At 71.2% G+C, this 453,385-nt stretch carries 414 protein-coding genes, 6 tRNA genes and 3 pseudogenes; 182 read left to right on the top strand and 241 right to left on the bottom strand.

All coding sequences use genetic code 11. The features are described from left to right. Positions 1 to 376: 376 nt before the first annotated feature. On the bottom strand, positions 377 to 838 hold the full coding sequence (locus tag ACZ3II_RS00005; protein WP_465515395.1) for a pyridoxamine 5'-phosphate oxidase family protein: 462 nt from the start codon (positions 836 to 838) through the stop codon (positions 377 to 379). Positions 839 to 923: 85 nt separating this feature from the next. Here ACZ3II_RS00005 and ACZ3II_RS00010 point away from each other — a divergent pair, with 85 nt between their 5' ends. Together ACZ3II_RS00010 and ACZ3II_RS00015 are read left to right on the top strand one after the other, a co-directional pair. Then, positions 924 to 1,955 (top strand): tyrosine recombinase XerC, encoded by a 1,032-nt coding sequence (locus tag ACZ3II_RS00010; protein ID WP_465515396.1) that lies wholly within the window; start codon positions 924 to 926, stop codon positions 1,953 to 1,955. 18 nt (positions 1,956 to 1,973) lie between these two features. Beyond that, entirely contained in the window at positions 1,974 to 3,161 is a 1,188-nt protein-coding gene (locus ACZ3II_RS00015; protein ID WP_465515397.1) for an aminotransferase class V-fold PLP-dependent enzyme, read from the top strand. On the opposite strand, the gene ACZ3II_RS00020 is transcribed toward ACZ3II_RS00015, so the two are convergent. From ACZ3II_RS00020 to proS, 13 genes are all read right to left on the bottom strand, one after another. Continuing rightward, entirely contained in the window at positions 3,138 to 3,593 is a 456-nt protein-coding gene (locus tag ACZ3II_RS00020; RefSeq protein WP_465515398.1) for a M23 family metallopeptidase, read from the bottom strand. The two genes, ACZ3II_RS00015 and ACZ3II_RS00020, sit on opposite strands and share 24 nt — an antisense overlap. A 72-nt stretch (positions 3,594 to 3,665) precedes the next feature. Further along, on the bottom strand, positions 3,666 to 3,989 hold the full coding sequence (locus tag ACZ3II_RS00025; RefSeq protein WP_014447123.1) for a DUF2469 domain-containing protein: 324 nt from the start codon (positions 3,987 to 3,989) through the stop codon (positions 3,666 to 3,668). After that, positions 3,986 to 4,825 (bottom strand): ribonuclease HII, encoded by an 840-nt coding sequence (locus ACZ3II_RS00030; RefSeq protein WP_465515399.1) that lies wholly within the window; start codon positions 4,823 to 4,825, stop codon positions 3,986 to 3,988. Before ACZ3II_RS00030 ends, ACZ3II_RS00025 begins: the two co-directional genes overlap by 4 nt. Then, positions 4,825 to 5,301: an NUDIX hydrolase gene (locus ACZ3II_RS00035; protein ID WP_465515400.1), complete on the bottom strand. Its 477-nt coding sequence runs from the start codon at positions 5,299 to 5,301 to the stop codon at positions 4,825 to 4,827. The genes ACZ3II_RS00030 and ACZ3II_RS00035 overlap by 1 nt, the downstream gene beginning before the upstream one ends. A 24-nt stretch (positions 5,302 to 5,325) precedes the next feature. Next, positions 5,326 to 5,985 carry a signal peptidase I gene (lepB, locus tag ACZ3II_RS00040; protein WP_465515401.1) on the bottom strand — a complete coding sequence of 220 codons (660 nt, stop codon included), beginning with the start codon at positions 5,983 to 5,985 and terminating at the stop codon, positions 5,326 to 5,328. Next, positions 5,982 to 6,875: a signal peptidase I gene (gene lepB, locus ACZ3II_RS00045; protein ID WP_465515402.1), complete on the bottom strand. Its 894-nt coding sequence runs from the start codon at positions 6,873 to 6,875 to the stop codon at positions 5,982 to 5,984. Before lepB (ACZ3II_RS00045) ends, lepB (ACZ3II_RS00040) begins: the two co-directional genes overlap by 4 nt. Positions 6,876 to 7,032: 157 nt before the next feature. Next, the gene (gene rplS, locus ACZ3II_RS00050) at positions 7,033 to 7,389 is read right to left on the bottom strand and encodes a 50S ribosomal protein L19 (RefSeq protein ID WP_465515403.1); all 357 of its coding nucleotides are present in this window, start codon (positions 7,387 to 7,389) and stop codon (positions 7,033 to 7,035) included. A 122-nt stretch (positions 7,390 to 7,511) separates the two neighbouring features. Next, entirely contained in the window at positions 7,512 to 8,276 is a 765-nt protein-coding gene (gene trmD / locus ACZ3II_RS00055) for a tRNA (guanosine(37)-N1)-methyltransferase TrmD (protein ID WP_465515404.1), read from the bottom strand. A gap of 10 nt (positions 8,277 to 8,286) precedes the next feature. After that, on the bottom strand, positions 8,287 to 8,853 hold the full coding sequence (rimM, locus tag ACZ3II_RS00060; protein ID WP_465516566.1) for a ribosome maturation factor RimM: 567 nt from the start codon (positions 8,851 to 8,853) through the stop codon (positions 8,287 to 8,289). A gap of 6 nt (positions 8,854 to 8,859) precedes the next feature. Continuing rightward, positions 8,860 to 9,117 (bottom strand): RNA-binding protein, encoded by a 258-nt coding sequence (locus tag ACZ3II_RS00065; protein ID WP_023561857.1) that lies wholly within the window; start codon positions 9,115 to 9,117, stop codon positions 8,860 to 8,862. Then, positions 9,095 to 9,610 (bottom strand): 30S ribosomal protein S16, encoded by a 516-nt coding sequence (rpsP, locus tag ACZ3II_RS00070; RefSeq protein ID WP_465515405.1) that lies wholly within the window; start codon positions 9,608 to 9,610, stop codon positions 9,095 to 9,097. Before rpsP ends, ACZ3II_RS00065 begins: the two co-directional genes overlap by 23 nt. A 242-nt stretch (positions 9,611 to 9,852) precedes the next feature. Continuing rightward, positions 9,853 to 10,506, bottom strand: coding sequence for a DUF402 domain-containing protein (locus ACZ3II_RS00075; protein WP_465515406.1), 654 nt, complete (start codon positions 10,504 to 10,506; stop codon positions 9,853 to 9,855). A 2-nt stretch (positions 10,507 to 10,508) separates the two neighbouring features. After that, entirely contained in the window at positions 10,509 to 11,915 is a 1,407-nt protein-coding gene (proS, locus tag ACZ3II_RS00080) for a proline--tRNA ligase (RefSeq protein WP_465515407.1), read from the bottom strand. Positions 11,916 to 11,998: 83 nt separating this feature from the next. Here proS and ACZ3II_RS00085 point away from each other — a divergent pair, with 83 nt between their 5' ends. Then, positions 11,999 to 12,772 carry a sigma factor-like helix-turn-helix DNA-binding protein gene (locus ACZ3II_RS00085; protein ID WP_465515408.1) on the top strand — a complete coding sequence of 258 codons (774 nt, stop codon included), beginning with the start codon at positions 11,999 to 12,001 and terminating at the stop codon, positions 12,770 to 12,772. A 17-nt stretch (positions 12,773 to 12,789) separates the two neighbouring features. On the opposite strand, the gene ACZ3II_RS00090 is transcribed toward ACZ3II_RS00085, so the two are convergent. The 5 genes from ACZ3II_RS00090 to ACZ3II_RS00110 all read right to left on the bottom strand — a co-directional run bounded on the left by ACZ3II_RS00090 (position 12,790) and on the right by ACZ3II_RS00110 (position 17,013). Next, positions 12,790 to 13,866, bottom strand: coding sequence for an amidohydrolase family protein (locus ACZ3II_RS00090; RefSeq protein ID WP_465515409.1), 1,077 nt, complete (start codon positions 13,864 to 13,866; stop codon positions 12,790 to 12,792). Positions 13,867 to 13,890: 24 nt separating this feature from the next. Then, positions 13,891 to 14,499 (bottom strand): Uma2 family endonuclease, encoded by a 609-nt coding sequence (locus ACZ3II_RS00095; protein WP_465515410.1) that lies wholly within the window; start codon positions 14,497 to 14,499, stop codon positions 13,891 to 13,893. Positions 14,500 to 14,683: 184 nt separating this feature from the next. After that, the gene (locus tag ACZ3II_RS00100; RefSeq protein ID WP_465515411.1) at positions 14,684 to 15,073 is read right to left on the bottom strand and encodes a hypothetical protein; all 390 of its coding nucleotides are present in this window, start codon (positions 15,071 to 15,073) and stop codon (positions 14,684 to 14,686) included. A gap of 80 nt (positions 15,074 to 15,153) precedes the next feature. Then, a complete protein-coding gene (gene ffh, locus ACZ3II_RS00105) occupies positions 15,154 to 16,707 on the bottom strand; it encodes a signal recognition particle protein (protein WP_465515412.1) in 1,554 nt (517 codons plus the stop codon). Positions 16,708 to 16,782: 75 nt separating this feature from the next. Continuing rightward, positions 16,783 to 17,013 (bottom strand): hypothetical protein, encoded by a 231-nt coding sequence (locus ACZ3II_RS00110; RefSeq protein ID WP_465515413.1) that lies wholly within the window; start codon positions 17,011 to 17,013, stop codon positions 16,783 to 16,785. A 190-nt stretch (positions 17,014 to 17,203) separates the two neighbouring features. Between ACZ3II_RS00110 and ACZ3II_RS00115 the strand changes: the two genes are divergently transcribed. Continuing rightward, positions 17,204 to 18,865: a stealth family protein gene (locus ACZ3II_RS00115; RefSeq protein ID WP_465515414.1), complete on the top strand. Its 1,662-nt coding sequence runs from the start codon at positions 17,204 to 17,206 to the stop codon at positions 18,863 to 18,865. 31 nt (positions 18,866 to 18,896) lie between these two features. Continuing rightward, complete coding sequence (locus ACZ3II_RS00120; RefSeq protein ID WP_465515415.1) at positions 18,897 to 20,159, top strand: nucleotide sugar dehydrogenase; 1,263 nt, start codon at positions 18,897 to 18,899, stop codon at positions 20,157 to 20,159. Here the strand turns inward: ACZ3II_RS00120 and ACZ3II_RS00125 are convergent. The 3 genes from ACZ3II_RS00125 to ACZ3II_RS00135 all read right to left on the bottom strand — a co-directional run bounded on the left by ACZ3II_RS00125 (position 20,156) and on the right by ACZ3II_RS00135 (position 23,909). Continuing rightward, positions 20,156 to 21,178 carry a hypothetical protein gene (locus ACZ3II_RS00125; protein WP_465515416.1) on the bottom strand — a complete coding sequence of 341 codons (1,023 nt, stop codon included), beginning with the start codon at positions 21,176 to 21,178 and terminating at the stop codon, positions 20,156 to 20,158. The two genes, ACZ3II_RS00120 and ACZ3II_RS00125, sit on opposite strands and share 4 nt — an antisense overlap. A gap of 102 nt (positions 21,179 to 21,280) precedes the next feature. Further along, positions 21,281 to 21,862 (bottom strand): hypothetical protein, encoded by a 582-nt coding sequence (locus tag ACZ3II_RS00130; protein WP_465515417.1) that lies wholly within the window; start codon positions 21,860 to 21,862, stop codon positions 21,281 to 21,283. Next, positions 21,855 to 23,909, bottom strand: coding sequence for a glycosyltransferase family protein (locus ACZ3II_RS00135; protein ID WP_465515418.1), 2,055 nt, complete (start codon positions 23,907 to 23,909; stop codon positions 21,855 to 21,857). The genes ACZ3II_RS00130 and ACZ3II_RS00135 overlap by 8 nt, the downstream gene beginning before the upstream one ends. A 37-nt stretch (positions 23,910 to 23,946) precedes the next feature. Between ACZ3II_RS00135 and ACZ3II_RS00140 the strand changes: the two genes are divergently transcribed. Continuing rightward, the gene (locus ACZ3II_RS00140) at positions 23,947 to 26,337 is read left to right on the top strand and encodes a glycosyltransferase (RefSeq protein WP_465515419.1); all 2,391 of its coding nucleotides are present in this window, start codon (positions 23,947 to 23,949) and stop codon (positions 26,335 to 26,337) included. A gap of 484 nt (positions 26,338 to 26,821) precedes the next feature. Here the strand turns inward: ACZ3II_RS00140 and ACZ3II_RS00145 are convergent, their stop codons facing one another. From ACZ3II_RS00145 to ACZ3II_RS00165, 5 genes are all read right to left on the bottom strand, one after another. Next, positions 26,822 to 27,826: a class I SAM-dependent methyltransferase gene (locus ACZ3II_RS00145; RefSeq protein ID WP_465515420.1), complete on the bottom strand. Its 1,005-nt coding sequence runs from the start codon at positions 27,824 to 27,826 to the stop codon at positions 26,822 to 26,824. Between the two features lie 10 nt (positions 27,827 to 27,836). After that, positions 27,837 to 30,215: a glycosyltransferase gene (locus ACZ3II_RS00150; protein WP_465515421.1), complete on the bottom strand. Its 2,379-nt coding sequence runs from the start codon at positions 30,213 to 30,215 to the stop codon at positions 27,837 to 27,839. A gap of 147 nt (positions 30,216 to 30,362) precedes the next feature. Next, complete coding sequence (locus ACZ3II_RS00155) at positions 30,363 to 32,633, bottom strand: [protein-PII] uridylyltransferase (RefSeq protein ID WP_465515422.1); 2,271 nt, start codon at positions 32,631 to 32,633, stop codon at positions 30,363 to 30,365. A 3-nt stretch (positions 32,634 to 32,636) separates the two neighbouring features. Continuing rightward, entirely contained in the window at positions 32,637 to 32,975 is a 339-nt protein-coding gene (locus ACZ3II_RS00160) for a P-II family nitrogen regulator (protein WP_465515423.1), read from the bottom strand. A 36-nt stretch (positions 32,976 to 33,011) separates the two neighbouring features. Next, positions 33,012 to 34,397: an ammonium transporter gene (locus ACZ3II_RS00165; RefSeq protein WP_465515424.1), complete on the bottom strand. Its 1,386-nt coding sequence runs from the start codon at positions 34,395 to 34,397 to the stop codon at positions 33,012 to 33,014. 310 nt (positions 34,398 to 34,707) lie between these two features. On the opposite strand from ACZ3II_RS00165, the gene ACZ3II_RS00170 reads away from it, so the two are divergent. Beyond that, complete coding sequence (locus ACZ3II_RS00170; RefSeq protein WP_465515425.1) at positions 34,708 to 35,106, top strand: hypothetical protein; 399 nt, start codon at positions 34,708 to 34,710, stop codon at positions 35,104 to 35,106. Between the two features lie 166 nt (positions 35,107 to 35,272). On the opposite strand, the gene ACZ3II_RS00175 is transcribed toward ACZ3II_RS00170, so the two are convergent. Both ACZ3II_RS00175 and ftsY read right to left on the bottom strand, forming a co-directional pair. Further along, on the bottom strand, positions 35,273 to 36,070 hold the full coding sequence (locus ACZ3II_RS00175; RefSeq protein ID WP_465515426.1) for an aminoglycoside phosphotransferase family protein: 798 nt from the start codon (positions 36,068 to 36,070) through the stop codon (positions 35,273 to 35,275). Positions 36,071 to 36,109: 39 nt separating this feature from the next. Next, complete coding sequence (ftsY, locus tag ACZ3II_RS00180; protein ID WP_465515427.1) at positions 36,110 to 37,300, bottom strand: signal recognition particle-docking protein FtsY; 1,191 nt, start codon at positions 37,298 to 37,300, stop codon at positions 36,110 to 36,112. A 139-nt stretch (positions 37,301 to 37,439) separates the two neighbouring features. Between ftsY and ACZ3II_RS00185 the strand changes: the two genes are divergently transcribed. Next, positions 37,440 to 39,119: an alkaline phosphatase D family protein gene (locus tag ACZ3II_RS00185; RefSeq protein ID WP_465515428.1), complete on the top strand. Its 1,680-nt coding sequence runs from the start codon at positions 37,440 to 37,442 to the stop codon at positions 39,117 to 39,119. A gap of 58 nt (positions 39,120 to 39,177) precedes the next feature. Here the strand turns inward: ACZ3II_RS00185 and ACZ3II_RS00190 are convergent, their stop codons facing one another. From ACZ3II_RS00190 to ACZ3II_RS00200, 3 genes are all read right to left on the bottom strand, one after another. Next, positions 39,178 to 39,783 (bottom strand): HAD family hydrolase, encoded by a 606-nt coding sequence (locus tag ACZ3II_RS00190; protein ID WP_465515429.1) that lies wholly within the window; start codon positions 39,781 to 39,783, stop codon positions 39,178 to 39,180. A gap of 5 nt (positions 39,784 to 39,788) precedes the next feature. Then, positions 39,789 to 43,370, bottom strand: a complete 3,582-nt coding sequence (gene smc, locus ACZ3II_RS00195; RefSeq protein ID WP_465515430.1) for a chromosome segregation protein SMC — start codon at positions 43,368 to 43,370, stop codon at positions 39,789 to 39,791. A 285-nt stretch (positions 43,371 to 43,655) separates the two neighbouring features. Beyond that, positions 43,656 to 43,850, bottom strand: a complete 195-nt coding sequence (locus tag ACZ3II_RS00200) for a hypothetical protein (protein ID WP_043532705.1) — start codon at positions 43,848 to 43,850, stop codon at positions 43,656 to 43,658. 279 nt (positions 43,851 to 44,129) lie between these two features. Here ACZ3II_RS00200 and ACZ3II_RS00205 point away from each other — a divergent pair, with 279 nt between their 5' ends. The 4 genes from ACZ3II_RS00205 (at position 44,130) to ACZ3II_RS00220 (ending at position 49,191) form a co-directional block, all read left to right on the top strand. After that, complete coding sequence (locus tag ACZ3II_RS00205) at positions 44,130 to 44,417, top strand: hypothetical protein (protein ID WP_465515431.1); 288 nt, start codon at positions 44,130 to 44,132, stop codon at positions 44,415 to 44,417. 70 nt (positions 44,418 to 44,487) lie between these two features. Continuing rightward, a complete protein-coding gene (locus ACZ3II_RS00210) occupies positions 44,488 to 46,017 on the top strand; it encodes a DUF3492 domain-containing protein (protein ID WP_465515432.1) in 1,530 nt (509 codons plus the stop codon). Between the two features lie 346 nt (positions 46,018 to 46,363). Beyond that, entirely contained in the window at positions 46,364 to 48,649 is a 2,286-nt protein-coding gene (locus ACZ3II_RS00215) for a hypothetical protein (protein ID WP_465515433.1), read from the top strand. Further along, on the top strand, positions 48,646 to 49,191 hold the full coding sequence (locus ACZ3II_RS00220; protein WP_465515434.1) for a spherulation-specific family 4 protein: 546 nt from the start codon (positions 48,646 to 48,648) through the stop codon (positions 49,189 to 49,191). Before ACZ3II_RS00215 ends, ACZ3II_RS00220 begins: the two co-directional genes overlap by 4 nt. Here ACZ3II_RS00220 and mutM read toward each other — a convergent pair. From mutM to rsmD, 9 genes are all read right to left on the bottom strand, one after another. Beyond that, on the bottom strand, positions 49,184 to 50,035 hold the full coding sequence (mutM, locus tag ACZ3II_RS00225; protein ID WP_465515435.1) for a bifunctional DNA-formamidopyrimidine glycosylase/DNA-(apurinic or apyrimidinic site) lyase: 852 nt from the start codon (positions 50,033 to 50,035) through the stop codon (positions 49,184 to 49,186). The genes ACZ3II_RS00220 and mutM overlap by 8 nt on opposite strands. A gap of 14 nt (positions 50,036 to 50,049) precedes the next feature. Next, positions 50,050 to 51,210, bottom strand: coding sequence for a hypothetical protein (locus tag ACZ3II_RS00230; RefSeq protein WP_465515436.1), 1,161 nt, complete (start codon positions 51,208 to 51,210; stop codon positions 50,050 to 50,052). Continuing rightward, on the bottom strand, positions 51,207 to 51,932 hold the full coding sequence (gene rnc, locus ACZ3II_RS00235; RefSeq protein WP_465515437.1) for a ribonuclease III: 726 nt from the start codon (positions 51,930 to 51,932) through the stop codon (positions 51,207 to 51,209). The genes ACZ3II_RS00230 and rnc overlap by 4 nt, the downstream gene beginning before the upstream one ends. Continuing rightward, positions 51,925 to 52,893 carry a phosphate acyltransferase PlsX gene (locus tag ACZ3II_RS00240; RefSeq protein WP_465516567.1) on the bottom strand — a complete coding sequence of 323 codons (969 nt, stop codon included), beginning with the start codon at positions 52,891 to 52,893 and terminating at the stop codon, positions 51,925 to 51,927. The genes rnc and ACZ3II_RS00240 overlap by 8 nt, the downstream gene beginning before the upstream one ends. Positions 52,894 to 52,929: 36 nt before the next feature. Continuing rightward, positions 52,930 to 53,103, bottom strand: a complete 174-nt coding sequence (rpmF, locus tag ACZ3II_RS00245; RefSeq protein ID WP_043527495.1) for a 50S ribosomal protein L32 — start codon at positions 53,101 to 53,103, stop codon at positions 52,930 to 52,932. Between the two features lie 5 nt (positions 53,104 to 53,108). Then, a complete protein-coding gene (locus tag ACZ3II_RS00250) occupies positions 53,109 to 53,672 on the bottom strand; it encodes a YceD family protein (protein WP_465515438.1) in 564 nt (187 codons plus the stop codon). 75 nt (positions 53,673 to 53,747) lie between these two features. Beyond that, on the bottom strand, positions 53,748 to 54,245 hold the full coding sequence (locus ACZ3II_RS00255; RefSeq protein WP_043527491.1) for an SPFH domain-containing protein: 498 nt from the start codon (positions 54,243 to 54,245) through the stop codon (positions 53,748 to 53,750). Between the two features lie 20 nt (positions 54,246 to 54,265). After that, positions 54,266 to 54,745, bottom strand: a complete 480-nt coding sequence (gene coaD, locus ACZ3II_RS00260) for a pantetheine-phosphate adenylyltransferase (RefSeq protein WP_043527490.1) — start codon at positions 54,743 to 54,745, stop codon at positions 54,266 to 54,268. Beyond that, positions 54,742 to 55,305 carry a 16S rRNA (guanine(966)-N(2))-methyltransferase RsmD gene (gene rsmD, locus ACZ3II_RS00265; RefSeq protein ID WP_465515439.1) on the bottom strand — a complete coding sequence of 188 codons (564 nt, stop codon included), beginning with the start codon at positions 55,303 to 55,305 and terminating at the stop codon, positions 54,742 to 54,744. The genes coaD and rsmD overlap by 4 nt, the downstream gene beginning before the upstream one ends. A 314-nt stretch (positions 55,306 to 55,619) precedes the next feature. Here rsmD and ACZ3II_RS00270 point away from each other — a divergent pair, with 314 nt between their 5' ends. After that, positions 55,620 to 56,567 carry a hypothetical protein gene (locus ACZ3II_RS00270; protein WP_465515440.1) on the top strand — a complete coding sequence of 316 codons (948 nt, stop codon included), beginning with the start codon at positions 55,620 to 55,622 and terminating at the stop codon, positions 56,565 to 56,567. Positions 56,568 to 56,662: 95 nt separating this feature from the next. Beyond that, positions 56,663 to 57,985 (top strand): LPXTG cell wall anchor domain-containing protein, encoded by a 1,323-nt coding sequence (locus tag ACZ3II_RS00275; protein WP_465515441.1) that lies wholly within the window; start codon positions 56,663 to 56,665, stop codon positions 57,983 to 57,985. Positions 57,986 to 58,035: 50 nt separating this feature from the next. On the opposite strand, the gene recG is transcribed toward ACZ3II_RS00275, so the two are convergent. Then, positions 58,036 to 60,213: an ATP-dependent DNA helicase RecG gene (gene recG / locus ACZ3II_RS00280; RefSeq protein WP_465515442.1), complete on the bottom strand. Its 2,178-nt coding sequence runs from the start codon at positions 60,211 to 60,213 to the stop codon at positions 58,036 to 58,038. Beyond that, a complete protein-coding gene (locus ACZ3II_RS00285; RefSeq protein WP_465515443.1) occupies positions 60,210 to 62,102 on the bottom strand; it encodes a DAK2 domain-containing protein in 1,893 nt (630 codons plus the stop codon). Before ACZ3II_RS00285 ends, recG begins: the two co-directional genes overlap by 4 nt. 160 nt (positions 62,103 to 62,262) lie before the next feature. Here ACZ3II_RS00285 and rpmB point away from each other — a divergent pair, with 160 nt between their 5' ends. Continuing rightward, on the top strand, positions 62,263 to 62,454 hold the full coding sequence (rpmB, locus tag ACZ3II_RS00290; RefSeq protein ID WP_026207002.1) for a 50S ribosomal protein L28: 192 nt from the start codon (positions 62,263 to 62,265) through the stop codon (positions 62,452 to 62,454). Positions 62,455 to 62,527: 73 nt separating this feature from the next. On the opposite strand, the gene ACZ3II_RS00295 is transcribed toward rpmB, so the two are convergent. The 3 genes from ACZ3II_RS00295 to ACZ3II_RS00305 form a co-directional block, all read right to left on the bottom strand. Continuing rightward, complete coding sequence (locus tag ACZ3II_RS00295; RefSeq protein WP_465515444.1) at positions 62,528 to 63,334, bottom strand: DUF559 domain-containing protein; 807 nt, start codon at positions 63,332 to 63,334, stop codon at positions 62,528 to 62,530. Positions 63,335 to 63,694: 360 nt separating this feature from the next. Next, positions 63,695 to 64,153: a GNAT family N-acetyltransferase gene (locus ACZ3II_RS00300; protein ID WP_465515445.1), complete on the bottom strand. Its 459-nt coding sequence runs from the start codon at positions 64,151 to 64,153 to the stop codon at positions 63,695 to 63,697. A 55-nt stretch (positions 64,154 to 64,208) separates the two neighbouring features. After that, on the bottom strand, positions 64,209 to 65,147 hold the full coding sequence (locus tag ACZ3II_RS00305) for a thiamine-phosphate kinase (RefSeq protein WP_465515446.1): 939 nt from the start codon (positions 65,145 to 65,147) through the stop codon (positions 64,209 to 64,211). Between the two features lie 97 nt (positions 65,148 to 65,244). Between ACZ3II_RS00305 and ACZ3II_RS00310 the strand changes: the two genes are divergently transcribed. Both ACZ3II_RS00310 and ACZ3II_RS00315 read left to right on the top strand, forming a co-directional pair. Further along, positions 65,245 to 65,478, top strand: a complete 234-nt coding sequence (locus ACZ3II_RS00310; protein ID WP_067685920.1) for an Lrp/AsnC family transcriptional regulator — start codon at positions 65,245 to 65,247, stop codon at positions 65,476 to 65,478. Between the two features lies 1 nt (position 65,479). Continuing rightward, positions 65,480 to 66,091, top strand: a complete 612-nt coding sequence (locus ACZ3II_RS00315; RefSeq protein ID WP_465515447.1) for a DUF3515 domain-containing protein — start codon at positions 65,480 to 65,482, stop codon at positions 66,089 to 66,091. On the opposite strand, the gene ACZ3II_RS00320 is transcribed toward ACZ3II_RS00315, so the two are convergent. Then, complete coding sequence (locus ACZ3II_RS00320; protein WP_465515448.1) at positions 66,088 to 67,182, bottom strand: D-alanine--D-alanine ligase family protein; 1,095 nt, start codon at positions 67,180 to 67,182, stop codon at positions 66,088 to 66,090. The two genes, ACZ3II_RS00315 and ACZ3II_RS00320, sit on opposite strands and share 4 nt — an antisense overlap. A 120-nt stretch (positions 67,183 to 67,302) precedes the next feature. On the opposite strand from ACZ3II_RS00320, the gene ACZ3II_RS00325 reads away from it, so the two are divergent. Next, positions 67,303 to 67,749, top strand: a complete 447-nt coding sequence (locus tag ACZ3II_RS00325) for a hypothetical protein (RefSeq protein ID WP_465515449.1) — start codon at positions 67,303 to 67,305, stop codon at positions 67,747 to 67,749. 291 nt (positions 67,750 to 68,040) lie between these two features. Here the strand turns inward: ACZ3II_RS00325 and ACZ3II_RS00330 are convergent, their stop codons facing one another. From ACZ3II_RS00330 to ACZ3II_RS00345, 4 genes are read right to left on the bottom strand one after another with little or no spacing between them, the layout of a single operon-like run. Next, positions 68,041 to 68,409, bottom strand: a complete 369-nt coding sequence (locus ACZ3II_RS00330) for a hypothetical protein (protein ID WP_465515450.1) — start codon at positions 68,407 to 68,409, stop codon at positions 68,041 to 68,043. Next, on the bottom strand, positions 68,406 to 69,536 hold the full coding sequence (locus ACZ3II_RS00335; protein WP_465515451.1) for a cystathionine gamma-lyase: 1,131 nt from the start codon (positions 69,534 to 69,536) through the stop codon (positions 68,406 to 68,408). The genes ACZ3II_RS00330 and ACZ3II_RS00335 overlap by 4 nt, the downstream gene beginning before the upstream one ends. Continuing rightward, positions 69,533 to 70,525 (bottom strand): NAD(P)H-dependent glycerol-3-phosphate dehydrogenase, encoded by a 993-nt coding sequence (locus ACZ3II_RS00340; protein WP_465515452.1) that lies wholly within the window; start codon positions 70,523 to 70,525, stop codon positions 69,533 to 69,535. The genes ACZ3II_RS00335 and ACZ3II_RS00340 overlap by 4 nt, the downstream gene beginning before the upstream one ends. Beyond that, positions 70,522 to 71,247, bottom strand: coding sequence for a lysophospholipid acyltransferase family protein (locus ACZ3II_RS00345; RefSeq protein WP_465515453.1), 726 nt, complete (start codon positions 71,245 to 71,247; stop codon positions 70,522 to 70,524). The genes ACZ3II_RS00340 and ACZ3II_RS00345 overlap by 4 nt, the downstream gene beginning before the upstream one ends. A gap of 126 nt (positions 71,248 to 71,373) precedes the next feature. On the opposite strand from ACZ3II_RS00345, the gene cofC reads away from it, so the two are divergent. The 4 genes from cofC to ACZ3II_RS00365 are packed head-to-tail and all read left to right on the top strand — an operon-like array spanning position 71,374 to position 75,461. Beyond that, positions 71,374 to 72,015 carry a 2-phospho-L-lactate guanylyltransferase gene (gene cofC, locus ACZ3II_RS00350; RefSeq protein ID WP_465516568.1) on the top strand — a complete coding sequence of 214 codons (642 nt, stop codon included), beginning with the start codon at positions 71,374 to 71,376 and terminating at the stop codon, positions 72,013 to 72,015. A 20-nt stretch (positions 72,016 to 72,035) separates the two neighbouring features. Next, positions 72,036 to 72,233: a cold-shock protein gene (locus tag ACZ3II_RS00355; RefSeq protein ID WP_465515454.1), complete on the top strand. Its 198-nt coding sequence runs from the start codon at positions 72,036 to 72,038 to the stop codon at positions 72,231 to 72,233. 55 nt (positions 72,234 to 72,288) lie between these two features. After that, positions 72,289 to 74,574 carry an RNA degradosome polyphosphate kinase gene (locus ACZ3II_RS00360; RefSeq protein WP_465515455.1) on the top strand — a complete coding sequence of 762 codons (2,286 nt, stop codon included), beginning with the start codon at positions 72,289 to 72,291 and terminating at the stop codon, positions 74,572 to 74,574. An 8-nt stretch (positions 74,575 to 74,582) separates the two neighbouring features. Continuing rightward, the gene (locus ACZ3II_RS00365) at positions 74,583 to 75,461 is read left to right on the top strand and encodes an NUDIX hydrolase (protein WP_465515456.1); all 879 of its coding nucleotides are present in this window, start codon (positions 74,583 to 74,585) and stop codon (positions 75,459 to 75,461) included. Here ACZ3II_RS00365 and ACZ3II_RS00370 read toward each other — a convergent pair. The 4 genes from ACZ3II_RS00370 to leuC form a co-directional block, all read right to left on the bottom strand. Continuing rightward, positions 75,418 to 75,843, bottom strand: a complete 426-nt coding sequence (locus ACZ3II_RS00370) for a hypothetical protein (protein WP_465515457.1) — start codon at positions 75,841 to 75,843, stop codon at positions 75,418 to 75,420. The genes ACZ3II_RS00365 and ACZ3II_RS00370 overlap by 44 nt on opposite strands. A gap of 89 nt (positions 75,844 to 75,932) precedes the next feature. Then, entirely contained in the window at positions 75,933 to 76,652 is a 720-nt protein-coding gene (locus tag ACZ3II_RS00375) for an HU family DNA-binding protein (RefSeq protein WP_465515458.1), read from the bottom strand. A gap of 159 nt (positions 76,653 to 76,811) precedes the next feature. Next, positions 76,812 to 77,402 carry a 3-isopropylmalate dehydratase small subunit gene (gene leuD, locus ACZ3II_RS00380; protein ID WP_465515459.1) on the bottom strand — a complete coding sequence of 197 codons (591 nt, stop codon included), beginning with the start codon at positions 77,400 to 77,402 and terminating at the stop codon, positions 76,812 to 76,814. 15 nt (positions 77,403 to 77,417) lie between these two features. Then, positions 77,418 to 78,872, bottom strand: coding sequence for a 3-isopropylmalate dehydratase large subunit (gene leuC / locus ACZ3II_RS00385; RefSeq protein ID WP_465515460.1), 1,455 nt, complete (start codon positions 78,870 to 78,872; stop codon positions 77,418 to 77,420). Positions 78,873 to 78,921: 49 nt separating this feature from the next. Between leuC and ACZ3II_RS00390 the strand changes: the two genes are divergently transcribed. The 4 genes from ACZ3II_RS00390 (at position 78,922) to ACZ3II_RS00405 (ending at position 84,185) form a co-directional block, all read left to right on the top strand. After that, complete coding sequence (locus tag ACZ3II_RS00390) at positions 78,922 to 79,608, top strand: IclR family transcriptional regulator (protein WP_014447202.1); 687 nt, start codon at positions 78,922 to 78,924, stop codon at positions 79,606 to 79,608. A gap of 82 nt (positions 79,609 to 79,690) precedes the next feature. Further along, positions 79,691 to 82,432: an AAA family ATPase gene (locus ACZ3II_RS00395; protein WP_465515461.1), complete on the top strand. Its 2,742-nt coding sequence runs from the start codon at positions 79,691 to 79,693 to the stop codon at positions 82,430 to 82,432. A 109-nt stretch (positions 82,433 to 82,541) separates the two neighbouring features. Then, positions 82,542 to 83,330, top strand: coding sequence for an alpha/beta hydrolase (locus ACZ3II_RS00400; RefSeq protein WP_465515462.1), 789 nt, complete (start codon positions 82,542 to 82,544; stop codon positions 83,328 to 83,330). A gap of 105 nt (positions 83,331 to 83,435) precedes the next feature. After that, positions 83,436 to 84,185, top strand: coding sequence for an MBL fold metallo-hydrolase (locus ACZ3II_RS00405; protein WP_465515463.1), 750 nt, complete (start codon positions 83,436 to 83,438; stop codon positions 84,183 to 84,185). Between the two features lie 436 nt (positions 84,186 to 84,621). On the opposite strand, the gene ACZ3II_RS00410 is transcribed toward ACZ3II_RS00405, so the two are convergent. The 4 genes from ACZ3II_RS00410 to ACZ3II_RS00425 form a co-directional block, all read right to left on the bottom strand. After that, positions 84,622 to 84,697: transfer RNA gene (locus tag ACZ3II_RS00410), tRNA-Glu, on the bottom strand. Positions 84,698 to 85,670: 973 nt separating this feature from the next. Further along, positions 85,671 to 85,743: transfer RNA gene (locus ACZ3II_RS00415), tRNA-Glu, on the bottom strand. A gap of 52 nt (positions 85,744 to 85,795) precedes the next feature. Further along, positions 85,796 to 85,867 (bottom strand) — tRNA-Gln (locus ACZ3II_RS00420). A gap of 63 nt (positions 85,868 to 85,930) precedes the next feature. After that, entirely contained in the window at positions 85,931 to 86,728 is a 798-nt protein-coding gene (locus ACZ3II_RS00425; RefSeq protein ID WP_465515464.1) for an SDR family oxidoreductase, read from the bottom strand. A gap of 46 nt (positions 86,729 to 86,774) precedes the next feature. Between ACZ3II_RS00425 and ACZ3II_RS00430 the strand changes: the two genes are divergently transcribed. Next, positions 86,775 to 87,518, top strand: coding sequence for a TetR/AcrR family transcriptional regulator C-terminal domain-containing protein (locus ACZ3II_RS00430; protein ID WP_465515465.1), 744 nt, complete (start codon positions 86,775 to 86,777; stop codon positions 87,516 to 87,518). Here ACZ3II_RS00430 and ACZ3II_RS00435 read toward each other — a convergent pair. From ACZ3II_RS00435 to ACZ3II_RS00450, 4 genes are read right to left on the bottom strand one after another with little or no spacing between them, the layout of a single operon-like run. After that, positions 87,507 to 88,301 (bottom strand): fumarylacetoacetate hydrolase family protein, encoded by a 795-nt coding sequence (locus ACZ3II_RS00435; RefSeq protein WP_465515466.1) that lies wholly within the window; start codon positions 88,299 to 88,301, stop codon positions 87,507 to 87,509. The genes ACZ3II_RS00430 and ACZ3II_RS00435 overlap by 12 nt on opposite strands. A 40-nt stretch (positions 88,302 to 88,341) precedes the next feature. After that, the gene (locus ACZ3II_RS00440; RefSeq protein WP_465515467.1) at positions 88,342 to 88,584 is read right to left on the bottom strand and encodes a helix-turn-helix transcriptional regulator; all 243 of its coding nucleotides are present in this window, start codon (positions 88,582 to 88,584) and stop codon (positions 88,342 to 88,344) included. An 8-nt stretch (positions 88,585 to 88,592) separates the two neighbouring features. After that, entirely contained in the window at positions 88,593 to 89,408 is an 816-nt protein-coding gene (locus ACZ3II_RS00445; RefSeq protein ID WP_465515468.1) for an ABC transporter permease, read from the bottom strand. Further along, positions 89,405 to 90,334, bottom strand: coding sequence for an ABC transporter ATP-binding protein (locus ACZ3II_RS00450; RefSeq protein ID WP_465515469.1), 930 nt, complete (start codon positions 90,332 to 90,334; stop codon positions 89,405 to 89,407). Before ACZ3II_RS00450 ends, ACZ3II_RS00445 begins: the two co-directional genes overlap by 4 nt. Positions 90,335 to 90,467: 133 nt before the next feature. Here ACZ3II_RS00450 and ACZ3II_RS00455 point away from each other — a divergent pair, with 133 nt between their 5' ends. Beyond that, positions 90,468 to 91,409: a 3-methyladenine DNA glycosylase gene (locus ACZ3II_RS00455; protein ID WP_465515470.1), complete on the top strand. Its 942-nt coding sequence runs from the start codon at positions 90,468 to 90,470 to the stop codon at positions 91,407 to 91,409. A gap of 142 nt (positions 91,410 to 91,551) precedes the next feature. Here the strand turns inward: ACZ3II_RS00455 and arfB are convergent, their stop codons facing one another. Further along, a complete protein-coding gene (arfB, locus tag ACZ3II_RS00460; protein ID WP_465515471.1) occupies positions 91,552 to 91,977 on the bottom strand; it encodes an alternative ribosome rescue aminoacyl-tRNA hydrolase ArfB in 426 nt (141 codons plus the stop codon). 80 nt (positions 91,978 to 92,057) lie between these two features. Between arfB and ACZ3II_RS00465 the strand changes: the two genes are divergently transcribed. The 5 genes from ACZ3II_RS00465 (at position 92,058) to thrS (ending at position 97,831) form a co-directional block, all read left to right on the top strand. Beyond that, positions 92,058 to 93,371 carry a M16 family metallopeptidase gene (locus ACZ3II_RS00465; protein ID WP_465515472.1) on the top strand — a complete coding sequence of 438 codons (1,314 nt, stop codon included), beginning with the start codon at positions 92,058 to 92,060 and terminating at the stop codon, positions 93,369 to 93,371. Next, entirely contained in the window at positions 93,368 to 94,708 is a 1,341-nt protein-coding gene (locus ACZ3II_RS00470; RefSeq protein WP_465515473.1) for a M16 family metallopeptidase, read from the top strand. The genes ACZ3II_RS00465 and ACZ3II_RS00470 overlap by 4 nt, the downstream gene beginning before the upstream one ends. 389 nt (positions 94,709 to 95,097) lie before the next feature. After that, positions 95,098 to 95,385 (top strand): hypothetical protein, encoded by a 288-nt coding sequence (locus tag ACZ3II_RS00475; RefSeq protein WP_465515474.1) that lies wholly within the window; start codon positions 95,098 to 95,100, stop codon positions 95,383 to 95,385. An 80-nt stretch (positions 95,386 to 95,465) separates the two neighbouring features. After that, positions 95,466 to 96,464: an endonuclease/exonuclease/phosphatase family protein gene (locus ACZ3II_RS00480; RefSeq protein WP_465515475.1), complete on the top strand. Its 999-nt coding sequence runs from the start codon at positions 95,466 to 95,468 to the stop codon at positions 96,462 to 96,464. Positions 96,465 to 96,637: 173 nt separating this feature from the next. Continuing rightward, positions 96,638 to 97,831, top strand: a complete 1,194-nt coding sequence (thrS, locus tag ACZ3II_RS00485) for a threonine--tRNA ligase (RefSeq protein WP_465515476.1) — start codon at positions 96,638 to 96,640, stop codon at positions 97,829 to 97,831. Positions 97,832 to 97,859: 28 nt separating this feature from the next. On the opposite strand, the gene cimA is transcribed toward thrS, so the two are convergent. Then, the gene (cimA, locus tag ACZ3II_RS00490) at positions 97,860 to 99,446 is read right to left on the bottom strand and encodes a citramalate synthase (protein WP_465515477.1); all 1,587 of its coding nucleotides are present in this window, start codon (positions 99,444 to 99,446) and stop codon (positions 97,860 to 97,862) included. Positions 99,447 to 99,702: 256 nt separating this feature from the next. Between cimA and ACZ3II_RS00495 the strand changes: the two genes are divergently transcribed. Beyond that, entirely contained in the window at positions 99,703 to 100,455 is a 753-nt protein-coding gene (locus ACZ3II_RS00495; RefSeq protein ID WP_465515478.1) for a tyrosine-protein phosphatase, read from the top strand. Between the two features lie 246 nt (positions 100,456 to 100,701). Continuing rightward, positions 100,702 to 100,905, top strand: a complete 204-nt coding sequence (locus ACZ3II_RS00500; protein ID WP_465515479.1) for a hypothetical protein — start codon at positions 100,702 to 100,704, stop codon at positions 100,903 to 100,905. Positions 100,906 to 101,044: 139 nt separating this feature from the next. On the opposite strand, the gene ACZ3II_RS00505 is transcribed toward ACZ3II_RS00500, so the two are convergent. Both ACZ3II_RS00505 and ACZ3II_RS00510 read right to left on the bottom strand, forming a co-directional pair. Further along, entirely contained in the window at positions 101,045 to 102,142 is a 1,098-nt protein-coding gene (locus tag ACZ3II_RS00505) for a branched-chain amino acid aminotransferase (protein WP_465515480.1), read from the bottom strand. A 144-nt stretch (positions 102,143 to 102,286) separates the two neighbouring features. Then, positions 102,287 to 103,312 (bottom strand): 3-isopropylmalate dehydrogenase, encoded by a 1,026-nt coding sequence (locus ACZ3II_RS00510; protein WP_465516569.1) that lies wholly within the window; start codon positions 103,310 to 103,312, stop codon positions 102,287 to 102,289. A 390-nt stretch (positions 103,313 to 103,702) separates the two neighbouring features. On the opposite strand from ACZ3II_RS00510, the gene ACZ3II_RS00515 reads away from it, so the two are divergent. Further along, positions 103,703 to 104,053, top strand: coding sequence for a hypothetical protein (locus ACZ3II_RS00515; RefSeq protein WP_465515481.1), 351 nt, complete (start codon positions 103,703 to 103,705; stop codon positions 104,051 to 104,053). A gap of 58 nt (positions 104,054 to 104,111) precedes the next feature. Here ACZ3II_RS00515 and serA read toward each other — a convergent pair whose 3' ends face one another. The 5 genes from serA to ACZ3II_RS00540 form a co-directional block, all read right to left on the bottom strand. Next, positions 104,112 to 105,686, bottom strand: coding sequence for a phosphoglycerate dehydrogenase (gene serA, locus ACZ3II_RS00520; RefSeq protein ID WP_465515482.1), 1,575 nt, complete (start codon positions 105,684 to 105,686; stop codon positions 104,112 to 104,114). A 66-nt stretch (positions 105,687 to 105,752) separates the two neighbouring features. Continuing rightward, positions 105,753 to 106,766: a ketol-acid reductoisomerase gene (ilvC, locus tag ACZ3II_RS00525; protein ID WP_465515483.1), complete on the bottom strand. Its 1,014-nt coding sequence runs from the start codon at positions 106,764 to 106,766 to the stop codon at positions 105,753 to 105,755. Between the two features lie 27 nt (positions 106,767 to 106,793). Beyond that, positions 106,794 to 107,312, bottom strand: a complete 519-nt coding sequence (gene ilvN / locus ACZ3II_RS00530) for an acetolactate synthase small subunit (protein ID WP_183216670.1) — start codon at positions 107,310 to 107,312, stop codon at positions 106,794 to 106,796. Continuing rightward, positions 107,309 to 109,138, bottom strand: coding sequence for an acetolactate synthase large subunit (locus ACZ3II_RS00535; protein ID WP_465515484.1), 1,830 nt, complete (start codon positions 109,136 to 109,138; stop codon positions 107,309 to 107,311). Before ACZ3II_RS00535 ends, ilvN begins: the two co-directional genes overlap by 4 nt. 146 nt (positions 109,139 to 109,284) lie before the next feature. Continuing rightward, complete coding sequence (locus ACZ3II_RS00540; RefSeq protein WP_465515485.1) at positions 109,285 to 111,639, bottom strand: putative bifunctional diguanylate cyclase/phosphodiesterase; 2,355 nt, start codon at positions 111,637 to 111,639, stop codon at positions 109,285 to 109,287. Between the two features lie 102 nt (positions 111,640 to 111,741). On the opposite strand from ACZ3II_RS00540, the gene ilvD reads away from it, so the two are divergent. After that, positions 111,742 to 113,589 carry a dihydroxy-acid dehydratase gene (ilvD, locus tag ACZ3II_RS00545; RefSeq protein WP_465515486.1) on the top strand — a complete coding sequence of 616 codons (1,848 nt, stop codon included), beginning with the start codon at positions 111,742 to 111,744 and terminating at the stop codon, positions 113,587 to 113,589. A gap of 42 nt (positions 113,590 to 113,631) precedes the next feature. Here the strand turns inward: ilvD and ACZ3II_RS00550 are convergent, their stop codons facing one another. The 5 genes from ACZ3II_RS00550 to ACZ3II_RS00570 form a co-directional block, all read right to left on the bottom strand. Then, the gene (locus tag ACZ3II_RS00550; protein ID WP_465515487.1) at positions 113,632 to 116,265 is read right to left on the bottom strand and encodes a M4 family metallopeptidase; all 2,634 of its coding nucleotides are present in this window, start codon (positions 116,263 to 116,265) and stop codon (positions 113,632 to 113,634) included. A gap of 112 nt (positions 116,266 to 116,377) precedes the next feature. After that, complete coding sequence (locus tag ACZ3II_RS00555) at positions 116,378 to 117,286, bottom strand: hypothetical protein (protein WP_465515488.1); 909 nt, start codon at positions 117,284 to 117,286, stop codon at positions 116,378 to 116,380. Between the two features lie 652 nt (positions 117,287 to 117,938). Next, positions 117,939 to 123,482 carry a peroxidase family protein gene (locus ACZ3II_RS00560; RefSeq protein WP_465515489.1) on the bottom strand — a complete coding sequence of 1,848 codons (5,544 nt, stop codon included), beginning with the start codon at positions 123,480 to 123,482 and terminating at the stop codon, positions 117,939 to 117,941. 92 nt (positions 123,483 to 123,574) lie between these two features. Continuing rightward, positions 123,575 to 124,285, bottom strand: a complete 711-nt coding sequence (locus ACZ3II_RS00565) for a hypothetical protein (protein ID WP_465515490.1) — start codon at positions 124,283 to 124,285, stop codon at positions 123,575 to 123,577. Next, positions 124,285 to 125,955, bottom strand: coding sequence for a multicopper oxidase family protein (locus ACZ3II_RS00570; protein ID WP_465515491.1), 1,671 nt, complete (start codon positions 125,953 to 125,955; stop codon positions 124,285 to 124,287). Before ACZ3II_RS00570 ends, ACZ3II_RS00565 begins: the two co-directional genes overlap by 1 nt. 133 nt (positions 125,956 to 126,088) lie before the next feature. Here ACZ3II_RS00570 and ACZ3II_RS00575 point away from each other — a divergent pair, with 133 nt between their 5' ends. Then, a complete protein-coding gene (locus tag ACZ3II_RS00575) occupies positions 126,089 to 127,798 on the top strand; it encodes an AfsR/SARP family transcriptional regulator (RefSeq protein ID WP_465515492.1) in 1,710 nt (569 codons plus the stop codon). 364 nt (positions 127,799 to 128,162) lie between these two features. Here ACZ3II_RS00575 and ACZ3II_RS00580 read toward each other — a convergent pair whose 3' ends face one another. The 4 genes from ACZ3II_RS00580 to ACZ3II_RS00595 all read right to left on the bottom strand — a co-directional run bounded on the left by ACZ3II_RS00580 (position 128,163) and on the right by ACZ3II_RS00595 (position 133,729). Beyond that, a complete protein-coding gene (locus tag ACZ3II_RS00580; protein ID WP_465515493.1) occupies positions 128,163 to 130,283 on the bottom strand; it encodes a PKD domain-containing protein in 2,121 nt (706 codons plus the stop codon). 268 nt (positions 130,284 to 130,551) lie between these two features. Continuing rightward, positions 130,552 to 131,403, bottom strand: coding sequence for a carbohydrate ABC transporter permease (locus ACZ3II_RS00585; protein WP_465515494.1), 852 nt, complete (start codon positions 131,401 to 131,403; stop codon positions 130,552 to 130,554). After that, positions 131,400 to 132,383 carry a carbohydrate ABC transporter permease gene (locus ACZ3II_RS00590; RefSeq protein ID WP_465515495.1) on the bottom strand — a complete coding sequence of 328 codons (984 nt, stop codon included), beginning with the start codon at positions 132,381 to 132,383 and terminating at the stop codon, positions 131,400 to 131,402. The genes ACZ3II_RS00585 and ACZ3II_RS00590 overlap by 4 nt, the downstream gene beginning before the upstream one ends. A gap of 56 nt (positions 132,384 to 132,439) precedes the next feature. Beyond that, positions 132,440 to 133,729 (bottom strand): ABC transporter substrate-binding protein, encoded by a 1,290-nt coding sequence (locus ACZ3II_RS00595; RefSeq protein ID WP_465515496.1) that lies wholly within the window; start codon positions 133,727 to 133,729, stop codon positions 132,440 to 132,442. 273 nt (positions 133,730 to 134,002) lie between these two features. Between ACZ3II_RS00595 and ACZ3II_RS00600 the strand changes: the two genes are divergently transcribed. Then, positions 134,003 to 135,016, top strand: coding sequence for a LacI family DNA-binding transcriptional regulator (locus ACZ3II_RS00600; protein WP_465515497.1), 1,014 nt, complete (start codon positions 134,003 to 134,005; stop codon positions 135,014 to 135,016). Here ACZ3II_RS00600 and ACZ3II_RS00605 read toward each other — a convergent pair. Then, positions 135,013 to 137,490, bottom strand: a complete 2,478-nt coding sequence (locus ACZ3II_RS00605; RefSeq protein WP_465515498.1) for a putative bifunctional diguanylate cyclase/phosphodiesterase — start codon at positions 137,488 to 137,490, stop codon at positions 135,013 to 135,015. The two genes, ACZ3II_RS00600 and ACZ3II_RS00605, sit on opposite strands and share 4 nt — an antisense overlap. 755 nt (positions 137,491 to 138,245) lie before the next feature. Here ACZ3II_RS00605 and ACZ3II_RS00610 point away from each other — a divergent pair. The 3 genes from ACZ3II_RS00610 to ACZ3II_RS00620 all read left to right on the top strand — a co-directional run bounded on the left by ACZ3II_RS00610 (position 138,246) and on the right by ACZ3II_RS00620 (position 141,928). Then, the gene (locus ACZ3II_RS00610; RefSeq protein ID WP_465515499.1) at positions 138,246 to 138,959 is read left to right on the top strand and encodes a PH domain-containing protein; all 714 of its coding nucleotides are present in this window, start codon (positions 138,246 to 138,248) and stop codon (positions 138,957 to 138,959) included. A gap of 140 nt (positions 138,960 to 139,099) precedes the next feature. Further along, entirely contained in the window at positions 139,100 to 140,284 is a 1,185-nt protein-coding gene (locus ACZ3II_RS00615; RefSeq protein ID WP_465515500.1) for a PQQ-dependent sugar dehydrogenase, read from the top strand. A 48-nt stretch (positions 140,285 to 140,332) separates the two neighbouring features. Beyond that, positions 140,333 to 141,928, top strand: a complete 1,596-nt coding sequence (locus tag ACZ3II_RS00620) for a metallophosphoesterase family protein (protein WP_465515501.1) — start codon at positions 140,333 to 140,335, stop codon at positions 141,926 to 141,928. Between the two features lie 9 nt (positions 141,929 to 141,937). Here the strand turns inward: ACZ3II_RS00620 and ACZ3II_RS00625 are convergent, their stop codons facing one another. Then, a complete protein-coding gene (locus ACZ3II_RS00625; protein WP_465515502.1) occupies positions 141,938 to 142,948 on the bottom strand; it encodes a PPC domain-containing protein in 1,011 nt (336 codons plus the stop codon). A 127-nt stretch (positions 142,949 to 143,075) separates the two neighbouring features. Between ACZ3II_RS00625 and ACZ3II_RS00630 the strand changes: the two genes are divergently transcribed. After that, entirely contained in the window at positions 143,076 to 143,822 is a 747-nt protein-coding gene (locus tag ACZ3II_RS00630; protein ID WP_465515503.1) for a hypothetical protein, read from the top strand. A gap of 63 nt (positions 143,823 to 143,885) precedes the next feature. Here ACZ3II_RS00630 and gatB read toward each other — a convergent pair whose 3' ends face one another. Next, complete coding sequence (gene gatB / locus ACZ3II_RS00635; protein WP_465516570.1) at positions 143,886 to 145,385, bottom strand: Asp-tRNA(Asn)/Glu-tRNA(Gln) amidotransferase subunit GatB; 1,500 nt, start codon at positions 145,383 to 145,385, stop codon at positions 143,886 to 143,888. 174 nt (positions 145,386 to 145,559) lie between these two features. Between gatB and ACZ3II_RS00640 the strand changes: the two genes are divergently transcribed. Genes ACZ3II_RS00640 through ACZ3II_RS00660 form a run of 5 tightly spaced genes read left to right on the top strand, consistent with a single transcriptional unit; the run spans position 145,560 to position 151,499 of the window. Continuing rightward, positions 145,560 to 146,192 carry a Crp/Fnr family transcriptional regulator gene (locus tag ACZ3II_RS00640; protein WP_465515504.1) on the top strand — a complete coding sequence of 211 codons (633 nt, stop codon included), beginning with the start codon at positions 145,560 to 145,562 and terminating at the stop codon, positions 146,190 to 146,192. Further along, positions 146,182 to 147,168, top strand: coding sequence for a hypothetical protein (locus tag ACZ3II_RS00645; RefSeq protein ID WP_465515505.1), 987 nt, complete (start codon positions 146,182 to 146,184; stop codon positions 147,166 to 147,168). Before ACZ3II_RS00640 ends, ACZ3II_RS00645 begins: the two co-directional genes overlap by 11 nt. Then, complete coding sequence (locus tag ACZ3II_RS00650) at positions 147,165 to 149,234, top strand: hypothetical protein (protein WP_465515506.1); 2,070 nt, start codon at positions 147,165 to 147,167, stop codon at positions 149,232 to 149,234. The genes ACZ3II_RS00645 and ACZ3II_RS00650 overlap by 4 nt, the downstream gene beginning before the upstream one ends. 24 nt (positions 149,235 to 149,258) lie before the next feature. Beyond that, entirely contained in the window at positions 149,259 to 150,026 is a 768-nt protein-coding gene (locus tag ACZ3II_RS00655; RefSeq protein WP_465515507.1) for a hypothetical protein, read from the top strand. 27 nt (positions 150,027 to 150,053) lie between these two features. Further along, entirely contained in the window at positions 150,054 to 151,499 is a 1,446-nt protein-coding gene (locus tag ACZ3II_RS00660; RefSeq protein WP_465515508.1) for a M1 family metallopeptidase, read from the top strand. Between the two features lie 38 nt (positions 151,500 to 151,537). Here ACZ3II_RS00660 and gatA read toward each other — a convergent pair whose 3' ends face one another. The 9 genes from gatA to ACZ3II_RS00705 form a co-directional block, all read right to left on the bottom strand. After that, complete coding sequence (gene gatA, locus ACZ3II_RS00665; RefSeq protein ID WP_465515509.1) at positions 151,538 to 153,001, bottom strand: Asp-tRNA(Asn)/Glu-tRNA(Gln) amidotransferase subunit GatA; 1,464 nt, start codon at positions 152,999 to 153,001, stop codon at positions 151,538 to 151,540. Positions 153,002 to 153,003: 2 nt separating this feature from the next. After that, complete coding sequence (gene gatC, locus ACZ3II_RS00670) at positions 153,004 to 153,303, bottom strand: Asp-tRNA(Asn)/Glu-tRNA(Gln) amidotransferase subunit GatC (RefSeq protein ID WP_465515510.1); 300 nt, start codon at positions 153,301 to 153,303, stop codon at positions 153,004 to 153,006. Continuing rightward, positions 153,276 to 155,519, bottom strand: coding sequence for a putative bifunctional diguanylate cyclase/phosphodiesterase (locus tag ACZ3II_RS00675; RefSeq protein ID WP_465515511.1), 2,244 nt, complete (start codon positions 155,517 to 155,519; stop codon positions 153,276 to 153,278). Before ACZ3II_RS00675 ends, gatC begins: the two co-directional genes overlap by 28 nt. A gap of 160 nt (positions 155,520 to 155,679) precedes the next feature. Continuing rightward, complete coding sequence (ligA, locus tag ACZ3II_RS00680) at positions 155,680 to 158,040, bottom strand: NAD-dependent DNA ligase LigA (RefSeq protein ID WP_465515512.1); 2,361 nt, start codon at positions 158,038 to 158,040, stop codon at positions 155,680 to 155,682. Between the two features lie 53 nt (positions 158,041 to 158,093). Then, positions 158,094 to 159,089, bottom strand: a complete 996-nt coding sequence (locus ACZ3II_RS00685; RefSeq protein ID WP_465515513.1) for a methionine synthase — start codon at positions 159,087 to 159,089, stop codon at positions 158,094 to 158,096. After that, positions 159,082 to 160,218, bottom strand: a complete 1,137-nt coding sequence (mnmA, locus tag ACZ3II_RS00690; protein WP_465515514.1) for a tRNA 2-thiouridine(34) synthase MnmA — start codon at positions 160,216 to 160,218, stop codon at positions 159,082 to 159,084. Before mnmA ends, ACZ3II_RS00685 begins: the two co-directional genes overlap by 8 nt. Before the next feature lie 9 nt (positions 160,219 to 160,227). Then, a complete protein-coding gene (locus ACZ3II_RS00695; RefSeq protein ID WP_465515515.1) occupies positions 160,228 to 161,403 on the bottom strand; it encodes a cysteine desulfurase family protein in 1,176 nt (391 codons plus the stop codon). 145 nt (positions 161,404 to 161,548) lie between these two features. Continuing rightward, entirely contained in the window at positions 161,549 to 162,481 is a 933-nt protein-coding gene (locus ACZ3II_RS00700) for an electron transfer flavoprotein subunit alpha/FixB family protein (RefSeq protein WP_465515516.1), read from the bottom strand. A 20-nt stretch (positions 162,482 to 162,501) separates the two neighbouring features. Continuing rightward, on the bottom strand, positions 162,502 to 163,278 hold the full coding sequence (locus ACZ3II_RS00705) for an electron transfer flavoprotein subunit beta/FixA family protein (RefSeq protein WP_465515517.1): 777 nt from the start codon (positions 163,276 to 163,278) through the stop codon (positions 162,502 to 162,504). Between the two features lie 411 nt (positions 163,279 to 163,689). On the opposite strand from ACZ3II_RS00705, the gene ACZ3II_RS00710 reads away from it, so the two are divergent. Genes ACZ3II_RS00710 through ACZ3II_RS00720 form a run of 3 tightly spaced genes read left to right on the top strand, consistent with a single transcriptional unit; the run spans position 163,690 to position 164,785 of the window. Then, the gene (locus tag ACZ3II_RS00710) at positions 163,690 to 164,064 is read left to right on the top strand and encodes a YidH family protein (protein WP_465515518.1); all 375 of its coding nucleotides are present in this window, start codon (positions 163,690 to 163,692) and stop codon (positions 164,062 to 164,064) included. Further along, complete coding sequence (locus ACZ3II_RS00715) at positions 164,064 to 164,417, top strand: DUF202 domain-containing protein (protein ID WP_465515519.1); 354 nt, start codon at positions 164,064 to 164,066, stop codon at positions 164,415 to 164,417. Before ACZ3II_RS00710 ends, ACZ3II_RS00715 begins: the two co-directional genes overlap by 1 nt. Continuing rightward, a complete protein-coding gene (locus ACZ3II_RS00720) occupies positions 164,399 to 164,785 on the top strand; it encodes a PLDc N-terminal domain-containing protein (RefSeq protein ID WP_465515520.1) in 387 nt (128 codons plus the stop codon). The genes ACZ3II_RS00715 and ACZ3II_RS00720 overlap by 19 nt, the downstream gene beginning before the upstream one ends. 193 nt (positions 164,786 to 164,978) lie before the next feature. On the opposite strand, the gene ACZ3II_RS00725 is transcribed toward ACZ3II_RS00720, so the two are convergent. Continuing rightward, positions 164,979 to 167,294: an Hsp70 family protein gene (locus ACZ3II_RS00725; protein WP_465515521.1), complete on the bottom strand. Its 2,316-nt coding sequence runs from the start codon at positions 167,292 to 167,294 to the stop codon at positions 164,979 to 164,981. 42 nt (positions 167,295 to 167,336) lie between these two features. Continuing rightward, positions 167,337 to 168,110: an enoyl-CoA hydratase/isomerase family protein gene (locus tag ACZ3II_RS00730; RefSeq protein ID WP_465515522.1), complete on the bottom strand. Its 774-nt coding sequence runs from the start codon at positions 168,108 to 168,110 to the stop codon at positions 167,337 to 167,339. 80 nt (positions 168,111 to 168,190) lie between these two features. Here ACZ3II_RS00730 and ACZ3II_RS00735 point away from each other — a divergent pair, with 80 nt between their 5' ends. The 4 genes from ACZ3II_RS00735 to ACZ3II_RS00750 are packed head-to-tail and all read left to right on the top strand — an operon-like array spanning position 168,191 to position 170,516. Continuing rightward, the gene (locus ACZ3II_RS00735; protein WP_465515523.1) at positions 168,191 to 168,652 is read left to right on the top strand and encodes a DUF6232 family protein; all 462 of its coding nucleotides are present in this window, start codon (positions 168,191 to 168,193) and stop codon (positions 168,650 to 168,652) included. After that, on the top strand, positions 168,649 to 169,002 hold the full coding sequence (locus ACZ3II_RS00740) for a DoxX family protein (RefSeq protein WP_465515524.1): 354 nt from the start codon (positions 168,649 to 168,651) through the stop codon (positions 169,000 to 169,002). Before ACZ3II_RS00735 ends, ACZ3II_RS00740 begins: the two co-directional genes overlap by 4 nt. Before the next feature lie 15 nt (positions 169,003 to 169,017). Further along, positions 169,018 to 169,596, top strand: a complete 579-nt coding sequence (locus tag ACZ3II_RS00745) for a PAS domain-containing protein (RefSeq protein ID WP_465515525.1) — start codon at positions 169,018 to 169,020, stop codon at positions 169,594 to 169,596. Beyond that, positions 169,593 to 170,516: a methyl-accepting chemotaxis protein gene (locus ACZ3II_RS00750; RefSeq protein WP_465515526.1), complete on the top strand. Its 924-nt coding sequence runs from the start codon at positions 169,593 to 169,595 to the stop codon at positions 170,514 to 170,516. Before ACZ3II_RS00745 ends, ACZ3II_RS00750 begins: the two co-directional genes overlap by 4 nt. Positions 170,517 to 170,576: 60 nt before the next feature. Here ACZ3II_RS00750 and ACZ3II_RS00755 read toward each other — a convergent pair whose 3' ends face one another. The 3 genes from ACZ3II_RS00755 to ACZ3II_RS00765 are packed head-to-tail and all read right to left on the bottom strand — an operon-like array spanning position 170,577 to position 173,535. After that, entirely contained in the window at positions 170,577 to 171,470 is an 894-nt protein-coding gene (locus ACZ3II_RS00755) for a ribokinase (RefSeq protein ID WP_465515527.1), read from the bottom strand. Continuing rightward, positions 171,471 to 172,298 carry an ABC transporter ATP-binding protein gene (locus ACZ3II_RS00760; RefSeq protein ID WP_465515528.1) on the bottom strand — a complete coding sequence of 276 codons (828 nt, stop codon included), beginning with the start codon at positions 172,296 to 172,298 and terminating at the stop codon, positions 171,471 to 171,473. Between the two features lie 58 nt (positions 172,299 to 172,356). Then, positions 172,357 to 173,535, bottom strand: a complete 1,179-nt coding sequence (locus tag ACZ3II_RS00765) for an ROK family transcriptional regulator (RefSeq protein ID WP_465515529.1) — start codon at positions 173,533 to 173,535, stop codon at positions 172,357 to 172,359. 180 nt (positions 173,536 to 173,715) lie between these two features. Between ACZ3II_RS00765 and ACZ3II_RS00770 the strand changes: the two genes are divergently transcribed. Further along, complete coding sequence (locus ACZ3II_RS00770; RefSeq protein ID WP_465515530.1) at positions 173,716 to 175,170, top strand: glycoside hydrolase family 3 N-terminal domain-containing protein; 1,455 nt, start codon at positions 173,716 to 173,718, stop codon at positions 175,168 to 175,170. A 339-nt stretch (positions 175,171 to 175,509) separates the two neighbouring features. Here ACZ3II_RS00770 and ACZ3II_RS00775 read toward each other — a convergent pair whose 3' ends face one another. Next, entirely contained in the window at positions 175,510 to 180,378 is a 4,869-nt protein-coding gene (locus ACZ3II_RS00775; RefSeq protein ID WP_465515531.1) for an NAD-glutamate dehydrogenase, read from the bottom strand. A gap of 165 nt (positions 180,379 to 180,543) precedes the next feature. Between ACZ3II_RS00775 and ACZ3II_RS00780 the strand changes: the two genes are divergently transcribed. Continuing rightward, the gene (locus ACZ3II_RS00780) at positions 180,544 to 182,451 is read left to right on the top strand and encodes a penicillin-binding transpeptidase domain-containing protein (RefSeq protein WP_465515532.1); all 1,908 of its coding nucleotides are present in this window, start codon (positions 180,544 to 180,546) and stop codon (positions 182,449 to 182,451) included. 1,711 nt (positions 182,452 to 184,162) lie between these two features. On the opposite strand, the pseudogene ACZ3II_RS00785 reads toward ACZ3II_RS00780, so the two are convergent. From ACZ3II_RS00785 to ACZ3II_RS00800, 4 genes and pseudogenes are all read right to left on the bottom strand, one after another. Then, positions 184,163 to 185,066 (bottom strand): annotated as a pseudogene (locus ACZ3II_RS00785) (arginase family protein); the annotation flags it as partial. A gap of 17 nt (positions 185,067 to 185,083) precedes the next feature. Then, the gene (locus ACZ3II_RS00790) at positions 185,084 to 186,013 is read right to left on the bottom strand and encodes a tetratricopeptide repeat protein (protein ID WP_465515533.1); all 930 of its coding nucleotides are present in this window, start codon (positions 186,011 to 186,013) and stop codon (positions 185,084 to 185,086) included. A gap of 109 nt (positions 186,014 to 186,122) precedes the next feature. Next, positions 186,123 to 187,796, bottom strand: a complete 1,674-nt coding sequence (locus tag ACZ3II_RS00795; RefSeq protein ID WP_465515534.1) for an acyl-CoA mutase large subunit family protein — start codon at positions 187,794 to 187,796, stop codon at positions 186,123 to 186,125. Positions 187,797 to 187,827: 31 nt separating this feature from the next. Then, positions 187,828 to 189,021, bottom strand: coding sequence for an FAD-dependent oxidoreductase (locus ACZ3II_RS00800; RefSeq protein WP_465515535.1), 1,194 nt, complete (start codon positions 189,019 to 189,021; stop codon positions 187,828 to 187,830). Positions 189,022 to 189,077: 56 nt separating this feature from the next. Here ACZ3II_RS00800 and ACZ3II_RS00805 point away from each other — a divergent pair, with 56 nt between their 5' ends. Next, complete coding sequence (locus tag ACZ3II_RS00805) at positions 189,078 to 189,659, top strand: PadR family transcriptional regulator (protein WP_465515536.1); 582 nt, start codon at positions 189,078 to 189,080, stop codon at positions 189,657 to 189,659. Between the two features lie 60 nt (positions 189,660 to 189,719). Here the strand turns inward: ACZ3II_RS00805 and meaB are convergent, their stop codons facing one another. Next, complete coding sequence (meaB, locus tag ACZ3II_RS00810) at positions 189,720 to 190,685, bottom strand: methylmalonyl Co-A mutase-associated GTPase MeaB (RefSeq protein ID WP_465515537.1); 966 nt, start codon at positions 190,683 to 190,685, stop codon at positions 189,720 to 189,722. Beyond that, on the bottom strand, positions 190,682 to 191,866 hold the full coding sequence (locus ACZ3II_RS00815; protein ID WP_465515538.1) for an acetyl-CoA C-acetyltransferase: 1,185 nt from the start codon (positions 191,864 to 191,866) through the stop codon (positions 190,682 to 190,684). The genes meaB and ACZ3II_RS00815 overlap by 4 nt, the downstream gene beginning before the upstream one ends. A gap of 94 nt (positions 191,867 to 191,960) precedes the next feature. Here ACZ3II_RS00815 and mce point away from each other — a divergent pair, with 94 nt between their 5' ends. The 4 genes from mce to ACZ3II_RS00835 all read left to right on the top strand — a co-directional run bounded on the left by mce (position 191,961) and on the right by ACZ3II_RS00835 (position 196,912). Beyond that, positions 191,961 to 192,437 (top strand): methylmalonyl-CoA epimerase, encoded by a 477-nt coding sequence (gene mce, locus ACZ3II_RS00820; protein WP_465515539.1) that lies wholly within the window; start codon positions 191,961 to 191,963, stop codon positions 192,435 to 192,437. Positions 192,438 to 192,695: 258 nt separating this feature from the next. Then, a complete protein-coding gene (locus ACZ3II_RS00825; RefSeq protein WP_465515540.1) occupies positions 192,696 to 194,042 on the top strand; it encodes a cell division protein DivIVA in 1,347 nt (448 codons plus the stop codon). Between the two features lie 244 nt (positions 194,043 to 194,286). Next, positions 194,287 to 195,747 (top strand): coiled-coil domain-containing protein, encoded by a 1,461-nt coding sequence (locus tag ACZ3II_RS00830; protein WP_465515541.1) that lies wholly within the window; start codon positions 194,287 to 194,289, stop codon positions 195,745 to 195,747. A gap of 52 nt (positions 195,748 to 195,799) precedes the next feature. Next, positions 195,800 to 196,912, top strand: a complete 1,113-nt coding sequence (locus ACZ3II_RS00835; RefSeq protein WP_465515542.1) for an AI-2E family transporter — start codon at positions 195,800 to 195,802, stop codon at positions 196,910 to 196,912. 427 nt (positions 196,913 to 197,339) lie between these two features. Here ACZ3II_RS00835 and ACZ3II_RS00840 read toward each other — a convergent pair whose 3' ends face one another. After that, a complete protein-coding gene (locus tag ACZ3II_RS00840; RefSeq protein WP_465515543.1) occupies positions 197,340 to 198,122 on the bottom strand; it encodes an alpha/beta hydrolase in 783 nt (260 codons plus the stop codon). Positions 198,123 to 198,174: 52 nt separating this feature from the next. Further along, positions 198,175 to 198,504, bottom strand: a complete 330-nt coding sequence (locus ACZ3II_RS00845; protein ID WP_465515544.1) for a hypothetical protein — start codon at positions 198,502 to 198,504, stop codon at positions 198,175 to 198,177. A gap of 54 nt (positions 198,505 to 198,558) precedes the next feature. Here ACZ3II_RS00845 and ACZ3II_RS00850 point away from each other — a divergent pair, with 54 nt between their 5' ends. The 3 genes from ACZ3II_RS00850 (at position 198,559) to ACZ3II_RS00860 (ending at position 202,289) form a co-directional block, all read left to right on the top strand. Beyond that, positions 198,559 to 200,052 carry an aldehyde dehydrogenase family protein gene (locus ACZ3II_RS00850; RefSeq protein ID WP_465515545.1) on the top strand — a complete coding sequence of 498 codons (1,494 nt, stop codon included), beginning with the start codon at positions 198,559 to 198,561 and terminating at the stop codon, positions 200,050 to 200,052. Positions 200,053 to 200,178: 126 nt separating this feature from the next. After that, positions 200,179 to 200,805: an ABC transporter ATP-binding protein gene (locus tag ACZ3II_RS00855; protein ID WP_465516571.1), complete on the top strand. Its 627-nt coding sequence runs from the start codon at positions 200,179 to 200,181 to the stop codon at positions 200,803 to 200,805. Next, positions 200,802 to 202,289 (top strand): DUF6297 family protein, encoded by a 1,488-nt coding sequence (locus ACZ3II_RS00860; protein WP_465515546.1) that lies wholly within the window; start codon positions 200,802 to 200,804, stop codon positions 202,287 to 202,289. The genes ACZ3II_RS00855 and ACZ3II_RS00860 overlap by 4 nt, the downstream gene beginning before the upstream one ends. On the opposite strand, the gene nucS is transcribed toward ACZ3II_RS00860, so the two are convergent. Next, positions 202,276 to 202,935: an endonuclease NucS gene (gene nucS / locus ACZ3II_RS00865; RefSeq protein WP_465515547.1), complete on the bottom strand. Its 660-nt coding sequence runs from the start codon at positions 202,933 to 202,935 to the stop codon at positions 202,276 to 202,278. The two genes, ACZ3II_RS00860 and nucS, sit on opposite strands and share 14 nt — an antisense overlap. Positions 202,936 to 203,006: 71 nt before the next feature. Between nucS and ACZ3II_RS00870 the strand changes: the two genes are divergently transcribed. The 5 genes from ACZ3II_RS00870 to ACZ3II_RS00890 all read left to right on the top strand — a co-directional run bounded on the left by ACZ3II_RS00870 (position 203,007) and on the right by ACZ3II_RS00890 (position 210,142). Continuing rightward, the gene (locus ACZ3II_RS00870; protein WP_465515548.1) at positions 203,007 to 203,615 is read left to right on the top strand and encodes a DUF4126 domain-containing protein; all 609 of its coding nucleotides are present in this window, start codon (positions 203,007 to 203,009) and stop codon (positions 203,613 to 203,615) included. A gap of 8 nt (positions 203,616 to 203,623) precedes the next feature. Further along, positions 203,624 to 204,961, top strand: a complete 1,338-nt coding sequence (locus ACZ3II_RS00875) for a hypothetical protein (protein WP_465515549.1) — start codon at positions 203,624 to 203,626, stop codon at positions 204,959 to 204,961. A gap of 49 nt (positions 204,962 to 205,010) precedes the next feature. After that, on the top strand, positions 205,011 to 207,506 hold the full coding sequence (locus ACZ3II_RS00880; RefSeq protein WP_465515550.1) for an FtsK/SpoIIIE domain-containing protein: 2,496 nt from the start codon (positions 205,011 to 205,013) through the stop codon (positions 207,504 to 207,506). Between the two features lie 11 nt (positions 207,507 to 207,517). Next, complete coding sequence (locus ACZ3II_RS00885; RefSeq protein ID WP_465515551.1) at positions 207,518 to 208,273, top strand: hypothetical protein; 756 nt, start codon at positions 207,518 to 207,520, stop codon at positions 208,271 to 208,273. Between the two features lie 195 nt (positions 208,274 to 208,468). Further along, positions 208,469 to 210,142 (top strand): alpha/beta hydrolase, encoded by a 1,674-nt coding sequence (locus ACZ3II_RS00890; protein WP_465515552.1) that lies wholly within the window; start codon positions 208,469 to 208,471, stop codon positions 210,140 to 210,142. Between the two features lie 55 nt (positions 210,143 to 210,197). Here ACZ3II_RS00890 and ACZ3II_RS00895 read toward each other — a convergent pair whose 3' ends face one another. After that, the gene (locus tag ACZ3II_RS00895; RefSeq protein ID WP_465515553.1) at positions 210,198 to 211,046 is read right to left on the bottom strand and encodes a 3-hydroxyacyl-CoA dehydrogenase family protein; all 849 of its coding nucleotides are present in this window, start codon (positions 211,044 to 211,046) and stop codon (positions 210,198 to 210,200) included. A 122-nt stretch (positions 211,047 to 211,168) separates the two neighbouring features. Here ACZ3II_RS00895 and ACZ3II_RS00900 point away from each other — a divergent pair, with 122 nt between their 5' ends. Next, entirely contained in the window at positions 211,169 to 211,507 is a 339-nt protein-coding gene (locus ACZ3II_RS00900) for a hypothetical protein (protein ID WP_465515554.1), read from the top strand. 54 nt (positions 211,508 to 211,561) lie between these two features. Here the strand turns inward: ACZ3II_RS00900 and murA are convergent, their stop codons facing one another. Further along, positions 211,562 to 212,851 carry a UDP-N-acetylglucosamine 1-carboxyvinyltransferase gene (murA, locus tag ACZ3II_RS00905; protein WP_465515555.1) on the bottom strand — a complete coding sequence of 430 codons (1,290 nt, stop codon included), beginning with the start codon at positions 212,849 to 212,851 and terminating at the stop codon, positions 211,562 to 211,564. A gap of 42 nt (positions 212,852 to 212,893) precedes the next feature. Between murA and ACZ3II_RS00910 the strand changes: the two genes are divergently transcribed. Next, positions 212,894 to 213,466: a cob(I)yrinic acid a,c-diamide adenosyltransferase gene (locus tag ACZ3II_RS00910; RefSeq protein ID WP_465515556.1), complete on the top strand. Its 573-nt coding sequence runs from the start codon at positions 212,894 to 212,896 to the stop codon at positions 213,464 to 213,466. A gap of 61 nt (positions 213,467 to 213,527) precedes the next feature. Here the strand turns inward: ACZ3II_RS00910 and ACZ3II_RS00915 are convergent, their stop codons facing one another. The 14 genes from ACZ3II_RS00915 to ACZ3II_RS00980 form a co-directional block, all read right to left on the bottom strand. Then, the gene (locus ACZ3II_RS00915; protein WP_465515557.1) at positions 213,528 to 214,331 is read right to left on the bottom strand and encodes a PhzF family phenazine biosynthesis protein; all 804 of its coding nucleotides are present in this window, start codon (positions 214,329 to 214,331) and stop codon (positions 213,528 to 213,530) included. A 52-nt stretch (positions 214,332 to 214,383) separates the two neighbouring features. Continuing rightward, positions 214,384 to 214,851 (bottom strand): DUF2550 domain-containing protein, encoded by a 468-nt coding sequence (locus ACZ3II_RS00920; protein WP_465515558.1) that lies wholly within the window; start codon positions 214,849 to 214,851, stop codon positions 214,384 to 214,386. A gap of 8 nt (positions 214,852 to 214,859) precedes the next feature. Further along, positions 214,860 to 215,141: a F0F1 ATP synthase subunit epsilon gene (locus ACZ3II_RS00925; protein ID WP_043524744.1), complete on the bottom strand. Its 282-nt coding sequence runs from the start codon at positions 215,139 to 215,141 to the stop codon at positions 214,860 to 214,862. Between the two features lie 79 nt (positions 215,142 to 215,220). Beyond that, positions 215,221 to 216,348, bottom strand: coding sequence for an LCP family protein (locus ACZ3II_RS00930; RefSeq protein WP_465515559.1), 1,128 nt, complete (start codon positions 216,346 to 216,348; stop codon positions 215,221 to 215,223). A 132-nt stretch (positions 216,349 to 216,480) separates the two neighbouring features. Beyond that, a complete protein-coding gene (atpD, locus tag ACZ3II_RS00935; protein WP_465515560.1) occupies positions 216,481 to 217,923 on the bottom strand; it encodes a F0F1 ATP synthase subunit beta in 1,443 nt (480 codons plus the stop codon). Next, positions 217,923 to 218,852, bottom strand: a complete 930-nt coding sequence (locus ACZ3II_RS00940) for a F0F1 ATP synthase subunit gamma (RefSeq protein WP_465515561.1) — start codon at positions 218,850 to 218,852, stop codon at positions 217,923 to 217,925. Before ACZ3II_RS00940 ends, atpD begins: the two co-directional genes overlap by 1 nt. A gap of 2 nt (positions 218,853 to 218,854) precedes the next feature. After that, a complete protein-coding gene (atpA, locus tag ACZ3II_RS00945; RefSeq protein ID WP_465515562.1) occupies positions 218,855 to 220,420 on the bottom strand; it encodes a F0F1 ATP synthase subunit alpha in 1,566 nt (521 codons plus the stop codon). A gap of 77 nt (positions 220,421 to 220,497) precedes the next feature. Continuing rightward, positions 220,498 to 221,319: a F0F1 ATP synthase subunit delta gene (locus ACZ3II_RS00950; RefSeq protein WP_465515563.1), complete on the bottom strand. Its 822-nt coding sequence runs from the start codon at positions 221,317 to 221,319 to the stop codon at positions 220,498 to 220,500. Next, complete coding sequence (locus ACZ3II_RS00955; protein WP_465515564.1) at positions 221,319 to 221,858, bottom strand: F0F1 ATP synthase subunit B; 540 nt, start codon at positions 221,856 to 221,858, stop codon at positions 221,319 to 221,321. The genes ACZ3II_RS00950 and ACZ3II_RS00955 overlap by 1 nt, the downstream gene beginning before the upstream one ends. A gap of 30 nt (positions 221,859 to 221,888) precedes the next feature. Then, complete coding sequence (locus ACZ3II_RS00960) at positions 221,889 to 222,116, bottom strand: F0F1 ATP synthase subunit C (RefSeq protein WP_465515565.1); 228 nt, start codon at positions 222,114 to 222,116, stop codon at positions 221,889 to 221,891. Between the two features lie 76 nt (positions 222,117 to 222,192). After that, complete coding sequence (atpB, locus tag ACZ3II_RS00965; protein WP_465515566.1) at positions 222,193 to 222,984, bottom strand: F0F1 ATP synthase subunit A; 792 nt, start codon at positions 222,982 to 222,984, stop codon at positions 222,193 to 222,195. Positions 222,985 to 222,999: 15 nt separating this feature from the next. Continuing rightward, positions 223,000 to 223,236, bottom strand: a complete 237-nt coding sequence (locus tag ACZ3II_RS00970; protein ID WP_465515567.1) for an AtpZ/AtpI family protein — start codon at positions 223,234 to 223,236, stop codon at positions 223,000 to 223,002. 210 nt (positions 223,237 to 223,446) lie between these two features. Continuing rightward, complete coding sequence (locus ACZ3II_RS00975) at positions 223,447 to 223,881, bottom strand: hypothetical protein (RefSeq protein WP_465515568.1); 435 nt, start codon at positions 223,879 to 223,881, stop codon at positions 223,447 to 223,449. Positions 223,882 to 224,004: 123 nt separating this feature from the next. Continuing rightward, positions 224,005 to 225,315 (bottom strand): serine hydroxymethyltransferase, encoded by a 1,311-nt coding sequence (locus ACZ3II_RS00980; protein ID WP_465515569.1) that lies wholly within the window; start codon positions 225,313 to 225,315, stop codon positions 224,005 to 224,007. 82 nt (positions 225,316 to 225,397) lie between these two features. Between ACZ3II_RS00980 and ACZ3II_RS00985 the strand changes: the two genes are divergently transcribed. Continuing rightward, positions 225,398 to 226,852 carry an SDR family oxidoreductase gene (locus ACZ3II_RS00985; RefSeq protein WP_465515570.1) on the top strand — a complete coding sequence of 485 codons (1,455 nt, stop codon included), beginning with the start codon at positions 225,398 to 225,400 and terminating at the stop codon, positions 226,850 to 226,852. 172 nt (positions 226,853 to 227,024) lie between these two features. Here the strand turns inward: ACZ3II_RS00985 and ACZ3II_RS00990 are convergent, their stop codons facing one another. Genes ACZ3II_RS00990 through prmC form a run of 4 tightly spaced genes read right to left on the bottom strand, consistent with a single transcriptional unit; the run spans position 227,025 to position 230,264 of the window. Beyond that, positions 227,025 to 228,113, bottom strand: coding sequence for an L-threonylcarbamoyladenylate synthase (locus ACZ3II_RS00990; protein WP_465515571.1), 1,089 nt, complete (start codon positions 228,111 to 228,113; stop codon positions 227,025 to 227,027). Then, complete coding sequence (locus ACZ3II_RS00995) at positions 228,110 to 228,706, bottom strand: arsenate reductase/protein-tyrosine-phosphatase family protein (protein ID WP_465515572.1); 597 nt, start codon at positions 228,704 to 228,706, stop codon at positions 228,110 to 228,112. Before ACZ3II_RS00995 ends, ACZ3II_RS00990 begins: the two co-directional genes overlap by 4 nt. 1 nt (position 228,707) lies before the next feature. Next, positions 228,708 to 229,352, bottom strand: coding sequence for an L-threonylcarbamoyladenylate synthase (locus ACZ3II_RS01000; RefSeq protein WP_465516572.1), 645 nt, complete (start codon positions 229,350 to 229,352; stop codon positions 228,708 to 228,710). A 36-nt stretch (positions 229,353 to 229,388) separates the two neighbouring features. Then, on the bottom strand, positions 229,389 to 230,264 hold the full coding sequence (prmC, locus tag ACZ3II_RS01005) for a peptide chain release factor N(5)-glutamine methyltransferase (protein WP_465515573.1): 876 nt from the start codon (positions 230,262 to 230,264) through the stop codon (positions 229,389 to 229,391). Between the two features lie 76 nt (positions 230,265 to 230,340). Here prmC and ACZ3II_RS01010 point away from each other — a divergent pair, with 76 nt between their 5' ends. Further along, positions 230,341 to 231,840 carry a GGDEF domain-containing protein gene (locus ACZ3II_RS01010; protein WP_465515574.1) on the top strand — a complete coding sequence of 500 codons (1,500 nt, stop codon included), beginning with the start codon at positions 230,341 to 230,343 and terminating at the stop codon, positions 231,838 to 231,840. After that, positions 231,837 to 233,192 (top strand): outer membrane protein assembly factor BamB family protein, encoded by a 1,356-nt coding sequence (locus ACZ3II_RS01015; RefSeq protein WP_465515575.1) that lies wholly within the window; start codon positions 231,837 to 231,839, stop codon positions 233,190 to 233,192. Before ACZ3II_RS01010 ends, ACZ3II_RS01015 begins: the two co-directional genes overlap by 4 nt. Here the strand turns inward: ACZ3II_RS01015 and prfA are convergent. Then, the gene (gene prfA / locus ACZ3II_RS01020) at positions 233,179 to 234,267 is read right to left on the bottom strand and encodes a peptide chain release factor 1 (RefSeq protein ID WP_465515576.1); all 1,089 of its coding nucleotides are present in this window, start codon (positions 234,265 to 234,267) and stop codon (positions 233,179 to 233,181) included. The two genes, ACZ3II_RS01015 and prfA, sit on opposite strands and share 14 nt — an antisense overlap. A gap of 86 nt (positions 234,268 to 234,353) precedes the next feature. Next, a complete protein-coding gene (gene rpmE, locus ACZ3II_RS01025) occupies positions 234,354 to 234,578 on the bottom strand; it encodes a 50S ribosomal protein L31 (RefSeq protein ID WP_089291415.1) in 225 nt (74 codons plus the stop codon). A 193-nt stretch (positions 234,579 to 234,771) separates the two neighbouring features. On the opposite strand from rpmE, the gene ACZ3II_RS01030 reads away from it, so the two are divergent. The 3 genes from ACZ3II_RS01030 to ACZ3II_RS01040 are packed head-to-tail and all read left to right on the top strand — an operon-like array spanning position 234,772 to position 237,339. Continuing rightward, positions 234,772 to 235,827, top strand: a complete 1,056-nt coding sequence (locus ACZ3II_RS01030; protein WP_465515577.1) for an RNA ligase — start codon at positions 234,772 to 234,774, stop codon at positions 235,825 to 235,827. Then, on the top strand, positions 235,824 to 236,720 hold the full coding sequence (locus tag ACZ3II_RS01035) for a phosphatase domain-containing protein (protein WP_465515578.1): 897 nt from the start codon (positions 235,824 to 235,826) through the stop codon (positions 236,718 to 236,720). The genes ACZ3II_RS01030 and ACZ3II_RS01035 overlap by 4 nt, the downstream gene beginning before the upstream one ends. 1 nt (position 236,721) lies before the next feature. After that, positions 236,722 to 237,339 carry an RNA ligase family protein gene (locus ACZ3II_RS01040; RefSeq protein WP_465515579.1) on the top strand — a complete coding sequence of 206 codons (618 nt, stop codon included), beginning with the start codon at positions 236,722 to 236,724 and terminating at the stop codon, positions 237,337 to 237,339. Here ACZ3II_RS01040 and ACZ3II_RS01045 read toward each other — a convergent pair. From ACZ3II_RS01045 to ACZ3II_RS01065, 5 genes are all read right to left on the bottom strand, one after another. Next, positions 237,323 to 238,483 carry a nitric oxide synthase oxygenase gene (locus ACZ3II_RS01045; RefSeq protein WP_465515580.1) on the bottom strand — a complete coding sequence of 387 codons (1,161 nt, stop codon included), beginning with the start codon at positions 238,481 to 238,483 and terminating at the stop codon, positions 237,323 to 237,325. The genes ACZ3II_RS01040 and ACZ3II_RS01045 overlap by 17 nt on opposite strands. Before the next feature lie 133 nt (positions 238,484 to 238,616). Beyond that, positions 238,617 to 240,653, bottom strand: a complete 2,037-nt coding sequence (rho, locus tag ACZ3II_RS01050) for a transcription termination factor Rho (protein ID WP_465515581.1) — start codon at positions 240,651 to 240,653, stop codon at positions 238,617 to 238,619. Between the two features lie 311 nt (positions 240,654 to 240,964). Beyond that, positions 240,965 to 241,909: a homoserine kinase gene (gene thrB / locus ACZ3II_RS01055; RefSeq protein ID WP_465515582.1), complete on the bottom strand. Its 945-nt coding sequence runs from the start codon at positions 241,907 to 241,909 to the stop codon at positions 240,965 to 240,967. A 20-nt stretch (positions 241,910 to 241,929) separates the two neighbouring features. Continuing rightward, positions 241,930 to 243,186: an MFS transporter gene (locus tag ACZ3II_RS01060; RefSeq protein ID WP_465515583.1), complete on the bottom strand. Its 1,257-nt coding sequence runs from the start codon at positions 243,184 to 243,186 to the stop codon at positions 241,930 to 241,932. 65 nt (positions 243,187 to 243,251) lie between these two features. After that, on the bottom strand, positions 243,252 to 246,515 hold the full coding sequence (locus ACZ3II_RS01065; protein WP_465515584.1) for an efflux RND transporter permease subunit: 3,264 nt from the start codon (positions 246,513 to 246,515) through the stop codon (positions 243,252 to 243,254). A gap of 153 nt (positions 246,516 to 246,668) precedes the next feature. On the opposite strand from ACZ3II_RS01065, the gene ACZ3II_RS01070 reads away from it, so the two are divergent. Then, the gene (locus tag ACZ3II_RS01070; protein ID WP_465515585.1) at positions 246,669 to 247,130 is read left to right on the top strand and encodes a MarR family transcriptional regulator; all 462 of its coding nucleotides are present in this window, start codon (positions 246,669 to 246,671) and stop codon (positions 247,128 to 247,130) included. A 56-nt stretch (positions 247,131 to 247,186) separates the two neighbouring features. Here the strand turns inward: ACZ3II_RS01070 and thrC are convergent, their stop codons facing one another. The 4 genes from thrC to argS form a co-directional block, all read right to left on the bottom strand. Further along, entirely contained in the window at positions 247,187 to 248,236 is a 1,050-nt protein-coding gene (thrC, locus tag ACZ3II_RS01075) for a threonine synthase (protein ID WP_465515586.1), read from the bottom strand. Between the two features lie 145 nt (positions 248,237 to 248,381). After that, complete coding sequence (locus ACZ3II_RS01080; protein ID WP_465515587.1) at positions 248,382 to 249,680, bottom strand: homoserine dehydrogenase; 1,299 nt, start codon at positions 249,678 to 249,680, stop codon at positions 248,382 to 248,384. Continuing rightward, positions 249,677 to 251,062 (bottom strand): diaminopimelate decarboxylase, encoded by a 1,386-nt coding sequence (gene lysA / locus ACZ3II_RS01085; protein ID WP_465515588.1) that lies wholly within the window; start codon positions 251,060 to 251,062, stop codon positions 249,677 to 249,679. Before lysA ends, ACZ3II_RS01080 begins: the two co-directional genes overlap by 4 nt. Before the next feature lie 3 nt (positions 251,063 to 251,065). Beyond that, positions 251,066 to 252,727, bottom strand: coding sequence for an arginine--tRNA ligase (argS, locus tag ACZ3II_RS01090; protein ID WP_465515589.1), 1,662 nt, complete (start codon positions 252,725 to 252,727; stop codon positions 251,066 to 251,068). Between the two features lie 88 nt (positions 252,728 to 252,815). On the opposite strand from argS, the gene ACZ3II_RS01095 reads away from it, so the two are divergent. The 3 genes from ACZ3II_RS01095 to ACZ3II_RS01105 all read left to right on the top strand — a co-directional run bounded on the left by ACZ3II_RS01095 (position 252,816) and on the right by ACZ3II_RS01105 (position 254,423). After that, positions 252,816 to 253,604 (top strand): DUF3105 domain-containing protein, encoded by a 789-nt coding sequence (locus tag ACZ3II_RS01095; RefSeq protein WP_465515590.1) that lies wholly within the window; start codon positions 252,816 to 252,818, stop codon positions 253,602 to 253,604. Continuing rightward, a complete protein-coding gene (locus ACZ3II_RS01100) occupies positions 253,601 to 254,245 on the top strand; it encodes a DUF305 domain-containing protein (RefSeq protein WP_465516573.1) in 645 nt (214 codons plus the stop codon). Before ACZ3II_RS01095 ends, ACZ3II_RS01100 begins: the two co-directional genes overlap by 4 nt. 106 nt (positions 254,246 to 254,351) lie before the next feature. Further along, positions 254,352 to 254,423, top strand: a tRNA-Arg gene (locus ACZ3II_RS01105). Between the two features lie 333 nt (positions 254,424 to 254,756). Here the strand turns inward: ACZ3II_RS01105 and ACZ3II_RS01110 are convergent. Both ACZ3II_RS01110 and ACZ3II_RS01115 read right to left on the bottom strand, forming a co-directional pair. Next, positions 254,757 to 256,592 carry a capsular polysaccharide synthesis protein gene (locus ACZ3II_RS01110; RefSeq protein WP_465515591.1) on the bottom strand — a complete coding sequence of 612 codons (1,836 nt, stop codon included), beginning with the start codon at positions 256,590 to 256,592 and terminating at the stop codon, positions 254,757 to 254,759. Positions 256,593 to 256,678: 86 nt separating this feature from the next. Next, on the bottom strand, positions 256,679 to 258,205 hold the full coding sequence (locus tag ACZ3II_RS01115) for a serine/threonine-protein kinase (RefSeq protein WP_465515592.1): 1,527 nt from the start codon (positions 258,203 to 258,205) through the stop codon (positions 256,679 to 256,681). Positions 258,206 to 258,364: 159 nt separating this feature from the next. On the opposite strand from ACZ3II_RS01115, the gene ACZ3II_RS01120 reads away from it, so the two are divergent. Genes ACZ3II_RS01120 through ACZ3II_RS01130 form a run of 3 tightly spaced genes read left to right on the top strand, consistent with a single transcriptional unit; the run spans position 258,365 to position 261,008 of the window. After that, positions 258,365 to 258,823 carry a hypothetical protein gene (locus tag ACZ3II_RS01120; RefSeq protein WP_465515593.1) on the top strand — a complete coding sequence of 153 codons (459 nt, stop codon included), beginning with the start codon at positions 258,365 to 258,367 and terminating at the stop codon, positions 258,821 to 258,823. 41 nt (positions 258,824 to 258,864) lie between these two features. Beyond that, positions 258,865 to 259,455, top strand: a complete 591-nt coding sequence (locus ACZ3II_RS01125) for a TetR/AcrR family transcriptional regulator (RefSeq protein ID WP_465515594.1) — start codon at positions 258,865 to 258,867, stop codon at positions 259,453 to 259,455. After that, a complete protein-coding gene (locus ACZ3II_RS01130; protein WP_465515595.1) occupies positions 259,452 to 261,008 on the top strand; it encodes an MDR family MFS transporter in 1,557 nt (518 codons plus the stop codon). Before ACZ3II_RS01125 ends, ACZ3II_RS01130 begins: the two co-directional genes overlap by 4 nt. A gap of 65 nt (positions 261,009 to 261,073) precedes the next feature. On the opposite strand, the gene ACZ3II_RS01135 is transcribed toward ACZ3II_RS01130, so the two are convergent. Then, on the bottom strand, positions 261,074 to 261,430 hold the full coding sequence (locus ACZ3II_RS01135) for an STAS domain-containing protein (RefSeq protein WP_465515596.1): 357 nt from the start codon (positions 261,428 to 261,430) through the stop codon (positions 261,074 to 261,076). 289 nt (positions 261,431 to 261,719) lie between these two features. Between ACZ3II_RS01135 and ACZ3II_RS01140 the strand changes: the two genes are divergently transcribed. Beyond that, a complete protein-coding gene (locus ACZ3II_RS01140; RefSeq protein WP_465515597.1) occupies positions 261,720 to 262,679 on the top strand; it encodes a helix-turn-helix transcriptional regulator in 960 nt (319 codons plus the stop codon). 7 nt (positions 262,680 to 262,686) lie between these two features. Here ACZ3II_RS01140 and ACZ3II_RS01145 read toward each other — a convergent pair whose 3' ends face one another. Continuing rightward, a complete protein-coding gene (locus ACZ3II_RS01145) occupies positions 262,687 to 263,025 on the bottom strand; it encodes a hypothetical protein (protein ID WP_465515598.1) in 339 nt (112 codons plus the stop codon). Positions 263,026 to 263,380: 355 nt separating this feature from the next. Further along, positions 263,381 to 264,268, bottom strand: coding sequence for a Gfo/Idh/MocA family protein (locus tag ACZ3II_RS01150; protein WP_465515599.1), 888 nt, complete (start codon positions 264,266 to 264,268; stop codon positions 263,381 to 263,383). Between the two features lie 77 nt (positions 264,269 to 264,345). Between ACZ3II_RS01150 and ACZ3II_RS01155 the strand changes: the two genes are divergently transcribed. Together ACZ3II_RS01155 and ACZ3II_RS01160 are read left to right on the top strand one after the other, a co-directional pair. Continuing rightward, entirely contained in the window at positions 264,346 to 264,711 is a 366-nt protein-coding gene (locus ACZ3II_RS01155) for a hypothetical protein (RefSeq protein WP_465515600.1), read from the top strand. Further along, the gene (locus tag ACZ3II_RS01160; RefSeq protein ID WP_465515601.1) at positions 264,704 to 265,132 is read left to right on the top strand and encodes a hypothetical protein; all 429 of its coding nucleotides are present in this window, start codon (positions 264,704 to 264,706) and stop codon (positions 265,130 to 265,132) included. The genes ACZ3II_RS01155 and ACZ3II_RS01160 overlap by 8 nt, the downstream gene beginning before the upstream one ends. Positions 265,133 to 265,190: 58 nt before the next feature. Here ACZ3II_RS01160 and ACZ3II_RS01165 read toward each other — a convergent pair whose 3' ends face one another. Genes ACZ3II_RS01165 through ACZ3II_RS01195 form a run of 7 tightly spaced genes read right to left on the bottom strand, consistent with a single transcriptional unit; the run spans position 265,191 to position 271,882 of the window. Next, on the bottom strand, positions 265,191 to 266,654 hold the full coding sequence (locus ACZ3II_RS01165) for a glutathionylspermidine synthase family protein (protein WP_465515602.1): 1,464 nt from the start codon (positions 266,652 to 266,654) through the stop codon (positions 265,191 to 265,193). A 3-nt stretch (positions 266,655 to 266,657) separates the two neighbouring features. Next, on the bottom strand, positions 266,658 to 267,065 hold the full coding sequence (locus ACZ3II_RS01170) for a hypothetical protein (RefSeq protein WP_465515603.1): 408 nt from the start codon (positions 267,063 to 267,065) through the stop codon (positions 266,658 to 266,660). A gap of 47 nt (positions 267,066 to 267,112) precedes the next feature. Beyond that, complete coding sequence (gene fabG / locus ACZ3II_RS01175; protein ID WP_465515604.1) at positions 267,113 to 267,874, bottom strand: 3-oxoacyl-ACP reductase FabG; 762 nt, start codon at positions 267,872 to 267,874, stop codon at positions 267,113 to 267,115. 51 nt (positions 267,875 to 267,925) lie between these two features. Continuing rightward, positions 267,926 to 269,572: an alpha-amylase family protein gene (locus tag ACZ3II_RS01180; protein WP_465515605.1), complete on the bottom strand. Its 1,647-nt coding sequence runs from the start codon at positions 269,570 to 269,572 to the stop codon at positions 267,926 to 267,928. A 41-nt stretch (positions 269,573 to 269,613) separates the two neighbouring features. Continuing rightward, positions 269,614 to 270,579 carry a hypothetical protein gene (locus tag ACZ3II_RS01185; protein ID WP_465515606.1) on the bottom strand — a complete coding sequence of 322 codons (966 nt, stop codon included), beginning with the start codon at positions 270,577 to 270,579 and terminating at the stop codon, positions 269,614 to 269,616. Then, positions 270,576 to 271,538: a hypothetical protein gene (locus ACZ3II_RS01190; RefSeq protein WP_465515607.1), complete on the bottom strand. Its 963-nt coding sequence runs from the start codon at positions 271,536 to 271,538 to the stop codon at positions 270,576 to 270,578. Before ACZ3II_RS01190 ends, ACZ3II_RS01185 begins: the two co-directional genes overlap by 4 nt. Next, entirely contained in the window at positions 271,535 to 271,882 is a 348-nt protein-coding gene (locus ACZ3II_RS01195) for a PadR family transcriptional regulator (RefSeq protein WP_465515608.1), read from the bottom strand. Before ACZ3II_RS01195 ends, ACZ3II_RS01190 begins: the two co-directional genes overlap by 4 nt. 130 nt (positions 271,883 to 272,012) lie before the next feature. Between ACZ3II_RS01195 and ACZ3II_RS01200 the strand changes: the two genes are divergently transcribed. Next, entirely contained in the window at positions 272,013 to 272,663 is a 651-nt protein-coding gene (locus ACZ3II_RS01200) for a DedA family protein (protein ID WP_465515609.1), read from the top strand. Positions 272,664 to 272,665: 2 nt separating this feature from the next. Here ACZ3II_RS01200 and ACZ3II_RS01205 read toward each other — a convergent pair whose 3' ends face one another. Beyond that, a complete protein-coding gene (locus ACZ3II_RS01205; RefSeq protein WP_465515610.1) occupies positions 272,666 to 274,033 on the bottom strand; it encodes a carbohydrate-binding protein in 1,368 nt (455 codons plus the stop codon). Between the two features lie 127 nt (positions 274,034 to 274,160). Here ACZ3II_RS01205 and ACZ3II_RS01210 point away from each other — a divergent pair, with 127 nt between their 5' ends. Both ACZ3II_RS01210 and ACZ3II_RS01215 read left to right on the top strand, forming a co-directional pair. Further along, entirely contained in the window at positions 274,161 to 275,318 is a 1,158-nt protein-coding gene (locus ACZ3II_RS01210) for a carboxylate-amine ligase (RefSeq protein ID WP_465515611.1), read from the top strand. A gap of 237 nt (positions 275,319 to 275,555) precedes the next feature. Continuing rightward, entirely contained in the window at positions 275,556 to 276,749 is a 1,194-nt protein-coding gene (locus ACZ3II_RS01215) for a polysaccharide deacetylase family protein (protein WP_465515612.1), read from the top strand. Here the strand turns inward: ACZ3II_RS01215 and ACZ3II_RS01220 are convergent. Beyond that, positions 276,724 to 277,557: an Fpg/Nei family DNA glycosylase gene (locus tag ACZ3II_RS01220; protein WP_465515613.1), complete on the bottom strand. Its 834-nt coding sequence runs from the start codon at positions 277,555 to 277,557 to the stop codon at positions 276,724 to 276,726. The two genes, ACZ3II_RS01215 and ACZ3II_RS01220, sit on opposite strands and share 26 nt — an antisense overlap. A gap of 91 nt (positions 277,558 to 277,648) precedes the next feature. On the opposite strand from ACZ3II_RS01220, the gene ACZ3II_RS01225 reads away from it, so the two are divergent. The 4 genes from ACZ3II_RS01225 to rocD all read left to right on the top strand — a co-directional run bounded on the left by ACZ3II_RS01225 (position 277,649) and on the right by rocD (position 281,118). Then, on the top strand, positions 277,649 to 278,254 hold the full coding sequence (locus ACZ3II_RS01225; protein WP_465515614.1) for an ATP-dependent Clp protease proteolytic subunit: 606 nt from the start codon (positions 277,649 to 277,651) through the stop codon (positions 278,252 to 278,254). A gap of 85 nt (positions 278,255 to 278,339) precedes the next feature. Next, positions 278,340 to 278,843: a hypothetical protein gene (locus tag ACZ3II_RS01230; protein ID WP_465515615.1), complete on the top strand. Its 504-nt coding sequence runs from the start codon at positions 278,340 to 278,342 to the stop codon at positions 278,841 to 278,843. 266 nt (positions 278,844 to 279,109) lie between these two features. After that, a complete protein-coding gene (ddaH, locus tag ACZ3II_RS01235; protein WP_465515616.1) occupies positions 279,110 to 279,907 on the top strand; it encodes a dimethylargininase in 798 nt (265 codons plus the stop codon). Then, entirely contained in the window at positions 279,904 to 281,118 is a 1,215-nt protein-coding gene (rocD, locus tag ACZ3II_RS01240) for an ornithine--oxo-acid transaminase (RefSeq protein WP_465515617.1), read from the top strand. Before ddaH ends, rocD begins: the two co-directional genes overlap by 4 nt. A gap of 50 nt (positions 281,119 to 281,168) precedes the next feature. Here rocD and ACZ3II_RS01245 read toward each other — a convergent pair whose 3' ends face one another. The 3 genes from ACZ3II_RS01245 to ACZ3II_RS01255 form a co-directional block, all read right to left on the bottom strand. Continuing rightward, positions 281,169 to 282,317 (bottom strand): FHA domain-containing protein, encoded by a 1,149-nt coding sequence (locus ACZ3II_RS01245; protein WP_465515618.1) that lies wholly within the window; start codon positions 282,315 to 282,317, stop codon positions 281,169 to 281,171. Positions 282,318 to 282,468: 151 nt separating this feature from the next. Beyond that, entirely contained in the window at positions 282,469 to 283,506 is a 1,038-nt protein-coding gene (locus ACZ3II_RS01250) for a 1-acyl-sn-glycerol-3-phosphate acyltransferase (RefSeq protein ID WP_465515619.1), read from the bottom strand. Beyond that, positions 283,506 to 284,360, bottom strand: a complete 855-nt coding sequence (locus ACZ3II_RS01255; protein WP_465515620.1) for a patatin-like phospholipase family protein — start codon at positions 284,358 to 284,360, stop codon at positions 283,506 to 283,508. The genes ACZ3II_RS01250 and ACZ3II_RS01255 overlap by 1 nt, the downstream gene beginning before the upstream one ends. A 76-nt stretch (positions 284,361 to 284,436) precedes the next feature. Here ACZ3II_RS01255 and ACZ3II_RS01260 point away from each other — a divergent pair, with 76 nt between their 5' ends. Then, complete coding sequence (locus ACZ3II_RS01260) at positions 284,437 to 284,799, top strand: MerR family transcriptional regulator (protein WP_465515621.1); 363 nt, start codon at positions 284,437 to 284,439, stop codon at positions 284,797 to 284,799. Then, complete coding sequence (gene trxA, locus ACZ3II_RS01265; RefSeq protein WP_465515622.1) at positions 284,781 to 285,128, top strand: thioredoxin; 348 nt, start codon at positions 284,781 to 284,783, stop codon at positions 285,126 to 285,128. The genes ACZ3II_RS01260 and trxA overlap by 19 nt, the downstream gene beginning before the upstream one ends. Before the next feature lie 11 nt (positions 285,129 to 285,139). Here the strand turns inward: trxA and ACZ3II_RS01270 are convergent, their stop codons facing one another. The 7 genes from ACZ3II_RS01270 to ACZ3II_RS01300 all read right to left on the bottom strand — a co-directional run bounded on the left by ACZ3II_RS01270 (position 285,140) and on the right by ACZ3II_RS01300 (position 294,272). Beyond that, positions 285,140 to 285,355 (bottom strand): hypothetical protein, encoded by a 216-nt coding sequence (locus ACZ3II_RS01270; protein ID WP_043524790.1) that lies wholly within the window; start codon positions 285,353 to 285,355, stop codon positions 285,140 to 285,142. A gap of 43 nt (positions 285,356 to 285,398) precedes the next feature. After that, positions 285,399 to 288,590, bottom strand: a complete 3,192-nt coding sequence (locus ACZ3II_RS01275; protein WP_465515623.1) for a cyclic nucleotide-binding protein — start codon at positions 288,588 to 288,590, stop codon at positions 285,399 to 285,401. Positions 288,591 to 288,811: 221 nt separating this feature from the next. Continuing rightward, entirely contained in the window at positions 288,812 to 290,317 is a 1,506-nt protein-coding gene (locus tag ACZ3II_RS01280; RefSeq protein WP_465515624.1) for a S1C family serine protease, read from the bottom strand. 39 nt (positions 290,318 to 290,356) lie between these two features. Continuing rightward, the gene (locus ACZ3II_RS01285; RefSeq protein WP_465515625.1) at positions 290,357 to 291,925 is read right to left on the bottom strand and encodes a sensor histidine kinase; all 1,569 of its coding nucleotides are present in this window, start codon (positions 291,923 to 291,925) and stop codon (positions 290,357 to 290,359) included. Between the two features lie 26 nt (positions 291,926 to 291,951). Continuing rightward, positions 291,952 to 292,665, bottom strand: a complete 714-nt coding sequence (locus tag ACZ3II_RS01290; RefSeq protein ID WP_465515626.1) for a response regulator transcription factor — start codon at positions 292,663 to 292,665, stop codon at positions 291,952 to 291,954. A gap of 75 nt (positions 292,666 to 292,740) precedes the next feature. Beyond that, positions 292,741 to 293,514: a lysophospholipid acyltransferase family protein gene (locus ACZ3II_RS01295; RefSeq protein ID WP_465515627.1), complete on the bottom strand. Its 774-nt coding sequence runs from the start codon at positions 293,512 to 293,514 to the stop codon at positions 292,741 to 292,743. After that, a complete protein-coding gene (locus ACZ3II_RS01300) occupies positions 293,511 to 294,272 on the bottom strand; it encodes a GNAT family N-acetyltransferase (protein ID WP_465515628.1) in 762 nt (253 codons plus the stop codon). The genes ACZ3II_RS01295 and ACZ3II_RS01300 overlap by 4 nt, the downstream gene beginning before the upstream one ends. 93 nt (positions 294,273 to 294,365) lie before the next feature. On the opposite strand from ACZ3II_RS01300, the gene ACZ3II_RS01305 reads away from it, so the two are divergent. The 5 genes from ACZ3II_RS01305 (at position 294,366) to ACZ3II_RS01325 (ending at position 301,091) form a co-directional block, all read left to right on the top strand. Next, positions 294,366 to 295,031 carry a hypothetical protein gene (locus ACZ3II_RS01305; RefSeq protein ID WP_465515629.1) on the top strand — a complete coding sequence of 222 codons (666 nt, stop codon included), beginning with the start codon at positions 294,366 to 294,368 and terminating at the stop codon, positions 295,029 to 295,031. Positions 295,032 to 295,089: 58 nt separating this feature from the next. Then, on the top strand, positions 295,090 to 296,010 hold the full coding sequence (locus tag ACZ3II_RS01310; RefSeq protein WP_465515630.1) for an ABC transporter ATP-binding protein: 921 nt from the start codon (positions 295,090 to 295,092) through the stop codon (positions 296,008 to 296,010). Next, positions 296,007 to 296,813 (top strand): ABC transporter permease, encoded by an 807-nt coding sequence (locus ACZ3II_RS01315; protein WP_465515631.1) that lies wholly within the window; start codon positions 296,007 to 296,009, stop codon positions 296,811 to 296,813. Before ACZ3II_RS01310 ends, ACZ3II_RS01315 begins: the two co-directional genes overlap by 4 nt. A gap of 315 nt (positions 296,814 to 297,128) precedes the next feature. Beyond that, positions 297,129 to 300,848 carry a multifunctional oxoglutarate decarboxylase/oxoglutarate dehydrogenase thiamine pyrophosphate-binding subunit/dihydrolipoyllysine-residue succinyltransferase subunit gene (locus ACZ3II_RS01320; RefSeq protein ID WP_465516574.1) on the top strand — a complete coding sequence of 1,240 codons (3,720 nt, stop codon included), beginning with the start codon at positions 297,129 to 297,131 and terminating at the stop codon, positions 300,846 to 300,848. Positions 300,849 to 300,914: 66 nt separating this feature from the next. Then, on the top strand, positions 300,915 to 301,091 hold the full coding sequence (locus ACZ3II_RS01325) for a DUF6104 family protein (RefSeq protein ID WP_465515632.1): 177 nt from the start codon (positions 300,915 to 300,917) through the stop codon (positions 301,089 to 301,091). A gap of 4 nt (positions 301,092 to 301,095) precedes the next feature. Here the strand turns inward: ACZ3II_RS01325 and ACZ3II_RS01330 are convergent, their stop codons facing one another. Continuing rightward, entirely contained in the window at positions 301,096 to 301,623 is a 528-nt protein-coding gene (locus ACZ3II_RS01330; RefSeq protein ID WP_465515633.1) for a hypothetical protein, read from the bottom strand. A 158-nt stretch (positions 301,624 to 301,781) separates the two neighbouring features. Between ACZ3II_RS01330 and pta the strand changes: the two genes are divergently transcribed. Together pta and ACZ3II_RS01340 are read left to right on the top strand one after the other, a co-directional pair. After that, the gene (gene pta, locus ACZ3II_RS01335) at positions 301,782 to 303,854 is read left to right on the top strand and encodes a phosphate acetyltransferase (RefSeq protein ID WP_465515634.1); all 2,073 of its coding nucleotides are present in this window, start codon (positions 301,782 to 301,784) and stop codon (positions 303,852 to 303,854) included. Then, entirely contained in the window at positions 303,851 to 304,957 is a 1,107-nt protein-coding gene (locus ACZ3II_RS01340) for an acetate/propionate family kinase (protein WP_465515635.1), read from the top strand. Before pta ends, ACZ3II_RS01340 begins: the two co-directional genes overlap by 4 nt. 4 nt (positions 304,958 to 304,961) lie before the next feature. On the opposite strand, the gene ACZ3II_RS01345 is transcribed toward ACZ3II_RS01340, so the two are convergent. Continuing rightward, positions 304,962 to 305,123, bottom strand: coding sequence for a hypothetical protein (locus ACZ3II_RS01345; RefSeq protein WP_465515636.1), 162 nt, complete (start codon positions 305,121 to 305,123; stop codon positions 304,962 to 304,964). A gap of 126 nt (positions 305,124 to 305,249) precedes the next feature. Between ACZ3II_RS01345 and ACZ3II_RS01350 the strand changes: the two genes are divergently transcribed. Next, complete coding sequence (locus ACZ3II_RS01350; RefSeq protein WP_465515637.1) at positions 305,250 to 306,086, top strand: alpha/beta hydrolase family protein; 837 nt, start codon at positions 305,250 to 305,252, stop codon at positions 306,084 to 306,086. Positions 306,087 to 306,237: 151 nt separating this feature from the next. Here ACZ3II_RS01350 and ACZ3II_RS01355 read toward each other — a convergent pair whose 3' ends face one another. From ACZ3II_RS01355 to ACZ3II_RS01365, 3 genes are all read right to left on the bottom strand, one after another. Further along, positions 306,238 to 307,176 carry a zinc-binding dehydrogenase gene (locus tag ACZ3II_RS01355; RefSeq protein WP_465515638.1) on the bottom strand — a complete coding sequence of 313 codons (939 nt, stop codon included), beginning with the start codon at positions 307,174 to 307,176 and terminating at the stop codon, positions 306,238 to 306,240. 72 nt (positions 307,177 to 307,248) lie between these two features. Further along, entirely contained in the window at positions 307,249 to 308,544 is a 1,296-nt protein-coding gene (locus ACZ3II_RS01360) for an NAD(P)-dependent malic enzyme (RefSeq protein WP_465515639.1), read from the bottom strand. A 143-nt stretch (positions 308,545 to 308,687) separates the two neighbouring features. Next, positions 308,688 to 308,999, bottom strand: coding sequence for a S24/S26 family peptidase (locus ACZ3II_RS01365; protein ID WP_465515640.1), 312 nt, complete (start codon positions 308,997 to 308,999; stop codon positions 308,688 to 308,690). Between the two features lie 85 nt (positions 309,000 to 309,084). On the opposite strand from ACZ3II_RS01365, the gene sodN reads away from it, so the two are divergent. Then, entirely contained in the window at positions 309,085 to 309,489 is a 405-nt protein-coding gene (gene sodN / locus ACZ3II_RS01370; RefSeq protein ID WP_465515641.1) for a superoxide dismutase, Ni, read from the top strand. Positions 309,490 to 309,634: 145 nt separating this feature from the next. Continuing rightward, entirely contained in the window at positions 309,635 to 310,033 is a 399-nt protein-coding gene (locus ACZ3II_RS01375; RefSeq protein ID WP_043524657.1) for an ATP-binding protein, read from the top strand. On the opposite strand, the gene ACZ3II_RS01380 is transcribed toward ACZ3II_RS01375, so the two are convergent. Together ACZ3II_RS01380 and ACZ3II_RS01385 are read right to left on the bottom strand one after the other, a co-directional pair. Further along, a complete protein-coding gene (locus tag ACZ3II_RS01380; protein ID WP_465515642.1) occupies positions 310,030 to 310,722 on the bottom strand; it encodes a FadR/GntR family transcriptional regulator in 693 nt (230 codons plus the stop codon). The genes ACZ3II_RS01375 and ACZ3II_RS01380 overlap by 4 nt on opposite strands. Positions 310,723 to 310,760: 38 nt before the next feature. Next, positions 310,761 to 311,135: a hypothetical protein gene (locus ACZ3II_RS01385; RefSeq protein ID WP_465515643.1), complete on the bottom strand. Its 375-nt coding sequence runs from the start codon at positions 311,133 to 311,135 to the stop codon at positions 310,761 to 310,763. Between the two features lie 52 nt (positions 311,136 to 311,187). On the opposite strand from ACZ3II_RS01385, the gene ACZ3II_RS01390 reads away from it, so the two are divergent. Both ACZ3II_RS01390 and ACZ3II_RS01395 read left to right on the top strand, forming a co-directional pair. Further along, positions 311,188 to 312,138, top strand: coding sequence for a diacylglycerol/lipid kinase family protein (locus ACZ3II_RS01390; RefSeq protein WP_465515644.1), 951 nt, complete (start codon positions 311,188 to 311,190; stop codon positions 312,136 to 312,138). Positions 312,139 to 312,549: 411 nt separating this feature from the next. Then, positions 312,550 to 312,804, top strand: coding sequence for a WhiB family transcriptional regulator (locus tag ACZ3II_RS01395; RefSeq protein WP_043524653.1), 255 nt, complete (start codon positions 312,550 to 312,552; stop codon positions 312,802 to 312,804). A gap of 376 nt (positions 312,805 to 313,180) precedes the next feature. On the opposite strand, the gene ACZ3II_RS01400 is transcribed toward ACZ3II_RS01395, so the two are convergent. From ACZ3II_RS01400 to ACZ3II_RS01425, 6 genes are all read right to left on the bottom strand, one after another. Then, the gene (locus ACZ3II_RS01400; RefSeq protein ID WP_465515645.1) at positions 313,181 to 313,981 is read right to left on the bottom strand and encodes a sirohydrochlorin chelatase; all 801 of its coding nucleotides are present in this window, start codon (positions 313,979 to 313,981) and stop codon (positions 313,181 to 313,183) included. Then, on the bottom strand, positions 313,963 to 314,721 hold the full coding sequence (locus tag ACZ3II_RS01405) for a phosphoadenylyl-sulfate reductase (RefSeq protein ID WP_465515646.1): 759 nt from the start codon (positions 314,719 to 314,721) through the stop codon (positions 313,963 to 313,965). The genes ACZ3II_RS01400 and ACZ3II_RS01405 overlap by 19 nt, the downstream gene beginning before the upstream one ends. After that, positions 314,718 to 314,876, bottom strand: a complete 159-nt coding sequence (locus tag ACZ3II_RS01410) for a hypothetical protein (RefSeq protein ID WP_465515647.1) — start codon at positions 314,874 to 314,876, stop codon at positions 314,718 to 314,720. The genes ACZ3II_RS01405 and ACZ3II_RS01410 overlap by 4 nt, the downstream gene beginning before the upstream one ends. Then, complete coding sequence (locus tag ACZ3II_RS01415; protein WP_465515648.1) at positions 314,873 to 316,567, bottom strand: nitrite/sulfite reductase; 1,695 nt, start codon at positions 316,565 to 316,567, stop codon at positions 314,873 to 314,875. Before ACZ3II_RS01415 ends, ACZ3II_RS01410 begins: the two co-directional genes overlap by 4 nt. A gap of 336 nt (positions 316,568 to 316,903) precedes the next feature. Further along, positions 316,904 to 318,448 (bottom strand): sensor histidine kinase, encoded by a 1,545-nt coding sequence (locus ACZ3II_RS01420; RefSeq protein ID WP_465515649.1) that lies wholly within the window; start codon positions 318,446 to 318,448, stop codon positions 316,904 to 316,906. Between the two features lie 15 nt (positions 318,449 to 318,463). Further along, positions 318,464 to 319,495: an SIS domain-containing protein gene (locus ACZ3II_RS01425; protein WP_465516575.1), complete on the bottom strand. Its 1,032-nt coding sequence runs from the start codon at positions 319,493 to 319,495 to the stop codon at positions 318,464 to 318,466. Positions 319,496 to 319,657: 162 nt separating this feature from the next. On the opposite strand from ACZ3II_RS01425, the gene ACZ3II_RS01430 reads away from it, so the two are divergent. Further along, positions 319,658 to 321,196 (top strand): tetratricopeptide repeat protein, encoded by a 1,539-nt coding sequence (locus ACZ3II_RS01430; RefSeq protein ID WP_465515650.1) that lies wholly within the window; start codon positions 319,658 to 319,660, stop codon positions 321,194 to 321,196. On the opposite strand, the gene ACZ3II_RS01435 is transcribed toward ACZ3II_RS01430, so the two are convergent. Further along, a complete protein-coding gene (locus ACZ3II_RS01435; protein ID WP_465515651.1) occupies positions 321,197 to 321,412 on the bottom strand; it encodes a biotin/lipoyl-binding carrier protein in 216 nt (71 codons plus the stop codon). Positions 321,413 to 321,547: 135 nt separating this feature from the next. Here ACZ3II_RS01435 and ACZ3II_RS01440 point away from each other — a divergent pair, with 135 nt between their 5' ends. Then, positions 321,548 to 321,622: a 50S ribosomal protein bL37 gene (locus ACZ3II_RS01440; protein ID WP_369700219.1), complete on the top strand. Its 75-nt coding sequence runs from the start codon at positions 321,548 to 321,550 to the stop codon at positions 321,620 to 321,622. Positions 321,623 to 321,665: 43 nt separating this feature from the next. Here ACZ3II_RS01440 and rsrA read toward each other — a convergent pair whose 3' ends face one another. The 5 genes from rsrA to ACZ3II_RS01465 form a co-directional block, all read right to left on the bottom strand. Further along, on the bottom strand, positions 321,666 to 321,935 hold the full coding sequence (rsrA, locus tag ACZ3II_RS01445) for a mycothiol system anti-sigma-R factor (RefSeq protein ID WP_465515652.1): 270 nt from the start codon (positions 321,933 to 321,935) through the stop codon (positions 321,666 to 321,668). A gap of 4 nt (positions 321,936 to 321,939) precedes the next feature. Next, positions 321,940 to 322,719, bottom strand: coding sequence for a sigma-70 family RNA polymerase sigma factor (locus tag ACZ3II_RS01450; protein ID WP_465515653.1), 780 nt, complete (start codon positions 322,717 to 322,719; stop codon positions 321,940 to 321,942). An 85-nt stretch (positions 322,720 to 322,804) separates the two neighbouring features. Continuing rightward, the gene (locus ACZ3II_RS01455) at positions 322,805 to 323,413 is read right to left on the bottom strand and encodes an alpha/beta hydrolase family protein (RefSeq protein ID WP_465515654.1); all 609 of its coding nucleotides are present in this window, start codon (positions 323,411 to 323,413) and stop codon (positions 322,805 to 322,807) included. Between the two features lie 114 nt (positions 323,414 to 323,527). Continuing rightward, positions 323,528 to 323,923, bottom strand: coding sequence for a WhiB family transcriptional regulator (locus tag ACZ3II_RS01460; RefSeq protein ID WP_465515655.1), 396 nt, complete (start codon positions 323,921 to 323,923; stop codon positions 323,528 to 323,530). A gap of 191 nt (positions 323,924 to 324,114) precedes the next feature. Then, entirely contained in the window at positions 324,115 to 324,792 is a 678-nt protein-coding gene (locus tag ACZ3II_RS01465) for an SOS response-associated peptidase (RefSeq protein WP_465515656.1), read from the bottom strand. 349 nt (positions 324,793 to 325,141) lie between these two features. Between ACZ3II_RS01465 and aroA the strand changes: the two genes are divergently transcribed. The 6 genes from aroA (at position 325,142) to ACZ3II_RS01495 (ending at position 330,683) form a co-directional block, all read left to right on the top strand. Beyond that, the gene (gene aroA, locus ACZ3II_RS01470) at positions 325,142 to 326,434 is read left to right on the top strand and encodes a 3-phosphoshikimate 1-carboxyvinyltransferase (RefSeq protein ID WP_465516576.1); all 1,293 of its coding nucleotides are present in this window, start codon (positions 325,142 to 325,144) and stop codon (positions 326,432 to 326,434) included. A gap of 2 nt (positions 326,435 to 326,436) precedes the next feature. Beyond that, complete coding sequence (rsgA, locus tag ACZ3II_RS01475) at positions 326,437 to 327,507, top strand: ribosome small subunit-dependent GTPase A (RefSeq protein ID WP_465516577.1); 1,071 nt, start codon at positions 326,437 to 326,439, stop codon at positions 327,505 to 327,507. Positions 327,508 to 327,596: 89 nt separating this feature from the next. Continuing rightward, complete coding sequence (hisN, locus tag ACZ3II_RS01480; RefSeq protein ID WP_465515657.1) at positions 327,597 to 328,397, top strand: histidinol-phosphatase; 801 nt, start codon at positions 327,597 to 327,599, stop codon at positions 328,395 to 328,397. A 106-nt stretch (positions 328,398 to 328,503) separates the two neighbouring features. Then, positions 328,504 to 329,271, top strand: coding sequence for an ATP-binding protein (locus tag ACZ3II_RS01485; RefSeq protein ID WP_465515658.1), 768 nt, complete (start codon positions 328,504 to 328,506; stop codon positions 329,269 to 329,271). 10 nt (positions 329,272 to 329,281) lie between these two features. Further along, positions 329,282 to 329,836 carry a DUF5709 domain-containing protein gene (locus tag ACZ3II_RS01490; protein ID WP_465515659.1) on the top strand — a complete coding sequence of 185 codons (555 nt, stop codon included), beginning with the start codon at positions 329,282 to 329,284 and terminating at the stop codon, positions 329,834 to 329,836. 97 nt (positions 329,837 to 329,933) lie between these two features. Next, positions 329,934 to 330,683 (top strand): carbohydrate-binding protein, encoded by a 750-nt coding sequence (locus ACZ3II_RS01495; RefSeq protein ID WP_465515660.1) that lies wholly within the window; start codon positions 329,934 to 329,936, stop codon positions 330,681 to 330,683. Between the two features lie 70 nt (positions 330,684 to 330,753). On the opposite strand, the gene ACZ3II_RS01500 is transcribed toward ACZ3II_RS01495, so the two are convergent. Both ACZ3II_RS01500 and ACZ3II_RS01505 read right to left on the bottom strand, forming a co-directional pair. Further along, entirely contained in the window at positions 330,754 to 331,989 is a 1,236-nt protein-coding gene (locus tag ACZ3II_RS01500) for a chitosanase (RefSeq protein WP_465515661.1), read from the bottom strand. 24 nt (positions 331,990 to 332,013) lie between these two features. Further along, positions 332,014 to 332,250: a hypothetical protein gene (locus ACZ3II_RS01505; RefSeq protein WP_465515662.1), complete on the bottom strand. Its 237-nt coding sequence runs from the start codon at positions 332,248 to 332,250 to the stop codon at positions 332,014 to 332,016. Between the two features lie 64 nt (positions 332,251 to 332,314). Between ACZ3II_RS01505 and malQ the strand changes: the two genes are divergently transcribed. Beyond that, positions 332,315 to 334,258: a 4-alpha-glucanotransferase gene (gene malQ, locus ACZ3II_RS01510; protein ID WP_465515663.1), complete on the top strand. Its 1,944-nt coding sequence runs from the start codon at positions 332,315 to 332,317 to the stop codon at positions 334,256 to 334,258. Here malQ and ACZ3II_RS01515 read toward each other — a convergent pair. From ACZ3II_RS01515 to ACZ3II_RS01525, 3 genes are read right to left on the bottom strand one after another with little or no spacing between them, the layout of a single operon-like run. Then, positions 334,213 to 334,551, bottom strand: coding sequence for a hypothetical protein (locus tag ACZ3II_RS01515; protein WP_465515664.1), 339 nt, complete (start codon positions 334,549 to 334,551; stop codon positions 334,213 to 334,215). The genes malQ and ACZ3II_RS01515 overlap by 46 nt on opposite strands. Before the next feature lie 51 nt (positions 334,552 to 334,602). Continuing rightward, positions 334,603 to 335,823: a DUF1501 domain-containing protein gene (locus ACZ3II_RS01520; RefSeq protein ID WP_465515665.1), complete on the bottom strand. Its 1,221-nt coding sequence runs from the start codon at positions 335,821 to 335,823 to the stop codon at positions 334,603 to 334,605. Positions 335,824 to 335,861: 38 nt separating this feature from the next. After that, positions 335,862 to 337,412 (bottom strand): DUF1800 domain-containing protein, encoded by a 1,551-nt coding sequence (locus ACZ3II_RS01525; protein ID WP_465515666.1) that lies wholly within the window; start codon positions 337,410 to 337,412, stop codon positions 335,862 to 335,864. A gap of 83 nt (positions 337,413 to 337,495) precedes the next feature. Between ACZ3II_RS01525 and ACZ3II_RS01530 the strand changes: the two genes are divergently transcribed. Together ACZ3II_RS01530 and ACZ3II_RS01535 are read left to right on the top strand one after the other, a co-directional pair. Next, the gene (locus ACZ3II_RS01530; protein ID WP_465515667.1) at positions 337,496 to 338,347 is read left to right on the top strand and encodes a spermidine synthase; all 852 of its coding nucleotides are present in this window, start codon (positions 337,496 to 337,498) and stop codon (positions 338,345 to 338,347) included. A 159-nt stretch (positions 338,348 to 338,506) separates the two neighbouring features. Further along, positions 338,507 to 339,349 carry a translation initiation factor 2 gene (locus ACZ3II_RS01535; protein ID WP_465515668.1) on the top strand — a complete coding sequence of 281 codons (843 nt, stop codon included), beginning with the start codon at positions 338,507 to 338,509 and terminating at the stop codon, positions 339,347 to 339,349. A gap of 252 nt (positions 339,350 to 339,601) precedes the next feature. Here the strand turns inward: ACZ3II_RS01535 and ACZ3II_RS01540 are convergent. Continuing rightward, a pseudogene (locus ACZ3II_RS01540) lies at positions 339,602 to 340,588 on the bottom strand (TerC family protein); the annotation flags it as partial. A gap of 9 nt (positions 340,589 to 340,597) precedes the next feature. Further along, entirely contained in the window at positions 340,598 to 341,299 is a 702-nt protein-coding gene (locus ACZ3II_RS01545) for a pentapeptide repeat-containing protein (RefSeq protein WP_465515669.1), read from the bottom strand. 373 nt (positions 341,300 to 341,672) lie between these two features. Between ACZ3II_RS01545 and ACZ3II_RS01550 the strand changes: the two genes are divergently transcribed. After that, positions 341,673 to 342,956 (top strand): lamin tail domain-containing protein, encoded by a 1,284-nt coding sequence (locus ACZ3II_RS01550; RefSeq protein ID WP_465515670.1) that lies wholly within the window; start codon positions 341,673 to 341,675, stop codon positions 342,954 to 342,956. A 123-nt stretch (positions 342,957 to 343,079) separates the two neighbouring features. On the opposite strand, the gene ACZ3II_RS01555 is transcribed toward ACZ3II_RS01550, so the two are convergent. The 5 genes from ACZ3II_RS01555 to ACZ3II_RS01575 all read right to left on the bottom strand — a co-directional run bounded on the left by ACZ3II_RS01555 (position 343,080) and on the right by ACZ3II_RS01575 (position 348,920). After that, a tRNA-Met gene (locus tag ACZ3II_RS01555) sits at positions 343,080 to 343,153 on the bottom strand. Between the two features lie 94 nt (positions 343,154 to 343,247). Next, positions 343,248 to 344,477 carry a phospholipase D-like domain-containing protein gene (locus ACZ3II_RS01560; RefSeq protein WP_465515671.1) on the bottom strand — a complete coding sequence of 410 codons (1,230 nt, stop codon included), beginning with the start codon at positions 344,475 to 344,477 and terminating at the stop codon, positions 343,248 to 343,250. 176 nt (positions 344,478 to 344,653) lie between these two features. Beyond that, a tRNA-Met gene (locus ACZ3II_RS01565) sits at positions 344,654 to 344,730 on the bottom strand. Positions 344,731 to 344,793: 63 nt separating this feature from the next. Beyond that, positions 344,794 to 347,793 (bottom strand): UPF0182 family membrane protein, encoded by a 3,000-nt coding sequence (locus ACZ3II_RS01570; protein WP_465515672.1) that lies wholly within the window; start codon positions 347,791 to 347,793, stop codon positions 344,794 to 344,796. Positions 347,794 to 347,891: 98 nt separating this feature from the next. Beyond that, positions 347,892 to 348,920: a YlbL family protein gene (locus ACZ3II_RS01575; RefSeq protein ID WP_465515673.1), complete on the bottom strand. Its 1,029-nt coding sequence runs from the start codon at positions 348,918 to 348,920 to the stop codon at positions 347,892 to 347,894. A gap of 90 nt (positions 348,921 to 349,010) precedes the next feature. On the opposite strand from ACZ3II_RS01575, the gene ACZ3II_RS01580 reads away from it, so the two are divergent. After that, a complete protein-coding gene (locus ACZ3II_RS01580; protein WP_465515674.1) occupies positions 349,011 to 350,246 on the top strand; it encodes a zinc-dependent metalloprotease in 1,236 nt (411 codons plus the stop codon). 156 nt (positions 350,247 to 350,402) lie between these two features. Here the strand turns inward: ACZ3II_RS01580 and ACZ3II_RS01585 are convergent, their stop codons facing one another. Together ACZ3II_RS01585 and ACZ3II_RS01590 are read right to left on the bottom strand one after the other, a co-directional pair. Next, entirely contained in the window at positions 350,403 to 350,999 is a 597-nt protein-coding gene (locus ACZ3II_RS01585; RefSeq protein ID WP_465515675.1) for a hypothetical protein, read from the bottom strand. Positions 351,000 to 351,425: 426 nt separating this feature from the next. Continuing rightward, positions 351,426 to 351,956, bottom strand: a complete 531-nt coding sequence (locus ACZ3II_RS01590; RefSeq protein WP_465515676.1) for a M48 metallopeptidase family protein — start codon at positions 351,954 to 351,956, stop codon at positions 351,426 to 351,428. Between the two features lie 471 nt (positions 351,957 to 352,427). Between ACZ3II_RS01590 and ACZ3II_RS01595 the strand changes: the two genes are divergently transcribed. From ACZ3II_RS01595 to ACZ3II_RS01625, 7 genes are all read left to right on the top strand, one after another. After that, positions 352,428 to 352,589 (top strand): DUF5679 domain-containing protein, encoded by a 162-nt coding sequence (locus ACZ3II_RS01595; protein ID WP_170153756.1) that lies wholly within the window; start codon positions 352,428 to 352,430, stop codon positions 352,587 to 352,589. Positions 352,590 to 352,790: 201 nt separating this feature from the next. Next, complete coding sequence (locus ACZ3II_RS01600) at positions 352,791 to 353,915, top strand: hypothetical protein (protein ID WP_465515677.1); 1,125 nt, start codon at positions 352,791 to 352,793, stop codon at positions 353,913 to 353,915. Between the two features lie 27 nt (positions 353,916 to 353,942). Then, positions 353,943 to 355,289, top strand: a complete 1,347-nt coding sequence (locus ACZ3II_RS01605) for an ABC1 kinase family protein (RefSeq protein WP_465515678.1) — start codon at positions 353,943 to 353,945, stop codon at positions 355,287 to 355,289. An 88-nt stretch (positions 355,290 to 355,377) separates the two neighbouring features. Continuing rightward, a complete protein-coding gene (locus ACZ3II_RS01610) occupies positions 355,378 to 355,752 on the top strand; it encodes a hypothetical protein (protein ID WP_465515679.1) in 375 nt (124 codons plus the stop codon). Next, on the top strand, positions 355,749 to 356,711 hold the full coding sequence (locus tag ACZ3II_RS01615) for a hypothetical protein (protein ID WP_465515680.1): 963 nt from the start codon (positions 355,749 to 355,751) through the stop codon (positions 356,709 to 356,711). The genes ACZ3II_RS01610 and ACZ3II_RS01615 overlap by 4 nt, the downstream gene beginning before the upstream one ends. Then, positions 356,708 to 357,208 carry a hypothetical protein gene (locus ACZ3II_RS01620; RefSeq protein ID WP_465515681.1) on the top strand — a complete coding sequence of 167 codons (501 nt, stop codon included), beginning with the start codon at positions 356,708 to 356,710 and terminating at the stop codon, positions 357,206 to 357,208. Before ACZ3II_RS01615 ends, ACZ3II_RS01620 begins: the two co-directional genes overlap by 4 nt. Before the next feature lie 14 nt (positions 357,209 to 357,222). Further along, complete coding sequence (locus tag ACZ3II_RS01625) at positions 357,223 to 358,050, top strand: hypothetical protein (protein ID WP_465515682.1); 828 nt, start codon at positions 357,223 to 357,225, stop codon at positions 358,048 to 358,050. A 280-nt stretch (positions 358,051 to 358,330) separates the two neighbouring features. On the opposite strand, the gene ACZ3II_RS01630 is transcribed toward ACZ3II_RS01625, so the two are convergent. The 3 genes and pseudogenes from ACZ3II_RS01630 to ACZ3II_RS01640 form a co-directional block, all read right to left on the bottom strand. Then, entirely contained in the window at positions 358,331 to 358,693 is a 363-nt protein-coding gene (locus ACZ3II_RS01630; protein WP_465515683.1) for a WhiB family transcriptional regulator, read from the bottom strand. Positions 358,694 to 358,835: 142 nt separating this feature from the next. Further along, positions 358,836 to 359,174, bottom strand: coding sequence for a hypothetical protein (locus ACZ3II_RS01635; protein WP_465515684.1), 339 nt, complete (start codon positions 359,172 to 359,174; stop codon positions 358,836 to 358,838). Between the two features lie 79 nt (positions 359,175 to 359,253). Further along, positions 359,254 to 361,444 (bottom strand): annotated as a pseudogene (locus tag ACZ3II_RS01640) (ATP-dependent DNA helicase UvrD2). Between the two features lie 83 nt (positions 361,445 to 361,527). Here ACZ3II_RS01640 and ACZ3II_RS01645 point away from each other — a divergent pair. Next, positions 361,528 to 361,770: a mycoredoxin gene (locus ACZ3II_RS01645; RefSeq protein ID WP_043533484.1), complete on the top strand. Its 243-nt coding sequence runs from the start codon at positions 361,528 to 361,530 to the stop codon at positions 361,768 to 361,770. Positions 361,771 to 361,814: 44 nt separating this feature from the next. Here the strand turns inward: ACZ3II_RS01645 and ACZ3II_RS01650 are convergent, their stop codons facing one another. From ACZ3II_RS01650 to ACZ3II_RS01665, 4 genes are read right to left on the bottom strand one after another with little or no spacing between them, the layout of a single operon-like run. Continuing rightward, complete coding sequence (locus tag ACZ3II_RS01650; protein WP_465515685.1) at positions 361,815 to 362,696, bottom strand: phytanoyl-CoA dioxygenase family protein; 882 nt, start codon at positions 362,694 to 362,696, stop codon at positions 361,815 to 361,817. A gap of 58 nt (positions 362,697 to 362,754) precedes the next feature. Continuing rightward, positions 362,755 to 363,693, bottom strand: coding sequence for an NAD(+) diphosphatase (nudC, locus tag ACZ3II_RS01655; protein WP_465515686.1), 939 nt, complete (start codon positions 363,691 to 363,693; stop codon positions 362,755 to 362,757). Then, complete coding sequence (locus ACZ3II_RS01660; protein ID WP_465515687.1) at positions 363,690 to 365,006, bottom strand: M16 family metallopeptidase; 1,317 nt, start codon at positions 365,004 to 365,006, stop codon at positions 363,690 to 363,692. The genes nudC and ACZ3II_RS01660 overlap by 4 nt, the downstream gene beginning before the upstream one ends. 49 nt (positions 365,007 to 365,055) lie before the next feature. Next, positions 365,056 to 366,363 (bottom strand): M16 family metallopeptidase, encoded by a 1,308-nt coding sequence (locus ACZ3II_RS01665; RefSeq protein WP_465515688.1) that lies wholly within the window; start codon positions 366,361 to 366,363, stop codon positions 365,056 to 365,058. A 255-nt stretch (positions 366,364 to 366,618) separates the two neighbouring features. Here ACZ3II_RS01665 and ACZ3II_RS01670 point away from each other — a divergent pair, with 255 nt between their 5' ends. The 4 genes from ACZ3II_RS01670 to ACZ3II_RS01685 are packed head-to-tail and all read left to right on the top strand — an operon-like array spanning position 366,619 to position 369,758. Continuing rightward, positions 366,619 to 367,032 carry an RrF2 family transcriptional regulator gene (locus ACZ3II_RS01670; protein WP_465515689.1) on the top strand — a complete coding sequence of 138 codons (414 nt, stop codon included), beginning with the start codon at positions 366,619 to 366,621 and terminating at the stop codon, positions 367,030 to 367,032. Positions 367,033 to 367,040: 8 nt separating this feature from the next. Further along, positions 367,041 to 368,123 carry an ABC transporter substrate-binding protein gene (locus tag ACZ3II_RS01675; protein WP_465515690.1) on the top strand — a complete coding sequence of 361 codons (1,083 nt, stop codon included), beginning with the start codon at positions 367,041 to 367,043 and terminating at the stop codon, positions 368,121 to 368,123. A 29-nt stretch (positions 368,124 to 368,152) separates the two neighbouring features. Then, positions 368,153 to 368,899: an ABC transporter ATP-binding protein gene (locus ACZ3II_RS01680; protein WP_465515691.1), complete on the top strand. Its 747-nt coding sequence runs from the start codon at positions 368,153 to 368,155 to the stop codon at positions 368,897 to 368,899. After that, the gene (locus tag ACZ3II_RS01685) at positions 368,889 to 369,758 is read left to right on the top strand and encodes an ABC transporter permease (protein ID WP_465515692.1); all 870 of its coding nucleotides are present in this window, start codon (positions 368,889 to 368,891) and stop codon (positions 369,756 to 369,758) included. The genes ACZ3II_RS01680 and ACZ3II_RS01685 overlap by 11 nt, the downstream gene beginning before the upstream one ends. Before the next feature lie 58 nt (positions 369,759 to 369,816). On the opposite strand, the gene ACZ3II_RS01690 is transcribed toward ACZ3II_RS01685, so the two are convergent. Continuing rightward, a complete protein-coding gene (locus ACZ3II_RS01690) occupies positions 369,817 to 370,680 on the bottom strand; it encodes a hypothetical protein (protein WP_465515693.1) in 864 nt (287 codons plus the stop codon). A 105-nt stretch (positions 370,681 to 370,785) separates the two neighbouring features. Here ACZ3II_RS01690 and ACZ3II_RS01695 point away from each other — a divergent pair, with 105 nt between their 5' ends. Beyond that, positions 370,786 to 371,505, top strand: coding sequence for a lysophospholipid acyltransferase family protein (locus ACZ3II_RS01695; protein ID WP_465515694.1), 720 nt, complete (start codon positions 370,786 to 370,788; stop codon positions 371,503 to 371,505). A gap of 170 nt (positions 371,506 to 371,675) precedes the next feature. Here the strand turns inward: ACZ3II_RS01695 and cspE are convergent, their stop codons facing one another. After that, on the bottom strand, positions 371,676 to 371,879 hold the full coding sequence (gene cspE, locus ACZ3II_RS01700; protein WP_043533476.1) for a transcription antiterminator/RNA stability regulator CspE: 204 nt from the start codon (positions 371,877 to 371,879) through the stop codon (positions 371,676 to 371,678). A 223-nt stretch (positions 371,880 to 372,102) separates the two neighbouring features. On the opposite strand from cspE, the gene ACZ3II_RS01705 reads away from it, so the two are divergent. Continuing rightward, complete coding sequence (locus tag ACZ3II_RS01705; protein WP_465515695.1) at positions 372,103 to 372,507, top strand: pilus assembly protein CpaE; 405 nt, start codon at positions 372,103 to 372,105, stop codon at positions 372,505 to 372,507. Positions 372,508 to 372,581: 74 nt separating this feature from the next. On the opposite strand, the gene ACZ3II_RS01710 is transcribed toward ACZ3II_RS01705, so the two are convergent. From ACZ3II_RS01710 to ACZ3II_RS01725, 4 genes are all read right to left on the bottom strand, one after another. Further along, positions 372,582 to 376,283: an ATP-dependent helicase gene (locus ACZ3II_RS01710; protein ID WP_465515696.1), complete on the bottom strand. Its 3,702-nt coding sequence runs from the start codon at positions 376,281 to 376,283 to the stop codon at positions 372,582 to 372,584. Between the two features lie 136 nt (positions 376,284 to 376,419). Continuing rightward, positions 376,420 to 381,072, bottom strand: coding sequence for a PD-(D/E)XK nuclease family protein (locus ACZ3II_RS01715; protein ID WP_465515697.1), 4,653 nt, complete (start codon positions 381,070 to 381,072; stop codon positions 376,420 to 376,422). Between the two features lie 232 nt (positions 381,073 to 381,304). Next, the gene (locus ACZ3II_RS01720) at positions 381,305 to 381,898 is read right to left on the bottom strand and encodes an LOG family protein (RefSeq protein WP_465515698.1); all 594 of its coding nucleotides are present in this window, start codon (positions 381,896 to 381,898) and stop codon (positions 381,305 to 381,307) included. 1 nt (position 381,899) lies between these two features. Then, positions 381,900 to 382,667 (bottom strand): LOG family protein, encoded by a 768-nt coding sequence (locus tag ACZ3II_RS01725; RefSeq protein ID WP_465515699.1) that lies wholly within the window; start codon positions 382,665 to 382,667, stop codon positions 381,900 to 381,902. 174 nt (positions 382,668 to 382,841) lie between these two features. Here ACZ3II_RS01725 and ACZ3II_RS01730 point away from each other — a divergent pair, with 174 nt between their 5' ends. Next, on the top strand, positions 382,842 to 383,012 hold the full coding sequence (locus ACZ3II_RS01730; protein WP_173476749.1) for a hypothetical protein: 171 nt from the start codon (positions 382,842 to 382,844) through the stop codon (positions 383,010 to 383,012). Here the strand turns inward: ACZ3II_RS01730 and dapE are convergent. Further along, the gene (dapE, locus tag ACZ3II_RS01735) at positions 383,009 to 384,079 is read right to left on the bottom strand and encodes a succinyl-diaminopimelate desuccinylase (RefSeq protein WP_465515700.1); all 1,071 of its coding nucleotides are present in this window, start codon (positions 384,077 to 384,079) and stop codon (positions 383,009 to 383,011) included. The genes ACZ3II_RS01730 and dapE overlap by 4 nt on opposite strands. A 48-nt stretch (positions 384,080 to 384,127) precedes the next feature. Between dapE and dapD the strand changes: the two genes are divergently transcribed. After that, entirely contained in the window at positions 384,128 to 385,075 is a 948-nt protein-coding gene (gene dapD, locus ACZ3II_RS01740) for a 2,3,4,5-tetrahydropyridine-2,6-dicarboxylate N-succinyltransferase (RefSeq protein WP_465515701.1), read from the top strand. Position 385,076: 1 nt separating this feature from the next. On the opposite strand, the gene ACZ3II_RS01745 is transcribed toward dapD, so the two are convergent. Then, positions 385,077 to 385,889, bottom strand: coding sequence for a LysR family transcriptional regulator ArgP (locus tag ACZ3II_RS01745; protein ID WP_465515702.1), 813 nt, complete (start codon positions 385,887 to 385,889; stop codon positions 385,077 to 385,079). 70 nt (positions 385,890 to 385,959) lie between these two features. Here ACZ3II_RS01745 and ACZ3II_RS01750 point away from each other — a divergent pair, with 70 nt between their 5' ends. From ACZ3II_RS01750 to ACZ3II_RS01775, 6 genes are all read left to right on the top strand, one after another. Continuing rightward, positions 385,960 to 386,559, top strand: a complete 600-nt coding sequence (locus tag ACZ3II_RS01750; protein WP_465515703.1) for a LysE/ArgO family amino acid transporter — start codon at positions 385,960 to 385,962, stop codon at positions 386,557 to 386,559. A gap of 61 nt (positions 386,560 to 386,620) precedes the next feature. Beyond that, positions 386,621 to 387,658: a DNA polymerase III subunit beta family protein gene (locus ACZ3II_RS01755; RefSeq protein ID WP_465515704.1), complete on the top strand. Its 1,038-nt coding sequence runs from the start codon at positions 386,621 to 386,623 to the stop codon at positions 387,656 to 387,658. 93 nt (positions 387,659 to 387,751) lie between these two features. Beyond that, positions 387,752 to 388,501: a class I SAM-dependent methyltransferase gene (locus tag ACZ3II_RS01760; protein WP_465515705.1), complete on the top strand. Its 750-nt coding sequence runs from the start codon at positions 387,752 to 387,754 to the stop codon at positions 388,499 to 388,501. Positions 388,502 to 388,999: 498 nt separating this feature from the next. After that, on the top strand, positions 389,000 to 389,485 hold the full coding sequence (locus ACZ3II_RS01765; protein ID WP_465515706.1) for a hypothetical protein: 486 nt from the start codon (positions 389,000 to 389,002) through the stop codon (positions 389,483 to 389,485). Positions 389,486 to 389,535: 50 nt separating this feature from the next. Continuing rightward, on the top strand, positions 389,536 to 390,270 hold the full coding sequence (locus tag ACZ3II_RS01770) for a hypothetical protein (RefSeq protein ID WP_465515707.1): 735 nt from the start codon (positions 389,536 to 389,538) through the stop codon (positions 390,268 to 390,270). Positions 390,271 to 390,643: 373 nt separating this feature from the next. Beyond that, positions 390,644 to 391,279, top strand: coding sequence for a hypothetical protein (locus tag ACZ3II_RS01775; RefSeq protein ID WP_465515708.1), 636 nt, complete (start codon positions 390,644 to 390,646; stop codon positions 391,277 to 391,279). 6 nt (positions 391,280 to 391,285) lie between these two features. On the opposite strand, the gene ACZ3II_RS01780 is transcribed toward ACZ3II_RS01775, so the two are convergent. From ACZ3II_RS01780 to fdxA, 4 genes are read right to left on the bottom strand one after another with little or no spacing between them, the layout of a single operon-like run. Beyond that, complete coding sequence (locus tag ACZ3II_RS01780; RefSeq protein WP_465515709.1) at positions 391,286 to 392,533, bottom strand: DUF4407 domain-containing protein; 1,248 nt, start codon at positions 392,531 to 392,533, stop codon at positions 391,286 to 391,288. Positions 392,534 to 392,582: 49 nt separating this feature from the next. After that, positions 392,583 to 393,239, bottom strand: coding sequence for an SIMPL domain-containing protein (locus ACZ3II_RS01785; protein ID WP_465515710.1), 657 nt, complete (start codon positions 393,237 to 393,239; stop codon positions 392,583 to 392,585). 24 nt (positions 393,240 to 393,263) lie between these two features. Then, positions 393,264 to 394,361: a succinyldiaminopimelate transaminase gene (gene dapC / locus ACZ3II_RS01790; protein WP_465516578.1), complete on the bottom strand. Its 1,098-nt coding sequence runs from the start codon at positions 394,359 to 394,361 to the stop codon at positions 393,264 to 393,266. Beyond that, positions 394,358 to 394,684 carry a ferredoxin gene (gene fdxA / locus ACZ3II_RS01795; RefSeq protein WP_465515711.1) on the bottom strand — a complete coding sequence of 109 codons (327 nt, stop codon included), beginning with the start codon at positions 394,682 to 394,684 and terminating at the stop codon, positions 394,358 to 394,360. The genes dapC and fdxA overlap by 4 nt, the downstream gene beginning before the upstream one ends. Positions 394,685 to 394,767: 83 nt before the next feature. On the opposite strand from fdxA, the gene ACZ3II_RS01800 reads away from it, so the two are divergent. Continuing rightward, positions 394,768 to 395,727, top strand: a complete 960-nt coding sequence (locus tag ACZ3II_RS01800; RefSeq protein ID WP_465515712.1) for a GNAT family N-acetyltransferase — start codon at positions 394,768 to 394,770, stop codon at positions 395,725 to 395,727. Here the strand turns inward: ACZ3II_RS01800 and ACZ3II_RS01805 are convergent. The 3 genes from ACZ3II_RS01805 to mshB all read right to left on the bottom strand — a co-directional run bounded on the left by ACZ3II_RS01805 (position 395,724) and on the right by mshB (position 397,643). Beyond that, positions 395,724 to 396,209 carry a hypothetical protein gene (locus ACZ3II_RS01805; protein ID WP_465515713.1) on the bottom strand — a complete coding sequence of 162 codons (486 nt, stop codon included), beginning with the start codon at positions 396,207 to 396,209 and terminating at the stop codon, positions 395,724 to 395,726. The two genes, ACZ3II_RS01800 and ACZ3II_RS01805, sit on opposite strands and share 4 nt — an antisense overlap. Positions 396,210 to 396,279: 70 nt before the next feature. Continuing rightward, entirely contained in the window at positions 396,280 to 396,768 is a 489-nt protein-coding gene (locus ACZ3II_RS01810; RefSeq protein WP_465515714.1) for a hypothetical protein, read from the bottom strand. Continuing rightward, on the bottom strand, positions 396,765 to 397,643 hold the full coding sequence (mshB, locus tag ACZ3II_RS01815; protein ID WP_465515715.1) for an N-acetyl-1-D-myo-inositol-2-amino-2-deoxy-alpha-D-glucopyranoside deacetylase: 879 nt from the start codon (positions 397,641 to 397,643) through the stop codon (positions 396,765 to 396,767). Before mshB ends, ACZ3II_RS01810 begins: the two co-directional genes overlap by 4 nt. A gap of 93 nt (positions 397,644 to 397,736) precedes the next feature. Between mshB and ACZ3II_RS01820 the strand changes: the two genes are divergently transcribed. The 7 genes from ACZ3II_RS01820 (at position 397,737) to ACZ3II_RS01850 (ending at position 406,930) form a co-directional block, all read left to right on the top strand. Further along, positions 397,737 to 399,491 (top strand): S9 family peptidase, encoded by a 1,755-nt coding sequence (locus ACZ3II_RS01820; protein ID WP_465515716.1) that lies wholly within the window; start codon positions 397,737 to 397,739, stop codon positions 399,489 to 399,491. A gap of 68 nt (positions 399,492 to 399,559) precedes the next feature. Next, positions 399,560 to 400,111: a Uma2 family endonuclease gene (locus ACZ3II_RS01825; RefSeq protein WP_465515717.1), complete on the top strand. Its 552-nt coding sequence runs from the start codon at positions 399,560 to 399,562 to the stop codon at positions 400,109 to 400,111. A 31-nt stretch (positions 400,112 to 400,142) separates the two neighbouring features. Next, complete coding sequence (locus ACZ3II_RS01830; RefSeq protein WP_465515718.1) at positions 400,143 to 401,579, top strand: TldD/PmbA family protein; 1,437 nt, start codon at positions 400,143 to 400,145, stop codon at positions 401,577 to 401,579. After that, a complete protein-coding gene (locus ACZ3II_RS01835) occupies positions 401,576 to 403,033 on the top strand; it encodes a TldD/PmbA family protein (protein ID WP_465515719.1) in 1,458 nt (485 codons plus the stop codon). Before ACZ3II_RS01830 ends, ACZ3II_RS01835 begins: the two co-directional genes overlap by 4 nt. Positions 403,034 to 403,277: 244 nt before the next feature. Then, complete coding sequence (locus tag ACZ3II_RS01840) at positions 403,278 to 404,072, top strand: hypothetical protein (RefSeq protein WP_465515720.1); 795 nt, start codon at positions 403,278 to 403,280, stop codon at positions 404,070 to 404,072. 15 nt (positions 404,073 to 404,087) lie between these two features. Further along, positions 404,088 to 405,971, top strand: coding sequence for a fumarate reductase/succinate dehydrogenase flavoprotein subunit (locus tag ACZ3II_RS01845; RefSeq protein WP_465515721.1), 1,884 nt, complete (start codon positions 404,088 to 404,090; stop codon positions 405,969 to 405,971). Further along, positions 405,968 to 406,930 carry a succinate dehydrogenase/fumarate reductase iron-sulfur subunit gene (locus ACZ3II_RS01850; protein ID WP_465515722.1) on the top strand — a complete coding sequence of 321 codons (963 nt, stop codon included), beginning with the start codon at positions 405,968 to 405,970 and terminating at the stop codon, positions 406,928 to 406,930. Before ACZ3II_RS01845 ends, ACZ3II_RS01850 begins: the two co-directional genes overlap by 4 nt. Before the next feature lie 32 nt (positions 406,931 to 406,962). On the opposite strand, the gene ACZ3II_RS01855 is transcribed toward ACZ3II_RS01850, so the two are convergent. Beyond that, positions 406,963 to 407,490 carry a GNAT family N-acetyltransferase gene (locus ACZ3II_RS01855; RefSeq protein WP_465515723.1) on the bottom strand — a complete coding sequence of 176 codons (528 nt, stop codon included), beginning with the start codon at positions 407,488 to 407,490 and terminating at the stop codon, positions 406,963 to 406,965. Then, a complete protein-coding gene (locus ACZ3II_RS01860) occupies positions 407,487 to 408,215 on the bottom strand; it encodes a TetR/AcrR family transcriptional regulator (RefSeq protein WP_465515724.1) in 729 nt (242 codons plus the stop codon). The genes ACZ3II_RS01855 and ACZ3II_RS01860 overlap by 4 nt, the downstream gene beginning before the upstream one ends. Before the next feature lie 88 nt (positions 408,216 to 408,303). On the opposite strand from ACZ3II_RS01860, the gene ACZ3II_RS01865 reads away from it, so the two are divergent. The 12 genes from ACZ3II_RS01865 (at position 408,304) to ACZ3II_RS01920 (ending at position 419,914) form a co-directional block, all read left to right on the top strand. Then, positions 408,304 to 409,806 carry an MFS transporter gene (locus tag ACZ3II_RS01865; RefSeq protein ID WP_465515725.1) on the top strand — a complete coding sequence of 501 codons (1,503 nt, stop codon included), beginning with the start codon at positions 408,304 to 408,306 and terminating at the stop codon, positions 409,804 to 409,806. A gap of 141 nt (positions 409,807 to 409,947) precedes the next feature. After that, positions 409,948 to 410,583 carry an alpha-ketoglutarate-dependent dioxygenase AlkB gene (locus ACZ3II_RS01870; RefSeq protein WP_465515726.1) on the top strand — a complete coding sequence of 212 codons (636 nt, stop codon included), beginning with the start codon at positions 409,948 to 409,950 and terminating at the stop codon, positions 410,581 to 410,583. Between the two features lie 155 nt (positions 410,584 to 410,738). After that, a complete protein-coding gene (locus ACZ3II_RS01875) occupies positions 410,739 to 411,446 on the top strand; it encodes an ABC transporter ATP-binding protein (RefSeq protein WP_465515727.1) in 708 nt (235 codons plus the stop codon). Between the two features lie 237 nt (positions 411,447 to 411,683). After that, positions 411,684 to 412,403 (top strand): ABC transporter ATP-binding protein, encoded by a 720-nt coding sequence (locus ACZ3II_RS01880; protein WP_465515728.1) that lies wholly within the window; start codon positions 411,684 to 411,686, stop codon positions 412,401 to 412,403. Next, a complete protein-coding gene (locus ACZ3II_RS01885; RefSeq protein ID WP_465515729.1) occupies positions 412,403 to 413,281 on the top strand; it encodes a branched-chain amino acid ABC transporter permease in 879 nt (292 codons plus the stop codon). Before ACZ3II_RS01880 ends, ACZ3II_RS01885 begins: the two co-directional genes overlap by 1 nt. After that, positions 413,278 to 414,312: a branched-chain amino acid ABC transporter permease gene (locus tag ACZ3II_RS01890; RefSeq protein ID WP_465515730.1), complete on the top strand. Its 1,035-nt coding sequence runs from the start codon at positions 413,278 to 413,280 to the stop codon at positions 414,310 to 414,312. Before ACZ3II_RS01885 ends, ACZ3II_RS01890 begins: the two co-directional genes overlap by 4 nt. Beyond that, positions 414,309 to 415,574, top strand: coding sequence for an ABC transporter substrate-binding protein (locus ACZ3II_RS01895; protein WP_465515731.1), 1,266 nt, complete (start codon positions 414,309 to 414,311; stop codon positions 415,572 to 415,574). The genes ACZ3II_RS01890 and ACZ3II_RS01895 overlap by 4 nt, the downstream gene beginning before the upstream one ends. Before the next feature lie 45 nt (positions 415,575 to 415,619). Further along, positions 415,620 to 416,363 carry an SDR family oxidoreductase gene (locus tag ACZ3II_RS01900; RefSeq protein WP_465515732.1) on the top strand — a complete coding sequence of 248 codons (744 nt, stop codon included), beginning with the start codon at positions 415,620 to 415,622 and terminating at the stop codon, positions 416,361 to 416,363. Further along, positions 416,360 to 417,142, top strand: coding sequence for an SDR family oxidoreductase (locus ACZ3II_RS01905; RefSeq protein ID WP_465515733.1), 783 nt, complete (start codon positions 416,360 to 416,362; stop codon positions 417,140 to 417,142). The genes ACZ3II_RS01900 and ACZ3II_RS01905 overlap by 4 nt, the downstream gene beginning before the upstream one ends. Beyond that, positions 417,139 to 418,119, top strand: coding sequence for a phosphotransferase family protein (locus tag ACZ3II_RS01910; RefSeq protein ID WP_465515734.1), 981 nt, complete (start codon positions 417,139 to 417,141; stop codon positions 418,117 to 418,119). Before ACZ3II_RS01905 ends, ACZ3II_RS01910 begins: the two co-directional genes overlap by 4 nt. Beyond that, complete coding sequence (locus ACZ3II_RS01915) at positions 418,119 to 419,324, top strand: acyl-CoA dehydrogenase family protein (RefSeq protein WP_465515735.1); 1,206 nt, start codon at positions 418,119 to 418,121, stop codon at positions 419,322 to 419,324. The genes ACZ3II_RS01910 and ACZ3II_RS01915 overlap by 1 nt, the downstream gene beginning before the upstream one ends. Further along, complete coding sequence (locus ACZ3II_RS01920; protein ID WP_465515736.1) at positions 419,321 to 419,914, top strand: TetR/AcrR family transcriptional regulator; 594 nt, start codon at positions 419,321 to 419,323, stop codon at positions 419,912 to 419,914. Before ACZ3II_RS01915 ends, ACZ3II_RS01920 begins: the two co-directional genes overlap by 4 nt. Here ACZ3II_RS01920 and ACZ3II_RS01925 read toward each other — a convergent pair. Further along, positions 419,880 to 420,428, bottom strand: coding sequence for a DUF6886 family protein (locus ACZ3II_RS01925; RefSeq protein ID WP_465515737.1), 549 nt, complete (start codon positions 420,426 to 420,428; stop codon positions 419,880 to 419,882). The two genes, ACZ3II_RS01920 and ACZ3II_RS01925, sit on opposite strands and share 35 nt — an antisense overlap. Positions 420,429 to 420,492: 64 nt before the next feature. Between ACZ3II_RS01925 and ACZ3II_RS01930 the strand changes: the two genes are divergently transcribed. Together ACZ3II_RS01930 and ACZ3II_RS01935 are read left to right on the top strand one after the other, a co-directional pair. After that, complete coding sequence (locus tag ACZ3II_RS01930) at positions 420,493 to 420,867, top strand: type II toxin-antitoxin system RelE/ParE family toxin (protein ID WP_465515738.1); 375 nt, start codon at positions 420,493 to 420,495, stop codon at positions 420,865 to 420,867. Positions 420,868 to 420,872: 5 nt separating this feature from the next. After that, a complete protein-coding gene (locus tag ACZ3II_RS01935) occupies positions 420,873 to 421,223 on the top strand; it encodes a helix-turn-helix domain-containing protein (RefSeq protein WP_465515739.1) in 351 nt (116 codons plus the stop codon). A gap of 39 nt (positions 421,224 to 421,262) precedes the next feature. On the opposite strand, the gene ACZ3II_RS01940 is transcribed toward ACZ3II_RS01935, so the two are convergent. Genes ACZ3II_RS01940 through ACZ3II_RS01950 form a run of 3 tightly spaced genes read right to left on the bottom strand, consistent with a single transcriptional unit; the run spans position 421,263 to position 424,386 of the window. After that, positions 421,263 to 422,351 carry an alcohol dehydrogenase catalytic domain-containing protein gene (locus ACZ3II_RS01940; RefSeq protein ID WP_465515740.1) on the bottom strand — a complete coding sequence of 363 codons (1,089 nt, stop codon included), beginning with the start codon at positions 422,349 to 422,351 and terminating at the stop codon, positions 421,263 to 421,265. Next, positions 422,348 to 423,760, bottom strand: a complete 1,413-nt coding sequence (locus ACZ3II_RS01945) for an aldehyde dehydrogenase family protein (RefSeq protein ID WP_465515741.1) — start codon at positions 423,758 to 423,760, stop codon at positions 422,348 to 422,350. Before ACZ3II_RS01945 ends, ACZ3II_RS01940 begins: the two co-directional genes overlap by 4 nt. Next, positions 423,757 to 424,386 (bottom strand): TetR/AcrR family transcriptional regulator, encoded by a 630-nt coding sequence (locus ACZ3II_RS01950; protein ID WP_465515742.1) that lies wholly within the window; start codon positions 424,384 to 424,386, stop codon positions 423,757 to 423,759. The genes ACZ3II_RS01945 and ACZ3II_RS01950 overlap by 4 nt, the downstream gene beginning before the upstream one ends. A gap of 103 nt (positions 424,387 to 424,489) precedes the next feature. Here ACZ3II_RS01950 and ACZ3II_RS01955 point away from each other — a divergent pair, with 103 nt between their 5' ends. Continuing rightward, the gene (locus ACZ3II_RS01955; protein ID WP_465515743.1) at positions 424,490 to 426,025 is read left to right on the top strand and encodes a long-chain-fatty-acid--CoA ligase; all 1,536 of its coding nucleotides are present in this window, start codon (positions 424,490 to 424,492) and stop codon (positions 426,023 to 426,025) included. Here ACZ3II_RS01955 and ACZ3II_RS01960 read toward each other — a convergent pair. Next, positions 426,022 to 426,444, bottom strand: a complete 423-nt coding sequence (locus ACZ3II_RS01960; protein ID WP_465515744.1) for a (deoxy)nucleoside triphosphate pyrophosphohydrolase — start codon at positions 426,442 to 426,444, stop codon at positions 426,022 to 426,024. The genes ACZ3II_RS01955 and ACZ3II_RS01960 overlap by 4 nt on opposite strands. Before the next feature lie 183 nt (positions 426,445 to 426,627). On the opposite strand from ACZ3II_RS01960, the gene ACZ3II_RS01965 reads away from it, so the two are divergent. Next, on the top strand, positions 426,628 to 426,939 hold the full coding sequence (locus tag ACZ3II_RS01965; RefSeq protein ID WP_465516579.1) for a 4a-hydroxytetrahydrobiopterin dehydratase: 312 nt from the start codon (positions 426,628 to 426,630) through the stop codon (positions 426,937 to 426,939). A 21-nt stretch (positions 426,940 to 426,960) separates the two neighbouring features. Here the strand turns inward: ACZ3II_RS01965 and ACZ3II_RS01970 are convergent, their stop codons facing one another. Beyond that, the gene (locus tag ACZ3II_RS01970) at positions 426,961 to 427,848 is read right to left on the bottom strand and encodes a hypothetical protein (protein ID WP_465515745.1); all 888 of its coding nucleotides are present in this window, start codon (positions 427,846 to 427,848) and stop codon (positions 426,961 to 426,963) included. A gap of 245 nt (positions 427,849 to 428,093) precedes the next feature. Between ACZ3II_RS01970 and ACZ3II_RS01975 the strand changes: the two genes are divergently transcribed. Further along, positions 428,094 to 428,300: a hypothetical protein gene (locus tag ACZ3II_RS01975; RefSeq protein WP_465515746.1), complete on the top strand. Its 207-nt coding sequence runs from the start codon at positions 428,094 to 428,096 to the stop codon at positions 428,298 to 428,300. A 132-nt stretch (positions 428,301 to 428,432) separates the two neighbouring features. Here ACZ3II_RS01975 and ACZ3II_RS01980 read toward each other — a convergent pair whose 3' ends face one another. The 3 genes from ACZ3II_RS01980 to ACZ3II_RS01990 are packed head-to-tail and all read right to left on the bottom strand — an operon-like array spanning position 428,433 to position 430,898. Beyond that, the gene (locus ACZ3II_RS01980) at positions 428,433 to 429,167 is read right to left on the bottom strand and encodes a Type 1 glutamine amidotransferase-like domain-containing protein (protein ID WP_465515747.1); all 735 of its coding nucleotides are present in this window, start codon (positions 429,165 to 429,167) and stop codon (positions 428,433 to 428,435) included. Next, complete coding sequence (locus ACZ3II_RS01985) at positions 429,164 to 429,997, bottom strand: nucleotidyltransferase domain-containing protein (RefSeq protein ID WP_465515748.1); 834 nt, start codon at positions 429,995 to 429,997, stop codon at positions 429,164 to 429,166. The genes ACZ3II_RS01980 and ACZ3II_RS01985 overlap by 4 nt, the downstream gene beginning before the upstream one ends. A gap of 28 nt (positions 429,998 to 430,025) precedes the next feature. Continuing rightward, positions 430,026 to 430,898 carry a G5 domain-containing protein gene (locus tag ACZ3II_RS01990; RefSeq protein WP_465515749.1) on the bottom strand — a complete coding sequence of 291 codons (873 nt, stop codon included), beginning with the start codon at positions 430,896 to 430,898 and terminating at the stop codon, positions 430,026 to 430,028. A 199-nt stretch (positions 430,899 to 431,097) separates the two neighbouring features. Here ACZ3II_RS01990 and ACZ3II_RS01995 point away from each other — a divergent pair, with 199 nt between their 5' ends. Both ACZ3II_RS01995 and ACZ3II_RS02000 read left to right on the top strand, forming a co-directional pair. Continuing rightward, on the top strand, positions 431,098 to 431,550 hold the full coding sequence (locus ACZ3II_RS01995; RefSeq protein WP_465515750.1) for a MarR family winged helix-turn-helix transcriptional regulator: 453 nt from the start codon (positions 431,098 to 431,100) through the stop codon (positions 431,548 to 431,550). Between the two features lie 54 nt (positions 431,551 to 431,604). Continuing rightward, positions 431,605 to 432,231 carry a phosphatase PAP2 family protein gene (locus ACZ3II_RS02000; RefSeq protein ID WP_465515751.1) on the top strand — a complete coding sequence of 209 codons (627 nt, stop codon included), beginning with the start codon at positions 431,605 to 431,607 and terminating at the stop codon, positions 432,229 to 432,231. Between the two features lie 43 nt (positions 432,232 to 432,274). Here the strand turns inward: ACZ3II_RS02000 and ACZ3II_RS02005 are convergent, their stop codons facing one another. Further along, a complete protein-coding gene (locus tag ACZ3II_RS02005) occupies positions 432,275 to 432,877 on the bottom strand; it encodes a TetR/AcrR family transcriptional regulator (protein WP_465515752.1) in 603 nt (200 codons plus the stop codon). Between the two features lie 64 nt (positions 432,878 to 432,941). Here ACZ3II_RS02005 and ACZ3II_RS02010 point away from each other — a divergent pair, with 64 nt between their 5' ends. After that, positions 432,942 to 433,430, top strand: a complete 489-nt coding sequence (locus ACZ3II_RS02010; RefSeq protein ID WP_465515753.1) for a GNAT family N-acetyltransferase — start codon at positions 432,942 to 432,944, stop codon at positions 433,428 to 433,430. A gap of 129 nt (positions 433,431 to 433,559) precedes the next feature. Here ACZ3II_RS02010 and ACZ3II_RS02015 read toward each other — a convergent pair whose 3' ends face one another. From ACZ3II_RS02015 to ACZ3II_RS02030, 4 genes are all read right to left on the bottom strand, one after another. Beyond that, positions 433,560 to 433,886, bottom strand: coding sequence for a hypothetical protein (locus tag ACZ3II_RS02015; RefSeq protein WP_465515754.1), 327 nt, complete (start codon positions 433,884 to 433,886; stop codon positions 433,560 to 433,562). 65 nt (positions 433,887 to 433,951) lie between these two features. Beyond that, positions 433,952 to 434,191, bottom strand: coding sequence for a hypothetical protein (locus ACZ3II_RS02020; RefSeq protein ID WP_465515755.1), 240 nt, complete (start codon positions 434,189 to 434,191; stop codon positions 433,952 to 433,954). A gap of 81 nt (positions 434,192 to 434,272) precedes the next feature. After that, positions 434,273 to 435,358, bottom strand: coding sequence for a redox-regulated ATPase YchF (ychF, locus tag ACZ3II_RS02025; RefSeq protein WP_465515756.1), 1,086 nt, complete (start codon positions 435,356 to 435,358; stop codon positions 434,273 to 434,275). A gap of 22 nt (positions 435,359 to 435,380) precedes the next feature. Continuing rightward, positions 435,381 to 436,175, bottom strand: a complete 795-nt coding sequence (locus ACZ3II_RS02030) for an alpha/beta fold hydrolase (RefSeq protein WP_465515757.1) — start codon at positions 436,173 to 436,175, stop codon at positions 435,381 to 435,383. A 137-nt stretch (positions 436,176 to 436,312) separates the two neighbouring features. On the opposite strand from ACZ3II_RS02030, the gene ACZ3II_RS02035 reads away from it, so the two are divergent. The 4 genes from ACZ3II_RS02035 (at position 436,313) to ACZ3II_RS02050 (ending at position 441,592) form a co-directional block, all read left to right on the top strand. Continuing rightward, a complete protein-coding gene (locus tag ACZ3II_RS02035; protein WP_465516580.1) occupies positions 436,313 to 437,770 on the top strand; it encodes a DNA-3-methyladenine glycosylase 2 family protein in 1,458 nt (485 codons plus the stop codon). 123 nt (positions 437,771 to 437,893) lie between these two features. Then, positions 437,894 to 438,388, top strand: coding sequence for a methylated-DNA--[protein]-cysteine S-methyltransferase (locus ACZ3II_RS02040; RefSeq protein WP_465515758.1), 495 nt, complete (start codon positions 437,894 to 437,896; stop codon positions 438,386 to 438,388). A gap of 44 nt (positions 438,389 to 438,432) precedes the next feature. Beyond that, positions 438,433 to 440,970, top strand: a complete 2,538-nt coding sequence (gene valS, locus ACZ3II_RS02045) for a valine--tRNA ligase (protein ID WP_465515759.1) — start codon at positions 438,433 to 438,435, stop codon at positions 440,968 to 440,970. 70 nt (positions 440,971 to 441,040) lie between these two features. Then, positions 441,041 to 441,592 carry a hypothetical protein gene (locus tag ACZ3II_RS02050; protein WP_465515760.1) on the top strand — a complete coding sequence of 184 codons (552 nt, stop codon included), beginning with the start codon at positions 441,041 to 441,043 and terminating at the stop codon, positions 441,590 to 441,592. A 57-nt stretch (positions 441,593 to 441,649) separates the two neighbouring features. On the opposite strand, the gene ACZ3II_RS02055 is transcribed toward ACZ3II_RS02050, so the two are convergent. Further along, positions 441,650 to 442,384: a hypothetical protein gene (locus ACZ3II_RS02055; protein WP_465515761.1), complete on the bottom strand. Its 735-nt coding sequence runs from the start codon at positions 442,382 to 442,384 to the stop codon at positions 441,650 to 441,652. A 54-nt stretch (positions 442,385 to 442,438) separates the two neighbouring features. Here ACZ3II_RS02055 and rmuC point away from each other — a divergent pair, with 54 nt between their 5' ends. After that, a complete protein-coding gene (gene rmuC, locus ACZ3II_RS02060) occupies positions 442,439 to 443,572 on the top strand; it encodes a DNA recombination protein RmuC (protein ID WP_465515762.1) in 1,134 nt (377 codons plus the stop codon). Here the strand turns inward: rmuC and ACZ3II_RS02065 are convergent. Beyond that, the gene (locus ACZ3II_RS02065) at positions 443,565 to 444,587 is read right to left on the bottom strand and encodes a 4-hydroxy-3-methylbut-2-enyl diphosphate reductase (protein ID WP_465516581.1); all 1,023 of its coding nucleotides are present in this window, start codon (positions 444,585 to 444,587) and stop codon (positions 443,565 to 443,567) included. The genes rmuC and ACZ3II_RS02065 overlap by 8 nt on opposite strands. A gap of 80 nt (positions 444,588 to 444,667) precedes the next feature. Here ACZ3II_RS02065 and ACZ3II_RS02070 point away from each other — a divergent pair, with 80 nt between their 5' ends. The 3 genes from ACZ3II_RS02070 to ACZ3II_RS02080 are packed head-to-tail and all read left to right on the top strand — an operon-like array spanning position 444,668 to position 446,589. Beyond that, the gene (locus ACZ3II_RS02070; RefSeq protein ID WP_465515763.1) at positions 444,668 to 445,165 is read left to right on the top strand and encodes a hypothetical protein; all 498 of its coding nucleotides are present in this window, start codon (positions 444,668 to 444,670) and stop codon (positions 445,163 to 445,165) included. 9 nt (positions 445,166 to 445,174) lie between these two features. Beyond that, on the top strand, positions 445,175 to 446,386 hold the full coding sequence (gene xseA, locus ACZ3II_RS02075) for an exodeoxyribonuclease VII large subunit (protein ID WP_465515764.1): 1,212 nt from the start codon (positions 445,175 to 445,177) through the stop codon (positions 446,384 to 446,386). Further along, positions 446,386 to 446,589 carry an exodeoxyribonuclease VII small subunit gene (locus tag ACZ3II_RS02080; RefSeq protein WP_465515765.1) on the top strand — a complete coding sequence of 68 codons (204 nt, stop codon included), beginning with the start codon at positions 446,386 to 446,388 and terminating at the stop codon, positions 446,587 to 446,589. Before xseA ends, ACZ3II_RS02080 begins: the two co-directional genes overlap by 1 nt. Here the strand turns inward: ACZ3II_RS02080 and ACZ3II_RS02085 are convergent. Then, positions 446,586 to 447,155 carry a DUF4245 domain-containing protein gene (locus tag ACZ3II_RS02085; protein WP_465515766.1) on the bottom strand — a complete coding sequence of 190 codons (570 nt, stop codon included), beginning with the start codon at positions 447,153 to 447,155 and terminating at the stop codon, positions 446,586 to 446,588. The genes ACZ3II_RS02080 and ACZ3II_RS02085 overlap by 4 nt on opposite strands. A gap of 91 nt (positions 447,156 to 447,246) precedes the next feature. On the opposite strand from ACZ3II_RS02085, the gene glpX reads away from it, so the two are divergent. Next, complete coding sequence (glpX, locus tag ACZ3II_RS02090) at positions 447,247 to 448,284, top strand: class II fructose-bisphosphatase (RefSeq protein ID WP_465515767.1); 1,038 nt, start codon at positions 447,247 to 447,249, stop codon at positions 448,282 to 448,284. Between the two features lie 39 nt (positions 448,285 to 448,323). Here glpX and ACZ3II_RS02095 read toward each other — a convergent pair whose 3' ends face one another. The 4 genes from ACZ3II_RS02095 to ACZ3II_RS02110 all read right to left on the bottom strand — a co-directional run bounded on the left by ACZ3II_RS02095 (position 448,324) and on the right by ACZ3II_RS02110 (position 452,159). Further along, positions 448,324 to 448,947, bottom strand: coding sequence for a rhomboid family intramembrane serine protease (locus tag ACZ3II_RS02095; protein ID WP_465515768.1), 624 nt, complete (start codon positions 448,945 to 448,947; stop codon positions 448,324 to 448,326). A 55-nt stretch (positions 448,948 to 449,002) separates the two neighbouring features. Further along, a complete protein-coding gene (locus tag ACZ3II_RS02100) occupies positions 449,003 to 449,764 on the bottom strand; it encodes a serine protease (protein WP_465515769.1) in 762 nt (253 codons plus the stop codon). Between the two features lie 86 nt (positions 449,765 to 449,850). Further along, positions 449,851 to 450,549: an aggregation-promoting factor C-terminal-like domain-containing protein gene (locus tag ACZ3II_RS02105; RefSeq protein WP_465515770.1), complete on the bottom strand. Its 699-nt coding sequence runs from the start codon at positions 450,547 to 450,549 to the stop codon at positions 449,851 to 449,853. A gap of 197 nt (positions 450,550 to 450,746) precedes the next feature. Further along, complete coding sequence (locus ACZ3II_RS02110) at positions 450,747 to 452,159, bottom strand: PhoH family protein (protein WP_465515771.1); 1,413 nt, start codon at positions 452,157 to 452,159, stop codon at positions 450,747 to 450,749. 275 nt (positions 452,160 to 452,434) lie between these two features. Here ACZ3II_RS02110 and otsB point away from each other — a divergent pair, with 275 nt between their 5' ends. Beyond that, a complete protein-coding gene (otsB, locus tag ACZ3II_RS02115) occupies positions 452,435 to 453,241 on the top strand; it encodes a trehalose-phosphatase (RefSeq protein ID WP_465515772.1) in 807 nt (268 codons plus the stop codon). Positions 453,242 to 453,385 lie beyond the last annotated feature (144 nt).

The following is a 453,385-nucleotide window of genomic DNA, read 5'->3' on the forward strand; positions in this document are numbered from 1 at the left end:
CGTCGGCGAACGTCTTGACCAGGTCTTTCAGTACATCAGGGCTCGCCGATTCCAAATGCGCGCCCAGCAAACCGGCAAGGTCCAAACTCTGTGGTACGGCCATCGCAGGTCTCCCCTTCGTGATCTAGACAATCCGAAGGATCTGCGGTGGCCGCCTCTTTCGTCCTGGGAAGTCCAGTTCATACACCACTTCGGTGGACGTGACCACCTCAGCTGGCTCTCACGGCTGTCTCAACCGACTTGAGACAGCCGTGAGAGCCAGCCGCACAAGATCCGCCTTGGCCGGGCCATACCCTGCGGTGACGGCTTGGGAGCCAGTGAGGGTGCTGGTGACGGCGGAGAAGCCAGCAGCGACGAGGAAGCCAGAAGGGCCGGGTCAGGTGCGGGTGCGGCGGCGGTAGCCGTTCTTGTGGTCCCAGGACTCGATGACCAAGTGGTCGGCGGGAGTGCCGACGTAGGTCAGGGCGACCTCGGCGATGTCGATGCGGAAGAACCCGGCATCGACGTGCGGGGTGTCGGCCGGGAGTGGGATCGCGATCGCGCGGCCGGACAGCTTGGCGTCGCCCGGGCCGCTTGAGGGGTCGTCGGCGGGTGGCTCCAAGGTGGGGCTGTGCATCGCGATGCGCGGGTCGCGGCGCAGGTCACGGAGCTTCACCGAACCGGGCATCATGCCGAGGGTGAGGTCGCCGTCGACGAACTGGGCCTCGGATGCGCTGATCCGTGGTGAACCGTCGCTGCGCAACGTAGCGATGGTTTTGTTGGTGCCGGCCTCGAAGAGGGCCCGCACCCGTGCGGCGAATTCCGGGGCGTCTTTCTCGATCTCTTCCCAACGTGCCATGCCCGCGAGGCTAGACCGGGGGTATGACAGAAACGCCGGGCCGGAGACTTGACCAGGAGCCCGGGCCGGTGGACGGTCTGAGGCGATGCGGATCCGTGAATTGCACGAGCGGCTGCCCCCGGCGCTGCGTGAGGCGGTCGACGAGTTCGGCCGTCATCTCGCGGTGGTGGAGGGGCGGTCGGAGCACACCGTCCGGGCGTACGTCGGGGATGTGGTCTCCCTGCTCGACCATGCGGCGCACGAAGGGCGGACCACCCTCGCCGACTTGGACATCACCGTCCTCCGCGGGTGGCTCGCCGCCCGGATGGGAGCGGGTTCCGCGCGAGCCTCGCAGGCCCGGCGCGCGGCGGCGGTCCGGGTGTTCACCGGGTGGGCGCACCGCACCGGGCGCTCACCGGACGATGCGGGCGCCCAGCTGGCCAGCCCGCGCGCGCATCGCCCCCTGCCGACCGTGTTGCGCGCCGACCAGGCGGCGGCTCTGATGAGCCCGGCCGTCCCGGGCCAGGCGACATCCGGCAACGCCCCGGAGGCCGGCGAGGCGGAAGAAATCACAAAGCGGACCGACACAACGGCACCAAGCACGCAGAAAGGCGGTGCGGGAGGACCGGGGGACCCTGTCGCGATCAGGGATCGGGCGGTGCTGGAGATGTTGTACGCGACCGGCGTACGCGTCAGTGAGCTCTGCCAGCTCGACCGTGCCGACGTCGACCACGCCCGGCAGGTGATCCGGGTGTTCGGCAAGGGCGCCAAGGAACGTGCCGTCCCGTTCGGGCTGCCGGCGCGACGCGCCCTCGACGACTGGCTGCGCCTGGGCCGCCCGGCCATGCTCTCCCGGGCTAGCCGGGACGCCCTGTTCCTCGGCGTGAAGGGTGGCCGTCTCCAGCAGACGGTGGTCCGGCGGATCGTGGCGGACGCGGCCCGGGCGGCCGGCCTGCCGCACACCGGCCCGCACGATCTGCGGCACTCGGCCGCGACCCATCTGCTCGACGGCGGGGCGGATCTGCGGGCGGTGCAGGAGCTGCTGGGGCACAGTTCGCTGGCGAGCACCCAGATCTACACGCACGTGTCGACCGAGCGGCTGCGTGCGGCGTTCAAACAGGCGCATCCACGGGCCTGACATCGTACGATCCACACCATGACCGCCCCGGTGAAGCCGCAACCGATCCCGGGAGCCCGTCTCCTGTTCTCCCTCGACCCGGCCGTGTCCTATCTGAACCACGGCTCGTTCGGCGCCCTGCCGATCAGCGTGCAGCGCGCGCAGCAGCGGCTCCGGGACGAGGTCGAGGCGAATCCGCTGCGGTTCTACGGCACCGGGCTGATCGACCGGATCGTCCACACCCGACGGCATCTGGCCACCTTCCTGGGCGCGGACCCGGACGGCAGCGCCCTGGTGCCGAACACGACGTCGGCGGTGTCGCTGATCCTCCAGTCGGTGCGGCTCGGCCCGTCCGACGAGGTGCTGCTGACCGATCACGCCTACGGCGCGGTGACGATGGCGGTGCGCCGCCAGTGCCGGCGGACCGGGGCGACGGCGCGGACGGTGGCGATCCCGCTGGGGTTGCCGGCGGCGGAGGTGGTGGCCCGGGTCCGGGCGGCGTTGCGGCCGGGCCGGACCAGGCTGCTGGTCGTCGATCAGCTGTCGTCGGCGACGGCGTCGCTCTTTCCGGTACGGGAGATCGCCGCCGCCGCCCGGGAGCAGGACGTCCCGGTCCTGGTGGACGCCGCGCACGTGCCGGGGATGCTGCCGGTCGACGTGTCCGCGATCGGCGCCGACTTCTGGGTGGGGAATCTGCACAAGTGGGGCTGGGCGCCGCGCGGCACGGCACTGCTGCACGTGGCGGCTCCGTGGCGCCGCCGGATCGACCCGCTGGTGGTCTCCTGGGAGCAGGAGGAGGGTTACCCGCTGTCGGTGGAGTTCCAGGGGACCATCGACTACACGTCGTGGCTGGCCGCCCCGGCCGGGGTCTTCACGTTGCGGACGCTGGGCGCGGAGGCGGTCCGGGAGCACAACGCGACGCTGGCCGCGTACGGCCAGAGGGTTGTCGGTGAGGCCCTCGGCCTCGCGCCCCGGGACCTGCCGCAGCCCGGCGGGCCGGGGGTGGCGATGCGGGTGGTTCCGTTGCCGGCGGGTCTCGCGACGACCGGGCCCGAGGCGTACGACCTGCGGCTGCACATCGCCGACAAGCTGGCGACCGAGGTGGCGCTGAACGCGTGGGGCGGCCGGGGGCTGCTGCGGCTGAGCGCGCAGGTCTACAACCGGCCGGAGGAGTACGACAGGTTCGCGGAACGGCTGCCCGCACTACTGAACGCCTACCGGGGATAGCGGCAGGAGGCGGACCCGGCGTGGGCCGAGCAGCTGGAGCGGATCGAGGTAGACGTCGCCGCGCCGCAGCCCCCAGTGCAGGCAGGCCGCCACGGGACAGCCGGGGTGGCCGGCCTCGAGGGCGCCGATCGGGTCTCCGGCGACAACCGTGTCACCGGCCGCGACGGAGGCGGTGACCGGCTCGTAGGTGGTCCGCAGCCCACCGGCGTGCGTGACGCTGACCACGCCCCGCCCGGCGAGCCGTTGGGCGTAGACGACGACGCCCGTCCCGGCGGACCGCACGATCGTGCCGGGCGGCGCGCCCAGGTCGACCCCGCGGTGCCCGGACAGCCACGGCTGGGGTGGCGGCTGGAACGGCCGGGCCACGCTCGGGGGCTGCACGGGCCAGTGGTACAGCAGCAGCAAGGTCAGGAACGCGGTGGGGGCGGGCATGCCGGGAAGCGTGCCCGCCGGACGACCGGCCCGCGACCGGCCCTGTGGACGACGGCCGGCTGTGGAGAGCCGTTACCCGCCGAAGCCGGCGTCGTCCGGCAGCGAGATGTCGGGTTTCTCCAGCTCTTCGACGTTCACGTCCTTGAACGTCATCACCCGCACGTTCTTCACGAAGCGGGCCGGACGGTACATGTCCCAGACCCAGGCGTCGTGCATCTCGACCTCGAAATACACCTCGCCGTCGGAGTTGCGCACGTGCAGGTCGACCTGGTTGGCCAGGTAGAACCGGCGCTCGGTCTCCACCACGTAGGAGAACTGGCGGACGATGTCGCGGTACTCCCGGTAGAGCTGCAGCTCCATCTCGGTCTCGTACTTCTCGAGATCCTCTGCGCTCATCGTGTCTCGCCCTCCATGGCCTTATCTTCCCCCACCGACGGCGACGGCTGAGGCTGCTCGCCCGACGCCACGCCGACGGTACCCTCAGCGGTCCCCGGAATCAGCAGCGGCTCGGTAACGGATACATCGTCGAACAAAGACGGCGCCGCCGCGGAGACGGGACGCCGGGCCCGCGGCGGCCGGTTGCCCCGCCCGGAGGCGGCGGCCACGTTCACATACGAGAAGCGGTGCTCGGGGCACGGGCCGTGCGCGGCCAGCGCCGTGCTGTGCTCCTCGGTGATGTAACCCTTGTGCACGGCGAAACCGTAGTCCGGGAAACGGTCGTGCAACTCGATCATGAGACGGTCCCGGGTCACCTTCGCCAGGACGCTGGCGGCGGCGACGCAGGCGGAGACCCGGTCGCCCTTCCACACCGCGAGGCCGGGGACGCCCAGGCCGTCGACCGGGAAACCGTCGGTCAGCACGTAATCCGGGCGGACGGTGAGCGAGGCCAGCGCGCGGCGCATGGCCGCGAGATTGCACACGTGCAGACCGCGGGCGTCGACCTCGGCCGGCGGGATGATCATGACCGACCAGGCCAGGGCCCGCGCGACGACCTGCTCGTAGACCCGCTCCCGGGCGGCGGCGGTCAGCAGCTTGGAATCGGCCAGGCCGGGGATCTCGCCGCGCTTGCCCTCGGGCAGGATCGCGGCAGCCGCGACGAGCGGGCCGGCACAGGCGCCACGGCCGGCCTCGTCGGCCCCGGCCACATGCCGGAAGCCCCGGCGCTGGAGCGCCTGCTCCAGCGCGTAGAGCCCGGCCTCCCGCCGGACCACGGTGCGTGGTGGGGCGAGCATTACCGCGACCCCTCCGGGACGGCGTCGACGGTCACCTGCCGCAGCAGGACCGCCAGGTCACGGGGGAAGATCTCCTCGCGGCTCGCCTCGAGCTCGGCCGCCGACCACCATCGGTGCTCGGTGATGGTCAGCCGCTCCTGCTCGTCCATGCCTGCCGTGTCGACCTGCCAGTCGGCCACCCGGAGCAGGAAGAAATCCTGCTCCTGCCGATAGTCGCGCCCGTCGAAGGAGAACTCGGCGACCTCGTGCCGGACCGGCTCGCCCAGGTCGCCCGGCCGGACCTGCAGGCCGGTCTCCTCCAGCAGCTCGCGGGCGGCGGCGCCGGCCGGCGTCTCGCCCGGCTCCAGGCCGCCGCCAGGGGTGAACCACCAGCGCAGCCCGGGGCGCGCCGGGTCGCCACCGTGCAGCAGCAGCACACGCCCGGCCAGATCGACCAGGAGCACCCGGCCGGCCTGACGGTCAATCACCTCGGTCACGAGACCAAGCCTATTGCGCCGACGTCACTTGCCCGAGTCGGGGATCGCGTCGAACTCGTCCGGCACGGACAGCCAGGTGGCCCGGCCGGCCGGCCAGAAGATGGTGAACGCGCGCCCCACGACCGAGTCGATCGGGATGGTCGCCTCGGCGATCTTGCCGTCCTCGCCGGTGCCGGTGGTGTCGCCGTAGTGCTGCAGCGAGTCGCCGGACGCCTCCCGGTGGTCGCCCATCACCCAGAGCCGCCCCTCCGGGACGACGATGTCGAAGTTCTGGCTGGCGACCTGGTTGCGGGTGCCGTCGGCCTCGGTGTAGATGTACGGCTCGTCGAGCGGCACACCGTTGATCTTGAGGCGCTGCTGCTCGTCGCAGCACACCACGTTGTCACCGGGCTGGCCGATGATGCGCTTGATGAAGTCCTCGCCGTCCGCGCCGGAGGACCAGGACTGCGGGGCCTTGAAGACGATGATCTCGCCACGGCGCGGCTCACGGAAGTCGTAGACGAGCTTGTTGACCAGCACCCGGTCCCAGCGCTCCAGGGTGTGCTCCATGGACTGCGACGGGATGTAGAAGGTCTGCAGGACGAAGGCCCGGACCAGGACGGCGACGAGAATCGCCACGCCCAGGAGGATGGGTAGCTCGCGCCAGAAGGATCCCTTGCGCTTTTCGGTCTGCTCGTCAATCACGCTCGGAGCCTACGTCGTCGAGTCACGAACGACATGCCGGAACGCGCGGATAAAACCACACCGAGCAGCAAGGGGAAAATCTCCGCCGCGGAGGCCGGGCGTGGTTCCCGTGCCTTCACCGGATGCGACGCGGCCGCCGCGGGGTACTGCTCGGCGAACTGCCGCCACACGTCGGGCACGTCCAGACTGGTGAAATGCTCGCTCGGCCAGACCACCACGAAGGCGCGGCCGATGATGTTCTCGATCGGGACCGGACCCTGGCAGCGGGCGTCCTGCGACACGTTGCGGTGGTCGCCCATCACGAACATCTGCCCGTCCGGCACGGTCACCTCGGCGAACCGGCGGCTGCCGCACTGGCCGGCGGCCGGCTGCAGGTTGAGATCGGAGTTGAACCCCTCGGCGATGTACGGCTCGTCGATGCCGACCCCGTTGACGGTAATCCGACCCTGGGCGTCGCAGCAGGCGACCTTGTCACCCGGAAGGCCGATCACCCGTTTGATGAAGTCGCGCTCGCCGGGGCGGCTGACCCCGACCAGGTCGCCGACGGTCCGGCCGAGCTTGGCGAGGAAGGTGTTGCTGACCGCCTCGGTCGTCTCGGGCGCCCAGTTGTCGGTGCCGCGGAACACCACGATCTCGCCGCGCAACGGGTCGCGCATGTCGTAGACGACCTTGTTGACCAGCACCCGGTCCTTGATCTCCAAGGTGCTCTGCATCGACCCGGAGGGGATGTAGAAGGCCTGGACCAGGAAGGTCCGGATCAACACGGCCAGGCAGAACGCCACGATCAGCAACAACGGAAGCTCTTGCCAGAGCGGCATCTCCTTCCGCCGCATCACGGACCGCCGCCGTCTCGCCGGCCGATAGCCTTCCATCGGATCCACGCTTCGCATCTCCCGCCGCCGACCGGCCCCGGATACAGCACTACCGCCCGAGTTTCCCGGCTAGGGGAAGTTACGAGCGGTAGGGCTGGAAAGGTTCACCTACAGCGCGCCGGGTGGCAGGCGCAAGCGTAGTTCGCCCGCGCCTGTTTCCGGCACACCGCGTGGATCAGACGGTCTGCTTCTCCCGAAGCTCCTTGATCTTCGCCTTCTTGCCACGCAGCTCACGCAGGTAGTAGAGCTTGGCACGGCGCACGTCACCGCGGGTGATGACCTCGATCTTGTCGATCGCCGGGCTGTTGAACGGGTAGGTCCGCTCCACACCGACGCCGAAGCTGATCTTGCGGACCTTGAAGGTCTCGCGCAGGCCACTGCCCTGGCGGCCGATCACGACGCCCTGGAAGACCTGGACACGGGAACGGTTACCTTCGACGACCCGGGCGTGCACCTTGAGGGTGTCACCGGCGCGGAAGGCCGGAATGTCGGTGCGCACCGACTGGGCGTCAAGAGCGTCCAGCGTGTTCATCGCTGCATCCTCGTACTAGAGCGCACCGGGAGTTCGATGCGCGGGTGGGTGATCCTGACCCGCCGTGGATCCGGCGGGTCCTCGTCCCGGGTCTGCGGCGCAGGACCGAGACGGCAACCTCCCTACTCTGCCACACGCGGAGCGGGGAGCTGTAATCCGGCCTCGGCGAGCGCCTTCCGGTCCTTCTTGTCGAGGTTCTCGACCGGATACGCCGCGTACATGTCCGGGCGGCGCTCCGCCGTACGCATCAGGCTCTGGTCCCGGCGCCACCGCGCGATCCTGCCGTGGTCGCCGGAGCGCAGCACGTCCGGCACCTCCCGGCCGCGCCACGACTGCGGCTTGGTGTAGACCGGCGCCTCCAGCAGGCCGGCCGCGTGCGACTCCTCGGTCAGCGAGTCGGCGTTGCCGAGCACCCCGGGCAGCAGCCGGGTGACCGCCTCCATGATCACGATGACCGCGACCTCGCCGCCGAACAGCACGTAGTCACCGAGCGAGACCTCACGCACCGGCATCCGCGCCGCCGCGTCGTCGATCACCCGCTGGTCGATGCCCTCGTAACGGCCACAGGCGAAGATCAGGTGGTCCAGGTCGGCGAGAAGGTGCGCGTCGGCCTGGGTGAAAGGTTTCCCGACCGGTGAGGGTACGACCAGGGTCGCGCCCGGCGACGCCACCGCGTCCAGCGCCTGCCCCCAGGGCTCGGGCCGCATCACCATGCCGGGACCGCCGCCGTACGGGGTGTCGTCCACCGTCCGATGCACGTCGGATGTCCAGGTCCGTAGATCGTGCACGCTGAGATCGAGGGTCCCGGTGGTCCGCGCCTTGCCGATCAGTGACAGCTCGAGCGGCGCGAAGTAGTCCGGGAAGATCGAGATGATGTCGACCCTCACAGGAGAACCGTCACAGGTCGAGAAGGCCTTCCGGGAGGTCGACGACGATCCGGCCGCCACGCAGGTCCACGGTCGGGACGATCGCGGTGACGAACGGGATCAGGGCGGTGCCGCCGCCCTTCTTGTCCAGCACGATCAGGTCCGAGGCGGGCGCGTGCTCGATCCGTTGCACGGTGCCGTGCTCGGTGCCGTCGGCCGATTCCACCCGCAGCCCGACGAGCTGGTGGTCGTGGAACTCCTCGGGGTCCTCCGGCGGCGCCAGCCCGGCGCTGTCCACCTGGAGGAACACGCCCTTCAACGCCTCGGCGACGTTGCGGTCGTGGATGCCCTCGAACACGGCGATGCCGCGGCCCTGATGCCAGCGGATCGACTCGAGGACGAGTTGTTTCGGAACCTCGTAACGAGCACCGGAAGCGGGAGCGCCCGCCGGGCCGGCGCTCACCCGGCGGTCCCTGGGGACCTCCGTGATGAACACCGACCCGGCGGTGAAGCGATCCTCGGGCTCGTCGGTCCGCACGACCACCGAGACCTCGCCCCGGATGCCGTGCGGTTTACCGATCTGGCCGACGACGAGCAGCATCGTTCAGTACGCGTCGACGATGTCGACCCGGATGCCACGACCGCCGATCGACCCGATCACCTGACGCAGGGCCTTGGCCGTCCGCCCGCCACGCCCGATGACCGTTCCCAGGTCCTCGGGGTGCACGCGGACCTCGAGCCGCTTGCCGCGGCGCGAGTCGACCAGACGAACCCGGACGTCGTCCGGGTTGTCCACGATGCCCTTGACGAGGTGCTCCAGCGCGGGCCGGAGCGCCCCGTCAGTTCGCGTCGGCGCCGGCACCGGCCGGGTCCTGTGCAGTCTCGGCGACGGCTTCGCGGTTCGGCTCGGCCGGGTCGGCGGCCTTGGTCTCGGCCGGCTTGGCCTCGGCGGCCTCCGGAGCGGCAGCCTTCTTGCTCTGCTTGCTCTGGGTGGCCGGCTTGGTGTCGGCGAGACCGGCGGCAGCCTTGGCCTCGGCCTCGTACACCTCGGCCTTGTTCTGCTTGGCCGGAGCGACCAGCAGCGGCGCCGGAGCCGGCAGGCCCTTGAACTTCTGCCAGTCGCCGGTCTTCTCCAGGATGCGCTGCACCGGCTCGGACGGCTGGGCGCCGACGGAGAGCCAGTACTGAACGCGCTCGGACTTCACCTCGATGACCGAGGGGTGTTCCTTCGGCTGGTAGATGCCGATGTACTCGATGGCGCGGCCGTCACGCTTGGTGCGCGAGTCGGCGACGACGATGCGGTACTGCGGGTTGCGGATCTTGCCCATCCGCAGGAGCCGGATCTTAACGGCCACGGTGTATTCGCTCCTGATGACTGCGTGGTTGAGCCGACCGGAACCCACGTGGGGATTGCGGGACCGATGGTTCGTGGACTGGCGTTGCGATCAGGGGTTAGAGGGCGCCTGTCGCATGCCGGATACCAACAACTCATTCTGCCAGACGACCGGGCATGACCGGCAATCGGCCCCGGGGTGAGCCGTCGGTCACCCGAGTGTGTTGATTCCGGCCGCTATTCGCGCCCGAAATCAACACGCGGTCAGGGGCGGGCGACGACCGGCCGGTCCCAGCCCGGCGGGAGCTCGGTGGGCGCCGACCAGGACGGGTCCGGCCGAAAATCGGTCCAGGTGCCGTCGAAGGGGAACTCCCCCGCCTCGATCCTCTTGATCACGCGGCGGCCCTCGTCCCACACCGCCTGCTCGTCCGGCACCCAGTACAGCTCGGGGTGGGCCAGGCGCTCGGCGAACTCGTCCTCGTCCTTCCACTCCCAGCTGCCGTCGGCGCGGCCGACGATGTCGAGGTCCTGGTCGGTCACGTCGATCCCGGCGACGTCACCGTCGTCCCAGCGGACCGCCGACTCCTCCAGGTTGACGTAGTACTCCTTGAACGAGCCGTCGTCGTGGCGGAAGAACCAGACCGAATGGTTCTCACCGGGCGGGAAGAACCGCAGCACGCCCGGGCCACGCCACCGGATCATCCGCGGCTCCCGCTCGGCCGCCATCCACTCCGGGAACGCGAAATCCCGTGCGGAGCGCCCGTCGAGCGTCGCCTCGCTGGCGATCACCGAACCGCGGGCCACCCAGATGAGCAGCCCACGGTCGTCGTCGGAGACCACCCGGCCCGGATGCACGAAAGCGATCCGGCCGAGGTGGGTGTCCCGGTGCAGAATCAACCGGCCCGGCGCGAAAACCATGCTCAGTAGGAGCGGCCCAGGTAGGCGATCAGGTCGCTCTCCTCGTCCGACTCCGGCATCGAACCGTCCGGACGGGTGAGACAGCGGACCGTGACGGCCTTGCCGTTCGCCTCCTTCTCACCGGCCTCGCCGACCGCCGACCACGGCACCCGGGCCCAGCCGGTCTGCGACGCCTCGATCGCCTCGCCGAGGGTCTTCACGTCGACGGTGCGCTCCTCGCGGAACGCCAGCGCGTCGTCGTACATGCTCTGCTGGTCGGCCTTGAGCGCGGCGACCACCGCGTTCGCGACCTCGGCCAGGGCGATCGGCGACTTGGTGCCGTCGATCCGGCGGGCCACCACGGCGTTGCCGTTCGCCAGATCACGCGGGCCGACCTCGATCCGGATCGGGATGCCCTGCAGCTCCGCGTCCACCGCGCGACGGCCGAACGGGATGTCCGCGCGGTCGTCGAGCTTCACCCGTACACCGGAAGCCTTGAGATCGTCACGCAGCTTCGCCGCCGCCTCGGCGACGCCCTCGCCCGCCTTGACCACCATGATCTGGGCCTGCACCGGCGCCAGGCGCGGCGGAAGCCGCAGGCCGTTGTCGTCGCCGTGCACCATGATCAGGCCGCCGAGCATCCGGGTCGACGTGCCCCAGGACGTGGTCCAGGCGTGCTCGACGGTGCGCTCGGCCGACGAGTAGGTGATGTCGAAGGCCTTCGCGAAGTTCTGGCCCAGCTCGTGCGAGGTGCCCATCTGCAGCGCTTTGCCGTCGCGCATCATCGCCTCGACGGTCATCGTGTTGGTCGCGCCGGCGAACCGCTCACCCTTGGTCTTGCGGCCCGGCACCACCGGGATCGCCAGCATCTCCGTCATGAACGCCTCGTAGACGTTCTTGTGGATGTCGCGGGCGTGATCCCGGGCGTCCTGCTCGGTGGCGTGCGCGGTGTGACCCTCCTGCCAGAGGAACTCGGTGGTGCGCAGGAAGGTCCGCGGGCGCAGCTCCCACCGGACCACGTTGGCCCACTGGTTCAGCAGCAGGGGGAGATCACGGTACGAGTCGACCCACTTGGCCATGAACTCGCCGATCACCGTCTCGCTGGTGGGACGGACCACCAGCGGCTCGGCGAGCTCCTTGCCACCGGCGTGGGTGACCACGGCGAGCTCCGGCGAGAAGCCCTCCACGTGGTCGGCCTCGCGGCGCAGGTAGTTCTCCGGGATGAAGAGCGGGAAGTACGCGTTCTGAACGCCCTGCTCCTTGATCCGGGCGTCCATGTCGGCCTGCATGCGCTCCCAGATGGCGTAGCCGACCGGCCGGATCACCATCGTCCCGCGCACCGGGCCGTTGTCGGCGAGCTGCGCCTTGGCGATGAGGTCCTGGTACCAGCGGGGGAAGTCCTCCGCACGGGGAGTGAGCACGCGAGCCATGACCCAGCATCCTAGTCGCGGCTCCCGCGCGACCGGCCGGGTGGGCATCCCGTGTCCCTCAACGGAGAAGGACGGGGTGACGAATGGATTTCGATGGCTTCTACCGGGACACCTCCCGGCGGCTGCTCCGGTACGCGTACGGGCTGACCGGGGATCCCGCCGAACCACCGCTGCCGCCGGTCGGCGCCCCGTCCGAGGACGTCGTGCTGCTGGTCCGGGCCAGGCGTGACCTGCCGGTCAGCCACCGCCGGGCACTCGCCCTGCACTACCTGCTGGACCGGTCGGTCGCCGACATCGCCACCGAGACCGGAGTCGCGCCCGGCACCGTCAAATCGTGGCTGTCCCGCGGCCGGGCCGTACACGTCACGGATCTGGCCGGAAGCGGCTCCCGGCCGGCCCACACCGTCCGGGACGGCCGGGAGCCGGGCGACCTCCAACCGTGCGGCGCCCACCGGCTCTGCGTGGCCGAATTCGATCGGTGGGCGGGCGAGACGCACGTCGTCACCGTGGACACCGGCACCGGCGAGGTGCTCGAGGACACCGTGACAGCGACCCGCACCGCCGGGCGACTGCACGGCAGCGGCGGCCGGGTGATCGTCGGCGACTCCGGGACGACAGCGGTCCGGAACGAGGAGAGCCGGATCGTCCACAGCGGCGCGGGCGTGGGCCGCTGGATCGACGACCGTGACGTGCTGTGGCGGTCCGGTCCGGCGATCTCCGTCGTCTCGGCGGTGGACGGCACGCGGACCGAACTCGGCGTCCTGCCGGCGGAACCCACCGGCGACTGCACCTGGACCGCCGAACTCCTGGCCTGCTCGACCGGCTCGGCGCTACGACTCCGGCGCTTCACCCGCTGACCCGGGGTGCGCGACGGTCACCTGATGATGGCGCCACGGAGCACGATGCGGCGGGGCGCCTGGACCACCCGCAGGTCGGCCCGGGGGTCGGTCTCGTAGACCACCAGGTCGGCGAGGCCACCCTCGACCAGGCCGGGGAAACCGAGCCACTCGCGGGCCTTCCACGAGGCCGCGGCCAGCACGTCGACCGCGGGAATGCCGGCCTCGTGCAGGCAGAGCATCTCCTCGGCGGCCAGGCCGTGCCGGATGCCGCCGCCCGCGTCGGTGCCGACGTAGATCGGCACGCCGGCCTCGTGAGCGGCGAGGACGACGGACGGGAAACGGTCGCGCAGGGCGATCATGTGATCGGCGTAGCCGTCGAACTTGCCGCGGGCGCTGTCGGCGATCTTCCCGAAGGTCCGGATGTTGATCATTGTGGGGACCAGCGCGGTCCGCCGCCGGGCCATCTCGTCGATCAGGTCCACTGTCAGGCCGGTGCCGTGCTCGACCGAGTCGACGCCCGCCCTCACCATGATCTCCACGCCCTCCTCGGAGAACGTGTGCACGGCCGCCCGGGCCCCGGCGGCGTGCGCGGCCTCGACGGCGGCGGTCATCGTCGCGGCGTCCCAGCTCGGGGCGAGGTCGCCGACGCCACGGTCGATCCAGTCGCCGACCAGCTTCACCCAGCCGGTGCCGGCTTTCGCCTGCGCGGTGACGGTCGCCGCGACCTCCTCGGCGGCCACCTCCACACCGATGTCACGCAGATAGCGCCGCGGCGCGGCGACATGGCGGCCGGCGCGGGCGAGGCGGGGCACTCCGGGTTCGTCGTCCAATTCGGGGTACGGGTACGGCGAGCCGGCGTCACGCAAGGCCAGCACACCCGCGTCCCGGTCGATGACGGCCAGCTCACGGGCCTGGTCGACGCTCTCGATCGGCTTGGCCCCGAACGCGATGCCGAGGTGACAGTGCGCATCGACGAGCCCCGGCAGGATGAACCCGCCATCACTGATCGTCTCGGCATCGGCCACCGGCTCGAAGGTGACCCGATCCCCCACCAGCCACAGATCCCGGACCTCACCGTCCGGCAGAACCGTCCCACGCACATGAAACGCCATGGCTAAGTCCTACCGGATCGGCTCTCACGTCGTGCGCCGGCCTCGCCCGAGGCGATCACGTCGCTCGGTCAGGGTCGGCAGATCCAGCGTGATCTCCCAGGGCCGCGTCAACGTCACCAGCTCGTCGGTGCGCGCGCCCTTGTGATAGATCCCGCCAGAGCCGAGCACGTATTCGGTCAAGGTGACCTTCTCCGCGAGCGGATCGATGATCCAGTAGTGCGGGATCCCGGCTTCGGCATAGACCTTCAACTTGTCTTTCCCGTCGATGACTCGCGAGGACGGCGAAACGATCTCCGCGGCGAGGACCACATGAACCACCTCGATGGGCGAGACGTTGCCGCACTCCAGATGAGCCACCACGACATCGGGCCGCCGCTCGTTCCGGAAATCAATCATCACGGCCATATCGCCGACCGGCGCGATATCAAGTGGCGCGTTGACTCCGCACGCATTCACGACATCGGCCATCAACCACTGATGGAAGAGGAGGGGAGAGGGGGACAAAGTGAGCCTTCCGTCGACCAACTCGTAGCGGAGATCCTCGGGAAGGTGGGCCACGTCCTGGACGGTCAGGTCTCGGCGCTCGAGCAGGTCGGTCAGCTCGGGAACATCAAGCCTCGATGCAGCGGTCATCGGTTCCTCCTCGGTGGATCGATGCCCATGCTACTAGCTCCTTGTCTACCTGAACCATACCTACTTGCTCAGTGTCACCTGTTTGCGCGCCATCTGTGGAACAAACGAGAAAACGGGGCGGCAGCCTTCGCGGCCACCACCCCGTACCGGACGATCCGTCAGGCTTTCGATCATGCTTGTGCTTTCACGCGGTCGTACTTGTCGCGCAGCGCCGTGAACGCGGGAAGGTCGAGCTTGATCGGGAAGGGCCGTCGGTCTCGAACACCTCGCCGGTGCTCGTGACGATCTCGTAGTCGCCCTTCTCGCTGATCCGGGACTCGGTCAGCACCACACCGTGCTCGAAGGTGATCGGGTCGACAACCAGGTAGGAGCCGATGCCGGCGGCCGCGTAGACGCGCGCCTTGGCGTGCAGATCACGCCAGTGCGAACTGGCGGAGATGATCTGATGGAAACCGGTAGGGGACGGCAAGATCAGTCTGCCGTCGATCAACTCGTAGTTGAGATCCGGCGGAAGGCTGGCCAGGTCGTCGACGGTCCAATCCTGCTTGTCGGGCAGGTGAAGGGCAGCAGTCATGAGGTCCTCCTGGCGGGGATCGACGCTCACGCTACTAGCCCCTCACCTACTTGTCCAGTGCACCTGGCTCCGCGACTATGTCAGTTGTCGTCCTTTGGGGGCTTGCTCAGCTTGTTGAAGTCGAGCTTCGGCAGCTTGAAGCCGCCCGGCATGCCGCCGCCGCCCAGCGCGTTCGGGTCGAGGCCCGGGGGGAGCTGCGGCATCCCGCCCGGGAAACCGGCCGGCATGCCGCCGGGACGGCCGCCGACGCGGGGACGGTTGCCGCCCTTCGTGCCCTTGCGCTTGTTCTTCTGGCTCTTGGTGGCGCTGCGCCGGCCGCCCGGCAGGCCCATCATGCCGGTCATCTGCTTCATCATCTTCTGCGCTTCGGTGAAGCGGTTGAGAAGCTGGTTGACGTCCATCACGGTGACGCCGGAGCCGTTGGCGATGCGCAGCCGGCGGGAGCCGTTGATGATCTTCGGGTTGGTGCGCTCGCCGGGGGTCATCGAGCGGATGATCGCGGTGACCCGGTCGAAGTGGCTGTCGTCGAGGTCGTCGAGCTGGCCCTTGAGCTGGCCCATGCCCGGCATCATGCCGAGGATGTTGGCGATCGGGCCCATCCGGCGGACCGCGATCAGCTGGTCCAGGAAGTCCTCCAGCGTGAACTGCTCGCCACCGAGCAGCTTGCTGGCCATCTTCTCCTTCTGATCCTCGTCGAAGGCCTGCTCGGCCTGCTCGATGAGGGTCAGGAGGTCGCCCATGTCGAGGATCCGCCCGGCCATCCGGTCGGGGTGGAAGACGTCGAAGTCCTCCAGCTTCTCACCGGTGGAGGCGAACAGGATGGGCTGGCCGGTGACGTGCCGGACGGACAGCGCGGCGCCACCGCGGGCGTCACCGTCGAGCTTGGAGAGCACCACGCCGGTGATGCCGACGCCGTCACGGAACGCCTCGGCGGTGCGCACCGCGTCCTGGCCGACCATGGCGTCGATGACGAAGATGACCTCGTCGGGATCGACGGCGGCGCGGATGTCGGCGGCCTGCTGCATCATCTCGGCGTCGATGCCGAGACGGCCGGCGGTGTCGACGATGACGATGTCCTTCGCCGTCCGCTTGGCGTGCTCGATCGAGTCGCGGGCGACCTGGACCGGGTCGCCGACCCCGTTGCCGGGCTGCGGGGCGTAGACGTCGACGCCGGCCCGCTGGGCGAGGACCTGGAGCTGGTTGACCGCGTTGGGGCGCTGCAGGTCACAGGCGACCAGCAGCGGCTGGTGGCCCTGACCCTTGAGCCAGCGGGAGAGCTTGCCGGCGAGCGTCGTCTTGCCGGAGCCCTGCAGGCCGGCCAGCATGATCACGGTGGGCGGCTGCTTGGCGAACTGGAGCCGCCGGCCCTCGCCGCCGAGGATCTCGATGAGCTCCTCGTTGACGATCTTGATGATCTGCTGGGCGGGGTTGAGTGCCTGGGAGACCTCGGCGCCGCGCGCCCGCTCCTTCAGGCTGGCGATGAACGCCTTGACCACTGGAAGCGCGACATCGGCCTCCAGCAGCGCGAGACGGATCTCGCGCGCGGTGGCGTCGATGTCGGCATCAGTGAGCTTCCCCTTGCCGCGGAGCTTGCCGAAGATCCCGGAGAGGCGGTCACTCAAAGTGTCAAACACGGTGCGCGCGTCCTTAAATGGCCGTTGGTCGTAAGTGCTGGCGTCGACCGCAAGCCTAGCCGTAGCGGAGCGACCTCACCGGTTCCGCATGCGGTAGGTCCGGGCGGCGGCCTCGATGCGCCGCTGCGTGCGCGTGCCGGGAGCGATCGAACGCTTGACCCGCGAATAGACCCAGGCGCCGCCGCCGATCGCCAGCGCACCCACCAGCAGATAGAACAGGAACGGGCCGACCAGTGAGCTGACCACCCAGCCCACCACGACCACGCCCGCGATCAGTGCTGTCAGGTACGCGATTGCCTTGCCCATCTCCGGCCTCCCGCCGTCGTGGTGTCGACGCCCTCCACCATGCCTCCCGCGCGCAACACCCGCATCGGCGAAAACCCCTAGGGGCGGCGTGCCCCTAAAGTCGTATAACGGGCTTATCACGCATATTGACCGCAACTTCGATGTCGGCCGGGCGTTGGACGAACCGGATGTGCGGCGAAAGGACGACGGCGTGGCCCTGCGAGAGATCCTCCGGCTGACCCCCTGGTCGGCCCGGCGGCGGATCTTCGAGAGGATCGCGGCACAGGTCACGGCGGAGCGTCGGCTGCGGATCGCCGGTGCGCTCCTGCCGCTCGGTTCCGGCCGGGCCCACCGGGCGGACGGCGCGGTGCTGCGGGTACGCACCCCGTCCGGTGTCGTACGCGCCCGCGTCGACGCGCGGGCCACCCCCGCCGGGGTCCGCCGCCGCAACCTGGACCGGGTCGTCCGCGCTCTGGACGAGTCCGGCGCCGACTGGTTCCGGGTCCCCGCCGACGACCCGCTGCGGACCGCCGTGGCCGTCCGCGAGACCGACCGCGCCACCGTCCTGCCCCTTCTCCGCCGCCTGACCGCAAACGATCACGGCTCGCTACGAAGCCGCCCGCCCGCGACCGATCACGGCTCGCTACGAAGCCGCCCGCCCGCGACCGATCACGGCCCGCTACGAAGCCGCACACCCGCAACCGATCACGGCTGGTTGCGGAGGCTCGGTCACGGCTGGTTGCGGAGGCGGCGGGCGCCCGGGGCCGTGTCGGTGTGCTGGCCGGTCACCGATCCGGGCGGCGATCTGGTGCTCGGGCACGACCTCGCCTGCGAGGTGGAGTTCTGGCGGGAGCGGGACGGCCGGCTGGTCGAGCCGCACGGCGGCCCGCTCGCCGGGTCGATCCGCGCCGATGAGCCGTCCGCCGTCGCGGCCGAGCCGGCGTTCGGGCCGTTCTGCGCGCCCGACGACGCCATCGGCTACCGCACCCGGGCGATCTTCGCCACGGACCGCCCGGACCGGATCGGCTTCGACATCGACGTGGTCTGCACCGGCGCCACCGGCCTGCGGCACACGTTGCGCTCGCTGCACTGCTTCGCGCCCTGGGTACGCCACGTCTTCCTGATCACCGACACGCCGCCGGACTGGCTCGACCCGGCGTATCCGCGGCTCACCGTGACGAGCGGCGCCATCCGGCCGCACCTGATCCCCGGGCTGGCCGAGCATTTCCTGCACTTCGGCGACGGCATGCTGCTGGGACGGCCGGTCACCCCGGGCCTGTTCTTCACCCCGGACGGCCTGCCCCGCTTCTTCCCACCGGCGGACGGCCCGGCGGCGGGCATCGAGGCGGACGGCCGGAGGGCGGAAACCAGAGCGGACGGCCAGGGAGCGGACATCGCGGCCGGCGACCCGGCGGCGGGCGCAGGTGAGAGCGGCCCCACGACGGACGGCAGGGCGCGGAGCGCGACCGAGAACGACAGGCGGCTGATCGCCGAGGCGTTCGGCCGGGCACTGACCCGCGAACTCCCGCCCGTCCCGCGCCCGGCGCGGCGCAGCGTGCTGGCGGCGTTCGGTCGCCCGGACGGAGCCGGGGCGGCGCTTCACCCGTACCTCACCGGGAGAGCCGCAAGCGGGGACATCCGCCACCGGACCGCGAACCCGGACCCGCTGGGTCTCGCCCTGCTCCTGCGCCGTCGCGACGCCGACGCGCTGAACCTGGCCGAGAGCCGCCTGACCGGCGCGTTCCTGGCCGCCTACCTGCCGTTCGTCTCCCCCTTCGAGCTGCAGCACCGGAACACCCGGGCGATCGCCGCTCCCCGCCGGCCGGGCGACCGGCCGGTCCCGCCCGATGTGGCGCTGCCGCCCGTCGCCTGACCGGCGGATTCCTCGTGAGAAGGAGACTTCCTTGAGCTACGACGTGGTCATCCTCGGCCTCGGGTACGTCGGGCTGCCCCTGGCGCAGCAGGCGATCCGGACCGGCATGTCGGTCCTCGGCTTCGACATCGACGAGCGGGTGGTCCGCAGCCTGGCCGACGGCCGCTCGCACGTGGACGACCTGAGCGACGCGGACGTGGCGGAGATGCTGGCCGGCGGTTTCCAGCCGACCAGCGACGAGACGCTGATCGGGCAGGCCCGGACCGCGGTGATCTGCGTGCCGACGCCGCTGTCCGAGGGCGACGGGCCGGATCTGCGGGCGGTGCTCGGCGCGACCTCGGCGGTCGGCCGGAACCTGCGCCCGGGGATGCTGGTGGTGCTGGAGTCGACGACCTACCCGGGGACCACCGACGAGGAGGTCCGGCCACGCCTGGAGCAGCTGTCCGGGCTGACCGCGGGCATCGACTTCCACCTGGCGTTCTCGCCGGAGCGGATCGACCCGGGCAACGAGATGTACGGGGCGCACAACACCCCGAAGGTGGTCGGCGGGTACACGCCGGCGTGCACGGACACGGCGGAGGCGTTCTACGGCAGGTTCGTCGAGACGGTGGTGCGGACCCGGTCGACGCGGGAGGCGGAGACGGCGAAGCTGCTCGAGAACACGTACCGGCATGTGAACATCGCGCTGGTCAACGAGATGGCGCGGTTCTGCCACGAACTCGACATCGACCTCTGGGACGTGATCCACGCGGCGTCCACGAAGCCGTTCGGGTTCCAGGCGTTCTACCCCGGGCCGGGCGTCGGCGGGCACTGCATCCCGATCGACCCGAACTATCTCTCGCACAACGTGCGCAGCAAGCTCGGTTACCCGTTCCGGTTCGTGGAGCTGGCCCAGGAGATCAACACCACGATGCCGGCGTACGTGGCCCGCCGTGCCCAGAATCTGCTCAACGCCGACGGCCAGGCGGTCCGCGGGGCGACCGTGCTGCTGCTGGGTATCACGTACAAGGCCAACATCGCCGATCAGCGGGAGTCGCCGGCCGCGCCGCTGGCCCGGCACCTGTCCGCGCTGGGCGCCACTGTCGCGTACCACGACCCGCACGTGACGACCTGGGACCTGGACGGGGTGCCGGTCTCCCGCACCGACGACCTGGAGGGCGCGGCCGCCTCCGCCGACCTGGTGATCCTGGTGCAGAACCACCGCGAGTACGACGCCGACCACCTGGCCCGGATCGCCAAGCGGTTCTTCGACACCCGCGGCGCCACCACGATCCGCGAGGCGCACCGGCTCTAGGCGGTGATCCGGGCGGTGAAGCGGACCGGCTCGGCGAAATCGTCCGCCGAGCCGAGGTAGGCCTGGCGGCGTACCTCGGCGGGGGTCAGGGCGCGCATCGCGACGGTCGCCGTCACCAGGAGGTCGAGCCGGGTCACCGCGCCCGCCGTCACCGTGACGGTCCGCACGAACGGCTCCGCGTCGATCTCCGGCGCCGGCGCCGTCGTGTGCGGCGGCCGGGCGGTGACCACGATCTCGTGCTCGCCCGGCGGCAGCCGGTAGCACCAGGTGCGCCAGGAGAACGGCCGCGCCGTCCCGGCCACGGTCAGCTCCGGCGCCGGCACCCAGGCGCCGGCCTCACCGATCGGGTTGAGTACCTCGTGCCCGTTGAGGGTGAGCGTGCGTCGCAGCGTGCCGGTCAGCACCAGGACGCCGTGGTCGCCGGCCAGGCCGCCGGGCGGTGCGCCGTCGCCGAGGAACCAGCCGGGCGCGTCGTCGCGGCCCGCCTCGGCCGCCTCGGTGGACGCCGCGACGCGGTACCGCTCGTCGGCGGCGCGCTTCGACCGGGCCCACACCAGGTAGCCCAGCACGGGAACGGTGAGGGCGGCGAGCACGAACGGGGCGGCCGGGCCGGCGAACACCAGCATGAGCAGGGCGGTGGCCAGGAAGACGAAGGCGAGATGGTTGGGCGGGCCGGCCCCGATCCGGTGCGGCGCGGGGTCGGGCGCCAGCACGCCTGCGGCGTCGCCGAGAGTTGCGGGGGTACGGAACTCGAGCCGCGCCGTCTGCCCGTCGGCCACCCGCACCCGCCGCATCGAGGCGACGCCGAAGCGGTCCCGGATCTCGACCAGGTGCTCGCCGGGCTCGGTGAGCACGACCATCCGGCCGAGCCCGTGCCACATCGGCCGGTCGTCGACGCCGACCGCGTAGATCTTCGGCCATCGTGGCTGGTCGCTCGGGCCGGTGCGGATCCGGACCGCGATGCCCGCCGTCCCGGCCGGCAGGTCCGGGGCGGGCCCGCCGTCCGGCCAGGGCAGCACCGGCGCTCCCGGGTAGGCCCGTGCCCGCCTCGCATCGCCGTCGCCCAACCGTCCGCCTCCCGCGCCCGACGCCGTACCGTGACCGGCGTCGATCATAGGCCGTCAGGCCAGCAGGTCCGGCAGGGTCGGCGGGCTGTCCGGGTCGATGAAGAGGACGTGGGCCGCGCCGTGCTCGGCGTACAGGCGGGACAGCCGGCCGGCGAGCACCTCGTCCCAGCGGCGGTCCGGGCGGTGCCGCTGCCACGTCCGGCGGTCCGGCAGGTACTCCAGGATCAGCCCGTCGCCGCGCAGCGACGAGAACTCCGGGTGGTCGGTGAGCACCACGGCCCGGTGGTCGGGGTCGATCAGCACCCGGCGCCGGACGGTCCGGGCCAGCTCGGTCAGGCCGGGCAGGTCAAGACCGATCGCCACGTACAGGCGGGCCGGCAGCGGGCCGCCCGCCGGGCCGCGGCGGGGCAGCCGGCGGCGCCGGATCCGGTTCACCAGCCGGAGCGGGTCGCGGGCCAGCAGCACCAGGCCCCGGCCCAGCCGGTAGGAGCGGCTGCGGCGCAACCGGCGGACGGCGTCCCGGTGCCGGTCCCGCTCCCCGGCGAGGCCGGCGCACCGGTCGCGCCAGGCGTCCCGTTCCTGTTCGACCGTACGCAACCGGACCAGCAGGGACTGGGTCCCGTCGTCGTCAGACATGCGCCACACTCCTGTCCCACACGAGACCGGCCAGCCAGCCGGCGGCGTCCGCGGCGCCGTTGTCCAGGGCCACCTCGGCGCAGCGGCGGCGCAGCGCGTCCCGTACGTCCTGGCGCACCGCCTGCCGCAGCACCTCGTCCAGGTCGTCGCCGCCGGGGTCCTCGACGATCAGCGCGGCGCCGGCGGCCGCCGCGAACCGGGCCCGGCTCACCTGGTCGTCCAGGGTGGTCCGGGGATCCGGCACGAAGACCGTCGGCACCTCGAACCCGATCAGCTCGTGGAACGCGTCGTAGCCGGACCCGCTCACCACCAGGTCGAACCCGCGCAGGTAGCGGCTGAGCGGATAGTGCGGCACCTGGTGCGGGCCGGCCGGCACCACCTGGAACCCGGCGCCGCGCAGCTGCCGGGCGATCCGCGCGGCCGGCGCCGACACGTCGCCCGGATCCGGTTCGCCGAGCTGCAGCAGAGCGGCCGGGCGGCCCGGCGCCAGCCCGAGCGCGGCCCGGGCCTCCTCGGGGCCGGCCAGCTCGGCCCGGTCCAGGTAGGTGATCGGGCCGACCACCCGGACCCCGTCCCGGTCGGCCACCGTCGCGCCCTCGTCGGCGGCGGACGCGAACTCACCCGGCTCCAGGACGTGCCGGAACACCCGGCGCCGGTCCAGCCACTCCTGCCCGGCGCCGCGCCGCCACATCGACCGGCGTACCCACACCCAGGTGATCCCGGGCCGGGCCGTGGCGGCGGCGACGATGCCGTCGTGCGGGGCGCCGTCCACCGCCACCACGGCCGGGCGGTGCAGGTCGATCAGGTGCTCCAGGCGGCTGCGCAGCAGCTCCGACCAGGGCTCGCGGGGCAGGCCGAGCGCCCCCGGCGACGGGATGTACTCGGTCAGGAACCCCTCCCGGTGGGCGACCACCGCGCCGTGCGACTGGGTGGCGACCACCACCGGGGTGCCCTCCGGAAGCCGCCGGCCGATCGCCATCAGACGGGACAGCGAACTCGGGCCGGCGCCGTTGTCGCTGACCAGCAGCACACCCCGGTTCTCGGTGCGGCGCGGCGCCGGCAGGGCGGGCGAGCGCGGGGCGCCGGGGTGTACGCCGTGGTCGGCGAGTCGGGCCAGGTGGGCGGCGTGGCCGTACCGGAGCACGGTGAACTCCCGGCCGCGCAACGCGATCGACCGGTAGTGCTCCCGGTTGCCGTGCAGCCGGTGGACCAGCTCCGGCACGCCCGCCGGATCGCTGTAGAACGCGGCGTCGCCGAACATCGGCCGGAACCGCTCGTCGACGATCACCGGGACGCCGGCGGCCATCGCCTCCAGCACCGCCCGGCCGGACTCCCCCGGCTGCCCCGGGTCCGGGAAGTGCACGAAGTAGTCCAGGTCCGCCAGGAACCCGGCGGTGTCCGGGCCGTCGAGCACACGGACCCGGAGGTCCGGCGCGTCCGGGATCGGCGGGGCGGCCCCCGGGCGCCTGCCGATCACCGGAACGGCGCCCCGTGGCACCGGCTCCCCCGGCCGCGGCGGCCCGTCGACCACCTCGTGCCAGTCGGCCGGCGCCAGAACCGTCTCCGGATCGGCGCGCAGCAGCTCCGCCCGGATCAGCGGGCCGGCCGGCGCCCATGTGGCGCCGGCCCCGAACAGGCTCGCCACCCGCTGCCGGACCTCCGCGCCGGGCTCGGTGTCCAGCACCACCACCGTCCGGCCGGACCGGACCCGCGGCTCGGCGGCCGGGACTCCGGCCAGGATCCGCGGTGTCCGGACCACCAGCAGCCGGGCGGTGACCGGCTCCCCCTCGGCGGCCAGATCGGCCGAACCGTCCCGGATCAGCGCGGTGATCGCCGGATCGAACGGGTGATCACCGGCGAGCAGCGGCGACCGCACGTGCACGAGCGTGGTGCTGAGACCGGCCCGGGCCTGGGCACGGATCTCCGCGGCGACGCCGGCCGGGGCGTCGCCGGGAAGGCGGAAGTCCGAGAGGATCGCCACGTCGTGGACGGTCGCGGTCATGGTCAGGTCAACGAACCGCGTACGCCCGGCGTCACGCACGCCCACCCCGGCGCGTTGATCCTTCCGACCGGAGAGGGGGGCCATGCGCAGACAGCACACGACACCGGACGCGTACGGCACGGACCTGCTGGAACGTCTCTGGCGGGATCTGTCCGCGGTGGCGCCGGCCGGTCCCGCCACGGCTGCCCTGCACACCCGCTCGGCCGGGGCACGGACCCTGCTGGCGTACGCGGCCGCCCGCCGATCCGCCGACGAGCTGGTCGCCGCGGCCCGGGAGAGCCGGCTCTTCCCGGACGCCGACGCCTGGGCGTTCGGCGAGCTGGCCCGGGTGGTCTCGCTGCAGGACCTCTACCCCGGCGACCGGGCCGACGGGCTGGCCCTGTTCGAGTCGCTGCTGCGCACCTTCGGCCCGGCCGGGGTGGCGCCCGAGCATCAGGGGCTGCACGCGCAGATCGCGTTCGCCGCCGGGGACCCGGTCCGGGTCGCGAAACTGCTCGCCGACTACCCCGAGGTGCCCGAACCGGTCCGCGAGGCGCTGGTCGTCGACCTGGCCACCAAGGACGAGTGGCCGGGCCGGTTCACCGCGCTGCTGCCGGAGCCCGGCTTCACCCTGGACGGGGAGGCGGCGACCGGCTTCGACCGGATCCGCTCCACACCGGCGCCCCGGCACGGCTCGGCCCACCGGATCACCACCATCGTCACCACGTACCGGCCCGGACCGGAACTGATCACCACGGTCCGCTCCCTCGTCGCACAGAGCTGGACCAACCACGAGATCCTCGTCGTCGACGACGGGTCCGGGCCGGCCGCCGACGCGGTGCTGGCCCGGGCCGCCGGGCTCGATCCGCGGGTGCGGATCATCCGGATCCCGTCGAACGGCGGCGCCTACCGGGCCCGCAACGCCGGCCTGGACATGGCCACCGGCGCGTTCGTCACGTTCCAGAACTCCGGCGACTGGTCGCATCCGATGCGCCTGGAACGCCAGGCCGCGCCGCTGCTCGCTGATCCGGGCCCGGTCGCGACCACGTCACCGGCGATCCGGGTCACCGAGGACCTGGTGGTGACCCGGCCCGGGTTCACCGAGTTCCGGTCGGAGGACCTGTCCTCGCTGATGTTCCGCCGCGTCGCCGTCCTCGGCCGGCTCGGCTACTTCGACCCGGTCCGCAAGGGCGCCGGCGACGAGTACGCCGGGCGGGCCCACGCGGTCTTCGGGCCCGGCACGGTCCGGCCCCTCGGCGGCGATCCGCTCGCCCTGATCCGCCTGACCGCCCGATCCCTCGCCGGCAGCGACACCGGGCCCGGCTGGGCACATCCGGACCGGCACGCGTACCGCTCGGCCTTCCGGGCCTGGCACCGCCGCATCGCCGCCGGGATCGAACCGGCCGCGCGCCCGCGCTCGCCGCAGAGCCGGGTGTTCGCCGCGCCGCGCGGCCTGGCCGGAGACGCCGAGCTGCGCCGCGCCACCTACGACGTGATCCTGGCCGGCGACTGGAGCGGCCACGGCGACACCGCCTGGCCGATCGCCGAACGGGTCCGCGCCGTCCTGCGGCCCGGCCGCGCCACCGCGCTCCTGCACCTCGACTCCCTGGCCGGCGTCACCGGCCCGCAGCCTGCCGGCGACCTGGACCCCGCCATCCAGCAGATGATCAACGCCGGGACGGTGGACCAGGTGGTCCTCGCCGACGACGTGCACGCCCACCTGGTCCTGGTACACGGGCCGTCGGTGCTGGGCTTCGCCCCCGGCACGCCGTCCGCCGTCCGCGGCGCCCGCGTGGTGATCACCTCCGACCCGGCCTGGACGCCCGCCGCCGCGCACTGCGCCGCCGAGGCCCGCCGCCTCTTCGGCGTCGAGCCGCTGTGGGCGCCGACCGGGCCCGCCGCCCGCGCCGAACTCGCCGCCGGCCCGTTCGGCTCCCGCCTCACCCCGGTCGACGTGCCCGGCACCGTCGACCTCCGCCAGTGGCGCCTGCACCGCTCCGGCCCGCGCGCCGACCGCCCGGTGATCGGCCGGATCCACACCGGCCGGTTCGGCGAGTGGCAGCGGCTCACGGCGACGCTGGCCGGCGCAGGGAGCCTCGACATCCGCGTCCTGGACCTCGGCGACCGGGCCGCCCGGCGGGCGCCGGAGGGCTGGCTCACGTACCGCCCCGAGGACGTGGACACCCGCGGCTTCCTGCACCAGCTCGACTTCTACCTGCATCTGCAGTCCGACGAGCCCGCCGACGCCACCTGCCCGGAGGTGCTGATCGCCATGGCGGCCGGCTGCATCCCGGTCGTCGGCCACCAGCACCTGGCGGCCCTCGGGCCGGCCGCCGTCTACACCACCCCGGACGACCTGGCCGTCACCGTCGAACAGCTGCACGCCGACCCGGCGGCCCTGCTGGCACAGAGCGAGCGCGCTCTGGCGTTCGCCCAGGACCATCACCCGCACCACCGCTACGCCGCCGCGGTCACCGCCCTCCTCACACCCTGAGCAGCGGCAGGTCGTACCCGGGTCCTCTTCCGGGGTGCTGGTAAGCCCTTGTCCGGGCGATGCAGTCGCGATCATGACTTCGGCCTCCGGGGCGGGAGCCCGTAGCCAATCTGGTGAACCTGACGCCGGGAAGAAGCCGATGTTCCGAATCCGAGATCGCGGGCCGCGTCGATCTTGGGCAGGAAGGCCGGTACGCACAGCCCGAGATCGAGACGGGCCCGAGGCGGCATGCATATCCAGCAACGGTCTTCGCCGCTCGCTCGCTGCCAACCGGCCGGGAGGGTGGCAACGGAACGGTGACGAGGAGGCAACCGGAGGACATTCGAGTGAGGGCGGGCAGCGCCGATGAGAACGGTGCGCCCGGCGGCACCGCCGGGAACGACCCCGAAGACCGGGCCGGAACCCCCTCCCGGCCCGTCGCGGTGCCCCCGCACCGCGACGCGCGCCCCCGCCATCACCCCATGGCGGGGGCGCGCACTTGCTTTCAGGCCTGGACCGGCACCATCGCCGGGGTACGGGTGAACGACAGCACCGCGTGCCCGCCGCCCGGTTCGTCCTCGCGGGTCAGGCTCGACCAGGAGGCCGGGACGTCCGGGCCGGTGGCGACCACGGTGGCCCGGTCCGCCAGCCGGTTCTCGATCATGTGGAGGGCCGGGTGCCGGGTGTCCTCGCCGTCCGGGGCGGGCGGGCCGTCGATCAGCACGAAGTCGATGTCGTGCAGGTCGGCCAGGGCCTCCGGGTCGTACCACGGGTAGTCGTGCCCGTCGATGCCGACCGGGGTGAGCGGCGCGTCCCGTACCTCAGCGATCTTGTCCAGGCCGTGGGCGGTCAGCAGCGCGCGGGTGTGCCGGGCGAACCCGGCGTCGTGGTCCAGGGTGATCAGCCGGCCGCCGGTCTTCTCCAGCGCGTAGGCGATCCACACCGAGGAGACGCCGCTGCCGAGTTCCAGCACCAGGCGCGGCTTGCGGAGCCGGATCAGATGCAGCAGGCCGAGCAGGCCGGCCGGGTCGACGGTGTGCTCGCCGGGCGGCGGCATCGGCGCGCGCGGGGTGAAGCCCTGGAAGAGCTGAACGGTCGCCTCGAACGCGGCCGGCAGCGCGGCCACCCGGGCGGCGCTGGCCTGGCCGCCGGTGAGCTGCCGGAGCGCCGCGATGGCCTCGGCCAGTTCCAGGTGGCGGTCGCCGGCGGTGAGCCGTTCCCGTTCCACCGCCGCGACCAGGCGGCGCTGCATCTCCTCGACGGTGGTGCGCAGGTCGCGCTGAGCGATGACGCCGGCCCGCTGGGCCCGGGCCAGCCGGCGGAACAACAGCATCGACGTGGCCAGGCTGATGCAGCCGAGGACGGCGAGCAGGGCGACGGCGACCCCGGTGTGCCCGGTGAGCGCGGTCGCCGCGGCGGCGGCGCAGAGGACGCCGGCGACCGACATCACCGCGGTCTGTGGGCCGCTCAGGCGCGGCAGCCGGCGGTGGATTCGGCTGATTGTGCTCATCGGAACTCCCTTAGTACGACTCCCCGGAGGTAACGGGGCTGATCCCGGCGCCGTTACGCGTCCGCTGGGCGGGCGCCGGCGCACCGGAGCAGAGAAGACGGGCGGTGAAGTCCTCCGGACGGTGGTGGCGGGCGATGGCGGCGCGGGCCCGGGCGCTCTGTACGGCGTACCGCGCCGGGTCTTCCTGAAAGGCCCGCACCAGAGCCGGCGCCTCCTCGGCGGGGCACGGCACCGCGGTGTCGCCGAACGCCGCGGCCAGATGTTCCGGGACGAGCACGACGCAGCCGGTCGCGGCCGCCTCCAGGGCCGGCCGGGAGATCAGCTCGGCGGCCTGTTCCGGCGGGTAGTGCAGGTAGAAGTCGATCTGCGCGGTGAACGTGCGCGGGTCCACGTCGTGGGGCTCGTAGACCAGCCAGGAGGCGGGCAGGCCGGCCGGGCGCAGCGGGCTCTCCGGCAGGCGTAGCCGTACGTCAGCGGTCTCGCACCGCCGCAGCACCGCGAGCGTCTCGGCGAGATCGCCGGGCCAAACGCCCGCGTCGCACAGGTCGGCGCCGACGACGGCCGGCCCGCGCGGGTCGGGCAGGGGGCGGGCCACGTCGATCGGTTCAGCGACCATCGGAAGAGTGAACGCGTCGGGGAGAGCGTCGCGGACTGCCGTGTCCTGGGCGTACCAGACCGGCGGTGTGCCGAAGAGCCGGGTCGCGGCCGCGGTCACCGCCGTCTCGGTGTAGCGCCGGTCGCTGCCGTCCCGCCGGCCGGGCGCCCGGTCGGCGACGACCGCGACCCGGCGCGGGCGGATCCGGCAGCCGTCCTCGGCGGCGAACTGCAGCACCTCCGGCTGGCGGATCAGGACCATCCCGGCGTCGACGTCGTCGGTCTCCAGGACCTGGTCCAGCTCTCCCGCGTTGATCAGCCGCTGAACGGCGGGGCTCAGCGGCCGCCGATCCCGGTGCACCGACCGCAGCGACTCCAGGTGCAGGATCGCGACAGTGTGCCCGGCGTCGCGCAGCGCCCGGATCTCGGCGAGCGCGGATCGCTGGGCGCCGGTCAGGAACCGCCAGTCGGCGGCCACCACCACGTCGTACCGGCGGCCCGCGGCGGGGAACGGCTGCTCCGCGCGGTCCCGGTGCAGCGGCCGGGCGGTGGCGTGCCAGCAGCGGTACGCCGACCGGTACGCCACCCACGCCGGCGGGGTCCAGTGGGCCCGGCTCGCCGTCCGGGTCAGCGCCAGCACCTGATCGAGCCGGACCACCGCGCCCGGCCCGAACGCCGCCTCGATCCGCTCCAGGTATTCCGCCCCGGCGCCGGGGCGCCCCTCGTCGAACCAGCCGATCCGCCGGGTCACCGCCTCCCGCCGGAACAGCAGGGACGGCACGGCGGCCCGGCGGCGTACGCCCGGACGGGTCAGCACGAGCTGCTCGGTCACGCTGAGCCGGTCCGCGGCGCAGGCCACCGCCGCCCCGGTGAGCAACGGCTGCATCTGCAGCTCGATGCGGCGCGGATGGGACCAGTCGCCGGCGTTCTGCACGGTGACGAAGTCGCCGCGGGCCGCCGCCAGCCCGGCGTTGCGGGCGTCGCCGCCGGCCGGCCGGATCAGCCGGACCCGCGGGTCCAGGTCCTCGGCGGCGGCCAGGACCGCGTCGTGTTCCGGCGGCGACCCGCCGTCCACCACGATGATCTCCAGGTCCGGCCAGGACTGGGCGGCCACCGACCGGACCGCGGTGAGCAACTCCTCCCCCGGCCGGTACACCGGCACCACCACCGACACCCGCTCGCCTGCCGTTTCGGCGGGATGCCCGGCGGATCCGGTGAGCCGGTCGAACGGCGCGAGTTCCGCGGCGGCGACCAGGGCCGGGGCGGGCGCCGGGAACAGCGCGCCGAACCGGGCCAGCCACGTCTCCTCCTCGCCCTGGCCGCCCGCATGCGGGTTCGCCAGGTCGGTCTCGATCGCCTCGCGGGCGGCGGCCGGGATCCGCCGGTACGCCCCGAGCAACTGGCGGGCGTTCCCCGGCCCCTGCCAGGCGTACACCAGCTCGACGTGCCGGGCCTGGTGGGCGGCGGGCAGCGCGCGGGCGCCGCGGCCGGTGCGGATCAGCGCGTACAGGGCGAGCGCGTCGTCCCGGTCGGTGGGCAGCTCGTCCTGGCCGGCGATGGTCTGCGCGAGCGCGGCCAGCAGCCGCGGGTCGACCGGGCGGCGGATCCGGCGGGTGTCCCCGGCGCGGGCGGCGTCGAGGGCGTCCTCCAGGGTGATGCCGGCGGCCCGGGCGAGGACCCGGCGGGCGGCGATCGAGCGGTTGCGCAGGGCGGTGTACGGCAGCGACACCTCCGCGCCGGGCCCGGCCAGCCTGACGTGGTCGTCCAGCAGTTCGACCGGCTGCGCCTCGACCATCGACTCTCCGTCCGTACCCCGCCTGGCTCCTCTTCAAGGATCAACGCAGGCCGGGCAACTCCGGTGACGTGTCGATTTCGGCCGCACGATCCGCCCACCGGTTGTGTTGATTCAGGGCGCGCATAGCTGCCGAAATCAACACGCGGGTCAGACGGCGGCGAGCACCGCCGCCTGCACCCGGTCCCGTTCCGCCGCTGACGACCAGGCGCCGACCAGGTAGAACGCGTCGACCACGTCACCGCCGAGGGTGGAGATGCGGGCCGCCCTAATCTCCGCGCCGGCCTCGTCGAGCGCGTGGGTCACCCGGTACAGCAGGCCGGGCGAGTCGGCGGCGCGCAACTCCAGCACCACCGCGTCGGTCGCCACGTCCCGCTGCCACACCACCCGCGGCGAGGCGGTGCCGCCGCGGGCGCTCATCGCGCGGGCCCGGACCCGCTGGGTCACCGAGACGTCCCCGGCGGCGACCCGGCGCAGGTCGGCGGTGAGGGCGACCGGGTCGTACGGCGACCCGTACCGCGGGGAGGTGTAGAACTCGACGATGGCCCGCCCGTCCACCGTGATGGTGTTCGCCGCGACCACGTCGAGCCGGTGCATCGCCAGGCAGGCCGCCACCCCGGCGAGCAGGCCCCGCCGGTCGGCCGCCGCCACCGCCACCCGGTCGCCGTCCAGGTGCACCACCGGCAGGTCGCCGTCGAGCAGCTCCGGGGCGGGTTCGGGTGGCTCCGGCAGCGCCCCGGTGTCCAGCGCGGTGTGCACCTTGGCGACGAGTTCGGCGAGCAGCCGGCTCTTCCAGTCCGACCAGGCGGCCGGCCCGGTGGCCCGGGAGTCGGCGCGGGCCAGGGCGTGCAGCAGGTCCAGGGTGGCCGGGTCGCCGACCGCCTCGGCCACCGCGGAGATGGTCTTGGGGTCGCTGAGGTCGCGGCGGGCTGCCACGTCGGGCAGCAGCAGGTGCAGCCGGACCATCTTCTCGATGGTGGCGACGTCGGCGGGCGGCAGGCCGAGACGGGTGGCGATGTCGGCGGCGATGGGCGCGCCGACGGTGCTGTGGTCGCCGGGCAGGCCCTTGCCGACGTCGTGCAGGAACGCGCCGAGCAGCAGCAGGTCGGGGCGGTCCACCTCACGGGTGTGCGCGGTGGCCTCGTACGCGGTCTGCACCAGATGCCGGTCCAGGGTGTACCGGTGGATCGGGTGGTGCTGCGGCAGGCTGCGCATCCGGGCCCACTCGGGCAGCCAGGCGTCGATCAGGCCGTACCGGTCGCAGGTCTCCCAGGCCGGCAGCAGGCCGGGGCCGGAGCCGAGCAGCGAGACCAGCGCCGCGCGGGCGGCCGGCGGCCAGGGGGTGGGCAGCGGCGGGCAGAAGGCGGCGAGCCATTCGCTGGTGGCGCGGGCGATCGGCAGCTGCACGATGGCGGCCGCGGCGGCCACCCGCAGCGACAGGCTGGGGTCGGGCACCGGGCCGATCGCGGTGCGGGCCAGGACCAGTTCGCCGTCCTGTTCGACGACGTCGCGGGCGACCGGGCGGCGTGATGCCGGCAGGCCGGGCGGCCCGCCCCGGCGGCGGCCGCCGCGCAGCCGGTCGATGGCGCGCCAGGCGTCGTCGACGGCGTGGGCGACGGTACGGGCGTCGCCGGACACCCGCCGCAGCAGGTTGTCCGGGTCGTCGATGTCGAGCAGGTCGGCGACGGCCTTGCGCTCCTGGGCGACGAGCCGGTCCACCCGCCGGCCGACCGCCAGGTGCAGGGCGTCGCGGGTGTCGAGGAGGCGCAGGTAGGCGGCCCGGACCGCGGGCCGCATGTCGGCGATGCCGGCCCGCCCGGCGCCGCGCAGGACGGTGACGTCGCGCAGTCCGCCGGACGCCTCCTTGAGGTCCCCCTCGAGCAGGAAGGCGAGTTCGCCGTGCTGGGTCCACCGGGCGGCGGTGAGTTCGCGCAGCTGCGGCATGAGCCGGACGGCGGTGCGCCGCCACAGGTCGGAGGTGGCGGCGATCAGCTCGGCGGAGAGGGCCGCGTCGCCGGCCACGTGGCGGGCGTCGAGGAGGCCGAGGGCGACCTTCACGTCGTCGTGGGCGACGGAGAGGGCTTCCGGGAGGGTACGCACCGAGTGGTCCAGCCCGAGCCGGGCGTCCCAGATCGGGTACCACAGGGCGGAGGCGATCCGGTCGATCCCGGCGGTGCCGTTGTGCAGCAGCACCAGGTCGAGGTCGCTGTAGGGGGCGCAGTCGCGCCGGCCGAGCCCGCCGACCGCGATCAGGCTGACCCCGGGCAGGTGGCCCGGGAACAGTCGCCGCAGCCACGCATCGAGCGCCGCGGCCCGCTCGTCGCGGGCGGCGGCGCCGATGTGATCCTTCAGCTTGTCGAGCGAGCCACCGGCGGCCGGGCGCGCCGGAGGTGCCGGCGGCTCACTCAACGGATTCGTCATGGCTTACAGGGCGTCGAGGCCGCGCTCGCCGGTGCGGACCCGGACCACCTCATCGACCGAGGTGACCCAGACCTTCCCGTCGCCGATCTTGCCGGTCCGCGAGGCGCCGACGATGGCGTCGACGATCTTCTCGACGTCGATCTCGTCGGTCAGCACCTCGACCTTGATCTTCGGCAGGAACTCGACGGTGTACTCGGCGCCCCGGTACACCTCGGTGTGGCCCTTCTGACGGCCGTAACCCTGCACCTCGCTCACGGTGAGCCCGGCGACGCCCAGGGCGTGCAGAGCCTCCTTGACCGTGTCGAGCTGGTACGGCTTGATGACCGCGGTCACCAGCTTCATCCTCAGTCCTTCCAAGGGAGCAGTCATGGGGGGAATCTAACTGGAGACCTTCTGGCTGACGGAAGCCTTCCCGTCAGCGTCCACGGTTTCCTGCTTGCCGATGCCGGCCAGGGCGAACGCACCGCCCCCGCCCGCCCCGGCGGCCGGGGTGAAGTCGTATCCGCTCTCGCCGTGGGCGGTGATGTCGATGCCACCGACCTCGGTCTCCTCGCTGACGCGGAGGAGCTTGACGGCCTTCAAGATGAGGGCCAGCACCGCCGCGATGGCGAAGGAGTAGAGCGTTACCGTGATGCTGCCGAGGAACTGCCGGCCCAGCTGCTCCACGCCGCCGCCGTAGAAGAGGCCGTTGCTGGCGCCGAGGATCTTCTCGTCGGTGATCGCCGAGTTGACGGTGTCGGTGGCGAAGAGGCCGATCGCCAGGGAGCCGATCCAGCCGCCGACGAAGTGGACGCCGACCACGTCGAGCGAGTCGTCGTAGCCGAGCTTGTACTTCAGGCCGACCGCGAGGGCGCAGACCACACCGGCGACGACGCCGAGGATGGCGGCGGGGACGGGGGCGATGAAGCCACAGGCCGGGGTGATGGCGACCAGGCCGGCGACCGCGCCGGAGGAGGCGCCGACCAGGGTGGGCTTGCGGTCTCGGATCCACTCGACCGCGACCCAGCCGACGAGCGCGGCGGCGGTGGCGACCTGGGTGTTGATGAAGGCGATGACGGCGGTGCCGTCGACGGTCAGCTCGGAGCCGGCGTTGAAGCCGAACCAGCCGAACCACAGCAGGCCGGCGCCGAGGGCGACGAACGGCACGTTGTGCGGCCGCATGTTCTCCTTCGGCCAGCCGATCCGCTTGCCGAGGATGAGGACCAGCGCGAGGGCCGCGGCGCCGGCGTTGATGTGCACCGCGGTGCCACCGGCGAAGTCGAGAGCCTTGATCTGGGCGCCGATGAAGCCGCCGCCCCACACCCAGTGGGCGACCGGGACGTAGACGATGGTGAACCAGCCGAGGGCGAACAGCACCCAGCCGCCGAACTTCATGCGGTCCGAGACGGCGCCGCTGATCAGGGCGACCGTGATGATGGCGAACATCATCTGGAAGGCCAGGAAGGCGTACGTCGGGATGCCGGTGTTGGCGCCGAAGAACAGCCACTCCTCGGTGATCTTCGCGACCGGGGTGCCGAGGTAGTCGAAGTTGCCGATGAACTTGTTCGTACCCTCGCTGCTGTTGACGCCGAAGGCGAGCGAGAAGCCGTAGATGATCCACAGAACGCTGACGAGCCCGATGGCGCTGAAGCTCATCATCATCATGTTCAGAACGCCCTTGGACCGGTTGAGGCCACCGTAGAACAGCGCCAGACCCGGTGTCATGAGCAAAACGAGCGCAGACGACAGGAGCAACCAAGCGGTATTGCCGGTGTTGATCTCCACGCTGCCTCCTCTCGGAATAAGGTGTCCTCGCACACCGGACCTGGGGCAACGCCGCCTGTCGGCCGGTTCGGCGCGAAGCTTTCCGGCCCGCTGTTTCACGGAGGGGCCATGCGCGATTTCCGGCTGGTGACGGGTTGTTTCCTACGTGTGACGGAAACCTCACAGGGCCTTGCGAGGCACGGACACACGTGGTCCGCGTCGACCAGGACCTTGACTCCCGCCTATCAGGCAGGGCATCCGAACCGCATCATGAACTCGATCACCAATTCTTTCATGGAGATCGCACAATCACACATATAGCCTTCCACGCATGACACATTCCAAACTTGTCGATCAGAGTCCTCGGGAGACCTTCGGGAAACGGCTTCGCGCGATTTCCATTGCGAGTGCCGCTACGGTGGCCGGAGCAATGCTGCTCGGCCCGACGCCGGCGTCTGCCGCTGAATGCACAGCGGGGCTCTGTGGTTCGGTGACCAATCTGTCGACGTCCAACAGCCCGTTGAAGGTGACCTCGGACTGGGGCAGCAAGGCCTGGAAGTGGGTTTCGCCCGGCTACAGCTCGAAGACTTCCATCAAAGACGCTGACGGCTTCTACGTCGACCCGTCGTGCGGCGCCACATCGCGGCAGGGTCACGTCTGGAAGTCCTGGCCCAAGGGATGGAACAAGATCTCCAGCCACCAGGCCGTCGTCGTTCAGTACAAGTGCTGAGCTGACGAATTGAACACCGCGTGGTGGGCCAAGCCACTGCAATCGGCTCGGCCACTACGCGGTGATCGGTTGAACCATCATTTGGCTGAATTTAGCGCATGAGCAACAGCCCGATGTTCGGCTTCCTCAAGTTCATCGCCGAACGCCACATACCTCGTCGGCTTACTCAGCGCAGCGCATATTCAAGCGTGTGCCGCTCGTAGTCCAGGAGCCGCAGGTCGCGCATGGGCCGGCGCAGGTGGCCCTTGTGCACGATCCGGACGAACGCCGGGTCGCCGATCGCGGCCATCCGCCGGATGCCCTCGACGTGGTCCACGATGCGCTTCCGGATGGTCCGGACCAGGCGGTGCCGGTCCCGGGGGATGAGCCCGTACGCGTCGGCGAACAGCCGTAGCCGGCGCGGCCGGTTCGGCCGTTTCCACCCGAGCGTGTACGAGTCCCGGTCGCTGAACAGCGGCACCCACGTCCACGCCGCGTACGCCACGTCGTAGAGCCGTGAGCCCGGCGACGCCAGGTCGAAATCGATCAGGGCGAGGGTGCCGTCCGGCCGCCAGACCACGTTGTGCGGGGCGGCGTCGTGGTGGCAGATCACCTCGGTGTCCGGCGGCGGCGGGCCGAGCGCGCGCCAGACCGCCCCGGGCGGGGGGACGAAACCGTACTGCGCGTCGTGGAACATCCGCAGCATGGTCGCGACGGTGACCAGCGCCTCCTCGGTCACCCAGTGGGGGGCGAGGGGGTACTCCCCGCACTCGCCGTCCAGGTAGGAGAGGACCTCTCGGCCTTTCTCGTCCATCCCGAAGGCGTGCGGCGAGCCGGTGAACCCGACCCGTTCGAGGTGGTTGAGCAGGGCGTGCACGGCCGGCGTCCACGGCCCCGCGTTGCGCCGGACCGTGTCGCCGATCCGGGAGACCGTATTGACGTTGCCACCGTGCAGCGGAATCTCGCGCACCGGCTCATGCGTCACTCACGGCCTCCCAGAATCGGACTCCCCACACTCGGAAGACTACGCGTCCCCGCCAACGAGAGCCTCGACGAAGGCCCGCGGCTCGAACGGCGCCAGGTCGTCCGGCCCCTCGCCGAGACCGACGAGCTTGACCGGGATTCCCAGCTTGCGCTGCACCGCGATGACGATGCCGCCCTTGGCCGTGCCGTCCAGCTTGGTGAGCACCACACCCGTGACATCCACCACCTCGGTGAAGACCCGGGCCTGCTCCAGACCGTTCTGGCCGGTCGTGGCGTCGAGCACGAGCAGGGTCTCGTCGACCGGGCCGTGCTTCTCCACCACCCGCTTGACCTTGCCGAGCTCGTCCATCAGGCCGACCTTGTTCTGCAGCCGGCCCGCGGTGTCGATCAGCACGGTGCCCACGCCGGTCTCGATACCCCGCTTGACCGCGTCGAACGCCACGCTGGCCGGATCTCCCCCTTCCGGGCCACGGACGGTCTCGGCGCCGACCCGCTCGCCCCAGGTCTGGATCTGGTCGGCCGCGGCGGCCCGGAACGTGTCGGCGGCACCGAACAGCACGCTGCCGCCGTCGCCGATCAGCACCCGGCCGATCTTGCCGCAGGTGGTGGTCTTGCCCGCGCCGTTCACCCCGACGACCAGGACCACGGCGGGCCGGCCCTCGTGCGAGAGGGTCTTGAGGCTGCGGTCCATGTCCGGCTCGAGCGCCGCGACGAGCTCGTCGACGAGCTGCTCCCGGACCTCGGTGACGGTCTTGGTGCCGAGGACCCGGACCCGCTCCTTCAGCCGCTCGACGATCACCTGGGTGGCCTCGATCCCGACATCCGCCGTGATCAGGCTCTCCTCGATCTCCTCCCAGTCCTCCTCCTCCAGGTGGTCCCGGGAGAGGACGCTGAGCAGGCCGCGGCCGAGGGCGCTCTGCGAACGGGCCAGCCGGGCCCGCAGCCGGACCAGGCGCCCGGCGGACGGCTCGGGTTTCTCGACGACCGGCTTCTCCACCACCGGCGCCTCGGCGACCGGCGCCTCGGCAGGCGCGGGCGGCACGATGAGCGGCGGGATCTCCTCCTCGACCGGCGGCACCGTGGGCACGGCGGGCGGCCGCTCCAGGGTGGTGGTCGAGCCCGAAGCGGGCGGCGGCGGAAGGTCCCGGCGGCGCATCTTCGGCACCACCAGGCCGACCGCGCCCACGACCAGGACGACGAGCAGGATCACTGCGGCGACCACGTATTCCATGCCCGAATCCTGACAGATGAGCCGTCCGGCCGTGGCGGAGGTAGCGCACTGGCGATTCCGTACCGAATTGGCGGAGGATGGGACGCCCCTCGAAACAGCGTGGAGGAATCCCCATGCAGCACGATCCCGGTGACGTCCGGTGACCGCTCAACTTCTCATCGGACCGGTGCTGCGACGCGTCGACGGCGACCGGGCCACCCTGTGGATGGAGACCAGCGGGCCCGCGCAGGCGCGGGTCGAGGTGGACGGCGCCGGTTCCGGTTCGACCAGGACCTTTGCGGCGTACGGCCACCACTATGCGATCGTCACGATCGACGGCCTCGCTACCGGCTCGGCGAACCCGTACCGTCTGTTCCTCGACGACCGGCAGGTCTGGCCCGAGGCCGACTCGGCATACCCGCCCCCGGTGATCCGGACCCGGGCCGCCGACGACCACGACCAGCCGGTGAACCTGCTCTTCGGCTCCTGCCGCAAGGGCACACCGGAGGCCAGTGGCCGCTGGCTGCCGCCGGACGCGCTGGACGCGTACGCCCGCCGCCTGATGGCCGACCCGCAGGCCCGCCCCGATCTGCTGATGCTCCTCGGCGACCAGGTGTACGCCGACGAGACCTCGGCCCGGATCCGGCGGTTCCTGAAGCGCCGCCGCCGCAACGGCCACGACGGCCCGGAGACCCAGGTGGTCACGTTCGACGAGTACACCAAGCTGTACCTGGAGTCGTGGCGGGACCCGGAGGTGCGCTGGCTGTTCTCCACCGTGCCGAGCGTGATGATCTTCGACGATCACGAGCTGATCGACGACTGGAACACCTCGGCGTCCTGGCGGGCCGACATGGCGAAGCAGCCGTGGTGGCGGGAGCGGATCGCCAGCGGTCTCGCCTCCTACTGGATCTATCAGCACCTGGGCAACCTGAGCCCGGACGAGCTGGCGGCCGACCCGCTCTTTCAGAAGGTGACGTCCACCGACGACGCCACCGAGCTGATGCGCGAGTTCGGCCGCTCGGTCGACGAGCCCGAGTCGGCGGAGAACACCGACGTCCCGTACCAGTGGAGTTTCTCCCTGGATCTGGGCCGCACCCGCCTGGTGGTGCTGGACAACCGGTGCAACCGGGTCCTCACCCCCGGCGCCCGGGCGATGCTGCCGGCCGCCGAGTGGAACTGGTTCATGGACCGCGCCCACGGCGACTACGACCATCTGGTCATCGGGTCGTCGCTGCCGTGGCTGATGCCGCCCGCCATCCATTACCTGGAGGCGTGGAACGAGCGGATCGCCGAGTCCCCGCGGGCCCGGACGGCGGCCTTCGGCGAGAAACTGCGACGGACCTTCGACCTGGAGCACTGGGCGTCGTTCGGCAAGTCGTTCGCGGCGCTGGGCGAGCTGTTCCGGCGGCTCGGCGAGGGACACCAGCGGCAGGGCTCGGAACGGGTCGGCGCCGGCCAGGCGTACCCCGCGCCCGCCTCGATCAGCGTGCTCTCCGGTGATGTGCATCACTCGTACGTCGCACGGGCCGATTTCGGGCCGACCGTGACCACCCCGGTGTACCAGCTGACCTGCTCGCCGATCCACAACGAGGTGCCGCTGCCGCTGCGCCCGCTGATGCGGGTCGCCTGGTGGCCCGGCGTGGTGCAGAGCGCCCGCGCGCTGGCCCGGACCGCGCACGTGCACAAGCCGGCGCTGCGCTGGAAGAAGCTGGCCGGGCCGTACTTCGGCAACGCCATCAGCACCCTCGAGCTGAGCGGCCGGGTGGCCAGCGCCCGCATCGAGGGCACCACCAAGGACGGCGACCTCTTCGACGTGGCCGCCGTCGACTACCACCCCTGAAAACCCAGCGTGTTGATTTCGGGCGCTATGCGCGCCCGAAATCAACACGCTGATCGGTTCACGGCAGGTCGAGGACCTTCCGGAGGTACGGGACGTGCTCGGGCCCGGCCCAGCGGTAACCGCTGAGGCCGGCCGAGCGCGCTCCCCGGATCACCCGGTCGTCGTCGTCGACGAACAGCACGTGCTTGGGCAGCGCGCCGATCGCCAGGCAGGCCTTCTCGAAGAACTCCGGGGCCGGCTTGTGCACCTTCAGGTCCCACGAGTTGATCACCAGGTCGACCTCGCCGGTCAGCCCGAGCGCGTCCAGGTCGCTCGCGAGCAGGTCGGTGCCGTTGGTGGCGAGGCCGACCTTGCGGCCGCCGGCCCGCACCTCACGGACGAACGCGAGGACCTCCGGGTCGGGCTCGCCCCGGTACGCCTGCCACTCGGCGACCGCCGCGGCGGCCTCGTCGATCGGCAGCCGGTCGGCGACCAGCTTCATCCACTCCGCGTGGGTGATCTCCCCGGCCATCGCGGGCTGGTAGACGTCCCACGACATCGACGTCTCCAGCAGCGAGGCCGGCTTGAGGCCGTACTTCACCTCGACCGCGATCATCGGGGCCGGGTCCCAGCGGCGCAGCACGCCGTCCAGGTCGATCAACAGGGCCTGGGCGCGATCGCGCATCTCTGTTACTCCTCCGGGTCGCGGTTGAGACGCTGGCTGATCACCTGGGTGACGCCGGCGCGCATCGTGACGCCGTACAGGGCGTCCGCGACCTCCATCGTGCGTTTCTGGTGCGTGATGATGAGCAGCTGGCTCTTCTCACGAAGCTGTCGGAAGAGGGTAATCAACCGGCCCAGGTTGACGTCGTCGAGGGCCGCCTCCACCTCGTCCATGATGTAGAACGGCGACGGCCGGGCGCGGAAGATGGCGCACAACATCGCCACCGCGGTCAGCGACCGCTCACCACCGGAGAGCAGCGACAGACGCTTGATCTTCTTGCCGGGCGGCCGGGCCTCCACCTCGACGCCGGTGGTGAGCATGTCCTCCGGGTCGGTGAGGATGAGCCGGCCCTCACCGCCCGGGAACAGCACCTGGAAGACGGTCTGGAACTCGCGCGCGGTGTCCTCGAACGCCGACGTGAAGACCTCCAGGATCCGGTCGTCGACGTCCTTGACCACGGTGAGCAGGTCCTTGCGGGTGGCCTTGAGGTCCTCGAGCTGGTCGGAGAGGAACTTGTACCGCTCCTCCAGGGCCGCGAACTCCTCCAGGGCGAGCGGGTTGACCTTGCCGAGCAGGGTCAGGTCGCGTTCCGCCTTGTTGGCCCGTTTCTCCTGGATCGGCCGGTGGTACGGCACCGGGTCGGGGGCCGGCTTGCCGTCCTTCTCGGCCTGCGCCACGTCGGCCTGGGTCGGCGGCACCAGCTGGTCCGGGCCGTACTCGCTGATCAGCGTCTCCACGTCGAGCGAGAAGTCCTCGGCGGCCTTGGCCTCCAGCTGCTCGATGCGCATCCGCTGCTCGGCCCGGGCCATCTCGTCCCGGTGCACCTCGCTGGTGAGCCGTTCCAGCTCGGCCACCAGGCGCTTGGCGGTGGCGCGCACCTCCTGCAGCTCGGCCTCCCGCATGGTCCGCTCGCTGGCGATCTGGTCGCGGCGGTCGGCCGCGGCGGCCAGCGAGACGGCGACGTGTTCGAGGGCGGCGGCGGCGCCGTGCGCGACCGCGCGGGCGATCTCGGCGCCCCGGGCGCGGGCGGCCCGCCGGGCGGCGGCCCGTTCCCGGGCCTGTCGTTCCTGGTTGGCCTGGCGCATCAGCGAATCGGCACGGCCGGCGATGGAGGAGACCCGTTCCTCGGCGGTACGCACCGCCAGCCGGACCTCCATCTCGTTCTGCCGGGCCTGTGGCACGAGCGCGGCGAGCCGGTCCCGTTCCTCGGTCGACGGCTCCTCGTCGATCGGGGTGTCCTCGGCGAGCCGCAGCCGCTCCTCCAGCTCGGCCACCCGCATCAGGTCGGCCTCCCGGGCGGCCTCGGCCTTCTGCCGGGACGCGCCGAGCCGCTCGCTCTCCGCCTTCGCCGAGCGGGCGGCGGCGCCCAGCTCGGCCAGGCGGCGGGCGGCCGCGTTGCGCTCGCCCTCGGCGGCCCGCTTGGCCTGGGCCGCCACGGTCACCGCCTGCTTCAGCTCGGCGACCTCGGCCCGGGCCGCGCCGAGCTGCTCCTTGACCTCGGCGATGGTCTCCTCGGCGACGGCCCGCCGGGCCTTCGCCTCGTCGACCGCCGCCTGCACCTCGATGTAGCTGGTCGCCTTCGCCGAACCACCGGCCGCCGCGTAGGCGCCGAGCACGTCACCTTCCGGCGTGACCGCGCGCAGTTCGGCGTTGGCAGCGATCAGCGCGGCCGCCGCGGCCAGGTCGGGCACCAGCACCACGTCGCGCAGCGCCCGGTTGAGCGCGGGCCGGATCTGCTCCGGGCAGTCGACCACCTCGGGCGCCCAGACCGCGCCGTCCGGCAGCTCCGGGCGCAGGCTCTCCAGCGGGCCGCGCATCCCGGGCCCGGCGGATCCGGCGACCACCAGGTCCGCGCGCCCGGCGTCGGCGATCTTGAGGGTACGCATCGCCTCGATCGCCTCGTCCACGCCGGACAGGGCCACCGCATCGGCCAGCCCGCCCAGCGCCGCCGCCAGCGCCACCTCGTGACCGGGGCGCACGGTCAGCATCGACGCGAGGCTGCCCAGCAGGCCCGGCACCTGCCCGGCCTTCGCCAGCAGCGCGCCGGCGCCGTCCTTGCGCTTGAGGCCCATCGCGAGCGCTTCCTCGCGGGCCTTCCAGCTGGCGGCGTCCTTCTCCGCGGCACGCTCGGTGTCGTTGAGCTCCCGGACCACGGCGGCGGCCCGGTCGTGCGCGGCGACCGCCTCGTCGTGCCGGGCGTCCAGGTCGGCGTTGTCCCGGTCGGCCTCGGTCGACTCGGCCGCGACCAGGTCCACCTCGCCCTGCGCGGCTTCGGCCCGCATCAGCGCGTCCTCGTGCGCCACGGCGAGCCGCTCGATCTCCTCGGCCGCGCTGGTGGTCCGGGCACGGGCCGCGTTCACGTTGCCGACGAGCTTGGCCAGGCCCTCCCGCCGGTCGGCGATCGCCTTGGCCGCCGCCCGCAGCTCGCCCTCGGCCGCGGCCAGCTGACGCTCCAGGTCCTGCCGGTGCTCGACCGCCTCGGCCAGCCGCATCTGGTCCTCGGTGAGCGCCTCGCGCAGCTCCTCCTCCTGCTCGCGGACCCGCTCGGCCTCGGCCTCCAGCATCTCCGGGTCACGGCCGGGCCGCTCGTCGTCCGGAGTCGCCGCCAGGTGCCGCAGCCGCTCGGTGGCCAGCTGCTCGGTCGACCGGAACCGCTCCTGCAGGGTGGACAGCTTGTACCAGGCGTCCTGCGCGGCCTGCAGCAGCGGCGCGTCCTCGGCGTGCGCCAGCTCCAGGTCCGCGAGCATCCGCTGGACCTCGCGGTTCTCCGCCTCGACGTGGCCGCGCCGGTCCCGCATCGCCGACTCGTCGGCGATCTCCTTGTCCAGCGTGGTGCGCAGGGTGTGCAAGTCGTCGGCGAGCAGCCGGAGCCGGGCGTCGCGCAGGTCGGCCTGGATGCCGGCGGCCCGGCGGGCCACCTCGGCCTGCCGGCCCAGCGGTTTGAGCTGCCGCCGCAGCTCGGTCGTCAGGTCGCCGAGACGATTCAGGTTGACCTGCATGGCGTCCAGCTTGCGGATCGCCTTTTCCTTGCGTTTGCGATGTTTCAGTACGCCCGCCGCCTCCTCGATGAACGAGCGGCGGTCCTCGGGTTTCGCGTGCAGCATCGCGTCGAGCCGGCCCTGGCCGACGATGATGTGCATCTCCCGGCCGATGCCGGAGTCGCTGAGCAGCTCCTGGATGTCGAGCAGGCGGCAGGAGTTGCCGTTGATCTCGTACTCGCTGGCGCCGTCCCGGAACATCCGGCGGGTGATCGACACCTCGGTGTAGTCGATCGGCAGAGCGCCGTCGTTGTTGTCGATCGTGAGCGTCACCTCGGCGCGGCCCAGCGGCGCGCGGCCGGACGTGCCCGCGAAGATGACGTCCTCCATCTTGCCGCCGCGCAGCGCCTTGGCGCCCTGCTCGCCGAGAACCCAGGCGATGGCGTCGACGACGTTGGACTTGCCGGAGCCGTTCGGCCCCACCACGCAGGTGATGCCGGGTTCCAGCCGCAACGTGGTGGCGGAGGCGAAGGACTTGAAGCCCTTGACCGTCAGGCTCTTGAGGTGCACGGATCTCCGGGGGTCGGCGGGGACGCCCGCGGCCGCTTTTCACCCGCGGCCCGCGACTGCTGTGGCGTTCAACGGTTCGTCTGCTGGGTGGCAGGCTACCCGCCGAGGGTTTGCCACGGCGGTAATCACGTGGCCAAAAAGCTGCGCGCCGCCACGTGAGTGGAGGCGCGCTTTTTCTTTGGTGCGTCTTCGGTGCGTCTTTGGTGCTCTGTCGTTGCGTCCGAGGGGTGTGTGAACGCCGGCTGGTCTCCCCGCGTCAACTCACCGGCATCCGGGGGGCGGAGCTCAGGTCAGTGCGGGCTCGGTCAGCCGCGCGAACTCGTCTGCCTCCGCGGCCGCCGCCGCGAGACGATCATTCTCCGCCTGCAGGCGGGTGACCTCGAACTCCAGGGACTGGACCCTGGAACGCAGTCGGGTGACCTCGTCGAGGAGGCGCCGGTCGGGCGCCGCACCTACGTGGCCAAAGAGGGCCTTCGCCATCGTGACTCCTTGTGACGCGCTGCGTCTCGTATTGTGATGCGTTGCCGGATAAGCCGGCCAACGTGGCGCCCTTTACGCACCCCGCGGTCCAGTGCGCATGAAACTCGATGCGAACCGACGCACACACACTCACGGGCACGCGTGAGCGCAGAAACCCGCTAACGAATCAACGGGGCTCTGATGGTGCGAGAACTCAGGCCACCGATAAGAGGCATGAGTGGGCGCGACTGGCGACAACTCCATAGTCCGCTGATACCCACGCATCGTCAAGCTGAGGCCATGCCGGTTGTGCGCGCGAGTCAAGTGAATCACGCCACCAGGGCACCCGAGCAGGCCTTATCCATCTTTCGCGGGCATGTCGATCTCGTCAAGAGCAGCCCGTTTTTGCAAGATCTGATACGCGCGCCGGATTCGATCTCGGCGTGTGCCACGCCGCGCGCCACGGACGGAGATCGTCCACCTACCGGCCGTGGCGCGCAGGAGATCGACGACATTCAGCCCTACCGGGTCCGCACGTCGTGTCCTTTCGGGCAAAAACGGGCAAAGACGGCCGACAAATCGGCTTAAAAGGTACGTAATTGTGTCGCCTAGCCGACATGCTCCGGTAACTTCGGCAGGTTGTGTCGTTGCCTCCAGCGTGAATCCGACCCCGTCGCGCGAGCGCATCTGTCTCCTCACCGGCGGCGGGTACCCGTACCGGCGGGACGCCCTCGGTGGTTGGTGCCGGACCCTCGTCGAGGGACTACGCCGGTTCCGATTCGAGTTGCTGACCGTCACGGACCGTGAACTGCCGTCCGCCCCGGCGTACCCGCTCCCGTTCAATGTCGGCTCCGCGCGCGCCGTCGCGCTGGGCCGCGAGACCGCCCGCGCCGAACGCCGCCGCGCCGCCCTGCCCGACGGCGCCGCCGAGGCCGCGGCCCTGCTCTGCCGGGGCCTGCTCGGCGACGACACCCCTGCCGCCTCCCTCTTCGGCGACGGTCTGCGGCGCATCGCCGGGCTCCACCAGCCGGACGACGGCCACCCGGATCCGCTGGCCGCCCTGCCGCTCGCCGACGCGCTGCTGGAGGCCTGGCGGCAGCACACGCCCGGCGGCGCCGACCAGGCCGTGCTGCCCCGGCTCAGCGTGCGGGACGCGCGAACCGCCGCGACCCTGCTGCGGCACGCCATGCGGGCGCTCGCGGTGCCACTGCCCGAAGCCGAGCTCGTGCACTGCGTCGGTGGCACCACACCGCTGCTGGCCGCGCTGGCCGGGCGCTGGCGTACCGGAACCCCGCTCCTGCTCACCGAGGCCCGCGCGGCAGTGACCCGGCAGCGTCCCGCCGAGGACCGGCTCTCCGCAGCCGTACGCGCCGTGCTGCGCCGGTTCCGCACGTCGGTGGCCCGCACCGGGTACGCCGAGGCCGAACTGATCGCCCCGCTCAGCACCTACCACCACGGCTGGGCGCTGGACCACGGGGCACAACCCGCCCGGCTCGTCCCGGTGCCCGCCGGAGTCGACCCGCGGGAGTACCCGGGCGCCGCCGAACCGAGCGAGACACCGACCGTGGTGTGGGCCGGCAGCGGCGGGCCGGACAGCGGGCTGTCCAGCGTGCTCGAGGCGTTCACCGAGGTCGCGGCCGCCCTGCCGGGTGCGGTGCTGCACCTGGTCGGGGTCACCGCCGCCCACGAGGAACACTGCGCCGAACAGATCGAACGCACCGGGCTGGGCCGGGCCGTACGGCTGCACCCGCTGCCCGCCGACCCGCGCGACCGGTACACCGTCGGACAGGTCGTCGCCCACGTGCCGGGGCCGGCCGACCCGCCGTACCGGCTGGTCGAAGCCATGATGTCGGGCCGCGCCGTGGTCGGCGTCGACATCGGGCCGGCCGGGGAGACCCTCGGCGACACCGGCCTCCTGGTGCCTGCCGGCGACCCGTCCGAACTCGCCATCGCCATCGTCGGCCTGCTGAAAGCCCCCGGCCGGCGGCGCGCCCTCGGCGACGCCGCCCGGCAGCGCGCCCTCAACCACTTCACGGTCGACCGGGTGGTGCGGGTGTACGGGGCGCTCTACACCGACCTGGCGGCGCCACCGCCCCCGCGGGCGTTCGAGCTGGCGCTCACCGTCCCCGCCCCACGGATCACGCCACCGGCCACCCTGCGCTGGCTCACCCGGGAGACCACCTCATGACCACCACCGTCACCACCCGTCCCGGGCGACGGCCGGCTCCGCCAGCCGTCCCCCAACCAGGTCACCACACGCCGAAAACCGGCCCCTACGACGGCCCGCGCTCTGCCAGCCGCCGGGGCCAACCGCGAGCCGTCGCTCACCCAGGTCACCGCACCCCGAAAACCAGCCTCCACGACGGCCCGCGCTCCGCCAGCCGCCTAGGCCAACCGCGAGCCGTCGCCCAGCCAGGCCTCACCGCGGCGATGACCCGCCTCGGCGACGGCTCGCGCCCGGATGCTCGCCGGGGCCGGCTCGGCGGCCGTGCGCTCACTCTGCTCGGTGCGGGCGTGTCCACGAAGGAGTACCGATGACGATCACACCTCGTGGCACGGGTGGGTCCACCACACGTACCGCCCGGAACCGGAATCGGCGGCGGCAGAACACGGCGGGTGAACCCCGGCACGCGGCCGACCTGCAGTCCGAGCTGGCGCCGCCACGCCGGCGCAACGGGGGACGGCATGCCGCGCCCGACGAGCCGGGCCCGGTCAGCGGGCGGCCGCAGTCACTCGCCGGCCCGTACGGGCTCGGTGAAACGCCGGCCGGCGAGCAGGGGCTCGGCGACGTCGCGTTCCCGGCGCCGGCGTGGGACCCGTGGGCCACGAACGCCGGGCAGGACCTCCCGTACGCCAGCATCACCGACCCGTGCGAGGCGTCCGGGTTGATCGACGGCCGGGTCTTCGAGGCCCCGGACCGGCCGGGCCCCGGCGCCTGGCCGCTGAGCGGCGGCCACGACGACAGCGGGAACGTCCGGGCGGGCGGTACCGAACCCGGCTGGCTCTCAGGGCTGTCTCCCGCCCCCGGAAACAGCTCTGCGAGCCAGCCGGTCAAGATCGACGAGCTGGGTACGGCGTGGGCGGACGCCCCGGCCTCGACGGAAGCGGCTCCCTCGGCGTGGGCGGACGCGGCGGCTGCGAACACGGTTCCCGCAACGTGGGCGGGCGAATCGGCGAACGCGGCGCCCGCAGCATGGGCGGAAGACCCGGCGGCGGCGAACGCGACATGGGCGGAAGACCCGGCAGCGACGCCCGCGGCATGGGCGGAAGACCCGGCAGCGACGCCCGCGGCATGGACGGAAGACCCGGCAGCGACGCCCGCGGCATGGACGGAGGCCCCAGCGCCGGCGAACGCGACATGGGCGGAGGAACCGGCGGCGGCTGCCACGTGGGCGGAGGGGCCGGCCGTGGCGGACGCGGCTCCCTCGGTGTGGGCGGACGCGCCGGCGTGGGAGGGCGGAGCGGCGCTGGAGGAGGCTCCGCTGGGCTGGGTGGAACGGGAGGCCGGGCCGGAGGAGGAGGTGCAGCCGGGGGATGACGATGCCTCTTCCGGCGAGGGGGGCGCGCGTACGGCGTACCAGAGAGAGGGAAGTGAGAGGGACCACCGCGGAGAGGGACGTCGGCGCAGAGCCGGACGTGCGCATGCGCGGCGTGCTTTTCTGGGGGCGGCTGCCGTACGGTGCGGGCTCTACCTGGGGCCGCTGAGCGCCGCCGTCGCGGGCGCCGGGGCCCTCGGGCGGGTGGCGTGGCCGGTGCCGGCGGTGATGCTGCTGCTGGGCTGGACCGCGGCGCAGGGGCTGACCGGTCTCGGGGTGAGTGTGGCCGGCCGGAGTGGGCCGGCGGTCGCGGCCCGGCTGGTCGGTGCGGGGTTCGCGGGTGTGATCGGGCTGTGGTGTGCGCTGGTGTGGATCGCGCCGGACGCGCTGGTCGGCCCGGATCGGGCGCTGGCCCTGACCGTCGGTGTCGGCGGGCTGCTCACGCTGGGGAGTGTGACGGCGGCGCTGGTGACCCGGGCGGAACGTTCGGTCGCCGGGTGGTACGTGCCGTGCTGGCTGCTCGCCGCCGCGGTGATGGCCGAGGCCGGTGGGGTCGCGGAGGCCGCGCTGGTGCCGGTGGAGACGCTGCTGCCGGCGGCGATCGTGGCGACCGCGGTACGCGCGTTCCGTCCCGCCCTGCTGCCCGGCACCCTGACCGGGGCGTCCGGCCGGACGCCCCGGCTGACCGCCGCGGACCGCCGGCGGGGCGTCGCCTACCTGGTGATCGGCGCGGCGCAGGCGGTCTGTGTGGCGCTGTTGTGGCGGGGTGGCCCGGCCGTGATGCCGCTGCCCGCCGCGCTGCCGCTGCTGCTGGCCGTGCCGCTGCTGGAGGGCCTGATCGGCTGGCACACCGCCCGTCTGGACGCCGGGCTGGACTCGGCGGAGACGCCGGAGGAGTTCGACCGGCACGTCCGTAACGTCACCGCGATCACCCTGGCCGGGCTGCTGCCACCGCTCGCGGCGGGATGCGGCCTGTTGATCGCGGCCTACCGGCTGCCGTACGGGTTCTCGACCGTCCCGGGCGCCCGGGACGCGGTTCTCGCGCTGGCCGCCGGCACCCTGCTCGGCGGGGTGTTCGCGGTCACCTTCCTGCTGGCCGCCCGCTCCCGGCACGGGATCGCCGCGACTCTCGCCGCCATCCCGCCGGGCGCCGCAGCCGTGCTCGCCCTGTTCGCCACACCGGCCGGGCTGCTGCCCGCCGCGGTCGCCGTGCTCGCGGCCACCCATCTCGCCGGCCTGCTCATCGTCGCCCTGACCGCCGCTGATCTTCGGAGGACGCCGTGAAGACCCTGTTCCCCCCGTACGCCCACCCGTCGCCCGAACTGGAACTCGACTCCGAGACGTGGATCGTCCGGGAACGGCCCGGTGACCGCCGTACCCTGCACCAGTCGCTCGGCCGGATCGACCTGGACTGGGGCAGCCGGTCGCTGGCCGACGTGCTCGCCGATGTGGACTCGTGGCGGGCCGACGGGGTCGAGGGCCTGTTCCTGGACCGGGCGCCGGCCGGGTCCGGCGGGGTCGGGCCGGTGGCGCTGACCGTCCGGCTGGCGGCCCGGCGCGGGCTGCACCGGGTGGTGCTGAACCCGGGTGTGCCGACGCATCCGCTGTACCGGGATCTCGGGGTGCGGATCTGCACGTTCGAGGGGCCGTGGTCGGCGTATCAGAGCTGGGACGGTGACGGGGTGCGGCCCGGCGACGGGCACATCGTGTACGGGGTCCCGGCCCCGCTGCTGACCGCCGCGCGCCGGTTGATGGGGCGGCGGGGCGCCGGGTTCGGCCTGGCGACCGACGCCGCGCCCCGCATCACCGCGCACTCCGTCAGCTGACGCCCCGGGGCCGTGGCTGGCACTTGGGGCAGCTGAAACTCGACCGGTTCATGAACTGCTCGCGGCGGATGATCGCCCCGCACCGCCGGCAGGGCTCGTTCTCCCTGCCGTAGGCGTTCAGCGACCGGTCGAAGTAGCCGCTCTCCCCGTTCACGTTGACGTAGAGCTCGTCGAAGCTGGTGCCACCGGCCACGATGGCTTCGGCGAGCACGTCGCGCACGTGCCCGAGCAGCCGCTGCGCGGCCGGCCGGGTGAGCTGGTCGGTGGGCCGGGCGCCGTGCAGCCCCGCCCGCCACAGCGCCTCGTCGGCGTAGATGTTGCCGACCCCGGAGATCAGGGTCTGGTCCAGCAGGGCCCGTTTGACCTCGGTGTGCCGGCCCCGGATCCGGGCGATGAACGCCGTGTCGTCGAAGAGCGGGTCCATCGGGTCGCGGGCGATGTGCGAGATCTCGTCCGGCAGTTCGGCGCCGCCCTCGGAGACCGACAGGCCGCCGAAGGTGCGCTGGTCGACGAAACGCAGCTGCGGCCCGCCGTCGGTGAAGGTGAACCGGACCCGCAGGTGTTTCTCGTCGGGGACGTCGGCCGGCTGCATCAGCAACTGGCCGCTCATCCCCAGGTGGCCGATGATCGCGTCACCGGAGTCGAGCGGCAGCCAGAGGTATTTGCCGCGGCGGGAGACGTCCTGGACGGTACGGCCGGCGAGCACCGCGGAGAAGTGGCCGTCGCCGGGCAGGTGGCGGCGGATCGCACGGGGGTGCAGCACCTCGGCGGCGGCGATGGTGCGGCCGGTCACCCACTTCGCCAGGCCCATCCGGACGGTCTCGACCTCGGGGAGTTCAGGCACCTTCAAACGGTCCTTTACAGCGTGTATGGCCAGACGGTCACCAGGTAGGCGCCGTACCAGAGACCGAACAGCGCCCAGGCGGTGATCGACAGGACCGCGACCCGGGGGCGGGCGCGGGCCGCCGCCACGACGGCGGGCAGCAGCGTCAACAGTACGGGCAGCAGCAGCCGCGGCTTGGAGTGGTAGAAACCGGCCTGGCCGTAGACCAGGATCATCGCGACCACGCCGTACACGACCAGCGGCAGCCAGTGCTTCTGCGCCAGCGCCACCCCGGCCGCCGCCAGGGCCGCGAGCAGGATGAACGCCACGCTGAGCGGGATCCAGCCGTCCCCGGTGCGCAGGGTGTCCCAGAGGAACTCGGCGGTGCTGCTGCCGAAGTCGAACGAGGTGCCCCACCCGGCCGTCTGGATCTTGAACCAGGCGCTCAGGTCACCCACCCGGTAGGCGACCCAGCCCAGGTAGAGCGGGACCCCGGCGAGCGCGGCCGCCGCCGCGGCGAGCGGTTTGAGCTTGTTCTCCTCGTCGCGCAGCGCCATCAGCGCGGCGACCGTGAGGCCGATCGCGGCGGCGGCGCCGGTCGGCCGGCTCAGCGCGGTGGCCAGGCCGAGCAGGCCGGCCGCCCACCACGCCCGGCGATGCGCGGCCACGAACATGCCGGCGACCAGGGCGATGAAGAGGCTTTCCGAGTACGCCATCGACAGCACCACGGAAGCCGGGGCCGTGCAGCAGATCGCGACCAGGGCCCAGCCGGCCCGCTTGCCGTAGAGCGACGAGCCGAGCAGGTGCAGGGCGACACCGGCGCCGATCGAGGCGATCCAGGCGACGCCGATCGCGGCCGTCCCGGGCTCGATCCCGAGCGCCGCGCCGATCCGGATCAGGATCGGGTAGACCGGGAAGAAGGCGAGTTCGTTGCCTTCGAGCTTGCCCTGCGCGTCGTACGTGTAACCGTCCGGATAGCCATCCATGGCGACCCGCAGGAACCAGCCGCCGTCCCAGATCAGCAGCCGGTCCCACACGGTCTTGGGCGGTGCGGTGGCGGTGCCCAGCCAGGCGATCATGAGGAGCTGCACCGCTCGGGTGATCGCCAGGATGCCGACCGCGGTCAGGACACCGTCCCACCGGCCGGCTCTCTCCCACAGGCTCTCCTTGACGGGTGCCTCCACCGCCGTGGTCACTGTTCGTCGGCTTCGGACTGCTCGGTCAGGGTCCGCCAGGCGGCCGCCGCGGCCCGCTGCTCCGCCTGCTTCTTGCTGCGGCCCTCGGAGCCGCCGTACTTCTCCCCGGCCACCACCACCCAGGCGGTGAAGGTCTTCGCGTGGTCCGGGCCGGAGTCCTCGATCTCGTAGTCCGGCACGCCCAGCCCGAGCGCCGCGGTCAGCTCCTGCAGGCTGGTCTTCCAGTCCAGGGCCGCGCCCCGGCCGGCCGACTCGGCCATCAGCGGGTCGAACAGCCGGTGGATCACCTCGCTGGCGATCTCCAGGCCGTGCTCCAGGTAGATCGCGCCGAGCAGGGCCTCCAGTGTGTCGGCCAGGATGCTCGCCTTGTCCCGCCCGCCGGTGGTCTCCTCGCCCTTGCCGAGCAGCAGGTGCGGGCCGAGCCCGGCCGGGCCCAGGTCGCGGGCCACGTCGGCGAGCGCGTGCATGTTCACCACGCTGGCCCGCAGCTTGGCGAGCTGGCCCTCGGGCAGGTCCGGGTGATTGTGGAAGAGCGCCGAGGTGATGACCACGCCGAGCACCGAGTCGCCGAGGAACTCCAGGCGCTCGTTGGTCGGCAGGCCACCGTTCTCGTAGGCGTACGAGCGGTGGGTCAGCGCGCGTTCCAGCAGCTCCGGCTTGAACGGCACACCGAAGGCCTCCTCGAGCGGCTCGGTGGACGGACGGCGGCGCTTGTCAATCATGGGCGATACCTCGCTGGGCTCTCAGCAGATCGGCGATTGCCGCGACCGAGGCGCGGCGATGCAGGTCGGCCGCGAGCGCGATGCCCGCGGCGACATCCGGGCCGGTCGCCGCACCATGGCAGACGACGACCGTGCCGGAGACCCCGAGCAGCAGTGCGGCGCGGGGCGGCAGATCCTTTTCCGGGGTGGGCGGGCCGGTCAGCGCGTACGCCGTCTCCAAGCCCTTGAGCAGTACGTTTCCCGTGAAACCGTCGGTCACCACCACGTCGGCGGCACGGCCGAGCACGACGTCGCCGCCCTCGACCAGTCCGGCGTAGCGGGCGCCGCCGGGCAGCGGCAGGTCGTAGAGCAGCGCGGGCAGCGAGCGGCGCAGGCGATCGCCCTTGCCGGGCTCGGTGCCGATGGTGAGCAGGCCCACACGCGGGGCCGGGATGCGGTGCACGACCGAGGCGTAGGCGGCCCCCAGGCGAGCGTGCCAGGCCAGGGTCTCCGCGTCGGAGTCGACGGCCGAGCCCACGTCGAGCAGGATCACCCGGCCGGCGGCGGTCGGCAGCACGGCGGTGAGCGCGGGACGGCGGACACCGGGCCAGCGGCCCAGTTCGCGGGCGGCGGAGAGAACGGCCACCCGGGTGTCGCCGGCGGAGACGATCGCGTCGGCTCGCCCCTCGGCGACCAGGCGCATCGCGCCGGGCACGGTGCCGGTGGAGGTGATCTCCGTGGTGACCCGGCGACGTTCGGCCGGTTTCAGGGCGGCGACCACCGCGTCGGCGGCCTCGGCCGGGCCGACGAGAGTCAGATGGAGGGACGGATCCGCCCTGCAAGCGCGAAGAGCGCCGTCAACCACGACGGCGGGAGCCTGGTCCCCGCCGAGGAGGTCGACGGCGATCCTCGCGATGCCCGGCTCCCCGACAGATCTCTGTCCGGGAGCCGTGGCACCGGTGGTTCGCCACCGCTCGGGCACGACCCGCCCGAAGATCGGGCGCGTCACGCGGCGTCGTCAGACCTCGAGGACCTGACGGCCGTTGTAGGTGCCGCAGACACCACAGGCGGCGTGCGGCAGCTTCGGCGACTTGCACTGGGAGCAGGCCGCGGTAACCACCGCGGTCGCCTTCCAGTTGGCCCGGCGCGAGCGGGTGTTGCTGCGCGACATCTTGCGCTTGGGGACGGCCACGGTTCCTACTCCTCGTTTTGTGTCAGGTTGCGCAAAGCGGCCCAGCGAGCATCGATCTCCTCATGGCTGTGGTCAGCCGGGAGGTCGTCGAAGTGCACCCCACAATCGGGACACAGTCCTGGGCAGTCCGGGCGGCAGAGCGGGGTGGTCGGCAGCGTCAGCACGACCGCGTCCCGGACCGCCAGCTCCAGGTCTAGCAGGTCGCCCTGCATCCGCCCCACCTCGTCGTCGTCGGTGGTCTCCTCGGTGGTGCTGTCCTCGTACGCGAACAGCTCCGCCAGGGACACCTCGAACGACTTGTCGATCTCGTTGAGGCACCGTCCGCACTCGCCGTGGAGCGAGCCGCTGACGGTGCCGCTGATGTAGACCCCCTCGGACACCGACGTCATGCTCAGATCGAGCGTGAGGTCCGAGCCCTCGGGAACCGAGATCATTTCCAGACCGAGGTCCGCCGGGGCCGGCACCACCCGTTTCAGGGCACGCGTCGCACCAGGCTGCCGTGGGAGCTTCGTCGTGTCGACGACCAGCGGCTTCCTGGGGTCAAGGTGGCTCTGCGGTGACTTGGGCATCGTGATTCCTCAGCCATGGGTAGGCCGACCGAAAACATTACCTGAGCTTGTAGGACGTCGTCGAATCGGGCGTACTTAAAAAGGTAGGGGGCGTTCCGCGTCCTCACCCTGGAACGTGCCGATCTCGCGGAGCGCGTGCATCTTGTCACGCCCCCGCTCGATCGAGGCCAGCGCCCGGGTGAGGAACTGCTCGAAGTTGGCCAGGGCGGTGTCGACGTAGTCGTCGACCTCCTCCCGGAGCCGCTGCGCCTCGGTCCGCGCCTCGGCGATGATCCGTGCGCCCTCGTGCTCGGCCGAGACGGTGATCTCGTTGACCGAGACCAGCCGGGCGTGTTCACTCTCACCCTCGCTGACGATCCGGTCCGCCTCGCGACGGCCGGCCTCCACGATCCGGTCCCGCTCGTCCAGCACGGCGGCGGCCTTGCGCAGCTCGGAGGGAAGCTCGGCGCGCAACTCTTCCAGGCGCTCGACCATCTCGTGCCGGTCGAACATGAAGTTCGTCCGGGACATCGGCACCGAGCGTGCGTCCTGAACCAGCTCGATGAGCTCGTCTATACGGTCGAGCGGATCCACCGGCGCCTCACTCCCGTCGACTAATTCTGCTTCAGCCGGCCCACCAGCCGGGCCAGCACATTGTCCGGCAGGTACGCCGACGCGTCCCCGCCCCACTTCACGACGTCCTTCACGAGGCTGGACGACAGGAACGAGTAAAGCGGATTCGTCGGCATGAACAGGGTCTCCACACCGGAGAGCCCGATGTTCATCTGCGCCATCTGCAACTCGTAGTCGAAGTCGCTGACCGCCCGCAGGCCCTTGACCACCACGGCCGCGCCCTGGTCCCGGCAGAAGTCGACGAGCAGGCCGTGGAAGGAGGCGACGCGCACGTTCGGGTACTGGGCGGTCGCCTCGCCCAGCATCTCCAGGCGCTCCTCGATGGTGAACAGCCCGGACTTCGACTGGTTGATGAGGACTCCGATGATGACCTCGTCGAAGAGCCGGCTGGCCCGTCCCACGATGTCGAGATGCCCGTTGGTGACCGGGTCGAAGGAGCCTGGACACACCGCTCGTCTCATGATCGGCGACCGTACCAAAGAGTGGTCTCCCCATAACGCCGGGTACGGTCCCCAGCTAGACCGTCCACCCAGCTCACCGGCCCACTGCGCTTGGACCGCTCGAAAATCACCACGGCGTCCGGCGCCAGCCAGCCGTTGGCCACCAGCGCCTCCTGCACGGTGTCGATCTCGTCGTCGCCGAGCGCGTACGGCGGATCGGCGAACACCACGTCGTATGGCCCCCCGGCCGGCGGGTCGCTCAGCACCTGGACGACCTTGCCGGTCACCAGCCGGGCGGCCGCACCGACCTTCAGAGCGACGATGTTGTCCCGGATCACCCGGGCGGCCTTCGCGTCCGCCTCGACGAGCAGCGCGTGCTCGGCCCCCCGGGACAGCGCCTCGAGCCCGATCGCGCCGGATCCGGCATAGAGATCGGCGACCCGCGCCCCGGAGAGGTCGGTCATCGTTTCCAGTGCGCTGAAGAAGGCCTCGCGGACCCGGTCCGATGTGGGCCTGGTGTGCGCGCCGGCCGGAGCAGCGAGACGGCGCCCGCCGTGGGCGCCCGCGATAATCCTGGTCATCAGAGGCGACGCTACTTCACCACCCCGGTCCGCCCACCGACGCGTGAACTTTTACCCCGAGATGGGAACTACGCGCGACGATACGCTTCCGTTCCGTAGAGCGAAGATCACAGATCGGCCACAAGAGCATTAGCGGCTGCTGAGACGTTTCTTTGACCATCCGAAATGACTATCGTCGGGCGACGTTGCGGGTGCGTTCTATCGTCCGTTTCCCGCGGCCTACACCGGAAGGCGTCCGGCGGAGCCTCCGTCCACCACCGAGTCTCCGCGTCCTTTCCGTGCAGCCTGTTGATCCCCCTTACACAGGAGTTGGCGTGAACCTGTCCAAGTCCCCGCTCAGCCGCGCGACGGCCCTCGTTGCCGGTTCGCTGATCGGCATGGCCGGCGTCGTGGCCTTCGCCTCGCCCGCCTCGGCCCACCACAGCACGGTCGAAGGCGTCAGCAACTGCGACACCGTCACCGGCCAGTACGTCGTGGACTGGACCGTCAACGGCATCGGCAGCAAGGACCGGCCGAAGTTCCAGTTCAGCAAGGTCGAGCTGCTTCCGGCCGGCACCAAGTTCGAGGAGCCGGTGCTGATCGTCGCCGGCAAGGACCTGGAGAACGGCGTCTACACCGGCAAGCAGCTGGTGCCCGGTAACGCGGAGACCGCCACGCTCACGGTCAAGGCGACCTGGGGCCCGGGCGCCGGCGACGCGAGTGACGTCTCCAAGACGATCACCCTCGGCGGCAAGTGCGAGAAGCCCGCGCCGCCCGCGGACAACCCGAGCACCCCGGCCGACGAGCCGAGCACTCCCGCGGACGAGCCGAGCACCCCGACGGACGAGCCAAGCACCCCGGTGAGCATCCCCGAGGAAGTTCCGGCGGAGCCGATCTTCAACACCACGTGCGACACCATGGAGATCGGTGTCGACAACACCAAGAACACCACCCCGTTCAAGGTGGACTACGAGACCAGCAAGGGCGAGAAGCGCTCGCTGACCATCCCGGCCGGCAAGAAGGGCACCGAGACCTTCAGCGCCACCGAGGGCTTCTCCGTCAAGGTCACCTTCACGGTCGAGTACAAGGGCAAGACCTACACCGAGTCCGGCACCATCCCGTTCGAGAAGCCCGAAGAGGGCTGTGACGGCGGCAACGGCGGCGGCCTGCCCGTCACCGGTGCGGCCGCGGGTGGCGTCGCCGGCGGCGCCGCGGCCCTGCTCGCCATCGGTGCGGGCCTGTTCTTCGTCGCTCGCCGCCGCAAGGTGAAGTTCACCGCCTGACAGCGGTTCGGTAACACAGCACACCAGCACTGACCGGGGGCGCGTCGATCGAGGATCGGCGCGCCCCCGCCCATTCCCCTCATGTTGGAGCACGAATGAAGAAGTTCCCCCGCGCAGCGGCTGTGGTGGCCGCCGCGCTGGTCGGCCTGACCGGTCTCGTCGGCATGTCCTCGCCGGCAAGCGCCACCCCTTCGGCCGGCTGTACGCCCCTCCAGGAAGCCAAGTTCCAGCACACGTTCGACGGCAAGGGCGGCAAGGCCAGCATCGAGGTGCTCAACGGGCCGCTCTGCCAGGACCAGACCTTCTCGCTGGTGTCCTACACCGCCCCCTCGGCCGTGTTCTCCGTGCCGCAGTACGTTCTCGACGTCTCGACGGACAAGTTCGAGGCCCCGAAGGGCGGCGAGCTGACCCGCACCAAGCTGGACTTCGAGGTCGAGGTCCCGAAGTGCTTCACCCAGGTCGACTTCGTCTTCGGCGACAAGATCATCGACCCGCTGACCGACTCCAGCGACCGCTACGGCACCCGTAAGGTCGGTAGCGAGATCGGCAAGAAGATCTACAACTCCACGCCCGCCCCCGGCAATCCCCAGGACGCCTGGTGGAACGGGAACGGTGGCGCCGGCGCCTGTGTGGCCAAGCCGGACGTCGTGGCGCTGCCCGACTGCAAGGGCAACGTCACGCTGAACCTGGTCAACCGGCAGAGCACCCAGAGCGCCCGGTTCGACATCACCGCCGACGGCGGCTTCGCCAAGACCGTCACCCTCGCGGTCCGCGAAGAGCCCGAGACCGTCGTCGTGCCGGCCGCGAACGCCAAGAACATCGTGGTGAAGTCCGGCGGCACCGAGCTGTACCGCGGTGGCTGGACCAAGCCGGAGGACTGCCAGGTCCCCGAGGTCGGCAAGCCCGACGCCAAGGCGACCAGCACCTGTGACGCCCTGACCTTCACGGTGAAGAACCCGGAGAACGGCGAGGCCGTCACCGCCACCTTCACCCCGAACAAGGGCGAGGCCCAGACCATCACCGCGGCTCCGGGTGAGACCAAGACCGTCACCTTCCCGGCCTCCGAAGGCCTCAAGGTCGCCGTCTCCGGTGGCCTCGACGCCCTGAACGGCGAGGTCGTCTGGACCAAGCCGAAGGACTGCGCCACCACGCCGGCCACCACCCCGGCGACCACGCCGGCCACCACCCCGGCCACCGACGGCCCGTCGGAGAACCCGCCGGCGACCCCGACGGAGACCGCCACCACCAGCTCCGCCCCGATCGAGACCACCCCGGTCTCGGGCAACGACGACGACGGTGAGCTCCCGCTGACCGGCGCCGCCGCCGGTTCCATCGCGGGTGGCGCGGCTGTTCTGCTGCTCCTCGGTGTCGGCCTGTTCTTCCTGGCCCGCCGCCGCAAGCTGAACTTCAAGGCCTGATCGCCGTAACACCCAGGAAGGGCGCGCCGGCCGGCGCGCCCTTCCGCGTGTCAGCCCTTCTCCAGGTACTCCGCGCGATCCTCGTCGACCAGCGCCGCCACCGAGGCCGCCAGCGCGGGATGCCGGGACAGATCCGGGTCGTCCCCGATCAGCTCGGACGCCTCGGCCCGCGCCTCCTTGATCAGTTTCTCGTCGCGCAGCAGCGACAGCAGCCGCAGGTGCGAGTGCTTGCCGGACTGCGACGCGCCCAGCACGTCACCCTCCCGGCGCTGCTCCAGGTCGATCTCGGACAGCTTGAACCCGTCCGTGGTGGAGGCCACCGCGTCCAGCCGCTCCCGCGCCGCCGACCCCTCCGCGGACTCGGTGTGCAGCAGGCAGATGCCCGGCGCCGAGCCCCGGCCCACCCGGCCGCGCAGCTGGTGCAGCTGGGACACCCCGAACCGGTCGGCGTCCAGGATCAGCATCACCGTGGAGTTCGGCACGTCCACACCCACCTCGATGACCGTGGTCGCGACCAGCACGTCCACGTCACCGGCGGCGAACCGGCGCATCACCGCGTCCTTGTCCTCGGGCGGCATCTTGCCGTGCAGCATCTCGATGCGCAGGCCCTTGAGGTATTCGTCGCGCAGCAACGGCAGCACCTCGGTGACCGCCAGCGGTGGGCGGCGCTCCGACTCGGCGCCCTCCTTCGGCGGGGTTTCGTCGTCCTCACCGATCCGCGGGCACACGACATAAGCCTGGTGGCCCGCCTTGACCTCCTCCTTGATCCGCACCCAGGCGCGGTCCAGGTAGGCCGGTTTGTCCAGCGCCGGGATCACGTGCGAGGCGATCGGCGACCGGCCGCGCGGCAGCTGCGACAGCACCGACGTCTCCAGGTCGCCGTAGACGGTCATCGCCACCGTCCGCGGGATCGGCGTCGCCGTCATCACCAGCACGTGCGGCGGCCGGGCGGCCTTCGCCCGCAGCGCGTCCCGCTGCTCCACCCCGAACCGGTGCTGCTCGTCCACGACGACCAGCCCGAGGTCCTTGAAGTCGACACCCTCGTACAGCAAAGCGTGCGTGCCCACGACGATGCCGGCGGTCCCGTCGGCGACCTTGGCCAGCGCCGCACGCCGGGCCTTCGCCCCGAGCGACCCGGTCACCAGGGTCAGCTGGGTGCCCTCCGGGTCGCCGTCCAGCTCACCGGCCCGGCCCAGCGCGCCGAGCTGGGCGCTGATGCCCCGGAAGTGCTGGGTGGCGAGGACCTCGGTCGGCGCCAGCAGGGCGGCCTGCCCACCGGCGTCAACGACCTGCAGCATCGCCCGTACCGAAACCAATGTCTTCCCGGAGCCCACCTCGCCCTGCAGCAGCCGGTGCATGGGATGCGGCCGGGCCAGGTCCGCCGCGATCTCCTCGCCCACCTCGCGCTGCCCCTCGGTCAGCTCATAGGGCAGACCGGCGTCGAACTTCACGAGCAGCCCGGCGTCGGCGCGGGGACGGGCGGTGCCGGGCGCCGCTGCCGCTTTCGCCCGGCGTTGCACGAGCGTGAGCTGTACGGCGAAAGCCTCGTCCCATTTCAGCCGGTGCTTCGCCGAGTACAGCGCGGCGTCGGAGCTCGGCCGGTGGATCTCCCGCAGGGCCGTCCCGATGCCGACCAGGTTCCGTTTCGTCCGCACCTCCGCCGGCATCGGATCGGCCGGCGGCTCGAACGTGTCCAGCAGCGTCCGCACACACTTCGCGATCGTCCACGTCGGCACGGCCTGCGCCGCCGGGTAGACCGGGATCAGCGCGCCCGCGAACTCCTCGATCTCGGCGGCCGCGTCGTCCTTGGACGCGTCCGCGCTGAGCAGCTGATAGGCCGGGCCGTTGAGCTGGCGTTTGCCCCGGAACTCGGTCACCTTCCCGGCGAACAGCCCCCACACGCCCTTGCGCAGCTCCCGCTCCCGCCACGCCTGATTGAAGAACGTGCAGGTCAGCGTCGCGCCCGACCCGTCACCGATGGTGATCTCGAGCATGTTCCCGCGGCGCTGCCGCATCGGTTTCACGCTCATCCCCTGCACCTGGGCGAGCACCGTGACCTGCTCGTCCACCTCCAGGCTGCGCAGGTCGGTGTGCTCGCCGCGCTGGTCGTACCGCCGTGGGAAGTGATAAACCAGGTCACCGGCCGTGTGCAGGTCGAGGTGCTCGGCCAGGGCCTTGGCGGTCTTGGCGCCCAGCACCTTGGTCAACGGGGTGTCGGTCGTGGTCATTCGACTCCTGCCAGCAGGTGGTAATGGGGCTGTCCGCCCGCGAAGCACTGCAACTCGATGAACGGCCAGGTCCGGTGCACGTGACCGCGCAGTTCCTCCTCGAAACCCGGCGGGACGTCCGCGCCGAGCACACACGTCACCAGCTCACCGCCGCCGCCCAGCATCCGGTCCAGCAGGCGGCGGCTCACCTCGGCCAGGTCCGCGCCGATCACGTGCACCTCACCGTCGACCAGGCCCAGCAGGTCACCGGCACGGCACGGGCCGGCGACCGTCAGCGCGTCCCGCTGGGCGGTGCAGACCTCCCCGGAACGGCAGGCGCCGGCCGCCTCCGCCATCGCGATCACGTCGTCGGCGAACGGCCGCTGACCGTCGCGCACCGCCAGGGCGGCGAGGGCCTGCACCGGGGAGCGGGTGGGGACGACGCTCACCCGTACGCCCGTGGTCTCCGCCTCACGCGCCGCCGACACCGCCACCGCATGGGTGTTCGCGTCGTTCGGCAGCAGCACCACCGAGCCGGCACCGGTCGCCGCGACCGCGGCCAGCATCTCAGCGGTCGACGGGTTCCGGTCCACGACGACGGCGCCCTCGGCCTCGAACAGCGCCGTCAGCCCGTCGCCTGCGGCGACGACCACGGCGCCTCTGCGGTCACCTCCGGCACGGCTCTCCTCCAGAGGAGTGACATTGATCCGGTACGGCTTGCCGGCGGCGATGCCGGCCTCGATCGCGGGCCCGATCTCCGTGACGTGCACGTGTACGTTCCACGTCCCGTCCCCGGTTCCGACGACGACGAGCGAGTCACCCAGCTCGCCGAGCGTCCGCCGCAGCAGCCCCACGGCCGCGTCGTCGGCGTCGAGCAGGAACTGCACCTCATAACCGAACCCGGCACACGGCTGCGCCCCCGAACCGTCCCCCACAGCTTCCCCGCCACCATCCGCCCGACCGGGAACGCCACCCCCCGACGCCGCAGTGCTCGCCTCGGAAACCCGGTCCGCCGCAAGGCCACCGCTCGAGGCCACACGGCTCGCGGCAGCGCCCCCTGACGCGGCCTGCACACCGCCGACCTCACCAATCGGCGGGCCGCCGGATGCGACATCGCCGTCGTCCGGGCTCGCGCCCGTGGGCCGGCTCGCGCTGCTCGGCTCGCCAGGGTCGACCGCTTCCACCAAGGCGTCGAGCAGCAGGCAGAGGCCGCGCCCACCCGCGTCGACCACGCCGGCCTGGGCGAGAACGGGGAGTTGCTGCGGCGTCCGTGCCAGGGCCTCGGAGGCGGCCCTCGCAGCCGCCCGGGCCACGATGACCAGATTGTCGGACTTGATCCGGCCGGCCCCCTCGGCGGCGGCCGCCACGACCGAGAGCACTGTGCCCTCCACCGGCCGGGCCACCGCCGCATAGGCGGCGTCGGTGGCCGTGCGCAACGCCCGTGCCAGTTCGCCCCCGCGCACCGCGACCGCCCCGGCGAAGGTGTCCGCCATCCCGCGCAGGATCTGGGAGACGATGACGCCCGAGTTACCCCGCGCCCCGAGCAGCGCCCCACGGGCCATCCGCAGCATGAGCCCGGCCACCGCGTTCTTCTCAAGCGGCCCGGCGCCGTCTTCCTGCCCGGCACCCTCCTCCGCCGGCTCGGCACCCCCGCGCGGCGCAGCGCCCTTCTCCGCCAGCCCCGCGCCCCCGTGCGGCCCGGCGCCCCTCTCCGGCGGCCCGGCGGTCTCCTGTGCGGCGATCAGCGCCTCGTGCGCGGCGGTGAGGGTGAGAACCAGGTTGGTGCCGGTGTCCCCATCGGGAACCGGGTAGACGTTCAGGTCGTCGATCTCACGCTGATGTGCCCGGAGCGCCTCGAGCCCACCATCGCACCAGCGGCGTACCGCGGCGGCATCGAGGGTCTCCAGCACCCGAAAATCGTACTTGCGACCTCCGACAATCGCGGGCCACGCACCCTGACCGGGGGCGATTGGCTGTCTGCCTGGGGGATCGGGTAACCTTGCCGGGTTGCCTGGGCGAGGCTCTTTCCCTGGGCGCCTTCAGTTTTCGTTTCAAACCCAGGAGTATCCCGTGGCTAGCGTGTGCGACGTCTGTGGCAAGGGACCGGGCTTCGGCCACAACGTGTCCCACTCGCACCGGCGGACCAACCGCCGCTGGAACCCGAACATCCAGTCGGTGCGCACTCCGGCCGGTGGCGGGACGACCAAGAAGCTCAAGGTCTGCACCTCGTGCATCAAGGCCGGCAAGGTCGTCCGCGCCTGACCTGAGCCTCTTTCAACGGCTTTCCGAAAAGCCGCCGAACCTTCCAGGTCCGGCGGCTTTTCGCCGTACCCACCTAGGTCTTCGCAGTCCGTGCCTCCCGGATCCTTCGCCGTTCCGTCTCCTTACGGAGGCCTCCGGGACCGCGATGCCCGCCGGATGGTGACCAGCCCGCAGCCGTGAGGGCACGCCGCAGCTGACCGGCCACCTCCGCCGGTCGCGATCGGATGACCCAAGCGGGGAAGCGGAGAATCCGATCGCCCGCGATCCAGAGATCGTTCTGCCGCCGCATGTCGTCCCACCACTGCCGTGGGTCCAGATGGCCGGAACCGTCCACCTCGACGTGCACACCGTGATCGGCGAAGTAGGCATCCAGATGGCGTGCGCGGCTCGACCCGTCGCGCCGACGGACCTGGAGTAACGGCTCGGGCAGGCCGGCCGTCCGGCAGATCCGGAGGAACTCGATCTCGGGAAGCGAGTGCGCGCCCGCCGCAGCGTCCGCCACCGTGGCGATGATCAGCGCACGTCGTTTCGCCCGGGGCATCACCGTCAACGCCGAACTCATCTCCTCCGCCCTGACCAGTCCCTGCTGGAACCCCGCGGCGATGATCGCCTGCGCCCGCTGGTCACTGGCCGCCCACTGCGCGGCGTCGATCAGGGATCGGGCCGGCATGGTTCCGGGCGGATCGCCGAGCCGGTGTACGTCATCTCTCCGCAACCGGGAAGTCCGGTGGATCACGACTCCCGGGGGCGGAGAACGCGGTGTCGCCGCCGCGGGCACCAGAACGTGCACCGTCTCCTCCGTGAATCCCCGGAACCCCACGGTCTCCAGCGCGGACAGCCCCGCCAGCAGTGTCTGCCGTCCCGGCAGGGTTCCCAGCACCGCGATCCAGCGACGTTGCGGCTCAGTGAGAGGACCCGAGTGGGCGACGTACACCCCGCGATGTGGCCGTTGCCACCGTTTCGCCGCGATCTTCCGCTGGATCACCCCAGGGCAGCGAGGGCCGGGGTTCCGACCTCGATCGCACAACCTCGATGAGCGTGTGAATCTTGCGCATCATCGCCCGGCCAGCCCGCACAAGATCCAGCAGGAGCGGATCCTGTGCGAATCACCCCGGCGCCGCCTGCACAAGATCCCGGAGGAACAGACTCTCGTACGGCAGATTGCGGACCTGAGCGCACAAGATCCAAGCCAGCGAACGCGTAGGCCACGAAACCTGGCCGGGACCGAGCGAATCCGACCTCAGAGAGCCTTCGCGTAGGAGAGGACGCTGTCGTGCCCGGCGTAGTAACCGAAGTCCGGGATGCGCTGATATCCGGCCGACTCGTACAGAGCAACCGCCTCCGGCTGCTGGTCCCCGGTCTCCAGGATGACCCTCTTGCACCCGGCCGCCGCGGCGGACTCCTCGACGGCGGCCAGCATCCGGCGGGCGACGCCCCGGCCCCGGGCGGCCTTGGTGGTGAACATGCGCTTCAGTTCGGCGTCGTCACCGTGGCGGCGCCACCCGGCGCTGGCGATCAGTTCGCCGTCGAGGGAGGCGACCAGGAAGGCGCCGTTCGGTGGGGTGAAGTCGGCAGCGGTGATCGGGGTGTCGTCGCCGTTGCCGCCGTACCGCTCAGAGAGGTCACGTAGGTTCTCGGCGACGAGCGTCTGGACGGCGGGCTCGTCGAACCGCACCGACTTGATCTTGATGTCCTGCACGGGGCAAGCCTAGCCATCACCACGGCCGGCAGAGACGGACGGCCGGGGCGCCCGATCAGCGGAAGTGGTCCCAGCCCAGCCCACCGGTCCACGGCTTGCGGTCCACGGTCACCCCGGATCCGTCGTGGACCGAGCCGATCACCCGCCACTCCGGCGGCAGGTCCACCCCGGCCGGGAAGGTCGCCGCCAGCGGGTGGTCGTCGCCGCCGGCGAGGATCCACTGGTACGGGTCGATCCCGAGCGCCTTCGCCGTGTCCCGCATCTGGTCGGGCAGCTCGAACGCGTCGCTGCGCACGTCGATGCCGACCACGCTGGCTTCGGCGATGTGCCCGAGGTCCTGGAGCAACCCGTCGGACACGTCGATCATCGAGGTGGCGCCGAGGCGGGCCGCGGCGGGCCCGGCCGAGTACGGGACGGCGGGCCGCCGGTACGCCTCCACGAGCAGTTTGGGCGTACGAAAGCCTCTGGAGAGAACCGTGAGTCCCGCCGCCGCGTGACCGATCCGCCCGCAGAGAGCCAGGACGTCTCCGGGTTGTGCCCCGTCGCGGCGGACCGGTGCCGCGCCGCGCAGGTCGCCGAGGGCGGTGACCGCGATGGTGAGGGTCGGGCTGGAAGAGGTGTCGCCGCCGACGACGGTGGCGCCGACCTGGGCGGATTCGGCGGTGAGGCCGTCGGCGAGACCTTCGGCCCAGGCGATGTCGAGTCCGGTGGGCACGCAGAGGGCGACGAGCAGGGCGGTCGGTACGGCGCCCATGGCGGCGATGTCGGCGAGATTGGCGGCGGCGGCGCGGTGCCCGATGTCCTCGGGGCCGCACCAGTCGCGGCGGAAGTGCCGTCCTTCGACGAGGACGTCGGTGGAGGCGACGACCCGCCGGTCGGGGGCGCTGATGATGGCGGCGTCGTCGCCGGGGCCGAGCAGGGTGGCTTCTCCCGACCCGAGCCGAGAGATGATCCGGCCGATCAAGCCGAATTCACCGGCCTCTGCGATGCTCACGTCTAAATCCTTCGATGGTGGCGACCCGCTGCCGGATCGCTTCGTACGGTAGTTTCACCACCATCGGATCACCGGCGGTGGCGGATAGGAGTCGATCGTGGTCCAGGCATACATCCTGATTCAAACCGAGGTCGGTAAGGCCCGTGACGTGGCCGCCGCGATCGAGAAGATTCCCGGCGTGGTCCGGGTGGACGCGGTCACCGGGCCGTATGACGTGGTCGTGCTGACGGAGGCGCACACGGTGGACGAGCTCGGCAGCCTGATTGTGAGCAAAGTCCAGTACGTTCCGGGCATCACGCGGACGCTCACCTGCTCCGTGGTAAACCTCTGACATGGTGGACACCGACATCCCGAAGATCGATCAGACCAAGCGCGCAGCCGCCCTGTGGGCGACTGCCGTGGCCGTTCCCGTGACGATCCTCGTGGGCGTCATCGCCTTCTTCACCATTCAACCGGAAAAAACCGACAAAGCACCCCAAAAGCCGATCCCCAACACGCCAGTGGTGATGGACGCGCCGCAACTCGACGCGAAGGCGGCCCAGGCCTGCCTCGCCCTCACCTCCCAGCTGCCCGGCAAGGTCCGTGACCTGCCGGCCCGCCCGGTGAGCGCCGGCCCGGAGCAGAACGCCGCCTATGGCGAGCCGCCGATCACGGTGGCGTGCGGCGTCCCGCAGCCGGAGACCTGCAAGGTCCCCGGCGACACGACGCCCGGCTGCGTCCCGATGGACACCGAGTTGCTGGTGATGAACAAGGTCTGCTGGTACGCCGCGTCCGCCGACGGCACGGACACCTTCACCACGATGGACCGTGAGGTCCCGGTGCGGGTGTCCGTGCCGTCGTCGTTCGCGAGCTCCGCCCAGTGGGCCAACGAGTTCTCCGACACGGTGGTCGCGACGGTCACGTCGAAGGATCCGGCGACCACGCCGTACGGCTGCAACAACTAGTGCAGCCCGGTGCCGCGGTGCAGCGCGGTCCGGATCAGCCGGTCCACCACCTTCGGGTATTCCAGGCCGGTGGCCGCCCACATCTGCGGGAACATCGAGGTCGGCGTCATCCCCGGCATCGTGTTGATCTCGTTGAGGAAGATCTCGCCGTCGGCCGTGACGAAGAAGTCGACGCGGGCCAGGCCGGCGCAGTCGAGCGCGGTGAAGGTGCGCAGCGCGTACTCGCGGATCTGCCGGGCGAGCGGCTCGGAGACTCCGGCCGGGATCGTGTAACGGCTGCCGACCAGGTACTTCGTCTCGAAGTCGTACCAGTCCGCGTCGTCCACGTGGATCTCGGCGAGCATCGACGCCTCCGGCGCGCCCCCGGACTCGCCCTCGAGCACGCCGCACTCGATCTCCCGGCCCACGATGGCCGCCTCGACCAGCACCTTCGGGTCGATCCGCCGGGCGGTCGCGATCGCCGCGTCCAGGTCGGCCCAGTCGCTGACCTTGGTGATGCCGGTGGACGAGCCGGCCCGCGACGGCTTCACGAACACCGGCAGGCCGAGCCGCTCCTTGTCCGTCTCGGACAGCGACGTGCCAGCGCGGAGCACCGCGTACGGCCCGACCGGGATGCCCTCGGCGGCCGCCAGCTTCTTGGTGAACTCCTTGTCCATGGCCGCGGCCGAGGCGAACACGTTGGCCCCCACGTACGGGATCCCGGCCATCTCCAGCATCCCCTGGATCGTGCCGTCCTCGCCGTACGCCCCGTGCAGCACCGGGAACACCACGTCCACACCGGCGAGTTCGGAGACGCCCTCGGCAGGGTCACGGACGATCAGCTCGGACGCCGTCGGGTCGGCCGCGAGCACCAGAGCGTTACCGGAAGCGGCGGTGATCTCGGGCAGCTTCTTGTCGTTGATCGACAGCTGGGAGGCGTCACCCGAGGCGAGGACCCAGCGCCCCTCACGGGTGATTCCGACCGGGACCACCTCGTACTGATCGGGGTCCAGAGCACCCAGGATCGCACCGGCGCTGACGCAGGAAATGGCGTGCTCAGTGCTGCGACCGCCGAACACGATCGCGACGCGGGTCTTGCGGGGGGACGTCACTCTTCTCTGCGCCTTCCAGCTAGCGGGCATGCCGGGGGTGACCCTACTCTGCGTAAGCCAACTATGGGATTCCCGGCAGCGTCGATGAAGCATGTGCAAGGCAGGGGGGACGAAGCGTCCATGGCATCAGCACTCCACGTGATCGCCGGCCCGGGTCCGGGGCAGTTGGCGACGATGGCTCACCCGAAGGACGAGCCGTGGTCACCGCAGGAGCTCGGCGCGCTCGCCCGGGCCGGCGTACAGGTGCTGGTGTCCGTCTCCGATCCCGGCCCGGACACCGCCGGGATCGAGGTGGTGCCGTTCCCGGCGCACGCCGGGTCGCCGCGGGAGACGAGGCAGGAGGCGAACCAGGTGGTCTCGCTCGCCATCCGGTTGGCCCACGAGGTCCGCGCGGGCCGTTTCGTGGTCACCCAGTCCGCCGCCGACAACGGCAGGTCCACGCTGCTCGCCACGATGACCCTGGCCCTGCTCGGCATCCGCCCCGGCGAGGCCCTGCGCCGCACCGGTGATCCGACGCCTGCCGTCGCCCCCGACTGGCTGCACGAATTCGTCGCCACCCACGGCTGAAGATCAAACCCGTGCGGGGTACGCCGCACGCCGCCCCCGCCGATTCCCGCCCGTCCCGCCATCTCCGGGAGCGACGTAGGCGGCTCTCACCACCGAAACGCCCCTTCCGGGCGAAGCGGTAATCACCGCCACAGCCCACCAGCACAGCCCACCACCACAGCCCGCCACCACAGCCCGCCCTCCCAGGGGGAAGCCCCCGCTGGACAGCCTGGCAGAAAATCGTCGCTGTTCGCGGGCGGCCTGTGGACAGTCCGGCGCTGTGGACGAGCCGGACTGCCCACCGATGCCGGCTCAGCCCGCCGTGAACGTCTGGGGCAGCGCGCCCGCGTCCCACAGCGCGTCCAGGTGCGCCAGGAAGCCGCTGAGACTCCGCTCCAGCTCCCGCCGCTCGGCCGTGGACAGCGTCGCCAGCGGGTCGGAGAAGATCAGCCCCTCCGGATGCTTGGCGCGGGTGCCCACGAACTTGTCGCAGCCCCCGCACCACACATAGCTGACCAGCGTCGGCCGCTTGGCGTTCTCCGGAGCCGTGAAGTAGGCCCGCAGCCGCCGCTGCCCGCACGCCGGGCAGTCCCGCTCTCCCGGGTCGGCGAAGAAGCTCTCCCCCTGGGTGAGCGCCGCGACCTGGTCGGAGTCGAAGCTGCTCCAGGCGACGGCGGTCACGGGAGGAGGGAGGCGTCCAGGGCCGCCGTGATGTCGGCGAGCAGGTCGGCGGTGTCCTCGATGCCGCAGGAGAACCGCAGGAAGCCCGGTGACGTGTCGTCCCCCCACTGGGCCCGCCGGTCGGCAGTGGTGTGCACGCCGCCGAACGAGGTGGCCGCGAAGACCAGCTCGGCCGCCGTCAGGAACCGGCCCACCCGCTCGGCCGTGCCCAGGTCGAACGACACGATCCCGGGGATGCGGCGCATCTGGGCGGAGGCGACCGGGTACGACGGGTCGGACGGCAGGCCCGGCCACCGCACCCCGGTCACGTCGTCCCGGGCGAGCAGCAGCTCGGCGACGGCGGCGGCGTTCGTGGTCTGCTGCCGCAGGCGCAGGTCGAGGGTGGCGATGGACCGGTGCGCCAGCCACGCGTCGAACGCGCCGGGCACCGCCCCGGTCTGCTTGCGCCAGGTCTCGATCCGGGTCAGCAGCGCCGGGTCGGTGGCCGAGACGTAGCCGAGCAGCACGTCGGAGTGCCCGGTCAGCGCCTTGGTGCCGGACGCGACGACCAGGTCGGCGCCGAGGGCGAGCGGGTTCTGCCCGAGCGGCGTCGCCGTGGTGTTGTCGACGGCGACGAGCGCCCCGGCGGCGTGCGCCGCGGCGGACAGCGCCCGGATGTCACCGACGTCGAGTCCCGGGTTGGCCGGTGTCTCGAGCAGCACCAGCCGGACCCCGGCGAAGTCCGGGTAGGGGCCGGCCGTCGGCACCAGAACGGTCTTCACGCCGAGGTCGGCCAGGAAACCGTCGGCGAACGCCCGTACCGTGAAATAGCCGTCGGCGGGAACCGCGACGGTGTCGCCGGTCCGCAGCACCGCCAGCAGCAGCGCGGTGATCGCCGCCTGGCCGCTGGAGAAGACCAGCGTGGGCGCGCCTTCGAGGGCGCCGATCGCCTTTTCGAGGGCGAGCCGGGTCGGGTGTTCGGTCCGGGCGTACCCGTTCACTCCCGGCCCGGTGACCGGGTCGAGGTGGTAGGGCGCGGCGAACACCGGCCCGGGCAGGAACGGCTCGCCGACCTCGGGGGCGGGCAGGCCGGCGTGCACCGCGCGGGTGCCGTCGGAAAAAGCAGAGGAGAAAGCGGAGGAACTCATTCGGGTTTCATTTCTCGTGTCATCAGCAGCTTGACCGCGACCCGGGGGTCCACGCCTTCGTGGCACACCCGCTCGACCTGTTCGACGATCGGCATCTCGACGCCGTTCGCGCGGGCCAGGTCGCGGATGGACAGGCAGCTCTTGACGCCCTCGGCGGTCTGCCGGGTGGCGATCTGCGCCTGTTCCAGACTTTCGCCGCGGCCCAGGTGCTCACCGAACATCCGGTTGCGGGCCAGCGGCGACGAGCAGGAGGCGACCAGGTCGCCGAGGCCGGCCAGGCCGGCGAAGGTGAGCGGGTCGGCGCCGAGCGCGACCCCGAGGCGGGCGGTCTCGGCGAGCCCGCGGGTGATCAGCGAGGCCCGGGTGTTGTCGCCGAGGCCGAGCGCGACCGCCATCCCGTACGCCAGGGCGATCACGTTCTTGCAGGCCCCGCCGAGTTCGCAGCCGATCACGTCGTCGCTGGTGTAGGGCCGGAAGTAGGGCGTGGCGAGGGCGTGCTGCACCTGCCGGGCACGGCTCTCGTCGGAGCCCGCCACAACGGTGGTGGTGGGCTGCTCGGCGGCGATCTCGGGGGCCACGTTGGGTCCGGAGACGACCACGACGCGGTCGGCGGCCACCTTGGCGGTCTCGACGATCACCTCGCTCATCCGCTTGAGGGTGCCGAGTTCGATGCCCTTCATCAGCGAGACGATCGTCGCGTCGGCGGGGAACAGCCCGGCCCAGTCGGCGAGGTTGCCGCGCAGCGTCTGCGACGGCACGGCGATGGCGATGACCTCGGCGCCGCGGACGGCTTCGGCGAGGTCGGTGGTCGCGGTCACCGAGGGTGCGAGGCGTACGCCCGGGAGCGAGCCCTCGTTGCCGTTCTTGTCCCGGATCTCCGCCGCGACGGCTTCCCGGCGCGCCAGCATGGTCACCTCGGACCCGGCGTCGCCGAGCACCTTGGCGAACGCGGTGCCCCAGGATCCGGACCCGATGACGGCCGCTCTCATGACGCTTCCTCCGGGGTAGTGGCCCGCCGTGCGGGCCGGTCGTAGAGCGCCGGCGGTTCGCCGTCGCGGATCTCGCCGAGCAGGTCCCGGACGTCCAGCATGATCTTCTCGGTCATCGCCTCGAGCACCGCCCGGGTCGGCTCGGCGCCGGCCCACCGGCTGAGGTCGACCGGTTTCCCGGTGGTCACGGTGACCGTGGAGCGGCGCAGTTTCAGGCGGTTGGTCCGTGGGTCGAAGATCCGCTGGGCGCCCCAGTTGGCGATCGGGACCACCGGCGCGCCGGTGAGCAGCGCGAGCCGGGCCGCGCCGGTCTTGCCGCGCATCGGCCACAGGTCGGGGTGCCGGGTGGTGGTGCCCTCCGGGTAGACCACCACGGCGCCGCCCTCACGCAGTGCCTCGACGAGGTTGTCCAGCGACTTCACCGCTTCCACACTGCCGCGTTCGACCGGGATCTGCCGGGTCTTGACGAGCAGGTACCCGATGATCGGAACCTTCCAGACACTGGCCTTGCCGAGGAACCGCGGCCACCGGCCGGCCCGGAAGATGTAGTGCGCCACGACCAGCGGGTCGAAGTGCGAGACGTGATTGGGGACGAGGATCACCGGTCCGGTGGCCGGCATCTCACTCATCCGGAGCCAGTTCTTCCGGGTGAGGGCCGTCATCACCGGGACCACCAGCATCACCGCGACACGCTGCCAGAAGCCGAGCCTGAGCTGTGCCACGGCGTCCCCCGTCCCTCGATCGGCGGCGTCGCACGCCGCCTCACCTCGTTCACCTGCGACGAAATCATGCCCGCTGACGCCGGATGGGACCAGGCAGGGGTACGCCGAGATCGCTGGCAGGATGGGCTGGTGCGTATTTGGACGGCTGTCATCCCGGTGAAGCGGCTCGGGGCGGCGAAGACCCGGCTGCGCGGCGCCGTGCCCGCCGACCGTCATCCGGAGCTGGCTCTCGCCATGGTGCGGGACACCGCGGCCGCGGTCCTGGCCGCCGGGTCGGTCGGGGAGCTGCTGGTGGTCACCGACGATCCGCTGGCCCGGGCGGCGGCGCGGGAGCTGGGCGCGCGGGTGGCGCCGGACCCGGGCGGCGGGCTGAACGCGGCGATGCGGTTCGGCGCGGACGAGGCGGCAGGCCTGGCGGCGTCCCGGGTGGTGCTCACCGGCGACCTGCCGGCGCTGCGCCCGGAGCAGCTGGACGAGGCGCTGGGCCGGGTGGCCGGGCGGGCGTTCGTGCCGGACGCGGCCGGCACCGGGACGGTGCTGCTGGCGGCGCTGCCGGGCCGTCCGCTGGAACCGCGGTTCGGCGGCCTGTCCGCGGCGGCGCACGCCGGCTCCGGCGCGACGCTGCTCCGCGGCGACTGGCCGGGCCTGCGGCAGGACGTGGACACCGCGGCCGATCTGGGCGCGGTGCTGGCGCTCGGGGCGGGCGGATGGACCTGCGGCCTGCTGCACGACCTGGGCCTGGCGGCGGAGTGCGCGCCGGCGGCGTGAAACCGGTAGCGTTCGGTTTCATGCAGGGCACGATCGCGACTTTCGACACAGCGACCCGCAGCGGATCGCTGCTGCTCGACGACGGCACTCCCCTGACCTTCGCGGCGGACGCCTTCGACCGCTCCGGCCTGCGGATTCTCCGGCTCGGTCAGCGTGTGACGGTCGAGTCCGACGCGACCGGTGCGGTGCGGCGGGTGTCAATTCCGGGAATCGCCTGATGTGATCATCCGGTAGTTCGTTTCACGTTTCTCCGGAAACGGCAATGATGGACCCATGCAGACCTCGCCCCGGACCCCCGAGACCCGTCGGCGCGGCCCCAACGGCCGCTTCCTGCCCCGGCCGGAGCAGTCCGAGCGGATAGAACCGGAGGATCTGGAGGCTGCCGCCCTGCCCGCGATCGAGCGTCAGGTGACCGAGCTGGCCACCGCCACGATGGTCGCCGAGCTGGACGACGGGGACGAGGACGAGGACGAGAAGGACGAGCAGACCGGCTTCGTCCTGCCCGAGGACCGTTTCCTGAACCGGGAGCTGTCCTGGCTCGACTTCAACGCCCGGGTGCTGGCCCTGGCCGAGGATCCGGGCACCCCGCTGCTGGAGCGGGCGAAGTTCCTGGCCATCTTCGCGAGCAACCTGGACGAGTTCTACATGGTCCGGGTGGCCGGCCTGAAACGGCGGCTCAGCGCGGGCCTCCCGGTCCGCGGCGGCGACCGGTCGTCGCTGCGGCACCAGATCGAGATGATCAGCGAGCGGACCGCCGACCTGGTGACCCGGCACGCCGCCTGTTTCGCCGACGAGGTCCGGCCGAAGCTGGCGGCGGAGAGCATCGAGCTGGTGTCGTGGAAGGAGCTGGACGCGCCCGAGCAGGGCCGGCTCCGGACGTATTTCCGGGAGAAGGTGTTCCCGGTGCTCACCCCGCTGGCGGTGGACCCGGCGCACCCGTTCCCGTACATCTCCAGCCGTTCGCTGAACCTGGCGGTGGCGCTGCGCTATCCCGACGGCGACAACCCGGAGCTGTTCGCCCGGGTCAAGGTGCCGAACAACGTGCCCCGCTTCGTGACCGTGCAGAACGACCACCGTGGGGTGCGGTTCCTGCCGGTCGAGGAGCTGATCGCGAACCATCTGGACCAGCTGTTCCCGGGGATGCAGATCCTGGAGTGGCACCTGTTCCGGGTGACCCGCAACGCCGAACTGGAGGTCGACGAGGACCGCGACGAGGACCTGCTGCAGGCCCTGGAGCGGGAGCTGGCGCAGCGCCGGTTCGGCCCGCCGGTGCGCCTGGAGGTGGCCGCGTCGATCAGCGACCACGTGCTCGACCTGCTGGTCCGCGAGCTCGACATGGACAGTCAGGACGTGCTCCGGGTGCCCGGCATCCTCGACCTGTCGTCGCTGTGGCAGGTGTTCGGCGAGTGCGACCGCGACGATCTGAAGGACCGCCCGTTCGTCCCGGCGACCCACCCGCACCTGGCCGACGGGGAGGTGCCGCGCAGCGTGTTCAACCGGCTGCGCGAGTCCGACATCCTGGTGCACCACCCGTACCACTCGTTCTCCACCAGCGTGCAGCGGTTCATCGAGCAGGCCGCCGCCGACCCGAACGTGCTGGCCATCAAGCAGACGCTGTACCGCACCTCCGGCGACTCGCCGATCGTCGACGCGCTGGTCGACGCGGCGGCGGCGGGCAAGCAGGTGGTGGTGCTGGTCGAGGTGAAGGCCCGGTTCGACGAGGTCGCCAACATCGCCTGGGCGCGGACCCTGGAGCGGGCCGGCTGCCACGTGGTCTACGGCCTGGTCGGTCTGAAGACCCACTGCAAGACCTCTCTGGTGGTACGCCAGGAGGGCAACCAGATCCGCCGTTACTGCCACATCGGCACCGGCAACTACCACCCGAAGACGGCGCGGCTGTACGAGGACTTCGGCATGCTGACCGCCGACCCGGAGGTGGGCGCCGACGTCACCGACCTGTTCAACGTGCTCACCGGGTACAGCCGGCAGACCACCTACCGGCGTCTGCTGGTCGCCCCGCACGGCGTCCGCAAGGGGCTGCTGGAACGGGTCGAGGAGCAGGCCCGGATCGCCCGCGAGGGCGGCGAGGCGCTGGTGCAGTTCAAGGTGAACTCGCTGGTCGACGAGAAGACCATCGACGCGCTGTACCGGGCCTCCCGCGACGGGGTGAAGGTCGACCTGATCATCCGGGGCATGTGCGCGCTGCGGCCCGGCGTACCCGGCCTGTCGGAGAACATCCGGGTCCGCTCGATCGTCGGCCGGTTCCTGGAGCACTCGCGGGTGTTCCGGTTCGGGCCGGGCCCCGACGCCGAGTACTGGATGGGCTCCGCCGACCTGATGCACCGCAACCTGGACCGCCGGGTGGAGGCCCTGGTCAAGGTGGTGACGCCGTCGGCCCGCGAGGAGATCCGGCACGTCCTGGAACTCTCGATGAGCGACCACACCGAGGGGTGGGATCTGGACGGCGACGGCATCTGGCACCGTAACCAGGGGACACCGGGCCGCCCGCAGGTCCACCTGCAGGCGGCCATGCTCCGGCGGATCATCGGCAAGAAGTAAAGGCGCTCATGACGCAGGTGGAACGTGCGGCCGGCGGGGTTCTGTACCGCCGGGCCGGCGAACGGGTCGAGGTGTGCCTGGTGCACCGCCCGCGCTACGACGACTGGAGCCTGCCCAAGGGCAAGCTGCACGGCGGTGAGGAGCCGCTGGCGGCGGCGTTGCGGGAGGTCACCGAGGAGACCGGCGCGGCCGGGATCCCGCAGTTGCGGCTGTCCGGTGTCGACTACACGCTGCCCGGCGGACGGCCCAAGAACGTGGCGTTCTGGCTGATGGCGGCGGCCGATGAGGGGCCGGTGCGGGACACCGGCGAGGTGGACGAGCTGGTCTGGCTGCCGTTGCCGGAGGCGGCCGCGCGGTTGACGTACCCCGGCGAGAAAGCCGTCCTGGCGCAGGTCGCGGACCTGCCGGAAGTCACCGCGGTGATCGCGCTGGTCCGGCACGCCCGGGCCGGGGAACGCCGCAAGTGGGCCGGCCGCGACGAGCTGCGCCCGATCGATCCGGTCGGCGCGAAACAGGCCGACCGGATCGCCGCCCTGCTCACCTCGTTCCGGCCGCGCCGGCTGGTGGCGGCGGCGCCGTTGCGCTGTGTGCAGACATTGGAGCCGCTGGCGGCGGCGCTCGGCGATAAGCCGATCGTCTCGGACGCCGCGTTCGCGGAGGTGACCGACCCGGACCGGCTGCCGGGGCGGCTGGCCGAGGCCCGGGCCCGGCTGGCCGAGCTGCGCCGCGCCGGCCGGGTCGTGGTGTGCAGCCAGGGCAAGCTGATGCCGCATCTGCTGGCGTCCCTGCACGGCACCGGCGACCATCAGCGGTTCAAGACGCCGAAGGGCGAGGGCTGGCTGCTCACCTGGTCCGGCGAGCGGCTGCTGGGCGCCTCGCGGCTGTGACCGTACGGCGGGCCGGCGCGGCGGTCGTCCAGTAACCGATCCGCTCGCCGGTCAGCCAGCGGGCCTGCCACAGCTCGTCGCGGCGGGGATCCCAGTCCCGGTACGGCAACGACGCCAGCCGCCAGCTGAGGATCGCCGCGAGGTACCAGCCGTAGACCGGCACCGCCCCGAGCCAGCCGTCCACCCGCCGGTACGAGCACCACGGCGCGCACCAGGCCACCGCGATCCCGTTCCACCCGCAGGTGATCGCCCAGTCCAGCACCGGCCACCCGGTACGGTCCTCGGCCAGGTCGCCGAGTGTCCACCCGGGCAGGACCGCGGCCGCGAACAGCACCGCCGCGATGCCGGACCGGGTCGTCAGCCCTCGTGGCGCAGATCTCATGCCCGGACGGTAGGACGACCCGCCGTTCCGCGCCGGAACACCACGAAGGCGTCCACCGTACGGGTGGACGCCTTCGGCGGGTGTGCTGGTCAGCGGGCCTTTCGGGGGGTACGCGCCCGGGCGGGCACGGCCTCCGGGGCCGCCGTCTTCCGGGCGGTCCGCTTGGTGGCCGGAGCCGCCTTCGTGGTCGTCTTGGCCGCCGTCTTGGTGGCCGTCTTCTTCGCCGGCGCGGCCTTGGCGGTCGTCTTCTTCGACGCCGCCGCTGTCGTCCTGGTCGCCGGCGCGGTCTTGGTCGCCGCGGTCTTCTTCGCCGCCGCCGTGGTCTTGGTGGCCGCCGTCTTCTTGGCCGCGCCGGCCGCCGGCGCCGTCTTGGTGGCGGCGGTCTTCTTCGCGGCCGCCGCTGTCGTCCTGGTCGCGGCGGCCTTGGTCGCGGTCGCCTTCGTCGCGGTCGCCTTGGTGGCCGGAGCCGCCTTCGTCGCCGCGGCCGCCTTGGTGGCCGTCGTCTTCTTAGCCGCGCCGGCCGCCTTGGCCGGCTTTCCGCTCGCGACCAGATCCTTGAATGTGTTGCCGACCTTGAAGACCGCGACCGACGTCTTCTTCACCTTGACCGGTTCGCCGGTCCGCGGATTACGTGCGGTACGCGCATTGCGGGCCCGCTTCTCCCAGCTTCCGAATCCGGTGAGGGCAACCCGGTCACCCTTGGCGACGGCGTTCTGCACCTCGTTGATGAACGCGTCGAGCGCCAAGGTCGCGGTCTTCTTGTCTCCCAGCTTGACTGCGAGCGCCTCGATGAGCTCGGCCTTGTTCACGGTTTCCTCCCGGACGTGAGAACTGGCCCGTCGAAGGCCATTCTGCGCGCACGGTATGCCCTGTGACCTGGTTACAGAAACATTCGGGGGAAAAAACCGTTGTGTCCCAACGAATTCGCCCCTGCCGGGTGACCCGGCAGGGGCGAATTACACGCTGGATTAAAGGGTTACGACCGGTTTGAAAGCGGGGCGGCTCTTCTCGTACGCGGTAATCGTCTCCTCGTGCCGCAGCGTCAGTCCGATGTCGTCGAGGCCTTCCATCAGGCGCCAGCGGCTGAAGTCGTCGATCGGGAATCCGTAGGCGGCGTCGTCCACCCGGACCACACGGCCCCCCAGGTCGACCGTGATCTGCTTCTCCGGCTCGCTCTCGGCGAGGTCCCAGAGGCTCTCCACGATCTTCTGGTCGAGCTGGATCGGCAGCAGGCCCTCCTTGAGGGAGTTGCCGCGGAAGATGTCGCCGAAGCGGGAGGCGATGACCGCCTTGAAACCCCAGTCGCGCAGCGCCCAGACGGCGTGCTGCCGCGACGAGCCGGTACCGAAGTTGGGGCCGGCGACCAGGATGGTGGCGCCCGCGTGGGCCGGCTTGTTCAGGACGAACGAAGGGTCCTCACGCCAGGCGTTGAAGAGGCCGTCCTCGAAGCCGGTCCGGGTGACCCGCTTCAGGTACACCGCCGGGATGATCTGGTCGGTGTCCACGTCGGAACGGCGCAGCGGCATGACCTTGCCGCTGTGGGTGACGAACTTGTCCATGTCAGCTTCCCCTGATCAGAGGTCGGCGGGGGCGGCCAGCCTGCCCACCACGGCGGTGGCGGCGGCGACCTGCGGCGAGACCAGGTGGGTGCGCCCGCCCTTGCCCTGCCGGCCCTCGAAGTTGCGGTTGGAGGTGGACGCGGCGCGCTGGCCGGGGCTGAGCGTGTCCGGGTTCATGCCCAGGCACATCGAGCAGCCGGCGAACCGCCACTCGGCGCCGGCCTCGGTGAACACCTTGTCCAGGCCCTCGGCCTCGGCCTGCTCACGCACCAGGTAGGAGCCGGGCACGATCATCATGCGGACGCCGTCGGCGACCTTGCGGCCCCGGATCACGTCGGCGGCGGCACGCAGGTCCTCGAGCCTGCCGTTGGTGCAGGAGCCGACGAAGACCACGTCGACCGGGACCTCCCGGAACGGGGTGCCGGGGGTGAGGTCCATGTAGTCGAGGGCGCGCTGGGCGGCGCCGCGCTCGACCTCGTCGAGGAAGTCCTCGGGGCTGGGGACGACGCTGTTCAGCGCGGCGCCCTGGCCGGGGTTGGTGCCCCAGGTGATGAACGGGCTGATCGCCGCGGCGTCGAGGATGATCTCGGTGTCGTACTCGGCGTCCGCGTCGGTGGCGAGGGTCTTCCAGTACTCGACCGCGGCGTCCCACTGCTCGCCCTGCGGGGCGTGCGCACGGTCCTTGAGGTACGCGAAGGTGGTCTCGTCCGGCGCGATCATGCCGGCCTTGGCGCCCCACTCGATGCTCATGTTGCAGATGGTCATCCGGCCCTCCATGGAGAGCTTGCGGATGGCCTCCCCGCGGTACTCCACGATGTGGCCGTTGCCGCCGCCGGTGCCGGTCTGTGTGATCAGCGCGAGGATCAGGTCCTTCGCGGTGACGCCCTCGCCCAGCTCGCCGACGACCGTGACGGCCATCGTCTTCGGCTTGGACTGCGGCAGCGTCTGGGTGGCGAGCACGTGCTCGACCTCACTGGTGCCGATGCCGAAGGCCAGTGCGCCGAACGCGCCGTGGGTGGCGGTGTGCGAGTCGCCGCAGACGATCGTCATGCCGGGCTGGGTGAGACCCAGCTGCGGGCCGATCACGTGCACGATGCCCTGGTTCACGTCACCGAGCGGGCGGATCTCGACACCGAACTCGGCGCAGTTCTTCCGCAGCGTCTCGATCTGCGTGCGCGAGGTGGTGTCGGCGATCGTGAACAGCTCGCCGCGCTTGGTGTTGAACGCGGGGTCCGCGTACCCGGTCGGGGTGTTGTGGTCCTCCGTCGCGAGCGTGAGGTCGGTGCGGCGCACCGGCCGGCCGGCCATCCGCAGCCCGTCGAAGGCCTGCGGGCTGGTGACCTCGTGCAGCAGGTGCAGGTCGATGAAGAGCAGGTCGGGCTCACCCTCGGCCGTGCGCACCACGTGGTCATCCCAGACCTTCTCGGCCAGGGTCCTGGGTTTCCCGCTCTGGGGAGTGACTCCCACCATCTGGACATCCTAAATTCTGGAATGTATGTTTCGGCTTGTGGGACACAGTATGAGCGGTGTAGGCGTTCTCGACAAGGCGGTTGTCATCCTCGCCGCATGTGTCGACGGCGCCAGCCTTGCCGAGTTGGTCGAACGCACCAAGCTGCCGCGGGCGACCGCACATCGCCTGGCCCAGGCCCTGGAGATCCATCGGATGCTGGTGCGCGACACTCAAGGAAGATGGCGTCCGGGCCCGAGACTGGGCGAGTTGGCCAATGCCGCGCCGGACGTTCTGCTGACCGCCGCGGAGCCCCTGCTGTCCGCACTGCGGGACGCGACGGGAGAGAGTGCGCAGCTCTACTTGCGCCGCGCCGACGAGCGGATCTGCGTCGCCGCCGCCGAGCGCGCGAGTGGCCTCCGCGACACCGTGCCGGTCGGTTCGGTGCTGCCGATGGTCGCCGGTTCGGCCGCCCAGATCCTGCTCGCGTGGGAGCCCCCCGAGGCCGTGATGCCGCTCCTGCCGCGCTGCAAGTTCACCGGCCGCACCCTGGCCGAGGTGCGCCGCCGCGGCTGGGCGCAGAGCGTCGCCGAGCGCGAGCCGGGTGTGGCGAGCGTCTCTGCCCCGATCCGCGACCGGACGGGCCGGGTCATCGCGTCCATCTCGATAAGCGGTCCGATCGAGCGTCTCGGCCGCCGCCCCGGTGAGCGGCACGCCATGGCGGTCGTCCGCGCCGGCCAGCGCCTCTCCGGCCTCTGATCCCTCTTACCCCCATTTCCACCAGGCCGTCCCGCACCTCGCGGGGCGGCCTGACATCATGATCGATCGATAAACTCCCGCCGTGCGGCTATTCGGGCAGGGCGATCGGCTCTTCGGGCGCGACAGCGAGTGCGCCATCCTCGACGATCTCCTCACGGAGGCGCGATCAGGGCGCAGCGCGGCGCTGGTCCTGCGCGGCGAGGCAGGCGTCGGCAAGACCGCCCTGCTTCGGTACGCCCGGAGCACGGTCCCCCGGAGTCTCCTCATCAACGGCGTCGAGGCCGAGATCGAGTTCCCCTACGCCGGTCTGCACCGTCTCCTCGTACCCCTCCTGCCCGAACGCGACCGCCTCCCGGTCGCCCAGAGGACCGCCCTGGAGGTCGCCTGCGGTCTCGCCGACGGCCCGTCGGCCGACCTGTACCTGGTCAGCCTCGCCGCCCTGACCCTGCTGGCCGCCGAACCGCGGCTCTGCGTCGTCGACGACGCGCACTGGCTCGACCCGGAATCGGCCCGCGCCCTCGCCTTCGTCGCCCGGCGCCTGCACGCCGAGGGCGTCGTCCTGCTGTTCGGCCAGCGGGCCGTCCCCGATGAACCGGGCCTCCTCGCCGGGGTCGGCGTGCTGGAACTCACCGGGCTCGGCCGGGACGCCGCGATGGCGCTGCTCTCCGACGTGGTCTCCGGCGACCTGGACCTGAGCCTGGCCGAGCACATCGCCGAGACCATCGGCGGCAACCCGCTCGCCCTCACCGACCTGGGCCGTGAGCTCACCGCCGACCAGCTGCGCGGCGCCTCCCCGCTGCCCGACCCGGTGCCGATCGGCAGCCGGCTGGAGAGCCACTACTCGTCCCGGGTCCGCGGCTATCCGCAAGGCACCCGCGACTGGCTGGTGATCGCCGCCGCGGGCACCGGCGGCCGGACCGAACACCTGCTGGACGCCGCCAGGATCCTCGGCACCGGGCCGGAACAGGCGGCGCCCGCCGAATCCGACCGGCTGGTCACCGGCACCCCGCCGGTGGAGTTCCGGCATCCGCTGGTGCGCTCGGCGGTCTACGGTGACGCCGACCCGGTCCAGCGGCGGGCCGTGCACGCGGCATTGGCCGAGGCCACCACCGGCCCGGCCGACTCCGACCGGCGCGCCTGGCACCTGGCCGCCGCAGCCGTCGCCCCGGACGAATCCGTCGCCGCCGAACTGGAACGCAGCGCCGACCGGGCCGGCGCCCGCGGCGGCCACACCGCCCGGGCCGGCTTCCTGGCCCGGGCCGTCGAACTCACCCCGGACCCGGCGGCCCGGGCGCACCGGCAGGTCCAGGCCGCCGGCGCCGCGATGACGGCCGGGGCGCCGAGCCGGGCGCTGCTGCTGCTGGACAGCCTGGACGAGGGACTGCTCAGCGGAACGGACCCCGGCACCGTGCTGCTGACCCGGGCCAACGCCGCAGTCAACGCCGGAGTGCCCCACGGCCTGCGCGACGCCGCCGCGATGTGCCTGTCCGCCGCCGCGGCGTTCGGCGACGACCGGGCCAGCGCCCGGCTGGCGGTCGTCCAGGCCATCCAGCACGCGACCACGGCCGAGCACCTGGGCGCCACCTCCGAACCGGAGATCGCGGCCGCCGCCGCGCCGCTCGCCGGAGACGATCCGGCCGACCTGGACGGGCTGCTGCTCGCCGGTTATGCCGCGTTCATCACGAACGGCTTCGCGGGCGGGGTGCCGCCGCTGCGCCGGGCGATCGCCGCCATCGCCGACCCGGCACTGCCGGACGAGGTGGTCCTCACCCGGTTCATCCTGGGCATCAACTTCTGCAACATGGTCTGGGACGACACCACCAAGCAGTTCCTGATCGGGCGGGCGGAGGCGGCCGCACGGCGTACCGGCGCCCTGCACGCCCTGGACATCGTCCACTTCATCGGCGCGATGACCGACGCGTTCGCCGGCCGGCTCAACGACGCCGACCGGCACGACGCGGCCGGCCAGCGGGTCCGCCTGGCGATCGGCATCACCGTCGAACAGGAGCAGGTGTGGCGGCATCCGGAACTGGTGGCCTGGCGGGCGCCGGACGGGCTCCGGGAGACCCTGCCGCACGCGCTCGGCGTCTTCGAGATGCTGCACATGGGCGGCATGTACGCGAGCACCCGGCTCAGCCTGGCCATGCTCGACAACGCCACCGGCGACTACGCGGCCGCCCGCGACGGCCTGCTGACCCTCGTCGATCCGGGCCGGCCGCTGCGCTACGCGTGGGCGCTTCCCGAACTGGTGGAGGCGGCGGTCCGCTCCGGCGACCGGCCCACCGCCGAACAGGCCCTGACCGACCTCGACCTCGCCGCCCGGGCCAGCGACACGCCGCGGGCGCTCGGGCTGCTGCACCGCTCCCGGGCGCTGTTGTCCGAGCCGGGCGAGGCCGAGGAACACTACCGGGCGGCGATCGAACTGTTCGACGGCACGGTGTCCTACGGCGACCTGGCCCGGGCCCGGCTCGTCTACGGCGAATGGCTGCGCCGCAGGCGCCGCCGCCGGGACGCGCGGGAGCAGCTCACCACGGCGCTGGAGATGTACGAGGGGGTACGGGCGAACGCCTTCGCCGCCCGTGCCGGCCAGGAGCTGGCCGCGCTCGGCGACCACGTGCCCAGGCCCGCCCCCGAGGCCGGCCAGACCATCCTCACCCCGCAGGAGGCGGCCGTCGCGATCCTCGCTCGCACCGGCGAGACGAACGCGGAGATCGCCGCGCAGCTGTTCCTCAGCGCCAACACTGTCGACTACCACCTGCGGAAGGTCTTCCGGAAACTCGGCGTCACCTCCCGGCGACAGCTGCGGGACATTCTCCCGGACTGACCTGGTTTCGCCACCACGTGCACGGCCGACTACGTGCCGCACGTGATTCGACAGTGGACGTGCTCCCACGAGGATCCCCGTCAAGGCTCTCTGTCGAAGGAGTACCACCATGAGACCGATCGTTCTGGTGCACGGGTTCTGGGTGACGCCGCGTAGCTGGGAGAACTGGAAGGCCCACTACGAGGCCAAGGGCCACCACGTGATCGCACCCGGCTACCCCGGCTTCGACGTCGAGGTGGAGGCGCTCAACGCCGACCCTGCCCCGATCGTGAACGTGACCGTGCCGCAGATCATCGAGCACCTGGAGGAGCAGATCCGGGCGCTGCCCGAGCCGCCGATCATCATCGGTCACTCGGCCGGCGGCGCGTTCACCCAGATCCTGCTCGACCACGGTTTCGGGGCGGCCGGCGTCGCCCTGAACTCGGCGCCCACCGAAGGCGTCCGGGTGGTCCCGCTGTCGCAGGTCAAGTCCACGTTCCCAGTGTTGAAGAGCCCCGCGAACCGGCACAAGGCGGTGCCGCTGACGCTGGAGCAGTGGAAGTACGCCTTCACCAACACGTTCAGCGACGCCGAGGCCGAGGCGCTCTACCAGCGGTATCACATCCCGGCCAACGGCGGCATCCTGTGGGGCAGCGTGCTCGCCAACTTCCAGCCCGGCCATCAGGACACCTGGGTCGACTACCACAACGACGACCGGGCGCCGCTGCTGTTCGTCTCCGGTTCCGAGGACCACATCATGCCGCCGGAGATCCAGCGTTCCAACCACAAGCACTACAAATCCAGGACGATCACCGAGATTCGCGAGTACGAGGGGTACGCCCACCTGCTCCCCGCCCAGAAAGGCTGGGAACAGATCGCCGACGAGGTCCTGGCCTGGGCCCTCCAGCACGCCCGATGACCGGTTCCCTCCGCCCGATGATCCGTTCCCTCCGCCCGGCCGCACTCCCCACCGGCCCGGCCGCCACTTCCACCGGGCCGGCCGTTCGCATCGGGACGGCGCTTGATGAGTGAGCTTCGGATCACACATGTCGGTGGGCCGACCACCCTGATCGAGATCGCCGGGGTGCGGCTGCTCACCGACCCGACCTTCGACGCCCCGGGCCGGCGGTACTCCTTCGGCCTGGGCACGTCCTCCGTGAAGACCGCGGGGCCAGCCGTTCCGCCGGGCGACCTGGGCCGGATCGACGCCGTACTCCTCAGCCACGACCATCACAGCGACAACCTGGACGACGCCGGCCGGGCGCTGCTCCCCTCGGTCCCGACGGTGCTGACCACAGTCAGCGGGGCGAAACGCCTCGGCGGCAACGCCCACGGCCTCACTCCCTGGCAGGAGGCCGTGATCGGTGACGTGACGGTGACCGCGACCCCGGCCCGGCACGGCCCACCGTTGAGCCGCCCACTGGTCGGCGAGGCGATCGGCTTCGCGTTACGCCCACCCGGCTCGACCGGCGTGGTCTGGGTCACCGGCGACACCGTGTACTACAACGGCGTCCGCGAGGCCGCCTCCCGCCTGACCGTCGACACGATGATCGTCCACCTGGGCCAGGTGCAGTTCGGGCTGACCGGCCCCGTGAAGTACACGATGAACGGCCACGACGCCGCCCGCCTGATCGCCGAGACCCGCCCGAACCGCGTGATCCCGGTGCATTACGAGGGCTGGTCGCACTTCCAGGAGGGCCGCCTCGGCGCGGAGGCCGCCTTCCCACCCGGCACCCTGACCTGGCTCACTCCCGGCGAACCCACCTCCTTCTGACGCGCATGAAGCAGGCGCACGGGGTGACGATCCGAACAGTGAACCACCGGAACCTGCCACTACCCGCGATCTTGTGCGCCTCGATGCGATGCCGCACCCACAAGATCCATCCCGGACAGCCTTCCCGGTAGGAGCGTCAGGCTCCGACTTGTTCTCGTACGCCCGAGCATTCCGCCTCGTCGCCCGAACCAGGGCCGGCCCTCGGCAACCACGCAAAGGATCATGCGGGCATCCATCGTCCACGATTGAGGCGGGCGAGCCGGGCCGAGTCGATCCGCCGGGCACTCGACCTGACCGAACGAAAGCCTTCCGCCGATGGTCGATCGTTCGGACGAGAGGGCTTAACACCGGCACCGGGCGGGCCGAAACGTTACAGCCGGCCGGAGGCCTCAAAGCAGATCGGCCCGCACCGTTTCCGGTGCGGGCCGATCTTTTCTGGTAGTCCCGAAGGGATTCGAACCCTCGCTACCGCCTTGAGAGGGCGGCGTCCTAGGCCGCTAGACGACGGGACCAGAACTTCGTTTCACCACCCGTGTTCCGGCGGCGATCAGAACTCTAGCAGCCCCCACCCCGCAGCCGAAATCGGATATCCCTCCACCTCAACCCGGGTGACAAGGGCCACTGACCATCCCCACCCCCACCCCGTCAGCCGTAGCCCAGACAGCCAACTCCGCCCTCAAGACCCGCCTGACCGACGGCCGGCCGACCCACCACCAAACGCGCGCCTATGCCGTCACCCACCCAGGCCAGTCCTCCCCCGCCGGCCGCACCCGCGAACCCATCCCTAGAACCGTCCCTCGGAGATGTGTGAGCGACGGCCCGCAAACGCCCCACAATTCGAACCGACCTCAGCCGTCGCTCAGACAGGCAAAGCCGCACCCGAGGCCCGCAAGAGCGACGGCCGACAGACCAGCCACGGCAGACACCGGCCCCAGCCGTCGCCCAGCCAGGCCAACCCGCCGCTCAAAGGTGCCTGAGCGACGGCCGGCGATCCCACGACGGGCGGCGAACACGCAGTGGACGGGGTAGCGCGGAACTGAAAGTGGCTTGGGTGTTGCCGCAACAAACGCCAGCCCAGCCGTCGCGCAGCTAGGCCAACCGGCCCCATATAGCCGCCTGAGCGACGGCCGACGATCCACCACGACCAGCGATCCACCACGGCCGGCGAACCCACCACGGCCGGCGAACTCGTGACCGTAGGGCGGCGGAGCACGCGGCGTGGCGGAGTAGGCCCGGTGACGGACACGCGCAGTGCCGGAACAGGTGGAGTGGCGAAGCAGGCGGCGGTACTGAGCCGGTGGAGCAGTGTGGGGTTGCCGCGACTGGACGCTTCAGCGTGAGGCGCGTGTCGGTCGTCACCCCGCCTGCCTCGCGCAGTAGTGCCACGGGAGGTGTGGTTGCTTCTGGGGGCGGTTCACGGCGTACAAGATCGGGGTTGGAAAGCGAAACGGCCCGCATCCCGAAGATGCAGGCCGTTCGTGAATGTAGTCCCGAAGGGATTCGAACCCTCGCTACCGCCTTGAGAGGGCGGCGTCCTAGGCCGCTAGACGACGGGACCAGAACGTGCTGTGTTACTGCTACCAGCACTGTCCTCCCGGAGGAGGACTGCGCTGGGGTACCAGGACTCGAACCTAGACTAGCTGAACCAGAATCAGCCGGGCTGCCAATTACCCCATACCCCATTTGGCCCGGCTTGCCGCGCCGGAGAGAACTTTACCTGAGGCCCCCCGGGCCGCCAAATCGGGTTACCCAAATAGATCTGCGTGACGCCGCGCCCACTCGACGTAGCGCATGCCGGGCCGCCCGGTCAGCTCTTCGACGGTGGACACGGCGGCCTGCGGGTACGAGGCGAGCTGGGCGAGCCCGTCCAGGTACCAGTCGCCGTACTCGCCCATCCGCTCGGTGAAGTGTTCCCTCGCCGCGTCGCCGGTCAGCTCGATGTAGGTCAGGTTGCGGCCGAGGGCCTCACCGATGGCGGCGACCTTCTGCCGGCGGCTCAGCGCTTCGGGGCCGGTCAGCTCGTACGACCGGCCCCGGTGGTCGCCGTCGAGCAGGACGCGGGCGGCGACGGCGGCGATGTCCTCGAGCGCGATCGGGGCGTTGACCACGTCACCGTAGGCGTCGCGGATCTCGTCGCCGGCCCGGATCTGTGCCGCCCAGTCGACCGCGTTGCCCATGAACTCGCCCGGCTCGAGGTGGGTGAACGGCACCCCGGACGCCTCCACCCCGTCCTCGATCACCTGCCAGTGGTCGCCTTTGACGCCGGCCATGTCGACGATGTGCCGGACGCCCGCCTCACCAGCCATCCGGCAGACCTCGAAGACGGTGGCCGGGTGCGGGGCGAGGTAGAGCTTGTCGACGCCGGTCAGCGCCTCGGCGACGATGTCGAGCCGCTTGAAGGAGCCTTTCACCACCTCGACGCCGGGCGGGAGGGCGGCGCGGGCGGGGTCGACGGTGAGCGCGCGGATGTCGGCGGCGCCGAGCAGTTCATCGACGACGAGACGGCCGACGCTGCCGGTGGCTCCGGTGACCAGGATCCTCATTCTCGTACTCCCTACGGAAACTGTTTCCCGTAGGGTATACGGAATCATGGAGAACTACCCACTGCTCTGGCGCCGAACGAGGCCCGCGAAGAAATCCGTCGGCCGGCCGCCCCGGCTCAGCGTGGACGAGGTGGTGGCCGCCGCGATCCGGATCGCCGACGCGGACGGGCTGGACGCGGCCTCGATGGCCCGGGTCGCGGCGGCGCTGGGGACAGCGACGATGACGCTCTACACGTACGTGCCGTCGCGCGCCGACCTGATCGCCCTGATGGTCGACGACGTGCTGCTGACCAGGGACCTCAGCGCGCCGGGGAGAGGTTGGCGGGAGCGGGTGGCGCTGTTCAGCGAACGGACCCGGGAGATGTACGCGGCCCACCCCTGGCTGACCGAGGTGTCACTGGTCCGGCCGCCGCTGGGGCCGGGCACGATGGCCGAGCGGGAGTTCCTGATCGCCACGATGACCACGGCGGGCGTGCCGGTGGGGCAGATCAACCGGGCGGCGCTGACCGTCACCGCGTACGTCTACGCCTTCGCCCGGGAAGCCGGCGAGGACGCGCGCCTGAGCCGGGCCAGCGGCCAGTCCACCGAGTCGTGGTGGCACGAGCGCGGCGATTTCTGGGAGGAGTGGTTCGACGTCGAGGCGTACCCGGCGATGACGGCGTTGTGGAACGCGGGGGGATTCGAGGACCAGGCCGCGTACGAGTACGGCCTGGCCCTGATCCTGGACGGGATAGAACGTTCGTTCCGCAAAGACGACGGGACGGGCGGGGGAGAACGTTCAGTCCAGTGAGACGACCGGGTTCCGCAGCTCGCCGATGCCCTGGATGCTGACCGACACCGTGTCACCCGGCGTGATCTGGCTGACCCCGGCCGGCGTCCCGGTCAGGATGATGTCGCCGGGCAGCAGGGTCATGACGTGTGACACGTACGAGATGAGGCTGGGGATGTCGAAGACCATGTCCTTGGTCCGGCCGATCTGGCGGACCTCCAGGTTCTCCGGGTCGCGGCCGACCTCGCAGCGCACCTCGATGTCGCTGACGTCCAGGCCGGTGACGATCCACGGGCCGATCGGGCAGAACGAGTCGAAGCCCTTGGCGCGGGTCCACTGCGGGTCGCTGCGCTGCAGGTCACGGGCGGTCACGTCGTTGCCGCAGGTGTAGCCGAAGATCGCCTTCTCGGCGCCGGCCCGGTCGACCCGGCGGGCGCCGCTGGCGCCGATCACGACGGCGAGCTCGGCCTCCTCCTCGACCCGGTTGGTGACGCTCGGGATGCGGATCGCGTCGTTCGGGCCGATCACCGAGGTGGACGGCTTGATGAAGATCAGCGGCTCCTTGGGGACCTCGTTGCCCATCTCGGCGGCGTGGTCGGCGTAGTTGCGGCCGATCCCGATGACCTTGCTGGAGAAGATCGGGGCGAGCAGCCGGATGTCGGCCAGCGCCCAGCGCTGGCCGGTGAAGCGCACCTCGTTGAAGGGGATGCTGTCGATCTCGGCCACCGTCAGTCCCGACGTGCCGTCACCTTCCACGACGCCGAACGAGACTCCACCAGGGTGGACAAAGCGGGCGAAGCGCACGGGTAAATCCCATCTTTGAGTGGTGCGGGCCCCCCGAAATCTACGCCGGTCGGGTCTCCGCGCCGAGCCGCGGGAACGGCTCCAGGGAGAAGATCACCTCGACCGGGACCTCGAAGTAGGCGCAGATCCGCAATGCCAGGTGCAGGCTGGGGCTGAACTCGCCGCGCTCCAGGTAGCCCACCGTCTGGTAGTGCACCCCGAGAGCGTCCGCGAGCTGCCGGCGCGTGATGCCCCGCTCGGCACGGAGCATCGCGATCCGGTTGTACGTGATCTCGCTGGCCATCCGCTCCCTCAAACGATCCGGGACATGGCCCGCTGCCGGCGTTCGGCCACCAGCGAACCGGACTCCCGCCGTGCCATCCGCCGCAGGACGCCCGGGGCCAGCGCCAGTCCCAGCGCGGCCCACAGGGCCAGCACGCCGGCGGTCTGCAGGTGCTGAGCCGGCTCACCGGGCAGGAAACCGGCCCGCAGGCCCAACCCTAGCCAGTACATCGGGAACGCCTGTGCGACACCCTGGAGCCAGCCCGGCAGCATGGACAGCGGGTAGAAGATCCCGGACATCGCCGTCAGGCCGACCACCGGGATCATCAGCACCGCGGCGCCCCGCGTGGTCTGGAAGAGCGCGCCGAGGACCGCGCCGAGCGGCAGCAGTGCCAGCAGGGTCAGCGGCAGCAGCCAGAGCAGGATCAGGACGGTGCCGCCGTCGAACCGCAGCCCGTCGACCATGAGGGCGCCCGGGATCAGCGTCAGCACGCAGCTGATCACCATGACCCCGGACACCAGCACGATCTTGCCGATCAGGTAGCCGACCATGCCGTGCGGCGTCGCCTTGGCCCGCAGCAGCGTGCCGTCCTCGCGTTCCATCGTCAGGTATTGCGCGGTGGAACTCACCCCGCCCATCACCAGCAGCAACGCCATCGAGCTGACCAGCACGTACGCCTGGAGGCTCACCTCGGACCCGGGCGTGTCGGCGTCGCCGATCAGGCGGAGTGTCAACAGCAGCAGCCCGACCGGCAGGAGGTAGCCGACGAGGTCGACGACGTTGGTGACGGTCTGCCGCAGCTCGATCCAGCCGCGCTCCAGTCCCGCGACGACCACTCGTCTCATCGCCCCTCCTCCTCGGCCTCGCGGACCAGTCGCATGTAGGTGTCCTCCAGGCTGGCCCGGCGCACCTCCAGGTCGCCGATGCCCTCGCCGTGCTGCCGGAACAGCTCGCGGACGAAGCCGGTCGCGTCCTCCGCCGAGTGCACGAACCGCTGGCCGTCCCGCGTCCAGCGGATCTCGGACTCGCCGGCCACCCGCCGGGACAGCTCGTCGGCCGAACCGGAGGCGACGATCCGGCCGCCGTTGAGGATCAGGATGCGGTCGGCCAGTTTCTCCGCCTCGTCCAGGTCGTGCGTGGTCAGCAGGACGGTCGTCGCGTCCACATCGGTCAGCCGGTGGACCAGGTCGTGGAACTCGCGCCGCGCCTCCGGGTCGAAGCCGACCGTCGGCTCGTCGAGGAAGAGCAGGTCGGGCCGGCCGACGATGCCGATCGCCACGTCCAGCCGGCGGCGCTGCCCGCCGGAGAGCCGGGCGATCGTGGTGCCGGCCGCCGCGGTCAGGCCGACCACCTCGAGCAGGTCGTCGACCGCCCAGGGCCGGATCTTGTCATCGGTGGAATAGGCCGCGTAGTAGGAGCCGAGATGCCGCAACAACTCCCTTACCCGCCACTTGCTGTGGTCGCGCCACGACTGCAGGACCACGCCGAGCCGGGCCCGCCACCGCTCGTCACCGGCCGCCGGATCGACGCCGAGCACCCGCGCGTGGCCGCCGGACCGCATCCGGAAGCCCTCCAGGATCTCGATCGTGGTCGTCTTGCCCGCGCCGTTGGGCCCGAGCAGGACGACGACCTCGCCGGCCGCGGCCGTGAAGTCGACGCCGGTGAGCACTTCCTTGTCGCCGTACCGCATGCGGAGATCGCGGACCTCGATGACCGGGCCCGCCTCCGGCGTGTCGACCACGCTTCGCGCGGCCATTGTCGATCCCGTCATGTCGTTCACGTTATCAAGTATGTAGTAGATGTACTACACATCGGCGTACATCTTCAGTGCCACATCCCGTGGCGGAACTCATTCGCGCCAAACGGTGATCGTGTTGATCGCTCCGGCTAGATACATTGGTGCGATGGGGATCAAGCAGGTGAGGGCGCTCACCACCACCTTGCCCTCGGTCAGCTGGATTCCCCTCGCCCGGGCGCACTCGGAGCGCGCCGACCAGATGACCGCGGGCCACCGTGCCCGCCGTGCGGCGGGCGAGAAACACGCCATCGAGGACTTCCTCTACGACTACTACGGCACCCGCCCGGCGCTGCTGCGCCGCTGGCACCCGGGCGTCGGCACCGGCCTGTCACCTGCCCCCGGCGGGCTGGCCGAGCACGCCGGGTGGAAGTTCTACATGTCCTCTCCCGACGGTGTCGTCACCCTCGACCAGGACGCGTTCATGCACGCCCGCGCCGAGAGCGTGCGCTACATCCACGGCCTGCTCACCGCGACCGCGTCCCGCCCGGTCTTCTCCGGCTGCTTCGGCCTGCACGAGTGGGCCATGGTCTACCGGGACACCGAGCACCGCCACGAGCTGCCGCTGAGGCTGGGCCAGGCCGGCACCGACGAGGTGGTCGAGCAGCACAGCATCCGCTGCACCCACTTCGACGCGTTCCGGTTCTTCACCCCCGAGGCGGTCGGGCTCAACCGGCTGCAGCCGACCCGGGCCACCCAGGTCGACCTGGACCAGCCCGGCTGCCTGCACGCCGCGATGGACGTGCACAAGTGGGCGCAGAAACTCGGTCCCGCCGTCCCCGGCGCGCTGGCACTGGACTGCTTCGCCCTGGCCGGCGAGATCCGCCTGCTGGACATGCAGGCCAGCCCCTACGACCTGACGTCCTACGGCCATCCCCCGGTCAAGATCGAGACCCCGGAGGGCAAGGCGGAGTACGTGGCCCGGCAGCGTGAGCTGGCCCGCCGCGCCGCCGGGCTGCGCAGCCGCCTGATCCGGGTCTGCGAGGCCCTGCTCGGCCCGGACGCCGCCGCCCAGAACCGCGAGGCCGTCGCCCCTTTCAACCAGCGCTGACGCCGCCGGCTTCCGCCGGTCGCCGCACACCCTTGCGGGGTACGCCGTGCGCACTCCCCGCCGATCCCGTCCGGCTGGCTGTCATGGCTGTCTCCGCGCCGTCGAGACAGCCATGACAACCAGCCGAGGGGTGACCGCGTGGTCAGTCCACGTCGCCGCGGCGGTTGCGTTTGATCTGGGCGCGGCGCTTCTTCTCGCCGATGCGGCGTTCGACGGAGCCGCGGGTCGGTTTCGTGGCGCGGCGCTGGCGGGGCGGCGCGGCGATGGCCTCACCGACGCGCATGGCGAGCCGGGCCGCGGCGGCTTCCCGGTTGCGCAGCTGGGAGCGGTGTTCGGCGGCGGTGATGGTCAGCACACCGTCGACGAGGCGGGCGCCGAGACGCTCGACCGCCCGTTCCTTCAGCGCGGGTGGGAGCAGGTCGGAGCCGAGCAGGTCCCAGGAGAGCTCGACCCTCGAATCGGTGGTGTTGACGCCCTGGCCGCCGGGGCCGCTCGCGCGGGAGAAACGCCACGAGAGCTCGGCCGCCGGGATGGTCAGGCGGTCGTTCACCCGTACGTCCTCAAGCATGTGCCCCAGGATGGCACCCACCGTGATCATGCGCCACGGAGTAAAGCGGGAATCGGGCACGGCAGGGCAGAATTGCACGGGTGACGTCACCAACCGCACCGGTCGCCGCGACCGGGTATCCGTGGCCCATCGAAACCACGCAGCTTCCGAACGGATTGCGCGTCGTCGTCAGCGAGGATCGGACGGCCCCGGTCGTCTGCGTCAACCTCTGGTACGACGTCGGTTCCCGGCACGAGCCGCCGGGCCAGACCGGGTTCGCGCATCTCTTCGAGCATCTGATGTTCGAGGGGTCACAGCATGTGAAGAAGACCGAGCACATGAAGCTGGTGCAGGGCAACGGCGGTTCGCTGAACGCGACGACGAACCCGGACCGGACGAACTACTTCGAGACGATGCCGTCGGAGCATCTGGAGCTGGCGCTCTGGCTGGAGGCGGACCGGATGGGCGGGCTGGTGCCCGCGCTCACCCAGGAGACGCTGGACAACCAGCGCGAGGTGGTGAAGAACGAGCGGCGCCAGCGGTACGAGAACGTGCCGTACGGCGACGCCTGGCTCCGTCTGCTCCCCCTGCTGTACCCGGAAGGCCACCCGTACCACCACGCCACGATCGGGTCGATGGAAGACCTGAACGCTGCCGCCCTGCAGACGTTCCAGGCCTTCCACCAGCAGTACTACGCGCCGAACAACGCTGTCCTCACCGTCGTCGGGGACACCACGCCGGCCGAGGTGTTCCAGCTCGCCGAGAAGTACTTCGGAGCGATCGCCACGGTTCCGGACATCCCGCCGGCACCGGACGGCACGCTGCCGGGTCCGAGGAGCGAGGCGGTCCGGGAGACGGTCACCGCCAAGGTCCCGGCCGCCCGGATCTACCTGTCGCACCGCACCTACCCGTTCGGCACCGCGGGGTACGACGCGGTCACCGTCCTGGCCACGATCCTCGGCAACGGCCGCGGCAGCCGCCTCTACCAGCGGCTCGCCGACGGCTCCCGGATCGCCCAGCCGGACTACATCGGGTCGTACGGGGTGGATCTCGCGCACGCCCCCGCCCCGCTGATCATCACCGCCACCGCGAAGGACGGCGTCGCGATCGAGACCCTCGAGGCCGGGCTGGCCGAGGTCGTGCAGAGCCTGATCGACGAGCCGGTCACCGCCGAGGAACTCGATCGGGCGAAAGCGCTGCTGACCACCGCGTGGTGGCGGGGCGTCTCGACGGTCGGCGGCCGCGCCGACCTGCTCGGGCGGTACGCCACCCAGTTCGGCGACCCGGCCACCGCCGCCGACCGCCTGCCGAAGTGGCTGGCCGTCACCGCCGACGACGTCACCGAGGCCGCGAAGCACGTGCTGCGCCCCGAGTCCCGCGTCACCCTCACCTACCTTCCCGGGGAGCCCTCATGAGCCTCGTCACCACCCGGCCGGGCACCGGAGCGGCCCGGCCGTACGCGTTCCCGGCGATCCGGCGGGTCAGCGCCCACGGCGGCACCGTCGTCGCCGCACACCTGCCCGGTCAGCTTCTCGCCAACGCGGTGCTGCTGCTCGACGCGGGCGCGGCCCGGGAGACCGACGGCCGCGAGGGCACCGCCACGGTGCTGGCGAAGTCGCTGGAGGAGGGCACCCGCAAGCGGGACTCGGCGGCGTACGCGCTGGCGCTGGAGGGCCTCGGCGCCGAACTGGCCCCGTCGGTGGACTGGGACAACTTCCGGGTGGGGGTGTCGGCGCCGGTCCCGCTGCTGATCGACGCCGTCCGCCTGGCCGCCGAGGCGACCCGCACGCCGAAGCTGGACCCGGCGGACGTCGCCCGGGTCCGCGACGACGAGGTGACCGCCCTGCGGATGGACTGGGCGCAGCCCGGCCCGCGTGCCGACGCCGCGCTGCGCGCCGACCTGTTCGGCGCCGACGGGCGGTACCGCCGGCCCCTGCACGGCGACCCCACCTCGGTGGCCGCCGTGACCGTGGACGACGTGCTCGCCTTCCACGAGGCGTGGCTGCGGCGGCCGGGTGTGCTGCTGGTCGCCGGTGACCTGGACGCGCTGGATCTGAGCGCGCTGGCCGAGGCGGCGTTCGAGGGCACCGCCGGGGATCCGCTGGAGCCGGCCGGCCCGCTCGGGGTGGCTCTGCCGTCGGCCCGCCGGACGATCCTGGTGGACCGGCCGGACTCGGTGCAGTCGACGCTGCGGCTCGGGCACCGGGCGCCGGAGCGGGCCACCCCGGACTACGTGCCGATGACGCTGGCCGCGACGGTGCTCGGCGGGGCGTTCACGTCCCGGCTGAACCACCTGATCCGCGAGGTCAAGGGCTACACGTACGGAATCCGCGGCTCCTACGCGATGACCCGCCGGTCGGGCCGTTTCGAGGTGGCCGCCGGGGTGCAGACCGCGGTGACCGCCCCGGCGATCCGGGACACTCTCGGCGAGATCGAGCGCACCCAGGCCGAGGGGGTCACCGAGGCCGAGCTCGAGGTGGCGCGCTCGTGGCGGGCCGGTCAGCTGTCGGTGGAGATGCAGACGCCGGGCGCGATCGCCGGGGCGCTGTCGACGCTGGTGGTGCACGGCCTGCCGGACGACTACTACGAGACGCTGCGCCGCGACTACCTGGAGGCGACCGTCGAGCAGGTGTCGCGGGCCGCCGCCGAGCACCTGTCCGTGGAGAAGCTGACGGTGGTCGTCGAGGGCGACGGCACAGCGATCCGGGAGGAACTGGCCGAGTTCGGCGAGCTGACCGAGGCGGCCATCTGATGTGCCACCGGGTGTGCGGCTGCCCGGCCGCACACCCCCCGGTCAAGGGACTAGCGGATAAGGGACAACTAGCTATACGCTAATTGTCATGCCGACACTCCTGCATGAAGCGCTCATCAAGATGTTCCAGGATCGGCCGGTCATGGCAGCGGAACTTCTCGATGTGCCGCTCCATGGCGCCTTCCCTCGTTACGACGAAGCGTGACTCAGTTCGGCCGATCTGACCGAGGTCGCCCCCACCGAATACCGGGCCGACGCTGTGGTGACCTTCTGCGAGGCGGGGACACCCGTGATGGCGGTGGTGGTCGAGGTGCAGCTCCGGCCGGACGCCAAGAAGAAACTCAGCTGGGGCGTTGCCTACCGCGACCCGCAAACTGCTGGAGGAATCCATGAGCACCTCGACCGACCGCTTCCACAGCGAGTTCATGCGCCGGCTGGTCCGCCAGGGCCTAGCCGAAGGCAAGGCCAAAGGCATGGCTGAAGGCATGGCTGAAGGCAAGGCCAAAGGCATGGCCGAAGCGCTCGTCATCATTCTCGAGGCGCGCGGCGTGGCGATCCCGGACGAGGCGCGCGCGAAGATCAGCGGCTGCACCGACATCGATCAGCTCGACCTCTGGATCAAGCGGGCGGGTAACGCTGAGCGGCTGGAGGACCTGGGTGGTCCGCTCGGCGAGTAGCGGATGACGGCGAGGGTCGATGTTGTGAGCTGGGACGCGTTGGCCGGTGGTGGGTAGCGAGGGCCGGATAACGTCGCGCCATGACGATCACCGAGGTGGCACCGGCGGCTCAGCGGGCCAGGCGCCGCCGCCGCGTCGTTCTGACCGTTCTGCTCTGGCTGTCGCTGGTGCCCGCCGTCGTCTGGTTTCTGGCGCGGACGTTCGGGTGGCAGGCGGGGCTCTGGGTCCAATTCGTGGCGTTCACGCCGTACGTCGCAGTCTGGACCTTGATCCCGCTCCTCGTGGCCCTCGTCGCCCGGCGCTGGGCGGCTGCCGCCGTGGCCGCGCTGATCGCCTTCGGTTTCGGGATGGCGGTGGCGCCGCGGCTCACCGCGGACGCGGACCGGGGCCCGTCCGCCGGCGTCGAGCTGCGGGTGATGACGGCGAACCTGCTGTTCAGCGGGGCCGACCCGAGCGAGATCGTCCGCCTGGCGCGGGAGAACGACGTGGACGTGCTGGCGGTGCAGGAGTTCACTCCGCGTGGCGAGACGGCGCTGCGCGAGGCGGGACTGGAGAAGCTGCTGCCCTACAACCAGCCGGCCCCGGAATATGGCGCGAGCGGTTCCGGCCTCTACTCGCGGTACCCGTTCGCCGAGCAGGCGGCCAGGCGCAACGACGGCGGGTTCCAGCAGGCGCACGCGACGGTGCAGGTGCCGGGCGCGGCGACGGTGTTCGTCGAGTCGGTGCACCCGCTGGCCCCGGCGCACCCGGACATGGTGCCCGGCTGGGCGGCCGACCTGCGGGATCAGCAGCCGGCGGCGGGCGGGATCCCGAAGATCCTGATGGGCGACTTCAACGCGACGCTCGACCACAAGCCGCTGCGGGACCTGATCGCCACCGGCTACCGGGACGCCGCCGACACGGTCGGCAAGGGCTGGACCGGGACCTGGGGGCCGTACGACGGGGACCCGATCCCGCCGGTCACCATCGACCACGTGCTGGCCGACCGGCGGATCGGCGTGCGGGACGTGACGGTGCACGACGTCAGGGACTCCGACCACCGCGCGGTGATCGCCCACCTGACGCTGCCCGCGGCCTGAAAACCGGTCGACCACGCACGCCATCGGTTCCTACCATCGTGGGCATGATGATCCGCAGCTCGTACACGACCACGCCGGGAGCACCCGGCGTCCATCGGCACTGAGCTGACGGCCCCGGGCGACATGCCCGGGGCTGTGTCGTCCGGGGTCCCTTCCCGTCAAGGAGACCCACGATGTCCGTTGATCACCGCAGGCTCGGCCGCGAGCTGGACCTGTTCGACTCCGACCCGCTGATCGGCGCGGGCCTGCCGTTCTGGCTGCCGGGTGGCGCTGCCGCCCGCCACGCCGTCGAGTCCTACCTGTACGACCTGGAACGCCGGCACGGCTACCGCCATGTGAACTCGCCGGCCCTGGGCAGACGCCGGATGTACGAGCTGTCCGGGCACTGGGACAACTTCGCCGACGACATGTTCCCGCCGATGCGCGTCGGCGACGACGAGCTGGTGCTGCGGCCCAGCCTGTGCCCACATCACGCGCTGATCTTCCGGTCGCGCGGCCGGTCGTACCGTGACCTGCCGTTGCGGATCGCCGAACTGGGCCCGATGTACCGCGCGGAACGGTCCGGCGTGCTCGGCGGCCTCTCCCGGGTCCGGTCGATGCTGCTCAACGACGCGCACATCTTCTGCGCCGAGGAGCAGGCGGGCGACGAGGTGGCCGGGGTGCTGCGGCTGATGCGCGAGGTGCACGCGGCCCTCGGCATGGGCCCGGTCTCCTACCAGCTGTCGCTGCGTGGGCCGGGGAAGAAGTACGGCGGGGACGACGCGATGTGGCAGCGGGCCGAGGCGCTGCTGCGGGGCGCGCTGGCCGACGCGGCGGTTCCGTTCGTGGCGGTGGCCGGGGAGGCGGCGTTCTACGGCCCGAAGATCGACATTCAGGTCGCTGATCCGTCCGGCCGGGAGTGGACCCTCGCGACCGTGCAGATCGACTACCACCAGCCGGAGCGGTTCGAGCTGGAGTACGTGGCGGCGAGCGGCCGGAAAGCCCGGCCGGTGATGGTGCACCGCAGCCTGGCCGGGTCGATGGAGCGGCTGTTCGGGCATCTGATCGAGGTGCACGAGGGGGCGTTCCCACTCTGGTACGCGCCGGTCCAGCTTGCGGTCCTGCCGGTCGGCGAGGAGCAGGACGCGGCGGCCCGGCGGTTCGCCGCGGAGGCGTCCGGCCTGCGGGTGGAGGTGCTGCACGACGGCTCGGTCGGCGCCCGCATCCGGAAATGCCGGAGAGTCCCGTACATCGGGGTGATCGGCCCCCGGGAAGCCGCCGAGGATCTGGTGGCCCTCCGGCAGCGGGACGGCCACCAGCTCGATCCGATGCCCTGGGCCGCGGCGATCGCACTGCTCAACCAGCGTGTGGATTTCGGGCGCGTATGACGGCCGAAATCCACACGCTGAATATGGGTCAGGCGGGGGCGGAGGTACGGGCCAAGCCGTAGGTCAGAGCGTCCACCAGCGCCGTCCACGACGCCTCGACGATGTTCTCGTGCACGCCGACAGTGGTCCACTCACGGTTGTGGTCGCTGGTCTCCAGCAGCACCCGGGTGATCGCGTTGGTGCCGTGGCTGCCCTCCAGGATCCGCACCTTGAAGTCGGACAGCTCGAACGTCTTCAACTGCGGGTAGTGGTTCTGGAGGGCGCTGCGCAGCGCCTCGTCCAGGGCGTTGACCGGGCCGTTGCCCTCGGCCGTGGCGATCACCCGCTCGCCGCGCACCCGCACCTTCACGGTGCCCTCGCTGATCACCGTGCCGTCCTCGCGGTGCTCGACCAGCACCCGGTACGACTCGAGGGTGAACGGCTTCGCCAGGTCCGCGCCCGGCAGTTCGCTGCGGACGAGTAGCTCGAACGAGGCATCCGCGGCCTCGAACGAGTAGCCGGTGGCCTCCAGGTCCTTGACCTTCCGGGTCACCGCCGTCAGGGTGTCCGGATGGCCGGCCAGGTCCAGCCCGAGCTCACGGCTCTTGAGCTCGATGCTGGCCCGGCCGGCCATCTCGGTCACCAGGATCCGCATGTCGTTGCCGACAACCGACGGGTCGACGTGGTTGTACAGCAGCGGATCCACTTTGATCGCGCTCGCGTGCAGCCCCGCCTTGTGAGCGAATGCGGCAGCCCCGACGTAGGCCTGGTGGGTGTCGGGGGCGATGTTGGCGATCTCGGCGAGCGCGGCGGAGACCCGCGTCGCCTTCTCCAGGCATCCGTCCGGTAGGACCTTCAGCCCGAGCTTGAGTTGCAGATTGCTGACGACGGCGAACAGGTCGGCGTTGCCGGGGCGCTCGCCGTACCCGTTGGCGGTGCACTGGAAGTGCTTCACCCCGGCCTCGACCGCGGCGACCGTGTTCGCGACGGCGCAGGCGGTGTCGTTCTGGCAGTGGATGCCGAGCCGGTCCGCGGGCACCCCGGTCGACGCGACGACCTCCTGGATAGCCTTGGTGACCATCGACGGGAGCATGCCGCCGTTGGTGTCGCACATGACGACCCGTTCGGCGCCGGCCTCGATGGCCGCCTTGACGACACTGGCGGTGTACGCGGGGTCGTGGCGGAAGCCGTCGAAGAAGTGCTCGCAGTCGACGAACGCGCGGCGGCCGTTGGCGACCAGGTGACGGACGGTGTCCCGTACCATCGCAAGGTTTTCCTCGCCGGTGGTCCGCAGCGCCCGCTCCACGTGCCGGATGTCGGACTTCGCGACCACGCAGACCACCGGGGTGCCCGCGTCGATCAGGGCCTTGACCTGCGCGTCCGCGGCGACGTCCACACCGGCCTTGCGGGTCGAACCGAACGCGACCAGCACCGCGTTCCTGAGGTCCAACTCGGTCTTCGCCCGTTCGAAGAACTCGGTGTCCTTGGGCATGGCGCCCGGCCAGCCGCCCTCGATGAACCCCACCCCGAACTCGTCCAGCAGGCGCGCGACCGCGAGTTTGTCGGCGACCGTGTAGCTGATTCCCTCGCGCTGCCCGCCGTCGCGCAGCGTCGTGTCGAACACCTGGTAGTCCATCCGGGAGGTCCTTTCGGTCGGTCACCCACTAGCGACAACAAAAAGACCCCCCGCGGATGCGGGAGGTCTGCGCGTCGGCGAAGAAGTCAGCCGGCGCGCTAGGTGCGAATAATCAGCACGGAGTGGGTCACGTCCCGAAGCATGCCACGCGCTGCCGCCCGGGAAGCCGGAAATCCACCAGTTGAGACACAAGGCACCGGCAAGAGTGACGAATTCGACCGGCTGCGCCGATGTCCGCAGCGGTTAGGTTGGAGGCGTGGTGGCCGAATCCTATTCACGCAATGTCCCGTTCGCGAAGGCCTACAACTTCCGCGACGTCGGCGGTTACACCGGCCTCGACGGCCGGCTGGTGCGCTGGCGGCGGCTGTTCCGGGCCGACTCGCTGCACCGGCTCAACGCCGAGGACGCCGAGGCGTTCGCCGCGCTGGGCGTCCGCACGGTGATCGATCTCCGCCGCCCGCACGAGGTGGAGAAATTCGGCCGGGTCTCCGAGGAGCACGGCATCGCGTACCACAATCTGGTCGTCAAGCATGTCGACTGGGAAGAGGTCCCGCACCCGTCGGACGCGGTGCACGAGCGCTGGCTGGCCGACCGCTATCTCAACTTCGCCGAGGACGGCCACGAGGGCATCGCCGAGTCGCTGCGCCTGATCGCCAGCCCGGAGGCCGCCCCGGTCGTCGTGCACTGCATGGCCGGCAAGGACCGCACCGGCACGGTCTGCGCGCTCACGCTCTCGCTGCTCGGCGTCTCCGACGACGACATCGCCGCCGACTACGCCCTGACCACCGAGGCGATGCGCCCCCTCACCGAATATTTGCTGCGCACCGCACCCGAGCAGATCAACGGCAACGAGCACATGTTCGACTCCCCCGCCGAGGCCATGCACCTGTTCCTGAACGATCTGCGCGCCCTGCACGGCTCCGTCGAGTCCTACGTCAAGGACATCGGCCTCACCGACGGCGAGCTGGCCGGCTTGCGCTCTCATCTGCTCACCGACGAACCCGCTTGAGGGGTACGCCTTTACCCGTAAGAACTTGATGGGCGACTAGCGCGCACGGCGCACCTAGCGCTACGCTCAGCCCCTGCCCTCACAGCAACACGAGGTGCTCGTCGACATGTTCCGCGGCCGCCCTTCCCTGGCCGCGGAACTGCTCGACGGGCCACTCCACGACAACTCCCCGACTACGACGAGGTTCACCTCGCCTCCGCCGACCTGGCCGACGTCGCCCCCACGGAGTACCGTGCCGGCGCCGTCGTGACCCTGAGGGCACGACGGCAGTTCGCCGAGGGCCAGACCACGGCTCTCCTGACCGTCCTGGAAAGTCGCGGTCTGACCATCTCGGATGAGGCACGCGCGACGATCATCGGTTGCAGCGACCAAGACCAGCTCGATCGGTGGATGCACCAGGTGGCCACCGTCGAGCGGGTGGAGGATCTGGGCGGTCCGCTCGCTGCGTGACAGCGATACCGATTCACCGGTCGGCACGGTGACCGGTGGAGGAAAGGCGCTGAGGACAGCGGGGGTCGCAGCGCTCACGAGACGACGGAACGGGCGGGTGCGTTTGTGGACGCTCCCACCCGTACCGAATAAGGGTGTTCTAGAGGACGCGGTGGACCCAGCCGAAGGGGTCCTCGGCGCGGCCGCGCTGGATGTCGACCAGGTTCTTGCGGATGGACATGGTGGTGTCGCCGGGGCCACCGTCGCCCAGGGTGAAGTCGCCGGACTCGCTCTTGACCACGCCGATCGGAGTGATCACGGCGGCGGTGCCGCACGCGAAGGCCTCGCGGACCCGGCCGGAAGCGGCGCCCTCGCGCCACTCGTCCAGGCTGATCGGGCGTTCCTCGACCTTGCGGCCGGCGCGCTCGGCCAGCTTGATCACCGAGTCGCGGGTGATGCCGGGCAGGATCGTGCCGGTCAGCGGCGGGGTGACCAGGCTGCCGTCGTCGAGGACGAGGAAGACGTTCATGCCGCCGAGCTCGTCGATGTACTTGCGCTGCACCGCATCGAGGTAAACCACCTGGTCACAGCCGTGTTCGGCGGCCTCGGCCTGCGCCGACAGGCCGGCCGCGTAGTTGCCGCCGCACTTGGCCGCGCCGGTGCCGCCGGGGGCCGCGCGGGTGAACTCGGACGACACCCAGATGCTGACCGGCTTGACGCCACCGGCGAAGTACGGCCCGACGGGGGACGCGATGACCAGATAGAGGTATTCGGTGGCGGGGCGGACACCGAGGAAGACCTCGCTGGCGTACGCGAACGGGCGCAGGTAGAGGCTGCCCTCGGGGTCCTCGGGGATCCAGTCCCGGTCGATCTTGATGATCTCGTGGAGCGACTGGACGAACGTCTCGACCGGCAGCGACGGCATGGCCATCCGCTGGGCGGAGAGGTTGAACCGGGCCGCGTTCGCGTCCGGACGGAACATGGCGACACCGCCGTCGGGCAGCGTGTACGCCTTCAAACCCTCGAAGATCTCCTGGGCGTAGTGCAGGACGGCACTGGCCGGGTCCATCGGGATCGGGGCGCGCGCCTCGACGCGGGGCTCGTACCACCCTTTGCCGTCGGCGTACCGCACGGTGACCATGTGGTCGGTGAAGATGCGGCCGAAGCCGGGACTGGCCAGCAGAGCGGCGCGGTCCGCGTCGCTGACGGGTGCCGGGTTCGGACGGATCTCGAAATCGAGGATGTCACCACCACTCATGGCGGATTGACCTGCTTTCTGCAGAAGAACGTAAGCATGCGGGGGCACCCGTAGTGCCCCATGAATTTACCCCGAACGGTCGTTAAAACAATGACCGCACGGTGACGAAGCCCTGCCAGGGCTCAGGTGACGGGTGGGATCCGCTCAGAGGGCGGAGGCGACCCGGTCGCCGACCTCGGCGGTACGCAGCGGCGCGCCCGGGGCCCGGGACGCGACCTCGGCCGCGACCGCCTCGGTTACTCGCCGGGCCTCGTCGAGCTTGCCCAGGTGCTCCAGCAGCAGGGCGGCGGAGAGGATGGCCGCGGCCGGGTCGGCGATGCCCTTGCCGGCGATGTCGGGCGCGGAGCCGTGCACGGGCTCGAACGTCGACGGGTAGATCCGCTCCGGGTTGACGGAACCGCTGGCGGCCATGCCGATGCCACCGGTCACGGCAGCGGCGATGTCGGTGAGGATGTCACCGAAGAGGTTGTCGGTCACCACCACGTCGAAGCGCTGCGGGTTGCTCACCATGAACATGCTGGCGGCGTCGATGTGCTGGTATTCCGTGGTGACCTCGGGGAACTCCGCGGCGACGGCGGCGAAGGCGCGCGACCACAGGTTGCCGGCGTGGGTCAGCACGTTGGTCTTGTGCACCAGGGTGACGTGGCGGCGTTCGCGGCGCTGGGCGCGGGCGAACGCGTCGCGGATGACCCGCTCCACGCCGTGCCGGGTGTTCAGGCTCTCCTCGGTGGCGATCTCGGCGGGGGTGTTCTTGTGCAGGACGCCGCCGGCGCCGACGTAGAGGCCCTCGGTGCCCTCGCGGACCACGACCATGTCGATCTCGCCGGGCTTGACGCCGGCGAGCGGGCTGGACGTGCCGGGCCAGAGCTTGCTGGGGCGCAGATTCACGTACTGATCGAAGTCGAAGCGGAGCTTCAGCAGCAGGCCGCGCTCGAGGACGCCCGGCGGGACGCTCGGGTCGCCGATGGCGCCCAGCAGGATCGCGTCGTGACCGGCCAGCTCGTCCTGAACGGACTGCGGCAGGACCTCGCCGGTGCGGTGGTAGAGGCGGGCGCCGAGGTCGTACTCGTTGTAGTCGACTCCGGGGAGGACCGCGTCGATGACCTTGCGGGCCTGCGCGGTCACCTCAGTGCCGATGCCGTCGCCGCCGACAACCGCGATCCGCGCCACGCTCACGTCAACTCCCCCAACCGATCTGGTGAACCCCGGCCAGGCTACCCCCGCGTCCCGATCATCGGAACCGCGGTCCCAGCAATTGAACGGCTGGCTGGTTGTCAGGGCTGTCTCAGCGCGCTTGGGACAGCCCTGACAACCAGCCAGCCGACATGCGAACAGCCCCCGGGATCGCGGCAAACGATCACGGGGGCTGCGTCGACGAGAAATCCCGCCGGGATACGCACCGCTCGCCCGGAGACGGGCGACGTCACCCGAAGACGGGCCCGTTCGGAACGTGCGGCTGGGACAACGCTAGCGAGACGGACTTATGACGCGCAAGGCGCACCCCCGCGTGTCGGGCTTCCGGTTCCCCGTACGGGGCGACGGCAGTGGCACCATGCGCCGGTGAGTTTCGACCTAGTGGTGTGGGCCATGGACCAGTCCGCCGAGCCGGATTCCGTCCGGGCCGCCAATGCCCGCTGCGCCCGCGGGGAGCATCCGCAGCGCCCCGCCGATCCCCGCGTCGTCGCTTTCTACGACGCGCTGACCAGCAGTTACCCCGATCGCGGGCCGCATGCGGCGGCGCCTGGATCGCCGTGGGCGACGGTCCCGTTGCACGCCGAGTCCGACCACATCCACATGAAACTCGACGAGAACTGCGCCGACACGGTGCTGGAGACGATCGAGAAGTACGCCGCCCACTTCCGCCTGGACCTGCTCGACCTGCAGGACGGCTCGGTCTACCGCTCGTTCTGACGAGCCGGCGTGTGGATTTGCGGCGCGTAGGACGGCCGAACTCCACACGCTTTCGGGGTCAGTCGTTGCGCAGGTCGGCGACGGCGGTCCGGGAGGCGCCGATCACCTCGCCGATCCCGGCGAGCAGCTCCGGGGAAACAGTCGAGTCAATGGTCAGCGCCATCAGCGCCGTGCCACCGGCGGCACGCCGGGCCACCTGCATCGCGGCGATGTTGATCTCCGCCGCGCCGAACGCCGTCCCGATCGCGCCGACCACGCCGGGCCGGTCGGTGTAGGTGACGAAGACCAGCACCCCGTCCGGCGGCAGGTCCAGGTCGAAGCCGTCCACCTCGACGAGCCGCGCGCCGGCCCCGAGCGTCCCGGCGACACTGACCGGCCGGCCGTCCGGAAGCGCGCCGAGCACGCGAATCAGCTCGTTCGGCTCCTCGACCACCGTCATCTCCACCGTGAGCCCCCGCTCGGCCGCCAGCCGGGGCGCGTTCACATAGGTCACCTGCTCGCTCACCACCGGGGCGAACAGCCCTTTCAGCACGGCCAGCTCCAGCACCGAGACGTCGTGGCCGGCCGCCGCGCCGTGCACCTCGACGGTCACCCGTTCCGCGAGGTGCCCGGCCACCGCGGTGAGGACCCGGCCCAGTTTCTCGGCCAGCGGCAGCAGCGGGCGCACGTCCTCGTCGACCGGGCCGCCGGCGCGCACGTTCACCGCGTCCGGCACGAACTCGCCGCGCAGCGCCAGCCGTACGCTGCGGGCCACGGCCAGGCCCGCCTTGTCCTGCGCCTCCACCGTCGACGCGCCGAGGTGCGGGGTGACCACCACGTTGTCCAGGCCGAACAGCGGGGACGAGGTGAGTGGCTCGGTCTCGAAGACGTCCAGCCCGGCGCCGGCCACCCGGCCAGCGGCCAGCGCCTCGGCGAGCGCGCGTTCGTCGACCAGTCCGCCACGGGCGGCGTTGACGATCCGCACCCCGGGTTTGACCAGGTTCAGTTCCTTCTCCCCGATCAGGCCCAGGGTCTCGGGGGTACGGGGTAGATGCACCGAGATGAAGTCACTGTCCCGGAGCAGTTCCTCCAGGGTGACCAGGTGGACGCCGAGCTGGGCCGCGCGGGCCGGCTGGACGTACGGGTCGTAAGCGAGGAGGCGCACCCCGAAAGCAGCCATGCGCTGCGCGAACAGGACGCCGATCCGGCCCAGCCCGACCACCCCGACGGTCTTGCCCTGAATCTCCACGCCGGTGTAGGCGGAGCGCCGCCAGGCGCCTGCTTTGAGGGCCGCGCTCGCCGCCGCGGTGTGCCGGGCCACCGCGAGCAGCAGGGCGACCGCCTGTTCGGCGGCGGAGACGATGTTGCTGGTGGGGGCGTTCACAACGAGGACGCCACGGGCGGTGGCGGCGGGAATGTCGACGTTGTCCAGACCGACGCCGGCGCGGGCGACGACTCTCAGCCTCGGGGCCGCTTCCAAGGCCTCGGCATCGATCCGGGTGGCACTGCGGATGATCACCGCGTCGGCGGCGCCCAGCGCGGCCATGAGTGCTGCCCGATTTGTCCCATCGACCTCATTGACCTCGAAATCCTCCGCGAGAAGGTTGAGCGCGACAGCTGCCAGCTCCTCGGCGACGAGCACCACGGGACTCATGAACTTCGATGTTAGCCCAAACGAAAAGCCCGGCCTGCCCGGCCGGGCTTTTCGGATATGTCGGGATCAGGCGGTCTCGGTGATCGGCCGGTCGACCCAGCTCATCATGCCGCGCAGCTTCGCACCGGTGATCTCGATCGGGTGCTTGGCGGCCTCCTCGCGGAACTTCTTGAGCTCCGGCGCGCCGGCCTCGTCGTCCGCGATCAGGCGGCGGGTGAACTCGCCGGACTGGATGTCGGCGAGGATCTTCTTCATCTCCTCCTTGACCGACGCGTTGATCACGCGCGGGCCGGAGACGTAGTCACCGAACTCGGCGGTGTCCGAGACGCTGTAGCGCTGGCGGGCGATGCCGCCCTCGTACATCAGGTCGACGATCAGCTTGAGCTCGTGCAGGCACTCGAAGTAGGCGATCTCGGGCGCGTAGCCCGCCTCGATCAGCACCTCGAAGCCGGTCTGCACGAGCGCGGACGCGCCACCGCAGAGGACGGCCTGCTCGCCGAAGAGGTCGGTCTCGGTCTCCTCGGTGAAGGTGGTCTTGATGACGCCGGCCCGGGTGCCGCCGATCGCCTTCGCGTAGGAGAGCGCCAGCGCCAGGCCCTCGCCGGTCGGGTCCTGCTCGACGGCGACCAGCGCCGGGACGCCCTTGCCGTCGACGTACTGACGGCGGACCAGGTGACCCGGGCCCTTCGGCGCGACCATCGCGACGGTCACGTCGGCCGGGGGCTTGATCAGCTCGAAGCGGATGTTCAGGCCGTGGCCGAAGAACAGCGCCTTGCCCGCGGTCAGGCTCGGCTCGATCGACTCGGCGTAGATCTTGCGCTGCGCGGTGTCCGGCGCCAGCACCATGATCACGTCGGCCCAGGCGGCGGCCTCGGCCGGGGTCTTCACGGTCAGGCCCTGCTCCTCGGCCTTCGGGCGGCTCTTCGAGCCCTCCTGCAGGCCCACCACGACCTCGACACCCGAGTCGCGCAGCGACAGCGAGTGCGCGTGGCCCTGGCTGCCGTAGCCGATGACGGCGACCTTCTTGCCCTGGATGATCGACAGGTCGGCGTCGCCGTCGTAGAACACTTCCGCGGTCATGACTTCCTTCTTTTCGTGTGGGGAGAACTAGGCGGCGCGGAGCGCAGGGCCCGTGGTGATGGAGCGGGATCCGCGGCCGATGGCCACGAGGCCCGACTGGACCATCTCCTTGATGCCGTACGGCTCGAGGTCGCGCAGCAACGCATCCAGTTTGTCGGGGTTACCGGTGGCCTCGATCGTCAGGGTGTCCGGAGCGACGTCGATCACTCGCGCCCGGAACAGCTCGACGGTCTCGAGCACCTGGCTGCGCTGCGCCCGATCAGCACGCACCTTGACCAGCAGGAGCTCGCGCTGGACCGACTGGGCCGGGTCCAGCTCCACGATCTTCAGGACATTGACCAGCTTGTTGAGCTGTTTGGTGACCTGCTCCAGTGGCGACGACTCGGCGTCGACCACGATCGTGATGCGGCTGACGTCCGGGTTCTCCGTCTCGCCGACCGCCAGGGAGTCGATGTTGAAGCTGCGCCGGGAGAACAGCCCGCTGACCCGGGCCAGCACACCGGGCTTGTTCTCGACCAGCACGCTCAGCGTGTGTTTGTTGGTCACAGGTCGTCCTCTTCGAACGTCGGGCGCACGTCCCGGGCGAACATGATCTCGTCGTTGCTGGTGCCGGCGGCGACCATCGGCCACACCATGGCGTCCTTGCCGACCGTGAAGTCGATGACCACCGGGGCGTCGTTGATCTCCATGGCCTGCTTGATGACCTTGTCGACGTCGTCCTTCGACTCGCAGCGCAGGCCGACGCAGCCGAGCGCCTCGGCCAGCTTCACGAAGTCCGGGATGCGGTGCTTGTGCGTGCCCAGCTCGGTGTTGGAGTACCGGCCGTCGTAGAACAGGGTCTGCCACTGGCGGACCATCCCCAGGTTTCCGTTGTTGATCACGGCGACCTTGATCGGGATGCCCTCCAGGGCGCAGGTGGCCAGCTCCTGGTTGGTCATCTGGAAGCAGCCGTCGCCGTCGATCGCCCACACCGTGGTGTCCGGCGCGGCGACCTTGGCGCCCATCGCGGCCGGGACCGCGTAGCCCATGGTCCCGGCGCCGCCGGAGTTGAGCCAGGTGCCGGGCTTCTCGTACTTGATGAACTGGGACGCCCACATCTGGTGCTGGCCGACGCCGGCGCAGTAGATGGCGTCCGGGCCGACGATCTCGCCGAGCCGCTCGATCACGTACTGCGGGGCCAGGGTGCCGTCGGTCGGCTCCTCGTAGCCCAACGGGTAACGCTCCCGGATGTCGTTCAGCGTGGCCCACCAGGCGGCGTACTGCTCGGTGCCGCCGGCCGTGGACGAGACCGCGGCGATCAGCTCGTCGATCACGTGCCGGGCGTCGCCGACGATCGGCACGTCCGCGTGCCGGTTCTTGCCGATCTCGGCCGGGTCGATGTCCGCGTGCACGATCTTGGCGTCCGGCGCGAACGAGTCCAGCTTGCCGGTGACCCGGTCGTCGAACCGGGCACCGAGGGTGATCAGCAGGTCCGACTTCTGCATCGCGTAGACGGCCGGGACCGTACCGTGCATGCCGGGCATGCCCAGGTGCTGCGGGTGCGAGTCGGGGAACGCGCCGATGCCCATCAGCGTGGTGACCACCGGGATGCCGGTGAGCTCGGCGAGCTTGCGCAGCCCGTCGGTGGCGCCGGCCTTGTGCACGCCGCCGCCGACGTACAGCACCGGGCGCTTGGCCGCGGCGATCAGCCGGGCCGCCTCACGGATCTGCTTGCCGTGCGGGTGCAGCGTCGGGCGGTAGCCCGGCAGGTCCAGCGTCGGCGGCCACTGGAAGGTGGTCTGCGCCTGCAGCACGTCCTTCGGGATGTCGACCAGGACCGGGCCGGGGCGGCCGGTGATCGCCAGGTGGAACGCCTCGGCCAGGATCCGGGGCAGCTCCTCCGGGGTCTGGACCAGGAAGTTGTGCTTGGTGATCGGCAGGGTGATGCCCTGGATGTCGGCCTCCTGGAAGGCGTCCGTGCCGATGAACGACCGGCTCACCTGGCCGGTGATCGCGACGATCGGCACCGAGTCCATGTACGCGTCGGCGATCGGCGTGACCAGGTTCGTGGCGCCCGGGCCGCTGGTCGCGATGCAGACCCCGACCCGGCCGGTGGCCTGCGCGTACCCGGTGGCGGCGTGACCGGCGCCCTGCTCGTGACGAACCAGGATGTGCCGGACCTTGGAATCGAACAGCGGGTCGTACGCCGGGAGGATCGCCCCGCCCGGAATGCCGAACGCGACCTCGACCCCGAGCGCCTCGAGCGACCGGACGAGCGCGCCGGCACCGCTGGTGGCTACCGGGGCCACGGTGGCGGAGGTGGGGTTCACGGCCGCCGCGACGGTGGCCGGAGTGGCTCGATGGGCGAGGGATTCAGGAGTGGGTCTCGTCATGGCAGTTCAGACCTTTTCGGGTTGGCGGTCCCGGCACTTGAGCAACAAAAAAGGCCCACGTGCCGAAAGCACGGGACCTAGCGCACCCTCCCTCATGTGGGAGCGGCGCGCTTTAGATAAGTACTCGGGACGCGAAGCACATGCGGCTAACCTTGCCCCATCTCACGCCCTGAGTCAACTGATCCCACATTTTGATCACGCGCCGTGGCGGCGAAATCCGGGTCGCTCGGCAGCAGCGCCCTGACCTGCCGCATCCCCGGCCCGAGGCGGACCACCTGGCTGCGCGCGGGGGCGTCGTTCGGCGGCGCGGACCGCGGCGCCGGGAGCGGCCGCGGGCCCAGCGGCCGCAACGCGCGCAGGCGCGACTCGAAGTGCTCGGCCGGCACGCCCCAGCCGAACAGCGACCCCTGGCCGAGACGGCAGCCGGCCTCCTCGACCACGCCCCGCTGCGCCGGCGTGCCGATCCCCTCGGCCAGCACCTCCAGCCCGAGCCGGTGACCCAGCCGGACCACCACGTCGACCAGCGGGGCCGCCGTCCCGGTCCGGGACTCGGGCTCGGCCACCAGCGCGTGGTCGATCTTGAGGATGTCCACCGGGAGGGTGCGCAGCTGGGTCAGCGACGAATAGCCGGCCCCGAAGTCGTCCAGGGCGATCCGGACGCCGGTGGCGCGTACCTCCGCCAGCCGGCGGACCAGCTCGTCCATGTCGGTGGCGACCGCGTGCTCGGTGACTTCCAGGACCAGGCGCTGCGGGGGCACGTTGTACTCCGCGAGGACGTCGGCGACCCGGGCCGCGTAGTCGGCGTTGTGCAGCTCCTTGGGTGACAGGTTGACCGACAGCCAGACGTCGTGGCCCAGCTCCCGCCATCCAGCGAGCTGCCGGCACGCCGTCTCCAGCACCCAGGCGCCGATCCGGTTGATCAGGCCGGACTCCTCGGCCACCGGGATGAACTCCACCGGCGGCACCCGGCCCAGCTCCGGATGGGTCCAGCGGAGCAGCGCCTCGGCCCCCACCGGCCGCATCGACGGCAGCGCCACCACCGGCTGGAACACCAGGTGCAGCTGGCCGCGCTCGATGGCGTGCCGCAGCTCCCCGGTCAGCGTGCCGCGGCGGCGCAGCAGCTCGTCGTAACTGGCCTGGTAACTCTCCACCCGGTTCTTGCCGCGCTGTTTCGCGTACCGCAGCGCCAGGTCGGCGTCGTGCAGCAGCTCACCGGTGGCGGCCACGCCGACGCTGGCGGACAGGAAGATCTGACCCCCGTCCACGTCGTACGGCTCCCCGAGCACCGCGAGCAGCCGGTGCGCCGCCAGCACCGCCTCGTCGGCGTCCCCGCGCATCAGCACCGCGAACTCGTCGCCGCCCAGCCGGGCCGCCACGTCCCCGGCCAGCAGGTTGCGCCGCAGCCGGGCGCCCACCTCGGCCAGCACCGCGTCGCCCACGTCGTGTCCGCGCAGGTCGTTGACGGTCTTGAAGCCGTCCATGTCGATGCCGATCAGGGCGGTGTCCGTGTCCGACTCGCGCAGCGCCCGTTGCAGGCCGCGCCGGTTGGCCAGCCCGGTCAGCGGGTCGGTGTGCGCGAGCTCGCGGAAGTGCGCCTCGCTCTGCCGCAGCCGCAGCGTGTAGCCGCGGACGTCGTCGAGTGCGAGGTACTGCCGGGCGACCAGGGCCAGGCCCTCGATGCTGGCGCCGAGGTAGCCGAACACGTCCATGGTGCCGCCCCGGGCCAGGTGGTAGCCGAGGGCGCCGAGCATGGCGAGCATCGGGACCACCGCGTACGCCCCGCCGCGCTCCAGCACGTCCCCGGACTCCTCGACCGGCCGGTCGGCGGCCCGCACCGCCCAGGCCACGCATGTCAGCCCGCCGGTCAGCAGGGCGCCGCTGACCAGCGCGTACCCACTGTTGTCCCGGCAGATCCCGATGGCCAGCACGTTCGCCGCCATGGCCACCAGGCTGACCCCGGCGGCCACCCGGACGGTGTGCCGCCGCGGCCGGTGGGCGTGCAGCGCCAGCACCGCGGTCAGGCCCAGCCCGAGCACCACCAGAACCGCCGGCATCAGGATGGCCGGGCACTGGCTCGGCGTCACCTCGCCGAGGATCCGGGTCGGCTCGGTGAGCAGCACCCAGCCCACGAACCAGATGGAGGCCGCGATCACCAGGCCGTCCAGCACGTGCCGGACCGCGGCGGCGGGGTCGCGGGCCGCGCCGGGCAGCGCCACCGTGCCGGCCAGCAGGGTCAGCGTGCCGAGCCCCATCCCGACGGCGACCGCGGTGGCCAGCGCGCGGCTGTGCCCGGGTGTGTGGTGGTGGGCGGTGAGCAGGGCGGTGGCCAGGCCGGCCAGCGCCGCGGCGGTGGCGATCGCGCCACCGGCGGCCAGGAGCAGATGCGCCCGCCGGGCGGCGCCGGTGTGCCGGCGGCCGGACCGGCCCAGGTAGGCGACCGCCGGGACGGCGACGAGCAGGCCGGCGAGGGCCGCCAGTTCCATACCGGACGGTGAGTGCACGGACACACTGTGCCGGATCATCGGGATTTACGACACCCCATGCGTCCCGAGCTGTGGACGTCCGGCACGGTGGACGCCCTGCGCAGTGGCACTATGGGTGGCATGCCTGAGCTGCGCTCCCGGACCTCGACACACGGTCGCACGATGGCCGGCGCGCGCGCCCTTTGGCGCGCCACCGGCATGACCGACGACGATTTCGGCAAGCCGATCGTCGCCATCGCCAACAGCTTCACCCAGTTCGTACCGGGCCATGTGCACCTCAAGGACATGGGCGGCCTGGTCGCCGATTCGATCGCGGCGGCCGGCGGCGTGGGCCGCGAGTTCAACACCATCGCGGTCGACGACGGCATCGCCATGGGTCACGGCGGCATGCTCTACTCCCTGCCCAGCCGGGAGCTGATCGCCGACGCCGTGGAGTACATGGTGAACGCGCACTGCGCCGACGCCCTGGTCTGCATCTCGAACTGCGACAAGATCACTCCCGGCATGCTGATCGCCGCGCTGCGGCTCAACATCCCGACCGTCTTCGTCTCCGGCGGCCCGATGGAGGCCGGCAAGACGGTCGCCATCGAGGGCATCGTCCACGAGAAGCTGGACCTGGTCGACGCGATGAGCGCCGCCGCCAACGACAACGTCACCGACGCCCAGCTCGACACGATCGAGCGGTCCGCATGCCCGACCTGCGGCTCGTGCTCCGGCATGTTCACCGCCAACTCGATGAACTGCCTGACCGAGGCGATCGGCCTGTCGCTGCCCGGCAACGGCTCGACCCTGGCCACCCACGCCTCCCGCAAGGCCCTCTTCACCGAGGCCGGCCGGCTGATCGTCCAGATCGCCAAGGAGTACTACGAGAAGGACGACGAGTCGGTCCTGCCCCGCTCGATCGCCAACCGCGACGCCTTCGAGAACGCGGTCGCCCTGGACGTGGCGATGGGCGGCTCGACCAACACGATCCTGCACCTGCTGGCCGCGGCCCGCGAGGCGGAGCTCGACTTCAGCGTCTCCGACATCGACGCGATCTCCCGCCGGGTGCCCTGCCTGTCGAAGGTCGCGCCGAACAGCCCGAAGTACCACATGGAGGACGTGCACCGGGCCGGCGGCATCCCCGCCCTGCTCGGTGAGTTGCGGCGCGGCGGCGCCCTCAAGGAGAACGTCCGCGCGGTGCACTCCCCCGACCTGTCCACCTGGCTTTCCGAGTGGGACATCCGGGGCGGATCACCCTCCGAGAAGGCGCTGGAGCTGTTCCACGCCGCGCCCGGCGGGGTCCGCACCGTCGAGCCGTTCAGCACGCAGAACCGCTGGGCAAAACTGGACACCGACGCGGCCGAGGGGTGCATCCGGTCGGTCGAGCACGCGTACACGGTCGACGGCGGCCTGGCGATCCTCTTCGGCAACCTGGCGCCGGACGGCTGCGTGGTCAAGACCGCCGGCGTCGACGAGTCGATCTGGAAGTTCACCGGGCCGGCCCGGGTCTACGAGTCGCAGGACGACGCGGTCACCGGCATCCTCGGCAAGGAGGTCGTCGAGGGCGATGTCGTGATCATCCGCTACGAGGGCCCGCGCGGCGGGCCCGGCATGCAGGAGATGCTCTACCCGACGTCGTTCCTGAAGGGCCGCGGGCTCGGCAAGGCGTGCGCGCTGATCACCGACGGCCGGTTCTCCGGCGGCACGTCCGGTCTGTCCATCGGCCACGTCTCCCCGGAGGCGGCCGGCGGTGGGCTGATCGCCCTGGTCGAGACCGGCGACGAGATCACCATCGACATCCCGGGCCGCAGCATCACCCTCAACGTCCACGACGACGTGCTGGCCCAGCGCCGGCACGAGCAGGAGCGGCGGCCCAAGCCGTACACGCCGGTCGATCGTCAGCGGCCGGTCTCCGCGGCGCTGCGCGCCTACGCCTCGATGGCCACCGCGGCCAGCGACGGCGCCTACCGGCGCGTTCCCGAATAGAACTGCCCGGGGTACGGCTCACGCCGTACCCCGGAAAGCAGGTCAGGTCTTCGGCTTTTCCCGGCGGCGTACGGCCATCAGCGCCAGCCCGGCCCCGACGAACAGCACACCGATCCCGGCCAGGCTGATCACATTCGGACCGGTCTGCGGGAGCGAGCCACCCGACGCGGCAGGCGGCGTCGTGCTGACCCCGCCACCGCCACCCTGCCCGGTCGGTGTCGGCCGGGACGAGGCGGACCGGGTCGGCGTGGCGGAGCTGGTCGGCGTGGCGGAGCGGGTCGGCGCGGGACGCGGCGAGGCCGTGCCGGTGGCCGGGGGCTTCGTCGTCGGTGATCCGCTACCGCCGGACCCGGACGGGCTCGGCGAGCTGCTCGTCCCCGGCGTGGGCTCCTTCGGCGGGACGTCGTCCCACGACGCGTACACCTTCCACGTGAAGGTCACCGAGGCGCTCTGACCGACGGGATCGGCGATGGTGAAGACCACCTGCGAGGTTCCGGCCGTCGTCGGCTCTCCCCAGATGTAGGGCAGATTGTCGTCGAGGGTCAGCCCGGCAGGCAGGCCGGTCGCCTTGATGGTGGACCTGGACGACCGGTGCGAGGTGTCGAACTCCAGGTACGCCGGATAGCCGACGACGTCGGTCTGCGGTCCGGGGTCGGCCAGCGTCATCAGCGGGAAGACCTCCAGGATGAACCAGTCGGTCGCCGTGTTCCCGGCCGGGTCCTTGACCGTGACGTCGACGAAGTGGAAGTCCGCCTCGGTCGGCACGCCGGTGATCCGCCCGGTCACCGGGTCCAGCGTCAGCCCCTTCGGCAGGCCGGTGGCGGTGTAGGTGAGCGGGTCACCCTGCGGGTCCGCCGCGATGATCGACTGCGAGTACGGCCGGCCGATCAGGGCGTCCCCGTTCGCGGGAGGTACCAGGATCGGGTTGTTGATCGGGTCGTTCGCCACCGGGTCCGAACCGTCGACGGCGACCGCCTTCCACGCCGCGTCCACCGTCTTCTGCTCGGTGCTGTCGGCGCCGTACAGATCGGCGGCGGCCTTCAGGGTGGCTTCCCGGGCGGAGGAGTAGTTGCTGTACGAGACCAGGTAACGGGTCAGCGCCCGGTACCAGATCTGGCCCGCCTTGTCGTTGCCGATCCCGGTGACCGCCGGGGCGCCGCCACAGGTCGGGCTGTCGCCCCACTCGGACTTCCCGCTGCCCACGGCCAGGGTGTAGAAGAACTTGTTGCCGACACCGGAACTCAGGTGCACGTCCTTCGTCTTCACCGCCGGCGTCCAGCAGGACGACGACCAGCCGTCCTTGGAGGGCTCGTCCATGAACCGCAGCGGGGTCGTGGCGCCCATCTTCTGCTCGCCCACCAGGTAGTCCGGCGGGTCGGCCGGGTTCTTGGCGTAGAACTCGGTCAGCGCGCCGAAGATGTCACTGGTCGCCTCGTCGATGCCGCCGGACTCACCGGAATAGGTGAGGTTCGCGGTGGCGCCGGTGACCCCGTGCGCCATCTCGTGCGCCACGATGTCCAGCGAGGTCCAGCCGGCCTCCTCCGGGGTGCCGGCGTCGAACTGCATGCAGAAGCAGGAGTCGCTCCAGGACGCGTTGTCGTACTTGTCACGCAGGTACGCGACCGGGCCCTTGCCGTCGTCCCGGATCCCGTCCCGCCCGTGCACGTCCTTGAGGTAGTCCCGGAACGTCTGCGCGCCGTAGTGCACATCGACGGCCCCGGCCGCCTCATGCGTCGCCGTGTCGCCCCAGACGTTGTCGTCGTCGGTGTACGCGGTGCTCGTCTCCCGCGTCGGCCGCGTGCCGAGCGGCGTGCCGATCGCGTTGCGGGTCTCGACGCCGCCCCGCTCCGGGTCGATCAGCTCGAACGTGCCGTCGTCCCGGCGGGTGGTGCTCAGGTCCACCTTGCCGGAATGGCCACCGTGCCCGGTCCCCGCCTCGGTGCGGACGTTGTCGTAATCGCGGACCACGGCGCCGTTCCGCGCGTCGACCACCACGGTCGCCGACGCGCCGGCCGGGCCGTCCAGCACGACCCGCCACGCCAGCCGCGGCTGCCCGGCGGCAGCGTCGACGACCAGCGCCGGAGCGGTCCGCGACTGCTTGCCGGGATACTTCGCCGCCGCCGAACCGGCCGCTTTCGCCGCGCTCACCCCCGGCACGATCGACACACTGATCGGCATCGCCTGGGTCAGCGTGGTGTCCTCGAGCCGCCCGTCCGGGCCGGAGTGGACGATGAAGTCACCGCCGAGCACCTCCAGCCCGCGATAGAACCGGTCGAACCGCACGTGCCGGCTGCCGTCGGACTCCACCAGCGCGGTCCGCGACCGGTACTCCTCCTGCGGGACGCCACGAACCACGCTGCGGTGCGCGACGACAGTGGCCTCGGCCTGCTGGGCCGCGACCTTCGGGGTCGGCGGGTGCTTCTTCTCCGGCGCCGTCCGTCCGGGCTGTGGCCGTCCGGCGGCCGGCGACCCGGCAGGCCTCCGCGCCGCCGCGGTCGTCGCCTCCGTCCGGCCCGGCATCGGCGCCGACAGCGACACGTCGGCGACCGGCGCCGGGTTCTCGTGCGCCGGGATCTGCTGCGCGACCGGAGCGGACGGTGGCTGGCCGGCGATGACCAGGGCGACACCGGCGCCGGTCACGGCAGCGGCGGCGCCGGCCAGGGCTCTCCAAGACATCTATTCAGTTCCCCCGTGGTTCGATTCCCGCACATCGACGAACTCAAGTGCAGGCTGCACCCTGCCAGACCAGGTCGCCGCGATCAAGGTCGATAGGGTGACGTACGGGGACCTATCTGCCGACGGTGAACGGCTGACCCGGGCGCTTGCCCTGCAGATAGCGCAGGACCTCCCGGCAGTCCAGATTGGGCGAGCTGTACCGGCTGCCCTTCAGGTACTCCAGCAGCGGCTGGTCACCGGCCAGCTGATCGTCCTCGTTGTGACAGGTCAACCGGCTGTCCACAGCGGACTGCGGGATCCGCATGACGTAACGGGTGTCGACGTGCAGGACGGTCAGCCACTCCTCGCTCTCGGCGATGGGATAGCCGACGAACCGGCTCTCCGGGGTGACACTCAGCTTGTTCACGCCGTCCGTCAGGTCCTGGGTGGTGGTCACCGCCGTACCGTTGATCAAGAACGCCTGGGCGGACACCCACGGAGCGTCGAGGCTGTGCATGAACTGGTAGGCCAGGGCGGCGGCGCCCAGATAGACGACGGACAGACCCTGCCAGCCGGTCAGGGTCCGCGCGCGGGCGGTCAGTCGCTCGTCGGACGAGCGGACCCAGCGGTGCCGCAGATGCCGGACGATCATCTCCACGCAGAGCGCCGCGAGAACGACGAACAGACACTGCAGGAGATAACGGTACGGCGAGGCCAGCGCCGTCACCGCCGCGACGATCAGGATCAGCGGCCAGAGCGCGGGCTGGATCCGGGCCCGGTACCGCACCCCGAACCAGACCGTGCCCAGCGCGATCGCCGGGAGGATGTAGTACGCGTAGATCGTCGCCGTGCCGAGCGCCACCTGCACCGGCGTGGCGGCGAGCAGCGCGGTCGTGGTGGTCAGCGAATACCGCGCCACCCCGTAGATCTTGATCAGAAACAGCAGCAGCAACAGCGCTGACCCGATCGCGACCAGTTCCCGCGTGGTGATCTTCGGCGCCTCGTCCCGGCCGGTCCCACCGCCCGCGCCCGGGTCCCCCATTTGGACGGTGCCCGCTCCCGCACCGTCACCGCGATCCCGCCGGCTCCCCTCGCCGTCTCCCCGTTCCCGACGGTTTCCCTCGCCCTCTTCCTGATCCCGACGGTTTCCCTCGCCCCCTCCCTGATCCCGACGGTTTCCCTCGCCCCCTCCCTGATCCCGACGGTTTCCCTCGCCGTCCGTCCCGGGGCCGGGATCTGCGTCGGCCGCTTTTCGTCCCGCGTCACCGCTCGCGGCCCTGATCCGAGCCTCATCATCAGCTGCTGCGGCTCCCGGGCCGGCGGTTTTATCCCCGGCAGCCACGCCGGGGCGAGGGCGCGGCTGAACGGGAATCTGATGCCGGCTCGGATGGGGATGAGGACGGGAACGCTTCCGGGAATTGGCCATCGCCGATCCGCCCTTCCGTAGGCCGGTGTCCGCCGGGACCTCAGCGTAGGGACCGCCCACAATGGCGGGAAGAGACATCCGCACTCATATCCAACGTCCCGTCCCGGCCGTCCACGGATCAGCGAAGTCGCGAGTCGTGGCGGCGAAACCTCCGGCTGGCTGTCAGTGTCGTCTCGCTCGGTGGGAGACAGCACTCAGAACCAGCTGAGCAAGATCGCCCGCCGCCCCGGGGAGTTTGCAGGACGGCGGACATGAATGTCTTGCTGGATCAGCGGACTCGGGTGGCGGTCCGGCTTGCGGTTCCGTGGCCGGCGGCGTTGACGGCTTGGACGGTTACTCGAAAGCGAGTGTTCGCCGGGGTGCCCGTAGCAGCGGTGAAACCGGCGGATCGGGCCGCGGCCGGCGCGATCGTCACCATGGGGGACCCCTGGGCGGCTCCCCTGGCGTTCAGGCGCTGCCAGGTGAGGCGGTACCCGGTGATCTTGGAACCGCCGGTCTGTTCGGGTGCGGACCAGCGGACCGTTGCGGTGATCTTGCCGCCCTTGGCGCCTGGTTCGGCGGTCAGACCAAGGACCATTCCGGGTACGGTGCGCGGCGTCACCACCGCACTCGCCACCGACCAGGGGCCGGAGCCGAGCGCGTTCACGGCACGGACCCGGAAACGGTAGGCGGTTCCGTTCGCCAGGCCGGTCACCGTCTGCACGGACGCCGAGGCCGAGGCGGTCCGCAGTTTGCCGGACTGCTTACCGCCACCGGCCAGCACCTGCACCTCGTAACGCTGGATCGGACTGCCACCGTTGTCCGCCGGAGCGGTCCAGCGCACCACCGCGGCACCGGCTCCGGGCGCTGGAGACCCGATCCGTGCAGCACCGGGCACAGTTCGGGTATCCGGCGCTGAGCCGGGGCCTCCCGGGCCGGGATAGCCCGGCGTAGCTGAATCACCGGGCGTGGCACTACCGCCCGGAACGGGGGTCACCGTGCGGGTCGGTGCAGGCGTCACCGTGCGGGTCGGTGCAGGCGTCACCGTGCGCGTCGGCGTAGGGGCCGGGGTCCGTGACGGCCCAGAACCGGCTGTTCCGGTCGGCACCGGGTTACCCCCGCCAGGGTTGGCAGGACCCGGGCTACCGGCAGCCGGGCTGGTGGCACCCGGGCCAGTGGTCCCGGGGATCGCGGCACCCGGGCCAGAGGTACCGGGCATGGTGGTACCCGGGCTAGAGGTACCGGGATTGGGGACACCAGGGCCAGAGGTACCGGGGCTGGGAGCGCCAGGACCTGAGGAACCGGGGTCAGTGGTACCGGGGTCGGTTGTCGCGGTGGTGGGGACGACTGTGTTGGAGATGGCTGAGTACTCGCTGGCTCCGGCCGCGTTGACGGCGCGGATCCAGAAGGCGTAAGCCAGGCCGCCGGCCAGTCCGGTCATGGTGAGTTCGGTGGCTCCGGCTTCGGCCACGTCGACGCCGAGGACGATGCCGGTCTCCGGATCAAGGGCCTGGATCTCGTATCCGTAGATCGGGGTTCCGCCGTCGTAGGCCGGAACGGTCCAGCGAACGATGGCGCTCTCCTCCCCGGCGCCGGCCAGGCCGATGCCGGGAGCATCCGGGGCGACCGGCGTGATCGGCCGAGCCGGCTCCGGCTCGGCCGGCGGCATGACCACCGGCGCGGTAGTGGGCGTGACCGGGTTAGTAGTAGGCGTAATAGCCGGGTGAGTGGGCGTGACGACCGGGTCGGTAGTAGCGCTAGGAGCAACGGTCGCCCCAGGAGTCGGTGCGCCCACGGTCGGATGGGGGAACGGCGCAGGATTCTGACCGGTGCCGCGGCCAGTGCCGGGGCCGGCGTCGTCGGCTTCGGGGCTGAGGTCGTCGGTTTCGGGGTTGGGGTCGTCGGTTTCGGGGTTGGGGTCGTCCTCGGGGTTGGGGACGGCGGGGATTACGGGGCTGGAGGGAGCCGTGAAGACGCCGGGGCCGGTGGCGGTGTTCGCGCGGAGACGGAAGGTGTACGCCGTGCCGTTGAGCAGGCCGTCGACGATCAGGGTGCGGGTGTTCGGGGCCAGGGTGGTCAGGACGGTTCGGTCGCCGCCGGTGCGTTCCAAGGTCAGGGTGGTGATCGGGTCGCTGCCGGTGGCGTCGGGGACGGTGATCAGGACGGTGGCGTGGGAGTCGCCGGCGAAAGCGCTGACGCCGAGGAACGCGCCCCAACCGGTGATGGTCACGGTCTGGTCGTCGAAGCGCAGGTTCTCGACGTTGCGGACGATGTCGTTGCCGTCGGGACCGGAGACGAGGACGCCGCCGGGGATCGGGGTGACCGCGTACTCGGCGCGGGCTCCGGCGAAGACTGCCGTGTCGGAGTCGGTGGTCGGGGAGGTGTGGATCTGCCGTACCACCGCCAGGTCGCCGGGGTTGATCCTGCCGGAGAAGACGTCGGCCTGAAGGTCGGCGAGGGACGCGGCCGTGATCGGACCGGCGGTGAGGTGGACCGACAGGTAGCGGTCGCCGTCGATGATGTCGTTGCCGAGGCGGCCCTGGAGCAGGTCGGAGCCGGGGCCGCCGAGCAGGATGTTGCCTTCGCCCCAGACGTTTCCGGTCAGGTCGCAGGGGCGGCCGGTCCGGTTCGCGACGGCGCCGGCGGGGGTGGGCCGTTCGGTGACGACCTGGTCGAGGCCGGGGATGCGGGCGATCCCGGCGGCGTCGAGGGCGTCACAGCCGATCGCCCCGTCGGTGGCGGGCACCTTGTCGTCGCCGCGGAGCACGTCGTCGTACGCGCCGCCGGAGAGCGACTCGACCTCGTCGTAGCGGTCCCGCGTCTCGACCCGCAGACCGTCGAGCCCGGCCAGCGGCAGATCAAGATCCGCATCGATCCCGGAGGAAGCGGCGAGGGGGGAACCGGCGATGGACCAGTCCCAACCGGAGCCGCCGGCGTTCTTCTCCAGGCCGGGGCCCTGGACGCCGATGTCGTCGCCGCCCTCCATGTCGTAGTCGTCGTCGCCGCCCTGACCGAGCAGCACGTCGTGACCCGGCCGGTTGGCGTCATCGCGGAAGAACAGGTTGCCGCTGTCGCCCTGCAGCAGGTCCGGTGAGTCGCCGCCTTCGATCCAGTCGTCGCCGGCGTCGCCGAACGCGGTGTCCTCACCCTCCCCCGCCATGATCAGGTCGTCGCCCTCGCCGCCGAACGTGTCGTCGGCGTTGGCGCCGCCGCGGGTGAAGTCGTCGCCGTCGCCGCCGAGGACCAGGTCGAGGCCGGGCCCGCCGTCGACGGCGTCGTTGCCGGGGCCACCCTTGACGATGTCGGCGCCGCCGGAGTCGGTGACGATGTCGTCGCCTTCACCGCCTGCCGTGACGTCGTCGCCGGCGCCGCCGTCGAGGACGTCGTTCTCCTCGGCGCCCCAGAGGGTGTCGTCGTCGTTGCCGGCGCGGATCCGGTCCCGGTTCTCGGTGCCGACGTACACGGACTGCGCGTTCATGCCCGATGGGTCGACCGTGTTCCGGGCCCGGTAGGCGATGGTGCCGTCGGGGTGGCGCAGCAGCAGGGCACGTTCGTCGCATTGACTGGTGGGGTCGTCGTCGACGAGGTTGCCGGCGCCGCCGAGGTTCGCCAGCAGGAACCGGCAGTCGCTGGTGGCGAAGACGTCGGCGCGGAGGCTGCTCGCGGTGGTGGTGCGCCCGATGAGTTCGGCGAACGAGTTGCCTTCGAGCTGGCCGCGCAGGTTCATGCCGGGGGTACGCGCCAGGTAGTACAGCCGGTCGCCGTTCTGCAGCGCGGTCATCTGGGTCTCGAACACGTGGTCGAAGGTGCTGCCGAGCAGGCCGCCGTACGGTTCGGTGGTCTCGGCGAGCCCGCCGATCCACAGGTCGACGGCGTCGAGCCCGGAGTTGGTGGTGGTCCAGGTTCCGGTGGCGTTGAGGAAGTCCGCGCCGGCCGGGGTCTCGAGCAGGGCGGTGGCGGCGGCCCGCTTGGCGTCCACAGTGGTGGCGGTGAGGATCGACGGGTGTCTCCCGTACGCCGCAAGGAAGTTGATCATCGACTCCGGGTGCTTGAGGTGCTCGCCGAAGTCGATCCAGCTGACGTACGGCCGCAGCCGCCCGTCGTTGGTCGAGGTGTGCAGCGCCCGCCGCAGGTTGTTGAGCGTCGGGATGCCCTCGGACCGGCCCCGGGCGATGTTGATCGCGGCGAGGTCCATCGGGAGTCCGAGCAGGTTGTCGCGCAGCGTGCCGGTCATGAATTCGTCGAGGCCGTTGCCGGCCTGTTCGGTCATGCCGAGGACGATCTCGCCGGCCGCCTCCTCCGGGGAGAGGGTGCCGCCGTTGGTGAACGCGGGCGGGTTGAGGAACCCGTCGAGCAGGGACAGCCTGCCGGCGTTCGGCCGGTCGATGCTCTCGGTGAGCATCGAGTGCCCGAACCGGTAGACGGCGTGCGCGAACTCGGCGTAGACGGCGGGGTCGATCTCGGCCTGGGTGAACGCGGCCGGCTGGAACGGGTCGATGCCCGGCTGGATCCTGCGGGCGAACTCCTCGAAGACGAGGTGCTGGTATTCCATCTCGTTGATGAACTTGGCGGCCTGGAAGAGGCGCTCGCCGGTCCATTCCGGATCGCCGGCGGTGATCCTGGTGATGTCGGTGATCAGCCGGTTGTGCTCGGCGTGGAAGATCTGGTGCACCGCGGTGAGGCCGATGTTCTCGTTGGCCCGGCCGTCGCCGGCGATGTAGTGGGCGTCGAGCAGCCCGCTGTCGTAGGCGCCCTTGCCGGGGGTGGCGGCGTGGGCGATGTCGGTCAGGAACGGGGTGTCGAAACGCAGCACGCCGGTGGGCGCCGGGACCGGGTGCGCGGTGTCGCCTTCGACGAGGCCGGTCGCGGTGACGTACTGCGGCAGGCCGCGGGCCGGGCCGGGGACGAAGTTCCCGTACGCGTCGGCGAGCACCGTCGGCACGTCCAGTGCGTCCATGTCGGACAGTGCGAGGCCGAGCACGTCCCGGGCCTGCCGCTTGACGTCGGCCCAGGTGGGCAGTCCACCGACGGCGCCGGAGAGCAGGTTGCCGGTGGCGTGCGCGGTGGCGTCGTACTCGCGCAGGAACACCTGGTGAGCCGCGTGCGAGGTGTACGTCTGGGAGTTGTCGACGTACGGCGTGTCGGTGTTCTTCGACGGTGTCGCGGCCCGGGTCAGCATCATGAACCGCATGTTCGGCGGGATGTCGTGCGCCGCGATCAGCGGATCGTCGGCCCGTAACGGGATCACCACCACGTCGGCGCCCTTGACGGTCTGGTCGATGCCGTGGTCGAAGAACTGCCCGAAGAGCGTGAACCAGGAGTTGTACGGGGCGGACAGCCCGAAGTCGGTGGTGACGTCCGGGATGAAGAGGGTGGTCCCGTCGGTGCGGCCGCCGGAGACGGCGACGGCAGCCGGGTTGGCCACGCTCTGGTCAGCGATGATGTTGCTGATCTGGCGAGGCTGGGCGTCGACGACGTTCTTGCCCTGGTACGCCTCGCTCATCGCGGCCGGCGCGAGCCGCGGGAACTCCCGGTCGGCTGCCCCGTACCTCTCCTGCCCGGGTGTCAGGTGGTTGCAGACGCCGTCGACGGTGCGCAGCCCTTTCGCGACGAGCGGGCTGCCGAGCTGGTCGAGCAGCGCCCCGCAGGGCCCGGTCTCGCTGGTGGTCCCGGCGACGTGTGCCTCGGCGATCCGGATCTGCCGCAGGATGTATGCGAGGTCGGCTTCGGAGACCGTGAAGCCCTGGCCGATGGGCGCCGCCTGGGCGGGTACGGCCAGGACCGCGGTGGCGAGCAGAGCGCCGAGTGCGGCGGCGGACCAGACTCTACGCAAGGGAACCTCTTCCTATGCCCGATTTTTCCGGCGAATTCCGGCATATCGTCGAGCACCGTGGTGTGGTCTCCCTGTGGGCTTCCTGAAAGCGCTCAGTGCCCGTGCGGCATCTGCTCCTCCGGCATTCCCGGGCCGGTCTGATTGGCCGTGACGTGCACCCGCTCCGGCGGCGCGGAAGCCGCCCGGCCCATCGACTCGCGCACCGCCGCGATCTGCCGGTCGCTGAGCACCGCCCCGAGATAGCGGACCGTCACCCCGGCCGGCTGCACGTCGGTGGCGTAGCTGTTCAGCGCGTCGCTGAGCACACCCTCGGCGTCCTGCCGGTCCCGTACCGTCTCCGGGGTGATCCCGGCCGGCGGCACCACGCAGAACGTCACGTCGTGCACCTGCACCGGCTGGACCAGGTAGAACGCGACCGCAGACGGCCGGTGGTCCCGCATGAACGCCTCGGCGTCACGCACCGGGACGCCCTCGCCGAGCACGAACGTCATCTCCGGGACCAGGTACTCCAGCATCCGTTCGGAGAAGACCGCGAACGTGGCGTCGGCCAGCTCCCCGAGCTTCGCGCCGGCCGCCTGTTCCCGCAGCTCGCGGGCGATGGCGGCGCGGTCGGCCCCGGGCGCCGGGTGGATCGCGATCGCGGCCCGCCAGCGCACCATCGGGCCGTCGAAGCTGGTGGTCGCCATCCGGTCGCCCGCGTCGCCGACGACGACGCGGGCGACCGGTTCCGGCGCGGGCTCGGGACGGGCGAGCCAGGCCGTGCCTGCGGCGAGCACCAGGACGCCGGCCAGGATGCGGCGCATCAGGTGCCCAGCGGGTAGCTCGGGGCGTACGCGACCGGCTGCTCGCCGGAGGCGTCGTCGTAGGCCGGGTCCGCGCTGACCGGGTCGTTGGTGTGCAGGTCGCCGACCGCGAACTGGATCATCATGTCGCTGTCCTCGTGCACCAGGTTGTGGCAGTGCAGCATGTACCGGCCGCCGTCGTTGCCGTCACCGGTGACGAACTGCATGAGCACCGACGCGGTCTCGTTCTCGCCCAGGTAGAAGACGTCCTTCGGGCCGTTCTCCCAGGCGTACGGCTTGTTGCCCGGGGTGTTGTTGCGGGACATGAGCCGGCCGTCGATCAAATGGATGTGCACCGGGTGGAACCAGCCGCCCGACTCGTTGACCAGGTCCCAGATCTCCACGTCGTACGGCTTCGGATTGCCCAGCACCCGCGTGAAGCCACTGCGCTCCACGTCGTCCCAGGTCTCCCCGTTGACGGTCCACAGCCCGTGCTTGCGCTCGACCCGCACCCGGCGCCGGGCCGTGGCCATTCCCGGTTCGAGTCTCATCACGTCGATCGCGCCGCGGTTCGCCCACGGGACCGGCCCGGTGTCCAGCGTGGACGGGATCTCGTACGGATCCGCCGCCCCCGAGTCCGCGACCACCTCGAACTGCATCACCTTGTCGGTGTTCTTGAAGTCCTCGTTGTTCTTGTTGCTGGAGTTGCGCAGCTCGATCTTCTGGCCGGGCTTGTACTTCCGGAAGTCGATCAGCACCTCGTACCGTTCGGCCGGGCTGTGCCGGAACGAGTCGACAGCGGTCACCGTCGGCACCATCCCGCCGTCGGTGCCGACGATGTGGAACGGGTCGCCGGTGCTGAGCCGGAACCGGTAGGACCGGGAGATCGACGCCACCAGGATGCGGAACCGGTAGACCCGCGGCTTGACCCGCATCTTCGGCCACGGCACCCCGTTGACCAGGATCACGTCCCCCATGAAACCGGCGCTGTCGTCGTCGTCGAAGGCCACCGAGCCGTCCGCCCGGAACGCGATGTCGCTGATCACCAGCGGGACGTCGTACTGGCCCTGCGGCAGTTGCGCCGCCTCGTGCTCGTCGGTGAGGTGGTACATGCCGGCCAGCCCGGAGTACGCGTTCTGCGCGGTGGTCCGGTGGTTGTGGTCGTGGTACCAGAGCGTCCGGGCCGGCTGCCAGTTCGGGTACTTGTACGTCTTGCACTGCCCGGGATGGGTGTGGTCGTTGGCGTACCCGTCGTACTGCGGCAGCGACGCCGAGCCGTGCAGGTGGGTGACCGTGCTGAACGGCTTCCCGTTGAGCCGGTTCAGGGTCAGCGCGTTCTTGATCCGCACCTCGCTGCGGGTGCCCCGCGGCACCCGGATGGTCGGGCCCGGGAAGATCCCGTTGTACCCGGCGATCGTCGTGGTCAGCCCGGGCACGATGCTGGCCTGCCCGGCCTTCTGGGTGAGCCGGTACTTCTGGAACGGCCCGGCATCGTCGACGCCCTCGTCGTACGGCAGCAGCACCGGCGGCCGCCGGAACATGGTGGTGTACGGCGTCGGCGTGTTCTTCGACGCCAGATTGCTGGACGACGCCACCACCGCGCCGCCGGCGCCCGCGATGACCAGGCCACCACCGCCCAGGGCGAGCGCGCCCTTGAGCACGTCCCGCCGGCTCAGACTGCCCCGTGCCATCGAACCCTCCCCGCTTCGACATTGGTTCGGCCGTGGAAGCTAGGAGCAGGGCCTTTGGTAATCCTGTGGAAAGCCTCAACCGGCGGGCGTCCCGCGCCGAACCTGTCCCGGAGAGACCCACGAGGGAGGCCACATGCGCGTCAGCGTGCTCGGGCAGCTGACCGTCACCGGGGACGGCGACGTTCCGCTGCCGGCCGGCGAACTGCCCCGGCGGGCCCGGCAGGTGCTCGCCGTCCTGGCCGCCCGGCACGACCGGATCCAGTCCAAGGACGCGCTCGCCGACTCGGTGTGGGGCGACGACCTGCCCGGCAACCATGTGGCAGCGCTGGAGCACTACGTATCGGTGATCCGCCGGCGGCTGCAACCGGAGGGCTCCGCGGCGACCTGGTTCATCGTCACCCGCAGCGGCGGCTACCTCTTCGACACCGGGCGGGCCGGGCTGGACCTGGCCGACCTGCGCGCTCTGATCCGGCGGCTGGACGCGCTCACCCCGGGCGGCCCGGAGCGCCTGGCGGTGCACGCGGACATCCTCGCCCTGGCCCGGCAGTTGCCGTTCCCGGAGGACCCGTACGCCGAATGGGCCGAACCGGTGCGCACCGAAGTGCAGGTCGCCGCCGTGAACGCGCTGCTCAAGCATGCCGAGGCGGCCCTGCCCGGTGATCCGGCCCGGTCGCTGCGCCTGGCCCAGGAGGCGATCGACCTCAACCCGTTCCTGGAGTCGGCGCACCGGGCGGCGATGACCGCGGCGATCGCGATGGGCCGGCAGGACGACGCGCTGCGCATCTTCGAACGCTGCCGGCACGTCCTCGACGAGGAACTCGGGGTGGCGCCGTCGGCCGAACTGGTCCGGATGCAGCGCGAGGTGGTCGCGGTCCGGGCAGCGCCGGTCGATCCGCCGCCCGCGCCGCGCCCGGCGCCGAAACCCGCGCCGGTCCACGAACGGTTCCTGGGCCGGGTCACCGAACTGCGGGTGCTGCTGGAACCCGACCCGCTGCCGGTCGTGCACATCGTCGGCCCGTCCGGCTCGGGCAAGTCGGCGTTCCTGGCCGAACTGAGCCGGCACGCGCCCGGACGGGTCGGCATCGGGCACGGCTCGTCGTCGGTCGGGGTGCTGCGGCACGCCTGGCTGCGGGCCGCCCTCACCGATCTCGGCGCGCCCGCCGACGTGCTGGCCAGGCTGGACACGATCGGCCCCGACCAGCCGCTGCTGCGCTCCGACCTGGAGCTGATCGGCACCGCGCTGACCGGCCCGGAACCCGTCTTCCTGGCCGTCGACGACGCCGCCGACCTGGACGCGGCAAGCGTCGCCGAACTCTCCTGGCTCGGCCGGCACTGCCCGGACCTGCGGATCGTGCTCACCTACTGCTACCCGTCGGAGATCGCCGACCGGCCGCTGTCCGGGCTGGGCACCCCGGTCGTGCTCCGCCTCGAACCGCTCACCGCCACCGACCTGACCGGCATCGGCGACGACGACCTGGTGGAACGCACCGGCGGCATCCCCGCGCTGGTCGGCGCCGCGCTCCGGCCCACCGCGGTGACACACGCGGTGGCCATGCAGATCGCCCGGCAGCGCACCCGCTGGATGCCCGATCCGTCGTGGGAGATCCTGCGGCTGTGCGCGGTCCTCGGCCCCCTGAGCGTAGGCGACATATCCACTCTGACCGGTTATCCGCTGCCGGAGGTCCTCGCCTGCGTCGACCACCTCGTGCACGCGCACCTGCTCACCGAGGACGACGACGGCCGCGTACGGCATCGCAGCTCACTGACCGCCGCGGCGGTCTCCGGCCAGGTCTCCGCCGCCTCCGCCCGCTACCTGCGCCGCCGCCTCACCGCCGACGCGTGATGTCGGCTGTCTCGCGCCTCCGGAGACAGCCGTGACAACCAGCCAGAAAGATCAACACCATGCGGGGTACGGTCGTCGCGCCCCGCCGGCCCGAAAGAGGCGTCGTCGCGCGGCCGCTCATCACCCCGACAGCCCACGAGTCCCGAACAACCCGTGTGTTTGGTTCGGCCGTCATACGCACCCCAACCCAACACACCCGAAAGCCACCCGCTGCGTGTCGGGTTCGGCGGCAGTGCTGTCCGGCTGGTCGTCAGTGCTGTCTCGCGCACCGACACAGCACTGACGACCAGCGGGCGAACCCCGGCTGGCGCTCATGGCTGTCTCCGGGCGCGCGAGTCAGCCATGAGGACCAGCCGCACACAGGTCAGTTGGTGACGGTCACCGGGATGGCGAGCATCTGGGCGCCCGTGGACGTGACCAGGCTGATCGTGCGGACGGCGCCGGGGGTCGGGCCGGTGACGCGGATGCTGAACGCGCCCGTCCCGTCGACGGTTACCGGGGTGTTGATGACCCGGCCGGTGAGGGTCGAGCCCAGCACCGCGGTGACCCGCTGCCCGGCGAGCAGATCGCTGGCGCCGGAGATGCGCCACTCGTTGTTGCCGGTGCGGTACCGGACGGCCGGCCCGGTGAGCGCCTCCGCCTGCGGCCGGACCGTCACCTGGTCGGTGTGCGAGCCGGCCTGGTTGGTGGCGGTCAGCTCCAGGACCACCGGGTTGTTGCCGTACGTGTAGGCGGCGTTCGGCCCGGGCATCGCCGGCAGGGTCAGCGCCGGGAAGGTGAAGCTCGGTCTCGCCGCGGTGGTGCTGCTCAGGGAGACGGCGGGGCCGGACACCTGACGCCACGAGTACGTGTCGGCGCCGGTCGAGGCGGTCCCGTCCAGGGTGACCGCACGGCCGCGGATCACGGTCTGGTCCGGGCCGGCGTTCGCGGTGGCGGGGGCGGCCCCGGCGACCGGCACGGTGACCGTGACCGGCACGCCCGCGCCGCTCGGGCCGGCCACCAGCAGCTGGAACGTGTAGTCGCCGGCGGCCGGTGGGACGAACGTGGCGACCGCTGTGGACGCGCCGCCCAGGGCCACCGCCGGGCCACCGGTCTGGGTCCAGGTGTAGGAGTCGATCGCGCCGGTCGAGCCGGAACCCTCCAGCCGGACCGTCTGCCCGGCCACGGCGCCGGCCGTCGCGGTCGCCGACGCCACCGGCAGGTCCGGCAGGAACGCCGCGCCGGCGCCGGTCAGCGGGACGGTCGCCGAGCCACCGCCGGACGAGGTGACGGTGATCGTCGCGGGCGGGGCGGTGACTCCGGTGAACGGGCCGTCGATCGGCCCGAAACCGGTGACCGCGAGCCGCGGCGGGGTCGCGTCGGCGTCGCTGGACACGGCGGCGACGGTCAGGGTGCGGGCGTCGGCGTCGTAGCGGGCGTCGGTGACCCGTACGACGTCGGCCAGCTTGCGGGTCTTCCGCGCGACCGGCCGGTCCCCGGCGTTCACCACCTCGATGGTCGCGCCGCCGGCGGGCATCGGGCGGGTCACCGGGAACCTGCCGTAGTACCGGCCGCCGTCGCCGCGCAGCCGGGTGGCCCGGAATCCGAGCGCCTCGCTGCCGGTCACCTCGATCGACTGGCCGGGCTCGCTGTCGGCGAACACCTCGACGACGCCGGTGCCGTCCGCGCCGACGGTGTACGTGGCCTGGTGGATGTCGACGCCGGCGTTGGTGGCGTACCGGCCCTGCACACTGAACAGCTCGGTGTATCCGACCTGCCCGAGCACCGTGCCGCCCGGGTCGAGCCGCTCGATCCGGACGAAGTTGGTGCCGTACGGGCTGCCGACCACCTGGTGATCGACGCCCGGGTCACCGACGTAACCGGCGGGCGCGGCCGGGCCGACTGCCGGGTCCCACTTGAGGAACGGGCCGACCCGGCTGCTCAGCGCCTGCCCGAACGCGCCGGCCGTGGTGCCGATGTCCTCGGTCATCCGCACGCCCCGGTCGTCGGCGGTGAGGTCGTCCACGCCGTACGGGTGGGTGATCCGGTACCGCTCGCCGGCGGGCGCGTCGAACCGGATCCGGATCCGGCCGAACACCATCTGGTCGCCCTCGCGGACCTCCTCGGCGGCCCAGGCACCCTCCAGGTCCATGCCGATGGTGGCGGCGGCGCCGGTGCTCAGGGTCAGTTCGGCGCCGGCGAGCTGGTAGAAGAACTCGCCCGGGAAGTTGCCGGGGTACGAGATCGGCTCGTCCGGGTTCGGCACCTCGTCGGGCAGTGTGGAGCAGAGCGGGTCGTCGAGTGTCGTGCAGGCTTCCAGGCGCAGCCCGTTGCTGTCCCGGTACCACGCGGGGAAGCCGTGTTCGGCGAGCGGGCCGGCCTGGGTGAGGCTGCCTTTACGTTCGCCCGTGGTCACCACCACGGCGGCGGCGGTGCCGGCTATCGGCGCGATCACCGCCACGGTCACCCCCGCGGTGACCGCGAGACGCCCCAGTCTTCTCTTCATCGCCACTCCACGGTTCTCCGGCGAACCCCCGGCCGGCCGGGGGTTTCAGTCGGGGCACCCTGCCGGGGCGACCGTTGGTCCGCCTGAATCGACCTGGAACCAGGCTTAGTTTTCGCTGAGAAGGAGGTGTGAACTCGCGGGCGAAAGCCGCCGGAGGCGGGGTTCACGGCTGATGCGGTTGTGGGATAGGTGGCACGTACCTCCGCCGGGGTTGCCGAAGGCCCGCCCACCGCAAGCGATGAACGGGCCTCTCGTCAGGCGCGGGGCTCTACTTGAGCGCGCCCTCCATGATGCCGCGGACCAGCTGGCGCCCACCGAGGAGCAGCAGCAGGAGCAGCGGGACCGTGGCGACGAACGCGCCGGCCAGCACCCGGCGGAAGATCACGAAGTTGCCGCTGGCCAGGTCGGACAGGGCGACCATCGAGGTCGGGAACTCGGTGCCGCCGAGGGTGATCAGCGGCCACTGGAACTCGTTCCAGGTCGCCACGAAGGTGAGCAGGCCGAGGACCGCCAGGGCGGGGCGGACGGCGGGCAGGATGATGCTCCAGTACACGCGCATCGTCGAGGCGCCGTCGATCCGGGACGCCTCGACCAGCTCGCCGGGGACCGCGTGGTCGATGAACTGGCGCATGTAGAAGACACCGAACGCGGTGACCAGGCCGGGCGCGATGACCGCGAGCAGCGTCCCGTTCCAGCCGATCTTGCCCATCACGATGTACAGCGCCACCACGCCGAGCTGGTTGGGCACGGTCAGCGTCAGGATGACGATGAACATCAGGACGTTGTTGCCCTTGAACCGCAGCTTGGCGAAGGCGAACCCGGCCAGCGAGCAGAAGAACAGCGTCGAAGCGGTGACCACGATCGCCACGATGAGGCTGTTGATCAGCGAGGCGGCGAAGTACACGTTCTGAAGCGTGAACACCTCACGCAGGTTGACCATGAACTGGTCGCCGGGGATCAGCACCGGCGGGTAGGTCGCCAGAGCCGTGTCGTCGCTGGTCGCGATGACGAACATCCAGTACAGCGGGAAGGCCGAGACGAACAGCACCACGGCCAGGCCGAGGTAGGTCTTCCAGGAGCCACGGGTGTCCTGCGGCGCGCGGGACGTCAGGGTGCTCACCGGCCACCTCCGAAACGCTTGGTGAGCAGGGCGTTGAACGCTGCCACGACGAGGATGATGAGGAACAGCGCCCAGGACATCGCGGCCGCGTAGGCCAGGTTGCCGTTACGCCAGCCGACCTGATAGATGAGCTGCGCGATGGTCTGCCACTGCCCGTCCGAGCCACCGCTGGCCAGCGCCGGGTTCTCGTCGAAGAGCATCGGCTCGTTGAACAGCTGGAGACCACCGATGGTGGAGAGCACCACGGTGAAGAGGACCACCGGCTGGATCATCGGCACGGTGATCTGCCACAGCTGCCGCTGCGGGCCGGCGCCGTCGACCGCCGCGGCCTCGTAGACGTCCTTCGGGATGGCCTGCATCGCCGACAGGTAGAGCAGCGCGTTGTAGCCGATCCACTTCCAGTTCACCATCGTCGCGATGGCGATCCAGGAGCTCCACTTCTCGGCCCGCCAGTTCAGCGGCTCCTCGACCCCGAACCCGACCAGCGAGAGGAACCAGTTCGCCATACCGCTGTCGCGCTGGAAGAACATCGCGAAGAGCAGCGTGGAGGCGGCGACCGGGGTGACGTACGGCAGGAGGACGGCGACCCGCCAGAACGTGTTGCCCCGCAGCTTGTGGTTGAGCAGGTTGGCGATGATCAGCGCCAGCACGAGCTGCGGAACGGTGGAGAGGATGAAGATGCCGAACGTGTTCCCCAGCGCGTTCCAGAAGTCACTGTCGGAGAACAGCTTGGTGTAGTTCTCGAAGCCGGCCCAGCCCGTCTTGTCGGGCTCGTCCAGCCGCCAGTAGCGCAGCGACACCACGGCGTTGTAGATGAGCGGGAACAGCCCGAAGATCGCGAAGATGACGAAGAACGGCGCGATCAACAGGTACGGGACCGTCTTGGTGTCGAAGCGGTGCCACCACAACTTCGACTTACTGATCGACGCGGACCGCTGCTCCGGCGCGGGCGGCGCCGGGCGGATCTGAGTCAGGGACACGGGGAACTCCTCAGCCGAAGGCGGGGCGACTCACGTCGCCCCGCCTGCAAGACGAATCAGGACGACGCGGCCTTCTGGCCCGCCTCGACGGCCTTCGGCCAGGCCTCGCCCGGCTTGACCTTGCCCTCCTGCACCTGGGTGATGATCTTCTCGACCTCTTCACGGGTCTTGCCGTTCTTCGCGCCGAGGTACTGCGGCTTGAGGCTCTCGGCGGTCTTGGCGAAGATCTGCCCGGTCGGGGCCTCGCTCATGAACGGGTGCTTGAAGTCCAGCACCGCCTGGTCCTTGTAGAGGGCCGGCTGCGACGGCAGGTTGCCGACCGTCTTGAAGACCTCGATCTGCTGCTCCGGCGCGGTCGCGAACTCGATGAACTTGGCAGCGGCCTCGGCGTTCTTGCTCTGCTTCGGGATGCTCCACCACGAGCCGCCCCAGTTGCCGCCGCCACCGGGGATCGCGGCGATGTCCCACTTGCCCTTCTGAGCCGGAGCGGTCTTCTGGATGTGACCCAGCATCCACGCGGGGCAGGCGAGCACGGCGAACTTGTCAGCCGTGAAGCCCTGGTTCCAGTTCGGCTGGAAGCTGAGCAGGTTGGCGGAGATGCCCGCCTCGAGAGCCTTCATGCTGACGTCGAAGGCGACCTTCGGGCCACCCTCCATCTGCAGCTGGTCCTGCTCGTCGTAGAAGCCGACCGGCTGCTGGCCGAGCACCGGGTTGAACAGGTTGGTGCCGGAGTCGATGAACTTCTTGCCGGAGGCCTTGGTGTACTTCTGGCCGGTCGCGATGAACTGGTCCCACGTCGGCCACAGGGCCGAGACCTGGTCGCGCTCGGTCGGCAGGCCGGCCGCCTTGAAGAGGTCGGTGCGGTAGCACATGGCCAGGCCGCCGACGTCGGTGCCCATCCCGATCTGCTTGCCGTCCTTGGTCATCGAGTTCTTCCACTTCCACGGCAGGTAGCGGGACTCGGCGCTGCCCAGGTTGTGGTCGAGCAGGTTGACGAACTGGTCGCCCTGCGCCTTGAACTTGACCATGAAGCCTTCGTCGATCGCCACGACGTCCGGCGCGCCGCTGCCCGCGACCAGCTTCTTCTGCAGGTCCTCGTGGTGCGCGTTGTACTCGGCCGAGTTGATCGAGATCTTGATGTTCGGGTTGGCCTTCTCGAAGCGCTCCTTGAGCATCTTCTCGCCCATGTCACCGAAGATGTTGACCTTCAAGGTGATCTGGCCTTCGCCGCCGCCCGAGTTGCTGTCGTTGCCCGCCAGCTTCTCGCCGCTACATCCGGTTATCGCAAGGGCCGCGGCGAGGCCGGCGGCGGTCACGCCGAGGGCGCGGCGTCCAAAGGTCTGCATGTCATTTCCTCCGCAAGGAGATCCACATCACTGAACCGGGTAAGTTCTGGGAACGGTAAGCCCACCTTTCACGGCTGTCAATAGTTGGTTACGGGAACGCTCCCAGTGCGGGTTAAGCCGGATGAATCGGACTCGTAGACATCGATGGTTTACATCGGGTGCTCAGTCCCGTAACACTTAACCGTTCAAGTCGGGCGTTCAGTGCCTCAGGCGGTCCTCCTGCCTCGCCCAGCGACCGATAAGCTCACCAGCAGTGGGGACAGAGGAGATCGAGTGAAGCGGCCCACGATCGCCGACATCGCACGGCGAGCCGGCGTGTCCAAGGGCGCGGTGTCCTATGCCCTCAACGGGCAGCCGGGTGTCTCCGAGGCGACCCGCAAACGGATCCTCTCCATCGCCCAGGAGATCGGGTTCAACGCCAACAGCGCCGCCCGCGCGCTCTCCGGCGCCCGGGCCCGCGCCGTCGGCCTCACCCTGTCCCGGCCCGCCCGGATCCTCGGCATCGAGCCCTGGTTCATGGGCCTGATCAGCGGTTTCGAGGCCGAGCTCGGCGAGCGGTCGTACGCGCTGACACTCCAGGTGGTGACCTCCCCGGAAGCCGAGGTCGAGGTCTACCGGCGCTGGTGGGGCGAGCGCCGGATCGACGGCGTGATCGTCACCGACACCCGCGAGGACGACATCCGCATCCCGGTCCTCGAGGAGATCCAGCTCCCCGCGATCGTGATCGGCGGGCCCGGCGACACCGGATCCATCCCGCAGATCTGGTCCGACGACGCCGGCGCGATGACCGAAGCCGTGCGCTACCTGGTCGCCCTCGGCCACCACAAGATCGCCCGGGTCAGCGGTGTGCCCGGCCTGCTCCACTCGCAGAACCGGACGAAGGCCTTCGAGGCGGTCTGCGCCTCCCTCGGGCTGGACGACGCGGTCACCATCCCCGCCGACTACACCGGCGAGGAGGGCAGCCGGGCCACCCGGCGGCTGCTCATCGGCGGCGACCGGCCCACCGCGATCATCTACGACAACGACGTGATGGCCGTCGCCGGCCTGGCCGTGGCCCAGGAGATGGGGCTCTCCGTCCCCGGCGATCTGTCCATCGTGGCCTGGGACGACTCACCACTGTGCAGCCTCGTGCACCCGCCGCTCACCGCGCTCAGCCGGGACATCGCGGCCTACGGCGCCCAGGCCGCGCGGGAGCTGCTCAACGCCATCGACGGCAACAAGGTCGGCAACGCCGAGGCGGGCCGGGTGCACCTGACGCCCCGCGGGAGCACCGCGCCGCCCCGTTAACTTCGATGGCTTTCGAGGTACGCCTCGACGCGCTCCGCCGGGCCCGGATGTCCCAGCGCGAACCCCTGGCCGAACCGGCAGCCCGCCCTGCCCGCCGCCTCGATCTGCTCCGCCGTCTCCAGGCCCTTGGCCACCACGTCCAGGCCGAGCCGGCGACCGAGACTGACCACCACCTCGATCACCGACGGACTCGTCATCACCGCCGGGCTCAGCTTCAGCATGTCCACCGGCAGCCGGCGCAGATGCGACAGCGACGTCTGCCCGGCGCCGAAGTCGTCCAGCGCCGCCCGTACCCCCAGCTTCCGCAACCCCGCCAGCGCCGCCACGATCGCCGGCACGTCCTCAGCGATCCACGTCTCCGCCACCTCGACGACCAGCCGCTCCGGGGCCAGACCGTACCGGCGCAGGATCTCCGGCACCTTCTCCGGGAACCGGGCGGTGAGCAGCTCCCGCGGGCCCACGTTCACCGACAGCCAGAAGTCGTCGTCGAGCGTCCAGGACGCCAGGTGACGGCAGGCCCGGTCCAGCACCCACTCGTCGATCTCGGCGGTGATCCCCAGCGCGCCGGCGATCTGCAGCACCTCGGCCGGCGGGATCGTGCCCAGCTCCGGATGCCGCCAGCGCAGCAGCGCCTCCACCCCGGCCGGGCGGCCGTCCGGCAGCCGCGACACCGGCTGGAACGCCAGGTCCAGCTCACCGCGCTCGGCCGCGCCGAGAAGCTGCTGCTCCAGCTCCATCCGGCGATGCAACTGGATCTCCACGTCCGGGTCGTACCACTCGACCCGGTCCCGGCCCAGCTGCCGGGCCCGCTGCCGGGCCAGATCGGCGTGCCGCAGCACCTCGTCGGAATCGGCGCCACCGGCCAGCTCGGCCAGACCCACGCTGGTGTGCACCTCGACGATCAAACCGGGCAGCGGGCACGGCTCCCCCAGGGCCGTGACGATCCGGCTGGCCAGGGCGTATGCCGGAACCGCCGACTCGGCGCTCAGCACCGCGAACTCGTCACCGCCCAGCCGGGCCGCCACGTCGTCGCCGCCGACCAGCCCGCGCAGCCGCCGCGCCACCTCCACCAGCACCGCGTCGCCCACCTCCCGGCCGTGCCGGTCGTTGATCTCGGACAGCCCGTCCAGGTCGATCACCAGCAGGGTGCCGTGCTGACCCGGCCGCCGCCGCAGGTCCAGCAGGTCCCGCATCAGCGCCCGCCGGTTCGCCAGCCCGGTCAGCTGGTCCAGGTAGGAGAGCTGGTCCAGGGTGCGTTCCAGATGCCGCCGGTCCCCGACGTCCCGTACGTGCACCACCAGCGCCGCCACCTCCGGCACCGAACGCTGGTCGGAGATCGTCGACTCGGTCTCACGCCACAGCTCGGCGCCGTCCCGCAACCGGGCGCTGAGCAGCACCGGCGGCCCGCCCGACGGCTCACCCGCCAGCACCGCCCGGATCACCGCCTCCGCGTCGGTCACGTCGTCGGGATGGATCAGCGCACCGAATTCCCGGCCCAGCACCTGCTCGTCACGCAACCCGAAGAGCCGGGCCGCGGCCGGTGACTGCCAGCGCACCACCAGGCGCTCGTCCAGCACCAGGGTCAGGTCGGTGGCGCCGGCGACCAGGGAACGGAAGTGGGCCTCGGCGGTGCGCAGGCGGCCCGCGTACCGGCGGATGTCCCGGACCACCAACAGCTCCCGGACGACGAGCACACTCACCATCACAAGACCGAAAATGATCGCTTCGGTGCCGAACTCGTCGACGGTCAGCAGATGCCAGATCGCGGCGATCACCCCGACCGCGGCCGGGACCGCCAGCAACGGATAACTCGCCAGGTACTGGTCCGGGTGCCGCGGCTCCAGCGGCGGAGGCGGCAGATCCCGGCGCGAGCCGCCGACGGCCGTGGCCGCCAGGCCCGCCAGCACCCCCAGGGCGGCCGGCAGCATGTCCGCCCGCAACGCCAGCATCGTCAGGGACAGCATGGTCAGGACCGATCCGGCGCCACACCAGAGTGCGGGGTACGGCCGGGGCCGCGCCCGCAACACCATCACCGTCACGATCGCGATCCCGCCCGCGGCGATCAGCAACGCCGGCACCGCCGCCGGGCGGGCCGCCACCGCCGGGATCAGATAGATCGCGAAGCCGACGCTCACCCCGAGACCGACCCCGTCGTACGCCCGCCGCAGCCGCGCCGTCCAGTCACGGGCCGCACCCGGCAGCAACGACGTGCCGATCACGAAACAGATCGTGGCCACCGCCAGCCCCGCCGTCAGACCGGGCACCGGATCCGCCGGGAACAGCCACGGCACCAGGCCGGTCGCTCCCGTCGCCAGCGCGCCCAGGCCCACGAACCCGGCGCCCCTGCAGGCGGCGAACGTGCGCTCGGCGTGGTGGATGGCGAGGGCCGCACGGATCAGCAGCACGCCGGCGGCGAGGCCGGCCAGGCCGACCGCCCACGCCAGCGCCACCGGAGCGGGCAGCGCGGCGGTCATCGACGAGTCCTCCGGTTCCGGGGTCTCAGGCTCTGGGCACTCCGTCTTCGCCGGGTCAACGATGCTCCCCGTATCGGGTTACGGCACGGCGTGTCGCCATACACGATCTGTCACGCAGCGATGACGGTCAACTCATCCTGCTCATCGGGTGGCGGTCATCCCGCGTCGTCTTCACCATTCGCCCACTCCCCCTCCCTCCAGGCCGGTCGTGAGCCGTCGGCCCGGTGTCCTACGGCGCTCGGATGCCGGGCGTGAGCGACGGCCGACGCGGTCAGCCGTACGCCAGAACGGTCACCCGCGCCGCGTAACGGGGTTACACAACGGCTCACCCCGCCAGCCGTACCCCAAGGCGGTCACCCGCGCGGCATGACAGGGCTGCACGACGGCTCGCGCGCGCCAGCCGTACCCCAAGACGTTCATCTGCGCGGCATAGCAGGCCTGCACGACGGCTCACGCGCGCCGGCCGTACGCCGAAGCGGTCATTCGCACCGCATAGCAGGGCTGCACGACGGCTCGCGTGCGCCGGCCGTACGTCAAGACGGTCATTTGCGCGGCATGAGAGGGGTGCGCGACGGCTGGTGGGTTCGGTGTCGGGTGCGGCCGGGTGGGAGCGGCGCCTGCGCGGGGCCGCTCCCACCGGCTACGTCGCGCGCGGCGGACGGAATCGGCTCGGCGTACCGCGACGGTGACTTGCTATGCCGGGGAGCGGTTTGCCCGGGTGGGAAGGTGGTTCGGTCAGGTGGGAGGATGGGGTGGTGAGCAGTCGTCCCGTCATTCGCGTCCGTAAGTCCGGCGCTGTCCTGGTCGCCGCGTTGATCGCGTTCGTCGGCACGGTTCCGCTCGCCGGGTCCTCGTGGGCGCTGAGCCCGCTGTTGCTGATCCCGGTCGCCGTCCTGGTGTGGACGTGGCGGGCCGGCACCGACGTCTATCCCGACGAGTTGCGGGTGCGGGCCCTGTTCGGTGGGACCCGGGTGCCGTGGGACCGGATCACCGAGCTGGCCCCCGATGCCCGCGGCCGGGTCTCTGCGCTGCTCGACAACGGCAACATGATCCGGCTGACCGGGGTGAACCGGGACAATCTGCCCCTGGTGCTGCGGGCGAGCGGCCACCCGATCGGATCCGGCTCTGCTTCCGGCGTGGAAACGACTCCCCCGGTCGAGCAGCCGGATGTCGCGGCGTCGGATATCTCTGCCGATGAGCCGGTCGCCGCCGACATCCGGTCGGTTACGGGCGGGCCGATCGCCACGAACACGCCGTCGGACGCGAGCGAGCCTGTCGCCGTCGGCGCCACGTCGGCCGTCGGTGGACCAATCGCTACGGACACCCCGTCGGACGCGAGCGAGCCGGCCGCCGTCGGCGCCACGTCGGCCGTCGGTGACGCGACCGCCACGGATGCCCTGCCGGACGAGGAGGGACCCCACGCCGCCGGTGACCGGCCGGATGCGGGCCGGGCGCGCCGTTCAGCCTGAGGTCTCCGCTGGTGAGGGCCTCGCGAGGGCGGCGGAGGCGGGCGCCCCGGCCGGCCCGGGGTGTGCCGATGTTCCGGATGCAACCTTGCCCACCGGCTGCTGAGGCGTTCTTGTCAGACCACGCGGCTACCCTGGTCGGCATGATTGAAGGGGGTGGGTCGGCCGTGCGATTGCGCCGGAGCCGTGCCGTGGCCGCGTGTTCCGTGGCGGTGCTTGCGCTGACCGCGGGGTGCAGCTTCGGGCCACCCGGCCCGGACCAGGCCGGATCCCCGCCCAACCTGCCCCGTCCGTCGATCGCGCCCACCGCCGGCGGTGACGAGAGCGAGCGTCAGGCCGCCGTCACCGTGCTGGCGGGCAAGCTCGAGGTCCCGTGGGGCGTCGCCTTCCTGCCGGACGGCGGGGCGGTGGTCACCGAGCGCGACACCGCCCGCATCCTGAAGGTCGGCCCCGAGTCGACGTCCTCCGGGCTCAAGGTGACCGAGCTGAAGCGGCTCAACGAGGTGCGTGCCTCCGGTGACGGCGGCCTGCTGGGCATCGCCGTCTCGCCCGGTTACAAGACCGACCGCACGCTCTATGTCTACTACTCGACCGAGCAGGACAACCGGATCGGCAAGCTGGCCGGTGACGCCGCTCTGCAGCCCATTCTGACCGGCATCCCGCGGTCCGCCGAGCACAACGGCGGGGCGCTGGCGTTCGGGCCGGACGGTTTCCTTTACGCCGGCACCGGTGACGGCACTCCCGCCGGCGCGCAGGCGCAGAACGCGAAGAGTCTGGGCGGCAAGATCCTGCGGATCACCACGGCCGGCAAGCCGGCGCCGGGCAACCCGGTCGCGACGTCGCCGGTCTGGTCCTCCGGGCATCGCAACGTGCAGGGCATCACGTGGGACACGAGCAAGCGGATGTTCGCGACCGACCGCGGGCAGCCCCGCAACGCCGAGCTGAACGTGATTCAGAAGGGCAAGAACTACGGCTGGCCCAAGGTGGACGGCAACGGCGCCGATCCGAAGCTGACCGATCCGCTGGTGACCTGGCCGGCGGACGCCTCGTCGTGCGCCGGGGTCGGCGCTCTGGAGACGCTGGTCGCCACCGCGTGCGTGACCGGCAAGCGGCTCAAGCTGCTCAACGTCACCGGCAACGGCACGGTTCTCGGCAGCCCGCAGGAGTTGTTGACCGACGAGTTCGGCCGGTTGCGTGGCCTGGCCGCGGCGCCGGACGGCTCGTTCTGGGTGACCACCTCCAACCGGGAGGACGCGGGCACGCCCGCCCCCGAGGACGACCGCATCATCCGGCTGGTCTTCTCCGACGGCGGCGCCGGCCGGAGTTGACGGCGATGACTGTTTCGGCCGGACCGGGATCGGGCAGGTGAGGCCCCGATGAAGCGAGATCGCCCCTGGTGGCTGCGCACGATGGGTTCCGTCGCCGAGGTGGCCGGCCGGGTGTTCCGGCACCGGTGGACCCGCCGGATCCGGGTGGCCTCCGCGGTCGCGCTGGCCGGTGTCGCCGGCGCGGTGGTCGCGGTGATGTTGTTCGCCCGCGCCGACCTGAACGTCGGCCCGTTCAGCGCCGAGATGTCGGTGGTCCCGTCGGTGGAGGGCGGCACCGAGATCGACATCCCGCCGCTGGGTTCGCTGCACCTGGACAGTCATCGGGGCCCGGTCCATCTGCGGGTCGCGCTCGGCTCGCTGGATCAGAGCCGCACCGAGGCCTTGATCGACAACCCCTCCTCGATCAGTACGGCAGGCGACCGGGCCATCGACGAGGTGGTCTCCGGGGTGTCCCGGCTCGCGTTGCGCACCCTGGGCCTGGCCGTTCTCGGCGGGCTGATCCTCGGCGCGCTGGTCTTCCGGGACATGCGCCGGACGGCGGCGGCCGGAATGACCGCGCTGCTGGTGACCGGCGGTGGTTTCGGCCTGGCCGCGGCCACCTGGCGGCCCGACTCGATCAGTGAGCCGCGCTATGAGGGCCTGCTGGTCAACGCGCCGGCGGTGGTCGGTGACGCGCGGCGGATCGCCGACAATTACGGGCGTTACTCGGAGCAGTTGCAGGCCATCCTCGGCAACGTGAGCCGGGTCTATTCTACGATCTCGGCGCTGCCGGTCTACGAGCCGGCCGGCAACACGACCCGGCTGCTGCACGTCTCCGACCTGCATCTGAACCCGTCGTCGTGGGGCCTGATCCGGACCGTGGTGGAGACCTTCGACATCGACGCGGTGATCGACACCGGGGACATCGTCGACTGGGGCAGCAGCGCCGAGACGTCGTACCTGGCGTCCATCCCGTCGATCCAGGTGCCCTACATCTATGTGCGGGGCAACCACGACTCGCCCGCCATCCAGGCCGCGGTGGAAGCGCAGAGCAACGCGATCGTGCTGGACGACGGCCTGACCGAGATCGACGGCCTGACCATCGCGGGGATCGGCGACCCGCAGTTCACCCCGGACAAGAGCGAGGGCAACGTGGCGACGGGCGACGACGCCGGCCCGGAGCTGCTGACCGCTTCCGGCGAGCGGCTGGCCTCGACGATCCGGAACTCGGGCAAGAAGGTGGACATCGCGCTGGTGCACGACCCGGCGATGGCGCAGCCGCTCTCCGGGGTGGTGCCACTGGTGCTCTCCGGCCACCAGCATGCCCGCTCGGTGACGGTGCTGCCGGCGCCGGCACCGGTCACCCCCGACCCGTCGGCGTCGGCGACTCCGGCGCCCGCCCCGTCGGCGACCGCGACCACGCCGATCACGACCCGGATCATGGTGGAGGGTTCCACCGGCGGCGCCGGGCTGCGTGGCCTGGAGGACGAGGAGCCGACCCCGTTGAGCCTGTCGGTGCTGTATTTCGACGAGAAGAACGACTTGAAGGCGTACGACGACATCCGGCTCGGTGGCACCGGCGAGTCGAACGTGGAGATGCAGCGCAACGTGATCGGCCTGGAGCCGGACGCCACCCCGACCCCGAGCGTGCAGCCCTCCCAATGACGGGCGGTCTCAGGGCAGTTTTCGCAGCTCCAGCGTGAGGGTGCCGGTGTCCAGGCCGTCCGGGTCGATCTCGGCGGTGTAGGTGCCGGCCGACGAGCTGAAACCCAGCGTCACTGTGGCGGTCCCGCGGTCGAGGATGCCGTCGACGACGTCCAGGCCGCTCGGTGCCCGTACCCGCAACCGGGTTTGATCCGTCGTGGTGAGGGTGCCGCGGCGGGCGACGAGGTGGAACTGCTCGCCCTCGGCGGCCCGGAAGGTGACGTAGGCGCGTTCGCCGGGCCGGCCGATCGTGATCGGAACGGGCTTGCCGGGGGTGAGCGCGGCGCCGACCGTGCCGACGAGCTGGACCGTCAGGGTGCCGGTGTGGAGCGTGTCCGGGTTGATCTCGACGGTGTGGCGGCCGGTCGTCGTGACGTCGAAGTCGAGGGTGCGGTGGTCGCTGTCGTAGCCCACCGCGCCTGCCGTGGCCACGTCGCCGGCGGGGCCGCGTACCTCGAGGTGGGTGTATTCGTCCTTGGGCAGGGTGCCGCGCCGCGCGACCAGGGTGAGCCGCCTGCCGGCGGTCGCGGGGAAGGTCAGGAAGGCCCGTTCGCCCGGGCGCCCGATGGTGATCCGGTGGGACTGTCCGCCGACGGTCAGGTCGCCGGTGGTGGCCCCGGCCAGATGGAGCATCAGGGTGCCGCGGTCCTCGGCGCGGGGCGTGACCCGGACGGTGTAGCCGCCGGTTCTCGGGGCGGTGAAGTCGACGCTCACGTCGGACCAGGTGGTAATCAGGGTTCCCTCGGCGACTGCGGTGCCGTCGCGCTGGATCACCAGGTCGGTGTTGTCGGTGGCGGTCAGGGTGCGGCGTTCGGCCAGCACGGTGAGCCGCTGCCCGGCGGTGGCGTCGAAGCGTACGACCCCGGGGCCGCGGGTGAGATCGAGCAGCACGCCCGGCCCGCCGGTGGTGAGCGGGTTCCCGGGCGGGGGCGCGGCCAGGGTCGCAGCGGCGAGGACGGTCACCGCGAAGGTAGCTGCCATTGCGGCAGAATATGACAAATCAACCAGGGCGCTCGGGAGATCAGGCGGCTTGCCGGGAAAGCGGGGCGACGAGACGGTGCAAGATCAACTATGGTCGCGGGATCACATCGACTCACGAGGATGGTTCATGAGCGACCGAGGGCTGGTGCCCGCACGTCCACCGCGCGCCTGGGAACTGGGCACACTCGCACTACTGCTGGCCGCTGGTGGGACCGGCGCCCTGAGCACCCTGCTCTTCGCCGCCCAGATGGTGATCGCCTACCAGCTGATCACCGATGAGGCGGTGCTGGCCGGACCGGTGAGCTGGTACGTCGACTACGAGCTGCCCATCGCCGCCCTGAACCTGCTGTTCCTCCTCGGCTGCCTGATCGGTCTCGCGATCTGGCGCAGGCGCACCCGCGCGGTGACCGAGGGCTTCACCCCCGATCCGGCGAGCCTGGCCCAGCACTGGACGCTGACGGTGTGGAACGTGGCGTTCGCCGTCTCGTACCTGATCCGCTTCGTCCTGTCGCCCCGCACCGTCGACAGCATCGAGACGCTCCGGCGGGTCGTGGAGGTCAGCGCGATTCAGAACGCGATCCGCGTCGCCGGGATCGCGGTGCTCATCGCCGGCATCCTGATCATCAGAGGCCGGGTGCGGCAGGCGTACGCCGCGTCGGGTGTGTGGGAGTTGGGCCGGAGCAGCCGTTCGAGCGGCGGGTTATTCCAGCCGGTGGCGCCGGCCACGGTGCCGCTCCTGCCTGGTCCGCCCACCCGCGAGACGCCCGCTCGCACGGCCGGCGAGACACCCGCCCGCACGGCCGGCGAGACACCCGCTCGCACGGACGACGAGACACCCGCCGCCACGGACAGGGTGACGGAAGAGCAGAAGTGACGGCGAGCGCCCGGCCGGCCGGGGACGGCGGGACCGGGCGCTCACCCGTACGACCGAAAAGGGTCAGGAAGCGCCGAGGCGGGAGAGGATGAGCTCGCGGACGGTCTTGGCGTCCGCCTGGCCCCGCGTGGTCTTCATGACCGCGCCCACCAGGGCGCCGGCGGCAGCCACCTTGCCGTCGCGGATCTTCGCGGCGATGTCCGGGTTGGCGGCGATCGCCTCGTCGACGGCGGCGGTGAGCGCGCCCGTGTCGTTGACCACCTCGAGACCGCGGGCGGCCATCACCGCGGCCGGGTCGCCCTCGCCCGCGACGACACCCTCCAGCACGGTCCGGGCCAGCTTGTCGTTGAGCTTGCCCTCGTCGACCAGCTTCTGCAGGGCCGCGACCTGGGCCGGGGTCGCGCCGACCGCGGACAGCTCGATGTCCTGCTCGTTGGCGCGGCGGGCCAGCTCGCCCATCCACCACTTGCGGGCGCCGGCCGGGGACGCGCCCGCGGCGATGGTCTCCTCGATCAGCTCGACGGCGCCGGCGTTGGCCACCGACTGCATGTCGACGGCGGAGATGCCCCACTCCTCGCGGAGCCGGGCCCGCTTGATGCTCGGCTTCTCCGGAAGCGATTCACGAAGCGAAGCGACCCACGCCGGGTCCGGGGCGATCGGGACCAGGTCGGGCTCGGGGAAGTAGCGGTAGTCGGTGGCGGTCTCCTTGGAGCGGCCGGGCCGGGTGTCGCCGGTGGTCTCCTGGAAGTGCCGGGTCTCCTGGAAGATCTTGACGCCCTCGTCGAGCAGCCCGGCCTGCCGGATGATCTCGGAACGGACGGCGCGCTCGACGGACCGGAGCGAGTTCACGTTCTTCGTCTCGGTCCGGGTGCCCCACTCCTCGCCCGGCTTGTTCAGCGAGGTGTTCACGTCACAGCGCATCGAACCCTGCTCCATCCGCACGTCCGAGACGCCGAGGGAACGGATGATGTCGCGCAGCTCGGCGACGTAGGCCTTGGCGACCTCGGGGGCCAGGTCACCGAGGCCGGCGACCGGCTTGGTGACGATCTCCACGAGCGGGATGCCGGCCCGGTTGTAGTCGACGAGCGACTCGGTGGCGCCGTGGATGCGGCCGGTCGCGCCACCGACGTGCAGGGTCTTGCCGGTGTCCTCCTCGAGGTGCACCCGCTCGATCTCGACCCGGTACGTCCTGCCGCCGACCTCGACGTCGACGAAGCCGTCGACGCAGAGGGGCTCGTCGTACTGCGAGGTCTGGAAGTTCTTCGGCATGTCGGGGTAGAAGTAGTTCTTCCGGGCCATCCGGCACCACTCTGCGATGTCGCAGTTCAGCGCCAGGCCGATCCGGATGGTGGCCTCGATGCCGGCCCGGTTCGCCACCGGGAGGGCGCCGGGCAGGGCCAGGCAGACCGGGCAGACCTGCGTGTTCGGCTCGGCGCCGAAGTCGGTCTTGCAGCCGCAGAACATCTTGGTCTGGGTGCCCAGCTCGACGTGCGTCTCCAGGCCGATCACCGGCTCGTAACGGCTGGTGGCGTCTTCGTAGGACGGCAGCGCGATGGTCGTCATGTGGATGCGGCTCCGGCTCTGGGACGTCGTTACGGTCAACCGACAAGCCTAGTCGGCCACTATGGCGCGCCGTCGCCGGGTTTACGAGCGTTCCACCGTCAAATGATCACAGCCTCTTGTCGAGATGAGGAACATCGACAATGATGACTTAGCGTGCGCGATGAACCACATGCGGTGACTTCCTGGTCGCCATCGAGCTGGGCCGCGCTGGTCGGGAGCGGCGTCCGCCACACCTATCCGCCGGGCCGGCACATCCTGCGCCAGGGCGACGAGGGCAGCTGGGTGGTCGCGCTCGTCAAAGGACGCGCACGGGTGGTCTACCACGCCCCCTCCGGATCGGAGATCCTTCTGGCGATCCGCGGTCCCGGTGATCTGCTCGGCGAGTTCGGTCACGGAGACCGCGAGCCCCGGTCCGCTTCGGTGATCGCCCTGGAACCCTGCCTGGGCAGTCTCGTCACGGACAGTCGCTTCTCCGACTGGATCGCCACCCACCAGAATCACCGCCAACTTGACCGGTACGTCCTGGCCAAGACCCGGGAAGCCGCCCGGGTCACCTGGCAGCTGACCCGGTGCCGCCCCGCACAACGCCTCGCCGCCCTTCTCGTCGCCGTCGTCGGCGCGGACCGGCCTCAGCCGCCGGGGCCGCCGACCGTGCCCATGTCACAGGAGGAGATCGCACGTGGTCTCGGCCTGGCACGCAGCTCTATCACTCCGGTCCTCGCCGATTGGAAGCGCCGGGGCGTCGTGTCCATCACCCGATCGCAGATGACGGTCCTCGACCTCGAAGCGCTCCAGCGTGAGCTGTGACCGCCGCCGCTTTACCCGCGCCGCGTCCAAATCTGGACAATGCCCGCGCCCTCCGCCGCAAAGGATCGGACCTGTTCGATACAGCCCGCGTCACTGGGAGGATCCGATGCCGGAGTACAACCCCGAGGAAGCCGCCGATCTGCCCGACCTGACGGCGATCATGGTGGTCGACGTCGAGAAGTTCAGTCGCCACGACGATCTCCAGCAGGACCATCTGGCCCAGCTGATCCCCGAGGTGCTCGAGGACGCCTGTCAGCGATCCGGACTCGAGGAGCTGTGGGAACAGAGGATGTTCCCCGACAGCACCGGAGACGGCTTCATCATCGGGTTCGCGCCCCGATTCCTGCCGCACGTGATCGACAGGTACTTCGCCGCCCTGCAGGAGGAGCTGGCATCCAGGGCCGGCCGCCTGCGATCACGGGGCATGCGCTTCCGGATGCGCCTGAGCGTGAACCTCGGGCCCGCGCGAGTGCTGGCGAACGTCGACTCACCGGTCGGATCGGCCATGATCACCACGCATCGGGTGGTGGACGCGGGCGCGCTGCGGGCCCTGCTGGAACACTCCGACCCCGACGTGACGATGCTCGCGGTCGCGCTGTCGGAACGCGTCATGGCGGATGTCGTCGTACCCGGTCACAGCAGGCGGCTGAAAGCCTCACAGTTTGCCGCATGCCCGCTCCGGATCAGTGGCAAGGACTTCGAGGCGACAGCCTTCCTCCACGTGCCGGCGCCCTCCGGGGACCTCCTCCAGCGGGGACTGATCGGGGTGCTCCCCACGGAGCCGGTGGACGTTCCCCCTGCCCGCTCCGACAAGGGGAAGAAGCCGGTCGCGGGCGGCGCCACCCCGATACGGGTCAGCGGGCACGGCAACGTCACGGCAGGACGGGACGTCGATCAATCCACACACACCACCACCGTCCACGGCGATCAATACCAGGCGAACCGCAACATGACCGTCCGGAGGGAGGGCCGGTGATGGACACCGACACGGCGCCGTTGCCCGACGGCCCGCCCGACCTGGACGCGGACACCGATATCGGCACCTACCAGGAGGTGGGGACCTATTCGCCGGTGCATGCGGGCCGTGATGTGGATCAGAGCCGGCACTCCGTGCACGTGGGGCGCGACCAATACGTCGACAGCACCGTGATCATCCAGCAGGTGACCGCGACGGTCACCTCGATCCTGAAGAAGCGTCATACCACTGCCGAGACCCTCGCTGAACAGCTTCGCCGGTATCGAGCGCCGGACGGGTTGCACGACATGGCGTCGCGCCTGGCGACCGGCCGGGTGCTGGTGTTGCTCTGCCCGGCGGACGTACGCCGCTGCGGCCAACGCGCGGCAGCCGCCTACCTGGTACATCGCATCAACGAAAGCGTCCCGTCCGGTGAGGTCCTGGATTTCCAGGAGTTCGGAGACGAGGAGATGGAGTTGGAGGAGACCGCCCGCAGCGCCGCCGACGTCGCGCTCTACTTCGACTTCGCCGCCCAGGGCAGCAACTCGGCAACCGCCGACCGGCTACGGCAGCTGAGCGTGCTGGAGCCGGAACTCGCCGCAGCCGGTTGCATCGCGATCATGGCGATCTCGGACGATCACGCCGATGAAGCACACAAGCGTTTCCCGGGACGGGTTCACACACTGAGACGGACCCCGCCGGAGACGGTGTTCCGCGCTCATGCGAGCCGCCTGCCACCCGCCATGATCGATGACCTGGTCACCGATGAGCGGATCACGAGAAAGCTCGGCGATGCCTGGCCACCTGACGCCACTCGATTGGCGAAACTGGCGGTCCAAGCGCATGCCGGCGGCATCACCGACGTCGACGGCATCATCGGCCACATCGAAGGCGCATTGTCGAGTTGGCATGAACTGGCTCGGCAGCAGTTGCACAAGCACCTTCCCGGACCCACCCGGGCGCTCCTTCTGGCGACGGCACTGCTGGAGGGCTCCGAGCCGCTGACCATCGTGGCGGCACGTGACCTCCTGCTTCAGGCGAGCCGATATCCGGTCGACCGGGTCAACGTGCTCGAAAGCACCGATGTCGTCACCGAGTTGCAGTCGATCGGCGATCTCCTCGAGTCCGGCACCACTCGGTTCACGCGCGCGGGATTCGGGGCGGCTCTGCTGAAGCTGGCATGGCGCGAATATCCCGGGCTGCAGCCTGTACTGCTCAACTGGATCGATCGCCTTCCGCCGATCGTCATGGGGCAGTCCGCGAACGATCTCGACGGCTTGACCCGCAGTGTGGTCGCGCTGGCGGCACACGACGGCAGTGGGCAGATCGCGGTGCAGGTCGCCCAGCGATGGACCAGCGTCTCTCCTCGGTCCCATTCCGCCCGGCGCGGGGCCACGGTGCTGGTGCTGAGGGATGCCTGCCTACACCCGCGCATCGGTCACGACATGCGCCGCCGCATGTACGGGAAGTCCTATTACCGGAGTCAATCTCCGCGATTTCGTGCCGCATTGGCCGAGGCCATCGGCTGGTTCGACGTCTCCCATCAGGCCGCGGCGATGACGCGCCTCAAGCATCTCGCGCGGGGGCCCGAGGAGGAAGTGACGACAGCGGTGGAGCAGGCGGTGATCCGCCTGGCCGCAGAGATGGATCTCGCACAGCTTCTGCGGTATCTGACCGAGTGGTTCTCCGACGAGGATCCCCGCCGCGCCGAGGTGGCAGCGGGGGCCGCTGCTCGCGCGATGGCCACACCGGACGCGTTCCGAGCACGGTCCGGGTCCGCCGCCGACAGTGTCGCCTTCTGGCGGAAGTCGATGGACTGTCTGCCGTCGGAGACGGTGGCCGGCCTCGTCCGATCTCTGCTCCGGTTCGCCGGCGCCTGCCCGGATGAACGGGATACGGGTATCCAGATTCTGTGCGACGCGGCGGGGACGGATCTCCGCCGGATCGGTCAGCTCTTCTACGCCACCCGCCCGGCGGATCAGGAACCCGGTGTCGACGATCCGCTGAACGACCTGTTCCAGCGGGTTCGCATACGGCTCGACGAAATGCTGCCCACCACCGGGGACGGCGAAGAGGAGGACCACTGAATGATGCGCTGGTGGCAACGCGCAATGGATGACACCGCGGAGCGTCCGGGTGATCCGGTCGACGCCGTGCCGGTTGCGGCCCCGACACCCAATCTCGTCATCCGCCCGGCCAGCCGGGACGACCATTTCCCGTTCGAGGTTCATCTGGTGGTGCGCTATGGGATGGAGGACGGTGTCGCCGTACGCGATCCGTTCCTCATCGCCCAGGCCGGCATCGATCGCCGGGTCCGCCGGATAGCCCGTCAGTATCCGATCACCGAGGCCAAGCGGGTCCGCCGGGAGCTCGAGGTCGCCCTGAACACCGAGGACGAGGTCGAATCCACCGGAGTGGTCGCCTGGGCCGGTTGTCTCGGGGTCTACGCCGCCACCCAGCACATCGAGGTGATCCGGCGGTACGAGGAGCTTCGCCGGTCGGAGACCCTGCGGGTGTGGGAACGTGAGACGGAGGAGGCGGAGATCGCCTACCTGAGCCGGATGATCGACGATCCGGCGAAGGCCACGGCATGGTGGTTCCGGCAGAATCCGGAGGCGGTTCGTCAGCTTCCGGAGATCGCACGCACCTTCCAGGAACTGCGCGCGGATCTGACGGGCCACCGCCAGGAGGTGCGGGAGAGCAACGGCGACAGCTGGGACGAGATCTTCGCGGAGTTCGAGCGCCGGGCGGAACCGTCCGCCCGCTACCTTCTCGAGCATCAGCTTCACCGCATCTTCACCGAGCACAAGCTGGGGGATCTCGCCGATCGGGCCCGGCTGATCGACGGCAACGCGGCCCCGGACGGGAGGGGTCAATAAAGATCGATCTCGGTGTACGGTGCGCGAATGCGTCACACCCTCGCCGTCGCCGCGCTCGCCACGACGGTTCTCACCACCGCCTGCACGTCGTCTCCGCCGGCGCCCGCGCCGTCCGCCCCCACCGCGGCCCCCAGCACGCCCGGCACCGATGACGGCGTCTGGGCGGCCGGCCGGTCCACACCGGTCGCCGACCCGCTCTACCCGGAGAAGGGCAACGCCGGGCTGGACGTCCTGCACTACGGCCTGGAGCTGGACTGGAAACCGTCGGCCAAGGTGCTGACCGGGGTGGCGACACTGCGGATCCGGCCGGTCGTGGACGCGCCGCGGATCACGCTGGACTTCACCGGGCTCACCGTCGACAGGGTCACCGTCGACGGGAAGCCGGCCACCGGGACCGTCGAGAAGACGAAGCTGGTCGTGCCCGCCCCGGTCGTCGCGGAGCGGCCGGTGACCCTGACCGTGGCGTACCACGGCACGCCGAAGCAGGTGGCGATGCCGTCGCACCGCGGCGACGCGGGTGAGGGCATCGGCATGCGCTCGGACAAGGCCGGCGTGCTGTGGACGATGCAGGAGCCGTGGGGCGCCCTCACCTGGTACCCGGTGAACGAGCACCCGTCCGACGAGGCGCTGTACGACATGGCGGTGACCGTGCCGCCGGGCTGGATGGCGGCGGGGCACGGGACGCCCGGGAGGGTGGAGGGGAACACCTACCACTACAGCAGCGCCGATCCGGTCGCGGCGTACGTGAGCACGCTGGCCGTCGACAGGTACCGCAAGGTCGAGCAGACCGGGCCGCACGGGCTGAAGCTGACCTACTTCGTGCTGCCGAAGACCGACGACGTCTGGTTGCCGGCGCTGCGGAAGTCGCCGGCGATGATCACCTGGCTGGAGCAGCGGCTCGGGCGGTACCCGTACCCCACCGCCGGCGCCCTGATGAACGGCTCGGAATCGGCCATGGAGACCCAGCAGATGCTGAGCATGGGCCGCAGGGCGATCCCCGCGGACGAGATGGACTACTTCGAGCAGGTGCTCGTCCACGAGTACGCCCACCAGTGGTTCGGGAACACGGTCACGCCCCGGACCTGGACCGACCTGTGGCTCAGCGAGGGCTTCGCGACCTACGTCGAGTACCTCTACCAGCAGGACCGGGAGAAGTTCAGCGACGCCGACCTGGAGGAGTACCTGCGACAGGAGGACGCCGAGCTGCGGGCCGCGGTGGGACCGCCCGGCAAGCCGCAGGCGGGCGAGTTCGCCGAGAGCAACGTCTACCTCTGCCCGGCGGCGATGCTGAAGGAACTGCACGACGCGCTCGGCGACGCGAAGTTCTTCGCGCTGGCCACGGCGTGGGCGCAGGAGAACCGCAACACCAATCAGGACCGGGCGGCCTTCATCGCCTTCGTCAACAAGCAGACCGGCAAGGACTTCACCAAGCTGATCGACACCTGGCTGGACTCGCCGAAGACGCCCGCGTGACTCTCGTGGGTGCGGCCGTGGCCGCACCCACGAGGAACTCAGAGCGCCGGCGGGGTGAAGGTGCCGACCGCCGACTCGAGAGCGGCGGCCACCCGGTACATCCGGTCGTCGGCCATGGTCGGCGCCATGATCTGGAAACCGACCGGCAGGCCCTCGGAGAGACCGCACGGGACCGAGATGGCCGGGCCGCCGTACAGGTTCGTCGGGATGGTGAACAGGTCGGCGAGATACATCTGGTACGGGTCGCTGGTGCGCGAGCCGAACGGGAACGCCACGAACGGGGTGGTCGGCGAGATCAGCACGTCGACCCGCTCGAACGCGGCCTGGAAGTCGCGGGTGATCAGGGTGCGGACCTTCTGCGCCTGCCCGTAGTACGCGTCGTAGTAACCGCTCGACAGCGCGTACGTGCCGAGGATGATGCGCCGCTTGACCTCGGGGCCGAAGCCCTCGTCCCGGGTCAGCGACATGACCTCCTCGAGCGAACGGCTGCCGTCGTCGCCGGAGCGCAGGCCGTACCGCACGCCGTCGAAGCGGGCCAGGTTCGACGAGGCCTCGCTCGGGGCGATCAGGTAGTACGCGGGCAGCGCGTACTGGAAGTGCGGGCAGGACACCTCGACGACCTCGGCGCCCAGCTTGACCAGGGCCTCCACCGACTCCTTGAACGCGGCGGCGACACCGGGCTCGGAACCGTCGCCGGCGAACTCCTTGACCAGGCCCAGCTTGACGCCGGTCAGGTCACCGGTCGCGCCGAGACGGGCGGCGGCCACCACGTCCGGCACCGGCTGCGGGATCGAGGTGGAGTCGCGCGGGTCGTGCCCGGCGATCACCGCGTGCAGCAGGGCGGTGTCCTCGACGGTCCGGCCGCACGGGCCGGGGGTGTCCAGCGACGAGGAGAAGGCGATCAGGCCGTAACGGGAGGTGCCGCCGTACGTCGGCTTGGCGCCGACCGTGCCGGTGACCGCGCCCGGCTGCCGGATCGAGCCGCCGGTGTCGGTGCCGATCGCGAGCGGGGCCTCGTACGCCGCGAGCGCGGCCGCCGAGCCGCCACCCGAGCCACCCGGGATGCGGCCCAGGTCCCACGGGTTGTTGGTGGGGCCGTACGCGCTGTACTCCGTGGAGGAGCCCATCGCGAACTCGTCCATGTTGGTCTTGCCGAGGATCGGCATGCCGGCCTTCTTCAGCCGCTCGACGATCGTCGCGTCGTACGGCGGCTTCCAGCCCTCGAGGATCTTCGAGGCGGCGGTGGTCGGGACGCCCTTGGTGGTCACCACGTCCTTGACGGCGATCGGCACACCGGCCAGCGGCCCGGTGATCTCCCCCCGGTCCACGGCGGCAGCCGCTTCGAGCGCGCCCTCCCGGTCCACGTGCAGGAACGCGTGGACGCGGTCGTCGACAGCGGCGATCCGGTCCAGGTGGGCGGTGGCCACCTCGACGGCGGAGACCTCCTTCGCCGCGATCCTCCGGGCGAGGTCGGAGGCGGAGAGCCTGGTCAGGTCACTCATGGTCACTCTTCCTCGTCCAGGATGCGCGGCACCCGGAAACGGCCCTCGTACGCGTCCGGAGCACCGGAGAGCGCCTCGTCCTGCGTGAGGCTCGGCGTCGGCACGTCGTCGCGGTACACGTTGGTCAGCGGCACCGAGTGCGAGGTCGGCGGGATGTTCTCCGCGGCCACCTCACCGATCCGGGCGACCGACTGCAGGATCACGTCGAGCTGACCCGCGAATCGATCCAGCTCCTCTTCGGTCACGGCGAGCCGCGACAGGCGCGCCAGGTGCGCTACCTCTTCGCGGGAGATGGCGGCCATCCTGCCCCCTCGTTGTTCGGCGTTTTACGTGCGAAGCCTGAGTCTATTTCGCCGCGTTTCCCGGGTCGGACCGGGCGGTACCGTGCCAGCCACTTCCGCAGATCGGCCGCGGGCATCGGGCGGGCGTGGAACCAGCCCTGCGCGCTGTGACAACCGGCGGCCGCGAGCAGCCGCCAGGTGGCCTCGTCCTCCACCCCCTCGGCGACGGAGCGGAGACCGAGATCCCCGGCGAGACCGATCACCGAGCGTACGATCGCCGCGTCCCCCGGGTCCGTCGCCATGCCCAGCACGAACGACCGGTCGATCTTGACCTCGGACAGCGGCAGCCGCCGGAGATGCTGCAACGACGAGTAACCGGTGCCGAAGTCGTCGAGCGAGATCGCCACCCCCATCCGGCTCAGTCGCGTGGTGGTCTCCAGGACGCGGTGCGGATCGGCCATCAGCGCACTCTCGGTGATCTCCAACTGCAGGAGCTGCGGGGGTACGGCGTACCGCTCCAGAAGATCACCGACCCGGTCCGCGATGTCCCCCGCATGCAGGTCGCGGGCGCTGACGTTCACCGCGGCCCGCAGCGGGGCGCCACCGTCGCGCCACGCCGCCAGCTGGGCCACCACCTCCTCCAGTATCCGGGCGGTGAGCAGCCGCATCACCGGCGTCGGCTCGGCCGCCCGGAGCAGTTCCTCCGGCCCGACCGTGCCGCGCCGCGGGTGCCGCCAGCGCAGCAGCGCCTCCACCCCGGCCACCTCGCCGGTCGCGATCGCGATCTGCGGCTGGTAGTAGAGGACTATCCCGTCGTCCGGCGGCTCCCGGCGCAGCGCGGTCCGCAGGTCGGCGACCAGGGTGAGCCGGTCCGGGGTGAGCCCGGCCGCGTCCGGCCCGTGCACCGCGACCTGGTCGCCGCGCTGTTTCGCCTCGTACATCGCGGACTCGGCCTCGCGCAGCAGGGTGCTGCCGTCCCGGCGGCCGGACTGCAGCGCTATCCCGATCGACGCGCTCAGCTCGACCGGGGTGCCGTCCAGCGGGAACGGGCGGCTCAGCGCCTCGGTCAGGTGCTCGGCGATGCGCCGCGCCGACGCCGGGTCCTCCACCCGGGTGGCGAGCACCGCGAACTCGTCGCCGCCCAGCCGGACCACCATGTCGTGGGCCGGCACCACCGAGGTCAGCCGGTCGGCGACCCGGGTCAGCAGCCGGTCGCCGGCGCCGTGGCCGAGCGCGTCGTTGACCGTCCGGAACCGGTCCAGATCCAGCAGCAGCAACGCCCGCCGCCGGTCCGGCACCCGTTCCGACATCGCCGCCTGCAGGCTGCGCCGGTTCGGCAGACCGGTCAGCGCGTCGAAACGGGTGGCCCGCTCGGACTCTCCCGCCCAGCGGACCATGCGGTGTACGGCGTGCAACGCCAGCAGCGCCAGCGGCAGCAACGCCGGACTGACCCGCGCGGTGACCAGCACCACCGGCCCGAGCAGCAGCAACGCGGCCGTCGCCAGCAGATCGGCCCGGCTCCGCCGGCGTCGCCCGGGCAACCGCCCGTCGGTGGTCAGCCGCCGCACCAGGGCCGCCACGGCGTGCCGCCCCGCGATCCAGGCCAGCGCGGCGGCACAGATCACCACGGCGTCCCACCAGTCCGGCCCACCGCCGATCGCCCCGAGCAGCCCGCCGTCCCATCCGCCGCTCAACGCACCGTCACCCGGCCCGTCGCCCCATCCGCTGCCCGGCGCGCCACCGCCGTCGCCCGGCGCGCCATCCCATTCCCTGCCCGGCGCGCCGCCGCCCGGCCCGCCGTGGGTTCCGGCCTGGTTGTCGTCGAGGCTGCCGCCGAGGCGCGGGGATGCGAGGCCCGCGACGGTCGCCGCGGCGATCAGCGCCGCGGCGTGCTGCAGGGCGAGATGCAGGGTACGGCGGAGCGAGTGCCTCATCCGCACGCCCGCGACCGCCACCGCGACCAGCTGGACCGCGCAGGCCGGCGCCGCTCCCCAGGCCAGCGCGACCGCGAACGTGAAGCAGATCGACGGCAGGATCACCGCGCTGGCCCGGCGGCCCGGCACCAGATAGGGCCGGGCGTCGGCCACCACCGCGAGGACCGCCATCACCCAGAACGCGGGTGGCAGGGCGCCACCGGACCAGAGCAGGACGACGGCGGCGATCACCGCCGCGACGGTGGAGAGGACGGCTGTCCGGCGGTGACGCGAGACGGCCGTCCGCGGGCGAGCGGCATCCATGCGACCTCCACGATGGCCTCGATCACCGGTCGCATACACCATAGATCCATATGGCAGTTTTTGCCCTAAAGCACCTGAACGTTGCTAAACGCTCATATCCCCCTGAACGTGCGATCTGCCTCGTTTCACCCTTCCGGGTGACCACCGTGAGCGCTCCCGGTCAGCCTTCCGGAGCGATCTCCGCCACCGCCCGGGCCGCCTCCGGACCGTCGGCCAGCAGCACCCCGAACCCGGCCTCGTCCAGCACCGGCACCTTGAGCGCGATCGCCTTGTCGTACTTGCTGCCGGGGTTGTCCCCGACCACCACGAACCCGGTCTTCTTCGACACCGAGCCGCTCACCTTGCCGCCCCGGCCGGTGATCTCCGCAGCCGCCTTGTCCCGGGTGAACCCGGCGAGCGTGCCGGTGACCACCACGGTCAGCCCGTCCAGCGTGCGCGGCCCGGTCTCGACCCGCTCGTCGGCCATCCGCACCCCGGCCGCCCGCCACTTCCGGACGATCTCCTGGTGCCAGTCGACGGCGAACCACTCCCGCAGACTCTCCGCGATCGTGGGCCCGACCTTCTCCACCGCCGCCAGCGGATCGACCTCCTTGGCCTTCCGCTTGCCGGCCACCGCCTCACCCGGCAGCGCCCCGTCACCGCCGGTATCACCACTGACCGCCGCCGTGTCCGCCGCAAGCGGCTCAGCGGCCGGGCCCGCAGCAAGCGGCTCAGCGGCCGGGCCCGCGGCAACCGGCTCAGCGGCCGCAGCCCCTGCGAGCGACTCAGCGGCGGACGACTGAGGCGAAGACGTCTGGGCGATGACCGCCTCGATCGCCTCCATCGAGCCGAACTCCTGGGCCAGCGCCCCCGACGCGTCCGGGCCGACGTGCCGGATGGACAGCGCCCGCAGAATGCGTGCCAGTGGCCGCGTCCGTGCCTCCGCCAGGCTCTGCAGCATCTTGCCCGCGTTGGCGCCGAGCGTCCCGTCCTTCTTGACGAAGAACGGAACCCGCAGCAGATCCTCCTCGGTGAGCGCGAACAGATCACCCTCGTCGAAGATGACACCCGAGTCGATCAGCGCCCGCGCCGATTTCTCTCCGAGGCCGTCGATGTCGAGCACCTTGCGCTCGCCGATGTATTCCAGGCGCTCCCGGCGCTGGCCCACGCAATACCGTGAGTTGGGGCACCGGATGTCGATGTCGCCCTCTTTCGCCGGGGCTAGCGGCGTGCCGCAGTCGGGGCACTCGGTCGGCATCACGAACGGCCGCGCGTCGTCGGGACGCAGGTCGAGCACCGGGCCGAGGATCTCCGGGATGACGTCACCGGCCTTGCGCAGCACCACGGTGTCGCCGATCAACACACCCTTGCGCGCCACCTCCTGGGCGTTGTGCAGGGTCGCGAACTCGACCTCCGAACCGGCCACCTCCACCGGCTCCACCACCGCGTAGGGCGTGACCCGCCCGGTGCGGCCCACATTGACCTGGATGTCGAGGAGCTTGGTGGTGACCTCCTCGGGCGGATATTTGAAGGCGATCGCCCACCGCGGCGCCCGGCTGGTCGACCCGAGCCGGCCCTGGATGGCCACGTCGTCGACCTTCACCACCACGCCGTCGATGTCGTGCTCGACGTCGTGCCGGTGCTTGCCGTAGTAGTCGATGAACTCGCGCACCCCGGCCAGATCGTCGACCAGCCGCCACCGGTCGCTGACCGGCAGACCCCACGCCTTCATCGTCGCGTAGGCCTCGGCCTGGGACGCCGGGCTGAAACCCTCGCGAGCGCCGATCCCGTGCACCACCATGCCCAGCCCACGGGCCGCGGTGATCCGCGGATCCTTCTGCCGGAGGCTGCCGGAGGCGGCGTTGCGCGGATTCATGTACGTCGGTCTGCCCTGCTCGACCAGCATCGCGTTGAGCGCCGCGAATGCCTCGGCCGGGAAGTAGATCTCGCCCCGCACCTCGATCAGATCGGGCACGTCGTCGCCGGTGAGCCGCTCCGGGATGTCCCGGATGGTGCGGACGTTGGGCGTCACGTCGTCGCCCGCGTAGGTGGTCCCCCGGGTGGCGCCGCGGACCAGGATCCCCTTCTCGTACGTCAGGTTGATCGCCAGGCCGTCGATCTTGAGTTCGCAGACGAACCGGACCGGCCCGCCGGCGTCCCGCTCGGTCCGCTCCGCCCAGGCCACCAACTGGTCGTCGTTGAGCGCGTTGTCCAGCGACATCATCCGCTCGCGGTGCTCGACCAGGGGGAAGTCACCGGAGACCGTGCCGCCGACCCGCTGGGTCGGGGACTCGGGGGTGCGCAGCTCGGGGAACTGCTCCTCCAGCCCCTCCAGCTCGCGCAGCAGCCGGTCGAACTCGGCATCCGACACCGTCGGCGCCTCGAGCTCGTAATACCGGTGCTGATGCTCGCGGATCTCGTCGGCCAGCGCGGCATGCCGGGCGGCGGCGGACTGCGTGTCCAGCTCGGAAGTCGAATCGTCGGGCACCGGAACCTCCGTGTCAGTGAATCCAACTGGCACGTTAGTCCCACCCACCGACATTTCCCGCGGCCCGCCGTCAAGCCCTCCTCCGGAGGACAGCGGAACGTCAGGTGTCAGACCTCGGCGAGCCTACGGCCGGCCTCCGTGCACGCTGTGAGCAACGCGCGAACGTACCCGATCGGCGCGCCCGACAGCCCGCACGCGGGAGTGATCACCACCTGCTCCGGCAGCCGGGTGGCCGGGAAGCCGAGGCGCTGCCACACGGTGCGTACCCTCTCGGCGATCTTCTTCGAGTCGGGCCGTTCCCCCGCGGGCGGCCGGGTCGGCGCGGCGCCCATGAAGACGCCCAGCCCGGCCTCGATCGCCTCACCGAGCGGGTCCAGGTCCTTGAACAGGGAGAGGTCGAAGGCGACGGCGGTGGCCCGCGCGTCCCGGACCACCTGAAGCGGCACGTCCGGCGCGCAGCAGTGCACGATCACCGGGGCGTCAGCCGCTTCGATCACGGTCCGCAGCCGGGTGGCGGCGTCGGGGCCGTCGACCTTGCGGTACACGCTGAAGCCGCTCTCGGTCGGCACCCGGCCGGCCAGCACGGTGGGCAGGGACGGTTCGTCGAGCTGGAGCAGCACTGTCGCGCCGGGCACCCGTTTGCGCACCTCGGCGACGTGCCGGCGGAGGCCTTCGGCGAGCGAGTCGGTCAGGTCACGGACCGCCCCGTGGTCACGCAGCAGCCGGCCGCCGATCGGCAGGTCCAGGCTCGCGGCCAGGGTCCACGGACCGGCCGCCTGGATCTTGAGCGGGCCGGTGTATCCGGCGGCCTGCTCGGTGAGCTGGTCGAGGTCGCGTTCCAGCAGGTCAGCCGTACGCCGCAAATCTTTTCCGGACCGTGCCGCGATCTGCCACCGCCCGGCGTAGAGCTGCACCGGCAACTCGACCAGGAACCCGGCGGTCCGGCCGATCATGTCCGCGCCGGGACCGCGCTCGGGCAGCTCCGCCAGATGCGGCAGCACCGGGAGCTCGCCGATCACGATCCGCTGCGCCTCGGCGATGTCGATGCCGGGCATCGATCCGATCCCGGTGGCCGACCCCGCCGCCCAGGGGAAGTCAGGCATGCGACGCCGCCGGGAGGGAACGCGAGCCGGCCGTGATGGTGGCCGAGCCGAGGACGATGTCGCCGGCGGGATCCGGCCGGTAGGCGACGATGGCCTGACCCGCGGCCACTCCGCGGGCCGGTGTCCGGAGCGTGGCGACCAGCGAGTCGCCGGTCACCGTGACCGAGGCGCCGACCACTTCACCGTGCGCCCGCAGCTGGACCTCGCAGTCCGTGACGCCGAAAGAACGTTCCGTCTCCCCGGCACGGCCCGCACCACCGTCGAGCCCGTGCCAGATCGGCCGGTCCGCCGTCACCACGTCGACCTCGAGGTCCTCCCGCGGCCCCACGGTCACCGTGTTGTTCACCGGCGTGATCGACAGGACATAGCGAGGCCGGCCGTCCGCGGCGGGAACCCGCAGATCCAGGCCCTTGCGCTGGCCGATGGTGAACCCGTACGCCCCGTTGTGAGTCCCCAGCTTCTCGCCGGTCCGCCCGTCCACGATGTCGCCGGGCGCCGACCCCAACCTGCTCTCCAGGAAACCGCGGGTGTCGCCGTCGGAGATGAAGCAGATGTCGTGCGAGTCCGGCTTGTCGGCGACGGCCAGTCCGCGCGCCGACGCCTCGGCCCGGACCTGCTCCTTCGTCGAGTCGCCGAGCGGGAAGATCGCCCGGTCGAGCTGCTGGCGGGTCAGGACGGCCAGCACGTACGACTGGTCCTTGGCGATGTCGACGCTGCGGCGCAGCAGGCCGTCGGCCCCGAGCCGGGCATGGTGGCCGGTGACGACGGCGTCGAAGCCGAGAGCCACCGCCCGGTCCAGCACCGCCGCGAACTTGATCTTCTCGTTGCAGCGCAGGCACGGGTTCGGGGTGCGGCCGGCGGCGTACTCGTTCACGAAGTCGTCGACGACGCTGTCGTGGAACTCCTCGGCCATGTCCCACACGTAGAACGGGATGCCGATCACGTCGGCGGCCCGCCGCGCGTCGCGGGAGTCCTCCAGGGTGCAGCAGCCGCGCGCCCCGGTCCGGAACGTCTGTGGATTACGCGCCAGCGCCAGGTGCACACCGGTGACGTCGTGGCCGGCATCCCGGGCGCGGGCAGCCGCCACCGCGGAGTCGACACCACCCGACATGGCCGCAAGAACTCGCATGCCGCAAGCCTATCTGGGTGTCTTCCAGGCTCCTGCCCGGCGGGCGCGCTCGACCGCGCCCGGCAGTGCCGCGAGCAGCGCGTCCACATCCGCCGCGGTGCTGTCGTGACCGAGGCTGAACCGCAGCGACGATCGGGCCCGCGGGTCGTCGGCGCCCATCGCCAGCAGCACGTGGCTGGGCTGGGCCACCCCCGCCGAGCAGGCCGAACCGGTCGAGCAGTAGATCCCCTGCGCGTCCAGGAGCAGCAGCAGCGCGTCGCCCTCGCAGCCGGGGAAGGAGAAGTGCGCGTTGCCGGGCAGCCGGTGGTCCGGGTCACCGTTGAGGATCACGTCCGGGATCGCGGCCCGCACCCGGGCGACCAGTTCGTCACGGAGCGCGGTGATCCGCCCCACGTGCTCCTCGCGGCTGTTGACCGCGGCCTCGACGGCAGTGGCGAACGCCACCACCCCCGGCGTGTCCAGAGTGCCGGAACGGACGTCCCGCTCCTGGCCGCCACCGTGCAGCAACGGCGTACAGGAGATGTCCCGGCCCAGCAGGAGCGCGCCGACGCCGACCGGACCGCCGACCTTGTGCCCGGTGAGCGTCAGCGCCGCGGCGCCGCTCGCGGCGAAATCCACCGGAATCTGGCCGACCGCCTGCACCGCGTCGGTGTGGAACGGGATGCCCGCTCCGGCCGCGATCGCCGCCAGCTCGGCCACCGGCTGCACCGTGCCGACCTCATTGTTCGCCCACTGCACGCTGACCACGGCGATCTCGCCGGCGTGCGCGCGCACCAGCTCGGCGAACGCCTCCGGATCGACCCGCCCGAGCTCGTCCACCGGCTGCAGGGTGACCTCGGCGTCCTCGTGCCGGCCGAGCCACTCCACCCCGTCCAGCACGGCGTGGTGCTCGACCGCCGAGGCGACCACGCGCCGCAGCTTGGCGTCACCGTCACGGCGCGCCCAGAAGATGCCTTTGACGGCGAGGTTGTCCGCCTCGGTGCCACCGCCGGTGAAGACCACCTCGGAGGGCCGGGCGCCCAGGGCCGCAGCGATCCGCTCCCGGGACTCCTCCACCAGCCGGCGGGCCCCACGGCCGGCCGCATGCAGGGAGGACGGATTGCCGAGCGCGCGAGCCGCCGCGACGTAGGCGTCGAGCGCGGCGGGCAGCATCGGCGTGGTCGCCGCATGATCGAGGTAGGCCATCGTCCCCCAGCTTAGGCCGTCTCCCCGCCGGTTCCCCGCCCGGGAAGATCACACCCTTCTTCGGTACGCCGTGAGCCGCCCCGGCGTACCGAAGGAAACGAAACGGCCCGGCGGAAGACCGCCGGGCCGTGACGTCAGAGCGGTGTCACTTGCGCTTGCGGATCTCCTCGACGGCCTGCGGCACGACGTTCTCGATCTTGCCGACCACGCCGAAGTCGGCGAGTTCGAAGATCGGGGCGTCGGCTTCCTTGTTGACCGCGACGATGACCTTCGAGGTCTGCATGCCGGCCCGGTGCTGGATCGCGCCGGAGATGCCGAGTGCCAGGTAGAGCTGCGGCGACACGGTCTTACCGGTCTGGCCGACCTGGAACTGGTGCGGGTAGAAACCGGAGTCGACCGCCGCACGGGACGCGCCGACCGCGCCGCCGAGCAGGTCGGCGAGTTCCTCGACCAGCTTGAAGCCGTCCGCGCTGCCGACGCCGCGGCCACCGGAGACGACGATGCCGGCCTCGGTGAGCTCGGGGCGCGAGCCCTTCTGCTGGACGACCCGCTCGACGACCTTGGTCAGCTTGTCGGTGTCGGACACGGCCACGGTCAGCTGCTCGACCGCGGGGGACGCGGCGGACGGCTCCGGGGTGACCGAGTTCGGCCGGATCGTGACGATCGGCAGGCCCTTGGTGACCTTGGACTTGACGATCGCCGAGCCGGCGAAGATCGCCTGCGTGGCGGTGCCGTCGGCGTCCAGCGCGACCGCGTCGGTGAGCAGGCCGTTGTCCAGCTTGATCGCCAGGCGGGCGGCGATCTCCTTGCCCTCCTGGGTGGAGGCGAGCAGGACGGCGGCGGGCTGCACCCGCTTCACCAGCTCGGCGACCACGGTGGCCTTGGGGGCGACCAGGTAACCGTCGACGTCCTCACCGGACGCGGCGTAGATCTTCTCGGCGCCGAACTCGCCCAGCTTGGCGGTGTCGGCGTCACCGAACACGACAGCCGAGACCGACCCGAGGCCACGAGCGATCGTCAGCATCTCGAGGGTGACCTTCTTGACGCCGTTCTCGACGACGACCAGTACTTCAGCCATTGTTCTCTATCCCCTCGGACTCAGACGAACTTCTCGGTGGCGAGGTACGCGACGAGCTGCTCGCCACCGTTGCCCTCGTCGACGACCTTCGCACCGCCGGTGCGGGCCGGGCGCTTGGTGAACTCCAGCACCTGGCTGGTGGCGCCGGCGAAGCCGACCTCGTCGCCCGCGACGCCCAGGTCGCCCAGGGACAGCGCCTGGACCGGCTTCTTCTTGGCGGCCATGATGCCCTTGAAGGACGGGTACCGCGGCTCGTTGATGGTGTCCCAGACGCTGACGATGGCCGGCGTGGCCGCGGTGACGACCTCGTAGCCCTCGTCGGTCTGGCGCTCGACGGTCAGCTGCGAACCGTCCACGGTGAGCTTGCGGGCGCCGGTGAGGGCGGCCACGCCGAGCAGCTCGGCGAGCATGTGCGGAACGACCTGGACCCGGCCGTCGGTGGACTCCGCGCCACTGAGGATCAGGTCGGCGTTGAGCGTGCGCAGCGCGGCGGCGAGCACCTTGGAGGTGGCGACCGCGCAGGACCCGTGCAGGCTGTCGTCCTGAACGTGGACGGCCTTGTCGGGTCCCATGGAGAGGGCCTTGCGGATGGACTCGGTCGCGCCGGCCGGTCCCACGGTCAGGACGGTCACCTCGCCGCCGTGCGCTTCCTTGATCTTCAGCGCTTCCTCGATGGCGTACTCGTCCATCTCGTTGATGACGTTGCTCGACGACGCCCGGTCCACCGAGTAGTCAGCGCTCAGGGTGCGCTCGGCACCGGAGTCGGGTACCTGCTTCACCAGTACGACGATGTTCATCGCGTTCCTACGACCCTCCTGTATTGAACGCACCGTTGCGGTCGACCCTGTCCTGGCGCCGGAACGATGCCGGGGCGGCGGACATGTCAGCCAGGTTACCCGTCAGTAGCTTCACTGTTGCCGGCCACCCAGAGTGACACACCTCACCCGCGTGGCGATCTCGATCGCTACAGTGGGCGACGAGGAGGTGTCAGACATGTCCGGTCAAAACGTCTCGCTCGTGAGGGGCATGAGCCCATCTACGCCCCATAGTCCCTCACGTTCCGATCAGACGGGACCGCAGTCCCATGGTCGAGCGGGGCCCGACTCGCCCTGGTGCCGTTGTGGACGCCCCCGCGAAGCCTGCGTGAGTGACGAAGTCCGCAGTCTCTGGCACGACCTTCTTGACCCGGTAGGTCAATAATCGGCAACGTGTCCGGTGGCTTGAGGGAATGGTTCGACCCGTCGCAGTCCGGCAACACCCCCGACTACCGGTTCTCCCTCGCCAACGAACGCACCTTCCTGGCCTGGATCCGCACCGGCCTGGCCCTGATCGCCGGCGGCCTGGCCTGCGCGCAGTTCCTGCCCCCGCTGCCGGTCGCCCACCTGCGCGAGATCATCGCGATCCTGCTGCTGGTGCTCGGCGCGCTGGTGGCGCTGCGCGCGGTCGACCACTGGGTCCGCACCGAACGCGCCATGCGGCACGGCATCGACCTCCCCCGCTCCCGCTTCCCGGCCGTGCTGGCCGTGGCGGTCGCCCTCGGCGCCGTGGTGATCATCATCGCGGTCCTGACCCCGATCTTCTGATGCCCGGCCCGTGCGCTGAGCATCGGCGTGATCCCGGCGCCTGCGCGCGGGTCGCCCGCGATCCGGGCGCGTCGGCGGTGCGCACGCGGCTGGCCTGGCGCCGCACCGGGCTCTCCGCCGCCGCGGTCGCGCTGCTGCTTCTGCGGCCCGCGTTCGCGCCCGGCGCCGGGGCCGCCGAGTTCCTGGTGGCGGCCGCCGCGATGGCCGGCTGGGCGGCGATGGTGGGCCTCTCCTTCCACCGGGCCCGTGATCTGCGACGCCGTTTCCCGGAACCGTCACCCCGGACGATCCGCGCCTACGCGCTCGTCATCACCGCCCTGGCGATCCTCGGCGGATGGGTTGTCATGCTCTGATCGTCGCCGCCGGCGCTCCCGAGGAGCATCATTGCGGCATGGTCCGGGTGTTCATCTTCTTGGCCGCGATCGCGCTCGTGCTGCTGATCCTGGCACTCATCAGCAGCCTCTCGGCCGATCGCGTCCGCAACCTGCCCCGCGTGCTCTGGGTCCTGCTGATCCTGCTGATCCCGATCGCCGGCCCGATCGCCTACTTCGCCGCCGGCCGCCCCCTCACCACCCGGCGCCGCACCGGCCGCCGGCCCTCCTCCCCCGACGACGACGCCGACTTCCTGCGCTCCGTCGACAGTGAGCAGTCCCGCCGGGACCGTGAGCTGCTCGCCCGCCTGGAGCACGAGATGCGCCAGGACGACGAGCAACAACCTTAGGCAGTGGTACGGGGCCGAACAGGGTCCCGTGCCTCGCGGCGGCCACGGCAGGCGTTCCCTCACGACCGCAGCGCGGGTGCGGGCCATGCATTCCGTCACGGTCACCCCCGGCTGGTTCTCAGGGCTGTCTCGACGGCCCTGAGACAGCCCTGAGAACCAGCCGGACAAAGCGCTCACCGTGACGTCCGGCCGGTCAGAGGCCGAGCAGTTCCCGGATGTCCTCGAACACGTGGATGGCGTCCTGGTCGATCGGCTCCGCGTTGCCGTAGCCGTAGGCGAGCACCAGCGCCACCAACGGCACGGTCACCATCATCACGATGCTGAGCAGCACCTGCAGGGCACGTCCGACCCGGCTGCGGCGGCGGGGACGGCGGGCCGGGGCCGGTTCCGGGACGGGGTTGGCCGGAGCGGGCTTGGCCGGCGTGGCGGTGGCCCGAACCGGTGACGGCGGCCGGGCGGAACCCACCGCGGGCGAGACCGGCGTCGCCACCGGGGAGATCGGCCGGGCGTGCGCCACCACCGGGGGCTGCGGCCGGGACGGGCGCTGCGGTGGCCCGGGTTGCCGCGGCGGTACGGGCGTCCGGCTCTCGTGCTCCGGCGGGCTGGTGGCGACGGTCGCGTCCGGGTCCGGGCGCCACGCGTCCGCGGCATGCGGCCACGGGTCGACCGGCGGCCGCAGATGCGGCGGGGTGTCCACCCGGTTCTGCCGCGGCGGAGTCCCGGGCCGCGCGGGCCGGTCCCCCGGCCGGGAAGGCTGATCTCCGGGCCACGATGACCGATCCCCGGCCAGCGAAGGCCGATCCCCGGGGCGATCCGGCTGGTCACCGAGCTGACCGCCGGGATGGCCGGGCTCGTCGCCGGGTCGTGGGGGCAGGTCGCCGGAGCGAGGCCGGCGTCGCGGCAGGGCCCCCGCGCCGTTCGCCGCGTCCGGCTGGCCGTCCGCGCCCGGGCGGTCGCCGTCCGGCCCCTGCGCCGACGGAACCGCCTGCACAGGCGTGGTCGCCTTGCTCGCGACGACGGTCGCCCCGTCGGCAACGACGGGTTTCGGCGCGACGACCGTCGCCCGATCGTCCAGGCCGGGTTTCGGCGCGACGACGGTCGCCCCGTCGGCCGTGGCCGGATGCGGCGCGACGACGGTCGCCCCGTCGGCCGTGGCCGGGTACGGCGCGACAACGGTCGCGCCGTCGGCCGCGACCGGATGCGGTGCGACGACCGTCGCCCCGTCGTCCACGGTGAGGTTCGGCACAGCCACCGTCGCCCCGTTGCCGGCGGACGGGCTCGGCAGCACCACCGGTTTCGGTGTGACGACGGTCGCCAGGTCGCCGGCCGCCGGTCGCGGCGCGGGCGTCGTGGCCTGGTCGTCCCCGTCCCGGGCGGCCAGGTATCGCGAGGGCAGCCGCATCTCCTCGGTGGGGCCGGGCGCGGCCGGTTCGGTGGTCAGCAGGGCAGCCCCGGCGAGGATGCTGCCCTCCGCCACGACCAGCTCGGGCTGTTCGATCACCACCGGCGGGTCGCCGAGCGCGCGGTGCAGCAGCGTCGCCACGAGCGGGATCCGGCTGGCGCCGCCGACCAGGAAGACACCGGCCAGCCTGCCGTCCGGAAGATCGGCCCAGCGCAGCAGATTTTGCGTGATCTGAACAGTCTGCTCCAGCACCGGCCGGGCGACCGTCTCCAGTTCCTCCCGGGTGAGGTGCGCCTCCACGTCGAGCAGCGGCACCACGAAGTCGGCCGACTGGGCCCGCGACAGCCGCTCCTTGGCGATCCGCACGTCGTCCCAGAGCTGGCGGCGGGCCCGGCGTTCCTCGACGGTGGCCGGCTCCATCAGCCGGGCCCAGTCGTCGGTGCGCAGGTGCTCGACGACGGCCGCGTCCACGTCGAGGCCGCCGAGGTCGTCCCGGCCGTCGACGGCGAGCACCTCGAAACCGGAGGAGGTCCGGGCGACCACGCTGGTGTCGAAGGTGCCGGCCCCGAAGTCGTGCACCATCACGACCGAGCCGATCGGCACGTCCCGGCCGAGGACCTCGGCGAAGTAGGTGGCGGCGGCGACCGGCTCGGCGACCAGGCGGGCGCCTTCCAGCCCGGCCCGGGCGGCGGCGTCGGCGAGCAGCGTGCGGCGGGTGGCGCCCCAGGTGGCGGGGCAGGTGAGGGTGACGTCGGGACGGTACGGCCCGACGGCGCGGTGCCACTCCTCGGCGACGCGGAGGAGCACCGCGGCGATCAGGTCGACGACCTCGAACTCGCGTTCGCCGAGCAGCACCAGGCCGTCGTCGACCCGGCGTTTCGGGTTGGGCTCGAAACGGGCCGGGTCGAGGCGGGCGCTGTGCACGGCGTCCCGGCCGACGAGCAGGTCGCCCTCGGAGCCGGCGAAGACCGCGGACGGCAGCAACGGCGAGCCGTCGACCAGGATCGGCCGGGCACGGCCGTCCGGCCATCGCGCGACGGCGACGGTGTTGGAGGTGCCGAAGTCGACGCCGAGGGCGTACCGCGGACCACCCTGGTCGAGGGACATGCCCGCAGTCTAGGCAATCGCGGCACGTATCCGGGATATCGACTATGAGCCGCTGAACTTAGGCTGCCGCTTCTCGACGAAGGCGGTCGCCCCTTCGAGCCGATCGTCGGTGGCGAACAGGCCCGCGAACAGGTGCGACTCCAGGGCGAGACCGGACGCGAGGTCGAGGCTGAGACCACCGTCGACCGCCTGTTTCGCGGCGCGCAGCGCCAGGGCGGGACCGATGGTGTACTGCTTGACCAGCGCGACGGCGGACGCGTACACCTCGTCGGCGGGAACCACCCGGTCGGCCAGGCCGATCCGCAATGCCTCCGCACTGTCGACCATCCGACCGGAGAAGATCAGGTCCTTGGCCTTGGCCGGGCCGATCAGCCGGGCCAGCCGCTGGGTGCCGCCGGCGCCCGGGATGAGACCGAGCTTGATCTCCGGCTGGCCGAGCTTCGCGTCCTCGGCGATCACCCGCCAGTCGCAGGCCAGTGCCAGCTCGCAGCCGCCGCCGAGCGCGTACCCGCTGATCGCGGCGACCACCGGCTTGGGGATCCGGGCGATCGCGTCGAAGGCGCTGGACAGCGCGCCGGCCCGGGCGACCATCTGCTGGTACGTCACGGTGGTGAACTCGGTGATGTCGGCGCCCGCCGCGAAGTGCTTGCCGGCGCCGTGCACGACCACGGCGCGTACCGCGGAGTCGGTGGCCGCGGCCTGTGCCGCCTCCCGCAACTCCTCCTGAACCTGGGTGTTCAGCGCGTTGACCGGTGGCCGCTCCAATCGAATCGTGCCGATGCCGTCACTGACCTCGAGCCGCACGAACTCGCCCACAGGGCCTCCCTCGACCACGCCGTTTGGCAGCCAGCCTACGACGGGTACGGGATACCCTGGGGTCCTCTGGGGAGGAAGCGATGACCACGTACTACCGGGACCCGGAAGTGCTGATCACATCGTCCGGCGTCTGGATGAACGGGCGTGAGTTCCGCCTGTCCGAGCTCCTCCAGGTCTGGTACACGAAAGGCTCCCGTTCCTGGAGCATCATCGCCCGGCGCGGAGCCCTCGCCATGATCATCCTGCTGCCGCTGGTGGTCGGCGCGTTCGCCGTGCTGCTGGCCCTGGCGCTGGACCTGTCGCTCGGCAACACGATCGCCCTGACCGTCGGCGGCATCCTGGTCGGGGTGGCGGTGGTTCCGGTCGCCGACCTCCTTCTGGAGCGGATGGACGCGTCCTACGATCGGGGCAGCCGCAGCATCGAGATCTGGGGCCGGGTCCGGGAGGGTGACGTGCTGCTCATGTGCACCGACAACGCACAGCGGTTCGGCCGCGTCTACCGCGCCCTGCAGCGCGCGCTGGAGCCGGCGGTGCGCCCGTGAGGAGAGACGCCGCGGGGCTGGCGGCGCTGCTGGCGGGCACGGGTGTGCTGCATTTCGTGGCGCCGAAACCGTTCGACCGGATCGTGCCGCGGTCGCTGCCGGGCTCGCCGCGCACCTGGACCTATCTGAGCGGGGCCGCCGAGCTGGCGGTGGCCGCCGCGGTCGCGCACCCGCGCACGCGCCGGGCCGGTGGGCTGGCCGCGGCCGCGTTGTTCGCCGCGGTCTTCCCGGCGAACGTGAAGATGGCGGTGGACTGGCGGCATGCTCCGCCGGCCCGCCGGGCGATCGCTTTCGGACGCTTGCCGTTGCAGGCCCCGCTGATCGCCTGGGCGCTGCGGGTGGCCCGCTGATTCGCTGATTTCCCGGTGCGAAAGGCCCTGATTCGCGACGATCAGGGCATCATGAAAGCGACCGAGGTACGGCCCACCGGCGTCGAGCGGACCTTCGGGGAGAACGAGCTGATCGTCTCCAAGACCGATCCGCGCGGCGTCATCACGTACGTCAACGACGTCTTTCTCCGGGTTTCGGCCCTGCCCGAAGGGCAGGCGCTGGGGCAGCCGCACAACGTGATCCGGCACCCGGACATGCCCCGCGCCGTGTTCCAGCTGCTCTGGGACACCATCAAGGACCGGCGGGAGATCTTCGCGTACGTGCTGAACCTGGCCGCCGACGGCGCGCACTACTGGGTGTTCGCCCATGTCACGCCCTCGTTCGACGGGTCCGGCCGGCTGCTGGGCTATCACTCCAACCGGCGCAGCCCGTCGCCGTCGGCGGTCCGGACGATCCGGGACGTCTACGCCGGAATGCTGACGGCGGAACGCGCGCAGTCCCGCACCCCGGACGCGGTGGCCGCCGGGACCGCGGCCCTGGAGCGGATGCTCGCCGAACGCGGCTGCGGCTACGACGAGCTGGTGTGGGAGATCACCGACGGCAGCGCCCGATGAGGGCACGTCAGTCGCCCGGGGTGGACCTGACGGCGCTGGACGAGGCGGTCCGGATGGTCACCGAGGTCTGCGAGCGGGCCTCTGACGGTGACCTGGAGGCCCGGGTGCCGCCGATCGGCGAGTCGGAACGGGCCCGGCGGGTACGGGCGGCGATCAACGGGCTGCTCGACCACATCGACGCGTTCGTCCGGGAGGCGGGCGCGGCGTCGGCGTCCGCGGCGGAGGGGCGGTTCCACCGGCGGTTCCTCACGCAAGGGCTGGCCGGGGCGTACCGGGCGGCGGCCGCACAGATCGCCCACTCGAACCAGGTGATGAGCCGGACGGCGGCCCAGTTCGCGGACGCGGCGCGGGCCCGGCAGGCGCTCGCCGACGAGCTGGAGTCCGCGGTGCTGACGGTCTCCGAGCAGGTGGCCACGGCCGCGACCGAGATGGGCCGGTCGGCGAACAACCTGGCCGACTTCGCCCGGGAGGCGGTCACCGACGCCGAGCACGGGCTGGGCACCGTGTCGTCGCTGCGTACCTCGTCGGACGAGATCCGGCACGCGGTCGACCTGATCAACCAGGTGGCGGCGCAGACCCGGCTCCTGGCCCTGAACGCGACGATCGAGGCGGCCCGGGCGGGCGCGGCGGGCAAGGGCTTCGGCGTGGTCGCCAACGAGGTGAAGAACCTGGCGAACGAGACCAGCGCCTCCAGCTCCGAGATCATGAACCAGGTCAACACGGTGCAGCAGTCCGCGGCCGACGCGATCCGGGTGCTGGAGGCGGTCACCGACCGGATCCGGGAGATGAGCGGGCTGGTGGAGGGGATCGCGCTGGCGGTGGACGGCGGGCAGCGCGCCGACGACGGCGGCCTGTCGCAGCTCGCCGAGGTGCTGCGGGCCGAGGTCTCTCGCTTCGTCACCACGATCCGCGCCTCATGAAACCCCGGCTGGTGTGTCGAGTTCGGCCGCTATGCGCGCCCGAAACCAACACACCAGGGGTCAGCCGCGCTGGTAGAGGGCCTCAATGTCGGCGCGGGTGGGCAGCGCGTTGCTGGCGCCCACCCGGCGCACGCAGGCCGCGCCGGCCGCGTTCGCCCAGCGCACGGCGTCCGGCAGGTCCCGGCCCTCACCCCACGCGACGGCCAGCGCACCGGTGAACGCGTCACCGGCCGCGGTGGTGTCGGCCACCTCGACCTTGTACGCCGGCACGTGCACATCGGCGCCGTCCCGGTCGGCGTAGCGTGAGCCGTTGCCGCTGAGCGTGAGCACCACCCGCGGGACCAGCGCCAGCAGCGAGCCGACGTCCGGGTCGGCGCCGCCGGTGATGGCCCGTGCCTCGGTCTCGTTGACCACCAGCAGGTCCACCTGGTCGAGCAGGCCGGGCGGCAGCACCCGGGCGGGCGCGGCGTTCAGGATGGTCCGGGTGCCGGCGGCGCGGGCGGCCCGGAGCGCGGCCAGAACCGTGGCCATCGGGATCTCCTGCTGGCAGAGCAGCACGTCGGCGGCGGCGATCGCGGCGGACTCGTCGTCGGACAGGTCGACGAAGGTGCGGTTGGCGCCGGGGCTGACCAGGATCGAGTTCTCCCCGGCCCGGTCCACCATGATCACCGCGACGCCGGAGGAGCCGTAGCTGGTGCGTACCAGATCGACGCCCACCCCGGCCGCCGCCAACCGCGCGTGGAGGGTCACGCCGAAGGAGTCGGAGCCGATGGCGCCGAGGAACGCCGTGTCGGCGCCCGCGAGGGCGGCGGCGATGGCCTGGTTGGCCCCCTTGCCGCCGGGTGTCATCACGAAGTCGTCGCCGAGCACCGTCTCGCCCGGCCGGGGCAGGCTCGGCGCCAGCCCGACCAGGTCCATGTTCGCGCTGCCGGCGACGACGACCCGGGTCGGCATCTAGCCGGCCCGCGCGGTGTAACGGTCGCCGATCCGGTCCACGATCAGCGGCAGGCCGAACGTCTTCGTCAGGTTCTCCGCGGTCATCACCTCGCCGAGCAGGCCGGCCGCGACCACGGTGCCCTCGCGCAGCAGCAGCGCGTGGGTGAAGCCCGGCGGGATCTCCTCGACGTGGTGGGTGACCAGCACCATCGCGGGGGCGTCCGGGTCCAGCGCGAGTTCGGTCAGGTGCCCGATGAGCACCTCGCGGCCGCCCAGGTCGAGACCGGCGGTCGGCTCGTCGAGCAGCATCAGCTCGGGGTCGGTCATCAGCGCCCGGGCGATCTGGGTGCGCTTGCGCTCGCCCTCGGACAGGGTGCCGAACTCACGGTCGGCGAACCCGGCGATGCCGAGCTGGTCGAGCAGCTCGCGGGCGCGGGCCTCGTCCTGCGGGTCGTAGCTCTCCCGCCAGCGGCCGACCACCGACCACGCGGCGGTGACCACCACGTCGAGCACCTTCTCCGACGGCGGCACCTGGTCGGCGAACCGGCCGGTGGTGATGCCGACGCGGGTGCGCAGCTCGGTGACGTCGGTGCGCCCGAGTTTCTCGCCGAGCACGTACGCCGTGCCGCGGGTCGGGTGCATCCGGGCGGACGCGAGGTTGAGCAGGGTGGTCTTGCCGGCGCCGTTGGGGCCCAGCACCACCCACCGCTCGTCCAGCTCGACCTGCCAGGACAGGTCTCGGATCAGGAAGTTTCCGCTTCGCACCACGTTGACGCGGTCGAAGGCGATGACGGTGTCCTCGTCGGGCGGAATGGGTACGGCAGCCTCCAGCACGCGTCCATCCAACCACGTCCGCGCGCGGGAACCGGACGGCGTGCCGGTGACCCGCCCCCGCGGGGGAACCTCAGTCGGTCGTCGAGCCGAAGACCTCGTCACGGACCGCGTCCAGGGCCATCCGCAGCGCGCCGTGCAGCACCGGCTCGGAGGCCACCGCCGTCACCACCACCTTGGGCGAGACCAGTGTGATCGCTGCCACCTCGGATTCCACCCGCTCGGCGAGCGCGGGGCCACCGGCCCGGCTCACCTCGCCGGCCAGCACCACCAGCGGCGGGTCGAGGACGGCGCAGGTGGCGGCCACACCGAGGGCCAGCCGCCGGGCCAGCTCGTCGAGGACCGGCTCACCGGCGGGACCGGCGGCGACCGCCGCGCGCACCACGTCGGCGGCCTCGGCGCCGCGGAAGCCGAACTGCTTGCCGATCGCCTTGACCGCGTCGGCGCCGGCGATGGCCTGGAAGGCGCCCTTCACCCCGCGCCGGGACGCGTTGTGCGGCACCTCGGCGCCGCCGACCGGCAGGTAGCCGATCTCACCGGCGGCGCCGGTGGCGCCCTGGTGCAGCCGGCCGGCGATGACGTTGGCCAGGCCCACGCCGCGGCCGATCCAGATGAGCGCGAAGTCGGTGACGCCGGTGGCCGCGCCGGTGCCGGACTCGGCGACGGCGGCGAGGTTCACGTCGTTGCCGAAGAAGACCGGGATGTTCAGGTCGCGGCGCAGGTCGGCGAGCAGGCCGCGGTGCCAGCGGGGCAGGTCGTGGGCGAAGGAGATCTCGCCGGAGTGCGGGTCGACCAGGCCGGGGGTGCCGAGCACGACGCGGCGTACGGAGGTCATGTCGGCGCCGGCCTCCCCGGCGGCCTGGACCACGGCGTTGTGCACGACGCCGACCGGGTCGTCGGTGTCCTTGGTGCTCTGCTCGACCCGGCTGACCACGGTGCCGGTGATGTCCGCGCAGGCGGCGACCACGCAGTCCGGGCCGACCTCGACGCCGATCACGTGCGCGCTGGACGGGGTGACGGCGTAGAGCTGCGCGTTCGGCCCGCGGCCGCCGGCCTGCTCGCCGACCCGCCGGACCAGGCCGCGCTCCTCGAGCCGCTCGACCAGCTGGGAGGCGGTGACCTTGCTGAGGCCGGTCATCTCGCCGAGCTGCGCCCGGGTCAGCGGACCTCGCGTGAGCAGCAGGTCCAGTGCCGCGCGGTCGTTCAGGGCGCGCAGCAACCGGGGGGTGCCCGGGAGGCGGGTGGCGGCCATAGCATTGTCCCCTAATACTAAGGAATCTTTCCTGTTACTGTGTCGACCAGCGACACGCAGCCGCAGCGTAACGGTAGGCAATGAGGCCTAGCCGGAGGGTGGCTATCGACTCCGAGCGATCATGGCAGTTCCCGGGTAGTCCGACCAGTCCGGCCAGAGTCGCCGAACCGGAAGGACATCATGGCGAACGACCCCGCCCTCCGTCAGCTGGCGCTGCGCACCCTCCTCGCGGCGTTCCCCGGTCACACCGCGCCGCAGTGGGCCGGTGACCTGCTCGCCGGCGGGCTGGCCGGCCATACCCTGTTCGGCACCAACGTCGACAACCCTGAGCAGCTCGCCCGGCTGACCGCGGAGCTGCGATCGGCCCGCCCCGACGCGCTGATCGCCATCGACGAGGAGGGTGGCGACGTCACCCGGCTGGGGCATCGGACGGGGAGCCCGTACCCCGGGAACGCCGCTCTCGGCGCGGCCGACGACGAGGACCTCACCCGCCGGGTCCACGCGGCGATCGGCGCCGACCTGGCCGCCGCCGGGATCGACCTGGACCTGGCCCCGACCGTCGACGTGAACACCGCCGACGACAACCCGATCATCGGCACCCGCTCGTTCGGCGCGGACCCCGGGCTGGTCGCCCGGCACACCCGCGCGGCCGTCACCGGGCTGCAGTCGGCCGGTGTCGCCGCCTGCGCCAAGCACTTCCCCGGCCACGGCGCCACGGTGTCCGACTCGCACCTCGAGCTGCCGACCGTGGACGTGCCCCTGGCCCTGCTGCGCACCCGCGACCTGCCCCCGTTCGCCGCCGCGGTGGAGGCCGGGGTCAAGGCCGTGATGAGCGCCCACATCCGGGTGCCCGAACTGACCGGCGACGGGCCGGCCACCTTCAGCCGGGCCGCGCTGACCGGCCTGCTCCGCGACGAGCTGGGCTTCCGTGGCGCGATCGTCACCGACGCCCTGGAGATGCGCGGCGCCGCCGCCTCCGCCGGGAGCATCCCGCGCGCGGCCGTCGCCGCCCTGGCCGCCGGGGCCGATCTGCTCTGCATCGGTGCCGAGGTGGACCTGCCGCTGGTCGAGGCGGTGGCGGCGGAGATCGCGGCGGCGACCGGGGACGGGCGTCTCGCGCTGAGCCGGCTGGAGGAGGCGGCCGCCCGTACCGCCGCCCTGGCCGCCTGGACGACCACCGGAACCCCGGGCGCCTTCGCCCCGGACGTCGCGCTGGGCCTGGCCGCCGCGCGCCGGGCGATGACCGTCGAGGGGGACGTGACGGCGGTGCGGTCGCCGCTGGTGGTGCGGTTCGGCGCGGGCCACTCGATCGCCGAGGGCCGGGTGCCGTGGGGCCTCGCGCCGCACCTCGACGGCGTCGAGCACATCGAGGTGGCGGCCGCCGAGGCCACCCCGGAAGAGCTTGCGGGGTACGCCGGGGACCGCCCCGTGGTCCTGGTCGGCCGCCGCCTGCACAGCTCGCCGGCGGCCCGCACCCTGATCGAGAAGCTGGCCGCCGACCGGCCGGCCGCTGTCGTCGAGATGGGCTGGCCGTCCTCGTGGCGGCCGGCCGGCGTACGGGCCTTCGTGATCACGCACGGTGCCAGCCGGGCCAGTGGCCGGGTCGCCGCCGAGGCGCTCGGCCTCACCCGCTGATTCGAACATCAACAGCACGGAGCGTCACGAAAGACGTACCCGGTGTCGCTCATGTCGGGGAATGACCGGAACTTCTGCCCGAATCGGGCTAACCGAACGGACAATCCGCAACCGGCACCGTTCCCCCAGCGGGCACCCGTCACGTAGCGTCATGGCCAGAAGGTGGGTCTGGGGACGTCGCGAATCCAGCTCGGGACCAGCAGGACCGCGACGCGGACGGTGAGCCGGGCACGGCGTGACTTCGGGAGCAGCACGCCGCCGCCCGGCTCACCACCTGAAAGATCACGCGTGTGTATTTCGGCCGCTATACGCGCCCGAAATACACACGCTCCAGGACCGTCAGGCGGCCGAGGACGTCTTGACCAGGGTTCGGATCTGGCGCAGCAGCACCGACAGCGCCGCCAGGTCAGCCGGCGAGTCCTCCACGTTGCCCATCGCGTTGGACGCCCGCGCGATCGACGCCGCGTTCACCTGCTCCCACTCCGAGACCCGGTCCTCCGGCGCGGAAGTCGACGGCGTCGACTGCAGCACCTCGGCGGTCAGGGCGGCCAGCGCGGCGTACAGGTCGTAGCGCAGCGCCATCCGGGCGAGCGTCTGCCAGCGGTCGTTGCGCGGCAGCCGGGAGATGTGCGAGAGCAGCACGTCCACCCCGAAACGCTCGGAGAGCACGAAGTACACCGACGACACCTCGCCCGGGTCCCGCCCGATCGCCGCGGACGTCTCCAGGATGTCCAGCAGGCCGAACCCGTAGAACACCCGGCTGACCGTCTCGGCCAGATCCTGCGGGACGCCCTTGCCGACCAGCTCCTCGATCCGCTCGGTCAGGGCCCGGCGCTCGGACCCGACCATCACCTCCGGCAGCCGTGGCAGCAGCTCGGCGACCCCCGGCCGCAGCTTGGCGATCTCACCGGCCACGTCGATCGGCGACCGCCGGGTGCTGACCAGCCAGCGCACCGCCCGGTCGAGCAGCCGCCGGGTCTCCAGGAAGACCAAAGTCTGCGCGGGGGTCGGCACCTCGTTGTCGAGGGACTCGCCGGCCGCCCAGACCTCATCGAGACCGTAGACGTCGCGAATCACCACGTAGGCCCGGATCACGTCGGCCGCGGACGCGCCGCTCTCCTCCATGGCACGGTGCACGAACGACGTACCACCGCGGTTGACGACCTCGTTCACCAGCGACGTGGAGATGATCTCCCGCCGCAGCCGGTGCCCGGCCATCCGGCCGGCGAAGCGCTCGCGCAGCGGCGTCGGGAAGTAATCCGTCAGGACCGCGCTGGTCCAGGCCTCGTCGACGAGGACGTCGGCGAGCACCTCACGCTCCAGACTGATCTTGACGTACGCCAGGAGCACCGCGAACTCCGGCGCGGTCAGCCCCTCCCCGTTCTCGTAGCGAGCGGCCAGTTCCTTGTCCGACGGCAGGGCCTCCAGCTCCCGGTTCAGCTCGCCGCGCTCCTCCAGGGCCTTCAGCATGCGCCGGTGCACCGGGAGCAGCGAGTGCGCCTGGGACCGGGCGTTGCCGAGCGCCATCGCCTGCTCGTAGTTGTCGCGCAGCACCATGTCGCCGACCTCGTCGGTCATGGCGGCCAGCAACTCGTCGCGTTCCGGCAGGGTCATCTCCCCGTCGGCGACCGCGCCGCCGAGCAGGATCTTGATGTTGACCTCGTGGTCGGAGCAGTCGACCCCGGCCGAGTTGTCGATGAAGTCGGTGAACACCCGGCCACCAGCCCGGGCGAACTCGATCCGGCCGCGCTGGGTCAGGCCCAGGTTGCCGCCCTCGCCGACGACCCGGACCCGCAGGTCGGCGCCGTTGACCCGGATCGCGTCGTTGCCCTTGTCACCGACCTCGGCGTGCGACTCGGAGGCCGCCTTCACGTAGGTGCCGATACCGCCGTTGAAGAACAGGTCGACCGGGGCCCGCAGGATCGCGCGCATCAGGTCGCCGGGGCTGATCACCGCCGCCTCGCCGAGCCCGAGCCGTTCCCGGACCTCACGACTGACCGGGATCGACTTCGCCGACCGCGGATAGACGCCGCCACCGGAGCTGATCAGGGACTTGTCGTAGTCGTCCCAGGAGGAGCGGGGCAGCTCGAACAGGCGCCTGCGCTCGGCGTACGAGATCGCCGCGTCCGGGTCCGGGTCCAGGAAGATGTGCCGGTGGTCGAAGGCCGCCACCAGGCGGATGTGCTCCGACAGCAGCATGCCGTTGCCGAACACGTCACCGGACATGTCGCCGACGCCGACCACCGTGAAGTCCTCGGTCTGGGTGTCCAGGCCCAGGTCCCGGAAGTGCTTCTTGACCGACTCCCACGCGCCGCGGGCGGTGATGCCCATCTTCTTGTGGTCGTAGCCGGCCGACCCGCCGGAGGCGAACGCGTCGCCCATCCAGAAGTCCTTGCCGACCGAGATCTCGTTGGCGATGTCCGAGAACGTGGCGGTGCCCTTGTCCGCGGCCACCACCAGGTACGGGTCGTCGCCGTCGTGCCGGACCACGTCCTCCGGCGGCATGATCTTGCCGCTCTGGATGTTGTCGGTGACGTCCAGCAGCGCGGTGATGAACCGCCGGTAGCACTCCACCGCCTCGTCCCGGTCGCCCGGCTTCTGCTTCAGCACGAAGCCGCCCTTGGCGCCGACCGGCACGATCACCGAGTTCTTCACCATCTGCGCCTTGACCAGGCCGAGGATCTCGGTGCGGAAGTCCTCCCGCCGGTCCGACCAGCGCAGGCCACCGCGCGCGACGGCGCCGTACCGCAGGTGCACGCCCTCGAACCGGGGCGAGTAGACGAAGATCTCGAACTTCGGCCGGGGTTGCGGCAGGTCCGGGATCGCTTGCGGATCGAGCTTGAAGGCGACGTACGACTTCGGCCGCCCCTCCCTCCCCCGCTGGAAGAAACTGGTCCGCAGGGTCGCCTCGATCAGCATCAGGTACGACCGCAGGATCCGGTCCTGATCCAGGCTGTCCACCTGGTCCAGCAGCTCGGTGATCCGGTCCCGGACCTCGGTCGCCCGCCGGGCCCGCTCGGTCTCGCCGACCTGCAACGCCGGCGAGAACCGGGTCTCGAAGAGCTTCACCAGCAGGACCGCGATCTCCGGGTACGCCGTGAAGGTCGATTCCAGGTACCGCTGGGAGAAGACGTTCCCGGTCTGCCGCAGGTACTTCGCGTACGCCCGCAGCACCACCACCTGCCGCCAGGTGAGACCGGCCAGCAGCACCAGCTCGTTGAACCCGTCCACCTCGGCCTCGCCCCGCCAGGCGGCCGCGAACGCGTTCTCCACCTGCGGGCGCACCTCGGCCAGCTCACGATGGCCGGACGGCGGCAGCAGACCGAAGTCGTAGAGGTAGATGACGCCGTCGTCGCGGCGGATCTCGTACGGCCGCTCGTCGGTCACCCGGACACCCAGCGAGTGCAGCACCGGCAGCACCGCCGACAGCATCATCGGCTCGCCGTACCGGTAGACCTTGAAGCGGACGTCCCGCTCGTCCGGCTCCGGGTGGCCGTCCGGGCCGAGCCGGCGCCGCCGGAACAGGTGCATGGCGAGCTGCCCGGACTCGTCGAGCAACTCCAGCTTGGCGAGGTCCTGCATGCCCTCGTACGGCGTGTGGGTGTTCTTGTAGCTCTCCGGATAGGCCGACGAATACCGCAGGAACAGCCGCCGGGCCTGCTCGTCGCCGAGTTTGCGCTCCAGCACCAGGGAGAAGTCGTCGTCCCACATGCGGGTCGCGTCGGCCAGCTTCTCGGCCAGCTCGTTCGGCTCCAGGTGGCCGGGCGGCGCCGCCGGGTCGGTGCGCACGATGAAGTGCACCCGCGCCAGCATCCGCTCGGTCACCCGGGTGGTGTAGTCGACGCCGATCCCGTTCAGCTCGCGCAGCAGGATCTCCTGCATGCGCAGCCGGTTGCCGGTGGTGAACCGGTCCCGGGGCAGGTAGATCAGGCAGGAGATGAACCGGCCGTACCCGTCGCGCCGCAGGAACAGCCGCAACTGCCGGCGGCCCGCCATCCGGAGCACGCCGATGACCGCCTCGTACAGGTCGTCGGTCTTGATCTGGAAGAGCTCGTCGCGGGGGTACGTCTCCAGTATCTGCAGCAGGTCCTTGCCGGAGTGACCGCGCGGCGACAGCCCGGACCGGTCCAGCACCTCCTGCACCTTGCGCTTGACCACCGGCAGCTCCCGGACGCTGGTCCGGTACGCCGAGGAGGAGAAGAGACCCAGGAACCGGCGCTCGCCGACCACCTGACCGGCCTCGTCGAACGACTTCACACTGATGTAGTCGAGGTACGCCGAACGGTGCACGGTGGCCCGCGAGTTCGCCTTGGTGATCACCAGGAGGCGCGGCTCCATGGCCCGCTCGTACACCTCGGGGGCCATCTCGGTGGCGAGCCGGCGCGGTTTGCTGGCCCCACGCAGGATGCCCAGGCCGGTGCCCGGGACCGCGGTCAGGACCCCGTCGTCCAGCCGGTACTCCCGGTAGCCCAGGAACGTGAAGTGATCGTCGGCCAGCCACTTCAGCAGCTCGATCGAGTCGGTGACGTCCTTGTCGGGAACCGGAAGGCCCTGCTCGGACCCGCGCGCGGCGGCCAGCTCGTCGGAGATCACCACGGCCCGCTGCCGCATCCGCGGCCAGTCCTCCACCGCGTCCCGCACGTCGGTGAGCACCCGCCGCACCTCGTTGACCAGCTGCTCGCGGGCCTCCGGCCGGCGGACCGGGTCGATCTCGATCCGGATCCAGCTCTCCACCAGGTCGCCCTCGATGGCGTCGTCCGGCTCGACGTCGGACTCCAGCTGGGCGAGCGCGCCGAGCGGCTCCCGGCGCACCACGATCAGCGGGTGCACGGTCAGGTAGACCTGCAGATTGTGCGCGTTGAGCAGGGCGATCACCGAGTCCACCAGGAACGGCATGTCGTCGGTGACGATCCGCAGCACGCTGTGCGCCTGCGGGCCGGTCGGCTCGGTGATGGCCACCTTCAGCTCGCCGGGCAGCCGGTTGCGGGCCAGCTCGCGATGGTCGGCCGCGGCCGCGAACATCTCTCCGGGCGTGTAACCGACCAGTTCCTCGTCGGGTGCGAACCGCCAGAAGCGGCTCACCAGCGACGCTGTGGTGTGGTCGTCTCCCGCTTGCTCGACCGCCTGCGCCACCAGCCGTTCGGCGTTGGGCACATCGTCGAGAACGGTCTGATCAGAGTCGGTCACTGCCTCGTCGGCGACAGCCATGGTCCGGCGCTCCCCTCACCCACGGCACTGTGGGCTCGAACGTGTCGAGCACAGCCTAGAACTACCACCCCGGCACACCTCACACCCCCGGTGTGCCGATGCAGGACGCCGGAACGGGCACATCCCTACTACCGTTCGATCAGCTACCCCACGGAAGGGACACCCATGCGCCGTTCCCCCGCCGGCCTCGCCGCCCTGCTCCTGCTCACCGCGGGCGGGCTGGCAGGCTGCTCGGCCGACCCCGCCGAGGACACCGTCGAGGCGTTCCTGACCGGCTGGGCCGGCGGCAACCTGGACAAGGTCGGGTTCGTCACCGCAGCCGGTCAGAAGATCGGCGCGCCCGAGGTGCTGACCCAGATCCAGGCGCTGTACGGCGACCTCGCCGGCGCGCCGGTCAGTGTCACCAGATCCGGGGACACCGCCGAGACCGGTGACAACGCCACCACCCCGATCACCGTCAAGTGGACCCTGCCCGGCGGTGCCCAGTGGAGCTACGCCAGCGCCGTCCGCGCCACCAAGGCGAACCTGGACGGCTGGTCGGTCGTCTGGGAGCCGTCAGTGGTCCAGCCCGACCTGACCGGCGGCGAGAAACTGCGGCTGCGCCGGGTCGCCGCCGGGCGCGCCGCGATCGTCGACGCCGCCGGGAAACCGCTGGTGTCGCCGCAGAAGGTGGTCACCATCGGGGTCAGCCCGGAGAAGATCAAGGACCTCGCGGCCCTGCAGAAGGCGCTCGCCACCGCGTTCGCCAAGGTCGACGCGGACGTCGACATGAGCGGCCTGAAGGCCCGCGTCGACAAGGCCGACCCCGGCGCCTTCCTCGACCTGGTCACCCTCCGGCGGTCGGTCTACGACAAGATCCGGGCGGAGGTACGCCCCCTGCCCGGCACCGTCTTCCGCGAGGAGACCCGGCAGCTCGCGTCCACCCGCGAATTCGCCCGGGCGCTGCTCGGCACCGTCGACGCCGCCACCGAGGAGGACATCGGCAACTCCGACGGCGCCCTGGCCGTCGGCGACCAGACCGGGCACGGCGGGCTCCAGCAGAAGTACGAGACAGTGCTGCGCGGCACCCCCGGCGTCACCGTGGTGATCGCCAAGGAGGCCGCCGACGGCGACACCGAGGACGCCAAGCTCTTCACCGCGCCGCCGGTCGACGGCAAACCGATCAAGGTCACGCTGGACAGCCGGGTGCAGATCGCCGCCGACGCCGCGCTCACCGCCGAGAAGCAGCCCAGCTCGCTGGTCGCGGTCCGGGTCAGCGACGGCGCCGTGCTGGCCGCCGCCAACGGCCCCGAGCCAGGCGGGGTCAACACCGCCTTCACCGGCCAGGTCCCGCCGGGGTCGACGTTCAAGATGGTTTCGGCGTACGGGCTCCTCGCGCGCTCCGGAGTAACCGCCAACACCGTCGTCGACTGTCCAAAAACGGTCACCGTTGATGGCCGTGAGTTCAAGAACTCACACGACCAGGCGCTCGGCAAGGTCCCGTTCCACATCGACTTCGCCAAATCCTGCAACACCGCCTTCGCCAACCTCGCCCCGAAACTCGGCTCGGCCGGGCTCCAGGAGGCGTCCGCCGCGCTCGGGCTCGGCGGCAAATGGGACCTCGGCGTCGACGCGTACTCCGGCCAGGTCTCCGACGGCGGCACCGCCACCGAACTCGCCGCCGCCGTCTTCGGCCAGGGCAGCACCGTGGTCAGCCCGCTCGCCATGGCCGTCGCCACCGCCGCCGTCGCGAAAGGACAGCTCCAGCCGCCGAAACTGGTGCTCGACCCGGCGCCCGCCGGCGCCACCGCCGCCGGGGCGCCTCTCGACCCGAAAGCGGTCACCGCGCTCCGCGGGATGATGCGCGAGGTGGTCACCGCGGGTACCGGCACGGCGCTGCGCACGGTCAAGGGCCAGCCGGTGTACGGCAAGACCGGCACCGCCGAATTCCAGACCGGCTCCGCCGACACCCACTCCTGGTTCGTCGGCTACCAGGGCGACATCGCCTTCGCGGTGATGGTCCAGAAGGGCGGCGCCGGTTCCGAGGCCGCCGTCCCCGTCGTCGCCCGCTTCCTGACCACCCTCAACAAGTAACCCGACCGTCCCTGGCGGCCGTCTCCAAACGCCCTCGCCCCTGGCTGGCGCTCAGGGCCGTCTCAGCACCGCTGAGACAGCCCTGAGCGCCAGCCACACAAGATCCACCGCCTGGCCCGATCGCCCCACCAATCCCACGGCGCGCGCTCGCCCACCCGCAACCCCGGCTGGTTCTCATGGCTGTCTCAGCGGTGCCGAGACAGCCCTGAGAACCAGCCGGACAAGATCTACACCGTGAGCCGGGTGCTCTTCGCCGGCCAGGTGGCTCTCCGTGGTGACGGAGAACCGGGTCAGGCGACGCCGGGTGGGAGGTTGCCGAATCGGCCCGCACCGGCGGCCGGCGAACCGTAGCTCTCCGTGGCCGAAGGGTCGGCGGGCGGGCGAGGGCGGAGCATTCCGGGGCGGGTGGCGGGCAGTGGCTCCGAATCGAGCAGTGGAGCGGAACCGAGCGGCCGGGTCAGCAGGCGGATGTCGGGACGGGCCGGTCGGGGTTCCGGGTCGGCAGGGCGTTCCGCATCGGCTTCGGCTGACTCAGGGACGGTTTCCGAGTCGATCTGCGCGGTATCGGCGGGGTCCTCGGGCTCAGCCGACCGGTCTTCTGGCTGATCGTCTTCGGTCATCTGCACGACTCGCGCGTGGGCGCCATCCCGCTCGTCGCGCGGCGCGTCGTCATCCGGGCCGACGTGATCGATGACGTCATCCGGCTCGGCGCGTTCGATGGCGTCCAGGTCGGCGGGATCGACGGTGTCCGAGTCGGCACGGTTGACGGCATCGGGATCGGCGTGACCGACGGCATCCAGGTCGGGATGGCTGTCGGCATCCAGGTCAGCGCGCGGTGCGGTGTTCAGGTCGGCGTGACCGGCGGCATCCGGGTCGGCGTGACTAAGGGCGTCCAGGTCGGGGTGATCAATGGCGTCGGCGTGACTGGTGGTGTCCAGGGCGGCACGGTCGATGGCGTCATCAGGCTCGGCTTGCGAAATGGCGCCAGAAAGCTCGGCGTGTGAGAACGCGCCGCGACGATCCGCGTCCGAGGAAGCGCCACGATGGTTGCTGGCGGTATGAGCCGGATCGTGGCGGTCGGTGGCGGGATTTCCGGGGCGAAGTCCGTTCGCTGTCCTGCCGAGAGTCGCGGCCAGGACGAAGTCCGCGTCAGCCCACCGTGCGGAAGCCCTCGGCGACGCGGAGCCGACCGGCCGCGCCGTAGAAGCCGGCTGATCAACGGCGCCCGGCCTACCGGCAGCGGCCCGTCCCGCGGCATCCGCATCGTCTGCGCCGGCCTGACGGTCCAGGCCGCCGGACGGCTCGACGCCGGCCTGACGATCCAGGCCACCGGACGGCTCGGCGCTGACCGGTGAGCCGGCGGCTGCGGGCTCGTCCACGGCGGGCCGTGCGGCGGAGAACCGGCTGTCGTCGGCGCTAGAAGGCTCACTGAAGGCGTTCGGCTGACCAGAAACGGCCGACTGCACGTCCGCGGATGCCGCAGCCGACGGGTCGGCCACCGAGGCGGCACGCGAAAAGGCGATAGGCGAAGAGGCCGAGGGTGAAGAGGCCGCTGGTGAGGAGACGGCGGGCGAGGAGTCCGGTGAAGAGGCCGCAGGCGAGGAGACGGCAGGAGAAGAGGCCGCGGGCGAGGAGACGGCGGGCGAAGAGACGGGTGAAGAGGCCAGGTCGCGGCGGGCGGCGATCAGGTCCGGGCGGGCCGTCGTGGTGCGGACCGGTGACAGGCCGCTCACGACCGCGGAGGTGATCTCGGCCGCGTACCGCCCGTCGGGGTCGTAGTCGGGGTCGAAGACGGTGATCTCGACGCCGAGGCAGTGCGGCGACTCCACCAGGCCGGACAGCAGGATCTCCAGCTCGGGGAAGGCGATGCCGCCCGGGTCGGGCGCGTCCACGGCCGGCATCACCGCCGGGTCGAGCACGTCGACGTCCATGTGCACCCAGTATCCGGCGCAGTCGACGAGCTGGTCGCGGGCCCACTGCGCGCTGCGGGCCGCGCCTTCGGCACGCAGGGCGGGGACGGGCCGGGTGACGATGCCGGCGGCCTGGAGGTCGAGACGGTACTCGTCCTGGGCGCGGATGCCGAGGACGACCACGTCGATGTCGCGGAAGTACGGCCGGCGGGACTCGATGGCCGCCAGGTCGGCCTGGCCGCGGCCGGTGACCAGGGCCAGGTCCTCACCGGCGGCGGCGCCCACATAGGAGGCGTTGCCGGGGTGCCGGAAGTCGGAGTGGCCGTCCACGAAGACCAGCCCGATGCGGCCGCCGACGGCGTCGCCGAGGCGGTGCATGGCGATGCCGGAGCCGATCAGGATGGAGCAGTCGCCGCCGAGGACGACCGGGAACTCGCCGCCGTCGATGATGGCGCCGATCCGGTCGGCGAGCGCGCGGGAGTAGGCGGCGATCTCGGCCGCGTGGGCCACGCCGTCGCCGGGGCGCCAGTCGCCGGGGTCGTACCGCGGAGGGGTGAGACAGCCCGCGTCGCGGGCGCCGAGCCTGGTCAGCAGGCCCTGATCGCGGAGGGCGCCGGGCGCCTTGGCGCAGCCCGGCACCGACGTCGCGGTCGGCGGGCGCAGGCCGAGATTGGACGGTGCGTCCAGAACGGCGATGCGGCGCACGACGCCCTCCTTCGCTGTTAGAAGAGTGCGCTGGCCAGGGCGCGTCTGGCGCCGGCGACCGCGGGGTCGTCCGGGCCGGCCACGATGAACAGCGACAGCAGGTGCTTGCGTACGGCCTCCCGCTCGTCGCCGGCGGTCCGCCGGACCAGGGCGACGAGTCGCGCGTACGCCTGGTCGGCCTGCCCGCTGAGCACCTCGATGTCGGCGGCGAGCCGCTGGGCCTCGACGTCCTCCGGGTCGGCCGCGGCCTTGGCCAGCGCCGCCGACGGGTCGACGCCGCTGATCCGGCGGTAGAGCTCCACCTGGGCCAGGCCGGATTCGGCGGCCGCGTCGGCGGGCGACTCGGCGAGGATCTTCTTGTACGCCGCCTCGGCCGCGTCCAGGTCGCCGGTCATCAGGGCGTCGTCGGCGGCGTCGAGCCGCGGGTCCTCGGGGGTGGCCACGCTGACGCCGGCGGCCTTGAGGACGGCGTCGATGTACTGCCGGATCTGGGCCTCGGAGAGCACGCCGGTGAAGCCTTCGACGGGCTGCCCGCCGATCAGCGCGACGACCATCGGGATGCCCTGGACACGGAAGGCCTGAGCGAGCCGGGGGCTGGTGTCCACGTTCAGCTTGCCGAGAACCCACGCGCCCGCGTACTCCGCGGCGAGGCGCTCCAGCACCGGCGAGAGCTGCTTGCAGGGCTCGCACCAGTCGGCCCAGAAGTCCAGCAGGATCGGAGTGGTCAGGGACCGCTCCATGACGGACTGGAAGTTATCCTCGGTGACGTCGATGACGGTCTCCGGGGTGACGCCGGGGATGGAGCCCGGAGCAGCGCCGGGTGCACCGCCGGCCGGGGCGGCGGGTCGGCTCGGCGCGGCCGGTTTGGCCGGTGCCGAGGGGCGCAGCGCGCTGAGATCGACCGCGCCGCGGGTGAAGATCGACGGAGTGGTCCGTGGGTCGCTCATGGTTACCTAGTCTCGCACGCTGTCACGCCTGTTCGCGCCGCCACCAGCCCGCCGATATCGGACGTCACAGCGCCCGATCGGCGGGTGGCGGCGGCAGCCGGGAGAAGGCTCAGAAGCGGGGCGGCTCGCGGTAGATCCCCCACTCTGATTTCAGCACGCCGCAGATCTCGCCGAGGGTGGCTTCGGCGCGGGCGGCGTCGAGCATCGCGGGGATCATGTTCTCGCCGGTGCGGGCGACGGTGATGAGGTGTTCCAGGGCGGCTTTCACCCGTACCTCGTCGCGGTTGGCCTTGCGGGCCGCAAGCGAGCGCCGCTGCTCCTGCTCGACCTCGTGGGAGACGCGCAGGATCTCCAGTTCCTTGGCGACCGTGCCGGTGTGCGCGTTGACGCCGACCACCCGCTTGGCGCCTTTCTCGAGGGCTTGCTGGTACGCGAAGGCGGACTCGGCGATGTGCGCGGTGAACCAGCCGTCCTCGATGCCGCGCAGGATGCCGGCGGTGATGCTGCCGTCGTGGCCGAGTTCGCGGATCCGGGTGAAGATCTCCTCGGCCTCGGCCTCGATCCGGTCGGTGAGCGCCTCCACGTACCACGAGCCGCCGAGCGGGTCGGCCACATTGACCACACCGGTCTCCTCCATGATCACCTGCTGGGTGCGCAGGGCGATCTCGGCGGACTCGTCGGTGGGCAGCGCGAGCGTCTCGTCGAGGGCGTTGGTGTGCAGCGAGTTGGTGCCGCCGAGCACCGCGGCGAGGGCTTCGACAGCGGTGCGGACCACGTTGTTGACCGGCTGCTGGGCGGTCAGCGACACCCCGGCGGTCTGCGTGTGGAACTTCAGCCACAGTGCTTTCTCGCTGGTGGCGCCGTAGTCGTCGCGCAGGTGCCGGGCCCAGATCCGGCGGGCCGCCCGGAACTTGGCGATCTCCTCGAAGAAGTCGACGTGCGCGTCGAAGAAGAAGCTCAGGCCGGGCGCGAAGGTGTTCACGTCGAGGCCGCGGGACAGTCCCAGTTCGACGTACCCGAATCCGTCGGCGAGCGTGTACGCCAGCTCCTGCGCGGCGGTCGAGCCGGCCTCCCGGATGTGGTAGCCGCTGACCGACAGCGGTTTGTACTTGGGGATCTCCCGCGCGCAGTACTCCATCAGGTCGCCGATCAGGCGCAGGTGCGGCTCGGGCTCGAACAGCCACTCCTTCTGCGCGATGTACTCCTTGAAGATGTCGGTCTGCAGGGTGCCGTCGAGCTTCGACAGGTCGGCGCCCTGGCGTTCGGCGGCCACCAGGTACATCACGAAGACCGGGACGGCCGGGCCGGAGATGGTCATGCTGGTGGTGACGTCCTGCAGCGGGATGCCCTCGAACAGCACGTCCATGTCGGCGGCCGAGTCGATCGCCACCCCGCAGTGCCCGACCTCGCCGAGCGCTTCCGGCTCGTCGGAGTCGCGGCCCATCAGGGTCGGCATGTCGAAGGCGACGCTGAGCCCGCCACCGCCGGCGGCCAGGATCATCTTGTAGCGCTGGTTGGTCTGGCGGGCGTTGCCGAAGCCGGCGAACTGCCGGATCGTCCAGGTCCGCCCGCGGTATCCGGTGGGGTAGAGACCGCGGGTGTACGGGAATTCGCCCGGCCATCCGATCCGCTCGAACCCGGGGTGATCGGCGCCGTCGGGCGGCCCGTAGACCGGGTCGACGGTGTTGCCCGAGAGCGTGGTGAAGTCGGCGTCCCGCTTGCGGGCAGCGTCGTAGCGTCGTTGCCAGCGCTCCCGGCCGGCGTGGATCTCGGCAGCGTCCATCCCGCCATCGTAGTGCAGAACTGAACGATCCCTAAGACCCCGGAATCGCCGGTGTGCGGTGGTCGAGGATCCACGCCTGCGGATCCCCCTTGCGCATCAGGAACCGGAACAGCAGCGGCGTCATCGCGTCCCGGATCGCCGCGCCGACCGGGCCCTGCACCTTGCCGCTGTTGCCACGCCTGCCGTACGCCGCGACCCTCTCCACCCGGGGGCGGCGCTCCTTCTCGTACGCCGCCAGCCCGTCCTCGATCTCCCGGTGCGCACGCAGGCTGTGCCCGAGCACCACGGCGTCCTCGATCGCCTGCGACGCGCCCTGCCCCGAGGTCGGGGCCAGGGCGTGCGCCGCGTCGCCGACGAGGACCGCCCGGCCGGACCGCCAGACCGGCACCCGGCCCATGTCCTCGGTGTTCCACGGTCCGACGATCTCGTCGCTCGCCCGGATCAGGTCGGCGGCCGGCTCGCCGTCGAACAGCCCGAGCAGGTGCGCCCGCCAGGACTCCGGGGTGAACGATCCGGCGCCGGCCGGCCGCTTGCCCGGCGGGTTGGCGAACCACCAGACCGACCCGTCCGGCGCGGCCGCCCAGCCGAAGAACGCGCGCCTGCCGAACGACATCCGCATCACCCCGGGCGGCGGGGCGAGGTGCGCCGGAACCGGGCCGGCGGTGAAGCCGCCGGCGTTGAGCAAACCCAGGTAGTGCGGTTCGGGAGCGGCCGGATCGAGCGATTGCCGGGTACGCGACCGCAGCCCGTCCGCCCCGACGAGCAGGTCCGCGCGCACCCGTGTCCCGTCGGCGAATTCCGCCTCGGCGCCGTCCGGCCGGGACGCCGCCCGGACCAGGGCCGAACCGTGGAGGACGGGGATGCCCCGGGCCGCCGCCGCACCGCGCAGGGCCGCGTGGAGCCGGGACCGGCGGATGGTGGTGGTGACGACGCCATCCGCGTCGGGACCGCCCAGGGGCAACGTGACGAGGAACCGGCCGTCCCGCCCGTGCAGCGCCATGGAGTGCGTGGGGAAACCGTCGGCCAGCACCGTCGCAGGATCCAGGCCGAGCGAGCGGAGGGCGCGCAGCCCGTTGACCGCGACGGTGAGGAAGGCGCCCCGCTCGTCGGCGACGCCGTCCCCGGTCCGCTCGTGGACGACCGGGTCGAACCCGGCGCTCTGCAGGGCGATGGCCGCGGCGGTGCCGGCGACGCCACCACCGATCACGGCAGCTGTTTTAGTCATAACATGACTATCCATAAAATGACTATGCGGCGTCAAGGGACCGTAGGCTGCTTGGCATGAAGCGGTCCCCACTTGCGACGCTGCTGCTGGCACTGCTGGTGGAGAGCCCGATGCACCCGTACCGGATGCTGCAGGTGATCAAGGAACGCGGGCAGGACCAACTGGTCAACGTGGCCCAGCGCAACAGCGTCTACCAGGCGCTCGACCGCCTCGTCCGGGACGGACTGGCGCGCGCCGGGCAGACCGTGCGCGAGGGCGGGCGGCCGGAGCGGACCGTCTACGAGATCACCGAGGAGGGCGCGGCCACCCTGCGCCGCTGGCTGCTGGAGATGCTGCCGGAGCCGGCCCGCGAGTTCCCGGAGTTCCCGGTGGCCCTCGCCTTCCTCCCCACCCTCAGCCCGGCCGAGACCCGCGAACTGCTGCAACGGCGGGTGGAGCAGTTGACCGAGCGGGTGGCCGCCATCGCGGCACAGGCGCCGCCGGGGCTGCCGCGGCTCTTCCTGATCGAGGACGAATACCGGGCGGCCATGCTGCGCGCCGAGATCGACTGGCTGAACGCCCTCGTCACCGACCTCGGCGACGGCAGCCTGACCTGGGACCGCGCGCTGATCGACGCGACCTTGGCCCGGTTCGGCTGACAACCCCGACAGCGTGTGGATTTCGGCCGTCATGCGCGCCCGAACTCCACACGCGGAAAGTCAGCGACCCAGGGCTGTCAGGAGAGCGTCGGCTGCGGCGTACGGATCAAGCTCTCCCGTGGCGACGCGAGCCGCGAGATCCGGCAGTGCCGTACCCCCGCTGAGGTCCCCGATCCGGGCCCGCAAGGCGCCCAGCGCCAGGGCCGAGATCTCGGTGGCCGCCCGGTGCTCCCGGCGCTCCCGCAGCCCGTCCGTGCTCTCCAGCCAGTCGCGGTGCTTGCCGATCGCGGCCACCACGTCGTCGACGCCCTCGCCCTTGGCCGCGACCGACCGCACCACCTGCGGGCGCCACTCCCCCGGCCCCCGCTCGCCGAGCGCCAGCATGCCCTGGATGTCGCGATAGGTGGCGTCGGCGCCGGGCCGGTCCGCCTTGTTGATCACGAAGACGTCGGCGATCTCCAGGACGCCCGCCTTGACCGCCTGGATCGCGTCGCCCATCCCGGGCGCGAGCAGCACCAGCGTGGTGTCGGCGAGCGAGGCGATCTCCACCTCGGCCTGGCCCACCCCGACCGTCTCGACCAGGATCACGTCGCAGCCGGCGCCCTCCAGCACCCGGACCGCCTGCGGGGTCGCCGCGGACAGCCCGCCCAGCTGCCCCCGGCTGGACATCGACCGGATGTAGACGCCGGAGTCGGCGCTGTGGTCCTGCATGCGGATCCGGTCGCCGAGGATCGCCCCGCCGGTGAACGGGCTGGACGGGTCGACGGCCAGCACCCCGACCCGGTCGCCGCGCTCGCGCAGCGCCCGGACCAGCTCGTTGGTGGTGGTGGACTTGCCGACGCCGGGCGCCCCGGTGAGACCGACGACCTGGGCCCGGCCGGCGTACGGGGCCATCGCGGCGGCCACCTCGGGCAGCGCCGGATCCCCGTTCTCCACCAGGCTGATCAGCCGGGCCACGGAGCGCGCGTCACCCTCCCTGGCCTTCGCGACCAGAGAGGGCACGTCACGGCTCCGCCTGCTCGTCACTCGGCGGGAACCTTGATGATCAGCGCGTCGCCCTGGCCGCCGCCGCCGCAGAGGCCGGCCGCGCCGAGGCCGCCGCCGCGCCGCTTCAGCTCCAGAGCGAGCGTCAGCACCAGCCGGGCGCCGGACATCCCGATCGGGTGGCCGAGCGCGATGGCGCCACCGTTCACGTTGACGATCCCCTCGTCCACCTTGAGCTCGCGGGTGGACTGGATGACCACCTGGGCGAAGGCCTCGTTGATCTCGATCAGGTCGAGATCGTCCACCGACAGCCCGGCCTTGTCCAGCGCGTGCCGGATCGCGTTGGCGGGCTGCGACTGCAGCGAGCTGTCCGGGCCGGCCACGTTGCCGTGCGAGACGATCTCGGCGAGCCAGGTCAGGCCCAGCTCCTCGGCCTTCGCCCGGCTCATCACCAGTACCGCTGCCGCGCCGTCGGAGATCGGCGAGGAGCTGGCCGCGGTGATCGTGCCGTCCGGGGTGAAGGCCGGCCGGAGCCTGGCCAGCGACTCGGTGGTGGTCCCGGGGCGTACGCCCTCGTCGCCGTCGACCACCTGGCCCGGCTCGCGCCCGCCCGCCGGGACCGCGACGATCTCCTCGGCGAACCGGCCCTCGCGCTGCGCCGCGGCGGCCCGCTGGTGGCTGGCGGCGGCGAAGGCGTCCTGCTGCTCCCGGCTGATGCCCAGCGACACGCCGGAGGCCTCGGTGGACTCGCCCATCGAGATCCCGGCCCACGGGTCGATCAGGCCGTCCAACGCGGTGTGGTCACGCACCAGCACGTCCCCGAACTTACGGCCCTGGCGCTGGTCGGTCAGCAGATGCGGGGCATTGGTCATCGACTCCATGCCGCCGGCCACCACGATGTCGAACTCGCCGGCCCGGATCAGCTGGTCCGCCAGGGCGATCGCGTCGATGCCGGACAGGCACACCTTGTTGACGGTGAGGGCCGGGGTGGTCATCGGGATGCCGGCCGCGACCGCCGCCTGCCGGGCCGGGATCTGGCCGCAGCCGGCCTGGAGCACCTGGCCCATGATCACGTACTGCACGCGGGCGGGATCGACACCGGCCCGGCTCAGCGCGCCGGCGATGGCGTGGCCTCCGAGGGCGGTCGCCGGCAGGTGTTTGAGGTTGCCCAGCAGGCGCCCCATCGGGGTCCGGGCGCCGCTGACGATGACGGTGCTGGTCACAGTCCTGATCCGATCTGCGATGACCGGGCCGTTGGGGAAGCCCGGGGGAGGTGGGGCCTAGCCTTAACGATGGCTCAGGTCCGAGACTAACCGCATGACTGTCGACACACCGAGCGCGGGACCGGCCGAGAATGTCACATTCCCCGGCGTGCAACGCATCGACCACGTCGGAATCGCCGTCCCCGATCTGGACGAGGCGATCCGGTTCTACGCCGACACCTTCGGCTTCCACTGTGTCCACCAGGAGATCAACGAGGAGCAGGGCGTCCGGGAGGCCATGCTGGCGGTCGGCGACGGCCCCCGGCTGCAGTTGCTGGCGCCGTCCCGGCCGGACTCGGCGATCGCGAAGTTCATCGGCCGCAGCGGGCCCGGTCTGCAGCAGCTCGCCTACACGGTGCCCGACGTCGAGGCGGCCGCGGACGCGCTGCGGGCCCGCGGTCTCCGTCTGCTCTACGACGCCCCGAAACGTGGCACGGCCGGGTCCCGGATCAACTTCGTGCACCCCAAGGACGCCGGGGGCGTGCTGGTGGAGCTGGTGGAGCCGGCCGGCGGGGGTAACCCGGTCGGGTGATTCGACCTGACGTGGCCCCGGTCGCCTGGCAGGATCGGGGCCATTGAGCAGGGCCGACGACGGCCGCGACGATCAGCGGATCGGCCCGGGCCCCGAGCGGCAGGTGACAGCGGGACGACACCGGACCGGCCGCCGGGTCAGCAGCGTCACCCGAACGGTCCGGGGGCGGTCTACGGTCCAGGTCAAAGCTGATCTACGATGCGGTTCGGATGCCTCTCGGCTCTTGCATGTCCGCCCCCTTCTCGCCAGGATGGCGCAATGCCCCAGCAGCAGGATCAGAACCTGGCCTTCTTCGAGACCGCCAACTCGCAGCACGACTTCACGGTCGTTCTCCGCGGTTACGACCGGCACCAGGTCGACGGACACATCGGCCGGCTGCTCGCCGCGCTGAACCAGTCCGAGGCGGCCCGCGGCGAGGCCGAGCAGCGGATGAACGACGCGCAGCGTCGCCTGCGCCAGGCCGAGCAGCGCCTCAACGCGCTCGAGCAGAAACTGGCCGACAGCAACAAGCTGCTGGAGGAGAACAACCGGCCGACGCTCTCCGGGCTGGGCACCCGGGTCGAGCAGATCCTGCGGCTGGCCGAGGAACAGGCCAACGATCACCGGAACGAGGCGAAGCGGGAGTCTGAGGGCATTCTCTCCGCGGCCCGCCTCGAGGCCCGGGAGATCACCGACAAGGCGCGTGCCGAGGCCGCCGCGATGAAGGCGACCGCCGAGCGCGAGGCCGGGCAGCTGCGCACGCACGCCGAGCGCGAGGCCGCCGAGGCCCGGGTGCAGGCCCGGCGCGAGGCCGACACGCTGCGCTCGGACGCCGACCGCGAGACCAAGCAGCTGCGCACGGTCACCGCGCACGAGGTCGCCGAGCTGAAGTCGACGGTCGAGCGCGAGGTCGCGTCGCTGCGCGCCACCGCCGAGCGGGAGATCACCCAGCTGCGCGCCAAGGCGTCCCGCGAGGCCGAGGAGAAGCGCGCCGAGGCGACCAAGCTGCTCACCGACGCCCGTGACAAGCGCGACAAGGACCTGCAGGCGCTGGCCCTGGAGATCGCCGAGCGCCGGGAGAAGTCCGAGACCGAGGAGTCGCAGCGGCACGCCGCTCAGGTCGCCGCCACCCAGAAGATGGTGGCCGAGGCCGAGGAGCGGGCCCGCGCCGCCGAGGACCGTGCCAAGGAGATCGACCAGCGCGCCGAGACCCGCCGGGTCGAGTCGGAGCGGCACTCCGCCGAGACCGTGGAGAAGGCCCGCGCCCTGGCGGAGAAGACCGTCACCGAGGCCCGCGCCGAGTCCACCCGCCTGCTCAGCGAGGCCCGGCAGGAGGCCGAGCTGACCACCCAGGCGGCCCGCCGCGAGGTCGAGGACCTGACCCGCCAGAAGGACGCCGTCACCAACCAGCTCGGTCAGATGCTCTCCGGCCTCTCCGGCCTGGTGCCCGGCGTCGGCGGGGCGAACCCGGCGGCCGCCGTCGCCGCCGCGGCCGCACCGGCCCCGGCCAAGCCGGCCGAGACGCCCGTCCAGCGCGCGCCCGAGGCGGAGGAGCCGCCGGCCGACGAGGCCGAGGAAGCCGCCGAGGCCGGCGACGAGCCGGTGGCCGCCAAGTCGAACTCCTGACCGAGGCGCCCGTCTCCTCCGGTTGCGGAGCCGCCGCGATTGCGCGACGGTTGACCGGGCGGTCCGGGCGGTCGTAAACGAAATCAGGCCGTATCGGAGTTTCTCCGGTACGGCCCGACTCGTTTTCGCGCCTCCCGGGGTTTATCAAGCCGAGGTCAGACAAATCGCAACTAGCCGCATGGTCTCAGTCAAGCCGGTGTGTATCGACACGCCACGGGACGATGCGTATGTGAGGATGGAAAGCATGTCGCACGGCGGTGAAATTCTCGGTCTCGGCGGGGAGGCGTCCACCGAACCCAGCTTCGAGACCGCCCTTCGGGGCTACGAGAGGAAGCAGGTCGAGCGATACGTCACCCGGGCGGAGAACGAGATAGCCGCCCTCCTCACCGACCGTGAACAGGCGTATTCGCAGATCCAGGCGATGTCCGCGCAGATCAAGGGGCTGCAGGCGGAGCTGACCCAGGCCCGGAAGAACTCCGGGGTCAGCGGTGAGGTGTCGTTCCGTCACCTGGGCCCCCGGGTCGAGCAGATCCTCGTGCTCGCCGAGGAGCAGGCCGAGGCGATCAAGGCGTCGGCCACCGACGACATCGCGAGCCGGCTCGCCGAGGCGGAGCGGATCCGGGCCGAGGCCGAGGCGCACGCCCACAACGGCATCCGCGACTTCGAGATCGCCCTGGCCGCGCGCCGGGCCGAGGAGGAGAAGGCGGACGCCGCCAAGCGCGCCGCCTCCGACAAGGCGCTGGCCGCCGCCCGGCAGTCCGCCGACCAGATGCGCAGCGAGGCCGAGGCGGTGCTGGTCCGCGCCCGGAACGAGGGCAAGCACCTGGTGGAGAAGGCCGCCCAGGACGCCGCCCGGCAACGCGCCGAGGTGGACGGATACGTCCGGTCCACCCGGATGCAGGCCGAGCAGGAGCTCAAGGCGCTGCGGGAGAAGACCGCCCAGGAGATCGCCACCCAGCGTGCCGAGGCCGAGCGGGAGCAGGCCGATCTCAAGGCGTCGGTCGAGCACGAGCTGGCGCTGCGCCGGCACTCGGTGATCGAGGAGCTCGGCCAGATGCGGGCCGGTGTCGAGAAACAGTGCGCCGACCTGCGCAGCGAGGCCGACAAGTACGCCGAGGAGGTGCTCCGCCGCTCGGACGACCAGGCGACCGCCGTACGCAAGGAGATCGCCGCCCAGCAGGAGAAGATCGCCCAGGCCGGCCGCGAGCTGGAGGCCGCGACGGCCGAGGTGGCCGAGGCCGAGAAGCGGGTCGCCGCGGCGCGTGAGAAGGCGCAGGCCGGGGAGCAGGAGACCGAGCGGGTCCAGCAACGTCTCGCCGAGACGTCCCGGCAGCTGGAGGCCGAGCTGAAGCGGGTCGCCGAGGCGAAGCGTTCCGGCGAGGCCGCCGAGCGGCACGCCGCCGACGTTCGCCGGCAGGTGCAGAAAGAGGCGAAGCGGGTGGCCGAGCTGGCCGCCGCGGCGGTCCTGGCGGCGGCTGCCGAGCCCGAGGAGGACACCAGCCCCGCGGAGACGGCGGTGCTGGCCGCGCCGGTCGTCGCCGCGGCCTCCGCGCCGGTCGTTCCCGTCGCCCCAGCCGCCGCGGAGAAGCCGGTCGACGGCAAACCCGTGACCGAGAAAGCGGCCGTGCCGGCGAAGGTGACCGCCTCGGCGAAGGTGACGGTGCCCGCGCCGCAGTCCAGCCGGGTCTCCGCCGACGCCGAATAAGTCCGGGACAACCCCGGTGGCGGGGGTGGTTCGGCAGCGATAGCCTCCGATGGTGTCCGCAGCCGAGCCACCCGCCCCGGAGCCGGCCCCCGAGGCGCGGCCAGAGGTCGACGAGAAGCCGTTCGGGGATCCCGGCCCGCCGCTGAACAGGCGTAATCCGTTCCTGCTCGGGTTCCTGTTCGGACTCGGCGTGATCGTGGCGTACACATTGTTCCTCGGGGTCCGCAACGCCACCTCGATCCTGATCCTGATCTTCATCGCGCTGTTCCTGGCCATCGGGCTGAACCCGGCGGTGGTCCGGTTGCGCGGCTGGGGCCTGCCCCGGGGCGCGGCCGTGGCGATCGTCGCGCTCACCGTGGTCCTGCTACTGGTCGGCGGTCTCGTGGCGCTGATCCCACCACTGGTCTCGCAGACCACCGAGCTGATCAACAACGCGCCGGACGTGGTGGAGGGCCTCCGTCGCAGCGAGACGGTCAACGAGCTGGTGCAGCGCTACGACATCGCGACCAAGGTGCAGGGCGCGGTCAACGCCGGGACGATCACCAACGCCGTGGGCGGGGTGGTCGGCGGTGCCCGGATCCTCTTCGGCACGATCTTCAACGTCCTGACCGTGCTGGTCCTGACGATCTACTTCATGGTCGCCTTCGAGCGGCTCAAGTCCACCGGTTACCGTCTCGTCCCCGCCTCCCGCCGGGAGCGGGTCACCCTGCTCACCGACGAGATCCTGACGAAGGTCGGCGCGTACATGGTGGGCGCCCTGGCGATCGCGGTGCTGGCCGGGGTGAGCACCTTCGCCCTGGCCCTGATCCTCGGCCTGGCCTTCCCGTTCGCCCTGGCGGTGGCGGTCGCGGTCTGCGACCTGATCCCGCAGATCGGGGCGACCATCGGCGCGGTCATCGTCAGCCTGGTTGGGCTGGCGTCGTCGATCACCGACGGCCTGGTCTGCATCATCTTCTTCCTGGTGTACCAGCAGATCGAGAACTACCTCATCTATCCCCGGGTGATGCGCCGCTCGGTGCGGGTCAGCGACGTGGCGGCGCTGGTGGCGGCCCTGCTCGGAGTGGCCCTCTTCGGCGTCATCGGCGCCCTGGTCGCCATCCCGATGGTCGCCGCCATCCAGTTGATCATGCGCGAGGTGACGCTCCCCAGCCTCGAGGAGCGATGACTCCGGTACGGGCCACATCAGTCCCGTGACCCGCGGCGGCCACGGCAGGCGTCCCCTCCCGGCCGTCCCCCACTCCCGATCATGCATGCCCGTCCCGGTCACCCCGTCCGGCTGGTTGTCAGGGCTGTCTCAGCGGCGCTGAGACAGCCCTGACAACCAGCCGAAAAACCGGGCGGATCGCCAGCCGTCGCCAACGCCGCTTTCGCCGGTCGCCCGACCGGCCTGAGCGACGGCCGGCTGCCTCAGCCGCCGTCCAGACCGGCCAGTCGACGAGTTTGACCTGCGCGAGCGACGGCCGGCGCCCCCAGCCGTCGCCCAAACCGGCCAGGCGACAGGTTTGACCTGCCTGGGCGACGGCCCGCAACCCCAGCCGTCGCCCAAACCGGCCAGGCGACAGGTTTGACCTGTCTGGGCGACGGCTGGCGGGTCAGCTCTTGGGGGTGTCGAAGGCGGCGACCGTACGGTCGGCGTAAGCGGAGGCGTCGCCGGTCTCCATCGGACCGTCCCAAATGGCCGGCAGCGGGGTCGGCACGCCGGGGGCGACACGGCGGACGATCTCGTCGAGGACCTTCTCGGCGTCGCCGACCCAGAGGTGTTTCGCGCCGTCGACGCCGACGACCTCGGCCTGCGGGATGGCGGCGAACCGCTCGCGGGCCTCGGCGGGGCGCAGGTAGTCGTCGAACTCCGGGATCAGAGCGGTCAGTGGCTTGCCGTCGGCGGCCCAGGCGGCGAGGTGTTCGTCCTTGCTGAAGCGCAGCGGCGGAGAGAGCAGGACGGCGCCGGAGATCGCGGGGTCCAGGCCGTACATCAGGGTGAGGTCGGTGCCGAAGGACCATCCGACCAGCCAGATGTTCGGAAGGTCGGCGAATTCGGCGAACTCGATGGCGGCGGCCACGTCGTAGCGTTCGTCGACCGCGTTCGCGAACGAGCCGCCGCTGGTGCCGCGGACGCTGCTGGTGCCGCGGGTGTTGAAGCGCAGCACCGCGATGCCGGCCAGGGCGGGGAGCCGCCACGCCGCCTTGCGGTAGACGTGGCTGTCCATCATCCCGCCGTGGGTGGGCAGCGGATGCAGGCAGACGAGGGTGGCGACCGGCTCCCGGTCGAGCGGGCGGGCCAGCTCACCGACGAGGGTGACGCCGTCCGCGGTGTGCAGCTCGATGTCTTCCCGCTGCGCCGGGAGGATCGAGTTGGCCCGGATGTGGTTGCTCATGATGGAAGAGTTTTTCATCCCGTCCGACGAGGGGCGGGCGGGGCGGGCGGGGTCACCCGTAGCGCGGGGCGTTGCGGGATCGCTCCACGCCGGGGGTGCGGCGGTCGCGGGCGCGCCAGCAGCCGGTGTGCCAGTGGCGGCGGTCGGTCAGGTCGCCGCGCTCGTCGGCGGGCCATGCCACCACGTGGGCGACGCCGGGCCGGATGACCTGCACGCAGCCGGGGCACCGGTACGTCTTCACCGCCGTCCCGCCGAACACGTTGCGCACCATGTACTCGCCGTCCTGCCACTGCTGTACCCGGTCCTCGGTGAGGCCGGGGCGGTCGGGGCGCTCGGGACGGTCGTCATTACCAGGCCGGGGGCGATTGCGGCGGGGGCTCACGAGGTCAAGCGTACGTAGTGACTCATCGGTAACAATCACCCTAGACTCGCGGACATGACGGCGACTCACGTTCCCGGCCTGCCCGTGATCGAGGACGGTCAGCTGATATCGACGAACCCCGCTACCGGCGAGGAGGCCGGCCGTGTGCCGGTCGCCGACGAGAAGGCGGTGACCGCTGCTGTCGAGCGGGCCCGCGAGGCCGCCGCCTGGTGGCAGGGCCTCGGTTTCGACGGCCGCAAGACCCGGCTGCTGCGCTGGCGTTCCCTGATCGTGCAGCGGATCGAGGAGCTGGCCGCGCTCACCCACCGCGAGACCGGCAAGCCTCTCACCGACGGCCTGATCGAGGCCACCGCCGCCGTGGAGCACCTGGACTGGGCGGCCCGTAACGCCAAGCGGGTCCTCGGCCCGCGCCGGGTCCGCACCCGGCTGCTGGTGGCCGAGCACTCCGGTCACCTGGAGTACCAGCCGTTCGGTGTGGTCGGCGTGATCGGCCCGTGGAACTATCCGATCGTCACGCCGATCGGCCCGATCAGCGGCGCGCTGGCGGCCGGCAACGCGATCGTCTTCAAGCCGAGCGAGTACACCCCGGTCGTCGGGCAGTGGCTGGCCGACACGTTCGCCGAGGTGGTGCCGGAGCATCCGGTGCTGCAGGTGGTGCACGGGTTCGGGGATGTCGGCGGGGCGCTGTGCCGGTCCGGGGTGGGCAAGGTCGCCTTCACCGGTTCGACGGCCACCGCCAAGAAGGTGATGGCGGCCTGCGCGGAGAACCTGGTGCCGGTGGTGCTGGAGGCCGGCGGCAAGGACGCGCTGATCGTCGATGACGACGCCGACGTGAACCTGGCCGCCGAGGCCGCGGTGTGGGGCGCGATGACCAATGCCGGTCAGACCTGCATCGGTATCGAGCGGGTCTACGCGGTGGAGCCGGTGTACGACCGGTTCGTCGAGGCCGTGGTGGCGAAGGCGGGCAAGCTGCGCACCGGCGAGGAGATCGGCCCGATCACCATGCCGAAGCAGCTCGACATCATCCGTGACCACATCGAGGACGCGCTGGCCAAGGGCGGCCGGGCGGTGCTCGGCGGCGCGGACGCGGTGCAGGCGCCGTACGTCGCCCCGACCGTGCTGGTGGACGTCCCCGCGGATTCGTCGGAGATCCGTGAGGAGACGTTCGGGCCGACGCTGACGATCACCCGGGTGCGGGACGCGGACGAGGCGGTGGAGAAGGCCAACGACACCGCGTACGGCCTGGGTGGCTCGGTCTTCGGCAAGCGCAACGCCATCCGCATCGCCCGCCGCCTGCGTTCCGGCATGGTGGCCGTGAACGGCACGCTGACCTTCGTCGGCATGGGTAACCTGCCGTTCGGCGGGGTCGGGGAGTCCGGTTTCGGCCGCATCCACGGTGAGGACGGGCTGCGCGAGTTCGCCCGGGCCAAGGCGATCACGGTACGCCGTGGCCCGTCCCTGCTGCCCGCGATGACGTTCGAGCGCACCCCCGCCCAGGTCAAGCAGATCGTCAAGGCCCTGCGCCTGCTGTACGGCCGTAAGCCCTGAACCCGAAGGCGTGTGTAGTTCGGCCGGTATGAGCGCCCGAACTACACACGAGGGTTTCGCTAGGCTGAGCCGGTGGTCGATCATCCAGCGGTCGAGGTCAATGGTCTTCAGGTGAGTTACGGCTCGATGCCGGTGCTGGTGGATGTGGGACTGATCGTCCCGGCCGGCGCCGGTGTCTGCGTGACCGGCGAGAACGGGATCGGCAAGTCCACCCTGCTGCGCTGTGTGAGCAGCCTGCAGCAGCCGGACGCCGGGACGGTCCGGGTGTTCGGGGCCGAGCCGGGCGGCACCCCGGAGTTCTGGCGGGCGGTCGCGACCACTGTCGAGCCGCCCACGTGGTACCTCGGCCTGACCGCCCGGGAGCACGCCGAACTGGTGTGCCGGGCGCACGGCCAGGACCTGGAGGACGCCGGGATCGACGAGGCCCTGGAACGGTTCGGGCTGGCCGGGCACGCGGACGTCATCCCGCCGTCGCTGTCGTCGGGTCAGAAGCAGCGACTCACCCTGGCGCTGGCGCTGCTACGGCCGAGTTCGCTGCTGATCCTGGACGAGCCGGAGCAGCGTCTGGACCCGGACGGCCGGGCGATGGTCGCCGGGATGCTCGCCGACTATCTGTCCACCGGCGGCTCGCTGCTGCTGGCCAGTCACGACGACAAATTCGCGGTGGCCTCCGGCGCGGAGATCGTGACGATGGAGCAGCTGACCGGCCCGGGCGCGCGGGCGGCGGACACGGAGACGGACGGCGAGCCGTGAGCAGCGTCGTCGCGCTGCGGCCGGTGCGCCGCTGGATCCGCCGGGCACAGGCGTCGCACCGGGACACCACCGAGACGCTGACCACCGCGTACGTGACCGTCTTCTGTGTCGCGGTGGCCGCGGCGATGTTCCACGAGACCCTGTCGAACGTCTTCAGCCCGCTGACGCCCCGGCTCAGCGGCGTCGGGGCGCTCGCGGCGGCGCTGGTCTGCGCCGGTCTCCTCTTCACCGGGCTGCGCCGGCTGGGCCCGGTCACGGTCAGCCGTCCCGCGTCGTACTTCCTGCTCACGGCCCCGGTCAGCCGCCGCCTGCTGCTGGGTCCCGCGCTGCGCACGGCCGTCGCCGGCGCGGCGCTCGTGGGCGCGGCCGCCGCTCTCGGGGTTCTCGGGAACGCCGTGACGTCCGGCTCGTCGCTGCTGGTGGCCACGGGCGCGCTGGTCGGCGTACACCTCACGCTCCTGGCCTCGGCGGCGCAGTCGCGACCGCGGCTCGCCACGCTCACCGACGCCGTCGCCCGCCTCGCGCTGGTTCTCGGCCTGGCGGCCCTGGTCGCCGAGGCGACCGGCTGGACGCCGCCCTCCATCGCCTGGCCCGCGAGGTCCGTCCTGGTCACGGTCACCGGCGCGGTCGCGGTTCTCGCGGTGCCGGGCTTCCTTCTGGTGGTACGGGACCTCGCGCGCACCCCGAACGACGCGATCCTGGAGTCCGCCAAGACCGCCGGAACCCTGGCCGACTCGGTCTACAGCATGGAGCCGGCGTTCTTCGCCGAGATGCTGGAACGCCGCTACTGGGCCCGCCGCCGGTTGCGTTCCACCCGCCTGCCGCACCGCGTGCCACCGCTGACCGGCCAGGATCTGCTGCTGGCCCGGCGCCGGGTCGCGCGCCTGCTGTGGACCGTCGCGTCCACCGCCCTGCCGCTGCTGCTGGTGTCCGGCCCGCGCTGGGCCCTGGCGCTGGCCCTGGCCGTCGGCGCCGCCGTCGCCCCGCGCCTGACCACCGCCACCGTGAAGACCGACGCGGGCAACCCGGTGCTGCTGCGGATGCTCGGGCTGACCTCCCGCCAGGCGGTCCAGCAGCGGCTGGTGGTGCCCGTGGTGGTGTCGACGCTCTGGACCACGACCGCGCTGGCCCTGCTGCAGCTGGCCGACGGGCTTCCGCCCGGTCAGTGGTGGCCGCTGGGCCTGGCGCTCGGCCCGATCGGCGCGGTCGCGGCGGTCCGGGCGGCCCGTGCCGGTTTCGTGCGCAACGATTTGATCCCCATCGACACGCCGATGGGGTCGATCCCGACCGGGCCGTTGATCTACGCCTTCGCCGGTCTGGACGTGCTGGTGCTGGCGCTGCCGATGATCCTCACCCTGGCCCAGGACATGGCCACCACCTGGAGCATGATCACTTTCCAGGTGGCGCTGGCGCTGCTCGGCGTGCAGACCTATCTGACCTTCAGCACCAGCACGGACCGGGTGGAGCTGGCTAGAAGAGGGTGAGCTCGTCCTTCTTCATGCCGCGCAGCTTGTCGTAATCGACGACGACGCAGCGGATGCCCCGGTCGGTGGCCAGGACCCGGGCCTGCGGCTTGATCTCCTGGGCGGCGAAGACACCGGTGACCGGGGCGAGCAGCGGGTCCCGGTTCATCAGTTCGAGGTACCGGGTGAGCTGCTCGACGCCGTCGATCTCGCCGCGGCGCTTGACCTCGACCGCGACCGACGCGCCGGCGGGATCCTTGAGCAGCAGGTCGACCGGGCCGATCGCGGTCATGAACTCGCGGCGGACCAGGGTGAACCCCTCGCCGAACGTCTCCGGGTGCTTGGCCAGCAGCTCCTGCAGGTGCGCCTCGACGCCGTCCTTCTGCAGGCCGGGGTCGACGCCGAGATCGTACGAATAATCCTGGAAGACCTCCTCCAGGGTGATCCGCAGCTCCTCGCCGGCCTTGTTGATCACCTTCCAGACGCCCGGCGCCTCCTGCAGCCGGCAGGGCGGGCTCATCCAGTTGAGCGGCTTGTAGGCGCGGTCGTCGGCATGGATCGACACCGACCCGTCGGCCTTCACCATCAGCAGCCGCACCGCCGGGGGCAGGTGGGCGGAGAGTTTGCCGACATAGTCCACGGAGCACTTCGCGATGACCAGACGCACCCAGCGACGGTACCTGACGTCCGTCCATCGCCCGCCGGGCGGCACGTGCGTGGCGGTGCCATGCTGGGATCGTGCTCGAAGCATTGACCGGTACCGGTCTGGCCGCCTCCGCCGGGCTGAACGCCTACATCCCCCTGCTGACCATGGGAATCCTCGCCCGCTACACCGACGCCATCGATCTTCCCTCCTCCTCGTCCTGGCTGTCGAACGGGTGGACCCTCTCGATCCTGGGCCTGCTGCTGGTCATCGAGATGGTGGCGGACAAGGTCCCGGTGGTCGACCACGTCAACGACGTGGTGCAGACGTTCGTCCGGCCGACCGCGGGCGGTCTCGCGTTCGGGACCGGCTCCGCGTCGGAGACGGTGACCGTCACCGATCCGGGCGCGTTCTTCACGTCTCATCAGTGGGTCCCGGTCGTCGCGGGCGTGGTGATCGCGCTCGTCGTCCACGGTGTGAAATCCGCGTCCCGTCCCGTGGTCAACGTGTCGACCGCCGGGTTCGGCGCGCCGGTCGCCAGCACCGCCGAGGACATCGGCAGCGTGGTGATGTCGGTGCTGGCCATCGTGCTGCCGGTGCTGGTGCTGATCGGTCTCGGCGTGATGGTGTGGGCGGCGGTCTGGGTGGTCCGGCGGCGCCGGCGCCGGAGGCGGGCTGTGGAGACCCGTCACCTGTTTGGTTGACTTCTCGGATGCCCGCGATCGCCGTACCCGCCTTCGCCCTCAGCTGGTGGCTCGCCTGCTATCTGATCGGCCGGGATCCACGGCGCGCCGGCCTGCGCTGGTCCGCGCTGGCTCTGCTGGCGTACGCGCTCGGCACCGCCGCCTGGACCGTCGCGCCCACCTCCGCCGCCGCCGAGATCCTGCTCTGCGTCCCGGCCCTGTGCTGGGCCGGCGCGGTGGTGGCGCTGCTGCCGCTCACCCCGGCCGAACGACGGCCGATCGACCGGGGCGCGCTGGCCCTGGGCGCACTGTTCCTGATCATGGTGATCCTGTTGCCGCAACTGGGCCGCCTGGTGGTGCTGACCCCGCTGGCCGGCGCGCTGATCCTGCTCTGGCGTTCGCGCGCGCAGGTGTCACTGCGGACCCTGCCGGCCGCCCTCACCGTGATGGCCGCGCTCTACACCGCCGCGCTGGCGCTGCTGCTCGGCCCGGTCGGTGGCGCCGCGCCGGCGGTCGCCGCGATCGGCCTGGACCTGCTGGTCGCCGGTTACCTGATGGCGGTGGCGCACGCGGCCGAGACCGGGGAGCGGCTGCGGCCGGACCTGCGGCGGTCGCTGGCCGGCGGGCTCACCGCGCTGGTGCTGCTCGGTGTGCCGGCGGCGGTCACCATGATGCTGGCCGGCGGGCACGACGGGGTGACGGCCGCCCAGTTCGTCATCGTGGCGGTCGGCGCGACTGTCGCCGGGACCGGCAACCAGCTGCGCCGCCTGCTGGACCGGCTGGCCCTGGCCGACGACGGCCCGCTGCGGGCCGACCGGTCGGCGCTGTTCCTGAACGCGGACGCGCTGCTGCGGCGGCGCGAGCACCGGCGGCTCGGCGCCATCGGCGAGCCGGAGTTCCTGCGGCTGACCCGGCGGGCGCTGAACGACTTCGGTGACCTGAACCGGTTGTCGCGCAGCCCGCTCACCGATCTGCCGGCGGTGGGGCAGCGGCTCGCCGGGCGGGAGGACCAGCCGCGGGCGCGGGCCCGGGAGCTGCGGGCGGTGCTGCGCGAGTGCGTGTCCCAGCTGCGGCCGGCCGGGCCGTTCGGGACGACCGACGAATGGCGGTACTACAACGTTCTCCAGTTCTGCTGCGTGCTGGGGCTGAACCCGTACGCGCGGCGGCCGCGGACCGACGGCATGAGCCGGGAGGCGCGGCTGGCGGTCGACTGGTTCCGCCGTTACGTCCCGGAGGACGTGACCAAGCAGTGGCAGCGGGAGGCCGCCATGATCGTGGCGGAACGGTTGTGGACCGAGGTGCACGGGCGGCATCGGGCACTCCCCGCGCCGGTGGTTCGGACCGACACGCTCGGCAAAACCACCTAAAAACGGATTTAGTGGCTAATATCCCCGACCATGGACGCCGGGGTATCGCGTGGGTAGCCACCGCAACGCGCTGGTCGCCGCGATCCGGCAGGAGCTCGCCGAGGCACGCGGCACGGCCCGCGCGGTTCTCGCCGCCGCCGAGACGGCCCGCGGTGAGGCGCAGAGCCGGCGGCGGCTGGTCCGCGACGCCTACGCGACGTGCCTCAGCCAGCTGGCCGCCGCCCGGGACGCGGCCCGCCAGGACATCCAGAAGCGCTATCACGGCGAGGCCGCCCGCCTCGCCGGCCACCTCCGCGGCCTGGCCACGGTCAGCGCCGCCGGCGCGGCCGGAGCGCCGTGGCGGCTGTGGGCGCCCAGCGAGCCGGAGCCCGGCCACGCGCCCGGGCTGGTCCGCGTCGGCACCATCGGCTTCGGCGGCAGCACCCCGCTGCCCGGCCTGATCCCGCTGCTCGACGTGGCCCACCTGCACCTGACCGGGCCGGCCGCCACCCTCGACGAGGTGATCAGCGGGGTGCTGCTGCGGACGCTGGGCAGCACCCGGCCCGGCGAGGTGGAGCTGACCGTCTACGACCCGGAGCGGCTGGGCGAGACGCTCGGGGCGTTCGCGCCGCTCGGCGTCCGGTTCGTGCAGCCCGGCGGGTTCGGGGAGCTGATCGGCGAGCTGGCCGAGTACGAGCGCCCCGCCGAGGACGTGTGGCGGGTCGTGGTGCTGCTCGCCGACGAGGCCACCGCGCTGGGGATGACCCGGGCGCAGCGGGCCCAGCTCGACCGGATCACGCGCAACGGGGTGAGCCGTGGCGTGCATCTGGTGGTCCGGGGCCTGGAGTTGCCGGACCATCCGGCGGTGGAGCGGTTGACCGTACGCGAGAGGGTCGCGACCTGCTCCTCGCTGGGCACCCTCAGCATCCAGCTGGACCCGCCGCCGCCCACCGAGCAGATCGCCGCGTTCTGCCGGGACACCGCGTCGCGGCTGCGGCAGGGCCCGCCCCCGGCCCGCCTCGCCGACCTGGAGCCGGAACGGCAGTGGGCCGAGTCCGCCCGGTACGGCCTGATCGCCCCGATCGGCGACAGCACCGACGGCAGCCTGGTCGAGGTCCCGCTCGGCGACGAGCCCGGGCACGCCCTGATCGGCGGCCCGCCCGGCTCCGGCAAGACCAACCTGCTCTACACCTGGCTGACCACCCTGACCACCCGGTACGGCCCCGGGGAGCTGGCCCTGTACCTGCTCGACTTCAAGGACGGCGAGTCGTTCGCCCGGTACGCCCCCGGGCCCCGTGACCCGAGCTGGCTGCCGCAGGTCCGGCTGGCCGGCCTCGGCGTCAAGGACGACCGGGAGTTCGGCCTGGCCGTGCTCCGGCACCTCGGCGAGGAGTTGCGCACCCGCGCGGCCGGCCGGCAGGACCCCGGGGACCGGCCCCGGATCGTCGCCGTCCTGGACGAGTTCCAGGTGCTGCTGGACGGCCGGGACGGCATCGCCGACGAGGCGTTCACGCTGCTGGAGGATCTGGCCCGGCGCGGCTGCGGGCACGGCGTCCACCTGATCCTGGTCTCCGGCGATCAGGCCGGGATCCAGGCGCTGCAGGGCCGGCCCGCGCTGATCGGCCGGTTCACGCTGCGGATCGCGCTGCCCAACGCCCGCCGGGTGCTGGCCGGCGACAACCTGGCCGCCTCGGTCATCCCCCGGCACCACGCGGTCGTCAACGCCGAGTCGGGGCTGTCCGGGGCCAACCGGATCGTGCGGCTGCCGGACGCCGGGGACCGGACCGCGTGGGGCGCCACCCAGCGGCGGCTCTGGCGGGCCCGGCCGTCAGGCTGCGAGGAGCCGCGGGTGTTCGACGGCGGCGCGGTGCCGCGGCTGCCGTCGCAGTACCGGCCGTCCGGGCGGGTGCCGTCCGCCGACGCCCCGGTCGGATCGTCGCCGGGCGCGGTCCTCGGCGAGCGGATCGACGTCTCGGCCCGGCCGGCCCGGCTGCGGCTGGGCCGGATGCCCGGCCGCAATCTGGCGGTCCTGGGCGCCCGCGCGGACGAGGCGTGCGACGTGCTGGCCGCTGCCGCGCTCTCCCTGGCCGCGCAGGGACCGGCCCACTTCAGCATCATCTGCCTGGAGCCGTCCGCCGAGCGGGCCGCCGCCCGGCTGGTCGCCGAACTCCCGGCGGCTGACTGGTACGACGCCTCGGACGTCCACTTCGAGCCGCCGGCCTCGTCGATCCCGCACTACCTGATCGGTTACGGACTCGACGCGGCGGGCCCGCGGCACCGCCCGGCGCTGCGCACCCTGCTCGCCGACGGCCCCGAACAGCGCGTCCACGTGCTCGGCTGGTGGCGGTCGGTGGGCCGGCTCCGCGACGACCTGGGCGGCGCCCTGGACCCGATCGGCGCCTGGGTGGCCCTGGACGTGCACGGCGCCGAGCTGGCCCCGCTGTATCCCCAGCCGGGTGGCCCGCTCTGGCGTCCCCGCCCGCGCCGCGCCCTCTTCTTCGACCGCTCGGTCCACCGCACACCCGAGGTGATCATCCCCTACGAGGTGAACAGTGACCACACGTGAGAGGCCAACCGATGACCATGCGTGACCGCCAGCCGCTCGGCCGCGACTACCAGCTCATGGTGAGCGCCCTCGCCGACGTGACCCGCCGCCGCGACGCCGCGCTCGATGACGCCGAGCAGGCCTACCAGGACAGCGCCGCCCGGGCCGCCGGGGAGCTGGCCCGTGCGGAGAGCGACGCGCTCGCCGCCGACCGCTGGGCGGGCGCGGCCGCCGCCCAGGTCCTCGACGTGGACCGGGAGGCCGCCCGCCTGTGGGAACAGCTGCGCCGGGCCCGTGGCCTGCGCGTCCGCGCTCTCGGCGAGGTCCCCGAACCGGCGTCCGTGGAGGCCATGCCCCGGGTGGCCCTGCAGCGCCGCCCGGAGCCCGGCGAGGACGTCGTCGCCCCCGGCCGGCAGTCGCCGCGGGTGCTGCTGTCCCGCGCCGCCGACCGGATCGACGTCACGATCCACCCGGCCGGCAACGGGCGGCTGCCTCGCTGGGCCCTCCCGCTGCTGCCCCTGACCGGCGCTCTCACCGCCGCGCTGACCGGCCTGGTCGCCGCCGGTCTGGTCACTGTGGGTGACACCGCGCCGTGGTGCGGCGCCCTGCTCCGCGGCATCGGCTGGCTCACCTTCGTGGTGGCGCCGTCCGCGGGCGTCCCGGTCGCCGCCTACCTCACGCACCGCCGCCTGCATGCCCGGATGGAGATCGGCGGGATCGGCCTGACCCTGGTCGGCGGCATGCTCGCGGCGACGCTGCTCGCGCTCTCCTTCGCCGCGACCCGCTGACACACCGGAGGGCCGGTTCGCACATTTTCCAACATCACTTTCCCTTGCCCGAACGTATTGACAGGGAATGTGAATGTTGCGAATGTGCGTCCAGCATGTTTCCTGTTTGAGTCTGTGGACTCGGCCTTCCGGGAGCACTTCATGGCACTGAAAACCCGCGCCCTGCTGGGCACCATACTCCTCACGCTTGGATGTGTGAACGTTCCCACATCGGCGTCCGCCGCCCCTCCGCCGTCCTCCACCGCCTGCGCCACCACCGGGTCGGTCGACTTCGGGGTGGACCTGGCCGGCGACGGCTGGAAGTTCACCACCGGCGACGACGCGGCCTGGTCGGATCCGTCCTTCGCCGACACCGGCTGGCGGGACTGGACCGTGCCGGACAACTGGGGCGCGCACACCGACCTGGCCGCGTACGACGGCTTCGCCTGGTACCGCAAGACGTTCACCCTCCCGGCCCGGCCGGCCGGCGTCACCGACTCCGCCGTCGTCGCGGCCCTCGGCAAGATCGACGACGCGGACCAGGCGTTCCTCAACGGCCAGGAGATCGGCCGGACCGGTGGCTTCCCGCCCACCTTCGACTCCACGTGGGAGGTGCCGCGCGAGTACTACCCGGCGGACGGCCTGCTGCGCTGGGGCGCCACCAACGTCATCGCCGTACGGGTCTACGACGGCACCGGCGGCGGCGGCTTCTACCAGGGCCCGGTCGGGCTCTACTCGAAGGCACGGCTGCGCGCGCTGGCCGGGAACACCGGGACGGCTGCCACCCGTACCCAATTGGCTCATGCCTGTGCCGTGCTGGACCGGCAGCATCGCGCCGTCGCCGCCGGGGACGTCCGCGGCTATGCGGCGACGCTGGCCGACGGGTTCTTCCACCAGGGCGACACCGCCGCACGCCGGATCGCCGAGCTGCGTGACCTGCTCAAGGCCGGCAAGGTGACGCTGACCGACGCGCAGGCCGAGGTGTTCGTGGACACCCAGGGGCGGCTCGTCGTCGACACCATCCGCAGCTGGACCGGGCTGCCGCCGACCCGGGAGCTGCTCTACCTCGACCCGCGCAAGCCGGTCGAGCTGGGCGACCACGCCCGCTTCTTCCGCGACGACTACCAGTCCGCGGCGATGGGCCGGCGGGCGCAGTTCAACGTGTACCTGCCGCCGGGCTACACCCGGACCAGCGCCAAGCGGTTCCCGGTCGTCTACATGCTGAACGGGTTCAACGGCAGCAACATCGAGTGGGAGGCCCGGGACATCGACAGCGTCCTGGACCGGCTCGGCGTCGAGGCGATCGTGGTGTTCCCGGACGGCGGCAGCGGGTGGTACGTCGACACGTCCGCCGGTAAGTACAAGACGATGATCGTGAACGAGATCGTGCCGATGGTGGACCGGGTGTACCGGACCGTCCCGGACCGGGAGCACCGCGGGATCAGCGGCGTGTCGATGGGCGGGCAGGGGGCGTTCACGCTCGGGCTGACCCACCCCACGCTGTTCAGCTCGATCGCCAGCCACATGGGCGCGCTGAGCCTGCCCCCGCTCGTCGGGACGCCCGCCGAGCAGGCCGCCAACGCCGGGCTCCGGCCGCTCACGCTGGTCGCCGGGATGACGGCGGCCGACCTCAACCGGCACCGGTACTACTTCGACGGCGGGGACTCCGACGAGTACCGGTTCGGGGCAGCGGCGCAGCAGATGAGCACGGCACTGGCCGCGAAGGGTGTGCGGCACGACTACCAGCTGGGCGCGGGGCGGCACGACGACGCGTACTGGATGCCGAAGCTGGACCGGTCCTTCGGGCTGCACGCCGAGCAGTTCGCGGCGCACCCGGTGAAGCAGCCGCGCGAGCCGAAGCCGGTGCGGTCGCCGTACCTCTGGCCGTGAAAGACGCCGCCGGGCCGCACACCGCGGCCCGGCGGCCTTCCGCGCCAACTGCGGATCAGTACGAGTAGAAGCCCTTGCCGGTCTTGCGGCCGAGGTCGCCGGCCGTGACCATGCGCTGCAGCAGCTCCGGCGGGAAGAACTTCTCGTCGGCGGTGTCGCGGTAGATGTTGCTCGCCGCGTTGAGCATCACGTCGAGGCCGGTGAGGTCGACGGTGGCCAGCGGGCCCATCGCGTGACCGAAGCCCAGCTTCATGACCGTGTCCAGGTCGGCGGCGGAGACCACGCCGGACTCGACCAACTTGATCGCCTCGACCAGGATCGCCGAGAAGAGCCGGTTGGAGACGAAGCCGGCCACGTCGCGCTTGACCTCGACGCAGGTCTTGCCGACCTCCTCGGCGTAGTTGCGCGCCGCCGCGAGGGTCGCGTCCGAGGTCTGGTAGCCCCGGACCAGCTCGACCAGCTTCATCATCGGCACCGGCGAGAAGAAGTGGATGCCGACCACCGACTCGGGACGGCTGGTGACCGTGGCGATCTGGGTGATCGGGATGGCGGAGGTGTTGGTGCCGAGGACCGCGCCCGCCTTGCAGATCTTGTCGAGCGCCTTGAAGACCTCGTGCTTGGCCTCCACCTTCTCGTAGATCGCCTCGACCACCACGTCGGCGTCGGCGGCCGCGTCCAGATCGGTGGTGGTGGTGATCCGGGCCAGGGTGGCCTCGACGTCGGACTCGGCGATCCGGCCCTTGGCCGCGAACCGGCTCAGCGAGTCCCGGATCGCGGAGAGGCCGCGGTTGAGCGAGGCGTCGTCGACGTCCCGGATGGTGACCTGCCAGCCGGCCTGCGCCGAGACCTGGGCGATGCCGGAGCCCATCAGACCGGAACCGATGACCGCGAGGCGACCTGCCATGCTGCACTCCTTCGTCGGATGCTTTCCCACACCCTAACGGGGTACCTTAACGGAGATTCAGCACGGCTCCCGATCAGGGCGAATCCACAGAAAGCGCGGGCTCGCGGTGCCAGACTGTGCCCATGGCCACAAGCGACGGCTGGTACCTGATCGGACCACTGATCGCCGTCGGTCTGGTCGGCTTCCTCGGCGCGATCTTCTGGCGCATGGGCCTGCAACCCACCGCCCCGGACCGGGACCCGGCGCCCGACGGACTGGGGATCTTCGGCGAGCGTGACGACTACGGTCTGCTCTGGCCGGCCGCCGTCACCGACGAGCGCGGGGTGGCCGACGAGATCCGGCGGCTGCTCTCCGACGCGGGCATCCGTGCCACCACGGCGAACCGGCGCGACGGCCGGGTCACCGTGCTGGTCTTCTGCGAGCAGGTCGAAGAGGCACGCCGCCTCGTCGCGTCCTTCTGACCCACCGGTGTGTTGATCTCGGCCGTCCTACGCGCCCGAAATCAACACACGAGATCAGAAGTCGAACGTCGGCTCGGGGACGTCGGTGCGCTCCACCTCGACGCCCAGCTTCGTCAGGTCGGCGACGAAGTCGGGGTAGCCACGGTCGATGTGGTGCACCTCGCCCACCTCGGTCACCCCGTCCGCGCAGAGCCCGGCGATGACCAGGCCGGCGCCGGCCCGGATGTCGGTGGCCCGCACCGGCGCGCCGGACAGCCGCTCCCTGCCGTTGATCGCGGCATGGTGCCCGTCGGTCCGGATGTCGGCGCCCAGCCGCACCATCTCGTTCACGAACATGAACCGGCCGTCGAAGATGTTCTCGGTGATCAGCGAGGAGCCCTCGGCGACCGCCGCCAGCCCGAGCGCCATCGGCAGCAGGTCGGTGGCGAACCCGGGATAGGGCAGCGTCACGATGTCCACGCCGCGCGGCCGGTCCGCCATCCGCACCCGGAACCGGTTGTCCCCCGGCTCGACCGTCGCGCCCGCGGTGACCAGCTTGTCCAGCGCGATGTCCAGGAACTCCGGCCGCACGCCGTGCACGGTCACGTCGCCCCGGGTCATCGCCGACGCGAACGCCCAGGTGCCACCCACGATCCGGTCGCCCACGGTGGTGTGGCGGACCGGCTTCAGCGGGCCGTCCACCCCCTCGATGATCAGCGTCGACGTGCCGGCGCCCTCGATCCGGGCGCCCATCGCGTTGAGCATCTCGCAGATGTCGACGATCTCCGGCTCCCGGGCCGCGTTGTCGATCTCCGTGACGCCCTTGGCCAGGACCGCGGCCATCAGGATGTTCTCGGTGGCGCCGACGCTCGGGAAGTCCAGCCAGATCTTCGCGCCACGCAGCCCGGCGGGCGCCGACGCGATCACGAAGCCGTGCTCGCCGGAGATCTCCGCGCCCATCCGGGCCAGCCCGGACACGTGCATGTCCAGCCCACGGGAGCCGATCATGTCGCCGCCCGGCAGCGCCACCCGCACGTAACCCCGGCGGGCCAGCAGCGGGCCGAGCACGCAGATCGACGCGCGCAGCCGGCGGACCAGGTCGTAGTCGGCCTCGCTGCCCGGCTCGGCCGGCACGTCGATGACCGCCTCGGTGCCCTGGAGCGCCACGTCGCAGCCCAGCCTGCGGAGCACCTCGGCCATGATGGCTATGTCGGTGATCCGGGGCACGTTCGCCACCACGCTGCGCCCCTCGGCCAGCAGCGCGACGGCCATCAGCTTGAGCGCCGAGTTCTTCGCGCCGCCCACATGCACGTCGCCGGCGAGGCGGGCCCCGCCCTTCACCCTGATCACATCCACGCGGGCCATCGTATGAGCCGCCGCCCACCCGCGCCTCGTAGGGTGGGCGGCATGGCTGTGCATCTCACCCGTATCTACACCCGGGCCGGCGACGCCGGCCAGACGCGGCTGGTCAACAACGAGCTCGTGGCGAAGACCGCGGCGCGGATCGCCGCTTACGCGGACACCGACGAGTGCAACGCGGCGCTGGGCGTGGCGCTGGCGCTGGGCGAACTTCCCGAGGAGGTACGCACGGTGCTCGCCACCATCCAGAACGACCTCTTCGACGTCGGCGCCGACCTGGGCAACCCGGTGGACGACGACCCGCCGTACCCCCCGCTGCGGATCACCGAGGCCTACGTGACCCGGCTCGAGGGCTGGTGCGACGAGTTCAACGACCGGCTGGCCCCGCTGGACAGTTTCATCCTGCCGGGTGGCACCCCCGGCGCCGCCCTGCTGCACGTGGCCCGGACCGTCGCCCGGCGGGCCGAGCGGTCCGCCTGGGCCCTTCACGAGCAGGAGCCGGAGCGCACCGGCGAGCTGCCGCTGAAATACCTGAACCGGCTCTCCGACCTGCTCTTCATCCTGTCCCGGGTGGCCAACCCGGACGGCGACGTGAAATGGGTCCCCGGCGGCAGCCGTTAGGTGCATTTTCAGGGCTGTCTCAACGGCGTCGAGACAGCCCTGAGAACCAGCGGGGGTGCGGTCAGGCCAGCAGGTCGCCGTCGATGGTGGTGACGGCGTGGCCGGACAGGTGGGTACGGTCCCCGTGCAGCGCCACCCGGACCAGCCCGCCCCGCGCGGACGCCTGGAAGCCGGTCAGCTCGGTCCGGCCCAGCCGCTCCGCCCAGAACGGCGCCAGGGCGGTGTGGGCGCTGCCGGTCACCGGATCCTCGTCCACCCCCACGGCCGGGCCGAAGAAGCGGGAGACGAAGTCGTAGCCGGATCCCGGGGCATCCGCGGCGGCCGTCACGACGACCCCACGCCGGGTCAGGCCGGCCACTGCCCGCAGATCCGGGACGACACCGCGGACGGTCTTCTCGTCGGCCACCTCCACCAACAGGTCATCGGTGTGCGGCCCGGTGTGGTGGACGGAGCGGACCGCCACGCCCAAGGCCGCCACCAGATCGGGATCGATGGCCCGCGGGCTCAACGGGGCGGTAGGGAAGTCCAGGGTGATCAAACCGTCTGCGGCGGCTGAAGCCGTCAGGACGCCGCTGCGGGTCCGGAAGGTGACTTCGGGATCCGGGCACAGGACGTGGGCGACGGCGAGGGTCGCATGGCCGCACAGGTCCACCTCGACCGCCGGGGTGAACCAGCGCAGCGCCCAGTCGGCGCCCGATCCGGCGGGCAGCCGGTGCGCGAAGGCGGTCTCGGCGTGGTTGACCTCGCGGGCCACCCCGAGCATCCACTCGTCGGCGGGGAAGCCGTCCCCGGCCAGCAGGAGGACACCGGCGGGCGCCCCGGTGAAGGGCCTGTCGGTGAAGGCGTCGACGACTCTGATCCGCATGTGGTCGACTCTACGAACCCCGGCCCGGTGGCCGGCCCACGAGCAGCGGGCGTCAGCCCTCGGCGGGCCGGGGGCCGAAGATCTGCCGGCCCGGCAGGCTGCCCGGATCGCGCGGCGGGCCCGCCTCGAGCCAGGACAGGAACCCGGTCACCGTGGTCTCGGCCATCGCGATCTCGAGATCGGCGGACCCGGTCCGGCAGCGCAGGACCACCCAGTGTCCCGGCATGGTGAGCCGCTCGGGGCCGGACGGCAGGCGCCGCTCCGCCACCGTGAGGGACCGCCGGTCGAGGATCCGCTTGGGGCGGATGGCCAGGCTGAACATCTTGTGGAACCGGAGCTCGTCGCCGACGAACTGGCCGAGGCCGGGCGACCAGCCCCGGCCGGGCACGATCGTGTTGATGCGCACCTGGAGGCGAATGGTTCCGCCGCCGGCCATCAGCAGGCGGCGGCGGAAGAAGATCGCGAAGAGGAGCGCGAGCAGCGCGACGACGCAGATTCCGGCGACTTCCAGAACCCGCATCGCCGGCGTCAGTGGGACTCGGGGGTGGCGGGCGTGGCGCTCTCGGCGAGCACCGTGACCCCGTTGGCGTCGATCGAGAGGAAGCCGCCGGCCACGTCGTAGGTCAGCTGCTCACCCCCGGCGAGCTTGACGCGGACCTGGGACGGCTCCTTGAGCAGGCCGAGCAGCGGCGAGTGGCCCGGCAGCACACCGATCTCACCCTCGGTGGTGCGCGCGACGAGCATCTCGGCCTCGCCGGCCCAGACCTTCTCCTCGACGGCGACGACCTCGACGTGCAGCTGGTTGGCCACGCTGTCTCCCTTTGACGCTGCGAACCGAACGGGTGAAGTCTAATCGGCGGCGAACGCCGACGTGGTACGGGGTGGGGCCTCAGCCCTCCGCGGCCACGTAATCCGGATGGTCGAGCAGGAACGCGGCGACCCGGTCCTCGGCGACGGCCCGGAAGAACTCCTCCGCCGTCGGGTCGAGCCGCTCACCGAGGTATCGGCCGCCGTCGTAGAGCCCGCCGCCGGGCAGCCTGACCATCGTCATGTCGCCGGTGTCGATGCCCTGGAGCGCCAGGCCCCAGTCGATGATGCTGTTGCCGCCGCCGTCGAAGGTGAGCGAGTCACCGGCCGCGTCGAGCACGCTCAGCAGCTTCGCCGGGTCGGCGACCACGTCCCGGCTCATCGCCTGCTTCGCCATCGCCTTGATGAACTGCTGCTGGTGCCGCTGCCGGTCGTAGTCGCCGTTGGGCAGTCCGTAGCGCTGCCGGACGTAGTCGAGGGCCTCCCACGCCTGGAGGTGGCGGGTGCCCTTCTCGTACACCTTCTGCGGTCCCGTGTACGGGTGGTCACAGCCCCCGCCGAGACACTCCGGCCGCTTGGGCCGGCTCTTGCCGTTGGGCTGCAGATGCTCGGACCGGACGGTCTGGTCGATCGGCATGGTGACCCCGCCCATCGCCTCGACGATCCCCTTGAAGCCGCCGAAGTTGATGATCGCCCCGGCGTCGAAGTCGTCGATGCCGGTGAGGTCGCCGACCGTCTCGGCGAGCAACTGGAAGCCCTGTTCCACGTCGTGGGTGCCGTCGCCCGCGTCGCTGCCGAACGACATCGCGGAGTTGATCTTCGCGGTGGTGCCGCCGAACCCGGTCGGCGCGAAGGGCGGGATCTCCACGTACAGGTCCCGGGGGATCGAGAAGAGGAAGACCCGGTCCATCGTCGCGGGCACGTGCGCCACGATGATCGAGTCGGACCGGGGAGCCTGCGAGTCGTCGCGCGGGTCGATGCCGGCCAGCAGGATGTTGAGCGGGCCCCGGATGTCGGCGGCCCTCCGCGGCGCCCCGGCGGCCGGATCGCCGATCAGGCTGCCGCTGCCGGTCTGCACGGCGCCGGTGTACCGCGCGACGACGGCCTGCCCGGTGACCAGCACGGCGCCGCTGCCGACCATGAGCACGCAGCCGAGGACGGCGCTGAGCCGGGCCCACCTCGGCGGGCGGCGCTTGACGGGCCTGGCCACTGGGATCCCCACTGCCGGTTCGGATGAAGGCGCGACAAATCATACCCAAACGACCACCGAGCATGTCTCCCGGAAAGCAGAAGAGCCGCGCCGGTAAAACCGGCGCGGCTCTTCTGGAGTTACTGGCTGAGATCAGCCCTTCATCAGCTCGTGCGCGTTCTTCTCGAGGTCCTCGAGGCCACCGCACATGAAGAAGGCCTGCTCCGGGTAGTTGTCGTACTCACCCTCGGAGATCTTTTTGAACGCCTCGATGGTCTCCTTCAGGGGGACCGTCGAGCCGGGGACGCCGGTGAACTGCTCCGCCGCGTAGGTGTTCTGCGACAGGAACCGCTCGATGCGGCGAGCCCGCTGCACCGTGACCTTGTCCTCCTCGGACAGCTCGTCCATACCGAGGATGGCGATGATGTCCTGCAGGTCCTTGTACTTCTGGAGGATCCGCTGGACCTCACGGGCCACCGTGTAGTGCTCGACGCCGACGAACTCCGGCGCCAGGATCCGCGAGCTGGAGGCCAGCGGGTCCACGGCGGGGTAGATGCCCTTGTCGGAGATCGACCGCTCGAGGTTGGTGGTCGCGTCCAGGTGGGCGAACGTGGTCGCCGGCGCCGGGTCGGTGTAGTCGTCGGCGGGCACGTAGATCGCCTGCAGCGAGGTGATCGCCTTGCCCCGGACCGAGGTGATCCGCTCCTGCAGCTCGCCCATCTCGTCAGCCAGGGTGGGCTGGTAACCCACGGCGGACGGCATACGGCCGAGCAGGGTGGAGACCTCGGAGCCGGCCTGGGTGAACCGGAAGATGTTGTCGATGAAGAGCAGCACCTCCTGGTTCTGGACGTCACGGAAGTACTCCGCCATGGTCAGAGCGGTCAGGGCGACCCGCAGACGGGTGCCCGGCGGCTCGTCCATCTGGCCGAAGACCAGAGCGGTCTTGTCCAGGACGCCACCCTCGTCCATTTCCAGGATGAGGTCGTTGCCCTCACGGGTGCGCTCGCCGACGCCGGCGAACACGGAGGTGCCACCGAAGTTACGGGCGACCCGAATGATCATCTCCTGGATGAGCACCGTCTTGCCCACGCCGGCGCCGCCGAACAGGCCGATCTTGCCACCACGCACGTACGGCGCGAGCAGGTCGAGCACCTTGATGCCGGTCTCCAGCATCTCGGTCTTCGGCTCGAGGTCCGCGAACGCCGGGGGCTTGCGGTGGATCGACCAGCGCTCGGTGATGTCCAGCGTCGACGGGTCGACGTTGAGCACCTCGCCGAGGGCGTTGAACACGTGGCCCTTGGTCACGTCGCCGACGGGCACCGAGATCGGCGCGCCGGTGTCGGTGACCGCGGCGCCACGGACCATGCCGTCGGTCGGCTGCATCGAGATGGCGCGGAGCAGGTTGTCACCCAGGTGCTGGGCGACCTCCATGGTCAGCTTCTTGGTGCCCTCGGAGAGGGTGACCTCAACGTGCAGCGCGTTGAAGATCGCGGGCATGGCGTCACGGGGGAACTCGACGTCGACGACCGGGCCGATGACCCGGACGACACGGCCGACACCGGTCTCCGCCTTGGTGGGCTCAGCAACAGCAGTCATCACACATCACTTCCCGCCGCGGCCAGCGCGTTGGCGCCGCCGACGATCTCACTGATTTCCTGGGTGATCGCAGCCTGCCGCGCGGAGTTCATCTCGCGCGTGTACCGCTTGAGCAGGTCGTCCGCGTTGTCCGACGCGCTCTTCATCGCCCGGCGGCGCGAGGCCGACTCACTGGCCGCCGAGTCCAGCAACGCCGCGTACAGACGCGTGTTGAGGTACTTCGGGAGCAGCGCGTCGAGCAGCTCGTCCGCCTCCGGCTCGAACTCGTATGCGGGCTTGAGCTCGGAGGACTTCTCCTCCTCGGTCTCGACCTGCACCGGAGCCAGCGGCTTCGCGTTGGCGGACTGCGTCATCAGAGACTTGAACTCGGTGCTCACGATGTGCAGCTCGTCGACACCCTCGATGTTCTCGGGGCCGAACGTGCCCTCCGCGGCGGAGCCGGCGGCGAACGCCTCGATCAGGGCGTCCCCGATGCGCTTGGCGTCGTCGAACGACGGGCGCTCGGAGAATCCGGTCCAGCTCGCGGCCACCGGCCGGTTACGGAACCGGTAGTAACCGAGGCCCTTGCGGCCCACGATGTAGACCGCCACCTCCTTGCCCTCCGACTTCAGCTGAGTGATCAGCTGCTCGGCGGTCCGGATGGCGTTGGCGTTGTAGGCGCCGGCCAGGCCCCGGTCACTGGTGATCAGCAGGACACCCGCCCGCTGGACGCGCTCGCGCGCGACCAGCAGGGGGTTGTCGACCGAAGCGTTGGTCGCCAGGGCGCCCAGGACCTTGGTGATCGCCTCCGAGTACGGCCGGGAGGCGTTGACCCGCTCCTGAGCCTTGGCGATCCGGCTGGTGGCGACCAGCTCCTGCGCCTTGGCGATCTTCTTGGTCGACTTGACGGTTCGGATACGCCGCCGCAGCGCCTGTACCTGACCGGCCATGACTAGCTACCGCTCTCGGTCGAGCCGCTCTGGAAGACCTTCTTGAACTCGACGACACCGGCCTTCAGGCTCTCGATGTTGTCGTCGCTCAGCAGGTTCGTCGACTCGATCGCGGTGTAGACGTCACTGTTGTGCTGCTTGAACCACTGCAGGAACTCCTGCTCGAAGCGGCGCACGTCACCGACGGCGATGTCGTCGAGCTGCCCGGTGGTGCCGGCCCAGATCGCGATGACCTGGTCGACCGTCGCGTAGGGCGAGAACTGCGGCTGCTTCAGCAGCTCGACCAGGCGGACGCCCTTCTCGAGCTGAGCACGCGACGCCTTGTCCAGGTCGGAGGCGAAGGCCGAGAAGGCCTCCAGCTCACGGAACTGGGCCAGGTCGAGACGGAGGCGGCCGGAGACCGTCCGCATCGCCTTGACCTGCGCCGAACCACCCACGCGGGACACCGAGGTGCCGACGTTGATGGCGGGACGCACACCCGAGGCGAACAGGTCGGTCTCGAGGAAGATCTGACCGTCGGTGATCGAGATCACGTTGGTCGGGATGAAGGCCGAGATGTCGTTGGCCTTGGTCTCGATGATCGGCAGACCGGTCATCGAGCCGCCACCCAGCTCGTTGGAGAGCTTGGCGCAGCGCTCCAGCAGGCGGGAGTGCAGGTAGAAGACGTCACCCGGGTAGGCCTCACGGCCCGGCGGGCGGCGCAGCAGCAGCGACACGGCGCGGTAGGCCTCGGCCTGCTTCGTCAGGTCGTCGAAGACGATCAGGACGTGCTTGCCGTTGTACATCCAGTGCTGACCGATCGAGGAACCGGTGTACGGCGCGATGTACTTGAAGCCGGCCGGGTCGGAGGCCGGGGCGGCGACGATCGTCGTGTACTGCAGCGCGCCCTGCGCCTCCAGGGTGCCCCGGATGCTGGCGACGGTGGAGGCCTTCTGGCCGATCGCCACGTAGATGCAGCGGACCTGCTTCTCCGGGTCGCCGGAGTCCCAGTTCGCCTTCTGGTTGATGATCGTGTCGATCGCGACCGTGGTCTTACCGGTCTTGCGGTCACCGATGATCAGCTGGCGCTGGCCACGGCCGATCGGCGTCATGGCGTCGATCGCCTTGATGCCGGTCTGCAGCGGCTGCTTCACGGGCTGGCGGGCCATGACGTTCGGCGCCTGCAGCTCGAGCTCGCGGAAGCCTTCGTTCGCGATCTCGCCGAGACCGTCGATCGGCTTGCCCAGGGCGTCGACCACGCGGCCCAGGAAGGCGTCGCCCACCGGGACCGAGAGGACGCGGCCGGTGCGCTTGACCGGCTGGCCCTCCTCGATGTTCGCGTAGTCGCCCAGGATCACGGCGCCGATCTCGCGGGCGTCGAGGTTCGACGCGACGCCCAGCGTGCCGTCAGCGAACTCGAGCAGCTCGTTCGCCATCGTCGAGGGGAGGCCCTCGACGTGCGCGATGCCGTCGCCCGCGTCGGAGACGATGCCGACTTCCTCACGGGTGAGATCGGACGACGTGGCGGACGAGACGTAGCGCTCTAGCGCCCCCCGGATCTCGTCCGAGGAGATGGTCAGCTCGGCCATCCTCTGCCTTCTCTGTCTAGCTCGGGACGTCACCGCCGCCGAGGGGGCTTCTCGATAGAAGAATCGAGGGGAAAGGACTATTTAGCGAACGCCTGCTTGGCCTGGTTCAGCTTGCGCAGGACCGTGCCGTCGTAGAGGTCGGAGCCGACCCGGACGCTGACGCCGCCGAGAACCGACGGGTCGACGTCCACCTTCAGCGAGACCTCGCGGCCGTAGAGGGCGGACAACTTCGCGGCCAGGGACTGCTCGTCGGCCTCGGTGAGCGGCTTGGCCACCGTCACGTAAGCGACCTCGCGGTTCCGCTTGGCGGCGGTCGCCTCGACCAGCCGGGTCAGCGAGGCCTCGAAGCCCCGGCCACCGAAGCCGGTCAGCGCGACCTCGACCAGACGGCCGGTGGCCACGTGCACCTTGCCCTTGAGCAAGTCCTGCACCAGCTTAACGCGGCGCTCGAGTGGAGCGCTGATGTCACTGAGCGTGACTGCCAGCGTGGAGTCACCGGCGACGATCTGGCCGAACCGGAACAGCTCGTCCTCGACGTCGGCCAGCTTGCCCTCGCGCTCGGCGGAGGCCAGCAGGGCGTCGACGCCCAGCCGCTCGGCGGCGTCCAGCAGATCGGCCGGGCGGGAGAACCGCCCGGCGACCAGGGCCGCCACCGTGTTCACGGTGGTGTCCGAGACCTTGCCGGCAACCAGCGACTTCAGCAGCCCGGCACGGTCGGAACCGGGCCGGGACGGGTCGGTCAACGCGCGGCGCAGCCGGGGCTGGGCCCGCAGCAGGCCGGCCACCGACAGGATCTCGTCGGCGACGGTGGCCAGCTGCGGGGCCGTGGCCGCCGCGGTGTTGGCGGCGAGCTGTTCCGACGCCTCGCCGTAGGCCTCGCGGCTTACGCTCGACGTCATCAGCGCCGCCCGGCGGTGTCGAGGTCCGCGATGAAGCGCTCGACGGTGCCACGGGTACGGGCCTCGTCAGCGAGAGTCTCGCCGACGATCTTGCTGGCCAGGTCGACGGCGAGCGTGCCGACCTCGGAACGCAGCTCCCGGACGATGGACTCACGCTGGGCGGCCAGCTGCTCGTTGCCGGCCGCGATGATGCGGTCCGACTCCTCGCGGGCCTTGGCCAGCACGTCCTGCCGGATGCCCTCGGCGTCGGCCCGGGCCTCGTCGCGGATGCGAGCGGCTTCGGTCCGGGCCTCGGAGAGCTGCGCACGGTACTGCTCGAGCAGCTCGTTCGCCTCGGCCTGAGCGGCCTCGGCGCGCTTGATGCCGCCCTCGATCGCGTCCACCCGGGCCGCGAAGGTCTTCTCCATCATCGGGAAGACGAACTTCATCAGCACGAAGCAGAGCACCGCGAACGCCACCGTGCCAACGACCATCTCCTGCCAGACAGGGAAGATGGGGCTGTGCTCGGTGCCGCCTTCAGCAGCGAGATAGGTGAGCATGGAGACCTCCCAACGAGGTGGAAAGGACTATCAGCCGGCCCAGATGAAGCCGAACGCGATGCCCAGCAGGGCGAGCGCCTCGATGACGGCGAAGCCGATCCAGACGAACGGCAGGGTCAGGCGGGACGACTCGGGCTGACGGGCGGTCGCCTGGATGTAAGCCGAGAAGACCAGACCAACACCGATGCCGGGGCCGATAGCAGCGAGACCGTAACCGATGGCGGCGGTGCTGCCCTCAACGGCGGCGAGAACGTCCATTGCTAATTCCTCCTGGTATCTCGCGTGATTTTCACGCGGGACGACAACGGGGTGTTACTTGGAGCTTGGGTACTACTCAGTGCTCGTCGGCGAGCGAACCCTGGACGTAGCTCGCGGTCAGCACTGTGAAGACGTAGGCCTGGAGGCAGATCACCATGAACTCGAGGAAGGTGATCGCGATCGTGAGCACCCAGGAGAGCACCGAGACCGGCGCCAGCAGCGCGTTCGCGTTGATCATCGCGAAGCCGCCGAGGGTGAACACGAGCAGCAGCATGTGGCCCGCGAACATGTTGGCGAAGAGACGAACGGCCAGCGAGAACGGCCGGACGACGAAGTTCGAGAAGATCTCGATCGGCACCAGCAGCGGCAGGATGCCGAGCGGCGCGTTCGGGACGACCGCGTGCTTGAAGTACGCGATGCCGTGCTTCTTGATGCCGACCCAGATGAACATCACGTAGCTGAGCACCGCGAGCACGGCCGGGAAGGCGATGTGCGACATCGGCGAGATCTGGATCAGTGGCACGATGCCGAAGAAGTTGTTCACCAGGATGAACAAGAAGAGCGACGTCAGGTACGGCGCGAAGCGCACGCCCTGCGGCCCGATCATGTCGACCGCGATGTTGTTGCGCACGAAGCCGTAGAGGCTCTCGGCGATCCACTGCTTCTTGGTCGGGACCAGCTGCGGCTTCCGGTAGGACACCAGGAAGAAGATGATGATCGCCGCGACCGCCACCCAGACCAGCACAGTGATCTTGGTGAACCAGTAGCTGTCGTGAGCGCCCCACGGCAGGATGCTGGGCAGGTAGAAATCCTCGACGCTGGGCGGGAACGGTACATCCGCTGCGAGGACCGTCGACTGACCGATCACCTTGGCCCTTTCCTGTCAGGCGCCGAGCCGGCGCACGATGATGTAGACAGCACCGGCGACCCCGAGGACAGCGCCGAGGCCGGCGAAGATGCCCGTGGTTCCGACGAAGTAGTCGATCAGCCAGCCGATTCCACCCCAGACGAGAATGCCCGCGATGAGATACGACAGTGCGGTCATCCCAGCGCCCGTGTCGGGCGGCCGGTTTTGATTGTCGTCACCGCGAGATTCGTAGGGAGGTTTCTGGCCGGTCATGACGGCCCGAACGATATCAGCAGGAAACACGAAGCTAAGCGGGACCCCCCGCACAACCGTAGTTGTCCAGGCGTCAGGGGTCTCGCAACTGACTGGACACGGTACTCCTGTCGCGCCAAATCGGAACACGGCACGTGCGAACAGGTCACCGGATCGTGGCGGCTTGCCCGTTTTTCACTTCGCTGACCAGGTGCTTTGAGGTGCCCTAGATCACTTCCGCATGGTCCGGCGGTGCACCCACCAGGCCTGCACACCGGTCCACACGACGACGCCGGCCACGACGCCGTAGCCCAGCGGCTTCTTGCCGGCCCAGTCGCTGGACACCCCGAAGACCAGAATGATCCCGAACAAGGTGTATTTCACCACATAAGTGAGCAGCCCGAGGGGCATCAGCAAACCCGGTCGCACGGTGTCCGCCCAGGCGATCACCACCGTCGACATGGTGTAACTCGCCGTGACGATCAGGACGCCGAGGGCCGCGCCGACTGCCGCGTCCGTCCCGCCGGCCAGGAAACCGGCCGACGCCGCGCAGAGCAGCAGCGCCGTCGAGACCGCGGTGAGGAACGGCAGGTGCTCGATCCGCCAGCGCGGATCGGCGGGCGCCTCGCTCACCACAGAACCTCCCTCGCCGTCACGCCACCACATGCGCGACGGCGCGTCACGTTATCACCACGCCCGGATCACGCCGGAAACACGCCCACGTCCGGTTATGGAGCGTTAAGGCGCCGTACCCGGAAAACTATCCGGGAATTCGAAATCGGGCCCGATTCACCGTTGCACCGCGGAATCCGCGAGCAATTCCGTGTCGAGCGGATAGGGCGGGAAGGATCCCACGATGCCGGACACCTCGGCCGCCGTCTCCCGGAGCACCGCCTCCCCGGCCGGGGTGCCGGCGCCCTCCCGCACCACCCGGCCGATCAGCCGGGCGATCTGCCGCATCTCGCCCTCCCGCATGCCCTGGGAGGTGACGCTCGGCGTGCCGATCCGGACACCGGACGCCACGGCGGGACGCTCCGGGTCGTACGGCACCGGGTTCTTGTTGAGCGCGATGCCCGCCGACGCGCACCGCGCCTCCGCGTCCCGCCCGGTGACGCCGAGATCGCGCAGGTCGAGCACCGCCAGGTGGGTGTCGGTGCCGCCGGTCACCGGGCGCATGCCCTCGGCCGTCAGCCCCTCGGTCAGCACCCGGGCGTTGCGGACGGTCTGGTTGGCGTACCCCCGGAACTCCGGTGTCCCGGCCTCCCGGAAGGCGACCGCCTTCGCCGCCACCGCGTGCATCATCGGCCCGCCCTGGGCGAACGGGAAGACCGCCTTGTCGATGCGCCGGGCCAGCTCGCCCCGGCAGATGATCATGCCGCCGCGCGGGCCGCGCAGCGCCTTGTGGGTGGTCGCGGTGATCACGTCGGCGTACGGCACCGGCGACGGCACGGCCCGTCCCGCCACCAGGCCGATGAAGTGCGCGGCGTCGACCAGCAGGTACGCCCCCACCTCGTCGGCGATCGCACGGAACCGGGCGAAGTCGATCAGCCGCGGGTAGCAGGTCGCCCCACAGATGATCATCTTGGGCCGGTGCGCGAGCGCGAGATCCCGTACCTCGTCGTAGTCGATCTCCTCGGTGTCCGGCGCCACCCGGTACGCGATCGGATGGAACCACTTGCCGGAGAAGTTCGCCTTGCTCCCGTGGGTCAGATGCCCACCGTGCGGCAGGCCCATCGCCAGCACCACGTCGCCCGGCTCGGCCAGCGCCGCGTACGCCGCCAGGTTCGCCGACGCCCCGGAGTGCGGTTGCACGTTCACGTGCTCCGCCGCGAACAGATCCTTGGCGCGCTCGACCGCCAGCTGCTCGGCCCGGTCCACCGGCGCGCAGCCACCGTAGTAGCGCTCCCCCGGATAACCCTCGGCGTACTTGTTCGACAGCGTCGACCCGAGCGCCGCCAGCACCGCCGGCGACGTGAAACTCTCGCTCGCGATCAGCTGCAGGGTGTCCCGCTGGCGGCCCACCTCGTCGACGAGAACTGCGGCGATCTCCGGATCCTCGCGCTCCAGTGCCGCGAAGTCCGGCCCCCAGAAGGTGCCCACCCTGGCCTCCCGGAACTCGAGGAGCCTTCCGGTTTCGAGCATATGGCTTCACCGGGCCGTTTCGTGGGCACACTCTGCGGTTATGCGCTGCCTCGTCACCGGCGCCACCGGGTACATCGGTGGCCGCCTCGCCCCGCGACTCCTCGATTCCGGCCATCAGGTGCGATGTCTGGCACGCAGTCCCGGCCGGCTGCGCGACGTCCCCTGGGCCGGCCGCGCCGAGATCGTCCAGGGCGACCTCGCCGACCCGGCGACGCTGCCGGGCGCGTTCGAGGGCGTCGACGTCGCCTACTTCCTCATGCACTCGCTCGGCCGGCCGGACTTCGAGCGCCTCGACCGGGAGGCCGCCCGGAACTTCGCGGCGGCGGCGCGGGCGGCGGGCGTACGCCGCATCATCTATCTCGGCGGACCGGAGCCGCCCGCGCACGAGCGACCCTCCGCCCATCTGCGCTCCCGCGCCGAGGTCGCCCGCATCCTGCTGGACAGCGGCGTGCCCACGGCGGTCCTGCGCGCCCCGGTGATCATCGGCTCCGGGTCGGCGTCCTTCGAGATGCTGCGCTACCTCACCGAACGCCTGCCGGCCATGGTCACCCCGCGCTGGGTGCACAACCGGATCCAGCCGATCGCGGTCCGGGACGTGCTGCGCTACCTGATCGACGCCATCGCCCTCCCGCCCGAGGTCAACCGCGGGTTCGACGTCGGCGGCGCGGACGTGCTCACCTACGCCGAGATGATGCAGCGCTACGCCCGGGTGGCCGGTCTGCCGCGCCGGGTCATCCTGCCGGTCCGGGTGCTCAGCCCATGGCTCTCCGCGCACTGGGTCGGCCTGATCACCCCGGTCCCCAACGCCATCGCCCGGCCCCTGGTCGCCAGCCTGATCCACGAGGCCGTCGCGCACGAGAACGACCTGGCCGCCCTGCTTCCCGGCCCGCCGCCGCTCGGCTTCGACGAATCGGTGCGGCTGGCCCTCGGCAAGATCCGCGATGCCGACGTGGAGACCCGCTGGTCCACCGCCTCCGGCCTGGACGTCGCCGCCGAACCCCTGCCCAGCGACCCGGACTGGTCCGGCGGCAGCATCTACGTCGACGAACGCTCCCGCCCGGTCGCCGCGAGCCCGGACCGGCTGTGGCGGGTGATCGAGGGCGTCGGCGGCGAGAACGGCTGGTACTCATTCCCCCTCGCCTGGTCGGTGCGCGGCTGGCTGGACCGGATGGCCGGCGGCGTCGGCCTGCGCCGCGGCCGCCGCGATCAGCACCACCTGCGCGTCGGCGAGGCCTTGGACTGGTGGCGGGTCGAGGAGATCGAGCCCGGCGCGCTGCTGCGACTGCGCGCCGAGATGCGCGTGCCGGGCCGGGCCTGGCTGGAGATGCGCGCGGAGCCGGCCCCGGACGGCGGCAGCGTCTACCACCAGCGGGCGGTGTTCCTGCCGCGCGGCCTCGCCGGCCACCTCTACTGGGCGTCGGTGCTGCCGTTCCACGGCATCGTCTTCAACGGCATGGCCCGCAACATCACCCGCACCGCCGCCACCAGGACATAGACCCTTTTTCGGTACGGGCCACGCAGAGTCCCGTGCCTCGCGGCGGCCCCGGCAGGCGTTCCCTCCCGGCCGGCCCGCGGGTGCGGGCCATGCATGCACGTCGCGGTTACCCCTCGGCCGGCTCTGAGGGCTGTCTCAGCGGCGCTGAGACAGCCCTGACAACCGGCCGGATCTAAGCGGTGGCGCGGGACAGGCGGTCGTGGACGGCCAGCCAGTCCTCGGTCTGCGGCGGCTCCTGGATCAGGATCGTGGCGAAGCCGGCGTCGTCCAGGCGGTGCAGGGCCGCGTACAGGTCGGCGGCGTACTCCCGCGGGTCCGCGGAAAGGACCTCGGTGCCGCCGGACGCCCCGGTGCCGTCGCCGCCCTCGTAGGTCAGGGTGGCGATCGGCTCGGGCAGGCCGGAGCGGTCGGCGTCCCGCACGTCCTTGCAGAGGATCGCGCAGGCACGCGGCGCGTAGTGCCGGCGGCTCATCCCGGGCGACGGCCGGGCCGTCCCGTCCGCGGTCTCCGACTCCGGCAGCGCGATCCGGCCCACCGCCTCGCGCAGCACCCGCAGGCTGAGCGCGCCCGGCCGCAGCAGCCGCGGGATCTCCCCGGTCAGGTCGAGGACCGTCGACTCGATGCCCCAGGAGCACGGGCCGCCGTCGAGCACCAGCGGCACCTCGGGCAGGCTGCGGAGGACATGCTCGGCGGTGGTCGGGGAGATGCCTTCGGAGCGGTTCGCGCTGGGGGCGGCGAGCGGGAGGCCGACGGCTTCGAGCAGCCGCAGCGCCACCTCGTGCGCGGGCACCCGGACGGCGACCGTGTCGTTGGCCGCCCCGATGCCGGGCAGGTGCGCGGCCCGGCGTACGACCAGGGTCAGCGGCCCCGGCCAGAACCGCGCCGCGAGGTCGTCGGCGGCCGCCGGCCACTCGGCGGCCAGGGCGCGGGCCGCCGCCACGTCGGCGACGTGCACGATCAGCGGATTCCAGGAGGGCCGGTTCTTCAGGCGGTAGATCTCGCCGACCGCCTGCTCGGAGAAGGCGTCGGCGCCGAGCCCGTAGACGGTCTCGGTCGGGAACGCCACCACCGATCCGGCGCGCAGGATCTCGGCCGCCCGGCGCAGCCCGTCAGCGTCGGGCCGCGCGAGACGGTCGCCCCCGGGCTTGCCGCCAGCGGGGATCGCGGGGTTCCCGTCGGCGGAGAACGCGGGGTTGTCGCCGGCGCGGATCGCGAGGTTTCCGTCGGCGGGGAGCGCGGGGTTGTCGCCGGTGGAGGTCACGGGAGGAGCAACGCCGCGAGCGGCATCGTGGTGTCCTCGATCTCGTCGGCGACCCGGTGGAACGTCTGGTCGCCGCGGCCCCACGGGTCGTCCAGGTCGTCGCCGGCCTGCGGGGCGTCGGCGCCGCGCAGCCGGGCGGCCGCCTCGACGATCGCCACACCGCGGGCGTGGATCGCCTCCGGCTTCGGCTCGGACGGCGGCAGCGTGCCCCCGTCGACCCCGTTGAGCAGCCGGCCGAACTCGCCGAGCACGAAGGTGCGGTCGGCGGCGTCCGGGCGCAGCGCGACCACGTAGTCGTACTGGTCGGCGGTGGCCGTGAGGATCAGGTCGGCCTCGTCGATGAAGTCGCCGCGCAGCTTGCGGGCCAGGAAGTTCTCGTCGGAGCCGCGGCGTGCGCGGACCAGCCGGGCGGCCGGCGGGTTCATCTCCTCGCCCTCGTGCCAGCCACCGGTGCCGGCGCTGACGCTGCGCAGCAGCAGGCCGCCGTCGGCGTCACCGGCCCGGTCGCGGACGGCGCGGGCCAGCAGGCGCTCGGCCATCGGCGACCGGCAGATGTTGCCCATGCAGACGTGCAGAACGGTGAACGGTGCCAACTCAGTCCTGCCCATCGACGATGTCCGGAACCACGTCACGAAGCTTCTCGAGCGGGATCGCCCCGGCCCGCAGCACCCGGGGCCCGTCGCCGGTGACGTCGACGATCGTGCTCGGCGCGGGGTCGAGGGCGGGACCGGCCTCCAGGTAGACGCGGACCGCGTACTCCAGCTGGTCGCGGGCCTCCTCCGCGGTGAGCGGGGCGGGCGAGCCGAGCTTGTTGGCGGTGGTGACGGCCATCGGGCCGACCTCGCGCAGCACCTCCAGGGCGACCGGGTGCAGCGGCATGCGGACCGCCACGGCGCCTCCGGTGTCGCCGAGGTCCCAGGTGAGGCTGGGCGAGTGCTCCACGATGATGGTCAGCGCGCCGGGCCAGAACGCGTCGGCCAGCTCACGGGCCGCACGCGGCAGCGAGTAGGTCAGCCCGTCCAGGGTGTGCCGGGAGCCGACCAGCACCGGCGGCGGCGTCCGGCGGTCGGAGCCGCGGGCGTGGTGCAGCTGGGTGATCGCGTGGGTGGCGAACGCGTCGGCGCCCACCCCGTAGACCGTGTCGGTGGGGAGCACCACGAGCTCGCCGCTCTTGGCCGCCTCGACGGCGGCGGCGATGCCACGGTCCCGGTCCGCGACGGTGGCGCAGTCGTAGAGCATCACGGGATGCAGTCTGCCATGTGGCGCTGTGGTGTCCTACCGGCGGCGGGCGGTCGCGTAGCGGGGACGCCCGGTGAGATCCCGGTGGGCCGTCACCTCGATGAACCGGCCGTCGGCGCGGAGCAGGTCCGGCACCGCCTCGCCGTGCACGTCGTCGTGTTCGATTCCGACTGACCCGCCCGGTTTGAGCAGGGCGGCGGCGAGTGCGATCACCGGCCGGATCACCTCCAGCCCGTCGCCGCCGCCGAAGACGGCCTCGGCCGGATCGTGCCCGGACACCTCGGGTGGGACGGCGGTGCCGTCCGGCACGTACGGCGGGTTGCACAGCAGCACGTCCACCGATCCGCGCAGCCCGGACAGCAGCTCCGGGTCGGTGACGTCGCCCTCGACCACCTCGGCCACCGGGTAGCCGGCGATGTTGCGGCGCAGCCAGGGCAGCGCGGCCGCCGACCGTTCCACGGCGATCACCCGGCCGGCCTTCGTCTCGTCGGCGACCGCGGCGGCGATCGCCCCGCTGCCGCTGCACAGGTCGACCACGAGCGCGCCGGGTGTGACCCGTTCCACGCCCCAGCCTGCCAGCAGCTCGGTCTCCGGGCGCGGCACGAAGACGCCGTCGCCGACCGCGAGTTCCACATAGCGGAACGCGGCGGTGCCGAGCAGGTGCTGCAACGGGACCCGTGCGGCCCGCCGGGCGACGAACTCCCGGAACCGGGCCAGCTCGCCGGACCGGATCGTGTCGGTCAGCATCAGCCGCCCTCGGGAGACTCCGAGCACGTGGGCGGCCAGAAGCTCGGCGTCGACCCGCGGCGACGCCACCCCGGCCGCGCCGAGATCGACGGTGGCCGTTGCCAGCTCGGGTGCCAACCTGGCCCGATCCGTGCCTTCCAGGGGCTGTTCGTGTCGCGGTGTCACGGCATAATCATGGAACGTCGCGCACGCGAGGCCGTCGGCGGGACTGTTGGAGGCACACGATGGGGTGGCTGTTTCGGTGAGTTGGCTGGACCAGCTCGCGGAACACGTCGAGGACCTTCGGCGTGCCGGTCACCTGCAACAGAACGGCCAGTCCGCGGCGGCGCTGCCGATCCTGGACGACGTGCTCGCCACCGCCGCCGATCCCCAGACCCGGGCGTACGCGCTGGTCCAGCGTTTCGGCGCGCTGATCAACCTGGGCCGGGCCGCGGAGCTGGCGGCCGCGATGGCCGCCACCGCCGAGGCGGTCCGTGAGGTGCCCGACCCCTATCTGCGCGGCCAGATGCACGCGTTCGCCGCTCTGGCCGCCCATCTGCTGAGCAACCTGGATCGCGGCGTCACCCACCTGGTGCAGGCGGCCCGGGCCCTGGCCGCCGTGCCGGAGCGGGACTCGGAGACCGCGTGGGGCTGGCACGACCTCGCCATGGCGTACTCGTACCTGGGTTTTCACGGCCAGGCGCTGACCGCGATCGAGCAGGCCCGCGAGGTGGGCGCCTCGGCCGGGCTGGCGCCGGAGGTGTTCGCCGCTCCCGGCATCCGGCTGCGCAACGCGGTCGCGCTGGATCATCAGGGCGACACCGACGGCTGCCTGCGGGTGCTGCGGGACATCGACGCCGAGCTGTCCCGTTACGTCGCCACCGACCAGCTGCGGCCGGGCAGCCGCACGGTGTACGGATACGCCCTCGCCCGCCGCGCCGCCCTCGGTGAGCCCACCGGCCCGGACGCGGCCCGCTGGCTGACCGGCGGCGGCGACAGCGCCCGCACCCGTGACCTGCGGCATCTCGGTTCGGTGTGCCTGGCGATCGCGGCCGGCAGGCCGGGTCAGGCGCTGGCCATGCTGGAGGCGGTGCCGGTCTCCGCCGAGGTGCTGGGCGCCCCGGAGCCGGCCCGGCTGCGCAGCATCTGCCATGCCAGCGCGGGCGATCACGCCGCCGCCCACGCCGCCGACCGGTACGCGTTCCGCCTCGCCGCCCTCCGGATCGACCAGCTGCGGGACGGCTACCTGGACGGGGTGGCCGCCCGGCTGGACGCCCAGGAGAGCCACCGTGACCCGGGCCGCTACGGCGACGAGACCCTGACCGACCCGCTCACCGGCCTGCCCAACCGCCGCCAGCTGGAGCGGTACGTGGACTCGCTGCTGTCCCGTGGCGAGCGGGCCGCGGTCGGTGTGTGTGACGTGGTCGGGTTCACCACCGTCAACATGCGGCACGGCCGGCACTGCGGCGACCTGGTGCTGCAGCGGATCGCGGGGGTGCTGCACCGGGTGATGCGCCGTGGCGACTTCGTGGCCCGTTTCGCCGGCGACGAGTTCGTGCTGGTCCTGCCGGGCGCCGGCCCGCATCAGGCGGCCGAGGTGGCCCGCCGGATCGGCACCGCCGCCGGCACGGAGAACTGGCAGGCCCTGGTTCCGGGCACCCCGATCGGCCTGGCTTCCGGCTGGTCCGAGGTCGGGGCGAACGGTCGCGGCCTGAGCGCCGCCCTGGCCTCGGCCGCCGCCAACCGGAAACCGACGGTATGACGCTGCCGGTGATCGACCTGGGTGACGTCTCCGGTGTGCCCCCGGACCGGCCGGAGCGGCGCGGTCGTCTCCCGGTCGGCGAGTTCCGGCGGCTCCTGCTGGCCGTGCTGGCGGGCGTGTGCGCGCTGGCCCTCGGCGCCTCGGCCCGGCCGGTTCCGCCGCAGGTGCACGAGCTGTGGTCGACGGTGATGACCGAGTCGGACCAGATCGGGTTCGACGGCGAGACGCTCTACCTGCACCGGTTCAGCGGCTGGGAGAACGTGCTGAGCGCCGTCGACGCGGCGACCGGCACGGCCCGCTGGACCCGGTCGCTCACCAAGCGGGTCTTCCCGCTGGAGTCGGCCGCCACCGCGGGGGTGATCCTGATGCCCGGCGCGGAGCGGACCGCCCGGGCCACCAACACCGACGGCAGCACCAGCCTGCTGACGTTCTCGACCTCGGTGATCGCGATCGATCCGGCCACCGGCCGGGATCTGTGGGAACGGCCCGGCGGCTACGAGTACGCCGCCGGTCGCGGCTCCCTGCTCCTCACCGACCGCGGCGACGAGGGCCTGCTGACGAAGGCGCGTCTGGTCGATGCGCGGACCGGCACGGTCATCTGGGAGCGGGACCTGCACGCCGCCGAGGAGTACGTCCTCGAGTACCAGCGCCACACCCCGGTCCGGATGGCCGTCGTCACCCGCGACGGCGCCGTCACGGTGCTGAACTACGCCGACGGCGTCCCGCTGGTGACCGCCCGGATCCCCTGGGACGTCGGGGCCGCGGCCAATGTCGGGGGCAGTTCGATGGTGGCCGCGGCCGGGCTGCTCCTGGTCAACCGGACCACGGCCGGCGCCGGCTCGGTCACCGCCTACCGGATCGACACCCTGGAGCGACTCTGGTCCCGCAGCGGCAACGAGCGCACCTCCGCCCACGACTGCGGGCCGGTGGTCTGCCTCGTCGACGTGGCGTCCTTCGAGGCGCTGGACCCGCGGACCGGCGCGCTCCGCTGGACCGGCCCCGGTTTTCCGAGCGCCTTCTCCACCCGCAGCGGCGCGGTCCTGCTGACCAACGACGCCGGCTACGACCCCGAGACGGTGCTGCGCGACGCGACGACCGGGCAGCAGCGGGGTTCCGCGATCCGGGGCTGGGCGGTGTACCCCGAGCCCGGCGCCGGCCACATCCTCTACCTGCACAACGAGCCGCCGGACCCCCGGCCCGCCGCGGTGCGCCGGCTCGACCTGGCGACCGGCAAGATCACCCTGCTCGGCGAGATCCCGCTGGTCGGGGCCGGGCGGTGCTCGAACTCCGGCCGTTACCTGGCCTGTTACTCCGCCGGCCGGCTGGTGATCAGCACGATCACCGGCGGGTGAGCTCGGTGTCGCCGGCCAGCCGGGCCTCCCGGTCGGCCGCCGCCAGCGCGTCCAGGACCCCGTCGAGTTCGCCGCCGAGGACCAGATCCAGGTTGTACGCGGTGTAGCCGATCCGGTGGTCGGTGATCCGGTTCTGCGGGAAGTTGTAGGTGCGGACCCGCTCGGAGCGGTCGACCGTACGCACCTGGGCCTTGCGGGCGTCGCCGGCCGCCGCGTCAGCCGCTTCCTGGGCCTGGGCCAGCAGCCGGGAGCGCAGGATCCGCATCGCCGCCTCCTTGTTCTGGAGCTGGCTCTTCTCGTTCTGGCAGCTCGCCACGGTGCCGGTCGGCAGGTGGGTGATCCGGACCGCGGAGTCGGTGGTGTTGACCGACTGCCCGCCGGGGCCGGACGAGCGGTACACGTCGATCCGCAGGTCACCGGGTTGGATGTCGATGTCGACGTCCTCGGCCTCGGGCAGCACCAGCACGCCGGCGGCGGAGGTGTGGATCCGGCCCTGCGACTCGGTGACCGGCACCCGCTGCACCCGGTGCACGCCGCCTTCCCACTTCATCCGGGACCACACGCCGTGACCGCCCTCGGGCACGCCCTTGGTCTTGACCGCGACCGAGATGTCCTTGACGCCGCCGAGGTCCGACTCCTGTGAGTCGATCACCTCGACGGCCCAGCCGCGGCGTTCCGCGTACCGGGTGTACATCCGCAGCAGGTCACTGGCGAACAGCGCGGACTCCTGGCCGCCCTCGCCCGCCTTGATCTCGATGATCACGTCCTTGGCGTCGCTCGGGTCGCGCGGCATCAGCATCTCGCCGAGCTTCTCCTCCAGCGCCGGGAGGGCGGCCGCGACCGCTTCGACCTCGGACGCGAACGCCGGGTCCTCGGCGGCCAGCTCCTTGGCGGCGGCCAGGTCGGCGCGGGCCGCCTCCAGCTCCTGGTGGGCGGCGTAGAGCGGGGCCAGTTCGGCGAACCGGCGGCCGATCCGCCGGACCAGCGCCTGGTCGGCGTGGATGGACGGGTCCTCCATCCGCTTCTCCAGGTCCATGTACTCGTCGAGAAGCGCGGTCAGACGGTCGTTGCTCATCGGTCTCTCCCCGAGCCGGATGGAAAAGCGGACCACACATGCGAACGGCGCCCGCCCCGAGACCGGGACGGGCGCCGTTGAAGCAGTTACTTCTTCTTCGCGGCAGTCACCTTGGCGTACTTCGCCTGGAACTTCGCGACCCGGCCCGCGGTGTCGAGGACGCGCTGCTTGCCGGTGTAGAACGGGTGGCAGGCGCTGCAGGTCTCGACGCGGATCTCATCGCCCTTGGCGGTGCTGCGGGTGGTGAAGCTGCTGCCGCAGGAGCAGATGACCTCGGTGGTCGTGTACTCCGGGTGGATGCCGCTCTTCATGTCTTCTCGGTCCCTCTCGAAAGTTCGGGTCGCCGGGTCGCCGTCCTGATGGAGCGGCGTGAACCGGAACCCTTCTTGGCCGATGTACCAGTCTGCCATGCCTCCCGTACCGGCCGGAAATCAGGAGGCGCAACCGGATTCATGCTGGTTAACGTGAGCCTCCCTCCGAACATTCCCGGGAAGGCACACCCCCATGACGCTGCTGCACGACGTCCTCGATCCGGCCGAGCTGGCCGCCGCGATCGGCAACGGGCTCGTCCGCGTGCAGCGCCACCCCGCGCTGCCGCTGAGCATCTACAACTACACCGAGTCCTGCCAGTACAACAGCGCCTGGACGCCGGTGACGCTGGCCTGCCGGGGTCTGGTGGTGGACGCCGCCGGCCGGGTTCTGGCCCGGCCGTTCCCGAAGTTCTTCAACCACGACCAGAGCCAGGCGCCGGCGCTGGACGCGGGCGCGGCGGTGACGGTCACCGACAAGGCGGACGGCAGCCTCGGTGTGATCTATCACGACGGCTCCGGCCACGCCGTCGCCACGCGCGGGTCCTTCGCCTCCGACCAGGCACGGCACGCCACGGAACTGCTGCGTACGCGGTACGCGTCCTTCGTACCCCCGCAGGGGTTGACCGTGCTCGTCGAGATCGTCTACCCGGAGAACCGGATCGTCGTCGACTACCAGGGCCTGGACGACCTGATCCTGCTCGGCGCCGTGGAGATCGCGACCGGCCGCAGTCACGGGCCGGAGGCGGTGCCGGGCTGGCCGGGGCCGGTGGTGGAGACGTTCACGTACGCGAGTCTCGCCGAGGCGCTGGCCGCCCCGCCGCGGGCCGGCCGGGAGGGTCTGGTCGTGCACTTCACCGAGGCCGACCAGCGGGTGAAGATCAAGTACGCGGACTACGTACGCCTGCACCGGCTGGTGACCGGTCTCACACCCCGCACGGTGTGGGACATCCTCGCCAACGGCGGTGACCTGGCGGCGCTCACCGAGCCGCTCCCGGACGAGTTCCACGTCTGGGTCCAGGCTGTCGCCGAGGAGCTCACCACGGCGGTGGAGGAGCGGGCGGCGGCGGTCGAGGCGGCGTACGAGAAGATCGTCACCTCGTTGCCGGAGGGCTGGGGCCGTAAGGAGTTCGCGGCCGAGGCCGTGCGTACCGAGTTCCGCAGCGAGCTGTTCCTGCGGCTGGACGGCAAGGACTACCGTCCCGGCCTGTGGCAGCGGGTCCGGCCGGCGGTCGTCAAGGAGGATCAGTGACACGGCTTCTCATCACGCGGGGCCTGCCGGCCTCCGGCAAGACCACGTTCGCCCGCAAACTGCAGCCGGGCGTGGTCCGGGTCAACCGGGACGACCTGCGGTGGATGCTGCACGGCAGGCGGCTCTACACGCAGGTCGCCGAGGCCCAGGTGACCCGGGCGCAGCGGGCGGCGGTGGAGGCGCTCCTGCGGGCCCGGGGCAGCGTGATCGTCGACGACACGAACCTGCGCGCCAAGACGGTCCGGGAGTGGGGCGAGATGGCCGCCCGGTTCGGCGCGTCGTTCGAGGTGCACGACTTCACCGACGTGCCGGTGGACGAGTGCGTCCGGCGGGACGCGGACCGGCCCGAACAGGAGCGGGTCGGCGAGGGCCCGATCCGGCGGCTGCACGACCGCTACCTGGCCGGCAAGAACCTGCCGCTGCCGGTGCCGTTCGTCGACCGCGGCGGGCCGGGGGTGGTGTACCGGCCGGATCCGGAGCTGCCGGAGGCGGTGCTGGTCGACATCGACGGGACGGTCGCGCTGATGAACGGCAGGAGCCCGTACGACTGGGGCCGGGTCGGCGAGGACGAGCCGAACCCATCGGTGATCACGGCGGTCCGGGCGATGCACGCGGCCGGGCACGCGATTGTCTTCTGCTCCGGGCGGGACGCGGTGTGCCGGGCGGAGACCGAGGCGTGGCTGGAGCTGTTCGTCGGGGTGCCGTACGAGGGCCTGTTCATGCGCCCGGAAGGCGACAGCCGCAAGGACTCGATCGTCAAGCGGGAGATCTTCGACCAGGAGGTCCGGGACAGATGGCGGATCGTCGGAGTGTTCGACGACCGTCAGCAGGTGGTACGTATGTGGCGCGAGCTCGGCCTGACCGTGTTCCAGGTGGCGGAGGGAGATTTCTAGGGTGAAGTACCCGCGCACGTTCCACCTGCCCGGCTCACCGGGAGCGACCGCCGACGACCGGATCCAGCAGGACCTGACCTGGCTCGACGGCGAGCTCGTGGTGACCGAGAAGATGGACGGCGGGAACCTCACCTTCACCAGGGACTCGATGTACGCCCGGTCGCTGGACTCCGGCACCCAGCCCTGGGATCGGCCGGCGAAGGCGCTCTGGGCGATGACGGCGTACCGGATCCCGGACGACTGGCGGGTCTGCGGCGAGTCCATGTGGGCCCGCCGCAGCGTCGCCTACCGGGACCTGCCCGGCGTCTTCCTGGTGTTCGGCATCTGGGACGAGACGAACACGCTGCTCGGCTGGGACGACACGGTGGACTGGGCGCGCCGCCTGGAGCTGCCCACGGTCCCGGTGCTGTACCGCGGCGGCAGTCTCTCCGAGGCACGCGCCGCCTGGTCCGCCTGCCGCTCCCCCGACACCTCCGAGGGGTACGTGGTCCGCGTCGCCGGGCGCATCCCGGCCGCCGAGTTCGACCGCAAACTGCTCAAGTGGGTACGCGCCGACCATGTGCGCACCACCGCCGCCTGGCGTCACCGCGACGACTTCGCCGTCAACGAGTTCGCTTAGGGCAGCCCCGGGCCCGGTCCGCCGCCACCTCGTCGAGATAGAACGCCGGCCGCTCGTCGAACTCGTCGTAGTAGCGGTGGAAGACCGGGGTGATGCCGCCGGAGATCGGCGGGACGATCCACGTCCAGTCCGCCGGCACCCGGCGGCCCGCCTTCTCCTCGTTGCGCAGGTGGGTGAGGAACCGCTGCGACTCGGTGTGGTGGTCGCTCATCTTGACCCCGGCCCGCTCGAAACTGTGCAGGACGGCCCGGTTCAGCTCGACCAGCGCCCGGTCCCGCCACAGCGTCGACTCGCGGCTGGTGTCCAGGCCCATCCGGGCGGCGACCAGCGGCAGCAGGTTGTACCGGTCGGCGTCGGCGAGGTTGCGGGCGCCGATCTCGGAGCCCATGTACCAGCCGTTGAACGGGGCGAGCGGATAGTGCACGCCGCCGACGGTCAGGCGCATGTTGGCGATCGCCGGGACGGCGTGCCAGCGCAGGCCGAGCTCGGCGAACCAGCCGAACTCGGGATGGCTCAGCGGCACCTCGCGGATGGCCTGTTCGGGGAGCTCGTAGACCCGTACCCCCTCGCCCGGGGTTTCGATGACCAGCGGCAGCACGTCGAACGCCTCGCCCTTGCCCTGCCATCCGAAGCCGCGCACCGCCGCGGTGAAGTCGATCAGCCGGGGATCGCCGATGGTCTGCCCGTCCTCGGTGCGGTAACCGGCGTACCGGATCAGCTGCTCGTTCCACACCCGGGCGCAGGGCTGGCCGGGCTGGGCCGGGGCGAAGACGCTGATCACCGGCCGGATCTGCGTGGTCCCGGCGGTCTGCAGGTGCTGCACGAGCAGCGAGTAGATCTCGTCGGCGGTCCGGGCCCGGCGGCGGTCCAGCACCATCAGGCTGCGCCAGTAGAGCCGCCCGATGCACCGGCTGGCGTTGCGCCACGCCATCCTGGCGCCGTGGGTCAGCTCGTCGGTGGTGTGCACGTAGGTGCCGGTCGCGGCGATCTGCGCGCGGACGATGGCGAGACGGGGCTCGACCGGGCCGAGCCGGGGGTTCTCGAGGTAGCACCGGCGCAGGAAGTCCTCGGCCTCACCGGGGTCCACGGGCGAGTCCGGATCCCATGGCTCGGCCGGATGTTCCCGGTAACCAGGCACGATCATCGAGCGCCTCCGGATTATCGAGGGATGGGGATACCGGAGGTTCGCACGACCCTGGATGGGCCGAATCAGACAATCTGTGCGACAAAAACGACGAGACCCACCCGATTGGGTGGGCCTCGTCGTTTTTTACGGTTTATTCGCCAGGCGTCGACTTGGCGATCTGCATCAGGAACTCGATGTTGGTCCGGGTCTGCTTGAGCCGGTCCATCAACAGGTCCAGGGCGGCGCCGGACTCCAGCGAGCTGAGCACCTTGCGGAGCTTGTGGATGATCGCCAGCTCCTCCTTGCCCAGCAGGATCTCTTCCTTACGGGTGCTGGAGGCGGAGACGTCCACGGCCGGGAAGATCCGCTTGTCGGCGATCTTCCGGTCCAGCTTCAGCTCGGCGTTGCCGGTGCCCTTGAACTCCTCGAAGATCACCGTGTCCATCATCGACCCGGTCTCCACCAGCGCGGTCGCGAGGATGGTGAGCGAGCCACCGTTCTCGATGTTGCGCGCGGCGCCGAGGAAGCGCTTCGGCGGGTAGAGCGCGGTCGAATCGATACCACCCGACATGATCCGGCCGGAAGCCGGAGCGGCCAGGTTGTACGACCGGCCGAGCCGGGTCACCGAGTCGAGCAGCACGACCACGTCGTGGCCCAGCTCGACCAGCCGCTTGGCCCGCTCGATGGCGAGCTCGGCGACCGTGGTGTGGTCCTGCGGCGGACGGTCGAACGTGGCCGCGATGACCTCGCCCTTCACCGTGCGCTGCATGTCGGTGACCTCTTCGGGCCGCTCGTCCACGAGCACGACCATCAGGTGGCACTCGGGGTTGTTGCGGGTGATCGCGTTGGCCAGCGCCTGCAGGACCATCGTCTTACCGGCCTTCGGCGGGGAGACGATGAGCGCGCGCTGGCCCTTACCGATCGGCATCACCAGGTCGATGATGCGGGTGGTGAGGATGTGCGGCTCGGTCTCCAGCCGCAGGCGCTCCTGCGGGTAGAGCGGGGTGAGCTTGTAGAACTCGGGCCGGCGGCGGGCCTCGTCCGGCTCCATCCCGTTGATGGTGTCGAGGCGGACCAGCGGGTTGTACTTGTCCCGCCGCTGCCCGTCGTTGCCACCCTCCCGCGGAGCGGACCGGACCGCGCCGGTGACCGCGTCACCGCGTCGCAGGCCGTACTTCTTGACCTGCGACATCGAGACGTAGACGTCGTTCGGGCCGGAGAGGTAGCCGGTGGTGCGGACGAACGCGTAGTTGTCCAGCACGTCCAGGATGCCGGCCACCGGGACGAGCACCTCGTCCTCGTTGACGTGCGGCTCGCGGCCCTCACGCTGGCCACCGCGCTCGTCGCGCGGGTTGTCGTCCCGGTCCCGGCCGCGCCGGCGGTCGCGGAACCGGCTGCGCCGGCTCCGGCGGCCACCCTCGCCGTCGTCGTCGTTGTCGTCGTTGTGCCCCTGGCCGTCGCGCGGGCCGCGGTCGTCCCGCTGACCACGGTCGTCGCGCTGCTGGGTGTCGCGCTGGCCACGGTCCTCGCGCGGACCGCGGTCCTCCCGCTGGCCACGGTCCTCGCGCTGGCCACGGTCCTCGCGCTGACCGTCACGCTGGTTGCGCTGCCGGTCCCGGTTGCGCTCGCCGCGCTCGGGACGGTCGCCCCGCTCGGGGCGTTCGGTGGTCTCGGCGGCGGGCGCGGGGGCCTCGGCCACCGGGGCCGGAGCCGGGGCGGCCTCCACGGCCACCGTCTCCTGCGCAGCACGCGGCGCGGTCTCCCGGGGCTCCCGGGAGGCCCGCTCGCGGCGGCTCCGCGCGGGACGCTCGGCCGGCGGGGCCGTCTCGGCGGGGGCGGCTGCGGTCTGCGGCGCCTCGGCCGGAGCGGCCTGGGCGGGAGCGGCCTGAGCGGGGGCGGGAGCCGCGGCCACGGCGTCGGCGCCGTTGGTGCGCGGGCGCGGGGCCGGCTCGGCGGCAGCGGCGGGGGTGCCGCCGCTCTGGCGCTCGGTGATCGCGGCGATCAGCTCGCCCTTGCGCATCCGGGCGGTGCCGGAGATGCCGAGGGAGGCGGCGAGGCTCTGCAACTCGGGCAGCAGCATCGCGGACAGCCCGGTGCCGCCACGGCGGCGCTTCGTAGCGGTCGCGGTGGTGCCGGCGCCGTCAGCGACGTCAGAAACACCCGACGTCACGTCGGTGGTGTCGCTCAATGGATTCCTTCCGTCGGAAAAAGCCCGAAGTCACCCGGAACTGCAGCCTGGGCCGGGTGCCCTCGGAACCCGCTTCGCAACAGCGGCGCGGGAGTTGGTGCGGCACGGCAGCTCGACCGGTATCCCTCCCGTCAGGGCTTGACGGGTAGGTCTCGGGCGAGTGCAGCGATCTATCGACTGCTGCCCGGCGTGTGCCTTGAGAGAATGAAGAAAGGGCGGAGGCCCAGAAATCTCGGGGTGCGCCGGACCGCAGAGATCGCATGCTTCGCGGCTGTGCCAGGTCTTGAGCTGTGCTCAGATGAGCAGAATAGTCAACTCGTGCGACCTGCGGCAACAGGACCCCGCTCGGCGTGTTCCACCATACCCCCTTTCACAACTGCACCGGCGTCATCCACGCCCAGCACTTCGCCGTGCCAGTGCGCGCCCGGCCGGAAATCGGCCGGGACCTCGGTCAACGCCAGAACCGTCGGCCCCGCGCCGCTGACCACGGCGGCCACGCCGGCCGCGCGGAGCGCCGCCACGAGCTCGGCCGTCGCCGGCATCCCGCCGGCCCGGTAGTCCTGGTGCAGGCGGTCCTCGGTGGCCGGGAACAGCAGTGCCGGGTCGGCGGTCAGCGCGTGGGTGAGCAGCGCGGACCGCCCGGCGTTGAACGCCGCGTCGTGGTGCGGGACCGCGGACGGCAGCGCCGCGCGGGCGGAGGCCGTGTACCCCAGTTCGGAGGGGATGAAAACCGTCGGCCGGACGCCCTCCGCCGGCGCGAGGCGGACCGCCCGCGCGCCGTCCGCCTCGGTCCACGCGATGGTGAAACCGCCGAGCAGGCAGGGCGCGACGTTGTCGGGATGGCCCTCGATCCGGGCGGCGATCCGCAGCGCGGCCTCATCGCTGATCAGCTCCTGACCGTTGATGATCAGGCCACGGGCGAGCTGGACGCCGGCCACGATCGCCGCCGACGAGCTGCCCATGCCGCGGGCCTGCGGGATCCGGTTCACACACGTCAGGTGTACGCCCGGCGGGCGCTGCCCGGCCTCGTCGAAGGTGGTCAGCATCGCCTGGAACACCAGGTGGCTCTCGTCGGTGGGCAGCTCGCCCGCGCCCTCGCCGTGGATCTCCGCGTGGAACCCGCCGCCGGTCACCCGGGCGGTCAGGTCGTCGTACAGCGTCAGCGCCAGGCCCAGGGCGTCGAAGCCGGGGCCGAGATTCGCGCTGGTCGCCGGTGTGCTGACGGAGACCGGTTCGGTGCCGAAGGACAAACCCATCGCCACATGCTAGGGCTTGATCATCGGGGCGGAGCCTCCCCGTCCCGGTATTCGGTGACCGCCGGTTCGGCCGACGGTTTCAACCGCCGGGTGGCCAGCCCCCAGCCGACCGCGTAGGTGATGGTGATCGACGCGCATCCGGCGATGATCCAGCGCTGGTCGACATGGGCGATCATCGCGCCCACGGCGAGCTGGCTGACCGCGATGGCGAGCGTCGCCAGCATCATGTCGGTGGCGAAGACCCGGCCGCGCAGCGCGTCCGGCACCTCGCCCTGCAGCGCGTAGTTGGAGAGCACCCAGTTCGTCCCGCCGGCGAAGTGCGCCACGAAGACCAGCGCCGCGACCAGCGGGAACCACGGGACGAAAGCGACCCCGAGGTAGCCGACCCCGTACAGGCCCATGGAGAGGGCCAGGCCGGGCAGCAGCCAGGACGGCCGGTTCAGCACCGGGCGCATCACCAGCGGGCCGACCAGCGCGCCCAGGCCGCGCAGCGCGAACAGCAGGCCGGCGCCCAGCGCGCCCACCCCGTACGACGCCGCGATCAGCGGGAACACCGCCAGCACCCCGTTGCCCAGGCCGACCGCCGACTTGACGGTGACCAGCGCCCGCAGCCGGGGACGCCGGGCGATGTAGCGCAACGACTCGACGAGCGCGGCCAGCGCGCGGGGCGCCTCGGCCCCGGCCTCGCGCGGCGCCTGCAGCGGGCGCCGGATCAGGGCGGTCAGCACGCTTCCGGTGAGCAGCAGGACGGCGGTCACCCCGAAGCAGACGTACGGGTTGAAGACGCTGCTCACCACGCCGCCGAGGGACGCCCCGACCACGGTCATGGTGCCCCAGGCGGATCCGGCGACGGTGTTCGCCGCCGCCAGGTCCGCGGAGTCCACCACGTTCGGCAGGGCGGCGGACGCGGCCGGCGAGTAGAACGCCTTCGACACCGCGATCGCGCCGATCGCGACCAGCGCCAGCGGGGCGGTGGCCGCGGACCGGACGGCGAACAGCAGCAGCACCGAGAGGAAGGCGGCGGCGTTCGCCAGGATCAGGATCTTCCGCCGGTCCACCCGGTCGGCGATGGTGCCGGTGAACGGCAGCAGCAGGGCCAGGATCCCGGTGTCCACGGCCAGCACCAGCGCGCCCAGGGTGCCGCCGCCGGTCAGCTCCAGCAGCAGCGCCAGCAGCGGAACCATGACGAACCAGTCGGCGCCGAAGACCACCAGCTCGGCAGCGAACAGGCGACGGAAGTCGCGGTTGCGGGTAAGGACCGAGAACGTCGCTGGCACGTACCGAACCCTATCCACGGCGATGCCCGGCCCCGCACGGGACCGGGCATCGTCGTGACCTCCGCCTACTCGGCCGGGTTCACCGGCTTGCGGGGCATCTTCAGCACCTCGAACTGGTCGGTCAGACCGCGCAGCGCGGACTTCCCGCCCTCGGAGCGGGCCTCGTGCGCGCCGCCGCCGGACTCCGGCGCCGTCCCGGCCGGAACCAGGTCGTCGGCGGGCTCGTCGGCCGCGTGCCGCGGCCCCTCGCCCGTGCCCTTGCGCAGGCGCTTGGCCTGCCGCTTGGCCCGGCTCTTCTCCTTGCGGTTCTCCACCATGGTGTAGAGCGTCGGCACCAGCACCAGGGTCAGCAGCGTCGAGCTGATCAGACCGCCGATCACCACGATGGCCAGCGGCTGGGAGATGAAGCCGCCCTCGCCGGTGAGGCCGAGCGCCATCGGGATCAGCGCGAAGATGGTCGCGATCGCGGTCATCAGGATCGGCCGCAGCCGGTGCCGGCCACCCTCGATCACCGCCTCCTTCACCCCGTAGCCCTGGGCCCGGTAGTGGTTGATCAGGTCCATCAGCACGATCGCGTTGGTGACCACGATGCCGACCAGCATCAGCACACCGATCAGCGCGGGCACGCCCAGCGGGGTGCCGGTGAGCAGCAGCAGGCCGATCGCGCCGGTCGCCGCGAACGGGATCGACACCAGCAGGATCACCGGCTGCAGCAGGCTGCGGAAGGTGGCGACCATGATGATGAAGACGATCGCGATGGCGACCAGCACGGCCAGGCCGAGCTGCCCGAACGCCTCCTCCTGGTCGGCGGTGGCGCCGCCGATCACGACCTCCGCGCCGGGCGGCAGGTCGAGCGCGTCGATCTGCTTCTTCAGGTCGGCGTTGATCTGGCGGAGGTTGTCGCCGGCGACCACGCCGGTGACGGTGGCGGTACGGTTCCCGTCCACCCGCGTGACGGTCTCCGGTCCACCGACCTCCTTGACGTCGGCGACCTGGTCCAGCGGCACGAGGCGGGCCGGGGTGGCCAGCGGCACGGCCCGGAGCGCGGCCGGGTCGGCCGGTGCCTTGCCGAACGAGATCACCACGTCCTGGGTGGTGCCGTCGACGCTGATCTCACCGGCCGGGGCGCTGCGGAACAGACCCGCCACGGTCTGTCCGATCTGTGCCTCGGTCAGGCCGGCGGCCGCGGCGGCCTTGCGGTCCACCACCACCTCCAGCCGCGGGACGCTGGCGACCAGGCTGGTGTCCACCTCGGTGACCCCGTTGATGCCGGCCATCTGGGCGCGCACCTGCTCGGTGGCGGTGGCGAGCACCTCGTTGTCGGCGGCGGAGACCCGGACGGACAGCGAGCCGCCACCCAGGCCGGAGCTCTCCTGACCGATTTTGATCTCGCCGGCGTTCTCCAGCTGCTCGAACTGCCGCTTCAGCTCCTCGGAGAGCTGCTCGGCGTCGGCGTCCTCGGTGAGCGCCACGTTGTAGTTGGCGCTGGACGCCCCGCCGCCGCCGGCGAACGGGTTGCCCGAGCCGCCGCCCACGGTGACCTGGTAGGTCGCTATCTCGCCACGGGTGGCGAGCAGCGCCTCGACCTTCTTGGCCGCCGCGTCGGTGGCCGCCAGGCTGGTGCCGGCCGGCATCTCCTGGCTGATCTGGATGCTGTCCTGCCCCGACTCGTCGAGGAAGTTGGTCTCCAGGTTGCGGCTCAGCACGCCGGTGCCGAGCAGCACCAGCACACCGATCAGCACCGTGGTCCAGCGCTTGGTGGTGGCGAAGTTGATAATCGGCAGGTAGGCGCGCTGCAGCGGGTTGCGCAGCTCCTTCTCCTCGGCGGCCTTGCGGATCGCCTCGGTGTCGGCGCCGGGCGGCGGCGGCTTGAGGAACCAGTACGCCAGCACCGGCACGATGGTCAGCGACACGAACAGCGAGGCCAGCAGCGCCACCGTCACGGTGATCGCGAAGGACGAGAAGATCTGCCCGACCAGGCCACCGACCAGCGCGATCGGGGCGAAGACGGCGACCGTGGTGAGCGTCGAGGCGACGACCGCGCCGGCCACCTCACGGACCGCGCCGAGGATGGCGTGGACCTTCTCCTCGCCGTACTCCAGATGGCGTTTGATGTTCTCCAGGACGACGATCGAGTCGTCCACCACCCGGCCCACCGCGATGGTCAGCGCGCCGAGGGTGAGCAGGTTGAGGGTGTAGTCGCCGATCCACAGGGCGATCAGCGCGACCAGCACCGACAGCGGGATGGAGACCGCGGTGACCAGCGTCGAGCGGACGCTGAGCAGGAAGATCAGGATGACCACGACCGCCATCACCAGGCCGAGCAGGCCCTCGGTGGTCAGGCTCTCGATGGACCGCTCCACGTACGGCGCCTGGTCGGTGATGACCGTCAGGGTCGCGCCGGAGTCGCTCTGCAGCTTGTCGAGCAGGTCCCGCACCTGGTGCGAGATCTCCACCGGGTTGCCGTCCGGGCGGGCCGTGACGGCGATGCCGAGACTGTCCACCCCGTCGGTCCGGGTGTACGACTCGGCGGCCGGCAGCTTGCTCTCCACCGCGGCCACGTCACCGAGGCGCACCGGGCCCCGGGAGCCGGTCAGGTAGACGTTCTTCAGCTGGTCGACGGTGGTGATCGGGGTGCCCACCTGCACGGTCAGCGACTTGTCGCCCTCGACGACCGCGCCGGCCGGGATGGAGACGCCGTTGGCCTGCAGCACCGTGGTCAGCGACGCCGGGCTGATCCCGGCCGCACCGAACTTGGCCAGGTCGGGGGTGATCACGACCTGCTTGGCGCGGGCGCCGGTGACCTGGGTGTCGCGGACGCCCTCGATCGCGTTGAGCTCGGGCACCACCGTCTCGTTGAGCTTGGTGAGCAGCGCGGCCTCGTCACCGCCGGGGGCGGAGGCGGCCAGCACGATCGCCGGGATGTCGTCGGTGCCGCCGGCGAAGACCGTCGGGTCGACGTTCTCCGGGAGCTGGGACCGGATCCGGTTCACCGAGGTGGTGACCTGGTTCACGGCGGACTCGATGTCGGTGCCGTAGTCGAACATCACGACGACGCTCGACACGTTCTCCCGCGACGTCGATGTCACGGTGTCGATGCCGTCGATGCCCTTGACGGCGTCCTCGATCGGCTTGGTCACCTGCGTCTCGACCGCTTCGGGCGAGGCGCCGGGCAGCACCGCGCTGACGAAAGCGGCGGGCAGCTCGATCGACGGGAAGAGCTGCTGTTTGAGGGACGGGATCGCATAGATTCCGAAGCCGCTGATCACCAGGGCGATCAGGGCGACGAGACCTCGGTTGGCAAGGCTGAGCCGTGTCAGAGCTGACATGGGCGCTCCCCCGAGAAAAGTTCGGTCGATATTGATAGTTTGCATGACGCGAACAAATGGTTTTCCACCGGCCCCGGTTGATACCGTCGGGCCACACGCACGTGACAGAAGGAGCAGGCGCTGAGCCAGGAAGAAAAGCTGATCGCCGACATCATGGGCGCGTCGATCCAGCTGGAGCACCTGTTCGCCGACGACCGGTCGGACCCGCTCTTCTCGTCACACCTGACGATGTCCCAGCTGAAGATCATGCTGCTGCTGTCCCGGCACGGCACGCTCGCCGGCGGGGAACTGGCGCGGATGCTCGGGGTCGGCGCCGCCGCCCTCAGCGGCATGATCGACCGGCTGGTCGTGCAGGATCTGGTGACCCGCACAGAGGACGTCAACGACCGGCGGGTTCGCCGGATCGGACTCACGCGCGCGGGCACCGAGGTCATCGAGGGCATCATCACGGCAGGGGTGGCAAAACAGCGCCAACTCCTCAGCCGGCTCTCAGCGGAGGAGCTCACGATCGTGGCCAGAGCGATGGAGCTACTGGTCCGCGAGGCGGGAAGCCAGATAGCCGAAGAGGCCGCGGCCAGTCTTTCAGAACACGCCGCGGCCGATCCGGAGAACTGAGAACCCAGCGTGTTGATTTGCGCCGCTATGCGCGCCCGGAATCAACACGCTGGTTCTTACGCCAGGTCGAGGGCCTTCGCGGCGATCAGGGCGTCGTTGGGGATGACCGTCGGGGACGGAGCGGTGGAAATCGCCCACTCCGGGTCTTTCAGGCCGTGGCCGGTGACCGTGCAGACCACCCGCGAACCGGCCGGGATCCTCCCCGCCGCCGCCTGCTGCAGCAGGCCCGCCACGCTGGCCGCGCTGCCCAGTTCCACGAAGACGCCGACCTCACGGGCCAGCAGCCGGTACGCGTTGAGGATGTCCCGGTCGGTGACCGCCGAGATCAGGCCGCCCGAGGCGTCCCGGGCGTCGAGCGCCTTGGTCCAGCTCGCCGGGTTGCCGATCCGGATGGCGGTGGCGATCGTCGACGGCTGCTCGACGACCTTGCCGTTCACGATCGGGGCCGCCCCGGACGCCTGGAAGCCGTACATCTTCGGCAGCTTCGTCGAGTTCCCGGCCGCCTTGTCCTCCTGGTAGCCCATCCAGTAGGCGGAGATGTTGCCCGCGTTGCCGACCGGCAGGCAGTGGATGTCGGGCGCGTCACCGAGCGCCTCGACGATCTCGAAGGAGGCCGTCTTCTGCCCGTGCAGGCGGAAGATGTTCACCGAGTTGACCAGCGCGACCGGGTAGTCCTGGGACAGCTTGGAGGCGAGCGCCAGGCAGTCGTCGAAGTTGCCGTCCACCTGCAGCAGGCGGGCGCCGTGCACCAGCGCCTGGGCCAGCTTGCCGAGCGCGATCTTGCCCTGCGGCACGAGGACCGCGCAGGTGATGCCGGCCCGGGCCGCGTACGCCGCCGCGGAAGCGCTGGTGTTGCCGGTGGACGCGCAGATGATCGCCTTGGCGCCCTCCTCGACCGCCTTGGAGACCGCCATCGTCATGCCCCGGTCCTTGAAGGAGCCGGTCGGGTTGGCGCCCTCGACCTTGAGGTAGACGTCGGCGCCGACCCGCTGGGACAGCACCGGGGCCGGCACCAGCGGGGTGTTCCCCTCGTGCAGCGAGACCACCGGAGTGGCGTCGGTGACCGGCAGTCGGTCCCGGTACGCCTCGATCAAGCCCCGCCACATGGCCGTACTCCCTCACCTAAACGCTCGACAAACGAGCACAGCGTGCCCGAAGCATCCGGCCCATGGGACCGGACGCCCACTATTCAGGACAACCAGCGTGTGGATTCCGGCCGTCATACGCGCCCGAAATCAACACACCGGAATCTCAGCCTGCGCCACCCTCGACGCGCAGCACACTGGCGATCGACCGGACGATGTCCAGCCGCGACAACGCCTCGACGGTAGCCGCCAGTGCCGCGTCCGGGGCACTGTGCGTGACGATGACCAATTTCGCGTCATCTTCACGACCGGACTGCCGGACCGTCGCGATGGAGACCTCGTGCTGGGCGAAGACCCCGGCCACGGTGGCCAGGACGCCCGGCTTCTCGGCCACGTCGAGACTGATGTGGTACCGCGTCATCGACTCGCCGATCGGGCGGACCCGTAGCTGGGCGTAGTTGCTCTCGCTCGGCGCCCGCGTGCCGGTCAGCTTGTTGCGGGCCGCCGCCACGATGTCGCCCAGAACCGCGCTGGCGGTCGGCCGGCCACCCGCCCCCCGGCCGTAGAACATGAGCGGCCCGGCCGCCTCGGCCTCGACGAACACCGCGTTGAACGCGTCACCGACGCTCGCCAGCGGGTGGGTGAGCGGGATCATCGCCGGGTGCACCCGGACGGAGACGGAGTCGTCTCCGCGCTGCGCGATGCACAGCAGCTTGATGGTGCAGCCCATCTCCCGGGCGCTGGCCATGTCACCGGCGGTCACCCCGGTCATGCCCTCGCGGAACACGTCCGCGGCGGTGACCCGGGTGTGGAAGGCGAGCGAGGCGAGGATGGCGGCCTTCGCGGCGGCGTCGAAACCCTCAACGTCGGCGGTCGGGTCGGCTTCCGCGTACCCCAGCTCGGTCGCCTCCTCGAGGGCCTCGTTGAAGCCCGTGCCCGTCGACGCCATCGAGGAGAGGATGAAGTTGGTGGTGCCGTTCACGATGCCGGTCACCGCGGTCACCCGGTCGCCGTGCAGCGACTCGCGCAACGGGCGCAGCAGCGGGATCGCGCCGGCCACCGACGCCTCGTAGTACAGGTCGGCGCCGCCCTCGGCGGCGGCGTCGTGCAGCGCGCCACCGTCCTCGGCGAGCAGCGCCTTGTTCGCGGTGACCACGCTCTTGCCCGCCCGCAGCGCCTCGACCAGCCAGGTCCGGGCCGGCTCGATGCCACCGACGACCTCGATCACCACGTCCACGTCGTCCCGCTTGATCAGGCCGAGCGCGTCGGTGGTGAACAGCGAGGGATCCACCGGCAGGTCGCCGCGCTCCCGGCCGGGCCGCCGCACCGCGATGCCGACGATCTCGAGAGGGGCACCGATCCGGGCGGTCAGGTCCTCGGCCTGCTCGTGCAGCAGACGGACCACTTCAGTGCCGACGGTGCCGCAGCCGAGCAGGGCCAGCCGGACCGATTTCGCTGAGCTCATCCAACATCCAATGCAAGCAGGTCGTCCTCGGTCTCCCGGCGCACGATGACGCGGGCGGCGCCGTCGCGGACCGCCACCACGGGAGGCCGGGGAACGTGGTTGTAGTTGCTGGCCATGCTCCGGCAATAGGCCCCGGTGCCCGGCACAGCGATAAGATCTCCGGGCTGCACGTCGCTGGGCAGGAATTCATCCTTCACGACGATGTCCCCGGACTCACAATGTTTTCCCACAACGCGGGCGAGCATCGGCTCCGCGTCGCTGCGCCGGTTGGCCATCGTCGCCGAGTAGGACGCGTCGTACAGAGCGGTCCGGATGTTGTCGCTCATCCCGCCGTCGACGCTCACGTACGTCCGGATGCCCTCGCGGTCCTTGACCGTCCCCACCTCGTAGAGGGTGAAGACCGACGGCCCGACGATGGCCCGGCCCGGCTCGATCGACAGGTGCGGCTTGCGCAGCGACGCCATCTCGCACTCGGCCTCGACGATCTTGTTGATCCGCTTGGCCAGGTCGCCGGGGGTCGAGGGGTCGTCCTGGGTGGTGTACGCGATACCGAAGCCCCCGCCCAGGTCCAGCTCCGGCAGCTCCACCCCACGGGCGTCACGGATCTGCGCCTGCAGCTCCAGGATCCGCCGGGCGGACACCTCGAACCCGCTGGTGTCGAAGATCTGCGAGCCGATGTGCGAGTGCAGGCCGCGCAGGTCGAGCACGTCCTCGTCGAGGATCTGCGCGGCGGCCGCGAACGCGGAGCCACCGGCCAGCGAGAACCCGAACTTCTGATCCTCGTGGGCGGTCGCGATGAACTCATGGGTGTGAGCCTCGACACCCACCGTGACTCGGATCAGCACACCGGGCCGCTTGCCCAGCTCGGTGGCGAGCGCGCTCAGCCGGGCGATCTCGTGGAACGAGTCGACGACGATCCGCCCGACCCCGGCCTCCAGGGCCCGGCGCAGCTCGCTCTCCGACTTGTTGTTGCCGTGGAAGCCGATCCGCTCGGGCGGGAACCCGGCCGCCAGCGCCACCGCCAGCTCGCCGCCGGAGCAGACGTCGAGGAACAGCCCCTCCTCCTCGACGACCCGGACGACGGCCTTGCAGATGAACGACTTGCCGGCGTAGTAGACGTCGGCGCCGGAGAAGGCCGCCGCGAAGTCCCGGCAGCGGGCCCGCAGGTCGTCCTCGTCCAGCAGGTAGGCGGGAGTGCCGTAATCGGCCGCCAGGTCGGCGACGCTCACGCCGCCGATCTCCAGGGCTCCGGCGGCGTCGCGGGTCACGGTCCGCGGCCACAGTTGCGGTACGAGGGCGTTCACGTCCTCGGGGGTACGCAGCCAGGCCGGCCCTCGGCTGCCGAGGTCACCGTGCAGGGCCCCGGCCTCGTGTGCGCGCATGCCTTACATCCTCTCCGGAGCGGAGACCCCGAGGAGGTCCAAACCGTTGGCGAGCACCGTACGGGTGGCCTCGGCCAGCCACAGACGCGACGCGGCGAACTCGGAGACCGGCTCGTCGCCCTTGGGCAGCACCTGGCAGGCGTCGTAGAACCGGTGGTAGTCGGTGGCCACCCGCTCCTCCAGGTAGACCGCGATCCGGTGCGGCTCACGCAGCTCGGCGGCGGTCGCCACCACGCCGGGGAACTCACCGAGGGTCTTCAGCAGGTTCCGCTCCCGGTCGTGGGAGAACAGCGCCGGGTCGTACTCCGTACCGCGCTCGACCTTCTTCTCCGCGGCGTTGCGCAGCAGCGAGCAGATCCGGGCGTGCGCGTACTGCACATAGAAGACCGGGTTGTCGCTGGAGTTCTTGGTGATCTCCTCGATGTCCAGCGTCAGCGTGGAGTCGGTGGAGGACCGGGCCAGCGAGTACCGCGCGGCGTCCGCGCCGACCGCCTCGACCAGCTCGTCCAGCGTGATGATGTTGCCGGCCCGCTTCGACAGCCGCACCGGCTGCCCCGCCCGGACCAGGTTGACCAGCTGGCCGATCAGGATCTCGATGTTCTTCGCCGGGTCGTCGCCGGCACACGCCGCGATCGCCTTGAGCCGGCCGATGTAGCCGTGGTGGTCGGCGCCGAGCAGGTAGACGCACCGGTCGAAACCGCGCTCCCGCTTGTTGATGTAGTACGCCGCGTCGGCCGCGAAGTAGGTCTTCTCCCCGTTGGACCGGATCAGCACCCGGTCCTTGTCGTCGGTGAAGTCGGTGGTGCGCAGCCAGATCGCGCCACCGTCCTCGAAGATGTGCCCCTGCTTGCGCAGCTCCTCGATGGCGTGCTCGACAGCGCCGCCGTCGTGCAGCGTCCGCTCCGAGAACCAGACGTCGAAGTAGACCCCGAAACGCTCCAGGCTCGCCTTGATCTCGGTGAGCATCAGCTGGTAGCCGCGCTCCTCGAAGACCGGCAGCGCGACGTCGGCCGGCCGGCCGATCAGCGTGGGGTCGGCGTCGGTGATCGTCGTGGCGATCTCGGTGATGTAGTCGCCGACGTAGCCGCCCTCCGGGGTGGGCTCGCCGTTGGCCGCCGCGAACAGCGACTGGGCGAACCGCTCCATCTGGGCGCCCGCGTCGTTGACGTAGTACTCACTCGTGACCTCGGCGCCGGCGGCGGTGAGCACCCGGCGCAGCGAGTCGCCGACCGCGGCCCAGCGGGTGTGCCCCAGGTGGATCGGGCCGGTCGGGTTCGCCGAGACGAACTCGAGGTTGACCTTCTCCCCGGCGAGGGCGGTGTTCCGGCCGTACGCTGAACCGGTCTCCACCACCAGGCGCGCGATCGCGCCGAGCGACGCGTCGTCCAGCCGGATGTTCAGGAAGCCGGGGCCGGCGATCTCCACTGCGCTGATCCCGTCCCGGCGGCCCAGCTCCTCGGCGAGCGCCGCGGCCAGCTCACGCGGGGCGACACCGGCCTTCTTGCCCAGTTGCAGGGCCAGGTTCGACGCGTAGTCGCCGTGCTCGGGGTTGCGCGGACGCTCCACCGTCGTCGTGACGGGCAGCAGCGCGACATCGAGTCCGCGCGTCTCGAAAACGGCACGAGCGGCTGAGAGAACGGTGTCAGCAAGGTTGGCGGGAGTCACTCAGCCATGCTATCGGGGGTAGACTTCGGCGTTCGGCGGCCACCCGAGCCCCGCCCCTTCCCCTTATTCGAAGAATCGACGAGGCACGATGAGCATGAGCACGCCGGGGCCCGAACGGGTCCCGTCCACCGTCAAGGTCGGCAAGACCACCGGCCAGGGCAACCCCCCCTCGGGCAAGCCCGGCGCCGGCCGTCCCGGTGGCGCGAACCGTCCCGCCGGCAAGGGCAAAGGCAAGAAGGGCCGCAAGGTCACGCCGGTCAAGGCCGGTGGTGGCAACGCGGGCCCGATCGCGATCGCCGCCGTCGTCGTGCTGATCGCCGTCGGCATCATCGGCTGGGGTGTCTTCGCGTCGGTCAAGTCCGACAAGGAGAAGGAGACCCCCTGGGAGGACCGTGCCGCCGCCATCGCCGGCATCGTCAACTACCGGGAGAGCAACCCCGACATGATCAAGGGCGGCCAGCACAAGGACGGCAAGCTCAATTACGAGCAGAACCCGCCGGTCGCCGGTGAGCACAACGCCCGCTGGCAGAACTGCAACGGCATCGTCTACCCGGAGCCGATCGCCAACGAGCACGCGGTGCACAGCCTCGAGCACGGCGCGGTCTGGATCACCTACAAGCAGGGTCTGCCCGAGGACCAGGTGAAGACGCTCACCGCCAAGGTCGAGGGCCGCGAGAAGACCATGATCAGCCCGTACGCGAACCTCAGCAACACCGTCTCCCTGCAGGCCTGGGGCTACCAGCTGAAGGTCGACTCGGTCGACGACCCGCGGATCGACGAGTTCATCAAGGCGCTCCGGGTCAACGCCTCGATCGAGGGCCCGACCGCGCTCTGCGACAGCGGCGTCTCGGCCACCGGCGACGGACCGCAGGCCTGACCTTGTCCGACGAGGAGGAGGCGGGCTCCGGCACGGCGCCCGCACGGTTCAGCTACTGGATCCCGCTCGCCCTGGTGATCGGTCTGGTCCTGGGCGTCGCCATCGGGTTCCTGGTGCCGCGCGGCGAGAGCCTGCCCGGCGACGACTCCCCGGAGGCCGGCTTCGCCCGGGACATGACGACCCACCACACGCAGGCGGTGGAGATGGGCCTGATCGCGTACGTCCGGGCGCAGGACCAGGACGTCCGCCAGATGGCCGTCGACATCGCGCTCAACCAGCAGGGCCAGATCGGCATGATGCAGGCCTGGCTGCGCGAGTGGGGCCTGCAGCCGACCGGGTCCCAGCCGCCGATGGCGTGGATGCCCGGCGGCGAGGAGAGCGTGGTGAACGGCCTGATGCCCGGCATGGCCACCCAGGACCAGCTCAAGCAGCTGCGGGAGGCGACCGGCGTGGCCGAGGACAAGCTGTTCCTCGAGCTGATGGTCCAGCACCACCTGGGCGGCGTGCACATGGCCCAGGAGGTCCTGGAGCTCAGCGACGACGAGGAGATCGTCGAGGCCGCGCAGCTGACCATCAACAGTCAGCAGCGCGAGCTGACCGACATGCGCTCACTCCAGAAAAAGCTCGAAACCGCCTCCTGACCAGACACAACGGATGGGCCGCCGGTTCTTGATCGGCGGCCCATCCGTTTTCGGCGATACCGGTTGGCCCACCCCTCCGGCGGCCTGCTAGTGTTCTCCTCACTGAGCCCCCGTAGCTCAGGGGATAGAGCGTCGCCCTCCGGAGGCGAAAGCGCAGGTTCGAATCCTGCCGGGGGCACGAACTCTGCCGCCCCATGTCCGCTGAGAAGCGCGGACCTGGGGCTTTCGTCATTTCTGCCTGGGGCCGAGGCCCCCGACCCCGCGTTACGGGTGTGCGGTTTGCCGCTCGGCTTGCGGCTTGCGTCGGGTGGCCGCCCGTCCGCGGTACGTGGTTCGGCGGGCGGTGTGATGGTGGTCACACCGGCGACACCCAGGTCACCTTCCTCGCCCGTCATCGGGTTCCTGAGTACCGCCGCCCGCTACGCCCGGATCACCGCGCCGGTGCACCTGACCCGGTGGGAGAGGCCACGCGCCGTGGACCGGCAGCCGCGCCTAACCGGGCGGCGAGGGGTCACGCGCCGTACAGGTGATCGCCGCGGATGATGCGGGCCAGGTAGGACTCGCTGCTCATCGGCTCGGCCGGGATCCGCAGCTTGTGCACGAAAGCGCCTTCCATGATCGTCTGGAACATCTCCGGCTCGTACCGGCGCAGCATCACCGACTGCAGCGCGTGCGGCGGCGTCGCGTTGAGGCGCAGGCCGGCGTCCCACTCCGCGCGGAACCGGTCGTCGAGCCGGTGCAGCATCTCGAAGACGTGGTGGTGCAGCAGCGGGTCGAGGCCTTCGCCGCGTTTCTCCCACCACAGGAACGACGCGGCCCGCCACAGGTGCATGACGTAGCTGTCGCGGCGGCCGGCCAGGAACCAGTTCGACAGGTACGGCCCGGTGTAGTTGAACGCGAACACGCTGCTCTTCGCCAGCGCCCGGTCGACGTGCGGCCGCAGCGGCTCGGACACCAGGCAGGTCGCGTCCACCCAGATCCCGCCGAACTTCTCCAGCAGCGCCATCCGCAGCAGGCCGGAGAAGTGGACATGGTCGGCGGGCAGGTCCGCGGGCACGTCGACGTAGGCGCCGATGTTCGCCAGGCTGAGTTCGTGCACCGGCCCGTTGCTCCGGCGCAGCGCGGCCAGGCAGGCGCGGACCACCGGCGGCGCGGCCTCGAAGCCCTGCGCCCAGTAGACGAAGACCGGCTGGTCGAAGGTGCTGTCGACGGGCCGGGCGAGCCGCTGGGCGGCCTGGGTGCGGATCTGTGCCAGGTGCTCGGCGAGGAAGACGCCGACCTGCCGCCGTGCACCGAACGAGGTGACGTCGGAGTCGAGCAGGGCGGGGCCGTCGAACGGGAGCTTGGTGTCGTACGCCAACGCCGCGGCCGATGCCCGGCGGCTGTCGTCGCGCCGTTTCAGCTTGTCGTAGGCGTGCGCCAGGGCGTACCCCCGCTCGTACGCCTCCGGCTGTTTCGCCACCGCGCCGCGCAGCAGTTGCTCGGCCGCCGCCCAGCGCTGCTCGTCGAGGGCGATGCGGCCCAGCTCGTACGCGGCCTCGCCGTCCGGGTCACCGGCCTTGACCACCCGGCGCAGCGCGGCGACGGCGGCCTCCCGGTCGCCCTCGGCCAGCGCGATCCGGGCGATCACCGGCGGGTCGTCGCCGGCGGTGGCCCGCAGCGCCGCGGCCTCCTCGGGGGTGAGCACGGGCGGCACGACCGCCGGGGACGGCAGCAGCGTGCGGCGCGACGGTGAGGCGTCCGGCCGGCCGGTCCACTCGTAGGTGTACGACCCGTCGGAGGGGGTGGAGCCGTCGAAGTAGCCGACCGGCTCGGCGGTCGCGGTGACCACCAGGTCGTACCAGATCACCGGCCCGACGCCGGCCACCAGCCCGACCCGGACCTCCCGCGCCCCGGCCGGGACCGTGAAGGTCACGCTGATCCGGTGGTGCCCGTGCTCGTCACGGGCCGACGCCGACCGCACCGGCGCGCTGAACTCCGCGCCGTCCGACGTCCAGTCGGCCACCAGGCACGGGACGTCAGGGCCCAGCGGCGCGTCCTGGAACAGCGACACGCCCGCCGAGTAGACCGCGCCGGGCTCCGCGGGGAACACCGCGGCGAACCAGGTCTCCGCGCCGCTCACCCGCATGCCGGTGACGCCCGGGCGACCGGGCACGTCGACCTGCCCGGACTCCAGCGACTGGGGCAGCCGCATCCCGGCCGGGTCGCCCCGGAACCCCGGGTCGGGCGCCAGGTTCACGATCGACGGTGGGACCGGGACGGGCGCGGGCTGCGGCGGCGGGGTGCGGCGCAGCGCCTCCCGGAACCGGGTGATCATGCTCGGGCCAGTGGGTGCGGTCGCCGTCATCGATGTCCCTTCGCAGCGTGCCGCCGCAGTTTAGTCGGACATCCGGCGCTCCCCGGCAGGGAGCGGACAGCGCATCCCGGGGGCCGTCACAGCGGCAGCACCACGGCGGACGGGCGGTCACCCACACACGTCACGTTCATCCGGTGCCGGGACAGGTCACCGGCGAAGACCACCACGGCGGCGAACGCCGGGCCCGGGTCGGCGCGTTCCACGGTGAAGCCGGACGCCGGTTCCCAGGTCAGCAGCTCGGCGCCGGCGGGCACGCACCGCGCCAGCACCGAGCCGCCCGCCGACTCCAGGCGGGTGCCGGCCGGCGCCGGCGGATCGGACGGCCCGGGCACGCTCACGCTCGGTTGCGGTCCGGCCGGCGACGACGCCACCGGCGAGACCGGCACGACCGGGCGGCCGGGTACCACGGGGACGACGCTCGCGCTGGTCGCCGCCAGGCTCTCCGGGCGCTCGGCGGTGCGGGAGGGGCGGGTCTCCACCGGTTCACCGGGAGCGGACCTGCTCACCTTCGGTGACGACGCGGGCGGTGCTGCCACTCCGGGGACGCCGGGCGGATCACCGTCGCCCCCGGTCAGGGTCAGCAACAGCGGCACCGCGGCCAGCACGGTCAGCGTTCCGGCCACGGCGGGCAGCCGCGCCTTGCGCCACCCCTTGCGCGGTACGCCCACCGCGGCGTCCCCAGGGCTCCCGGCGGCCACGCGCGGCGGTGTCACCGGGCCGGTCCCGTGGACACCGGTCGGCTCCTCCCACGGATCCAGGGGGCCGTCGGGTGCCCGTACCCCCAAGGCTCTCGTGGTGTTGGCGGCCTCGGCCGCGTCGCCCAGCAGGCCCGCCACCTCCGCCGCGCCCGGCCGCAGATCCGGATCCTTCGCCAGGCACCGGGTGACCAGCCCGGCGATCTCCGCGGGCACCCCGGGCAGCTCGGGCAGCGGCAGTGGCTCCTGGTAGACGTGCGCGGTGAGCATCTGGGTGGTGGTCTCGACGGTCCACGGCGCGGTTCCGGCGAGCAGCCGGTAGAGCAGCACGCCGAGCGCGTACACGTCGGAGGCCGGCGCGATGGTGCCGCCGGTGAGACGCTCCGGGGCGAGGTAGGCGGGCGTGCCGAGCAGGGCGTCCTCGGGCGAGGCGGGCCCGGCGACGGCCGCGATGCCGAAGTCCACCACCTTGGCGCCGGAGTGCGCGAGCATGATGTTGGCCAGTTTGATGTCGCGGTGCACGAGCCCGTCCTCGTGTGCCACCGCCAGCGCGGTGGCCACTTCGCCGCAGATCCGGAAGACCGTCCGGGGCGGGATCCGGCCGCGGGCCACCCGCTGCTGCAGGGTCGGGCCGTTGATCAGTTCCATCACGACGTACGGGACGTCGCCGGATTCGCCGAAGTCGTAGATCTGCGCGATGTTCGGATGCGAGAGGGTGGCCGCCGCCCGCGCCTCGTGCAGGATCCGCCGGGCGAAGCGGGGATCGCCGGCATAGCGGCCGGCCAGCACCTTCACCGCCACCGGGCGGTTCAGCACCTCGTCCAGGGCGTGCCAGACCGCGGCCATGCCGCCGCGGCCCAGTTCGTTGATCAGCCGGTACCGCCCGCCGAGTCTGCTGTCCTCCTCCACTCGAGGCAGTCTGCCGGGCCACCCGCCGGATCGCATAGTCGAGCGTCATTCGCCTTCCGGCCACCGACAGGGTCCTGATCTGGTGATATCGGTCCTGACGGGCGCCCGGCGCCCCTCCGATTCGCCCTGACGGGTGACACCGGCCGTAGGGTCGCCTCCATGACCGAGAACTGGCGGCATCTGCCCGCACCGGCCCGTCCCATCGCCGCCGCGGCGACCGCCGCCGTCGAGGCGGTCCGGGCCGGCGACCACGCGGCTCTGGACGAGGCGACGGCCGATCTGGCGGCGCTCGACCCGGCCCCGACCGGCCTCGTCCTCGGTACGGCGGTCCGGCTGCTGCTGGAGGACGGCCATCCGGACGGTCTCGGCGCCGAGGAGGTGCGGGCGACGCTGGCGAGCGCGGTCCGCTCGTGGCCGGCGGCCGATCCGCAGGTGGTGCTCTGGCTGCTGGCCGGGTCGCTCGGGGTGCTGGAGGAGGACGGGTCGCCGGGCCCGAAGCCGGGCGCGCTGGCCCGGAACGCGGCGGTGCTCCTCGCCGACCTGCTGGCCGGGCGGCCGATCGGGCCCTGGTGGACGGCGGCGCTGGCGGAGATCGAGCGGGCTCAGCTCAACGACTAATAACTTTGCAGAAACTGCAAGTTTGGTTCTAAGGTCTCCGGGTGCCCCCGGAGACCCCACCCCCGCCCGGCCGCCGGGAGATCAAGCGCCGGCAGACCCGCGTCGCCCTGATCACCGCGGCGCTCCGCCTCGCCGACGAGCGCGGCGCCGACCGGGTGACGGTGGACGAGATCAGCGCGGCGGCCGATGTGTCGCCGCGCACGTTCTTCAACTACTTCGCCACCAAGGAGGACGCCCTCGTCGGCGACCCCCTGGAGGGCTGCGCCCCGCCGTCGATCGGGGACGGCCCGCCGCTGGACGCGCTGCTGGAGTCCCTCGTCCCGGCGCTGGAGCAGATCCAGCGGGACCGTGACCTCTGGCTGCTGCGGATGCGGGTGATCGCCGCCAACCCGCAACTGCTGCCGCTGCTCATCGCCGCGGCCGCCTCCGCCGAGCAGCGCCTCGCCGACGCCCTCGCCCAGCGCGGCGACCTCCCTGCGGATCACGCGTTCCCGCAGGTCGTCGCGTCGGTCGCGAACGCCGCGGTCCGGGTCGCGGTGATGCGCTGGGCGAACGACGGCGACGCCCGCCCGCTGATCCAGCACGTCCGTGAAGCCTTCGCCATCCTCGCCTCGATTGAAAGAAGCCGATGACAGCAGTACAGCCCGAAACCACCGCCGAGAAATCCGGCCGGATGTCTCAGCGGGAGGTGGTGCAGGCGCTCTCCGGCCTGATGCTCGGCATGTTCGTCAGCATCCTGGCCTCCACCATCGTCTCCAACGCGCTGCCGCGGATCATCGCCGATCTGAACGGCAGCCAGTCGGTCTACACCTGGATCGTCACCGCCGAGCTGCTCGCCATGACGGCCACCGTCCCGCTCTGGGGCAAGATGTCCGACCTCTACAGCAAGAAGCTGCTGATCCAGCTCTCGCTCGGCCTCTTCGTGGCCGGCTCACTGGTCGCCGGCCTCACCCCGAACGTCGAGGTGCTGCTGGTCAGCCGGGTGCTGCAGGGTGTCGGCGCGGGCGGCATGAGCGCGCTCGCGATCATCGTGATGGCCGCCATGATCCCGCCGCGCGAGATGGGCCGTTACTCCGGCATGTTCGGCGCCGTCTTCGGTGTCGCCACCATCGCCGGCCCGCTGATCGGCGGCGTCCTGGTGGACACCTCCTGGCTGGGCTGGCGCTGGTGCTTCCTGATCGGCGTGCCGTTCTCGCTGATCGCGATCGCCCTGCTGCAGAAGACCCTGCACCTGCCGGACGCCCGCAAGGCCAAGGTCAGCATCGACTGGCTGGGCGCTTTCCTGATCACCGCCGGTGTCAGCACCCTGCTCATCTGGTCCACGCTCGCCGGTGACAAGTTCGACTGGGGCTCCTGGCAGACCGTCGCGCTGGTCGCGGCCGGCCTGGCGCTGCTCGCCCTCGCCGTGCTCGTCGAGTCGAGGGCCAAGGACCCGATCATCCCGCTCACGATCTTCCGGCACCGCACGGTCACCCTGACGATCGTCGCGAGCGTGCTGGTCGGCGTGGCGATGTTCGGCGGCACCGTGTTCCTGTCGCAGTACTTCCAGGTCTCGCTCGGCAAGTCGCCGACCGTCGCCGGCCTGATGGGCCTGCCGATGGTCTTCGGCCTGCTGGTGTCCTCCACGGTGGCCGGCGGCCTGATCACCAAGTACGGCAAGTGGAAGATCTACCTGGTCGCCGGCTCGATCGTGATGACCGTCGGCATGCTGCTGCTCAGCACCATCGACGCGCACACCAGTGTGCCGGTCATCTCCGCCTACATGGCCGTTCTCGGCGTCGGCGTCGGCCTGCTCATGCAGAACCTGGTGCTGGCCGCGCAGAACGACGTGCCCGCCGCCGAACTCGGCGCCACCACCTCGGCGCTGACCTTCTTCCGCAGCATGGGCGGCTCGATCGGGGTCAGCGCGCTCGGCGCGGTGCTGACCCACCGGGTCACCTCGCTCTTCAGCGAGAAGTTCGGCGCCTCCGCCGCCGGCAGCGGCGAGGTGCCCGACCTGCAGACGCTGCCGCCCGAGGTGAAGGCCGTGGTCGGCGAGATCTACGGTACGGCCACCGCCGACCTGTTCCTGGTCGGCGCCCCGATCGCGTTCCTCGCGGTCCTCGCGGTCGTCTTCATCAAGGAGAAGCCGCTCTCCACCCTGTCCGGTGACGAACGGCTGAAGCAGGAGACCGCCCTGCACTGACCCCGCACGGGAGGGCCGGACCGGTCGTTATCGGTCGGCCGGTCCTCCCCGGACGGGTGAAAAAGTCAGGACGGGCGCAGGCCGACGGAGGTCCGCGGGCTCGGCGGCTCGGCACACCCGAGGAGTCCGACCAGGCCGGAGACCCAGAGCTGCCGGTAGACCGTGGCGCTGGGGTGACTCACCACCAGCTTCACCCCGCACGCGGCGGCGGTGTGGAAGCAGGCGACCAGAATGCCGATCCCGATGCTGTCGATCAGCATCACTCGTTGCAGGTCCAGACAGATCCGGCCCGGCGTCATCGTGGTGAGGACGTCGTTGACCGCGTCCCTCATGACGTGAGCGTTGTCCAGATCGATCTCTCCGCTGGGAGCGATCTCGACAGTGCCGTCGGCCAGCTGGCGGGTCGTGATCGGCAGATACACAGCTGCCCTCTTCCTGGCGTCCAGCCGGGGCTGACGCCGACTTGCCGCGGGACACGGTTGCGCCGCCCCGAGATGGGGGTCGTACGCGTGTGGCGCTTGCTGGGGCACCGACTCCGAACCCGCGCTCCTACAACAATCCGCTGGTCTGCAAGTTACGCCACGTAGGCGCGGAACGCCAGAGTAGTTCATATGGCCGGAATGTGCTGGAACGGTCAGCGTGTGGCGGCCACGTTGACGGTCCACCGAGTCGGACCGAATACTCACCGTATGTGTTGGAGCGCCGGGCGGCATGACTGACGCCTTACCGGGCGCCGCGCCGGCGCCGGGCATCGTCTACTTCGACGGGGTTGACCTCCTGAATCGTTTCTACCGCCCACGATCCGGGGCCGGCGCCGCCCCACCCGCCGCCGAGGTGATCCAACTCGGACCTCTGACTGTCGGTCACCTCACGTTCGCCCGCAGCGCGACCCTGGACGTCGCCGAGGTCGACGCCTACCACGTGACCCTGCCGACAGCGGGCCTGGTCCGGGCCCGTTACGCCGGGCAGGAACTGACCGCCACCCCCGCCACCGCCCTGGCGTTCCGGCCCGGCGACCGGATCCAGTTGCGACACGAGCCGAACACCACCGAGTTCGACGTACGGATCGAGAGCTGGGCCCTGGAGGCGGAACTCGCCGCGCTCCTCGGCCACGCCATCGACGGCCCGATCGACCTGCCGCCCGCCTTCGACCTCACCGCCGGGCCCGCACACAGCTGGAGCCGCCTCATCCGCCTTCTCGGCGACGAACTCGACCACCGGAGCAGCCTGGTCCACGAGCCGCTCATCGCCGAACAGCTCTGCGGCAGCGTGCTCAGCGGCCTGCTGCTCAGCGTGCCGCACCGGTACCACGAAGAGCTCGTCGCGCCGGCCGCCGCCGGGCCGCCCCGGGCCATCCGGCGGGTCCTGGAGGCGATCAGCGACGAACCCGAGCGCGCGTTCACCGTCAGCGAGATGGCGGCCATCGCCGGGATCAGCGTCCGGTCCCTGCAGTCCGGGTTCCGGCGGCACGTCGGGGACGCGCCGATGGCGTACCTGCAGCAGGTCCGGCTCGCCCGGGTGCACGAGACGCTGCGGCTCAGCGACCCGGCGGAGGCCACCGTCGCGACGGTGGCGCACCGCTGGGGGTTCACCCACCTCGGGCGGTTCGCGTCCGCCTATCGGAAGCGCTTCGGAGAGTCACCGTCGGAGACTCTCCGGCACACCACCTGAACGGGTGTCACTCGCCCGGGTCACAGCGGCGCGGCTGCGGCACACCGCCGGTGCGGCGGGAGGTGTCCGGCGTACCGAAGAAGTGTCCCGGGGCCGGTTCCCAGTCGCGCCAGGCGGACAGCCGCGGCGGCACCGTGGCCATCTCGCCGTCACCCGGCCGGCATCGCTCCCGGAGGTAGGCGACCACGCGCTCGGCGGCCGCCCCGCCGTTCTCCGCCATGCTCAGCAGCAGCCGGCGATCATCGTCCAGGCCGTCGGGCCCACCCGCCGTGAGCAGCGCAGCAAGGCCCGCCAAGGCCCGCGCCACCTCGGAGGCGTCCCGCTCGGCATCCCACAGGCCCGTCACTCCCGCGCTCCCCAGCGCGAGGCCGGCATCCCGTCTGACATGGCTGTGCGGTCGGTCATGCAGTGCATCCCCTCACCCGACACGCGCTCGGCGGCGGCCGGGACCGCCACCACCGGGCGATCCGGCCCCCGGTGCACGTGACAAGCCGAAAATGTATTCGGCTCGCTACTATGCGTCCATCCGTAACGCGCAGGTTCTGTCCAGTTAGCGCTCAGTTCGGCCAGCACCTGTTCGCCGGGCGATTACCAGGTGTAGAAGGTCGCTAAACGGGTACGGGCAACATTCTCAAGAATCCGGCTGGTTCTCCGGGCTGTCTCACGCGCCGGGAGACAGCCGTGAGAACCAGCCGGGGCGTTCAGAGCCGGATCGTGGCGCGGGCGTCGAGGGAGCGCTCGGCGGCGGCCAGGATCGCCGTCACGCCCGCCCCGAAGCGGATGTCACAGGCGGATGCCGGACCGCCGGACGCGGCCACGATCAACTGGTCGAGAGCCCGGCTGAACGCCTCGGACGGCGCCCACTCCCCGCGCGGCACCACCCGCACCCCCGCCTCCCCGCTGAAGACGGCCTCCTCGCGGGCCGCGGCGGGCGGCGCGTCGACCGCCAGGGTGAGCCGGCTCACCGCGCCGCTCTCGTGCTTGAGCAGCAGGAACGTGAGGTCCCGGTCGCCGGCCACCGCGGTCACCTCGGCGACCGGGCCGAGCACCGGAAGGACCAGGGCCAGCGCGTGCGGGCCGACGTCCCACAGGCCGCCGCGCTCCCGCCGCCACGGCGACGCACCGAACGGGTTCCCCGGCTGGAAGATCGATCCGAGATGGTCCACCCGGGCCTCGCTCCAGCCGCCTGACGCCGTCGCCTCGGTGAGGAAGGCGTCCAGCCCGGGCGTGAACCGGCGGGTGAAGAACACCACCGACGCGACGTCCGCGGCCGCCGCCACCAGGGCTTCGGCGTCTTCGGTACGGGTGGCGACCGGCTTGTCCAGCAGCAGGTGCCGGCCCGCGCGGGCGGCGCGGACCGCGAGCGGCGCCTGCACGTCCGGCGGCAGGGCGATCGCAACCGCGTCCACGTCACCGATCAGGGCGTCGGCATCGGCGTAGGCGCGCACGCCGTGCCGCCCGGCGAGTTCGGCCGTCTTCTCCGGGTCACGTCCCCAGACACCGGCGAACTCCACCCCGGGGTGGGCGGCCAGCGCCGTCGCGTGCGGATCGCGGGCCCACAGCCCCGTACCGAAAAGTCCGAACCGCACCGGATCGCCCGCCTTACTCGTCGATGATCGCCAGGCCGGAAGTTACCAGGCCGGAGGCACCTCAGTAACCTGGCCGGGTGAACGGTCCCCTGTCCACGGCGACGATCATCGCCGCGCTGCTGCTCGCCGCCTGGTACCTGCTGCGGGCTGCCCTCGACCGCGCCCCGAACCGGGCTGACCTGATCGCCGTCGCCGTCCTCGGCGCCCTGGTCACCGTCCTCGCCGGAGTCGCCGTCGCCGGCCTCTTCGACGGCAGCCGCCCCGCCGATACGGCAACGTTCGTGGGATACCTGTTCACCACGGTCGCCTTCGCCCCCGCCGCCGCCTGGCTCGCCAAGATGGAGCCGACCCGCTGGGGCAGCCTGATCCTCGGCATCGGCTGCCTCGTCCTGCCCGTCCTCGTGCTGCGCCTGCAGCAGATCGCGTCGGTGACCGGTGCCTGACAACGAACACGCCGCCGTCTCCACCCGCCCCCGGGACGCCGCCCTCGGCTCCGGGATCGGCCGGGTCCTGCTGCTGGTCTACGGCACGTTCGCGCTGTCGGCGAGCGCCCGCGCCCTGGTGCAGATCACCACGCACTTCCGCGAGGCGCCGCTGGCCTATCTGCTCTCCGCCTTCGCCGGCCTGGTCTACATCGCCGCGACCGTGGGCCTGGCCCGCGGCGGTCCGCGGGGCCGGATGATCGCCCTGGTCAGCTGCACCATCGAGCTGGTCGGGGTGCTGGTGATCGGCACCCTGAGCATCGCCGACAGCGTCGCCTTCCCGGACGCCACGGTCTGGTCCGACTTCGGCGCGGGGTACGGCTACGTGCCCCTGGTGCTGCCCTTCGTCGGCCTCTGGTGGATCTGGAAGCGGCGCGCCTAGAGCCGTGTGTGGAGTTCGGCCGTCATGCGCGCCTCAACTCCACACACCGGCGGGGACGTCAGCTCTCGCTCTCGATGACGTGCGGGATGAAGTTGCAGGTGTTCGTGGTCACCAGGCCGGCGGTGCCGAGGCCCTCACGGATGCCCATCCCGGCCGGCTCGCCGTCGATCAGCCAGGAGCCGATCACCGGGTGGACGGTGCCCTCCAGGCTCTCGAAGGACGGCAGCTCGCACAGCTCCTGGACGATGTAGCGGCCGTCGGAGCCGTACTCCGAGGAGACCGCGGTGATCGGCGCGCCGTCCCGGACCAGGGTGACCGAGCCGCCTTCCCGGCCCCAGACGGGCTTCTTGGCGTACGACTTCAGCGCCGCGGCCGCCGAGGACTCGGCGAAGTAGGCCGGCAGCAGATACTTCGACCGCTCCGGGTCGTCACCGAACAGCTTCCACAGGACCGGCAGCAGGGCCTTGTTGCCGAGCAGCGCGGCCTTGTAGGGCGGCTCCAGCCACACCGTGCCGCGTTTCTCCGGGTCCGCCATGTTGCGGAAGAAGGCCTTGCCGCCCTCCTCGTGCCAGAACCACTCCCACGGGTACAGCATGAAGATGATGTCGATCGGCTCGGCCCGGTGCTCCTGGCCGGGGGCGGGGACGAACAGCACCCGGTCGCCGGCCACGTCCCAGCCGATCTGGCTCATCGCGATGAGCTCCACCGGGTAACCGGCTTCCTCCGCGGTCGCCATCAGGTACGCGACGTTCATCCGGTCCTCGCCGGAACGTTCGCTCGTCTCGTACGCAAAGTAGATCTTGGGTTTCTCCGGCAGCCAGGGCCGGGCCTCCCGCAACTTGCCGATGTTGCGCCGCCAGGCTCCGGGCTCCCCCGGCTCACCCAGCTCGCCCGCCCAGCCGGTCAGGGCCTCGTGGATGGAGTTCCACTGGCGCCAAGGATGCTGGGTGACGCCGGTCTGGTCCATCCAGTGCCACTGGATGACCGCGGCCTCGACCAGTGACGTCGGCGTCTGCGCGTTGAACTCGAGCAGCTTGGGGACGCTGCCGGCGCCGTTGTACCAGAAGTCGAACCTGCCGTAGACGGTCGGCGAGTAGTCCGGCGTCTGCATCGGCAGGCGCCCGTCCGGGTCCTTGTCGCGGTGCGTCCAGGTCTCCGCGTCACCGTCGAGCCAGGTCCGGATGATCTGCTCGTGGGTGTACTCGGGGATCCCGATCCGGGTCAGGAAGCACGACTCTGCGGTGCAGACCGAGCTGAAGAAGCCCTGCCGGCGACCCTCGGCGGTGCGGCGCGGGCACTGCGCGACCATCCAGTCGCCCGCGTCCATGCACATCGTGTAGAGGGTCGAGGTGGCGGTCTCCAGCTCCTCGATCTCGGCGGCGGTGAAGTCGTAGTACGACCCCTCCTGCCAGTACGAGTACTCGGTGCCGTCGGGCAGGACGTCGTCGTTGTACGTCAGCCCGAGGCTGAAGTTGGTCAGCCGCCAGCCGTCGCGAACCGGCCCGGTCGAGATCCGCCGCACTGTTCAGCTCCCCGAGGACTTTCCGCTGCCACTGCCGCTGCCGCCCTTGCCGACGACGCTGGTCTTGACCGTACCGTTCGAGATCTTGCCGGAGGACGGGAGACCGAAACGGGACCGCGAGGCCGCGTCGTTGTACGCGAAGCGGCTGCCACCGGCCGGCAGCTTCGACCCGACCGGGTAACCCGACCGGTAGCCCGAGGAGTGCCAGATGAAGAAACCGCCACCACCACCGCCGCCACCGTCGTTGTCGTCGTCGCAGTAGTCCTCGTCGACGATCACGCCGTTCTCGTCGGCGCAGTAGAAACCCTCGTCCACATATTCGTCGTTGTCGCACGCCGCAGTACCACCCGCGGCCAGCAGGAGGAAGGTGCTGGTCAACGACACGGTCCGGGAACTGATGCGTCGATTCATGATTTCTTTGTAACTCTTCTCAGCAAGTTGCCAGTAACCATGAGTCCTCAGTCCTGCGGTCCGCCGGCCACGTACACCACCTGGCCGGAGACGAACCCGGCCCCCTCGCTCACCAGGAACGACACCGTGTTCGCCACGTCCTCGGGGCGGCCGGCACGGGCGACCGGGATCTGGCTGACGGTCGCCTTCTCGAAGTCGGCGAAGTCTACGCCGATCCGGGCCGCCGTGGCCTTCGTCATATCGGTCACGATGAAGCCGGGCGCGACCGCGTTCGCCGTGATGCCGAACTTGCCGAGCTCGATCGCGAGGGTCTTGGTGAACCCCTGCAGACCGGCCTTGGCGGCGGCGTAGTTGGCCTGGCCCCGGTTGCCGAGAGCGGACGTGCTGGACAGGCTGACGATCCGGCCGAAGCCCGCGTCCACCATGTGCTTCTGGACGGCCTTGGTGAACAGGAAGGCGCCCCGCAGGTGCACGGCCATCACCGTGTCCCAGTCGTCCTCGCTCATCTTGAAGAGCAGGTTGTCGCGCAGCACACCGGCGTTGTTGACCAGCACGGTCGGCGCGCCCAGCTCGGCCACGGTCCGCTCGACGGCCGCCGCGACCTGATCCTTGTCGGCCACGTCCGCGCCGATCGCGATCGCCTTGCCACCGGCTGCCACGATGGCGGCGACCGTCTCGGCGCCGGACTTCTCGTCCAGGTCGACGACGGCGACGGCCAGACCGTCGGCGGCGAGCTTGCGGGCGACCGCGGCGCCGATGCCGCGTGCGGCTCCGGTGACGACAGCGACACGGGGTACGGACTGCGACATTGCGGCCTCCAGCAGTGATCGCGAGCTACTGGAGGCCGATGCTAGACCGGGTCAGGCGGTTCTGCGCATCCGGATCCACCGGTATCCGTATCCGCTGACCTTGATCTTGTCGAATCCGTCCGGCTCCGGGTACTCCTGGTCGGCCAGGATGTCGTTGGCGAAGTCCGCTTCCTCCGCCAAACTGCTCAGATCGACGGTCGCGTCCTCGGTGCTCAGATTGTGCACGAAAAGCATGGTGCCGGTCGCGGCGTCGGCACGGTGCACCAGGATGCCGCGGGGCGCCGTCACATCCACGTGGGTGCAGGTGCCGCTGCCGATCTCGGGCGCCTCCCGCAGCGTACGGATCATCCGCTCGAACCAGGACAGCAGCGACGCCGGATCGTGCCGCTGCAACGTCACGTTGACCTTCTCGAACCCGAAGTCGCCACCGGAGATCACCGGCCGGACCAGGTCCTTCGGGTCGGCGGCCGAGAACCCGCCGTTCGGCAGCAGGGACCACTGCATCGGGGTACGGATGGCGTTGCGCCCGTCCAGCGCGAGATCGTCACCCATGCCGATCTCCTCGCCGTACCGCAGCACCGGCGTGCCGCGCAGGCTGAACTGGAGCGAGTACGCGAGTTCGAGCCGCCGCCTGTCGTTGCCCAGCATCGGCGCCAGCCGGCGGCGGATGCCCCGGCCGTAGAGCTGCATGTTCTCGTCCGGGCCGAACTGCTCGAACACCTCACGGCGCTGCTCGGCGGTGAGCCGGGACAGGTCGATCTCGTCGTGGTTGCGCAGGAAGGTGGCCCACTGCCCGCCGTCCGGCAGCCGCGGCGAGTCCCGCAGCGCGTCGATGATCGACTCCGGGTCCTGGCGGGCCAGCGCGAGCACCAGCTTGGCGTTGAGCATGAAGTCGAACAGCATGTGGATCCGGTTGCTGGAGCCGCCCTCGTCACCGAAGAACGTGACCAGCCTGTCGGGCTCCACATTGGCCTCCGCCAGCAGCACCGCGTCGCCGCGCCGCCACTGGACGTGCTGCCGCAGCTCGGAGAGGAACCCGAAGTCCATCGGCGCGGTCGGATTGCCGGGCTCGGTCTCCTCGATGATGAACGGCACCGCGTCCATCCGGAACCCGGCCACCCCGAGCTGCAGCCAGAACGCGCAGATCTTCTTGATCTCCTCGCGGACCTCGGGGTTCTTGAAGTTCAGGTCCGGCTGGAAGTCGTAGAACCGGTGGTAGAACCACAGTTTCGCCTTGCGGTCGTAGGTCCACGTCTCCTTCTGCTCACCGGGGAAGACCATGCCCTGGTTGCGGTCGGACGGAGCGCTCTCGCTCCAGACATACCAGTCCCGGTACGGCGAGTCGGGCGACGACCGGGCCGACTGGAACCACGGGTGCTGGTCCGACGTGTGGTTGACCACCAGGTCGATGATGACCTTGATACCCCGGTTGGCCGCCTGGTGCAGCAGTTCGGCGAAGTCGCCGAGGTTCCCGAAGCGAGGGTCCACATTGTAGAAGTCGGACACGTCGTAGCCGTCGTCCCGGCCCGGGGACGGATGGATCGGGTTGAGCCACAGGCACGTGACCCCGAGCCGGGCGAGGTAGTCGAGCCGCCCGATCAGGCCGCGGATGTCCCCGCAGCCGTCACCGTCGGAATCGGCGAAGGAGTCGATGTCGAGGCAGTAGACGACGGCCCTGGAATACCACCGGTCACTCATGGCCGTTTACCTATCCTCAGCGCCCCGACTCGAAACCGCGCTCACCCGCGGTCCGCCTCCCAGCGCCGGGTGATCTCCGCTGTCACCGCGAAGGTCGCCGCGGGGATCAGCACCATCGCGGCCCACTGCACCGGGCCGAGCAGCCGCTCCGCGCCGGGATTCCGCATGTTGAACTCGACGAGGTCATCGAACGCCGTGCTGATCAGCGGGAAGGTGACCAGCACCGGAGTCGACCACACCACCAGCCGCCGGCGCACCGCCGGCCGCTGCCGGACCACACCGCTCACCACCAGCACGACGAACACGGCGGCCAGCAGAGCACCCGGCCTCAGGAACTCCGGGGGCATCGACCGAAGGCTCGTCCACGGCTGCAGGTAAGCGCCCGGAAGTCCCTGCGCGGCAAGCGCCAGGCCGGCCGACACCATCGGGAGCCAGCCCCGGAAGCGCCCGGACCGGGGATCTGCCAGCGATGCCGCGACGAGCACCAGGACCGCCGCGACGATCATCCAGTAGGCGTAGAGCAGTGTCGCCGGCGTGTCGAGATAGGACCGCGCCGGAGCGAGGACCTCGCCGGCCAGCCCGGCGGCGGCGCCGAGAACCCCGAGGGACCGCAGCCCGCCCACCGCCCCGCCGAGCGCGACCGCCCAGCCCGCGAACCGCAGGATGTCGACGGCGCCGCCCGCGAACACCGGGACGGGCCAGCCGGCCGCGGCCGCCACCATGCCGGACCGGCGCACCGCCAGCGCGAACAGCAGGATCGCACCGAAGAGCCAGACGACCCGGGCGGCCTCCCGCCACGGCCCGCCGGGAGCGGACAGCGCCCGCAGGTGGGCCGTCAGCGCCGTCCGGAGCAGGTCGAACACCTGGCCCGGCCCGGTCCGCGCCTCGGCGAGCAGGACGGTGATCATCTCCTCCTCGTACTCGCGGCGGAAAGCGCGGGGATAGAGGGCGAGAAGGCGGCGGTAACGAGTCTCGGGGGCGGACCGCCGCACGGCGTCGCCGGTCACTCGAGGGCCCTCCGAGCGGCCACGCGGTCGAGCACCCGCAGCAGCACGATCCCACCGGCGAGGACCACGAACGGGGCGAGGACGACGATCACGTACTCATAGGAGTAGGACACGATGCTCAGATTCTGGAAGGACCAGACCGCCGTGAGGAGGCCCGCCGACAGCGCCGCGACCCGCCCGCGGACCCCACGGCCGGCGCACCACGCGGCGGCGGCCAGCAGGAGGGCGGGCAGCCAATACCGCATGAGGTCGGTCACGGCGGCGAGGGCTCCGTCGAAGGCGGGATCGAACCCGATCCGGTCGATGAACGGCATCCTGGTCACGGCCGCCACGACACCGCCGCCCAGAGCGAACAGCAGGCCACGGGTGCCGAGCACCGCACGGGCGCCCCGGTCGGCGACGCCGAACAGCAGGGTCACCGCGAGCGCGAGGACGAGACTCCAGGCCAGGGACAGGCCGCGCAGGTGCATCGGCACCGACCAGAACCACATCGTGCCGGCCTGGGCCAGCACGCCCGCGGCGGCGAGCGCCACCGTGGCCCGGCGCATGCCGAGCACGGCCGCCGCCACGACCAGCAGCCAGATCACGGTGCGGACGGCCGGCTCCAAAAGCATCAGGCCATCGGCGCCGTACATCCGAAGTGGATCGCCGTGACTCCACAACTGCAGGCCGGTGACCAGGCGGCTCAGCGCGCCACCGGCCAGCAGCAACGCGCCGAACAGGGCGGTGACGGCGGCGGCGGGGCGCCAGCCCGTCCCCCGCTGCGTGTCGAAAGCCCGGCCGAGCCGGGCGGTGAGACCCGCGCGGACCAGGTCGAACGCATCGGCCAGGGCCGGCAGCCGGCGGCCGGGATCCGCACCGGACATCAGCACGCCGATCATCTCCTCCTCGTAGGCGGCCCGGTGACCGGCCGGATAGACCCGCAGCAACCGGCGGTAACGCGACTCCAGAACGGTCATGCCGGGGAACCTCCGAGCTCGGGGCGGCGGGCGCGCAGGCGGCTCTCCGCGATGGCGGCCTGGGTGCGCAGGCGGGTGGTCTCGGCGGCCAGGCTCTGCTCGCCGGCACCGGTGAGCCGGTAATAGCGCCGCAGCCGGGACTGCACCACCTCTTCGCGGTCGACCTCGATCAGGCCCTCCGCCCGCAGCCGGTCGAGAGCGGCGTAGAGAGTGCCGGCCCGCAGGCGCACCCGGCCGCCGGTCATGGCGGAAACGTCCTCGATCACGGCGTAACCGTGTCGTGGCTCCTCGGCCAGAGCGGTGAGCACGAGGAAGGTCGGCTCCCGCATCGGAGTGTCACTCATGGACGGAAGCATATACCGATGAGCGGCATATACGGGAGCGGTTCATGGGCGCATTCTCGGGTAGTTCTCAGCTACCGGCTGCACTGTGTATGGGGATCGGCTGGACTCAACCACTCATGGAGGCGCGCACATGGCCGAAGGCGGACTCGAGAACCTCGGCGGACTGACCGGCTGGGTCGCGTCGGTGATCGATTCGCTCGGGGAGATCGGCGTGGGCCTCCTGGTCGCCCTGGAGAATCTGATCCCGCCGATCCCCAGCGAGATCGTCCTGTCGATGGCCGGCTATCTGGCCAGCGAGGGCCGGGTCAACGTGGTGCTGGTCTGGTTCACCGCGACGCTGGGCGCGCTGGGCGGCGCCGTCGCGCTGTACTGGTTGGGCCGCGGTCTCGGCGAGGAGCGGCTCAAGCACTGGCTGGACCGGATCCCGCTGGTCGACTCGGACGACCTGAACAAGGCGGACCGGTGGTTCGAGCGGCACGAGCGGGCGGCGGTGCTGTTCGGGCGCTGCGCCCCGGTCGTCCGCAGCCTGGTCTCGATCCCGGCCGGCGCCAACCGGATGCCGATGGGCCAGTTCATGCTCTTCACCACGATCGGCAGCGGCGTGTGGAACGCGCTGTTCATCGGCGCCGGTTACGCGCTCGGCTCCCGCTGGGAGGACGTCGAGCAGTACGCGCAGTGGTTCGACTACGCGATCTGGGCGTTCTTCGCGATCGCCATCGGCTCCTGGGTGGTGAAGAAGGTGCGCAAGCGGCGGCAGCGCGCCGCCGCCCGCGCCCGCTGAGGTCACCTGCGGAACTGGATCCAGTTCACGTTCACGAAGTCGGCCGGCTGCCCGCTGGAGAACGTGAGATACACGGTGTGCCGGCCGGTCACCCCGGAGACGTTGCCGGGGATCGACTGCCAGGTCTGCCAGCCGCCGGTGCCGCCCAGCGCGAAACCGCCGATCGGGGTGCTGGTCCGGCTGTCCAGCCGCACCTCGACCAGGCCGCTCACCCCGGCGGGCGCGCCGGACGCGACCCGGGCCACGAAGTCGCGCACGCCGCCCGTACCGAAATCGACGTTGTCGAACTGCAGCCAGTCGCCGTTCGAGACGTAGCCGACGTTCTGACCACCCTCCGAGCAGTTCTCCACCTGCACCCCGGCCGAGGCGTTGGACGACTCGGCCTCGATCCGGGCGAAGGCGTCACGCGACGTGCCGGACGGAGGAGTCGTGGGCGGGGTCGTGGTGCCGCCGCCGGACCGGTAGACCGCCACGTAGTCGATCAGCATCGGCACGCCGGACTGGGTGGCCGCGGTCGGCCCGCCGCCGAAGGCCGCCGGGAACCCGCCGCCGATCGCCACGTTGAGGATCACGAAGAACCCGTGGTGTACGGCGTTGCTCCAGGTGGTCGCGTCGACCTGGGAGGAGTTCAGGGTGAAGTAGTTCGCCCCGTCGAGGTACCAGCGGATCTGTTCCGGGGAGGTGCTGCGGTCATATTCGACGGCGTACGTGTGGAAGCTGCTCAGACAGCCCGAGCAGGCCCGCTCGCCGCTGGTCAGGCCGGTGGTCTCGTTGCACGGGCCGCCGGGGTTGGTGCCGCAGTGCAGGGCCGCGAAGACGCTGGACCGGCCGTTGATGTTCTCCAGGATGTCGATCTCGCCGATGCTCGGCCAGTTGGTCGCGCCGACCGGGCGGGCCGCGTCGCCGAGCGCCCAGAAGGCCGGCCAGTATCCCGCGGCGGCCGCACCGGTCACGTTCGGCTGCTGGATCCGGCCCTCGATGCGCAGCTTGCCGCCGGCCGGGGCGGCGAAGTCGGTGCGCTGGGTCTCGACCCGGCCGGAGGTCCACCGGCCGGCGGAGTCCCGGATCGGCTTGATCGCCAGGTTGCCGTTGCCGTCGTGGTAGACGTTGGCGGTCGAGTCGGTCATCGTCTCGATCTCACCGGTGCCCCAGTTGGCGGCGCCGCCGGGATAGCCGGTGCCGGTGGAGTAGAGCCAGTTCGACCGGTTCAGCCCGGTGCCGGCCGCGCCGGTGAAGTCGTCGCTGAAGACCAGGGTCATGCCGGAGGGCGCGGGCGGCACGGCGGCGTCGGCTTGCGCGACGAAGGTGACGGAGGCCGCGACCGCGAGGGCGGCGGTTGAAGCTGCGAAGAGTCTCCGGGGGATTCGCATGGAGATCGCGCCTTTCGTGGGGGATTGAGAGAGCGCTCTCACAGATTGCACGCTTGTTTCCCGGGCTTGTCAATATGGACGTTCGCCGATCGTTTCCGCATTGATCGCGCCGGGTATCCCGACGCCCATGGAGACCGCGACGTCAGGTACCGAGATCTCGCCGGAGCTCGCCACCAAGGCCGAAGAGAACGATCTGCTCACCCTCGGCGTCGAGGAGGAGTACATGCTCGTCGACGGGACCGAGCCGCGCGCGGCGGAACTCGTCGAGGAGGTGTTCGCCGAGCTGCCCGGCGACCTGCGGGACGTGGTGCAGCACGAGTACTACCGCAGCCAGATCGAGGTGGCCAGCCCGCCGCAACTGGACCTGGACGCTCTCGGGGAGGCGCTGCGCGGGCTGCGCTCCGGGGTCGCCGCCGCGGCGGAGCGGGCCGGCGCCCGGCTGCTCGCGGTCGGCACCGGGCCGGCCGCCGGGCCGAACGCGCGGATCGTGGACAACGAGCGCTACCACCGGATGCGGGAACGGTTCGGCGACCTCTCCCCCGGCCCCGGCATGTGCGGCACCCACGTGCACGTCAGCATCCCCGACCCGGAAACCGGCGTGCAGGTGCTCAACCACCTGCGCCCGTGGCTGCCGGTGCTGCAGGCGGCCACCACCAACTCGCCGCTGTTCGCCGGCCACGACACCGGGTACGCCAGCTGGCGCTCGGTGATGTGGGAACGCTGGCCCACCGTCGGCCCGACGCCGTACCTGCGGTCGCACACGCACTACCTGACCCTCATCGAGGACCTGGTCGCGAGCGGCGCGATGCTCGACGACGGGATGCTCTACTGGTACGCCCGCCTCTCCGCGAACTACCCCACCGTGGAGATCCGGATGGGCGACGTCATGCCCACCGCCGACGACGCCGTGCTGCTCGCCGCGCTGACCCGGGCCCTGGTCGCCACCCTGCTGCGTGAGGTCCGGGCCGGAATGCCCGCGCCCGAGGTGGAGCACCCGCTGCTGATGGCGGCGCACTGGCGGGCCGCGCACGACGGCCTGGAGGGGCTGAACATCGACATGGCCACCCGGGAGCCGCGGCCCGCGTGGCGGCTGCTGCGGCAGCTGTTCGACTACGTCCGGCCGGAGCTGGAACGGCACGGCGACCTGGCCACCGTCACCCGCCTGATGGGTCGGCTGCGGGAGCAGGGCAGCGGCGCGGCCCGGCAACGGGCGCTGCTGGCCCGTGGCGGCTCGGTCGCCGAGGTGGTCGACTGGCTGGCGAGCGCCACCCGGGGCGACCGTTAGGGATAGCTTCCTCACAGATTGCGCTCAGCTTCATCACGGCAGGTGAGCAGCGAAGACGCCGTTGAGTGACGGCGCGATGACCGATCTGGTATCGCGCTCGATCATCTTGTTCGGTAGGCATGACGGATGCCCCCGCACACCTCGCTCTCACCTGCGTCGATGTCTCGTGCGGAGAGCCGGCCGGCCGGTCGGCACCGGGCCCCCGACGATGCGGCCGGGAGAGTGCCGGCACAGCGGGTGACGTCCCGGATCGACGGGTTGCGGACCGCTGTCGTCCCGGCGCCACGATCGGCCCGGCACCGCGCGGAGCCGGACGACTCGTCCCGGCCCACCCGGGCCGAGGCTCGCCGCAACCGGAGCGGCGCCCATCGCGCCCCCTCGGCGGACCGGCCGGTGGGGACCCTGCTGCGAGCCGCCCGGAGCCGTCCGCAGTTGCTGCTCGGCGCCTTCGTCGCCGTCGGCCTGCTGCTCACCGCGGTGCCGATCCCGCAGGCCGGCGGCGAGTCCACCAGCGTGATGACCGCCGCCGCCGAGGCGGTCGGCGTGATCGACAAGCCGGCGCAGAAGAAGCCGGCCGAGCGGAAACCGGAGCCGAAGCCGGACGCCGTGCAGGCGCTGCCGGCCACCGACCCGAGCCTGACGGCCAAGCCGGCACCGTCGCCGTCCGTTCCGGCGACCCGGCCGGCCGAGCGCGCGCCGGAGAAGGTCGCGGTGCCGGCCGGTGACGGGCCGTTCAACTCGCGGCGCACCACCGGCTCGCAGGTGGTGATGCTGAGCTTCGACGACGGGCCGGACCCGGAGCAGACCCCGAAGATCCTGGCGCTGCTCGAGCAGTATCAGGTGAAGGCGGTGTTCTGCCTGGTCGGCACGCAGGCCCGCCGGCACCCCGACCTGGTCCGGAAGATCGCCGAGGCCGGGCACGTGCTCTGCAACCACACCTGGGACCACGATCTGAGGATCGGGACCAAGAAACCCGGCCAGATCCGGGCCGACCTGGCACGGACCAACGCGGCGATCCGGGCGGCGGCGCCCGGCGTCGCCATCCCGTACTTCCGGGCGCCCGGCGGCAACTTCACCGACCGGCTGGTCACCACGGCGTACGGCGACGGCATGACGTCCCTCTACTGGGAGGTGGACCCGCGCGACTGGGAACACCCCGAGGGGGAGACCTCCGAGCAGCACGTCAAGCGGATCGTCGCCCAGGTCAAGAAGGAGACCCGGCCGGGCGCGATCGTGCTGTCGCACGACTTCAACCAGCCGGACACCACGACGGCGTACACCGAACTGATGCCGTGGCTGGTGAGCAACTTCCAGATCGGCGTCCCCGGCGCCGAGCCCGCGCCCACACCCTCCTCGTCGGCGCCGGCCACCCCCACGCCGGAGGGGCCGGAGGCGACGCCGTCGGTCAGCCCGAGCGTCTCCGCGACGTGACCAGCGGCTGGCAGGCCGGGCACCAGTAGGTGTTCCGGCCGGCCATCCCGCCCATCAGGACCGGGGTCCCGCACACCAGGCAGGGCTGGCCGGGGCGGCGGTAGACGTACACCTCGCCGCCGTGCCGGTCGACCCGTGGCGCCCGCCGCATCGCCTCCGGGGTGTGCTGCGTGTGCACGGTGTCGATCCGGCCGCGCAGCACGCCCTCCTTCATCAGCTCCCGCAGGTCGTCCCAGATCGCCGTCCAGGCGGCCTCGTCGAGCGCGGTGCCCGGGGTCTGCGGGGACAGGCCGGCCCGGAACAGCACCTCGTTGGCGTAGATGAGGCCGCAACCGGCCACGATGGACTGATCCATCAGGAGAGCGAGCAGCGGTTTCGTGCTGGCGCGGATGCGGGCCCAGGCAGTGGTGGGATCCGCGTCGTCGCGCAGCGGGTCGGCGCCGAGCCGGGCGCGCAGCAGGTCCACCGCGGGCGGCTCGAGGATCTCGCACGCGGTCGGGCCGCGCAGCTCCAGCCAGTGCCGGTCGCCGGTCAGCGCCATCCGGACCTGGCCCACCGGCGCCGGCGCGGGCAGCTCGCCGTCGGCGAACTTGCCGTAGAGGCCCAGGTGCACGTGCAGCACCCGGTCGCCCTCGTAGTGGTGCAGCAGGTGTTTGCCGACGGCCTCGGTGTCGAGCAGCACCCGACCGTCGATCAGCGCGGCGCCCGCGGCGAACCGCCCCTGCGGGCTGCTCGCGCCGACCGGACGGCCGGCGAACAGCTCACGGTGGCGGGCGGCGAGGCGGTGAATGGTATGTCCCTCCGGCACGCACCAACGGTAGCCGGGCATTATGCCCTGAGCGGATTCGCCCTGAGGCGAATCGCTGGGATCTGGACCACGGCTGGGAGAGAGTGAGTTCATGAGCATTGAGACGACAATGCGCGGTGGCGGCGCATCCTTCGACGACCAGGTGTTCGAGCGCCTCCTCCGGGAACGGATCATCTTTCTCGGCAGTGAGGTCAACGACGAGGTGACCAACCGCATCTGCGCCCAGATGCTCCTGCTCGCCTCCGAGGACGCGGAGCGTGACATCGCGCTCTACATCAACTCCCCCGGCGGCTCGATCAGCGCCGGCATGGCCGTCTACGACACCATGCAATACATCAAGAACGACGTGGCCACCATCGCGATGGGCATGGCCGCCTCGATGGGGCAGTTCCTGCTCTGCGCCGGCACCCCCGGCAAGCGTTACGCGCTGCCCCACGCCCGCGTGATGATGCACCAGCTCTCCGGCGGCATCGGCGGCACCGCGGCCGACATCGCCATCCAGGCCGAGAGCATGCTGCACATCAAGCAGGTGATGAACGAGCGGATCGCCTTCCACAGCGGGCACACCCCGGAGGAGATCGAGCGTGACTCCGACCGGGACCGCTGGTTCACCGCGCAGCAGGCCAAGGAGTACGGCCTGGTCGACCACGTGATCACCAAGGCGGCCGACGTGCACACCGGCGCTCCGCTGGTCTGACACACCGCTTCATCCGCGCCGCCCGTGTCGAATCCGGGCGGCGCGGGTAAGCAATCACGTCAGAACCCGCCAAGGAGGTACTGACGTGAGGATCCCTACGTTCCCTCGCCAGTCCCCGGCCGATGAAGCGGACACCGAGCGCACGCCGGTGATCCCCCGCCGGGACGACGGCGCATCCACCACCACGACTCTTCCCCCGGTCTCCGAGCAGCAGCGTGCTCGATCGATCTCCGAGCCGGTCCCGGTCCCGGCGGCGCCCGCGCCACGGGCGCGGGCGAGCTTCATCGCCACGCTGGGCCTGATCCTCGCGGTCGCCGGCGCCTTGCTGGTGCTCTCCGGACCCCTTCTGGGGTACGGCATCGCCGTCGCCGCCGTCGCCCTGGCCCTGTCGCTCGCCGGCATCTTCACCACCCGCAAGCGCCACGTGGCCGGCAAGACCGACGCCCTGATCGGCCTGCTGCTGTCGATCGGCGCCCTGGTCATCGGCGTTCTCGCGCTGGCCGGGCAGCTCTGGTGGCTGGGCACCGACACCAACTCCGTGACCGATTTCCGAACTTGGCTGGATACTCAGTTTGAAACTCGGTTCTGACGGGTATGTGACAGATACCGGCGCTGGTGGTTCACCGGCGGCCCCTCCCCTCGGAACCGGGACGGCGTCACACCCGTCCCGCCCCGAAACCCTCCGGCGATGCGCCGGAGAATTGCTCAGGCCCTGGCCCGGGTGGCGGTTCGCCCCCGACGCTAGGGCCTTTGCAATGTTTCGCCATCGGCACCCGCGATCACGCAACGATCCGCCGGATCACGCATGGTTGATCCGGGGTATCCGTCAGTGCCTGGCGCATACCGTTTCTCTTCATGAGCCTGAAGCGCCGCTACCTGATGTGCCGGCCCACCCATTTCGCCGTCACGTACCGGATCAATCCGTGGATGGACCCGACGGCGCCGTACGACAACGCCCTGGCCATCAGCCAATGGGAGAACCTGCGGCAGACGTTCCTCGGTCTCGGTCACACCGTCGAGCTGATCGACCCGCTGCCCGGCCTGCCCGACATGGTGTTCGCCGCGAACGGCGGCACCGTGGTCGGCGGGCGGGTCCTGGGCGTGCAGTTCCGGGACGCCGAGCGGGCCGACGAGGCCCCGGCGTACGCGGCCTGGTTCCGCGAGCGCGGATTCGAGGTGCACGAGCCCAAGCACACCAACGAGGGTGAGGGCGACATCCTGCTCGCCGGCGACGTGCTGCTGGCCGGCACCGGGTTCCGGACCGCGCACGCCTCGCACGCCGAGACCCAGGAAGTCCTGCAGCGGCCGGTCATCACGCTGCAGCTGGTCGACCCGGCGTACTACCACCTGGACACCGCGCTGTGCGTGCTCGACGAGCGGAACATCGCGTACCTGCCGCAGGCCTTCTCGCCGGGTTCGCAATCCGTGCTCCGGCAGCTCTTCCCGGATGCGATCATCGCAACGCCGGAGGACGCCGCCGTGCTGGGCCTGAACGCGGTCAGCGACGGCGAGACCGTGGTGCTGGCCGAGCAGGCCACCCATCTGGCCGGCGCGCTGCGCGCGGCCGGCTACCAGACCATCGGGGTCGATCTCTCCGAGCTGCGCAAGGCAGGCGGTGGGCCCAAGTGCTGCACGCTGGAGGTACGTTCGTGACGACTGTGGAATTCCGTACGGGTGAAGCCCTCGCCGACGCCGAGAAGTGGACGGCCCACAACTACCACCCGCTGCCGGTGGTCGTGACCGAGGCCGACGGCGCCTGGGTGACCGATGTCGACGGTCGCCGCTACCTCGACTTCCTCGCCGGGTACTCCGCCCTCAACTTCGGGCACCGCCACCCCGCCCTGATCGCCGCCGCGCACGCCCAGCTCGACCGGCTCACCCTGACCAGCCGGGCCTTCGTGCACGACCGGTTCGCCGAGTTCTGCCGCGGGCTCGCCGAACTGTGCGGCAAGGACCTGGTCCTGCCGATGAACACCGGCGCCGAGGCGGTGGAGACCGCGATCAAGGTGGCCCGCAAGTGGGGTTACCAGGTCAAGGGTGTGGCGGACGAACGGGCCGAGATCATCGTGGCGTCCGGGAACTTCCACGGGCGTACCACCACGATCGTCAGCTTCTCCACCGACCCGGAGGCGCGGGCGGACTTCGGGCCGTACACGCCCGGGTTCGTCGTGGTGCCGTACGGGGACGTGGCGGCGGTCCGGGACGCGATCACGCCGAACACCGTCGCCGTGCTGATGGAGCCGATCCAGGGCGAGGCCGGCGTGCTGGTGCCGCCGCCCGGGTTCTTCGCCGGGGTCCGCGAGCTGTGCACCGACCACAACGTGCTGATGATCGCCGACGAGATCCAGTCGGGTCTGGGGCGTACCGGAAAGACCTTCGCCATCGAGCACGAGGGCGTCGTCCCGGACATGTACGTGCTCGGCAAGGCCCTCGGCGGCGGCATCGTGCCGGTCTCCGCGGTCGCCGCCGACCGGGACGTGCTCGGTGTGCTGCGGCCCGGTGAGCACGGCTCCACCTTCGGCGGCAACCCGCTGGCCTGCGCGGTCGGCGCCGAAGTGGTGAACCTGCTGGCCGGTGGCGAGTTCCAGGAGCGGTCGGCCCGGCTCGGCGCCCGGCTGCACGACGGTCTCACCGCGCTGATCGGCAAGGGCGTGGTGGCGGTCCGCGGGCGCGGCCTGTGGGCCGGCGTGGACATCGACCCGGCCCTGATGACCGGGCGGCAGGCGTGCGAACGGCTCGCCGAGCGCGGCGTGCTCGCCAAGGACACGCACGGCTCCACCATCCGGCTGGCCCCGCCGCTGGTGGTCACCGAGGACGACATCGACCTGGCGCTGACGCACCTGGCGGCCGTCCTCCAGGGCTGATCCAGAAGACGGGCGCCGCCGCCGTGCCGGCGGCGCCCGTCTTCTGTGCGTTATCTGCCGACCGGCCGGAACGCCATGGTCGGGGCCTCGCCCATCACCGACTCCGGCTGCACCACGCCGCCGCTGGCCCACAGCTTGGACCGGCCCACGTACACCCCGGCGTAGAGCTCGACGATGTCGTCCGGGCCCAGCAGCAGGCTCTGGTCGCGGCGCAGGGTGATCCGGGCGCCGTCGTCCATCGAGCCGCCGGGCCGGACCCCGGACCCGTTCATGCTGATGTCGGTCACGGTGATCTCGCCACCGCGCAGCGACAGCTGGACGTGCCCGCGGCTGATCCATTTGCGGGCCTCGTCGGTGAGCCACTGGCCCAGCATGACGCCGGAGCCGCCCTCCGGCGCCCGGCCGATCACCACCGCCCGGTCCTCGGACACCGCGAACCGCTGCCGGATCACGCCGTCGATGCGCACCGAGAAGACCTCGGTGGCCGGGCGGGCCCCGGCGTCGCGGAGCCGGTCACCGTGCCGGGGGCAGGTCGGCACACCCGCCCGCAGCGCCGGCGGCGGCTGCGAGACCGGGCTGGTGTAGACCCGCATGTCGGCGAACGGGCTGTCCGAGTCGCCGCCGCTGCCGTAGGCGTTGCAGTTCGGCGCGGGGCAGCTCCACACCCGGGCCAGCAGCCGCTCACCCAGCGGGGACCGCGGCGCCGGCGGGGTCACCTCGCCCCGGCCGACCCGAGCCACCAGCGTCGGCCCGGCCTGGCTGGAGACCAGCGCGAGCAGCCGGCCCGGCTCGGTCACCCAGGGACGGCTGGCCCGGAAACGGTCCTCCCGGTCCCGGGTGAGCACCGGCAGGCCGAGCATCTCGGCCACCTCCAGAGCCCGGTCGTCGAGCTGCGGGACGACCTCGACCTTGCCGTCGTCGGCCCAGCGGCGCACCACCATGCGCTCGTTGGACGTCAGATCGGTGTCGGAGAGCAGGGCGCGCGGCGCGATCGCGTAGACCGGCACGTTCTCCTCGGACATGTGCCTGCCGAGCGCATCGACCAGGAGGCCGAGACGGACCAGGCTGGCCGGGCGGCCCCCGTCGAGGTCGGCATAACGGACGACCTCTGACAGATCCACCACGGCCCGGGCGAGTGCCGGATCGGTGGTGAGCCGGGTCTCGATGGCGTCGAGGACCTTGCTGACCTCGAATCTCACGAGTCCTCCCCCTGTGCGTACGCGTGCTGACGCTCTGACCCATCATGCCCGCCCGATGATCCCGCGAAAAATCGGGCCGGGCCCCGGCACCGGCCGTGTGTGGATTTCCGGCGCGTGGAGCGGCCGAACTCCACACGCGGAAGTGCGCCGGTCAGCGGCGGGGGCGGGGCGGCCACAGGGGCCGGGGCGCGGGCTGGTTCTCCTCGATCCACGCGTCGATGCGGGCCCACCACTCGTAGAGCCACGCCGCCCGGGCCTCCTCGCCGGCCGGCACCTCCTCCGGCGGCACGCTCCAGAACCGCATCACCAGCCGCTTGTCCATCGGCAGCTCCCGCCACACATCGGCGACGCTCACCATCCGATCCAGCCCGGTGTGCGCCACGAAGATCACCCCGGCGTCGGGGGCGGCCTCGATCGCGGCGAGCAGCCCGCCCGGTTTCGGGGGCAGCAGGTGACGCAGGTTCTCCGCCTTCACCGCTTCGTCGTGCAGGCCGCGGGCCCGCAGCCGGGCGATCGCACTGATCTTGCGGCCCGGGGTGAAGTTGCCGCCCTCCGGGAAGATCACGAAGGCGTCGTTGTCGTCCAGCCCGGTGGCCAGGTCGCCGATCTGCTCCTCGAGCGTCGCCGTGCCGGTGCGCCCGGGCGAGATGAAACGGTTCGGCAGCCGGTTGAGCAGCACATCCACCGCCGGATCCCACTGCAGCGCCGCTTTCAGCACGATCCGCGGCTCCCGGGCGAACCAGTTGACCAGGGCATGGATCAGGGTGAACGAGTCACCCGGCCCGGCATGCCGGCTCACCACGATCTCCGGCCGGCCCGGCTGGGCGGTGTCCGGATCGGTGCCCACCACGTCGATCTCCAGGTGCAGCGACCAGCGGGCGAACCAGAAGAGCAGGCCGAGGAAGCGCCCGGTGAGCACGTAGTGCGCCCGCTGGAAGACCGGGCCACGGATCCTCCAGCCGAAGCCGGAGGCCACCCACAGCACGCCGAGGGCGATCAGCGCCGCCGCGTCCCACACCAGGTAGACGATGAGCAGGAAGACCAGCCGCGGCACCCGCAGCCGGCCCGGCACCAGCGGCGAGACGGCGAGCGCGAGCAGCAGCCAGAACGGCAGGGTGGTGAGCAGGGTGAAGGCGAGCACCACGACGGCCGGGGCGATCACCACCCGGCGGACCCAGACCGGCGGCATCAGTGGCCGCCCGGCTCCGGCAGCGGGTGCACGTTGGCCGTCAGGTAACGCCGGGAGGCGGTGTAGGCCCGGCTGATCCGGCGGCCCACGGCGGCCATGTCCCGGTACGCCCACGGGGAGTCGTCACGGCTCTCACCACCGCCGCTGGGAAGGACATGCACCCGTACATCGTCGGGCAGGGACGCAAGCTCCCGCGCGAACCGGTGCCGGCGGGCGATCTCGAACGCCACCTGGGCCACCTCCCACGGCCGCTTCGGCACGGTCAGCTGACGTTCCACCCGGCCCACCTGCAGCACGAAGATCATTTTCGCGCCGAGCCGGACCGCCTCGCCGATCGGGATCGAGTTGACGATGCCACCGTCCACATAGTGCTCACCGGCGATCTCCATCGGCGGCAGCAGGCCCGGCACCGCCGAGGACGCGAGCACCGCGTCCACCAGCGGTCCACTGTCGAACCAGTGCTCGGCGGCCCGCTCGATGCTGGCCGCGCAGCAGTGGAACGGCACCCGGAGCCCGGCGAACGTCGCCGACTCGCCCAGCTCGCTCTCCAGCAGGCGGCGCAGCGGGCGCGGCGAGTGCAGATGGGTGCGGGCCGCGAACCGGCGCATCTGGCGGCCGAGCGAGTCGCCGTACACCGCCGCTGCCTCCGGCGACGTCCAGAGCCGGACCAGCCGGTCGGTGACCCCCTCGCAGGGGTCCGAGGCGACCAGCGCGCCGTTCACCGCGCCGATCGACGTGCCGACCACCAGGTCCGGGTGGAACCCGGCCCGGAACAGCGCCCGCAGCATGCCCACCTCGACCGCGCCGAGGACTCCCCCGCCACCGAGCACGAACGCCACCGGACCGTCGATCATGGCTCCATCCTCGCACGCAGTGCCGCTGCTCACGGCCTTGCCTTGACGCCGGTGTCAGGGCCTACCGTCTCTTTCCATGCTGATCGGAGAGCTGGCCGAACGGGCCGGCACCAGCCCCCGGACGCTGCGCTACTACGAGGAACACGGGCTGATCAACCCCAGCCGGGACGCCAACGGCTACCGGCAGTACGACGACGGTGAGCTGCGTGTGGTCCACGAGATCCGGGCGCTGCTCGCCGACGGCTTCGGGGTGGACGACATCAAGCCCTTCGTCGCCTGCCTGCGGGCCGGCAACAGCGCCGGCCACGTGTGCCCGGACTCCGCGACGGTGCTGCGCCGGCGGCTGGCCGAGGTGGACGGCTACCTCGCCCAGCTGACCGAGGTCCAGCAACGGTTGCGGGACCAGTTGAAGGAGATCAAATGCCAGATGACGCCCTGATCACCGTCACCGACGCCACCTTCGCCGAGACCGTGCTGGCCTCGGACGTGCCGGTGCTCGTCGACTTCTGGGCGCAGTGGTGCCCGCCGTGCAAGCCGCTGGCACGCGTTTTGGCCGAGCTGGCCGGGGAGTTCCACGGCCGGCTGCTGATCGCCTCGCTGGACGTGGACGCCAACCCGTCGACCACCGTCGCCTACCGGGTGCACTCGATGCCCACGCTGCTGTTCTTCCGCGACGGCACGGTCACCGGAACGCTGGTCGGCGCTCGGCCGAAATCGATGCTCCGCCAGGCGATGACGAACGCCCTCACCCCGTACGCGAACGTCTGATACCCGGACGGTCAGTCCAGTTCGGGCATAGCGACCGGCTGCGGCCGGGGATGGCAGGCGCCGCACTGCGCCGCGTCCTCCACCACCAGCGCCTCGGCCCGGTCGCGGCGCTCCGACCGGATAACCTCCAGCAGGTACGGCCCGAACCGGGCATGCTCGGCGCACACCCCACGGCCACAGAACCGGCACGTCGCACGTGCCCCCTCGGCGCAGAACCAGCACAGCATGGGCGGCCTCTCCTCACTCGTCTCCGGTCAGGCCGCCCGGCCGTCAGCTGACGGACGGCACCGTCGGCGTCTCCGTCTCCCCGCCCGTCGGATCCGGGGTCGGCTCCGTGGTCGGATCCTTCGTCGGCTCGGTCGTCGGGTCCTTCGTCGGCTCCGTGGTCGGATCCTTCGTCGGCCTGGTGGGCGGCGTCGTCGGGTCGGTGGTGGCCGGCCGGGTCGCCGGCGCCGTGGTGGTCCTCGTCGGCTTCGTGGTGGGGCGGGTCGTCACCCGGTCCGTCGGGTCCGGCTCCGGGGCGTCGGTCGTGTCGATCGCCTGGTCGTCGCTGTCGTCCTCGGGCGCGGTCGTGGTCACCGACGGCTCCGGCGTGGCCGTGACCGCGGACTCCTCCGGCGCCGGCTCCGGCGTCGCCTCCTCGGTCGGCTCGACCTCCGTCGGCGGCGCGATCGCCACACCGTCACCGCAGTTCAGCGACTCGTTGCTGGGCGGGTTGCCGGCGCCGCCGACGTTCACCGCGCCGGACGAGACGGTGACCTTGCCGGGGTCGACCGCGTACCAGGCCCGGCCCGCGCTGACGACGTCGCCGCCGGCCCGCTGCACGGTCAGGGACAGCGGACGGTACGCCCCGCTCGGGCTGCTGGTGTCGGCGAGGACCCGGCCGTTCTCCAGGGTCAGCCGGCCGGACGGAGTGGACTGACGCCCGTTCGCCACCCCGACGTCGCCGATCCGGGTCCGCGACCCGCCGCACAGGACCACCGCCGCGCCGCCCGGGAAGGTCAGCAGAGCCACGCCCTTCCCCGGCACCTCGATCTCGGCGCCGGCGGCCAGATAGCGCCGGTCGCCGGGCGCCAGTGGCGCCGACGCCCGGTCGGCGATCGCGGTGGCGCCGCCCCGCTGCACGCTGAGCAGCACCCGCTCGGCCGGCATCTCCGCCCAGGCCGGGCCGGACCGCAGGTTGACGAGCATGCTGCCGAGGGCGAACACCAGCATGAGGCTGACGAAGCCCCACATCCGGCGCTCGAAGTGACGGTCCACGTCGTACTGCTCGTCGGTGTCCGGCGGGCCCGGCGGCACGGCCAGCGGCGGGTGCGCGGACCCGGGCCGGGCCACCGCCGGGGTGCTCGGGCGCAACGCCGGCATCGGGACGCCGGGGCCGTACGAGCCGATCAGCGGGGGCAGGTGGGAGGCGTCCGGGATGACCCACAGCCGCACCGGGGTCCGGGCCTGCGCCACCATGCCGGGGCTGCCGTCACCGACCGGCCCGACCAGGGTGCCGCGGCGCAGCTCCACGCCGTCGGGCATGGCGATCACGCCGGACTCGACCACCACCGCGTGGGTCGGGCCGGGCAGGATCACCGGGGCGCCCGGGTCCAGGTCGGCCGGGTGCGACGCGTTGATCAGGGCCAGCCGCTGGTCCTCCTCCAGCGCGGCGAGCGCCGGGGTGTCGGCGAAGAGGGCCTCCGCCTCGGCCCGCTCGTGCGGCGGCGGGCCGGGCATCGGGCCGATCACGGCGGCGGCGGTGGCGGCCGGGACGGCCAGCATGGTGACGCCCGCGGTGTGCCAGTCGAGCTGGGCCGACCGGCCGGTCAGCGCGGTGGCCAGGCCGACGACCCCGCCGGGGCCGACGTGGTGCCGGATGGTGCCGCCGGGATCTCCGGGGCGGCGGCCGTGCAGGGCGCCTTCGACCACCACGTACACCGCGTTCTGCGCCGCGCCGGCCAGCACCAGCTGCCGGCCCGTCGGCGGGCGCATCCAGCGGGCCCGGGCGGCCAGCGCCTGCAGCGAACCGTCGGGCAGGCCACCGAGCTCGGAGGCGCGCAGGGCGGCCACCCGGCGCGGCAGGTCGGCCTCACGGTCCCGCTCGGCGAGTCGCTGCCGGAACCGGCGGCCGGCCCGGATCAGGCGGCCGAGCAGGAAGTAGACCAGCGGGGAGACGACGCCCAGGACGATCACCAGCAGCAGGAGGCGGCTGGCGAGGCCCTCGTGCCAGAGACCGACGGCCAGGCCGTGGATCCGGTCGGTCCACAGGCGGTGCGCGAGTCCGGCGGCGCCGGCCAGCCAGAGCAGGGCCAGCACGCCGTAGAGGGCGACGAGCCGGCCCTCCCGGTCCAGCCGCTTCCAGCCGGGGCCGCGCAGGCGCAGGCGCCCGCCCATCCAGGACAGGCTGCGAGCGCGTACGTCCGGAATCTCCAGCCAGTCCATCAGCAGGTACTTGCCGTCCAGCGGCAGCAGCGGGCTGAGGTTGAAGAAGGTGTGCAGGTAGAACAGGAAGGCCAGCTTGAACGTGACGCCGGCGATCGCGGGCACCGCGAACCCGGCCAGCTGCAGCACACCGGCCAGGCCCAGCGCCGCGGCCGGCCCGGCCGCGGTGACGGCGATGCGGGCCCGCCGCCCGGCCATCCACACGTCGCTGGTGTCGACGAAGACCGACGGGATGCCGAAGTGCAGCATCACCCCGGCCACCGGCACCTCCCGGCCGACCCGTTTCGCGGCGATCGCGTGGCCGAACTCGTGCACCGCCAGCACCAACACGTTCAGTAGCGCCAGCGCGACTGCACCGAGCAGGTACGAGTCACCCACCAGGAAGAGTGAACGGCTGCCCCGCTGCCAGGTGGCCGCGAAGAGCAGCACACCGGCCACGGCCACCAGCGCGCCCAGCCACACCGCGGGCCGGGTGAAGAGCAGCTTGCCGACCGTCCGGTAGATCGCGCTGACCACACCGTCCACCGGGACGGAGAGGACCATCCGGCCACGCGCCGCGACGGCCAGCGAGTCGGCGGCCCGGCGGGGCAGCGCCTCGCGGCGCATCTCGCGGAGCGGCCGGAAGGCGTCCATCGGCAGCTCTTCGAGCATGCGGTTGGCGGCCAGGTCGGCGACGACCCGGCGAACCTGGTCGGGGGCGAGCCGGCCGGCGATCCGGGCGAACTCGGCGACCAGCCGGGCCACCGTGCTGTCGCCGTCCATCATGAGGGCGAGCTGGTACTCCTCCGGGGTGAGACGGAGGTACGAGCTGCGGCCACCGTCCTCGGGCGAGCGCAGCATCACGTAACGGCCGCCCCGCACCGCGGTCCGGTGCCGGACCTCGATGCCGGGACGCAGGACCGGGCGGGCGCCGGCCGGGTTGAGCCGGTCCGCGACGGTGTGCCAGAGCCCGGTGTCGGCCGGTCCGGACGGGACCCCGGGAGCCCTGCCGGCCAGGGCTTCCCAGACGTTGGTCCGGGTCTCGACGTACGTCACCTAAGGGGGCCTTTCGCTCCGCCGTACCGCTGCTGTCTTCGCCTGTGAGAGCTCCTCGTGGCGAATGGAGATTAGGCAATCACCTGCCTGAACGCGAGTCCCCGCCGGGGAAAACTTCCCGTTGGCGGAGAAGGTCCGTAAATCTCGGTATCGACAGAAATACGGCGGGTGACACGCCCACCCCCGGGCACGTCACCCGCCGTAGCGGAGAGGTCGATCGGTTACTGCGCTTCCTGCAGGGTGACGGTCACCGACTGCTTGCTGCCGTTACGGGTGAAGGTGAGCGCCATCTTCTGCCCGACGGCGCTGCCCTGGACCGCCGCGATCAGGTCGTCGGCGTTCTCGATCGGCTTGCCGTCCGCCTCGGTGACCACGTCACCGCGCTGCAGGCCGGCCTTGGCGGCCGCGCTGTTCTCGGTCACCGCGCTGATCCCCGCGCCACCGCCCTCGGCGGCCGCGACACTCACCCCGAGCGCCGGGTGGCTGACCTTCTTACCCTGCATCAGGGCGTCGGCGACCTGCTTGGCCTTGTTGCTCGGGATGGCGAAGCCGAGGCCGATGTTGCCGGTGCCCTGCCCGGAGGTGGCGATCGCCGAGTTGATGCCGATCACCTCGCCGTTGGTGTTGACCAGGGCGCCACCGGAGTTGCCCGGGTTGATCGGGGCGTCGGTCTGCAGCAGGCCGGTCATCGTGGTGGGTGCCTGCTGTTGCTGCTGGCCGAACGGGCTCTGCTGCTCCTGCTCGCCGCCGGACTTGATGGCCCGGTCCTTGGCGCTGATGATGCCGGCGGTGACCGAGCCCTCCAGGCCGAGCGGGCTGCCCAGGGCGAGCACGGTGTCGCCGACCTGGCTCTGCGCGCTGTCGCCGAAGGTGGCCGGCTTCAGGTTGGAGACGCCGGTCGTCTTGATCACGGCGAGGTCGGTCCGCTCGTCGGTGCCGACGATGGTGGCGGTGGCCTTGGTGCCGTCGGCGAAGATCACCGTCACGGTGTCGCCCTGCGCGGTCGAGACCACGTGGTTGTTGGTCACGATGTAGCCGTCGGCGGTCAGCACCACGCCGGAGCCCTCGCCCGAGCCGGTGGTGATCGAGACGACGCTGTCCTGCACGGCGGCGGCGATCTGGGCCAGCGACGACCGGTCCACCACGCGGGTCACCTCGGTGTTGCCGCTCTGCAGGGTGGACGGCGCGCTGTCCGGGCTCAGGGCCAACGCGGTGGCGGCGCCGACCCCGCCCGAGGCGAGCGCGATCAGCACGGCAGCCGCTCCGGCCAGGAAGATCTTGCGGCCGCGGCCGCGGCCGGGGCGGTGCTGGTCGCCACCGGGCTGCGGCGGCGCCCAGCCGGGCGGGACGCTGCCGCCGGCGGCCTGGGCCGCGGCGCTGGCGTGCCACGCCTCGTAGGCCGACTGCTGCGGCTGACCCGGCGCGTAACCGTGAGGTGCCTGGTACGCGTAGTGGGGGTGGCCGTAAGGAACGCCGCTGACCGGAGAAGCCGTGACCGGCTGGGCGGAGACGGGCTGCCCGGAGACGGGCGGTGCGGCAGCGGGCTGCTGCCAGGGCGACTGGTGCGCCCATGTGCTCTGCTGCTGAGGCGCCGCGGACTGGGGAGCACCCGACTGCGGGGCAACCGGCGGCTGCGCAAGCGTCGGCTGCTCAGACTCCACCCGCTCCGTGCTGCTGTGGTCAGCAACGGCGTCCGCGGGCCGCGGGCTGGTCTCGTTCTCGTTCATGCTGCTAACTCTGCCCCGTCGTACTCGTACCGAACTGTGTTAGTCCTGGACGTTTTCTGTGAAGCTTTTATCCGCATTTAGGGTAGGCAGGGTCACGCGGAAGGTCGCGCCCCGGCCGGCTTCCGACAGTACGTCCACGGTCCCCTGGTGGGCCCGCACGATGGCCGCCACGATAGCCAGGCCGAGACCCGTCCCGGTGGCCGCGCGATCCGTCTTCCGGGTCCGTGCCTCATCTACCCGGTAGAAGCGCTCGAACACCCGCTCCACCTGCTCCGGGCTCAGCCCCGGGCCGGTGTCCGACACCTCCACCACGGCGCGGTCGCCCTCGCCGGCGTACAGCCGCAGCGTCACCGAGGCGCCCGGCGGCGTGTGCACCAGCGCGTTGGTCATCAGGTTGCCGATCACCTGGCGCAGGCGGGCGTCGTCCCCGTACGCCACCAGCCGCTCCGGCAAGTCCCGGACCTCCAGCTCGATCGCCCGGTCCGGCGCGGTCGCCTGGGCGGCCTCCACCGCGTCCATCGCCAGCACCGGCAGCTCGACCGGCGCGAGGGTGAGCGGCCGCTCCCGGTCCAGCCGGGCGAGCAACAGCAGGTCCTCGACCAGCAGACCCATCCGGGCGGCCTCGTCCTCGATCCGTTTGACCAGGCTGGCGACCTGCTCCGGGTCGGAGACGGCGCCCTGCCGGTACAGCTCGGCGAACCCGCGGATGGTGGTCAGCGGCGTGCGCAGCTCGTGCGAGGCGTCCGCGACGAACTGCCGCATCTTCGCCTCCGACTCCAGCGCCCGCGACTCGGACCGCTGGGCGGCGTCGGCGTTGTCCCGGGCGATCTGCTCGGCGGCCCGGGCGGCCTGCTCGGACAGCGCCCGCGCGATGAACGCGGACTCGATCTGGGCGAGCATCGTGTTCAGCGCGTTGGAGAGCCGGCCCAGCTCGGTGGTCGCCTCGCCGCCGTCCTCCTCAGGGTCGGGAACCCGCTGGGTGAGGTCGCCGGCCGCGATCCGGCCGGCGGTGCGCTCGATCTGCATCAGTGGGATCAAACTCTGCCGGACCAGTGCGGCGCCGACCATCGCCAGCGCCATCAGCACGCCCACCCCGACCAGGAAGTCCACCCAGATCAGCCGGGCGATGACGGCGTCGACCCCGGTCATCATCTGCGCGACGTGCAGGACGCCGCCGTTGTCCAGCCGGACGATGACCACCCGCCACATGTAGTGCCCGTCCTCGGAGCGGACCGTGCTGGCCTCGTCCAGGTGGGCCTCGATCTGCTCGACGCCGGTGTACAGCATCGGGAGCTCGGTGGGCTTGAGCAGGGTCTCGTCGTACTGCGGGTCATCGCCCACGCCGGTGACCGACGTCACGGTGATGAAGTAGTCGGGCGGAAGGAAGGTGTGCACCGCGCCCTTGATGTTGAGCGTCGTCGCCATCCGGTCGGCGTAGGACTCCAGCTGCGTGTCCATCCGCTCCAGCATGAACTGGTTCAAAGCATAGGTGCTGGTCGCGCTGATCAGGGCCAGCGCCGCGAAGACCAGGGTCAGCACCGAGGCGACCAGCTTGGTCCGCAGCGAGATCTTGCGCAGGCTGGGCTGCCGCGGAAGCGATCCTCGCATCCGCTCGGCGATGCTCACCGCCGGGCCTAGACGGCTGGCTTGCGCAGCACGTAACCCACCCCGCGCAGCGTGTGGATCAGCCGGGGCTGCACGTTGTCCACCTTGCGGCGCAGGTAGGAGATGTACGACTCGACGATGTTGTCGTCACCACGGAAGTCGTATTTCCACACGTGGTCGAGGATCTGCGCCTTGGAGAGCACCCGGTTGGCGTTGAGCATCAGATAGCGCAGCAGCTTGAACTCGGTCGGCGAGAGCTGCACCCGGGAACCCGCCCGGTAGACCTCGTGGGTCTCCTCGTCCAGCTCGAGGTCGGCGAAGACAAGCCGGGACGGCTGCTCCTCGCCGGCGTTGGTGCGGCGCAGCACCGCCCGGATCCGGGCGGTGAGCTCCTCGAGGCTGAACGGCTTGGTCACGTAGTCGTCGCCGCCCAGGGTCAGGCCGCGGATCTTGTCGTCGGTGCCGTCGCGCGCGGTCAGGAAGACGACCGGGGTCCGCTGCCCGCCCTCCCGCATCAGCCGGATCACCTCGAAACCGTCGAGGTCGGGCAGCATCACGTCGAGGACGACGAGGTCGGGAGTGGCGTTACGAGCGGCGCTGACGGCGGCGCTGCCGCTCATCGCGGTGGTCACCTCGAACCCGGCGAATCGCAGGCTGGCGGAGAGCAGCTCAAGAATGTTCGCGTCGTCCTCGACGACGAGCAGCTTGGCCTCGCTCTGCTTGGGCTGGGTCTGGGTAGCCATGGGGGCCATTCTTCTCCCAGCCGCTGCGCCGTGGCTGCACGTGCGCTGAAAAATTTCTGTGAGCCGCGAAGGTGATCACGCGGCCAGGTGATAACCCCCGCCCCCGAGGCTGGACTGCGCCGCGCGGGCCAGCACCCGCCGGTCCGCGCCGGTATCGGGACGCAGCGCGGGAGCCGCCGTCAGGGTCAGCGTCAGGCCGCGGACCCGGGCCACCCGTACCACCGAGGCCCCGAGCGTGTCCTCGCCCACGAAACAGGCCTCGGTCGAGTCGTAGGAGACCGAGATCGGGACCACCGGGGCGGCCGCGTCGATCGCCGCCTGGAACAGGGCCGGACGGAACCGGCCGGATTCGGGGCCGCAGAACGTCGTACCCTCGGGAAAGACCGCGACCGAACGCCCGGCCCGCAGCGCCGCGGCGACCTCGCGCACCGTCTCCGGCAGCGCCCTCGGCCTGGTCCGGTCGATGAAGACGGTGCCCGCCCGCCGCGCCGCGCCGCCGATCCCCGGCCAGGCCTGGACGTCGTGCTTGGCCACCAGCCGCACCGGTGTCACGGCGGCCAGCGCCACCACGTCCAGCCAGGAGATGTGGTTGGCGACCAGCAGGCTCCCGGGCCGTGGCACGGGACCGCGCCACACCACCTTCACCCCCAGGACCGCGATGATCCCCCGGGCCATCACCCGCAGCGCGCCGCTGTGCAGCACCGCGGCCAGGAGACCCAGGAGGAGTACGCCCACCAGCCCCGCCATCCGGGCCAGCGCCGTCACCGTCCCGGTCCGGCGGGCGCCACCCGGCCGGCACCGGTCCCCGCACGCCGAGGCCGGCTGCCAGAACGTGGCCGCCGCGCTCATCGCGACGCGCCGAGGAAGTGCCGGCGGTACCGCGGGTCCAGCCGGTCCATCGAGAACAGCACGTAGAAGTCGGCGCAGTCGAAGTCGGCGTCGTAGGCCGGCTCGCCGCACACCCAGCTGCCCAGCCGCAGGTATCCGCGCAGCAGCGGCGGCACCGCCGCCTTCGGGTCGGCCGCCACCCCCTCCGGCGGTGTCCACGGGGTACGCGGACGGACCCGCAGCGCGGGCGGGGACAGGTGCTTGGCGTTGATCCGGGCGCGTACCCCGGCCGCTGTCACGCCACCGTCGCCGAGCGGCACCGACGCGCACCCGCCGAGCCAGCGCAGGTTGTTGAGGTGCAGGTAGCGGGCGATGCCGGCCCACATCAGGTTGACCACCGCGCCGGAGCGGTGGTCCGGGTGCACGCAGGAGCGGCCGATCTCGACCAGGTGGTCGCGCAGCGGGCGCAGCGCGCTCAGGTCGAACTCGCTGTCGGCGTACCGCCGGCCGGCCAGTTCGGCCGCCCGTGGCGGCAGCATCCGGTAGGTGCCGACCACCTCGCCGGTCGCGTCGTCGCGGACGATCAGATGGTCGCAGTGGGCATCGAACTCGTCGGTGTCGACGCCCCCGGCGGAGCCGTTCAGCCGGGCGCCGAGCTCCCCGGCGAAGACGTCGTGGCGCAGGCGCTGCGCGGCCTCGACGAGACCCGGGTCGTCGGCGAGGAGCAGGGTGTAGCCGCTGGTACCGGTAGGTGCGGCGGCGGTCATCAGAACTGCCATGTGATCTGTGTAAGGCTGATGTCTGCCGATGGCGTGTCGCGCCAGGTGGCTATGCGTGACCGATAAATGAACGGCGTGTGCGAAGGTCGGGGGATGCTCATCCCGGCTCGTTTCAACGGCCCGCCCGGCACCGGAAACGGTGGCTGGTGCGCGGGCGTCTTCGCCACCGCCGCGGGCGCCGTCGTCGGTGGCCCCGCCTATCAGGTCACCCTGCGGCTGCCGCCGCCGCTGGACGCCCCGCTGACCGTGCGGGACGGCTCGGTGCTGGCCGGCGACGCGCTGGTGGCCGAGGTGACGGCCGGCGCGGACGCGGGCGACGGGGCGCCGCCGGTCCCGTTCGCCGAGGCGTCGGCGGCCTCCCGGCACTATCCCGGTCACACCGCCCACCCGTTCCCGGGCTGCTTCGTCTGCGGGCCGGACCGGGCGCCCGGCGACGGGCTGCGGATCTTCCCCGGGCCGCTGCCCGGCGACCGGACCGCGGCCCCGTGGACGGTTCCGGACGACGTCCGCGCCGAGACGATGTGGGCCGCGCTGGACTGCCCCGGCGGCTGGGCCGCGATCGGGCCGGCCGGGCGTGCCTTCGTGCTCGGCCGGATCGCCGCCCGGGTCGGCGAGCTGCCCGCGCCGGGCGCGGACTGCGTGGTCACCGGGTCGCTGTCGGCGGTCAGCGGACGGAAGGCGACAGTCGATTCGGCGGTGTACGGGCCGGACGGCCGCCGCCTCGCCTCGGCGCGGGCCACCTGGCTGGCGGTGATCTAGTACGTTGAGCGCTTCCCAGATCACGGGAGCTTCGTAAACCACGGGAGGGGAGCCGACGTTGAGCCGGCCCAACTACGCGGAGATCAACGTCGAGCACCTGACCAAGCAGTACGCGAAGGTGCGTGCCGTCGACGATCTCTCCTTCACGGTGCGCTCCGGGCGGGTGACCGGGTTCCTCGGGCCGAACGGCGCCGGCAAGACCACCGCCCTGCGCATGATCCTCGGGCTGGTCACGCCCACCGCCGGCACTGCCACCATCGGCGGCGTCCGCTACGTGGACCTGACCGACCCGATCCGGCACGTCGGCGCGGTCCTGGAGGCCTCCAGCGCGCACCGCGGCCGCAGCGCGCGCAACCACCTGCGGGTGATCTGCCGCGCGGCCGGCCTGCCGGACCAGCGGGCCGACGAGGTCCTGCACATGGTCGGGCTGAACACCGTGGGGACCCGCAAGTTCAAGGGCTACTCGCTGGGCATGAAGCAGCGGCTCGGGATCGCCGCGGCGATGCTCGGCGACCCGCGGGTGCTGATCCTGGACGAGCCGACCAACGGGCTCGACCCGGAGGGCATCCGGTGGATGCGTGACCTGCTCAAGGCGCTGGCCGCCGAGGGACGTACGGTCCTGGTCTCCAGCCACCTGCTGGGTGAGATGCAGCAGCTCGCCGACGACGTGGTGATCATCGCGGCCGGCCGGCTGATCCGGCAGGGCCCGGTCAGCGAGGTCCTCGGCACCACGGCAGGCGCCGCCCGGGTCCGGGTCCGCGCCCCGGAGGCCGACCGGCTGGCCGCGGCCCTCCGCGACGCGCAGCTCGAGGTCACCGCCACGCCGGACGGCTCGCTGCAGGTGATCGGGGCGGAGCCGGCCCGGGTGGGCCACCTCGCGTTCGCGGCCGGGATCGAGCTGCACGAGCTGACCGGGGAGAGCGCCGATCTGGAGCGCGCCTTCCTGGAGCTGACGGCCGGGAAGGCGGGCGCCCGATGAACCTGTTCCGTGCCGAGTTCTTGAAACTGCGGACCACCTCGCTGTGGTGGATCTTCGCGATCATCCTGGTGCCGCTGTGGGGCGTCGCCCTGGCCTACAACTGGCTCGCCGTCGAGGTGACCACCTCGTCCGTCGGGTCCGACCTGGAGGACGCCGGTTTCGGCAGCCTGGAGACCGTCGTCTCGGGGCTCTACACCTGCGGGCAGTTCGGTGGCGTGCTGCTGGTGGTGCTGCTCAGCGCCATCCTGGTGACCAGCGAGTTCTTCCACCTGACGGCGACCTCGACGTTCCTCACCACGCCGCGCCGCGAGCTGGTCGTCGTGGCCAAGATGGCCACCGCCGTGGTGATCGCCCTGGCCGTCTGGCTGTTCACCACCCTGCTGAACCTGGCGGCCGCCCCGCTGGTGCTGAGCACCGTCGACAAGCCGTCCTACCTCGGCGAGACCTTCGTCTGGCAGGCGATCGGGCTGAACGCGGTGGCCTTCGTGCTGTGGGCGCTGCTCGGGGTCGGCGCCGGGGTGCTGATCCGCAGCCAGATCGGCGCGACGATCACCCTGTCGGTGCTCTACGTGGTCGGCACCCAGATCCTCACGATCATCTTCACGGTGCTCAGCCAGACCGTCTGGGAGCCGCTGATGCAGCTCCGGCTGGTGGTCCCGACCCTCGCCTCGGACCTGCTGATCACCGGGCCGCTGCTGCCGGAGGATCCGCCGCGGTGGGTCGGCGGCCTGATCCTGCTCGCCTACGCCACGGTCACCGCCGGGCTCGGCACCCTCATCACCAGACGGAGGGACGTCTCCTGACCGGTTCCGGACGCCGGAAGTGCGGCCCGCGCCGGGGCAAAGGCCGCACTTTCCCCGCCTAGCTGCCGAAACAGCATTCGGTACGGGTTTCGGCGCGCCTGCGGCCGAAAACGGCAAGGGTGTAATGTCGCCCCGTCGCGACGGGGCGGCGAGGCCGGAGTCGCCGGTCGCGAGGGTCAGTTAGATTGACCACCGCGTGGACGTCCGCACCGACAGTGCCTGTGCACGGCGTAGCCTGGACACCGAATCCTACCCGTCCCGCGTGACGTGATCAGTCACGTGATGACAAAAACGGTGAAAGAGGCGAACGCGGCAGTGTCGACGCAGCAGACTTCGCAGGACAATCCACTCGCGGATTTCGGTCCCAACGAGTGGATCGTCGATGAGATGTACCAGCGATACCTGGCCGATCCGACCAGTGTCGACCCTGCCTGGCACGACTTCTTCGCCGACTACAAGCCGGCGACGTCCCAGGGATCGATCGCGACTCCGGCCGAGGCCACCGCGGCCAATGCCACCGCGACCGCCGCCAAGGCCGGCACGGACGCGCCGGCCGCCGCCACGGTCGCCAAGCCCAAGCCGGTGACCCCGCCCGCGGGGCCCGCCGCCGCGACGCCCGCTCCCGCGGCGAAGCCGGCCGCCAAGCCCGCGGCGAAGCCCGCCGCCGACAGCGCTCCGGCCGGCGCCAAGACCACCCCGCTGCGCGGCGTGGCCGGCAAGATCGTGCAGAACATGGAGGCCTCGCTGCAGGTCCCCACCGCCACCTCGGTGCGCGCGGTCCCGGCGAAGCTGATGGTCGACAACCGGATCGTCATCAACAACCACCTCTCCCGGGGCCGGGGCGGCAAGGTCAGCTTCACCCACCTGATCGGCTGGGCGCTGGTGCAGGCGGTCGTCGCGCACCCGGAGATGAACAACACCTACGCCGAGATCGACGGCAAGCCCACCCTGGTGCAGCCGGAGCACGTCAACCTCGGCATCGCGATCGACCTGGTCAAGAAGGACGGCTCCCGCACGCTGGTCGTGCCGTCCGTGAAGAACTGCGAGACGCTGGACTTCCGCGGCTTCTGGCAGGCGTACGAGGACATCGTCCGGCGCGCCCGCCGCAACGAGCTGACCATGGAGGACTACGCCGGGACCACGATCTCGCTGACCAACCCGGGCGGCATCGGCACGGTCCACTCCATCCCGCGGCTGATGAACGGGCAGAGCGCGATCATCGGCGTCGGCGCCATGGAGTACCCCGCGCCGTACTCGGGAATGAGCGACGAGACCCTCGCCGAGCACGGCGTGAGCAAGGTCACGACGCTGACCAGCACCTACGACCACCGGGTCATTCAGGGCGCGCAGTCCGGCGAGTTCCTCAAGGTCATGCACGAGCTGCTGCTCGGCCAGCACGGTTTCTACGACGACATCTTCACGTCGCTGCGGATCCCGTACGAGCCCGTCCGCTGGGTGCGCGACGTGGCCCGCACCTCCGAGGGGCAGATCGGCAAGGCCGCCCGGGTCGTCGAGCTGATCCACGCGTACCGGGTCCGCGGTCACCTGATGGCCGACACCGACCCGCTCGAGTTCACCATCCGCAAGCACCCGGACCTCGACGTCCTCCAGCACGGTCTGACCCTGTGGGACCTGGACCGCACCTTCCCGGTCGGCGGCTTCGCCGGCAAGGAGAAGATGAAGCTGCGCGACGTGCTGGGCGTGCTGCGCGACAGCTACTGCCGCCGCATCGGCATCGAGTACATGCACATCCAGGACCCCGAGGAGCGCCGCTGGGTCCAGGAGCGCATCGAGGTCAAGTACGCCAAGCCGGACACCGACGAGCAGAAGCACATCCTGCACCGGCTGAACGCGGGCGAGGCGTTCGAGACGTTCCTGCAGACCAAGTTCGTCGGCCAGAAGCGGTTCTCGCTGGAGGGTGGCGAGTCGCTGATCCCGCTGCTCGACGCGGTCCTCCAGTCGTCCGCCGAGGCGGGCCTGGACGAGATGGTGATCGGCATGGCCCACCGTGGCCGGCTGAACGTGCTCACCAACATCGTCGGCAAGCCGTACGAGAAGATCTTCAACGAGTTCGAGGGTCAGATGGACCCGAAGAGCGCGCACGGCTCCGGCGACGTGAAGTACCACCTCGGCCAGACCGGGAAGTACACCACCCCCGACGGGGAGTACTCGACGACCGTCTCCGTGGTCGCCAACCCGTCCCACCTGGAGGCCGTCGACCCGGTCCTGGAGGGCATCGTCCGGGCCAAGCAGGACCGCCTGGACCTGGGCCTGCACGGCTACACGGTGCTGCCCGTCCTGGTGCACGGCGACGCCGCGTTCGCCGGTCAGGGCGTGGTCGCCGAGACGCTGAACCTGTCGCAGCTCCGCGGCTACCGCACCGGCGGCACGGTCCACGTGATCGTCAACAACCAGGTCGGCTTCACCACCGCCCCGGAGTACAGCCGCTCCTCGATGTACTCGACGGACGTCGCCCGGATGGTCGAGGCGCCGATCTTCCACGTCAACGGGGACGACCCGGAGGCCGTGGTGCGGGTCGCGAAGCTGGCCTTCGAGTACCGGCAGACGTTCAACAAGGACGTCGTGATCGACATGATCTGCTACCGCCGCCGCGGTCACAACGAGGGCGACGACCCGTCGATGACCAACCCCCGGATGTACCAGATCATCGACACCAAGCGCAGCGTGCGGAAGCTCTACACCGAGGAGCTCATCGGCCGCGGCGACATCACCGTGCAGGAGGCCGAGGAGCAGCTCCGCGACTACCAGGGCCGGCTCGAGGAGGTCTTCAAGGCCACCCGCGACTCGGCCGGCTCGCCGCCGCGGCCACGGATCATCGCCGAGGAGCCGGAGCCCGAGGTGCAGACCGCTGTCGACCCGAGCGTGGTCCGCGCGGTCGGTCAGGCCCACATCGAGCTGCCCGAGGGCTTCAACCCGCACAAGCGGGTCCAGCAGCTGCTGGACCGGCGCGCCAAGATGTCCACCGACGGCGGCATCGACTGGGGCTTCGGTGAGCTGATCGCCTTCGGCTCGCTGCTCCACCAGGGTGTCACCGTCCGGCTGGCCGGCCAGGACTCGCGGCGGGGCACGTTCACCTCGCGGCACGCGGCCATCGTCGACTCGAAGACCGGCAAGGACTTCCTGCCGCTCGGCTCGCTGGCCACCGGCAGCGCCCGGTTCTTCGTGCACGACTCGCTGCTCTCCGAGTACGCCGCGATGGGCTTCGAGTACGGGTACTCGGTGGAGAACCCGGACGCGCTGGTCCTCTGGGAGGCCCAGTTCGGTGACTTCGTCAACGGCGCCCAGTCGATCGTCGACGAGTTCCTGTCCTCCGGCGAGGTGAAGTGGGGCCAGCAGTCGTCGCTGGTGCTGCTGCTCCCGCACGGCATGGAGGGCCAGGGCCCGGACCACTCGTCCGGCCGCCCGGAGCGGTTCCTGCAGCTCTGCGCGCAGGACAACATGCGGGTGGCGAACCCGACGACCCCGGCGAACTACTTCCACCTGCTGCGCCGCCAGGCCCTGTCCACCAAGCGAAAGCCGCTGGTCGTCTTCTCGCCGAAGTCGCTGCTGCGGCACAAGCTGGCGGTCTCCTCGGTGAACGACTTCACCCAGGGCACCTTCCAGCCGATCCTCGGCGACGCCGGCAACAACGGCCAGCCGCTCGAGGCCGGTTCGGTGAAGCGGGTGCTGCTCTGCTCCGGCAAGGTCTACTACGACCTGCTTCAGGCGCGCGGCGACCGGGGCATCACCGACACCGCGATCATCCGGATGGAGCAGATCTACCCGCTGCCCGTCGAGGAGCTCAAGGCCGTCCTCAACCAGTACCCGAACGCGGAGGACTTCGCGTGGGTGCAGGAGGAGCCGGCCAACCAGGGCGCCTGGTCGTTCGTGGCGCTCAACCTGCTGGAGCACCTGGAGGGTGTCCGGCTGCGCCGGATCTCCCGCCCGGCGGCGGCCGCTCCGGCGGTCGGTTCGGCCAAGATGCACGATGCCGAGCAGGCCGCGCTGATCGAGGCGGCGCTGCCGCGGCCGTGAGGCGTCTGACCGACACGTAGAGGGGCCGCTCCGGGAAACCGGGGCGGCCCCTCTTACGATGCGGGCATGTACTTCACGGATCGTGGCATCGAGGAACTGGTTCAGCGGCGGGGCGAGGAGACGGTGACGCTGGAGTGGCTGGGTGAGCAGCTGCGCACCTTCGTCGACATGAACCCCGAGTTCGAGACCCCGGTCGAGCGCCTCGCGACCTGGCTGGCCCGCGACGACGAGGACGACGAGTAGGTACTCAGGCGGCCGGTTTCGGCCGCATGAGGTCGATCAGCAGATCCAGCTTCGCATCCATCTTGTCGAAGCGCTGGTCCATCTTGTCGAAGCGCTGGTCCATCTTGTCGAAGCGCTGGTCCATCCTGTCGAGGCGCTGGTCCATCCTGTCGAGGCGCTGGTCCATGTTGTCGAGGCGCTGGTCCATCCTGTCGAGGCGCTGGTCCATGTTGTCGAGGCGCTGGTCCATCCTGTCGAGGCGCTGGTCCATCTTGTCGAGGCGCTCGTCGGACTTGTCCATCCGGTCGCTGAGACCCAACAGCATCTCGGTGTGCTTCTCCTGGTTCAACGCGGTCCGGGCCTGCATCAGGCCCAGCTTGTTGACCTCGTGCTCCAGCTTTTCAACGGTGTTGACCAGCACCCGGACGGTCTTGTTGTTGATCTCGAAGCTCTTGTTGCAGGTGTCGAAGTGGCGGTTCATCTCTGCCAACTCGTTATTGGTCGTTTCCAGAAGATGGCCCTGCATCTCGATCCACTCCTCGATCGCTCCCACACGTTCTTCCATTGTCCTGGACAACGAGCCCTCCCCGTAGGCAATCGGCATTGCTCAGTATCAGGTTCTCAGGGGACTAGTGTGCATGTGACGGGCGCCATCGGCAAGAGGGGTCTTTTGGCCCGACTCGGAGGCCTGCGGGTGGGTAGGTTGAAGGCGTGGCACGCAGCGTGTACGTAGCGGGTTTGGGCCCGTCCGTCGGTAAGGGGACAGTGGCGCTCGGCATCGTCGAGCTGCTGTCCCGGCAGGTGGCGAAGGTGGCCGTGTTCCGGCCGCTGGTCTCCGGGAGCGGGCGGGATCCCCTGCTCACCGTCCTGCGCGAGCGCTATCCCGGCCCGGTCGGCATCGAGGAGTCGTTCGGCGTCACCTACGCCGAGGCGACGGCCCTGGTCGCCGACGGGCGCTGGGAGGAGCTGATCGGCCGGATCGTCGAGCGATACCGGGAGGTCGAGCGGTGCAGCAGCGCGGTGGTGGTGGTCGGCAGCGACTTCACCGACAAGCCCGGGGAGGGCCAGGACGAGCTGCCCCGGGAGTTCGCCTTCAACGCCCGCCTGGCGAACGAGTTCGGCAGCGTGGTGGTGCCGGTGGTCAGCGGCGAGGGCCGGACCCAGGAGTCGCTGGCGGCGGCCGCGCGAGGGGCGTACCACTCACTCTCGGACCTGGGCACGACGGTCGTGGCGGTGATCGCCAACCGGGTCCCGCAGGCTGCTCTCGGTGGCACGCCCGAAGGGCTGCCGGTGCCGTTCTGGGCCGTCCCGGAGGTGGCGGCGATCGCCGCGCCGACGGTCGGCGAGGTGGCCGCCGCGCTGGACGCCACGGTGGTCGCCGGTTCGCCGGGGTCGCTGGAGCGGGACGTGCTGGATTACGTGGTCGGCGCCGCTCAGGTGCCGAACGTGCTGGGCGCCCTGACCGACGGGGCGCTGCTGATCACCCCGGGCGACCGGGCGGACCTGCTGGTGGCGGCCAGCGCGGCGCACGCGGCCGGCAACGTGACGCTGGCCGGTCTGGTGCTGACCCTGGGCGAGCCGGCCGACGAGCGGGCGATCCGGGTGATCGAGCGGCTCAACACCGGTCTGGCCATGCTGGTCACCAGGACCGACAGCTACCACACGATCGCCGCGGCGAGCCGGATCACGGCGCAGCTCGGCACCCCTCGCAAGATCGAGGCGGCGCTCGGGGTGTTCGAGGAGAACGTGGACACCACCGAGCTGTCCCGGCTGCTCGACGTGACCAGGTCCAGCCGGGTCACCCCGCTGATGTTCGAGAACGACCTGATCGAGAAGGCCCGCGCCGACCGCCGGCACCTGGTGCTGCCGGAGGGCACCGAGGAGCGGATCCTGCGGGCCACCGAGACCCTGCTGCGGCGGGGCGTGGCCGAGCTGACCCTGCTCGGCGACCCGGACGAGATCAACCGCCGGGCCCGTGAGATCGGCGTGGAGATCGGCGGGGCGCACCTGGTGGATCCGGCGACCTCGCCGTTGCGCGACGACTTCGCCGAGCGGTACGCGGAGATCCGCAAGCATCGGGCGGTGACCCTGGACCTGGCGTACGACGTGGTCCGGGACGTCAACTACTTCGGCACCATGATGGTGGGCGCCGGGCTGGCCGACGGGATGGTCTCCGGCTCGGTGCACACCACGGCGGCGACGATCCGGCCGGCTTTCGAGATCATCAAGACGGTGCCGGGGCTGACCGTGGCCTCCAGCGTGTTCTTCATGCTGCTGGCCGACCGGGTGCTGGTCTACGGCGACTGCGCGGTCAACCCGGATCCGAATGCCGAGCAGCTCGCCGACATCGCGCTCTCCTCGGCGCAGACGGCTGCCGCGTTCGGCATCGAGCCGCGGGTGGCGATGCTGTCCTACTCGACCGGCAGCTCCGGTTCCGGCGCCGACGTGGACAAGGTCGCCGCCGCCACCGCGCTGGTCCGCGAGCGGCGCCCGGACCTGCCGGTGGAGGGTCCGATCCAGTACGACGCGGCGATCGACCCGGCCGTCGCCGCGGCGAAACTGCCCGGCAGCGCGGTCGCCGGCAAGGCCACCGTCTTCGTGTTCCCCGACCTGAACACCGGGAACAACACTTACAAGGCCGTCCAGCGGTCAGCGAACGCGGTCGCCGTCGGCCCGGTCATGCAGGGCCTCAAGCGGCCGGTCAACGACCTGTCCCGCGGCGCGACGGTCAAGGACATCGTGAACACGGTCGCCATCACGGCGATCCAGGCGGGAGCGAGATGACCCGGGTACTCGTGCTCAACAGCGGCTCGTCGTCGCTGCGTTACCGGCTCTTCGACGGCTCGGAGGTACTGGCCAAGGGGCTGATCCAGCGGATCGGCGAACCGGGCGGCGACGCGGCCGACCACGGCGCGGCGCTGCGGAAGCTGATGGACGAGCTGGACCTGACCGGCCTGGCCGCGGTCGGGCACCGGGTGGTGCACGGCGGGGAGCGGTTCACCGCCTCGACGGTGGTCGACGACGACGTGCTGGCGGCGATCGAGGAGCTGATCCCGCTCGCCCCGCTGCACAACCCGGCCGCGCTGACCGGGCTGCGGGTGGCCCGTGACCTGCTGCCGGACATCCCGCAGGTGGCGGTCTTCGACACCGCGTTCCACGCGACGATCCCACCGGAGGGCGCGTTGTGGGCCATCGACCGGGAGATCGCCGGGAAGTGGGGACTGCGGAGGTACGGGTTCCACGGCACCTCCCACGCGTACGTCTCCCGCGAGACCGCCCGGCTCCTCGGCAGGTCACCGGACGAGACCAACGTGATCACGCTGCACTTGGGGAACGGGGCGAGCGCCACCGCCGTCCGGGGCGGCCGGAGCGTGGCCACCTCGATGGGCCTGACCCCGCTGCCGGGCCTGGTGATGGGCACCCGGTCGGGTGACATCGACCCGAGCCTGATCTTCCATCTGCACCGGGTGGCCGGGCTGTCGCTGGACGAGATCGAGGACCTGCTGACCCGCCGTTCCGGGCTGCTGGGCCTGGCCGGCGACAACGATCTGCGGGCGGTGCAGGACCGGTACGCGGCCGGCGACCCGGACGCCACACTGGCCTTCGAGGTCTACTGCCGGCGGATCCGCGAGTACACCGGCTCCTATCTCGCGGTGCTGGGCCGGGTGGACGCGATCACCTTCACCGGCGGTGTCGGGGAGAACTCCCGGCTGGTCCGGGCACGGACGCTGGCCGGGCTGGAGCCGCTGGGCATCGCCGTCGACCCGGAACGCAACGACGGCAACGCCACGATCATCTCGCCGGACGGCTCACCGATCACGGTCTGCGTGGTGCCGACCGAGGAGGAGCTGGAGATCGCCTCGGAGGCGCGGCGGGCCGTGGCGTGACTCCCTAGATGATCATCCAGGCGAGGAGGGCGATCAGCAGCACGACCGCGACCGCTCCGCCGATCAGATAGGGGACCTTGGACGGCGCCTCCTTGTCGGGCGTCGTCCGGGTGAAGGCCCGGAACGCCTCGGTGTTGCCGCTCGGATCGACCTGGTTGTCAGACATGTGGCCGACCCTAACCAAGGTGGTCAACGATGGCGAAAAACGGCACCTGATCGGCGGAACCGGGTGTGATGTCGGCTACCCCGCACTGCCAGCATTCTTTGATCTTGGGGCGGCAGAATGAGCGGGATGTTGCGCCGATCGGTCCTCACCCTCGCCCTGGTCACCGGCCTGAGCGCCTGCTCGGGAGAGGCGGCCCCTACGCCGGAGACGGCCGCCTCCGGGTCCGCGGCGCCATCGTTCGCCGGCGGGACGCGGGAGTTCGCGTTCACCCGGGACGGCAGCCGCCCGCTGCCCACCACGGTGTGGCTGCCGGCCGGGACAGGCGCGGCTCCGCTGATCTATTTCAGCCACGGCCTCACCTCCCAGCCCAACGACTACGCGGAGCTGCTGAGCGCGTGGTCGGCTGCCGGGTTCGTGGTGGCCGCCCCGAAGTACCCGCACACCTGGTACCAGGCGGCCGCGTTCGACGCCGACGACGTGGTCAACCAGCCGGCCGACGCGCAGTTCGTGATCACCGAGGTGCTGAAGGCGCTGCCGGACCGGATCGACGCGGGCCGGATCGCCGCGGCCGGGCACTCGGCGGGCGCGATCACCACCGTCGGCCTGTTCAGTGGCAGCCGGGACGAGCGACTCAAGGCCGGCCTGCTGATCGCGGGACGGCAGATGGCGAGGCCCGCCCCGTTCGCGGGCAGCCCGGCGCCGCTGCTGTTCGTGCAGGGCAAGCGGGACGAGACGGTCACCTACGAGCAGGCGTACGGGGCGTACAACGAGGTGACCTGGCCCAAAGGCTTCCTGGAGATCCCGCAGGGCGGCCACCTGCCGCACCGGGACCAGCCGGCCGTGGTGGCCGCCACCACCACGGACTTCTGGCTCTGGACGCTGCGGGGCGACGAGGCCGCCAGGACGCGGCTGCCCCAGGACGCGGCAGCGGGCGGCGCGGCCGCCCTGACGAGCACGTTCTGAACTCAGCGTGTGAAGTTCGGCCGCCCAGCACGCCCGAAAACCACACAACACCCAGCGTGTGAAATTCGGCCGCCCAGCACGCCCGAAAACCACACGCCGCCCAGCGTGTGGAGTTCGGCCGCCCAGCGCGCCCGAAAACCACACGCGGGTCTCAGGGCTCGATGACGATCTTGCCGAAGACGTCGCCGGCGGTCAGGCGGGCGAACGCCTCGTCCGCCCGGGCCAGCGGGAACGTCGAGTCGATCACCGGGCGCACCGTGCCCGCGGCGACCAGCTCCAGCAGGGCCGCCAGCTCGTCCGGGGTGCCCATGCTGCTGCCCAGGATCTCCAGCTGCATGGCGAACACCCGGCGCAGGTCCACCTCGGGACGGTGACCGGAGGTGGTGCCGCAGACCACGATCCGGGCGCCGGGGGCCGAACACTTCAGCGAGTGATCGAAAGTGGCCGCGCCGACCGACTCGATCACCAGGTCGACCCGCTCGGGCAGGCGGGCCCCCGGTTCCACGGCGGTGGCGCCGAGCGCGGCGATCCGCTCGCGTTTGCCGGGGTCGCGGCTGGTCGCGTACACCCTCTTGCCGAGGGAGACCGCAAGCGCCGCCGCAGCCGTCGCCACGCCACCGCCCGCACCCTGGACCAGCACCGCCGAGGCGTCCGCGACGCGGCCGCGGGTGAGCATGTGGTACGCCGTGAGCCAGGCCGTCGGCAGGCAGGCCGCCTCGGCGAGGGACACGCCGGCCGGGATCGGGATCAGGTTCTCCCGGGGCGCCGCGAGCCGCTCGGCGAGGGTGCCCGGATGCCGCTCGGAGAAGAGCGAGAAGCCGCGCGGGTCGGCCTTGTCCTCGACCACCGGATAGACCAGGACCTCGGCGCCGTCGGGGTCCACCCCGGCCGCGTCGCAGCCGAGGATCATCGGGAGCCGGTCGGCGGGCAGGCCCACGCCGCGCAGCGACCAGATGTCGTGGTGGTTGAGGGAGGCGGCCCGCACGTCGACGGCCACCCAGCCGTCCGGGGAAGTGAACGGCAAGTCACCGACGGTCAGGCCGCTGAGCGGCTCGTCAGGGCTGATTGCTGAGGCGTAGGCAGCGCGCATCTCCCGACCTTAGCGACCGTTAACGCGGCACGCCGCCCCTCGAGACCGCGGGGCGGCGTGCGGACACGTCGATCAGGCGTGCTGCGTCCCGGCCACGGCTGCCGAGGCCTGGGCCGGAGCGAGGGCCGAGGCCGAAGCCGGAGCGGGGACCGAGGCCGGAGCCGGGGCGGGGGCCGGCCGGCGCGCAACGCCGTCCTCGATGGCCGCCGCGGCGACGGCGGCGGCGACCGCCGGGGCGACCCTCGGGTCCAGCGGCGACGGGACGATCGCCTCCGGGCGCAGGTCGTCGGCGACGATCGCGGCGATCGCGTCGGCCGCGGCCACCTTCATCCGGTCGGTGATCGTGCTCGCCCGGACGTCGAGGGCGCCCCGGAAGATGCCGGGGAACGCCAGGACGTTGTTGATCTGGTTGGGGAAGTCGCTGCGGCCGGTCGCGACGATCGCGGCGTACTTGTGGGCGATCGCCGGCGGGACCTCCGGGGTCGGGTTGGCCAGCGCGAAGATGATCGCGCCGGGCGCCATGCCGGACAGCGCCTCCTCGCCGATGTTGCCGCCGGAGACGCCGACGAGCACGTCGGCGCCGATCAGCGCCTCGGTGATCCCGCCGCTGCGACCGGAGAGGTTGGTGGTCGCGGCGATCTTCGCCTTCATCCCGTTGAGGTCGGCGCGCTCGTCGTTGATGATGCCGCGCGAGTCGACGACGATCATGTTGGCGCCCTCGACGCCCGCCGCGATCAGGGTCTGGGTGATCGCGACCCCGGCCGCGCCGGCTCCGCTGACGACCACCCGCAGGTCGCCGAAGGAGCGTCCGAGCAGCTTGGCGGCGTTGCGCAGGGCGGCGAGCGTGACGACAGCGGTGCCGTGCTGGTCGTCGTGGAAGACCGGGATGTCGAGTTCGGCGTCGAGGCGGCGCTCGATCTCGAAGCAGCGCGGGGCGCTGATGTCCTCGAGGTTGATGCCGCCGAACGACGGGGCCATCGCCTTGACCGTGGCGATGATGCCCTCGACGTCCTGGGTGTCCAGGACGATCGGGATCGAGTCGACGCCGCCGAACTGCTTGAACAGGACCGACTTGCCCTCCATGACCGGCATGGCGGCCTTGGGGCCGATGTTGCCGAGCCCGAGGACGGCGGATCCGTCGGTGACCACGGCGACCGTGTTCGACGTCCAGGTGTAGTCGGGGTAGAGGGCCTCGTCCTCGGCGATCGCCTCGCAGACCCGGGCGACACCCGGCGTGTACGCCAGCGAGAGGTCGTCACGGCTGGCCAGCGGGACGGTCGCGCTCATCGTCATCTTGCCCCGGCGGTGCAGGTCGAAGACGGGGTCGGCGGCGAGGGCGGGATCGAGTTCGAAACTGAAGAAAGACACGGTGAAACTCCACACTGCATCGACATTGATACGTGGCACCTGCTGAATCCCGGTCGCGAGTATGCGCCGGAACCGCGGTGCGATGCGGGGATCACCCGGTAGAACCACCTCCAGCGCGGGTGTGCGCTGGGGATCAGAGGACACTAACTTAACCGGAACGGTCTCGGGTAGTAGCGAAATATCACACGCCCGATGACGTCGGCGACGCCGTGAGCACGGGAATCGTCCGTGACGAACGCGTTGTCCCCGATCAGCCACCACCCTCCGTCACGTTTCTCGACGGCCCGTTTCACCACCAGCAGACCGGGCCGGGTCCGGAACTCGGCCACCACCACGTCCCCGGCCCTTACCCCACGCGCTCCGCGCCGCACGATCAGGGCGTCGCCGGCCCGCAGTGTGGGCGCCATCGAAGGGCCGTGCACGAGCACGGCGAACAGTGGTAATTGCCACCTCAAGGCATCAAGCCTCCGTCGCGTTACCCCAGGGATGTAAGGGGTAGGGTCAACCTCGGATCATCGCAAACTCTATGGAGGAGTCCTGATGCGACTTCCGCGTTTCCTCACCCCGCGCACTGTGGTCAGCGCCCACTGCGACCTGCCGTGCGGCGTCTACGACCCGGCCCAGGCCCGGATCGAGGCCGAGTCGATCAAGGCGATCGCCGAGAAGTACCAGGCGAACCAGGACCCCGAGTTCCGCACCCGGGCCATCCTGATCAAGGAGCAGCGCGCCGAGCTGGTCAAGCACCACCTCTGGGTGCTGTGGACCGACTACTTCAAGGCCCCGCACTTCGAGAAGTACCCGAACCTGCACCAGCTCTTCAACGAGGCCACCAAGCTCGCCGGCGCCGCGGGCGCCAAGGGCCAGGTGGACCCGGCTGTCGCCGAGCAGCTGCTGGGCAAGATCGAGGAGATCTCCAAGATCTTCTGGGAGACCAAGCAGGCCTGACCAGCGCGGTCAATCGAACGGCCGGCCCGCTCCGCGGCGCCGGCCGTCGTCGTACCCACGGAAAACAGGCGGTGACCGGGTGGCCCCGCAGCGTCCCGCAACGGCTAGAGTCTCTCCATCGGGAGGAGGGGACCGGGTGACTCAGGTGACGGAGTTCGAGCCGGATGTCGGAGACGACGTCGTACTGCTGACGGTGCCCGCCGACGGGGGTTACCTGGGGGTCCTCCGGACGGCTACCGCGGGCCTCGCCGCCCGCCTGCACTTCGCCCTCGACGAGATCGAGGATCTGCGGATCGCCGTGGACGAGGCGTGCGCCATGCTGCTCGCCATCGCGACCCGCAACGCCGAGCTGGAATGCCGGTTCGCGGTGACCGACGACGCGCTCACGGTCGAGGTGACCGTGGCCACCGTTCGTGGCGCCCGGCTGCCGTCCGAGTCCTCTTTCGCGTGGAAGGTGCTGACCGCCCTCACCACGTCGGCCGAGGCCTCGGCGACCGGCCGGCACGCCACGATCCGGCTGCTGACCCGCCGCACCGAGTTCTAGCGGACCGTCCGGGCGATGTAGTCGAGGTGTGCCGCCGCGCACCTCGTCGCGCCCTCCGGATCCCGCGTGACCAGGCACTCCAGCAGTGACCGGTGGTCGTGGTCGATCTGCGCCCAGTACCCCTCGGGCAGGTCGCCGATCACCTCCTCGCCGTAGGTCACCTGGTACAGCGGGCGGCCCACCAGCTCGAACAGCGGATTGCCGGTGGCCTTCGCGATCGCGCGGTGGAAGGCGGCGTGCGCGGTCAGCATGGTGTCGAGGTCGTCGATCGCCGGATCGAAGAGCGCCCCGCGCAACTCCGTCAGATGCGTCTCGTCCCGGCGGACCGCGGCCATGCCGGCGGCCGGGACCTCCAGGGCGCGGCGTAACTCCAGCAGGTCGGCGAGACCCACCGCGGCGGAGTGGGTGAGCAGGGCGAACCCGGTGGACAGCCCGTCACCGAGCTGTCCCGCGCTCGGGTGCGCGACGAAACTGCCGCCGGTGACACCCCGGGTCGTGACGATCAGGTGCTGGCTGGCGAGCAGGCGGAGAGCCTCGCGGACCGTGCTGCGGCTGACGCCGATCTTGACGCACAGTTCGGGTTCGGGCGGAAGGCGCTCACCGGGTTGCAGACGGCCGGATGTGATCTCCGCGCGTAACTCGTCGGCGAGCTGCTGATAGGCGGGTGGGCGCACCGTTGAGCCGGTCACCCGTCCAGGTTAGGCCCTGATCCGCCGGCGCAGACCCGTTAATCGACGCCCAACGCTCGGCTACTCGGCGGAACCAGGATCAGGGCGGCGGTCACGGCCCCCAGGATCAGCAGCCCGATCCCGGCCCAGAGCGTGCCGTACTGCACCAGGAAACCCCCGGTGGCCAGCAGGAACAGCTGCACGACGACGGCCGGGCCGCGGGCCCGGACCTTGCGGCGGGCGAGGGCGCGGGCGACCGCGAAGACAGCGAGCGCGGCGAGGGCGGCCATCACGGTGAGCGAGGCGGCGATCGCGACGACGACGTCGTCGCGGGTCAGATCGAGGACGATGAGGTACGCCGTGAGCGCGGCGAGCCCGGCGCTCTGGAGGTAGAGCAGCCGGACCCCCCATGCGAGAGTCGGAGTGCTGGGCACTGGTGCACCATACCGACAGCTTTCCGGCCCGTTGCCGGGTACAGTGCCGCGCATGCGAGCGTTGCTGGTGGTCAACCCGCGGGCGACGGCCACCGGCGAGCGCAGCCGCGACGTTCTGACGCGGGCGTTGCGCACCGCCGCGGACCTGAGCGTGGTCCACACCGAGCGGCGCGGTCACGCCACCAGGCTGGCGCGCGACGCGGCGGAGAGCGGCGTCGACGTGCTCGTCACGCTCGGCGGCGACGGCACCGTCAACGAGGTGGTGAACGGCCTGCTGACCGCGCCGGCCACACTGCACGGGCTGCCCGGCGGCCCGGCCGGCCGGTTGCCCGCCCTGGCGGTGGTCCCCGGCGGCTCCACCAACGTCTTCGCCCGCGCGCTCGGCCTGCCCCGGGACTGGGCCGAGGGCATCAGCGTGATCCTGAACGGTCTGCGTGACGGCCGGCACCGGGTGATCGGGCTGGGCCGGGCGGACGACCGCTATTTCACGTTCACCGCCGGGCTCGGCTGGGACGCCGCGACGATCCGCCGGGTGGAGCAGGCCCGCCTGCGCGGCCGCACCTCGACGCCGGGACTCTACGCGCGGGCGACGTTCGGCCAGTTCTTCACCGGGCTGGACCGGCGGGACCCGCCGCTGACCGTGGAGCGGCCCGGTGAGACGCCGGCCACGGAGCTGGGCACGGTGATCGTGCAGAACACCGCGCCCTGGACGTACGTGGGCGACCGTCCTGTCCATTTGAATTCGGGCGCTTCGTTCGATCTCGGGCTGGATGTGCTGGCCCTGCGCCGCCTCACTGTCGCGCGCAGCGCCCGCACCGTGACACAACTCGCGTGGCGAGCCGGTGATCCGCAAGGTAAACAGGTGTTACGTCTGCATGACGTCGCGGAGTTCACCGTGGTCGCGTCCCGGCCGCAACCGTTTCAGCTGGACGGCGATTACCTAGGGGAACGACAGAAGGTGCACTTCGTGTCCGTCCCCTCGGCGCTACGTGTGATCTGCTGACTCGGGGGTACGTGTTTTGACACGTGCTCACGATCCGTTACAGAAACACGGTCAAAAGGTCGGCGAAGTGGCCGGGACCGTACTACATTGATGGGAGCGTTCGTCAACCGGCACCGGCTACAGCGGCGGAACCGGACATATGGGTACGTGAGCCAGCTCACCCGCCGGGAGAAACTTCCAGCGCTACCCTTGACATCGCGTGAGTTCGTGAAAGCATTCACAAGCGATAAGAAGTAACCGGTTGCCGCTTGTACGCGTTCCTAATCCAGAAGCGCGTAAGAGCAACCAAACACAAAAGCTTGCTGACGCACCGGTGAGCAGACGGGCACAAGCCGTCGCGAACCACTGCGCTCGCATATAGGTAAACAGCACTGTTTTCATTACCCCATCCGAAACAAGGAGTTTGCCGCCATGGACTGGCGTCACGATGCGATCTGCCGCGACGAGGACCCTGAGCTGTTCTTCCCGATCGGGACGTCCGGCCCGGCGCTCCTGCAGGTCGAGCAGGCCAAGGCCGTGTGCCGGCGGTGCCCGGTGACCGAGTCGTGCCTTCAGTGGGCACTCGAATCGGGTCAGGATGCCGGCGTATGGGGCGGGATGAGCGAAGACGAGCGGCGTGCCGTCAAGCGCCGTGGCGGCCTTCGGGTCGGCGCCCCCACTGCCTGAACCAATCCCCCACACAGCATTCGCGCCCCGGGCCTTACGGCACCGGGGCGTCTTGCTGTTTCGGGCCACTCACGCTGCGTTCCATTCCACTGTGCGCTAATACGATCACCGTACGTTTAGCCGTACCGCCGAAATGATCTCGAAATTCTGATCAAGACGCTTTGCGTCGCGACTCCGGCACACTCCGCATAGGACGGTCCCGATTCGGATGCGCTTATGCCCCAACGGTTGCCTAGCGCAGAGTGATCGTCGCCCAGAGTGACAACCAGCCGGAGTCCGGCCGCAGGCGGGAACGGCCCCCTCCTGAGAATCAGCTGAGATTCGGCGGCCGCGAATGCGAATCAGCTGAGATGTACCGCGAGCGGTCCGGCGCGTCTCAGGCCGCGACGGGGAGCGGAACCCGCAGGACCGACTCGGCCCGGGCACACACCAGCCGGACCAGTTCCGGCGCCGCGCCGAGGGGCTCGGCGATCGCCACCGCCCCGGCCGCCCGCGCCGCGTCGGCGGAGGCGTCGTAGAGCACCCCGGGCGCCAGGAAGTAGGCAGCCATCCCGACCCGCCGGGCGCCTGCCGTACGCAACCCGTCGACAGCCGCTCCGGCCCGCTGTCCGGGCCCGGAGGCGTACGAGACCGCCGAGGGCAGGCCCAGGTGGCGTCCGAGCGCCGCAGCGGCGTCAGCGACGGTCTGGCGGGCTTCGTCGTTGCGGGTGCCCGCTGCGGCGAGCACGACGGCGTCGAGGTCGCCCACCGGCAGCCGGCGGGTCAACGCGGCGAGCAGCAACGGCGAAACGGAGCCGGGCAGAAGCGACAAGGCGGAGCCGGGCAGAAGCGGCGCGAGCGGCGTGGTGGGGCCGAGCACATCGGTGGCGGTGACGGCGACCGGCAGCAGCTCGGCGGCCTCGCGGATCACCGCGGGCAGGTCGACCCGGCCGTGGTAGGCAGCGGTCAGCAGCAGCGGGACGAGCACGGCGCGCGGGCCGGGCAGGCCGGCCAGCACGTCCAGCGGCCGGGGCCCGGCATGGTCCAGGTACGCCGCCCGGACCGCCCACTCCGGCCGGGCGCGCCCGACCGCCCGGGCCAGCGCCTCCGTGGACGCCGCGGCCCGCCGATCACGGCTGCCGTGGGCCACCAGGACCACGGCGGGCCGTGCGGGGGGACTCAGACGTGCAGACCGCATTCGGTCTTCTCGAACATCGCCCAGCGCCCCGCGCGCGGGTCCTCGCCGGCCTTGGTACGGCGGGTGCACGGCCAGCAGCCGATCGAGCCGTACCCCTTCTTGAACAGTTCGTTGACCGGCACGTTCCACCGGCTGATGTACGCGTCGACGTCGTCGGAGGTCCAGGCGGCGATCGGGTTGACCTTCACCTTGCCCTTCTTGGCGTCGAACGCGACGACCGGCGTGTTGGCGCGGGTCGGCGACTCGTCGCGGCGCAGGCCGGTGGCCCAGGAGTCGTACTCGGCGAGGGCCCGTTCGAGCGGCTCGACCTTACGCAGGAAGCAGCACTCGTCGGGGCTGCGGGCGAACAGCCGGGGACCGTACTCGCCGTCCTGCTGGCCGACGGTCAGCCGGGGGCGGATCGAGCGGACGTTGACGTTCATCGTGCGGACGACGGTGTCCCGGACCTTGAGGGTCTCCGGGAAGTGCAGGCCGGTGTCCAGGAACACCACGTCGACGCCGGGCGAGACCCGGGAGAAGAGGTGCGCGACGACGGCGTCGGCCATCGAGCTGGTGACGCAGAACCGCTCGCCGAAGGTGTCGGTCGCCCACTTGGCGATCTCCTCGGCGGGACGGCCCTCCAGGCGGACCGCGGCCTCGTCAGCGAGGGCCTTCAGCTCGGCGGGGGTACGACGGTCGGGACGCGCGGGCGACCCGGTCAGATCGATCAGCCCCAGACCCGCGGCATTGAGAAGACTCATGTGGAACCCACTCCCTTGGACAGAAGACCGATGAACTTGATCGAGAAAACCCGGGCGCAGGAGCGGCACTCCCACGCGCCGTGCGAAGCCTCGTTGGGACGCAGGTCCTCGTCGCCGCAGTAGGGGCAGTACAGCGGGGCCTGTCTGTCGCTCATTTCAGGAGCTCCTCGTCGGCCCGGAGAACCCAGTTGGCGAACGTCTCGCCGTCACCGCGGCCGTCGAGGTAGTGGGTGGCGACGCGTTCCACGTACTCCGGAAGCTCCTCGGCGGTGGCCTTGAGCCCGCGGACCTTGCGCCCGAAGCCCGCCGTCTCCCCCTTGGCCATGCCGAGGGCGCCGCCGAGGTGGATCTGGAAGCCCTCGACCTGCTCGCCGTGCGAGTTCATCACCAGCTGGCCCTTGAGGCCGATGTCGGCGACCTGGGTGCGGGCGCAGGCGTTGGGGCAGCCGTTGATGTGGATCGACAGGTCGGTGTCGAAGCCCTTGAGCCGCTCCTCGAGCCGGGCCACCAGCTCCTCGCCGCGCGCCTTTGTCTCGACGATGGCCAGCTTGCAGTACTCGATGCCGGTGCACGCCATGGTGCCGCGCCGGAACGCCGAGGGGCGGGCCTCCAGGCCGATCGCCCGCAGCCCGCCGATCAGCGGTTCCACCTGGTCGTCGGCGACATCCAGAACGAGGAGTTTCTGGTACGCCGTGAGCCGCACCCGCGCCGACCCGTGCTTCTCCACCAGCTCCGCCAGCTTGGTGAGCTGGGTGCCGGACGACCGCCCGACGACCGGCGCCGCGCCGACGTAGTTCAGCCCGTCCTTCTGCTTGTGCACGCCGATGTGGTCGATCGGCTTCTCCGGCAGGTCCGGCGCCGGCCCGTCGATCAGCGCGCGGCCCAGGTATTCCTTCTCCAGGATCTCGCGGAACTTCTCCACGCCCCAGTCGGCGAGCAGGAACTTGAGGCGGGCGCGGTGCCGGAGGCGGCGGTACCCGTAGTCGCGGAAGATCCCGACGACGCCCTCCCAGACGTCCGGGATCTCGGCCAGCGGCACCCACACGCCGAGGCGCTGGGCCAGCATCGGGTTGGTGGAGAGGCCGCCGCCGACCCACAGGTCGAAGCCGGGGCCGTGGTCCGGGTGCTCGACGCCGACGAACGAGATGTCGTTCGCCTGGTACGGCCCGTCGGCGAGCCAGGAGATCTGCGACTTGAACTTGCGGGGCAGGTTCGAGTAGGCGGGGTTGCCGACGTACCTCTTGACGATCTCATCGATCGCCGGCGTGCCGTCGAGCACCTCGTCGGAGGAGATGCCGGCGACCGGGCTGCCCAGCACGACACGCGGGCAGTCGCCGCACGCCTCGGTGGTCTGCAGGCCGACGGCCTCGAGCCGGCGCCAGATCTCCGGCACGTCCTCGACCCGGATCCAGTGCAGCTGGATGTTCTGCCGGTCGGTGATGTCGGCGCTGTCCCGGGCGAACTCGGTGGCGATCCCGGCGATCACGCGCAGCTGCTCGAGGCTGAGGGCGCCGCCGTCGCAGCGGACGCGGAGCATGAAGTACTCGTCCTCGAGCTCCTCGGGCTCCAGCACCGCGGTGCGGCCGCCGTCGATCCCGGCCTTGCGCTGGGTGTAGAGCCCCCACCAGCGGAACCGGCCCCGCAGGTCGGCCGGGTCGATCGAGGAGAACCCGCCGTGCGCGTAGATGTTCTCGATCCGGGCCCGCACGTTGAGCGGGTTGTCGTCCTTCTTGCTGCGCTCGTTGGGGTTGAGCGGCTCGCGGTGTCCGAGCGCCCACTGACCCTCGCCGCGCGCCTTACGGGGGCGGGCGGTCGGCCTTGCAGCGGGAGTGTTGCTGGGCGCCATCTCGGCGTTCCTCCGGGTTTCGTGGGCGCGCTGTGCCGCTCACGGCCCGTGGGAGGCTCGTGACATCTGTGTCAGGAGTGGGCCCGGCGGTCGAGCGCCCGGAACAGGAAATCGGGCGTCGTCAGGAAGCCGGACACATGGCGCTGCGGACACGGCCGTAGTCGACGTGGCGGCGGGCCACGAAGCGGCGGTCAACTGCAGCGGTCATGTCGGCAAGCCTCTCACGCCCCGCGGTTCTCGGCCACAACGGTCCAGAATTCGGGAGTGTGCGGAGTAGCACAACGCTGACATCTTGTAACAGTTGCCCCCTAGGCTGTACCGGCCGTGTGCCTTTGATCAGCGCTTTTCCAGCGGGACGACGGCCACCGCCTCGGTTCCGCCGCCTGCCCGGTTGCGCAGCTCGATGCTGCCGCGCAGTTCCCCGGTGGCCAGCGCCCGCACGATCTGCAGCCCCAGCCGGTTGCTGCCCTCGAACTTGAAGCCCTCCGGCAGCCCCTGCCCGTTGTCGGCGACCGTGACGTGCAACTGCTTGCGGAACCGGTGCGCGGACACGACCACCTCGCCGTCGGCGGCCGTCGCCGGCTCGGCGCCGTCCTCGTCAGGAGCCGGGAACCCGTGCTCCACCGCGTTGATCAGCAGCTCGTTGAGCACCATGACCAGCGAGGTGGCGATCTCCGCGGGCAGCACGCCGAAGGTGCCCTCCCGCCGGATCTTCACCGGGATGCCGGTGGTGGCGACCTCCGCCGCGGCGGTGGCCACCCGGTCCACGATGCCGTCGAACTCGACCGCCTCGTCGCTGGACATCGAGAGCGTCTCGTGGACCAGCGCGATCGACGCGACCCGGCGCACCGACTCCTCGAGGGCCATCCGGGCCTCCGGCGCGTCCACCCGGCGGGCCTGCAGGCGCAGCAGCGCGGCCACGGTCTGCAGGTTGTTCTTCACCCGGTGGTGGATCTCCCGGATGGTGGCGTCCTTGGTCATCAGCGCGCGCTCCCGGCGGCGCACCTCGGTGACGTCCCGGACCAGCACCAGCGCGCCGATCGGCACGCCGGCCGGCAGCAGCGGCAGCGCCCGGGTGAGCACCGTCGCCCCGCGGGCCTCCACCTCCATCCGGGCCGGGAACTCGCCGCGCAGCGAGGACAGGATCCGCTCGGCGGCGTCGTTGCCCTCCAGCGGGTCGCCGGACAGCCGGCTGGACAGTTTCGCCAGCTCCTCGCCGACCAGGTGGGCGTTGAAGCCGAGCCGGCGGTAGGCGGACTGGGCGTTCGGGCTGGCGTACGTCACCTTGCCGGAGGCGTCCAGGCGGATCAGGCCGTCACCGACCCGCGGCGCCGAGGTGATCTCCCCGGGCAGACGGGGCGGCGGGAACGTCCCGTCCGCCACCATCTGCGCCAGGTCGTCGGCAGTGGTCAGGTAGTTCAGTTCGAGCTGGCTGGGAGTGCGGGCGGTGCTCAGGTTGGTGTCGCGGCCGATCACCGCGATCACCTCGCTGAGCGCCTCCTCCAGGTCGGTGGCGTCGCGCAGCCGGACCGGGATGGCCTCGTGCCGGGCGGGAGTGTCGCCGTACCAGACCGGGTCGCCCTCCCGCCAGATCCGCTCCTGCGTGATCGCCACGTCCAGGTGCGCCACCTCCGGCCCGCCGACAATCTTGCCGACCTGGTCGTCCTGGTACGCCGTGGGCGCGGTCGTCGGCCGCACCTGCGCGACGCAGAGGAACTCCCGGGGCCGCCGTGGCTCCCCCTTGATCGGCACCCAGAGCAGCAGGTCCGCGAAGGAGAGGTCGGACAGCAGCTGCCAGTCACCGGCGATCCGGTGCAGGTGGTCGATGTCGGCGGGGCTGAGGTCGGTGTGTTCTTCGACGAGGTCACGCAGGGTGGACACGAGCCCAGCTTATTTCTAAAGCGTGGTCGTGACCTTCTTCAGCCCGCGCGGCGCATCGGGATCTTCGCCACGTGCCAGCGAGAGCGCCAGCGCCAGCTTCTGCAGCGGCAGGATGTCGAGCAGCGGCGAGTACCGCTCGTCGACGGCCGGGACGGCGAGCCGGGCCGAGGCGCCGGGGATGTCCGCCGCGCCGATCGTCACCACGTCGGCGCGGCGCTCACCGAGGCGGGTCACCACGTCGCGCATCGACCGGCCGCCGGGGCCCTCGCCGACGACCGCGAGCACCGGCACGTCCGGGTCGGCCATGGCGAGCGGGCCGTGCAGCAGGTCGGCGCCGGAGAACGCGAGCGCGGGCAGGTAGGACGTCTCCATCAGTTTCAGGGCGGCCTCGCGGGCGGTCGGGTACGCGTACCCCCGGCCGGTGGTGACCAGGCTGGACGCGAACCGGTAGCGCTGCGCCAGCTCCTCGGCGCCACTGTCGGCGAGCACCCCGTCGGCCAGCTCCGGCAGCTTCGCCAGCGCGGTCCGCTCGTCGGCGGGCAGGGCGCCGCCGGCCCGGATGCCCTCGACCAGCATCAGCAGCGCCAGCAGCTCGGCGGTGTAGGTCTTGGTGGCGGCGACGGCCCGCTCGTGCCCGGCGGCCACGTCGATGGACAGCTCGGCGGCCTGCGCGAGCGGCGACGCGGGGTTGTTGGTGATCGCCAGGGTGAGCGCGCCGGTCTCCCGGGCCACGTTGAGCACTCCGGCCAGGTCGGGTGAGCCGCCGCTCTGGCTGACGCCGACGACCAGCGTGCCGGTCAGGTCGGGACGGGCGCCGTAGAGGGTGATCGCGCTCGGCGAGGCGCTGGCCACCGGCAGGCCGAGCCGGATCTCGGCCAGGTAGGCGCCGTAGAGCGCGGCGTGGTCGGACGTGCCGCGGCCGACGAAGAGGACGCTGCGCGGCGCCTTGGCGGCGACCTCCGCGGCGACCTCGGCGATCGCGGCGGACGGGCCGTCCTCCAGCAGCCGCGCGAAACCGGCGGGTTGTTCCGCGATGTCCGCCGACATCCCCAGGCCTCGCTGTGTCACGTGATCCTCCCCTTCTTGGCGCCACCATGCGCATTCTGTGCGCAGTCTTGCAAGAAGACGCTTACTAAGTCAATCTTTCGTGCAAGAACGAGCAAACGTGAGGACTGACAAGACGCGGCGCTTCCCCTAGGGTCTTCACTCGTGGATTCCCCCTCGGCCCGCCGTGATCTCGCACGCGCACGCGACGCCCTCGACAGCGGCGAATTCGGATCAGCCGCCGGGCATCTCGCCACCGCCCTGGCCCACGCGCCCACCCTGCCCGAGATCCACGAGCTGCTCAGCCGATTGGCGGCCCGGGCCGGCGGCGGGCTGGAGCTGTTCCCGGCCGAGCCGCACGCGCCGGCCGGCCGCCTCGCCGCCCGCGCCCACCTGCTCGCCGCCGCCGGCCGCACCGAGGAGGCCCTGCCCCTGCTCGCCACGGCCAGCGGGCACGCGCCCGAACTCGACTGGGCCGGAGTGCCCTGGGTCGGCGACCCCACCCTCGGCGCGCGGATCGAACCGGGACTGCTCGCACGCACCGTCATGCGGCTCTGCACCGCGGTCGGCGACCCGGCCCCGGCGGCCACCGTCACCCCGCTGCGGCCCTATCTGACCGTCGTCCGGCACGCCGTCACGGCGCACGGCGAACACGGAATGCTGCTCGGGGCCGGCTCGGCGCTGGCACGCCGGCTCGGCGAGGTCCGGCTGGCGGTGGAATGGGCCGGGCAGGGCGCCAAGGCGCAGCCGTCCAAACTCGGCGAGATCTGGCTGGGGTACGCGTACCGCAGCGCCGGCCGGATGCCCGAGGCCCTCGCCGCGCTCCGCCGGGCCGTCGCCTACGACCCCGACGATCTCTCGGTCTACGCCGACGTCGCGGCCACCCTCGCCGACCTGGGCCGGCTCGACGAGGCGCTGCGCTGGACCGAACTCGCCCTGGACCGCGATCCCACGTTCGACTGCGTGGTGCACACCGCGCACCGCCTGCGGTACCGCGCCGACGGCGACGTCCGGCACCTGGCCGGCCTCGCCGACTTCATCCGCGACCACCCGGACGACGCGCACGAGCACACCGACCTCGAGGAGTGCTGCCGCAACACGCCCTGGCTCGGTGGCCTGCCGCCCGGATCGCCGCTGCCGCCCGGACGCGCCCCGGTCAACGCGGAGCCGTCCGCCGACGCCCTGCGCCGGTTGCAGCGGGTCGCCGGCCCGGCCTGGCCGCACCCGCCCGGCGCCTACGACCGGGCGCTCGGCCTGGTCCTGGTCGAGCCGTGGGAGCTGCTGGCCCTGCTGGCCCACCCGGAGACGGCACGGGCCGACCAGCAGAACGGTCTGGAGGTGTGGGCCTGCCTCGGGCTGCTGCACCACGGCGCCGAGGAGCCGTGGGCTGCGTCCAGCCGGCGCCGGCTGCTGCTCGGGCTGCTCGACGGCGAGGTCGACCGGGTGACCCAGGCGGCGTTGTTCGCCCTGGTCACGTACGCCTGGGTGGATCCGGAGGCCCGCGACGACATCGCCGCCGTGGTCACCGCACGGCTCACCGAGACCGCCTCCGGCCCGAACGCCCGCGCCGTCGCCGAGCTCGCCCTGGCCACCCCCGGCCTGGACCGCCCCACCCGGGAACTGGCCGCGGCCACCATCCGGGTGCCGGCGGCGCCCCGCCAGCGCAGCAAGGGCAGGTCCCTGCTGCGCTGGCGCAGAGACTAGCTAGGCGATGACCGCGATGAGGTCACCCTCCTGAACCACGTCACCCTCGTTGACAGCGAGTTCGGCGACCGTGCCGTCGTGCTCGGCGATCACCGGGATCTCCATCTTCATCGACTCGAGGATCACCAGCGTGTCCCCCTCGGCGACGGTGGCGCCGGGCGCCGTCACGACTTTCCACACGTTGGCCACCATCTCGGCCCGGATCTCGTCCGCCATGGCTTCAGCCACCTCCCTGGTCACGGTGCACGGTGACGCCATCAAACCACGGATCGCCTCCGGGTGAGTCCCAGGCCACAGGACGCGCCCATTACGATCGGCAGCGAGTTCACGCACCACGAACAGGAGTCCGGTATGGCGAAGAAGGCCCGTAAGAAGAAGGCCCGTAAGAAGAGCGGCGCGAACCACGGCAAGCGCCCCAACAGCTGAGAAACGCGAAAGGCCCGGCATCCGCCGGGCCTTTCGAACGTTCTCAGGAGAATTCCCTGCTCTCGGCGTGCGCGTCGAGCTGGCCGAGTTTGAGCCGCAGCCGATCCCGCAGCTCCGACGGGGCGCGTTCATCGCCGCAGCAGCGGCCGACCAGCGCCTTCACATCTTTCGCGATGCCGAACTCCTGCAGGCAGTCCGAGCACTCGTCGAGGTGCTTCTGGATCAGGATCCGGCGCTCCTCGGAGCACTCCAGGTCCAGGTAGAGGAAGACCTCGCTGAGGACGGCCGCGCAGTCGTTGTTCTCGTGCTCCATCCCGTCACGCCCCCTGCGGCTCGGAGGTGGCGGCACGGGTGATGCCGCGATCCGCCGCGTACCCCTCGAGCAGGTTGCGCAGGTTGCGCCGGCCACGGTGCAGGCGGGACATGACCGTGCCGATGGGCGTGCCCATGATGTCGGCGATCTCCTTGTACGAGAAACCCTCGACATCGGCGAGGTAGACGGCGAGCCGGAAGTCCTCCGGCAGGGACTGCAGCGCTTCCTTGATGTCGCTGTCCGGCAGACGGTCCAGCGCCTCGGTCTCGGCCGACCGCAGACCCTGCGACGTATGCGACTCGCTCGACGCGAGCTGCCAGTCGGTGATCTCCTCGGTCGGCGCCTGCACCGGCTGCCGTTGCTTGCGCCGGTACGAGTTGATGTACGTGTTCGTGAGGATCCGGTACAGCCAAGCCTTGAGGTTCGTCCCCTGCTCGAACTGGTGGAACGCGGAGAACGCCTTGAGGAAGGTCTCCTGCACCAGGTCCTCGGCATCCGCCGGGTTACGGGTCATCCGCAGACCTGCCGCATACAGCTGGTCCACGAAAGGCAACGCCTCACGCTCGAAGCGCTCCCGGCGCTCCTCGGTCCGTTCCTTCTGGGCCACCCTGGACTCTCCCCTCGACCGCCCCGCCGAGGATACGGGTAGTGCCCTTGTTACGCCGTTGAAAACCAAGGGTGTGCTCACGGTCACCGCCGCGGGCCATTCCGGGGAGTTCAGAAGATTCCGAACCCGGTTCGCCGCCTGGCCGTCACGCTCGGCGCATTCGGTACCGGCACGCACTAGAGAACCCCTTCCGCCGACAAGTTTCCAGCCGGGACAACGCCCGCGGCGAGATCGGAATTCCCCCGGTGATCCTCAGCCCCTTTCAGCCCGACCAGGAATGGCGGCGCAGCCACCCCGCGACGATCTCCGCCGTACCCGGCAGATCCTTTCGCAGGTCGTGCACCGCGCCAGGGCGGACCGCCACCTCGACCACTCCGCCGGCCGCCGGCACCCCGAACGGATCCCGGTCCCCGTTGACCACCAAGGTCGGCACGTCGCCCGGCAGCTCACCGGCCCGGCTCTTCTCCGGACGGCCCGGCGGGTGCAGCGGGAAGGCCAGCGCGAGAACCCCCGCGGCGCCCAGCGTGGTCGCGGTCCGGCAGGCGACGCGCGCTCCGCTGGAGCGGCCACCCACGATCAACGGCTTGCCCGGTACGCGTAACGCGCCCACCACCGCGACCCAGGCCTCGTCGAGATGCCCGGCCGGAGCGGGCGCCCGGCGGCCCGCCACCCGGTACGGCTGGGTCACCCGGGCCACGCGCACCCCGGCGGCCACCGCGGCGTCGTGCACCGCGACCAGATCGGGCGCGTCGATGCCGCCGCCGGCGCCGTGGCCCAGGACGAGCAGGGCGCGAACCGGCCCGGAGGGTTCGGTGACGGTCGCGGTGGCGGGGCCACGCGGCGTCTCGATGGTGTGATCGGAGCTGGACACGAGTCCGTTTCTACCAGCGCACGGACGTCCATCCCGCCGCAGCACCCCGTACCGTCCCGGCCTTTTGCGGCGCGGCCGTCCGGTCGTCCCGGACGGCCGCGGCCGTGCGGTCCGTCAGCGGCTCACGGGGGTGAGCGTGAGTAAACGGCGATCCTCATCGTCCGGTGAGTCGTCGACAGCGTCGCCGTTGGCCTGGATCCGCTCGCGCCAGGCGACCAGCATGGCCCGTCTCTCCCGTGGCGTGGTGCCGCCCCAGACGCCGTGGCAGTCACCGACCTGGAGCGCCCAGGCGAGGCACGGCCCTTGCACGTCACAGGTGCCGCAGAGCGCGACGGCCCCGCCGGAGGGCTCGTTCGGCGCGGGGAAGAACGTCTCCGGATCAACGGTCCGGCAGGCGCCCCGCGTGCGCCAGGCCTCATCGGTACTACGTTGCGCGATCGCCTCGAGCAGTCGCGGGTCGCGTCGCGCGATGGCCACCTCGTGCGGACGCGGCATGCGTGCTCGTGTCATCAGCCCACCTCCCCCGTGGGACCGGAACTGCTGTGGCGGCCGGGCCGCACCTTACGGTCCGGCACCACTCCGGCGCTGGTTTGTACCGCACGCTACAAGATCAGAACAAGGGGGTTGTCGATCTGTAAACAAAGTTTTCAGTTCAAAATGCCCACATATCCCGACAAAGACATTTGTTGATCTTAGAGAGTTCAAAAAAGCGTAATGTTGCCGGCGGGAGCAATCAGCTCCGGACCGTTGTTTCGCACATTGCCGACCTCGGGTCCCACCGGACGCATCTCGATGGCTTCCAGATCATGCTCGGACAGCGGACGGAGCAGCCGATCGGGGTCGCCGCCACCGGCCAGCCAGTCGTCCCACCGGTCCGCCGGCAGGATCAGCGGCATCCGCTCGTGCACCTTCGTCAGGTTGCCGAGCGCGGCCGTGGTGATCACGCTGCAGGTCAGCACCGACTCCGGCCCCCACGCCGACCAGACCCCGGCGAACGCCAGCGGCACGTCGCCCGCCGTCGTCATGTAGTACGCCTGCTTCTGCTTGCCGTCCTTCACCCACTCGAACCAGCCGTCCGCCGGCACCAGGCACCGCCGCTTCGCGAACGACGACGCGAACGACCGCAACTCCGCCACCGTCTCCGCCCGGGCGTTGAACATCCGCGAACCGGCCTTCAGATCCTTCGCCCAGTGCGGCACGAGACCCCACCGCGCGGTGTCCAGCACCCGCCCCTCGTGCTCCTGCGACATCCGCACCAGCGGCACCGGATCGGTGGGCGCCACGTTCCAGCTCGCCCGCAACGGCTCGGCGACATCCACAGCCTCGAACAGCCTGCTGAGATCCGCATTGCTCTTGGTGGTCGCGTATCGCCCGCACATGAGCAGCAGGCTACGCCGCCTTCGAACACCCGTCCGCCCCACGACACCCGTCCGGCTGCCCCGGAGACAGCCCCACCCCTCCCGGCTGGTTCTCAGGGCTGTCTCAACCGGCCGGAGACAGCCCTGAGAACCAGCCGGGGTTCGCGCGCCGATCCTGGTTCAGGGCGGTGGAGACGGCACCGGCGATCGGGCCGGGCGACGACTCCGCCGGGTTCGGACGAACCGTGACACCACACGGCGGGGGCGCCGAAGGCGCGGTGCGAAGCGTCATGCGGGTGGGGGACGGCCGTGCCGGAAATGTCTCGCGGGGCGGGAATGCGGGGCGGTCATGCCGGAACGCGACGGCAGAATGGCGGGCGTGACTGCTGAACTCCGCCCCTGGCTCGCCCCGTCCGCCACCGGCCCGGTCTCGGCGACCGTGCGGTTGCCGGGCTCGAAGTCGATGACCGCCCGTGCCCTGATCCTGGCCGCTCTCGGTGACGGCCCGTCGGTGATCGAGGCGCCGTTGAAGGCCCGCGACACCACGCTGATGTCCGCCGGCCTGCGGGCGCTCGGCGTCGAGGTGGACACCTCCGGTGAGGACCGCTGGGTGGTGACGCCGGGGCCGCTGCGGGGTCCGGCCCGGGTCGACGTGGGGCTGGCCGGCACGATCATGCGCTTCCTGCCGCCGGCGGCAGCGCTGGCCGACGGGGTGGTCGAGTTCGACGGTGACCCGCACGCGCGCAACCGTCCGATGGGCCCGATCGTCGCGGCGCTGCGGGCCCTCGGAGTGGAGATCGAGGCTTCCGCGACCGGTGGGCTGCCGTTGACGGTGCGCGGGTCGGGCGTGGTCGAGGGCGGCGAGGTGGTGATCGACGCGTCGGGGTCGAGCCAGTTCGTGTCGGGGCTGCTGTTGTCGGCGGCCCGGTTCGCGAAGGGTTTGACGCTGCGGCACGAGGGACCGCCGGTGCCGTCGGCGCCGCATCTGCGGATGACCACGCACATGCTGCGGGCGGCGGGCGCCGAGGTGGACGAGAGCGTCCCGGACGTGTGGCGGGTGGAGCCGGGGCCGCTGCGCGGGCGGACCTGGACGATCGAGCCGGACCTGTCCGGGGCGGCGCCGTTCTTCGCGGCGGCCGCGGTGACCGGGGGTTCGGTCACGCTGGCGGGCTGGCCGGCGGACAGCTGGCAGCCGGTGGACCAGGTCTCGCGGATCTTCACCGATCTGGGCGCGGAGGTGTCCCGTTCGGCGGAGGGCCTGACCGTGCGCGGCACCGGCACGCTGCGGGGCATCACCGCGGATCTGTCGGAGGTGAGCGAGCTGACGCCGGTGGTGTCGGCGCTGGCGGCGCTGGCCGAGGGTCCGTCGGAGTTGCGCGGGGTGGAGCACATCCGGGGTCACGAGACGGACCGGATCGCGGCGCTCGCCACCGAGCTGGCCAAGGTGGGGGCGGGGGTCACCGAGTTCCGGGACGGGTTGCGGATCGAGCCGGGGCCGCTGCGCGGGGCTTCTTTCGAGACGTACGCGGACCATCGGATGGCACACGCCGCGGCGGTTATCGGCCTCGCCGTGCCGGGCGTCGACCTCACCGACGTAGGTTGTACGTCGAAGACGTTGCCCGAGTTCCCCGAACTCTGGGCGGGACTCGTGGCGAGGAGCTAGATCTGCCAGCGCGTAAGCGGGAGTACGACGAGGACGACGTCCGGATCCGGCCGGGCAGATCGTCCCGGCCGCGTACCCGGACCCGCCCGAAACACGACGATGCCGTCGACGCCCTGGTCATCACCGTGGACCGGGGGCGGTACGGCTGTGTCCGCGAGGACGGCACCGGCGATGACGTGATCACCGCGATGCGGGCCCGGGAGCTGGGCCGCAAGTCGGTGGTGGTGGGTGACCGGGTGGCGCTGGTCGGTGACGTGTCCGGGGATCCGGGGGCGCTCGCCCGGATCGTCCGGATCAGTGAGCGCACGTCGGTGCTGCGCCGGACCGCTGACGACGACGACACCACGCCGGAGGGCCGGCTGGAGCGCGTGGTGGTGGCGAACGCGGACCAGCTGGTGATCGTGAGCGCGCTGTCGGATCCGCCGCCGCGTACCGGTTTCATCGACCGGTGCCTGGTGGCGGCGTACGACGCGGACGTGGAGCCGCTGCTCTGCCTGACGAAGGCGGATCTGGCCGGCCCGGAGCAGGTGCTGGGTTACTACGCCGAGCTGGATCTGCCGCACGTGCTGGTCCGCCCGGGCAGCGATCTGGAGGAGTTGCGCGCCCGCCTGGCGGGCCGCATCTCGGTGCTGGTGGGCCATTCCGGGGTGGGCAAGTCGACGCTGGTGAACCGTCTGGTGCCGGACGCGCTGCGGGCGGTCGGCGTGGTCAGCGCGATCGGCAAGGGCCGGCACACGTCGACCAGCGCGGTGGCGTTGCGGCTGCCTCCGGTCGGCAGGTCCCGGAAGGACCCGGGCTGGATCATCGACACCCCGGGGATCCGGAGTTTCGGGCTGGCGCACGTGAGCGCGGAGAGCCTGCTGCACGGGTTCCCGGACCTGGTCGAGGGCACCTTGGAGGATCAGCCGAACTGCGGGCACACCGCCGCGGACGTGGGCTGCGCCTTGGACGGGTGGGTGGCCGACGGGAAGGCTGACGGGCGCCGTCTGGCCTCGTACCGCCGCCTCCTGGCCTCTCGCGCGGGCGAGGGTGACGCGCGGGACCAGCCGGCGGAGGACGCACCCGGCGCCTGACGGCGAAGCCGGGTCTCGAAGAGATCAACTTCCGGGACGGACCGGGACTCGGCAGGACCGGAGCCGGGTTCATGGGCTAACTTTCCGGCATGGCCGGATATGCCGACGATCTCGCGCTTGCCCACATCCTCGCCGACTCGGCCGACGCCATCTCGATGGCGCGGTTCCGGGCGCTGGACCTGAAGGTCGAGTCGAAGCCCGATCTGACGCCGGTGTCCGACGCGGACACCGCGGTGGAGAAGGCGATCCGCGCCACGCTGGCCCGGGCCCGGCCGCGGGACGGGGTGCTCGGTGAGGAGTTCGGCCGGACCACCGCGAACGCCGGCCCCGGCAACCGGTACTGGGTGATCGACCCGATCGACGGCACCAAGAACTTCGTCCGCGGCGTGCCGATCTGGGCCACCCTGATCGCGCTGATGGAGGGTGACACCCCGGTGGCCGGCCTGGTCTCCGCGCCGGCGCTGGGCCGCCGCTGGTGGGCCGGGCGCGGGCTGGGCGCCTTCGCCGGGCGGAACCAGCACTCCGCGTCCCGGATCAGCGTGTCGTCGGTGCGCAAGCTGACCGATGCGAGCTTCTGTTACGCGAGCCTGACCGGCTGGGCCGAGAACGGCAGGCTGGAGCAGATGATGGACATCCTGCTCGGGGTGTGGCGCAGCCGGGCGTACGGCGACTTCTACGGTTACATGCTGCTCGCCGAGGGCGCCCTGGACGCGATGGCCGAGCCGGAGCTGTCGCTGTGGGACATGGCGGCGCTGATCCCGATCGTGACCGAGGCCGGCGGCAAGATCACCGACCTGGACGGCAGGCCGACCGCCGACAAGAGTTCGGTCGTCGGCACCAACGGGCTGCTGCACGAGAGTGTGCTGACCGCGCTGGCCCGCCGCTCCTGAGTTCACCCCGCCTCGGGGTATGACTGCCCCCGAGCGGGGTACCCCACCTTTCACCTGGCGCTCTCGAAATGCGCGCGGGACACGCGTCATTCACAATGGAGCGATCATGCCGAGCGAGGTTCGTCACTGGGTTGACCGCGGCCAGAGCTATCCGCTGGTCCGGCTGGCCGGGGTGCTCGACGAGCAGACCGCGGCGCCGGTGCGCTCGGCCCTGCTCGCCGAGCTGGCGGACCAGCCGGAGGCCGTGCTGGTCGACGTCGCCGGGCTGCGGGTGAGCCATGCGGACGCGGTCGCGGTGCTGCGGGAGGTCCTCGACGAGACGCGGGACTGGCCGGGCAGCCATCTCGCGCTCTGCGGCGCGGCGGACGCGGCGGTGTGGCGGCCGAGCGGCTGGCCGGTGTGGCCGGATGCGGCGGGCGCGTTCGCGGCGCTCGGTGACCCGGACCCGGAGCGGCGGCTGAGCCTGGACCTGGATCCGGCGGTCGGCGCGGCCCGGCGTTCCCGCGAGATGATCACCGAGGCGTGCGCGCGGTGGGAGCAGCCCGCGCTGGCCGGCAATGCCTGCATCGTGGCCACCGAGATGGTCAACAACGTGGTGGCGCACGCCCGGACCCGGATGCGGGTCCTGCTGGCCCTGCACGGGGAGACGATGAGCATCGGGGTGCGCGACTGGTCGGCCGTGGCGCCGAGGTTCAGCGGCCCGGTCGCTCCCACCTCGTACGGCGGCCGTGGTCTGCTCCTGATCGACTCGGTGTCGTCCCTGTGGGGGCATCTGGTGCTCGACGACGGCAAGGTGGTCTGGGCCTGCCTGGAGGCCGACCATGATCTGTCCCGCAGCCGTCCCGCAGGCATGACCGACCCGGTGCGTGGGTAGTCAACGGCACATGCGAGACAACGACTACCCGGCCGAGGTCACCGATCCGGAGGCGTCCGGTCTGCCGGACACCGCCGACGACGACTCCTCGGCGTACGACGAGGTGAACAGCCCCCGGTGGAGCGACGGGCCGGACCCGGCCGCCCTCGCCGGAACGGGCCCGGGCGGGTCGAACCGGTTCGGTGACACCGCCGAGGAGCAGCGGCAGGGCGAGGGCCTGGAGCGCCGGCTGCGCCAGGAGGAGCCGGACTTCGGGGCCGAGTCCCGGAGCGAGGCGCGGGAGCCGTACGACGAAACGGTGGACAGCTCCGAGCAGCGTGAGTTCGACCGGGACGTGTGGGAGCCGGGCCCCAGTTCGGACCCGAACTCGCAGGTCTCGCTCTACGACGACGGCCAGCTCGACGAGGACTCGCCGCGCCCGGTGGGCCGGCTGGTCGCGCCGGACGAGGGCTCGGGCTGGGACGAGGAGGAGGACAGCGTCGCCTACGACGCGGGCGCGGCCGGTGGCGGCGCCAGCGCGGAGGAGCTGGCGATGCACGAGACCCGGGCCCCGGATTACCGCTGATCGCCCGTCCGGGCGGTGAATTTTTCGCGCTGCTCTTGCCGGTAGCGCTCCCAGTTCCGCACAGTGCTTCCTTGATCTTTCACGTGGGGGGCATGCGATGAACCGGGGGCGCCTGGCGCGGGCGCTGATGGCGGCTGTGGTGATCCTGTCCGGCGCGGCGGTGCTGAGCGGCCGCGCGGACACCGCCGTGGCCGCGGCGCCGACGACGACGGTGCGCCGGGTGGTCCTCGACGAGGACTTCGCCGGCGACCGTGGCGGTGAGCCCGATCCCGCCGTGTGGATCTTCGAGGGTGGGCGGCACGATCTGGCCCGGCTCGACGGTGACGGCCGGATCCTGCTGACGGCGGCGCTGCGCACCGCGAAGACCTTCCCGGCGGGGTACGGCCACGCCGAGGCCCGGATCCGCGGGTTCCGGGCCGACGGCGCCTGGCGGGCGCTGGGCGTGCTCGGCGCGGACGGGCGGGTGCCTGCCGGCCGGCTGGAGGTCCTCGACACGGACCGGGTCGGCTGGGAGGACTTCCACACGTACGCGATCGACTGGACCCCCACCACGCTGACCTGGTCGCTGGACGGCCGCAAGGTGCTCCGCCTGACCCCGTCGGAGAAGGGCCGGCCGCTGGCCTTCGTGCTGAACCTGGCCGGCGGCGGTTACGGCCCGAGCCTCATGCAGGTGGACGGGGTGCGGATCACCGTCCGGGTGTCCGCGCCGACCTGGAAGACGTACTCCACCTACCGGGCGGGGCAGCTCGTCGGGTACCGGGGCGTGATCTACCGGGTCCGCGAGCCGCACACCGCGCTTCCCGGGTGGCAGCCCACCCTCGTACCCGCGCTGTTCCTCAAGGTCTGAAAGTCTTCTCCGGCTGGTTCTCAGGGTTGTCTCGGGCGCGCCGAGACAACCCTGAGAACCAGCCGGGGGTCTAACCGATGGTGTAGCGGTCGCCGTAGACGTGCCAGGTCAGCGGGGTGGCCAGGTCCAGGTTGCCGGTCTTGAGGAAGAAGCGCTGCGCCGTCTCCACCCGGCTGGTGTCGTCGTGGGCCGCCTCGGTACGCATCTCCGCCGACCGCGCGCTCAGGAACGCCGTCAGGTAACCGATCTCGTCGCCGCCCTGCACCGGCGTCCGCTGCCCGGCCACCACCCGTTCCCGGATCTTCCGCAGCCCGGCGAGCCCGTGCATGACGGCCGCGTCGTAGTACGCGAACTGCCCCAGCGCCCGGAGCCCGTCCGCTTCGGCCAGGCGTACCGCCGGGGTGAAGTAGAGCCGGTCCCGGGCCTCCTCCTGCACCTGCCGGAACACCGGGTCCGCGGCGGCGGCCCGCCACGCCCGCGGGAAACCCGGGTCGAGGCCGTCGTGGGAGTCGCTGCCGTCCACGGCACGCAGCGCGGGCAGGTAACCGCCCAGGGCGGCGCCGGGCCGGCGGCGGGTGTACTCGGTGACCACGGCGAGCATGTCGGACGTGCCGGAGCAGAAGCCGACGATGCCGCCGGTGTAGCCCCGGCCGTCGCCGATGTCCTCGATGTAGCCGTACTCCGCGCGCCAGTCCAGGGTCGAGTTCTCCGCGCTGGAGACCAGCTGGAACGCGGTCTCCTTCTTGCTCGGCTCGGTCAGCGCGGCGGCGGCCTGCGGCACGTCGGCGGTGGCGGTGGTGGCCGACTCTGTCGCGGGGGCGGCGCGGCCGGGACCGTACGCCCGCACGTCCCAGAGTGAGTAGCCCTCCGGCGTGCCCCGGCGGGTCGCGAGGACGCGCAGGTAGCGGCCGGTGCCGGAGAGCCCGCGGACGTCGTCGGTGCCGCCGTCGCCGGAGCCGGTGCGGTAGAGGTCCCGCCACACCGAACCGTCCCCGGAGACCTGGATCCGGTACGCCCGCGCGTACGCCCGGGCCCAGTGCAACCGCACCCGGTGGACGTCCTGGGCCGTACCGAGATCGATCCGCACCCACTGGGTCCCGGGCCCGGCGGCCCCGCTGGACCACCGGGTGTCCGCGGCCGTGTCGGTCACGCCGGAGGCGGACCAGGCCACGCTCTCGGTGGCCGAGGCGAGCACCGGCCGCCCGCGGGTGAGGAGCACGTCGTTGGAGGCGCTGGCGGCCACCGAGATCGCGAGGGGCACGCAGAGGATCGCCGCGATGCCGCCGCCGAGGAGCACAGACCGCATGCTCCCAAACTAGGCGGAAGGGGGTCAGCGACGCTTGCGCCTGCGGGAAATCAACACGATCGCGACCACGATCCCGCCGACCACCACGAGACAGCAGATCAGTCCGAAGACCCCGAACCCGCCGCTCCGGCGGGCCTTGCGGACGGCCTCCACCGCATCGTTCTCGGCCGCCCAGGCTTGAACCGGCATCAGGAAGGTAATCATCACGCCGGCGAAGGCGGCGGCGAACCAGAGTTGCAGTTTTCGAGCCATGTCACCCATGTGCCCCATGCTGACCGATGTAAGCAATGGGTAAGTGATCGTGTACCAACGGGAAGGGGTTGGAATGGACGCCGATCTGGTGGCCCTGGCCGAGGCGCACGGGGTGGCCACCCATTACGAGAACTGGCAACGCCAGGAGACCGAGGTCGCCGCGGAGTCGGTGATCGGCGTGCTCGGCATGCTGGGCGTCGACGCGGGCACCCCGGCCGCGGTCCGGGAGTCGCTCGCCGCGGCCCGCCGCCGCGACTCCGGCGACCGGCTGCCCGGGACGATCGTGCTGCGCGCCGGGTCCGGCCGGGAGCTTCCCGCGCCGGCCGAGCTGACGCTCGAGGACGGCACGGCCCGGCGGGTGGACCGGCTGCCGGCCGATCTGCCGCTCGGCTGGCACCAGCTGCGCTGCCGCGACCAGGAGGTCACGCTGGTGGTGGTGCCGGTCGAGTTGCCCGAGCCGCCGGACACCTGGGGCTGGATGGTGCAGCTCTACACGCTGCACTCGGCCGGGTCGTGGGGGCTGGGCGACCTCGGTGACCTGCGGGACTTCGTGGCCGGGTCGGCGGGCGCCGGGATGGTCGTGCTGAACCCGCTGCACGCGATCACACCGGTGCGCCCGGTGCCGGCGTCACCGTACTCGCCGTCCAGCCGCCGGTTCGCGAACCTGCTCTATCTGCGGGTGTCCGATCTTCCGATCCCGCCGGAGCTGCGGGAACAGGTGGAGGCGCTGCGGCCGGGACTCGCTGAGAACGGGCTCATCGACTACGAGGCGGTCTTCGCCGCCAAGATGGCCGCGCTGGAGCTGCTCTGGCCGCACGCCGAGCCGGTCGACCTGGACCGTGACCCGGGGCTGACCGACTTCGCCCGGTACTGCGTGCTCGCCGAGCAGCACGGCCCGGACTGGCGGACCTGGCCCGCCGAGGTGCGCCGCCCCGACGCGCCGGCGGTCCGCGAGCTGCGCGGCGACCGGGTGGCCTTCCACGTCTGGATCCAGAACCTGCTGGAGGAGCAGTTCGACGCGGCCGGCGAGGCGGCCCGGGACATGCCGGTCGGCATCGTGCACGACCTGGCGGTGGCGGTCGAGCCGGGCGGGGCGGACGGCTGGCTGCTGCAGGACGTGCTGGCGATGGAGGCCCGGACCGGGGCGCCACCGGACGCGTTCAACCAGCTCGGCCAGGAGTGGGGCGGGGTGGCATGGCGGCCGGACCGGCTGATCGAGACCGGGTACGCGGCCTACCGTGACATGCTCCGGCGGATCTTCCGGCACGCCCGCGGCCTGCGGGTGGACCACGTCGCCGGGCTGTGGCGGCTGTGGTGGGTGCCGGCCGGGCTCGGTCCGGCGAACGGCACGTACGTGCACTACGACCCGGAGGCCATGCTCGGGATCCTGGCGCTGGAGGCATACCGGGCCGGGGCCGTGGTGATCGGCGAGGACCTGGGAACCGTCATGCCGGTGGTGACCGAGGGCCTGCAGCGGACCAACATGCTGGGTTCGGCGGTGCTCTGGTTCACCAGGGACGACGACGGCGGCTACCGTCCCGCGGCGAAGTATCCGCGGAACGCGCTGGCCAGCGTCTCCACCCACGACCTGCCGACCGCGGCCGGGTTCCTGGCCGGCGAGCAGGTCGAGGTGCGCGCGAGACTCGGCCAGCTGGCCGGGCCGGTCGAGCAGGAGCGGGCGAACTGGGCGAAGGACCGGGACCTGCTGCTGGACCGGCTGCGCGCCGAAGGCCTGCTGACCGGCGACGACGACGATCCGGTGGTGGCGATGCACGAGTTCCTGGCCCGGACCCCGTGCCGGCTGGTCGCCGCGTCGCTGCACGACGTCCTGCTGGAACGCCGTCAGCCGAACCTGCCGGGCACCTTCGACGAGTACCCGAACTGGCGGATCCCGCTCGGCCCGGACCTCGCCGAGGTGCTGGCCGACCCGCTGTTCCGCAAGGTCGCCGGGATCCTGTCGGGCCGCCGGGCTCAGATCGCCAGCGGCTCCGGCGGCGGGTCGTCGTCGAGCGCGTAGAGCATCGGGTGCAACGGCAGGAAGGTGTGCGGCTCCCGGCAGCGCACCGGGGGCAGCAGTGACGACCGGTGGTCCGGGTGCTCGTGGCAGTGCCGCAGCGCCCGGGTCACCGCGTCCTCGTGGTGCCGCCCGCCGCCGTACTCACCGCAGCCGCCGCAGTCCCACCGCCAGAACGGGGCGCCCTCGTCGGAGGTGTGCCGCCGGATCCGCAGCGGCGGCCCGGCCGGGGTGAGGACCGGCGCGGGCGGCCGCCGCTGAGCGCCGATGAGCTCGGCAAGCAGGTTGCTCGACATGGTTCAAGTTGTATCGCCCATCCTCGTCCAGGATGAGCGTTTCGGCCGATTTCAGCGTGGGGTGACGATCCCCAGGTTCGCCGCGCCGACGCCCGGGAAGACACCGGCCAGATCGGCGACCCCGCACCGGGCGCGCAGGATCTCCCCGATCACGGCCCGGTAGTCGGTGGTCACCGCCAGGTCGCCGTCGCGCAACTGCTCCGTGGTCAGGCCGGGCCATTGCCCGTACACCTTGCCGCCCTTGACGTTGCCGCCCAGGACGAACATCGCGTTGCCGTAGCCGTGGTCCAGCCCGCCCGACCCGTTCTGCGCCACCCGGCGGCCGAACTCGCTGACGGTGACCAGGGTGACCCGCCGCAGGCCGTCCGGCCCCAGGTCGGCGGCGAACGCGGCCAGGGCCGTGGCGAGCGCCTTGAGCTGGTCGTACATCCGCCGGCCGGAGGTCGCCGGGCCGACGTTCTCGTGCATGTCCCAGTCGCCGGAGTCCACCGTCGCGCTCATCAGCCCGGATCCCGACTTGATCAGCCGGGCCAGGTCGCGCAGGGCCGCGCCCAGGTCGGTGGCCGGGTAGGCCGCCCCGTTGGCCGGCTGGTACCCCGCCGTCCGCAGCCGCTCCGCCTGCGCGAGCGTGCCGAGCATCCGGTCCGCCGTGGTCCGCAGCACCGCCGGCGCCCCGTCGTAGAGCTTCGCCATCGTCGCCGCGATCGGCCGCCCGGCCTGGTCGCCGGTGAGCGTCATCTTGTCGATCGAACGCACGCCCAGGTGCGGCGCCGGGCCGGCGAGCGCCCGTACCGGCATCGCGGTGCCCATCGCGACCGCCTGGAACGGGTCGGACGCGCCGAGCGTGCCGAGCATCCGGTTCAGCCAGCCGGTCCGGATCGACGTGCCGGGAGCGGCCCGTTCCAGGTCCTCCATGGCCGAGAAGTGCGACCGGTTCGGCGCCGGCTGGCCCACCGCGTGCACCGCGGCGAGCTGCCCGCCGGTCCAATACGGCAGCAGCGGCGCCAGCGCCGGGTGCAGACCGAAGAAGGATCCACCCCCGATCAACTGCGCTCTGGGTACGGCGATCGAGGGCCGCGCCGTGTAATAGGCCGGATCGCCCGCCGGCACCACGGCGGACAGGCCGTCGAACCCACCGCGCAGCGACAGCAGCACCAGCACGTCACCGGCGTAGCCCGGCTCGGCCGCGTACGCCACGCTGGTGTCCAGGCCCACCGTGGCCAGCCCGGCGAACGCGCCCGCCGCGAGCAGACCCCGCCGGGACAGTCCCACCCGCTGGTTCTCGTCACACCCACAAACAGGAGTCATCGTCACCTCACGGCAAAGGACGGGGCGTTCAGCAACATCCCCATCAGGTACGGATACATCCAGCCGGCCGCCGGATCGTTCGACTTCAGTGGCGACGCCGGGGTCTTGCCGAAGAATTCGGCAAGGGCGGCGGTCTGCTTCGCGGCAGGCGCGACGCCGAGCAGGCGTGTGGCGGTTCTCTCGATGAGCAGGCCGTACGTCGCCGGCAGCGCCCCCACCGTGCCGGTGAGCAGGTTCGCCGGCTTGACCAGCGTGTCCGGCCACCATCCGGCCGCGATCGACAGGTGGAAGTTCCACCGGACCAGCAGCCCGGACGGCGAGTCCCAGGCCTCGGCGACGTCCGGATACCCGTTCGGCGGGCCCCAGTTCAGCGGCGCGTGCCCGGCGTCCCGGGCCATCCAGTAGAGGCTCTCCAGGAACTTGACGCCGCTGGTGGCCGGCCCGTACCCGAGGGTGCGTACGGTCGCCGCCAGGTCCTCCATCGGCGTCCGGGTCTTGGCGCCCACGGCGGCCGCGAACTCGGCCGACGTGAACAGCGCCCGCAGCACCGGCGCGATCGCCGACCCGTTGTCCAGGTACACCTTGATCAGAGTGGTGATCAGCGTGGCCGGCGGGTTGTCGGCGACGAACCGCACGCACAGCTTGGTGACGATCCGGCGGGCCGTCGCCTGATGCAGCGCCAGGTAGTCGAGCAGCGCGAGGGCCGCCGCCTCCCCGCCGGACGTCGTCGCGTTGGCGTGCTGGAAGGCCAGCACCCGGACCGCGCCGACGGCGTGCGCCGCCGCGTCGTACTTGTATCGCCCCGTGGCGTTGTCCACGGTCAGCCCGGTCAGCAGCCGGGCCGCGTTCTTGACGTCCGCCTCGGCGTACGCCAGCCCCACGGTGTGCAGCTCGAGCAGCTCCCGCCCGTAGTTCTCGTTCGGCGCCGCCTTCGTCGAGTACCGGTTGTCCAGGTAGGTCAGCATCGCCGGGTGTCGAGCCGCGTCCCGCAGCATGTCGGAGAACTTCCCGAGCGCGTGCCGGCGGATCACCGTGGTGTCGTAGTCGGCCCGGCTGTCCCAGACGTCCCCGTGCGGGCACGTCACGTTCAGGTGGTTGCTCCAGAAGTCGGCCATCATCTCGAACAGCTGCCGCTCGCTCCAGATCGACCGGGCGACGGCCGCCCAGGACAGCTGCCACATCGGCTCCCAGCTGTACTGCTTCAGGGTCCCGGCGGACACCCGGCCGCGGATCTCGGCGATCGACAGCCGGCTCAGCGGCAGCCGGGCGACCAGGCCGCCGGCCACCGGGTCGGCGATCGTGGCGGGGGCGAGCTGCCGGTCCAGCCACGCCGTGGCGCCCAGCTTGCGGATCTCCGCGATCGACGCGGGGCTCGGCCCGAAGGTGGCCCGGCGCAGCAGGTGCAGCAGCGGGTCGGACGGCAACAGGGCGGCGGCCGGGTCGGCCCCGGCAGCGGCGGCGGGCGTACCGGTGGTCAGGGTGGCGGCGGCGCCCGCCGCGGCGATCCCGCCCACGACGCTGCGCCGCGTCATCGTCTGCTCTAGTGCGCTCACGGGGGCGAACGTCGGAAGTTTCCGCCGTCACTTGCGGATTCCCCGCGCCGCGCTACCGATCCGCAACCGGCGATACTTTCCGGATGGCACAGCGGAGGGCGTCCCGGAAGCGGGTGGAGACGGTCGCGTCCGGCACGGCCGAGCTGGTCCCGGACCCGGACCGGGACACCGCGTGGACGCTGCTGCTGGACGGCGCCCCGCAGTCGCACGTGGATCTGGCCGACCCCACCCACCTGGAATTCGAGTACGTACGGCGGATGGCCGCCGCGATCGACCTGGCGGCGCCGGCCGGCCGGCCGCTACGCGTGCTGCATCTCGGCGGCGGCGCGCTGACGCTCCCGCGGTACGTCGCGGTCACCCGGCCCGGCTCGGCGCAGCGGGTGATCGAGATCGACGGGCCGCTGGTGGAACTGGTCCGCCGCGAGCTTCCGTTCCCTGCCGGAGCCAACATCCGGGTACGGGTCGCCGACGCCCGCGCCGCCGTCGAGGGCATGCGCGACGCCGGGTACGACGTGGTGGTCCTGGACGTGTTCGCCGGCGCCCGCACCCCCGCCCACCTGGCCTCCGCCGAGTTCGCCGGCCAGCTGGCCCGGGTGCTCGACCCGGCCGGCCGGCTGATCGCCAACGTGGCCGACGGCCCCCCGTTGCGGTACGCCCGCGCGCAGGTCGCCACCATCCGGGCCGCGCTGCCGCAAGCGTGCCTGGTCGCCGACGCGGGCGTGCTGCGCGGGCGGCGTTTCGGCAATCTCGTCGTGGTGGCCGGGCAGACCCCACCACCGATCGCCGAACTCACCCGCCGGGCCGCCGGCGACTGGTTCCCCGGCCGGGTGGAGACGGACCTGGACCGATTCACCGGCGGTGCGGCTCCCGTTCCGGACGCTGCAGCGGTACCCTCTCCCCTGCCACCCGAAAGCCTGTTCGGTAACCGAAAGTAGCCACTGAATCGGCCGTAGGTGCATCACTGATCACCGTCCTGTGTCGATTTTCCAGGTTCGGGTGTGATCCACGCCCGGTGACTGGCGACGCCGCCGGTGACCGGTTGTAATCGTTGCGGCCGCACTTTTCCGAACGCGGCGAGCACGGGGAAGGCAACCATGTTCCACCAGCACTTCCTGTCCCTCGCGGGCACGGACCTCGGACCGCTGGACAGCGGTGAGCGGGTGCTGTGGCGCGGCCGCTGCGCTGTCGCCGAGTACGCGTTCGACGAGGCCTCCTCGCTGCCCCGGTGGACCCTGCCGGAGGAGACCGACGTCCTGGTCACCGATCGCCGGGTGCGCTACGTGCACCACGCCGAGGAGACGCAGCGTAGCGGCGAGTTGTTCTGGCTCTGGCCGCAGCACCTGCGGGTCCAGCCGGGCAACCGGGAGACCGGCCGCAACGCCACGGTCACCCAGATCCAGCTGGTGTGCACCGGGCCGGACGGCGCCTTCCCGGCGCTGGTCTTCGCCGGCGGCGACCTGACCAGGATCGGTGACGCCGACCATCTGGCCAACACGCTGCGGCAGGCGATCGCCCGGTTCCGGGTGGAGAACGCGGACCTGATCGGGGTGCCCGCCCCACAGGCGCGGATGCTGTCCCGGCTGGTGATCGGCCCGGAGTTCAGCAACTACCAGGGTGGCGAGGGGCAGACCGTGACGCTGCTCGGCGCGGTCCCGGTGCCCGCCCCGTTCGACGAGGACCCCGCCCCGGCTCCGGTCCACGCCGAGCCGGCCGCCTACGCCGAGGCTCCCGTCTCCGGTCCGCGCGCCTACACCGACCGCCCCGGCGTCGAGGCCGACGCGATGCGTGCCGAGGAGGCCCTGCGCGCCGAGCAGGACTCCGAGCCGGATCTCGCGTCCCGGGCCGCGACATTGGCCGCCCGGGTGGCGAGCCTGGTCTCGGAGACCCCGGACAGCCAGGGCTCGAACCTCTCCGCGTACCTCAACCAGCACCGCTGACGGTCAGCCCCCGGCGGCTCAGGTCCGGGCGGCTCAGGTCCGGGCGGCGAAGCAGCTTCCGGCGGCGACCCGTTCGTCGTGCACCCGGTGCGCCCGCTCCAGCAGCGCCATCAGCTCCGACTCCGCGCGTACCCGGGCCCGGTACTTCTCCGGCAGCCGTTTGAGGTTCTCCTCCTCGACGAGGAGCTTGTGGTAGATCTCGTCGCAGTAGGCCGGATCGGTCTCGACGTCGAGGAACTCGGTGGCGTGCCGCCGGGCCGCCGCCTGCGCCGTCCTGGCCCGGCCTTTGGGGCTGAGCAGCGAGGCGATCACGGTGATCACCAGCACGCCGATGATGATGGCCAGCGACAGCACGGTCGGGATCTCGGCCACGTCGACCGGCTCGCCGCCGTTGATGAACGGCACGTTGTTCTCGTGCAGGGCGTGCAGGACCAGTTTCACGCCGATCAGGGCGAGGATCGCGGCCAGCCCGTAGGAGAGGAAGACCAGCCGGTCCAGCAGGCCGTCGATCAGGAAGTACAGCTGCCGGAGCCCGAGCAGGGAGAACGCGGTGGCCGTGAAGACCAGGTAGACGTTCTGGGTGAGGCCGAAGATGGCCGGGATCGAGTCCAGCGCGAACAGGATGTCGGTGCCGCCGATCGCCACCATGACCAGCAGCATCGGGGTGAGCACCCGCTTGCCGTCCTGGTAGGTGAACAGCTTGTCCCCGTCGTAGTGGTCCGACGTGCGCAGGAACCGGCGTGCCAGCCGGATCACGAAGTTGTCCGGCTCCTCGTCGCCGTCGTGCTTGCTCCGCAGCAGGTTCCCGGCGGTGACCAGCAGGATCAGGCCGAACAGGTAGAAGATCCAGGCGAACGAGTTGATCAGCGCCGAACCGAGCAGGATGAACCCGGTCCGGGCGAGCAGCGCGACCACGATCCCGAACAGCAGCACCTTCTGCTGGTCGGCGCGGGGCACCTTGAAACTGCCCATCAGCAGCAGGAAGACGAACAGGTTGTCGACCGAGAGCGCCTCCTCGGTGACGTAGCCCGCGAAGTACTCCGCGCCCATCGTCGAGCCGCCGAAGATCCACACGCCGACCCCGAACAGGATCGCGATCGACACGTAGATCGACGTCCACAGTGCCGCCTCACGCAGGCGCGGGATGTGCGCCTTCCGGACGTGGAAGAAGAAGTCGAAAAGCAGAAGGCCGACGATTCCGAGGACGGTCAGCACCCACACCACACCGGACACCTGCATGCGCCCATCTTAGGGGTGATCGGCGTCCGTCACTGCGGCACGCAACTGTGACGAAGTCAGGAACAGCGCCCCGTTTAGATTCGCGCCGCGCAGATCCGTACCCCGCATGTCCGCTCCGGTGAAGTCGGCCCGCCGCAGGTCCGCCTCCCGCAGGTCCGCGCCGATCAGCAGGGCTCCCCGGAAGCTGGCGTTGCGCAGGTCGGCGCCGCGCATCCGGCGGCCGATCAGGTGCGCCCCGCTGTGGTCCGGCCCGCGGCCGCGAGCCATCTCGCTGGCCCGGCGCAGAAGCGGGACGACCTTCATCCGGTACGCCTCCACGTCCAGTTTCCGCAGTTCCCCCGCCGTACGGCCGGCGAGCGCATCGGTCTCGTCCAGCGCGGCCCGCAGTTTCGGGTGCAGCCGCCGGGCCTCGGCGAGTTTCAGCGCCTCGGTCAGATACCACATCAGCTCGTGCAGCAGCCGCACCACCGGGAGGACCGCGAACATGTCCCCGGCCAGCTCCGGCGCCGACCGCCAGTCCCGCCCGCCGAACGTCTCCTGGGTGATCCGCTGACCGGCGCCGAAGCAGTCGAACACCACGCACCCGGGGAAGCCGCGCTGCTCCAGGTGCTCGTGGATGGTGCACCGGAAGTCGTCACCGAGGTTGCGGCAGGGGCGGCCGGCGGGCTTGTCGTGGGCGAAGTCGGACGACTTCGCGAAGGCCGGCGCCACACAGCAGAGCGCAGCGCAACGAGCACAGTCAGCAGCGAGAGTGATCATCGATCCGTTTCCGTCGAACTGGGGTCCTACACCGGATAAGTATCGCCGAAGCGGATGGTGGACCGAAAACGCCCATCGGAACTGTCGACGGCAATCTCCACCACTTAACCGGCACAGTTCACCGGAACATTGTTCTGCAATTTTCGTCACGCAATGCCGAGACCACCTGTAGGGGCCTGTACCAGCAGGTAGGGTCCGCAGGCGGGATGAACGATGACCTCGGCGATCAATTCTCGATAGCGTCGGGGAATGCGGCTCCATCTCGCCGCGCTCACGACGGAGGATCTCAAACCAAATGCACAGACGACCGAAAGTGACCTTCGGCGTGGGTACCGCTCTGGGCGTGCTCATCGCCGGCACCGGAGTCTTCGGCACCACGCCGGCCTGGGCCGCGGCGCCGACCATCAACAACGCTCCGGCGAAGACCGGGTGGGGTGACGTGGTGCTCACCGGCACCGCCACCCCGGGCGCGACGGTCTACCTGCGTGAGGCCGCGTACATCTGGGGCAGGAACGTCAGCAACCCCGCCGAGCTCGCGCGGGCCACGGCGTACGACCACCCGTCCACCACCACGGCGAACACCGCCGGCCAGTGGTCGATCACCCGCACCATGGACTCGGGCTTCGTCTGGGCGGTCGAGGCCGAGGGCCAGTACTCGCGGATCATCCAGGCGCCCCTCCAGATCGGTGGCGAGTTCACCGTCACGCCCGGCGCCGCCGCCAACAGCGTCGCCTACCGCTACCGGGCCAGCCCCGACCAGCCGTGGTTCCCGGTCCTGATCGAGCGGCAGTCCGGCAGCTCGTGGGTCGCGGTGGCCGACGGTTACACCGACGGCCCGGCCGGCGAGGGCGGCACCCGCGGCCCGAACGACGACGGTGACGACGAGGCCGAGTTCCAGGGCACGCTCACCGGCCAGCCCACCGGGCAGCTGACGTACCGCGCCCGGGTCATCGACCCGAAGGATGCCGCGTACGCCTCCGCGGACAACCTGATCACCACCAACACGTTCACGTCCTCCACCGGAAGCAACGGAACGCCGGGCACCACGCCGCCGACCACTTCCCCGACGACGCCGCCGACCACACGCCCGACCACGGCGCCGACCACACGCCCGACCACGGCGCCGACGACTCCGGGCACGCCGAAGCCCACCACGCCGGCGACCCCGAAGCCGACCACGCCGAAGCCGACCACGCCGAAGCCCACGACGCCGGCCTACAACCCGGCGAACCCGGCGGCCGGCGCCGTCCAGTTCTCCCGGATCCAGTACAACGCGCCGGGCACGGACACCAACAGCAACAAGAGCATCAACGGCGAGTACGCCCAGATCACCAACCGCAGCAACAAGACCGTCTACCTGTACGGCTGGACGATCCGTGACGCGGCCGGCAACGTCTATCGGATCCTGGCGAAGTACTACCTCTACCCGGGACGCAGCCTGATCATCCGCACCGGCATCGGCGCGAACGCCGGCATCACCCGGTACTGGACCAAGAAGTACCACGTGTGGGGCAACACCGCCGACACCGCGTACCTGCGCACCGCGGGCGACCGGACGATCGACACCTGCAAGTGGACGAAGGCGGGCAACGGTTACACCACCTGCTGACGCCGTCAGCCATGCGGCCCTCCGGGACATCCCGGAGGGCCGTTTCGGCTGGAGAGAACGCCGGAACGAGAAAGCGGCCCACCGGAATCGGTGGACCGCTTTCTCAACCTCGTCTAACGCAAGTAGCGGGGACAGGATTTGAACCTGCGACCTCTGGGTTATGAGCCCAGCGAGCTACCGAGCTGCTCCACCCCGCGTCGACTTGATAAGACTAGCGCACGCCTTGGGGCACTGCCAAAGCGGCCCCGGAATCGGCCCCGGCCCACGCTGACGCGGACCGGGGCCGGCCGATCAGTCGTCCAGGTCGGAGGCGGACGCCGACTTCTTGAACGCCACTGCGGCGGGGGAGTCCGGGTCGGCGACGGCCACGTCCCGGATGGTCCGGAAGTTCGCCCGGAACTGGTCGTGGATGGCGGCCGACTCGATGCGCAGGAACGCCTCGTCGTTCTCCCGCAGCGCCGGGTTGGTGTAGTTGTGGCTGCCGGTGAGCACCCACTTGCTGTCCGCGTCGTCGATGTACTTGCCCTCGATCAGCATGTACTTCGAGTGCACGAAGTCACCGGCGGCCTCCGGCGTCTGGTACAGCGCGATCCGGGAGTGGTTGCGCAGCTTGTTCAGCACGCCGCTGTCCGACTCGGTGTAGATCACGTCGACCCAGCACTTCTTGTCGGCGAGGGCACGCAGCTCGTCGGCGATGGCCTGCCGGGTCAGGCTCCACATGGCGATCCGGATGATCGTCCGGTGCGAGGTGGAGGTGCCGACGGTGGTGTTGCCCTCACAGGCGACGTTCTCGTTCAGCATGTTGTAGATGGTGTCGCTCGTCTTGTCCGTCCCGGCGCGCGGGTAGAAGTACGACTTCACGGCGCCGGCCAGGTTCGTCCGGTAGTAGTTGTTGGTCTTGGCCTGATCGCCGGCCAGATCCTTGTGGTACTCGTAGTACGCGTTGTACAGGCTGGTGTTGCCCGCGAAGGTGACCGCGTTCTGCCACATGTTCGACCCGTTGGTCACGGTCAGGTTCGCCGAGGACTGCACGACCACGTTGTTCGAGCCGTTCGTGCTCGAGAACAGGTAGAACTTGTTGTGCATGATCGGCGTGCCCTGGTTGCCGATGCAGGCTCCGCCCGTGGTGCACACCTTGAGGTACGACGCGCCGGCGGACGTGCTGACCGTCGTGCCAAGCGCGGTCCTCAGGTCGGCGACCGGCTCCCAGTCCTTGGAGACGGAGTCCGTGACGACCTTGACGTGCACGCCACGCTTCTTCGCGGCGATCAGGTTGTCGACGGTCTCCTGCTCCTTGACGTGGTACACCGCGACACGGATCTCCGATCCGGCCGGGGCGCCGTCGATCAGGCCGCGGATGTAGTCACGGATCTTGTATTGCTGCGCCGCGTCACGCGGGTCGTTGAAGATCGCGCCGTTGGCGACCGCCGCGGTCGCGGGCCCGGCCGACGCCACGACGAGGGCGCCGGTGACCGCGGTCAGCGCCACGCAGGCGGTCGCGAGGAGCCTTTTGAGGGGCATGAAAGCTCCGATCGAAGATGAACGACAGAAGTCCGGCAGAGAGCCGGCGGCTCAGCATTCCACAAAAGATCGAAGAATTCCGCATCATCGATTCCGGCTCGCTGTCATGGCCGGAGCCGGAAAGCAGAAAACGCGGCCCGTCGTGATGACGGACCGCGTTCTGTATTTCCACTACTTGGTAGCGGGGACAGGATTTGAACCTGCGACCTCTGGGTTATGAGCCCAGCGAGCTACCGAGCTGCTCCACCCCGCGTCGTTGAGATAACCCTAGCGCATGGGTTCCGGGGGCCGCAAAACGGCCCCCGGAACCACTGACTCATCCGCCCGCGGCCGGGCTGGGACTCGTCGGTGTGCTCTGCGCCGGAGCGGCGCCCGCCGCGCTGGCCGCCTGGAAACGCTTCATCGCGTCGTCCAGCGCCTTGAGCGCCTCACCCTCCTTGGCGAAGTCGCCGGACTGCCGGGCCGCCCGCAGGTCGCTGATGGCCTTGTCGACGTCCGCCGCCGCCTGCAGCAGGGCCGGGCTGACCTGGGTGGGCGGCTGGGTGCCCGGGGTGGCGCCGGGTGAGGGCGAGGCCGGCGTGGTGGGCGTGGTGCCCGGGTTGTCCGTACCGCCCGTGCTGGGCGGCGGGGCCCCGGCCTTGCCGAGCGCCACCAGCGCTTTCAGGCCGTCGGTCAGGTTGTTCTCCAGGACGACGTAGTTGCCGTCGCCGTACGACATCAGGACCTTCTGGAGCAGCGGCGCCGCCCCGGCCTGACTGCTCTTCACATATACCGGTTCGACGTACAGGATGCCGTCGCCGAGGGGCAGCGAGATCAGGTTGCCGTAGAGCACCGAGGCCTGACCGCCACGCGTCAGCAGCGCGAGCTGCTGAGAGATGCTGGCGTTGTTCACCATCCGCTGGTGCACCTGCACGGGACCGGGCACGGGGGCGCCGTCCGGCAGTTCGAGCACCTCCAGCCGTGGCTGGCCGCTGACGTAGGAGCCGGAGACCAGCGCCGCCATGTTCTCCCGGTTCAACGGGGTGACAGCGGCGGTGAGCTGGAAGCGGGACTCGTCCTGCTCGGGCAGCTTGACGTTCAGGTAGAACGGCGGCTGCAGCCCGCTCTGCGGCGAGTCGGGCGCGTTCGGCACCTGCCAGAAGTCGTCGCCGGAGAAGAACGTGCGCTCGTCGGTGACGTGGAACTTGGTGAGCAGGTTGCGCTGCACCTTGAACAGGTCGGCCGGGTAGCGGAAGTGATCGGCGAGGGCGGCCGGGATCTCCTTCTTCGACTTGATCAGGTCACCGCCGAACGCCTTGTTCCACGCCTTGAGGACGGGGTCGTTCTCGTCGTACTCGTACAGGGTGACGGTTCCGTCGTACGCGTCGACCGTCGCCTTGACCGAGTTGCGCATGTAGTTGACGTCGTCCCGGGCCAGCGCGAACGAGCCCTGCCCGGTCAGCTCGTCCCGGGTCTCGGTGGCCAGATTGATCTTCTGGGCGTACGGGTACGTCTTGGCAGTCGTGTAGCCGTCGAGGATCCACTGGATCCGCCCGTCGACGACAGCGGGGTACGGGTCCCCGTCGATGGTGAGGAACGGCGCCACCTTCGCGACCCGCTCGCGCGGCTCACGGGTGTACATCACCTTCGAGTTCTCGTTGACCGCCTCGGAGAGCAGGAAGTTGCTCTCGGTGTTGTGGATCGCGAAGACCAGACGGTGGAAGAACGAGCCGATCTCGACGCCGCCCTTGCCGGTGTAGGTGTAGAGCACCTCACCGCTGTTCTCGCTCTGCCCCTGCGGCCGGTCGAACTCGACCTTCTTGTTCTCGTCGCTCTGGCCGACGATCGCGTACTCGGTGGACTGCTCGCCGAAGTAGATCCGCGGCTGCTCCGCTTCGATCACATCGGCCTTCATCGGGGTGCAGCCGCCCTGAGCCTGCGGCTGGCCGTCGAGGAACCCGGAGACGAAGTTCGGCAGGCCGGTGCCGCAGACCTCGTTGGCCGGCGCCGCCACCAGGCCGTAGCCGTGGGTGTAGACGGTGTGCCGGTTGATCCAGTTGCGCTGCTGCGGGCTGAGCTTCTCGTCGGCGATCTCGCGGGCGCCGACCACGTAGTCCTGGGTCTTGCCGTCGACGGTGTAACGGTCGACGTCCAGCTTCTCGCCGAAGTCGTAGAAGCCGCGGGACTGCTGGGACTGGGTGAACGCCTGGGAGACCAGCTGCGGGTCGATCAGCCGCACGTTCTGCGCGCTGGCGTCGTCCACCAGGCCCGCGGGTGGCTGGCCGCTGGTCGCCTGATATCTGCTGACCTCGGTGTCCGCCAACCCGAAGGCGTCTCGTGTCGCCTCGATCGACCGTTTGATGTACGGCGCCTCCTTGTCCGCGAGGCTCGGCTTCACCTGGAAGTTCTGCACGGCCAGCGGGTAGATGCCGCCGATCGCGACCGCCGAGATCGCCAGCAGCGCCAGCGAGACGCCGGGCCAGACCAGGTTCCGCATCACCGCGTTGGAGAACACGATGATCGCGATCGCCACCACCACCGAGATGTAGGCGAGGATCTCCTTGGCCGGCAGCAGCGCGTTGACGTCGGTGTAGCCGGCGCCGTACAGCCCCGGGGACACGTGCTGCTCCAGCAGCAGCGCACGCCGGTCGAGCACGTACGCCACGGCCTTGAGCAGGACGAAGACGGCGACCAGCGTGGTCAGGTGGGCGCGGGCCGCGGTGGTCATCCGGTCGCCGACGCCCTGCAGGCGCACGCCGCCGAAGATGTAGTGCACCGCGAGCGAGCCGATCACCGACAGCACCACGGCGGTGAAGCCGAGGCCCAGCAGGTAACGCCAGATCGGGTAGTCGAAGACGTAGAAGCCGATATCCACGTTGAACTCGGGGTCGCGGACCCCGAACGAGCCACCGTTGCGGAACAGCATCCAGTCGCCCCACCGGCCCATCGCGGACAGACCCGCGAAGAAACCGATGACCAGCCCGGTCACGGTGATCCAGGTGCCCAGCCGGGGCGCCAGGATCATCCGGTAGCGCTCCAGGGTGGCCTGCTCCGCGGAGTGCGGGCGCAGCAGGGGGCGCAACCGGTACGCCAGGTAGAGGTTGCCGGCGACGATGAGGGTCATCGCGGCGCCGACGACGAGGAACAGGACGAGCTGGGTGAGCAGCACGCCGGAGAAGACGTTCGTCTTCTCCACCTCGTCGAACCACAGGAAGTCGGTGTAGGCGTCGATGCCCCAACCGAGCAGCGTGAAGAGTATGAAGACCCCGACCAGGACGCCGACGGTCACGCGACCGCGCCGGCTCATCCTCGGCAGAGGACTGTTTCGCATGACCAACGTTGGCTCCACACTTCGTCTGGCCGGTGTTTCACCTTAACGATGTCGCATCCAGCTTCTATACGCGGCAGAACTGTCCCGTCACCACCGGTGCGGCATCACGACGCCGAGCACGGCTTCGGGATGCCCCCGGTGGTGAAGGTCTTCAGGGCGGTGAGCGCGTCGTCCACCGTGGCCACCTCCGCCATCGGCAGGCCGGGCACGGCGTTGCGCAGCGCTTCCGCGCAGTTGTCCTTCGGGACCAGGAAGAGCTCGGCGCCGTCCCGCTTGGCGCCGACGAGTTTCTGCGGGATGCCACCGATCGGGCCGACGTCGCCGTCGTCGTTGATGGTGCCGGTGCCCGCGATGGTCTTTCCGCCGGTGAGGTCCTCGGCGCGGAGCTTGTCGACGATGCCGAGGGTGAACATCAGGCCGGCGCTGGGGCCGCCGATCTTGTCCAGGTCGATCTCGATCTTGAACGGGTGCGGCTGCCGGGTGTCGATCTCCACCCCGATCCGCGGCGTCCCGTCCTTGGCGTCGGCCCGTGAGGTCACCTGTGCGGTGCCGGCCTTGCCGCCCCGGAGGTAGGAGACGGACAGCGCGGTCCCGGCCGGCTTGGCCCGGATCACCTCGGTGACCTGGCCCGGCTTGGTGATCGCGGTGCCGTCGACGGCGGTGATGACGTCGTCGGCCTGGAGGGCGCCGTCGGCAGCGCCACCAGAGGTGACCTTACGCACATAAATCTGGACCGGGTACCCCAGTTCGCGCAGCGCAACCGTCTCGGCGCTGGTCTGCGACTGCTTCCACTCCTGTGCGTTCTGCTCCTGGACCTGCTTCTCGCTCTGGTCCGGCGGGTAGATCAGCTCCCGCGGCACCACCGCGTCGGAGTCGCTCAGCCAGCCGCGGATCGCCCAGACCAGCTCCACCTGCGACTGCACGTTCACCGTGGTGAGGCGCAACTGACCGGCTGACCGCGAGGTCTCACCCTCGGTGACCTTGATGACCTCGGTCCCGTCGGCCGAACCCAGCGTGTCGACGGTGGGCCCGGGCTTGAGCACCACGTAGGGCATCGGTGCGACCATCACACCGGCAGCCAGCAGAGCGGTGATCAGGGCGCCGAGGATGACGGTGACACCGCGACGTCTCATGCGCGTGAGCGTACCCACCCAGTCTGAGTTCTCTCTGAGCTGATACCGCCCTCAGTCCGCTACGGGCTTTTCGCGCGTACCGTTGGGGTCGTGCCTGATATCCCGTTCGGCTTCTCCCTGCCGGGCGCGCAGCCGCCCGACCCCTCCGACCCGCAGCAGATGCAGCAGTTCATGGCGCAGCTGCAGCAGATGTTCGCTGCCCCCGGCAGTGGCCCGGTCAACTGGGACCTGGCCCGGCAGGTCGCCGCCAGCCAGCTCTCGGCGACCGGTGACCCGGCGGTGAACATCCTGGAGCGCCACCAGGTCGAGGAGGCCCTGCGCCTCGCCGACCTCTGGCTCGATCCGGTGTGCGCGCTCCCCAGCGGAATCCAGAAATCCGTCGCCTGGAACCGCAACGAGTGGATCTACAACACTCTCGACGTGTGGAAGAAACTGTGCGAGCCGATCGCCGGCCGCATGGTCGGCGCGATGGGCGACCTCGTGCCCGAGGAGGCCCGTGCCCAGCTCGGCCCGATGCAGTCGATGGTCGCCACGCTCGGTGGCGCCCTCTTCGGCGGTCAGCTCGGCCAGGCCTTCGGCCAGCTCGCGGCCGAGGTGCTCTCCGCCGGCGACATCGGGCTTCCGCTCGGCCCGGCGGGCACTGCCGCCCTCGTCCCTTCCAACATCAAGGCGTACGGGTCCGGCCTCGAGCTTCCCGAGGACCAGGTCCGGCTGTACGTGGCCTTGCGTGAAGCCGCCCACCAGCGGCTCTTCGGGCACGTCCCGTGGCTGCGCGCGCACGTGCTGAACGCCGTCGAGACCTATGCCAACGGCATCACGGTGAACCGGGAGGCGATCGAGGAGGCGATGAGCCGCGTCGACCCGACCGACCCCGAGTCGATGCAGGCGATGGCTCTCGAGGGCATCTTCACGCCCGAGGACACCCCGCAGCAGAAAGCCGGCCTGGCCCGGCTGGAGACCGCGCTCGCTCTAGTCGAGGGCTGGGTCGGTCACGTGGTGGACGCGGCTGCCGCCGACCGGCTGCCGTCGGTCGCCGCGCTCGGCGAGGCCTTCCGCCGCCGCCGCGCCGCCGGCGGTCCCGCCGAGCAGACCTTCGCCGCCCTCGTCGGCCTGGAGCTGCGCCCACGCCGCCTGCGGGAGGCCGGGGCGCTGTGGACCGCCGTCGCCGAGCAGCGTGGCACGGCCGGCCGGGACGCCCTGTGGGACCACCCCGACCTGCTCCCCACCGACGAGGACTTCGCCGACCCGGACGCCTTCGCCCGCAACCGTTCCGACTGGGACATCAGCGAGCTGGACAATCTGGGCGAAGGCCCGACCGAGGACTGACCCCGGCCCCCGTGTTCCCGCCCGCCGGGAACACGGGGCCGTCAGCCGTCCCGGGTGCACGTCTCGGCCCCGGAGGTTCGCCGGTCACCCGCGCTCGTCGGCGCGGCCTCCGCGCCGTGGTGGTGTATCACCCATGGGTCGCCCCTGTGGCGGGCCTCAGCCGCCGAGGATGGCGCGGGTGTTCTCCCAGCCGTCCAGGGCCACGTCCAGGGTCGCCAGGTCGGCGGGGGTGCGCAGGCGCCGCCACGACGGGGTCGAGGTGACGTCGCCGGGGGCCGGAGCCGTCCGGCGCAGCGCCTGCGCGGACGCGCTGTCCAGGTCGTGGTCGATCAGCCATGCGGGAGCGGGCAACCCGGTGGCGACGCCGAACAGGCCCGTCCCGGGAGACGCCGGGGCCACCGCGACGGCTTTGCTCTCCAGAGGGCGCAGCAGCTTGCCCAGCGTCATACCGGGCACGTCCGGCGCATCCGCGGCGATGACGGCGGCCTGGTCGAAACCGTCCGCGGCAGCCGCCCGCAGCACCGGCGACACGGTCGGGGCCGGCACCTCGTAGATCCGCATGCCCGGCCAGGCGATCTCCTCAGCCAGCGACCGGTCCGCCGGCGTGGCAGCGATCGCGGCCTCGGCCTGAGCCAGGCGGGCCAGCAGGTCGACCACGTCCTCGGCCATCGCCGCCCGCCACGCGCCGAGCTCCACCCCGGGCGGGCTCCACAGCACCGGCACCAGCATCGCCACCACCACGCGCCGCGTCACCAGCCCAGCCTATCCACCCCCCGTCCGGCCTCCCCCACCGATCTTCCTCAGCTGGCTCTCACGGCTGTCTCCAGCCACCCGAGACAGCCACCACAACCAGCCCACCGATCCCAGATGGCCCCCATAGCTGCCTCGAGCCGGTCGACACAGCCACCACAACCAGCCACGCGGTCCCGGCTGGCTCTCATGGCTGGCTCGGGCTGGTCGAGACAGCCACCACGACCAGCCGAGGGTCCCGGCTGGCTGTCAGGGTGGTGGAGACAGCACTGAGGGCCAGCCGGGCGGAGTTCTCGCTGGGCGCAGATCAGTGGGCGCGGGCGGCGGCGGTGCTTGGGCGTTTGCCACGGTTCGTGACGACGCCTCTTTCGCTGGGCGGAGCGCGACGAGCGTACCGGGAAAGAAAATCGCAGAGGGTGAGCCGCGGGGTCAGTCGGCCATCACCAGGGTGCCGGCGGCGGAGACGCCCTCCAGGTAGCCGCGGGCGCGTTCGGCCTTGGGGAAGCGGTTGACCAGGTCCCAGAAGCGGGTGTTGTGGCTGGGGACGACGAGGTGGGCGAGTTCGTGCAGGAGGACGTAGTCGATGACCCAGTCGGGCATCTCCTGGATGCGGTGGGAGATGCGGATCGTCGCGTCGTCGGGGGTGCAGGAACCCCAGCGCCCGTTCTGGTTGGTGACCCAGCGCACGCTTGCCGGGGCGACCCGGTCGGCGTGGTCGGCCAGGTAGCGGCTGGTCAGGCGGTGGGCACGGGCCAGCAGGTCGGCGTCGGTGCACCGGAGCCGTTCCTCGCGAGCTTCCAGGCGGGCGAGCATGCGCTCCACCCACTCCGTCTCCTCCGCGCGGGAGAAGCGGTCCGGGATGAGCACCACGACTCGCTCGCCGTCGCGATAGGCGGACACCGTCCGTCGCCGGCGCTGGCTGCGCCGCACTTCCACGACAGGCTTGCGCACGCGGGCCATTACCGGCTCGCGTGGCCCAGATTCGGGTTCACGTTGAGACGCTAATCCGCCACACCCCGGTTACCGCAAGAGTACGGACAATGACGGTCGCGGAATATGAGAACTTCGCCCGCATATACCCGAAAAAATTTTCCCCACCGGCAACATCGGTGACAGCCGTCAACCTAGACCATCATCGACTCAGCCATCCAGCCGCCTCGCATGTCCGTTTTGTGCCTTTACGATGGGAATCGTCGGCGTGTCTCGGCAAAACTGGCCAAAAAGGGTACGTAGTACCGGCACACTCACGTCGTCGGCGACACCGCCGACACCGCGCTGACATGGAACCGGCCTGACCTGGGTAAGTGACCGCCCCGGACAGGTGGCCACATCCGCGTGGTCGCGAAGCGGTCCAGCGCCGCACACAGGTTCGCGCCGCCGCCGCGAACAAGGCAACGGGCCGGGCGGCCGACGACACGATGAGGAGGAACCGTGGCCGACAATACGTACAACGGCTACTGCGTGAAGTGCAAGGAGAAGCGCGACTTCCAGGGCGAAGTGGCGGTCTCCAAGACCGGGATGAACATGGCCAAGGGCAAGTGCCCGGTCTGCGGTACGACGATGAACCGGATCCTGGGCAAGGCCAAGGCATGATCACGTACCGGGGAGGACTGCCGCTGGCGTCCTCCCCGGTGGCCGAGCCGTAACCGTGTTCACTCCGACACGTTGAGTCAACAGGAGCATCACGCGCCCTGTGGATAACTAGCCCGAAGCTGTGGACAACTCACGGCAGGGCCGTCCGGGGCTGTGGATAACATCATCGCTCCGCAGCTTTGCAGTGACACCCTGTCACCCATGAACCGGACACCGCTGCCCCGCCCGACCCTTATCCCGGGGTTGCCGCGCTTCTGGCGAAACCCCGGCGAGCTGCAGATCGGGCTGGACCCTGCCCACGCCGTGCTGCTCCAGCTACCGGATCCACGCGCCGCCGGGGTGCTCGACCTTCTCGACGGCGGCAGTCCGGAACGCCTGATCCTGGCCCGCGCCGCCGAGCTGGGCGTCCCCGCCGGCGACGCGCACGCCCTGATCGAGCTGCTGCGCGAGGCGGGCCTGGTGCTGCCCGCCGGATCGCTGCTGCCCGCCGCGCTCCCGGCTGCGGCCCGGCACCGGCTCACCGGCGAGGCCGCGGCACTGGCCCTGGGATCGGCCGGCCGCCCCGGCCAGACCCGGGACCCCTCCCCCGCACGGATCCTCCGGCAACGGCTGGCCGCCCGCGTGGTGGTCAGCGGCCGCGGCCGGCTCGGCGCCACCATCGCGGTCGCTCTGGCGGAGGCCGGTGTGGGTCACGTCCATCCCGACCTGTCCGGTGTCGTCGGCCCGGCCGAGCTGACCGGATCCCCGTTCGTCCCGTCCGACGTCGGCACCCCGCGCCGGAGCGCCGCCGAGGCGGCCATCCTGCGGGCCGCCCCGGGCACGGCGGTGCATCCGGTACGCCGTACCCCCGCGTCCCTGGTCGTCCAGCTCGCCCACGACGAACCCGCGGCTCTCGTGGCCGCCGGGCACGCCTCCCGGCGGCAGCCGCACCTGGCCGTCGCCGTCCGCGACGGCGTCGCCGTGATCGGGCCGCTGGTGACCGCCGCCGGCGCGCCCTGTCTCAACTGTCTCGACCTGCACCGGCGGGAACGTGACGAGGGCTGGTCCGGCGGCCCGGTCTCGGCGCCCCCGGGCGCGCCCGAGCCGTCCACGGTCGCCGTGCTGCTGGCGGCCACCGCCTACGCGGCCGGTGAGGCGCTGATGTTCCTGGACGGCGCCGCCCCGGAGACCCTCGGCGCCGCCGTGGAGATCTCCGCACCGGGCCGGTTCCGGCGGCGGACCTGGCCGCCGCACCCCGGTTGCGGGTGTCATCGGCGCCGTCGGGGGCCAACCTTCACCGGACCTTCACCGCATAACCACCAAACCACCCCGCGACGGGCCGGGTGAAGGGCTCCGGTCGGTAACAATGATCTGGTGACGGACATACCGCGCCGTGCCGTTTCCCGGACGGCCAAGCTCGCCGCCCTCCCCCTCGGTTTCGCCGGCCGTGCCGCGCTCGGGCTCGGCAAACGGGCCGTGGGCATCGCCTCCGACGTCATCTCCGCCGACATCCAGCAGCGCACCGCCGACCAGCTCTTCAGCGTGCTGGGGCAGCTCAAGGGCGGGGCGATGAAATTCGGACAGGCGCTGTCCGTCTTCGAAGCGGCGCTGCCCGACGAGATGGCCGGGCCGTACCGCCAGGCCCTGACGAAACTGCAGGAGGCCGCCCCGCCGATGCCGGTGGCCAACGTGCACAAGGCGCTCGCCGAGCAGCTCGGCCCGGACTGGCGGGACCTGTTCGCCGAGTTCGACGACAGCCCGGCCGCCGCCGCCAGCATCGGTCAGGTGCACCGGGCCGTCTGGAAACTGCCGCCCGCGCGCCGTAACGCGAAACCGAAACTGCTCACCGTCGCCGTGAAGGTGCAGTACCCCGGCGCCGGCGACGCGCTGATCGCCGACCTGAAACAGCTGTCCCGGCTGGCCGGCATGTTCAAGGTCATCCAGCCCGGCATCGACATGAAACCGCTGCTCACCGAACTGCGGGAGCGGATCACCGAGGAGCTGGACTACGAGATGGAGGCGGAGGCGCAACGGGCCTTCGCCACCGCCTTCGCCGACGACCCGGAGATCTTCGTGCCCCGGGTGGTGGCCGCCGCGCCACGGGTCCTCGTCACCGAGTGGGTCGACGGCACCCCGCTGTCCCGGGTGATCGCCGACGGCACCAAGGAAGAACGCGACGAGGCCGGCCGGCTGATGGCCGTTCTGCACTTCTCCGCCCCGGCCCGCGCCGGTCTGCTGCACGCCGACCCGCATCCGGGCAACTTCCGGATCCTGCCCGACGGCCGGCTCGGTGTGATCGATTTCGGCGCCGTCGCCCGCCTTCCGGAGGGCCACCCGGAACCGATCGGCCGTCTGGTCCGGCTGGCCCTGGCCGGCGAGGCGCAGGCTGTCGTCGACGGGCTGCACGAGGAGGGCTTCGTCAAGAAGACCGACGACCTCGACGCGCAGGCGCTCCTGGACTTCCTGCTCCCGATGATCGAGCCGGTGGCGGTGGACCGGTTCCGCTTCACCCGGGAGTGGATCCGCAGCGAGGCGATGCGCCTGACGAACCCGCGCGGCCCGGCGTACCAGCTCAGCCGGCGCCTCAACCTGCCCCCCTCCTACCTGCTGATCCACCGGGTGACGTTGGGATCGATCGGGGTGCTTTCCCAGCTGGAGGCCGAGGCCGCGTATCGGGAGATCCTGGAGAAGTGGCTGCCGGGCTTCGCCCCGGTCTCCTGATCCATCCGGCTCCGCTGAACCGTCCCCGTGCCACCGGTGTATCCCCTGTCAAGGAGCACTCGGCTCCACCGCGGCGGGGGGACAGGACATGGCGAGCGCCGACAAAGTACTCGTTGCCGACTGTGTGAAGCTCTGGCAGGCGGGTGAGCAGCAGCTCAAGCCGTTGGCCGCGCACTATCGGAATGTCGTGTCCACGATCATGCAGGCCGAGCCGAGGTTGTCCGGGCTGGGGCGGGACCCGATGCTCGGTGGCCCCTACGGCCCATTCCGGGACGCCTGGCAGAAGCTCGCCGACGATTTCGTCCGGACCCTCCAAGCGACCTCGGAAAACATGAATGCCACCGGCGACGTGCTGATCACGGCCGCCGGACTGTACGCCGGAAGCGACCAAGAGAATGCCGAGGCCTTCGAGGCGGAGCGTTCCCGGATCGAGGACGCGACGGAAGCGGGCCGACCGCGATGACCTACGAACAATTACAGGAGCACTCGGCCCGCATCGAGGCACTGGCCGCCGAGGAGTCCCTGAAACAGAATCTCTTCGGCACACGATTCGTCAGTGGGCGAGGCGGCATTCCCGGTGAACCTCGCGTCGACCAGGTTCTCGAGAATGCCAAGGCGAAGTACGCCGGCACCGCCGCGATGTTCGACCCGTTCCTCCACATGCCCGAACCTTCCGGGCTCGCCTCGATGTACGAGCAGCTCTTCGGGGCGTCGGAGATGATCGCGACCGGGGCCGGCAGCATCTCGGATCCGGTACACGGCCGGATCATCCGCGTCGATCCGGTGATGAACAAGATGGAACGGGTGTCCACGATCATGGACACATGGCAGGGCAACGCAGCGGAGAACTTCAAGGCGTTGTTCATCGAACCCTGGCCGGCCGTTGCCGCGAACCAGTTCAGCCTGCTCTCCATCATGGCCGGTGCCGTCGAGGCCGAGCGGGCTCTCTGGCAGGAGTGCCGTAACAACGTCGACGAAATCGCGCACAAAGGCATCGATGCACTGGAGGTCGTCAACGAGTGCAGCCCCAAGGAGCAGACTTTCGCTCTGACAGTCGTCGCCTCCATCTTCGCGGTCGGCGCTGCGGCGGTAGCGGCACCGACGGTGGGGCTCGCGGCTCCGGTGGCGCTGACCTTCGTCGGTGCGACCGCCGCAGCCATCGGCGATATTCCCAAGGAAGACCCTCCACGGATGCGATTCGACGCCCAGTCGGTGGACGGACTGCTGGACCAGATCCGGGACGCACTGAAAAAGCTGGCGGAAGAGGTGAACCGGAAGGAACGCGAAATCGCCGACGCCATGACCACCGCTGCGGACTCGCTGGCGAAAGGCAAGTTGCTCTTCGAGCCGGTACGGCCCGCGCTGGCCGACGTGAGCCGAGCCGATCTCACCACGAAACTCGGGCTGGGTGAGCACCCGTGAGTCTCGGCGAGCAGCTACGCGCGATGCGGGTCCGGGTCACCACGCCGCACCAGGAGATGAGCGCGGAGTTGCACGGCAGCGACGGCATCACGCTGAACTTCGCCCGTGGCTGGTACGACGAGTGCCGCGAGCCGGTTCTCGAGCGGAAACTGAAGTCGCTCGCGACGCTGCTCTGGGTCGCCCGCATGCGCGAGTACTGGCGGATCTTCAGCCGGCACAGCGGCGAACTGGTCACCTCGGAGTCACCACCGATCAGCCCGCGGGACTTCAGGTATCGGGAGGCTCGCGAAAAGTTGGTAGCGACCGGATCCAGCCCGGACGGCCGGATTGTCATCGCCGCGGAGGGGATGCGCGACTGGACCGTGTCCATCCAGCCGGGGACCGTCGACGCGCTTCCCGAGCACGAGTTCGTCGTGGGTGTCGCGCACGCTGCAGCGGAGCTGATCCAGGACCAGTACCAGAAGATCGCCCAGTTGAAGAACGCCATCTACGGCTGAAGGGAGCTCGGTAGATGCATCGCAAGGCATGGTGGACAGCCGCCGTGGCCGTGGTTCTCGCGGTGGCCGGTGTCGGTGGCTGCCGGACGAGCTCGTCCGACAACCCGGTGAGCGAACCGAGCGCCTGCCGTCTCCTCTCACCCTCCGAGGGCGGACCGGCCGGGGAATCCGCCGGTATCCGGGTCGTGGAGCAGGGATTCACAACGATCGCATCCGATGATTCGAAGGTCAGCATCGGTGTGGTGCTACGCAACGACACCGCTCGGGTCGCCTACCGCACTCTGGTCACCGTGGACGCTGTGAACGCGGCGGGACGCACGGTGATCAGGGAAGACAACCAACTGCTACGGACCCAGGTGGTTCCGCTGATCGCGCCGGGCGCCACCGTCGCGGTCGGCAACTCGAACGTGCTCCAGGCCGGCACTGACGCCTCCGTCGACTCGATCAAGGTCACCCTGCGGACCACCGGCTGGCTGGAGCAGGGTGATGGCTCCACCGGGCTCGGCCGGGTCGCTGCCACCGTGGCACAGGGCGAGAACAAACGCGCAGGCGACGGTACAGGCGAAGTGTTCTTCACCATCGTCAACGAGAACTGCGGCGAGCTCGACTCCCGGGGTGTCTCGCTGGTGTTCCGGGACAGAGATGAGCGCGTAGTCGGCGGAAGCCTGGACAATTCGCCACCCCTCGCCGCGTGTGAACCCGGAACGCACACCGGCCAGCGGGCGACCATGACGCAGACCGATATCCCGGTCACCGCGGAACTCGACAGGACGATGGTGACCGTCTATTGCGACTTCAGTCGACCGAAGCCTCAACTGAGTCCGGGTGCCCCGTACAACTGAGGTGAAAAGGGAACGGCCCGCCGCGGAAGCGGGCGGGCCGTTCGTTGATTCATCGTTCGTCAGAGTCCGAGGCCGAGGTCGCGGGAAGCCCGGTTGTGGGCGTCCATGCTGATACGGCGAGCGGAGCGGAAAGCCTCAGGTGCACGGTCACTCTGAGGCCGACGCATTCGGGCTCTGGACAACGCTTCTTGGATGAGTCTCATCTTCGGGGCTCCATTGGAGTTCATGTCAGTTCTCGGCTTTCGGAAGTCGATCTCGGATGTGGGGAGGGGTGCAGATCTCAGGCCGCGAGGCGGACCGAGTTGCGGGTGTCGAGACCGTTCGCGGCGAGACGCTCCTCGACCTCGACGGCCAGCTCGGCGTCACGGGCGACGTCCACCTTGCGCGGACGTCCACGGGGCCGCTTGCGCGGAACCACGGCGCCACGCTCGAAGATCTCTCCACCCCAGACACCCCAGGGCTCCGCACGGTCGACCGCACCGGCCAGGCACTCGGCGCGCAGCGGGCAGTCCCCGCAGAGCGACTTGGCCAGTTCCAGCTGGGCCGGGGAGTCGGAGAACCACAGGTCGGGGTCGAACTTCCGGCAGGGCAGGTTTGCCTCGAGGTCGACGTTCATGTCGATCGGGGCCAGCGCCAGACTCATAAAGCCCGGTCACCTCTCTCTTTTCTCGATCTTCTGGATCGCAGTTCGGGTGGTGCACCGGCGGGTTTGCCGGCAAAAAATTTGAGGCCGCGGATCCCGGTAATCGGGTTCCGCGGCCTCGAGGTGAGCCGGTGGTCTGTTGTCAGACCGGCCTTCCTCGAGGCGGGGCACCGCTGCCACCATCCGCGTAACGCCGCTTGCTGGAGATGGTGAGGTTGCTGCCCTTGAAGCCAGTGGTCCCGTTGTTTCCGGTGTTGCGCACCAGGGCCGTTTTGCCCGTCTCGGCCTGGGCCGGGACCTGGTGCTCCTGCGGAGCCGGGACGACCACTGCCGCGAGCGGCAGGGCGCAGACCAGCTCGGACCGCATCTGCTCAGCGACCAGCGACGCCGGCAGAGCGGCGGTGGCGGGCAGCGAGACAGACTGAGGCCAGGCAGCAGTCGGCAGCATCGACGAAATCGTCAGCGTCATCTTGATCCCCATCGTTGCCACCTCCTCCATAACCTTGCACTCGTGGTCGGTTCCCAGCGAAAGTTGCCCCTCGCTGAGGTGTGTTCTGAGGCTATGCCTGCCCTACAGGGGAGGGCAAACGAATTAACGGACTAGTTTCCGAAGTTTTTTGACTCGAGATCTTCCGGGCTTGCTCCGGCCACCAGAGCGAAGACCGCCTCGCCGTACTGGCCCAGTTTCCGGGCGCCGATCCCGGCGATCGCCAGCAACTGCGCGGGAGTGGTCGGGCGGCGCTCCGCCACGGCGACCACCGTCGCATCGGTGAGTACCACGTAAGCAGGGATTTTGAGAGCCGCGGCGGTGTTCGCGCGCCACGCCAGCAGCCGCTCGTGGAGTTCCTCGTCGAGATCGGACGGACAGGTGGCGCAGCGGCCCAGTTTACGGTCGGTGCCGGCCAGCAGGGTGACGCCGCAGATCCGGCAGGAGGACACCGGGGGACGGCGGCGGTCGGGTTTACGACTGTGGTCGGCGGCACGTGCTTCCGAGCTGCCGGCGGCCGGGCCGCCGCGGGAGAGTTGCGGAAGGAAACGGCAGGGGCGGCGGGTACGCCCACCGGGCGCCCGGGACTGCCCGTACGACAGCCACAGCACCTGCCGGGCCCGGGTCACCCCCACGTAGAGCAGCCGGCGCTCCTCCTCCAACTGCTCTGCCGTCTTCGCGTACGTCGTCGGCAGTGTCCCGTCGGCGAGACCGACCAGGAAGACGGCGTCCCACTCCAGGCCCTTGGCCGAGTGCAGCGAGGCCAGGGTCACCCCGGCGACCGTCGGCGCGTGCTGCTGCTCGGCACGCCGGGCCAGTTCGTCGTTGAAGGCGGCGAGGGAGATCTCCCGCTGCAGCCGCCCGCCCTCGCCGATCGGCAGGATCTCGGGGGTGGCGGCGTACTCCTCGGCGAGGGTGACCAGCGCGGCCAGCGCCTCCCACTGTTCCCGGGCGGCGCCGCCGGGCGGCGGCTGATGCCGGTTCCACCCGGTCGCGGCGAGACCTTCCACGACCGCCTGGACCAGGGGGGTCTCGCCGGGGATGGACCGGACGGCGGCCCGCAGCGCGACCATCGCCCGCCGCACCTCGGCACGTTCGAAGAACCGTTCGGCGCCGCGGACCACGTACGGGACCTCGGCGGCGGCGAGCGCCTCCTCGTACGACTCGGACTGCGCATTGGTCCGGAAGAGCACCGCGATCTCGGACGCCGGCGTGCCGGCGGCGATCAGCTCCCGGCACCGCCGCGCCACGGCGGCCGCCTCCCCCGGCTCGTCCGGGAAGATCTTGAGTTCCGGCTCGGGGCCGGACGGCCGCTGCCCGACCAGTTCCAGCCGCAGTTTCGCCTCGGTGCCGCGGGCCTGCTGGATGACCGCGTTGGCGAGCCCGACCACCTGCGGTGTCGACCGGTAGTCGCGGACCAGGCGGACCACCACCGCGCCGCGGCGCTGCCGGGGGAAGTCGATGAGGTACGCCGAGGTGGCCCCGGTGAACGAGTAGATCGTCTGGCTGGCGTCGCCGACCACCGTCACGTCGTCCCGGTCGCCGAGCCAGGCGTCGAGCAGCCGCTGCTGGAGCGGGTTGACGTCCTGGTACTCGTCGACGACGAAGTGCCGGTACTGGGCGCGGATCTGGTCGGCGACGTCCGGGTGCTCCTCGATGCCCCAGACCGCGGCACGCAGCATGTCCTCGAAGTCGATCACGCCCTGCCGGCGTTTGAGCTGCTCGTAGGCGGCGAAGACCTCGGCCACCCGGGCCGGCTCGTACGGCGGCTCGCGCAGCGCCTTGGCCGCGGCCACCACGTACTCCCCCGGCTCGACCAGGGACGACTTGGCCCACTCGATCTCACCGGCGAGGTCACGGGCAGCGGTACGGTCGGCGCGCACCCCGACCTTCGCGGCGGCCAGGCCGACCACCCGTACCTTGCTCTCCATCAGTTCCGGCATCTGCCGGCCCTCGAGCAGCCGCGGCGCGAAGTAGCGCACCTGCCGTAGCGCGGCGGCGTGGAACGTGCGGGCCTGCACCCCGCCGGCGCCCAGCTCGGTGAGCCGGCTGCGCATCTCGGCGGCGGCCCGCGCGGTGAACGTGACAGCGAGCACGTGCCGTGGGCTGATCTCGCCGGAGAGCGTCCGGTACGCGATCCGGTGGGTGATCGCCCGGGTCTTGCCGGTTCCCGCGCCGGCGAGGATGCAGACCGGCCCGGCCGGTGCTGTCACCGCCGTACGCTGGTCAGGGTCCAGCCCGTCCAGCACCGCTTCAGTCCGCACGGTAGGGAATCATGACACCCCGGGAGGGTGTTGTGCTTGTCAGCCGCACCGCCGTGTGACCTGGATCGAAGGAGCCCTGACCGATGCTGACCATGTACTCGACGTCCTGGTGTGGGTACTGCCACCGCCTCAAGTCGCAGCTCGACCGTGAGGGCATCGCCTACGAGGTGGTGGACATCGAGCAGGACGAGACGTCGGCCGCGTTCGTGCGCAGCGTGAACGGCGGCAACCAGACGGTCCCGACCCTGAAGTTCTCGGACGGCTCGGCGCTGACCAACCCGTCCATCGTTCAGGTGAAGCAGCACCTGGCCGCCATCGCGGCGTGATCCGAAAAGGGAGGGCCGTCACGGCCCTCCCTTTTCAGCGAAACCTACGGAATCAGCGCCGGGATGCTCGAGTCGAGCAGGCCCCGCTCCTTGAGCGCCCCGTAGAGCGGCGTGGTCTCCGGGTAGTGGCCCCACTGGTGGTCGCCGTCACCGTTTCCGAAGCCGCCGAGCAGCTGCTTCTGCACGTCGTTGAGGCCCGCCCAGGCCGCCGTGTTCGGCAGGTCCGCGTTCTCGTCGCGCATGGCGATCCAGCGCGGGGTGTAGCCGAAGAACGCGCCGACACGGGTGAAGTCGGAGTAGTTGTCGGACCGGGCGTGCCAGATGCGGCGGTCGAAGACGACCAGGTCACCCGCGTTGGCGGTGATCTGGACGGCGCCCTCGGGCTGCGGCCACGGGGTGCTCCGGTTCGGCGGGCCGGGCAGCCAGTTGGTCTTGTGGCTGCCGGGCAGAACGGTGAAGTTGCCCCGGCCGGTCTCGCTCACGTCGGAGAACCAGTACGCCAGCTTGACCGACAGCATCGGCCGCGGGTCGGTCTCGATCTCCCGGTTCTGCCGGCCACCGTCCTGGTGCCAGTGCCAGAACTCCTTCTGCTGCTCGTGCAGCTTCGGGTGCACGTCGATGTGCGAGTGGTAGATGTGCAGGTTCCACCCGAGCAGCGACCAGATGTACTTGAAAGCCTTGGGGTGGTCGATCAGGAACGCCAGCTCCGGCACGTGGGCGATCGGCGACAGCTGGTGCAGGGCACCGGTCGCGCTCAGCTTGCCCTCGGCCTTGGCCTTCTCGTAGTACCCCAGGATCGCGGACCGGCCGGCCTCGATCTCGCTTTCATTCAGCACCGACGGCACGACGATGTAACCGTCGCGCTCGAACGCCTCCCGCTCCTCCGCGGACATCGGCGTCCAGGACGGCGCCTCCACCTGAGTCATCAGGTACCCCTCTCGTCTTTGCAAGGAAGACGCGATGACCCCTCGGATTGGTTGCTCCCTAACCGGAAAAAGTTTCTGAATCTTCGAGGAGCCACTTCTCGATCAGGTAGAACGCGATCGAGGACCGCATCGGCAGGGTCCTCGGACGGCCGCCGGCGGCCATCTTGGCGATCTCCTCACGGGTGAACCAGTGCGCCTCGTCGATCTCCTCCGGATCGAGGCGCAGCGGGTGCGCGGGGTCGGCGATGCCGTGGAAACCCAACATCAGGGAGCCGGGGTACGGCCACGCCTGGCTGCCCTCGTAGCGGATCTCGGCGAGACCGATCCCCACCTCCTCGTGGACCTCCCGGGCGACGGCCGCCTCCGCCGACTCGCCGGCCTCGACGAACCCGGCCAGGCAGGAGTACCGCCGCGTCCCGTCCGGGCTGGCCGGCCAGGTCGCGTTGTGCCCGAGCAGGCAGCGCCCGGACGGCCCGGGCACCCCGTCGTGAACCAGGATGATCATCGCCGGGTCGGTCCGCGGCCACATCATCGCGCCGTCCTCGTCGACCCGGGCCCACCCGGCCTCGACGGTGACGGTCGGCTTCCCGGTCCGCGGCGAGAACCGGTGGGTCCGGTGCCAGTTGCCGAGCGCCACCGCGGTGGTCAGCAGACCGGTGTCGCGGGCGTCGAGCAGGTGCCCGACCTCCCGCAGAGCGGCCGGCCGGACGCCCTCGCCCTCGGTGAGCGGGGCGTCGACGCTCCAGATCGGGCCGGATTCCGGGTCGATGCCGAGGAACCAGCGCTCGGCGTCCTCCGGGACGTCCGACGACGGCACCAGGATCAGGGCGGTGCTGCCGTCGGGACAGTCCTGGACCAGGGCCCGGCCCCCCTTGGCCACGTCGACGACCAGGACCAGGCCGCGGTCCCAGGCCGCGGCCAGCCAGGCGGCGTCCTTGCGGTGCTCGGCGGCCCGGTCGAGAGTCGTCCGGGCGAGTGGTGGAACGTTGCTGGTCACGCTGCGTCGCGCTCCACGGTGGTGAGGGCGGAGAGCTGGGACTCGATCTTCTCCGCGTCGCCGAGCACCACGGTCACCGCACGGGACGGGGCGAGGTACTTCGCGGCCGCGGCGGCGACCTGCTCCCGGGTGGCCGCGGAGAGGGCGGCCGAGTGCTCGCGCAGATGGCTCAGGCGCAGGCCGAAACCCGCGTACATGCTGGCCAGGCCGGCCAGGCCACCCTGGGTCGACATGCCCAGGCGCAGGGTGCCGAGGGCGTACCGCCGGGCCTGCTCCAGCTCCTCCTCGCCGGGCGGGAGGCTGGCGATCCGGCCGAGCTCGTACCGGGTCTCCAGCAGCGACGGGCCGGTCACCTCGGTGGCCACCTCGGCGGCGGCGAGCAGCGCGGAACCGGCGACGAAGTGCTCGATCGACGAGTACGACCCGTAGGTGTAGCCCTTGTCCTCCCGGATGTTCTCGGTCCAGCGGGACGAGAAGTAACCGCCGAAGACCAGGTTGGCCAGGCTGAGCGCGGCGTAGTCGGGGTCGGTGCGGGTCAGCGCGGGCAGCGCGATCCGCAGTGAGGACTGCACCGAGCCGGGCCGGTCGACCAGCAGCAGCGGGCCGGGGGTGAGCTCCGGCGTGGCCGGGATGCTGCCGTCCGGGGCGCTGCCGGTCCAGCCGCCGAGGATCTTCTCCGCGGTGTCGATGGCCTGGTCCGGGTCGATGTCGCCGACCAGCACCAGGGTCGCGCCGGACGGGCGGACCCGGGCGGCGTGCAGCTCGCGCAGCGGCTCCGGGTCGACGGCGCGGACCTGGGCGGGCTCGGGCGTCTGCACCGCGTACGGGTGGGCGCCGTACATCCGTTTGAGCAGCGCCACCCGGGCCAGGTGGGACGGCTGGCTCAGCGCGACCTGGATGTGATCGGTCAGCCGCTCCCGCTCGGTGGACACCTCCTCGACGGGGTAGGTCGCGTCGGTGAGCACCGAGGCGAGCAGCTCGAGCGTGCGGTCCAGGCCGTCGGCGAGCGCATTGCCGCTGATCAGCAGCCGGTCCGGGTCCAGGCCGGCGCCCAGGCTGCCACCGACGGCCTGCAGCCCGGCGGCGAGGTCGATGCTCGACATGCCGCTCGTGCCGGTGAACAGGGCCTGGGACAGCAGGGTGGCCTCGGCGAGCGGGGCCTGCCCGAACGGGATGCGCAGCCGCACCTCGACCAGCGGCACCGCGGATCGGCGGATCGCGATCACGGTGAGCCCGTTGGGGAGGGTGCGCTCGCTCTCGCGGGGCAGCTGCAGCTCGGCGTCCGGAATCAGGTCCGGCAGGGTCTTGGTCACTGGGGGCCTCCCGGGATCACGGACGGGGACGAAACGGTGGCGCGACTGATCATGCCCCGGCTCCCGGGATCACCTCGACGCTCGCGCGGCACTCCGGCCGCAGGGTGGCCGCGGCGGCGGTGACCTGCTCCGCGCTCACCTCGCTGATCAGCTTGGGCAGGTCGTTGAGCAGATCGGGGCGGCCGCGCTGCAGCTCCAGGACGGCCATCGGCTGGGCCCGGCCGAGGACGTCGTCGGTGCCGTTGAGCAGGCGGGTGGCCATCCGGGCCTGGGTCCGGTCCAGCTCACCGGGCTTGAGGCCGTCGGAGGCCAGCCGGTCGAGTTCCTCGTCGATGGTGCGCAGCACCTTGTCGGCGTCACCTCCCGGCGGCAGGTGCGCCTGGAGAAGAAGGGCGGTCGGATTCCGTACGAGGTATTCGTCGCCCATGAAACCGAGGTAGCCGCCCATCGTGGTGGCGGTCCGGTCCCGCTGGACCAGCCGCTCGACCAGCCGGGAGGCGTCGCCGTCGGTGAGCACCTCGGCCAGCACCACGAACGGCAGGTAGGCGTCGAACGCGCCGATCGGGTCGGGCACCCGCCAGGCGCCGGCCACGGCCGGGAGAGGAGCGATGCGGTCGGTGTACGACTCGCGGCGCTCGCTGGTCAGCGCGGGCTCGTCGAAGTCCGGCAGCGCCGGGGCGGGCCGGGCCGGGACGTCCCCGAAGTGCCGCTCGATCATCGCCGTCGCCTCGGCCACATCGAAGTCGCCGGCGACCGAGAGCACCGCGTTGCCGCAGGCGTAGTACCTGTCGAAGAAGCCCTGGGCGTCCTCGACGGTGGCGCTCTCCAGGTCCTCGAAGGATCCGTAGCCGTCGTGCGCGTTGGCGAACGTCCCGAACATCACCGGGGGCAGTTTCAGCCAGGGGAACCCGCCGTACGGCCGGTTCAGCACGTTGACCCGGATCTCCTCCTTGACCACGTCGACCTGGTTGCGCAGGTTCTCCTCGGTGAGCCGGGGGCCGCGCATCCGGTCCGCTTCGAGGAAGAGCGCGCGCTCCAGGCCGCCGGAGGGCAGCACCTCGTAGTAGTCGGTGTAGTCCAGGTGGGTGGAGCCGTTGAAGCTGCCGCCGGCGCCCTGCACATGGCGGAAGTGCGCCAGTTTCTCCAGGTTCTCCGAGCCCTGGAACATCAGGTGCTCGAAGAGGTGGGCGAAGCCGGTCCGGCCCTCCGGTTCGCTGCGGATGCCGACGTCGTAGACGACTGCCACACCGACCACGGGGGCGCTGCGATCCGGGGACAGGACCACGCGCAGACCGTTGCCGAGAGTGAACCGCTCGACCGGGTATTTCGTCGCGGGGATCTTGATTTTGGGCGCCACGTTACGAATCTAGCGGACTGGTCTCGGTAGTCGAGTGACGACGCCGAGTAAATGCATCAATATCCGTACCCGATCTTCCGCCGCGAATCGGACGGGTGTCATCCCGGTCACTACCGCATGGGACGAAGAGGGCTGAACCGCCCGCAAGTCGGCTCACCCTCCGCGGGACACGGGTTGACGCACCAAACCTATATGGTCCAGTATTCCCATCCAACAGATAGGGAAACCGAAGTATTCACGGGAAGGGGGCGCGTCATGTACGTCTCGGCTCGCACGGACTACGCCGTACGCGCGATGCTCGCGGTCACCGCGGAGCACCCCCGCCTGGTCAAAGCCGCTGGTCTGGCGGCCGCCCAGGACATCCCGCTCAGCTTTCTGCAGGGCATCCTGCTCGATCTCCGCCGCGCCGGGCTGCTGCACAGCCACCGCGGTGTGGACGGCGGGTACGCCCTGGCCCGCCCGGCCGGGGAGATCACCGTCGGCGATGTCGTCCGTGCCGTCGGCGGCGCTCTCACCACCGTGCGCGGGCTCCCCACGTCCACGGCGACCTATCACGGTGCGGCGACGGCGCTGCACGACGTGTGGATCGCCGTCGAGGCGGCCATCGAGGGTGTGGTCGACCACAAGACCCTGGCCGAACTCTCCACCATCTCAGTGAAGAAGAATTAGGAGTGAGCATGAGCTCCCGAACCATACGTTCGCTCGCCCTCGCCACGGCCGCCCTGGTCGCCTCGACCGCCATGGCCGCCTGCGGCTCCAAGGAAGAAGAGAAGACCGCCGCCGAGGCCGCCGCCGGCAACGCGCCCGAGGCCACCACCCTCAAGCTGGGCTACTTCCCGAACATCACGCACGCCCCGGCCCTGGTCGGCGTGAACAAGAAGATCTTCGAGGAGAAGCTGGGCAGCGGCACCAAGTTCGAGCCGACCACCTTCAACGCCGGCCCGGCCGCGATCGAGGCGCTGCTCTCCGGTGCGATCGACGCCACCTACATCGGCCCGAACCCGGCGATCAACGGCTGGTCCAAGTCCAAGGGCGAGGCGCTGAAGATCATCGCCGGCAGCACCTCGGGCGGCGCCGGCCTGGTGGTCAAGGAGGGCATCAACAGCCCGGCCGACCTCAAGGGCAAGAAGATCGCCACCCCGCAGCTGGGCAACACCCAGGACGTCGCCCTGCGCGCCTGGCTGAAGCAGAACGGCCTCAACGCCGACACCAGCGGCGGCGGCGACGTCTCGGTCCTGCCGCAGGACAACGCGACCGCGATCCAGGCCTTCACCCAGGGCACCATCGACGGCGCGTGGGTCCCGGAGCCGAACTACAGCAAGCTGATCCTGGAGCAGAAGGCCAAGGTCCTGGTCGACGAGAAGACGCTGTGGCCGAACCAGGAGTTCGTGACCACGCACCTGATCGTCAGCCAGAAGTTCCTCAAGGAGTACCCCGGCACGGTCAAGAAGCTCGTCGAGGGCCACATCGCCTCGGTCGAGTACATCAAGGCCGACGACGCCGACGCGCAGAAGGCCGCGAACGACCAGATCAAGGAGCTCACCAGCAAGCCGCTGAAGGACGAGATCCTCAAGGCCGCGTTCGCGAACCTGAAGTTCACCTACGACCCGATCGCGTCCTCGCTCTACACCAGCGCGAAGCACGCCGAGGAGGTCGGCCTGCTCGACCCGGTCGACCTGAAGGGCATCTACGACCTGACGCTGCTGAACGAGCTGCTGAAGGCCAAGAACCTGCCGGCCGTCAGCGACGCCGCGGCCTGATCCGAAGTTCCTCAGATGGGAGGGCGAGCATGAGCACGGTTGTCCGGATCGACGCCGTCAGCAAGCAGTACGGTTCGGGGAGCAATGCCCTGCTCGCCCTCGACCACGTCTCGCTCGAGGTCGACAGGGGGGAGTTCGTCTGCCTCCTGGGCGCCTCCGGCTGCGGCAAGAGCACGCTGCTCTCGCTGGTGGCCGGCCTCGACCAGATCACCGGCGGCACCCTGGACATCGGCGGGCGGCACGTCGCGCTGATGTTCCAGGAGGCCGCCCTCTTCCCCTGGCTCTCCGTCTCCGGCAACGTCGAGCTGCCGCTGAAGCTCCAGGGCGTGGGCCGCGCGGACCGCCGGAAGCGGGCCCGGGAGCTGCTGGAGATCGTCCGGCTAGGCGGGTTCGGCGACAAGCGGCCGCACGAGCTGTCCGGCGGCATGCGGCAGCGGGTCGCGCTGGCCCGGGCGCTCGCCCAGAACGCCGACGTCCTGCTGATGGACGAGCCGTTCGGCGCGCTCGACGCGATGACCCGCGACATCCTGCACGACGAGCTGGAGCGGATCTGGCGCGAGCAGGAGCTCACCGTTCTCTTCGTCACCCACAACGTCCGCGAGGCGGTCCGCCTCGGCGACCGGGTGATCCTGCTGAGCAGCCGGCCCGGCCGGGTGATCGAGGACTTCAAGATCGACCACCCCCGGCCCCGGCGCATCGACTCCCCCGAGGTCTCCGGCCAGGCCGCCGAGATCACCAACCGGCTCCGCGCGGAGGTCGCCCGTCATGCCAACTGAGGTTGTGGAACAGCGGAAGGCCGACGAGGTCAGCGGCCTCGACGCGCTCGAACTCGGTCCCCGGAAGGACAAGGGCGCGCTCGGCAAGCGGATCTGGGCGAGCACCTGGCCCAAGCTGTTGGCCATCGCGATCGTCGTCGCGGCGTGGCAGCTCGTCTACCTCTCCGAGTGGCGGCCGGCCTACGTCTTCCCGTCGCCCGTCGACGTCTTCGCCAAGCTCGGCGAGCTGGCCACCGAACCCAGGTTCTGGGACGGCGTACGCCTGACCATGGTCCGGGCGATCACCGGCTTCGCGCTGGCCGTGGCGATCGGCACCCTGATCGGCGCGCTGGTCTCCCAGTTCAAGCCGCTGCGCGCCGCGATCGGCTCGCTGATCACCGGCCTGCAGACCATGCCGTCGATCATGTGGTTCCCGCTGGCCATCCTGCTCTTCCAGCTCGGCGAGGAGGCGATCATGTTCGTGGTCGTCCTCGGCGCCGCGCCGTCGGTGGCGAACGGCCTGATCAGCGGCATCGACTACGTGCCGCGGACCTGGCTGCGGGTCGGCCAGGTGATGGGCATGACAGGCATCGCGAAGTACCGCCACCTGATCCTGCCGGCCTCGCTGCCGTCCTTCGTCTCCGGCCTCAAGCAGGGCTGGGCGTTCTCCTGGCGCAGCCTGATGGCCGGTGAGCTGCTGGTCATCGTGCCGGGCACGGTCTCGATCGGCGTGCGGATGCAGACCGCCCGCGACCTGAGCGACGCGGTCGACGTGATGGCGTACATCATCGTGGTGCTGGTCATCGGCATCCTGATCGACCAGTTCTTCAACGCCGCCGACGGCGCCCTGCGCAAGCGCTGGGGCCTGACCGGCAGCTGAGTTCCGGTGTGTGGAGTTCGGGCGCGCATGGCGGCCGAACTCCACACGCTTTCGGGGGTCAGATCGGCCGGACCGAGTCCAGGACCTGCTTGACGACGTAGTCGTACTGCTTGTGGGTCCCGGGGATGGACACGTACAGCACGGCTGCCGTCGGTTTGCCGACGTCGATGACCGCCACCGCGGAGTACTCCTCGGTGGCGGTCAGTCCCGTCTGGCGGAAGAACAGCCGGAACTCGCTCACCCAGGCCGGCCGGCCGCCCAGCGTGGTGAGCTCGTCGCGGATCGGCTGCAGCCGGTTGGGCTGCGGGTAGTACTCGGCGCGCACGTCCGCCGCCACCTGCCGGCCGACACACTCCAGATCCAGCGTGAGGGCGTCGTTGTCGGTCGCCGGGACCGCGGCGGACAGGATGGAGGCGTGGTACTCGCCGCCGCTGTAGACCTCGCTCACGAAGTGCTGGCCGACCCGGTACGGCACCTCGAGACTTCCCGCGTTCCACACCGTGTCCCAGGTCACCCAGGGTGCGGCGTACTTGCGGTAGGAGATGCCGGCGGCCTCATCGACGGTGCGCTCCCCGGTGGCGGGCGGCGCGGTCGCCGCGGGACTCGGCAGCACGCTGGGCGGCGGGCAGGCCCGGGCCAGCGGCGGGCGCAGGTCGGCGGCGGGCTCGGCCTTCGATCCGAACGGGTCACCGTCACCACCGGCGATCAGGAACAACAGGACGGCGAGCCCGGCCGCGACGATCGCGCCGGCCACCCCACCGAAGATCAGCAACTGCCGCCGGCGACGCTGTGGCCCATCCGGCGGGGGCGCCGCGGGTGGTTGCGGAGCCTGCGGGGGTACGCCGTACGCCGTCACCGTGCCCGACGACCACGCCCCACCCGGCCGGGCCCAAGCGGAGTTCTGCGGGTTCGGTTCGGACATGCCACCAGTGAACACCACGACCGCCTCGTCTCAAGACCCGGTGATCCCGCCGGATTCGCCCTCGCGACCCGCGCCGTTCCCAGGAAGTTCGGTTACCGTGCTGCCATGGAACTGGTGTATCCCCCGGTCGTCGCCTTGGCCAAGACGATGTTCCGCGTGCTCGACAACAAGATCACCATTGAAGGCGCCGAGCACATTCCCACGAGCGGCGGGGCGGTCCTGGCCAGCAACCACTCGAGTTACCTGGACTTCATCTACTGCGGCCTGGGCGCACAGCCCGCCAAGCGGCTGGTCCGGTTCATGGCGAAGAAGCAGGTCTTCGATCACAAGGTCAGTGGCCCGCTGATGCGCGGCATGCGGCACATCCCGGTCGACCGCAAGGCCGGCACCGCCGCCTTCAAGCACGCCATCGACTCGCTGAAGAGCGGTGAGATCGTCGGCGTCTTCCCGGAGGCGACGATCAGCGAGTCGTTCACCGTCAAGGCCCTGAAATCGGGCGCGGCCCGGATGGCACAGGAGGCCCGGGTGCCGCTCATCCCGATGGCCGTCTGGGGCCCGCACCGGCTCTGGACCAAGGGCCGCAAGAAGGAGCTCACCAAGCGGCACGTGCCGGTCATCATCAAGATCGGGGAGCCGATCGAGGTGGCCGAGGACGCCACCCCCGAGGCGATCACCGCGACGCTGAAGGTGCGGCTGAGCGCGCTGCTGGACACGGTCCAGCGGGCCTACCCCGACAAGCCGGCCGGACCGGACGACGCCTGGTGGCTGCCCGCCCACCTGGGTGGCACCGCGCCGCTGCCGCCCAGCACCGCCACAGCGATCTGACCCACTTCTCGTGTGTCGAGTTCGGGCGCGTATAGCGGCCGAACTCAACACACCGAACTGCCGTTACAGCATCGGCGCCGTACCCCGGAGGGCACGGCGCCGATGTCGTTCACGCGGCGTTGGCCGCACCCGACCGCAAGCGGTCAGCGCGGCCGACAGTCAGCCGCGAATCAGATGACCTGGATGTTCGCGGCCTGCGGGCCCTTCTGGCCCTGCGTCACCTCGAACTCGACCCGCTGGTTCTCCTCCAGGGCCCGGTAGCCGGACATCTGGATCGCAGAAAAGTGGGCGAAGACGTCGGCGCCGCCGTCGTCCGGGGTGATGAACCCGAAGCCCTTGTCAGCGTTGAACCACTTCACAACACCGGTAACCATGCTCGTCTCCTCGACGATCGTTCACTCCCGACCATTATGGACGGGAACGAGGTAATAAGACCCGCATTCTGCGAGTCTCGTGCTGTCGTACTGATCGCCCGTACCGGAGTAAACCGGGTTACGACAAAGAGCGCCTGGGGCAGACTTCCCCACAGGCGCTCCTGAGTACTTGGGAACCAAACTGACAACGGGCGAAGCCTAGCACGGTGAAGGAGGCCGGGAAGTGCTCGGCGTACAAGTGGCGCGGCAGCTCAAAGCCGCGGGACTGACCTGGAAGCCCCAGCTCGGCGATCGATTCGCCGTGCCCGACCGCGATCTGGACGACGAACTGTTCGTACTCAGCAACATGACGATCCAGGTGCACGACCGGCCGGAAGGGCAGATCATCGGCTTCAACGGCACCACGGAGTGGGCCCTCGACGACGTCGATCTGGACGAGGCCCTGTGGCTGCCCCGCGAGGACCAGCTGCGGGAACTGCTCGGCGGCACGTTCCGGTCACTGCACCACCACCACGACACCTTCTCGGTACGCACGGAACTGCTCGGCCTCGACCACACGTTCACCGGGGTCACGGCCGAGGACGCGTACGCCGCAGCTCTTCTCCACCTCCTCTCCGCAGCCCTCTGACCCGCCGCAACCCCCGGCTGGTCCGCAGGGCCGTCTCAGCACCCTCGGGACAGCCCTGAGAACCAGCCGGGGTCTCACCCCTCGGTGGGGATCTCCTCGATCAGAGCGGCCAGCTCGGCGGCGTCCATCAGGTCAGCGGGACGGACCGTGACCTGCTCGCGGACGTAGTGGAAACCGGCCCGGACCTTACGGACCGGCACACCGGCCAGCGAGGCCCAGGCGATCCGGTACGCGGACAGCTGCACCGCCGCGGCCTCCGCCTCCGCGCCCGCGGGCCGCCGGCCGGTCTTCCAGTCGATCACGTCGAACCTGCCGTCCGGGTCGGCGTAGACAGCGTCCATCCGCCCACGGATCACCACCCCCGCCACCGTCGTCGCGAACGGGACCTCGACCTCCACCGGGGTCCGGTCCGCCCACTCGCCCGTCAGGAACGCCTCCTGCAGGGCCACCAGCTCGTCGTCCTCCGACGCGCCGTCGTCGGCCGCACCGGGCAGCTCGTCGATGTCGATCAGGCGGACCGCACCGAACCGCTGCTCCAGCCACGCGTGGAACGCGGTGCCCCGGCGGGCCTGCGGCGCCGGGCGCTGCGGCAACGGCCGGCGCAGCGAACGGGCCAGCGCCTGCGGGTCCTTCCGCAACACCACCAGCTGCGACACCGACAGATGCGGCGGCACCACCACCTCGATCGGGCCGTCCCGCCGGACCCGCTCCGCCTGCTCCGCGAGCAGCAGCGTCGCCTCCCGCCGCCAGCGCGCGATGTCCGGATCCTCGGCCGCGGCCGCCCGGTCCGCCGCTTCGGCAGCGGCCACCAGCTCCGCCCGCACCGCACTCCCCGGCCCGGCCGGGCCACCGGCGGCCGCGCCGCGCTGCGAAACCTCGCTGGGTGCTGCCGATGGGCCCGACTGACGCGGAGCGGTTCCCGCCTCATCAGCAGTGGGCCCCTCCTCCGTTCCGGATGCGGAGGAGGGTGTGGCTGGGCGGGACCGGCCGTCCCGCACCGCGGGAGAGGTTGGGATTGGGTGGGGCGGGTCGTTTTCCCGTACCGCGAGAGGGGTTGGGGAAGTGGACCAAGCGGAAGGGGAGGGATCGGCGCCGGGGGAAGCCAGGCCGACCAGATCGGCCGCCAGGCCGGCGCGGGCGGCGATCTCGGGATCGGCGGCGGCGAGTTCGGCGAACGCCTCGGCGGCGGAGGCGTCCGGGTTCTCGATCATGCGGCGGATCAGGTCCGCGGCGGCGGCCATCGCAGGACGGCGCAGGCCGAGCGGGTCGGCGGGCCACTCCGCGGTCGCCACCACCTGATCGCTCGGATTGGTGTCGCCGGGCGCCGGCTCCGGAGTCCAGGCGGTGACCACTCCGGCGCCGTCGGCGCACGCCGCGCGGACCTCGTCCAGGAAGACCGACGGGCCGCGCGGACGCTTCACCCCGTCACCCCACCAGTAGCCGGAGCAGAGCAGCAGCCGGCGCGGGCGGGTCATCGCGACGTAGGCCAGGCGGCGCTCCTCACGTTCGTCGTGCTCCCGCCAGGCCTTCGTGAAAGCGGACAACGCCCCCGCGACGTCCTTCTGCTCGACGGCGTCCGAGAGATCCAGATCAGGCAGCCCGGACGAGTCGCCACGCAGCGGGAACGGCAACACCCCGATCCCGCCGAGATAGTGGTCCGAGGAACGGGCCAGACCCGGCCAGACGCCCTTGCACAGGCCGGCGACCGAGACGACGTCCCACTCCAGACCCTTCGCGGCGTGCGCGGTCAGAATCTGGACGGCGCCCTCGACCACATCGACCTGGCCCGGTTCGAGGCCGCGCTCCTCCTCCTCGGCCGCCGCCAGGAACGCCAGGAAACCGGCGACCGTGCCGGTCTCGTTCTCCGTGACGTACCGCGTGGCGGCCTCACCGAGCGCGTCCAGATGGCCGCGGGCCAGCCCCGCGTCACCGGCCGCCCAGCCGCGCACCGCCACCTCGACGTCCAGGCCGATGGTGCGCTCGATGTCGGCGAGCAGATCCGGGAGCGACTGGTCCAGGCGGCGGCGCAGGGCCGCAAGCTCCCGCCCGTACGTCAGGAGGCGCCGATGGCCGTCCGGTGAGTAATGCTGCGGGGAACCCAGGTCCGCCATCGCCTCGACCAGGGTCGCGTCGTCGAGACGATCCACGTTCACCTGCTCCGGGTCGTCGCCGGACCGGCCCGCGGCCGCCGCCCGGGCCGACGCGATCGCCCGCGCCCGCCGGTGCAGCGCCACCAGATCCCGCGGGCCGATCCTCCAGCGGGCGCCGGTGAGCAGCCGCAACAGCGAGGCGCCGTCGGTCGGGTCGGCCAGCACCCGCAGCGTGCACACCACATCCCGGACCTCCGGAGTGTCCAGCAGCCCGCCCAGGCCGACCACCTCGACCGGCAGGCCACGGGACCGCAGCGCCTCCTCGATCACCGGGATCTGGCTGCGCACCCGGACCAGGACGGCGCTGGTCGGGCGGCCCTCCAAGGGGATCTCGCCGGCATCGGCCGACGGCATGCCGGCGACCAGGCGCCAGGCCGTCACCATCGCATCGGCGATCCAGGCGGCCTCGTCGGCGAACGTCGGCAACAGCGCGCACGCCACCGTCCGGCCGCCCACCGCCTCGGCCGTCCGCGACGACGCCTCCAGTTTCGTCACCTGGGCGCGGGCCCGCAGCGGCGCGGAGATCGTGTTCGCCACCCGGAGGATCTCCGGCCGGTTGCGCCAGCTGCGGCTCAGCGTCCGGACCCAGGCCTCGTGGCCGTTCGCGTCCCGGAACTCGCTCGGGAACCGCTCCAGAGTGCCGGCCGAGGCGCCCCGCCAGCCGTAGATCGACTGGGACGGGTCACCCACCGCGGTCACCGGATGGCCGCCGCCGAACAGGTTGTTCAGCATGGTCACCTGAGCGTGGCTGGTGTCCTGGTACTCGTCCAGCAGCACGATCCGGAAACGGCCACGCTCGATCTCGCCCACCTTCGGATGATCCCGGGCGACCAGCGCGGCACGAGCCATCTGATCCCCGAAGTCCATCGCCTCCAGATCGAGTTTGCGCTGCTCATAGAGGCGGACCAGAGGCAGCAGGGTCAGCCGGTTCTGCTGGCGGCGCAGCATCTCCGCGACGTCCTTGTAGACCCGGCCGGGAAACTCCTGGATGTCGGCGAAGAACCGGCCGGTCCACGCCGCCAGATCGTCCGGGCCGACCAGATGCTCCGACATCTCCGCCGACAGCGCCAGGACATCGTCCGTCACCGTGCCGGGCGCCCGGTTCAGCCCCGTCATCTCACCGGTGTAGACCCGGACCAGCGAATCGACGATCTGCCAGCGGGCCGCCTCCGTCAGCAGCCGGGCGGACGGCTCGAAACCGGCGCGCAAGCCGTGTTCGGTGACGACCCGGGCGGCGTACGCGTGATAGGTCGAGACCGTCGGCTCCCCGGCGAGCGCGTCGTCCCGGCCCAGGCGGCGGCTGAGCTGGCCCAGACGGGTCCGGACCCGGTGGGACAACTCGCCTGCCGCCTTCCGGGTGAAGGTCAGGCCCAGGATCTCGCCGGGGTGGGCGTACCCGTTGGCGACCAGCCACACCACCCGGGACGCCATCGTCTCGGTCTTGCCCGAGCCGGCGCCCGCGACCACGAGCAGCGGCTGCACCGGAGCCGCGATGATCGCCTCCTGCTCGGGAGTCGGCTCCGGCAGGCGCAGCAGGCGGGCCAGCTCCCGTGGGGTGAACCGGGGGCCGGACTGGGGACGGCGGCGAGGGCGCGGGCCCTCGGCGAACAGGGTCGGCTGGGTCATCGGCTTCGATCCGGTCGGTGCGGGCGGGGCAGCTTCGCCGTGGATATTGCCGGGCCGTGCCGTCGGGTTCCGGGCCGGCTTCCGGCCGGGCGAGGGCCGAGCCGTCGGGTTCCGGGCCGGCTTCCGGCCGGGCGGGTCATGACGGGCCGTCCGGGGGGTTGGTCGGTTCGACGACCTGGCGGCCCTTGCCGGAGATGGGGCAGCTGGTCCGGACCGGACATATCCGGCATCGGCTGTTCGCCACCGCGGAGAACGTGGAAGCTGCCATCGCGGCAGCCGTCCGGCGCACCATCGAATCCGCCCACTGCGGGTCGGTGGCCTCGGTCAACGGCACCTGCATCTGCTCCCGGGCGTCCTTACCCGGGCCCAGCTGCACCAGCGCCGCCCCGCCGCTCTCCCTGCCGTAGTCGTCGAACGCGCCCGCGTCGATCGCCGCCTGATAGCCGCCGAGCTGCGCGTTCTCCGCGACATCGGCGGACGAGACGGCAGTTGTCCTGCCGGTCTTCAAGTCGATCACGACAAGGCGGCCGTCCTCGTCCACCTCCAGGCGGTCCACCCGGCCGGTCAACTGGATCGGGTTCCGCTCGTCCTCCAACATGACGGTGAACTCGTGCTCGATCGCCAACAGCCGCCGCGGATTCACGGCCAGCCAGCGCAACAACTTGTCGACCATCGACTGGGCGCGGTCGTGCTCCGGGCCGGCCAGCCACTGCGCGGCCAGCTCGATCGAGTCGAACCGGGCCGACACGTACTCGACGAGCTTCTCCCGGTCCGCGTTCGCATCCTCGGCCAGCATCGCCGCAGCATGCACCAGGTTGCCGATCCCCTGCGCCGGGCCCGACGGCGCCGCGCCACCATGCCGCTCCAACAGCCAGCGGAGACTGCAGCGCAACGCGCTCTCCATCGACGACGGGGTCACCTTGACCGGCTCCCCCTCATCGATCAGCGGACGGTCGTCGGAGAGCGGAAGAAGACCCCACCACTCGTCCGGGTGCGCGCCCGGCACACCGGCCGCGGCGAGCCGGGCCAACTCGGCCGCTGCGGCGCGCCTGCGGCTGGGCGTCTCCGCACTGCCCACCACGACGGTACGCAACTCGGCCACCAGCGACGCCAAGGTCAACGCCCGGGGCGGCCGTCCCACCGGGATCTCGGCCTCCGGGTCGCCCGCGGCGGTTCTGGCCGCATCGCTCTCCTCGTCGGCGTCAGGTGCCGGGACTCCTCCGTGACGGTCCGGGTGAGGAGGCTGTTCAGCGTCCGCATACATGTCGGATGCGGTAGGCACGTCAGGACTGCTCGCGGCGCCGTCCCCCGGGCTGGCGACGGGACGATCCGATCTCGATGGAACGGTGCGCTCGGATCCGGCACCCTCGGCATCACCGAGGTGATCCGGCACGGTGGACGACTCGGATAGGTCCCGGTCCCCAGGACCAGCCGCAAGGGTCCCGCCGGGGTGGTCCGACGAATCGGTGACGTCGAATGGACCGGCCTCACCGACATCGGCCGCCGGCACAAGAGCCTCGGAGGGACCGACGTCGCCCGAGTGCTCTGGCGGCGTGAGGGCGTCCGGGGAAGCGGTGTCGCCGGGGTGATCCGATGGGGTGTCGGGTGGGCCGGTGTGCCAAGGTCCGGGAGTCGGCGGGGCGGGAGGGAGACCACCGGGGCCGTCGCCGAAGCGGCGGATGGGGGTGGCGAGTTCGGTGAGGAAGCGGCTCGGCTGTTCCTCGCCGATCTGGCCGCCGACGCCGGACGACGCCACGGCGGTGACGACAAGGCGGCGGCGGGCCCGGGTGACGGCCACGTAGAACAGGCGGCGTTCCTCGTCGAGCAGGGCGGACGTCTCGGCGATCACCGCTTCGGGGCCGGAGGCGGGGCGGCCGGCGATCACGTCGACAAGGCGTTCGGAACCGAGCAGGCTGCCGCGCAGGCGCAGGTCGGGCCAGATGCCCTCCTGCACGCCGGCGAGGATCACGACATCCCACTCCAGGCCCTTCGCGGCGTGGGCGGTCAGCAGGCGGACGGCATCGCCCCGGTCGGCGCTCGGGGCGATCGAGTCGGCGGGCAGGTCCTGGCCGAGAACGTGGTCGAGGAAGACGCCGACGCCAGCACCGGGCAGGCGGTCGGTGAAACGGGCGGCCGCGTCGAACAGGACCACCATCGCGTCCAGGTCGCGGTCGGCGGCCTCGGAACGCCACTGCCGGGCCCGGCCCGAGTCGCGCTGCTCCGGCATCGGGACATCGCCGGTGCTCATCGCGAACCATCGGTCGTGCAGGCCGCTCTCCCGCCAGACCGTCCAGAGCACCTGCTCGGCGGAAGCGCCCGGCGCGGCGGCCGCTTCACGGGCCACGGTGATCAGCCGGGCGATGGTCTGAGCCGGACGAGCCCAGCGCCGCTCGACCAGGTCCAGGCCGGACGGGTCGCGGACCGCGTCGACCAGCAGCTCGCCGGACGGCCGGCGGTCCCCCGCCGCCACCGCCAGCGCCCGCAGGCCCTGGCGCAGCCGTCGCTCGGACAGCGGATCCGCCCCGCCGAGCGGCGAGTGCAGCAGCGCGACGGCTGCCTCCTCGGTCAGCGCCGGCGGGTCGATCGCACAGCGCAGGAGCAGCAGGAACGGCGCGACCGCCGGCTGCAGGTGCAGCGGCAGGTCCTCGGGGTGGACGACGGTCGGAACCCCGGCGGCGGCGAGAGCACGTTGCACCGACGGCTGCTGGAGTGTGGTGGACCGCATCAGCACCGCCATCCGCGACCACGGCACACCGTGCAGCAGGTGCGCCTCCCGCAGCGCGTGCGCGATGTAGGCGGTCTCCGCGGCAGTCGACCGGAACGTCCGCACCACCGCTTCCGGCCGCGGCCCGAACATCTCCGACCCCGCCGCGTCGGCCCCGGCCACTCCCGATCCGGGCGCCTCGGCCGTGGCAGCCGGGCCTCCGGTGGCCCGGTGCCCGGATCCCTCGGCAGTCCGGCTGGTTTCCGCATCCTGGTCGGCATGGGAGGAAAAGTCGGCTTCCGGCCCGGAGGCCGAGCGGGTCAGGCCGTTTTCGGCGTCCCGTCCTGGGAGGGGGGAAAGGTCGGCTCCGGGTGCGGAGGCCGAGCCGGTCAGGCCGGTTTCAGCGTCCCGTCCGGGAAGGGAGGAAAGGTCAGCTCCGGATGCGGAAGACGCAGCAACCAGGCCGGTTCCGGCGTCTTCACCGGCGAGGGGAGAACGGTCGGTCGCGGGCGACCCGTCGGGTCCGGACCCGTCAGCAGGCATGGAGTGCTCAGCCGCAGCGGCACCCTCTGCAGTCGCGGGACCGGAGAGCGCCGAGGAACCGGGACCGGTGGCGGGGCCGCCAGAAGTGATCGAGTCCGGGATGGCTGGGGTCAGGCGGGGCCGTGCCCCGGGGGTTGGTGACGTCTCCGCGGTGGGTGGAGGCACCGCCAGCTCTGGGATGGCCGGAAGTGCGGGGGTGGCCCGAGATCCGGGGGTCGCCACAGATCCGGGGGACGCCACAGATCCAGGGGACGCCACAGATCCAGGGGACGCCACAGATCCGGGACCCCTGGCAGATCCTGGGAACGCCGCAGATCCGGGGGCTGGCGGAGATGCGAGGGCTGGCGGGGATTCGGGGGTTGGGAGCGCACTCGAAGTCGCCCGGCCCTGGGTGACAGGGGTGCCCGGCGGGGAGCTGGGCTGGTCGGCGGTGGGGTGGGGTGGGTGCATGGGACGGTGACGGAACGGGCCGCGCATGCGGCGGGCGACGCGGGAAGTGGCGATGAGCAGGGGTGGGGCGGCGCGGTAGTTGGTGTGCAGGGTGATCGTCTCGGCGGGGGTGCCGGAGGCGGCCAGGAAGGTGGCCGGGAACGTGGTGACCGCGGTGGGGTCGGCGCCGCGGAAGGCGTAGACGGAGGAGTCGGGGTCGGCGAAGGCGACCAGGGGCTTGCCGCCGCCGGCGATCAGGGTGAGCAGCTCGATCTGGGCGGGGTCGGTCTCGGCCAGCTCGTCGATGTAGACGAAGGCGAGGCGGCGGCGCTCGGCCTCCAGCAGGCCGGGGTCGTCGGCGAGCAGGCCGGAGGCGGCGCGGACCAGCTCGGCGGGATCGTAGGCGGTGGAGCCGCGGGTGGTGACGTCGCGGAGGGCGAGAACCGCGACGTATTCGCGGAGGAAACGGGCGGCGGCGGGCCAGTCGTCGCGGCCCAGGCGCTCGCCCAGGCGGGCCAGCTCGGCGGGGCCGACGCCACGCTCGGCGGCGCGCTGCATCAGGTCGCGCAACTGCTGGGCGAAAGCGCGGGTCGGCAGGGCCGGGCGCAGGGCCTCGGGCCAGCCGATCTCGTCGTCGGGGGTGTCCGGGTCGGCGACGACGGACAGCAGCTCGCGGATGATCAAGTCCTGCTCGGGGCCGGTGAGCAGGCGTGGGGACGGCTCGCCGCGCTCGGCGGCGGCGCGGCGGAGGAGACCGAACGCGTACGCGTGGAAGGTGCGCACGAGAGGCTCGTGCACGATGCGACCGGGCTCGTCGGCGACCCGGGCCTCGATGCGGTCGCGCAGCGCGGCGGCGCCCCGGCGGCCGAAGGTGAGGACCAGGATGCGCTCCGGGTCGACACCCTCGGCGATGCGGGCGGCGACCGCCTCGACCAGGACGGAGGTCTTGCCGGTGCCGGGACCGCCGAGGACCAGCAGCGGCCCGGCGGTGTGACCGATGACATGGCGCTGGACCGGGTCGGCGGGCAACTCGGGCAGGACCGGGCGGGGGCGCCGGACCAGGCGGTAACTCGCTGGACGGCGCACCGGGGGAAGGGGGGCCGGCGTGCTCACGGCATCTATGAGAGCACGCGGGTATGACGTTATTCCGGGCCAGGAAGGAGCCGGCCCCCGGATTCACGCCAGGACGACCGATCCGGGTGAGCCCGATCGGCCGGCCCGGCCCGGAGAAGGGGGACGTTCTGTGCTTCACCGGGCCGCGCGGGACGGACATCCTGCGGGAGGCGGGGCGCGACGAGCGTACCGAGAAGGGGTGTCCGAAACGGGATGACCGGAAGCCGGGGGATCAGCGCTGGGCCGGGCTCGCCGTCCCGGACGGCGTGTCGGGCGGGCCCGCGGCGAGGGTGGCCTCGATGAGGTCGACGGCTTCGCCGGGGGTACGCACGACGTGCAGCATGTCCATCGCCGCGGGACGGATGAACTTCTGGTCGGTCAGGCCGGACAGCCAGCGGATCAGGCCGTCGTAGAAACCGTCGGGGTCGACGAGCACGATCGGCTTGCGGTGGACGGCGAGGGTGGCCGTGGTCCAGACCTCGAAGAGCTCGTCGAGGGTGCCGAGCCCACCGGGCAGGGTGAGGAACGCGTCCGAACGCTCGATCATCAGGTTCTTCCGGGCGGCCATGTCGCCGGTGACGACCAGCTCGTCCGAGGCCCGGTCGGCGACCTCCAGATCGACCAGGCACTGCGGGATGATGCCGAGCGTGCGGCCGCGGGCGGACCGGGCGCCGTCGGTGACCGCGCCCATCATGCCGACGCAGCCGCCGCCGGAGACCAGGGTGTGCCCGCGTTCGCCGAGGATGCGGCCGGTCTCGTGGGCGAGGTCGGTCCAGCGTTCCTCGATGCTGCTGGAGGAGGCGCAGAAGACGCAGATCGCCGCCACGTCAGTGCTGCCCGTTGCGGGTGTCGGCGTCCATGATGATCCGGACGGCCTCGGCGACGTCGTCGGTGACCTGGATGAGTTCGAGATCCATGGCACTGATCTTGCCTTCGTCGAGCATCCGGCGCTTCATCCAGTCGAGGAGGCCGCCCCAGTACTCCGTGCCCATCAGGATCACCGGGAACCGGGTCACCTTCTTGGTCTGGACCAGGGTGATCGCCTCGAACAGCTCGTCGAGGGTGCCGAAGCCGCCGGGCAGGACCACGAAGGCCTGCGCGTACTTCACGAACATGGTCTTGCGGACGAAGAAATAGCGGAAGTCGATGCCGATGTCGACCCAGTCGTTGAGGCCCTGCTCGAACGGCAGCTCGATGCCGAGGCCGACGGAGAGGCCACCGGCTTCGGCGGCGCCCCGGTTGGCCGCCTCCATCACGCCGGGACCGCCGCCGGTGATCACCGCGTAGCCCTGCTCGGCGAGGGCCGCGCCCAGGCTCTCGGCCAGCTCGCACTCGAAACTGTCGGGGGCGCTGCGGGCCGAGCCGAAGACGCTGACGGCGGGCGGGAGGTCGGCGAGCGTGTCGAAGCCCTCGACGAACTCGGACTGGATGCGCAGCACCCGCCAGGAGTCCTTGGTCTTCCACTCGCCCCGGTGCTCGGAGTCGAGCAGTTTCTGGTCTGCCGTGCTCGGCGGGATGGAGTCACGGCGCAACGTGACCGCCCCGCGATGGCGCTCCGGACCCGGATGGGGTCGTCCGTTGGTGCTCTCCGTCATGCCACAAAGGTAGTGCGGACGGTCAGGACCTGGTGAATAACCGACTGCGTTTCGGTAAGAGGATTGCGACCCGCAGACCTTTTTGCCAGATTGAAGCAACCGACAGTGACTCTGCCGCGTGTGTACTGTTACCGACCCTGGCATCACCGGGCTCCCGGCGAAGGAGCGACCACCGTGACGAACCGATACGAGCGTCTCAGGATGCAGCGCCGGATCCGCCTGGTGCTGGAGGAACGGCGGGCCGCCTTCGCGGGGCGGGACTCCGAGCCGGCAGTGGATCCGGAAGCGACGATGGAGATACCCCCACCGCAGCGCGCGGTGGGGCGGGTGACCGTGCGCTATTAGGGCGCGAGCCAGCGGTAGAGGGTGGCGACCCCGTCCCGGATCTTGCCGATCTCGACGTGCTCGTCCGGGGCGTGCGCGAGCGACGGGTCGCCCGGGCCGTAATTGAGCGCCGGGATGCCGAGCGCGGCGAACCGGGCCACGTCGGTCCAGCCCAGCTTGCCGGCCGGCTCGATGCCGACGGCGGCGAGGAACTCCCGGGCCGGGGCGGCGTCCAGGCCGGGCAGCGCGCCCGGGGCCGAGTCGGTGACCTCGAGGTCGAAACCGTCGAACACCTCACGCAGGTGCTCGAGGGCCTGGGCCTCGGAACGGTCCGGTGCGAACCGCAGGTTGACGTCGACGCTGCACTCGTCGGGCACCACGTTGCCGGCGACACCGCCGGAGATCCGGACCGCGCTCAGCCCCTCCCGGTAGGTGCAGCCGTCGATGGTCACCGTCCGCGGGTGGTATTTCTCCAGCCGGCGCAGCACCTCGCCGGCGGCGTGGATGGCGTTGACGCCCCGCCAGGCCCGCGCGGTGTGGGCCCGCCGGCCGCGGGTGCGCACCCGGACCCGCATGGTGCCCTGGCAGCCGGCTTCGACGGTGCCGAACGTCGGCTCGAGCAGCACCGCCAGGTCGCCCTTGAGCCATTTCGGGTGCTCCCGGGCGACCAGGTTGAGCCCGTTGAACTCGGACTCGATCTCCTCGGCCTCGTAGAACAGGTAGGTGAGGTCGTACTGCGGGTCGGGCAGGGTGACGGCCAGGTGCAGGGCGAGCGCGACGCCGGCCTTCATGTCGGCGGTGCCGCAGCCGTAGATCAGGTCGTCGACGACGGTGGACGGCAGGTTGCCGTTGACCGGGACGGTGTCCAGGTGGCCCGCGAGGATCACCCGCTGTTCGCGGCCCAGCTTGGTCCGGGCCATCACCGTGTTGCCCACCCGGCGCACGCTCAGGTGCGACGCCTTGCGGAGAACGTCCTCGACGCAGTCGGCGATCACCTTCTCGTCGCGGGAGACGGACCCGATGTCGACCAGGGCACGCGTCAGCATGACCGGGTCGTCGAGCACGTCAGGGGTGAGCGGGTTCGCCATGTGCGCACCATACCGGGGGGCCGACCACGCTCCGGTAGGGTTCCCCTCGTGGACACCGTGATCTCGACTTCGCCCGCCTGGGGCATCGGCCTCGCCACCGTGACCGCTGACGGCCAGGTTCTGGACACCTGGTTCCCGGCGGGCTACCTGGGTCTCGGCGAGGAGCCGGCCGACGCGCCGGCGCTCCCGGCCGGGCAGACCGGGCCGAAGCTGCTCCCCGGCCTGAGCACCGTCGAGGTGCGGGTGACGGTCAAGTCGCTGGCCGACCCGATCGCCGACGCCTCGGACGCCTACCTGCGCCTGCACCTGCTCTCCAGCCGCCTGGTCCGGCCGAACGAGCTGAACCTGGACGGCATCTTCGGCAAGCTGGCGAACGTGGCCTGGACCTCGGCCGGCCCGTGCCTGCCCGAGCAGGTCGACGAGCTGCGGTTCCTGGAGCGCGCGGCGGGCCGTCAGCTCGCCGTCTACGGCGTGGACAAGTTCCCCCGCATGATCGATTACGTGGTGCCGGCCGGTGTCCGGATCGCCGACGCCGACCGGGTCCGCCTCGGCGCGCACCTGGCCTCCGGCACCACCGTCATGCACGAGGGATTCGTCAACTTCAACGCGGGCACGCTCGGCACCTCGATGGTCGAGGGCCGGATCGTGCAGGGCGTGGTGGTCGGTGACGGCTCGGACATCGGCGGCGGCTCGTCGATCATGGGCACGCTGTCCGGCGGCGGCAAGGAGAAGGTCCGCATCGGCGAGCGCAGCCTGCTCGGCGCGAACGCGGGCGTGGGCATCTCGCTCGGCGACGACTGCGTGGTGGAGGCCGGCGTCTACATCACCGCCGCTTCCAAGATCACACTGCCCGACGGCCGTGTGGTGAAGGCCATCGAGCTGTCCGGTGTGAACAATCTCCTGTTCTGGCGCAACTCGGTCTCCGGCGCGCTGGAGGCGAAGCCGCGCAAGGGCACCGGCATCGAGCTGAACAGCGCCCTGCACGCCAACGACTGATCTAACGCAGGACCCGGGCGGCCGCCGTGCGAACGGCGGCCGTCAGCGCGTCCAGGGCCGGTGAGGACAGCCGCCAGCACTGCCAGTAGAGCGGCACGTCCAGGTGGCGGCCGGGGCGGATCTCGACGAGACGGCCGGCGTCCAGATGCGGCCGGGCCTCCTGCTCGAAGAGCATCCCCCAGCCCAGGCCGAGCAGGATCGCCTGGTTGAACGCGGCGGTGGCCGGGATGTAGTGCACCGGCGGGTCGTAGCGGGCGGTCAGGAACCGGTGCTGGATCCGGTCCTTGCGGTTGTAGACGAGCACCGGTGTCCGGTTCAGATCGGAGAGGTCGAGTCCCGGGGCGGCCACCGCCAGGTAGCGCATGACCCCCAGCTTCTCCACCCGGCACCCCTGGACCGGCTCCCGGTCGGCGGTGACCGCGGCCATCACCGTGCCGGAGCGCAGCAGGTCGGCGGTGTGGTCCTGATCGTCGGTGTGCAGCTCGAAGAGCGTGCCGGGCAGGCTCGCCAGCACCGGCAGGAACCAGCTGTCCAGCGAGTCGGCGTTGACCACCACGGAGAGCCGGGTGGTCTCGGCGCCGAGAAGCTCGCCCTCCAGCAACGCCACCTGGTTGGCGAAACGCAGCACCGCCTCCCCGGCGGCGGTCGCGGCGCACGGTTTGGCGCGCCGCACCAGCACCTGGCCGACGCTCTGCTCGAGCGCCTTGATCCGCTGACTGACCGCGGACGGCGTGACGTGCAACACCCGCGCCGCCGCCTCGAAACCACCCTGCTCGACGACCGCCTGGAAGGTCGACAGCTGCACCTGATCCACGTTAGAGAAACTAATCCATCGTCAGAATGATTAGCTGGAGCTTGGTCAGCCAGGACCGTAGCGTCGGCGCATGCTCTCCTCCGCCATCGCCGGATTCGTCGCCTCGGCCGTGCTGATCATCGCCATCGGGGCGCAGAACGCGTTCGTTCTCCGGCAGGGACTGCGCCGCGAGCACGTGCTCCCGGTGGTGCTGACCTGCGCGCTCTCCGACCTCGCACTGATCTCCGCCGGGATCGCCGGACTGGGCGCCGCAATCGAGGCGCGCCCGGAACTGGTCACGGTGATCCGCTATGCCGGCGCGGCCTTCCTGATCGGTTACGCGGTGCTCGCCGCCGGCCGGGCGCTGCGGCCGCAGGCGATGGATCCGGCGGCGAAGGCCCCGGCCACGCTGCGGGCGACGCTGCTCACCTGCCTCGCGCTGACCTACCTCAACCCGCACGTCTACCTGGACACCGTGCTGCTCCTCGGCTCGATCGCGCAGCAGCACGCGGACCGCTGGTCGTTCGGCCTGGGCGCGGCGGCCGCCAGTCTGAGCTGGTTCGTCACGCTCGGTCTCGGCGCGCGGAAACTGGCGCCGCTGCTGGCCCGGCCGGGCGCCTGGCGGGTGCTCGACGCCGTGATCGCCCTCGTCATGGCGGTCCTCGGCATTGCCCTGGTCGTGCAAGCTTGACTCTCGACCAGGTCGAGACAGCAGGGTTGCGAGGGCAGGGTTCGAGGGCGTGGGGAGCGACATGCGAGGCATCGGCGAGATGGCCCGGGCCAGCGGGCTGAGCGTCAGCGCGCTGCGGTTCTACGACGGCGCGGGCGTGCTGGTCCCGGCCGCGGTGGATCCGGCGACCGGCTACCGCCGGTACACCACGGACCAGATCAAGGCGGCCCGGCTGGTCGCCGGGCTGCGGCGGGTGGGCATGCCGGTCGCCGAGATCGCCGCGGCGGTGCGAGATCTGGAAAACCCCTCCGCGGTACGGGTGAGGCTCGACACCCACCTCACCCGGCTGGAGTCGGGTCTCGCCGACGCCCGCCGTGAGCTCCTCCGCCTGCACACCCTGCTCGACCTGGAGGAGAACCTGATGACCCGGATCACCGTGACCGCCGCCGACCTGTCCGCCGCGTTCGGCGCGGTGCTGTTCGCCGCCGCCACCGCCGCCGACCCGATCCCGGCCGGCGTGCTGCTGGAGACCGGCGAGGGCGCCGTCACCCTGGTCGCCACCGACCGCTACCGGATCGCCGTCGCGTCCGTTCCCGCCACCGTCGAGGGCTCCGCGGCCCGGCTCTTCCTGCCGTTCGAGTTCGCCGACGCGCTGCACTGCCTGCCCTCCGGCGGGCTCACCCTCGATCTGACCGCCGACCGGATCACGGTGACGACCGCCACCGGCCGGGTCCTCGAGGGCAAGCCGATCGACATGGAGTTCCCCGACTACCGGCGCCTGGTCAACCCGGGCCCGCAGCGGGTCACCGTCGAGGCCGGGGCCCTGCGTGACCTGCTCGCCGGCGCCCCGGTGATCGACCAGGAGCACGAGGGGCAACCGTTCCAGGTGTCGGTGCTGGCCGTCGGCCCGGACGGTGGCCTGCGCGCGGTCGGCGACGACGAGTGGGCGGCCGACACGGCGTCGCACATCGCGGTCAACCGGGAGTTCCTGCTGGAGGCCGTGGACGCGGGCGGTCCCGGGCAGCTCGTGCTCGCCCTGGACGGCCCGGTCCAGCCGCTGGTGATCCGGCCGGTGGGCGAAGAGTCCCGTTTCTCGCTACTGATGCCGGTCCGCCGCTGATCTGGTAACCGTTCAGCCACAGTCCGGCACCGGTCCTGGAAAGGCCGTGAGATCGAGTCGCTGTGCAACCGGGAGTCCGGCTACTTTCGGTCCGTGCGCAGCAACCGGCAGGGGGAAGAGCTCAACGCCGCGGCTACCGGCGCCTCCATGACCGGGTGGGAATTCGCCTGGCTGGACGGCCTGGCCGTGGCGTCCGAGCCGACATGGTCGTACCTGGATCTCGCACGCCCCCTGGTCCGCCGGGCCACCAGCGTCCTCGACCTGGACACCGGCGGCGGCGAGCTGCTCGCCGAGCTGGCCCCGCTGCCCTCGCACACGGTCGCCGTGGAGACCTGGGCGCGGAACACTCCGGCCGCCCGGGAGCGGCTGGCCCCGTTCGGGGTGCCGGTGCTGACCGAGCTGCCGTCCGAGGAGAACGAGTTCGACCTGGTGCTGAGCCGGCACGGGCGGCTCCCGGCCGCCGACATCGCCCGGCTGCTCAAGCCCGGCGGTGTGCTGCTCACCCAGCAGGTCGGCAGCGACGACCTGGCCGAGCTGAACACGGCTCTCGGTGCGCCGCCCCCGCATCCCCGGCGGTGGGACGCCGAGGTCGCGGCGACCGCGCTGCTCGCAGCCGGGCTGCGGGTCACCGACGTGCGCGAGGAACGGCCGCTGCTCACCTTCCGTGACATCGCGGCGGTGGTGCACCATCTGCGCACGGTTCCCTGGCAGATCCGCGATTTCACCCCGATGCGGTACGAACGCGAGCTGGCCCGGCTGACCGCGGTCATCCGGGCCCGGGGCGAGTTCACCGTGCGGGCGCACCGGTTCCTGGTGAAAGCCGAGCGGCCGACAGAGGCATAGCGCCGAAGCCTCTTTCAGGGGAACAGCGGTCCCGATGGCCTAATCCGTTAGGGTCGGAAATCGCGAAATTGTTCCGAGCCCTATTCCGGTTTCACTTTTCCCGAAGCCGGAACTTCACGTTTCAAGCATCTTTCCGGGGCATCGCGGCAATCCGAGGAGAACTCGGGCTTGCCCTGCCGGCCGCGGCGTGCGGGGTGGCCGTCGCCGCTGGTGGCAGCGGTTCTGCCGATCTTCGGGAAGATCTTCTGTCATCGGTACGGCGGGCGCTGTCACGCCTGCGGGTTAGCCGGGACGGATCGCGTCCGCCGTCGTCTCGCATGCAACAGGTGGACGGTACGGACGATCGCCGGGCTGGGACGGGTCCGCCATCTTTGTCGCAGCGCCGGGTGGCCTTGTGGGCCCCGGTGACATCCGATTAACGACGTGCACCCCGTTTCCGTCGCACCCGACTCGTGACGGGGTGACCGCACGCAGTCCCGTTCCAGGAGGAACACTCACATGGGTAAGAACACCAAGCGCTCCGTCGCCGTCGTAGCCGGCTCCGTTCTCGCTGTCGCGACCGGAACCGCGGCCTTCGCCTACGCCCAGGGCTGGTTCTCCGGCAACGGCAGTGTCACGGCGACCGCGTCCACGATTCAGACGGTGACCGCCACCGTGAACCTCGGGGCCACGGACGCCACCCGCCTCTATCCGGGCAAGTCGGTGCCGATCTCGAACGTGACCGTCACCAACCCCAACGACTACCCGGTTCTCATCACCGGCATCTCGGTCGCCGGTGTCTCGTCGACGAACAAGCCGGGCTGTGCGACGGGCGAGGCCGACCTCAGTTTCGCCCCGGTCCCGTCCGGCACGACCCTGAACGCCGGTCAGGGCACCACCGTCAATCTGGGTTCCATCTCGATGGGCCAGAACGCCAACCCGATCTGCTCGGGAGCCGTTCTTACGGTCAGCGCCAACCTGGCCGGAGAGATTGCCCCGCACTGATCGGCGATCTCGACTCGGAATCCGGCCGACGACTGTGAAGGCATGAACTGATGAGGAACAGGACCAGGTCACTGTTGATCGCGGCGACCGCTGCCACGGTGGCGTTCGCCGGCAGCGTCGCGGTCTTCGCGGCCTGGTCCGTGCCGGGCGCGACGTCGGTGGCAGCCCGGACCGCGGAGATGCCCCGCGGGGAGAAGCCGGAGGTCGCGAAGCTGCCGGGGGCGGCCGTCGTCACGTGGGGACGGCAGGAGGTCGTTCCCGGCTCACCGATGAACCGGTACGTCGTCGTCGCGCACCGGGTGGGCGGGTCCAAGCCGGACATCACGCGGACGGTCGCCGCCGGCGGCGGCGCGACGGAGTCGGTGCGATTTCCGGCGGCCGAACTGGGCGGCGGCCGGTGGTACTGGACGATCACGCCCCAATTGCACGGCTGGACCGGGGATGCGAGCCCGAAGAGCGACGAACTCACCTTCCCGGCGGCGCCGGCGGACCGGCCGGCGAGTCCGGACGCAACGGTGACGGGTGGCACGGTGCCGGGTGGGAGCGGGCCGGTGGAGCCCAGCCCGGCCGCGGCCACGACCACGCCGGCGCCGGCGCTGACCAGCACGGCGCCGTCCGGGAACGGGCCCGCCGGGAACGGGTCGGCCGGAAACGGGTCGGCCGGAAACGGGCAGCAGCCGGGACCGAAGACCACCACCACCACGACGCCGGCCGCGCCGGTCGAGGAGCCGGCGCCGATCGAGTCGGAGAGCAGTTCCGTGGAGCCGCCGCCCATGGACCGGTAGGCGAAAGACCGTTCGAGCCCCCGGTGCGGCCGCGCCGGGGGCTCGGCGTTCATGGGCGCCGATTTGGGTGTTGTGCGACTCCGCCGGGATGACGTCGTGGCTGGACAGGCCGGTTGCGGGCCGATGGCGATCATGCGGGGCAGGAGGTCGTACGGTCGATCGAATCACCCCGCAGGGTTAAGCCGCACGGGCAGACCTGTCCGATTTATGCGCCGGAAGGGCGTACGGAAAACCGATCACATCGGACATCCGCGTCGGGGAACGTTATATGAGCGCCGAACCCGGCATCATCCCCAACCGGCCTTCGAGGAGGAACGAGCCGCATGCCACACCCGAGCGCCCCCCGCGCGGCTGCGACCACCGAGGTTTCTTCGTGAACCGGCGCGGCGTCCTGCACGGCTTCACCGCGAGTGACGACCAGGGGTCGTCGCGGATCGAGCTGGAGCCCGCGGATCACGAGGAGCCCACCTGGGAGGTGCACCGGCCCGGACCGCGGCAACGGTTCGACCGGCGTGCCCGCACCATCCTGACCGTGGCCGCGGTCGGCGCGCTGCTCGCCAACGCCGGCGCGGCCTGGGCGTACTGGCGGTTCAACGGGGACACCCGCGAGACCGCGCCGATCGCCGCTCAGGGAACGGCGCCGCAGAGCGCGGGGACCGCCGTGGATCTGCTGCTGAGCGCCACCTCGGATCCGACCCGTGCGCTGCGGCCAGGTGACACCGGTGACCTCACGGTCACGGTGACCAACCAGTACCCGGCGGTGGTACGGATCATCGCGATCCAGGTCAACGGCCCGATCGTCGCCGACCACGACAGCCGGGAGGCGGGCTGCGCCGATCCGAAGGTGCGTCTCACCGGGAAGAGCTTCCCGGTGACGTGGAACGTGGCGCCGAACAACGTCGGCGCGTTCACCGTGCCGAAGGCGCTGGAACTGCGGGCGGGCAGCCCGGAGGCGTGCCACGGGGCGACGTTCACCGTTCCGGTACGGGCACAGGCCGTACGTCTCTGAGAGGGGTCAGGCGTTGATCCGGTGGCGCGGGATCGGGCGTTCGATGTGCGCCGGATCGACGACCACCGCGTCGTGCAGCACGTGCCGGGCCCGGTCGGTGGCGGCCCGGGCAAGGCCCCCGTCGTGGCTGGCCGCCTCGATGCCGTCGGCGATCACCTTCGCGGTGGCCTCGCCGTACGTGCGGGCGTCGTGGATCTCCCGTTCGTGCATCAGGGACGCCTCGTGCTCGCGCAGCCGGGCGATCCGGGCCTCGGCCCGTTCGTACGCGTTGCCGCGGGAGGCCAGTTTGAGCCCGATGGCCGCGCAGTCCAGGGCCACCAGCAGCAGCGCGATGCCGAGGTAGAACACGCCGACGCCCCAGAAGTCGGTCTTGACCAGATGCCACATCGCGGCGGTCCGGGCCCCGAAACCGGAGTCGTTGCGCACCACCGCGGCGTTGGCGGCCTTCTCGGCGCCGATCAGGTCACCGAGCCGGGCCTGCTCACCGGCTCGGGCGGCCCGGGCCTGGCGCTGGTCGCGCTGCAGGCCGGCGGCCTGCTGGTCCAGCCGGGCGGCCTGGTCGTCGAGGGCCCGGGAGCGCTGCACGAGCGCGTGGCAGTAGCCGCCGCGCGGGCAGCCGGGGCTGCGGGTGACGCCGCGGCCGGCCGAGTCGTCCAGCGCCTGGCGGTACAGCAGCCGGGCGTCCTCCCGCTTCGCGGCGGCCCGGTCGGTGATCCGGCGGATCGCGGCGTCATCGGCGGCCGCCTCCTGGCGCAGGTCGGCGAGGCGGGACGAGTATCCGGCCACCGCGCCGCGCGAGTCCAGGTCGGTGAGCTGGGCGCTGTGCACGCCGGCGAGGTGCGCGTCGATCTCGCCGCGGTACCGGGCGAGCATCAGCGGCTCGGTGATCACCAGGGCGAAGAGCAGCGCCAGGCCGAGCCGGCACAGGTAGAGGCCGAGGGTGGGCGGGCGCAGCAGGTGCCGTGGGTCCGCCGACTCGAGCCGTTCGTAGCTGATCGTCACCCGGCCCACCACGGCCCGGTCGTAGGCGACCACACCGACCGCGACCAGCGGCCCGACCAGCCACTGGTACCAGGGGTGGGTGTAGCCGGAGCTGGCGTCGATGAACGCGGCGCCGCCCACCGTCGCGTAGACGAAGTACAGCAGGATGAAGACACCGATCGACCGATACAGCACGCGATCCGAGTGTGTGCTCACACTGCGGGGATTCACGTTCGCCACCCGCAGCAGCAGGTGCCCGAGGCCCTTGCGCATGCTGCCGAGTCTGGCCGACGGGCAGGCCACCCGGGACCGATTCGGCGGATCAGGCCCGCAGAACGGTCGGTTCGGTGATGGTGACCCGGAGCAGGACCCGCGCCTCGACGATCTGCTGCCGCGGATCCAGGTCGAACGCCGGGGCGTCGTCGGACTCGGCCATCGCCGCGCCCCCGGCGAGCCGCATCGACATCGGGTGCCCGCCACCGGCCGCCTCGGCGTCCGCGATCTCCAGGATGCGGTCCAGCTCGGAACCGACGGCGGCGGCGTACTCCCGGGCGCGGTCCAGGCCGTCGGTGACGGCCTCCCGGCGGACCTCGGCGCCGGCCCGGCTGCCCGGCCGCAGGCTCCACCACGGTCCGGAGACCGACCGGGACTCGCCGGCGGCGAGTTGTGCCAGCATCTCCCCGAGGGGCTCGAAGTCGGTCACCGTCACCTTGATGTCGACCGAGCCCGCGTGGATCGCGCTCCGCTCACCGCGCCGCCGGTGCTCCGCGTAGACGTGCAGGCCGGTGGTCTCCCGGCGCTCGACCGCCGAACCGAACCGGTTGATGATCTCGTCGGCCTCGGCTGCCCGCTGGGTGAGACGGGCGACCACGCTGGGCCGGTCCTTGTCCCGCGCGGACACCGTCACGGTGAAGGCGGCCTGCTCCGGGGGCACCGCACGGTGTGCCTCGCCGTGGACGGTCACGATGGTCCGGTCCACAGCGGGCACTCCTTCACTCAGGGATCACCAGGATGCCAGGCGGTCGGCCGCGGCCGCCACCCGCTCATCGGTGGCGGTCATCGCGACCCGCACGTGCCGGGCCGCCGCCGGGCCGTAGAAAGCGCCCGGAGCGGCCAGGATGCCGAGCCGGGCGAGCCGGTCGACGGTGATCCAGCAGTCCTCGTCACGGGTCGCCCACAGGTAGAGCCCGGCCTCCGAATGGCTGATCTCGAAACCGGCCTTGACCAGGGCGGACCGCAGCGTCTCCCGGCGGGCGGCGTAGCGGTCGCGCTGCTGCGCCACGTGCGACTCGTCGGTCAGCGCGGCGACCATGGCGGCCTGCACCGGCGCCGGGACGATCATCCCGGCGTGCTTGCGGACCGCCAGCAGCTCGCCGACCAGGGCCGGGTCGCCACCGACGAAACCGGCCCGGTAACCGGCCAGGTTGGACCGCTTGGACAGCGAGTGCACGGCCAGGACACCGGTGTAGTCGCCACCGGTCACCTCGTCGGACAGCACCGAGACCGGGGTGGCGTCCCAGCCGAGTGACAGATAACACTCGTCGCTGACCACCGTGACCCCGCGCTCGCGGCCCCAGTCGACCACCTTGCGCAGGTGCTCGGCGGGGAGCACCCGGCCGGTCGGGTTGGACGGCGAGTTGATCCAGATCAGCTTGACCCGGGGGTCGGGGCCGATCGCGGTGAGCGAGTCGGACCGGATCACCTCGGCGCCGGCCAGCTTGACGCCGACCTCGTACGTCGGGTAGCAGACCGACGGGATCACCACCACGTCACCGGGCCGGACCCCGAGCAGCGTGGGCAGCCAGGCGACCAGCTCCTTCGAGCCGATCGTCGGGAGCACGCCCAGCTCGCCGGAGGCGCCGCACTCCCGGCGCAGCCAGCCGGCGATCGCCGCGCGCAGCTCCGGGGTGCCCGCGGTCAGCGGGTAACCCGGGGCGTCCGAGGCGTCCGCGAGCGCTTGCCGGACGGCGGGCGGGACCGGGTCGACGGGGGTGCCGACCGAGAGGTCCACGATGCCGTCCGGGTGCGCCGCGGCGATCTTCTTGGCCGGCTCCAGCAGGTCCCAGGGGAAATCCGGCAGGGCCGACGACAGGGCGCTCAGTGTGCGTCCCCGCGCGGCGGCTGGGCGACGATGAACGTGGCGTCCTTGTCGATCTTGCCGACCTTGGAGGCGCCGCCGGGCGAACCGAGGTCCTCGAAGAACTCGTAGTTCGCGTTCGTGTAGTCCTTCCACTGCTCCGGGACGTCGTCCTCGTAGAAGATCGCCTCCACCGGGCAGACCGGCTCGCAGGCCCCGCAGTCGACGCACTCATCGGGGTGGATGTAGAGCATCCGGTTGCCCTCGTAGATGCAGTCGACCGGGCACTCCTCGATGCACGCCTTGTCGAGAACATCGAGGCAGGGCTCAGCGATGATGTAGGTCACTGGTCTTTCCCTTCAAAGCCACGCCGCGGAGACCGCCGACGACGAATTGCAGAGCCTAGTATTCCCGCCGAAGGAGGTATTACGTGCTCCGACAGCAGGATGTGGGACACCGGGTGGTGGTACGGCGAATTGTAGGCGTAACCGGGGACCGCACGCTCTTCACGGATGCGCTCGGGGAACTCGTCGACCTCACCGAGACCGATCTCACCATCGCCACCGACAAGGGGACCGTCCGGGTTCCGCTGCGTGAGGTGCACCGGGCCAAGCGGGTGCCGCCGGCCCGCCGGCCGCACGCCGCCGCGGTGATCGCGCTGGAACTCGCCGCCGACGAGGCCTGGCCCGCCCCGGTCCGGTCCCGTCTCGGTGGCTGGATCCTGCGCGCCGCGGACAACTGGACCGGCCGGGCCAACTCGGCGCTCGCCGTCGGCGACCCGGACCGCCCGCTCGAGGCGGCGATCGACGCGGTCGCGAAGTGGTACGCCGACCGTGGGCAGCAGCCGCTGGTCAACACGCCGATGCCGCTGGCCGCCCCGGTCAGCGCCGCCCTGGACGAGCGGGGCTGGACCACCCGGCCGCTCACCCTGGTGCAGACCGCGGCGCTGGCCCCGCTGGTGGCCGGCCCGGTCCGGAGCGACCTGCCGCCGGTGGATCTGGCCGACTCCGCCGGCGACGACTGGTACGCGATGGTCGCCGAGCACAAGGGCACGCTTCCGGCGGCCGCGCTGAGCGTTCTGAACGGCGTACCGGAGAAGGTCTTCGCCCATGTCCGCGACGTGGACGGTGACCTGCTCGCGGTGGCCCGTGGCGTGGTGACCGGACCGGATCGCTGGCTCGGCGTGTCGCTGCTGCAGACGACGCCCGCCGCCCGCCGGCGCGGCCTGGGCCGGCACGTGGTGCGCGGGCTGGCGCGGTGGGCGGCCCAGCGCGGCGCCGCTCGCGCCTACCTCCAGGTGGAGGAGCGGAACGCGGCGGCGGTCGCGTTGTACGGCAGGCTCGGGTTCAGCACCCACCACACCTACCTGACCAGGGAAGCTCCGCTCTAACCGCGGCCGACGACGCGGCGCGGGCGGTGGGCCCGCGCCTCGGTGTACGCCTTCAGCGCGCGGGAGCGGTAGTCCCGGCCGAGCATCACGGCGACGCCGTAGCCGATCGCGATGCCGACCAGGCCGAAGGCGCCGTAGAGCCAGATCTGCGAGAAGAAGTCGCCCGCGCCGTCGGCGAACGGGCCGTGACCGCTGACGAACGGGCCCACCAGCACGGTCAGCAGCATGCCGGCGAGCGCGCCGAACCCCACGTCGGGCAGCCAGTCGGAGAGCCGGTCCCGCTGCGACCGGATGAACGTGAGAACGGCCAGCAGCAGCGCCACCACCACGAACATCACGATCGTGGCCAGGCCCTGCGCCCGGTCGTCGGCACTGTCCGCACTGAAACGGATCACCAGCCGGGCGATCACGTTGATCGCGAACAGGGCGACGGCCAGCGCCCCGATCCGGAACCAGCGCTGCTGCCTCATCTCGTCCTCCACCGTCGAGCACCATGAATCTCGTGGGCGAGATGGTAACGCCCGCACCATGGTCACGGGTGATCCACAGGGCTTACTTGGCGGCGCCTGGAATTTCGCTGTCGGTGCGCAGCGGTTTCAGGATCAGCCGGTACGCGTGGACGGCGAACGTGAGGCTCCCGGCCAGGATCGTCACCAGCGCCACCCAGTTGGCCCCGCCGACCAGATAATCGCCCTCGGCGGTCCGGGTGCCGGCTGCCAGCATCATCACCAGCGTCCACAGCACCCACGGCACCACCAGCGCGCGCCGCCGGCCGGTCGTGTAGACCACGAACCAGCCGATCGCCAGGTTGGCCAGGACCGCCACCGGGACGGCCAGCGGCAACGGGGCGCCGGAGCCCGTGTACGGCGAGTCGCCGGCCAGGACGGCCGGGACCGCGCCGATCCGCAGCGCGGTCAGCTCCAGCTCGCCGAACGCGGTGACCACGGCGGCGACGGCCGCGACGATCACGCCGGCCACCCCGATCACCATCTGCGCGGCGGCCGGGGACGGCTGCGTCTCCGGGCGGGTGTCCGGCATCATCGCGGATCCACGTCCAGCCCGCTGAACAGGTCGTCCTCCCAGTCGAACGGGCCCGAGCCGGGACCGCGCGTGCCCTTGACCAGCGTGTAGTACTCCACGCCCATGAACTCGCCGCCGAAGTCGCCGGCGATCCCGTACAGCCAGGAGTTGTCCGGGATCTGGGTGGCGTGGGCACGCATCGCCGCGGTCTTCTTCGCGTCCTGGTCGGTGCCGTCGATGCGGGCGGCGATCTCGTCGTCCGGCGTGCCGAACGGCAGATCCTCCACCTTCTCCACCTCGGCGAACGGGTTGCTCTCCGACTCGCGGAACGCCTCCATGCCGTCCCGCAGGACGCTCAGCGGCATCGCGGTCCAGTAGATCTTCTCCGGGCCGTCGTCGCCGGCCAGCTCCGCGGCCCGCATCGCGACCCGGTGCGCCTGGATGTGGTCGGGGTGGCCGTAGAAACCGTTCTCGTCGTACGTGATCATCACCTGCGGGCGGATCTCCCGGATGATCTCGACCAGGTGGGCGGCCGCCTCGTCCAGATCGGCGCCCCAGAACGCGCGCGGGTGCTCGTTGGTCGGCAGGCCCATCATGCCGGAGTCCCGGTAGCGGCCCACGCCGCCGAGCATCCGGTGGTCGGTGACGCCGAGCGCGGCACACGCCCGCTCCCACTCCACCAGGCGGTAACCGCCGAGTTGGTCGGCATGCGCGGCGCCGAGCCGCTCCAGCGCGGGCACGTGGATCTCGCCCTCCTCGCCGAGGGTGCAGGTCACCAGGGTCACGTGGGCGCCGGCGGAGACGTAGTGCGCCATCGTCGCCCCGGTCCCGATGACCTCGTCGTCGGGGTGGGCGTGAACGAGTAGCAGACGGCGGGCGGGCAGCTCTTCAGTCACGGCCGCTACTGTACGCAAGACCACCGGCGAACTCGCCTCACCAGCCCGCGGTTTGCCCGGCGCGAGTCGCCCCCGATCGGCGATGCTGGGGGCGTGGGATACCCGTACGCCGTGACGGTCGGCGCCGACAGTGCCCGTGTCCTGTTCCTCCGCTGCGCCGAGCTCTGGCGGCTGGACCTCGCCGACGGGACGCCGCGGCGGGTCGGCGAGGGGCCGGTGGACGCGTACGCGACCGACCGGGACGCCCGGGTCGCCGCGATCGTGCGCGACGGTGAGCTGTTCCGCGCCGACCTGGCCGAGGGGACCGTCACCCGGGTCGGCACGGCCGGGCCGGCGTACGACGCGCGCCCGGACCCGGCGGGGAACCGGATCGGCTACGTCACCGACCCGCACGGCGCGGCGTCCCTGCACGTGACCGGGCCGGACGGCGACCGGCTGCTGGCCGGCGAGCCCGGCAACGCGTGGCGCGAGCACGGCGGGACGATCGCGTGGGGGATGCCGGGGGCGTCCGCCGGCGAGTTCGGGCGTACCCGCGGCTGGTGGTGGGCCCCGGACGGCTCGCAGATCCTCGCCGTGCGCGGCGCCCGGTCGGTCAGCCTGCACCTGCTCGACCTCGACGACGGCTGGGTCGATGTGCACTGGGACCGGGAGACGTACCCGCATCTGGCCCAGGTCCGCTGGGCCGGCGGCGGCCCGCTGATCACCGTGCTGCGCCGGATGCAGCAGCACGGCCTGGTGCTCTCGGTCGACCCGCGCACCGGCGAGACCCAGGTGCACGCCGAACTCGCCGACGCCCGCTGGGTGGAGCCGATCCCGGGCACGCCCCGGCACCTGCCGGACGGGCGGGTGCTGGTCGGCGGCGAACTGGCCCACGACGGGTTCGACGCGCGCTGCCTGTTCGCCGACGGGAGCCTGCTCACCCCGCCCGGCCTGTACGTGCGGCGGGTGGCCGGGACGCTGCCCCGCGCGGACGGGCCGGCCGGCTCCCCCGACCTGATCGTCGAGGGCAGCCTGGGCGACCCGGCGGTGCGGGAGATCTTCCGGGTGCGCACCTCGCTGGGCGGCGGCGGCCCGGAGCTGCAGCGGATCGCCGGGCTGGCCGCGGACGAGCAGGTCACGGTCGGCGGCGAGGTGCTGGTCGCCGGGAACCGGGTGTGGCACGCCGGCCGCCTGATCAGCCTCGGCCCGGAACCGGCACGGGTCGCCGTGTCGCCGTTGCTGGAACGGGTCACCGACCGCAGGCTGCCGGCCGGGGTGCTCTACCCGGCCGGGCACGTCGCCGGGACGAGGCTTCCGGTGCTGGTCACGATGGGCGACGGGCCCGGGCGGCAGCAGGTGCTGGCGGATCCGGCGTCCTGGCGGGAGCGGCAGCGGTGGGCCGACTCCGGCTTCGCCGTCGTCAGCGTCGATTCCCGGGGTACGCCGGGGGTGGCGCCCAGCTACGAGAAGGGGGTGCACCGGCGGCCGGCGGACGTGATGCTGAGCGACCACGCCGACGCCCTGCACGCCCTGCACGGCAAGCACCCGGACCTGGACCTGGGACGGGTCGCGGTGCGCGGGGCCGGTCTCGGCGGGTGGCTGGCGGCGATGGCGGTGCTGCGCCGGCCCGAGGTGTTCCACCGGGCGGTGGCCCGGGAGCCGGTGCTGGGCTGGGACGAGCTGCCGGCCGCGTTCGCCGAGCGCTATCTGGGTGATCGGCGGGATTCCCCGGACGTGTACGCCCACCACTCGCTGCGGGAGTCCGACGGCTCGCCGGACGTGCTGCTGGTCGGCGCGGAGCTGGCCGGTTTCCCGTCGCGTCCGGCCGCGAGTTTCGAGGAGGAGCTAACCTTCTTGAATGGGCGGTAGTCGTTTGAGGGGTTGATATGCGACCAGATGACGTGCAACCATTGTCTCCTGACAACGCGGGAGACGCCATGACATCGATCCTCCACCTCGAGAAGACCTGGACCGAGCGGGAGTACCTGGACCTTGGCGAAACGCCCGAGCGCATCGAGCTTTTCGACGGGAGCCTGCACGTGTCTCCGGATCCACTGCCACGCCACCAGGACATCGTCTTCGGACTCGCCGAAATCACACGAGCCACAGCGCGCCGCGCGGGACTCAATGCGTTCGGCGGAGGAAATGTCCGACTCCAGCCCGGCCGCATCTGTATTCCGGACTTCTCCATCACCGCCGACATCGATTTCGACGAACTGGTGATGGACGCGGCCTCGGTCCGGCTGATCTGCGAGATCCTCTCGCCGTCGAACCAGGCCAACGACAAGGTGGTCAAAATGAGGTACTACGCGGAGGCGGGCATCCCGTGGTACCTGCTCATCGACCCGAAGATCGGCAAGCTCACTCTCTACAGGCTCGACGATGGCAAGTACCGCGAGCATGCCGTCGCCACGCCGGGCGAGCCACTCGAACTCTCCGACCCCATCGCCGTGACCATCGATCCGGCGGATCTCCTTCCGCCTCGCTGAAACTGTCGGACCCGGCGCATAGGGTCGGTTCATGACCCACTTCGATGAGGCGGGTGCGGCGGTGCAGGCCGCGCTCGACGCGGGGGCTCGATATGCCGATGCCCGGGTGATGGTGCGGCGAAGCGAGTCCATGTCCGCACGGGACGGCGATGTGGAGGATCTCAGCTTCGACGAGAGCGCCGGCCTGGGTGTCCGGGCGCTGGTCGGCTCCAGCTGGGGCTTCTACGCCGTCCCCGATCTGTCCGAACCCTCCGCCCGTGCCGCCGGCGCGCGCGCCGCCCGGATCGCCGCCGCGAGCGCCGTGGTCCCGGGCCCGCCGGGCGATCTCGTCCCGTCCGCCGCGATCGAGGCGAGCTGGGCCAGCGACTGCGTGGTCGACCCGCTCGGCGTGCCGCTCTCCGACAAGGGCGACCTGCTGGTCCGGGCGACCGCCGCGGCGAAGGCGGCGGGCGCCGACGCGGCCGAGGCCAACTATGCGATCTGGGACACCCGCAAGTGGTTCGTCTCCAGCGAGGGGCACCGCATCGACCAGCACATCCGGGAGTGCGGCGCCGGTGTCACGGCGATCGCGATCGGTGACGGCGAGGTGCAACGGCGGTCCTGGCCGTCGCATCGGGGCCAGTTCGGCACCCGCGGGTGGGAGCTGGTCGACGAGATCGATCTGGTCGGCAACGCGCCGCGGATGGCCGAGGAGGCCCGGGCGCTGCTGACCGCGCCGCTCTGCCCGTCCGGCGAGACGACCCTGGTGCTCGGCGGCGAGCAACTGGCCCTGCAGATCCACGAGTCGGTGGGGCACGCCATCGAGCTGGACCGGATCCTCGGCTGGGAGGCCGCGTTCGCCGGCACCAGCTGGCTCGACCTGAGCCGGCTCGGTTCGCTGCGCTACGGCTCCGGCCTGATGAACATCACGATCGACCCGACCTTCCCCGGCGCGCTGGGCAGTTTCGGGTTCGACGACGAGGGCACGCCGGCGGCCAAGCGGCACGCGGTCCGCGACGGCCTCTGGGTGGGCGTGCTGGCCGGGCGCGACTCGGCGGCGGTCGCCGGGCTGGATTACGCGGGCAGTGTCCGCTCCGACGGCTGGGCCCGGCTGCCCATGGTCCGGATGACGAATGTCGGCCTGGAGCCCGGACCGCACACCTTCGACGAGATCATCGCGGAGACCCGCGACGGCGTGTTCATGGACGTCAACCGGTCCTGGTCGATCGACGACCGCCGGCTGAACTTCCAGTTCGGCTGCGAGATCGGTTACGAGATCAAGAACGGGAAGCTGGGCCGGATGCTGCGCAACCCGACCTACACCGGGATCGGTCCCCGCTTCTGGCAGTCGATGGACATGCTGTCCAGCGAGACGATCGCCTGGGGCACGCCGAACTGCGGGAAGGGCCAGCCCGGCCAGATCGGGCACACCGGGCATCCGGCGGCGCCGGCCCGGTTCACGAACGTTCGGGTGGGGGTGCACGGATGAGCGGGGAGGGTGGCCGGGCCGGGGCCGAGCTGGAGCTGGCGGCGCACGTCATCCAGCTCGTCCGGGAGCTGGCCGGGCGGGAGGCCGAGGCGGAGGTCAACGTGCGGCACGAGGCCGAGGCGCTGACCCGGTTCGCCAACTCGGCGATCCACCAGAACGTGGCGTCGGCGAGCACCGGCGTCCGGCTGCGGCTGCACGCCGGCGGGCGCACGGCGGGCGGCTCCACCACGGTGACCAGCGCCGACGGCCTGCGGACCCTGGTCGAGCGGACGCTCGCCGCGGTCCGGGTGTCGCCGGCCGACCGGTCCTGGCCGGGTCTGGCCCCGCCGGCGCCGCTGCGGCTGTCGGCCGGGCATCCCGGCTCCGGCGAGCGGTCCGGGCTGGCGTTCGGGTTCGACGAGGCGACGGCCCGGGCCGACCCGGCCGAGCGCGCCGACCGGGTCCGGGATTTCGTCCGGGCCGCCGGCGGCCTGGAGACGGCGGGTTACTGCCGGACCGTCTACGTCTCCGCCGCGTTCGCCAACAGCGCCGGTCAGGCCGTGGAGGGCCGCACCGCCGAGGCCGCGATGGACGGCATCGCCCGGGACGGGGGCGCCGACGGGGTGGCCCGGCTGGCCGCCGCGCGCCTGGCCGATCTGGACGGGGCGGTGCTCGGCGCGCGGGCCGCGGCCAAGGCGCGGGCCGCCCGGGAGCCGGTCGAGCTGCCGCCGGGGCGTTACGAGGTGGTGCTGGAGCCGGACGCGGTCCGCGACATGCTGGAGAACTTCGCGTTCTTCGGTTTCGACGGCAAGGCGCACCACCAGCAGCAGAGCTTCGCCGAGCTGGGCCGGGAGCAGTTCGACCCGTCGGTGACCATCGTGGACGAGCCGCTCGGCAGCCGCGACGAGCCGGCCGCCGACCTGCCGTTCGACGACGAGGGCACGCCGCGCCGCCCGCTGGTGCTGGTCCGCGACGGGGTGACCACGGCGGTTACGCACGACCGCACCTCGGCGGCGCAGGCCGGCGCCGAGTCGACCGGGCACGCGTCCGCGGTGTCCCGGTCGTGGGGGCCGCACGCTCGGCACCTGCGGTTGGAGGCGGCGCCGGTCCCGGGGGCCGCACCGGGCGACGGTGGCGCCGGTTCGATCGCCGGCTCGGCGCGCCCGCTGATCGGCGCGGTCCGGCGTGGACTGCTGATCACCGACCTGTGGTACACCCGCGTTCTCGATCCGAAGGCGCTGGTGATCACCGGCCTCACCCGGAACGGGGTGTGGCTGATCGAGGACGGGCAGGTCACCTCGCCGGTGAGCAACCTGCGGTTCACCCAGTCCTATCCGCGGGCGCTGGGGCCGGGGAAGGTGCTCGGGATCGGCGCGGAGACGGTGCTGCTGCCGGAGTCGTGGGGCCGCGCGCGATACGCCGCGCCGGCCCTGCACCTGGCGGAGTGGAACGTCACCGGCAACGCCTCGGGCTGACGATCCGGCGTGTGGAGTTGGGGCGCGGATAGCGGCCGAACTCCACACGCGAAGATCCTTTACTCCATCGGTGCTGATCTTTGCGTGCCGGGATGATGTTTTTGTGACCCAGTCCGCAAACTGTCAGACCTTCGGCGTAACGTGTGCCCCACATCACCGTCGCGATGCGACGGAGGCGTGGGGCACTGCCGTGTCCTGACCTCCTCGTGCCGCGGCCCCTGTCACGGCACTGTCAGGAGATGGAATGACGACGACGGCATCGAAGCCGGGCGGCGGCGGCAAGGCGCGGGCGGCGATCACCGCCCGGACGCTGCGCACCGACCGCTGGTGGTTCGCGCCGCTGGTGACCTTTATCGGACTGGGCGCGTGGGTGACCTACGCGACCGTCCGGGTGTTCATGCACAAGTGGTTCTTCGTGGAGCAGTACCACTATCTGACGCCGTTCTACTCCCCGTGCATCACCGACGTGTGCGGTCCGGCGGCGGAGTTCGGCACCCCGCTCCCCAGCTTCTTCCTCATCCCGGAGGCCGCGTTCACCCTGCCGTTCCTGCTGCTCTTCCGGCTGACCTGCTATTACTACCGGAAGGCGTACTACCGCGCGTTCTGGCTGTCGCCGCCGGCGTGCGCGGTGCCGGACGGGCACAAGACGTATTCCGGTGAGACCCGCTTCCCGCTGATCTTCCAGAACGCCCATCGGTACGCGTTCTACGCCGCCGTGATCATCTCGGTGATCAACACGTGGGACGCGGTCCGGGCGCAGACCACCGGTCTCGGCCTCGGCAACGTGATCCTCTGGGTCAACGTGATCATGCTCTGGGCCTACACGTTGTCCTGCCACTCCTGCCGGCACATCGCCGGCGGCCGGCTGAAGCACTTCTCGAAGCATCCGGTCCGCTATCGCTTCTGGACGTTCGTGTCGAAACTCAACGCCCGGCACATGCAGCTGGCCTGGATCACGCTCGGCACCCTGGCGCTGACCGACTTCTACATCATGGGTCTGGCCGCCGAGTGGTTCTCCGACCTGCGAATCATCAACTGAGGCGGGGGCGAGACGATGAGCACCACCATCGAGCGACACCTGTACGACGTCGTCGTGATCGGGGCCGGTGGGGCCGGCCTGCGGGCGGCGATCGAGGCCCGGCTCGCCGGGAAACGTACCGCGATCATCTCGAAGTCGCTGTTCGGCAAGGCGCACACGGTGATGGCCGAGGGCGGCGCGGCGGCCGCGATGGGCAACGTCAACTCGCGGGACAACTGGATGGTCCACTTCCGGGACACCATGCGGGGCGGCAAGTTCCTGAACAACTTCCGGATGGCCGAGCTGCACGCCAAGGAGGCCCCGGAGCGGATCTGGGAGCTGGAGACGTACGGGGCCCTGTTCGACCGTACGAAAGATGGAAAGATCTCCCAGCGCAACTTCGGCGGCCATGAGTACCCACGGCTCGCCCACGTCGGCGACCGCACCGGCCTGGAGCTGATCCGCACCCTCCAGCAGAAGATCGTCTCCCTGCAGCAGGAGGACTTCGCCGAGACCGGCAGTTACGAGTCGCGGATCCGGGTGTTCCAGGAGACGACGATCACCGAGCTGCTGCTGGACGGCGACCGGGTGGCCGGCGCGTTCGGCTACTTCCGGGAGTCCGGCGAGTTCGTGCTGTTCGAGGCCCCGGCCGTGGTGCTGGCGACCGGCGGGGTGGGCCGCAGCTACAAGGTCACCTCCAACTCCTGGGAATACACCGGGGACGGTCACGCGCTGGCCCTGCGCGCCGGCGCGACGCTGATCAACATGGAGTTCCTGCAGTTCCACCCGACCGGCATGGTCTGGCCGCCGAGTGTGAAGGGCATCCTGGTCACCGAGTCGGTCCGGGGCGACGGCGGGGTGCTGCGCAACTCCGAGGGCAAGCGGTTCATGTTCGACTACGTCCCCGACGTCTTCCGCCAGCAGTACGCGGAAACCGAGGAGGAGGCCGACCGCTGGTACACCGACCCCGACAACAACCGCCGCCCACCCGAGCTGCTGCCCCGTGACGAGGTGGCGCGGGCGATCAACAGCGAGGTCAAGGCGGGTCGGGGCAGTCCGGCGGGCGGGGTGTTCCTGGACGTGTCGACCCGGATGCCGGCCGAGCAGATCATCCGGCGGCTGCCGTCGATGCACCACCAGTTCAAGGAGCTGGCCGACGTCGACATCACCAAGGAGCCGATGGAGGTCGGGCCGACCTGCCACTACGTGATGGGTGGCGTCGAGGTCGAGCCGGACACCGGCGCGGCGCTCGGCCGGGTGCAGGGCCTGTTCGCGGCGGGCGAGGTGTCCGGCGGCATGCACGGGTCCAACCGGCTCGGCGGCAACAGCCTGTCCGACCTGCTGGTCTTCGGCAAACGCGCCGGCGAGCACGCCTCGGCCTATGTGGACACGTTGCCGGCCCGGCCCAAGGTGACGAAAGTGGACGTGGCCGCCGCCGCCGAGATCGCGCTCGCGCCGCTGGTACGCACGGGTGGCGAGAACCCGTACACCCTGCAGCAAGATCTTCAAGCGGTGATGGGTGACCTGGTCGGCATCATCCGGCGCGAGGGTGAGCTGACCGACGCGCTGAAACGCCTGCAGGAGCTCCGGGTCCGGGTGGCGAACGTGAGCGCCGGCGGTGGCCGGCGGTACAACCCCGGCTGGCATCTGGCCGTCGACCTGCGCAACATGCTGGTCGTCTCGGAGTGCACGGCGAAGGCGGCGCTCGAACGGGAGGAGTCGCGCGGCGGTCACACCCGCGAGGACTTCCCGAAGATGAGCCCGGAGTGGCGGCGCATCAACCTGGTCTGCTCGCTGGAGGAGAACGGCGAGGTGCATCTGGAACGCAAACCGGTCCCGAAGATGCGCGACGAGCTTCTTTCTCTCTTCGAGCGTGCTGAGCTCGCGAAATACCTGACCGACGAGGAGCTGTCCGAGTGAAACGCCATTTCCGAGTCTGGCGCGGCGACGCTTCCGGCGGCGATCTGCGCGACTTCGAGGTCGAGGTGAACGAGGGCGAGGTCGTCCTCGACATCATCCACCGGCTGCAGGCCACCCAGGCGCCCGACCTGGCCTGCCGGTGGAACTGCAAGGCCGGCAAGTGCGGCTCCTGCTCGATGGAGATCAACGGCAAGCCGCGGCTGGGCTGCATGACCCGGATGTCGACGTTCCCCGAGAACGAGACGATCACGATCACCCCGATCCGCACCTTCCCGGTGATCCGCGACCTGGTCACCGACGTGTCCTTCAACTACGAGAAGGCGCGGGAGACACCGGCGTTCGCGCCACCGGCCGGCGTCGCCCCGGGCGACTACCGGATGCAGCAGATCGACGTGGAACGCAGCCAGGAGTTCCGCAAGTGCATCGAGTGCTTCCTCTGCCAGAACACCTGCCACGTGATCCGCGACCACGACGAGAACAAGCCTGCCTTCTCCGGCCCGCGGTATTTCATCCGCGCCGCCGAGCTCGACATGCACCCGCTGGACTCCAAGACCGACCGCAAGGAATACGCGCAGGCCAGCCAGGGTCTCGGCTACTGCAACATCACCAAGTGCTGCACCGAGGTCTGCCCGGAACACATCAAGATCACTGACAACGCGATCATCCCGATGAAGGAGCGCGTGGTGGACCGGCGGTACGACCCGCTGGTCTGGCTCGGCCGCAAGATCCTCCGCCGGGACCAGCTCGAGACTCGCTCCGCACCGACCTCCGTGGAGGCGCCGCCGTCCAGTTCCCGCCTCCCCGAGAGCGCCCACGTCGGACCCGACGGCCACATGGACATCGCCGAGCTCGTGGCGCCCCTGCAGGGTGGCCTCTCCCCGTTCGGCGACGACGTCGTCTTCCCGCTCCCACCGGAGGAGCTGCTTTACAACCACCCCGACAAGGGCCACAAGCCATAGCCCACTCCGGCACCACACCGGCCGCCGTCCGGTCAGTGCGGGCCGGACGGCGGATGGTCGTCGGTGAGCAGGGCGAGCTGGGCGATGGCGACGTCGCGCCAGGCGCCGTGCTTCCAGCCGATGCGGGAGTGGACGCCGACCGGCTGGAAACCGAGCGACGTGTGCAGACCCATGCTGGCGTCGTTGGGCAGGGTCATCTTGGCGACGGCGGTCCGGTAACCGCGGGCCGCCAGCCGGGGCAGCAGCACACCGTAGAGCGCACGGCCGGCTCCGGTGCGGCGACGGCCGGCCGCCAGGTAGACGCTGACCTCGCAGGACCAGCGGTAGGCCGGGCGGGCGGCGAACGGGCCGGCGTAGGCGTACCCGATGATCTCGCCGTCGGCCTCGGCGATCAACCAGGCGTGATCGTCGAGCGCGACCTGGATCCGCCGGGCCATCTCGGTCTCGTCCGGCGGATCGGTCTCGAAGGTGATCGCGGTGTCCAGCACGTACGGCCGGTAGATCGCCGCGCACACCCCCGCGTCCCTGGCCGACGCGTCCCGGATCGACAGCGCGCTCACTCCGCGTCCCGGGTCAGGTAGAGCTCGAGGCCGTCGAGGATGCGATTCAGGCCGAACGCGAAACTCTCGTCGAAGACCTGGGTGGGGTCCATGTCGGCAACGCCGTTCTCGTCGCGCCACCGGGCGTAGTCCGGGTAGTCCACCGCCACCTTGTCCATGAACGGCTCCATCCGCGCGCGCAACGCGGCCGCGCTCTGCCCGGACCGGCGAACAGCCCCGCCCACGGCGGCCTCGGTGGTGGCCGACCCGATCACGTGCGCCGTGATCAGCGCATGCACGTGGGACAGGGTCGGGCCGGTGAAACCGGACGCCGACAGCAGCGCGATGCTGCGGTTGCTCATCCGCAGCACGTTGGGGCCGATGGTGGGCCGCATCCCGAGGTAACCGATCACCCACGGATGGCGCAGCAGCATGGCTCGCAGCCCGTTGGCCATCACGCTCACGCCGACCCGCCACGGGGTGTCGCCCGGCTCGGGCACGTACACCTCGCCCATCACCTCGTCGACGGCCAGCTCGACGAGATCGTCCTTGGTGGCGACGTGCCAGTAGAGCGAGGTGGCGCCGGAGCCGAGCCGGGCGCCGAGACGCCGCATGCTCAGCCCGCTCGCGCCCTCGGCGTCGAGCAGCTCGATCGCCGACCGGACGATCTGCTCGCGGCTGAGGGCGGGCTGACCGGTGCGGGGCCGGGCGGGTCGGGTCCACACCGAGTCGGTGAAGTCGGGCATGAGGTCATCCTACGGGGACTCGCACAGCGTTCGAGTCCACTGGTACGGTGTTCGAGTTTCCCGCACACCGTACGAGAGAGGACGATCAATGCCGGAGCGTCACCCGCGGCGCTGGCACATCCTGGGCGTGCTCTGCTTGAGCCTGCTCGTGGCCGTCGTGGACAACATGGTGCTGAACATCGCCATCCCCTCGCTGATCCGCGACCTGGGGGCGAGCACCGCCGACATCCAATGGATCCTGGACGCGTACATCCTGGTCTTCGCCGGTGTGCTGCTCACCGCCGGCAGCCTCTCCGACCGGCACGGCCGCCGCCTCGGGCTGGTCACCGGCCTGGCGATCTTCGGTGGGGCGTCCGCGCTGGCCACCGTGTGCCAGACCCCCGGTCAGCTGATCGCGGTGCGCGGCCTGATGGGCCTCGGCGCCGCCTTCCTGATGCCGGGCACCCTGGCCATCCTCACCACGGTCTTCGACGAGACCGAGCGCAAGAAGGCGATCGCGATCTGGAGCTCGGTCCTGATGCTCGGCGCGCTCGGCGGCCCCACCCTGGGCGGCCTGCTGCTGGAGCACTACTGGTGGGGATCGGTCTTCCTGATCAACATCCCGATCGCGGTCCTCGGCATCATGGCAGCGGTGCTGATCATCCCGGAGTCCCGCGGCCCGGCCACCCGGCCGGACACGATCGGCGCGCTGCTCTCCACCATCGGCATGACCGCGCTGGTGTGGGGCGTGATCTCGGCGCCCGAGCACGGCTGGGAGTCGGTGCGGACCGCCGGTGGCTTCGCCGTCGCGCTCGCCGCTCTGGCCGCCTTCGTGATCTGGGAACGCCGGGTCGCCGAGCCGATGCTGCCGCTCGCTCTCTTCCGGGATCGCAATTTCCGGGGCGCCAGCATGTCCCTGGTCATCCTCGCCTTCTCGGCCGGCGGCGTGATGCTGGCGATCACGCAGTACCTGCAGTTCGTCCTCGGGTACGAGCCGATCCGGGCCGGCGCGGCGTTCATCCCGATGCTCGTGACGACGATGATCTGCAACGGCGTGGGCGTCGTGGTGGACAAGCGGTTCGGCGCACGGGTCGCCCTGTCGGCGGGCCTGCTGCTGGTGGCCGGCGGGTTCGCGGTGCTCGCATCGCTCAGCCCGGCCGACGGGTATCTCAAGCTCGCCGCCGCCCTGGTGGTGATCGGGATGGGCAGCGGCGTCGCGTCGCCGGCGGCGGTCGGGACGCTGCTCGGCGCCCTGCCCCCGGAACGGGCCGGCGTCGGGTCGGCGGTCAACGACACGGTGCAACAGATCGGGACGGCGCTCAGCATCGCCGTCCTGGGCAGTGTGCTGACCACGGCGTATCGCGCGGCGCTGCCGGACGGCGCCGGCGGCCCGGCCCGGGACTCGCTGGGCGATGCCCTCGGCGTCGCGGCGGCGACCGGGGACACCGGACTGGCCGACGCGGCACGGGCGGCCTTCGTCGACGCCATCGCGGTCACCTCCCTGGTCGGTGTGGTCGGCGGAATCGCGGCGGCGATCCTGGCCGCCACGGTGCTGCGCCCGAAGCCCGCCACCCCCGCCGCCGAGACAGCCCTGGGAACCAGCCGGGGGTGACCGTGACGGCATGCATGAGCCGCACCCGGGGGTCGGCCGGGAGGGGACGCCTGCCGTGGCTGCCGCGAGGCACGGGACGCTGCGTGGCCCGTACCGATGCAGGGGGTCAGAAAGATCGAACGTGCGTACTAACATGGCGGCATGAGCAGCGCCTATCAGCCTTCGATGTTCGACCTGGCGACCGGGGCGGGCGAGGCGGTCACCCCGCTGACCGGCCGTGTCACCCGGCACCCGCTGACCGCCGGCGCGTGGGCCGACGTGCTGCCGGGCTGGCTGCACGGGTCGGACGCGGTGTTCGAGACGCTGCTCGGCATCGACTGGAAGGCCGAGCGGCGCAAGATGTATGACGACGTCGTCGACGTGCCCCGGCTCCTGCGGTGGTTCGGCCCGCGGGAGCCGCTCCCCCACCCCGCGCTGGACGCGGCGAAAGCGGAGCTCAACCGGCATTACGCGGCCGAGCTCGGCGAGGAGTTCGTGACGGCGGGGATGTGCCTCTATCGCGACGGCCGGGACAGCGTGGCCTGGCACGGTGACACCATCGGCCGGTCCGCGACGCAGGACACGATGGTCGCGATCGTCTCGTTCGGGTCACCGCGCAACCTGCTGCTGCGACCACGCGCCGGTGGGCACGGCACGGTGCGGTTCCCGCTCGGGCACGGCGATCTGATCGTGATGGGCGGCTCGTGTCAGCGCACCTGGGAGCATGCCGTGCCGAAGACCGCGAAACCGGTCGGACCGCGGATCAGTGTGCAATTCCGGCCGATCGGCGTCGCCTAAGCGCGCAATTCCGGCCTATCGGCATCGGCGACGGCCCGCCGCGTAACGGGGATATTGCAAGTGGTTGACGAGTCGGCCGAGAAAGTTACACTCCAAGTGTAAATAGTTGAGGCTCCATCTCCACTCAGGACTCCACCGGTCCCAACGAGGCGGCCATGTCAACAGATCCCCAGCTCAAGGAGCTTGCGCTCCAGGACATCACCGTCCGCTTCGGCGGCCTGACCGCTCTCGAGAACGTCTCCCTGCGCGTGCCGCCGGGGCGGATCGTCGGCGTCATCGGGCCCAACGGCGCGGGCAAGACCACCCTTTTCAACGTCATCTGTGGTTTCGTGCAGCCGACCTCCGGGTCGCTGACGCTGGACGGTCAGCCGTGGCGGCCCCGCCCGCACCACCTGAACCGTCTGGGCATCGCCCGCACCCTGCAGGGCGTGGGCCAGTTCGCCGGCATGACAGTGCTGGAGAACGTGATGGTCGGCGCCCGGCACCGGCACGCCGAGCGGGATGCCCTGGCCGCTCTGGAGCGCTGCGGCGTCGGGAAGTACGCCGCCGTTCACCCCGGGGCGCTGCCCTATGCGATCCGCAAGCGGATCGAGCTGGCGCGGGCCCTGGTCGCCAAGCCGCGCATTCTGATGCTCGACGAGCCGGCCGGCGGGCTGGACGCCGACGAGATCCGCTGGCTGGGCAACCTGATCAAAGAGGTCGGCACCACCGTTCTGCTGGTCGAGCACCACATGGACCTGGTGATGTCGGTCTGCGACGAGATCCTGGTGCTCGACTTCGGCAAGCCGATCGCGCTCGGCACCCCGGGCGAGATCAGCGAGAACCCCCAGGTCACCGACGCTTACCTGGGTGTCGCGGCCTGACCCGGGCACCCTGCGTGTGGAGTTGCGGCGCGCACAGCGGCCGAAATCAACACGCGGAATGAAGCACAACGCCCCATGACCTGAGGCCGGTCCGGCCTCCGGTGTCACATATCCGGAAAGCCGGTCACGTCCCGGCTTTCCGTGGCGTACCCGAGAACCGGCACATGAACGAACGAGCGGCCCCGAAGGAGGAGCGCCGATGATCACCCGTACCCCGGCACTGCCGGGAGACTTCCGATGAGCGGCGCGCTGCTGCAGGTCGACGGACTGACCGCCGGGTACGGCGCGGCGCCCGTCCTGCACGACGTGAACCTCACCGTCCAACCGGGAGAGATCGTCGCCGTGCTCGGGGCGAACGGCGCCGGCAAGACGACCCTGCTGCGCACACTGTCCGGCCTGGTCAAGACGGCCCGGGGCCGGGTCGTCTTCGACGGCGCGGACCTGGCCGGCACCAAGGTGGAGCATCTGGTGCGGCGCGGTATCGCGCACGTCCCGGAGGGCCGCGGCGTGGTCACCGAGCTGACCGTCGACGAGAACCTGCGTCTCGGCGGCCTGTGGCGGAAGGACCGGGCGGACGCGAAGAAGGCGCTCGACGAGGTGTACGAGCTGTTCCCGTCGCTGGCGCAGCGCCGGACGTTCGCCGGTCATCAACTGTCCGGCGGGGAACGGCAGATGCTGGCGCTGGGCCGGGCCCTGATCGGCCGGCCACGACTGCTGCTGCTCGACGAACCGTCGCTGGGCCTCGCGCCGAAGGTCACCGCCCACATCATGGCCCTGCTGCGTGACCTGCGGGAACGCACGGGACTGGCGGTGCTGCTGGTCGAACAGAACGTCCGCAGCGCGCTGTCCATCGCCGACGAGGGCGTGGTGCTGGCGCTGGGCCGGGTGGTCACCCGGAACAAGGCAGCGGTGTTGCGCGACGACGCCGATCTCCGTCACGCCTACCTGGGGTTCTGATGGACGAATTCATCTATCTGACGTTCGACGGGCTGAGCCGCGGGCTGGTGTACGCCGCGTTCGCGCTGGCCCTGGTCCTGATCTGGCGAGCCGCCCGGATCGTCAACTTCGCGCAGGGCGCGATGGCGGTGGCGGCGGTCTACGCCGGTTACTCGGTCACCAACGCGACCGGGTCGTACTGGCTCGGGTTCGTGGTGGCGCTCGTGGCCGGGCTGCTGCTCGGGGTGGTGGTGGAGCGGGTGGTGATGCGCTTCGTGGACCACTCGTCGCCGCTCAACGGGGTGGTGGTGGCGCTCGGCCTGGTGCTGATCATCCAGGGCACGCTCGGGATCATCTACGGCAACGAGTTCCAGCCGGTGCAGACGCCGTTCAGCCGGGAAGCGTTCGAGGTGGGCGGAATCGCGATGCTGTCGCGGTACGACCTGTTCGTCTTCGCCGCTGTCGGCTCGGTGGTCGCGCTGCTCACGCTTTTGTTCACCAGGACCGCGATCGGCCTGCGGATGCGGGCGGCGGCGTTCGCCCCGGACGTGTCCCGGCTGCTGGGCGTCTCGGTCGGCGGCATGCTGACGCTCGGCTGGGCGCTGGCGGCGGGCGTGGGCTCGCTCGCCGGGATGCTGGTCGTCCCCACCGAGCTGGGCCTGCACCCGACGGCGATGGACGTCGTCTTCATCTCGGCGTTCGCGGCGGCGGTGGTCGGCGGGCTGGACAGCCCGATCGGCGCGGTGATCGGCGGCCTGGTGGTGGGGCTGCTCCTGTCGTACGTCAGCGGTTACGTCGACGTCGCGGTCACCCCGATGGCCGTTCTCGCCCTGCTCGTGGTGGTGCTGCTGGGCAAGCCGGGCGGATTGTTCTCCAGTTCGAAGGCGAGGGTGGCATGACCGTGCAGACGAAGCAGAGCGCGGTGGCCGTACCGGAAAACGGTGTCGATCTGCCGCGACGGCGCCGGTGGCGCCCGCATCCGGTGATCGTCGTCCTGGCGGGCGCGCTGATCGTGGTGGGGCTGACCTACGTCCTGCCACCGTTCCGCAACTATCAGCTGGCCACCGTCGGGGCGTACCTGTGCGTGACCGCCGGTCTGACCGTCCTCACCGGACTGAACGGGCAGCTCTCGCTGGGGCACGGCGCGCTGATGGCGACCGGCGCGTACACGCTGGCGCTGACCCAGAACAGGTTCGAGAACCTGCCGCTCAGCTTCGCCGCGGCGATCGCGGCGACGGTGGTGGCCGGCGGGATCATCGGGCTGGCGGCGGCCCGGTTGCGCGGTCCCTATCTGGCCGGGCTGACGCTCGCGGTGGCGATCGTGGTGCCGTCGGTGGCCAGCACGTTCGACGAGACGTTCAACAGCGACCAGGGCCTGTCGGTGATGTTGAACCCGCCGCCGGAGCAGTTCCCGATGGAGCAGTGGCAGGCCTGGCTGTGCTGGGGCGCGGCGCTGATCGTGGTGCTGCTGCTGGCGCTGCTGTCGCGCGGCCGGTTCGGGCGGGACATGCGCGCGGTCCGCGACGACGAGACCGCCGCGAAGCTGGCCGGTGTCAACATCGCCCGTACCCAGGTGCTGGCCTTCGTGGCGAGCGCCGCCTGCGCCGGGGTGGCCGGCGCCCTGTTCGCCGTGCTCGCGCAGAGCGTGTCGCCCGGCGCGTTCCCGCTGACGCTCTCGCTGTTCCTGCTGATGGCGATCGTGATCGGCGGTCTGGGGAGCCTGTTCGGCGCGCTCTGGGGCGCGCTGCTGCTGGTGGTCCTCCCCGCCCTGTCCCAGTCCGTCAGTGAGCAGGCCGGGTCGCAGCGGCTCGAGGGCAACCTCGCGCTGATCGTCTTCGGCGTGGTGCTCGTCGTCGTCATGCTCGCCGCCCCCGGCGGCCTCGCATCCATCCCATCGCGAATCTCACGAATGCTCAGGAGGAATCGATGAAACGCATAACCGCTTCGGCGCTGGCCGTCGCGTTGCTGGCCGCGGGTTGCACGAACGACGGCGGCGGATCAGGCGGGACCGGTGGCGGCAGTGTGCCGGGCGTGACCGACACGTCCATCATGGTCGGCACGCACATGCCGCTGACCGGGCCGGCGGCCGCCGGGTACTCGAAGATCGCGCCGGCCACCAAGGCGTACTTCGACTACGTCAACGCCAACGGCGGGGTGCACGGCCGCAAGATCGAGTACAAGATCAAGGACGACGCCTACAACCCGGCGAACACCCAGACCGTGGTGCGGGAGCTGGTGCTGCAGGACAAGGTGTTCGCGATCCTGAACGGTCTCGGGACCCCGACGCACACCGGCGTGCTCGACTTCCTGAAGACCAACCGGGTGCCGGACCTCTTCGTGGCCAGCGGCAGCCGCAGCTGGAACCAGGCCGACAAGTATCCCGGCACGTTCGGCTTCAACCCGGACTACACGGTCGAGGGCAAGATCCTGGCGACCCACGTGAAGGAGACGCACGCCGGCAAGAAGGTGTGCTTCCTGGGCCAGGACGACGACTTCGGCCGGGACAGCCTGCTCGGCGTGAAGAAGATCCTCGGGACGGTCGCGGCCGAGGAGAAATATGTCACAAGCAACCCGAACGTCGGGCCGCAGATCGGCGCGTTCAAGGCGGCCGGCTGCGAGGTGGTGATCCTGGCGACGATCCCGCCGTTCACCGCGCTGTCGATCGGCACGGCCGCGAAGATCGCGTACAAGCCGCAGTTCGTGGTGAGCAACGTGGGGTCCGACCCGACCACCCTGGCGAAGACCCTCGGCGAGGCCGCGCCGCTGCTGGAGGGCGTGGTGGCGGCGAACTACCTGCCGCTGAACACCGACGAGTCGAACCCGTGGATCCAGCTCTTCCAGAAGATCAACAAGGAGCACAACGCCGGCGCGGAGTTCGACAACAACGTCGTGTACGGCATGTCGGTCGGCTACCTGTTCGTGCAGGCGCTGCAGTCCGCCGGCAAGGACCTGACCCGCGACAAGATCATCGAGGCGGTGCAGAAGAACGGCTTCCAGGGACCGGGTCTGGTGCCGCTGCGCTTCTCCGCGCAGGATCATTCGGGGTACGCCGGCCAGCAGCTCACGAAGATCGAGAAGGGCAAGGCGGTGTACTTCGGCACGCCGTACACCACCGATGACGGGGACGGGCCGGTCACCGCGTACACGACCCAGCCTGTGACTCCGCCGCAGAGTGGCGTCCCGGCCGCGTAATATCTGCACTCGGACTGCAAATATATGACTCCAGGAGGTTGAGCGGTGGCTGACCAGGTAGCAATCGTGACCGGAGCAAGCCGGGGAATCGGGCTGGCCATCGCCCAGCGTTTCGTCTCCCAGGGGGCGCGAGTCGTGGTCACCGGCCGGGACGCCGACGCTCTCGAGGCCGCCGTGAAGGAACTCGGCGGCTCCGAGGTGGCGCTCGGCGTGGCCGGCAAGGGTGACGACCCGGCGCACCGGGCCGCGGTGATCGACGCGGCCCGGGACCGGTTCGGGCCGGTGACCACGCTGATCAACAACATCGGGATCAACCCGGCGTACGGGCCACTGGCCACTCTCGACCTCAACGCCGCCCGCAAGATGGCCGAGGTCAACCTGATCGGCACACTCGGCTGGGTGCAGGAGGCGCTGCGCGGCGGCCTGGCCGACGGCGGCTCGATCGTGAACATCTCGTCGGTGTCCGGGGTCCGCCCGGCGCCCGGGATCGCGTTCTACGGCACCACCAAGGCCGCCCTGATCCACCTCACCGAGGAATTGTCCGTCGAGCTGGCGCCGAAGGTCCGGGTCAACGCGGTCGCCCCGGCGGTCGTGAAGACCCGGTTCGCCACCGCCCTCTACGAGGGCCGGGAGGACGAGGTCGCGGCCACGTACCCGCTGAAGCGCCTCGGCACCACCGACGACGTGGCCGCCACCGTCGCGTTCCTCTGCTCGCCGGAGGCCGGATGGATCACCGGCCAGACCATCGTGATCGACGGCGGCCTCACCCTCACCGGATCCGTCCAGTGAAGCGGGTCGTCGTCACCGGCGCCGGCGGCGGGATCGGCGCAGCGCTGGCCCGCCGGTTCGCCGCCGACGGCGCCCGGGTGGTCGTCAACGACCTCAACGCCGAGGCCGCCCGCGAGGTCGCCGACGAGATCGGCGGCCTCGCGGTGGCGGGCGACGCGGCCAGCGAGACCGACGTCCAGCGCCTCGTCGACACCGCGTGGACCGAGCTCGGCGGGATCGACCTGTTCTGCTCCAACGCCGGGGTGCTGTCGTCCGGGGACGAGACGACACCGGACGACCAGTGGCAGCGTGACTTCGGGGTCAACGTGATGTCGCACGTCTACGTGAGCCGGGCGCTGCTGCCCCGCTGGCTGGACGGCGGCGAGCCGAAACGGCTGCTGATCACGGTGAGCGCGGCCGGGCTGCTGACCCTGCTGGGCAGCGCCACGTACTCGGTGACCAAGCACGCGGCGCTGGCGTACGCGGAGTGGCTGCGGGCCACGTACGCGCACCGGGGTCTGATCGTGCAGGCGCTCTGCCCACAAGGGGTGCGCACCGACATGCTGACCCGCGGCAACGACCAGGGCAGCGGCAGCGCGGCTCTGCTGGCCGAGGGCGCCCTGCCGCCGGAGCAGGTGGCCGACCTGGTCGCGGAGTCGATGACCGGCGAAGGTTTCCTGATCCTCCCGCATCCCGAAGTCGAGGGTTACTACCGCTTGCGGGCGAGCGATCCGGACCGTTGGCTGGGGGGCATGAACAAACTCCAGCGCGGTTTCGAGCAGAAGGCCCCGTTAACATGAGAGGCCTCGACCTGGAGAGACTCCAGGCATTTCTGGAAAGCCCGCCGCTCACCGGGACGATGTTCGCGGGCGGTAAGTCGAACCTGACGTACGCGGTCACCGACGGCGTCAACCGGTGGGTGCTGCGCCGGCCGCCGCTGGGGCACGTGCTGCCCACGGCGCACGACATGACCCGCGAGCACCGGGTTCTGGAGGCGTTGTCGGAGGCGGGTTTCCCCGTACCGAAACCGGTGTTGCTCTGCACCGACACCGAGGTCATCGGCGCGCCGTTCTATCTGATGGAGCACGTCGACGGCACGATCTTCCGGGATGCCGCGCTGATCGAGAAGGTGGACTTCCGGGCGCTGACGTTCACCCTGGTGGACACACTCGCCGACCTGCACGCGCTGGATCCGCAGGCGATCGGGCTGGGCGACTTCGGCAAGCCGGAGGGCTTCAACGCCCGGCAGGTGCGCCGTTGGAAGCAGCAGCTCGACGCGTCCCGCAGCCGGGAGCTGTCCGGCATCGAGGAGCTGCACGCCCGGCTGGCCACCGACATCCCGGCCGGTGGGCCCGGCGCTGTCGTGCACGGCGACTTCCGGCTGGACAACGTGCTGGTCAGTGACGCGCTGGCGGTCAACGCGGTGCTCGACTGGGAGATGTCCACACTGGGCGATCCGCTCAGCGACCTGGCACTGATGCTGGTGTACGCCGGCCGCCCGCTGCTGGAGCGCAACGGCGTACCGATCGCCCCGGCCGACATCCCCGGTCACCCGTCGCTGGACGAGATCGCCGCCCGGTACGCCGATCGCAGCGGGCGCGACGTCGGCGACCTGAACTGGTACGTGGGATTCGCCGCGTTCAAGCTCGCCGTCATCCTCGAGGGCGTGCACTACCGCTACACCAAGGGTCAGACGGTCGGCCCCGGCTTCGACACCGTCGGGGCGATGGTTCCCGTACTGGTCGAGCAGGGCCACCGAGCGCTGGAAGGAAAGTAATGGACTTCGAGTTCGACGCGAAGACCGAGGACTACCGCAAGCGGCTGCTCGCCTTCATGGACGAGCACGTGTACCCCGCCGAAGCCACGTTCCACGCCGCCCATGACGGCTGGGAGCCGCCCGCCGCCCTCGAGCCGCTGAAGAAGGCGGCGAAGGAAGCCGGCCTGTGGAACCTGTTCCTGCCCGGTGAGCACGGCGCCGGGCTGACCAACCTGCAGTACGCCCCGCTCGCCGAGATCACCGGCCGCAGCCCCGCCATCGCCCCGCCCGCGCTGAACTGCGCCGCGCCGGACACCGGCAACATGGAGGTGCTCGCCGACTTCGGCACCGACCAGCAGAAGGAGCAGTGGCTCACGCCGCTGCTGGCCGGGGAGATCCGGTCCGCCTTCGCGATGACCGAACCGCAGGTCGCCTCGTCGGACGCCACCAACATCGCCACCCGGATCGAACGTGACGGCGACGACTACGTCATCAACGGCCGCAAGTTCTACATCACCGGCGCGATGAACCCGAACTGCAAGATCTTCATCGTGATGGGCAAGACCGACCCGGACGCCCCGCGGCACCTCCAGCAGAGCCAGATCCTGGTGCCCCGGGACACGCCGGGCCTGACGGTGAAGCGCGGCATGCAGGTGCTCGGCTACACCGACGGCGACCACGGCGGCCACGCCGAGATCATCTTCGAGAACGTACGGGTCCCGGCCACCAACCTGATCGGCGAGGAGGGCGGCGGTTTCGCCATCTCCCAGGCCCGCCTCGGCCCCGGCCGGATCCACCACTGCATGCGGCTCATCGGCATGGCCGAACGGGCCCTGGAGCTGATGTGCCGGCGCGCCCTCGACCGGACCCCGTTCGGCAAGCCGCTCGCCGAGCAGGGCGTCGTCCAGGACTGGATCGCCGAGTCCCGGGTGCGCATCGAACAGGCCCGGCTGCTGGTGCTCAAGGCGGCCTGGCTGATGGACACGGTCGGCAACAAGGGCGCGCACACCGAGATCCAGTCCATCAAGATCGTGGTGCCGTCCACCGTGGAATGGATCGTCGACAAGGCCATCCAGACGCACGGCGCGGCCGGCCTCGGCCAGGACTTCCCGCTCGCCGGGCTGTTCGCCAGCGCCCGTATGCTGCGACTCGCCGACGGGCCGGACGAGGTGCACAAGCGCTCGCTGGCCCACCGAGAGCTCAAGCGTTACCGGAGCAGTAAGTGACCAACCCACCCACCCGCGTCGACGGTCGCACCGCACGGTCCGAACGGACCCGCGCCGCGATCATCGACGCGCACCTCCGGCTGATCGGCGAGGGCGACATGCGCCCCACCGCCGACCGGGTGGCGAAACTGGCCGGGGTGTCGCTGCGCGCCCTGTGGAGCCACTTCGCCGACATGGAGGCGCTGATGGCGGCCAGCGGCCAGCGGGTCCTGGAGCAGCGGGACGCCTCGTACCGGCCGATCCCGGCGGACCTGCCGCTGGACGACAGGATCGAGGCGTTCTGCCACCAGCGGGCCCGGATGCTGGAGGAGATCGGGCCCGCGGCGCGGGCCTCGGCGCTGCGGGAGCCGTTCTCCACCGGGCTGCAGCGTTACCGCAACGTGCACGTCTCCCGGGTACGCGACGAGCTGACCTCCACCTTCCCGGACGAGATCGGCAGCGACGAGGATCTGCTCAACGCCCTGACCGCGGCCAGTCTCTGGCCCACCTGGGCGAGCTGGCGGGACGCCATGGGCCTCCCGGTCGACAGCGCCCGCGCGGCCCTGACCCGGATCGTCACGGCGATGCTGGCGCCGGCCGCGCGTTCCTGAGCCGGATCCCGCTGAACCCGGCGGTGCTGCCGACCACCTGCGCCCAGAAGGGCCACAGGTTGTCCAGCAGCCGCAGCTGGATGCCCGCGGCGGCGTGACACTCGATCAGGTCGCCGACGGGCTCCGGCGGGCCGAGCGGCTCGACCGGTTCCGTGGCCACATGCGCGTGGGGCTCCGGCTCACCGAACGGACGGAACGGAGCGGCGGGCAGCCGGTACGCGTACAACCGGGTGCCGCGCATCGCCTCCCACCAGCCGTATTCGATGGCGTGGACGCGGTCGCCGCAGCCCGCGCCGATGATCCGTTCCCGGTCCTGGCCGGTGGTGACGCCGGGCCGGACCCAGGCCATCGCCCGCGGGCACTGCCGGGGGAACCAGTAGTCGGGCGCACGCCGGTGGTCGACGGCCCAGACGTACGCCTCGGGTTGTTGCGCGGTCGCCGCCACGTGCGGCACGAACCGCGTGATCGTCGGATCCTCCGAGAAGTGCAGCACCTGCCCCGCTTCTGGACGCATCCACCCTTCATATCGCACCTCGGGTCCGTCGCCACTGGTATAGAATTTTCTAACCTCCTCCGGCGTGGAGGAGTGGGAGATTCGCGTCACGCACGAGTTCCGGGACTGGGTCGACGGACTCGATGGGTATTCATATGACCAGATCGTCGATGCCATCGATCAACTGGCGGAAGTCGGCCCGACACTCGGCAGACCGCTGGTCGACCGAGTCGAAGGCTCACAAATACACAACATGAAGGAACTACGGCCAGGATCCACCGGGCAGAGCGAAATTCGGATCTTGTTCGTCTTCGACCCCTGGCGATCGGCGATCCTCCTGACCGGCGGAGACAAATCGGGAAACTGGTCCGGCTGGTACAGGCAAGCGATCCCACGTGCCGAGCAGTTGTTCCAGCGGTACTTGAAAGAACGCGAGCAGGAAACGCCAGGCAAGGAGTGACACCCATGACCGAGTTTCTCCGATGGAAAGACATCCGCCCGGCACTCGTCGAGAAGGCTGGCGGCGAGGAGGCCATTGCGGCAGCTCGTAAGCGTCACCAGGCATACGTCGACGGGTATCGCCTTGCGGAGCGGCGCAAAGGGCTCGGCCTCACCCAGGCCGAGGTGGCTGAGCGGATGAACGTCACGAAGGGCCGCGTCTCGCAGATCGAGCAGGGCGAGGTCTCCACCGTCGAGGTCATCGCCCGCTATGTCGAGGCGCTCGGCGGCCGCCTGCAGATCTCGGCGGTCTTCGGTGACGACCTCTACATCCTGCGCAGCGCCGACCCGGAGGCCTCAGTAGCCGACGCCGCGTGACGTGCGGGCCGGCTCCGCGGAGCCGGCCCGTGAAACCCGTCAGAGGGTGACGACGGAGCGGGCGCCCTCGCCGCGGGCCATCCGCTCGAAGGCGGCGGGCACGTCGGCCAGGGTGATCCGGTCGGTGATCAGGTGGTCCAGGTTCAGTTTGCCGTCGAGCACGTCGCGGGCCAGCGCCGGAACCTCCAGGTCGGTGTCGGCCTGGCCGTACACCGAGGCCCGCAGGATCCGTGCCGAGGAGAAGATCTCCAGGGCGCTGAGCTGGACCATGTCGTCGGCAGCACCCATGCCGACCACGGTGACCTGCCCGCCGGAGCGGGTGGCGCGCCAGGCGGCCCGGATGGTCGAGGCCCGGCCGACGCATTCGATGGTGTGGTCGGCGCCGAGCCGGTTCGTGCGGGACCTGATGTCCTTGGACAGGCTGTCCGAGGAGACCACGAAGTCGGTGGCGCCGGCCGCCTCGGCCAGGCCCTTCTTGGCCTCGGTGACGTCGACGGCGATGACCTGCGCGGCCCCGGCGGCCCGGGCCGCGGTGACCACCGACAGGCCGACGCCGCCGAGACCGATCACGACCACCGTCTCGCCGGGCTTGACCTGGGCGGTGTTGCGGACCGCGCCGGTGCCGGTGAGCACGGCGCAGCCGAGCAGGGCGGCGAGATCGAAATCGAGTTCCCGGGGTACGGCGATGACCGCGTTCTCCGGCACCACCACCTGCTCCGCGAACGCCCCGACGCCCAGGGTCACGTGGACCGGCTCGCCGTCCAGGGTGATGCCGCTCTGCAGCGCCGCCACCCCGTGCGAGGTGCTGCACAGCCACGGCTCGCCGTGCTCGCAGAACCAGCAGGTGCGGCAGGCCGGCTGCCAGTTCAGCACCACGTGGTCGCCGACGGCGGCCCGGGTGACGTGCTCGCCGACCTCGACCACCTCGCCGGCCGCCTCGTGACCGAGCACGAGCGGGTGCGGCGGCGCCAGGGTGCCGTTCACCATGGACAGGTCGGAGTGGCAGACGCCGGCCGCGCGGACCCGGACCCGGACCTGGCCGGGGCCGATCTCGGGCAACCACAACTCGGCGAGTTCGGCCGGCACACCGGCTTCCCGGAGGACCAGCCCGGTCATGTAAGAGGTCATCGCTGGATCGCCTTCACCTGCTGGAATTCGGCCAGGCCGTACGCGCCCAGCTCGCGGCCGATACCGGATTGCTTGTAACCGCCGAACGGGGCGAACGGGTTGAACGCGCCGCCGTTGACGTCGACCGCGCCGGTGCGCAGCCGGCGGGCCACCGACAGCGCCCGCTCGTCGGAACCCCAGACCGCGCCGGCCAGGCCGTACTTCGAGTTGTTGGCGATCGCCACCGCCTCGTCGTCGGAGCCGAACGGGATGATCGCCAGCACCGGCCCGAAGATCTCCTCCTGGGCCAGCTCGCTGTCCGGGTCGACGTCGGCGAAGACGGTCGGCGCGACGAAGTGGCCCTGCCCGGGCACCGAGGCGTCCAGGCCACCGGCGACCAGCCGGGCGCCGGCACGCTCGATGAAGCCGCGGACCCGTTCCTTCTGCCCGGCCGAGGCGAGCGGGCCGAGCCGGGTGGCCGGGTCGAACGGGTCGCCGAGGGTGTAACCGGCGGCGGACTTGGCGGCCAGCTCGACGGCCTCGTCGTAGTGGCTGCGGTGGACCAGCATGCGGGTCCACGCCGTACAGGTCTGGCCGGAGTTGAGGAAGGCGTTGCCGATGCCGACCTTGACGGCCTTGACCAGGTCGGCGTCCTCCAGGATCACATTGGCGGACTTGCCGCCGAGTTCCAGGGAGACCTTGGCGATCCGGTCGGCGGCGGCGTGGCTGATCGCCCGGCCGGTCGCGGTGGAGCCGGTGAAGGAGACGAGGTCGACGCCCGGATGGCCGGCGATGGCCGAGCCGACGGCCGGGCCGGTGCCGGTGACCAGGTTGAACACGCCGGGCGGCAGGTCCGCCTCGGCGACGGCGTCGGCCAGCAGGTACGCCGTGAGCGGGGTCAGCTCGCTGGGCTTGAGGACCACCGTGCACCCGGCGGCCAGGGCCGCGCCGACCTTGGCGACGACCTGGTGCAGCGGGTAGTTCCACGGGGTGATCGCGCCGACCACGCCGGCCGGCTCGTGGACGACCAGCGAGTTGCCGATCGTCTCCTCCTGGGCGGGCTGGGCGGCGAGTTCGGCGTACCCCGCGAGCACCGTGAGGGGCAGGCCCGCCTGCACCGCCTTGGCGATCTTGAGGGGGGTGCCGAGTTCCAGGCCGACGATCCGGGCGATCTCGTCCGCCCGGGCCGCGAGGGCCCGGTGCAGGCGGCCGAGCGCGGCTCCCCGGCCGGCCGGCGACGTGCCGAAGGCCCAGCCGTCGAAGGCGTCGCGAGCCGCGGTGACGGCACGGTCCACGTCCTCGGCGGTGCCGGCCGGGACGTGCCCGAACACCTCCTCGGTGTACGGATTCTCCACCCCGATCCGGTCGCCGGATCCGGGCGGCACGAACGCGCCCCCGATCCAGTGCTCGTCGCGGAAGACCGACGTCATCGGCGTACCCCCTGGTCATAGCGGTCGGAAAGGCTGTTGATCAGCAGATCGAGCCCGAGTTCGAACGCGCCCTCGTCGACGGCGGCACGGTGGGCCGCGAGTTCGTGGGCGCGGTGCAGGTGCGGATAGCGGTCGTACAGCTCCGGGTCGGCGTCGAAACCGAGCGCGAACGAGCCGAGAGCGGAGCCGGTGATGAGGTATCGCATCAGCGCGCCGATGTGGGTGGCCCGCGCGCGGGACCAGCCGGCGTCGAGCAGCGCGCCGTAGACGGCCTCGGCCATGGCGAGCCCGGCCGGGCGACGGCCCGGGCCGGTGGCCAGCACCGGGACGATGTTCGGGTGGGCGGCGAGGACCGCGTGGTACGACTTCGCCCAGAGCCGCAGCGCCTCCCGCCAGTCGTTGCCGTGGAAGACCGTGATGTCCACCTGGGCGACCACCAGCTCGGCGACGGCGTCGACGATCTCCGCCTTGGTGGCGAAGTGGTTGTAGAGCGACGGTCCCTGCACGCCCAGCTCGGTCGCGAGGCGCCGCATCGAGCAGGCGTCCAGCCCTTCGGCGTCGATCAGTGCGGCGGCTGCCTCGACGATGCGCTCCCGGGTGAGCAGCGCCTGCCGGGGCCGGGCCATGAGAACTCCCTGAGAAAACCGGTATCAACACTGGACGTGTAAAAACTTACGCCGCTAGTTTATGCACAGCTACTGCGACGTACATCACTAAGGGAGATCAGCAATGACGACGCTTTCCCTCGCCACGGTTCTGGCCGAGGCCGCCCGCCGGCACCCCGAGAAGGTGGCGATCGTCGACGAGGCCGGCGGCCGGATCAGCTACCGGGACCTGTGGGCGCAGACCCGGGCGTACGCAGCGGGTCTGCGGAAGTTGGGGGTCGGCCCCGGTGACACGGTCGCCGTGATGATCCCGAACGTCGCCGACTTCCCCCGGGTCTACTACGCGGCGCTGGCCGTCGGCGCCCGGATCGTGCCGGTGTCGCTGCTGCTCAACGCCGAGGAGGTCGGTTACGTCCTGACCGACAGCGGCGCGAAGGTGCTGGTCACCCACTCCGCGTTCCTGGCCGCCGGCGCCGGCGCGGCGGCCGCGACCGGCACCCCGCTGGTCAACGTCGGCCCGCTCCCCGCCGACCTCCCGCAGTACCCGCCCCGCCTGGAGGAGATCTCCGCGGACCTCGAGCCGCTGCGCACCTACGTGACTCGGGAGGCCGAGGACGTCGCGGTGATCCTCTACACCAGCGGCACCACCGGCAAGCCCAAGGGCGCCCTGCTCACCCACCTCAACCTGGTGATGAACGCGGCCGTCAACGTCTTCGACGTGCACCCGCTGACCGGCGACGACGTGGTGCTGGGCTGCCTGCCGCTGTTCCACACGTTCGGCCAGACCGTCGGGATGAACGCGACGTTCCGCCTGGGCGGCACGCTGGTGCTGCTGCCCCGGTTCACCGGCGAGGCCGCGATCGAGCTGATGCTCAAGGAGAACGTGACGATCTTCCACGGCGTGCCGACGATGTACATCGGCCTGCTGGAGGCGGCGGCCAAGGCCGAGCGCCTGCCGAACCTCAAGCTGTGCGTCTCGGGCGGCGCCTCGCTGCCGGTCGCGGTCCTGGAGAAGTTCGCCGGAGCCTTCGGCTCGACCATCTGGGAGGGGTACGGCCTCAGCGAGACCTCCCCGACCGCCACCACCAACCAGCCCAGCTTCGGCGCCAAGCCCGGGACGGTCGGCCATCCCATCTGGGGTGTCGAGGTGGAGATCGCCCGCCCGGAGGTGCCGGAGCGCATCGAGTTCCTGCCCGACGGCGAGCTCGGCGAGATCGTGATCCGCGGGCACAACGTGTTCGCCGGTTACCTGAACCGCCCGGAGGCCACCGCCGAGGCCTTGGTCGACGGCTGGTTCCGCACCGGCGACCTGGGCATCAAGGACGAGCAGGGCTTCATCAGCATCGTCGACCGCACCAAGGACCTGATCATCCGTGGCGGCTTCAACGTCTACCCGCGCGAGGTGGAGGAGGTGCTGGCCCGCCACCCCGCCATCCAGCAGGTCGCGGTGATCGGCGTCGCCGACGAGACCCTCGGTGAGGAGATCTGCGCCGTGGTCGTCCGGGAGGACCAGGGGCTGACCGCGGACGAGCTGATCGAGTGGGCGAAGGAGCGGCTGGGCAAGCACAAGTACCCGCGCCAGGTCCGCTTCACCGAGTCGCTGCCGCTCGGCCCGAGCATGAAGGTGCTCAAGCGCGAGCTGCGCAAGCAGTACTCCTAGCCCAGCAACCCCGGCAGCGCCGCCACGATCGGGACGTCGGCGGGCAGCCAGGGGACGCTGTCCAGCTGGTCCACGGTCAGCCAGCGCATGGAGCGGTGCTCCAGCGCCTCCGGGACGTCGCCGCCGAGCAACTCGACGGCGTAGACCCGGAGCACGGCACGACCGTGGGCCAGTGGCACGTCCGGGCCGACCCGGTCGCCGACGGCGACGCGTACGCCCAGTTCCTCCACGCACTCCCGGGCCAGCGCCTGCTGCTCGGTCTCCCCCGGCTCGACCTTGCCGCCCGGGAACTCCCATCGTCCGGCCGCCTCCGGCGGGCTGCTGCGCTCGCAGGCCAGCACCCGGCCCGCGGTGATGATCACAGCCGCGACGATCACCCTGGGTGATGGCGACGGTTTGACGTATTGTTCGGGCCGCATGAGATCCAAGATCTCACGAAACTTCACCGTTCAGGTTGCCCGATGGTGCCCCGATCGTCACGCAAACACGGATATGTGGGCGTGGACACCAGTGTCCGGACGGACGAAACTGTGGTCACCGACATGACGACACGGCGACAGTTCGGCCACAAGCCGGCAACGACGCTCAAGGGGGGTGCGGCAGTGCGGGCCAGAAGACGCCGGAACTCCGGCTCGGATTATCTCAGCGACGCCTTGGAGCTGCTGAGCGGCTGGACCCGCGACGGTGTTCAGATACGCCGCGATCTGGCATGCGACGACAGCCAGCACGCCGCCTTGACCGAGCGGATCAAGGTGGCCGCGGACACGCTCCACATACGTCCGACCATTGTGCGGCGCAACGGTCACACTCAGATCTGTCTCGGTCCTCCGGACGGCGTCAGCATCACCGACGGTGAGGTCACGCTGGCGGCCCGCATCGAGGATTTCTACCGCACGGTGGTCCAGACGCCGTAGTGCCACGGCCCGGGCGACGACTCAGGACTGCGTGAGGTCCCAGACGTAACGCCGGCCGGCGGGCTTCTCGTCACGCCACACGATCTCCCAGCGGCCGCGGGCATCCCGTTCGGGCTCGCTGATCCGGCCGTACCCCTGCCGCTCCTTGACGCTCGGCGGCTGGTCGCCGTCCGGGAAGCTGAAGGTGATCTGGAACCGGGTGAACGCGGACGGCGTCCCGTTCGCGGTGGGCAGCCGGTCCTCCCAGACGAGCTGGTCCCAGCCGCGTTCGCGCAGCGGCCGCCACAGCCCGACCGGCCGGTATTCGAGCTGCCACTCGGTCGGCGTGGTCATCGCCGGATCGAAGATCAGCCACACCCGCAGCAGCCGGCTCTCCTCCAGCGGCAGCGCGGTGATGGTGCCGCCGACCGGTCGCAGGGTCTTGAACGATATCTCGTCGAGCCGGGCCAGCCGGTCGGTGTGGGTCGGCACGATCGGCCGTACGGTCCGGTGGGTGACCAGCGGTTCCGGGGTGGTGACCCGTTTCTCCACGAACCGGTCGCCGTCGTCGTCCGAGCCGATCACGACGAGCACCTCGAGGGTCTCGGAGAACAGTGGCTTCTCCCGGTCGCTGATCCGCTGGATGGCGTCCCTGTACAGGCGGTGCCCGGCCTGCTGCATGGCGAGCAGATCGGTCACGTCCTTCAGGTCGGTCCTCAGCTCGCGGATCTTGAGGACGAAGACGATCTGCCACAGGCGGACCACGAAGTAGAGCAGGCAGGCCAGGAAGACGGCGGTCAGCACCCATTGCCCGACCGGGGTGGGGACCTCGGTGAGCTGCGCGATGCCCGATGCCAGGCCGATGAGCACGACCGAGACGTTCAGGGTGCCCCTGAACAGGGTTTGATACTTCGACGGAGTATCCGGCATCGTCCCAATGATGGCGAAAGATGCCTTACCGACAAATCCTCATAAAGAGTGACCGGCCACGGGGCGGGACGCCTGATCGCCCGATGTCCAGTGACCGATCAGGGGAACGGTCATGCCAGTCCGGGCCACCTCGGACGGTTACTCGCCAGTAACCGTTGCCCGCCGTTTCCGGGCCGACGCATGCTACCGAGAGTCCCGAGCGCAATCAGGCACTTCGATCCTCGACCCCCCGGAGGCGATCACCGGTGCTGACCCACCTGCAACGACCGCTGACCCGCAGGTACCGAGCCGACTTCTTCGGCCACGACCTCGATCCGGTCCCGGCGGCGGGTGGGGGTGAGGGGGGCCAGCCGCGCCGTCGCAGGGTCTTGATCAGCCACAATGCCATCTTCGCGGTGGCGATGCTGCTCTCCGCGGTGCTGGTCGGTCTCGCCACGGTGGCCCTGCATTAGGCACCCCGGCGAGACCACGCTCAGCTACCGCCTTCGCCGCCCTTGACGGACATGGCTCTCCTTACGCACACACGATGGACTCCGAAGTGACAACGGAGCCGATCCCCTCCGGGTTGCGGACTCCTTCCCAGCCTAGGCCAGGACCCGAGTCGGCAACGGCGTCTCGGTCACCGAGCCGTCCTCGGCACGCTTGAGCTCGTACGCCAACGGCCCCTCACGATCCGCAACCGCCTCGGACAGTGACGTGCCGCGATAGATCAGCCCCGCGCCGTCGTCGGTGGCGAAGCCATCCGCCAGGGTGCCGTCCCCGACCAGCCGGTGCATCGTCGGCCGCCGCCGTTCCTCGCTGTCGTAGTGCACCCCGTTGCTGTACGGCAGGAACCCCAGCCCGTCGGTGAAGCCGCGCAGCTCGTACCCGAAGCTGTCGGTGCTGCCGCCGGTGTGCCAGCAGATCGACCCGGCCGAGACGCCGCTGAGCACCACCCCGGCCTGCCACGCCTCGTGCAGGATCTCGTCGAGGCCGTGCACCCGCCACACCGCGCACAGGTTCGCGACGCTGCCGCCGTCGACCCAGATGATGTCCTGGGCGAGCAGGTGGGCGCGGATGTCGTCGACGTTGGGCATCGGGAACAGCTGCAGGTGCGACATCGTGAACTCGGTGCCGGCGAACGCCGCGTAGTGGTATCCGATCCGTGCCTCCGGGTCGCCGGTGGCCTGGGTCAGCACGCAGATCTTCGGCGCCGTCGTGTTGTTCGCCAGCTCGGCGGCCAGGTAGTGGATCGCGCCCGGGCGCATGGCCAGCGGACTGACCTTGCTGCGGCGGAAGAAGGCGCTGGTGGCGAGGATGGTGGGAACGTCAGCGGTCACCGCAGCATCATCGCGCACGCGTCGGCGGTCTCGAGCACGAGATCCGCGGCCAGGTCGATCGCGGTGGCCAGCCGCAGCGGGTCGCCCTCGATCGCGGCGAACACCGCGTCCACCCGGGCCCGGAACCGGACCGGAGCGCCGGGCAGCGCGCCGGCCGCGGCCACCGCGCCCTTCTCGTTGATCAGCCACTGGCCGGCCGCGCCGTGCAGCGCGTGCGCCAGCACCCCGGCCAGCCGGAACAGGCAGCCGGCGATGTACCCGCTGTCGGCGCGGGACACCGCCTTGCGGGCCAGCCCGATCAGGAAGTCGGCCTCCCACAGGCCGGTCACCAGGGCCTCGGACAGCGGGCGCGGATAGACCTGGACGCGACGTCGCAGGTCGGCCAGGTCTCCGCTCGGGTCGGCGAGGACGCGGGCCAGGGCCAGCTCGCCGGGGTACGAGAAATCGGCCACGCCCAGCGGATGCCCGGTCTGCACGTGGAACGCGTACCGGCCCTGTTCCGCCTCCGACCAGCACCGCTCCACCCGGTCCAGATCACGGTAGATCCAGTCGACGGCGCTCCCCCCGATCTTGAGCCAGCCGCCACCGTCCACCCACGGCCCCCACTCACCGGTGCCGGTCACGCCGGCGTCCGCCCCGGCGACCTCCCGGGCCAGCTCACCGATCCGCCCGGTGTCCAGCGGCGCCCGGTAGTAGAGCCCGAGGTCGTAGTCGGAATCCTCGGTGTGGGTGCCGCGGGCCCGGCTGCCGCCGAGGACCACCCCGACGACGCCGGGAACGGTCAGCAGCCGGTGCGCGAGATCGTCGAGAACGGAATCGGTCAGCGCCATGCCCTGATCCTGCCGGGCCCGGGGCCGATCAGCACAGCTTCGCGGGTTCCAGCCGCAGCGCGTCCAGGCCCTCCGGCCCGAGCAGTTCCAGGTCCTCCTCGGCGATCAGGATCTCGCCGGACTCCTCGATCCTCGCGGGCTCGGCCGGGGCCTCCGCCGCGCCGGGCGGGCACGCCGCCGACCGGCCGAGTGGCATGCAGATGTTCAGCGCCTGCTCACAGGCCGGGTCGAGGACCGACTGGCGGCGGGCGCCGAGGGCCACCACCCGGTGCTGCGGCGGCTTCGTGACATCGGCGCCGAGCAGCCGCCGCGCGGTCTGCCGGCCGTCGGTGAGCGTGACCAGGTACCGCAGCGTCTGCTCGCCCGGCATGCCGTCCACCTCGACCCGGCGGGTGCCGCGCGGCAGCGACGGGTCCCGCACCACCTGGGTGTGGAACGGGATGGGCCGGGTCTCCACATCGGTGCGGGTGGTGACGACGGGCGCGGCGGCGACCGGCTTGCGGTGGGCCTTCTTCGCGGGGGTACGCAGGGAGCGCGGCCCGGTCCGGTCGGCGCGCTCGTCGGCCACCCGGGCCCGGCTGAGCTGATCGGTCACCGGGGCGGCGGGCCGGGCCGGCGGCGGGAGCGCCGGGACGGGAACGGCAGGCGCCGGGGTGTGGGAGTGGCGCCGGGGCAGCGGTTGCGCGGCGGCGGCGGCCCGGCTGACCACCTCGGGGTTCTCCTCCAGTACCGGGGCGCCGAGGTCGGGTTCGGCAGCGGCCTGCGTGGCGGCGTCGGCTCGCGGGCCGGTCATGGTGGCGACGCCGGCCACCCCACCACCGACGAACACGACGATCGCGCTCGCGCCGGCGGCCATCCGGACACCGAACGGCAGTCGGGCCCACCAAGACTTTCGTGGCATTTCGAGCAGATGCTGCAAAGAGGCACTAGTTGTCTGGTTTTGCACCAAAGCATTGTGACTTCTACCGGCTCGAAGGCAAACGTTCACTTGTCACCCGAAATGCTGACCGCCGCGCCCCATGACCATCCCCGCGCGTTGCCCCGGCGAGGCGCAAACTCGACAGAAGGCGGGGTAGTCGTCCGGTCGTACGATCAACCCCATGGTTCCGCCACCCGCCCCACTGAGCCCCGACGAGGAGGCGGTGATGCGCGCCCTCGGCCGGTTCCTGCTGGTCATGCCGCGGGCGCTGGACGCCGACCTGGTCCGCGAGCAACGCATGTCCGCCAGCGAGTACGCGGTGCTGCGCCACCTCTCCGAAACCCCCGGCCACCTCTTGCGGATGAGCGAACTCGCCACGGCGTGCGACATGTCACTGAGCGGCATGACACGGCTCGCGGCGAAACTGGAGTCGCTCGGGCTGCTCCGCCGGATCCGCTGCGAGGAGGACGCCCGCGGCGCCAACGCCGTCCTCACCGACCAGGGCATGGAGCGGCTGCGCGAGGCCTGGCCGACGCACCTCGCCAGCGTCCGCCGGCACATCTTCGACCACCTGGGCGGCCTTGACCTGAAACACCTGGCAGCCGCGTTCGACGCGATGAGCCGGGACACCTGACCCGCCGGGCCTCGCCTCCGCCGTCCACCCCGTCCTGGTTGCGATGATGGAATCGTGCTGAACACCGCCGTCGACGAGGACCGTCCCGCCGCCCCTTCCGGAGCGCTCGACCGGCTCGCGGTGGTCGTCTCGGAAGTGCTCGCGCCGGCGGTCCTGGTGGCGGTGCTGCTGCTGGTCGTCGGCTGGCACGCCGGGGAGGCGCCGGGCGTGTCGCGGTGGTGGGGCCTGCCGGGAGCGCTGTTCGCGGCGGTCATCCCGCTCGGCTACGTGCTGCACGGCGTACGCCGCGGCCGCCTCACCAACCACCACATCCCGGAACGTGCCGACCGCCGGATCCCGCTGCTGTTCGGCACCGCGTCCCTGGTCGCCGGGCTGCTCCTGCTGCTGGCCCTGGGCGCGCCGCGGGAGATCCTCGCCCTGCTCACCGCCGGCGGCATCGGGCTGGCCGCGTTCGCCCTGGTCACCCACTGGTGGAAGATGTCGATCCACGCCGGCGTCGCCGCCGGTACGGTCGCCGCGCTGACGGTGGTCTACGGCACGGTCGCCCTTCTCGGCGCTCCGCTGGTGCTGCTCGGCTGCTGGGCCCGGGTCCGGCTGACCGCGCACACACCGGCCCAGGTGGTCGTCGGCGCCCTGGTCGGCGCCACCATCGCGAGCACCGTCTTCCCCGCTCTCCGCTAGTCCCGCCCTTCCTCGCCTCCGGTTCACCACCCCCGGCTCACGATCACGGAGTTGCCGGGTCCGCCAGGCCGTAGGCGGTCAGGGCGGTGTCGAGCATCCGCTCCTGGCCGGCGGGCGGGAAGGCGGCCGGATCCGCCGCCGCATAGACGGCCACGCCCTCCGTCATCGAGATCAACGCGAGGGCGACGGTGGCGGCGCGCTCCGGCGACCAGTCCGGGGCGGCGGCCACGACCAGCCGTTCGATCCGTTCGCGCCAGGACCGGTTGTTGCGCCGGTGTTCGTCGATCAGCTCCTCGTCGGCGACCGCCGCGGCGAGGAACCCGGTCCACACCACGGCCTCCTGCCGGGTGCTCTCGTCGAGTGCCATCCCCTGATGCAGCACCGCCCGCAGCGCCGCCCGCGGGCCGCCGGTCTCCGCCTCCAGGCGCTCCACCCGCTCCCGGGTGACCTGGTGGAGGAGCTGCCGGGCGTGCAGCAGGAGCGCCCGCCGGTTCGGGAACCGGTGCATGACCAGGCCGGTCGTGCACCCCGCGGCGGCCGCGACCGCCCGCACGGTCAGCCGTTCCAGCCCCTGTTCGGCCAGCACGCTCCACACCGCCCGGGACAGCGTCTCCCCCTGTGCCGACCGATCCGCCGTACGTGACACGCGTCGCACCTCCCCATATCCGGAACAGATGTTACCGTAACGCTTGTTACGAACGGAGGACACCATGACCTGGATCATCGAACCCCGCCCCTGGGACGACCCCGCCGGAACCGCGCTCCGCACCGCTCAGCGCGCCGAGCTGGACGTCCGCTACGGCCATGGCGACCACGAGCCCGGCACCCCGCCCTCCGCCGCCGACATCGACCTGTTCCTGCTCGCCGCGGACCCGGTCACCGGCGAGCCGGTCGGATGCGGCGCCCTCCGCCGCCTCGACGACACGACCGCCGAGATCAAGCGGATGTACGTGGCCCCCACCAGCCGTGGCTCCGGCGTCGCGACGGCGATCCTGCGCGCCCTGGAGTCAGCGGCCCTGGATCACGGCTGGACCATGATCCGCCTGGAGACCGGCCCCGCCCAGCCGGACGCGATGCGTTTCTACGAGCGGGAGGGTTACCACGAGATCCCGCTGTTCGGCGCGTACACCGACTCCGACCTGTCGGTCTGCTACGAGCGCACGCTTACTGTTCACACCCCGGGGACGCTGTCGAGGTAGTGCCCGGCGACGACGTGATCGACTCCGATTCCCTCGGGGGCCGCCTACTGGCCCCGCGCACTCGACGGCGTTGTCCACGTCTGGTTCGACGACGACCGCGTCGTCAGCCCCCAGGCCGGCTGACGGCCCTCACAGCGACACGAGCCGCACCCTGTCGCCGCAGAGTTTCCGCATGTCGTCGACGTCGGAGGTCAGGACCGCCACCGGCGCTGGCAGTCGCAACGCCACCTCGGCGACCATGGCATCGATGGCGCACTTGTGCCCATGCAATCCGGCCGCCTTCAACAGTCCCGCGCTCCGGCGGGCACTCTCCTTGGTCACCGCCTCCACCCGGATCCGGGACAGCAGCCAGCTCAGCCGCGCGATGTCCACGCCGGAGTGCGACACCTCAATGATCGTGGCAGCTGACATGGCCACATCGGCCCCGTCCCGCTCCGCCAACTCCAGCAACCGCATGACCTTACGATCCCGGTCGATCCACCCGGAGAATCCTTGCGAATCGAGAATGAGCGACTCGAGACTCACGCCGCGCGCCCGATCTCCTCGTCCCCATGCAGAAGCGCCTGGGCCTCAGCCATCTCCTCGGCGGTGAACGCACCGAACTCACCTTGGTAGTGATCCAGCTCCGCACGGAGGAGCCTGCGCCGCTCAGCCCTCTCGGCCAACTCCGTGAGGTAGCCGGAGACGTTGTCGGTGTGCGATTTCATGCTCTCCAGCAGCTCTGCGGGCAGCGTGATCGTGACCTTCTTCGTCCGCGCCATCCTGCGACCATACCATGGTATTACCGCAGCGGAGCAAAACTGACCGGGCGCGACGTGCGCGCCCGGAACAGCCCCTATCGATCAGACGTTGAAGCGGAACTCGACGACGTCGCCGTCCTGCATGATGTATTCCTTGCCCTCCATGCGGACCTTGCCGGCGGCCTTGGCGGCCGACATCGAGCCCGCGGCCATCAGGTCGTCGAAGCTGACGATCTCGGCCTTGATGAAGCCGCGCTGGAAGTCGGAGTGGATGACGCCGGCCGCCTCGGGGGCGGTCGCGCCGACCGGAACCGTCCAGGCTCGGGCCTCCTTCGGGCCGGCGGTCAGGTAGGTCTGCAGGCCGAGGGTCTCGAAGCCGACCCGGATCAGCCGGTTCAGGCCGGGCTCGGACTGGCCGGTGGACTGCAGCAGCTCCAGGGCCTCCTCGTCGTCCAGCTCGATCAGCTCGGACTCGATCTTGGCGTCCATGAAGACGGCCTCGGCCGGGGCGACCAGGGCCCGCAGCTCGTCGAGGAACGCCTCGTTGCCGAGTTCGGCCTCGTCGACGTTGAACACGTACAGGAAGGGCTTGGTCGTCAGCAGGTGCAGCTCGGTCAGCAGCTCCAGCTCGACACCGGCGGCCTTGGCGCCCTGGTAGAGCGTCACACCGTCGTTGAGCAGCTTGAACGCGGCCTCGGCGGCGGCCACCGTGGCGGCCTTCTCCTTCTTGAGCTTCGCCTCTTTCTGCAGGCGGGGCAGCGCCTTCTCGACGGTCTGCAGGTCGGCCAGGATCAGCTCGGTGTTGATCGTCTCGATGTCGTCGGCCGGGGAGATCTTGCCGTCGACGTGCAGCACGTTCGGGTCGGAGAAGGCCCGGACCACCTGGCAGATCGCGGACGCGTCACGGATGTTGGCGAGGAACGCGTTGCCCCGGCCCTGGCCCTTGGACGCGCCACGGACCAGGCCGGCGATGTCGACGAAGCTCACCGGCGCCGGCAGGATCTTCTCACTGCTGAACAGCTCGGCGAGTTTCCCCAGCCGCTCGTCGGGCAGCCCGACCACGCCGACGTTGGGCTCGATCGTCGCGAACGGGTAGTTCGCGGCGAGCACGTCGTTCTTGGTCAGGGCGTTGAACAGGGTGCTCTTGCCGACGTTGGGCAGGCCGACGATCCCGATGCTGAGGCTCACGGAACGCCAGTCTACGCAAGCGTCATCGGAAGAACTTCCGCAGTTCGGCGGCGACCAGCTCCGGCTTGCCACCGTCGTCGGCGGCGAGGTGCCCGACACCGGTCAAGGTCACCCGCCGCACTTGCGGCAGGACGGGCTCCAGGCCGTTCAAGACCCCTTTGAGGTACGCCGGGGAGCGCTCGCCACCCAGCAGGAGCGTCTCGGCCGTGACCGTCGCATAGATGCTCAACGGCCCGGCCGCATCCTCGACGACGGCCGCGTCCAGGCGCATCGTCGGGATCAGGTCACCGATCCGTTTGCCCTCGCCGGCCCGGATCGCGACACCGAGCAGCGGGATCAGGGCCGCGCGGGGTGCGTACCGCAGATCGCCTGTGCCTTTGGCGGCCGTGACGAAAGCAGCCGCCCGCCGGCCCCGGGACAGCTCCTTCTCGTACCTCGGCAGCCAGGCGACCGGATCGTGGTCGCCGTGCTTGAGCGGCGGCTCGTAGAGCGCGAGTCGCTCGATCGGCAGCTCCATCGCCGCCCGCAGCGCGATCACCGCGCCGGAGCTGAGGCCGAAGACGTTGCGCGCGCCGGTCTCGTCGAGCACGGCGGCCAGGTCGTCGATCTCGGCCCGCAGGCCGTGGCCGGGCGCCGCGGGACCGCTGAGACCGCGACCGCGCCGGTCCGGCACGTAAACGGTGCAGCGGGTCGCGAGGGAGCGGGCGAGCTTCGTGAGGTTCGCCGAGGTCTGCATGCCGCCGTGCAGGAGCACGACCTTGGGGCCGCCACCGAAGGCGCGCCACCGGATGTCCGTCCTTGCCGCCAAAGCCCTCATGCCGTCAACCTTAGTTGACAGAATGAGCCCGCGTCAACTTCGGTTGACAGTACGGTGTTGTCCACGCGGCCCCGGCCCGGACGGTCATGTCCGAAACCCGCCAGCCGCAGACCCGCCGCCGGAGCAGACTCGACGGCATGGAGCTGGACTTCGAGCACTGTTACCGGGCCGTCGACAGCCGGGACCCGCGGTTCGACGGATGCTTCTACACGGCAGTGCGCACCACCGGGATCTACTGCCGGCCGTCCTGCCCGGCGGTCACCCCGAAACGGGAGAACGTCACGTTCTACGTCAGCGCGGCGGCCGCACAGCGCGGCGGCTTCCGGGCCTGCCGCCGGTGCCGGCCGGACGCGGCGCCCGGCTCACCCGAGTGGGACACCCGCGCCGACACGGTCGGCCGGGCCATGCGGCTCATCGGGGACGGGATCGTCGACCGGGAAGGAGTGCCGGGACTCGCGGCGCGGCTCGGATACACCGAACGGCACCTCAACCGGATCCTCACCGCCGAACTCGGGGCCGGGCCGCTGGCGCTCGCCCGGGCACAGCGGGCACAGACCGCCCGGATCCTGGTGGAGACGACCGACCTGGGACTGGCGGAGATCGCGTTCGCGGCCGGGTTCGGCAGCATCCGGCAGTTCAACGACACGATGCTCGAGGTGTACGCGCGATCGCCCAGCCAGCTCCGGGAACGACGGCCGGTGGCCCGGGGCGAGGCGGGCGTGGTCAATCTGCGGCTCGCGTACCGGCCGCCGCTGCACACGGCATCGCTGCTCGAATTCTTCGGGGCGCGGACGTTGCCGGGGGTGGACGAAGTGGACGGTCACACGTACCGCAGAGGATTGAATCTCCCGAACGGGACCGCGACCGTCGCGCTCAAGCCGGGGGACCGCTGGGTTCACGCGACGCTGCGGCTGGGCGATGTGCGGGACCTGGCGCCCGCGGTGGCCCGGTGCCGGCGGCTGTTCGATCTCGACGCCGATCCGGTGGCGGTGGACGGGCTGCTGGCGGGGGATCCGGCGCTCGGGGCGGCGGTGGCGGCGGAGCCGGGGGTGCGGGTGCCGCGGGCGGCGGACGGGTTCGAGATGGCGGTACGGGCGGTGGCCGGGCAGCAGGTGAGTGTGGCGGGGGCGCGGACGACGCTGGTGCGGATGCTGAAGGCGGCTGTGTCTTCGGGGGAACCCACCCCCATCCCCCAAACCGATACCACCACCCACGACCTCACCGGCTTCCCCCCAGCCGACGTCATCGCCTCTCTGCCCGACTCCGCCTTCGGCATGCCCGCCGCACGCCGTGCCACCCTCCGCGCCCTCGCCGAAGCCGTCGCCGACGGCAAGCTCGAACTCGATCCCGGCGCCGACCGCGCCGAGACCACCGCCCGCCTCACCGACCTTCCCGGCATCGGCCCGTGGACCGCCGGTTACGTCGCCATGCGCGCCATCGGCGACCCCGACACCTTCCTCCCCACCGATCTGGCCGCCCGCCGCGGCGCCACCGCCCTGGGCCTGCCGGACACGGCGAAAGCCCTCGCCACCCATGCCGAACGCTGGCGCCCGTGGCGTTCCTACGCCCTGATCCGCCTGTGGCGCGCCGCCTGACCGAAGCTACTCGCCGCCCGGCCCCGGCCCGCGGTTGTCCACAGTGGCGACCTGTCCACAGGGCCGGACCCGGCGATCGCGGGGACGGGCCACGCTGGGACACCCCCGACAAGGAGACGAACGATGTTGGTGCATTCGACTTTGGACACCCCGATCGGCCCGTTCACCGTGGTCGTCAGCAAGACCGGCGCGGTGCGAGCAGCCGGTTTCACCACCGATGTCGCCGAGCTGATGACGCTGGTCCATCCGGGCCTGCGTGAGCCGGTGGAGCCCGGCGATCCGGGCGAGGTGCGCACGGCCGTCACGGCGTACCTGACCGGGGATCTGACCGCGATCGACGCGATCGAGGTGGAGCAGCACACGGCCGGCGCGTTCATGGCAAGGGCGTGGCGGGTGATGCGGGACATCAAGCCGGGCGCCCCGGTGACGTACACCGGTTTCGCTGAACTCGCCGGCCGCCCGGCAGCGGTGCGCGGCGCGGCGTCGGCCTGTGCGCGTAATCCGGTGGCGCTGTTCACCCCGTGTCACCGGGTGTTGCGTACGGACGGCTCGCTCGGCGGTTACCGGTGGGGCCTGCACGTGAAGGAATGGCTGCTGAAGCATGAGTCGGCGAGCTGATAAAGGCGTGGCAGCGTGCCGTGGACGGTCCTACGCTGGCCGGCATGACTGATACGGGAACCGGGCGTCACGGTCTCCCCGAGCGGCCGTCTCTGGACGGGCTCGAGGGGAAGTGGGCGCCGCGCTGGCAGGAGGAGGGCACGTACGCGTTCGACCGTTCCAAGGAGCGGGCCGACGTGTATGCGATCGACACACCTCCGCTGACCGTATCGGGCTCGTTGCACATCGGGCACGTCTTCTCGTACACGCACACCGACACGGTCGCGCGGTTCCAGCGGATGCGCGGCAAGGCCGTCTTCTATCCGATGGGTTTCGACGACAACGGGCTGCCGACGGAGCGGCGGGTGCAGAACCTGTTCGGGGTTCGTTGTGACCCGTCGCTGCCGTACGACCCGTCGTGGGAGCCACCGGCCACGCCGCCGAAGGAACCGGTGTCGATCTCGCGGCGGAATTTCGTCGAGTTGTGCGGGCGGCTGACGGTCGAGGACGAGAAGCAGTTCGAGGCGTTGTGGCGGCGGGTCGGGCTGTCGGTCGACTGGGACCTGACGTACACGACGATCGGGTCGACGGCGCAGGCGGTCTCGCAGCGGGCGTTCCTGGCGAATCTGGCGGCGGGGCAGGCGTACACGGCGGAGGCGCCGACGTTGTGGGACGTCGGGTTCCGGACCGCTGTCGCACAGGCCGAGCTGGAGGATCGGGAGCGGCCGGGGGCGTACCACAAGCTGCGCTTTCACGGCCCGGACGGGCCGGTCGAGATCGACACGACGCGGCCGGAGCTGCTGCCGGCGTGTGTCGCGCTGGTCCGTCATCCCGACGACGACCGGTTCGCGGGCCTGACCTCGGTCCGGACGCCGTTCTTCGATGTCGAGGTCCCGGTTCTGGCGCACCCGCAGGCCAACCCCGGCAAGGGTACGGGCATCGCGATGGTCTGCACGTTCGGCGACCTGACCGACGTCACCTGGTGGCGGGATCTGCAGCTGGACACGCGGGTGGTTCTGGGCCGCGACGGCCGGTTCCTGCCGGACGCCCCGCCGGGTGTCCCGGTCGCCGCCTATCAGGGCCTGGCCGGTCTGACGGTCAACGCGGCCCGGAGCGAGATGGTCCGGATCCTGCGGGAGTCCGGTGACCTGATCGGGGAGCCGCGGCCGGTCACGCATCCGGTCAAGTTCTACGAGAAGGGCGACCGGCCGCTGGAGATCGTCACGAGCCGCCAGTGGTTCATCCGCAACGGCGGCCGTGATCCGGAGCTGCGGGAGGAGTTGCTGGGGCGGGGCCGGGAGCTGCGGTGGACGCCGGAGAGCATGCGCCACCGGTACGACCATTGGGTCGGTGGCCTGACGGGTGACTGGCTGATCAGCCGGCAGCGGTTCTTCGGTGTTCCGGTCCCGGTCTGGTACGCCCTCGACGCGGCCGGCGAGCCTGACTACGCCCGGCTGCTGGTTCCGGATGACGCGGCGCTGCCGATCGATCCGTCGTCGGACTGCCCGCCGGGCTTCACCGAGGAGCAGCGGGGCGTCCCGGGCGGCTTCACCGCCGATCCGGACATCATGGACACCTGGGCGACGTCGTCGCTGACGCCGCAGATCGTCACCGGCTGGAGCACCGACGGCGATCTGCACGCCCGGACGTATCCGATGGATCTGCGCCCGCAGGGTCAGGAGATCATCCGGACCTGGCTGTTCTCGTCGGTGCTGCGGGCCGGTCAGCTCGACGGCGGGCTGCCGTGGCGGCGGGCCGTCCTGTCCGGCTGGATCCTCGACCCGGACCACAAGAAGATCTCGAAGTCGATGGGCAACGCGGTCGAGACCCCGGCTCAACTGCTTGATCAGTACGGGCCGGACGCGGTCCGCTACTGGGCGGCGCTCGGCCGTCCCGGCGCGGACCTGACGTTCGAGCCGGCTCAGTTGAAGGTCGGGCGGCGGCTGGCGACGAAGCTGCTGAACGCGTCGAAGTTCGCGCTCGGTCTGGGCGCGGCGGAGGCGCTGCGGCAGCCGGTGACCGAGCCGCTGGACCGGGCGATGCTGGGCCGTCTGGCCGAGGTGGTCGTCGCGGTGACCGCGGCGTTCGAGGACTACCAGCACACCGACGCGCTGCAGGCGGCGGAGACGTTCTTCTGGACGTTCTGCGACGACTACATCGAGCTGGTCAAGGACCGGGCGTACGGGTCCGGTCCGGGCGCCGATTCGGCCCGGGCCGCGCTGGCGTCCGGCTTGTCGGTGCTGTTGCGGTTGTTCGCGCCGTTCCTGCCGTTCGTCACCGAGGAGATCTGGTCGTGGTGGCGGTACGGTTCGGTGCACCGCGCGACCTGGCCCACGCGGTACGAGCTGACCCGTGTCGCGCCGGACAGCGACCCGTCGCTGCTGGATCTGGCCGGTGAGGCGTTGCGGCAGGTCCGCCGGGCCAAGTCGGACCGGAAACTGTCGATGCGGACCGAGGTGCCGCTGGCGGAGGCGCTCGGCCCGGCGGAGATGCTGGACCGGCTGGCGCTGATCGACGGCGATTTCCGGGCGGCGGCCCGGATCGGCAAGCTCGACCTGCTCCGCGACCGCACTCCGGAGCTGGTGATCGCCTGCGCCTTCTGACCTCGGCGGGTGCTCGCTGACCGGCGGATTCGCCGGTCAGCGGGCCCGCCGGTGGTCCACCATAGGAGGCATGTCGATCGCTCCCGAGCAGGTCCGGGCTCCGGCCCGGGACGCGGTGCTGTTCCGGTCGTCGCCGGCGCGGACCTTCGGTACGGTGTTCGCCGTGCTGATGGCCGCCTATCTGGCGGTGTCGCCACTGATCGGCTGGATCGCCGGGGACTCCGGCGACCCGTGGTGGGTGATCGCCGTGCAGGCGGCGCTGGTGGGGGCGGGGGTGGCCGGGGCCTATGCGGTCTCGGCGCGGGCCGCCCTGCCGACCTGGGTGCGGGTGTCGTCCGGTGGGCTGGAGCTGGCCAGCCAGGATTCCGATCCGATCCTGCTGGACTGGTCGGACGTCGTGGCCGTGGTGATCCGCCGGGACGGGCTGCGGACGGTGCTCGAGGTGGTGCCGGCCGACCTGGACAGCGTTCATCCGGTGCAGGAGGGTGACTCGGGTGGCCCGGCGATGGCGGACACGCCGCGAGGGCCGGCGTTCACCGCCGATCTGACGCAGATCTGGCCGAGCCCGCGCGCCCTGCTCCGCGAGATCGACCGGCACCGGCACGCCGCGGCAGCACAGTAGAGCCCGTTTTCTGTGTGTGGAGTTCGGGCGCGATACGCATCCCAACTCCACACACGGTCAGAAGTCGCCGCCGCCGAAGTCGCCGCCGCCACCCCAGTCGCCGCCGAGATCGCCGCCGCCGAGGTCACCACCGTTGAAGTCACCGCCCGCGAAGTCACCGCCCGCGAAGTCGGTGCCGGTGAAGTCGCCGAACTCCGGGGAGAACAGGGCGTCGAAGATCAGCATGCCGCCGAGCACCCCGGCGCCCGCGCCGAGCGCCGTCCGCCACACCGGCGTCGAATACCAGCCCGCCGGGACCGGGCGGCCCTCCACCCGGCCGCCCGGGTAGTAGTAGGGCGTGTCGGCGCCGGGCCGCGGGCCTGCCTTGTAGGAGTGGCCCTGCACGGTCACCTCCCGCTCGCGGGTGAGCCGGCCGGTGTTGTGGGCGGCGCCGAGCGGCGGCAGGGCGGGTCCCTCGTCGAGGCCCATCGCCAGGCGGGCGGCCCGCACATAGGTCAGGCCCTCCAGCGCTGACTCGCGGGCCAGCTCGAACTGCCGGACCGTGTTGGCGATCTGCAGCTGGCCGCCGGCGGCGTTGTAGCGCTCGCCCGCGTCGGCGAGGGCCTGGCGGGCGGCCGGGTCGTCGGAGCTCAGGTTCATCACCTGGCCGCCGAGGCGCTCGTACCACCGCTGAGCGTCGGCGCGGGCGTCGTCGAGCTGGGTCTGCCGGCGCGTTTCCGCGCCGCGCTGGGTGACCGCCACGATCAGGCCGATCACCACGACGATGGCCAGGATCAGCAACACGCCTTTCATGTTTCCCACGGTACCCCCGCCGGTCTCGTCCCGGCTTTCTGGCAATCTGCGAGGGTGACGTTCTCGACACTGGCTGTGGTCCTCGCCTGTCTCGCCGCCGGAGCGGCCGCCGGGTGGCTGGCCGCCCGGGCCCGCGCGGCCACCGACATCGCCCGCCTGGAGGCCACTCTGGAGGCCGCCCGCGACGGCGAGCAGCGGCTCGAGCAGTCGTTGCGGGCGCTGACGTACGAGGCGACCGCCCAGTCGCAGGAGGCGGTGGCGCGGGCGGTGGCGCCGTTGCACGACACGCTGCGGCGGTACGAGGACCGGGTGGCCCAGCTGGAGCACGACCGGATCGACGCGTACGCCGAGTTGCGGGAGCAGGTGCGGTCGATGGGGGCGGTCTCCGGGGAGCTGCGTACCGAGACCCGGCAACTGGTGGCGGCGTTGCGGGCGCCGCAGGTGCGGGGCCGGTGGGGTGAGCATCAGCTGCGGCGGATCGTGGAGGCGGCCGGGCTGCTGGAGCACTGCGACTTCGCGGAGCAGGTGACGGCGTCGACCGACGAGCAGGGGGTGCGGCCGGATCTGGTGGTCCGGTTGTACGGCGGCCGCACCGTCGTGGTGGACGCGAAGGCGCCGCTGGAGGGCTATCTGTCGGCGATGGAGGCCCGTGACGAGCACACCCGGGACGGGCACCTGGATCAGCACGCCCGGCATCTGCGGATGCATGTGGACGCGCTGTCGGCGAAGCGGTACTGGTCGGCGTTCGAGTCGACACCGGATTTCGTGGTGCTGTTCGTGCCGGCCGACCCGTTCCTGGACGCGGCGTTGCAGCGGGATCCGGCGCTGATGGAGCACGCGTTCCGCCGCAACATCGTGCTGGCCACCCCGGCGACGCTGATCGCGATGCTGCGGACGGTCGCCTACGCGTGGCGGCAGGAGGCGCTGACCCGGAACGCGGCGGCGGTGCACGGTCTGGCCCGGGAGCTGTACACCCGGTTGTCGACGCTCGGCGACCATGTGGACAAGCTGGGGACGTCGCTGTCGGGGGCGGTCACCGCGTACAACCGGGCGGTCGGGTCGCTGGAGTCACGGGTGCTGGTGAGTGCCCGCAAGCTGGCCGAGATGGGGGTGTCCGACGAGGAGTTGCTCCCACCCGTACAGGTGGAGATCGCTCCTCGTCAGCCGCAAGCCCCGGAGTTCAGCTAGCCGCTCTGGCCGCGGCGGCGGCCTTCATGTCCCGGCGCAGCTCCTGCGGCAGGGAGAAGGTGAGCCGTTCCTCGGCGGTGGTGAACTCGGTGACCTCGCCGAAGCCACGCTCGGCGAGGTGCGCGAGCACCTCCATGACAAGGTCGTCGGGGACGCTGGCGCCGGAGGAGACGCCGACCGTGGTGGCGCCGTCGAGCCACTCGTCCTGGATCTCGGAGGCGTAGTCGACCAGGTGCCCGGCGCGGGCGCCGGCGCCGAGGGCCACCTCGACCAGGCGCACCGAGTTGGACGAGTTGGTGGAGCCGACCACGATCACCACGTCGCACTCGGGCGCGATCTCCTTGATCACGTGCTGGCGGTTGGACGTGGCGTAGCAGATGTCGTCGCTGGGCGGCGACTGCAGCAGCGGCAGCCGGGTCTTCAGCCGGGCGACGGTCTCCATGGTCTCGTCGACCGACAGGGTGGTCTGGGACAGCCAGACGACCTTGGCGGGGTCACGGACCACGACGTTGTCGACGTCGTCGGGGCCGTCGACGAGCTGGATGTGCCGGGGCGCCTCGCCGGCGGTGCCGATGACCTCCTCGTGGCCCTCGTGACCGATCAGCAGGATGTCGTAGTCCTCGGCGGCGAAGCGCTTGGCCTCGTGGTGCACCTTCGTCACCAGGGGGCAGGTGGCGTCGATCGCCTTGAGGTTGCGCTCGCGGGCCTGCTCGTGCACCTCGGGCGCGACGCCGTGGGCGGAGAAGACGACGGTCGAGCCCTCGGGGACCTCGTAGTTCTCCTCCACGAAGATCGCGCCGCGGGCCTCGAGCGTGCTGACCACGTGTTTGTTGTGCACGATCTGCTTACGCACGTAGACCGGGGCGCCGTACAGCTTCAGCGCCTCCTCGACGGTCTGCACGGCGCGGTCGACGCCGGCGCAGTAACCACGCGGCTTGGCGAGCAACACCCGTTTACGAGCTTCAGTCACCCGGCCATGGTACGTGCCGGTTCCCGCCGCCCGCTTCTCTGCGATCAGCGCCACAGGCCGGGGTACGGGACACGATCAGCACCGTTTCGCCCCGGTTCGGCCGGAACGACCGTGATACTCGTTTCATGAGCGCGGACCTGTGGCCCTCCGTCCCGGCCGTGCTCCGCGTGATGACCGGCTGGGCGCTTCTCGGAGTCGGCCTGCTCGACATCGCGGTCGAGGTGGACGGCGGGCTGAGCCGGACGTACCTGGTGTTCCACCTGACGATCGCGGCCGGTGGGGTGCTGCTGCTGTTGCGGCAGCGGCTGCTGCCGAGCCGCGCCGGCCTGCTGGCCACCGCCGGGATCGTGGTGGCCGCGGCGGCGCTGACCAGCCTGCCCGGCCGGCACGGCTACCCGTACCCGTTCTGGGGCGCCGGCCTGGACCGGTTCTACCTGGGCACCGATCTGCTCTTCTGGGGCTGTGCGGGCCTGCTGCTGGCGGCGGCGGTGGCACAGGCGGAGCGGTTCCTGCCGGAACGGCGGACCCCCGTCGACCTTTCCCGGTACGGGGGTCACGCCGAAGTACGGACGATGGCCGCCACCCCGGAACGTGCCGGCGAAAATGTCGGTGGGCTTACGTAATCTGGCCGGGTGAACGAGCCGAGCACCGCCGAAGAGCCCTGGCCGGTCCGCGTCGTCAGCCAGAAGATCGGGGCCTGGATCAACAAGCTGGGCTGGGTCTGGGTGGACGGGCAGGTCGCCCAGATCAACCGCCGGCCCGGCTCGGGCGTGGTCTTCCTGACCCTGCGCGATCCCTCGGCCGATCTGAGCCTGACCGTCACCACCCACCACGACGTGCTGCACGCCGGCGCCCCCGACCTGTCCGAGGGCGCCCGGGTCACCCTGCACGCGAAACCGGAGTTCTATCCGGCCCGCGGCACACTGAGCCTGCGCGCCGACGAGATCCGTCAGGTCGGCATCGGCGAGCTGCTGGCCCGCCTGGAGAAGCTGAAGCGGCTGCTGGCCGCGGAGGGCCTGTTCGCCCGGGAGCGCAAGCGGCGGCTGCCGTTCCTGCCCCGCCGGGTCGGCCTGATCACCGGCAAGGCCAGCGCCGCCGAGCGCGACGTGCTGATGAACGCGCGGCGCCGCTGGCCGTCGGTGGACTTCCGGGTGATCAACGTGCTGGTGCAGGGCGCCAACGCGGTGCCGCAGATCATCGAGGCGCTCAAGGTGCTGGACGGTGACGACACGGTCGACGTCATCGTGATCGCCCGGGGCGGCGGCAGTGTGGAGGATCTGCTGCCGTTCTCCGACGAGGCGCTGTGCCGGGCGGTGTTCGGCGCCCGCACCCCGGTGGTCAGCGCGATCGGTCACGAGACCGACGCGCCGCTGCTGGATTACGTGGCCGACCTGCGCGCCTCCACCCCGACCGACGCGGCCAAGCGGATCGTGCCGGACCTGGCCGAGGAGCAGCGGCTGATCGGCCAGGCGCGGGCGCGGCTGGACCGGGCGGTCACCGGCATGATCGACCGGGAGCGGCAGCGGATCGAGTCGTGGCTGTCCCGGCCGGTGCTGGCCCGGCCGGAGGTTCTGATCGACCAGCGGGTCACCGAGGTGACCGCCCTGCGGGACCGGGCCGGCCGCAGTCTGGAGCACCGGCTGCGCCGCGCCGACGACGCGCTGGAGCACACCGTGGCCCGGCTGCGGGCGCTGTCCCCGGCCAAGACGCTGGACCGGGGTTACGCGATCGTGCAACGCCCCGACGGGCACGTGGTCCGCGCCGCGGACGAGGTGTCCACGGGCGACCTTCTTCGGATCCGGCTCGCCGAGGGCGAGCTGCGAGCGGCAGTGATGGAGAGCTGATGACCGACGAGAACCTGACGTACGAGCAGGCACGCACCGAGCTGGCGACCGTGGTGGAGCGGTTGGAGCAGGGCGGCGGCACGCTGGAGGAGTCGCTGGCCCTGTGGGAGCGCGGGGAGAGACTGGCCGACGTGTGCCGCCGCTGGCTGGACGGCGCCCGGGAGCGCATCGAGACGGCCCGCGCCGCCCGCGGCGACGACTAGGACAGCGCGGAGGCCAGCTTCTCCACGTTCGCGGTGTCGTTGCTCTGGCCGAGGATGACGATGGTGTGGGACCGCTCGGTCGAGATCAGCGCGATCTCGCCGGGCCGCCCGTCGTAACGCATCCACGTGCGCCGGTCGGTGCGGAACGTGTCGGTCCGCTGCGGCTTGTCGGACACCTCGTCCTTGACCAGGGTGGCCGCGTCGACGGTGCTCTGGACCAGCAGGATCGGCTTGTCGGCCGGGTCGACGTAACCGAGCCGGAGGGTGGCCCCGCCGCCGGCTTTGCGGAAGACCGCCGACGAGACGTGCCAGTCGTCGCCGAGCCCGGCCGGCTGCGCCACGGTGAACTCCCGCGACGCCTGCTGGATCGCCGAGGACGGGTCCACGGTGACCGGCGAGTCGCCGTCCAGCACCACCCGGTAGAAGATCATGATCAGGGCGATCGGCACCAGCAGCACGGCCAGCGACATGATCATGTCGCGCGGGCGGCGCTCCTCCCGGGCGGCGAGCCGGGGCTTCTCCGCCGGGGCGGCAGGTTGAGGGGTAGCTGGTTCCACAGCTCCCATTGTTAACCATGTCGCTGAACCGAGACTTGGCACGTCCTCAGATGCCAGGATCGGAAGACTTACTGCCCCGCAACGATGCGAGGAGGCCGCCGTGCCCGCCCGAGTCCCCCAGGACCTCGACCGCAACATCGCCCTCGATCTGGTCCGTGTGACCGAAGCCGCCGCGATGGCGGCCGGCCGGTGGGTCGGCCGCGGCGACAAGAACGGCGGTGACGGCGCCGCCGTCGACGCCATGCGCAAGCTCATCAACTCGATCCAGATGCGCGGTGTCGTCGTCATCGGCGAGGGCGAGAAGGACGAGGCGCCGATGCTGTTCAACGGCGAGCGGGTCGGTGACGGCACCGGCCCGGAGGTGGATGTCGCCGTCGACCCGATCGACGGCACGACCCTGATGAGCAAGGGCATGCCCGGCTCGATCGCGGTGCTGGCGGTGGCCGAGCGCGGCGCGATGTTCGACCCGAGCGCCGTCTTCTACATGGACAAGATCGCGGTCGGGCCGGACTGCGCCGACGTGATCGACATCGACGCCGGTGTCAAGGAGAACCTGCGCCGCATCGCCAAGGCGAAGCGGTCCAGCGTCTCCGACGTGACGGTGTGCATTCTGGACCGTCCCCGGCACAGCAAGCTGGTGGAGGAGGTCCGGCATGCGGGCGCCAACATCAAGTTCATCTCGGACGGTGACATCGCCGGCGCCATCTCGGCGGCCCGGCTGGAGTCCGACGTCGACGTGCTGATGGGCATCGGTGGCACGCCCGAGGGCATCACGGCGGCCTGCGCCCTCAAGTGTCTCGGCGGCATGATCCAGGCGAAGCTGTGGCCGCTCGACGACGCCGAGCGGGAGAAGGCGATCGCCGGCGGGCACGACCTGGACCGGGTGCTGAAGACCGACGACCTGGTCACCGGCGACAACTGCTTCTTCGTCGCGACCGGTGTCACCAGCGGCGACCTGCTCAAGGGCGTGCGATACCGGTCGGGTGGGGCGCACACCCAGTCGATCGTGATGCGGTCCAAGAGCGGCACGATCCGGGTGATCGACTCCTACCACCGCCTGGAGAAGCTGGCGGTGTACTCGGCTGTCGACTTCGACGGCCACCTGCCGACGGTCCCGATCGGGGACCCGGTCATCTGACGCACCGGCGGTGGTCCGGGCCGCGCCCGGACCACCGGCTCAGATCTTGCGGCGGCGGAAGACGACCGCTGCGATCAGCCCGCCGACCAGGCCCAGCAGATGCCCCTGCCAGGAGATCCGCTGGTCGGTGGGGAGCACGTTGAACAGCTGGTACCAGTAGAGCAGGCCGATGAACCCGGCCACCGCGAAGTGCCACCAGCTGCGCTCGACCAGCCCCCGGGCCAGCAGCAGGCCGAGATAGCCGAAGATCACGCCGCTGGCGCCGACCACCACGGTCTCGGGGTCGCCGATGAACCAGACACCGACGCCGGCCACCGCCATGATCAGCAGAGTCGACCAGATGAACCGCTTCGCCCCGCCGGCCAGCACGAACGTGCCGAGCAGGATGAGCGGCACCGCGTTGCCGTACAGGTGCTCCCAGCCGGCGTGCAGGAACGGGCTGAACAGGATGCCGTCGATGCCCTCGACGGCGTGCGGGATGATCCCGCCGGCCACGTCGAGAGTGCCCGCCCCGAGCGCGACGTCGATCCCCTCGATCAGGAACAGCAGCGGGATCACGGCGCACATCGTCACGAACGCCCGGCCCAGTGCCGCGTAGAAAGCCTCGGTGCCGAATCGCGCCGACTCGTCGGCCTGTGCGTCTGCCGCCCACCCGTAACCCATGTATCGATGGTCCCAGGCCCTCGCGAACCCGGCCACTCCAGAACGAAGGCGCAGCTCAGGAGAAGCGCCGGGTCGCCGCCAGGATCTCCGGCCGGAACTTCGCGAGCTGCGTGTAGACGCCGAAGAACCCGTCCCGGGCGCAGCCGAGCCCCCAGCTCACGATGCCGACCTGGACCCAGCGGCCGGTCCGGTCGCGGCCGACCATCGGGCCGCCGGAGTCGCCCTGGCAGGTGTCGACCCCGTGCCGTCCGGCGCAGATCGACTCGTCCTGGACCAGTTCCACGCCGAACCGGCGGTACGCCGCCGCACACTCGGCGTCCGGGATGGTCGGCACCTCGGCGTAGTGCAGGCGATGTTCCTGCCGCACCGCCGTCTCCCGGGTCTGTCCCCAGCCCATCACGGTGAAGGTGCCCTGGTCGACGTCGTCGGCGGTGATCGGCAGGGTGGGCAGGGCCAGGTCGCGTTCCAGGCGGACCACGGCCCAGTCGTCGCCGGCGGTCTCGGTGACGAAGTCCGGGGAGCGGTAGACCTCGGCCGACCGGACCGCGACCGCGGACCGGGAACGCAGGTCGGTGGCGCCGGCGGTGACGGTGATCCGGTCGTTGGGGCCGGTCGGGCCGACGCAGTGGCCGGCGGTGAGGACGACCCGGGGCGCGGTCAGCGCGCCGCCGCAGCCCATGGAGAGCCGGACCGCCCAGGGGAACCTGCCGGCGCCGGCGAGTTTGCCGCCGACCACCTCACGGACCGGCGGCCGCCCGGTTCCGGCCTGTGCAGGCGTGGCGGGGACGCCGGTCAGCACCAGAACGAAGAAGCACAAAGCCGCTTTTCGGACCATACAGACATTTGATCACAGCAGAACGGGGCCACGCGGAACGCCGCGCAGCCCCGTCCGGAAGCTTGCCGTCAGTACCAGCCGACGTTCTGCGAGTGGCTCCACGCCTCGCACGGGCTGCCGTACCGGCCTTCGATGTAACCCAGGCCCCACTTGATCTGGGTCGCCGGGTTCGTCTTCCAGTCGTCACCGGCCGAGGCCATCTTGCTGCCCGGCAGGGACTGCGGGATCCCGTACGCCCCGGAGCTGGGGTTGGTGGCCTTGTAGTTCCAGCCACTCTCCTTCTTCCACAGCTTGTCCAGGCACGGGAACTGGTTGAGCCCGAAGCCGGCGCCGAGCATCAGGGCGCAGCCGGTCTTGCGGGCGCCGCTGTACTCGTTGCAGGATGCCGGGATCTCGCCGGTGTACTCCACCGGGCCGCCGGCCTCCTCGGCCTCCTCGGCCTTCTTCTTCTCCTCGGCCAGCTTGGTCTCGATGGCCTTCTTCTCCTGCGCCCACGCCTTGGACGCGGCGGCCTTCACCTCACGGGCCGCCTCGACGGCCGCGGCCTCCTCGGCGACGGCCCGGTGGGCCCGCGCCGCCGCGTGGTCGGCCTGGCGCGTCTTCAGCAGTTGGAGCTCTTCCTGATCCGCGACGGCGACCGTCTGCGCGGAGATGCTCTGGGTCTGCACGTCCCGGTTCTGCCCGAGGTAGACGCCACCGCCGAGGCCGGCCACGAGAAGGCCGACGGACAGGACGCGCACACCGAGCCGGCTCCAGAGCCGCTTCACGAAGATTCCCTTCGTCGGGGGCAAGAAAGCGGCGCGCTCCCGGCCCCTTCAGGGGCGGACCGCGCCGCGTGCTGCTCGCCGAACACCTTGGCCCAACGTGAAGTGGATGTGAAACGCCAGCGCGGTGATGTGATTTTGATCACAAGACGTACCGGGTGAATTCGGCACGAAATCACCGCGCTGGCGCTATGGAAGATCTACAGCGGGATCTCCTCCAGAAGGTCCGTCACGACCTCAGCAATCGGCGACCGCTCCGATCGCGTGAGGGTTACGTGGGCGAAGATCGGGTGGCCCTTCAACGCCTCGATCACCGCCGTCACACCGTCGTGCCGGCCCACCCGCAGGTTGTCCCGCTGGGCCACGTCGTGGGTGAGCACGACCCGCGAGTTCTGCCCGATCCGGGACAGGACGGTGAGCAGCACGTTGCGTTCCAGCGACTGCGCCTCGTCGACGATCACGAAGGCGTCGTGCAGGCTCCGGCCCCGGATGTGGGTCAGCGGCAGCACCTCGAGCATGCCCCGGGCCAGCACCTCCTCGACCACGTTGGCGTGCACCACCGCGCCCAGGGTGTCGAAGACCGCCTGCGCCCAGGGCGACATCTTCTCCGACTCGCTGCCGGGCAGGTAGCCGAGCTCCTGGCCGCCGACCGCGTACAGCGGGCGGAACACCACCACCTTCTTGTGGCGGTTACGCTCCATCGTCGCCTCCAGGCCCGCGCAGAGCGCCAGCGCCGACTTGCCGGTGCCGGCCCGGCCGCCCAGGGAGACGATGCCGATCTGCTCGTCGAGCAGGATGTCCAGCGCCACCCGCTGCTCGGCCGAACGGCCGCGAAGCCCGAAGGCGTCGCGGTCACCCCGTACCAAACGCAAGCTCTTGTCGGGGTTGACCCTGGCCAGCGCGGAACCACGGGGCGAGTGGATCACCAGGCCGGTGTGGCAGGGCAGGCTCTCGGCCGCCTCCACCTCCAGCTCCTCGCCGGAGTAGAGGGCGGCCACCTCCTCCTCACCCAGCTCCAGATCCGCCATGCCGGTCCAGGTCGGGTCGCTGGCCTGGCCGTGCCGGTACTCGTCGGCGGTCAGACCCACCGAGGCGGCCTTCACCCGCAGCGGCATGTCCTTGCTGACCAGCGTGACCTCACGGCCCTCGGCGGCCAGCCCGAGCGCCACCGAGAGGATCCGGGTGTCGTTCGAGTCGTTGCGGAACCCGTGCGGGAGCACGCTCTGATCAGCGTGGTTCAGCTCCACCCGCAGCGTGCCGCCCTCGTCGTTGCAGAGCACCGGCTGGTCCAGGCGGCCGAACTTGATCCGCAGCTCGTCCAGCATCCGCAGCGACTGCCGGGCGAACCAGCCCAGCTCGGGGTGGTGACGTTTCCCCTCCAGTTCGGAGATGACCACGAGGGGCACGATCACCTCGTGGTCGGTGAACCGGCGGAACGCCGCCGGGTCGGACAGCAGGACCGAGGTGTCCAGGACGAAGACCCGGCCGGCGGGGGCGGGTTCGGCGTCGGCGTGCCGGTCCCGCGCCTTACGGCGCCCGGTGGTGGCACGGCTGCTGGTCACGTTGTCGGCCGGGTTCTGGTCGATCCCGGCATCGGTACGGCGAGATGTCACAGGCCTGCTCCAGCGGGCGTGCAACCCGGTCCGCCCGCGGTCCGCCACCTCCGGTGGCCGGCCCTCTGCACGGAGTCGGGATGCGGTCCCCGTGGCGCAGTCGTCGCAGGTCCAGGCCAACCGGCTGGCTCGGGATGACCCCGTGCCATGACTCAAACGCTAGCGGTCAACTACGTCCCGCGGTAGTGCGCAAAATCGGGCGCTCAAGGGTGACGCTCGACCCACGGGAATTCGCCGGGCATAAAAGACGACCATCGGCGGGTAATCTGGCGTGCGTGGCTGAGACTGCGCGTCCGATACACCCGCTGACCACGGATGAGGCGTGGGCGTTCACCGTTTCACGCGCTTCCGCGACGACGTTCTTCTTCGATTTCGACGGGGTTCTCTCTCCCGTCACCGACGACCCGGACGCCTCGCAGCCGGTGCCCGAGGTGCTCGACGTTCTGGACCGGCTGGCCGGCGCCGTCGCCCGGGTGGCGATCGTCTCCGCCCGTCCGGTCAGTTTCCTGCGGTCCCGCTTCGAGACCCTGGCCAACGTCGACCTGTTCGGGCTCTACGGGCTCGAGGTCTGGCACGACGGCCAGGTCGTCACCGAGCCGGCCGCGCTGGAGTTCGTGCCGGCCATGGCCGAGCTGTCCGAGCGCGCCCGCACCGAGCTGCCCGCCGAGATCCTGGTGGAATACAAGCGGCTCTCCGTGGCCCTGCACTACCGGACCGCCCCGGAGCACGCGGCCGCCGTCGAGCGCTGGGCCCACGAGCAGGCCGAGCGCCTGGGCCTGCGGATCCAGGCCGGCCGCATGGTCGTCGAGCTGAAACCCCCGGTCGACCAGGACAAGGGCATGGTCATCACCGAGGGCGTCCGCAACGCCGGCTGCGCCTGGTATTTCGGCGACGACATGTCCGACATCAAGGCCTTCGACGCGTTGCGCGCCCGGGAGGCCGTCGACCCGGCGTTCTTCGGCATGGCCGTCGCGGTCGCCAACCCGGAGACCGGCGCCGAGGTGTCCTCCGCCGCGGACCTCACGCTGGAGTCGCCACACGCGGTCGCCGCCTTCCTCACCGAAAACCTGAAACGCTTCTGACCCTCTTCGGTACGCCGTGAGCGCCCCCGCGCGAGGTTCGCGGGGGTCCGGGCCGAATGCGGCCCACACGGCCCCGCGAAGTTCACGAGCCGTCGCTCCCGCCTGCCAAGCGGTCTCGATATCCCACCTGAACGACGGCCGACG

The sequence above is a fragment of the Actinoplanes sp. NPDC019969 genome (genome assembly GCF_055562375.1).

Excerpts from the sequence above, each read along its gene's own strand:
- ACZ3II_RS00005 (WP_465515395.1), bottom strand. The coding sequence starts at position 838 with ATGGCACGTTGGGAAGAGATCGAGAAAGACGCCCCGGAATTCGCCGCA.
- ACZ3II_RS00010 (WP_465515396.1), top strand. The coding sequence starts at position 924 with ATGCGGATCCGTGAATTGCACGAGCGGCTGCCCCCGGCGCTGCGTGAG.
- ACZ3II_RS00015 (WP_465515397.1), top strand. The coding sequence starts at position 1,974 with ATGACCGCCCCGGTGAAGCCGCAACCGATCCCGGGAGCCCGTCTCCTG.
- ACZ3II_RS00020 (WP_465515398.1), bottom strand. The coding sequence starts at position 3,593 with ATGCCCGCCCCCACCGCGTTCCTGACCTTGCTGCTGCTGTACCACTGG.
- ACZ3II_RS00025 (WP_014447123.1), bottom strand. The coding sequence starts at position 3,989 with ATGAGCGCAGAGGATCTCGAGAAGTACGAGACCGAGATGGAGCTGCAG.
- ACZ3II_RS00030 (WP_465515399.1), bottom strand. The coding sequence starts at position 4,825 with ATGCTCGCCCCACCACGCACCGTGGTCCGGCGGGAGGCCGGGCTCTAC.
- lepB (WP_465515402.1), bottom strand. The coding sequence starts at position 6,875 with ATGCGAAGCGTGGATCCGATGGAAGGCTATCGGCCGGCGAGACGGCGG.
- rplS (WP_465515403.1), bottom strand. The coding sequence starts at position 7,389 with ATGAACACGCTGGACGCTCTTGACGCCCAGTCGGTGCGCACCGACATT.
- ACZ3II_RS00075 (WP_465515406.1), bottom strand. The coding sequence starts at position 10,506 with ATGGTTTTCGCGCCGGGCCGGTTGATTCTGCACCGGGACACCCACCTC.
- proS (WP_465515407.1), bottom strand. The coding sequence starts at position 11,915 with ATGGCTCGCGTGCTCACTCCCCGTGCGGAGGACTTCCCCCGCTGGTAC.
- ACZ3II_RS00085 (WP_465515408.1), top strand. The coding sequence starts at position 11,999 with ATGGATTTCGATGGCTTCTACCGGGACACCTCCCGGCGGCTGCTCCGG.
- ACZ3II_RS00090 (WP_465515409.1), bottom strand. The coding sequence starts at position 13,866 with ATGGCGTTTCATGTGCGTGGGACGGTTCTGCCGGACGGTGAGGTCCGG.
- ACZ3II_RS00095 (WP_465515410.1), bottom strand. The coding sequence starts at position 14,499 with ATGACCGCTGCATCGAGGCTTGATGTTCCCGAGCTGACCGACCTGCTC.
- ACZ3II_RS00100 (WP_465515411.1), bottom strand. The coding sequence starts at position 15,073 with ATGACTGCTGCCCTTCACCTGCCCGACAAGCAGGATTGGACCGTCGAC.
- ACZ3II_RS00110 (WP_465515413.1), bottom strand. The coding sequence starts at position 17,013 with ATGGGCAAGGCAATCGCGTACCTGACAGCACTGATCGCGGGCGTGGTC.
- ACZ3II_RS00130 (WP_465515417.1), bottom strand. The coding sequence starts at position 21,862 with ATGTCTGACGACGACGGGACCCAGTCCCTGCTGGTCCGGTTGCGTACG.
- ACZ3II_RS00140 (WP_465515419.1), top strand. The coding sequence starts at position 23,947 with ATGCGCAGACAGCACACGACACCGGACGCGTACGGCACGGACCTGCTG.
- ACZ3II_RS00145 (WP_465515420.1), bottom strand. The coding sequence starts at position 27,826 with ATGAGCACAATCAGCCGAATCCACCGCCGGCTGCCGCGCCTGAGCGGC.
- ACZ3II_RS00150 (WP_465515421.1), bottom strand. The coding sequence starts at position 30,215 with ATGGTCGAGGCGCAGCCGGTCGAACTGCTGGACGACCACGTCAGGCTG.
- ACZ3II_RS00155 (WP_465515422.1), bottom strand. The coding sequence starts at position 32,633 with ATGACGAATCCGTTGAGTGAGCCGCCGGCACCTCCGGCGCGCCCGGCC.
- ACZ3II_RS00160 (WP_465515423.1), bottom strand. The coding sequence starts at position 32,975 with ATGAAGCTGGTGACCGCGGTCATCAAGCCGTACCAGCTCGACACGGTC.
- ACZ3II_RS00170 (WP_465515425.1), top strand. The coding sequence starts at position 34,708 with ATGACACATTCCAAACTTGTCGATCAGAGTCCTCGGGAGACCTTCGGG.
- ftsY (WP_465515427.1), bottom strand. The coding sequence starts at position 37,300 with ATGGAATACGTGGTCGCCGCAGTGATCCTGCTCGTCGTCCTGGTCGTG.
- ACZ3II_RS00190 (WP_465515429.1), bottom strand. The coding sequence starts at position 39,783 with ATGCGCGATCGCGCCCAGGCCCTGTTGATCGACCTGGACGGCGTGCTG.
- ACZ3II_RS00200 (WP_043532705.1), bottom strand. The coding sequence starts at position 43,850 with ATGGCGAAGGCCCTCTTTGGCCACGTAGGTGCGGCGCCCGACCGGCGC.
- ACZ3II_RS00205 (WP_465515431.1), top strand. The coding sequence starts at position 44,130 with ATGCCGGTTGTGCGCGCGAGTCAAGTGAATCACGCCACCAGGGCACCC.
- ACZ3II_RS00215 (WP_465515433.1), top strand. The coding sequence starts at position 46,364 with ATGACGATCACACCTCGTGGCACGGGTGGGTCCACCACACGTACCGCC.
- rnc (WP_465515437.1), bottom strand. The coding sequence starts at position 51,932 with ATGATTGACAAGCGCCGCCGTCCGTCCACCGAGCCGCTCGAGGAGGCC.
- ACZ3II_RS00250 (WP_465515438.1), bottom strand. The coding sequence starts at position 53,672 with ATGCCCAAGTCACCGCAGAGCCACCTTGACCCCAGGAAGCCGCTGGTC.
- coaD (WP_043527490.1), bottom strand. The coding sequence starts at position 54,745 with ATGAGACGAGCGGTGTGTCCAGGCTCCTTCGACCCGGTCACCAACGGG.
- rsmD (WP_465515439.1), bottom strand. The coding sequence starts at position 55,305 with ATGACCAGGATTATCGCGGGCGCCCACGGCGGGCGCCGTCTCGCTGCT.
- ACZ3II_RS00275 (WP_465515441.1), top strand. The coding sequence starts at position 56,663 with ATGAAGAAGTTCCCCCGCGCAGCGGCTGTGGTGGCCGCCGCGCTGGTC.
- recG (WP_465515442.1), bottom strand. The coding sequence starts at position 60,213 with ATGACCACGACCGACACCCCGTTGACCAAGGTGCTGGGCGCCAAGACC.
- ACZ3II_RS00315 (WP_465515447.1), top strand. The coding sequence starts at position 65,480 with ATGGTGGACACCGACATCCCGAAGATCGATCAGACCAAGCGCGCAGCC.
- ACZ3II_RS00325 (WP_465515449.1), top strand. The coding sequence starts at position 67,303 with ATGGCATCAGCACTCCACGTGATCGCCGGCCCGGGTCCGGGGCAGTTG.
- ACZ3II_RS00335 (WP_465515451.1), bottom strand. The coding sequence starts at position 69,536 with ATGAGTTCCTCCGCTTTCTCCTCTGCTTTTTCCGACGGCACCCGCGCG.
- ACZ3II_RS00340 (WP_465515452.1), bottom strand. The coding sequence starts at position 70,525 with ATGAGAGCGGCCGTCATCGGGTCCGGATCCTGGGGCACCGCGTTCGCC.
- ACZ3II_RS00355 (WP_465515454.1), top strand. The coding sequence starts at position 72,036 with ATGCAGGGCACGATCGCGACTTTCGACACAGCGACCCGCAGCGGATCG.
- ACZ3II_RS00360 (WP_465515455.1), top strand. The coding sequence starts at position 72,289 with ATGCAGACCTCGCCCCGGACCCCCGAGACCCGTCGGCGCGGCCCCAAC.
- ACZ3II_RS00365 (WP_465515456.1), top strand. The coding sequence starts at position 74,583 with ATGACGCAGGTGGAACGTGCGGCCGGCGGGGTTCTGTACCGCCGGGCC.
- ACZ3II_RS00370 (WP_465515457.1), bottom strand. The coding sequence starts at position 75,843 with ATGAGATCTGCGCCACGAGGGCTGACGACCCGGTCCGGCATCGCGGCG.
- leuD (WP_465515459.1), bottom strand. The coding sequence starts at position 77,402 with ATGGACAAGTTCGTCACCCACAGCGGCAAGGTCATGCCGCTGCGCCGT.
- leuC (WP_465515460.1), bottom strand. The coding sequence starts at position 78,872 with ATGGTGGGAGTCACTCCCCAGAGCGGGAAACCCAGGACCCTGGCCGAG.
- ACZ3II_RS00390 (WP_014447202.1), top strand. The coding sequence starts at position 78,922 with ATGAGCGGTGTAGGCGTTCTCGACAAGGCGGTTGTCATCCTCGCCGCA.
- ACZ3II_RS00400 (WP_465515462.1), top strand. The coding sequence starts at position 82,542 with ATGAGACCGATCGTTCTGGTGCACGGGTTCTGGGTGACGCCGCGTAGC.
- ACZ3II_RS00405 (WP_465515463.1), top strand. The coding sequence starts at position 83,436 with ATGAGTGAGCTTCGGATCACACATGTCGGTGGGCCGACCACCCTGATC.
- ACZ3II_RS00425 (WP_465515464.1), bottom strand. The coding sequence starts at position 86,728 with ATGAGGATCCTGGTCACCGGAGCCACCGGCAGCGTCGGCCGTCTCGTC.
- ACZ3II_RS00430 (WP_465515465.1), top strand. The coding sequence starts at position 86,775 with ATGGAGAACTACCCACTGCTCTGGCGCCGAACGAGGCCCGCGAAGAAA.
- ACZ3II_RS00440 (WP_465515467.1), bottom strand. The coding sequence starts at position 88,584 with ATGGCCAGCGAGATCACGTACAACCGGATCGCGATGCTCCGTGCCGAG.
- ACZ3II_RS00445 (WP_465515468.1), bottom strand. The coding sequence starts at position 89,408 with ATGAGACGAGTGGTCGTCGCGGGACTGGAGCGCGGCTGGATCGAGCTG.
- ACZ3II_RS00450 (WP_465515469.1), bottom strand. The coding sequence starts at position 90,334 with ATGACGGGATCGACAATGGCCGCGCGAAGCGTGGTCGACACGCCGGAG.
- ACZ3II_RS00455 (WP_465515470.1), top strand. The coding sequence starts at position 90,468 with ATGGGGATCAAGCAGGTGAGGGCGCTCACCACCACCTTGCCCTCGGTC.
- arfB (WP_465515471.1), bottom strand. The coding sequence starts at position 91,977 with ATGCTTGAGGACGTACGGGTGAACGACCGCCTGACCATCCCGGCGGCC.
- ACZ3II_RS00470 (WP_465515473.1), top strand. The coding sequence starts at position 93,368 with ATGAGCCTCGTCACCACCCGGCCGGGCACCGGAGCGGCCCGGCCGTAC.
- ACZ3II_RS00475 (WP_465515474.1), top strand. The coding sequence starts at position 95,098 with ATGAGCACCTCGACCGACCGCTTCCACAGCGAGTTCATGCGCCGGCTG.
- ACZ3II_RS00480 (WP_465515475.1), top strand. The coding sequence starts at position 95,466 with ATGACGATCACCGAGGTGGCACCGGCGGCTCAGCGGGCCAGGCGCCGC.
- thrS (WP_465515476.1), top strand. The coding sequence starts at position 96,638 with ATGTCCGTTGATCACCGCAGGCTCGGCCGCGAGCTGGACCTGTTCGAC.
- cimA (WP_465515477.1), bottom strand. The coding sequence starts at position 99,446 with ATGGACTACCAGGTGTTCGACACGACGCTGCGCGACGGCGGGCAGCGC.
- ACZ3II_RS00505 (WP_465515480.1), bottom strand. The coding sequence starts at position 102,142 with ATGAGTGGTGGTGACATCCTCGATTTCGAGATCCGTCCGAACCCGGCA.
- serA (WP_465515482.1), bottom strand. The coding sequence starts at position 105,686 with ATGAGTCCCGTGGTGCTCGTCGCCGAGGAGCTGGCAGCTGTCGCGCTC.
- ilvC (WP_465515483.1), bottom strand. The coding sequence starts at position 106,766 with ATGACCGCGGAAGTGTTCTACGACGGCGACGCCGACCTGTCGATCATC.
- ACZ3II_RS00535 (WP_465515484.1), bottom strand. The coding sequence starts at position 109,138 with ATGACGAGACCCACTCCTGAATCCCTCGCCCATCGAGCCACTCCGGCC.
- ilvD (WP_465515486.1), top strand. The coding sequence starts at position 111,742 with ATGCCTGAGCTGCGCTCCCGGACCTCGACACACGGTCGCACGATGGCC.
- ACZ3II_RS00550 (WP_465515487.1), bottom strand. The coding sequence starts at position 116,265 with ATGTCTTGGAGAGCCCTGGCCGGCGCCGCCGCTGCCGTGACCGGCGCC.
- ACZ3II_RS00555 (WP_465515488.1), bottom strand. The coding sequence starts at position 117,286 with ATGGGGGACCCGGGCGCGGGCGGTGGGACCGGCCGGGACGAGGCGCCG.
- ACZ3II_RS00565 (WP_465515490.1), bottom strand. The coding sequence starts at position 124,285 with ATGCGCCGCATCCTGGCCGGCGTCCTGGTGCTCGCCGCAGGCACGGCC.
- ACZ3II_RS00570 (WP_465515491.1), bottom strand. The coding sequence starts at position 125,955 with ATGGCACGGGGCAGTCTGAGCCGGCGGGACGTGCTCAAGGGCGCGCTC.
- ACZ3II_RS00575 (WP_465515492.1), top strand. The coding sequence starts at position 126,089 with ATGCGCGTCAGCGTGCTCGGGCAGCTGACCGTCACCGGGGACGGCGAC.
- ACZ3II_RS00580 (WP_465515493.1), bottom strand. The coding sequence starts at position 130,283 with ATGAAGAGAAGACTGGGGCGTCTCGCGGTCACCGCGGGGGTGACCGTG.
- ACZ3II_RS00595 (WP_465515496.1), bottom strand. The coding sequence starts at position 133,729 with ATGCAGACCTTTGGACGCCGCGCCCTCGGCGTGACCGCCGCCGGCCTC.
- ACZ3II_RS00605 (WP_465515498.1), bottom strand. The coding sequence starts at position 137,490 with ATGACCGCCGCGCTGCCCGCTCCGGTGGCGCTGGCGTGGGCGGTCGGC.
- ACZ3II_RS00615 (WP_465515500.1), top strand. The coding sequence starts at position 139,100 with ATGATTGAAGGGGGTGGGTCGGCCGTGCGATTGCGCCGGAGCCGTGCC.
- ACZ3II_RS00620 (WP_465515501.1), top strand. The coding sequence starts at position 140,333 with ATGAAGCGAGATCGCCCCTGGTGGCTGCGCACGATGGGTTCCGTCGCC.
- ACZ3II_RS00625 (WP_465515502.1), bottom strand. The coding sequence starts at position 142,948 with ATGGCAGCTACCTTCGCGGTGACCGTCCTCGCCGCTGCGACCCTGGCC.
- ACZ3II_RS00630 (WP_465515503.1), top strand. The coding sequence starts at position 143,076 with ATGAGCGACCGAGGGCTGGTGCCCGCACGTCCACCGCGCGCCTGGGAA.
- gatB (WP_465516570.1), bottom strand. The coding sequence starts at position 145,385 with ATGACGACCATCGCGCTGCCGTCCTACGAAGACGCCACCAGCCGTTAC.
- ACZ3II_RS00655 (WP_465515507.1), top strand. The coding sequence starts at position 149,259 with ATGGATGACACCGCGGAGCGTCCGGGTGATCCGGTCGACGCCGTGCCG.
- ACZ3II_RS00660 (WP_465515508.1), top strand. The coding sequence starts at position 150,054 with ATGCGTCACACCCTCGCCGTCGCCGCGCTCGCCACGACGGTTCTCACC.
- gatA (WP_465515509.1), bottom strand. The coding sequence starts at position 153,001 with ATGAGTGACCTGACCAGGCTCTCCGCCTCCGACCTCGCCCGGAGGATC.
- gatC (WP_465515510.1), bottom strand. The coding sequence starts at position 153,303 with ATGGCCGCCATCTCCCGCGAAGAGGTAGCGCACCTGGCGCGCCTGTCG.
- ACZ3II_RS00675 (WP_465515511.1), bottom strand. The coding sequence starts at position 155,519 with ATGGATGCCGCTCGCCCGCGGACGGCCGTCTCGCGTCACCGCCGGACA.
- ligA (WP_465515512.1), bottom strand. The coding sequence starts at position 158,040 with ATGTCGGTGGGTGGGACTAACGTGCCAGTTGGATTCACTGACACGGAG.
- ACZ3II_RS00685 (WP_465515513.1), bottom strand. The coding sequence starts at position 159,089 with ATGCCTGACTTCCCCTGGGCGGCGGGGTCGGCCACCGGGATCGGATCG.
- mnmA (WP_465515514.1), bottom strand. The coding sequence starts at position 160,218 with ATGCGAGTTCTTGCGGCCATGTCGGGTGGTGTCGACTCCGCGGTGGCG.
- ACZ3II_RS00695 (WP_465515515.1), bottom strand. The coding sequence starts at position 161,403 with ATGGCCTACCTCGATCATGCGGCGACCACGCCGATGCTGCCCGCCGCG.
- ACZ3II_RS00700 (WP_465515516.1), bottom strand. The coding sequence starts at position 162,481 with ATGGCTGAAGTACTGGTCGTCGTCGAGAACGGCGTCAAGAAGGTCACC.
- ACZ3II_RS00705 (WP_465515517.1), bottom strand. The coding sequence starts at position 163,278 with ATGAACATCGTCGTACTGGTGAAGCAGGTACCCGACTCCGGTGCCGAG.
- ACZ3II_RS00715 (WP_465515519.1), top strand. The coding sequence starts at position 164,064 with ATGCCCGGCCCGTGCGCTGAGCATCGGCGTGATCCCGGCGCCTGCGCG.
- ACZ3II_RS00720 (WP_465515520.1), top strand. The coding sequence starts at position 164,399 with ATGGGTTGTCATGCTCTGATCGTCGCCGCCGGCGCTCCCGAGGAGCAT.
- ACZ3II_RS00725 (WP_465515521.1), bottom strand. The coding sequence starts at position 167,294 with ATGTCCCTCGACCAGGGTGGTCCGCGGTACGCCCTCGGCGTCGACTTC.
- ACZ3II_RS00735 (WP_465515523.1), top strand. The coding sequence starts at position 168,191 with ATGACCACGTACTACCGGGACCCGGAAGTGCTGATCACATCGTCCGGC.
- ACZ3II_RS00750 (WP_465515526.1), top strand. The coding sequence starts at position 169,593 with ATGAGGGCACGTCAGTCGCCCGGGGTGGACCTGACGGCGCTGGACGAG.
- ACZ3II_RS00755 (WP_465515527.1), bottom strand. The coding sequence starts at position 171,470 with ATGCCGACCCGGGTCGTCGTCGCCGGCAGCGCGAACATGGACCTGGTC.
- ACZ3II_RS00765 (WP_465515529.1), bottom strand. The coding sequence starts at position 173,535 with ATGGCCGCCACCCGCCTCCCGGGCACCCCCCGGTTGCTGCGCGCCCTG.
- ACZ3II_RS00770 (WP_465515530.1), top strand. The coding sequence starts at position 173,716 with ATGGCGAACGACCCCGCCCTCCGTCAGCTGGCGCTGCGCACCCTCCTC.
- ACZ3II_RS00775 (WP_465515531.1), bottom strand. The coding sequence starts at position 180,378 with ATGGCTGTCGCCGACGAGGCAGTGACCGACTCTGATCAGACCGTTCTC.
- ACZ3II_RS00780 (WP_465515532.1), top strand. The coding sequence starts at position 180,544 with ATGCGCCGTTCCCCCGCCGGCCTCGCCGCCCTGCTCCTGCTCACCGCG.
- ACZ3II_RS00790 (WP_465515533.1), bottom strand. The coding sequence starts at position 186,013 with ATGAGCGACCCACGGACCACTCCGTCGATCTTCACCCGCGGCGCGGTC.
- ACZ3II_RS00795 (WP_465515534.1), bottom strand. The coding sequence starts at position 187,796 with ATGGACGCTGCCGAGATCCACGCCGGCCGGGAGCGCTGGCAACGACGC.
- ACZ3II_RS00800 (WP_465515535.1), bottom strand. The coding sequence starts at position 189,021 with ATGACTAAAACAGCTGCCGTGATCGGTGGTGGCGTCGCCGGCACCGCC.
- ACZ3II_RS00805 (WP_465515536.1), top strand. The coding sequence starts at position 189,078 with ATGAAGCGGTCCCCACTTGCGACGCTGCTGCTGGCACTGCTGGTGGAG.
- mce (WP_465515539.1), top strand. The coding sequence starts at position 191,961 with ATGACTGTCGACACACCGAGCGCGGGACCGGCCGAGAATGTCACATTC.
- ACZ3II_RS00825 (WP_465515540.1), top strand. The coding sequence starts at position 192,696 with ATGCCCCAGCAGCAGGATCAGAACCTGGCCTTCTTCGAGACCGCCAAC.
- ACZ3II_RS00830 (WP_465515541.1), top strand. The coding sequence starts at position 194,287 with ATGTCGCACGGCGGTGAAATTCTCGGTCTCGGCGGGGAGGCGTCCACC.
- ACZ3II_RS00840 (WP_465515543.1), bottom strand. The coding sequence starts at position 198,122 with ATGAGCAACCACATCCGGGCCAACTCGATCCTCCCGGCGCAGCGGGAA.
- ACZ3II_RS00850 (WP_465515545.1), top strand. The coding sequence starts at position 198,559 with ATGACGGCGACTCACGTTCCCGGCCTGCCCGTGATCGAGGACGGTCAG.
- ACZ3II_RS00855 (WP_465516571.1), top strand. The coding sequence starts at position 200,179 with ATGCCGGTGCTGGTGGATGTGGGACTGATCGTCCCGGCCGGCGCCGGT.
- ACZ3II_RS00875 (WP_465515549.1), top strand. The coding sequence starts at position 203,624 with ATGCCCGCGATCGCCGTACCCGCCTTCGCCCTCAGCTGGTGGCTCGCC.
- ACZ3II_RS00885 (WP_465515551.1), top strand. The coding sequence starts at position 207,518 with ATGACCATGCGTGACCGCCAGCCGCTCGGCCGCGACTACCAGCTCATG.
- ACZ3II_RS00895 (WP_465515553.1), bottom strand. The coding sequence starts at position 211,046 with ATGGCAGGTCGCCTCGCGGTCATCGGTTCCGGTCTGATGGGCTCCGGC.
- ACZ3II_RS00900 (WP_465515554.1), top strand. The coding sequence starts at position 211,169 with ATGGCCACAAGCGACGGCTGGTACCTGATCGGACCACTGATCGCCGTC.
- murA (WP_465515555.1), bottom strand. The coding sequence starts at position 212,851 with ATGGCCCGCGTGGATGTGATCAGGGTGAAGGGCGGGGCCCGCCTCGCC.
- ACZ3II_RS00910 (WP_465515556.1), top strand. The coding sequence starts at position 212,894 with ATGGCTGTGCATCTCACCCGTATCTACACCCGGGCCGGCGACGCCGGC.
- ACZ3II_RS00915 (WP_465515557.1), bottom strand. The coding sequence starts at position 214,331 with ATGCGGATCAGAGTCGTCGACGCCTTCACCGACAGGCCCTTCACCGGG.
- ACZ3II_RS00920 (WP_465515558.1), bottom strand. The coding sequence starts at position 214,851 with ATGCGGGTTCTGGAAGTCGCCGGAATCTGCGTCGTCGCGCTGCTCGCG.
- atpD (WP_465515560.1), bottom strand. The coding sequence starts at position 217,923 with ATGACTGCTGTTGCTGAGCCCACCAAGGCGGAGACCGGTGTCGGCCGT.
- ACZ3II_RS00940 (WP_465515561.1), bottom strand. The coding sequence starts at position 218,852 with ATGGCCGGTCAGGTACAGGCGCTGCGGCGGCGTATCCGAACCGTCAAG.
- atpA (WP_465515562.1), bottom strand. The coding sequence starts at position 220,420 with ATGGCCGAGCTGACCATCTCCTCGGACGAGATCCGGGGGGCGCTAGAG.
- ACZ3II_RS00950 (WP_465515563.1), bottom strand. The coding sequence starts at position 221,319 with ATGACGTCGAGCGTAAGCCGCGAGGCCTACGGCGAGGCGTCGGAACAG.
- ACZ3II_RS00955 (WP_465515564.1), bottom strand. The coding sequence starts at position 221,858 with ATGCTCACCTATCTCGCTGCTGAAGGCGGCACCGAGCACAGCCCCATC.
- ACZ3II_RS00960 (WP_465515565.1), bottom strand. The coding sequence starts at position 222,116 with ATGGACGTTCTCGCCGCCGTTGAGGGCAGCACCGCCGCCATCGGTTAC.
- ACZ3II_RS00970 (WP_465515567.1), bottom strand. The coding sequence starts at position 223,236 with ATGACCGGCCAGAAACCTCCCTACGAATCTCGCGGTGACGACAATCAA.
- ACZ3II_RS00975 (WP_465515568.1), bottom strand. The coding sequence starts at position 223,881 with ATGTGGTGGCGTGACGGCGAGGGAGGTTCTGTGGTGAGCGAGGCGCCC.
- ACZ3II_RS00985 (WP_465515570.1), top strand. The coding sequence starts at position 225,398 with ATGCGCTGCCTCGTCACCGGCGCCACCGGGTACATCGGTGGCCGCCTC.
- ACZ3II_RS01000 (WP_465516572.1), bottom strand. The coding sequence starts at position 229,352 with ATGCTCTACGACTGCGCCACCGTCGCGGACCGGGACCGTGGCATCGCC.
- ACZ3II_RS01015 (WP_465515575.1), top strand. The coding sequence starts at position 231,837 with ATGACGCTGCCGGTGATCGACCTGGGTGACGTCTCCGGTGTGCCCCCG.
- prfA (WP_465515576.1), bottom strand. The coding sequence starts at position 234,267 with ATGAGCAACGACCGTCTGACCGCGCTTCTCGACGAGTACATGGACCTG.
- rpmE (WP_089291415.1), bottom strand. The coding sequence starts at position 234,578 with ATGAAGAGCGGCATCCACCCGGAGTACACGACCACCGAGGTCATCTGC.
- ACZ3II_RS01030 (WP_465515577.1), top strand. The coding sequence starts at position 234,772 with ATGACGCTGCTGCACGACGTCCTCGATCCGGCCGAGCTGGCCGCCGCG.
- ACZ3II_RS01045 (WP_465515580.1), bottom strand. The coding sequence starts at position 238,483 with ATGATCGTGCCTGGTTACCGGGAACATCCGGCCGAGCCATGGGATCCG.
- thrB (WP_465515582.1), bottom strand. The coding sequence starts at position 241,909 with ATGGGTTTGTCCTTCGGCACCGAACCGGTCTCCGTCAGCACACCGGCG.
- ACZ3II_RS01065 (WP_465515584.1), bottom strand. The coding sequence starts at position 246,515 with ATGTCAGCTCTGACACGGCTCAGCCTTGCCAACCGAGGTCTCGTCGCC.
- ACZ3II_RS01070 (WP_465515585.1), top strand. The coding sequence starts at position 246,669 with ATGGGCGCGTCGATCCAGCTGGAGCACCTGTTCGCCGACGACCGGTCG.
- thrC (WP_465515586.1), bottom strand. The coding sequence starts at position 248,236 with ATGTGGCGGGGCTTGATCGAGGCGTACCGGGACCGACTGCCGGTCACC.
- ACZ3II_RS01080 (WP_465515587.1), bottom strand. The coding sequence starts at position 249,680 with ATGAGCTCAGCGAAATCGGTCCGGCTGGCCCTGCTCGGCTGCGGCACC.
- lysA (WP_465515588.1), bottom strand. The coding sequence starts at position 251,062 with ATGCGCGCACACGAGGCCGGGGCCCTGCACGGTGACCTCGGCAGCCGA.
- ACZ3II_RS01095 (WP_465515590.1), top strand. The coding sequence starts at position 252,816 with ATGAGCATGAGCACGCCGGGGCCCGAACGGGTCCCGTCCACCGTCAAG.
- ACZ3II_RS01110 (WP_465515591.1), bottom strand. The coding sequence starts at position 256,592 with ATGACGGCGACCGCACCCACTGGCCCGAGCATGATCACCCGGTTCCGG.
- ACZ3II_RS01120 (WP_465515593.1), top strand. The coding sequence starts at position 258,365 with ATGACCGAGAACTGGCGGCATCTGCCCGCACCGGCCCGTCCCATCGCC.
- ACZ3II_RS01130 (WP_465515595.1), top strand. The coding sequence starts at position 259,452 with ATGACAGCAGTACAGCCCGAAACCACCGCCGAGAAATCCGGCCGGATG.
- ACZ3II_RS01140 (WP_465515597.1), top strand. The coding sequence starts at position 261,720 with ATGACTGACGCCTTACCGGGCGCCGCGCCGGCGCCGGGCATCGTCTAC.
- ACZ3II_RS01170 (WP_465515603.1), bottom strand. The coding sequence starts at position 267,065 with ATGAATCGACGCATCAGTTCCCGGACCGTGTCGTTGACCAGCACCTTC.
- fabG (WP_465515604.1), bottom strand. The coding sequence starts at position 267,874 with ATGTCGCAGTCCGTACCCCGTGTCGCTGTCGTCACCGGAGCCGCACGC.
- ACZ3II_RS01180 (WP_465515605.1), bottom strand. The coding sequence starts at position 269,572 with ATGAGTGACCGGTGGTATTCCAGGGCCGTCGTCTACTGCCTCGACATC.
- ACZ3II_RS01190 (WP_465515607.1), bottom strand. The coding sequence starts at position 271,538 with ATGACCGTTCTGGAGTCGCGTTACCGCCGGTTGCTGCGGGTCTATCCG.
- ACZ3II_RS01195 (WP_465515608.1), bottom strand. The coding sequence starts at position 271,882 with ATGAGTGACACTCCGATGCGGGAGCCGACCTTCCTCGTGCTCACCGCT.
- ACZ3II_RS01200 (WP_465515609.1), top strand. The coding sequence starts at position 272,013 with ATGGCCGAAGGCGGACTCGAGAACCTCGGCGGACTGACCGGCTGGGTC.
- ACZ3II_RS01205 (WP_465515610.1), bottom strand. The coding sequence starts at position 274,033 with ATGCGAATCCCCCGGAGACTCTTCGCAGCTTCAACCGCCGCCCTCGCG.
- ACZ3II_RS01210 (WP_465515611.1), top strand. The coding sequence starts at position 274,161 with ATGGAGACCGCGACGTCAGGTACCGAGATCTCGCCGGAGCTCGCCACC.
- ACZ3II_RS01225 (WP_465515614.1), top strand. The coding sequence starts at position 277,649 with ATGAGCATTGAGACGACAATGCGCGGTGGCGGCGCATCCTTCGACGAC.
- ddaH (WP_465515616.1), top strand. The coding sequence starts at position 279,110 with ATGAGCCTGAAGCGCCGCTACCTGATGTGCCGGCCCACCCATTTCGCC.
- ACZ3II_RS01250 (WP_465515619.1), bottom strand. The coding sequence starts at position 283,506 with ATGCCGCCGGTCTGGGTCCGCCGGGTGGTGATCGCCCCGGCCGTCGTG.
- ACZ3II_RS01255 (WP_465515620.1), bottom strand. The coding sequence starts at position 284,360 with ATGATCGACGGTCCGGTGGCGTTCGTGCTCGGTGGCGGGGGAGTCCTC.
- ACZ3II_RS01260 (WP_465515621.1), top strand. The coding sequence starts at position 284,437 with ATGCTGATCGGAGAGCTGGCCGAACGGGCCGGCACCAGCCCCCGGACG.
- trxA (WP_465515622.1), top strand. The coding sequence starts at position 284,781 with ATGCCAGATGACGCCCTGATCACCGTCACCGACGCCACCTTCGCCGAG.
- ACZ3II_RS01270 (WP_043524790.1), bottom strand. The coding sequence starts at position 285,355 with ATGCTGTGCTGGTTCTGCGCCGAGGGGGCACGTGCGACGTGCCGGTTC.
- ACZ3II_RS01280 (WP_465515624.1), bottom strand. The coding sequence starts at position 290,317 with ATGAACGAGAACGAGACCAGCCCGCGGCCCGCGGACGCCGTTGCTGAC.
- ACZ3II_RS01285 (WP_465515625.1), bottom strand. The coding sequence starts at position 291,925 with ATGCGAGGATCGCTTCCGCGGCAGCCCAGCCTGCGCAAGATCTCGCTG.
- ACZ3II_RS01290 (WP_465515626.1), bottom strand. The coding sequence starts at position 292,665 with ATGGCTACCCAGACCCAGCCCAAGCAGAGCGAGGCCAAGCTGCTCGTC.
- ACZ3II_RS01295 (WP_465515627.1), bottom strand. The coding sequence starts at position 293,514 with ATGAGCGCGGCGGCCACGTTCTGGCAGCCGGCCTCGGCGTGCGGGGAC.
- ACZ3II_RS01300 (WP_465515628.1), bottom strand. The coding sequence starts at position 294,272 with ATGGCAGTTCTGATGACCGCCGCCGCACCTACCGGTACCAGCGGCTAC.
- ACZ3II_RS01305 (WP_465515629.1), top strand. The coding sequence starts at position 294,366 with ATGCTCATCCCGGCTCGTTTCAACGGCCCGCCCGGCACCGGAAACGGT.
- ACZ3II_RS01315 (WP_465515631.1), top strand. The coding sequence starts at position 296,007 with ATGAACCTGTTCCGTGCCGAGTTCTTGAAACTGCGGACCACCTCGCTG.
- ACZ3II_RS01325 (WP_465515632.1), top strand. The coding sequence starts at position 300,915 with ATGTACTTCACGGATCGTGGCATCGAGGAACTGGTTCAGCGGCGGGGC.
- ACZ3II_RS01340 (WP_465515635.1), top strand. The coding sequence starts at position 303,851 with ATGACCCGGGTACTCGTGCTCAACAGCGGCTCGTCGTCGCTGCGTTAC.
- ACZ3II_RS01345 (WP_465515636.1), bottom strand. The coding sequence starts at position 305,123 with ATGTCTGACAACCAGGTCGATCCGAGCGGCAACACCGAGGCGTTCCGG.
- ACZ3II_RS01350 (WP_465515637.1), top strand. The coding sequence starts at position 305,250 with ATGTTGCGCCGATCGGTCCTCACCCTCGCCCTGGTCACCGGCCTGAGC.
- ACZ3II_RS01355 (WP_465515638.1), bottom strand. The coding sequence starts at position 307,176 with ATGCGCGCTGCCTACGCCTCAGCAATCAGCCCTGACGAGCCGCTCAGC.
- sodN (WP_465515641.1), top strand. The coding sequence starts at position 309,085 with ATGCGACTTCCGCGTTTCCTCACCCCGCGCACTGTGGTCAGCGCCCAC.
- ACZ3II_RS01390 (WP_465515644.1), top strand. The coding sequence starts at position 311,188 with ATGCGAGCGTTGCTGGTGGTCAACCCGCGGGCGACGGCCACCGGCGAG.
- ACZ3II_RS01395 (WP_043524653.1), top strand. The coding sequence starts at position 312,550 with ATGGACTGGCGTCACGATGCGATCTGCCGCGACGAGGACCCTGAGCTG.
- ACZ3II_RS01400 (WP_465515645.1), bottom strand. The coding sequence starts at position 313,981 with ATGCGGTCTGCACGTCTGAGTCCCCCCGCACGGCCCGCCGTGGTCCTG.
- ACZ3II_RS01405 (WP_465515646.1), bottom strand. The coding sequence starts at position 314,721 with ATGAGTCTTCTCAATGCCGCGGGTCTGGGGCTGATCGATCTGACCGGG.
- ACZ3II_RS01410 (WP_465515647.1), bottom strand. The coding sequence starts at position 314,876 with ATGAGCGACAGACAGGCCCCGCTGTACTGCCCCTACTGCGGCGACGAG.
- ACZ3II_RS01415 (WP_465515648.1), bottom strand. The coding sequence starts at position 316,567 with ATGGCGCCCAGCAACACTCCCGCTGCAAGGCCGACCGCCCGCCCCCGT.
- ACZ3II_RS01425 (WP_465516575.1), bottom strand. The coding sequence starts at position 319,495 with ATGTCGGCGGACATCGCGGAACAACCCGCCGGTTTCGCGCGGCTGCTG.
- ACZ3II_RS01435 (WP_465515651.1), bottom strand. The coding sequence starts at position 321,412 with ATGGCGGACGAGATCCGGGCCGAGATGGTGGCCAACGTGTGGAAAGTC.
- rsrA (WP_465515652.1), bottom strand. The coding sequence starts at position 321,935 with ATGGAGCACGAGAACAACGACTGCGCGGCCGTCCTCAGCGAGGTCTTC.
- ACZ3II_RS01460 (WP_465515655.1), bottom strand. The coding sequence starts at position 323,923 with ATGACACGAGCACGCATGCCGCGTCCGCACGAGGTGGCCATCGCGCGA.
- ACZ3II_RS01465 (WP_465515656.1), bottom strand. The coding sequence starts at position 324,792 with ATGTGCGGGCGATACGCGACCACCAAGAGCAATGCGGATCTCAGCAGG.
- aroA (WP_465516576.1), top strand. The coding sequence starts at position 325,142 with ATGGCGGGCGTGACTGCTGAACTCCGCCCCTGGCTCGCCCCGTCCGCC.
- hisN (WP_465515657.1), top strand. The coding sequence starts at position 327,597 with ATGGCCGGATATGCCGACGATCTCGCGCTTGCCCACATCCTCGCCGAC.
- ACZ3II_RS01485 (WP_465515658.1), top strand. The coding sequence starts at position 328,504 with ATGCCGAGCGAGGTTCGTCACTGGGTTGACCGCGGCCAGAGCTATCCG.
- ACZ3II_RS01490 (WP_465515659.1), top strand. The coding sequence starts at position 329,282 with ATGCGAGACAACGACTACCCGGCCGAGGTCACCGATCCGGAGGCGTCC.
- ACZ3II_RS01495 (WP_465515660.1), top strand. The coding sequence starts at position 329,934 with ATGAACCGGGGGCGCCTGGCGCGGGCGCTGATGGCGGCTGTGGTGATC.
- ACZ3II_RS01500 (WP_465515661.1), bottom strand. The coding sequence starts at position 331,989 with ATGCGGTCTGTGCTCCTCGGCGGCGGCATCGCGGCGATCCTCTGCGTG.
- ACZ3II_RS01505 (WP_465515662.1), bottom strand. The coding sequence starts at position 332,250 with ATGGGTGACATGGCTCGAAAACTGCAACTCTGGTTCGCCGCCGCCTTC.
- malQ (WP_465515663.1), top strand. The coding sequence starts at position 332,315 with ATGGACGCCGATCTGGTGGCCCTGGCCGAGGCGCACGGGGTGGCCACC.
- ACZ3II_RS01515 (WP_465515664.1), bottom strand. The coding sequence starts at position 334,551 with ATGTCGAGCAACCTGCTTGCCGAGCTCATCGGCGCTCAGCGGCGGCCG.
- ACZ3II_RS01530 (WP_465515667.1), top strand. The coding sequence starts at position 337,496 with ATGGCACAGCGGAGGGCGTCCCGGAAGCGGGTGGAGACGGTCGCGTCC.
- ACZ3II_RS01535 (WP_465515668.1), top strand. The coding sequence starts at position 338,507 with ATGTTCCACCAGCACTTCCTGTCCCTCGCGGGCACGGACCTCGGACCG.
- ACZ3II_RS01560 (WP_465515671.1), bottom strand. The coding sequence starts at position 344,477 with ATGCCCCTCAAAAGGCTCCTCGCGACCGCCTGCGTGGCGCTGACCGCG.
- ACZ3II_RS01575 (WP_465515673.1), bottom strand. The coding sequence starts at position 348,920 with ATGAGACGTCGCGGTGTCACCGTCATCCTCGGCGCCCTGATCACCGCT.
- ACZ3II_RS01590 (WP_465515676.1), bottom strand. The coding sequence starts at position 351,956 with ATGGCCCGCGTGCGCAAGCCTGTCGTGGAAGTGCGGCGCAGCCAGCGC.
- ACZ3II_RS01600 (WP_465515677.1), top strand. The coding sequence starts at position 352,791 with ATGAACCGGACACCGCTGCCCCGCCCGACCCTTATCCCGGGGTTGCCG.
- ACZ3II_RS01610 (WP_465515679.1), top strand. The coding sequence starts at position 355,378 with ATGGCGAGCGCCGACAAAGTACTCGTTGCCGACTGTGTGAAGCTCTGG.
- ACZ3II_RS01615 (WP_465515680.1), top strand. The coding sequence starts at position 355,749 with ATGACCTACGAACAATTACAGGAGCACTCGGCCCGCATCGAGGCACTG.
- ACZ3II_RS01625 (WP_465515682.1), top strand. The coding sequence starts at position 357,223 with ATGCATCGCAAGGCATGGTGGACAGCCGCCGTGGCCGTGGTTCTCGCG.
- ACZ3II_RS01630 (WP_465515683.1), bottom strand. The coding sequence starts at position 358,693 with ATGAGTCTGGCGCTGGCCCCGATCGACATGAACGTCGACCTCGAGGCA.
- ACZ3II_RS01635 (WP_465515684.1), bottom strand. The coding sequence starts at position 359,174 with ATGGGGATCAAGATGACGCTGACGATTTCGTCGATGCTGCCGACTGCT.
- ACZ3II_RS01645 (WP_043533484.1), top strand. The coding sequence starts at position 361,528 with ATGCTGACCATGTACTCGACGTCCTGGTGTGGGTACTGCCACCGCCTC.
- ACZ3II_RS01650 (WP_465515685.1), bottom strand. The coding sequence starts at position 362,696 with ATGACTCAGGTGGAGGCGCCGTCCTGGACGCCGATGTCCGCGGAGGAG.
- ACZ3II_RS01670 (WP_465515689.1), top strand. The coding sequence starts at position 366,619 with ATGTACGTCTCGGCTCGCACGGACTACGCCGTACGCGCGATGCTCGCG.
- ACZ3II_RS01675 (WP_465515690.1), top strand. The coding sequence starts at position 367,041 with ATGAGCTCCCGAACCATACGTTCGCTCGCCCTCGCCACGGCCGCCCTG.
- ACZ3II_RS01680 (WP_465515691.1), top strand. The coding sequence starts at position 368,153 with ATGAGCACGGTTGTCCGGATCGACGCCGTCAGCAAGCAGTACGGTTCG.
- ACZ3II_RS01685 (WP_465515692.1), top strand. The coding sequence starts at position 368,889 with ATGCCAACTGAGGTTGTGGAACAGCGGAAGGCCGACGAGGTCAGCGGC.
- ACZ3II_RS01690 (WP_465515693.1), bottom strand. The coding sequence starts at position 370,680 with ATGTCCGAACCGAACCCGCAGAACTCCGCTTGGGCCCGGCCGGGTGGG.
- ACZ3II_RS01695 (WP_465515694.1), top strand. The coding sequence starts at position 370,786 with ATGGAACTGGTGTATCCCCCGGTCGTCGCCTTGGCCAAGACGATGTTC.
- cspE (WP_043533476.1), bottom strand. The coding sequence starts at position 371,879 with ATGGTTACCGGTGTTGTGAAGTGGTTCAACGCTGACAAGGGCTTCGGG.
- ACZ3II_RS01710 (WP_465515696.1), bottom strand. The coding sequence starts at position 376,283 with ATGACCCAGCCGACCCTGTTCGCCGAGGGCCCGCGCCCTCGCCGCCGT.
- ACZ3II_RS01725 (WP_465515699.1), bottom strand. The coding sequence starts at position 382,667 with ATGACGGAGAGCACCAACGGACGACCCCATCCGGGTCCGGAGCGCCAT.
- dapE (WP_465515700.1), bottom strand. The coding sequence starts at position 384,079 with ATGGCGAACCCGCTCACCCCTGACGTGCTCGACGACCCGGTCATGCTG.
- ACZ3II_RS01750 (WP_465515703.1), top strand. The coding sequence starts at position 385,960 with ATGCTCTCCTCCGCCATCGCCGGATTCGTCGCCTCGGCCGTGCTGATC.
- ACZ3II_RS01755 (WP_465515704.1), top strand. The coding sequence starts at position 386,621 with ATGCGAGGCATCGGCGAGATGGCCCGGGCCAGCGGGCTGAGCGTCAGC.
- ACZ3II_RS01765 (WP_465515706.1), top strand. The coding sequence starts at position 389,000 with ATGGGTAAGAACACCAAGCGCTCCGTCGCCGTCGTAGCCGGCTCCGTT.
- ACZ3II_RS01770 (WP_465515707.1), top strand. The coding sequence starts at position 389,536 with ATGAGGAACAGGACCAGGTCACTGTTGATCGCGGCGACCGCTGCCACG.
- ACZ3II_RS01780 (WP_465515709.1), bottom strand. The coding sequence starts at position 392,533 with ATGCGCAAGGGCCTCGGGCACCTGCTGCTGCGGGTGGCGAACGTGAAT.
- ACZ3II_RS01810 (WP_465515714.1), bottom strand. The coding sequence starts at position 396,768 with ATGATGCCGGACACCCGCCCGGAGACGCAGCCGTCCCCGGCCGCCGCG.
- ACZ3II_RS01825 (WP_465515717.1), top strand. The coding sequence starts at position 399,560 with ATGACATCGATCCTCCACCTCGAGAAGACCTGGACCGAGCGGGAGTAC.
- ACZ3II_RS01830 (WP_465515718.1), top strand. The coding sequence starts at position 400,143 with ATGACCCACTTCGATGAGGCGGGTGCGGCGGTGCAGGCCGCGCTCGAC.
- ACZ3II_RS01835 (WP_465515719.1), top strand. The coding sequence starts at position 401,576 with ATGAGCGGGGAGGGTGGCCGGGCCGGGGCCGAGCTGGAGCTGGCGGCG.
- ACZ3II_RS01840 (WP_465515720.1), top strand. The coding sequence starts at position 403,278 with ATGACGACGACGGCATCGAAGCCGGGCGGCGGCGGCAAGGCGCGGGCG.
- ACZ3II_RS01845 (WP_465515721.1), top strand. The coding sequence starts at position 404,088 with ATGAGCACCACCATCGAGCGACACCTGTACGACGTCGTCGTGATCGGG.
- ACZ3II_RS01860 (WP_465515724.1), bottom strand. The coding sequence starts at position 408,215 with ATGCCCGACTTCACCGACTCGGTGTGGACCCGACCCGCCCGGCCCCGC.
- ACZ3II_RS01865 (WP_465515725.1), top strand. The coding sequence starts at position 408,304 with ATGCCGGAGCGTCACCCGCGGCGCTGGCACATCCTGGGCGTGCTCTGC.
- ACZ3II_RS01870 (WP_465515726.1), top strand. The coding sequence starts at position 409,948 with ATGAGCAGCGCCTATCAGCCTTCGATGTTCGACCTGGCGACCGGGGCG.
- ACZ3II_RS01875 (WP_465515727.1), top strand. The coding sequence starts at position 410,739 with ATGTCAACAGATCCCCAGCTCAAGGAGCTTGCGCTCCAGGACATCACC.
- ACZ3II_RS01880 (WP_465515728.1), top strand. The coding sequence starts at position 411,684 with ATGAGCGGCGCGCTGCTGCAGGTCGACGGACTGACCGCCGGGTACGGC.
- ACZ3II_RS01885 (WP_465515729.1), top strand. The coding sequence starts at position 412,403 with ATGGACGAATTCATCTATCTGACGTTCGACGGGCTGAGCCGCGGGCTG.
- ACZ3II_RS01890 (WP_465515730.1), top strand. The coding sequence starts at position 413,278 with ATGACCGTGCAGACGAAGCAGAGCGCGGTGGCCGTACCGGAAAACGGT.
- ACZ3II_RS01895 (WP_465515731.1), top strand. The coding sequence starts at position 414,309 with ATGAAACGCATAACCGCTTCGGCGCTGGCCGTCGCGTTGCTGGCCGCG.
- ACZ3II_RS01910 (WP_465515734.1), top strand. The coding sequence starts at position 417,139 with ATGAGAGGCCTCGACCTGGAGAGACTCCAGGCATTTCTGGAAAGCCCG.
- ACZ3II_RS01915 (WP_465515735.1), top strand. The coding sequence starts at position 418,119 with ATGGACTTCGAGTTCGACGCGAAGACCGAGGACTACCGCAAGCGGCTG.
- ACZ3II_RS01925 (WP_465515737.1), bottom strand. The coding sequence starts at position 420,428 with ATGCGTCCAGAAGCGGGGCAGGTGCTGCACTTCTCGGAGGATCCGACG.
- ACZ3II_RS01935 (WP_465515739.1), top strand. The coding sequence starts at position 420,873 with ATGACCGAGTTTCTCCGATGGAAAGACATCCGCCCGGCACTCGTCGAG.
- ACZ3II_RS01940 (WP_465515740.1), bottom strand. The coding sequence starts at position 422,351 with ATGACCTCTTACATGACCGGGCTGGTCCTCCGGGAAGCCGGTGTGCCG.
- ACZ3II_RS01945 (WP_465515741.1), bottom strand. The coding sequence starts at position 423,760 with ATGACGTCGGTCTTCCGCGACGAGCACTGGATCGGGGGCGCGTTCGTG.
- ACZ3II_RS01950 (WP_465515742.1), bottom strand. The coding sequence starts at position 424,386 with ATGGCCCGGCCCCGGCAGGCGCTGCTCACCCGGGAGCGCATCGTCGAG.
- ACZ3II_RS01955 (WP_465515743.1), top strand. The coding sequence starts at position 424,490 with ATGACGACGCTTTCCCTCGCCACGGTTCTGGCCGAGGCCGCCCGCCGG.
- ACZ3II_RS01960 (WP_465515744.1), bottom strand. The coding sequence starts at position 426,444 with ATGCGGCCCGAACAATACGTCAAACCGTCGCCATCACCCAGGGTGATC.
- ACZ3II_RS01970 (WP_465515745.1), bottom strand. The coding sequence starts at position 427,848 with ATGCCGGATACTCCGTCGAAGTATCAAACCCTGTTCAGGGGCACCCTG.
- ACZ3II_RS01985 (WP_465515748.1), bottom strand. The coding sequence starts at position 429,997 with ATGGCGCTGACCGATTCCGTTCTCGACGATCTCGCGCACCGGCTGCTG.
- ACZ3II_RS01990 (WP_465515749.1), bottom strand. The coding sequence starts at position 430,898 with ATGCCACGAAAGTCTTGGTGGGCCCGACTGCCGTTCGGTGTCCGGATG.
- ACZ3II_RS01995 (WP_465515750.1), top strand. The coding sequence starts at position 431,098 with ATGGTTCCGCCACCCGCCCCACTGAGCCCCGACGAGGAGGCGGTGATG.
- ACZ3II_RS02010 (WP_465515753.1), top strand. The coding sequence starts at position 432,942 with ATGACCTGGATCATCGAACCCCGCCCCTGGGACGACCCCGCCGGAACC.
- ACZ3II_RS02015 (WP_465515754.1), bottom strand. The coding sequence starts at position 433,886 with ATGCGGTTGCTGGAGTTGGCGGAGCGGGACGGGGCCGATGTGGCCATG.
- ACZ3II_RS02020 (WP_465515755.1), bottom strand. The coding sequence starts at position 434,191 with ATGGCGCGGACGAAGAAGGTCACGATCACGCTGCCCGCAGAGCTGCTG.
- ACZ3II_RS02030 (WP_465515757.1), bottom strand. The coding sequence starts at position 436,175 with ATGAGGGCTTTGGCGGCAAGGACGGACATCCGGTGGCGCGCCTTCGGT.
- ACZ3II_RS02035 (WP_465516580.1), top strand. The coding sequence starts at position 436,313 with ATGGAGCTGGACTTCGAGCACTGTTACCGGGCCGTCGACAGCCGGGAC.
- ACZ3II_RS02040 (WP_465515758.1), top strand. The coding sequence starts at position 437,894 with ATGTTGGTGCATTCGACTTTGGACACCCCGATCGGCCCGTTCACCGTG.
- valS (WP_465515759.1), top strand. The coding sequence starts at position 438,433 with ATGACTGATACGGGAACCGGGCGTCACGGTCTCCCCGAGCGGCCGTCT.
- ACZ3II_RS02050 (WP_465515760.1), top strand. The coding sequence starts at position 441,041 with ATGTCGATCGCTCCCGAGCAGGTCCGGGCTCCGGCCCGGGACGCGGTG.
- ACZ3II_RS02055 (WP_465515761.1), bottom strand. The coding sequence starts at position 442,384 with ATGAAAGGCGTGTTGCTGATCCTGGCCATCGTCGTGGTGATCGGCCTG.
- ACZ3II_RS02070 (WP_465515763.1), top strand. The coding sequence starts at position 444,668 with ATGAGCGCGGACCTGTGGCCCTCCGTCCCGGCCGTGCTCCGCGTGATG.
- ACZ3II_RS02080 (WP_465515765.1), top strand. The coding sequence starts at position 446,386 with ATGACCGACGAGAACCTGACGTACGAGCAGGCACGCACCGAGCTGGCG.
- ACZ3II_RS02085 (WP_465515766.1), bottom strand. The coding sequence starts at position 447,155 with ATGGGAGCTGTGGAACCAGCTACCCCTCAACCTGCCGCCCCGGCGGAG.
- ACZ3II_RS02095 (WP_465515768.1), bottom strand. The coding sequence starts at position 448,947 with ATGGGTTACGGGTGGGCGGCAGACGCACAGGCCGACGAGTCGGCGCGA.